Consider the following 452709-nt stretch of genomic DNA (forward strand, 5'->3'; position numbering starts at 1 on the left):
GGAAGCGGGTCAGGGGATAGGGGGCGATGGTCGGTTTCATGGCGCGCTCTCCTTGAATAATCGCACATTGGGTGGCATGAATTGCCCGTAGTCTCAAGGGTAACAATGGACGCGTCGATGCGATGAAGGTCCCTGCAGACGGTGAATAAAGGGCTGACGCTTGGACATATACTCTACGATTTTCGAACTCATCGACATGCGTAGCTTCTCGAACCTATGGTATTGGATCGGATTGGCCGTGCTTTGGTCTTCGGTCAGCCACTGGGCGATGGGGGTGCCTTACGATCTGGTGGTGCGTGCGCGCCGGGTTGGTGGACAGACTGAACGCGATCTGCTGGACATCGTTCGCATCAATGGGAATCGGTTGCTGAATATCGTTGATGTGTCCGGTCTGGCTATCCTGGCGCTGAGTTGTTTCATCTTCACCGGCCTCGCGACGCTGGGATTCTTCTACGGTGTCGAGTTCGCACAGGCGGTGTTTCTGCTGCTGTTTCCCTTGTGTTTCGTAATGCTGATAAATATCTCGGCGGCTCGGCGGTTGCGCCGGCAGGAGCCAACGCTTGAGACTGTATCCAAGATACTGACGCGATGCCGGGTCTATACTCAGATCATTGGGATGATTTCGATCTTGATCACGTCCCTCTGGGGGATGTACCAGAATTTCTCGATTGGCCTTTTGGGTTGGTAAAATCGGAAAGGACGAGGCGATGACGGCTCCGAACCATGTTACGGTTGGCGGTGCCCCTGAGGGGTTTGACGCGCAGCTTGTCCTGAACGAGATTGCCCGTTCGGGTGGTCCTGTTGTTCATGTGGCCCGCGATGACAAGCGGATGGCGGCGATGCGGGCGGCGCTTGCCTTCTTTGCCCCGGACATGCCGGTCTTCGTGTTTCCGGGTTGGGACTGCCTGCCTTATGACCGGGTATCGCCCAACGCGGATATAGCGGCCGCACGGGTGGCGACGCTTGCGGCGCTGGTGCACCAGATGCCGGCTCGGTTTGTTCTGCTGACGACGCTGAATGCGGCGACACAGCGGGTTCCTGCGCGGGACGTGCTACGCGAGGCTGCCTTCACGGCGCGTGTTGATCATCGGGTTGATGAAGAGGCTTTGCGGAATTTCCTGGTGCGCATGGGGTTCACCCAAAGCCCGACCGTCATGGAGCCAGGTGACTATGCCATCCGCGGCGGGATTATTGACATCTTCCCGCCGGGCGAATCCGGCCCCGTCCGGCTGGACCTGTTCGGGGATGTATTGGACGGGGCGCGTCGGTTCGATCCGGTGTCGCAACGCACGACCGAGAAGCTTGAGGTGGTCGAACTCGCCCCGGTGTCTGAGGTCATTCTGGACGAAGCCGCCATTACCCGGTTCCGTCAGAACTACCGCATTGAGTTCGGCGCGGCCGGTACTGACGATCCGCTTTATGAGGCGGTCAGTGCGGGCCGTAAGCACCAGGGCATTGAGCATTGGTTGCCGTTCTTCCATGAAAAACTGGAAACACTCTTTGATTATCTGCCTGAGGCCTCCGTTTCGCTGGACGATCAGGTCACGCCCGCACGGCTGGCGCGTTGGGATACGATTTCCGACCAATACGAGACGCGCAAGCTGGCACTCGAAAACCGCTCGCGCATGGATACGGTTTACAAACCGACCCCACCCGGTTTGCTGTATCTGGATGACGCCGCGTGGGAGCAGGCCGTTGGTGACCGCCGCGTTCTGCAATTTAGCCCTCTGCCGCAGGCCAGCGGGCCAGGTGTGATCGATGCGGGTGGCCGCATTGGGCGCAACTTTGCACCCGAGCGGCAGCAGGAGAGCATCAGCCTGTTCGGCGCTCTGGCCAGTCATATCACCGACAAGATGGCCAAGGGGCCGGTGCTGATCGCGTCTTATTCCGAAGGCGCGCGCGAACGTCTGACCGGGTTGATTGAGGATGAAGGTCTGGCCGAGGCGATCCCTGTGACCGACGGTACCCGCGTTGGGAAACGCGGACTGCATCTGGCCGTCTGGGCGTTGGAGCACGGGTTCGAAACCCCTGACCTGACGGTGATCGCTGAACAGGATGTACTGGGCGACCGCCTGATCCGTCAGCCCAAGAAACGCCGCAAGGCAGAGAACTTCTTGACCGAGACCCAATCGCTGTCCCCCGGTGATCTGGTGGTGCATGTGGATCACGGTATTGGCCGCTATCAGGGGATGGAAGTTGTTACGGCAGCAGGTGCGGCGCATGAATGCTTGCTGTTGGAATATGCCGAACAGTCCAAGCTGTACCTGCCGGTCGAAAACATCGAGCTGCTGTCGAAATACGGCCATGACGAGGGGCTGCTGGACCGTCTGGGTGGTGGTGCGTGGCAGGCCAAGAAGGCCAAGCTGAAAGAGCGTATTCGCGAGATGGCGGACAAGCTGATCCGCATCGCTGCCGAGCGTGCCTTGCGCAAGGCGCCGGTCATGGATCCGCCGCCGCATGCGTGGGAGGAGTTCAGCGCACGTTTCCCGTATCAGGAAACCGACGACCAGCTGCGCGCGATAGCGGAAGTCATGGAGGATCTGCATTCCGGCGCGCCGATGGATCGTCTGATCTGCGGCGATGTGGGTTTTGGTAAGACCGAGGTTGCGATGCGTGCTGCCTTTGTCGCGGCAATGTCTGGCGTGCAGGTGGCTGTGATCGCCCCGACCACTCTGCTGGCCCGACAACATGCGGCCTCGTTCAAGGATCGCTTCCGCGGTTTCCCGCTGGAGGTCCGGCAATTGTCGCGCTTTGTTTCGGCGAAAGAGGCGCAGCAGACCCGCGATGGGCTGGCGCGCGGCACGGTGGATATCGTGATCGGCACGCATGCGCTGCTGGCCAAGGGGATACGGTTCCAGAACCTAGGTCTGCTGATCATCGACGAGGAACAACATTTCGGTGTGGGTCATAAAGAGCGGCTGAAACAGCTGCGCTCGGACGTGCACGTCCTGACGCTTACCGCCACGCCGATCCCGCGTACGTTGCAATTGTCGCTGACCGGCGTACGTGATCTGTCGATCATCGGCACTCCGCCCATCGACCGTCTGGCGATCCGCACCTATGTCAGCGAGTTTGACGCGGTGACGATCCGTGAAGCGCTACTGCGCGAGCACTATCGCGGCGGGCAGAGTTTCTATGTGGTGCCGCGCATTTCGGACTTGCCCGAGATCGAGGAATTCCTGAAGGAGCAGTTGCCAGAGCTGACCTATGTGGTTGCACACGGACAGATGGCAGCGGGCGAACTCGATGACCGGATGAATGCCTTCTATGACGGCAAATATGATGTGCTGTTGGCGACCACGATTGTGGAAAGCGGGCTGGATATTCCGACTGCGAACACGATGGTCGTGCATCGAGCGGATATGTTCGGCCTTGCGCAGCTCTATCAGATCCGGGGTCGGGTGGGGCGCTCGAAAACCCGCGCCTATGCCTATCTGACAACCAAGCCGCGTCAGAAACTTACGGCGACGGCCGAGAAGCGCCTGCGGGTTCTGGGCTCGCTGGATACGCTGGGGGCCGGGTTCACGCTGGCGTCTCAGGACCTAGACATTCGCGGGGCAGGTAACCTTCTGGGCGAAGAGCAATCGGGCCAGATGCGCGATGTTGGCTATGAGCTTTATCAGTCGATGCTGGAAGAGGCGATTGCCAAGATCAAAGCGGGTGAGATGGAAGGCCTGTCGGATGCTGACGACCAATGGGCACCACAGATCAATCTGGGCGTACCGGTTCTGATCCCCGAGGATTACGTGCCCGATCTGGACGTGCGGTTGGGGCTTTATCGCCGACTGTCGTCCCTGTCGACCAAGGTCGAGCTGGAAGGGTTCGCCGCCGAGTTGATCGACCGCTTCGGTACCCTGCCGAAAGAGGTCAACACCCTGATGCTGGTCGTGCGTATCAAGGCGATGTGCAAACGCGCTGGCATTGCCAAGCTAGATGGCGGGCCGAAGGGCGCGACGATCCAGTTCCACAACGACAAGTTCGCCTCGCCTGAAGGTCTGGTCGAGTTCATCCAGAACCAGCGCGGGCTGGCCAAGGTTAAGGACAACAAGATCGTCGTGCGCCGCGACTGGAAGAAGGACAGCGACAAGATCAAAGGGGCTTTTGCCATTGCCCGTGATCTGGCCGAAAAGGTTGTGGCCCAGAAGAAAAAGGCGAAGGCTTAGTCTCCGGTCACAAAGGTGCAGAGCTGCCACTCACCTGCGTCGGATTTCACAATTGCGGCGCGGTAACCGACCATCGAAGTCAAGAAATCGCTGAGCAGATATCCCGTAGTCCCATCGGTCAGTCTTATCTTCTGATATTCTTCGTCAGGCTGAAAGTCAGGGACGATCACAATCTCATGGCTGATCAGCGCGAGGATGGCTGCGCCGCGCGATGGGGTCTGTCGCAGAGTGATGCTTTCGCCCGAAACAAAGAACGCCGTGAATGGGTCCACGGCAGCGGGCAAGGTGATCCGCCAATGATGCGGCATCCAGAATTCACCCTGATCGTCGAAATATCCCGGTTGGGAAAGCGTTTTCTGTAATTGCGACCAGTAGTATTCACGAAGCTCCGCAGCTTCGTCCTGAAACTCTTCATCCAGTATTTCCGGGGGCACGGTGAGGTTGGTATGGAACTCTTCCGGGCCACCGGTGCTGCCATGGCTGAGATAGATATCTGGGCAGGCGGCGGCGACGACGGCATCTGTATCGCGGGCGTCGATCTTTGCCCGCAGGTCTTCGCGGAAAGCGAGCAACGTGGGATCGCGCTCCGCCTCATCAACGGGTGGAAAGGTCTGGCGCTGCGCAAGCGCCGGACCAGCAATCAGCAAGCTGGCCACCAGAAGGGGTATTCTCATTCAGCGGCCCTCATTGCGGCTTGTGCGCAGAAACAAGATGCTCCGACTGCGCGGTCGGCGCGGGCAAGCGCGAGGTCCAGACGTTGTTTGATCTGCCGGATTTCCACCGCCTCTCCGCGCGCGCTCAGGCAATCGTGCAGGCCCTTCAGGCTCCAGACATTGTCGGGGTGGATCGAGGCGCGGCTGAGCGTGCCGCCCAGACCCAGATCTTCGCGATAGACGGCCTCGGCCTCGGCGACATGGCCCTGTTCAAACAGCAATGCGCCGAGTGCGTGGCGGGTCGGCTGCATCCATCCCCATGGCTCGTCATAGGGCAGTGTATCATCCAGTTCGACCGAGCGGCGCAGATGGGCATAAGCGATCTCATAATTGCCTTTGCGATACTCGATCTCACCGCGCAGCATTTCCCCTGCAATCTCCAGCAGGTCGATGACCCGGTTGTTGTGCAATCGGCGAGCCTCGGGCACGCAGGTTTTTGCGGCGAGGAACAACTGCTCTTCGGCCTCGGCCTGTGTCACCTCTCCGGTCGCGGCATGGGCGATGGCGCGGGCATAATGCGTGGTCGCGGTCAGGGTGCGGTACAGGTCGGGATCCTCAGGCAATTCCAGTGCCTTGGCTTCTTCCCAGCGGCCAAAACGGATCAGAATATGCGGCCCCATTGACATGTAGCTTTCGAAATAATCCGCCATGGGCGGGCTTTCGACGCGCAACATATCCTCGGGCGTAGTGTCCCACAGGCCCTGATTGGCGCGCAAAGCCGGTTCCATCTGACCGAGGAACAAAGCGCCGTAAATGGTGAAGTGATAATTGTGCTGGCGATAACCGGTGTAGATGTTGAAGGCACCTTCACGCTCATAATATTTCAGATCGGCGACCGAGGCCTGTTCGTTCCAATGGACAACGTTTTGATAGTGGCCGCACAGCACATCGATATGGGTGGGCATATGCACCAGATGCCCCGCATCCGGCACCAAAGTGCGCAGGATATCCCCCGCCTTCAGGGCCTTTTCCGGCGTTGGGGACATCTCCATCAGATGGACATATAGATGAAGCAATCCGGGATGAGACATGGCTGCCGGATCGTTGGCCATCGCGGTTTCTAAAGCCTCCTGCGCCTCGAACGTGGCTGCGCCTTGGGCAGGTTGACCGGTCTTTAGATCCCACATCTGCCATGGCGTGAGGTTCATCAGCGCCTCGACATAGATCGTACGCAAATCCAGATCGTCAGGCTGTTCGGCAAAGGCCGCGCGCATCGCGTCGGCGTAATCGTAGTCCCATCGGTGCATACCCTCAGTCGGATCACGCTGCGGGTATCGCGCGGGCAGGGCGCGGATGAGGGCTTGTTCAACCGGGGTACATTTGTCCAGCAGCGACATTGCCCGCTGCGTTGAATCGTAGGCAATCGCCAATGATTTGGTTTGATTTTGATCGTCGCGCAAATCCCACGGCAGATTGTAGTTCGGTCCTGCCGCATAGGCGACGCCCCAATGCGCCATGGCGCAGTCAGGGTCATGTTCGGCGGCCTTCTGAAAACAGGCGACCGCTTCGTCGTGGTTATAACCATAGGTCCAGACCAGCCCGCGATCGAACCAGAGCTGCGCCTCGGGCGACGATGTCGTGACCGCACAGGAATATGTGCCCAGATCATAGTAATCGTTCATGAAAACCCCCTCCCAAGTCTGGGAGGCAGGTTAGCGCGTTTCAGGAGCGCTGCACAGATCAGGCGAGAAGTCTGTTTTCAATCCGGCCCATATGCAGCATCAGGCCGAAGCCCACGATGCACATGATCAGTACAGCAGTTGTCAGCGGCGTGATCGAACCATCGAACAACAAACCGACCGGAGCCGCGATGGCCGCCGCCAGCACGGTGGCGATCGAGCCGATCACTGAGGCCGCCATACCTGCGATATGGCCCATCGGCTCCATCGCGATGGCGTTCAGGTTGCCCATGGTCACACCCGCCATGAAAAAGACCGATGTTTGCCAGGCCACGAACAGGCCGAACGAGGCGTCGGGCGACAACGGTGTCATGTTCAGGAAAATGACGCAGCTGGTGATCAGGATTTGCCCTCCCAAGGCCCAGGTCACCATCCGGCGCATGCCAACACGGACGACCAGCGCCGCGTTCAACAGGCTGGCCGAGCCTGAGATCAACGCCACGAAGCCGAACCAGAACGGAAAGCTTTCGGCCCGGTCATGCACGACGTCAAAGATCGGTTGCACCATTGTCAGCATGGTGAACAGCAGGCCCATGCAAAGCGTTTGCACCATGATCGACAGGCGGACGGTGGGATGCGCGATCATCTCTTGTACCGCCGCAATCATCAGCGGCAAGCGGAAGGGGCGGCGGTTTTCGGGTGCTAAGGATTCGGGCAGTCGACCGGTCATCCAGATCACAATGACCAATGCGAACAGGATGAATGACACGAAGATACCGCGCCAGCCGACCAAAGCGATAACGCCTGCGCCAAGCAGCGGAGCGATCGCAGGAACCAGAGTGAAAATCATCATCGCGATTGAGATGATGCGGGCCATCTCGCGCCCGGCAAAGAGGTCACGAATGATTGCCATTGCCACAACGCGCGGACCAGCTGCGCCCAACCCCTGAGCCACCCGCGCCGCCAGTACCAGTTCGAGCGACGAACTGGCCCAGGCCACGGCGGAGGCGAGGATGTAAAGTACCACACCTCCGTAGATCACAGGCTTTCGTCCGACTGCATCCGAGATTGGCCCCGTAAAAAACGTGCCGATCCCCATGCCCAGAACAAAGGACGTCAGGATCAGCTGGGCCTTGTTGAGATCACCGGGGCTGAGCTCTGCCCCGATTTCAGGCAGGGCGGGCAGCATTGAATCGATCGAAAAGGCAATCGTGGCGAACATCATCGCGACCAGCGCAATGAATTCGCCCCGCGACATACGATTGGTCATGGGAAGCTCCTTCCCAGCAGCGCTATCACGGTGCAACGGGTTGGACTAGATCAGGAATGCACAGAGGTATGTGCTATTCTGCAGGGGAAGCCTCAAGTTGAGACATGATGTCCGCGATCACTTTCCCCCATAATTCAGGGGGTTGCGCACCAGGAACCGCATGTTGATTGGCCACGATGAATGTCGGAACCGAATTCACGCCCATCTGCCGCGAATGCGTATCCCGGTTGCGGATATCTTCCCGGTCGGCGTTTGACTTCAGCAGTTTCAGTACAACGGCGGCATCCATGCCGACGGTGTCGGCGATATCTGCCAGAACCTCATGATCGCCAATATCGCGCGCCTCGACGAAATAGGCGTTGAACAGCGCGTCAACCACGGCGTTCTGTTTGCCCTCGATCCCGGCCCAGTGGATCAGCCGGTGGGCATCCAGCGTGTTGGGGGTGCGTTTCATGCCCTCGAAATCGATTTTCAGACCAGCGTTATCGGCATGTTCTACCACGGGTGCATAGGCGCGGACGGCACCGTCCTTGCCGCCGAATTTACGTTCAAGGTATTCGCGCCGGTCCATACCCGCGTCAGGCATGTCGGGATTCAGCTGAAACGGATGCCATTCGATCACAAAGGGGTGGTTCGGCACCTCTGCCAGCGCTTTGTCCAGATGGGTCTTGCCGATATAGCACCAGGGGCAAATCGGGTCGGACATGATGTCGAGCTTAACGGTCTGTGTCATTCGGACGTCGCCTTGAAATAGGCCGGCAGGGCGCGGCGCAGGAGTTTGCTGTTGCCTCCGGTAGGCAGGGCGGACAGATGGACAAAGGCGCGCGGCTGTTTGTAGCGCGCCAGCTTGTCAGACACATAGGCGCGCAACACCTCCGCGTCCAGTTCTTCGGGGCCGGTGTAGAAGGCAACGATGATCGAGCTGTCCTGTTTCACCTCAACCGCCGACGCGCCGACCTGAGTGATGCCGGGGTGGGTAGACAGTGCCGCCTCGACCTCGACCGGAGATACCCGGTACCCACCCGCATTCATCATATCGTCGTCGCGGCCGAGATAGATGATCTGACCGTCTGCTGCCATCGCCCCCTGATCGCCGGTCAGGAACCAGTTCCCGGCCATGCGCGCCTCGGCCTCTTCCGGTGCGTTCAGGTAGGTCAACATCAGACCGGGGTCGTTGCGATGAATTGCAATTGTACCCTCTTGCCCCTGAGGGACCGGTCCGTCAGGCCCAACGATGGCGATCCGGCGACCGGGCTGTGGTTGGCCCAGAGCCTCTCCGCGTGCCGGGTGGGTCGGGCTGGATGAGATAAAGGTCGAGCATTCGGACATGCCGTAGGCTTCGTACAGTTCGGTGCCGGTGCTCTGCATCCAGCGTTCGTGCAGGTGACGCGACAGTTTCTCGCCCGCCGAGAGGCCATGGCGCAGGTTGGGCAAGCTCATACGTTCGGGGGCCTGCAACATCTTGCGATAGACGCCCGGCGCGGCGGCGAAGATCGTGGCTCGATGCTGATTCAGCAACGCGGGCAGATCCGCGATATCGGTGCCGGGTTCAGGGATCAGCGCGGTTGCGCCGATGGTCCACGGATCCATCAACCCGGTGCCCAGCGTATAGGTCCAGTTGAACGCGCCTGCATGGCACAGTCGGTCGGATGGCGTTAGCCCGTACCAGCCATCAACCATCATCTGCCGCGCCCAGATCGCCCGGTGGGCATGCGCAACCGCGCGCGGCTTGCCCGACGTGCCCGAAGTATAGACCACATAGGCCATGCGGTCGGGATCCCCCATCTCAAAGCGCGCAGGGGGCAGGCTGCGCATCTCGGTCAGGTCGAACAGGGTGATCTGACGCGGATGCGGGGCGCAGGCCACGTCCGGGTCGCGCAGGATGGCGGCCGGGTTGAGGTCACTCAGGATACCAGCGGTCTCAGCCTCTGTCAGTTGCGAGGATGTCGGGACCGGAACAAGGCCCACTGCGATGGCGCCCAGATAGGCAATCGGGAAATCAACGGTATTGCCTAACCGCATGACCACGATGTCTCCGGGCGTGAGACCCGCGTCCAGCAACCCGGCCCCGGTGCCAAGGATCGCTGCCTTTAAGTCGGCATAGGTCCAGTCACGGGCCAAGTGACCGCCAAGAACGGACAGGGCCGTTTTGCCGGCGCATTCATCTGCATGGCGCAGAACATGCGCCGCCAGATTGAAGGGGTTGGGACAGGGTGCAAAGGGTCCCTGATCAAAGATCGACAACATGGCCTACGGCTACCGTCGGGTGCCGTGCGTTGCAAGCGGCGCGGCCTGGCCCTATAGAAAGAGCTATGAGCACGAATGATCACAAATCCATCGTCCGCATTGCGCGCGACAACGGCAACAGCAAGGAATTGGAGCCTGTCGATCTGGGTGCGCGGGTGCGTGAGCTGCGCAAGGCGCGCAAATGGACGTTGGAGCAGGCCGCCACTCAGGCCGGGCTGGCACGTTCAACGCTTAGCAAGATCGAGAACGGTCAGATGTCTCCGACCTATGACGCGCTGAAAAAGCTGGCTACCGGTCTGGAGATCTCGGTGCCGCAGCTATTCACGCCACCGCAGCGCGATCAGGTGATTGGTCGCATGGCGGTGACCAAGATGGGTGAGGGGGCCGCGCATGCAACCGCGACCTACGAGCATGAGCTATTGGCCGAAACGCTGACCAAAAAACAGATGCTGCCGTATCGCGCCCGCGTTCGTGCGCGATCGATGGAAGAATTTGATGGCTGGGTGCGCCATGATGGTGAGGAATTTCTGTACGTGCTGACCGGTGTTGTCCGGTTGTTCACCGAGTTTTATGAACCCGTCGAGATGCGTCGGGGCGACAGTGCCTATTACGATGGCAGCATGGGGCACAATGTCATTTCGGTCAGTGATGAAGACGCAACGATCCTGTGGGTGACTTCACTTAGCTAAAGACTGGGCAGCCTCGCGGTTTAGAGCCTCAGTAAACAGGAAATCCTCAAGCTCTTCGCGTGCTTCGTTGACTGTCAGGTGATGACGCTCGGCCAGATAGGCCTCGAACTGTTTGCGATCTTCGCCAACGCGGGCCATATCCCTGTCTCGCAGGTTTGGAAACCTGCGTTTCGCGCGCGCATAAGACGCGCCCCAGTCTTGCGTCAGATCAGCCCAGTTCAGCATCTGCGAGCCTTCCTTTGTTAGTGTTTCAGGATTGCTCTCCCCCAAACCAGCGTACGGAGTGAGGCGCGATGCTGCGGACATGACAAAATGTCGCAGGGTGCAATCGGGTCATTCTGGTGCAAAAAACCCGCTGCGGCGTAACCGCAACGGGCCTACGGACCTGCTGTTTAGTGAGTGGCGGCCGGTCCGTAATTCCTCTGGCTTGAACAGCCAGCTCAGTAAAACATGCCCGATAAATACAGCAATTATCTGCATTATAACGAACGTCGGTATATGTGCAGGGTATATCCCCAAGAACCTATCCGTAAAGCCATCTTGTGATGATAGCTGCCAGAATCTCAAAACTTATGGATGATGTATATTTGTAGGCGTCAACGATGTGGAGCTGCACAAGGACTGGTATCGTATCCGCTTGTGCTGAAATCCGCCGAAAACTACGAAGATCAGGTCGAGGGCGGCGATGATCTCGGAAAATCACTGGTGCGAACCGGTGCGGTGCAGAGTCTCGGATGTCTATAGTATCGGACGATCGAATATATGGCATCTGGCTTAGGCACCACCGGGTTGAAATGCGCACCCGGGACTCGGGTCAAATCAGGCAGGTCTCGTTGGCGGTATGGTCGCTAGCGGCGAAGACAAATTTCATCTTGAGCGTGTCATTCCTCATACCACCAGACCTGAGGCATATATTCGGGTCCATCGCCATAGATCGGCCAAGTGCTTGGGTGCTTCAGTTCCTTGGCGTGGGCGATGCGCCCAACGTCAAAGTTCCAAATCGGGATCACATAGCGCCCGGCAGTCAGAACGCGATCCAGCGCGCGGGTGGCGGCAACGAAATCCTCGTGGCTTTCCGAGGTCAGCATCGCGTCGATCAAACCATCAACCGCAGGCGATGTGACGCCCATCAGGTTCCGCGTACCGGGTGTGTCCGCATTCTCGCTGCCCCAATACAGGCGCTGCTCGTTGCCCGGCGAAAGCGACAGCGCGCGGCGGAAGATGGTCATGTCAAAATCCAGCTCGGAGGTGCGCCCTGTATATTGCGCGCTGTCGACCTGTTCGATTGTCACCTGAATACCCAGACGTTCCAGCGCGCGGGTATAGATCTCCATCGCCGTCATATTGTCGCTGTCGCCTTGTTGCAGCAGGACCGTGATGGTGAAGGGCTCGCCTTTGTCATTGCGCAGGACACCGTCCTGAATGGTCCAGCCTGCTTCAGCCAGCAGGTTTGCGGCCGCGCGGATGTTGGCACGGTTCCGGGCCGATCCATCGCCCGCTGGCGGGGTGTACCCGTCAAGCGTTCCGGGCGGCAGATCAGCGGCGTAGGGTTCCAGCAGCTCGGCAACACGGCCGGTTGCCGGACCTGGCTGCATGGCCAGATCAGAACCTGAGAAATACGACGTAATCCGGGGCTGTGCGCCACCGGTGATGGTGTCGTTGATAAATTCGAAATTGAAGGCCAGCGTCAGCGCTTCGCGCACGCGCCAGTCGTCGAACGGGGCTTTGCGCGTGTTCATTACATAGCCCGTCATGCCTGAGGGCTTGCTATGTGGGATTTCCGTCTTGATGACATCGCCACGTTGCACTGAGGGAAAGTTGAACTGGGTGTCCCACTTATCGGCGTTGAACTCACGCACGGCGGTCAGTTCTCCGGCCTTGAACGCCTCGAACAGAACCGTAGCATCACCGTAGAATTCCAGCAGCATTTCATCAAGGTTCATGGTGCCTTTGCGGAACGGGATATCGGCACCCCAATAGTCAGGGTTCCGCCGCAGGGTGACATAGCGACCGGCCTCATAATCATCGATGACGTAAGGCCCGGTTCCGATGGGGATATCCTGCAGCGGAGCGTCGGCGAAATCCTTCCCCTCCCATTGGGCTTTTCGCAGGATCGGGCGTAGACCGGCGATCAGGGCCAGCTCTCGATCCGGTTCGTTGAAGGTGATGCGCACGCTGCGCGGCCCGGTCTGTTCGATGCTGTCGATTTTGCCCCAAAGCCCGCGATAGCGCAGGTGGCCTTCGGTGCCCAAAGTCTCGTATGACCAGATCACGTCATCGACGGTCACGGGGGTTCCGTCTGAAAATGCGGCGTTCTCGCGAAGTGTGAATTCGACCCAGGAGCGGTCGTCGGCCGTCTCAACTGATTCGGCTAACAACCCGTAAAGAGTGAAAGGTTCGTCCCAGGATCGGCCCATCAGGCTTTCATGGGTCCAAAATCGCAACTGCCAGGGTGACGTGCCTTTTTGCACAAACGGATTAAGGCTGTTATAGGCGCCGGTGTTTCCGAACACGACTTTACCGCCCTTCGGCGCGTCCGGATTTGCATAGGGCAGCGACACAAAATCCGGTGGTAAGGCCGGGTCCCCATACATAGCTATGCCATGGACCGATTCTGCAGAAACCAAAGAGGCAGTAAAAATGCAGGTGATTCCCGCGATAACGTGTCTGAACGGGCGGAGATAATCGGGGCTCATTTTGGAAACAATCCTGCTCTGGCCTTATTTTGTTTGGGATTCACCGTAGCCATGATTTTTCTTATTATCAAACTTTTAGCTTGGATGGATGCAAAGAATTGCTTATAAAGGATGCACTGCTCGATAGGTTTCTTGCCTGTATGAAACCTGCCTCAATAACTTAACGCCCGCTTCGTGCGGGCGTTTTTTTATGCAGATCTGAGCCGGGAAACAAACCCGTCATCATTCCCCGTTTTATTTGCAGGTGCAGCATGGCACAGTGCGCGCGAAATGAAATCCAGCAGGGAGAATGTCATGGGTCTGTCGGGCAAAACAGCCGTCATCACGGGGTCGAATTCAGGGATCGGGCTGGGCATCGCGCGCGAGTTGGCCAAGGCCGGGGCGGATGTGGTGCTGAACTCGTTCACCGACCGAGACGAGGATCATGCGCTGGCCGCCGAGATCGGGCAGGAGACGGGCACCAATGCGCGCTACATCAAGGCGGATATGTCCAAGGGTGACGAGTGCCGCGCCCTGATCGAGCAGGCGGGCGCTTGTGACATCCTGGTGAACAATGCGGGCATTCAGCACGTCGATCCGATCGATCAGTTTCCGGCTGACAAGTGGGACGCGGTCATTGCGATCAACATGAACTCGGCCTTCCACACCACGGCTGCTGCCCTGCCGATGATGCGTGCGGCGGGCTGGGGACGGATCGTGAATATCGCCTCGGCCCATGGTCTGACGGCCTCGCCCTTCAAAGCGGCGTATATCGCGGCCAAACATGGCGTGGTTGGGATGACCAAAACCGTGGCGTTGGAAACCGCGCAAGAGCCGATCACCTGCAATGCGATCTGCCCGGGCTATGTGTTGACACCTTTGATAGATTCCCAGATCCCTAACACGATGCGAGAATACAACATGACCCGGGAAGAGGTCATAAAGAACGTATTGCTGGAGCGGCAGCCTTCAAAAGAGTTCGCGACAATCGAACAACTGGGCGGTACGACGATCTTCCTGTGCTCGGATGCGGCTGCGCAGATTACGGGTACGACGATTTCGGTCGATGGAGGTTGGACCGCCTTGTGAGTTTTCTTGGGGGCACAGCCCCCATGCCCCCGAAGTAATATTAGTCAGAAGAAGAGGGTGGGGTCGTGAAGAGGATCAATCTGGCATTGCAGGGTGGTGGGGCGCATGGGGCGTTCACCTGGGGCGTGCTGGACCGTTTGCTGGACGAAGAGGACATCGAGGTTGCAGCGATCACAGGAACCTCGGCGGGGGCGCTGAACGGGGCAGCGTTTAAGTCGGGGATGGTACGAGACGGGCGTGAGGGCGCGCGGGCTTCTCTGGATGGGTTGTGGAAGCGCATGGGGGCCGTCGGGGATATGCGGATTGCCCATTGGATGCGCGGCATTGAGCCCGCTCATGTTGCTCAGGCGCTGGAATACTCGGTTCCGTTTTCGATGGCCGAGACCTGGTCGCGGCTGGTGTCGCCCTATGCCTATGGTCCGTTCTACCGCAATCCGCTTACCCCGGTGGTGGATCGCTTCAACTTTGACGAAATCTGCGCAGATGAGGGGCCAGAGCTTTTTGTCTGCGCGACCTGTGTGCGCAGCGGCAAGATCCGCGTGTTTGCCGGGGAAGAGATTTCGACAGATGCCATTCTGGCCTCGGCCTGCCTGCCCAACCTGTTTCAGGCGGTTGAAATTTTTGACCCCAAATCCGGGCGAACCGAGGCCTATTGGGATGGGGGCTATACGGGCAATCCGGCTCTCTATCCATTGTTCAACAATGGTTTGCCGGATGATGTGGTGATCGTGAACATCAACCCACTGGAACGTGACGAGGTTCCCAAAACGCCGCAGCAAATCCAGAACCGGATCAACGAGATCAGTTTCAACTCATCGCTCTTTCGCGAATTACGAGCTATCAATTTCGTGCAGCGCTTGCTGGCCGAGGGCAAACTGAAAGCGGGAGAGATGAGCCGGGTGCTGGTGCATATGATTGCGGATGACGCCTTGATGAACGACCTCTCGGCGGCGACCAAAATTGTACCCAACCCGGTTGTGTTGAACCGGTTGAAAAAGGCCGGACGCAACGCGGCAGAGCAGTTTCTGACTGCTTATAAAGACGATCTGGGAGAGCGCAGCACAGTCGATCTGCCTGCGATGTTTGGCTGATTATTCAGGTGGTTGGGTCGGGTCTTTGTCGTTCGGATAAACAAGACCGGCTGAAATCACCAGTTTGGCTGCGTCCTCGATGGACATGTCCAGCAGGATCACGTCCTCGGCGGGGAAAAACAGCAGGAAACCGGATGTAGGGTTCGGAGTTGTGGGGACAAACACGCTCAGCAACTCGCCCCCGGTTTCAGCGCGCTCACTCACTTCGCCCCGGGCGGTGGTCGAGACAAAGCCGATGGCCCAGATGCCTCGGCGGGGATACTGGATCAGGCAAGCCTTTTCGAAAGACCGCTCGGTCTGCGCGAACACCGTTTCCGAGATTTGCTTGATCCCGGAATAGACCGAACGAACAACGGGCATACGGTCGACGAGGCTCTCGGCGAAATGGATCAACGAGCGGCCCAGGATGCCTTTGGCAATCCAGCCGACGATGACCGTGAAGAGCAGGAAGATGACGACGCCCACGCCGCGCAAGTTGATGCCGACATATTCCGAAGGCTGGAACCGCTGCGGGATCAGCGGCAGTACCGCGCTGTCGATCCAGCCCACGACAGACCAGATCAACCAAACAGTCAGCCACACGGGCGCGATGACGACAATGCCCGTCAGAAAAGACGCGCGCAGCCGGGACAACAGACCCGGTCGGCGGTGAGGTTCTTCGTCAAACGGAGTGTTCATTGCGGTCCTGAGTGGTTTGCGGATTTAGGTAAGCAGTCTGGGCCTTTGGTACAATAGGCCCCTTTACGGTGCCGATTTTGCCAATTCTCGCGCGATGGCGGCAGCCAGGCGGGCATTGTTGCGGACCAGAGCGATATTGGCAGTAAGGGAACGGCCCTCGGTCTGTTCGTAGATACGCTGCAGCAGATAAGGGGTAACGCCCTTGCCGGTGATGCGGTGCGTCTCGGCGTCGGATTGGGCCGATGCGATGATAGGCGCCAATTCATCGGACGGGATCTGATCGGCATCGGGGATCGGGTTGGCCACCAATTGTCCGCCGGGTAGACCCAGCGCGCGACGGGTGGCGTGGGCTTTGGCAATCTTGGCAGCATCGTCCATGCGCAGCGGGGCCGCGAGCGGAGACTTTGCGGACCAGAACGCCGGAAACTCGTCCTGCCCATGCGCGATGACGGGCACGCCCAGCGTTTCCAGAACCTCAAGCGTTTTGGCTAGGTCGAGGATGGCTTTGGCCCCGGCCGCTACAACGGTGACCGGGGTGTGGGCAAGCTCGTGCAAATCGGCAGAAATATCGAATGAAGTTTCGGCCCCCTGATGCACCCCTCCGATGCCCCCGGTCGCAAAAACCTCGATACCGGCGTAATGTGCGGCGATCATCGTGGCCGCAACCGTGGTTGCGCCTGTGCCGCCGGTAGCGAGGCACGCCGCCATGTCAGCACGCGACAGTTTGGCGACGCCCTGAGCCTGACCCAATGCACTCAACTGGTCGGCTTCGAGACCGACATTCAGAACACCGTCGATAACGGCGATTGTGGCCGGAACTGCACCGGCATCACGGATATCCTGTTCGACCTGGGCCGCAACCTCGATGTTCTGAGGGTAGGGCATGCCGTGGGTAATAATGGTGCTTTCCAGTGCCACGATGGGTTGGCCTGCATCTTTGGCAGCACGGACCTCGGCGGAATAGTGAAGGGTGATCACAGTGGGGTTTCTCCGGAAACATAGGTTGCGGCGGCATGCAGGGCGCGGCTGAGGGCCGCGTCATTCACTGCGCCATTTGCCTCGGCGGCGATATGGGCGGCCATGAAGGTATCTCCGGCACCAGTCACACGAGTGACCAGAACCGAAGGGGGTGTTTGGGTCAGAACGCCGTCAGTATCCCCGACAGTGGCTGAGTTTCCGCCATCGGTTACCAGTACCCGCAGGGCACCACGATCCAGCAGACCCTTGGCGGCGCTTTCGGAATCGGTGAATTCGCGCTGACATAGCAGGCCGGCCTCTTCGAGGTTCACATACAGTGTCGCGCGGGCGTGTTTGAGGAAGGGCAGCAGCCGCTCGGCCTTACCGGGTGAGGCGGGCGCGACGCGCAGATCGGCTTTGGCGAAGGCGGGGCTTTGGGCAATCTCTTCCAGAAGGGTGAGTGTCAGGTTGCCATCCAGTGCAATGGGGCCTTCGAAAGGTGTATTTTCGTAACCCAAAGGCCCGTGCATGAGAGGGCGCAGGATTTTGGCTCCGGCGGCTTCCAGCGAATGCGCATCGGCAATGGCGGCGATCAGCCCGTTTGCGCCCTCGACAGCCATATATCTGTCGGTTGGCAGGTCTTGCGAGCGATAGATGTGATCGGTGACCATCCCGAGGCGCGCGCAGGACTGAACCAGTTCGTCGCCCTCGGGGTCGCGGCCTATTGCGGTCAGCAGCGTGGGAGTCATCCCAAACCGCACCAGCGTCATGGCGATGTTCATGGCGACGCCACCGGGCAGGCGGGTGATGCGACCCGGCACGTCCGAGCCCTGACGCATGGCGCTGGCCGACCGTCCGATCACGTCCCAAAGGACTGAACCGATGCACAGGATTTCGCTGTTCTTATTCATGCCACGTGTCATGCCGCAGCCCCGGCGTGGGTGCAAGGGTTAACGCTCACATCCCTCAGCGCATTGCGGCAATCAGAGAGTTCAGCGCGTCCAGCGGGTTATCTTGTGACCAGATTTCCTCGCCGATGCCGAAGAAATCAGTGCAGGGGGTAAGGTCCTGCACCAGTTCCGGGGTCAGCCCACCTTCGGCCACGACCGGAACCTCGATCATCTCGGACCACCATTGGAACAGGTCTTTCTCGGCCTGCGTACCATCGCCCAGCGTGACAGAGCCGACCGGGCCAAAGGCCACATAATCCGCACCATTCTCACCAGCGGTCATGCCATCATGGCTGGAGGTGCCGCAGAAGCTGCCTACGATCGCGTCTGCGCCCAATTCCTTGCGGGCAGCCCGGATGGAGCGCGCGCCGTCATCCAGATGCACGCCATCCAGCCCCAACCGCTGCGCAAGCAGAACGTGGTTGGAAATCACGATGGCCACGTCCCGCGCATGCGCCACCTCGCGGCAGGCATCGGCCGCGCGCGAGATGGTGTCTTCGTCGCTGCCTGCCAAAGCCAGACGAATACAGGCAATGTCAGCCCCATCCAGCACACGGCCCAATTGTTCGGGGAATGTGCTCAGCGCGATAGTCGGAGGCGTGATCAGGTAAATCTGCGGCTGCTCTGGAGTGTCCATTGCGCGTCCTTCGGCTTTGAATTCTTTCGCGCGGTTTAGCGGATTGCGCGGGGGAAGCAAACTTTTATGCCCGCTGAGCATCTATTTGAGAGCAGAACAGGCAGGGGCGGCTTGCCCTTGATCCATGTGGCCAGTAGAGCAGGCGGAGTTTTTCGGAGTGAGCCATGCCCAGCGATACATCCCAGCCTTCCTTCGTTCTGGTGCGCCCGCAGATGGGTGAAAACATCGGTGCCGCCGCGCGGGCGATGTGGAACTTTGGGCTGGACCGGATGCGGATCGTGGCGCCGCGGGACGGGTGGCCCAATCCCAAGGCTGTGGCGATGTCCAGCGGGGCTGGACGGCTGCTGGACGAGGCGCAGCTGTTCGATGATCTGGCGGGCGCGCTGGCGGACACCACCTTTGTCTTTGCCACAACAGCGCGGCAGCGCGGGTTGACCAAGCCCGTCTATAGCCCGGAGCGTGCAATGCAGCTCGCAGCTGAGAAAGTGGCGGCGGGCGAAAAGGTGGCTGTGCTGTTTGGCCCGGAACGTGCAGGGCTTGAAAACGAAGATATTGCCAAGGCCAACGCGATCATCTCGGTCCCTGTGAATCCGGAATATGCCTCGTTGAACCTTGGGCAATGCGTGCTGCTGACCGCCTATGAATGGATGCGCCAGACCGGGGATGTCGTGCATGAGGCAACTGATCTGGGCAAGGGCGACTGGGCCACGGGTATCGAGGTCGAAAAACTGGTCGAGCATTACGAGGACCGGTTGGAAGAGGCCGGGTTCTTCTATCCACCCGAAAAGGCGGAGGGCATGAAGGTCAATCTGCGCAATCTGTGGTCGCGGATGCGGATGACACGTGCGGATGTGCAGATGCTGCACGGGATCATGCGGCAGATGGTCCGCTGGAAGGACAAAGGCTGAGGCTGGACCTCGGCTGCCGGTGGCCCTAGCTTGCGATGAAATTCAGGACATGAGGACAGCATGAGCGGTAAGCGCAGCATCTTCGAGGAAGTCTCGGACACCGAAAAGCAACAGGCAGTTCAACCCGGTATGATCGATCGGGGCCGCGGTGGCGCGCGCAATGCAATCCGCGCCTGGCTGATGATCCTGTTTGCTCTGGTGGTGGTGATGATTGCGGTGGGCGGGCTGACGCGCCTGACCGATAGCGGTCTCTCGATCACCGAATGGCGGCCTATCACCGGGGCCATCCCGCCGATGAATGAGGCCGACTGGCAATCCGAGTTTGATAAGTACAAAGAAATCGACCAGTGGCGCATTCAGAACCAGTGGATGGAACTGGATGATTTCAAAACCATCTATTGGTGGGAATGGGGCCATCGCCAACTGGGCCGCGTGATTGGACTCGTCTGGGCCATCGGGTTCTTCGGCTTTCTTGTGGCGCGCAAAATCCCGACGGGATGGACCGGCAAGCTGCTGATCCCCGGCGCTCTGGGCGGCGTTCAGGGGGCTGTTGGCTGGTGGATGGTTGCCTCGGGCGTCACGCAAGGTGAAGGCATGACCGCCGTTGCCAGCTATCGTCTGGCGACGCATCTGGGGTTGGCCTTCGTGATCCTCGGTTTCCTTGCCTGGTACATCTTTGAACTTGGCCGGGAAGAGCGTGACCTGATGCAGGCCCGACGCGCGAAAGAGACCAAACTTTTCTCTCTGTCGACCGGTCTGCTGCACTTCACCTTTTTGCAAATCCTCATCGGTGCCTTGGTGGCAGGGATCGACGCCGGGCGGTCCTACACCGACTGGCCTCTGATTGGTGGGCAACTGCTGCCGCCTGATGCGGCGATGCTTGAGCCGATGTGGCGCAACTTCTTCGAAAGCCCCGGTCTGGTGCAGTTCATTCATCGTTGCGTGGGCTATCTGCTGCTCATCTTCGCCTTTGTCGTCTGGCGGCGTGGGCAGACCAGCGCCCATCCACAAACCCGGTTCGCATTCAACGCGGCCTTTGCGGCGCTCTCGCTACAGGTGGTTGTGGGCATCGTGACTGTCGTTTACGCAGCCCCGTGGCAGATCGCCATTTTCCACCAGTTCATGGCCGTGGTTGTCTGGACCTTGATCCTGCGCGCGCGGTTCCTGACAGCTTACCCCATCGCAACCTCTCTGCGCGGAGAATGATTTCATGACAGCATTCAATGATCTGATGGCCTTTCAGCGCGAAATCTCGGCCCTGGGCCAGATTGCCGGACGGCTGGGTTGGGATCAGGAAACGGTGATGCCGCGCGGAGCGGCTGTGCAGCGGGCCGAGGAGATGGCAGCGATTGAGGCTGTTCTGCATGCCCGCCGTTCCGACCCGCGTGTTGCGGACTGGCTGGAGCAGGCTGCGCCTCAGGACGAGGTTGGCAAGGCGCAGCTGCGTGAAATCCGGCGCGCCTATGACCGGGCGGTAAAGGTGCCCGCTGATCTGGCCACGGCGATTGCCCGGGTAACCTCGGCGGCGCAGGGTAAATGGGCGCAGGCGCGTGCGGACGAAGACGTTTCGGCTTTCCTTCCGGTATTGGAAGAGGTTGTTTCCCTGAAACGCCAGGAAGGCGAAGCGTTGGCACAAGGCAGCGATATCTATGACGCGATGGTCGAGGATTATGAACCCTATACGACCGGAGCCCAGATTGCCGCGATCTTTGACGAAATGCGCCCGCGTCTGGTTGCCCTACGCGCCGCTGTCCTGGATCGTCCCGAGCCTGCTGCACTGACGGGCCGTTTTGATGAACTCACTCAGATGCGTCTATCACAAAAGCTGGCCGTGGCCTTTGGGTATGATCTGAACAATGGACGCGTAGACAAGGCCGTGCACCCGTTCAGCTCGGGCAGCGGTCTGGATGTGCGCATCACCACCCGGACCAGTGAAACCGACCCGTTCAACTGCTTCTATTCCACGATTCATGAAGTCGGGCACGCAGCTTATGAACAGGGGATCGACCGCAACTATCTGCTGACCCCACTGGGCCGGGGTGTCTCGATGGGCGTGCATGAGAGCCAAAGCCGTATCTATGAGAACCAGTTGGGCCGGTCTCGTGCCTTCACCGGTTGGCTGTTCAAGCAGATGACCGACGCGTTTGGTGACTTTGGCGTCGCGGACGCGGATGCGTTCTATGCCACGGTGAATCGGGTCCATAACGGGTATATCCGGACCGAAGCCGATGAGGTTCAATACAACCTTCACATCATGCTGCGCTTTGATCTGGAACGCGCCCTGATGGCCGGCGACTTGCAGGTGAGCGACCTTGAGGCTGCTTGGAATGATCGTTTCAAAGCGGATTTCGGGTATGCGGTGGATAAGCCCTCGAACGGGTGTTTGCAGGATGTGCATTGGTCGGTTGGCTTGTTTGGCTATTTCCCGACCTATTCGCTGGGCAACGTCTATGCGGGATGCCTGTATCATGCGCTGCGCACGGCAATTCCCAAACTTGAGGGGCAGTTGGCGGCTGGCGATACATCCGAGGCCACCGGCTGGCTTCGAGAGCAGGTTCAGCAACACGGAGGGCTGTACGCGCCCCGCGAAATCATCCAGCGCGCCAGTGGCGTGGAACCGGGACCAGAGCCGCTGTTGGCCTATCTGGAGCAGAAGTTTGGGGCGTTGTATGGGCTTTGAAGCCCGCTCGGCATGATCGGGTTCGACCTTAGATGGGCCCAGACGGTACCATTTCGATACGCAGGGCGACGGCGGCAAAGAACAGGCCGCTACCAGTCAAGACGAACACATGCCATATGGTGTTGTGATAGGGCAGCCAGTCCAAAAGGTAGAATACCACGCCTGCGGTGTAGATCAGACCCCCGGCAATCATAAGCGTCAAGGTGCCCGGCGAAAGCTCGGCCAGCATGGATTGCCCGGCCCAGACTGCGGCCCACCCCATCAGCAGATAAAGCGCCAGTCCGAACCAGCGGAAGCGGCTGGGGTCGATCATCTTCAGGACCGACCCGAGCGTGGCCGAAGACCATAGGCCCAGCAGCAACCCCGGTGGTTGTGAGGCCGAAAGCAATAGAAACGGTGTATAGGTGCCCGCAATCTTCACGTAGATGCCGGAATGATCGAGACGGCGCAGAAACTCTGCCCATTCGTCATGTTCGATCATGTTGTAAAGCGCCGAGAAGGTCAGCATCAGAACCAGCGTGATACCATAGATCGAAGCCCCCAGGACCGCCGCCGGGTCGGATCGATAGAAAACCGTCATGATGATCAGCATTGGCACCGCGATCAGCGCCGAGGACACGCCCAGGACATGAATGACACCATCGCTTATGCGTTCAGCGCGGCTGTAGGCAGGGCGGATATGGGCGAAAGACCACATAATAAAAGGCTAGGGCTGCGGTGGGTCTCGGGCAAGTCCGCCAACGGGGCCGTTGGCATGAACGTGACCCAGAATAACAAAAACGCCCGCAAAACGGGCGCTTTGTTACACTTCTGTAGTGCTTTGTTATTCTTCGCTTTCTTCATCACCCTGATCGGCTATCCAGGCGACGCTAACAACTTCTTCACCTTTGCCGGTGTTGAAGACCCGAACTCCGCCCGCGCTGCGGGAGCGGAACGAGATGCCCTCGACCGGCACCCGGATCGACTGGCCTTTGGACGTTGCCAGCATGATCTGGTCATCGATCTCAACGGGGAACGAGGCCACCAGTTCGCCGCCACGCATGGCCTTGTCCATCGCCGCGACACCCATGCCGCCGCGTCCGCGGACGGGGTAATCATGGCTTGAGCTCAGCTTGCCCGCGCCACCGGTCGTGATGGTCAGGATCAGGTTTTCGGCCGCCGACATCTCGGCATAGCGTTCCTGTGTGATTGAGCCGGGCGCGGCTTCGTCCTCGTCTGTCTCTCCATCATCAGCAATCCCCGCGACGGCGCGGCGCATTTTGAGATAAGCAGCGCGCTCATCCGGATCAGCTTCGAAGTGGCGGATTACGGACATCGAGACGACACGGTCGCCATTGGTCAGCTTGATGCCGCGCACGCCAGTCGACTCGCGCGAATTGAAGACGCGGACATCGGTAGTGCGGAAGCGGATCGCGCGGCCTGAGTTGGTCACCAGCATCACGTCTTCATCTTCTGAACAGATGCGGGCGTTTACCAGTTCCACGCCCTCGGGCAGCTTCATTGCGATCTTGCCATTGCGGCGAACGTTGGTGAAGTCCGACAAGCGGTTGCGGCGCACGTCGCCCGCGCTGGTGGCGAAGACGATCTGCAGGTTTTCCCATTCTTCATCCGGCACATCGACCGGCATGATCGCCGCGATGGAAACGCCCGTTGGGATCGGCAGGATGTTGACGATCGCCTTGCCTTTACCGGTGCGTCCCGATTGCGGCAGGCGCCAAGTCTTGAGCTTGTAGACCATGCCATCGGTGGTGAAGAACAGCAGTTGAGTATGCGTGTTGGCCACGAAGAGGTTGGTGACAACATCCTCTTCCTTGGTCTGCATCCCCGACAAGCCCTTGCCGCCGCGTTTTTGGGAGCGGAAATCGGCCAGCGGCGTACGTTTGATATAGCCGCCCGAGGTGACGGTCACGACCATATCCTCACGCTCGATCAGGTCCTCGTCTTCCATGTCGCCGGACCAGTCAACGATCTCGGTACGGCGGTCGACGGCGAATTTCTCGCGGACGTCGCGCAGTTCATCGGCGATGATGCCCATGATGCGCTCGCGTGAGGACAGAATATCCAGGTATTCCTTGATCTTGGCGGCCAGTTCTTCCAGCTCGTCCGTGACCTCTTTGACACCCAGTTGGGTCAGGCGCTGAAGACGCAGGTCGAGGATGGCACGGGCCTGAACCTCGGTCAGGTTATAGGTGCCATCGTCGTTCATCTTGGACAAAGGATCGTCGATCAGGCGCAGATAGCCCTCGATCTCGGATGCAGGCCAGCGGCGGGTCATCAGTTTCTCGCGCGCCTCTGCGGCGTCTGCCGACGAGCGGATCGTGGCGACCACTTCGTCCACGTTCGACACGGCCACGGCCAGACCACACAGGATATGGCTGCGTTCACGCGCTTTGCGCAGGTCGTAGGCTGTGCGTCGGGCAACGACATCCTCGCGGAAGTCGATGAACGAGGTCAGGAACCGGCGCAGGGTCAACTGCTCGGGGCGGCCACCGTTCAGCGCCAGCATGTTGCAGCCAAAGGATGTCTGCATCGGTGAGAAGCGATAGAGCTGGTTCAGAACAACTTCAGGCGTTGCATCGCGTTTCAGTTCGACCACCACGCGCACGCCATTGCGGTCGGATTCGTCCTGTACATGCGCCACGCCTTCGATGCGTTTCTCGCGCACCGCCTCGGCGATCTTCTCGATCATCGAAGCCTTGTTTACCTGATACGGGATCTCATCCACGACAATGGCGTAGCGATCCTTGCGCAGTTCTTCGACCCGCGTCTTAGCACGGATGATGACGCTGCCACGGCCCTCTAGATAGGCTTTGCGTGCGCCAGAACGACCCAGCATCACACCGCCGGTGGGGAAGTCGGGGCCGGGGACGTATTCGATCAGTTGCTCGGACGTCAAATCTGGGTCGTCGATCAGCGCCAGAGTTGCGTCGACCACTTCACCCAGATTGTGCGGCGGGATGTTCGTGGCCATACCCACAGCGATACCACCGGCGCCATTGACCAGCATGTTCGGGAAACGCGCGGGCAGGACGGTCGGTTCCTTGTCCTTGCCGTCGTAGTTGTCCTGAAAATCAACCGTCTCTTTTTCGATATCTGCCAGCAGCGCGGCGGCAGGCTTGTCCATCCGCACTTCGGTGTAACGCATCGCCGCCGGGTTATCGCCGTCCATTGAGCCAAAGTTGCCCTGACCGTCCAACAGCGGCAGCGACATCGAGAAATCCTGCGCCATCCGCACCAGCGCGTCATAGATCGCGCTGTCACCATGCGGGTGATATTTACCCATCACATCGCCCACCGGACGGGCCGATTTGCGATACGCTTTGTCATGCGTATTCCCGGTCTCGTGCATGGCATAGAGAATCCGCCGGTGAACCGGTTTCAAGCCATCGCGCAGATCGGGGATCGCGCGGGACACGATGACCGACATGGCATAGTCCAGATAGGACGTGCGCATCTCGGATTCGATGGAGACCGTCGGGCCGTCATAGACTGGGCGCTCGGGCGGGGTTTCATCCATGTTTTCTGGGGTTTCTGGCGTATCGCTCACGTAGGCTGCCCGTGTCTTGTTCTTGATCTATATCTTGTGGATGCACCTTATCAGACCCGGCATATAAGGTGCAAGCAAGCTGATGATTTAGCAAAAAATACCGCAGTAACACGAGGGTAACATATTGTTATATAAGTATTAGGAGGGTTCCGTGTTACCCTGAGAAGACCTTTTAACAAATTTGGAGGTCTGAATGGCGCAAAGCGAAACCGAATTGATGCTCAAGGGGTACGGGCTGACGACGGCGGAGTTCTTTTATCACATGCCCGATTATATTCATGTTCTGAATACCTTTATCTGGCAGGATTACGACCTTGCTCCGGATCATCCGAAACTCTTTAAATTCGTAGAATTCTGGCAAAAAGAGATCGAAGGACCGTTGCATTCGGTCCGGTTCACCCATCGTAAGATGATCGCCCCGGGGGAGTGGCGCAATATGGTGGGTGAATTCCGGGTGAATTAACCCTCAGGCTGAACAGCTTGCCCCGCCTAACACGCAGAATTTGGCGCAGTGGGGGTGGTTCAGATGAACGTTGGATTCCGCCTCGGCCAGGGTTGCACCCATTTCGAATTCAGGCGCATAGGGCAGCAGCGTGCAGGCCAAAACAGCGGGACGTTCGGCACCTTTGCGCTTTATCACCATTCGAGAGCTGGCGCACATCACCGCATCAGGCGATTTGTTCAGAATGCCCCAGCAGGCCGTGGTGATCTCGGGCACTTCCACAGTTTCATCCATCTCGGGGAACAGGACGGTCTGAGCAGGGTTCTGGGCGTCGATGTCAAACCCATGCTTTGCAAAAAACGCGGCATAGCCTGCGCGGCTTTCGGCGTCGGTATCGCCCCAGAGCGTGCGACCAGCGATAGCCATCTTGAACCCATTGTCGCGCAACCACTCCATTCCCGCGACCGTTTTGTCAAAGCTGCCTCCGCCACGTTCCTCATCATGAAGTTCAGGCCGATAATGATCGACCGAAATCCGCAGGGTAAGCTTATCGCCGTAGGTTTGCTGCAAATCCAACAACCCCTCGCGCGTTTTGCGACGCATCATCGGTAACATCGCATTGGTCAGGATCAGCACCTCGTATCCACGCTCCAGCGCCGTTTGGGTCATGTCGATCATCTCGGGGTTCATAAAGGGTTCGCCGCCAGTAAATCCGATCTCGCGGATCGGCCATTTACGCTCTTCGATCTGATCCAGATAGTCACGCACTTCGTCAGCGGTGATGTAAACCAAGGCGTCATTCGTTGGGCTACTGGCTATGTAGCAGTTCACACATTCGATATTGCACAGGGTTCCAGTGTTGAACCACAACGTCTCGGGGTTGGTCAGGGTGACCGAGGCACGTGTCTGGCCGTCTGCTGTCACCTTTTTGTTTTGAAACTTGCCGATATTGGCAACCTGCGGGACGTTGTCTTTCATTCCGGTATCCGGTTCAGTGCGCTTGCCTTCCTGACCTAACCAATCAGGTGGGTTTCGTTAAGTGGAGCAACCTGTCATTGACGGAGTTTTGATGGCAGCGATTTATTGCTTTATGGTTGCGCTAACATTGGACATGGCCCAAGCGGCAAGGTAAGGAAAACGCATGGTTTCTCGTGTCATACCTGTCGACCCCTTCGATCTGGTCATTTTCGGCGCAACTGGCGATCTGGCGCAGCGCAAGATCGTTCCGGCGCTGTTTCGACGCTATTGCGCTGGTCAATGGCCTCAGGACACTCAGATTATTGGTGCTGCGCGGGGCGGGCTGGACGCCGGGGCGTTTCGGGCGATGGTCTCTGATTCGCTCCATCGGCACGCGCCGGATCAGGTTAGGGATGCCGAGGCGCTGCAGGGGTTTCTGCAGCGCGTTGATTATGTTTCGCTGGATGCCTTGTCGGATGAGGGTTGGGCGAGGCTTGCCGGAAAGTTGCAGCCGCAACGCGTACGGGCCTTCTATTTCTCGGTTGGGCCACGCCTGTTTGGGCCACTGGCCGAGCAGATCAAAGCGCATGACCTTTTGACCGAGCAGGCGCGGATCGTGGTTGAAAAACCGTTCGGACATGATCTGGAAAGCGCCCGAGCGTTGAACGCAACGCTCGCGGCGCATTTTGATGAGAGCCAGATCTATCGGATCGATCATTATCTGGGCAAAGAGACGGTGCAGAACCTGATGGCCGTCCGTTTCGGCAATATGCTGTTCGAGCCGCTCTGGAACAGCCAATACGTCGACCACATTCAGATCACAGTTGCTGAAACTGTCGGCATTGACGGGCGTGAGGATTATTATGAGCGTGCGGGTGCGATGCGCGACATGATGCAGAACCACCTGATGCAGCTTCTATGCCTCATCGCGATGGAGCCACCGGCGAAATTCGACCCCGACGCGGTGCGTGATGAAAAGCTGAAGGTGATCCGGGCGCTGGATCCGGTTGAGCCGCACCACATCGTGCGCGGTCAATTCGTCGACGGTGCAGCGGGCCAAGGTTATCGTGACGTTGTAGGAAACCCGCGCTCCACAACTGAAAGCTATGTGGCTTTGCGCGCCCATATCAGCAATTGGCGGTGGGCGGGAACTCCGTTCTATCTGCGTACGGGCAAAGAATTGGTGGCCCGGTCTTCGGTCATCAATGTGATGTTCAAGGACGCGCCGCATTCGATCTTCGGGGAAGAGGCGGGGCGCCATGCAAATGCGCTGTCGATCCGGCTGCAGCCCAATGAAGGCATTACGCTGAAGGTGACGATCAAGGAACCCGGGCAGGGCGGTATGCGTCTGGTCGACGTGCCGCTGGACATGAGTTTTGCCGAGGCGCTGGGACCCGAAAGCCAGAATCCACCTGATGCCTATGAACGGCTGGTGATGGATGTTATTCGCGGCAACCAGACCCTGTTCATGCGCGGTGATGAGGTCGAGGCCGCCTGGGCCTGGACCGACCCGATCATCGCTGGCTGGGAAGCACGGGGCGATGTGCCCAAACCTTATGAAAGTGGCAGCACCGGCCCCGGCGACGCCGAATTGCTGATGAAACGAGATGGTCGCCGCTGGCAGGGGATAAACCCATGAATATCAAAGAATATGCCGACCGTGACATGCTGGCGATAGATGTCGCCAATGATCTCGCCGGAGACTTGGAATCCGCCTTGCTGCACCATGACATGGTCTCGCTTGCGGTTCCCGGCGGGACGACACCAGGGCCGGTGTTCGACGTCCTCTGCGCCGCCGATCTGGAATGGGATCGGGTGCGGGTTCTGCCCACTGATGAGCGCTGTGTTGCGGGGGATAGCGAACGCTCAAACGAGCGTCTGATCCGAGAGCGTTTGCTGACCAGCCGCGCCTCGGTTGCGCAATATGTGCCACTCTATGTTGAAGGCCACGAACCTGAGGAAGTTTTACCCGAGATTGAGAGCTTGATTAACCCAGTGCTGCCGCTGTCAGTGCTGGTGCTTGGGATGGGTGAGGATATGCACACCGCCTCGCTTTTTCCGGGGATGGACGGGTTGGCGGCCGCGCTGGACAGCCATGCGCCAACGCTTGCGGTGGCACGCACCGATGTGCAGCCAGAACCGCGCATTACCCTGACTGCGCCGGTTCTGGAGGGGGCGCTTTCGAAACATCTGATCATTTTCGGCACCGCCAAACGTGATGCGCTTGAGCGGGCTATGACGTTGCCGCCCGAAGACGCTCCGATCGCGGCAGTGCTGAGTGGTATGACGGTTCATTGGGCGGAGTAGACGCGATGCAGTTGGATAGCCTCAAGACCTATGTCGCGGTGACCCAGGGCCGACGTATCGAGGATCTGTTCGCTGACGATCCAACGCGCGCACAGGGGTTCTCGGCCTCGACCGGTGATCTGCTGTTTGATTACTCGAAAACACAGATTGATGAGAGTATCCGGTCGGGTTTGATTGATTTGTGCGATCAGGCGGGGCTGGCCGAACGCCGCGAGGCCATGTTCACAGGCCAGAAGATCAACGAGACCGAAGACCGTGCGGTGCTGCATACGGCGCTGCGCAACCTTGATGGCGACCCGGTTGAGGTTGATGGGCAGGATGTGATGCCAGATGTGCTCAGCACCCTGCAGCGGATGCGTATCTTCGCCGAGGAAGTGCGCGGCGGCGCGATCCAAGGGGCGGGGGGCAGCTTTACCGATGTAGTGAGTATCGGCATCGGCGGCTCGGATCTGGGACCGGTCATGGCGACCCATGCGCTGTCGCCATATCACGATGGGCCACGGCTGCATTATGTGTCGAACGTGGATGGCGCGCATATTGCCGATACTTTACGTCCGCTTGATCCGAAGCGCACGCTGGTCATCGTGGCTACGAAAACGTTCACCACGATCGAGACCATGACCAATGCACGTACCGCACGGGCGTGGATGGTGGACGGGGGTGGGGACCTGTCTCAGCAATTCGCGGCTGTCTCGAGCGCTGTGGACAGAACGGCCGCATTCGGCATCCCCGAAGAGCACGTGTTCGGGTTCGCCGGCTGGGTCGGCGGGCGCTATTCCGTTTGGGGGCCGGTGGGACTGCCAGTGATGATCGCCGTTGGATCAAACGCGTTTGATGCGTTTCTGCGGGGCGGGCAGGCGATGGATCTGCATTTTCGCTCGGCAGAATGGGTCGAGAATATGCCGGTGATGTTGGCCCTGGTCGGTATCTGGCATCGTCAGGTGCTGGGGCATGCCAGCCGCGCGGTGCTGCCCTATGATCAACGCCTGCTGCGCCTTCCTGCCTATTTCCAGCAGCTTGAGATGGAATCGAATGGTAAATCCGTCGCCATGGATGGCAGCGATCTGACAATACCATCCGGCCCAGTGGTCTGGGGTGAGCCCGGCACCAACGGGCAGCACGCGTTCTATCAGCTGATCCATCAGGGCACCGATGTGATCCCCTGCGAGTTCATGGTGGCTGCCGAGGGGCATGAACCCGAATTGGCGCATCATCACCGGTTGTTGCTGGCCAATTGTCTGGCCCAGTCCGAGGCTTTGATGCGGGGGCGCTCGTTAGAGAAAGCCCGGTCACGTATGGCGGAAAAAGGTCTGACCGGAGACGAGTTGGAGCGTCAGGCAAGGCACCGCGTATTCTCGGGCAATCGCCCTTCGACCACGTTGATTTACCCACAATTGACACCTTTTGTGCTGGGCCAGATCATCGCGCTCTACGAACATCGTGTGTTTGTCGAAGGGGTATTGCTGGGCATAAACTCTTTCGATCAATGGGGCGTTGAGCTGGGCAAGGAACTGGCGACTTCTCTGGGTCCTATTGTCGATGGAGAGAGTGGCACCGAGGGCAAGGACGGTTCGACCGCCGCTCTGGTCGAATACGCTTTACGCCATCGCAGTTGACGCCGCGCCCGGTCGCACTCTCTTATTGTCAGACAATTGAATTCTTGGCAGGGTTGCTGCCAAGAGACTAAGGCGCGGCCAAGCGCTGACGATGGGAGGAATGTCCATGCTGGGACAGATGATGACGCAGCCTTTGCTGATTTCGTCGCTGATTGATCACGCCGAACGCTATCACGGCCAGACCGAGATTATCTCGGTCGAAACCGACGGAACCGTAACCGAGACCAACTGGGCGGGCATTGCGCAGAATGCGCGACGGATGGCCTCGGCGCTTGTGAAGCTGGGGCTGCAGCCGCAGGATCGCGTGGGTACACTGGCTTGGAACAACCGCCGCCACCTAGAGATCTACTATGCCGTATCCGGTGCCGGCTTCGTCTGCCACACGATCAATCCGCGCCTGTTTCCGGAACAGCTGACTTATATCATTAACCATGCGCAGGACCGGGTCCTGTTTTTTGATGCAACCTTCCTGCCGTTGGTATCTGCTCTGCAAGAACATCTGACCGAGGTGCAGCATTTCGTTCTGATGGGCGCGCGCGATGAGGCCGCGCTGTCTCAGGTGCCGGGGCTGGTTTTCTATGATGAGCTGATAGAAACCGGGGATGCGGATTTTGCGTGGCCCAGCTTTGACGAAAATACTGCCTCCAGCCTGTGCTACACGTCGGGTACGACAGGTAATCCCAAGGGGGTTCTCTATTCGCACCGGTCCACATTGCTGCATAGCTTTGCGTCAAATACGCGCGATGTGATCGGCTATTCTGCCATGGATGTGGTGATGCCGGTGGTGCCGATGTTCCACGTCAATGCCTGGGGGTCCCCTTACGCCAGCGCGATGTCTGGCTCGCGCATGGTGATGCCAGGGCCTGATCTGCATGGCGAAGCGCTGGTCAACCTGATCGACACCTTCGGAGTGACACTGGCGATGGGCGTGCCGACCATCTGGCAGGGCCTGCTGGCCCACGCCGCGAAATGTGGAACGAAGCTGGAAAGTCTCAATCGCACTGTGATCGGTGGTGCCGCATGTCCACCCTCGATGATCGAAACCTTCCGCGAGACCTATGGCGTAGACACCGTTCACGCCTGGGGGATGAGTGAAATGAGCCCTCTGGGCACCACAAACTATCCCATGGCCAAACATCTGGAGATGCCCATCGAAGCGCAGCACAAGTTGCGTGAGAATCAGGGCCGCCCACCCTTTGGGGTAGAACTGAAGATCGTCGACGATGACGGCAATGATCTTCCTCATGACGGTGAAACTCAGGGTGATCTGATGGTGCGCGGTCACTGGGTGCTGGATAGTTACTTCCACATGCAGGATGAAGCCCTGCTGCAGGATGGCTGGTTCGCGACGGGCGATGTGGCGACGCTGGATCCGGACGGATACATGACGATCCGCGACCGGTCGAAGGACATCATCAAATCAGGCGGCGAATGGATTAGCTCTGTCGAGTTGGAGAATATCGCCGTCGCGCACCCTCAGCTGGCAACTGCTGCCGTCGTAGGCGTGCCGCATCCGAAATGGGATGAACGTCCGCTGTTGGTGGCCGTGAAGGCCGAAGGCGAAGAGCCGACCGAGCAGGATTTATTAGCATTCTTTGACGGTAAAATCGCCAAATGGCAGGTGCCGGACAAGGTTGTGTTTGTCGACGCTTTGCCCCTGAACGCGACCGGAAAGGTCCTGAAACGCACATTGCGTGCGGATTTCAGCGATGCGCTGATAGGGTAAGTGCCAGTTTGGGAAGAATGGCTCCGGCGGTAGGGATCGAACCTACGACCAATTGATTAACAGTCAACTGCTCTACCGCTGAGCTACGCCGGAACGGTTCGCGCCGTATAGCAACCTGTATCTGCGCCGTCCAGAGGGCGTTGGAGTTTTTTCGACGAAAAAACTTGCCAGTGGCAAACGATGCAAATCTAGCTGATTTTGGGAAGATTTGGCTCCGGCGGTAGGGATCGAACCTACGACCAATTGATTAACAGTCAACTGCTCTACCGCTGAGCTACGCCGGAACTGAGGGGCGTATAACAACAGCAATTTTCGCCGTCCAGAGAGGAAGTGCATAGCTGACGAAAAATTTTTTGCGAGCTCATACGAGACGCCTGAAACGCGCACCGGCAGACAGGTCACCCTGGGGCGCAACGCGGGATTTGCCGGTCAGATCGACCAGATGGGCGAACACATTGCGCTCAGCCGCGGGAAGCAGTGCTTTTGGGGTTTCGACGTAGATCTGCTCAGCCAGCCCCTGAGCCGTCGCGGGGCCTTGCGACAACGCATCAAGAATCTGAGTTTCTCTTTGCAATCTGTGTTCAATCAGCCAATCCAGACGTTCGGCGGGGTTTGTGATCGGCGCTCCATGACCTGAGTGGAAAACCGACCAGTTGCGCGCGCGCAGGCGACGGCAAGCAGCCATGAAATCCGTCAGGTCTCCATCCGGAGGGGAAACCAAGGAACTGGCCCAACCCATGACATGATCCGCTGTGAAACAGATATCGCCCCAGGCAAACGCGATGTGATTGCCCAGATGACCTGGCGTATGGATGACTTCCAGCTCCCAGCTGTCGGTCGCGATCACCTCACCATCTTCAAGTTCGACATCAGGGCGGAAATCGGTATCGATTCCCTCTCCACCACCTGCAAGACCATTTTGCGCCAGCTGCGTCATGACGGCGCTGCGTCCTGCCTGAGGCCCTCCGAGGGCGAGAATCGGAGCGCCTGTGTGTGCCGATAACGGGGCGGCTAGCGGAGAGTGGTCCAGATGGGTGTGGGTGACAAAGATATGGCTGATCCGCTGCCCCGGTTTCAGGGCAGCCAGGATTGCGTCGAGATGGGCATCGCTCAGCGGACCGGGGTCGATCACCGCGATGTCTTTATCCCCCAGAAGATAAGTGTTTGTCCCGCGATAGGTCATCGGAGATGGGTTGGGCGCGAGCAATCGGCTCAGGCCCGGCGAAAGCTCATGAATCTGTCCGGGAGTTGGGTTGAAATCGTCGGGAGCCTGCATCGTGACCTCTTCCTCTTACCCGGGCGGCCCGCTAGGTTTAGCGCATGTCGACGCAATGGCTCAAACCCTATATGCCGCGCAGCCTATATGCGCGTGCAGCGCTGATCCTGGTGCTGCCGGTCATTGTTGTCTTGTTGGTTGTTTCCATTGCCTTTCTGCAGAAACACCTCGAGGAAGTCACGGCACAGATGACCCGCGCCGCCGCGCGTGAGGTCATGCTGGTGCTGGATCTCATGCAGGGGACGGAGACCCAGCAACAAGCGTTGGCTGCGGCGCGCACGGAGCTGTCGGTTCTGGATATGAGGGCCCGGTTTCTGCCTTTAAACGAGGAACCGCAGAGTGAATCGCGCCGATGGTACGATTTCATCGCGCCGCAGGTGGACACCGAGATGCGCGCCCTGATCCCCGAACTCCAGGAAATCGCATTGCCCGACGGCAATGAGGTTCGTCTGTATCTGGCGACCGATCTTGGAACGCTTGAATTGAGTTTTGATCGTCGGCGTCTGTCGCCCACCGCCCCGCATCAGTTGATCGTGACGATGGTGTTCTTTGCAGGTTTGATGACCTCAATCTCTTTCCTCTATATGCGCAATCAGCTGCGCCCGATCACCCGGCTTGCCGATGCGGCTCAGGCGTTTGGACGTGGCCGTGTCGTGCCTTATACGCCCGGCGGCGCGATCGAGGTGCGGGCAGCAGGAAGCGCGTTTGTCGATATGCGCGCCCGGATTGAGCGGCAGATCGAACAGCGCACGCTTATGCTGTCTGGGGTCAGCCATGATCTGCGAACTCCGCTTACCCGGCTCAAACTGGGGCTGTCGCTGTTGCCAGAGGATGAAGCGGCACCACTGCAGAAGGACGTCGATGAAATGCAGTCGCTGCTGGATGCGTTCCTTGAGTTCTCGCGAGGAGCTGCAGAAAGCGCACCCGAAGCAGTCGACCCCGAAACCTGGTTGAGTCAGATCGTCGATGATGCGCAGCGGGCCGGGCAGCAGGTCGAGCTGGTATCTGTCGAAGGGCAGGGCTGTGCAATGTTACGCCCAACAGCCATGCGTCGGGCTGTTGAAAATCTGATCGGAAACGCGATCCGTTATGGAAACAAAGCCGAAGTCAGCCTGCACATGACACCAAAGTCGCTGCGGATCAGGGTCGAGGATGACGGCCCCGGCATTCCGGCCGAACAACGTACAGAAGCGGTGAAACCCTTTACCCGACTCGATCCTGCACGAAATCAGAATCAGGGCAGCGGCGTTGGCCTTGGCCTTGCCATCGTGGCCGATATCGCACGCGTTCATGGTGGTACTCTGCGGTTGGGCAGCAGCAAAAAATTGGGTGGGCTTTGTGCGGATATCGTGATTGGGCGGTGATTTGGTAGGCCCGGCAGGACTTGAACCCGCAACCAAAGCGTTATGAGCGCTCTGCTCTAACCAATTGAGCTACAGGCCCGCCATGTCGCCTTGGGTATCACGATCAGCCCCCGCGTCAAGCCTGACCGTTGCAACATGTTGCACAATAGAATAACCCGCGCGCAAAGCACTCATGAGGGATTGGCCATGACAGCGGGCAAGAACGGAATCACCTACGCCGATGCGGGTGTCGATATCGATGCAGGGAACGCTCTGGTCGACCGAATCAAGCCTGCAGCCAAGCGGACCAATCGCTCGGGCGTAATGAGCGGGCTGGGTGGATTTGGTGCTCTGTTCGACCTCAAGGCGGCAGGGTACGAAGATCCGATCTTGGTCGGCGCAACCGATGGTGTTGGCACCAAACTGCGGATTGCAATCGACACCGGCGTTGTTGATGGCGTTGGCATCGATCTGGTGGCCATGTGCGTCAACGATCTGATCTGTCAGGGGGCCGAGCCGCTGTTCTTCCTTGATTATTTTGCCACCGGAAAACTCGATACAGACACTGCCGCGCGCATCATCGAAGGTATCGCCGAAGGTTGCGTTCAGTCCGGGTGTGCTCTCATTGGTGGCGAAACAGCCGAAATGCCGGGCATGTATCCGGATGGCGATTTCGATCTGGCCGGGTTCTCGGTCGGTGCGATGGAACGGGGCACAGCGCTGCCGGAAGGCGTGCAGCAGGGGGATGTTCTGCTGGGCTTGGCCTCGAACGGGGTGCATTCCAACGGCTATTCTCTGGTGCGCAAGCTGGTCGAGATTTCGGGACTGGGCTGGGATGCCGCTTCACCCTTCGGCGACGGGACGCTGGGCGAGGCGCTGCTGACTCCAACGCGGCTTTACGTTCAGCCTGCGCTGCAGGCGCTCCGGGCAGGGGGCGTACATGCGTTGGCTCATATCACAGGCGGTGGCCTGACCGAAAACCTGCCGCGCGTGCTGCCCGAAGACCTTGGGGCCGAGGTCGATCTGGACGCATGGGAATTGCCCGCGGTCTTCAACTGGATGGCGGAAACTGGCGGGATTGCCGAGGCAGAAATGCTCAAGACCTTCAACTGCGGCATCGGCATGATCGTGGTCTGCGCAGCGGACCAGGCCGAGGGGCTGGAGGCTCTGCTGGCTGACGCAGGCGAAACCGTCTCGCGAATCGGCATCGTCACTGACGCGCCGGGTGTCGCCTATTCGGGCAAGCTGCTGTGAGCCATAAACGCGTCGCCATCCTGATTTCCGGGGGCGGCTCGAACATGCTGTCACTGGTCGACAGCATGACTGGTGATCATCCGGCGCGCCCCTGTCTGGTCTTGTCTAACGATGCCGAGGCAGGTGGCCTGAAAAAAGCGGCTGAACGGGGCATCCCGACGGCTGCGGTTGATCACCGCCCCTTTGGCAAGGACCGAACCGCGTTCGAGGCTGAATTGTTGAAACCTCTGCTTGAGGCCGAGCCTGATATCGTCTGCCTTGCCGGGTTCATGCGGGTTTTGACCGGGGATTTCGTTTCGCGGTTTCAGGGACGCATGCTGAATATTCACCCGTCGCTGCTGCCCAAATACAAGGGACTGAACACCCATGCGCGTGCGATCGAGGCTGGTGATACCGAACATGGTTGCACCGTCCACGAAGTGACGGCCGCACTGGATGATGGCCCGATTCTGGGGCAGGCCTGCGTAGGGATCGAACCCGGCGACACACCTGAAACCCTCGCCGCGCGTGTGCTGACATGGGAACATAAACTCTATCCAGCAGTGTTGCAGAGGTATTCTCTGGGCAACACCGACCCGGTTCTTTTGCCCTGACCCACACGGGTGATTTACACGCGCCGATTATTCGTCTTATGGTCGCATATCGCTCGGGATGAGGACAAAACGGGCAGCAACAAAAACCATAAAAGCAAGAACACAACGGCGCATGAAAACCCTGACAACGACGCAAGAGCTGGCCGCTTTCTGCACGGCCGCTGCGGACCATCCCTACGTCACCGTGGATACAGAGTTTCTGCGCGAACGAACCTATTATTCCAAGCTGTGCCTCGTACAGCTTGCGGTGCCTTCAGATGATGAAGACAGTGCGGTGCTGGTCGATCCTTTGGCCGATGGCATGTCGCTGGACCCGTTGTACGAACTGTTCCGCAACGAGAACGTAGTCAAAGTCTTTCATGCGGCTCGTCAGGACCTTGAGATTTTCTGGGTTGATGCCGGTGTTTTGCCGACCCCTCTGTTTGACACTCAGGTGGCGGCTATGGTTTGCGGCTTCGGCGAGCAGGTGGGGTATGAGACCCTTGTACGCAAGATCTGCAAGGAAGGCGTCGACAAGACCTCTCGGTTCACGGACTGGTCGCGTCGCCCGTTGAGCGATGCGCAAAAGTCCTATGCGCTGGCGGACGTGACCCATTTGCGGCGCATCTATGAATACCTCGCGGCCGAGTTGGAGAAGACCCGGCGAGATCATTGGGTTGCCGAAGAGTTGCGCATTCTGACCCGCTCTGAAACCTATGATATCCGCCCTGAGGAGGCTTGGCGGCGGGTCAAAACACGCACAAACTCGGCCAAATTTCTGGCAGTTGTGCGGGAACTGGCAGAGTTCCGCGAAGCCTATGCGCAGGAAAACAACGTTCCGCGCAGTCGGGTGTTCAAAGATGATGCGCTGATCGAGATGGCCTCGATCAAGCCGAAATCATCTTCGGATCTGGGTGGTTCGCGTATGCTGTTGCGCGAGGCACGCAAGGGTCCGATAGCGGACGGGATTCTGGCAGCGGTGAAGCGGGGCGTGAACTGCCCGCCGGACCAATTGCCGAAGGTGGATAACAGCCGCGACAAGTTGAAGGTCAATCCGGCTTTGGCCGATTTGTTGCGCGTGCTTCTGAAGTCCAAGACAGAAAGCGCAGGTGTGGCCGCGAAACTGATCGCTTCCAGCGCTGATCTGGATCAGATCGCTGCCGGTGAACGTGAAGTACCTGCACTATCTGGCTGGCGGTTCGAGGTGTTCGGCGAAGACGCCCTGAAACTGTGCGACGGCAAGATCGCCTTGGCGGCTAAAGGGCAGGCGGTGCGTGTGGTTTCGCTTTAGCGGCGGCGGGATTCCAGCGCGTTCTGCGCACCTTTGACCCGAACCAACCGGATGCCTTCCAGCTCCTGCGTGCTGACGGTGACAGCCTCAGAGACCATACGCGACCGCACATTGCCCTGAACTGTGGCGTATTCTGGGTAATCCACGCGGAAAGTGAATTCCATCACGCCATTTTTGCTCAACTCTTCTGACCGGACCCGCGCCAACTGAGCGTTGAACGCCCCCTGACGGATCGCTGTGCCTGCGGCATAGATAATGGCACCTGTCGGGGTGGGATCGATGCGGAGTTCATCAATGATGGCGATCGGCACACTGTTATCCTCGGCCTCGGGTCGGGCAAACAAGCCGCTGCCATCGCTTTGCTCGGGGACGAGGGCGTTTGCATCATCGACCGAGTACTCCACTGGAGCCGGGGTGCTGTTGCCAAACCAGTTCGACGGGTTCACTCGGGAATCGCGCCATCCGCTGCACGCGGACAGAAACATCGAGGCGACCAGAAGAACAGACAGAGTTTTGTGCATGGACCCAACACTTTGCGCAACTTTACCACCATCGGGTTAACGCAAATTCAGCGGCTTGAAAAGGCACGCTAGGGGCTGGACAGCGGGGAAAGCTGGACATAGTTCACATTTGTGATCGCTCAACGCAAGGACAGCCCATCATGGCCACGCCAGCCTTTGAAGAAATTGCCGAAGATTTCGAGTTCCTGGAAGACTGGGAAGATCGCTATCGCCATGTGATCGAACAGGGCAAAGCGATGGAGCCTCTGGACGAAGCGTTCAAAGTACCTGCCACCAAAGTGACCGGTTGCGCCAGTCAGGTTTGGTTGCATCCAACCATAGAGGACGGCCGGTTCCGTTTCGACGGAGACAGCGACGCGCTGATCGTACGCGGCCTCATTGCAGTGCTGCGCACGCTCTACAATGGCTTGCCGGTGGCCGAGGTGCCTAAGGTGGACGCGGGTGGAGAGTTGGCGCGGCTGGGCCTGCACGATCACCTGTCGGCGCAACGTTCGAACGGTTTGCGGGCGATGATTGAGCGTATTCGCGAGGTTGCGTTAGCGAGCGCCTGACGATCAGCCGCGCGCGGCCCATTCTGACAAAGTGACCTCCAGATCGCCATAACCGGTCAGGCGGCGCTCGAACTCAAGGCCCATGCGGTCGGCACAATCCTGTGCGCGGCGTGTCAGTTCAGGATCGTCGGTCTGCGCCTGATAAACGAGTTTGGTGTAGTTGCCGAAATACATGTCCCGCAGTTCTGGATGGCGGTCCAGCCCGAGGGGTTTCCAGACGAAAGCATCGAATTGCCGGGCCAGAAAGTCGGTCAGATAAAATGCGGTGGTTTCGTCGTCGCTATGGGCGGCAAACGCCGCATTGCCTTCAAAGAAAGAATAGCAATGGGGACCATTGATCATCTCGACGCCTAGTTTTTTGCACGCAGCCTGAAGCAGTCCGCCGGTGCCGCAATCGGCATAGACAATAAATATATGGTCGTAGTTGTCGCGATGTTTGGCAACGGCGTCTTCGACCGCCTGTGTGATCTTCTCAGGAAAGACGTGCAGAATCGCCGGCAGACAGGTCAGCGCGATGTGATCCCAGCCATTGCGTTCTTTTAGGTCCAGAATCTCGCGCGCCAGTGCGCCGCAGGCAATCAGCAGAATGGATTCGGCTGCACGCGTTGTGGCATAGCCCTGACGAGTCAGGCTCTCATCATCTGGCAGGGGGGTATCGGTCATCTGAACGCGCCTCCGGGGCTGATATTGATATAGGTACGCATCGCCAGAACGAAAAAGGCCGCCCCTGATTGGACGGCCTGTCTCACAGCATGGTCTGTGCCTCAGCCGGCCAGTTGATTGTGCCTGCGTGACATGAAGTCTTTGGCCATTTCCACGGCTACAGCAGCATCACGGCAGTAACCGTCTGCACCGATGGCCTTTCCGAATTCTTCGTTCAGCGGAGCACCGCCGACCAGTACCACGTATTCTTCACGCAGACCCTGCTCGACCATCGTGTCGATCACGACCTTCATGTAGGGCATGGTGGTCGTCAGCAGAGCCGACATGCCCAGAATGTCGGGCTTTTCGTTTTCCAGCGCTTCCAGGTAGTTCTCGACCGGGTTGTTGATGCCGAGATCCACAACTTCGAACCCTGCGCCTTCCATCATCATCGCAACAAGGTTTTTGCCGATGTCATGGATGTCGCCCTTGACGGTGCCGATGACCATCTTGCCGACACGCGGCGCGCCTGTTTCGGCCAGCAGGGGCTTCAGGATTGACATGCCGCCTTTCATGGCGTTGGCGGCCAGAAGCACTTCGGGAACGAACAGGATGCCGTCGCGGAAGTCGTGCCCCACGATGGTCATGCCACCGACGAGGGCTTTGGTCAGGATGTCGTAAGGCTGCCACCCGCGTTCCAGCAGGATATTCACACCTTCTTCGATTTCCTCTTTCAGGCCGTCATACAGGTCATCGAACATCTGTTCGACAAGTTCGTCGTCGTTGAGTTCGGACAGGATGATGTCTTCTTCGTCGGACATGGGGCATTTCCCTGAGCTTGGCGGGCGCTCGGCCCGTGGTGGCATTTTTTTTGTTTTGGCCATTTCGTCGCAGTTCTACTGTGACGATTGCGACCTCGGCGGATACGGGACCGACCTATAGGTCGAATTATCACGGTCAGCGAGGTAATTTTTTGCAAGATCATCCTGCAGCTTTCTCATCTTCTGCGTCAGGCTGATGTTTTTTGTCGAATTTTCTGGCCGGTTTGGACGCTCGCCAGGCCGATATGCTCGGAATCAAGCACTTGTCAGTGTTTGGAGTTTCGACTAAATCTGAAATAAAGAACAAAGAGAGAACATATGCCAGCCCAACCAAAGCGTTCGGGGCGCGGGGCCGCTTCCAATGCCACGGGCCGGTTTGAGCGTTTTACAACCGAAACAACAGATGATGGCTGGGACTTGCCAGAGGACCTGCCCCCCCTGCGTACCGAAGTCAGGGATGAGATCGCGCACACGTTTATCACCTATAACAAGTCCCCGGATTTGCCCTTTGATTGCTCTATCAACCCGTACCGAGGATGCGAACATGGCTGTGTTTACTGTTTTGCCCGCCCGACGCATGCCTATCTCGGCTTGTCACCCGGGTTGGATTTCGAAACACGTCTGATCGCCCGTCCAAACGCGGCGGAAATCCTCAGGCGAGAGCTGTCTACGCGCAGATACAAAGTGGCGACGATTGCGCTTGGAACCAACACCGATCCATACCAGCCGATTGAGAAAAACCGCGAGATAACAAGAGAGTGTTTGAGGGTTCTGAGTGAATTTCATCACCCTGTGGGGATCGTAACCAAAGGTGCTCTGGTTGAGCGTGATCTGGATATTCTTGCCCCCATGGCGCGCAAGAATCTGGTGCGTGTCGGTATTTCTTTGACCACGCTTGATCCATCCCTGTCGCGCAAGATGGAACCGCGCGCACCGTCACCGCTGCGCCGGTTGCGTATGATCCAGAGATTGACCGAAGCCGGCGTGCCGGTGCGCGTCATGACCTCTCCGATTGTGCCGGGGCTGACCGATCACGAGCTAGAGCATTTGCTTGAGGCCGGTCAGGAAGCTGGTGCAGATGCCGCCAGCTGGATCATGCTGCGACTGCCCCGCGAAGTCTCGGCTTTGTGGCAGGAATGGTTGGATCTGCATGAACCGGGCAGAGCGGCGAAAGTTATGGAGCGATTGCGCGAAATGCACGGGGGCAGGGACTATGACCCGCGATGGGGGCACAGGATGCGAGGAGAGGGGACCTATGCCCAGATGATCGCTCAGCGTTTCAAAGCGGCCTGCAAAAGGCTGGGGCTCGCGATCAGAACACCGCCGCTCAGCACCGATCACTTCAGGCCCCCGCCGCAGCCCGGAGATCAACTTACGTTGTTCTGAAACGTGTCAAAAGCTGATCCCAAGCCCCACGGTGAAGCCATTCACCGTATCACTACCGTAGTACCGGACCATCAGCCGGGTGGTGGTGACCCAAGGCACCCACGTGTCTGAAAGATCGACCTCGATCCCGCCGCCAACGCGCGCCAACCAATCGGTGCCGAGCACAATCGATTGATCACCGATAAGATAAGAGAGGGACAGATCGCCGACCCAGCGCACAGGCCGTCCGAACATGCGTTTGCCACTGGGGAAACGATATCGGGTCCACAGAACGGCATTGGCTGCGGTCGATTGAATCAGAAGGTCTTCATCATCACCGATGGGCCAATATTCGATATGCGTATAACGCAGGCTGGCTTCAAACTCGCGATCATTTTCAAGCGGCAAATCATAATCGACGGTCAGGGATCCACCTGCACCCCCGGCCCACAATCCTCCGCTTTCGACGAAGTCGCGGTCCAGGCCCAGCCGGTTGGCTATAACTTGCGCCCCGACAGACGCATCGGATTGTGTGCGTCCAATCGAGATGTGCGCCATTGGTGTGAGTTTCCAGCGTTCGCCCAGGTCGAACTGGTACCCGACGCCACCCGTGACGGCGAGACTGGTCCATTTCAACGGAAGGGTCGTGGTGTTGCCCGTGTCGCTGAAAGTGAAGACCGGATCATACCGGGCATAACCGATATATCCTTCAAGATAGAGCGGGATGCCTTCGCTCAAGCGGAACCCTCCACCCAATTGCGCCGATTTAAAGTCGTACTCGCGATTGTCCGTGTTGGATTGCAGTGAAATCGCACTGGCTGAGTCATCCGGGATTCCTGCCAGGCTGAGAACCGCAAGCGAGCCTGCCGCGTATTCGCGCTGTACATCATTAAAGGCGTCTTCCAGCGGTGTCTGTGCGACGGCGGGTAGGCCGATTAACAGGAAAAAAAAGATAATAATGTTACGCATAAGGCCGTATGTCTGAGGAAAATTTCCGTGCGACACTAAGCTCAGCCTTGTTGTCTGCAAAGCTATGGCAAGGCTCCTCGCGCGGATTTCGCACCGGAGACTACATTTCGGTAACACCAAAAGACAAAGCCCCGGAGAACCGGGGCCTTGCTATGGGAACGTCCGATGGACACCACAGAAGAGTTAGCGGTTTTCGATATCCACATAATCCCGCATTGTTTCACCCAGATACAGCTGGCGCGGGCGGCCGATCTTGTTCTGAGGATCGGCAATCATCTCTTTCCACTGACTGACCCAGCCAACGGTGCGCGAAAGCGCGAAGATCGGGGTGAACATCGAGGTCGGGAAGCCCATCGCCTCAAGGATGATGCCCGAATAGAAGTCGACATTCGGGAACAGCTTCTTCTCGGCGAAATAGGGATCTTCCAGCGCCTCGCGCTCAAGTTCCTTCGCGACTTGCAGCTTGGGGTTGTCTTCAACACCAAGCAGATCCAGCACCTCGTCGGCGGACTGCTTCATCACCTTCGCGCGCGGGTCGAAGTTCTTGTAGACCCGGTGGCCAAAACCCATCAGGCGGAACGGATCGTTTTTGTCTTTGGCGCGCGCAATGTATTCCGGAATGCGATCGACGGTGCCGATTTCTTCCAGCATCTCAAGGCAGGCTTGGTTGGCGCCACCATGGGCCGGGCCCCAGAGGCAGGCGATACCGGCAGCGATACAGGCAAATGGGTTCGCACCCGATGACGAAGCCAGACGCACGGTCGAGGTCGATGCGTTCTGTTCATGATCGGCGTGCAAGGTGAAGATGCGATCCATCGCGCGGCTGAGGATCGGATTGACCTCATATTCCTCGGCTGGAACGCTGAAACACATCCGCAGGAAGTTCGACGCATAGTCCAGATCGTTGCGCGGATACACAAAGGGCTGACCGGTGTGATATTTGTAGGCCCAGGCCGCGATGGTTGGCATCTTGGCGATCAGGCGGTGCGAGGCGACCTCGCGCTGATGCGGGTCCGCGATGTCGGTCGAGTCGTGATAGAACGCGGACATCGCGCCAACCACGCCAACCATGATGGCCATCGGATGGGCGTCACGGCGGAAGCCGCGGTAGAAATACTGCATCTGCTCGTGCAGCATTGTGTGGCGGGTGATCGTGGTTTCGAACTTTTCCAGATCCTTGGACGCCGGAAGCTCTCCGTACAGCAGCAGATAGCAGACTTCGAGGAAATGCGATTTCTCAGCCAGTTGATCGATCGGGTAACCGCGGTGCAGCAATTCGCCCTTTTCGCCGTCGATATAGGTGATCGTGCTGTCGCAGCTGGCGGTCGAGGTAAAGCCGGGGTCGTAAGTGAACACATCAGCCTGGCTATAAAGCTTGCGGATGTCGATGACATCTGGGCCAGCGGTGGGTGAGTGTACCGGCAGCTCATAGGTGTTGCCATGGACAGTCAGGGTGGCTGTTTTTTGGCTCTCAGTCATGTGTATCCCTTCTTCATTCATGCGCATGTCGGTTCGCTGTCCGACCAAACGGGCAACGGCTGCGCGCAGTCGCGCAGTCCGGGTCTTAACGGAGCAGCGTTACCCGAATGTGAAACCGGGATCAGGTCGCTGCATCAGAAAGCCGCGCCAGGGTTTCATCCCGCCCAAGCACAAGCATCATGTCAAATACCGAAGGTGTGACCGCCCGACCTGCCAGCACCGCACGCAGCGGACCCGCCAGTTTGCCGAACTTAACCCCTTTCGCTTCTGCGAAGGAATTCAGGGCCTCCTCCAGTTCGTTCCGAGACCAGCTAACATTTTGCAGCTGCGGCGTCAATTCTTCCAGTATACCGTCGGATACCGTCGATAGCGCCTTTGCCGCCTTCTCATCGGGGGTGATGGGGCGTGAGGTGAGTGCAAATTGAGCTTTTTCAATGAGTTCCGGGAATGTCCGGGCTCGATCCTTGAGGCAATACATCGCACGTTCCAGATCACCGGATTGTGCATGGGTGAGAGCAGGCAGGCCCGCAGCCACCAGATAGGCTTCGATTTCTTGCCGCAGTGCAGCATCATCCGAGATGGCGATGTGCTGACCGCAAAGGTTTTCCAGCTTTTTCAGATCGAACCGTGCAGGGCTTTTGCCAATCCCATCCAGATCGAACCACTCCTGCGCCTGCGCGTCGGTGAAGAATTCATCATCGCCATGGCTCCAGCCCAGGCGGGCCAGATAGTTACGCATACCAGCGGCAGGGTAGCCCATCGCCTGATATTCCTGCGCGCCAAGTGCGCCATGGCGTTTCGACAGCTTCTTCCCGTCCGGACCGTGAATCAGCGGAATATGCGCCCAGACCGGAACGTCCCAATCCATCGCCTCATAGATCATCATCTGCCGGGCCGCGTTGTTGAGGTGATCATCCCCCCGGATCACATGGGTCACGCCCATATCATGATCGTCCACTACAACGGCCAGCATATAGACCGGTGTGCCATCCGAACGCAGCAGGATCATGTCGTCGAGCTGATCGTTGCGAATGGTCACGTCGCCCTGCACCTGATCGCGGATCACGGTGCTTCCGTCTTGCGGCGCTTTGATGCGGATCGCAAAGGGCGCATCCGGATGGGTCGATTCATCTGCATTGCGCCATGGGCTCCGGAACAGGGTCGATTTACCCTCGGCGCGTGCCTGTTCTCGAAACGCTGCGATTTCGTCCTGCGTCGAGAAACACTTGTAGGCTTTGTCCTCGGCCAGAAGCTGATGCGCCACCTCGGCATGACGATTGGCCCCTTCGAACTGGCTGATGACCTCGCCATCGTGGTCCAGACCCAGCCACTCCATGCCTTTCAGAATCGCGGCTGTCGCCTCAGGGGTCGAGCGTTCGCGGTCGGTATCTTCAATCCGCAGCAGGAACTTGCCACCACGACCCCGCGCATAGAGCCAGTTGAACAAAGCGGTGCGCGCGCCACCGATGTGAAGAAATCCGGTGGGAGAGGGGGCAAAACGGGTGACGACCTGATCGGACATTGTGTGGATTAACCTTTTGGTAACCGTAGCGAGCATAGTTTGGCGACTATCTACCCAGCCCGAAGGACGGGGGCAACCATGCGTGTTCTGGCACGGGCCGAGGCCGCGTTACTGACCCAACGTGGGTATCTGTTTCCATGGGCTCCGGTTTGCCTGGCGGGTGGGATTGGTTGGTATTTCTGCCTTAAGTTCGAACCGGACGCTGCGCTTTATGTTGCCGTGACGGTTCTGGCATTGGTCAGCGCGGTCGCCGCCCGGTGGATGCGGGCGGCCTGGGCGCCGCTGGCGACCGGTGTTGCCCTTGTGGCGGCAGGGTTTCTGCTTGCGGGTGCGCGGGCACACACCGTTGCAGAGCCGGTCTTGCAATGGCGCTATTATGGCCCGGTCGAGGGGAGGGTCGTGGCGCTGGACCGCTCTGCGTCGGACGCGCCGCGGGTTACTCTTGATCAGGTGCGGATCGGGGACGTTCCTGCGGATCAGAGGCCCCGGCGCGTCCGGCTTTCGTTACATGGCGATTCTACGCATTTGTCGCCGGGGCAGAGGGTAATGACCACTGCACATCTCTCGCCACCGCAAGGTCCGGTCGAACCCGGTGGTTTCGATTTCCGCCGCCATGCGTGGTTTCAGCGACTGGGCGCAGTCGGCTACACTCGGGTACCTGTTCTGACGATCGCGCCTGCTGACCAGGGCGTTGAAGGCGTCCTGGTCACCGCATGGCGTATGGCAATTTCGGATCACGTGCGCTCGGTGCTGCCCGGCGAGGTCGGTGGTTTCGCCGCTGCCGTTACCACAGGTGACCGAAGTGGGATGGATCAGGCCGCGCTGGACAGGCTGCGCGCTTCGAACCTGGCGCATCTACTGGCGATCTCTGGGCTGCATATGGGGTTGTTGACAGGGTTTGTCTTTGTGGCCTGCCGCATGGGGCTGTCGTGCATTCCCTCTGTTGCTTTGCGCTTGCCTGTCCGCAAACTCGCCTCGATTTGCGCGCTGTGTTCCGCGACGATCTATTTGTTCCTGTCCGGCGGAAACGTCGCGACCGAGCGCGCCTTTGTGATGGTCTGCGTCATGTTGGGTGCTGTGCTTCTGGATCGCCGCGCGATCTCGCTGCGCGGAGTGGCAGTTGCTGCATTGATCGTCATGGTTCTGCGGCCCGAGACGCTGCTGAGCCCGGGATTTCAGATGTCTTTTGCGGCCACTACAGCGCTTGTGGCCGTGTTCGGTGCCTTGCGCGACCATGGTCATCTGCCCGGGCCCAAATGGCTGGGGCCGATCTGGGCGGTGTTGATATCATCGGGCGTTGCCGGGTTGGCGACAGCCCCGATCGGAGCGGCGCATTTTAATACGCTGTCGCATTACGGTCTGGTGGCAAATCTTCTTTCGGTTCCGATGATGGGCAGTCTGGTCGTCCCGGCGGCGGTTATCGCGGCGTTGCTGGCGCCGTTTGGGTTGGACGGCATAGCGCTGCATGTCATGGGGTTGGGATTGCAGTGGATACTGGCCGTGGCAGATTGGGTCTCAAATCTGGATGGCGCACAGAGTCACATATCCAACCCACCGGATTTTGCGTTGCCGGTTCTTTCAGGTGCGCTGCTGTGGCTCTTCCTGTGGCAGGGGCGCGTGCGTTGGCTGGGTGTTATTCCGGCGTGTTTTGCTTTGGCGATGTGGGGGCAGGGATACCGGCCTGACGCTCTTATAGCCGAAACAGGAGGCCTTGTCGGGGTGATGACCGAACAAGGCCGTGCTTTGAGCAAAGAGAAGGGTGGCGGCTTTGTCGCTTCGGTCTGGTTGGAGAATGACGGAGATTCCGCTGATCAGCCAAAAGCGGCAGGGCGTTGGCCAAATGCCTCGCGCGGCGTTCAGCGTTATTTGATTGGAGATAAAGAACTTGTGCACCTCACCAGAAAGCGTGCAGCGCTTGCATTTGATGAATGCGAGAGCGGGCAAATCGTGGTGGCTCCGGTTTCACTGGAGCTGAGAGGGGATTGCATTTTCTATGACCCAAACAAGCTGCACGAAACGGGGAGTCTGGCGCTTTCGAACGGACGACTGCTTAGCAGTGCCGAGGTGACGGGCGACCGGCTCTGGTCGCCCAGTACCCATCAGTAACTGCGGATCAGGCCAACCAGTCGGCCCTGAACCTTGACTTTGTCTTCGGGCAGGACGCGCGTCTCATATGCGGGGTTTGCAGCTTCAAGCGCAATGGCCTGACCCCGGCGGAAGAAACGTTTCAACGTGGCCTCCTGATCTTCGACCAGCGCCACCACGATGTCACCATTGTCGGCGGCTGAGGTTTCGCGGATCACCACTACGTCGCCATCATTGATGCCCGCGTCGATCATCGAATCTCCCCGCACTTCAAGCGCGTAGTGTTCACCGTGACCTGAAACCATCGTGCCCGGCACCGCGACCCTGTGCGAAACATGGCTGATGGCTTCAATCGGCACACCGGCGGCAATCCGGCCCATGACCGGGAGTTCCATTGCGTCGATCGTAACGGGTTCGAAATTGGCCGGGCGCGGACCTTCCGGGCGATCCCCTTCGATCACGCGCGGTTTGAACGCAGCGGTCGGCTCTCCACCAAGGCTTTCGGGAAGCTTGACAATCTCGATCGCGCGGGCCCGGTGGGCGAGGCGGCGGATAAAGCCACGCTCCTCCAACGCAGTTATCAGACGGTGGATACCGGATTTCGACCGCAAATCCAGCGCAGCTTTCATCTCATCAAAACTGGGCGGAACACCGTCCGCCTGCACGCGTTTATGGATGAATTCCAGCAAATCCAATTGCTTCTTGGTCAGCATCGCTCGCACCTCATCGTTCATGCGTTTTCTTTTGTTCTACGCATGTTCACGTTTTGTGTCAACGGATTTGCTAAATTGGCAGGTAAAGCACCTCTTCCCCGGCGGCGCGGGCGGGATCATGCGGCTGGCGCACCAGTAATGCGTTGGCCTGCGCCAAAACACTTAGAAGTGAGCTGTCCTGATCCTCGCACGCACGAATGTCGCCGTCGTCCAAGACCGCCCGCATGTAATGTTCTCGCGGACCATTTTCGGCAAGCGGCGCTGCAAGGCGAGCGCGTTTGAACGGGTTCAGAACCTGTTCGATTCCCAGCATCCGACGTACCATCGGGATCAGAAAGAGGTAGCCGCAGACCATTGCGCTGACCGGATTTCCAGGCAGGCCAACCATCGCGGCATCACCCAGACGACCAGCCATCAGCGGTTTACCAGGGCGCATACGAATCTTGTAGAATGAGCGCTCCATCCCCAGTGCTTCAGAGACATCGGCGACCAGATCATATTCACCAACGGACGCCCCGCCGATTGTCACCACTAGATCGGCGCCTTGCGCCAGACCAAAGGCAGTTTCCAGCGAGGCAACCGTGTCTTGTGCGATGGGCAGCACGCGTACATGTGTGCCAACGTCTTCCAGCAACGCCTTGAGGCCAAAGGTATTCGAAGCAATGATCTGATCGGGGCCGGGGGTCTCACCCGGCATGACCAGTTCGTCGCCAGTTGAGATCAGCGCCACCACCGGTTTCCGTGTCACCGGGACCGAGGCAATATTCATCGCTGCCATCAGCGCCATATCTTCTGGGCGGAGCCGTCGTGGCGCAGTAATCTGCGCACCAACGGCAAAATCCACGCCAGCCGGGCGTATGTTGGATTTTGGGCCCGGCGCATCCGTGATGGTGATCAGATCGCCGTGCCGATCTACGTCTTCCTGTATGACGACAAAATCGGCACCTTCGGGCACAGGAGCACCAGTGAAAATGCGGATCGCCTGACCGGGTCTCACTGTGCCGTCGAAACGCTTGCCGGCCGCCGCTTCGCCGACCACTTTGAACATGGCGTGCAGTTCGACTTCAGCGGCTTTGACCGCGTAGCCATCCATCGAAGAAGCCGCAAATGGCGGCTGATCACGGGTGGCAGAGATGTTCTGTGCAAGAATACGTCCCGAAGCTTCGATCAAGGGAACACTCTCAGCAGATAGCGGAGAGACAAGGTCGAACAGAAGGGCGCGTGCGTCTTCGACTGAAATCATGTCGCTTCGTAACGCCCTGATTTCCCGCCATCTTTAAGCAGAAGGCGAATCCCGCCGATCTCCATAGTCTTATCGACGGCCTTGGTCATGTCATATACGGTCAATGCCGCAGTCGACACGGCTGTCAGCGCCTCCATCTCTACCCCGGTTTGACCCGAAGTCTTGACAGTTGCCTCGATCTGCACGCCGGGCAGATCCGAATCCAGTGTCAGTTCTACCGCGACCTTGGTGACCGGCAGAGGATGGCAGAGCGGAATCAGGTCCGGTGTTCTCTTCGCACCCATGATCCCGGCAAGCCGGGCCACGCCCAGAACATCGCCCTTCTCGGAGCGACCTTCTGAAATAAGATCAAAGGTTTCCTGCGCCATCTTGATGTAACCCGCCGCGACCGCGACCCGGTCGGTCACCGCCTTATCCGAGACATCCACCATATGCGCCTGACCTTGGGCATCGAAATGGGTCAACGGCATCACATCACTCCGGGGATCAGCGGGTTGGCCAACAGGTTTCGGGTGGCCGAAGCCACATCATCCTGCCGCATCAGGCTTTCGCCAATCAAGAAGCAGCGCGCGCCATAACGGGCGATGTCGGCCAGATCAGTGGGCGTACTCAGACCGCTTTCGCACACGATGGTCCGATCGGCCGGAACCAGTTTTGACAGATGGCGTGTCGTATCAAGAGTGGTCTCGAAGGTCTTGAGATTGCGGTTGTTTATCCCGATCAAAGGACTTTTTAACTGGGTCGCACGCTCCAGCTCTTCAGCGTCATGGACTTCGATCAGAACATCCATCCCCCAGTCGAAGGCGGTTTGTTCGAGTTCTGCCGCCTGTGCATCCTCGACGGACGCCATGATGATCAGGATGCAATCCGCACCCAACGCACGCGCCTCGACCACTTGATAGGGGTCATACATAAAATCCTTGCGCAACGCCGGCAGCGAACAGGCCGCGCGCGCCTCCGTCAGAAATTCTTTTGCGCCCTGAAAACTGGGAGTATCGGTCAGCACCGACAGGCATGCTGCGCCGCCGTCTTCATAGGCCTGGGCCAACGCAGGCGGATTGAAATCCCCGCGGATCAGACCTTTCGAGGGGCTGGCTTTCTTGACCTCGGCAATCAGCCCGTAGCCGTTGCGCGTGGCATTATGCAGAGCGTTGGCGAAGCCACGCACTTCGGGTGCATTACGAGCCTCAGACTCCAGTGTTTCCAGCGACTTATGCGCCTTGTCTGAAGCGACTTCTTCCAGCTTGTAGGCTTTGATCCTGTCCAGAACGGTCTCGGTCATGCGGCTTCCTGTGTAATGCGTGCCAGCGCGTTGATCTTTTCGCGAGCTTTGCCGCTGTCTATGCTTTCCCGCGCCATGGCGACGCCTTCGCGCAAATCGTCGGCTGCGTCGGCGACGACGAGAGCGGCGGCGGAGTTCAGCAACACCGCGTCGCGGTAGGCCGAGGGCTGCCCGTCCAGCAGAGCGTGGAACGCGACGGCGTTTTCTTCCGGTGTGCCGCCGATGATGTCCTCGAACGGGTGAACCGGCAGGCCTGCGTCTTCGGGATGAAGCTCGACCTCTTTCACAATACCGTCCTCTACAGAGGCGACCCAGCTGATGCCCGTAATCGTCAGCTCATCGGTGCCGTCCGATCCGTGCACTAGCCAGGCATGTTCTGCGCCCAGAAGGCCCAGAGTTTCAGCCATCGGGCGTATCAGGTCACGGCTGAAAGCACCGGTCAGTTGGCGTTTCACGCCAGCCGGATTGGTGAGCGGGCCCAGAATATTGAAAATTGTCCGCGTCCCGAGTTCTTGTCGTGAGGGCATAACATGGGCAATCGCAGGGTGATGCATTGGGGCCATCATGAAGCCGATGCCGACCTCTTGTATCGCTTTTTCAACCACTTCTGACCCGACCATCACGTTGATTCCAAGCTGGCCGAGTGCATCTGCCGCGCCGGATTTCGAGCTCAGGTTCCGGTTGCCGTGTTTTGCAACCGTGACCCCGGCTCCTGCCGTTACAAAGGCCGTCGCGGTTGAGATGTTTAGGGTGCCTTTGCCATCGCCACCCGTGCCGACGATATCAATCGCACCTGCCGGTGCCTTCACAGCGTTGCATTTCGCGCGCATAACGGCGGCGGCGGCTGCATATTCGTCAACGGTCTCACCCCGCGTACGCATCGCCATCAACAACCCGCCGATCTGGCTTGGTGTCGCGGCACCTTCAAACAGGATGCTAAAAGCTTGTTCTGCCTCGGCGCGGGTCAGAGGCCGATCAGCCGCAGCGCCAATCAGCGGTTTCAGAGCGTCGCTCATGCGGGGACTTTCATTTCATTCAGGAAATTCTTGAGCAGGGCATGTCCGTGCTCGGAGGCGATGGATTCCGGGTGGAACTGAACCCCATGGATTGGCAGCTCTTTGTGCTGCAGGCCCATGATGGTGCCGTCTTCGAGTTCCGCCGTGATCTCAAGGCAGTCAGGCAAGCTTTCGCGTTCGACAACCAGCGAGTGGTAGCGAGTTGCCTCAAAGGGCGAGGGTAGCCCGGCGAAGACACCTTTGCCGGTGTGGTTCATCGTGCCCATCTTGCCATGCACGATCTCATGGCAGCGCACGACCTTGCCACCAAACGCCTGACCGATGGTTTGATGCCCCAGACAGACACCCATCAGCGGTGTTTGCGTCTCGGCCGCCGCCTCGGTCAATGCCAGACAGATACCGGCCTGATCCGGGTCGCAGGGGCCGGGGCTCAGCAAAATACCAGCCGGGTTCATCGCCATCGCTTCCTGCACGTCCAGCGCATCATTCCGGCGCACGACCATCTCGGCTCCAAGCTCACCGAGGTAGTGAACAAGGTTGTAGGTAAACGAGTCATAGTTGTCGATCAGCAGCAGCATTTGAGCACTTATCTTCTTATGGGCATTTCAGGCTGGCGATGCAGCCCGTTGCCACGGTATGATGTCGGGACATACATGCTCAGGCTTGTGCGGCAGCGTCAAGAGGACATACCCAACTTGGCGCAGCACAAGTGAGCACCGCGGAAGATGGTGTATGGGCGGAAGAGGCACGAAACAACGCGAGAGGCGAGATTTCGATGGGCGGATTTTACGGTGGACTGATCGCCGGGGCGGTCTCTGTACTGGCTTTGGGTGTTATCTTGTCGCTGACGACGCCTTTGTCGCGCAAACCCGAAGTGACGGCTGAGGCACCAGAGGTGGCTGAAGCGCCGGAACTTGCGCAGGCTGTCGAGATCGAAGAGGCCAGTGTTGATGCGGATCTGGTTGAGCTGCCGCCTTCGGGACCAGAAAGCCCCGATGCCGCGTCGGATTCGCTCGACGCGCTCTCCGGCATCGAGTTGGAACCGGGCCAGCGACCCGAACCCGTTGATGTGCCCGCCGAGTCTGAAACCCCTGAGCCGGTCTCAACGACCACGGTGACTGTACAGACGGACGCTCCTGCCGCGCCGCAGGCTCCTGCGTCAGCCCCTGCTTCACCTCAACCTGAGGCGGAACCCGAGGTCATCGCAGAAGCGCCTCCGCCGCCTGCGCCTGAGAGCGAGCCAGAGCCTGAAGTGGTCGCAGAAGCGCCGGAACCTGAGAGTGTCGAGACAATCCCTCCAGCGGAGAGTATCGATGAGGCGCCAGACAAAGAGTTGCCTCAGATAGCTGCTATTCAGCCGGATGCAATTGAGACACCCGAGCCTGAGACTGCGCCGCAGGACAATCCGATAGCGGTTGAGGGTGAGGAAGATACCCAGCCAGTATCTAAGCCTCGTGTCCGCACGTTGCCGCAAATCGGAGGGGATGGGTCGACTGGTTCCAGCACTTTGGTTGGCAAACGCGTTGTGCCGCTGACGGATCGCGACGATCCACCCGCCGAGCCGACGGATGAGACGGTTGCGGAAGCAAAAAAACCGATCGAAGAACATGCGGCAAACTTTGAGAACCCTGAGTCAAAGCCGCTGATGTCGATCATACTGATCGATGATGAAGGTGCCTTTGGTGCCGAAGCGTTGCAGGACTTCCCGTATCCGCTGAGCTTTGCCATCAGCCCAACTGATCCGGATGCCGCCGAGAAAATGGCCCGTCATCGCGAGGCCGGGTTCGAGGTGCTTGCGCTTGTTGATATGCACGAAGCGTCAACTGCGCAGGACGCCGAGGTATCCCTGTCCGTATGGCTGGACCAGTTACCCCATACGGTTGGCATCCTTGAAGGTATCGAGACGGGCATCCAGGGCAACCGCAAGCTGGCCGATCAGGTCGCGGCAATTGCAGGCGACAGTGGGCGCGGGGTGGTCATGCAGGACAGTGGTCTGAACACGGTGCAGAAATTGGCCGCGCGCAATGGCATCCCCTCAAGCGTTGTGTTCAGGGATTTCGACGGGGCCAAGCAGGACCCCAAGGTCATGCGCCGCTTTCTGGATCAGGCGGCCTTTCGCGCCGGGCAGGAGGGTGCTGTGGTGATGCTGGGACGCCTGCGCCCCGAGACGATCTCGGCTCTGTTGCTTTGGGGACTCGAAGACCGCGGCAGCCGCGTGGCGATGGCCCCGATCTCGGCCGTGATGATGCAAGAGGTTCAGCAGGACGACTCCGGGTCCTGAACATAAAACGGCGGCAATGATGTGCTGCCGTTCTTAGCTGTTCCCATTTCCAGTAAATCGCGCTGCATCGGCCGCCGCACGGCGGATCGCGTTCGATTTGTGGACGGTCTCCATATATTCCGCCTCGGGGTCGCTGTCATAGACAACGCCGCCGCCCGCCTGGATATAAAGCTTGTGGTCTTTGACGATGGCCGTGCGTAGGGCGATACACATATCCATATCGCCGCCAGCACTGAAATACCCAACGCCGCCACCATAGATACCACGCTTTTCGGGTTCCAACTCGTCGATGATCTCCATCGCACGCACTTTGGGCGCACCCGAAACCGTACCGGCAGGCATCCCGGCAAAGAACGCATCCAGCGCGTCTTTGTCCTCGGCCAGTTCCCCGACCACGTTCGACACGATGTGCATCACGTGGCTGTAGCGTTCGATGATGAACTCTTCGGTGGGGCGTACTGTACCGATCTTCGCGACGCGACCGGTATCGTTACGGCCCAGATCCAGCAGCATCAGATGCTCTGCCAATTCCTTCTTGTCGGCCAGCAGATCGACCTCGTTGGCCTTGTCTTCTTCGGGCGTTGCGCCGCGTGGACGGGTGCCTGCGATAGGGCGTATTGTGACTTCGTTACCGAAGACCCGCACGAGGATTTCCGGGCTGGCACCCACCACCTGAAAGCCGCCAAAGTTGAAATAGAACATGAAGGGCGACGGGTTTGTGCGTCGCAACGAACGGTAGAGCGCGAAAGGGGGTTGCGGGAAATCCTGCGTCCAACGCTGCGCCGGGACGACCTGAAAGATATCGCCTGCGCGGATGTATTCCTTGGCCTTTTCTACGGCCTCCATATAACCCGACTTGGTGAAGTTCGACACAGGCGGTCCAACTTCAATCGCCTCGCCCAGATCGCGCGTCTCAGCAGGCATCGCGCGTTCCAGATCACGCACGGCGTCCATCACGCGTTCTGCTGCTTGCGCATAAGCGGCTTTGGCGGTTTGGCCTTCGCTGACCCATGCGGGCGATACAACGGTGACTTCGCCTTTGACGCCATCTAATACGGCGATGACCGACGGGCGCAGCATGATCGCGTCCGGTAGGTCCAAGGGATCGGGATTCACATCCGGCAGGTACTCCACCAGCCGCACCATGTCATACCCCAGATAACCGAACAGCCCGGCAGCCGCCTGCGGCAGATCATCCGGCAGCGCGATGCGGCTTTCGGCCAGCAAGTCGCGCAGATTGTCCATCGGGTTGCCATTCTGCGGTTCAAACGCTTCGGCGTCGAACCGGGCAGACCGGTTCAGGGCTGAAGCTTCGCTATGACAGCGCCAGACCAGATCGGGCTTCATACCGATGATCGAATAGCGCCCGCGCACCTCACCCCCGGTCACCGACTCGAGCATGAAGGCATCCTTCTGCGCCCCCGTCAGCTTGAGCATCAGCGAAACCGGCGTATCCAGATCGGCGGCAAGGCGGGTATAGACGACCTGATTTTCGCCCGCGTCATAGGCGCGCGCGAAACTGTCGAAATCCGGTGTCAGGGCCATCTGATGTCTCTTCTAGTAGCTTGAACGCACTGCGTTCAGCGCTTGCTGATCCAGCACGGGGCGCGCACGCGTTTGAGCGTCACGCACGTAGATATCAAAAATGTTCTGTGCCAGCGCCTGATTCATCTGTGCGGCCAGCGCGTCCTGCATCCGGCGTTGTTCATCGGTCTCCGCCGGGGGCAGCTCTTCGTCCAGCCGCACGATCAGTGCAGTGCCATTGCCGGGAATGACGCGCAGCTCAGCAGGGTCCATTTCGAAGACCTGAGTCATGAAATCGACAGGCACGTCCTCAAGAAACGCGGTGCGGGTCAAAGCGTTTTCGACGCGGAAGGGCAGACCAGTCGCGGTGAAATCGCCATCCGTTGCAAGTTGCGTCAGGATCGAATTGGCCTGGTTTTGCAGTGCTTTTGCAGTCTCATCCTGCACCCAGGCACCGGCAACCCGAGCGCGCGCGCTTTCCAATGGTTCGGGACGTTCGGGCAGAACCTCATCCAAACGCATGGCGAAGAGCGATCCATCTTCGAGGAATGCGACCTCGGGGAAATCGTCTTCCTGAATGGCGACCGCGGCTTCGCGGAATCCGTCATAGGCGGCGACACCTTCATCGCTTTGTTGCGTCCAGTCGATCTGACCCAGCTCAAGCTCGGTCTCGTCAACCAGCTCTTCCAGCGTTGCACCGCCTGCCAGCAGGTCATTTATGTCTTCGGCCTGCGCTTCGATTTGACGACGTGCACGCTCGGCAGCCAATTCTTCGCGTAGCTCGGCTTCAGCTTCTTCGAATGTCACGTTGTTCGCAGCCAGCGAGCCGTTTATGCGGAACAGGGCAGGGCCGAAGGTGGACGGCAAAGGACCAACGACATCGTCGATCTCGGCAGCGAAGACTGCATCGGCGGCTTCGCCCAGATTTTCGCGGGTCACATCTCCCAAGTCCACATCGCTGAGATCAAGCTGACGATCGCGAACCAACTGCTCGAAATCGGCACCGCCAACTTCCAGCTGCGCCAACGCCTCGGTCGCCGCCTCTTCGCTGGGATAGGTCAGGCGTTCGACCAGACGGCGTTCGGGCTGCTGGTATTGATCTGCACGCTGATCATACAAACGGCGCAGCGAGTCCTCATCGACCTCAACCGTGTCCAATAACATCTCGGGCGACAGAATGGCGTAGGTCAGGCGTTTGGTGCGGGGCAGGGTAAAGCGATCGCCGTTTTCGTCGTAATAGGCCTGTACCTGCTCATCCGTTGGCTCAGCAACCGGAGTTTCAAGCGCATCGGCAGACAAAGTCGCGACGGTAAAGCTGCGGCGGGCGAGGACATAGTTCGACAACGTCTCGGTCATTGTCAGAGGCATCTCGACCCCGCTCGTGACCGCGCCCTGAACGATGGTACGCGCAGATTCCTTGCGCAGGTCAGACTCGAATTCAGCATCGGACATGCCGACCTGATCCAGTTGAAAGTCATAGGCTTCGCGGTCGAATGTGCCATCGACGCCCTGAAAGGCGGGGATCTGCACGATCTCGCGCTGCAGGTTTTCATCGCCAATCGAGATTCCGAGCTGACCTACCTCATTGTCCAGGGCAGCGAGTGCGATCAGTCGGGACAAGGCAAGTTGATCCAGACCCAGATCAATGGCCTGCGAGATTTGCATCGGCTGGCGGGTCTGGGCCTCGACCGCGCGAATTTCGCGCTGCAATTCGCGGAAATATTCGTCGACGGAAACACTTTCATCCCCGACCTGAGCCACGGTACGTACCGTGCCCGTCAGGCTGGTCGCACCGAATCCTGCAAGGCCCAGCATTAAAAGACCCATAAGGATCCATACAAAGGTCTTGGATAGGTTTTTCATGCCTGCGGCCATGGTGCCCTCTTGGTTGTATTGGCGAGTGTCTGCCCTGTTGGTTGCGGCCCTGAATACGATGCACGGCGCGGGGGGGCAAGCTCAGATGGACAAGCCCTGCAGCCGGTCGAATAATTGCGCGATACCGGCGCGGTCGAGATTGGCAAACGCGACCCTGACCTGCCGCTTTCCGGCCGGGTCATGGTCGGGCATGAACATCGTGCCGGGCAGCAGTAGAACCCCGGCCTCGGCCACCAACCGTTTCGCCAATTCGTCCGAGGGAATATCGAACGGGTGTTCGAGATAAGCGAAATACGCACCCAGACCCAGCAGACGCCATCCCTTTTCGGCAAGGCGTGGCATGCCTTCCGTGATCGCTGCGCGGCGGTCGAGGATTTCTTCCCGCTCGCCCGCGACCCATTGTGACAGGTTCTGCATGCCCCAGAGCGCGGCGAACTGCCCGATTTGACCGGGGCAGATCGCGACAGTGTCGAGAAACTTCTCAATCTCGGCCAACAGGGCAGGACTGGTCGCAATTGCACCGACGCGGTGACCCGTCAGCCGATAGGCCTTCGAGAATGAATAGAGGTGGACTTGCGTGAGGTCCCAGTTGGGCTGCTGAAACAGCTCATGCGGAGGGCCGCTGCGGCTGTCGAAATCGCGATAGGTCTCATCGACCAGCAAACGCAGACCGAATTCCTCTGCGAGGTCATAGAACGCGCGCACCAACCCAGCAGGGTATTCCACACCACCGGGATTATTCGGGGTAACCAGTGCAATCGCGCGCGTTTTATCGGTGATCAGAGCGCGCGCCCTGACTGGGTCGGGTAGAAGATCATCGCCAGTGGATAGGTCGATGGCCGTGACCCCGGCCATATCAAGCCACATTTTATGGTTGAAATACCATGGGGTTGGCAGGATGACTTCATCCCCTTGATCGGTGATTGCGGAAATGACGGCCGAGAAGGCTTGGTTACAGCCGGAAGTGATCGCCACCTGGGCGGCAGTGACACGTGCTTCGTAGTGGGCGCTGATCTGCGTGGCAAGCTCGGCCCGAAGATCATCGTTGCCCAAAACGGGGCCGTAGAGATGAGCGCTGTCTTGCGATACGGCGAATTCTGCCATCGCTTGTCGCAGTGCCAGTGGTGGCGGATCAACCGGCGCCGCCTGGCTGACATTGATCAGAGGCCGATCTTCGGAAAACGTAACGCCGTCAAGCCAGCGGCGCGCCTCCATCACCGGTGGGGGGAAGGTGGCGCTGGTGCGTGTCTGAGCCATGGCAGGACCGTCCTTTTGCGAGGCTCCGCCCCGCGATCCGAGGTTTTTTGAACAGCAATAAAGGGTCAGTCGGTGCCGCGATAGGGCTCAACATATTGCAGGGCCATGTCCCACGGAAAGAAGATCCACGTGTCCTGGCTGACCTCGGTAATGAAGGTATCAACCATGGGGCGACCTTTGGGTTTGGCATATACAGTGGCGAAATGGGCTTTGGGGTACATCTCACGCACGAGTTCCAGCGTCTTACCGCTATCGACCAGATCATCAATGATCAGAATGCCCTCGCCATCCCTCATCAAATCGGCGTCAGGAGCCTTCAGTACCTCGGCCTCGCCCTGTTCCTGATGGTGATAGGATCTCACGCTGACGGTATCGACGGTGCGAATGTCGAGCTCGCGGCTGACAATCATCGCAGGAGCCATGCCACCGCGAGTGATGGCCACGACGGCGCGCCATGCGCCGTCGTCGGGGCCTTGCCCGTCAAGCCTCCACGCCAAGGCGCGCGAGTCGCGGTGAATCTGGTCCCAGCTGATGTGAAAGCCTTTTTCGTGGGGCAGGCGATCCTTGGCGCTCATGTTTTAACCCTTCTCAACGTCTGGTGCGTCAACGGCTTTCATGCCGACAATGTGATAGCCCGAATCCACGTGCAGGTTTTCACCGGTCACACCACTGCTGAGATCAGACAGCAGGTAGAGCGCTGAGTTGCCTACGTCGTCGATCGTGACGTTGCGGCGCAGGGGCGAGTTATACTCGTTCCACTTCATGATGTACCGGAAATCACCGATGCCGCTGGCTGCCAGCGTCTTGATCGGACCGGCCGAGATCGCGTTCACGCGAATGCCATCCTTACCGAGGTCTTCGGCAAGATATTTCACCGACGCCTCAAGCGCGGCCTTTGCGACGCCCATGACATTATAATGCGGCATCACCTGCTCGGCACCGTAATAGGTAAGCGTGATGGCAGAGCCACCCTCGGTCATCAGCTTTTCTGCGCGCTGCATGACTGCGGTAAACGAGTAAACCGACACATCCATGGTCAGCTTGAAGTTCGCACGGCTGGTATCGACATAGCGACCGCGCAGCTCGTTCTTGTCGGAGAAGCCGATGGCGTGCACGACGAAATCCAGCTTACCCCATTTCTGTTCGAGTGCTGCGAACAGACCATCGATTGATTCTTCGTCGCTAACATCGCAGGGCAAAACGACCTCGCTGCCCAGTTGCGCCGCCAAAGGGTCGACGCGTTTCTTCAGGGCATCACCCTGATAGGAAAAGGCCAGTTCGGCCCCGGCGGCGGACAAGGCGCGGGCGATTCCCCATGCGATTGATTTGTCATTGGCCAGTCCCATGATGAGGCCGCGTTTTCCGGCCATCAACTGATTTGACATCTTCGGTTCTCCGCATGTCGTCGCGTTATGTCCGGTTGGTTTATGCCATTGATTGGTCTGCATCAAGGCCATGCGCTCTTGCCCGCAGCGGGTTCTCGCCTTAGGGTCAAGTTCAACTGTTTCCAGGGGATGGAAATGAACGAGCGCAGTGGCATCTTTGCCGGGGCCGATCCGTTTGAAATTGCGGGACGGTGGCTGGCTGAGGCAGAGAAGACAGAATCAAACGATCCGAACGCGATTGCGCTGGCGACCGTGGATTCAGAAGGTCTACCCAATGTCCGGATGGTATTGCTGAAGGAAATCGAAAAAGACGCGTTTGTCTTTTATACCAATTATCACAGCGCCAAAGCCCAGGAACTCGATGACGCCGGCAAGGCAGCCTTCGTGATGCACTGGAAATCTTTGCGGCGTCAAATTCGTGTTCGTGGTACAATCACCCGTGAGGACGGTCCGCAGGCGGATGAATACTATGCATCGCGCTCGCTCAAGAGTAGACTAGGGGCTTGGGCGTCGCATCAGTCGCAACCGCTTGAAAGCCGTGCAACTCTGATGGCCGAAGTGGCTAAAGTGACGGCGAAGCTGGGAACGAATCCGCCGCGCCCTAAATTCTGGGGTGGGTATCGATTGGTGCCTGTTGAAATAGAGTTTTGGGCCGACGGAGCCTTTCGGCTGCATGATCGGTTTCAGTGGAGACGTGACGGTGACGCATCTAACTGGCAAGTGCAGAGGTTAAATCCGTGACGTTCGCGTATCGTGAAATGCAACAGTCGGTAAACAAAGGCTTTTTTCAGCTTGAATTTGCGGGCCAATACCATAAACAACAAACCCTTAACGACTTAGTAATCTTCGTGATGGGAAAACAGTGCCAGAAGATCTGAACAGCATGTACCGCGTTCGTGGACACGTAAAATGGTTCGACCCCGCCAAGGGGTACGGATTTGTTGTGTCCGACGAAGGTGGGCCGGATATTCTGTTGCACGTCAACGTCTTGCGGAATTTCGGTCAAAGCTCGGTCGCGGACGGCGCCGGGATCGAGATCATGACACACAAGACCGACCGCGGTGTTCAGGCGGTCGAGGTCGTCAGTGTGGATCCACCGGTTCGTGCCGAGACCATGATGCTTGCCGATTTTGCCGAGCTTGATCCGAACGTGATCGGAAGCGCGCCGCTCGAGGCTGCGCGGGTCAAATGGTTCGACAAGGGTAAGGGTTTCGGGTTTGCGAACGTGTTCGGCAGCAGCGAAGACGTGTTTCTTCATATTGAGGTTCTGCGTCGCTCGGGCCTTGCTGATCTGCAACCGGGCGAGGCGCTGGCCATGCGGGTCATCGATGGCAAGCGCGGGCGCATGGCCGCTCAGGTGCTAGCCTGGGAAGCGGCACTGAACAGTTAAGCAGTACATGAAGAAATTCGCGACAGCTCTAATTGCTCTCACGGTTCTGTTCTCTGGGACCGCCTGGGCCGAGTGTCGTGCTGACCGGGTTGAGCTGCGAAATGATGCGGCGCAGGTTCGGTTCGACATCGAACTGGCAGTGACCCCAGAGGAACGGTCGCGCGGATTGATGTTCCGTGAGAGCATGCCCAGCCGGTCGGGGATGTTGTTTATCTTCGATCCGCCGCAACGCGTGGCATTCTGGATGAAGAACACACTGATTCCGCTCGACATGATTTTTGTGGATCGCGCTGGCGCGGTGACGCGCGTGCATGAAGGGGCCGTTCCTGGCGATCTGACCCCGATCGAGGGCGGCGATTCGGTCTATGCTGTGCTTGAAATCAATGCAGGGCTCGCTGCACGCTATGGCATTCGGCCCGGAACTCAGATGCGACACGAAGTTTTTTCGCAAGGTCCCGCAATTTGGCCCTGTTAGGGCTTTTCAAATCAGATTGCCGCGTTTAGGAAGGCGCACGGTCCGGGGCGTGGCGCAGTCTGGTAGCGCACCTGTTTTGGGTACAGGGGGTCGTAGGTTCGAATCCTGCCGCCCCGACCACTTCTCTCTGTTTACACTGGCGTTCCGCCGAAAGTGTTGTAGAGCCGCGAAAAATCGCGATCCAAATCCTTGCTTTCTACCGGAATCCTTAGCGTTTTACCGCTTTTCTGCGGAACAAGGAAAAACAACTCGGCATCCACGCGATAGCCTTGTTGGTTTTTTGTCGAGCTCAGTCGCGTCACGATCTGAGGCAAATTCTGTGGATAACCGTCATAGCTGAGAATCAGATAGGCGGTGGCCTGAGGGGACAGCGTCTCGTGGCACTCATAGCTGTTCGAACTGGTTTTCCGATAGCTGTCACCGGGGCCTGAACAATCTGTCTTGAAGGTGTTGAACAGGCTTTCTGGATAACTTGGGAACTGAGCACTGCGCGATGCAAGCAGCGCCTCTTGTGATGTACAAGACACGGTCAGGGCCAGAAGGGGCAACAGAAGCAGCAGGCGCATGGTGGAATAAAATCCCGTACGGAAAAAACACAACACGCTGACTATGCCATGTGTTCAACACAGTAGACGATGATTCTCTGATAGTGTTCTTGATGGCCGCGCGCTTGATCAATTTCGCGTAACTGTGGCGTTCAAAACGGGAAATCAATTTGGGACTAATGGCTCGTGCGTGATTGATCCGGGCGACCGGCCTGTGGAGGAATCATCGACCGGCGATTTCCCGCCTGTTTGTCAGATTGGGTCAAGCCAAAAGATTTCAAAAATGACCCAAAAAGCCCGTTGACCAACTATGGGTATATACGTCAGATTGTATAAACCGATGAACGAGCCACTAAATCTGGTAGGTAATGACCAGAAGCGGGCGTCGGGCAAGGGACGGACAGCAAACCAATATAACGTGCGACCGCGTAAGCGGTTCTGCGCTGTAACGGGCAGCGCTAGGTCCTTTGTGCCTTTGTTGAATCGGTTGTGCGGGCGGCACCCCGCAACACAAGATTTGGTGTCGGGGTTGAAAATTTTGGACAACGTGAAGCTGGGGCAGCGGACATGAAGATTGAAAGAAAATTCACCAAACCGGGGCAGGATGCATATGCCGAGCTGGATTTTGTGTCCGCAACGTCCGAGATCCGCAATCCGGATGGCACCATCGTGTTCCGCTTGGACGAGATCGAGGTTCCCGCGAAGTGGAGCCAGGTAGCCAGCGACGTCATCGCGCAGAAGTATTTCCGAAAGGCGGGTGTTCCGTCCAAGCTGAAAAAGGTCAAGGAGAAGGACGTCCCTGAGTTCCTGTGGCGCTCTGTTCCCGCTGATGACGCTGAATTCGATGGTGAAACTTCGTCAAAGCAGGTGTTCGACCGTTTGGCTGGTGCTTGGGCCTATTGGGGCTGGAAGGGCGGCTATTTCTCGACCGAGGACGACGCGCGCGCTTACTTTGATGAGATGCGGTATATGCTGGCAACCCAGCGCGCCGCGCCTAACTCGCCGCAGTGGTTTAACACCGGTCTGCACTGGGCATATGGAATCGACGGTCCGGCGCAGGGTCACCATTATGTTGACTACAAAACCGGCAAGCTGACCAAATCGAAATCGGCTTACGAGCACCCGCAGCCGCATGCGTGCTTCATCCAGTCCGTAGATGATGATCTGGTCAACGAAGGCGGTATCATGGATCTGTGGGTGCGCGAGGCGCGCCTGTTCAAATACGGCTCAGGTACCGGGACCAACTTCAGCCATCTGCGGGCTGAGGGCGAGGCGCTGTCGGGTGGCGGCAAGTCCTCGGGCCTGATGGGCTTTCTCAAGATCGGTGACCGCGCCGCCGGCGCGATCAAATCGGGCGGGACAACCCGTCGGGCAGCAAAGATGGTAATCGTCGATGCGGATCACCCGGATATCGAGCAATTCATCGAGTGGAAAGTGATCGAAGAGCAGAAGGTTGCCTCGATCGTTGCGGGATCAAAGATGCACGAGAAGATGCTGAATGGCATTTTCGAGGCCATCCGCAGCTGGGACGGTGCGCAGGACGATGCGTATGAGCCCAACAAGAATGATAGTTTGAAGAAAGCGGTGCGTGAGGCGAAAAAAGTTGCGATCCCCGAAACTTACATCAAGCGCGTGCTGGACTATGCGCGGCAGGGTCACGACAGCATCGAGTTCCCGACTTACGACACGGACTGGGATTCGGAGGCCTATAGCTCGGTCTCGGGTCAGAACTCGAACAACTCGATCCGCGTGACCAATGCGTTCCTGACCGCTGTCGAGAAAGATGCCGATTGGGAACTGATCAACCGCACCGACGGCAAGGTCGCTCGCACCGTCAAGGCGCGGGACCTTTGGGAGAAAGTTGGCCACGCCGCTTGGGCCTGTGCCGATCCGGGCATTCAATTCCACGATACCGTCAACGAATGGCACACATGCCCCGAAGATGGTGAGATTCGCGGCTCGAACCCGTGCTCGGAATATATGTTCCTCGATGACACGGCCTGTAACCTGGCGTCGATGAACCTGCTGACCTTCCTCAAGGATGGTGAGTTCCAGGCGGCGGACTATATGCACGCTTCGCGCCTGTGGACCCTGACGCTGGAAATCTCGGTGACCATGGCGCAGTTCCCGTCGAAGGAAATCGCGCAACTGTCCTATGACTTCCGTACTTTGGGTCTGGGTTACGCCAATATTGGCGGTCTGCTGATGAACATGGGCTACAGCTATGACTCGGACGAGGGCCGGGCGATCTGTGGCGCGCTGACCGCGATCATGACCGGTGTGGCTTATGCGACCTCGGCGGAGATTGCAGGCGAGCTTGGCCCGTTCAAAGGATATGAGCGCAACGCCGATCACATGCTACGCGTCATCCGTAACCACCGCCGTGCGTCGCAAGGTGTGACCGACGGTTATGAGAAGCTGGCCGTGAAGCCGGTGCCTCTGGACCACGGCAATTGCCCGGACAAACGTCTGGTCGATCTGGCCATGTCGGCTTGGGATGAGGCGCTGAACCTCGGTGAGAAGAACGGCTACCGCAACGCGCAGGCCACAGTTATCGCACCGACCGGCACTATTGGTCTGGTGATGGACTGCGACACAACCGGGATCGAGCCCGATTTTGCGCTGGTTAAATTCAAAAAGCTGGCCGGTGGCGGTTACTTCAAGATTATCAACCGCTCGGTGCCTTCGGCGCTGGAGAAGCTGGGCTATTCCTCGGCTCAGATCGAAGAGATCGTGGGCTATGCGGTTGGGCACGGCACCATCGGCAACGCACCGGGGATCAACCACACCTCGCTGACCGGTCATGGCTTTGGGCCGAATGAACTGGCCAAAGTGGACGCCGCACTGGAAAGCGCCTTCGACATCCGGTTCGTCTTCAACCAGTGGACACTGGGCGAGGATTTCTGCACCGGCGTTCTGGGCATCCCGGCGACCAAGCTGAACGACCCGACATTCGACCTGCTGCGCCATCTGGGCTTTACCAAGGCGGATATCGACGCGGCCAATGACCACGTCTGCGGAACCATGACGCTGGAAGGCGCGCCGCACCTGAAAGAGGAACACTACGCGATCTTTGACTGCGCCAACCCGTGCGGCAAGAAAGGCAAGCGTTTCCTGGGGGTTGATAGCCACATCACTATGATGGCGGCGGCGCAGAGCTTCATCTCGGGTGCGATCTCGAAGACGATCAACATGCCGAACGACGCGACCATCGAGGATTGCCAGAAGGCCTACGAACTCAGCTGGTCGCTGGGTGTGAAGGCCAATGCGCTGTACCGCGACGGCTCAAAACTGTCGCAGCCCCTGGCCGCGGCGCTGGTCGAGGATGACGACGAGGCAGCGGAAGTGCTGGAAAGCGGCTCGACGCAGGAAAAAGCTGTCGTTCTGGCCGAGAAAGTGATCGAGAAGGTTGTGGTCAAGGAAATGATCCGCAGCCACCGCGAGAAACTGCCGCATCGCCGCAAGGGTTACACTCAGAAGGCAATCGTGGGTGGCCACAAGGTCTATCTGCGCACTGGTGAGTTCGAAGACGGCAAGCTGGGCGAGATCTTCATCGACATGCACAAGGAAGGCGCTGGCTTCCGGGCGATGATGAACAACTTTGCCATCGCCGTGTCGGTTGGTCTGCAATATGGCGTGCCGCTAGAAGAGTTCGTGGACGCCTTCACCTTCACCAAATTCGAACCGGCAGGGATGGTGCAGGGCAACGACTCGATCAAGAACGCGACATCGATCCTAGACTATATCTTCCGTGAACTGGCTGTGTCCTATCTGGACCGCACCGATCTGGCCCATGTGAAGCCCGAAGGCGCGACGTTCGACGATCTGGGCCGTGGCGAGGAAGACGGATTGTCGAATGTGTCTGAGATCAGCGACAGCGCGGCGACCAAGTCGTTGGAAGTGCTGAAACAAATCAGTTCGACTGGCTATTTGCGCAAGCGTCTGCCGCAAGATCTGATGGTCTTTAACGGTGGTCAGGCTGACGTAACCGGCATGGCAGAAACCTCAGCCGCTTTCGAAGCACCTGCTGAAACGGCAGTCGCAACCGGAATGGACGCCCGCACCAAAGCCAAGATGCAAGGGTACGAGGGCGATCCCTGCGGTGAATGTGGAAACTACACGCTGGTGCGCAACGGCACCTGCATGAAATGCAACACCTGCGGCGCGACAAGCGGGTGTAGCTGAGTTTAGCGCCCCGGCAACCCGGGGTGCAGGGGTCGGATAGCTGCCACAGGTACCGACCCCGACGAATACGGAGCAAGGCGCTGAGACTTACCATCGATGCCTTGGTCCACTCGGCCGACATGCCCGTGTTGGCCGGGAACAGGGTGGGGCGGAATATTTGCTCCCTCCCACTCTCTCACGGGGCGGGTGCGCTCGCCCCATGCGCAGTCCAGGCCGCAGGCAAAAAAACACCGGGCGGTCAACGAAATGAGCCTGGAAGGCGAAACTGACAGGGGGCTTCGGCCCCCTTTCTTTTTTGGGCCGCCGAGTCGGTCTTTTCAGCAGACCCTTGCCGGATCGCACGCCTTTCATCGGGTAAAGCTTGCCTAATCTTCAGTTGGCCGTTTTGCCCGGCAGGGCTTTGCAGATGCGACTCAGTCAAACACGCAGAGATTGGCCTGAATGGCTTGGGATCGCGGAATGCGGGTGACCTGTGTGATCAAGAGGCGTTTTGTGGTGCCTGTCCGGACGAGAAATACACCTAAAACACACTCAGGAGGCACAAATGGAACCGAAGAAACTGGCGATACTTTCCACTCTGGCTTTTGGACTGCCGATGATGGCTCTGGCACAGGGAACGGCTGACACAAATGGCGACGGGGTTCTGACCATCGAAGAAGTGCAGGCGGTTGTACCTGGCGTCGATGCCGATGGCTTTGCGCTGATGGATGCCAATGGGGACGGAGCGTTGGATCCCGAAGAGATCGCGGTCGCGCAGGAAGCAGGGTTGCTACCGCCATCCAACGGGTGAACGTAGCGATAAAGAAGGCAGCTCGATATGCATCGAGCTGCCTGTTTTCAACATCTTACGTAGGCAAGTGAATGTTGAACCTGCTGCGCAGTTCAGCATCCAGAACCGGATCGAACCGAGCCATGGAAGGGGTCGCCAAGATCTCTTCCTTCCGAGCGATGGCCTTTTCGATCAGATCGGGCTTTCCGAGTTCCGCCCACTCCTTGGGCGAGGTCCGGTCGCCGAAAGTCGGATAGACGTAATCTGCCTGCATCCGGCTGAGCGTCGCATCCGTACCCAGATAGTGCCCGGGGCCACCCATGCAGACCTCGGCGATTTGATCCAGCGCGAGCGTTTCATCACTGACCTCAATGCCGCGCACGCAGCGCTGCGCCTGACCGATCAGATCATCGCTGAGGATGAGGCTTTCATGGCAAAAGCCTAGCAGAGAGGCGTGCATGCCAGCCGCTTCGTACACCATGTTCAGACCCGACAGGCCTGCCATGACGTTGGAACACATCTGCTCCCACCCGGCTTGCATATCGGGCAGTTTCGAGTCCGATGCGCCCGCAGCGGCACCGCCGGGCAGATTATAGAAGCGATGCATTTGCGCACATCCAGCGGTCAGCAAGGCTTGCTCGCCTGATCCGATAGACATCGCGCCCGTCCGCAGGTCGAGGCCAAAGGGCCAGGTGCCAAAAATCGCCGGAGCACCGGGACTTACGGCGTTTACATAAACCAGTCCAGCCAGACATTCAGCGGTAGCTTGCATGATCGCTCCGGCGATGGTTGAGGGCGCGGTAGCACCGGCCATGCCAGCGGAAAGCAGCAGAACGGGCATCCCGGCCTTGATGCATTCCTCCATCACTTCGCAGCTTTCGGTCGCAAATTTCATTGGCGGAACAACAAAGCAGTTCGAGTTCGACACGAAAGGTCGCTCGCGATAGGCGTCCTCGCCACCGGCAATCATGTGGATCAACTCCATTGCCGGTGCGACATGGCTGGGTTCTGTGAAAGAAGTGCCGATGTGTTTGAAGGTACCCGAACATGCGGCGTAGATCGTGTTCAGGTCCATCTCAAGGTTGTCGGGGATGTCGCGGCACACCATCGGTCTTTGAACAAAGTGAATGTTTTCAAGTTGTTCGCAGATGCGTGCGGCGTCGTGCAGGTCCTGAACGGTCGAATCACGGTATTCCAGCCCTTGGACATCAACCATGCTGACCGCAGCACCGGCCGTGCCATAGTGAACCTTGGTACCAGACAGTTCCAGATCGGTTTTTCCATCCCGACTGTAGAGTGTAACCGAGCGATTGGCCTTGGCAATCGTATCTTCCACCAGCGCACGCGGAAAACGAATGCGGCCATCGTCGCCCAATGTGCACCCGGCGGCGGTCAGATAATCGATACCGCTTTGCGGCGCATCTGCCAGACCGATGGTTTCGAGCGCCGTCAGGGCAGCCTCGTGGATGCGCTCGATCTGGGCCTGGGTCAGGACATTGAGGACACCGCCTTCCATTCCGGGACGGATGGGGCGGAGATGCTCTGGCAGTGCCGTGGCGCGGGCAGCACGGCGCGCAGCGCGCCCACCACTGCGGGAGGAAGTACGGGTTTGATCGTTCATAGAGTTGAGTCCGGTTCTGAGATTGCAAGCGTATATTCAGGTGCGATCAGCGTGTCGCTGGCCTGCCGCGTGCCGCACGTCCCCGATCCGCACCAATGGTGCGGCTGATCAGGCGTATTTTTCCGACATCACTTTGCATGCGTGTCCTCAGTCTGGTGTCCTGAGTGTTCCAATACCGGGCGACATAATCTGTCCCGTTTGCGACTTGGGTATGGATATTTTTTATCAGAAATTAGTCATGGAACCACAACTAAGCGTGAGAAAATGTTTTTCCCGTTACGCTAGAAATCTGTTACTCTGTACATAGTTAATTAACGAAAGCGCGAGAGTTTAAGTTATAATCATTGCTGCAAGGTGTTGAAACGCAGCCCCGCCAATCCGCCCAGACCGGCACCATAGGTTCGGAGGTCTGAATGAAATCGATAAAGGCCACACTTGTCGCAGTACTGTTCGCGGTGGCTGGACCCGTTTTGGCTGAGGATTGGACCGGTGCCTATGCCGGGTTCAGTTTTGGTTATGCGGACGTAGATGGATCTGGTGGTGCAGGGGGCAACGGTGGCAGCTTTGGACCGCTTATCGGTTACGACTACGATTTTGGCAATTTCGTTCTGGGTGGTGAACTGGAATATAACCGCCTGAACCTTGATCTGGGTCAGTCTCAGGGAAGCCTCGATAGTATGTCTCGCCTGAAGCTGCGCGGCGGGTACGATTTTGGCCCGGCCCTCGGCTATGTGGTGGTGGGCACCGCACGCGCCAGTACCTCGGGTGATAGCGACACGGCTGCCGTTTACGGGATCGGTGTTGCCTATCCGCTAGGCGATCGGTTCGTCATCAGTGGCGAGGCTTTGCGACAGGATTTCGATGATATTCCAACCTCGGGCCGAGGTCTGGATGCAAATGTGTTCAATTTGCGGACCACGTTCCGGTTCTGATCCGGGCATCAGGCGGTAGCTGTCTGAACTCCTCCGGCCAACTGCGCAGCGAAATCGCAGAGCAGTTTCAGCGAGGCGGCAAACTTCTCATCCGCTATCGTCATGGCGACACGGACGTGTCCGGCGGCGGCGGTCCCAAAACTCTCACCGGGCATAACGGCGATGGAATGGGTGTCCAATAGTGCGTTGGCAAAGGCTTCTCCGCTGAGGCCGGTGGCGCGGATATCGAGCATCAGGTACATCGCTCCTTGTGCCGGGATCAAACCAACGGCTTGTTGCGCGCCCAGCACTTCAAGCGCCAATGCGCGGCGACGTCTAAATGGCTCGGATATCCGATCTTCCAGTTCGTGACCGGCGCTCAGGGCAAAGCTGGCGGCGTCCTGAATGAAACCGGGCACTCCGTATGTCGTATGGGTGGCAAGGTTGATCAGGTGCTCGATCACCTCCTCCGGCGCGACGATCCAGCCACAGCGTGAGCCTGTCATGGCATGCGATTTCGACATTGATCCGATCACCAATGTACGCTCGGCCATGCCGGGCAGGGCGCGCGGCGAGACATGGGTGCCGTCCCAGACCTGAGTGTCATAGACTTCATCCGAGATCAGCCACAAATCGCGGCGCTCGCAAAGCTTCGAAATGGCCGAGAGCGTTTCGGTGGAATACACCACTCCCGTTGGGTTGTTCGGCGTGTTGATCAGCAGCGATACCGCGCCGTCAGCGGCCGCGTCGATATCCTGCGCGCGCGGTTGAAACGCATCTTCTGCACGGGTTGCGATGGGTCTGGCAATAGCACCGGCCCCGCGAATTGTGCCGGGATAGGTGGCATAATAAGGATCGAGATACAGGCCAACATCACCAGGATCGCAGAGCGCCGTATGCGCAGCGAATAGCGCGGCCTGTCCACCCGGCGTAATCATTACGTTGTCACGTGTTGTTCTGACCCCGGTGCGCAGCTGAACGCGGGCAGCGACTGTATCGCGCAGCAGGTCTGTGCCGGGCACCATGGCATAGCCGGTGTGACCGTCACGGGCAGAGGCATCCATCGCAGCCAGAATTGAAGGATCGGTTCGGATATCATGTTCGCCAATGGTCAGTTCGGTGACCGCGCGACCTTCGCCGATCATCCGGCGCGCGCGGTAGAAAACGTCCCATCCATCCGATCCACCGCCTGTCAGATGCGTGATGCGATGCGATAATTTCATGACGCGCCCTCCGGTCCTTACGCCGAATGGGGCAGAGCGCCGCAGCTTTGTCAATCAGCTTCGTGGCGGCAAGCCAGATTGCACTTTCTTGGTCAGCGATGCGCGGACAATGTCGTACGAGGTGACCAGACGGTGCCGCATCTCGTCGACTTCGGTTTCCCAAGGCAGCCGGACCCAACTGCGGTGAAAATAGGGGGCTTTGGTGCCGATCCCGGCATCAATCAGCATCTGCGCGGTCTCTATGTCGGGCGTCTTGATCGAAACTCCGTCGCCGACCGAACCGACGCAGGCGAACATCTTGCCGCCAACTTTCCATGCGTCGTGGCCGCCACCCCAAGGGTCGGAAAGTTCGGCACCGGGCAGGTCTGCGCATACGGAATTGACGTAATCACGGGTCATGGTGGGCAGACTGCCGCTGAGGGCGCTAAAACTTAAGGCTTGGCTCAAAACCGATCCCGTGCTAGGCAAAGCGCATGAACCGGAAAACTTGCATCATTATCTGCTGCATTACCTGCTGATTTCTCAAGCGGGCCGGTTTCTTTCGTTTTCATCTCTGAGACAAGTTGCTAAGCCCGCGCCAACGCGTGACGTATATGCTGTTTCAGGAGCACGACCAGATGACGACGATCAAACTGCACAACACAAGGACACGGACGAAAGAGGATTTCGCGCCGATCGATCCCGACAATGTGCGGATGTATGTCTGTGGTCCGACGGTCTATGACCGGGCGCATTTGGGGAATGCACGGCCTGTGGTTGTGTTCGACGTGCTCTATCGTTTGTTGCGGCATGTGTACGGTGCTGATCACGTGACCTATGTGCGCAATTTCACCGACGTGGACGACAAGATCAACGCCACCGCTCTGGCGCGTAAGAAGGCCGGAGCCGAGGGTTCGCTTGAGCAGTTGGTGCAGGAGCGTTCGGACGAGACCATTGGCTGGTATCTTCATGATATGGGCGCGCTTGGGGCGATGGAGCCGAACGCGATGCCTCGTGCCACAGAATATATCGCGCAGATGATTGCGATGATCGAAGACCTGATCGCCAAGGGGCATGCCTATGTCGCCGAGGGGCATGTTCTTTTTGCGGTGGATAGCTGGAAGGAGCACTACGGCGCTCTTTCTGGACGGTCGGTCGATGACATGATCGCGGGCGCTCGGGTTGAGGTTGCGCCTTACAAGAAAAACCCGATGGATTTTGTTCTGTGGAAGCCGTCGACCGATGAGTTGCCCGGCTGGGACAGCCCATGGGGCCGGGGGCGTCCGGGCTGGCACATTGAGTGCTCGGCGATGAGCTATGAGCTGTTGGGCGAAAGCTTTGACATTCATGGCGGCGGTAACGATCTGATGTTCCCGCATCACGAGAACGAGATTGCTCAGAGCAAATGCGCCCATCCGCATGGCGAATTCGCGCGTGTCTGGATGCATAATGAGATGCTGCAGGTCGAGGGCAAGAAGATGTCCAAATCGCTGGGCAATTTCTTCACCGTTCATGACTTGCTGGAGCAGGGTGTGCCGGGTGAGGTGATCCGGTTTGTGTTCCTGCAGACCCATTATCGCAAGCCGATGGACTGGACCGAGAAGAAGGCACGCGAAGCCGAGGCAACGTTGCGCAAGTGGCGGGCGCTGACAGCAGGCATCGAGCCCGCTGCCACCGCGGCACCTGCGGTCATTGATGCGCTTGCAGATGACATGAACACGGCAGGTGCCATCGCTGAACTTCATCGTTTGGCTGCTGACAGCAACGCTGCTTTATTGCTGGCGAGTGCACAGGTAATCGGGCTGTTGACGGATGAAATGGCAGCTTGGGCGCATACCGCCGTGGCTGATCTGTCATCCCACGCAGAAAAACTGGCCGATGCGCGCGCTCTTGCGATGCAGAACAAGGATTTCTCTGAGGTCGATCGCCTGAAGGCGGCCTATGTCGCCGCAGGGCTGGAGGTTCGGATGAGCAAGGACGGTGTGGAATTGGTGCCAGGTGCTGGCTTTGATGCCGCGAAGTTGGAGGCGGTCGAATGACCAAACAGCGCCTTTATCTCTATGACACCACCTTGCGCGACGGGCAGCAGACGCAAGGCGTACAGTTCTCGACCGCAGAGAAGGTACAGATCGCGCAGGCTCTGGATTCGTTGGGGCTTGATTACATCGAAGGAGGCTGGCCCGGGGCGAACCCGACTGACAGCGCCTTTTTTGATGCCGCGCCCAAGACTTCGGCCTGTATGACCGCGTTTGGGATGACCAAACGCGCGGGCCGATCGGCGGAGAATGATGACGTTCTGGCTGCTGTGATGAACGCGGGAACACCAGCCGTTTGTCTCGTGGGGAAATCGCACGATTACCACGTGACCCATGCGCTTGGTATCACGCTGGAGGAGAACACCGAGAACGTTCGTGCCTCGGTCGCGCATATCGTGGCGCAGGGGCGGGAGGCTCTGTTTGATGCCGAGCATTTCTTTGATGGCTACAAGGACAAACCGGAATATGCGGTTGAAGTCTGTCGCGCTGCGCTCGATGCGGGGGCACGGTGGGTGGTTCTGTGTGACACCAATGGCGGGGCCTTGCCGGCAGAAGTCGGGCGGATCGTGTCTGAGGTGATTGCGGCCGGTCTACCCGGGGATCGGCTGGGTATTCATACTCATAACGATACCGAAAATGCCGTGGCGTGCTCGCTGGCTGCCGTTGACGCGGGCGCGCGGCAGATACAGGGGACGCTGAATGGTTTGGGAGAGCGCTGCGGTAACGCCAACCTGACCGCTTTGATCCCGACGTTGATGCTGAAAGAGCCCTATGCCTCGCACTATGAGATCGGAGTGAAGCCCGAGGCTCTGGCCGGATTGACGCGGATCAGCAGGATGCTGGATGATATCCTGAACCGCGTGCCCAGCAAGCAGAGTGCCTATGTCGGCGCGTCGGCTTTTGCGCATAAGGCCGGGCTGCATGCCAGCGCGATCCTCAAGGACCCGACGACCTATGAGCATATTGATCCCGCAAGTGTCGGCAATGCGCGCATTATTCCGATGTCGAACCAGGCTGGGCAATCGAACCTGCGCAAACGGCTGACCGATGCAGGATTGGCCGTTGAAGCGAGCGATCCGGCGCTGGGGCGTATTCTGGAGCGGATCAAACTGCGCGAGGCCGAGGGCTATTCCTACGACACCGCGCAGGCCAGTTTCGAACTGTTGGCGCGGGATGAGTTGGGGCAACTGCCCGAATTCTTTGAGGTCAAACGATATAAGGTGACCGTTGAGCGCCGGAAGAACAAATACAACAAGATGGTCAGCCTGTCCGAGGCGGTCGTTGTTGTGAAAGTGGATGGCGAGAAGAAGCTGTCGGTGAGTGAATCACTCGATGAAAGCGGCAGCGATCGCGGCCCGGTGAACGCGCTGGCGAAAGCTCTGGCCAAGGATTTGGGGCAGTATTCGCAGATACTGTCGGATATGCGGTTGGTCGACTTCAAGGTGCGCATCACTCAAGGCGGGACCGAGGCGGTCACGCGCGTGATCATCGACAGCGAAGACGGGCAGGGGCGGCGTTGGTCCACAGTTGGCGTCAGTGCGAACATTATCGATGCCTCGTTCGAGGCGCTGTTGGACGCGATCCAGTGGAAGCTGGTGAGCGATTGCAGCCCGCAGTCAGCGGCAGCCGAATAGCGTGGAATTCGACGACGACATCAAGGCCTGCGCGGCGCTGGTGCACCGCGCTGATCCGGACCGGTTCATGGCGGCGATGGCGGCGCCGGTCGCAGCGCGGGCGGTTCTGTTTCCGATCTATGCGCTGAATGTCGAGGTGGCTCGCGCGCCCTGGGTGACGCAGGAAAGCATGATCGCCGAAATGCGCCTGCAATGGTGGCGCGATGCGTTGCAGGAAATTGCTGAAGGCCCCATCGTGCGTCGGCATGAGGTTGTTACGCCGTTGTCGCGTGTACTCTCTCCGCATCTCGCGGCGCAGCTGGATGAGTATGTGGCTGTAAGGCGTTGGGATGTTTATCGTGATCCGTTTGAGGATGAAGATCATTTTGATGCCTACATAAACCATAGCGCCGGGACTCTGATGGTTGTATCCGCGCAGGCTTTGGGCTCGGCAGACGAAACTGTGCTGCGCGACTTTGGCTATGCGACGGGGATTGCAAATTGGCTGCGCGCCATTCCCGAACTTGAAGCGCGCGGTCGCATTCCCTTGCTCGATGGTACACATGACGGCGTTCGGGCGCTAGCGCAAAAGGCGCTGGACCGATTGGCACGGGCGCGTTCTGTGCGCAATGAGGTCTCGGCCCAGGCGCGGCCTGCGCTCTATGCAGGCTGGCAGACGGAATGGGTACTGCAGAAGGCTCTGACCCAGCCCGGGAGCGTGGCTTCGGGCGCGTTGGCGCAGGGTGAAATCCGCCGCCGGTTTTCCCTGATGAAGACAGCAGCAACCGGACGCTGGTAGGATCAGGCAGTTTGGGGGTCTGATGGTCTCAGGACCAGCCACAACAGCGCGCCGCCCGCAAGGGTCAGCAGCGGGATCATGGCGAGGTTGACCGCCGTCCAGCCTTCGACCGCTGAACCGCCCGAGCAGTTCATTAACCCGCCAGACGCAAGCGAGGCGAAAGTCACGCCGCCAAAGACCAGCAGGTCGTTCAGGCCCTGCATCCGTCCGCGTTCGTGTACTTCGTGCGAGTCGGCCAGCATGCTGGTGGCGCCGATGAAGCCAAAGTTCCAGCCGACGCCCAGCAGGATCAGAGCGGCGAAGAAGTTACCAAGATCAACACCTTGCAGGGCGACAATGCCTGCGCCGCCGAGGATGGCCAGACCGAGGGCCACGATCTTTTCGACCCCAAACCGCGCGATCAGATGGCCGGTGAAAAAGCTGGGAATATACATCGCCAGCACGTGGCTGGTCACGATATCGGCTGCATCGCCCTCGGTATATCCGCATCCGACAACGGCCAGAGGTGTGGACGTCATCACAAGGTTCATCAGCGCGTAAGAGACCATGGCGCAAATGATGGCCACAGCGATGCGCGGAGTTCTGAGCAGCTCTAATCGTGTGCGGCCTTTGGGTTCATCCTCGGTAGGTTTCGGCGGCGTGGGGATGTCGAGGAAGAAGAACAGGGCAGAGCCAACCACATTGATCGCGATCACGGCCAGATAGGTGCCCAAAAACGGGATCACATAGGCCTGCGAGGTCAGCTTAACGATCTGCGGGCCGATGATAGCAGCTGCGAGCCCTCCGGCCATGACGTAAGAAATCGCCTTGGGCCGGAATGCGTCGGACGCGGTATCGGCGGCGGCAAAGCGATAGAAGCCATGCGCGCTCATGTAGATGCCGGTCAGAAAGCTACCGATCAGGAAGATCGGGAACGAGCCGAGGTAAAGGCCATAGGCGCCGATAACCCCGCCTGTAGCACCCGCGGTCGATCCCACAAGAAACCCGGCGCGGCGCCCCCAGCGCTGCATGATGGCCGAGATCGGTGTGGCGGCCAGCATCGAACCCAGTACGATCAGTGAAATCGGCAGCGTTGCAAGGCAGGCGTTGCTGGCCAGCGATTGACCGGCAAGCCCTCCGACGATGAACATCATCGGCATCTGCGCACCCAATATCGCCTGCGCCGCCACCAAAACGGCGACGTTGCGTTTGGCCTGACTGTCGTTGGGGGTGGCAGCGATCATTGTCATGAGCGAATGGTTATCTACGATTGAGACTCGGCACAAGCGGGTTGCATATGCGGCACATCAGCCTAACGTGCGGACAAGGATCATTTATCGGAGAGCGCATGTCCGTCGGACGCATCATCGAAACACCGGACTGCGTAAATGAAGGGGCCGAATGGCTGGCCGGGGCTTGCCCGAGGATGGCTTATGCGATGGCGCAAACAGGCCCTCTGCCATTGCGGCGTAAGCCGGACGGGTTTGCGCAGCTTCTCAGTGCGATTGTCAGTCAGCAGGTCAGCGTAGCCTCGGCAAATGCAATCTGGAAGCGATTGCAGGTCGCCAAATTGACCGGCCCGCGCAAGATCATGCGGGCAACGGATGACGACCTGAGAGCGGTGGGTCTCAGCCGTCAGAAAATCCGCTATGCCCGCGCGTTGGCCGAGGCGCGGATCAATTACAAAGCGCTTCGCGATGCACCGGATGACGAAGTGGTCGCAATTCTGACCGAGGTACCGGGGATCGGTGTCTGGACCGCTGAGATTTACGCCATGTTCTCGCTGGGCCGTGCCGATGTGATTGCACCGGGTGACTTGGCCCTGCAAGAGGCCGCGCGCATCCTCTACGACTTACCAGAAAGACCAAAAGACAAAGAGTTGCGCCAGATGGCCGAAGCGTGGTCGCCGTGGCGATCAGTTGCGGCACGGGTGCTGTGGGCCTATTACCGGGTCGCAAAAGACAGAGAAGGGATCAGATGACACGGGTTTTGAATGCGCTCCGGAAAGAGCCGGTTTCGGGGGATACACGCTCGGTCGTGGTGTTTGTGCATGGCTATGGCGCGAACGGTGCTGATCTGCTGGGGCTGGCTGATCCTCTGGGTGAGCATTTGCCGGATACGCTGTTCGTGGCGCCCGATGCGCAGGAACAAATCCCAGGCATGCCGAACGGCTTTCAATGGTTTCCGATCCCGTGGATTGATGGCTCGTCCGAAGAAGAGGCGCGGCGTGGCATGGAAATGGCGGTTGAGGATTTCAACGCATTCTTGGACGCGCTGATGGTGGATGAAGATGTCCTGCCAGAGCAGGTCGTTCTGTTTGGCTTCAGCCAAGGCACCATGATGAGCCTGCATGTCGCCCCGCGCCGCGAAGACCCGGTGGCCGGGATCGTCGCCTTCTCGGGCCGTTTGCTGGAACCAGACTTGCTGCCGGACGAAACCGTGAGCCGCATGCCAATTCTGCTGGTCCATGGTGACGCCGATGATGTGGTGCCGCCGCAATCACTGCCCGAGGCCGCCGAGGCGCTGCAAACAGCCGGGTTCAAAGAGATTTATGCTCATGTGATGAAGGGCACTGGCCACGGCATCGCGCCGGATGGCCTGAGCGTCGCGCTGGCCTTCATGCGCGACAAGCTGAGTCTGTAAGATGATCGTCATCCGCCCCATGATGAGAGAGGATGTGGCAGACGCCTGCAGCATCCTCAATCAGATCATCGAGATCTGCGGAACGACAGCGTTTGAGTTTCCATTCTCTGAAACACTATTTGTCCAAAGCTATCTCAAAGGGTCTGACAAGCTTTGCTGCCATGTCGCGCTGGATAACAAAGGTCAGGTGGCTGGCTTCCAATGGCTCGGGATCCACGAAAGCCTGCCGGATGATTGCGCCGACATAGCGACGTTCACCCGTCGAGAGCCAGCGTTGAAAGGGGCAGGGTGTGCATTGTTTGCGGAAACTGAGAAATTGGCCCGTGCTCTGGGTTTCAACAGCATCAACGCGACCATACGGGCCGATAACACTCTGGGTCTGAATTACTATGAAAAGATGGGTTTTCGCGATTTCTCGGTAAAATATGGCGTGCTACTTCGTGACGGGACTCCGGTGGATCGGATATCCAAACGTCTCGATCTAGGTTAATCCCACAGATGTGCCTCGGTAAACTCAACTGAATTACCTGAAGGATCGCGCACATAAAGCGAGTGCGCGCCACTGGGCCAGTCAAACTCGGCGTCCACCGGTACGTTCCAGTCAAGCAGGTGCCTTCGCATCACTTCGATCTCGGGTCGGGTCAGAACCAGACATACATGGCCGGGTCCGCGCGCGCCGTGAGGTGGGACAGGCAGATCGGGGTTCAGTGGTGGCTTTTCGGTCTTGTCCGCATTGAAAATCAGCAGGACCGAGCCGCCGATTCGATAGAAGACGTGCCTGTCAGACACCCGCTGAATCTTCGAAAGTCCAAGCAGCTCACCATAGAACCGCTCGGCCGCGTCCAGATCATCCACGTAAAGAGCTGCTTCTAGTATCGCTGACGGGGCGGGTATGTCGGGCGTTACTTTCATGAAGCCAGTCTAGCATTTAGGGGCAGTCCCTGTCATCGGCGCGGACGTCTGTCCCGTTTGCGCGATGGTGCGGCGCTTATCTCTGGCATCGGCAGGCTCTCCCACTGGCCGGGCTCAAGGCCGTCCAAGGACCAGTCTCCGATCCGGGCGCGGATCAGGCGCAAGGTCGGATGGCCTACAGCTGCCGTCATGCGGCGAACCTGACGATTGCGACCTTCACGGATCGTCAGTTCGATCCAACTATCCGGTACTGTCTGACGGACACGGATCGGCGGGGTGCGCGGCCAGAGGTCTGAAGGCTCATCAATTAAACGCGCTTTGGCGGGACGCGTCAGACCATCCTTAAGCTCAACGCCATCACGCAGCGCCTTAAGTGCGGCTGCGTCGGGTAGGCCTTCGACCTGTACCCAATAGGTTTTGGCCATCTTGTGCTTGGGATCGGATATCTGTGCCTGCAGCCGCCCGTTATCGGTCAGCAGCATCAAGCCCTCACTATCTCGGTCCAGCCGCCCGGCTGGATACACGCCGGGCAGATCGATGAAGTCCGACAGTGTGGCGCGGGGCGAGTCGGCGTTGGCGCGGTCGGTGAACTGCGGCAACACATCGAAAGGTTTGTTGAAGCGGATGAACCAGGACATGCCACCGCCATAGCGTCCGGGCCACATCTGCGCAACCTGTGGATAAGTGTCACTTATCTGTTACGGATTCGTCCTAACCAGTACCCGAGATGTTGTGTGAACTCGGCACTTGTCAGAGATTTAACACGATATATAGTTAACTTAAGGCCGGGGCGGGTGTTCCCCGCTCTGATGTCACAAACGGGCAGTACAGAGCGAGGAGCGATTCTGATATGGACGGAGACTTCAGGACCGAATTTGTCAGGGAACCCGGTGCGCTGAGGCATCATCCGGCATTGGTTCTGAACGCCGATTATCGCCCGCTTTCCTATTATCCGCTGTCTCTCTGGCCCTGGCAGGAGGCCATCAAAGCGGCGTGGCTGGACCGCGTGGACATAGTTGCCGAATACGACGAAGTGGTTCGAAGCCCAAGTACCGAGATCCGAATACCCTCGGTCGTTGTTTTGAAAGATTATGTAAAACCCAGAAAGCGCGTGGCCTTCACGCGCTTTAATTTATTTCTGCGGGATGAATTCAAGTGCCAATACTGTGGCAGCCGCGGAGAGCTTACTTTCGATCACGTCGTTCCGCGTGCGGCGGGTGGTGTTACCAGCTGGCAGAACGTGGTTGCTGCCTGCAGCCCGTGTAACCTGCGCAAAGGGTCGAAATCGCTGCGGCAAGCCAGGATGTCTCTGAACAAACCGCCGCGTCAACCTGATGCTGAGGCCCTTCGTAATATTGGCCGTAAATTCCCGCCAAACCACCTTCACGACAGTTGGATCGATTTCCTCTATTGGGATGCGGAGCTGGATCAGCAATAATCGCCTAGCGCGCTCGCCAGGCAGCAATCCAGATCAATGCAAGCGCGCTTGAGAGAAGCCCGTTCCAACCAGCCATGGAAATTCCGAGCATCTCCCACGGGATGTCGTCGCAGCGTACCAGTGGGGCAGACATGATCTGATCCAGCAATTCCTCGGCGCTCAGCCCACCGATTGGGCCAGAGGTGCACGTCGAAGGGCCCTCCCACCAACCTTGTTCAACGCCTGCATGGAACAAACCGATCCCGGCGGTTGTTGCGGCGGCGAGCGCACCTAGCAAGGGCAAAGGGCGGATGCCCGGAAACGCAAAGGCCAGCACACCCAGTATCACAACCATCCCATGCGGATAACGCTGCCATATACACATTTTGCAGGGAGCCAGTCCGCCGATGTATTGAAACGCCCAAGCACCCAGTAATAAGGCAGCCGACCCTGTGGCGGCCAGCAAAATCAGTGATTTCCGTGTCATAGGTAACGTACCAGGAAGAAACCTCCGACCAGCAACACGATGAATATCGTAAATACCAGCCCAAGTCGTTTTTCGATGAAGTCTCGGATCGGTTCGCCGAAGCCCCAGAGCAAACCAGCCACGACGAAGAATCGCAGTGCCCGCGCGAGTATCGATGTTGCGATGAAGGTTCCCAACGGCATCCCGGTCCAACCCGACATGATCGTGATCACTTTGTAAGGGAACGGCGTAACTCCGGCGGTGAGCACGGCCCAGAAGCCAAAATCGTTGAAGCGGGTGTTGAACTCTTCCATGGCATGGGCCTTGCCCATGGCTTCCAGCACAGGTTGGCCGAGGCTTTCATAGAAGAAGGCACCGATTGCATAACCCAGAATTCCCCCGAGAACGGAAGCCACCAGCGCGACCGAGGCAATCAACCATGCCCGAGACGGGCGTGCCAGGATCATGGGAATCATCAAAACATCCGGCGGGATGGGAAAAAACGAGCTTTCTACAAAAGCGACAACCGCCAGCGCCCAAAGCGCGTGAGGATGCTCGGCCAGACGAATGGTCCAGTCATAAAGTGATCGCAACATAAGGTACAAGTATCCCGGCAATTGTTGGGCCAAGCCAAAGCATGCACCTGCAGAGGGGTCAACCTCTGTCATTTAAACAAACGTGCCAATGGTTGTTTTTTGCCTCTGGACCTTCCGTCAGTTGAAGGCTAATCCAAGTGACGTGGCCCAAGTGGCGGAATGGTAGACGCAGGGGATTCAAAATCCCCCGCCTTCACGGGCGTGAGAGTTCGAGTCTCTCCTTGGGCACCACATCAATCATTTCAGAGCAATATACGCTTAAAAAATAGGGTTCTGGGCTGCTCTTCAGAAAACCTGTCAGGCGAAACACCTGGTTTTCTGATGCGAAACTGAGCCGCACATATCGACGTTCAACCAGAAGATCTGAACCTGGCAAGCAATCTTTCTGCCGATATCGTTGGCGGGTCGGTGACAAATCCCTAATACCCGGTCATTTCAAGATAACCGCGCCCGCTGTGGCTGCCTGAAATGGTTATCGGGCCTTCCCAATACTCGAAGCTTGTACCCATCCAGGATCGGGGGGTCAGGGCGGCTACTTCAACATCAAGCTCACGATCCGGCACCTGAACGCGCCATCTGGTCGGAATGTCGCGCTGCGCGACCGGACTGGTCCCGAGGGCCGTGAATTTGACCGACCCATCTGGCAGCGCCTGCGTCTGGCCATCCGCGTTGATCCATGTCGCGGCGGTGAAATCGCCGCGCGCACCGCGCAGGCGGAAGGCCATCAGTTTGTCTCCGCCGTTGAAGCTGAGCGAGAACCAATCCCAGCCGCTCTGATCTTCGGCCAGCGGTTGCGAGGACCACTCGCGGTCCAGCCAGCCCTGACCGGTCACAGAGATATCACGGTCCGGCAGATGTAGGGTGCCCTCGACGCTGTAGAAAGGTTGCGAGTAATAGAAGCTGGCTTGCCCGTCGGCGGATTTAATAGAGTATCCGTCTTCTCCGTGGAACACCAGCGGACCCTGCGCTTGAAGACTTAGATCATAGCCGAAATCATTGCCGTTGGCGGTCAGGTCCATCGAACCCTCGATGTCTCCGCGCATGTGCCATTCGTCGATCCAGGCTTCGAACGGATTTGCGATGACACCTGCCTGACCAACGCCCCCGCGCGACAGGCGTTCGGTGAAATAGTGCGCATCAGGCGTCGTGACCGCGGCGTGGCCCATCCAGATTTGAGGGCTTTGCCATCCGTCGGCTTCCGACGGTTTCAGCGCCGAGCGAAACAAGGTCCATTGGATGCCATAGTCGCGCCCGTCCTCTCCGGTTAGATTTGCGGTCAGATACCACCACTCGATCCGGTAGGTTGAGTGCGGGCCATGATCGCGGGGGAACTGGAAACTGTATCCAGCGGCTGGGCGATCGAATCCATCGGCGCTGCCACCTAGCCCGGCATAGCCTTGCGCCCAGGCCGTAACCGGGAGCAGGAGGAAGAGAACGAGGGCTTTAACGTTCATTTGCGAAAACTCTCAGCAGGGCGGCAGGGGGCAGGCGGAGCAGCCGCCAAGCGGGCAATGCCGCCGCGAGGGTCGCGGCGATCAAGGTTAGCAGAAACAGTCCAATCCAGTCGCCGGGAAAGAGGTGCATCGGGAGCTTCCAGCCAAAGGCCTGGACGTTGATCACTGTCAACAGAACCCAGGCAAGCACCAACCCAAGCGGTAGCGCCAGACAGGCGGTCAGGGCGGCCAGTAGTACGCTGCGCAGAAGCTCCAGCCGTGCCAGCTGCGCCCGTGTGAGCCCTAAAGACCAAACCGGTGCGACCTGCGGCAAGCGTTGTGTCCACAGCGTCAGCAGGCTCGTCAGGATCGCAAAGCCCGCGACCCCGAGCGTCAAGATGTTCAGGGCCGAGGTCACGACGAAGGTTTTTTCGAATATCGCCAGTGATTGGGCTTTCATTGCTGCCTGGTGGACAACTGCGCGAGCTGGCAGATCGAACCGCTGCCGCAGGGTTTGGGCCAGATCGGTTGCGCGGTCTGGCGCGATACGGATACCAAAGCGTCGGTCGTCCGTGCCGGGGGCGATCTGATCGAGAATGGGCATCGCAACGATCGCCTGTCCGGTGGGGTTACCATAGTCGGAATACACGCCAGCGATGCTCAGTTCATGTTCCGGCGAGAGCGACAGCGTATCGCCGGGCCATAGATCGGCGCGGCGGGCGAGTTGTTCATTGATCAACACATCACCGCGTAGCAGGACATTATCCCATACATCGGTTGCTTGGGCGATCAGCGGCCAATTCTGGCGATAGGTATCATCATCGACGATGCCATACAGAAACAATGGACCTGTCTCATGCGGCAGTTCGGTGCTGCGAATGGGTAAGATTGCCGCGACTTGCTGGTCCAGCCATTCCGCTATCTGCGCGGCCTGAGCTTCGTCTTGTGCAGTCACGTAGAGCTCGGACGTCAGGCGCTGGTCGAGCCAGCCGATAAAGGTGAGCCGAAAACTCGAGACCATCGTGCCCACGCCGATGTTCGCGGCGAGCGCCAGAAGCAATGCCATCAGCGCGAGTGAGAGGCCCGGCAACTGCGCGCGCATGTCGGCCCAAACCCATTGCGCTAGCGGGCCTTTTGCCCGACGTGCAAAGTAAGAGAGGATTGCGGACAGCAGTGCGGGCAGGGTCAGGGCGGCACCCGTCAACACTCCGGCCAGCAGTGCGAAACCTGATAGCAAACCACCGGCTGCGAAAAAGATGATGATCCCAGCGGCGATCAATCCAAGCCCCAAGGCTCCGCTGAGGCGCGCGGATCCCTGACTGCGCCAAGCTTGCAAACCGGGGCCTGCTAGAATTGGCATGCGTGACAGCCGCCACAGGGCGTGGCCGCTGGCGACAAGGGTGCCGCCGATTGCCATGGCAAGCCCCGCCGCGATCCATTGCGGGCGCAGGGATATCTGTCCGTCGACCGATGCGCCGTAGAGCCCGCGCAATGTGACAGCAACGTCGGGCAGCAGTGCGCCTGCCAGGAAGAAGCCCAGAATGAGGCCCAGGATGCCTCCGATCAGGGCGATGAACAGCAATTCGCCCAGCACGATGATCACCAGTTGTTTCAGTGGCAGCCCCAGCGCGCGCAGGGTACGGATCATGCCGCGTCTTTGGGCAAAGGCCAGTCCGACTGTTCCGTGGACAATGAACAGGCCGACCGCGAATGAAAGCAGACCAAAGGCCGTCAGGTTCAGGTGGAAACTGTCGGTCAGTTGCGCGGTGTCCATTTGCGCCGACGCGCTGATGCGTTGCAATTCAGGTGCGACCTCAGACAAGGGCGGTACCGCGCGGGGCTGCTGGGGCAGGATCACCAGTCGCGAGATTTGCCCCGGACGCCCCAGCAGACGTTCGGCCACGCCGATATCGGTAAGGATGAGATCCGGGGGCAGGGCGGTGGTCTCAATCACAGGCGGAAAAGTCTCCGTCACCTCGAACAGGGGGACAAGGTCGGGAGCCATAATCAAACGCCCCGGCGCGGTCAGAACATCGGAGGGATCAGGGGGGGTGGTGCTTTCATTGACTTCTGTAACAGCGGGCAAGGCAGGATAGGCCACCATATCGACACCCATCAGTCGTAGGCGGCGCTCTCCCACGCGCAGTGGGCCTTCGAGAACCGCGGCAACCTGCCAACCGGTGCGCCTGAGTTCGGCATATTGCTGAAGAGTGATGGTGCCACCGGGATTCTGAAGCTCATCGAACTGCCCGATGACGAGTTGAGCATTGGCGCGTGCATAGCTGGCACGCGCTTCGGCGTTGATGGCCTGAACGGCGGACCAGAGACAGGTGGCCAGAGCAATCCCCGTCAGCAACGTCACCAGCTGCAGTGGATGCGCGCGCCAGTGAGATAACAGAGACTGAACGGCAGGACCAATCATGTAATGCGACCACCCGCCAGATGCGCGCGTCGGTCGAGCCGCGCGGCAATCTCGTTCGAATGCGTGACAAGCAGCAACGCTGCACCCGTATCGGCCACCAGAGACAGCATCAGATCCAGCACGACGGCACTGGCCGTTTCGTCCAGATTGCCGGTGGGCTCATCCGCAAGCAGCAGTTTGGGCCGCGTTGCCATGGCGCGTCCGATAGCAACGCGCTGCTGCTGGCCGCCCGAGAGGCTTTCGGGGTATCGATCCTTCAGCTCGGACAACCCGAGCCGTTCGCTCAGATGCTCGATCCACTTGGTGTCGGCACGCTCCGCAAGGCGTGCATGAATCGAGAGGTTTTGCGCGACTGTCAGCGACGGGATCAGGTTGAACTGCTGAAACACCAGCGACAGACTGTTGCGACGCAATGCAGCGCGGTCAGTGTCATTCAGCGGCGACAGCGGTTGACCGTCCAGAGTGATCTCTCCGCCGTCAAACCCATCCAGCGCCGCGACCAGATGCAGAAGGGTGCTCTTGCCACTACCGCTTTCGCCGGTCAGTGCCAGTGTTTGACCTTGTTCCAGACTCAGCGAGACATCGTTCAGAACGGGTCGTCCTCCGGCATAAGATTTCCGGACGTGATCAATCGACAGCAGCATGCGTGGCCTCATCTGGTTTGGTCACAATGTGCAACGCAACCCGGCAGTGTCCAGAGCGGAATTCGGTTCTATTCGCCGCAGGCCTCAGGGTTGTTCACCGACACAGAAAGCCCCATGCTGCAAACAACGTCAGCGCAGAGGTCCGAGGCCGTTTCATGACTTTGTCACAGCAAATCCTTTGGGGCAGCCTCTATCTGGGCATTTGCTTTCTGATCGAGATTATCCTTCTGACCGTCTGTGTCATCGTCATCCGCAGGCTAGTGGACTGGTGGGAGACGCGAAATACGATCATAGCGACTGCGGGGCCGATTACGGTGGCGCTTTTGTTTATCGTTTTGACTCATACCGTGCAGGTCTGGATCTGGGCGATTGTCTGGGTGCTGGGGGATGTGTTGCCGGACTGGAACTCGGCGCTTTATTTTTCGTTGGTGACGTTCACGACGCTGGGTTACGGCGACATCGTGCTGGGTGAAGGGTTGCGGATATTCGGGGCGTTCGCTTCGGTTACGGGGCTGCTGGCATTTGGCCTGTCCACCGCTTTCCTTGTTGCCCTGATGACTCGCGTGTTCGAAGAACGGTTCCTGAGCTAGAGGATCGGCGCAAAGAGCCGCGCGAGCGGTGCGCCGAAGCGTATATGCGCCGGTTGTTGCAGCAGATTTTGGGTCAGCTCGTAGCTCGATTCGAAATCGGTCTCGAGCATCTGTGCCACCGCATTCGCTGCGCGCGGGTCAAAGAACAGGGCCATCGCCTCGAAATTCAGCCGGAAAGAACGGTTGTCCAGATTGGTGGTGCCAACCGCGGCCAAGGTATCATCGACGACAAAAGCCTTCTGATGCATGAACCCGTCGGTATAGCGGAACACCCGTGCACCGCAGTCGCGGATTTCGTCGAAATAGGCAAAGGCGGCCAGCCAAGGCAGGCGGTGATCGATTACGTCGGGCACCAGAATACGCACATCAACACCGCGCAGCGCGGCATGTTGCAGGGCGGTCATGATGTCGATGTCCGGCACGAAATAAGGTGAGGCGATCCAAAGGCGCTCTTTTGCTTCGGTGATGGCGGCAAAGAACATCATCGAACCGGTTTCCGTCTCGTCGCCCGGGCCGGTTGCCACAAGCAGAGCGTTCATATCCTGATCAGATTCGCTGCCAGCCCAGTCGAGCTCGTCGATCAAGTCTTCATCCCGGGCCCAATGCCAGTCTTCAGTGAAGATCAATTGCAGCTGCCGGACGACATGGCCTGTCATTCGGATATGCGTATCACGCCAACGCCCGAACCGAGGGCTTTGTCCAAGATACTCCACCCCGATGTTATGGCCCCCGATGAATCCGGTTTCACCATCGATGATCACCGTCTTGCGATGGTTGCGATAGTTCAGCTGGAACCGGAAATTCGGGCCGCGTTGCTCGCGGGGATCCGCAACATCAACCCCACCTTCACGCAGGGTTTCGAGATAGCTGGTAGGCAAACCATAGCTGCCGACCGCATCGGTCATGAAACGCACATGCACGCCACGTTTGACGGCAGCGATCAGACGCTCTTGAACCTGCCGACCAAGGTCATCGTCACGCACGATGTAGAACTGGATCAGTACATAGTTTTTGGCCTTGTCTATCTCGCCCAGGATGGCGTCAAAAGTGGCTTGCCCATCGATCAACAGCTCGGCACCATTGCCGCGCGAAACGGGTAGGTGGGCAAGGGCCTCGAACGGTCGCGGATTGATCCGCAGGGTTTCTGGGTCGGGTTTCGAGAAATCGGCGAAGGTCTTGATTCCTTCGACCACGCGCTCGCTCTCCTGACGGGCGATGCGATAGCCACGAAATCGGTGGTGGCCCAGAAACAGATAGAGCGGAACACCAAAGACTGGCGCTGACAGCAGGAATACCACCCAGCCGACTGCACCTTGTGGGGTACGCGCGGTCTGGGCTGCCCGCACCGAAAAAACCACTGCCGCGCAATAAAGTGCAAATACAGAGATCGAAACGAGCAAGGTCCACATCGGCGTCTAACAGTCCGGGATTGTTCAGTTTGTCCCAGTGTAGACGCGCGACCAGTCCTTGGCCATATCAACTATGACCCAGCCCATATCCGGCCCCTTATCCAGCCCGTCGACCAGCCGCCCGATCGGGCTTTCACGATCATAGGCCCATTCCCGATCAGGGTCGGTATGATGGATCAAAACGCCCAGGCGCGGCCCGTCGCCGGCGGTTGTCCATTCCAGCATGGCGAAATCCCCGTCCGAGTTGCCCCCGGCCAGAACGGGACGTTTGCCGATGGTCCGTTCGATGTTGATTGGCTTGCCTTCCTTGTCGTCGATAAAGGCAATTCCAGGGGCCTTGATGATCATCGGAGCATCCCCCGACGTGTCATAGACAGTCTCTCCGTAGGTGCCCAGGACCTGATCCGGGGGGATACCATAGGCCTCTTCTGCAAAGACGCGCATGAAATGCAGCCCACCGCCCGAGACGATATAGGTTGTGAACCCTTCATCGCGCAGATAGCGCAGCAGTTCGACCATCGGTTGATAGGTCATTTGGTTGTAAGGTAGATCGGTGTCGCGATGACGCGCGGTGTTCAGCCACGTGGCGACGGTGGCCTGAAACTCTTCGACGCTTTCGCCGGAATGGGTGGCGTTGATCACCTCAATCAAAGCGTCATGTCCGCCTTCAAAAACGGTCTCGAGATCACCTTCGGCAGCTGCTTTCAGGATAGGGGTCGAGAGAATGCCGGGATCTTGTTTAGCCAGTTCAGCCAGCCGATCCATCGCGAAGATGAACTGAAAATATACCGGCTGTTCTGCCCAAAGCGTGCCGTCATTGTCGAAGACGGCAATCCGATCTGCCGGGGTCACATAGTCCGGCCCTTCCGAATCAGTAACCGCATTAACAAATTCGACGATTGCCTCTTTCGCACCCGTCGAATTCCAACTGGGTAAAGGGTCCGCAAGCAGAGGCAGTGGCGTGAAGGCCAATAAGGCGCCTAGAACAACGTGTCGCATGAGAATCTCATCGGTTTACAATGCTAAAAGGCCGCCCTTTACAGGGCGACCAATGATGCAGAACTGCCGAACCTAGTTGTTGGTCGGCGTTGTCAGCTTCTCCATGACCTGATCCAGGTTGAAGCTGGCAGCTTTCTGGCGGGGAGGGAACTCCTCAAACGTGCCTAGGAAAGCGCCAACATATTGTTGGGCCGGCACGAGGAAATAGGCCCGGTCCAGCAGCCAGTCATAGTAGGTGTTAGAGGTCCGATAGGCCCGTTCATACGGGTCGCGTCGCAGATTGACGATCAGAGGGATGCGCAGCTCGGTCCATGGTTCGATCCAGGCGCGCAGGGTTGCCCATGCTTTCTGCTCAAGGAAGATCAGTTTCCAATCTTCGAAGCGCAGCGCCGTGAGGTCGCCATCATCCGAGAAATAGAAGATCTCTTTGCGCGGGCTCTCAGTGCTTTCACCGGTCAGCAGAGGCAGCATGTTATAGCCATCCAGATGCACCTTGTACTCGCGCCCCATGCCGGAGGAGCTGTAACCGGCCTTCAGCTTTTCCTTGATGTCGGGATCACCGGCAACCGCAAGGTAGGTGGGCAGCCAGTCCATGTGATGGACGATTTCATTGGTCACAGACCCGGCTTCAATCTGACCCGGCCAGCGCACCATGGATGGAACGCGCCATCCACCTTCCCAGTTGGTGTTCTTCTCACCCCAGAACGGCGTCGCTGCCGCATCGGGCCAGGTGTTCATGTGCGGTCCGTTATCTGTGGAATAATGGACGATCGTGTTGTCGGCGATGCCAAGCTCGTCCAGCAGATCCAGCAATTGCCCGACATGCATGTCGTGTTCGATCATGCCCGCAGTGTATTCATCCGCAACGCGGCCCGAGATTTCATTGGCCTGTGCGCGCATCTCGTCTTTGACATGGGTGCGGAAATGCATTCGCGTGCCGTTCCACCAGACATAGAAGGGCTGGCCTTGCTCATGTGCCCGCTGGATGAAATCGATCGCCGCGGCTACGGTTTCGTCATCCACGGTTTCCATGCGCTTGCGGGTCAAGGGGCCCGTGTCTTCGATGGTGCCATCGGACTTGGATTTGATGACGCCGCGCGGACCATACGCCTCGCGGAAGGTACGACCATCGGACAGTACCCGGTCCCCCGGATAGTCCTCGTTTTCTGGCTCTTCTTCAGCGTTCAGGTGGTAGAGGTTGCCAAAAAATTCATCAAATCCATGGTTTGTCGGAAGATGTTCATCCTTGTCGCCAAGGTGGTTTTTGCCAAACTGACCAGTGACATATCCGTGGTCTTTCAACAAACCCGCGATTGTCGGGTCTTCGACCTGCATACCAAGATCAGCACCGGGAAGACCAACCTTGGATAGACCGGTCCGGAACACGGACTGTCCCATGATATAGGACGACCGACCGGCGGTGCAGGATTGTTCACCATAGTAATCGGTGAAGATCATGCCTTCATTGGCCACGCGGTCGATGTTGGGCGTCTGATACCCCATCAGACCCATGGTATAGGCCGAGATGTTCGACTGACCGATATCATCGCCCCATATCACCAGAATATTGGGCTTCTGATCCTGCGCCCAGGCGGGCAGGGCGAGCGCGACGGAAAAGGTCGCAACTGCGAACTTGCGCATCGTGTTGCGCCAGCTATCTGCAATCATTTGTGGAGGTGACATAGGGTGCTCCTGACTAAGCGAGCTTTAATGGCCCGACCAATTGAGTTTTAGAGGCAGCGACTAGTCTGAACTTTGAAGCCGTGCGCAAGCTGTTGATTACCGACAGAAAAAATATGTAATGGTCCGGGAATCGAACGGAACTAGCTTACGCGATGAAACGTGTCGAAAACCTATCATATGATCATTTTGAAAGATGCTAATGTTTGATAATGATGACGATATGAGAACTCTGACCCAAACCGACTGGTTTGGCACGCGTGATGCAAAGTTCCAGAACGACCTTTTGACCTGTGCAGTTGCCAGAACCTTCGACCCTGGCGAAACCCTCTATCACCATGGCGACCCGGCAAATGGTATCCACGCGGTACTTGATGGATCTGTACAGATCACGGCACCAGCCGATGATGGGCAGGAATTCGCGCTTCATCGGGATGGCATAGGCTTCTGGATTGGGGACCTTGCACTTTTTGCCGAGGCGCAACGACTGGTCAGCGTCGTGAGCACTCAGAAGACTCGTACGCTGTTCTTTCCCAGCTCTCGTATAGAGCGGCTGGTTCAAGAAAATCCTGAATATGTCCGCGATTTCTATGCGTTGACGCGGGAAAACATGAAAACAGCCCTGCGTATCATGGCGAACTTGGCGGTCACAGGTTCGGAAAAACGTCTGGTTCTGCGTCTGCTGCATCTGGACGAGGGCACGTCGAAATCCAATGGCTGGATCATTGTGTCTCAGGACGAGCTTGCGGCGATGGTTGCAGTGTCACAACCGACATTGCGTCGCAGCCTTCACCGCTTGGCGGATTTGGGCTTGGTTGAGTTGGGATATGGTCGACTACGTTTGATTGACAGGCGCAAATTGATCGCGAACTGTCAAAGTTGACTCCTAGGGATTGAGCGGTGGCAACGCTCCGCGCTCGGGTCGTGCGGTACGGTCTAAGTCTTTCAGGCATTGCATTGCCGAAGCCCAATCTTCAGAGGGTTTCTGGTTCCCGCCGGAATACCGCGCGGCTCCAATCGTAGTCAGGCTGCGTTCGAGCGGTAATGCGTGATCGGGTCGATCGCTGCGCTTTTTCCAAAGCTCCAAAGCCCCATAAGCAGCGGCTAAATCCTGCGCCTGCAACGCAGATTTCAAGGCGTCAGTGGCGTATTTTCCCGAGGCAAGATATCTAAACTGCCGCGCATCGTTCCAGACCCGATAGCGTGGGCGAATAAATCGTACCGCAAGCCATGAAGCCGAAACAATAAACGCGATCCAAAGTGCTGCTCTAACAAGGGTTTCCGTGTCGGGAGGCTGCCACTTTGGCGGCGCCAGAATCAGCTCGGTTGCAGGGATCGAGGTCGTTTCGACTTTGTTGGTCTGCAAATTGAACCAGTTGATTGACACAGCGGGTAATTGCGTCTCGCCACCCTCCTGCGCGATATATACTGTCTCTTCGACGCGTGTTCCGGACAGCACTCCACGATCTTCTGCTTCTGTAAAGCGAGGCTCCTTGGGATATGCGCTCAGCAAGGAGGCGGGATCAGGCGGCGTCAATTTGGGGATCAACAGTGGTGTGGTGCCTGTGATCCGCGCGATCAGTTCGCGTGTGATGGCATCACCGGCCTGCATATCGGTCGGGCCGTCCACCTGCTGTTCAAGCAAGAACCCGGTTGCGATGATCAACGGATCAAGTCCTCGGGCACCTTCAGGCACCTCGGCGTTGAGCTGCACAGGCGGGAGTGCCAACGAAACCTGAACAGGGTCGTTGGTCTGAGGATCGGCATAAGTCACGACAATCTCTTGCGAGTTAAACGAAACCGGTCCTGCCGCCAAAGGATATAAGCGATAGCTGCGCTGAACGCCGGACCAGGTCGCTCCATTCACCGTCTCGCTGATCGGTCCCGAAGCGCGCTCAGGCAGTCGAACCAAAAGGTTTTGTTGTTCCAATGAAGGAAACACCGGAGGTTGCGGCATGTAGGTCGGCACCAAAACCCTGATCCGGACGATCGTCGGTTGACCTACAATGACAGGCTCGTCAGGGACTTCGATTGTGACCTGAGGCGCAGTCGCTTCGCTGCCCTGAGCGAACACGGGACGAGCGAAAAGAAGAATGAAGAAGATAACGTATCTCATTCCTTTTGCTCCTGATTTTCCAGAAGAAACCGGTTGCGCAAGAAATCCTGCATATCGGTATCAATCGTACTGATCCACTGATCTGCTGAAAGCGTCTGTGGCCCGTCCTTGGGCGCCTGAATCGTAGTTTCGCTACCGCGCGCCGCGTCATTGTCGAACACTGTGTCATCCGCACCGATGCCAGCTTCCTCGCCTGTATCGGACTGTTCGCGGGTCGTTTCGACAAAATCCAGGATAGCTTTGGACAGCTCGAGATTGTGCTGCGCTTCGGGCCAACCCGGACGCCGATCCAGAGCGGTCTCGAAGGCCAGAATGGCTGGGCGATATTCTCGGTTTCGTATTCGGGCCATGCCTTCGGCAAACGCCGCTTCCGGAGTGTCCAGCCCGGCAAAAATGGTGGACGCTTGCGGATACTGCCCGTCCCTTAGATAGGCATAACCTTTGTGATAGGGGTCCTCAAACAATTCCGCGGCATCGCCAAAGCGCTTTTGGTTCATCGCAATCTGTCCTTGCTGGTCGGGAGTGAGGAACCAATCTCGCCACCCATCGGCGCGCGCTCCGGAGGGTGGCAGAACGAATATCGCCAGCAAAGCCCAACGGATCACCCAGCCTTTTCTGAACCATAGCAACGACAACAAGGCGGCGGGCCACGCCAGGATCCAGCCGTTATCCTGCCAGTCCAGGCGGTCATCTTCATCCAGCGCGGCTGTGTAGGCTGATTGAATCTGGCGTTGCAGTCGATCAATGTCTCGATTGTCGTCGGAGAACGGAACGACCGATGCGCCCTGGATGTTATCCAGCTGCGAAATACGTCCGCTATCTGGCAACATTGTTAGAAAGAAAATATCGGTAGTTGAGGTATTTATCTCGGACACTTGAGACGGATCGAGGTCGTCCAATACGAACAGTACAGCCCCCGGGGTCTCGCTGTCGTCCAGTATGGATTGAGCCAACACGAGGGCGTCAGTTGCGGCGTCACCTTCGACTGGCATGACCGCTGGCGTTAGACCCTCAAGCAGAGGGCGAAGGATGTTGGCATCATCGGTCAAGGGGGCCACACGGTGCGGCGTTCCTGCATATGCTATCAGGGCGGTGCGCGCGCCAGAACGTTCGTTGATCAGATCGGCGATTTTGAACTTTGCGCGGTCCAACCGCGAGGGCGCAAGGTCGGCACTCTCCATACTGTCCGTGACTTTGAGGGCGATTACCAATGGGGCGGTATCCGCGATCAGCGGATTGGATGCACGCGACCAGGTAGGACCTGAGGCCGCGAGGGCGACAAGTGTCGCGATGATCATCGCGACATCAATTGGCTGAACGTGGCGGATCTCGTCCTTACCCACCTGCAAAGCAGCGGCCAGATGTGGGGCGATCCCCGCAGGCGGCCTGGCCTCAGTCGCGGGTTTAGGCCTGATCAACCACCACAAAGCGGCGATCGGGATGAGAAGCAGAAGGTAATAGCCTCTTATAAAATGGAAATCAGACAGCTCCATTATTGAATGACCCCCTTAAGTCGCTGGGAGAAATGGAACCCGGTTGCGCTGATAAGAATGACAATCAATGCAAATGCCAACGGAATATGGGTGAGGCTTCGTGTGGGACGATAGCTTTGAGTTTCCACTATTCTGGGGTTGAGCTGATCAATGCGTTCGTAGGTCTTTGCGAGAGCTGAGGTATCATCGGCAAAGAAGTATTCACCTCCGGTGCGATCGGCGATGTCCTTCAGCGCTTGTAGATCCACGCGGTCTTCTCCCGAGGCGTTGGGATCTCCGACGCCAATCGTATAGACGACCACATTTTTTTCAGCGGCGATTGTCGAAGCATTTATCGGTGTCATTCGGCTTGACGTATCGGCTCCGTCGCTGAGGACGATCATGAGACGTTGGTCGACCTCACTGGAATCAAACGTTCTGATCCCGAGCCCGATCGCATCGCCCAAGGCGGTATTCGGACCTGCCATTCCAACTTGAGTTTGATCCAGGAACCCATTCAAACTATTCAGGTCTTCCGTGAAAGGTGCTTGAATGAAGGCGCGTGTGCCAAAGATAATCAGGGCCATTCTATCGCCATCTCGTTCGGAAATAAATTTTCTCAAGACGTCTTTGACAGCCTCCAGCCTTTGCATCGGGGCGCCAGATTCGGTTTCGAAATCGCGCTGATCCATTGAGCCCGAAATGTCTAATGCAAGAACGACGTCACGCGCTGACTTTTCTATCACTATGGGATCGCCCAATCGTTCCGGACGGGCCAGCGACAGCACCAATAGAATCCAGATCAACACTACACTCGCCATTTGAAGCTGGGACCGACCTGGGATCAATGAACCTGATTTCGGCTCAACACCCGCCGCCTTCGCAACACGGCGAAAGAATGGAATGCGTATGGAAGCAGCTTTTTCGCGCTGGGGTGGAGCAAGAAAGTAAACCAGCAACGGCAACGGAAATAACAGAAAAACCCACGGAGCAGCGAACGAAAACATCACGTTCTCCGATACGATTTGTGGGATTTGACCCAGTGCCGTGCAAGCTGCGTGATGGCAGGGTTTGGTGGGGTGTCTTGATATGGAGCTTTTGCAAGCAGCTGCCCCGTTTCGTCGTTAAACGATTTACTATCAATTGTTTGAGATAGAAACTTCAGCCAATCTTCACCATAAATTCCCGCGACTTGTTCGCGCGGATACGCGGCCAGTGCAGTGCGGCGAAGGATCTCGGCAACCTTTGCGGCAGAGAGATCGGACGACGCAAGCTCTGCCAGCGCGTACCGCCTGTAGGCATTCATGCGCCTGTGCCTAAGGATCATGACTGTGCCGAAAGCAGCAATACTCAGCAGTACGGCGACGATTGCAACCCACCCCCATGTCTGGGGCATCATCGAAATAACCGTAGGCTCCGGCGCTGGTGCGAGCATGTCCAACAGATCAACCAAAGATTTTCCCGTTGTATCGACACTCATTTCAGACCCCCACGATGTCCAAACAAGCGCAGCAACTGATCCAACGCGGGTTCCGCCGTTGTCAAAGAAATGACCGGAAAACCATATCGTCGGGACCAGATGTGCAGTTGCGCCAACCGATCCTCCATGGATTTTCGGATTTTTGCTGATAATTCAGGATCGGAACTGTCGATTTCGATCTGCTCGTCACCGTCGGAAACCGTCATTTTCAAGTTCGGTGCGAGGACCTGAGCCGTTGGATCCGCAATATTGAACACGATCAGATCGTTTGAGAGCGCCATGCGGCGCAACAAAGGTTCAGACCCCGCATCCAGCCCATCACAGTCCGAAAACAGGCAGATCAATCCACTGGTCTGGGTGATGCGCGCAGCTTCTGAAAGAATATCGTTCAGAGACACGGTTGGCTGTAGATTAAAGCCTGCTTGCAAGCGTGAATTGGCAGCTCCGATGGAGGATAAAAACCGGGTAAGGGCTGCTGCGCGGCGCTGTGGTCTGTGTTCGGCAACGTCTGTGTCGCCAAATACGAGGCCTCCGACACGATCGCCTTGGCCAAGAATCCGATGCGCCGCAATCGCAGCAGCTTCGGCAGCGATGACGGATTTCATGTAGACTTTTGTTCCGAAGAACATCGAAATGCGCTGATCGACCAGCAGAAGAGCAGGGCGATCACGCTCTTCGGTATAGACCCTGACATGGGGCTTTCCCGTGCGCGCAGTGACCTTCCAATCGATGGTTCGGATGTCGTCACCCGGCAGGTAGCCGCGCAGTTCTTCAAAATTCAGGCCGCGGCCGCGTAAGCGCGAGGCGTGACGACCATTCAGGATCGATCGCGCGGGTTGGCGAGGTAGCAGGCTGAGTGCCCGCGATTTGAGCCCCAGCTGCAAAAGATGGTCAGCATCGACATGGATGCGTGGGTCGTTCGGATATGGCGCAGTCTGGGTCATGCTCCGATTTCCGTGGTGACTAGGGCAATGCAACCAAGCGCAACAGTTCTGCGATCACATCATCCGCGGATTTTCCCGATCCTTGGGCTTCGAAACTAAGGGTCACGCGATGGCGAAATACATCATGCGCAATGGCGCGGATGTCCGCAGGATCGACATAATCGCGACCGTTCATCCAGGCATGCGCGCGCCCGCATTTGTCTAGCGCCAGCGATGCACGCGGACTCGCTCCAATCTCAATCCAACTCGCAAGTTCCGGGCTTAAAGCTTCGGGCGTGCGCGTCGCCTGTACGAGGTCGGCCATATAGCGATCCATCGCGTCTGAGACGTGGATTTGCCCAATCTCGGAACGGGCGGCAAAAACAACATCCTGCGGAATGGCTGCGGGGGTTTCAGCGGACCCACCTTTGGCAGCAGCGATTTCTTCACTCCGGACAAGGCGGATCACTTCCACTTCGTCCTCAACCGGGGGATATGTGATCTGCACATGCATCAGAAACCGGTCCATCTGAGCCTCAGGTAAAGGGTAGGTGCCTTCCTGCTCGATGGGGTTCTGCGTCGCAATCACAATGAACAGGGGTTCCATCTTGTGGGTGGTGCCGGAAACGGTGACCTGCCGCTCCTCCATCGCTTCCAGCAGGGCGGCCTGCACTTTGGCGGGTGCTCGGTTGATCTCATCCGCAAGAACGATGTTGGCGAAGATGGGTCCGGGTTCGAATTTGAACTCACCCCCTGTATCGGTTTGCTGGAAAATCTCGGTTCCGGTCACATCCGAGGGCAACAGGTCCGGCGTGAATTGAATGCGGCTAAAACTTGCATCCATGTTCTTCGCCATTGCCTTGACCGCGCGCGTCTTGGCCAGGCCAGGCAGGCCTTCGATCAAAAGGTTGCCATTTGCCAGAAGACCGATCAGCAGGCGATCAATGACCTCGGTCTGACCGATGATCGATTGGCCCATAAGGGATCTGAGATCCATGATCTGGTTGAGTGCGCTCATAAAGAATATCCCGTAACCGCCCGATATGCAGGCTTTGCAACCAGATGTCTGCGAAAGCCGAGACTCGGGATTTTCAAGTGATGTTAAATTGTTATCAGGACGACGGCGTTCGGGCCACTAGGAATTCCGGTTTATGAGTTTTTGAATATCAATCGTAATCTGCTCGCGGATAGGTCCCGGGCTACAAGGATCACGCAGCGTGGTTGACCAATGCTTTGGCCTTTTCTGCCTGAGTTTTCGGTTCCAATACAGGCCATCCAAGATCGTTTGCTGATCTTCGCCCAAGTTTGATGGAATGTCACACCCGTTCAGGGTGGCCCAAACCCCGCTCCACAAACGTGCCACGGACCATGGGTTATACCCGCCACCGCCGAGGACCAGAAATCGGGACGTCAGGGCCTGAAGGCCGGCGACGGCACGCCAATGTGAATTGTTTGACAAAGCCAGCCGGGACAAGGGGTCTTCGACCACCGCATCAGCGCCGCATTGCAAGACAATGGCCTGCGGGTGGAATGCCTGAGTTACCGGAAGGATCATCTCGTCCAGTATGGCCTGAAACTCATCGTCGTTCAGTCCGCGATCAACGGGCAGGTTCCAGGCGGCACCGCCCGCGTCATCTTCCAGCTGTCCCGTGAAGGGCCATCTGCGGGCCTCATGCACTGAGATCATCCGCACCTTGGTCGAGCCGTGAAAGGCAGCCTCGACTCCATCGCAGTGATGCGCATCTATGTCTACATAGACGATTCGCTCCAGCCCCAGATCAAGTAGCCTGAGGATTGCGAGAACGGGATCGTTCAAATAGCAAAATCCGTTGGCCCGGTCGGCCATCCCATGATGGGTACCCCCGGCCGGGTTGAAGACGATCCCTCCGTCGCGGATCAGTTCTGCGCCCAACATGGACCCACCGGCGGCGGTTGCCGGGCGTCGATACATCTCGGCAAAGACCGGGTTGGACAATGTTCCCAGCCCATATTTGCGTTTAACATCGTCAGTGACCGACTGGGTCTTTTCCGCCCGTTGCAGCGCCGAAATATAGTCTGGCGCATGAAACCTGTGCAGCGCCTTTGGTTTGGCGCATGGGCTTACCCTGTAGTTTTTTGCATCGAGCCACCCCAGGGACTGGCACAGATCGATCACAGTGGATACGCGCGGGATCGCCAGAGGATGCTTCGCGCCATAAGTCGAGTTCCGATAGATCTCGGACCCTATGAACATAGGGTGGCGCATTGGTTATTTGGTGGCTCGTGCATCGCCGTCTTCACCTAGCCTGCCGTCCAGCGACATCAAGATCGCGACGGGACGTAAGGCAGGGATGTGGCTGAAGATGATCAGGATGCAGACCGTCAGCGGCACGCTCAGAAACGCGCCAATCAGGCCCCAGACCGTTGTCCAGAAGGTCAGCGCCAGGATCACAAGGAAGGTCGACATGTTCAGCGAACGGCCCAGCATGGCAGGGTCCAGAAAGTTGCCAATCACGAACTGGATGGTCCCGCAGCCCAGTACGATCACGAGGAAGGGCCCGATAGTCTCGAACTGAACCAACGCGATCATGGCCGGGAAGATCACAGCGATGATCGAACCGATTGACGGAATGAAATTCAGGGCGAAGGTTAGGACGGCCCAGGTCTCGGCGTATTCCAGCCCCAGAAGCTTGAAGATGGAATAGCTGATGGTGGCTGTGATCAGGCTGATCAGGGTTTTCACTCCAACATAGCGCTGCAGGCTGAACGAGATCGCATCCAGCACCGCAGCCAGATCCGCCCCAAGCTGCGGGCTACCTGCTGCAAGCCGGATTTTCTTGCGAAAGGCCAGACGCTCGGCCATCAGAAAGGCCACATAGAGGCTGATCAGAAAGAACTGGTTGAGCAGGGATGTTGCGCTGCCCAACAACACGCGCGCCACGTAGGACATGTCGATACTGACCAGATTGTCCCGGATAAAGCTGGTCACATCATTGCCCACGAGCCCGGTGATCCTGTTCACGGCGCCGTCAAATTGACTTTCATAGGTATTGATTGAGCGGGCGAATTGTGTGGCCTGACTGCCGAGGATGTACATGATCATGAACAAACCCGCTAAAACCACCGTCACACCAGCGATATTTGCCAGCCAGATCGGCGCGCGGGTCAGGGCGATGACCCGATCGCTCAGCGCAATGATCAGGACGTTCACCAGCAGAGCCATGGTCAGCGGCACCAGAAAGTTGGCCCCCGCATAAAGGCCCAGCACGACCAGAGTGGCGACAATCGCAATGTCGCGCAGTACGCCCAGTTGAAGACGGGGCCGAGCCTGGTTGTCATCGGGGTTCATTGGATAACCTTGCTGTGCGTTGAGGCCGATCCTGCACGGGCTTGCCGGTTTATGCAATCCGCGCAGGTGCTTACGTGCGAAAATTCACAAAACCACACAGATTGGCAGTTCAGAGTGGTCGGAAGGCAGGTTAGGGTCAGAAAATGTCACGTATTGCGATTCCATCCTCCGGCCAGTTTGTGCGAGGCCTCTGGCTTGCGGTGCGGCGGTTCAATGACAAGAACGGCTTTGTCATGAGCAGCCATGTCGCCATGTCATTGATGATGGCGCTGTTTCCGTTCGTTCTGTTTACTGTGGCGTTGGCCGGGGCGTTATCGCAGGGCTATGTGACGGATGAACTGATCGAACTGATCTTTGGCGCGTGGCCCAAGGATGTCGCCGACCCGATCATTGCAGAACTGCGCGCGGTGTTGGCCGGGGCCGGCTCGGGCGTAATCACTCTGGGCGGTCTGTTGGCGATCTATTTTGCCTCGAACGGCGTCGCAGCTGTGCGCAAGGCGATGACGCAGGCCTATCACGATAAGGACAGCTGGCCGTTCTGGAAAACGCGGCTGTTGTGTTTTGCTTTGGTCATCATCGGCGGCGCAGCAATCCTCGCCATCGCGGCGGTCGAGGTGGTTTTACCGGTCTACACGCGTCTGGTGTCCGAGACGACGGCGGTGGATGTCGATAACTGGCTTTCGGTCGACCGCTTGCGCTGGACCTTCACTGTCGCCGTGCCGGTGGGGACGGTCCTTTTGGCGCATTTGGTTTTGCCGACACGACGCCACAGTCTGGCACAGATTCTGCCGGGGGTGGTGCTGACGCTGGCGCTTTGGGCTGCGGGCGGTTGGGGATTTTCTGTCTATATCGCTCAGTTCGCATCTTACAGCGCGACTTATGCCGGGCTGGCGGGTGCGATGGCCGCGCTGATTTTTCTTTATCTCTGCTCGGCCATGCTCATCCTTGGCGCGGAGTATAATGGTGCGCTGATCGATCTGAAACAGGCAGAAGACGGATGAGAGTTGTCCCGACGGTGGTCGCGCTGTTGGCGACGGCTCAGATCGGTTGGGCGCAGGATTATGTCGGGTCCGAAGCTTGCACGGATTGCCATCAGGAGGAGGCCACGGCGTGGCGAGGCTCGCACCACGCCCTTGCGTGGACCGATGTGTCGGATGGCAAGGTTCTGGCAGATTTTGCGGGCACCGGTTTTGAACATGACGGGATGACGGTCACGTTTGGCGATCAGGACGGAACACTCAGCGCGCAGGTGACCGAAAAGGATGGCATCATCACGGATTATCCCGTCCATTCGGTCGTCGGCATCGAACCTTTGCAGCAATACCTGTTCGAAACAGAACCGGGCAGGCTGCAGAGTTTTGATGTTGTCTGGGATACGGAAAAGGGCCGTTGGTTCCATCTCTACCCCGATCAGAACTTGCCGCCGGATGATGGTTTGCACTGGACGGGGCCATATAAGAACTGGAACGCGCGCTGTGCTGAATGTCACGCGACCGGGTATGTGAAGAACTATGATGCTGTCACCAGAACCTACGCCTCGAAACAGGCAGAGATTGGTGTCGGGTGTGAGGCGTGCCATGGGCCGGGGTCTGCGCATCTGGAATGGGTCTCAGGCAAAGAACTGAACGATGGGCTGACCGAGTTTGGGTTCTCGATGAGCTGGAGCAGTGGGCAGACCGAGGCTGAGATTCAACAATGCGCGGGTTGCCATTCCCGGCGCGAGGCCCTGGAAGACGGCAATCCCTTGCCTGGAACCGCATATCACGACGCTTACAATCTCGCCGTTTTGCGCCCGAGCCAATATCATCCGGACGGGCAGATACTGGATGAGGTCTATGTTTATGGCTCATTCCTGCAATCCCGCATGTATGCGCGCGGCGTGGGCTGCATGAATTGCCATGACGCCCACCGGGCCGACCTGAAAGCCGAGGGCAATGGTGTCTGCACGCAGTGTCATTCGCCCGCGGGCAATCCAGAATTTCCAACGCTGCGACAGGCCGAGTACGACACTCCGGACCACCACCATCATGCCGAGGGGTCGGAGGGGGCCCAGTGCAAAAGCTGCCACATGATCGAGCGCGTCTATATGGGCGTCGATGGCCGCCGTGACCACAGTTTTCGTATCCCGAGACCTGATTTGGGGCTTGGCGTCGATGCCTGTACCGATTGTCACGCGGATCAGGATCAACCCTGGGCCGCGCGAGAGATCGAAGGCTGGTTTCCCGAGGCCACACACAGGACATCGCATTACGGAACATCGTTTGCGGATGCCGCCGATGGCCAACTGGATAATCCTGATGCATTGACGACGATTGCTCTGGATACGCAGCAGGCAGGCATCGTGCGAGCCTCGGCTCTTTACTTGCTGCAACCCTTTGCTTCGCCTGATTTAGCCGAGGCATTGATGCCGACCCTGACCGACCCTGACCCTTTGGTGCGCGCCAACTCGGTAGCTCTGCAACGACAAGCTCCATTGGCTGAGCGTATCTCGCGGCTGGAACCCCTTTTGTCGGACCCCTTGCGCAACGTGCGCATCGCCACTGCGAAAGAGTTCCTGCCGATCCCGCCTCAAGCCCTAACTCCTCAGCAGAACGCCAATGCACAGCAGGGTATGGCAGACTGGCAGCGCAGCATGTCCAATCGTTTGGACTTTCCCGAAACCCATCTGGTTCTGGGCGGCCTCGCACTGACATTACGCAACGCACCGGCGGCAGAGCGGGCTTTCCGCGAAGTTGTTTTATTGGATCCCCAGCGCGCCGAAGCTTGGCCGATGCTGGTCCAGCTCGCGCATATCAACCGCGGCCGACAGGCTGCTTTGGATGTTCTGGATGAGGGCCTTGAAGTGCTTCCCGACGATCCAAACCTGCGCCAATTAGCGAGCGAACTGGCGCAATGATCGGCATCGAACAGACCGATTTCCGCCACGATGCGGGCTCATTGTCTCACTAAACTCACCCTTGAAACTAAAGGTGAGCTATGTCGGATCGTTCAGCAACACGTCCGCCGCAATTGACTGGTACGCGGAACACAACTCTGGATCAGAGGATCGAGGAACTGCGCGCGCGCAAGCCCGTGGATATCAACCATGGTGAGGCGTTGTTGCTGCAAGGCATCGCTGCGGCTTCTCTGCGCGAACAGCGTCTGGCACAGGGCAGGATCGATCTCGACTGACGTTCAGCCCCGGAAACCTGTAGCAACCACAAATTTCTCGGAGCTGTCCGATCGGGATGCAGGCGGTTTGACGTTGGCGACCTTGGTGAATTTCTGCTTCAGTAGCTTCTGCAGATCCCCCTCGGCCCCACCGGCCAGGACTTTGGCAACAAAAGTGCCACCTTCTTCCAGCACGTCAAATGCGAAATAGGCAGCGGTTTCACACAGCGCCATGATCCGCAAATGGTCGGTCTGCTTATGACCCGACGAGGCTGCGGCCATGTCCGACATCACCACATCCGCTTTGCCGCCCAGCCAGTCTTTCACTTTCCGATCGGCGTCATCTTCCATGAAATCCAGCACATGGGCGGTTGCGCCTGCGACTGGTTCGACTTCTTGCAGATCGACCCCAAGAACGGTGCCAATACGCTTTCCGCTTTTCTCACCCAGTGCGTTGACCCGCTTGACCGCGATCTGCAGCCAGCCGCCGGGGGCGCAGCCCAGATCGACCACGCGAGCGCCCGGCACCAGAAACCGGAATTTGTCGTCCAGTTCCAATATCTTGAAGGCCGCGCGTCCGCGATACCCTTCGACCTGCGCGCGTTTTACATATGGATCGTTCAACTGCCGTTCGAGCCAGCGGGTCGAACTCAGCTTGCGCCCGCGCGCGGTTTTGACCTTAACCTTCAGGTCACGTTGCCCGCGACCCGAGATGTTCTTTCCACTCGGTGTCTTCGCCATGTGATTGATCTCCTGAAAGCTGACCGTCCATACCGCCTTGCTGGATGAGTGGCAAGGCGACGCTAATCCCTCACTAGCAGGTCTGGCCATGGTGAAGAAATGCCAAACGCCAACCAACCCGCACCATTCATTATCTGCGCAGTACAAGATGGCCGATCCCGTGTTGATGGCTCGAAGCTGCGTATCAGATCCCGGGCCTCCGAAGCCTGAGAGTTTGGTACGGCAATATGGATGCCGCCAATCGCCCAAGACCAGTGCGGAGCCACGCTAACCAAGTTGAAACCCGGGCTGAAAACGTCAAAACCCGCAGCTTCGAGTGAGCAGATTGCAGTTGCAGCGGTGCTGGTACGGTAGGCGATGGCAACTACTGTAAAGGCGTCTGTGAGCAATCAGAACGGCCCGTCTTCCAATACACCGTCCGCGCTCATCTGTGCGTAAAGAAGGCCTTCGCGCAAGCCGCGGTCTGCCACCGAAAGGCGATCGGTGGGCCAGCATCTGAGCAGTGCCTGCAAGATGGCCGAGCCGGACATGATCAGAGCCTGCCGATCATCGCCAATCCGGGGATCCCTGCGCCGTCCCTGAGGTCCGAGTTCCAGATAGCCGCGGATCACTTTGTCGATCTGATCGCTGGTCATGCGCAGCCCATCGACCTTGGTTCGGTCATAACGCTTCAGACCCAGGTGAGAGGCCGCGACGGTCGTGACCGTGCCGCTGGTGCCGACGATCTGGAAGCCTTCGCGGGCTTGCTCGTCCTTGTAAGGCGCAAAGTCGGCCAGATTCTCTTCGAAGAACCAACTCATCAGAGCGAAGCGCGCTGCATCGTCTTCGACGTCATTGAACTGATCCCGCAAGGTGGCAACACCCAGCGGGACGCTGATCCAGTCGACGACCTTGGCAGCAGGGAATGGGCTGTCGGCGGTGTGGAAGCCATTGTGCAACCGCATGATCGCCGCCGGACGGTCGCGTCGCGGAACGGATGAGATGTCGATCCACACCAGCTCGGTCGAGCCGCCGCCGATATCCACCACCAGCAACTGTTCGGTCTTGGTCGAAACAAGTGGAGCGCAGGAAATCACGGCCAGACGCGCTTCTTCCTCGGGCTGGATGATTTCGAGAGTCAGGCCGGTTTCACGCCGCACTTGCCGGATGAAATCGCGCGAGTTCTTGGCTCGGCGGCAAGCCTCGGTTGCGATCAGGCGCATGCGCTTGACCTTGTTGCGTTTCAGCTTTTGCTGGCAGATCCGAAGGGCCTGAACGGTACGCGACATAGACGCCCGCGACAGTCGTCCGGTACGTTCCAGACCGGCGCCCAACTGCACCGATTTGGAGAAGCTGTCTACCACATGGAACCCGCTGCCCTTGGGCTGGGCTATCAACATGCGGCAGCTATTTGTTCCCAGATCCAGTGCCGCGTAGAGTGCATCCGGATCGGGTCTTGCCGGCGCGGGGCTTTCGACCGCCTTCGGGAACGCGCCCGCACCTTTGGGACGCTTGGGCGCCATTCGTCACGCCCTCCGATTTTCGAGTTAGTTTGACCCTAGGCGGCGTATCGCCGACGCGCAAGTGATTTCAGTTTTGAAATTACCTGGACTGTCACACTGCGTTCATACTGAAATGCGAATTCCGTGCTGATCCCTTGATCGGGATTCCTTACAAGCTCTCAGCCAGATACGGAGACTGCCATGAAAGATGAGCGCATCCTGACATTCGATGAATTTGACGAAGTTGTGAATCCACGTCCGGAAGAATGCGAATTTGACCGCGTGGTCGAACGTGCGTTGTCGCGTCGCGGCTTTCTGGGCGGCGTTCTGGCAGTGGGTAGCTTCACGGCTGTTGGCGGCTCGCTTATTCCATCGGGTGCGCGCGCTGCGACGGACCGGTTCTCGTTCGAAGCGATCCCTGTTTCCACCGCAGACGACGTGATTGTACCTGCGGGCTACAAGGCCGAAGTCATGGTGCGCTGGGGTGATCCACTGTGGTCCGACGCGCCCGAATTCGATCACGCCACGCGTGGCACTGCCGCCAGTCAGGAACGCGCCTTTGGTGACAACACCGATGGGCAGGACGTTTTCTTCCATGACGGTCATGTTCTGCTGGTTGTGAACAACGAATACACCAACCGCGATATCCTTTGGGGCAACAATCCGGATGCCAAGGCGGCCTCGGATGACGATGTTGCGAAGGGCATGATGGCGCACGGTGTCACCGTGGTTGAGATTGCAAATGCCGACGGCACCTGGAGTATCGTTAAGGACAGCCCATATAACCGTCGCATCACACCGCAGACCGATATGGCCATTACCGGTCCGGCGGCAGGTCACGATCTGATGAAAACTGCTGCTGATCCGTCGGGCACCACTTCCAAAGGTACCTGGAACAACTGCGGCAACGGCATGACACCGTGGGGCACCTATCTGGCCTGTGAAGAGAACTTCAACGGCTACTTCTCGGCAGAAGACGAAAATCATGAGGTCAGCGCCGAACTGAAGCGCTATGGCGTTTCGACGAAAGACTGGGGCTATGGCTGGGCCAAGATCGACGACCGGTTCGACGTCTCGAAAAACCCCAACGAACCGAACCGCGCCGGTTACGTGGTTGAAATCGATCCGACCGATCCAAACTCGACCCCGCGCAAACTGACCGCCTTGGGTCGTTTCAAGCATGAGAATGCTGAAACCATCGTCAACAATGATGGCCGCGTTGTTGTCTATATGGGCGATGATGAACGGGGTGAGTTCCTGTATCGTTTCGTTTCGGATGGCGTTTATGCCGCTGGGGTTGATACCAACGCTCTGCTGGAAAACGGAACTCTGTCAGTTGCCAGGTTCAATGACGATGGTACGGGTGAGTGGCTGGAGCTGACACCTGAGACAACCGGTCTTGCTTCACTTGCCGAAGTCAGCATCCACACGCGTCAGGCGGCATCGACCGTTGGGGCCACTACCATGGATCGGCCCGAGTGGGTTGCGGCCAACCCGAACGCACCCGAGGTCTACTGCTGTTTGACCAACAACAAGAACCGTGGCGTGAAGCCGAATGCTGGCGGTGACGACACCTCGGCTAATGGCCCGAACCCGCGTGACGCCAATCATTATGGCCAGATCGTGCGTTGGCGCCCGGACGGCGGTGACCACACAGCGCCGGGCTTTGGCTGGGACCTGTACGTGCTGGCAGGAAACCCAACCGTGCATCAGGACGCTTATGCGGGTTCGGATAACGTCAATGCCGATAACATGTTCAACTCGCCCGATGGCCTGAAATTCGACAGCAATGGCCTGCTGTGGATCCAGACCGATGGCAACTATGGCAACGAAGGGGACTTCGTAGGGCAGGGTAACAACCAGATGTTGGCCGGTGATCCGGTCACCGGGGAAATCCGTCGCTTCCTAGTTGGCCCGAACGAATGTGAGGTCACCGGCCTAAGCTGGTCGCCGGATCGCCGTACCATGTTTGTGGGCATTCAGCACCCGGGCGAGGATGGCAACAGCCATTGGCCCGAAGGTGGTGACGCGGTGCCGCGTTCGGCCATTATTGCGATTACCCGCGAAGATGGCGGTTTGGTCGGTTAAACCGATTTCCACCCTTGAAACGCCCCGGATGGCTTATGCCGTCCGGGGTTTTTTCTTTTTATGAAGGGCATTCACAGAGATATTGAGAAATTTGCTATGCGTGTTTGCCCAGGAATTGGCTAAAAGCCCGGAAGACTGGCGTAACGAAAAGGTCGTTTGAAAAGCGTCGGGTGTCGAAAATCGACCGACCCGAGCTCACATTGAAGTTTAGAACCGCTCCATCGGGTTAGAAGGAATCACAGCAATGCCTGACGTCACCATCGTATACTGGCGCGACATTCCCGCTCAGGTCATCGTCGGCAAAGGCCGCCGTGGTGCCAAGCGGCAACTGGAAGAACGGTTCGAGCAAGCCATCGACCGGGCAGCCATGAAGGTGAACGCAAAGGACAGTGATGCCTACCTGGCAGAATGGCGCAAGGCCGAGCCTTTTGCGGTTGAGGGCGACCCGTCCGAGATTGCCGAGGCCGAAGCTGTGCGCCTTGAAGCTGAATACGATCAGGACCGCATCAAAGCGCTGATCGCGAACGACGGTTGGGCATGAGCCCCAAATCTTTATGGGAGGCCGCGATGGCTTTGCTGAACTTCAAGAAACGTGATGCGGCCGCGAAGGCCCCGGTGAACCCGACTGTCGAAGCCTTCCTGCAAGGCTATTCGATCGAGGTGATGCCGCGTACCGCAGAAAAGGTCGAGGATTTCCGCGCGTTGTTGCCGGAAGGTACCCGTGTCTACATTGCCCATATCGAGGGCACACCGATCGAAGACATGGTGAAAACCGCCAAACGTATCGCCGACGAAGGCTATCCCGTGATGCCGCACTTCCCGGCGCGGATCATCAAAGACGCTGCGACGCTGGAGAACTGGATTTCCATGTATCAGGGCGAAGCCGGGGTTGAGCAGGCGCTGCTGCTGGCGGGTGGGGTTGCAAACCCGCACGGTGATTTCGACAGCTCGATGCAATTGCTGGAAACCGGTCTTTTTGACAAGGCGGGCTTCAAGCATCTGCATGTCGCTGGTCATCCGGAAGGCAACAAAGACATCGACCCCGACGGTTCGACAAAGAACGTCGACGATGCGCTGCGCTGGAAACAGAAGTTCTCGGAAACCACCGACGCCGAAATGGCGCTGGCGACACAGTTTGCCTTTGATGCCAAACCGATCATCGCTTGGGCGGATAGTCTGAAAGAAGCGGGCATCGACCTGCCGATTCACATCGGCATCGCTGGCCCCGCCAAGCTTCAGACCCTGATCAAGTTCGCCATCGCCTGCGGCGTCGGCCCGTCGCTCAAGGTTCTGCAGAAGCGTGCCATGGATGTCTCGAAGCTGCTGCTGCCTTATGAGCCGACAGACGTGCTGACCGAACTGGCGAACCACAAAGCTGCGAACCCCGACTTCAACATCACCAAAGTGCACTTCTTCCCGCTGGGTGGTATCAAGACCAACGCCAACTGGGCGATTGAAAACGGCGGCGCTTCGGCAAAGCCTGTAAACTCCTAAGGACCGGACATGACCCGTACAGTCGTTGAATCAAAAACAAAAACTGCCGTTCTGGGCTTTGACGAACCGTTCTGCGTGATCGGTGAACGGATCAACCCGACTGGCCGCAAGAAACTGGCGGCCGAGCTGGAAGCAGGCGACTTCTCGACAGTCGAGAAAGACGCCATCGCTCAGGTTGCTGCAGGCGCTACCGTTCTGGATATCAATGCGGGTGTTGTTTACAACTCGAACCCCAACCCAAACGAGACCGAGCCGCCCCTGATGACCAAAATCGTCGAGCTGGTGCAGGGGCTGGTTGAAGTGCCTCTGTGCATCGACTCATCGGTTCCCGGTGCGCTTGAGGCAGGTCTGGAAGCTGCCGAGGGTCGCCCGCTGTTGAACTCGGTCACGGGTGAGGAAGAGCGTCTGGAACTGGTTCTGCCGCTGGTCAAGAAATACAATGTGCCGGTTGTGGCGATCTCGAACGACGACACCGGTATTTCGGAAGACCCCGATGTGCGGTTCGACGTGGCCAAGAAGATCGTTGAGCGTGCCGCCGATTTCGGCATCCCTGCGCACGACATCGTGGTTGACCCGCTGGTCATGCCAATTGGCGCGATGGCAACCGCTGGCAATCAGGTATTTGCTCTGGTCCGCCGTCTGCGCGAAGAGTTGGGCGTAAACACCACTTGCGGCGCATCGAACATCTCGTTCGGTCTGCCAAACCGGCACGGCATCAACAACGCGTTCCTGCCGATGGCGATGGGTGCAGGCATGACCTCGGCGATCATGAACCCGGTCGCTCTGCCGGTTGGTCCCAAGAAACTGGCCGAGAAAAAGGCCGAGGTCGAAGCCAAGGGCATCGTTCTACCTGCGGATATGGATGATGAAACGTTCTGCCAGCTGTTCGGCCTTGGCTCGACCAAGCCGCGCGCGGGCAAAGAAATGGAAGCCATCCGCGCCGCGAACCTGCTGACCAACAATGACCCGCATGGCGGTGAGTGGATCAGGTTCAACAAAGCGCCTGACGAAGCAGGTGCCGCCGCTGGTGGTGGCCGCCGCGGAGGTGGTCGTCGTCGTCGCGCGTGATCCTGAATAACTAAAATCGAAAGGCCGGGCCCAGCGCCCGGCCTTTTTCGTTTTGACACGGATTAAGATTTTACTCTGTCGAAGCCACGAAAACACTAGTCGTTAGGTGAGGGTCACATAAGTGCAACGCCAGTTCTCTTGGAGTTCATTGATCCTTGATCGAATTTCGATTCAATCATTTAAATTCAAAGAGATTGGTTGGAACTCGTTGACAATCAACGACCCCGGGCAGTTATTGGTGGCACTAGGGTTTCAAATGGTGTTGCCGATATGGTTTCATGAGATTTCACGTGACCAAGATAGTCTGATGGATAGCCCCTCAAAACGCGCATCTGGTGTTGTACCAAGCGGAGCAAGTTTGCATGAAGAGATCAAGGAACATCAAACTGATTAATTTGTTCCTGATAAACGAATTACGCGGAGTAATAATTTATTTAGAGTAATTATAATTAACGGTTTGCTAATTGGACTTGTTTTGATTGCGGCAGAACTTCTGTTTGGAACTTGGTTCTCTGAGAAGCATGCTATGATGAAGTTCACCCAGGTTAGAAACTTCAAAAATGTACAAGATAATCCAGTTCACGTCGGTAAATCCACGATCACGTGTACCCGTGACTCATTTGGATTTCGTGGATTGGAGGGGGACGTATCAGAAATTGATATTTTGACGGTTGTCGGTTCCACGACCGATCAGAGATGGATTGACGATTCAGAGACCTATCAAGCCACTCTGCGCGAGTTGTTTGCTGATGATGGCAAGGATGTTTCGATCGCCAATGCAGGTATTGATGGTCAGTCAACCTTCGGGCATATGGCCAACTTCACTTCCTGGTTTAATAAAATACCAGGTCTCAGTGCACGCTACGTGCTATTTTATGTTGGAATAAACGATCTTCTCAAGTCTGAGCCTGAATCTTCGTATGATGTGGTTGCGCTGGAAGATAGCACCTATAACGATCTGAAGGCATTTATCAAAGACAAGTCGATATTCTATCAATTGTATAGAATATCGAGAACTGCTCTTTCTGAAGAACATGCACTTAACGAACTAAACAGGACGAATATCGCTGATCACGAACCTCTTGTAACAGAGCCGCTGATTTCTGCCCCTTTGTCTGATATTTTCAGTACTTCACTGGATAGCTACGCCGAGCGCATCTCTGAATTAGACCGAATGACCCGTGAATTCGGTGCAGAGCCGATTTTTGTCACGCAGAGAAGTGCCCGATGGGACCGTCGCGATGGAAAAATTTTCGGCATCGCCAAATACGAGCCAGATTTCTTCGAATTGGTTCGTCAGCAACTACCGGAAGAATTTCAAACATTGAACGGTGTCGATTTCTATAGGATTGAACGTGCTTTGGCGGAAGCACAAATGGAAGAGTGTGAGAAACTGGGTGCCATTTGCCTCGATCTTTTGACAGAAATTGAGTTTAACCTAGCGATGGATTTCTATGATCCAATCCACACTACCGCGCTCGGTTCACGGGCAATAGGTGAGTACCTTTATTCTAAGCTTCAAAATCTTGATTTGGATTGATTGTAGGTCATTTGTTGGTTTGAACAGAAGCTGGTGGGCGTAGGTTCAGAACTAGTGATTTGAGAAGGATTCTTGTTGCGTGGTTTGCAAACCAAGCGGCGAACATCTTTGTTTGTTTCCGTTTGGATTCGACTTGTTAGTGTTGAGAATACTTATCAACAGATCGCTTCTATGCGTGTAAATATGCAAACCAATTGACCGATATATGCTGATGTTGGGCGGCGAAATATCCGGATAAGATCTAAGTCCAATGTCTTGCCGCTCGTCGTCGAGTTGATTGCGATAGGACCACGGTGCACCAGCCCGCGCTTCAATTAGATACTGTCATCTTCCACCTGGATGATAAGTTCGGAACTTACATATGATTTCTCTTGTGTGGAAAGGTGGTTGATGCTTCGCGAAATATTTTTTGCCCTACGCATATGATACTTGAACTAAAGTTGTGATCGTTTGCGAAAATCTGCTGCCAACTGACACAGACGACGTTTGCCAAAAATGCAGCATTCATTTCGACTTACAAAAACTTTCTATTACAACACGGTATGCGCTACGCGGCCCATTTTCCGTCCATCACTGGGCCACACGCGCCTGTAGCAGGTTTATCACAGCAGGGATCTTCACGCCTTCGGACGTTTGGTATGCTTTGAATTCTTCGGCAACGGCATCGACGATAGCGTCGACATCCGTTTGCATGCCCTCGAAATGAGCGACAACCCGCGCCGCCGGGCCAACGCGGGTGCACAACAAGGCTGCGTCCGCCACGGTCTTTGGGCCAGAGAGCATCAAGGGGATCGCCTCGACCCTTATATCCGTCAATCCGGCAGAGGACATAAGACCTGCGACTCTGTCGCGGTCGTGAAAGGCCAACGGCCCCGGCGCGTTTCGGTCTACCTTAGGAGGTTGGCCCAATCGTTTGACAGCAGCGACATGCGGTATTTTGAACCACGGGTTTTCAGACAGACCGCCCCAGGCCGCGAATGTCATTTGTCCGCCGGGCTTCAGCGCGCGTGCCATATTTGCAAAGGCCGCAACCGGGTCTGAGAAGAACATGACTCCAAAGCGCGAGATCATGGCGTCGCAGTTGTTTGTCCCCAGATCAGCGACCTGTGCATCGGCATATTGAAACGCCAGATTGGAAAGTTGGGCACGGGCCGCGCGGTTGCGCGCCCGTTCCAGAAACTGTTCCGAAATATCGACACCCAGCACATGGCCGTCGGAACCAACCTGCTGTGCGGCCCGCAGTGCGCTAGCTCCGGTGCCGCAGCCGATGTCGATGACGCGCATTCCATCGGACAATGCGGCGCGGTCAAGGACCAGATCCAGAACGGGAGTGAAGAGGTGATCCAGTTGATCTTCGAAAGTCAGCCAGCGCGTGCCCATTTCGGACTTGCCCCAGAACTCTTCCTGATCTCCGTTGATCGTCAGCATGTTGCCCTCCGCCGTTTGGGGCGACTATGACCTCCTGCGACGTCGACGACCAGACTTTTCCTCATCCCCGCCGCCGGTGTTGAAGGATGGCGCAGGCAGGGTGACGACTTGCGCCAGTTCGGGGAACGGATCGGTTTTATGAGGGATCGCGTTGGCGGCGACGAAATGGTCCTGGAACTTGGGCTCGATGGCGGTTTCGACCTTGGTAATTTCTCGCACGACGCGCTCGATTTCGGCGCGTGATCCGATGTTACACAGCGCAATCCGCGCACCGGTTCCGGCGGCGTTGCCCGCGCTTGAGACCTTATCCAGCGGCGCGTCAGGGATCATGCCTAGCACCATCGCGTGTTTGGTCGAGATATGGGCACCAAATGCACCCGCCAGAACGACACGATCGACCCGGTCGACCTCCATTTCATCCATGAGCAGACGCGCACCGGCGTAGAGTGCGGATTTGGCCAGCTGGATTGCGCGGATGTCGCCTTGGGTAACGGTGATGCGCGGTCCGCCTTCGGCGCTCGCATCGTGGATCAAATAGGCATGGGTGCGCCCTTCCGGGACGCAGCGCGCGGTGCCGGTCTGCTCAGCGGATCCGATCAGGCCGCTCTCGTCGAGCAGGCCAGCGATACGCATTTCGGCCACGGCTTCGATAATGCCCGATCCGCAGATGCCAGTGATGCCGGTGGTGGCGATGTCCTGATCGAACCCGTCCTCGTCCGACCATTTCTCGGACCCGATCACGCAGAAGCGAGGTTCTTTGGTGACAGGATCGATCTCAATCCGTTCAATCGCACCGGGCGCGGCGCGCTGGCCCGAGCTGATCTGCGCACCCTCGAATGCAGGGCCGGTGGGCGAAGAACAGGCCAGAACGCGGTGGGTGTTGCCCAGCAAGATTTCCGCATTGGTACCGACGTCGACAATCAGAACGAGGTCGTCGGATTTGCCGGGTTCTTCGGACAGGGCGACGGCGGCACAGTCCGCGCCGACGTGGCCTGCGATACAGGGCAGGATATAGACCTGCGCGCGCGGGTTCATGGCGGTCAGGTCCATCTCGCGCGCGGGCAGGGACATGCTTTCGGACGTGGCCAGCGCAAACGGGGCTTGCCCCAACTCGACCGGGTCCAGACCCAGCAGCAGGTGGTGCATCACCGGGTTACACACAAACACGGTCTCGACGATCAGCGCGGCGTCGATTCCGGCTTCTTCGGCGATCGAAGTGGTCAGGTCATTGATCGCCTCACGCACGGCCTTCGTCATCTCCTGATCGCCGCCGGGGTTCATCATGGCGTATGAAACGCGGCTCATCAGGTCTTCGCCGAAGCGGATTTGAGGGTTCATCAGGCCCGACGACGCTTTGACCTCACCGGTTTCCAGATCCGTCAGATGCGCCGCAATGGTTGTTGAGCCAAGGTCGATGGCCAGACCATACAGGCCTTGCTCGTGCAGACCGGGCCAGATTTCGACAATACGGGCCACGTCATCCTTGTGGCCTTTGTGGACGGCCACGGTGACCTCCCACTTACCCTTGCGCAGCACGGGCTGCAGCTTGGACATCAGGGACAGATCAGCGGTGACGGCTTCAATGTTCCATTGCTGGCGTAGGGCGCGTTCCAGCCGCTCCAGATCGCCGGTAGGGGAATGCATGTCAGGCTCTTCCACCACGACGAAATAGAGCCGCGTGGCCGGGTCCATGATGATCGCACGCGCAGCTGCGGCCTTGCGGACGACCTGACGGTGGACCTGGCTTTCGGGTGGGACGTCGATCACCACATCACCCTGTACCGACGCCTGGCAGCCCAGTCGGCGACCCGGCTTCAGACCGCGTTTGTCGTCATAACGCTGCTCGACCGCATTCCACTCGCTCAGGGCGTCCTCGGAAACGGTGACACCGTGTTTGGGGAACTCGCCATAGCTGGGGGTGATCTGGCATTTGGAACAGATGCCGCGCCCGCCGCAGACCGAATCCAGATCAACGCCCAACTGACGTGCTGCGGTCAGAATCGGCGTGCCGATGGGAAAGTGCCCGCGTTTGCCGGAAGGGGTGAAGACGACAAGAGGATCGGTGGTCATGAAAGGCCTGCCTTTGTATTCGCGCGTATGCCGCGGAAGATATGGGTTTGAGCGAAAAGGGAAAGGGCATTCAGCGGCACGTTTTGCATCGCTTGCGTCGTTTTCGGGCGCGGCAAAGCCCCGCATGGAAAAACAACTTGGGTTCAGGGCTTTCCCTCGGGTGAAATCCATGTAATAGGGTCACCGCCAAACGGGCTTTTGCATGGGGTTTTCAGATGCAGATTCGTGAGGCACTCACCTTCGACGACGTTCTCCTGGTTCCGGGCGCATCTTCAGTGCTTCCGGCTACGGCAGATACCACCACGCGCGTGACGCGTGAGATTACCATGAACATTCCGCTGCTCAGCTCGGCGATGGACACGGTGACCGAGGCGCGCATGGCCATTGCAATGGCGCAGGCCGGGGGTATCGGTGTTGTCCACAAGAACCTTTCGGTCGAAGAACAGGCGCGCGAGATTCGCCGGGTTAAACGGTTCGAATCCGGCATCGTTTACAACCCGGTGACGCTGCGGGCGGATCAGACACTGGCGGATGCGCAGGCTTTGGTCGAGCGGTATAACTTCACCGGTTTCCCTGTCGTTGACGGCGACGGGCGGGTCGTCGGCATCGTGACGAACCGGGACATGCGCTTTGCAACCTCGGACGATACGCCGATCAAGGCGATGATGACCTCGGACAACCTCGCGATGCTGCAAGAACCCGCCGATCTGGAAGAAGCCAAAAGCCTGATGCGGGCCCGCCGGATCGAAAAGCTGTTGGTTGTCGACGGTAGTGGCAAACTGACCGGCCTGCTGACCCTGAAAGACACTGAACAGGCCGTGCTGAACCCCACTGCTTGCAAAGACCACCTGGGTCGTCTGCGGGTGGCCGCGGCGACCTCTGTGGGTGATGCCGGCTTTGAACGGTCCGAGCAACTGGTGGATTCCGGCGTCGATATTATCGTTGTGGATACTGCACATGGCCATTCTCAAGGGGTTCTGGATGCGGTGAAACGCGCCAAGATGCTGTCGAATGAGGTGCAGATTATTGCAGGCAATGTTGCCACCGCCGAAGCGACCAAGGCGCTGATTGATGCTGGCGCGGATGCGATCAAGGTGGGCATCGGACCGGGCTCCATCTGTACGACAAGGATGGTTGCGGGTGTCGGGGTGCCTCAGCTGACGGCAATCATGGATTGTGCTGCCGCGGCAGGTGACGTTCCTGTAATTGCGGATGGCGGTATCAAATTCTCGGGCGATTTTGCCAAAGCAATCGCGGCGGGAGCCTCTTGCGCCATGGTCGGCTCGATGATTGCGGGCACCGATGAAAGCCCGGGTGAGGTGATCCTGTATCAGGGTCGCTCGTTCAAATCCTATCGCGGCATGGGAAGTTTGGGCGCAATGGCGCGTGGCTCGGCGGACCGATACTTCCAGAAGGACGCGGCCAACGACAAGCTGGTGCCTGAGGGGATAGAGGGGCAGGTGCCCTATAAGGGATCGGCCAGCGCAGTTGTCCATCAACTGGTCGGCGGCTTGCGTGCGGCGATGGGCTATACCGGATGTGCGACGGTGGACGAGATGCGAAAGAACTGCAACTTCGTCAAAATCACAGGCGCGGGTCTGAAGGAAAGCCATGTGCACGATGTTCAGATCACGCGGGAAAGCCCGAACTATCGCGTGATGTGATCGGGCCTGATCAGGATCGGAGCCAACGATGACCCCGGCAGCGCGCGTGCAGGCCGCGATTGAGATACTGGATCAGATACTGTCTGGTGCGCCTGTCGAAAAGGCGCTGACGGGCTGGGCCAGGCAGAGCCGTTTTGCGGGCTCAAAGGATCGCGCGGCGGTCCGTGATCACGTGTTTGGCGCGCTTCGTTGCAAACGGTCTTTCGCGGCGTGTGGCGGCGCAGAGACAGGGCGCGGGTTGATGATCGGCGCGTTCCGCTCGTCGGGTGGTGATCCCGCTCAACTATTCACGGGTGAACGGTTTGCGCCTGCACCGATCTCCGACGGTGATCAAGCGCGGGTGTTCCAGTCAGAGGCCGAGCGCTTGGATATCCCCGAATGGCTCTGGCCTGAATTTCAGCAGGCATTGGGCGATGAGGCCGAGGCCGCCGCCATCGCGCTGCAATCTCGCGCACCCGTGCATCTGCGCGTCAACAGAGCAAAGGTAGAGCGTGAAGATGTGATCCGTCTACTCTCAGAGGGCGGCATTCAGACAAGCGCACATCCCGCTTGTGATACCGCGCTTGAGGTCGCCGAGGGGGAGCGCAAGATCGCGCAGAGCGATGTTTATAAGAGGGGGCTCGTTGAGTTGCAGGATGCTGCAAGTCAGGCGGTCGTCGCGGCGCTCGACCTTCAGCCCGGTATGCGGGTTCTGGATTATTGTGCAGGCGGGGGCGGTAAAACGCTGGCGCTGGCGGCTTCGAAGGGCGTGCAGGTCTTTGCCCACGATGCCAATCCCGGTCGTATGCGCGATCTGCCTGCCCGAGCGTCAAGAGCGGGTGCAGAGGTGACTATTTTGCAATCGGACCAGCTGGCTCAACAAGCGCCGTTCGATATCGTTTTGACGGACGTGCCGTGTTCGGGCAGCGGTTCCTGGCGGCGGGCGCCCGCCGGGAAGTGGGCGCTGACGCCCGAGCGTTTGAGAGATCTTTCCAGCATTCAGGCAGACATTCTGCGAGATGTGTCACCCCTGGTTGCCGCACGCGGCGTGCTGGCCTACGCCACCTGTTCTATGCTGACTGTTGAGAATGATGCAGTGGTCGACAGGTTTCTTAAGGACTACCCTGAGTGGCAATCGGGTCTGCGCAGATCGTGGCTAGTTTCCCACGGAACGGATGGATTCTACACCGCGCACTTGACGCGATCTTGATTATATAAAATCAACCATAGGCAGTTCACGCCGTGATTTTGTTAAGCGGCAGTTAACCATTGCGGGCCGATATTGGTCAAAAATTGACTTAACATGAGCTGTTTATGTCCAGTATTTCTGCTGTTTTTTCCAGTGGCTCAGAGCGATGGAGTGGTGCGCGTGCGCGATATGCCTCACTCGGGGTGATCGCCATCGTTTTGTGCGTGCTCTCGCTGTTCGGGCAGTTGCCGCGGCCTTGGAACGTCATGGCCGCAACGATCGGGGTTTCCTTTCTGTCGGTCGGAACTCTTGAGATCGCGCGCGCTTGGTTTTCACGCCGATCGGAACTGCAGGCGCTTACATATCTTTCAACATACCTGAATCATCAGGGCGCGACCTGCTTGGTGGCAGATGCAACCGGACGCGTCCTGATCGCTAATGAATGTGCTGCGGCGCGTTATAAGGCAGCCGCAGGCAATCGTTTGGAAGACTGCCTACGATCTGCTGTGGCCAACCCAGCAGCTGTTTTGCTCAGCCTTCAAACTCTCGCCAAGGCAAAGGGGTTCGCGCGGAGAGAAATCGTTACACGTGGGCAATCGGTATCGATTGAGGTGTCGATGTTGAACGAAGATCGGTTTTGCTGGCGCATCTCACTGGGTGCTGGCAGCTTCTGGAATGATCTTGAGGTTCCGATCATGACCGTAGGACGCGACAATGTCGTGCTGGACCTGAACAAAAGCGCAGTTGATTTGCTAGGCAAATCTCCCGCTACGGCTGATCAGGTGATTTCCAACGACGGTCGCGATGGCATCCAACAGATGGAGACGGAGAGTGGAAAAAGACGCGTGATTGTCTCAACTCTGCGGAAGAGAGAGTCATCCCGTGAACTTCTGATGATACCGCTTGAGAATGCAGAGCCTGCACCCGATCTGGCCTCGTTCGCTGATCTGCCTGTTCCAATCATGCGGCTGTCTCCCGAAGGGGAGATCCTTGAGGCCAACCCTCTTGCACGACAATTGATCGGCGAGATCAGGCCGGGATGTGCAAATCTTGAGGCAATGATGCAGGGGCTGGGATATCCAATCCGGGATTGGCTGACCCGCGCGATGGAGCAGGATGCTGGGCCGCGCTCCGAATTCCTGCGTCTGACACGGCGAGACAGAGAGGTTTTCGTGCAAGTCACTCTCTCGCGAATACAGCGTGAAGGGCAGGCTGGTCTGATTGCTGTTCTGAATGATGCGACCGAGCTCAAGACGCTTGAAGCGCAGTTTGTGCAAGGACAGAAGATGCAGGCGGTGGGGCAGCTTGCTGGCGGCGTTGCGCATGACTTTAACAACCTTCTGACTGCGATTTCAGGTCATTGCGACCTGTTGCTGTTACGTCATGATCAGAACGATCCGAACTATGGTGACCTGGTGCAGATCAATCAGAATGCCAACCGTGCGGCGGCCTTGGTCAGTCAGTTACTGGCGTTTTCGCGCAAACAAACCTTGCGCCCCGAGACGCTGGATTTGCGTGATACCATCTCGGATCTGATCCACTTGCTGAACCGGCTAGTGGGCGAGAAAGTGAGGCTGGCACTCAGCCACGACCCTGTTCTGAAACCCGTATGTGCAGACAAGCGTCAGCTTGAGCAGGTACTGATGAATCTCGTGGTGAATGCCCGGGATGCGATGCCGGAAGGTGGAGAGATTCGGATCGAGACTGAAGTCTTATCTCTGGACCGGCCCTTTACGCGTGACCGGGCAACCGTCCAGCCCGGAGAATATGTCACAGTCAAGGTGATCGACAGTGGTGTGGGAATACCCGCGGACAAGCTGCAAAAAGTGTTCGAACCTTTCTACACGACCAAACGCACAGGCGAAGGTACAGGGCTTGGCCTGTCTACCGTTTATGGAATTGTGAAGCAAACCGGAGGGTTCATTTTCGTCGACAGCGTGCGGGGAAAAGGCACCGAATTTACTGTCCTATTGCCGGTGGCGGCTGCGATTGAAGCCACTGAGCCTGAGGTGCCCATCGTTCAGGAAGAACAAGTCGCACGGCAGGGCGAAGGTGTGGTTCTGCTGGTCGAAGACGAAGCGCCGGTTCGGGCCTTTGCAACGCGGGCTTTGCGGCTGAAAGGCTATACGGTGCTCGAAGCGGAATCAGCCGAGGACGCGCTGCATCTTCTCGAAGACCCCGATTTGTCTGTGGATGTTTTTGTCACCGATGTGGTCATGCCGGGCATGGACGGTCCGACCTGGGTACGCGAAGCCCGACAGTCGCGCCCGGATGTCAAAGTTGTCTTTATGTCTGGCTACACCGAAGGGGCCTTTGGCGAATCCGGGCCTGAAATCGAGAACTCGACCTTCCTACCCAAACCTTTCTCACTCACGCAGTTGACCGAGGCTGTGTTCCAACAGCTGAGTTAACGCGCAGATTGATGCAGGGTGAATTCAGCCGCGTTTAACGATCGAAAGCGCTGTTCAGTTTGCGCTGACATATCTAACGGTCGGTCTGGTGAGACATTCTCGGATGTCAGATGGATTTCGCAGTCCAGACGATCCTGGAGAAACGCCAGTATCTGGTCCTGATTCTCGTATTTGAATAGATGAGTGACCCCGGCACCGTTACTGCGCGGTCTGAAAAAATCGGATTGGCATCCGACATCCGCAAATGCCGGGCGTGGCGTGTTCATATAGGCGTTGAGGAATTCGTCGAAACTCAGACTTTGCGTTGAATAAGGGTGTCCCGCGCGCTCGGACCGGGTGCGGTACCGATACCAACTGCCCAGCCAATCGATGGGCTCGCGGACCACAGCCATCACCTCCATCTCGGTGTCGAACATCTTGCGGAACATTGTTTGAAAGAACCGGTCAAAGCGGCGCATGTTCGCGTGTTTCAGATCCGTCGGACCAGAGACGACGATATCGGCCCGGTCGCGTAATGCGGTCTGATAGGCGGTGCTGCCGGTTTTGGGAACGGATAAAAGCGCCAGACGCTCTTTGTAAAACACAAGCATTTATCTTTTCTCTTCAACGCTTTTCGTGTCGCAGATTGTCGTAAACGACTCTTTAACACAATTGCTCAACAGTGGGTTTCATAAGTTTTAGTTGAAATGTTCTCTTTTTGGTCCCATAAGGAACAAGAGGCGAACAAAGCAGCGATTGCCGCCCGTCAAAGGGTGTGACAAAAGGGATAGTGACAGGACAATGGCGGATCTTCTGACAATGAGCGACAAGAAAAACGCAGACAAGCAAAAGGCGCTCGACAGCGCGCTGGCGCAGATCGAACGGCAGTTCGGCAAGGGCTCGATCATGAAGCTTGGCGAGGATGCCAAGCAGGATATCGATGCAAGCTCGACCGGCTCGCTGGGGTTGGATATTGCGCTGGGAATCGGTGGTTTGCCGATGGGGCGAATTGTTGAGATTTACGGACCCGAAAGCTCGGGTAAGACAACGCTGACATTGCATTGCATTGCAGAACAGCAGAAACGCGGTGGTGTTTGTGCCTTCGTCGATGCGGAACACGCGCTGGACCCGCAATATGCACGCAAGCTGGGCGTTGATTTGGATGAGTTGCTGATCTCGCAACCCGATACCGGCGAACAGGCGTTGGAGATCACCGATACGCTGGTGCGGTCGGGCGCGGTAAACATGGTCGTGGTCGACTCGGTGGCGGCGCTGACGCCGAAATCTGAGCTTGAAGGCGATATGGGTGACAGCAATGTGGGTGTTCAAGCTCGTCTGATGAGCCAGGCGATGCGGAAACTCACCGGCTCGATCAGCCGCTCGAACTGCATGGTGATCTTCATCAACCAGATTCGGATGAAGATCGGTGTAATGTTCGGCAGCCCGGAGACCACCACCGGCGGTAATGCTCTGAAATTCTACAGCTCGGTCCGTCTGGATATCCGCCGCATCGGTGCGATCAAGGATCGTGACGAAGTGGTCGGCAACCAGACCCGCGTGAAAGTCGTCAAGAACAAGGTCGCGCCTCCGTTCAAGCAGGTTGAATTCGACATCATGTATGGCGAAGGCATCAGCAAGATGGGCGAACTGCTGGATCTGGGCGTCAAGGCCGGTGTGGTCGAGAAATCGGGTTCGTGGTTCAGCTATGGGGATGAGCGGATCGGGCAGGGGCGTGAGAACGCCAAGCAGTATCTGCGCGACAACACCCGTGCTGCGCTGGAGATTGAGGACAAGATTCGTGCAGCCCACGGTCTAGATTTCGAGATGCCGCCCGAAGCGGAAGAGGACGATATTCTCGAAGCATAAGGAACGCTGACGGGAACTGCAGAAATCCTACGGCACCCCGATGGTGCTGAGAATACCTGGAACAGGGCGGTCCATCGGGGCCGCCTTGTTTCGTTCCGGGGTAGCCAATGCTGTGGACACTCCCGAGGTGGGGGGCTAAACCTTCGCAGACCCTAGTGAATGCGCGTCGAGAGAGCCCAAATGCCCACGCTGAACGATATCCGATCAACCTTTCTGAATTACTTCGCCAAGCAAGGCCATGAAGTTGTGGCGTCCAGCCCGCTTGTCCCGCGCAATGACCCGACGCTGATGTTCGTGAACTCGGGCATGGTGCAGTTCAAGAACCTGTTTACTGGCCTCGAGACTCGGGACTATAGCCGCGCAACCACGGCACAGAAATGCGTGCGCGCCGGCGGTAAGCACAACGATCTGGACAATGTGGGCTATACCGCGCGTCACCATACGTTCTTTGAAATGCTGGGGAATTTCTCGTTCGGGGATTACTTCAAGCACGATGCCATCCCGTTTGCCTGGGAGTTGATCACCAAGGAATTCGGCATCGATAAGAACCGTCTGCTGACAACAGTCTATCACACCGATGATGAGGCGTTTGAAATCTGGAAGAAAGTCGGCGTGCCCGAGGACCGGATCATCCGCATCGCCACCAGTGACAATTTCTGGCAGATGGGCCCGACCGGCCCCTGCGGCCCGTGCACCGAAATTTTCTATGATCACGGCGATCACATCTGGGGTGGCCCTCCGGGCTCGGCCGAGGAAGATGGCGACCGGTTCATCGAAATCTGGAACATCGTTTTCATGCAGAACGAGCAGTTCGAGGACGGCTCGATGGTGGAACTCGACATGCAGTCCATCGACACCGGCATGGGGCTAGAGCGGATCGGTGCGTTGCTGCAAGGCAGCCACGACAACTATGACACAGATCTGTTCAAAACGCTGATTGAGGCGTCAGCAGATGCCACCGGCGTTGATCCTTATGGGGATCAGAACGTGCATCATCGGGTGATCGCGGATCACCTGCGCTCGACCTCGTTCCTGATTGCGGATGGGGTGATGCCCAGCAATGACGGGCGGGGTTACGTGTTGCGTCGGATCATGCGACGGGCCATGCGTCATGCACATCTGCTGGGCGCAAAGGATCCTGTCATGCACAGGCTGGTGCCGACGCTGGTGCAGCTGATGGGTGCGCAGTATTCCGAACTCGGTCAGGCTCAAGCTTTGATCGAAGAAACGCTTCTGCTTGAAGAGACGCGGTTCAAGCAAACCCTCGACCGTGGCCTCAAGCTGTTGGATGACGAGGTTGCAGGCCTGTCTGCAGGCGCAGCTTTGCCCGGTGACGCAGCCTTTAAACTCTATGACACATATGGTTTCCCGCTCGATCTAACACAGGATGCGCTGCGCGAGAAAGGCCTGACCGTTGATACCGATGGCTTTGATGCAGCGATGGCCGAGCAAAAGGCTAAAGCGCGCGCCGCTTGGGCCGGATCCGGCGAAGCAGCTGATCAGGCTGTGTGGTTTGACGTATTGGATACGGCAGGGGCCACCGATTTTCTGGGGTACGACACCGAGAAGGCCGAGGGGCAGATTGCCGCTCTGGTCGTAGATGGCGCGTTGGTCGACAAGATCGAGCAGGGCGGCACTGGATGGGCCATCGTTAACCAGACGCCTTTCTATGGTGAGGCTGGCGGCCAGGTCGGAGATTCAGGTGAGATCAGACGTCTGGAAGAGCGTGAGGATATCTCTCGCGTCGAAGACACAAAGAAATTCGCCGACGGCAAAGTCTATGCGCATAAAGTTACCGTGGAACGCGGTGCGCTGTCCAAAGGCGATGCGGTCGAACTTGAGGTCGATCACGCCCGTCGCACGGCCATTCGTGCCAACCATTCGGCCACGCACCTGCTGCATGAAGCCTTGCGAGAAACGCTTGGTGATCACGTTGCGCAGCGCGGGTCGCTGAACGCGGCCGAACGTCTGCGGTTCGACTTCAGTCACTCCAAGGCTCTGACCTTAGAAGAAATTCACAAGGTCGAGCGTGAGGTGAATGATTTCATCCGCCAGAATTCGGCGGTTGAAACTCGTATCATGACGCCCGATGACGCGCGCGCCTTGGGTGCGCAAGCGTTGTTTGGCGAGAAATACGGCGATGAAGTACGCGTTGTTTCTATGGGTAAGGCACCCACGGGCAAAGGGCAGGATGGTGAAACCTGGTCGATTGAGCTTTGCGGGGGCACTCATGTACGTCAGACCGGTGATATCGGCACGTTCGTGGTGCTGGGTGACAGTGCCAGCAGCGCGGGTGTCCGACGGATCGAGGCTCTGACCGGTGACGAAGCGTTCAAATATCTGTCGGCGCAGGATCATCGTTTGGGGACAATTGCGTTGGAGCTGAAGGCTCAACCGGATGATGTCGTCGCGCGTGTGAAATCCCTGCTGGATGAACGTAAAGCGCTGCAGAACGAGGTGGCTCAATTGCGCCGCGATTTGGCAATGGCCGGCGGTGCGGGGCAGGGTGGTGGCGCCGATGCCCGAGAGGTGAATGGCGTTGCATTTTTTGCCCAGTCGCTGACCGGTGTATCAGGCAAGGATTTGCCCGCGCTGATTGATGAACACAAAAGCCGTCTGGGATCGGGTGCAGTTCTGCTGATCGCTGACACGGGCGGCAAAGCGGCCGTGGCTGCGGGCGTGACCTCTGACCTGACGGACAAAGTGTCGGCAGTGGATCTGGTCAAGGCAGCGGTAACAGAACTGGGTGGCAAAGGCGGTGGTGGTCGGCCTGACATGGCGCAGGGCGGGGGCAAAGATGCCTCGAACGCAGACGCAGCCATCAAAGCTGCCGAACAGGTATTGGGAGGATAAGATGCCAGCACTTTGGATTGCACATGTCACGGTCACTGACACCGACGCATATGGCAAATACGCCGAACTCGCCGGTCCGGCCATTGCGGCGCATGGCGGGGAGTTCATTGCCCGTGCCGCCCGCTATGTTCAGCTGGAAGGAAAAGAGCGGCCTCGTAATGTGGTTGCCCGGTTCCCTTCTCTTGAGGCCGCTGTAGACTGCTATCATTCAGCCGAATACCAAAAAGCGCTCGATCATGCGCGCGGTGCCAGCGAACGAGAGTTGGTCGTGGTTGAAATCACCGATTGAGAATCACTTACCTCCAAAACCGCATGACTTTTATGTGATTGCGAAGCTCTAAGGCACGACAGCCTGATTGTGCTGTCGTGCAGTGATGATTTTTCGGATAAAAGTAATATAATACAATTGCTTGTGCAGGTGCGTTTGGGGCATTCTGCCGACTGAATGTGGCGTTCGCGCCATGATCTGGTGCGGAAATGGTCACAAAAAACGACGAATTTCCGCCGCTTTTCCTCGACAAATTCTTCAATGATTGCGTGCCGCCTGCAGTTTACGGATATTTTCCCGTGAGCAGATAGGGTTCTGAGCCACGCTGATCGCTTGGATTGAACGGAACTTGAGGGACAGGCATGAAACTGGTTGGCACTATTGTAAAAGCCTTTGGCAAGCGCACCATCAGGTTTGGAGGCCATTGCGGCTTGGCTGCTCTGGTTGGAAGCGCTCTGCTGTATGGTTCGAATGCATGGGCCCGGGACGCTGCCTTTATCACAAGCGTTGCGACAACACCGCCTCCGTCGGGCGCGCAGCAATTGTGCAGACAATATGCCTGGGCATGTTCGTATAAGGCTGGGGCCGCGATGCCCAGCGAACAGGAAATGAAACTGGTCAAGCAGATCAATCGCCGTGTGAATGCCTCGACACGCGAAGTGACGGACCAATCCCAATACAAGACCCGCGAGCTTTGGGCGCTTCCGACCTCACTGGGCGGCGATTGCGAAGATTTTGCGCTGCTTAAGAAACGGGACCTGATCAAAGCCGGAATCGATCCACGAAAGCTGTTGATTGCGACTGTTTTGGATACGCGCAGAAATTCTCATGCAGTTCTGGTGTTTCGCTCGAGCCAGGGTGATCTGGTTTTGGATAATCTGACAAACCGGATCAAGCCATGGTCGGAAACGCGGTATCTGTTCTTGCGTATGCAAGATCCAAAGCAGCCACGTCGCTGGGTTGGAGTCTACGGACGGAGCTAGGAGCAGTTTGCCCCTAGCTCGATCACCGAATACATAGCCTCTAAGCGTAGTCCAGTTTTAAGACGTTGCTTCACTAAGCAGTAGGATTATGCGTCGTTGTTTTTAGGCGGGTCCGACTTAGGTGGGTCCGACTTAGGTGGGTCCGACTTAGGTGGGTCCGACTTAGGCGGGTCCGACTTAGGCGGCTCTGACTCAGGATCAGGATCCGTTTCGACGTCCGGGTCACCATTATCGTCGGGTCCGTCATCGTCGCCGAAGGTCTCATCGTCGCGACCATCGCCGGTTCTCTTTTCAGCAAAGCCAACAGATGCGGTTGGAAGGTCGGTCAATATGGCAGCAAAGGCCGGGCAATCCAGCAAGGTTTGCTCCAGTATAGATTCAAAGTCGGCCCGTCGCTGTATGTATCTGACCATCCGAGAGCTCACGACATCGCAAGCGCAAAGGGTGGTCGAAGATACAGATTGCTTAGCCGTTTTGACGGTGCACATGTCTGAGGCCTGGGCTGCTCCGGCCGACATGAAAGGAAGTGTTGCGGAAACAAAAACAAAAGATAGCAGTTTGGATCTGATGCGCATGGCGCCTCTCCTTGGAACTCGTAAATTACATCAACTACATCGCGGTATACTGAAGCGATGACATACTTTGAACATAAAGTGATCGTTTTTTTGACGTTTTGACAAGGGGAAGGGAGGGTGTTCTCGCTCCTTGACAGAAATGCGGTTCTGAAAATTGATTAAAAATCAAATAGAAAGCCCGCCAATGAGGCGGGCCTTCGTTTTTCGTAGACGTCTCGATATGACGCAAAATTGCCACGATTGGATCATTGTTTCCAATCTGTGAACAAGATTACTGCGCTGTCACGCGGATTTGGACATCCTCTTGCGTTCATGCGGATCGAGGTACCGTTTGCGCAGACGAATGGCGTTCGGTGTCACCTCGACCAATTCGTCATCGTCAATATAGGCGATGGCCTCTTCCAACGAAAACTGAACATGCGGAGTGAGGCGAACCGCATCGTCCGAGCCACTGGCGCGCACATTGGTCAGCTTTTTGCCCTTCAGCGGGTTTACCTCAAGATCGTTGTCGCGCGAATGCTCACCGATCACCATGCCCTGATAGACATCAGTCTGCGGTCCGACAAACATGCGGCCCCGCTCTTCAAGGTTCCAAAGGGCGTAGGCGACCGCCTGACCGTTCTCCATTGAGATCAAAACACCCGCGCGACGGCCTGGGATCGGGCCTTTGTGCGCCGCCCAACCGTGAAACACGCGGTTCAGAACACCCGTACCGCGGGTATCGGTCAGGAACTCTCCGTGATAACCGATCAGGCCGCGCGACGGGACGTGGGCGATAATGCGGGTCTTGCCTGCGCCTGCGGGGCGCATCTCGGCCAGTTCACCTTTGCGCGCACCTGTGATCTTTTCAATGACCGAACCGGAATATTCGTCATCCACGTCGATCGTGACTTCCTCGATGGGCTCCAATCGCTGGCCATCTTCTTCGCGGAACAGAACTTGCGGGCGTGATATGCTGAGTTCGAACCCCTCGCGGCGCATGTTTTCGATCAGAACACCCATTTGGAGTTCGCCGCGGCCGGCAACCTCGAAGGCTTCGCCGCCGGGGGTGTCTGTGATGCGAATGGCAACATTCGATTCAGCTTCTTTCATCAGACGATCGCGGATTACACGGGACTGAACCTTCTTGCCGTCACGACCGGCCAGCGGAGAATCGTTGATGCCGAATGTCACCGTGATGGTCGGCGGGTCGATGGGCTGAGCGGGTAGGGCCTCTTCAACCTGTGGGGAGACGAGCGAATCTGCCACGGTGGCTTTGCTCATACCTGCGATGGTGACGATGTCACCGGCTTCGGCGACGTCGATCGGCTGCTGTGCCAGACCACGGAACGCCAGGATTTTCGAAGCACGGAAATTTTCGATCAGGGTTCCGTCACGGCTGAGCGCTTTGAGGCTGTCGCCCGCTTTCAATGTACCGCTCTCGACGCGACCGGTGAGGATGCGGCCGATGAACGGGTCGCTGCCCAGTGTAGTGGCCAGCATCCGGAACGGTTCGCTTTTTTGCTCGATCTGTTTCGGGGCAGGGACGTGGTCGACGATCAGATCGAACAGTGCAGTCAGATCCTTGCGTGGACCGTCCAGTTCCATATCTGCCCAGCCCGAGCGACCTGAGGCGTACATCGCAGGAAAATCCAGCTGATCATCGTCGGCACCGAGGTTGGCGAAGAGGTCAAAGCACTCATCCAATGCGCGGTCGGGCTCGGCATCTGGTTTGTCGACCTTGTTCAGCACTACAATCGGGCGCAGGCCCAGAGCCAGCGCCTTGGAGGTTACAAACTTGGTCTGTGGCATCGGGCCTTCGGCGGCATCAACCAGCAGGACAACGCCATCGACCATGCTGAGGATACGCTCGACCTCTCCGCCGAAATCGGCGTGACCGGGCGTGTCAACGATGTTGATGCGCGTATTTTTCCACTCAACTGACGTCGCCTTGGCCAGAATAGTGATGCCGCGTTCGCGTTCCAGGTCATTGCTGTCCATGGCGCGCTCGGCCACGGCCTGATTTTCCCGGAACGCGCCGGATTGTTTGAGTAGCTCATCCACCAGAGTCGTCTTGCCGTGGTCCACGTGAGCGATGATTGCGATGTTGCGCAGGTCCATGAGAGGTCAGCCTTTGAACGGGAAGTTGCCCGGCGCATAACGTGGTGCGGAGAAATATGCCAGCCCTAACCGGCGGTCAGCGGCTGGCTGCGGTAGAAAACGGGTGGATGATCAGGATACCGCCGAGCAATAAGGTCTGCCCAATGATTACCGGCCAATCCAACCGTTGATCAAAGACGAGAAACCCGATCAGCGTGGTCAGGCTGATCCCGAGTCTGGCTCAGATCGCGCAGGAAACGCCAGCCGGCATGACCTTCAGCGCGAGAGTAAGTCGATCCACGGTGGCGTTTACCAAAGGTAAGGGATACCCGACTACCCGGAATGATACCTGTCGTGTTAACTACAACGCAGTTTTTAGTGAATTTTTAACGAGTTTGGTAATATGACGACTTTTGCAAAATCTGTCATTATCGTTTCGGTATTGATTGTGGCGCTGGGGTGGCTTGCAGACGGGGGGTCCGTCGACATTGATGCAGCCCAGAATGTTGAGCGGTTAACGGGTATTCCAGTTTAAGCGCCCATCGAACGATAGTAGAGAAAAGGAGCCCTCGGGCTCCTTTTTTTCGTTTCAAAGCATGGGCCAGGAAATCTGGTCACTGCTTTTCAATTGCTTTGAGCTTCGAGCGATGTTGCGACAGTCTTTTCACAACAAACTGCCGCGCTTTGCGCTCGGCCAATCGAACGCGGATTTCGGTCAGAAACGCCTCTTCCAGTGATTGTGAGGCGGCCCCGAGAACCTCGCCGACCTCAACAAAGAAGCGCTCATCACCTGTTTCATCCATGACCTTCATCGTGTCCTCGGCCAACTTGGCGGCCAGAGTATTGATGGTGTCAGACATCAGCGCGTGTTCTCGGTCAAGCGACGTTTCACGTAGTCGGTCACGTCGGTCATCAACGTATCCATGTGACGGTCCTGGAAGAAGTGATCTGCACCTTCGACCTCATGATGGGTGATGGTGATCCCCTTCTGCTCGTGCAGCTTGCCCACCAGCGAAGTGGTGTCAGCAGGCGGTGCTACACGGTCAGCCGAGCCATTGATGATCAGGCCCGAAGACGGGCAGGGTGCCAGGAACGAGAAGTCGTACATATTTGCAGGCGGCGATACGCTGATGAAGCCGGTGATTTCGGGGCGGCGCATCAGCAGCTGCATCCCGATCCAGGCCCCGAATGAGAAACCGGCGACCCAGCAGTGCTTCGAGTTGTTGTTCATCGACTGCAGGTAATCCAGCGCCGAGGCTGCATCGCTCAATTCACCAACGCCCTGATCGTATTCGCCCTGGCTGCGGCCAACGCCGCGGAAGTTAAAGCGAAGCACGGTGAAGCCCATGTTGTAGAAGGCATAATGCAGGTTATAGACAACCTTATTGTTCATCGTCCCGCCGAACTGAGGATGCGGGTGCAACACGATGGCGATCGGTGCGTCTTTTTCCTTTTGCGGGTGGTAGCGGCCTTCCAGGCGTCCTTCGGGTCCGGGAAAAATCACCTCGGGCATATGTGCTTTTGTCCTGTTTTTTACCGTAGCGGCCCCGAGACTATCTTGACGGTAATTCTCGGGTACTTTAGAACGGTTCTAATTACATCATTGTCGCGTCATAACGCTGCCAGTGGGAGATACGCATTGGCTGCACCGACGTCAATGTTTTCGCGCGGTTCTTGCCGAGAGGGAATGAAATGAAGCTGTCGACCAAAGGCCGCTACGCGATGGTTGCGCTGGCCGATATCGCTTTGCAGTCGTCCGATAAGCTTGTGACGCTTGGCGAGATTTCCGAACGTCAGGATATCTCGCTTCCCTATCTTGAGCAGTTGTTCGTCAAGCTGCGGCGGGCCGAACTGGTCAGTTCCGTACGCGGTCCGGGTGGTGGATACCGTCTGGCGCGCCCGGCATCTGATATTCGGGTGGTCGAAGTTTTGGCAGCCGTGGATGAGACCGTGGATGCGATGCACAAAGGCGCAGGGGCATCGGGCGGGTCTTCGGGCAGCCGTGCGCAGTCGCTGACCAACCGGTTGTGGGAAAGCCTCAGCGCGAATGTCTATGTTTTTCTGCACCAGACACGCCTGTCGGACGTGATCCGGAATGACCTTGCGCCCTGTCCAGCAGTGCCGAGCCTGTTCGCGGTCGTGGACGACTGATCCGATGCGAGCTATGCCCACGCGCCCCACGCTGACACCAGAAAAGATGTATCCATGAAACGTGTTTATCTGGATCACAATGCCACAACGCCCCTGCGCCCAGAGGCACGCGCAGCCATGGCGGCGGCGATGGATGTGATGGGGAATCCGTCGTCTGTGCACGCAGAAGGGCGTGCAGCAAAGGCAGTAGTGGAACGTGCGCGGGCACAGGTCGCAGAGGCGGTGGGCTGCCGTCCACAAGAAGTCATCTTTACCTCTGGCGCTACTGAGGCCGCACGGGTTCTGGAAAATCGCCCCGAGGATTGCGATGTGTTCGTCGAGACCACCGCGCATGATGCGCTCTGGTCGCATATCGATCTGTCCAACTGTGAGCAACGACCCTTTGGCCCCGGCCATACATTGGCAATGGGCCTTGCGAACTCTGAGACCGGGATTATTTCGCAACCCCCAGAAAGGGTAGAAAATCAGTGGCCTTATGGCGCACGGCGCGCGGATTGGTTGTTGCTGGACGTGACACAGGCCATTGGGCGCATTCCCTTTTCTTTCGCCTGGAGCGGGGCGGATATGGCTGTCCTCTCAGCGCACAAGATCGGGGGGCCAAAGGGTGTTGGCGCTCTGATTCTGAGGCAAGGGTTGGATATCGCGCCTTTGGCCAGCGGTGGCGGCCAGGAGATGGGACGTAGGTCCGGCACGGAAAATGTGATTGGTATAGCAGGTTTAGGCGCGGCTATTGAGGCATCAATGCGGGATCTGACTGATGGTGTTTGGTCAAAAGTCGGAGAACTTAGAAATATTCTAGAAAACGCTCTTGAGGCTAGCTCTAAAGCTACTATTTTTGTCGGGAAAGATCAGGAGCGACTCCCGAATACCATGTGTTTTGCGACGCCCGGCTGGAAGGGCGAAACACAGGTCATGCAGATGGATTTGTCAGGCTTCGCTATCAGTGCGGGTTCGGCCTGTTCAAGTGGCAAGGTCAAGACAAGTCGGGTCCTGACTGCAATGGGTTTTGATGAGACGGTTGCATCGAGCGCGATCCGCGTTTCGCTGGGGCCTGAGACGACGAAAGAAGAAGTGCTGCGTTTCGCGGAAGCGTGGCTCGAAAAAGAGAAAAAGCATCGCGCGCGTGCCGCGTGATCAGACGGAGGGTGTCACATGGCCGCTTTGGACCAGACCCAGGTAAAAGAGGGTGTCGATCAGGAAACCGTGGATGCGGTTCGCGAGGTCAGCACTTATAAATACGGCTGGGAAACCGATATCGAGATGGAATACGCGCCAAAAGGCGTGAATCCCGATATCGTCCGTTTGATCTCGGAAAAGAATGAAGAGCCGGAATGGATGACCGAATGGCGTCTGGCCGCGTTCGAACGTTGGACCCAGATGGAAGAGCCCAAATGGGCGATGGTCAGCTATCCCGAAATCGATTTTCAGAACCAGTATTATTATGCCCGTCCAAAATCGATGGAAGAAAAACCCAAATCGCTGGATGAGGTCGATCCTAAGCTTTTAGCGACATACGAAAAGCTGGGTATCCCGCTGAAAGAACAGATGATTCTGGCGGGCGTTGAAGGTGCTGAAGATGCTCCGGCAGAAGGTCGCAAGGTTGCAGTTGATGCTGTGTTCGACTCGGTTTCGGTCGGAACCACCTTTCAGGCTGAGCTGAAAAAGGCTGGCGTGATCTTCTGTTCGATCTCAGAGGCGATCAAAGAACATCCTGAACTGGTCAAAAAGTATCTGGGATCAGTCGTACCAGTTTCAGACAATTTCTACGCGACGCTGAACTCGGCCGTGTTCTCGGACGGTTCGTTCGTCTATGTGCCACCGGGCGTGCGCTGTCCGATGGAGTTGAGCACCTATTTCCGTATTAACGCCGAGAACACGGGTCAGTTTGAGCGCACGTTGATTATCGCCGACAAGGGCTCTTACGTGTCCTATCTGGAAGGCTGTACGGCGCCGCAACGCGACACGGCACAGCTGCACGCGGCGGTGGTTGAGATCATCATCGAAGAAGATGCCGAGGTGAAATACTCGACCGTTCAGAACTGGTTCCCAGGAGATGAGAACGGCAAGGGCGGGATTTATAACTTCGTGACCAAGCGCGCTGATTGCCGCGGGGATCGTTCCAAGGTGATGTGGACGCAGGTCGAAACCGGTTCTGCCGTAACCTGGAAATACCCGTCATGCATCTTGCGTGGTGACGACAGCCAGGGTGAGTTCTACTCGATCGCGATTGCCAACAACTATCAGCAGGCTGATACCGGCACGAAGATGGTGCATTTGGGCAAGAACACCAAATCGCGCATCGTGTCGAAGGGAATTAGCGCTGGTAAGGCGCAGAACACCTATCGCGGTCTGGTCTCGATGCACCCCAAGGCCAAGGACAGCCGCAACTACACCCAGTGTGACTCGCTGCTGATCGGAGATAAGTGTGGCGCGCACACGGTTCCGTATATCGAGGTCAGGAACAACTCCAGCCGCGTTGAGCACGAGGCGACAACCTCCAAGGTGGACGACGATCAGCTGTTCTACTGCCGTCAGCGCGGTATGGACGAGGAAGAAGCCGTGGCTTTGGTTGTGAACGGGTTCTGTAAGGACGTGCTGCAAGCGCTGCCGATGGAGTTCGCGATGGAAGCGCAGCAACTGGTGGCGATCAGCCTTGAAGGCTCGGTCGGCTAACTAAAATGCAGGTCACGTCGTTCATAACTGGTGATGCTGAACGTATCGCGGGTGGCTACGGTGGGGCGTCAATGGGACGCTTCGCTATCACTTCTCCGTTTCGCGCGGAGATTGTGAATTGCCCCTCTCGACTCTGCTTGGTAAGCAAATGCACAGTTATTGAATTTGTGATTGCCAAGAACGCCAATGAGCGAAAAACAAGCAACAAGTTTTCAGGATCGTGTAGAGCGTATCAATACGCGGGCGCAGGAAGCAAAGAAACATGCTCCGAAGCGGAAAGGCGACACGATCTGGACACGCCTTACCTATCCGGCAGCGTTCATCGGAGCGTTTGCTCTGGGCGTCGGCGCGTTCTTCTTCTCGCGATTTCTGCAACTGAAGCTGGCAGGGTTGCCCGGCGAGGCCAAGGGAAGCGGACAGGATTTTATCGGCTTGGCCCTTGCGGGTGGCGTCGTGTTCCTGATCTCGTTCTTGCTAAAGAACAATCAGAAGGAATTCGCCACAATGAGCGCGTTTGCGATGATTGTGACAACCTTCACGTTTCACAACGCGGTTTGGGCGTACCCCGACGCATTCGAAGTGGTTTACGGCCCGGAATGGGTCGAATTCGTACAGCAACAGACCGAGCCGCACAGTCTCCAGGTGTTCCACATCGCAATCGAGTTCGACTGAGTGGTTTCTCGCGCCCTGTTATTGCGCGCGACTTTCAATCGAACCCTAACATCAACACGAAACACTCGATCGACGTATGCGCAACGGATTGCGCCTTTCTTTTCGTGCCCGCAACGTATGCGGCTGAGGCCACGTCGATCTCCAAGAACAAACCCATCGATCCGATGGACACGCTATTTACGAGGTAAATCATGCTTGAAATCAAGAACCTGCACGTGAAACTTGAAGAAGAGGATAAAACGATCCTCAAAGGCGTTGATCTGACGGTTGAGGCCGGCAAGGTGCACGCGATCATGGGGCCGAACGGTTCGGGCAAGTCGACACTCAGCTACGTCTTGTCGGGTCGTGATGGCTATGAGGTGACCGATGGTACGGCCACTCTCGAAGGCGAAGACCTGCTTGAGATGGAACCGGAAGAGCGCGCAGCTGCGGGGATCTTCTTGGCGTTCCAATACCCGGTCGAAATTCCGGGTGTAGGTAATATGACGTTCCTGCGCACCGCGGTAAACGCTCAACGCAAAGCGCGCGGGCAGGAGGAACTGTCGGCAACCGATTTCCTGAAAGAGGTGCGGGCTAAGGCGAAGGCTCTGAAGATCGACGCGGATATGTTGAAGCGCCCAGTGAATGTGGGCTTCTCGGGCGGCGAGAAAAAGCGCAACGAAATTCTGCAGATGGCAATGCTCGAACCCAAGATGTGCATCCTGGATGAGACGGACTCGGGTCTGGATGTGGATGCCATGAAGCTGGTGTCCGAGGGCGTAAACGCGCTGCGTGACGAAGGGCGCGGGTTCCTTGTGATTACACACTATCAGCGGCTGCTGGATCACATCAAACCCGACGTGGTGCACATCATGGCCGATGGCCGCATCGTGAAATCCGGCGGTCCCGAACTGGCGCTGGAAGTTGAGAACAACGGCTATGCCGACATTCTGGCCGAGGTGAACTGATGGCTTTGCCCCAAGCAAAACAGACGGCAACCGAGGAACGGCTGGCTGCGATGGCCATGCCGGACGCCGGGTGTACCCGCAAAGCGCGCGAAGCCGCATTGGCGCGTGTTCGCGAAATGGGTCTGCCTGGGCGCCGGGATGAGTATTGGAAATACACCCGACCGGACACTCTGACCTCTGCCGAGGCTGTCCCGGCGGCACTGTTCCACACCGACGAACCCATGATGTTCCATGAGTTCGACCGCCTGAAGATCGTTTTTGTCGATGGCGTGTTCAGCCCCGAAGAATCGGACGACCTGTCGCTGGAAGGCGTCTCAATCGACCGGTTGGAGGATATCTGCTGCAAAGACATCCATTGGGCAAAAGAGCTGTATGGCGTTCTTGAAGCCCGTGGTCAGAACCCGGTTCAGCGACCTCTGGCGGCCTTGAATACGGCCTTCGCCTCAGATGGTGTGGCTATTCATGTCACGGGCAAGCCGTCCAAACCGATCAGCCTGATCTATCGTCATGAGTCCGAGACTTCGGATGCCATTCTGCACCATATCGTGCGGGTTGAGAGTGCCGCCGAGGTGACGATCCTGGAAAATGGCCCGGCAGCCTCGCGTTTCAACAAGTGTATGGAGATCGACATCGCGGATCGCGGAACCTTGCACCATGTGCGTGCGCAGGGCCGTGATCATCAGCGCCGCGCGGCCACCCATATGTTTACGCGAATGGGGCATGAGTCTGTCTATAAGTCGTTCACATTGACTGTGAATGGCGTGCTCACCCGTAATGAGCAGGTTGTCGAACTGACCGGAGATGACGCGGTGGCGCATGTCGCTGGCGCTTGTGTAGGTGACGGGGATTTCCATCACGATGACACGGTGTTCATCACCCATGATGCGGTGAACTGCGAAAGCCGTCAGGTGTTCAAGAAAGTGCTGCGCAACGGCGCAACGGGCGTATTTCAGGGTAAAATTCTGGTCAAGGAGGGCGCGCAGAAGACGGATGGCTATCAGATCAGTCAATCCTTACTGCTGGACGATGACAGCCAGTTCCTGGCCAAGCCCGAGCTTGAGATCTATGCCGATGACGTGGCCTGTTCGCACGGCTCGACCTCCGGTGCCATTGACGAAACGGCGCTGTTCTATTTGCGGTCGCGCGGCGTACCGGTCAATGATGCAACCGATATGCTGACACTGGCCTTCCTTGCAGAAGCCGTGGAAGAGATCGAGGACGAAGCGCTGGCCGATGTGATCGTCGAACGCCTTGAAAGCTGGTTGGCGCGCCGAAACTGATGCCGGTCACAACCGATATCGTGGCCACGTATCGCGGACCGGGGCGCGTAGTGCGTCGCCTGTTGGATATGGGGCCACGGGAAGATCGAGCGCTGGCGTTTGTCATGGCCTTTTGTGTGATTGGCTTTATCGCTCAATTACCCAGCCTTGCGCGGAAGGCGCATCTGGAAGGGTCCGAGTTGAATATGCTGATGGGCGGAGCCTTGCTGGGCTCTGTCTTCATTCTGCCGTTGATCTTCTACGGTCTGGCCTGGCTGTCTTATTTGGTAGCACGGGCTGTCGGAGGCAAGGGTACAAGCTATGGCGCGCGTCTTGCACTGTTCTGGGCGCTGCTAGCCTCGGTACCGCTGGTGCTGCTCAATGGCCTAGTGGCCGGGTTTATTGGCCCGGGGGCAGCGCAGTCTTTGATTGGTCTGTTGTGGGTTGCAGTTTTCGTCTGGTTCTGGTTCTCGGGGCTGAGGCAAACGCAAAGGGCACCTGAATGAGCTCTACCACGTTGATGAATATGGTCGTTCTGACCCTGTCGAACCCTGCCGAGGCCGCACGTCGTCTGATGGCGATGCGGCTTGGTCGTGACGTGTTGTGGTTGGCGTTCTTTTTGGCGGTTATTCTGAACGGGATTGTACAATCTGCCTCTGGTGTCATTTTGCCCCTGATCTCACCTGATGTGCAGCAACTGGCAGTTCCGATGGTGCAGACCCTGCTGGTATCCGCCGGGGCCATCCTGATCAGCGTTGTGACGTTTCAGCTTGTAGGGCGGATGCTGGGTGGAACCGGCGCGATAACCGAGGTCGCAACACTGGTGATATGGCTGCAGATTCTGCAGATCGCTGGCCAGGCGATTGTCCTTTTTTCGGCGTCGCTCGCACCATTTCTGTTTCTTCCTGCCAGCCTCATAATGCTGGGTCTGAGTCTGTACATCACTCTGCATTTTCTGAATGAAGCGCACCGGTTTGGCTCGCTTGGCAAATCGTTCCTGGTGATGCTCATCTCGGGTGTTCTGGCGATCCCCTTCGTTCTTTGGTTGTCCCCCGGCGGGCCTGTATAGGGAATTCCTTTCTATGTACGACGTAGAGAAAATCCGCGCTGACTTTCCGATCCTGTCACGAGAGGTGAATGGTAAGCCGTTGACCTATCTGGATAACGGTGCCTCTGCGCAGAAACCTCAGGTGGTGATCGACGCGGTTGCGCAAGCCTATGCGCATGAATATTCGAATGTGCATCGTGGACTTCACTACCTGTCGAATCTCGCGACCGAGAAATACGAAGCCGTGCGCGGCACAGTCGCGCGCTTTCTGGGTGTTTCTGACGAGAATGAGATCGTGCTGAACTCCGGCACGACCGAAGGGATTAATCTGGTAGCCTATGGCTGGGCAATGCCGCGCCTTGAGGCGGGGGATGAGATCGTCCTGAGCGTCATGGAGCACCATGCAAATATCGTACCCTGGCATTTCCTGCGCGAACGTCAGGGCGTCGTCCTGAAATGGGTTGATGTCGATGCTGCGGGCCATCTGGATCCGCAAGCCGTCATCGATGCGATCGGCCCCAAGACCAAGCTGGTTGCGGTCACCCATTGCTCGAACGTGCTGGGCACGGTGGTGGATGTTAAAACCATCACGCAGGCCGCGCACGCCAAGGGCGTGCCGGTTCTTATCGACGGTAGCCAGGGGGCGGTGCACACGCCGGTTAATGTCGAAGATATCGGCTGCGATTTCTATGCGATCACTGGCCACAAGCTCTATGGCCCTTCGGGGTCGGGCGCGATTTTCATCAAGTCCGAACGTATGGCCGAAATGCGTCCGTTCATCGGTGGCGGGGACATGATCAAAGAGGTCTCGAAGGATCAGGTGATCTATAACGATCCGCCTATGAAGTTTGAGGCCGGAACCCCCGGGATCGTTCAAACCATCGGGTTGGGTGTGGCGCTGGATTACATGATGGATCTGGGTATGGAGAGTATTGCCGCCCATGAGGCAGGTCTGCGCGACTATGCCATGCAGCGCCTGACCGGATTAAACTGGTTGCAGGTGCAGGGTAAGACCGCCGACAAGGCCGCAATCTTCAGCTTCACGCTGGATGGGGCAGGGCACGCGCATGATATTTCGACCATTCTGGACAAGAAAGGCGTTGCTGTGCGTGCAGGCCATCATTGCGCTGGGCCTCTGATGGATCATTTGGGCGTCACCGCCACCTGCCGCGCCAGCTTTGGTCTCTATAACACTACGGATGAGGTTGATACGCTGATTGATGCGCTGGAACTGGCGCATGATCTGTTTGCCTGATCCGGTTGCATTTGCAGTTGCACCCGGATCGGAACGAGGGTAGCTAACGGCCAAGGCACCTGTAGCTCAGCTGGATAGAGCGCTGCCCTCCGAAGGCAGAGGCCAGAGGTTCGAATCCTCTCAGGTGCGCCATTTCACATGTTCTTGATCGCCTGAACCACGTCACCAGACAAAACAATACCCCCACCAGAACCATCTGAGGGGGCTAACTCATCAGAGCAAAGGTACGCGATACTAGCCGCGCCAGGTGCGGATGTCGCCACAATCCATGTGTACGAAGTTCGAGCGGTAGTACTGCCCAACGCCACCTGCGCGGCAGGACATTGCCGCTTTGGCCATCTGAGAGACGGAGCGGGACGACAAGCGCAGATCGGCGGCTTGGCCCTTCATGTGAAGCGAGTTTTTGGCCACTCCGCGCGATCGGGAGCGTAGCATTGCATTGGTCTTGGGAGAGCGATAGCCCGAAAGCAGCATATAGGGCTCGCTGACATCCAGCATATTGTGCGCGGCGGCCATGATATCGATGGTGCGCAGGTCCATGGGTTTGACCTGATCGTTACGCCAATCACGCATGAAGTAGTTCACTTCTTTGACGGCATCCTTGATGTATTTGCCATCGACCCAATATACCATATCCAGACGCTCACCCGTGCGGCCTGAATACATGCGAATGCGGCGAATATCGCCCCCTCCGCGGAGGAATCCTGCTGCCTTGGAATAGGTCGGAGCTGCTACGACTGCCGTTGCGGCGAATGCGCCCAATAAGGCACGCCGGGTCACGCCCGATGCACTGCTCTTGGTCATTTGTGTTTCGTCCCGTACTGTTCCTGCCTGCACACGATGTTACGCGCGCTGTATTAATTTTTTCCCATCCCAGATGCGGGAGTTATGGCACAGACGGATTCAACAGCCAAGAAATCTTTGGCCGCAGCTGAATCAAGGGGGAATTTTCGGCAGTTTTTTGCGCAACTGATGCAAGTATGCTTTGATCTACAGCAGTTGGCTGCGCCGCCGATGCAAACACGCACCAGAGGCGAAAAGATGCACTTTGGTGATGCATTTGTGAATAGACAACAATCGCACAGCTTAACATTATCATTGGACGCGTCCAAGCAGTGCGCGTCAAGCTATTGAATAACCAAGGTCATCTCATGTCGTTTGTTTCCCGTTCCCGCGTTTTGCTTTTCACCCTACTGGCATCTACGGCATCCTTTGCTCAGGCGAGCACGGATGGAACAGCCTTTCAGATGGCCGTTGCCGAGAACACGGCATCAGCACCCGTTTTGGCCGAATTTTACCGTGATAACGGTTTTGATCCGGTATGGGTCGGCGACACTTCCGAACATGAAGCGCGGCGTGCGGCTTTGATCAAGGCACTGTCAACAACCGATCTGCACGGGTTACCTGCCGCGCGTTATGACGTGCAATCGTTGATGGACCAAATGCGGCAGGCGCGGACCACTCGCGATCTCGGTCGGGTCGAGGCGGAAATGAGCCGTGTCTTCGTAAAATACGCACGTGATCTGCAATCCGGGACTGTGACGCCGTCGCAGATCGACAATGGGCTCGTCCGCAAGATTGAACGACGCTCGGCCAGTGAACACCTTCGACGGCTCACCACGTCGGAGGGCGGGAGCTATCTTCAGGATCTGATGCCGCAATCCCCACAGTATCTGGCGCTGATGAAGCAGAAGAGGGTGTTGGAAGATTTAATCTCACAAGGCGGATGGGGCGCGACCGTACCAATCACCAAGCTGGAGCGCGGGGATACCGGCCCAAGCGTCCTCAAACTGCGGAACCGGCTGGTGTCGATGGGTTACCTCAAGCCGACCGCCAGCCCGACCTATGATGGCGCGCTGATCGAGGCCGTCAGGGCGTTTCAGACCGCGCATGGTTTGGAACCGGATGGCGTTGCAGGCAAAGGTACGATCACCGAAGTCAATCGCCCTGCGTCGGATCGGCTCAAGGCTGTGCTCGTTGCGCTTGAACGGGAACGTTGGCTTCCGGAAGAGCGTGGCGCGCGCCACGTATTGGTAAATCAGGCGGACTTTTCAGCCAAGATTGTTGATGACGGTCGGGTCACTTTCGAAACCCGCGCCGTGATCGGGAAGAACACGAGTGATCGCCGCAGCCCCGAATTCTCGGACGAGATGGAGCATATGGTGATCAATCCCAGCTGGTATGTACCACGCTCGATCATCACCAAGGAATACCTGCCAAAGCTGCAATCCAATCCGAATGCGGTCGGCCATATCCAGATCACTGACCGTAGTGGTCGGCAGGTAAATCGCGGCGCCGTGGATTTCACCCAATTCACCGCTCGGAACTTCCCGTTTTCGATGCGGCAACCCCCGAGCCAAAGCAATGCATTGGGCTTGGTGAAGTTCATGTTCCCCAACAAGTACAACATCTATCTGCATGATACGCCTCAGAAATCTCTGTTTGCACGAGAGGTGCGCGCCTTCTCGCATGGCTGTATCCGGCTGGCGCAACCGTTCGAGTTCGCATACGCGCTGTTGGCCAAGCAGGAGGAAGATCCGAAGGCGTTTTTCCACCGCGTGCTGAACACAGGGAAAGAAACCACCGTGAAGCTGGATAAAAAAGTTCCGGTACATCTGATCTACCGCACCGCCTATATCGGCCCGAAGGGCGACGTTCAGTACCGCCGCGACGTCTATGACCGTGACGCCAAGATTTGGAAGGCGTTGCAAAAGGCAGGGGTGGTCCTGCCGGACGTTCAGGGGTAATCACGAGGGCAAGTCCTGCCATAAGGAAGCCCGACATGCAGTTCACCGTTGAGCAAATCGCCGAAGCCATCGGGGCCGCGGCCGCTGGTCAGACAGGCCTGACCATCCTACGCGCCGCCGAACCGGGGGATGCCGGGCCAACCGATCTGGCGATGGCGATGTCTCCGAAATATGCCGAGGCACTGGCGAAGGGATCTGCGCGGGCGGCTGTGCTTTGGGATGGTGCCGACTGGCAGTCCTTGGGCCTTGAGGCGGCGATATTCGTACAGCGGCCGCGGATGGCGATGGCGGGAATTACGTCAATGCTGGATCGCGGGCAGGGGATCGAGCCTGGAATCCATCCATCTGCCGTGATTGATCCAACTGCCGAGATTGGTGCGGACGTATCCATCGGGCCGCTGGCCGTCATCGGCGCGCGCGCTCAGATCGGGGCCGGCTCGGTCATCGGTGCGCATTGCGTGGTCGGCATGGATGCGCTGCTGGGTAAGAACGCCTTACTGCGCGAAATGGTAAGCATCGGGGCACGGGCACAGATCGGGGATCGCTTTATCGCTCAGCCGGGTGCGCGTATCGGGGGCGATGGTTTCAGTTATGTCACTCCCGAGGTGTCGGGTGCTGAAAACGCCCGAAAAACGCTGGGTGATCAAGGGGATGCCAAGGCGCAGAGCTGGTTGCGAATTCATTCCTTGGGTGCGGTCGAGATTGGCGATGATGTCGAAGTAGGATCAAACTGCACAGTCGATAACGGGACCATTCGCAATACGGTGATCGGGAGCGGATCCAAGCTGGATAACCTCGTGCATGTGGGCCACAACACGCGCGTCGGGCAAGATTGCCTGTTGTGCGGCCAAACCGGGGTTTCGGGATCGGTCGAGATCGGGAACAACGTCGTCCTTGGCGGTCAGACCGGCGTGGTCGATAATATTTTCATCGGTGATGGCGTGATTTCTGGTGGCGGTACAAAGATTCTGTCGAACGTGCCCGCGGGGCGTGTAATCATGGGCTATCCCGGCATTAAAATGGATAGCCATACCAATATTTATAAGGCACAACGCCGTCTGCCGCGTATGGCCCGTGACGTCGAGGCGTTGAAAAAGGCTGTTTTCAAACAGCCGCCGAGCGATTAAATCATCCCCAACGCGAAAATCAGGGGACCGATATGAGCATCAGCGACCGCGTCATTGCAATCATTGCCGAGCAGGCCGTTCTTGAGCCTTCGGACGTGACGCCCGATAGCACGCTCGAAGATCTGGGTATCGACAGCCTGGGTTTGGTCGAGAGCATCTTTGCCATCGAAGAAGAGTTCGACATCTCGGTGCCCTTCAACGCCAACGAGCCTTCGGCCAGTGATTTCGATATCACCAACGTGGCTGCGATTATTGCGGGTATTGAAAAGCTCGTGGCGGAAAAGGTCTGACGCCGGGCTATGAAACGCGTTGTCATTACGGGTGCGGGCACCATCAACTCGCTGGGTCATTCGGTGCCCGATACTTTCGAAGCAATGCGCGAAGGTCGTTGCGGCATTTCCGAGCTGGAGTTCAGGGATGTCGAACGTCTGTCGATCAAGATCGGCGGTCAGGTACGCGGCTTTGAGGCAGAGGGTCGGTTCAACCGCCAGCAGATGAGCCTTTATGACCGTTTCACCCAGTTCACTCTGATTGCGGCGAAAGAAGCGATCGATCAGTCCGGGATCGTGTTTTCGGGCGAAACTGCTGCGCTGTCCGGTGTCGTTCTTGGGACTGCCGGTGGGGGTGTGTCGACCTGGGATGACAATTACCGCTCGGTCTATGAAGATGGCAAGAACCGGGTCCATCCGTTCGTTGTGCCTAAGTTGATGAACAACGCAGCAGCCAGCCATGTCTCGATGGAGCATAACCTCAAAGGGCCCAGCTTTACGGTATCGACGGCCTGTGCCTCTTCCAACCACGCGATGGCGCAGGCGTTTCAACTGGTTCGCAGCGGTGCCGCGCCTGCCATGGTCACAGGCGGATCGGAATCGATGCTGTGCTTTGGAGGGGTCAAGGCGTGGGAAGGGCTACGCGTGATGTCCAAAGACGCTTGCCGCCCGTTCAGTGCCAACCGGAACGGCATGGTTCAGGGCGAAGGTGCAGGCATCTTTGTGTTCGAAGAATACGAACACGCGCGGGCCCGGGGGGCAGATATCCTGTGCGAGGTTGTAGGGTTTGCGATGTCGTCAGACGCCGCTGACATCGTGATGCCAAGCAAGCAAGGGGCTTCCCGCGCCATGGCAGGTGCGCTGAAGGACGCGCGCCTGAATGCCAGCGATGTATGTTATATCAACGCGCACGGGACGGGCACGGCGGCCAATGACAAGACGGAATGCGCTGCGGTTGCCGGTGTGTTTGGCCCGCATGCGGATGAACTGATGATCTCGTCCACCAAGTCGATGCATGGCCATCTGATCGGTGGGACCGGCGCGGTCGAATTGTTGGCATGTATCATGGCGCTGCGCGATGGCGTGATCGCTCCGACCATTGGTTATGAAGAGCCCGACCCGGAATGCGCGCTAGACGTAGTGCCTAATGAAGCACGTGAAGCAAAGGTCAATGTCGCCCTCAGCAACGCATTTGCATTTGGCGGTCTGAACGCCGTTCTTGCGCTGAAACGGATATAAGAAAGCCGCCGTGTAAGAACGGCGGCTTTGTAAAGTAACCCTTGAGGCTTATCTCACCGAAACATTCAGTCCGTCGAAGGCTGAGGTGAAGCCTGATAGCGACATATCCATGTTCAACACCTGATCCGGAAGGCGGGCAGGAACCAGCGACAGTACCGCCTTGGAGCCTGCTTTCATCGCGTCGATATCGCCCTGGGTAAATCCGAGCTGCGCAATACAGCCGACCGAAACGCAGTGATGATAATTGTACAGCTTACGCGGCGCGCCATCGATCGACACCGCCAGCTGCGCCTGCAGCAGGGTCTCTAGCGGAACAACCACATTCGCCCATGCAACGGCTGCGCCGCCTTCCGGCAGTTTGCCGAGCGACACTTCGGCAATGGGATCGCCTTGTTGATTGTTGAGAATCTGAACCATCGCGCAGGGATCTTCGTCTTCCTGCGTTTTGATGCAGGAGATGTTCCAATCGCCAACCTGCTCACGCACATATTGCTCGCCGATCCGAGGACCTGATTGACCCAGGTCCAGATCGCTCCCTACTTCGGCTTCGGCCTCAGGGGCATCTGTGGTTTCCTGCGCATAGGCCGCACTGCTCAGCAATGCAGCAGCAACCAGATTTAGAGGGAGAAGTTTCCTGATCATGAATGCCTCATCTTTATGATCCCGCTTTTTGATCCGTCTATCACTCTGTGCTTGTGGTGTCAGGCTCAAACCGAATACCTGCGCTGGAATTGAACGGATTTTTGCCGAAACGGGATAAAGAGACCACGTTAGAGCCAAAGAAAAAGGGAGCCGGTGGAGCGGCTCCCTTCATGAAATTTTTCTCCCCGTCGGACTGGCCGACTTAGTTATGCGCAGACGTTACGAAAGGGGAACCCAAGGGTCAACTGCTAAGCCAAAGAATTTAACCCTTCGAGACCTGAATTTTGCCATATTTCGCAAAAAAGCCGCGCCCGAAGGCACGGCCAGTCGACAGGGAGGAATTTGCCCCACCGCGACAATGCCGCGATGAGGTGAGATTTACTCTCGCAGCCAAAGGTTAACTTTGTATGCTTGGCGCAGATCGGTAGAACTGGGACAGATATTGAATGGACAACAAGATCTTTATCGGCGGCGCGGGCGAAGGATACAGCCACGCGCAAGGGCTTTCGTTGAAATACGCCAACCGACACGGCTTGATCGCAGGGGCGACGGGTACCGGGAAAACGGTCACGCTGCAAATTTTGGCCGAAGGGTTCTCGCAGGCGGGGGTCCCCGTTTTTCTAGCCGATGTCAAAGGTGATCTGTCGGGGCTGGCGTTGCCGGGGAGCGTTGATCACAAGCTGCATCAGGCGTTCATGGATCGGGCAAACCGTATCGGGTTTGATGCATTCTCATACAACGCATGCCCAGTGACTTTCTGGGATCTGTTCGGAGAACAAGGGCATCCGGTACGCACCACCGTGACCGAGATGGGGCCGCTGTTGTTGTCGCGGTTGCTGGAGCTCAGCGAGGCGCAGGAGGGAATTCTCAACATCGCCTTCCGCGTGGCAGACGAAGAAGGAATGCCCTTGTTGGATCTGAAGGATCTGCAGGCACTGCTGGTCTGGATCGGTGAAAACAGGGCGCAACTGTCTTTGCGTTATGGCAATGTCTCGACCGCATCAATCGGAGCTATTCAGCGCCGTCTGCTGGTGTTGGAAAACCAGGGTGGAGCCAATCTGTTTGGTGAGCCCGCGCTCGAACTCTCGGACCTGATGCGGACCGATGAGAACGGGCAGGGGATGGTCAATATTCTTGCCTCGGACAAATTGATGGGTGCGCCGCGTCTTTATGCAACCTTTCTGCTGTGGCTTCTAAGCGAGCTGTTTGAGGAATTGCCCGAAGTCGGAGATCCGGAAAAACCCAAACTAGTCTTCTTCTTTGATGAAGCGCATCTGCTGTTCGAAGACGCGCCCAAAGTTCTGGTGGACAAGGTCGAACAGGTCGCGCGCCTGATCCGTTCGAAAGGGGTTGGGGTGTACTTCATCACGCAAAACCCAGCAGACATTCCCGAAGATATCCTTGGGCAATTGGGCAACCGGGTGCAGCACGCTCTGCGTGCATTTACTGCACGGGATCGTAAGAATCTGCGTCTGGCAGCTGAGACCTATCGCGAGAATCCGGCCTTTGACACCGAAACCGCCATCCGTGAGGTGGGTGTGGGTGAAGCGGTGACCTCGATGCTGCAGAAGAAGGGCGTACCGGGCGTTGTCGAACGGACGCTGATCCGGCCTCCGGGCTCTCAACTCGGGCCGATCACGAAGGCTCAACGCAGGACGGTGATGGATGCCTCAGCAATGCAGGCGAAATATGGCGAGAGGGTTGATCGGAAATCGGCGTTCGAGATCCTTCAAGCCCGAGCCAATGCAGCCGCACAAGCAGCGGCTGAGGCCGAATCTGAGGAGGTTTTGGAGCAACAAAACCCAATGCAGCGCGAATACGCATCGGCTCGCAGATATTCGGGCAGCCGCGTCGGACGGTCCTCGTCACGCGCTGCGCGCAAGAAAGAATCATTTGCAACAGCGATGAGCGAGGCGGTGATAAAGGAACTAAAAGGAACGACTGGGCGCCGCATTGTGCGCGGCATACTGGGTGGCCTATTCCGAAATCGATAGAGAATGAGTGAGGCGCCCCGCAATACATCAGGGGCGCCAGATCTGTTAGCGATTCAGACGACGCAGCCCTTCCTGACGGCAATATCCATCAGCCTCTGGCACCGACATTTTGGTGGCCGGAAAGTCAATCGCACGGTCCCATGTCACACGATCCTGCCGGTACAACTGGCAGGTTACGACACCTTTGGGCGTCTGAACCTTCACCGGAGTGGTTTCAAGTTGCTCGGGCGACGGGATGCATGCGCTCAGCACCGCCAGAAGCGGGGTGGCTATAGCAAAGAATCTGAGTGGTCGTTTCATAGCAAATAAGGTGCTCTTATCCTGGTTAACTTCGTGATCGTTAAAAGGCCTGCCCAAACACAAGTCGTATGAAGACAGAGTGGCGATGTGGTGGATCGCGGGTGTGGCTGTTTAGACCGTTTTGATCACCCATACAATAAACCGCGCCGTCAAACGGCGCGGTAGGGGAAATTCTCACGAAATTTTGCTTATTTCTCGGGGATCAAACCCCTTGGACTGAATCTGAGAACAATCAGCAAGATCAAGCCCATCGTGAACAGGCGCATATGCGCTGCACTATCGATCAGATGCGTCTTGAGAGCGCTGCCATCAGGCATTCCTGAGGTGATCAGGTTCATCAGCCACAAGCCGATGGGTTCAACTTGCACCCAAAGGAACCAGATCAGGAACGCACCCAGAACGGCTCCGAAGTTGTTGCCTGACCCGCCGACAATGACCATGACCCAGACAAGGAAGGTAAAGCGCAGCGGGTTGTAGGTGCCCGGCGTCAACTGCCCGTCCAGAGTGGTCATCATGGCACCTGCGATACCGCAAATGGCCGAGCCGAGGACGAAGATCTGCAGATGGCGACGAGTGACGTCCTTGCCCATCGCTTCGGCCGCAACTTCGTTGTCACGAATGGCACGCATCATCCGGCCCCACGGGCTCTTCAGTGCCATCTGCGCCATCCACAGCAGCACCAGCAAGACGATCAGGAACAGCAGCGAATAACCCAGTTTGACCGAAAGCGTCGAGGCGATCACCGGGTCAACTCCCAACCAATCCGCGCGTGCGATGAACGAGGGATCTTGCTGCAGCTCAACCTCATAGCCAACCACAGGCGAGGGGCGGGGGATGCCGTAGACATTCTTTACGCCGCGCGCCAGCCAGTCTTCGTTTTTCATGATGGCGATGATGATCTCGGCAATGCCCAGTGTCGCAATCGCCAAATAGTCCGAGCGTAGACCCAACGCGGTTTTGCCAATCAGCCAGGCGGCACCCGCAGCCAGCAATCCCCCGGCAGGCCATGCCAACAGGACCGGCAGGTTCAGGCCACCGATATTGCCTGCAACGGCGGGATCGATCGCCTCAATCGCCGCGATGCTGGGGTCAAAGATTGCACGGTAGACAAAGAAACCAACAACGAGAATACCGATGATGGCCAGCGTTTGCACACGCCCTTTTGGCATCTTCTGCGCAACCATCACTGCCGCAACAACTGTCGCTGCACCCAGCAAGAGGGCAAGCACGACGCCATAGCCGCCCGCCGACCAAGCTCCGGGCGTTGGTGGGGTCGAGACCAGCACAACCGCCAGCCCGCCCAGCGCGACAAAGCCCATGACACCAACGTTGAAAAGGCCCGCAAAGCCCCATTGCAGGTTCACGCCAATCGACATGATGGCCGAGATCAGGCCCATGTTCAGGATCAGAATTGCCGCGTTCCAGCTTTGTGTGAAGCCGGTCAGCAGGATCAGAGCGCCGACGACAACAAAAAGCAGCGTGTTTTTGACGGGCTCGCTCATATCACTTTCCCCTTAAACAGGCCCGTGGGCTTAAACAGCAGCACGATCAGCAGGATCGCAAAACTGACGGCGAACTTGTAATCGGTGGACAGGAACTGGACCAATCCTGACGGCTCGAGATTTTCCGGGGCCAGATAGGTCAGCACTTTCTTCCACGCATAGGTGATGGTCACCTCGGAGAATGCGATAATGAACCCGCCCGCGATGGCTCCAATTGGATTGCCAAGGCCTCCCACGATGGCCGAGGCAAAGATTGGCAGCAGAAGCTGGAAATAGACAAAGGGCTTGAAGCTCTTGTCCAGCCCGTAGAGCACACCCGCAGTAGTGGCCAGCGCGGCCACGATGATCCAGGTGATCATCACAACGCGTTCGGGGTTGATGCCGGACAGCAGCGCCAGATCCTCGTTATCCGAATAGGCACGCATCGACTTGCCGGTGCGGGTCTTGTTGAGGAACCAGAACAGCAGCACCACAGCAACAACGGCAACAATCACAGTGATTCCCTGAGAGGTCTTGATCGCCAGCCCTTCCCGCAGCCCGGTCATTGCCTTGAAATCCCGTGCCGAGACGATGAAGCGCGCGCCGTCCGAGAACCTCTGATCATCCGGTCCGATGATGAACCGCACAAGGCCGTTCATGATGAACATCACGCCCATCGACACGATCACCAGAATGACAGGTTTGGCCTTTTGTTCCCGGTAGAAGCGATAGACCAGCCGGTCAGTGACCAGCACCAGAACGATACAGCCCAGAATGGCAAAGGGCAGGGCCAGCAGAGCGGTCGGCAACGGCCCGAAACTGACCCCGGCCGCCTGCAGGCCCCATGTGACCAGCACAGCGATCATCGCGCCAAAGGCCATCGTGTCGCCATGGGCAAAGTTCGAGAACCGCAGGATGCCGTAGATCAGCGTCACCCCCAAGGCACCCAGCGCCAACTGGCTGCCATAGGCGATTGCGGGAACAAGGACGAAGTTGGAGAGCGCCACAAGGGCGTTGAGGAAGTCCATTAAAACTCCTGCTCGCAATCGCCTTCAAATACGCGACGCGCATTGAAGGTCTCTGAGTAATTGACATATTTCTGCGGAACGACGACGAGCGTAGCCGTCAGCGTTGATGGTGGTGTTCGTACGAAGTATACGATCGAGTTGCTATTCTCTGTCTTTTGAGACGCGATCATCAATGAGTTTTTAGATGTGACAACATACTCTGTTCTATTCGAAAGGCGTAAGTTGGAAGTCGTTTCTCCGGCCGCGGACGTGCCATCAATTCTGAACTCCCCGAAATTACTTCGAACTTGATTGGGCGGACTGCCGACGAACTCGATATCGAATGTTGAACCCAAGCACTCTTCTTCGTGTTCACAGACTTCACTTAGAAAGCATGCTTCGGCACCAGCGGCGCCGGTTAGTGAGGCAATGATCAATGCTGCAGGTATCTTCACGCTACCCCCCCAAGAAACTCTTACGCACTTCGGGATCGGCCAGCAGTTCTTTGCCTGTGCCGGTATAGGCATTCCGCCCCTGAACCAGCACATATCCCTTGTCCGCGATCTCCAGCGCCTGACGGGCGTTCTGTTCGACCATCAGGATCGGCAACCCGGTACGTGAGACCTCAATGATCCGGTCGAACAGTTCATCCATTACGATGGGCGAAACGCCGGCGGTGGGTTCGTCTAGCATCAACACTTTGGGCTGGGTCATCAGCGCGCGGCCCACGGCGACCTGCTGGCGTTGACCGCCCGACAGCTCTCCTGCAGCCTGATTGCGTTTGTCGCGGAGGATAGGGAACAGGTCATAGACCTGCTCCATCGTTTGGCTGATGTCGTCGCGGCGGATGAAGGCGCCCATTTCCAGGTTCTCTTCCACCGTCATCGAAGTGAAGATGTTCGAGGTCTGGGGCACAAATCCCATGCCACGTACCACGCGATCCTGCGGTGTGAGCGAGGTGATGTCTTCACCGTCGAGCCGAACCGCGCCCGAGCGCACATCCAACATACCGAAAACGGCCTTCATCGCGGTGGATTTACCCGCACCGTTGGGGCCAACGATCACAGCAATCTCACCTTTATCGACGGCGATGGTGCAATCGTGCAAAATGTCCGGCCCTTTGCCATAGCCGCCGGTCATGGTGTCGCCGATCAGGAAAGGGCCGCCCTCAACCCGATGCGTCTCACCGCTTTTGCGATGGGCGGGGGTCATAGTGCCGACGCCATGCGCATTGGTGATCGAGGCGTCCTTGTTGCCTTTATCGTCCTGGTAGGGGTTGTCGCTCATGCACCCGCCTCCAGTTTATCTTTGTTTTTCAGGCCGGTACCCAGATAGGCCTCGATCACATGCTCGTTGGCCTTGATCTCGTCCAGAGTACCCTCGGCGAGCACCTTACCCTCGGCCATGCAAATGACCGGGTCGCAGATCTTGCCGATGAAATCCATATCGTGCTCGATGACGACGAAGGTATAGCCGCGCTCCTTGTTCAGGCGCAGGATCGTGTCGGCGATGGTCATCAGCAGGGTGCGATTCACACCCGCACCGACCTCATCCAGGAACACGATCTTGGCGTCGACCATCATGGTGCGACCTAGTTCCAGCAGCTTCTTCTGACCGCCCGAAACCTGACCGGCCTTATGATCAGCCAGATGTTCGATGGTCAGGAATTCCAGCACCTCATCGGCCTTGGCCTTCAACGCGCGTTCTTCATCGGCGATGCGTTTGCGTCCGAACCATGTGTTCCAGAGCGATTCACCTGATTGCGCACCAGGCACCATCATCAGATTCTCGCGGCAGGTCATCGACGAAAACTCATGCGCGATCTGGAAGGTGCGCAGCAGGCCTTTGTGAAACAGCTCATGCGGGGGCAGGCCGGTGATATCCTCACCATCCATGAAGACCTTGCCACTGGTTGGTGGAAGAACACCCGCGATCACATTGAACAGAGTGGTTTTTCCGGCCCCGTTCGGCCCAATCAGACCGGTGATCGAGCCCTGTTGGATTTCCAGCGATGCCCCGTCCACCGCATGAAACCCGCCGAAATGCTTGTGCACGTCTTCGACGACGATCATCTTTTCCCCTAGCCGCCGTTTTCGGCGTCGTTGCCCCATCCCCGTGTGAAAGGTGCGGCCTTTTGTCATTGAAACAGCCCGGACACAAGGCCCGGGCTGCTTGTTTTTATGACTGTTAACGCAGTATCAACGGAAGTTGACGGTCTTGTTCTCGCCGTCGGTGACTTCGATCTCACGATACGAGCCAGCGCTTTCGCCGGGGCCGATCAGTTCAACGCCCGATGCGCCGACATAGTCGATCTCCTGACCGGCAGCCAACAGTTCCAGACCCTTGGCCAGTTCACCCGGATAGATCTTCTCACCCGGAGCATTGGCAACGTCCATGATCTTGGCGCCGTAGTCAGCAGCGTTGGTCGAACCTGCGGCCTGCATGGCCAGCATGAACAGTGCTGCTGCATCATAGCTTTCCGGCGAGTACGGGGACGAGCCGTCAAAACCAGCGGCTTCGGCCATGGCAAAGTACTTCTCGGCACCTTCACCACCCGAACCGGCGATCTGACCGAACGAACCATTCAGGTCGGGACCAACGTTTGCAGGCAGCGAGTCACCTATCATGCCGCCGGGCAGACCGAAGGTGTCAAACGCACCGCTGTCCAGCGCCGATTGGATGATGCCCAGACCGCCTTGGTCCAGATAGCCTGCAACGACCAAAATGTCGCCACCGGCCGAGGCCAGCGCGCCAACTTCGGCCGAATAGTCGGCTTTGCCGTCTTCGTGCGCGGCAACGATGGTGACTTCGCCACCCGAAGCCTCGAACGAGGACTGGATCGCATCTGCCAGACCCTTGCCGTAGTCGTTGTTGGTGTAGGTCAGCGCGATCGAGCTGATGCCACGATCATTCAGGATGTCAGCCATCACCTGACCTTCACGCGCATCCGACGGGGCGGTGCGGAAGAACAGGCCGTTATCTTCCATGGTCGATAGACCCGGCGAGGTCGCCGATGGCGAGATCATCACCATGCCGTTGGGGATCGCGACGTTCTGCAGAATTGCTCCGGTCACGCCCGAGCAGTCACCGCCGATGATACCGGCAACGCCGTCCGCGATCATACGTTCGCCGTTCGAGGTGGCCAGACCGTTGTCGATGCAGCCCGTGTCGGCGCGGGTCCCGGTGACGGTCGCACCGTCCAGCAGTTTCCCGGATTCGGTGACCTCGGCCATCGCCATTTCGGCACCCGAACCCATGGCAGGTGCGAGCGATTCGATTGGGCCGGTGAAGCCGAACAGCACGCCCAGTTTGACGTCTTCGGCCATTGCGGTACCCGCCAGCAGAGCGGTGGCTGCAGTTGCAGTCAGCAGCTTTTTCATATGGTTACTCCCTATTGTGAACGTATTCGTTCTGCGCACGACCCTAGGCAAGCCATGCGAAAAAGAAAAGTCCTAACGCAAACGTGTTTTTGTGGGGCATAAACCTATTTGTTCTCATGATGATAAAACCGCGTGTCCGAGGAAGAGATCATGAAGTTCAAAGCGTTTGCGATTCTAATCCTGCTGTCTAGCGCGGGGATTGTCCGCGCCGATATCCTTGAAACGTCAGAAGGCGCGGTTCTTGTCCAACCTATGATCGAAGAGCTCGATACCCCCTGGGCGGTCGGAATATTGCCAGATGGTTCTTTTCTGGTGACTGAGCGTGACGGGCAGTTGCTGTATGTGTCTGATGGCAAATCCCAGAAAGTGCAGGGTGCCCCGAAAGTTGCTGCGAACGGGCAGGGCGGTTTGCTGGATGTGACAATTGCACGAGACTTCGGCCAGACGCGTGAGATTTTTTTGACCTTTTCCAAGCCGCAAAGCGGTGGGGCGGCAGGCACCGCGCTCGCGGTGGCGCGTTTATCGGAAAACGACAAGCGTCTGACCAACACTCGGATCATCTTTGAGGCCCTTCCCGGCGGCTCCGGTGGACGTCATTTTGGCTCACGCGTTGTCGAGGCCAATGATGGAACGCTCTTTGTCACGATTGGAGACCGGGGGGATCGGCCGCAGGCACAGAACCGGAAAAATCACATCGGGTCCGTGATCCGGATTAATCGTGATGGATCGGTGCCTTCGGACAATCCGTTTGTAGGGCAGGGCGATATTCGCCCTGAAATCTGGACCTATGGCCACCGCAATCCGCAAGGGGCCGGTTTGGATGCTCAGGGGCGTCTTTGGACTGCCGAGCACGGTGCGCAGGGTGGTGACGAGGTAAATCTGATTCAGCCGGGGCGAAACTATGGTTGGCCCGTTATTTCGTATGGCAAGCACTACTCAGGCAAGAAAATCGGAGAAGGCACCGCAAAAGAAGGCATGGAGCAACCGCAGCACTATTGGGACCCGTCCATCGCGCCCTCTGGGCTGATGGTATATTCTGGTAAGCTTTGGCCGAGCTGGGCTGGAAACCTTTTCGTGGGGTCACTCAAGTTCGATTACATTTCCCGGCTGGCTGGGACACCGTTGCGCGAGGTCGAACAGATAAAAGGCCCTGAAACGGAACGCGTACGCGATATCGTCGAAGCGCCCGATGGGTCGATCTGGTATATTTCTGTAGGTGAGGGAGCAGTTTACAGGATGACACCCGACAAGTAACACAGAAGCATCACAACCTATTGGATTGCTTTATGCTACGAGTTCAGTTTATTATCGTTGCGCTTTTTTCCGCAATGCCCGCTCTGGCCGAAGAGTTTTCATCCTACGAAGAGTATCAGAGCTTTTTGGACAAGAAGATGAAGAACCGGGAATTCTCTACTGTAATCAGAGATTTCGGCGGTGCGGATGAATATACTGAGCAAGAGCTGGCCCGCATCCAGACCCAGCTTCGAGATGTGGTTCCTTATTATTTGACAAACGCGGCAGTCATTAAGCGTGTTGAATTGGAAAATGGCTTCTCGCAGGAGTTGCGAGCCTATTGGAATGACATGAAAAGCTATGTTTACTTCTACGCGCTGTTACACGAACGCGATGACGATTTGATAGTTATTCAGTTCTATCTCAACACCAATCCCGAGGAACTTTTGACAAGGTTTTAATATTAAACCGACAGCCGTCCGCTCTGCGCACCGCGCTCGCGGTAAGGCGTGGTGTTATAGTGCGCCCGGTAGCATTTTGAGAAATGGCTGGGCGAGGCAAAACCACAGGCCAGCGCCACGTTGATGACGCTCATATCGGTCTGCATCAGCAGATTGCGCGCCTTGTGCAGGCGTAGCTCCATGTAATACCGCTTGGGCGAACGGCTGAGGTAGCGGCGGAACAGACGCTCCAGCTGGCGGGTGGACATGCCCACATCCTTGGCCAGGATCGAGGGTGAGATCGGCTCTTCGATGTTCTTTTCCATCATCAGAATTACCTGACTGAGCTTCGGATGCCGCACCCCGATACGCGTCGGCGTCGACAAACGCTGGGTGTCTTGATCGGTGCGGATCGAGGAATAGATCATCTGATCGGCAACTGCATTCGCAAGATCCTCGCCATAGTCATCGGCGATAATTTTGAGCATCAGGTCAATTGATGAGGTGCCGCCCGCCGTCGTCATCCGGTTCCCATCGACCTGAAACACTGATTTGGTCAGTTCAACAGTGTCGAATTCTTCCGAGAAACTGTCCGAGTTCTCCCAGTGGATCGTGGCCCGTTTGCCTTCCAGCAATCCGGCTTTAGCCAGCGTATAGGCGGCCGTACAAAGCCCTCCGATCTTCAACCCCTTGCGCGCCTCACGGCGCATCCAGTTCAGAATCCGTTTGGTGGTCGCCGCCTGAACATCAACTCCGCCGCAGATCAGGATCACGTCGTCGCGTTGCAATTCTTCAAGATCGGCATCCAGTTTGAAGGTGGTTCCCGCCGAACACTGTACAAGTTCACCGCCTTCACCGGTCAGTTTCCAGGTGTAAAGCTCCCGGTTCGCCATCCGGTTGGCAATCCGCAGGCTGTCGAGCGCAGACGCAAAGGAAAGCAGCGAGAACTTATCCAGCAGAACGAAAACAAAATTGAGCGGCTTGCCCGCTTCTCGATCCACGGTGACAACTTGGCGTTGCTCTTGCATGGCGATGTGTCCTTGATTCGGTGCACGCCGGGTTCGAAACGTCGGCGGATATGGCTGTCACCATGCTCAAAGCTTGTTTGCGGCGTCAAGAGGCGCAAATGTGATATGGTCTCTGACGAATGCATTTTGTATAGAGACCACCTGAATTACCTCAGCGGAGATCCAAGCTATGACGGAATGGCAAAAAACGAACTGGCGCAGCAAGCCCAGGGTTCAGATGCCAGACTATACCGACGCAACCGCGCTGGCCAAAGTCGAGGCGCAGCTTTCGCAGTATCCCCCGCTGGTCTTTGCAGGCGAAGCGCGGCGTCTCAAGCAACATCTGGGTGCCGCTGGTCGCGGCGAGGCCTTCCTGTTGCAGGGCGGCGATTGTGCTGAAAGCTTTGAACAATTCAGTGCTGATGCGATCCGTGACACGTTCAAGGTGATGCTGCAGATGGCCATGGTTCTGACCTATGGCGCCAAGGTGCCTGTGGTTAAAGTGGGCCGGATGGCGGGTCAGTTCGCCAAGCCCCGCAGCGCCCCGACCGAAGTGGTGGATGGGGTGGAACTGCCTAGTTACCGCGGTGACATCATCAATGAACTGGCCTTCACACCCGAGGCACGCATCCCGAATCCCGGCAAGATGCTTCAGGCCTACACGCAGGCAGCCGCGACGCTGAACCTTTTGCGCGCCTTCTCGACCGGTGGTTTCGCCGATATGAGCATGGTGCATTCGTGGACTCTGGGTTTCACGGATGAACAGGACGTTCAGAAATACTCGGAAATTGCCGACCGCATCCAAGACACCATCGATTTCATGGGCGCTGCCGGGATTACCGCAGATAGCACGCATGAGTTCTCGACAGTTGAGTTCTACACCAGCCACGAAGGCTTGCTGCTGGAATACGAAGAGGCGCTGACCCGTCTGGATTCGACTTCAGGCAACTGGCTGGCAGGCTCCGGTCACATGATCTGGATTGGTGATCGGACACGTCAGCCCGATGGCGCGCATGTCGAATTCTGCCGCGGTGTTCTGAATCCGATCGGCCTGAAATGTGGTCCGACAACGACAGCGGAAGACCTGAAGGTCCTGATGTCCAAGCTGAACCCCGAGAACGAAGAGGGTCGCCTGACCCTGATTGCGCGTTTTGGTGCGGGTAAGGCTGGTGAGCATCTGCCACGTTTGGTCAAGGCCGTGAAGGAAGAAGGTGCCAAGGTAACCTGGGTCTGCGATCCGATGCATGGCAACACCATCAAGTCCGCGACGGGCTACAAGACGCGTCCGTTCGACTCGGTCCTGCGCGAGGTGCGCGACTTCTTCGGAGTGCATCAGGCCGAGGGCACCGTGCCCGGCGGTGTGCATTTTGAGATGACCGGTCTTGATGTCACCGAATGCACCGGTGGCGTACGCGCCGTGACGGAAGAGGACTTGTCGGATCGCTACCATACGGCCTGCGACCCGCGCCTGAACGCGACGCAGTCGCTGGAGCTGGCATTCCTGGTGGCGGAAGAATTGACCAATCTGCGCCGCGATCGCGTCAAACGTGCCGCGAGTTGAGAGACCGCGACAGTTTAGAAATCAGAACGGCGGGCCACTGACCCGCCGTTTTTCTTAGTCATCGCGGGAAGATACCAGCCGAAGATATGGTTCGGACCGCACAAACTCGCTTTGCTGTTCGGCAAAACCCATAGCCTCATGCGGAGCGGGTTTGGGCGGTTGCCGTAGCTCTGACAGTTCGCGCACCCGATGATCAGTTATCGAGAAACGACGCGGTGTGGTGCCAATCACGCCGTCACTGAGCATGACACCCAGCACGCGGCTGACATCCCCAAGATCGCTTTTAAGCGGCAACAGGATCATACGAGCTTGCAGGCATGCACGGCCCAGTTTGCCTTTTGAGGTCAATCCAAGTTCGACCACAGCCGGTGCCGTGAACACCCGGTCGAGATAGGTTTTGACATCATCACGCGCGCTGGGTTCGAAAAAGGCAGTCAGAGGCATGCCGCGCACCTCCATCCCAGCCAGCTTGTTCAGGTGGCTTCCGGCGAGACGAAACCGTGCCAGACCCGGTGCAATACGTTCGAGTATGAACGTGTATTCCAGAACATTCTCTAACCCGCGAGGATCGATCTGTGACCGCATCGGCACGCCGTCGCCGCCAAGAAGGGCGGTCCAATAAGCTTCGGCCTGACGAATTGGGGACAGGCTGCGCCCGCTGTCAAATCGGTCCATCGCGACGATCTTTCCAAATCCTGAGCCAGAGCCAGTCCCGAAAAAGGTTTTCATTTCATCACCCTATCGTCAATCAGTCGCCATTTTCCTAAAATGCCATCTTTCGGGCATAGCTGGGGTTCATCAGCGCTTCCGACTGTCAGATTGACACGGGTTAATACAATTTTGGATCAATTCTTTAACGAATGGTTAACCGATCGCGTCTCTGCCACAAATGAGCAAGGTCTTGCCCCTAGCCCGTTGTTGGCATTAGGTGCGGCGAGCGGTTTTGACGGAAAGGGCAGGCATGATCAAATCCATGACCGGTTTCGCCTCGGGCAAAGGAGCGTTTGGCCCCCATAGCTGGAGCTGGGAGCTGCGCAGCGTAAACGGCAAGGGACTGGATATGCGCCTGCGCGTGCCGGACTGGTTGACCGGGCTTGAGGCTGCGCTGCGGGGGGAGCTGTCGAAACAGGTCAGCCGGGGCAACGTGACGTTATCGTTACGGCTGAACCGGGAAGAGAGCGCCTCTGACATCAAGCTGAACGTTTCAGCCATGGAGGCCGCTCTGGCGGCGCTATCGCAGACCGAGGCGATGGCCGCTGCGCGTGGTATCGAACTGGCGGGATCCAAGGCCAGTGATCTGCTGACGCTGAAGGGCATGCTTGAAGCGGGCAGCGAAGATGATGATCCCGCTCCGTTGGTTGAGAAGCTCAAGACCGAATTCAGCGGCTTGCTGGCTGCTTTCCTAGACATGCGTAAGGCCGAGGGGCAAGCGCTGGCCGGCATTCTCGGCGGTCAGTTAGATCAGATTTCTAGGCTGACAGAGACGGCTGCCGATCTGGCCGAGCAGCGGCGAGAGGAGATGGCACAGGCGCTAAAGGACAATCTGGCGCGTGTTGTCGATAATGCGCAAGGTGTCGACGCTGAACGAGTCGCGCAGGAACTGGCGCTGATCGCCGTCAAGGCGGACATCACTGAAGAGATCGACCGTCTGGCCGCTCATGTCGCCGCCGCGCGTGCGCTGCTGGATCAGGACGGTCCGGTCGGGCGCAAGCTGGATTTCCTGATGCAGGAATTCAATCGCGAGGCCAATACGCTCTGTTCAAAATCGCAAAATGCCGAGCTGACATCCGTCGGGCTTGAGTTGAAGGCGGTGATCGATCAGATGCGCGAACAAGTTCAGAACGTGGAATAGGAACGAGGGCACACACATGGCAGATCGCCGGGGTCTATTAATCATTCTGTCCTCGCCCTCGGGCGCAGGCAAGTCCACTTTGGCCCGACGTTTGATGCAATGGGACAGCGATCTGGAGTTTTCGATCTCGGCCACCACGCGTGCACCACGACCGGGCGAAGAACATGGGCGCGAATACTACTTCCTGTCAGAAGACGCGTTCAAACAGCAGGTTGCCGATGGGCAAATGCTGGAACATGCCCACGTGTTCGGGAACTTTTATGGCTCACCCGCCGATCCGGTGCGCGAGTCGATCAACAAGGGCCGTGACGTGTTGTTCGATGTCGATTGGCAGGGGGAAGTGCAGATCAGGAATTCGGATTTGGGCAAACATGCGTTGTCGATCTTCATCCTGCCACCGTCGATTCCCGAACTGAGGCGCCGCCTGGAAGGCCGGGGGCAGGACAGCGAAGACGTGATTGCCAAGCGCATGCTGAAAAGCTGGGATGAGATCAGCCACTGGGGTTACTACGATTATGTCCTGATCAACGACGATCTGGACGCGACCGAGGAGAAGCTGAAAACCATCGTCAGTGCCGAGCGGATGCGCCGCATTCAGCAGCCGCGCCTGCAGAACCACATCCGTACCTTGCAGACCGAGTTCGAGGAACAGTCATGACGATCTATGCTTTGGGAGAGCATCAGCCTCAGATTCACGAGGATACCTGGGTCGCGCCTGATGCCAACCTGATCGGTAAGGTGGTGCTGGAACAGGGGGCCTCGATCTGGTTTGGCTGCACAATCCGCGCAGATCACGAAGAGATTCGCGTTGGTGCGGGCAGTAACGTGCAGGAAGATTGCGTGATGCATATCGATGCCGGATACCCGCTGACCATCGGCGCGAATTGCACCATCGGGCATAAGGTCATGCTGCATGGATGCACGATCGGGGACAACTCTCTGATCGGCATGGGGGCTATCGTTCTGAACGGGGCAAAAATCGGTAAGAATTGCCTGATCGGGGCAGGGGCCCTGATCACTGAAGGCAAAGAGATCCCTGATAATTCGCTGGTCATGGGAACGCCGGGCAAGGTTGTGCGTCAGCTTGATGATGAGGCCGCGCAACACCTGACGCTGAGCGCGCTGCACTATCAGGACAACATGCGCAAGTTCCGCGAAACGCTGAAACCGGTCTGATATCGCATGTCGGATCCCTTTCATGCCGAGCTTGTATCTGCCATCCCGATGCCGACCCTGCTGGTTGACCAATCTGAGCGGATCGTTGCGGCGAACACCGAAGCGCGTACTCTGTTGGGTGCGGCGATTGAGGGACGGCACTTCGCCACGATCCTTCGGCAACCTCAGGTGATCGAAGCGATTGAGCAATGTATTGGGTCAAAGCAGCCTAGCAACGCGCGGCATCTGTCCAATGATGGTGCACAAGATACGACCTTTGAGGTGCAGTGCCGGTATATGAACGACTCTCGGGTTGTGCTTGTAGTGTTTCAGGATGTCACCCATCTGGAGCAGGCCGGTCAGATGCGACGCGATTTTGTGGCCAATGTCAGTCATGAGCTGCGGACGCCGCTGACTGCTCTGATGGGGTTCATCGAAACACTGCGCGGGCCTGCGCGCGATGATACGGCGGCCCGAGAGCGGTTTTTGCAGATCATGGCGGACGAGGCCAATCGGATGAATCGGTTGGTGGGGGATCTGCTGTCACTCAACAGGGTGGAAAGCGAAGAGCGGGTCAGGCCAAAGGAACCTCTGGAACTGACCGGCCTGATCCAATCCACATTGAACACCCTTCGACCTCTTGCAGATGATGCCAATGTAAAGCTGTCACTGGACGCCCCGGATGATCCGGTGACGATGGTCGGTGACAGCGATCAGTTACGACAGGTTATCACCAACCTGGTGGAAAACGGGATCAAATACGGCGGCAGCGGGGGGCTGGTTCAGGTCGTAGTGACATTGTCGGAGCGCGATACTGCCATGCGCGGGCCAGCCGTGAGAATCGGAATCATTGATCAGGGTCCCGGCATCAACCCAATACATCTTCCCCGCTTGACCGAGCGTTTCTATCGCGCAGACAGCCATCGCTCGCGCGAGTTGGGTGGAACAGGGCTGGGGCTTGCGATCGTCAAACACATTGTCAACCGACATCGGGGCAGGTTGCGGGTGGAAAGTGAGCTGGGGCAGGGTGCCGTGTTCACCGTCATACTGCCCCGTTGAGGTCAGATGGCTGATAGGCGATCCGCCGCTGACGTATCGTCAAGTTAAGAAATTCTCAAAATATCCTAACTTGTCATAAAACCGTTACATACCTGTCACAAAAGGCTTACGCGCGGCTTTTAGGGCTTTGCGCAGATCATCATGGGGATGATCAGTACCCATCCTTCTCAAGGAGACTGAAATGTCCTTTGTAAAACTGTCGGCTTCTGCGCTGGCAATCGCTGCCGTCTCGGCAACTGCTGCTGCTGCACGTGACAACGTTCAGGTTGCCGGTTCGTCGACCGTACTGCCTTATGCTTCGATCGTTGCCGAACTGTTTGGTGAAAATACAGACTTCCCGACCCCGGTTGTTGAATCGGGTGGTTCGTCGGCTGGTCTCAAGCGGTTCTGCGAAGGCGTTGGCGAAAACACAATCGACGTTGCAAACGCATCGCGCGCCATCCGCGAAAAAGAAATCAAAACTTGCGCCGAAAACGGTGTGACCGACATCATGGAAGTACGCATTGGCTATGACGGCATCGTGTTCGCAAGCCAGCAGTCGGGTCCGGCCTTTACTGCATTTCAGCCGGCAGACATCTACAACGCCATCGGTTCGAAAGTCATGAAAGACGGCGCGCTGGTCGACAACAGCTTCAACAGCTGGGCCGAGTTCAATGGCGACCTGCCGGATGTTGAGATCGCGATGTTCATCCCGGGCACCAAGCACGGCACCCGTGAAGTGTTCGAAGACAAGGTTCTGCTTGCAGGTTGTGAAGCAACCGGCGCCATGGAAGCCATGATCGCAGGCGGCATGAGCGAAGATGACGCCGAAGATGCATGCCTCGACGTTCGTACTGACGGTAAGTCGGTCGACATCGACGGTGACTACACCGAGACCTTGGCCCGCATCGACACTAACACCAACGGCATCGGCGTTTTCGGTCTGGCGTTCTACGAGAACAACACCGACAAGCTGAAAGTGGCCACCATGGGTGGTATCGCGCCGTCGACCGAGACCATCGCGTCGGGTGAATACCCTGTTTCCCGCCCGCTGTTCTTCTACGTCAAGAAAGCGCATATCGGCGTGATCCCTGGCCTGAAAGAATACGCTCAGTTTTTCACTCATGATGAGATTGCAGGTGCGTCGGGTCCGCTGGCCAACTACGGTCTGGTTGCCGATCCTGAGCTGGCAAAAACGCAGGATGCGATTGCCAACGAAGTAACTTTGGGTTCGGGCAGCTAATTCCAAACCCCGTGTTAATTGAGCGGGGGCGGCATTTATAGTCGCCCCCGTTTCTTTCCCTAATCCCGATCAAGACCTGTGGGGGCAATATGCCAATTCTTTGGCTCATTCTGATCGTACTTGCGATCGCGGCAGTCGGATATGTGTTGGGGCGAATGCGCGCCTTGCAAAGTGCCAGAGGGGACAGCCGTAACCTGCATTCTCTTCCCTCGTTTTATGGGGCGAATGTTGCGCTGAAAGTTATCGTTCCCGCCTTTGGTCTGTTGATCGTCTGGCTGCTGGTTCAGCCGCTCTACGTGAATTCTCAGGTCTCGGAGATGGTTCCCGAAACGGCGATCAAGGAAGGATCGTCGCGTAGCCTTGTTATGGCCGAAGTGCGCCGGACGGCTAATGGTCTGGACAGTGCGGTCGCTCAGGGGCATCTCACCGAAGAGACCGCACAGGATGCGCAGGCGGATGTTTCGGAGATGACCCAGCGGCTGAAAGACGCGGGCCAGGTTGTGACCTCGGATATTACACAGCCCGTGTTGCATGCCGCCCAGGCATACCGGTCGATGAACTCGACCGGCTATACGATTATGTCCATTGCCGTGATACTGATCGCCTTGGCAGGTGCCGCGTTCAGCTGGTTCCAGACACATTCGGAATACCGCGCCCGCAATGTGGTTGAGCAGGGAATTCGTGTGATGCTGCTGGCGGCGGCGTCGATTGCGATCCTGACAACGGTCGGCATCGTACTGTCGCTCGTGTTCAACACGTGGGAATTCTTCAAGCTTTATCCAGCATCAGAGTTCTTCTTCGGAACAACATGGGCCCCCAGTTTCTCGGGCCGTGGTGGCGCGTCTGATCTAGGTATCATCCCGTTGCTATGGGGCACATTCTACATCTCGTTGGTTGCATTGCTGGTGGCTGTGCCGATCGGTCTTTTCGCTGCGATTTATCTCAGCGAGTACGCTTCTTCCCGCGTGCGCTCGATCGCCAAACCGATGCTGGAGGTGCTGGCCGGTATCCCGACCATTGTTTACGGTCTTTTTGCCTTGCTAACCGTTGGCCCACTGTTGCTGAGCGTGTTCGGGGATGACGGTTTGGGCTGGATGAAAGCCGGTACGGCCGTGATGACCGCTGGTCTTGTGATGGGCATCATGCTGATCCCGTTCGTTTCGTCGCTTTCCGATGACATCATCAACGCGGTGCCTCAGGCCATGCGTGATGGCTCTTACGGGCTGGGGGCCACACAATCCGAGACCATCCGGCAGGTCGTTTTGCCCGCAGCCTTGCCCGGGATCGTGGGAGCGATCCTGCTGGCAGCATCGCGCGCCATCGGTGAGACCATGATCGTGGTTCTGGGGGCAGGGGCCGCCGCGCGTCTGGACCTGAACCCGTTCGAGGCCATGACCACCGTCACCGCCAAGATCGTCAGCCAGCTGACGGGCGACGCCGATTTCGCCTCGCCCGAGGCCCTCGTCGCCTTCGCGCTTGGCATGACGCTGTTCATCCTCACGCTGGGGCTGAACGTTTTCGCCCTTTATATCGTGCGCAAGTATCGGGAGCAGTACGAATGACCGACGCCAGCATGCAAAACACCTCGACCTCGCTGACTGCATCCGATGCCCGGACCAAAAAACGCGCGGCTGCCGAAAAGCGTTTTCGCGCCTATGGGATCGTCGCCATCGCGACCGGACTGTTCTTTCTGATTGTGCTGTTTGCCTCGATCCTGTCGCAGGGCATCCCGGCCTTCCAGCGCACAGTTATCAGTTTAGAATTCACGCTGAGCGAAGCGCAGCGCGATGAAGCCGAAGGCACGATGTTCAAGACAAAGGCCTACTCCAATCTGTTCATTGCGGAACTGAATGAACAACTGGCCGAAAGTGGTATCACCGTGGATTTCGATCAGGATGCCATCGAGCGTCTGTTGGGCAAAATCGGCGGTACGATCCGAACCTTCTATGCCGATAATCCTAGCAAGCTGGGTGAGCCGATCATGTTCGATCTGGCGGCTTCAAGCCGTGTGGATGGGTATTTTAAGGGCCGGGTGTCACGCGACACCCTTCAGGACAGCCGCTTCCTGCAACTCAGCGATCTGGATCTGGTGGACGCGCTGAGAGAAGCTGGCACCATCAAGCAGGCCTTCAACTGGCCGTTCATCACCGGAGCCGACTCGGGCGTGGATAACCCCGGTGGCGCAGGCATCGGTGCCTCGGTCGTCGGCTCATTCTTCATGATGCTGGTGGTGCTGTGCCTGTCGCTGCCCATTGGGGTCGCCGCCTCGATCTATCTGGAAGAATTCGCACCACAGAACAAGTTCACCGATCTGATCGAGGTGAATATTTCGAACCTGGCCGCCGTTCCGTCCATCGTGTTCGGCATCCTGGGGCTGGCCGTGTTCATTCAGTTCATGCACCTGCCGCAATCGGCCCCGCTGGTGGGTGGTCTGGTGCTGACGCTGATGACACTGCCAACGATCATCATCTCGACCCGCGCCTCACTGAAAGCCGTGCCGCCGTCAATCCGTGACGCAGCGCTGGGAGTTGGGGCCTCGAAAATGCAGGCCGTGTTCCACCATGTGTTGCCGCTGGCGGCGCCAGGTATCCTGACTGGTACAATTATCGGTCTGGCGCAGGCGCTGGGAGAAACCGCGCCGCTGCTGCTGATCGGCATGGTGGGCTTCGTTGCCCGCGGTTACCCCGATGGTTTCCTCGCAGGTTTTACTGAGCCGAACTCGGCCATGCCCGCACAGATCTATACCTGGGCCGCGCGTGCCGATGTGGGGTTCTATGAGAAAGCCTGGGGCGGCATCATCATCCTTTTGATGTTCCTGCTGACCATGAATATCATCGCAATCATCCTGCGCCGCCGCTTTGAACGCCGCTGGTAATTGGGGGCTAAAATGAACGACATGACACGAGTGGAGAGAACCGTGGACTCCAAAAACATCAAGATCAACGCCAAGCAGGTTCAGGTCTATTACGGCGAGACCCACGCCATCAAGGACGTGAGCGTTGATATCGAAGATAAGACCGTGACGGCCTTCATTGGTCCCTCGGGCTGCGGTAAATCCACCTTTCTGCGCTGTCTGAACCGGATGAACGACACGATTGATATCTGTCGCGTTGAAGGTGATATCCTGCTGGATGGTGAGGATATCTATGACAAGCGCGTCGACCCGGTGCAGCTGCGTGCCAAAGTCGGCATGGTGTTTCAGAAGCCGAACCCGTTCCCCAAATCGATCTATGACAACGTGGCTTACGGTCCACGCATCCACGGCCTCGCAAAGAACAAGGCGGAACTGGATGAGATCGTTGAGAAATCCCTACGCCGTGGCGCGATCTGGGATGAGGTCAAGGATCGTCTGGATGCCCCCGGCACCGGCCTCTCGGGTGGTCAACAACAACGCCTTTGCATTGCGCGTGCGGTCGCAACCGAACCTGAGGTTCTGTTGATGGACGAGCCTTGCTCGGCGCTTGACCCAATCGCAACGGCTCAGGTTGAAGAGCTGATCGATGAACTGCGCTCGCGCTATTCGGTGGTGATCGTGACTCATTCGATGCAGCAGGCGGCAAGGGTCAGCCAGAAGACAGCATTCTTCCATCTGGGCAATCTGGTTGAATTTGGCGAGACGGGGCAAATCTTCACCAACCCCGAAGACCCTCGCACAGAAAGCTACATCACCGGCCGGATCGGCTGAGCACAGGATTATTGCAATGAGCGAACAACATATTGCATCCGCGTTCGACCGCGACCTCGAAACCATTCAGGCGCATATCATGAAGATGGGCGGTTTGGTCGAGGCCGCGATCATGGGTGCGGCCCGGTCGCTGGAAACCCGCGACGAAGAACTGGCGAAAGAAGTACGTCAGGGCGACAAGGCCATCGACGCGCTGGAAGAGCTTATCGACGAAGAAACCGCACGACTGATCGCGCTGCGCGCGCCAACGGCGGGTGATCTGCGTCTGGTGCTGTCAGTTTTGAAGGTGTCGACCAACCTTGAGCGGATCGGCGACTATTCCAAGAATATCGCCAAGCGCACGACCGTGCTGGTCAACGCTGGTGAAATCAACGGCAGCGCCGCCGCCCTACGTCGGATGGCGCGCGAGGTTGAGCTGATGCTGCGCGATGCATTGGATGCCTATATTCAACGTGACGCCGAACTCGCGACGGATGTGATTGAACGCGATCTGGAGGTTGACCAGATGTATAACGGGCTGTTCCGCGAATTCCTGACTTTCATGGCAGAAGATCCGCGCAACATCTCGTCCTGCATGCATCTGCACTTCATCGCGAAGAACATCGAACGCATGGGTGATCACGTTACGGCAATCGCGGAACAGGTGGTCTATTTGGTCACTGGTGAACGGCCGACCGAAGCACGGCCTAAGGCCGATAACACCTCGCAAACGATCTAGGAGGCTGACCTTATGTCCGCTGATCAACCGACGGTGCTGGTGGTTGAAGATGAATTGGCCCAGCGTGAGGTTCTTTCCTATAACCTCGAAGCCGAGGGGTTCCGGGTCACAAAAGCCGCGAATGGTGACGAGGGTTTGTTGCTCGTCGAAGAAGACCGCCCGGACATTATCGTTCTCGACTGGATGATGCCCAATCTCAGCGGTATTGAGGTCTGTCGCCGCCTGAAGACACGGCCCGATACCCGATCGATCCCGATCATCATGCTGTCGGCGCGTTCGGAAGAGGTCGATAAGGTGCGCGGTCTGGAAACCGGGGCGGATGACTACGTGATCAAGCCTTACTCGGTGGTAGAGCTGATGGCGCGGGTCCGCACCCAGCTACGTCGGGTGCGTCCAGCGACCGTGGGTATTCGGCTGGAATTCGATGATATCATTCTGGATTCGGAGACCCATAAGGTCAGCCGGGACAACAAGCCTTTGAAACTCGGCCCAACCGAGTTCCGCCTGCTCAGCACCTTTATGGAAAAGCCGGGGCGGGTCTGGAGCCGCGAACAGTTGCTCGACCGGGTCTGGGGCCGCGATATATATGTCGATACGCGCACTGTGGACGTTCATATCGGACGTTTGCGCAAGGCATTGACTCAGCACGGTGGTGAAGACCCGGTGCGGACCGTCCGTGGCGCAGGGTACGCGTTAGGCTAACGCGGCAACGTCTCTTCGGTCTGGGCCTGAGAGGCAAGCCAGTGTCGGAACTGTCGCAACGAATCGTCCTGCGATTTGTCGTGGGGCCAGACCAGATAATAGGCACCCAGCGTCTCAAACGCATCGGGGAAGGCGGCGACCAGATTTCCTGTCGCAAGGTCTTGCTCGATTAGGTAGTTGGGCAGCAACGCAACACCCAGACCGTGCAGGGCCGCCTGATTGATCGTGTTGAATTGATCATGCACCGTGCCGGGCAGGGGGTGCGGAGCCTCGACCCCCATTTGTCGGAACCACTCTTGCCAAGCCCGTGGGCGCGTCTGGATGTGCAGTAACGGCAGTTTGAGCAACTCGTCCGGTGTCGACGGTGTTCCCTGCGGTAGCAACTCAGGCGCGCAGACCGGCAGAACGCGTTCCATTTTTAGCAGCAAACGGTCGGTTCCTGGCCAGTCAGGCTCACCAAAATGCAACGCAGCGTCAAAGGGTTCCGACGCGAAATTGAATGGTCTCAACCGAGTTGTCATATTGATGGTTATGTCCGGATGCAAACGCGCGAAATCCGGTAGGCGCGGTACCAGCCAACGCATCCCAAAGGTCGGCAGGATTGCCAGATTCAACGTCCCTCCAACAGGCGACACATGTAGTTTCAGAGCGGCCTGCGCAATCTGTGACAAAGCTGGCCGAATCTCTTGCACATAATCCTGCCCGGCCTTGGTCAGCGACAATCTCTTTCGGTCACGGCTGACGAGTTCTGCGCCCAGATGCGCCTCAAGCGTTTGCAGCGACCGACTGACAGCGCTCTGCGTCAATGCCATTTCGTCGGCAACCGCCGAGGCGGAGCCTAGTCGATCCAGCGCTTCCAATGCACGCAGGGCGGAGATCGGGGGCAGGATAGGGCGGCGCATACTCATCTATGCGTTTTAGTCATGTAAATGTGCAAATGTCTCGCTGTTTTTTGAGGAAACCTCAGATTATGATGCGCGAGACATTGTATCGGAGACTCATCATGAACGCGCCAGAGACCAAACCCGTTCTAAGGGCCAAAGACGCGCCCGATTTGGGAAATTTTGCTTGGGACGATCCTTTCCGCCTGGCAGATCAGTTGGAAGAAGATGAACGATTGGTTGCTGACAGCGCCCGTGCATATGCGCAGGAAAAGCTGCAGCCGCGCGTCACGCAGGCGTTTCAGAACGAGGAGACCGATCCTGAAATCTTTAGGGAAATGGGTGAAATGGGCCTGTTGGGCACGACAATCCCCGAGGAATATGGCGGCATCGGTGCGGGATATGTGAGCTATGGATTGGTCGCGCGCGAGGTTGAGCGGGTGGATTCCGGCTATCGCTCGATGATGTCGGTGCAAAGCTCGCTGGTGATGTATCCGATCTATGCCTATGGCAGCGAAGAGCAGCGCCGGAAATACCTGCCAAAGCTGGCCAGCGGCGAATGGATTGGTTGTTTCGGCTTGACCGAGCCGGATGCCGGCTCTGACCCAGCTGCCATGAAAACCCGGGCTGAAAAGATTGACGGTGGCTATCGTCTGACCGGTAGCAAGATGTGGATTTCGAATGCTCCGATTGCAGATGTGTTTGTCGTGTGGGCCAAGTCGGATGCGCATGATGGCAAGATCCGGGGCTTCGTTCTGGACAAGAACACCAAGGGGTTGAGCGCGCCGAAGATCGAAAACAAGCTGAGCCTGCGCGCTTCGATCACCGGCGAAATCGTGATGGAAGGCGTTGAGGTCGGCGAAGATGCGTTACTGCCGCATGTGCAGGGCCTGAAAGGACCGTTCGGATGTCTGAACCGCGCACGTTACGGGATCAGTTGGGGCGCTATGGGGGCGGCCGAGAGCTGCTGGCATGCTGCGCGTCAATACGGTCTGGATCGCAAGCAATTCAATCGGCCATTGGCGCAGACCCAACTGTTCCAACGCAAACTGGCTGAGATGCAAACTGAAATCGCTCTGGGCCTTCAGGCAAGCCTGCGTGTTGGGCGTTTGATGGATCAGGCCGAAGCCGCACCCGAGATGATCTCGATCATCAAGCGCAACAACTGCGGCAAGGCGCTGGATATCGCGCGGATGTCACGGGACATGCATGGCGGCAATGGTATCTCGCTTGAGTTCCAGGTGGTGCGCCACATGATCAATCTTGAGACAGTAAATACCTATGAGGGGACGCATGACGTGCATGCGCTGATTCTTGGTCGGGCGCAGACCGGGTTGCAGGCATTCTACTGATATGGCGAATGCCGTATAATCGTGATTATGTAAAATAAGCCATCGCCAGAAAATCCACTCTGGCGATGGTTTTTCAACGTGTTAGGCTGATCTGCGAAACTCAGAGCACAGACAGACATGCACCTGAACGAAAAGACAGTTGTTGTGACCGGCGCCGCTGGTGGCATTGGCAAAGGACTTGCTGAACGATTTGCCAATGAAGGCGCTCGCGTTGTTTGCGCAGATATCGACGCTGCCGGTGCGCAGCACATTGCGGACAAGATCGGTGGTCATGCCATTCATTGCGATGTTTCCCTGGAATCTGACATTTGCAACTTGATCGAAACCGTTGAGGATAGCATCGCACCAATAGATCTGTTTTGTGCGAATGCCGGTATTCTAACGCTTGGCGGGCTTGATGTTCCGGACACCGAATGGGAACGGATTTGGCAAATTAACGTCATGTCTCATGTCTGGACCGCTCGGCATTTATTGCCGCGTATGGTGGCGCGTGGCGGCGGATACCTGATGACGACCGCCTCGGCCGCAGGGCTGCTCAATCAACCTGGTGCGGCACCATACGGCGTCACAAAACATGCCGCCATTGGGTTTGCTGAATGGGTCGCGTTGACCTATGCGCATCAAGGAATTCGAGTGTCGGTTCTATGCCCTCAGGCGGTACGTTCGGACATGACCCGTGGACATGAGGATTCGGTTGCGGCAATCGACGGGATGCTTGAGCCCGAAGCGGTCGCGCAGGCCTGTGTCGAAGCGCTGGCTGACGAGCGGTTTTTAATCCTGCCGCATCCTCAGGTATTGGACTATATGCGTTTAAAAACAGCAGATTATGACCGCTGGATTGGCGGAATGTCTAAGCTAAATCAAAAATATACCAGCGAAACTTAACGCGAGCGACGTCGCCGAAGCAAACCTTCCTGCGCGACCGAGGCAACCAATGTGCCGTCTTGCGAATAAATCGATCCTCGGTTGAAACTACGCCCCTGCCCCGTCCATGGCGATTCCATCGCGTAAAGGTGCCAGTTCTGGAACTGTACCGGCGCGTGAAACCAGAGCGCATGATCCAAGCTGGCACCATCGATCTCACCAGTGAACCAACTGAGGCCATGCGGGCGCATGCCCGAACTCAGCAGACTCATATCAGATGCATAGGCCAGCAACAGGTGCTGCGTAATCCGGTCGGCCTGTGCTGCCGCACCCATACGGAACCACACATGGTTCCGGTCATCTGCTTTGTCCGGCGTAAAAAGGTCCAGCGGCGCGACCTCTCGTACTTCGATTGGACGTTCGCGCAGAAGTTCTGTTTTGAGCGCTTCAGGCACGCGAGTCAGATACTTCTGACGCATTTCATCGCGTGATGGGTGATGCTCTGGTGGCTCCACATCCGGCACGGGATGCTGATGATCCCATCCATCATCCTGTTTGTGGAACGATGCCGAAAGGTTCAGGATTTGTTTGCCATGTTGGATTGCAACCACACGACGGGTGGTGAAAGAACCTCCATCTCGGGCGCGATCTACTTGATAGATAACGGGAATCGATGGATCGCCGGGCCGAATAAAGTAAGCGTGCAGGGAATGACACAATCGGTCATCGACGGTCCTGTAAGCTGCTGCAAGGGCCTGCGCGATCACTTGCCCACCAAAGATGCGCGTTGGGGTCTCTCCACCAGAGCCAGTACCCCGGAACAGATCAACTTCAAGCGCTTCGATGTTGAGCAGGTCAAGCAGAACGCGTTCGGCTTCGGTCATAAGTGGGTCTCCGGCTTAGCGATGTCCCCGGCTATCATCCACACCGAGGTCATTCAACGAGCGCACCATGTACAAGTGCCTTCAATTCCGCACGCGAGGGGTAAGAGCTGGAAGGTGACAGCTGAGTGAAGAACACAGCCGAAAAATCATTGACTTGATCCACCCAGAAATAAGTGGACGCCATGCCACCCCAGCCGAAATCACCGACCGAGCCCGGACACCGCAGGCGCGCCGGGTCCAAAACCACTGCACCTCCAATGCCAAACCCGGTTCCTTCCATGGGTTGCTCGGCAAAGCTTTGGGGACCCATCGATGCAATATCGCCGGGTAAGTGGTTGCGTAGCATGAATTCTATCGTTTTTGGCCCCAGAATGCGCTCCCCGTTTCCTGAGCCTTTGTTGCGCAACATTTCAGCGAAGCGACTGTAATCATCGATCGTACCGATCAGCCCGCCTCCACCAGAGAAAGTCGTTGTGGCTTCAAACGGAGAGTCTCCGGCGCAATCAACCAGGCGCAGCGTATCACCCCCGGTCTTGGCCGCATTCAATGCCATCGCGTCGCCTTCAAGCGGCGTATAGAGCGAGGCGAACCGATCCCCTGCCCCGTTCGGCACTGAAAACCCCGTCTCGTGCATGCCGAGTGGCTCAAAAATGTGCTCGGCCAGAAAGCGGTCGAAGGGCTGACCCGAGGCGACCTCGATGACGCGACCGATGACGTCGATGCCCACTGAGTATTCCCAGCGGTGGCCCGGTTGAAAAGCCAGAGGCAAAGTGGCCAGGACCTCGACCCGATCTGCGAGCGGGCCCTGTGCCGGTGAAAATATCAGGCCAAGCTCATCCATCGCCTCGGGCAGTAACCCGGGATTAAACGGATAACTGAGACCACTGGTATGCGTCAGCAACTGATGCAGGGTTGGCGTTGGTGCGGCCTCGGTCTGATCCAAGCGCGTGGCGCCGGGAATCAGGGCTTGCATCGACTGAAACTCGGGCAGGAACTCGGAAACCGGTGCGTCGAGATGAAACTGCCCGCGCTCAACCAACCTCATAAGCGCAACCGAAGTCACGGGTTTGGTCATAGAATAAATACGCACGAGGCTATCGCGCTGGAACGGCAGGTCTTTTTCAAGGCAACGGTGACCACAACTGTGAAAGAACGCCTCCTGCCCGTTGTGCAGAATCAGTAGGCTGCTGCCGGCATATTTTTTCTCGTCCACATATCGCTGCATCCAGGCTTGAATGCGGGTTAGCGCGGTTTGGTCAAATTTCATGATCTACACCTCCAGCGCGGATAGGCCATGTTGAGCAAATACCGGAACATACGCCCCGAAGGCGCGCGCCCTTGCAGGGTCTGACGCGTTGCCATCTAGCGACCGTTTGTAGACACCCTGAAGTATGGCCGCCATGCGGAAGAAGTTGAAAGCGAGATAGAAGCCGAAATTCTCGATCCCCGGCAGGCCACGCCGCGTGCAATAATCTGCGATAAAAGACTGATCCGATGGGAGGCCCAGTGCATCGCGATCCACCCCTGCCAATCCACGCCCTTCCTTACCCGGTGGCAACTGCCACTGCATGATTACCGCGGCAAGATCCGCGTAGGGATGGCCAATGGTCGACAGTTCCCAATCCAGCACGCCAATGCAGTTCGTTCCAGTGTGCTCGAACAACATATTATCAATCCTATAGTCGCCATGAACCAATGTTCTCTGGCCGTCATCAGCAGGGATTTGTTGTTCAAGTTTGCCGATCAAGCTATTCATATAGTTTATATCTTCGGTTTCCGAAGCTCGGTACTGCTTGGTCCATCGCCCGATCTGTCGTTCGAAGTAATTCCCCGGAGGGCCGAAATCCGACAGGCCTGCCGCATCGATATCTACCATGTGCAACTCGGCCAGAACGCGGTTCATCTCGGCCAATATGCCAGCACGAGTGGCATTGTTTTCACCCTTCATAACAGGATCAACGAATGAACGTCCGTCCAGATGCTCCATCACATAGAACGCTGAGCCGATGATGCTGTCGTCTTCGCACAGAAGGTACATCTGCGGCACCGGGACCCTGGAGCTGATCAGAGCGCTTTGAACCCGAAACTCACGATCCACTGCATGAGCAGACTTGAGCAATACGCCCGGTGGCTTGCGCCGCAGAACGTAGTTCTTACTAGGCGTTTGCAGCAGATAGGTCGGATTGGATTGCCCGACCGTGAATTTCGTTGCTTGAAGCGGGCCCTGATAATCATCTAAATGCGCTTCAAGATATGCATTTACTGCATTTATATCTAAAGTATTTTCCTGATCAGTCATCCGATATCCAGATGTTGAAAACAGCTATAGAGCGTCGGCAAAGATGTTCCCGCCACTCTGCACATTTATCCCGCCCGAGACTGGCAGCACCGCCCCGGTGACATAGCTGCCTCCGCGTCCACAGAGGAAGAGTACGCAGCCTCCAATATCCTCGGCACGACCTACGCGGCCAAGCGGGACGGATTTGCCAACACGCTCACGTTTGTCCTCATCTTCGGTGGCAAAGGCTGTCATACGCGACACGAACGGTCCCGGCGCAAGCGCATTCACTGTCACGCGGTATGGTGCCAACTCCTTGGCCATAATCTTGGACAGATGGATTACTGCCGCTTTCGACGCGGAATAGCTGTAGGCGCCGTCACCCATCGGCGTTTCACCCATCACAGACCCAACATTGACCACACGCGCCGGGTCGTCATCCGAGGCGGATTTCATCAACAGCGGCAACAGCTTTTGGGTCAGATCAAAAATACCTGCTACATTGACTGACATCACCTTATCCCATGCTGCATATGGGAACTGCCCCATAGGCGCACCCCAAGTGACCCCGGCATTATTCATCAGGATTTCTAGTGTTTCTGTCCGTTTCCTCACTTCAGCGATCAGAGCATCTATTCCCTCTTCACTGCCGATATCCCCTGCAAACCCCTCAGCCGATCCGGGCGTATCCATCGCGTTCAGTTCTGCGGCTACGGCCTCACATGCGTCGCCTTTACGTGAAGCGATCAATACATGGGCCCCTGCGCGCGCCAGAGCCTCGGCCGCCATCCGACCGATGCCTGTTGCGCCCCCGGTGACCAGAGCGGTTTTGCCGTTCAGCGAAAACAATGTCTCAGGCGTCATGTGCTCTCCTCTACCCAGATACCGTTACGGAAGCTGACAGGTCATCTTCTTGACAACCCGTGCCTGTAATCCAACGATTTCAGCTCCACCGAAGCAAGGGGCAAGAGAAGGCATGCAAACATTACTCAGCGTCACACCGGGTGGTCCCGAGGCTTTGGAGCTAACCACACTGCCCGACCCGACACCTGGCAAGGGCGAACTGTTGATCCGTGTCCGGGCTTCTGGTGTGAACTTCCCCGATACTCTGATCATTCGCGATCTGTATCAGATGAAGCCGCCGCGTCCCTTTGCTCCGGGCGGAGAGATTGCGGGCGAAGTCCTCGCGCTTGGTTACGGAGTGTCTGGATTCGAGCCCGGGGATCGTGTTCTGGCTCTGACGGGGCATGGAGGGTTCTCAACACATCTTACCCTCAAAGCTGCGACTGCAGTGAAAATCCCCGATGCGATGCCTTTTGATGACGCTGCCTGTTTCATTTTTACCTACGGCACATCTTATCACGCTCTGAAAGACCGGGCACAGCTGCAAGCCGGAGAAACCGTTCTGGTATTGGGCGCGGCTGGTGGCGTGGGGTCTGCAGCAATAGAGCTGGCCAAGGCTATGGGCGCGCGCGTCATTGCGGCGGTTTCTTCCGAAGACAAGGCAGAGTTCTGCAAACAGATTGGCGCGGGTGAGACACTCGTTTACTCGCGCGAATTGGATCGAGACGCCCAGAAAGCGCTTTCCGCCAAGATCAAATCGCTTGTCGGGGGTGATGGGGTCGACGTCGTCTATGATGCCGTGGGCGGAGACTATGCCGAACCCGCCCTGCGCAGCATGGCATGGGGCGGCCGCTATTTGGTGGTCGGTTTTCCGGCAGGAATCCCGAGCCTTCCGTTGAATCTGACCTTGCTCAAAGGTTGCCAGATTGTTGGGGTCTTTTGGGGCGCATCGGTGTTTCGCGACCCCAAAGGCCATGCCCAAAATCTTGAAGAGCTTTTCACACTCTACAACGACGGAAAAATCTCACCACGTATCAGCTTGCGATTGCCTCTGATACGCGCGGCAGAGGCAATTGAGCTGCTGGAACAGCGTTCGGTTCTCGGAAAGGTCGTTGTGACAATGCAGGATGTGTGATCCTTATTACATCTCCAAATATTCCCATCAGCCACGATGCGTCGATGCGACCTTACCTTCTCTGAACGAGGCCGCTGGACGCCCAGATTATTCGAGTTTATGAAAAAGAGAGATGGGGACAGTTTGAAGATGCATAATATCCTGGTTCTGAATGGTCCGAACCTGAATTTGCTGGGCACAAGACAGCCCGAGGTTTATGGCCATACGACATTGAAGATGATCGAAGACCTGTGCGTGTCTCACGGCCAGACGATTGGCCTGTCGGTTACTCATCTTCAGTCCAATCACGAAGGCGCCCTGATCGATGCGATCCATTCGGCACGCGGGGTGCAGGATGGCATCGTTCTGAATGCCGGCGGCTATACCCATACCTCGGTGGCCCTGATGGATGCGATCTCCTCGGCGCAAGTGCCGACGGTCGAGGTGCATCTGTCCAACATCCACGCTCGTGAGGTGTATCGTCATACCTCTTACATCGCCCGAGTCGCGATCGGTCAAATCTGCGGATTTGGTGCACAAAGCTATGTCATGGCGCTTGACGCCCTTGCAGCCCATCTCAGCGAGAGGAGCGTGGTATGAACCTCAGGGAATACCTCAGCTTTCTGAGTTATACGAAAACTCTGGAAGAGCTTTGGGATGCGCATTGCCGCCAGATGGCCGGGTTTGGTTTCGATCGGCTGCTCTATGGTTATACGCAATATCGCACCGCGACATCGCTAGGTGATCCTGAAGATTTTGTTATCCTCAGCAACCATTGCACCAACTATCTGGATGGCTTTTTGCGTTCCGGGCTTTATTTTCACGCCCCGATGCTGAAGTGGGCGCTGGATAATGAAGGCGCGGCAAGCTGGAGCATGATAAATGACATGATGTCCAGCGGTGTAATGTCAGCCGAGGAACGCAGAGTATATGACTTCAACAAATCTTTTGGTGTGACGTCTGGCTATACAGTCAGCTTCAATTCGGTCTCGATGCGTTCAAAAGGCGCTATTTCGTTGGCAGCGCGTGACCACGACCAGAAAGAGATGGACGAGGTCTGGCGAAAGCATGGTGATGATATTCTGCTGATGAACAATGTTGCTCATCTGAAAATACTCACCTTGCCGTACAACGCTCCGAACCGCGCCTTGACGAAACGCCAGCGTGAAGCCCTGCAATGGGTGGGTGACGGGAAGACCACGCAAGATATTGCCCTGCTGATGGGGCTGACGGCGGCGACCGTAGAAAAACACCTCCGGCTCGCGCGCGAAGCGCTCTCGGTTGAGACGACGGCCCAGGCCGTATTGAAGGCCGCGCTTCAGAATCAGATGTTCGTGATGGAAGTCTGACCCGGTTCTGACGCCGTATTGCGTCAGATTGACCTAGGGTAAGGAATACATGACTTTCCGAATCTATCTTTAAAATTGCAAATTGATACTGTTCCGTGAGTGGTGGCTTTAGCCAGGGAACATTCTGATCAGATCTTTGCCATAACAAAGCTCTCTGATTGATCTGACCAAGAGGCGCCTATTCGTCCGCGTCACTTAGTTGGAAATTGTTGAGGGGCCCTGTCCATCCCCATCATGCGGGGCCCCTCAATCTCACCAGAAAATCGTGCCATCAGCTTGTACCTACAAGAAACTGATAGCTACTTGTTTCATATGAAAAAACCCGACTGCTTGGGCAGCCGGGTTCTTGAACTTCAATGCCAGAAAAGAGCTTGCGTTAGCCCTGAGCGGCCTTTGCAACTTCTGCGGCAAAGTCTTCTTTTTCGACTACGATACCTTCGCCGACTTCCATGCGAACAAAGCCGGTGATTGTTGCGCCCGCTTCCTTGGCCGCTGCTTCGACGGTCAGGTCAGGGTTCACAACGAAGGATTGGTTCAGCAAGGTCGATTCGGCGACGAATTTCTTCATGCGGCCTTCGATCATCTTTTCGATCACCTGCTCCGGTTTGCCGGATTCGCGGGCGATGTCCATCTGAACCTGCTTTTCTTTCTCGACAACCGCCGGATCCATGTCCGCTTCGGACAGGGCCGCCGGGTTCACAGCCGCGATATGCATCGCAACCTGCTTGCCGATGGCTTCGTCACCACCCGACAGAGCAACCAGAACGCCGATTTTGCCCATGCCGGTTGTCGCGGCGTTGTGGACGTAGGACACAACAGTGTCGCCAGACAGTTTGGCCATGCGGCGCACCGACATGTTCTCACCGATGGTGGCGATCTTGTCGGTCAGGGTGTCTGCAACCGACTTGCCGCCCAGATCAGCAGCCAGCAGAGCGTCGATGTCGTCAACGCCTTCGGCAGCGTAGGTGATCTTGCCGACCATTTCCTGGAAGTCAGCGTTTTTCGCAACGAAGTCGGTTTCCGAGTTCACTTCGACAGCAACACCGTTGCCACCGTTGACGTGAACAGCAACCAGACCTTCTGCTGCGGTACGGCCCGATTTCTTGGCCGCTTTGGCCAGGCCTTTGGTGCGCAGCCAGTCAACGGCTTCGTCCATGTTACCGCCGGTTTCGGTCAGCGCTTTTTTTGCGTCCATCATGCCTGCGCCGGTCGAGTCGCGCAGTTCTTTAACCATTGCTGCTGTGATTGCCATCTTTAGGCTCTCCTCAATTCAAACGGAATTGGGGCAGGTCTACCCTGCCCCATATGTCAATAACGTGACGGGCAGCTTACGCTTCGGCTTTGGCTTCCGGCGCGGCTTCTTCTGCGGGTGCTTCTTCAGCAACCACTTCCTCAACCGGAGCTTCTTCGAACGCGCCCAGGTCAACGCCTGCTGCACCCATCTGAGCGGTCATACCGTCCAGAGCGGCACGTGCGGCCAGATCGCAATACAGCGCGATGGCGCGGGCTGCGTCGTCGTTGCCGGGGATGATGTAGTCAACACCGTCGGGCGAGCAGTTGGTGTCGACAACAGCCACAACCGGGATACCCAGCTTGTTGGCTTCGGCGATAGCCAATGCTTCTTTCTTGACGTCGATGACGAACAGCAGATCAGGAACGCCGCCCATCTCGCGGATACCGCCCAGCGACGCCTGCAGCTTGGCCTGGTCACGCTCCATGCCCAGACGCTCTTTCTTGGTCAGGCCTTCGGCGCCCGATTCCATGGCTTCGTCGATCTGGTTCAGACGGTTGATCGACTGGGAAACGGTTTTCCAGTTGGTCAACGTGCCGCCCAGCCAGCGGTGGTTCATGTAGTACTGAGCCGACTTTTCAGCGGCTTCAGCGATCGGGCCAGCGGCCTGACGCTTGGTGCCAACGAACAGAACGCGGCCACCTTTGGCGACGGTGTCACGAACAGCCTGCAGAGCCTGATCCAGCATCGGAACGGTCTGGGTCAGGTCCATGATGTGGATTCCATTGCGCGAGCCGTAGATGAACGGGCCCATGCGGGGATTCCAACGCTGTGTCTGGTGACCAAAGTGAACGCCAGCTTCCAGCAGCTGACGCATGGAGAACTCGGGAAGAGCCATGCTATTCTTTCCTTTTCCGGTTTACGCCTCGGCGGGGGTGAAAGAAGCGGATGCTCCAACCGGCGGGCCAGATAAGGATGTCTCCCCTATAAAGCCCAAACCCCGCCTGCGGGTTTGAATGGCGCGCGTATACGGCAGGTTTTGTGGCAACGCAAGGGCCTTTTGCCCTTATTTTTCAAGCAAAGCGAGCGCATGGGCGTGGCGCACAGCCTCTTCGCAGTGCGTGGCCAGTTCCTTGCGATTACCGAAGTCGCTTACTTTTGCTGGCGCGTGATAGATCAGCTCAACCGATCCTTGCCTGCGTGCGCCGAGTGTTTTCAACAAGTGAGGCCCGAAATCCATATCGCCCCACCAGCCATAGAACCGGCCCGGCTGCCCTATGGGTGCGTGATAGACAACAGACACCGGTTGTACATACATGAAATCACGCAATTCATCAGCAAAGAATGCAGCGAAAAGCGTTGATTTGAAAGGCAAAACGCGAAGACCGTCAGTCGAGGTGCCTTCCGGAAAGAACAAGAGTTTATGACCCGCTGAAAGTCGTTCTTGAAACACAAGTGTTTGTTCGCGCGCTTTCTTTCGGTCGCGTTCGATAAATACCGTTCCGGTCGCGCGGGCCAGCCAACCGATACCTGGCCATTTCGCGACCTCGGCCTTTGAAACAAAATAGACACGCTTGCGCGCGTTGAGTGCAAAGATATCAAGCCATGAAGTATGGTTCGCGACGACAGCACCGCGTTCTTGCATAAAGGTGCCGGAGGATCGAAAACCGATGCCCAAGATGCGAAATGCATTTCGGCAGACGATCTGAGTGATGAACGGCGTGATCGGCCGACGGAGCCCGAACACGGGACGCTCGATCATGCGCACGATTAGCAGAATGATCAGCCCACCAAAAACAAGCACCGCCAATGGCAAACCGCGCAGGATTGCCAAGAAACAGCCCGCAATTCCCAGCTCTAAAGGATCGGGATCATCGTCACTTTGCCATGAGGTGTCGCTCACCGGTTCAGGCTCCGCTGTAAATTCGGCGCTGCCGTTCGTTCATACGGGCGGTATCAAGGATCAGGCACACATCAGTCGTGTTAAAGGCATGATCGATAAAGGCCCCTTCGCCCACAAAACCTCCCAGGCGCAGGTAAGCCTTGATCAGTGCGGGCACCTGCACCATTGCTGCGCGGCGGTCCAGTGCGTCCTCCGCAACCAGATCCATCGATTGATATACGTCCGGCTGCGCGCGCACCCTGAGATCAAGTGGGGCCAGATGATTGTGATGTAGCATCGACAGCGGCTGCGCCAGAGCATTGATATCGATGCCGTGAAAGCTGGCAACTCCGAATAGAACCTCGATCTCTCGTTCAGCTACGTATGCGGCCAATCCGTTCCAAAGATGGTACATCGCGGTGCCGCCGCGATAGTCCGGATGCAAGCAGGATCGGCCGAGTTCCAGCAGCTTTCGTCCGCTTTCCTTGAGCACGGTTAGATCATATTCATCTTCGGAATAGAACTGCCCAAGTTCTGCGGCGCGTCCACCCGGTAAAAGCCTGTAAACACCGACGGTTTCTCCGGTCTGATTGTCGATAGCCAGCATGTGGTCAAAATACGGATCGAACTGATCTCGTTCCAATCTGGCCTCGTGATCGACCATTTCGCCGCCGCCGCCAAGTTCCTGAACGAATACATCATAGCGCAGACGCTGAGCGGCGCGCAGTTCATCATCGGTTTCGGCCAGCTTAATTGTGAACGAAGGGCCTGTGTCTGGCATCGAGAATTCCGTCTAAGAGTTTTGCGCTGATAGCGCAGGTTTCCGGGCGATGGCAATATTTCCGCGACGGTTCGCACTTATGGTCGACGGCGTTAACCTTTCCTAAACCAGTTTCACGGATCAAAGACCGGCATCAGGGCTATGCGTGTCCCGTCGATTACCACTTTCCCCTGCTCGCGAAAGTTCACGGTGATCTTGCCTCCGATATTGGACTGCACCTGTCCAACGCCCCAATCGGGGAAATCGGGGTGGCGGACATACATGCCCGGTGCAAGAATAGCATTCAGGTCTGTCATATCGGGGCTCCGGCTTCTTGCGGCAGATACAGCAGGAGGTACGCATGGGTGCAACTGACGTCAACCTGGCCGAGTTGATCGGATCGCGGATCTGCCATGACCTGATCAGCCCGATCGGAGCTATCACCAACGGGTTGGAACTGTTGGAGATGGTCGGTGCCGTTCAAGGCCCCGAGATGGAGCTGATCTCGGGCAGTGTCGGCAGTGCGGGCGCACGAATCCGGTTCTTTCGGGTGGCCTTTGGCTCTGCCAGCGATCAACTTCTGGGGCGGACCGAAGTGAGCGAGCTGTTGCGTGACGTGGAACGCGCGGGTCGGGTCCGCATCAACTGGAACCTGACAGATGCGGTGCCCCGCAATCAGGTCAAACTGGCCTTTTTGGCCCTGATGTGTTGCGAAAGCGCGATGCCCTTTGGTGGTGAGGTTGATATCACGACACAAGACGGCGCATGGGCTGTGACAGGTGTTGCCGACAAGCTGAATATCGACGGCAGCCTGTGGAAGGGCGTCGTGAACGGTTGCTTTGGCGATAAAGTCAGCCCGGCACAGGTTCAATTCGCGCTTCTGCCGCAGACCGCGTCCGCGATGGGGCGCAGGGTCGCGGCGGAAACCACCGCAACCCGCGTCACGCTGAAGTTCTAGCTACGGACGGTTCCGTTGCCACGCACCAAATACTTGAAACTGGTAAGTTGAGCGGCGCCAACTGGGCCGCGCGCATGCATCTTGCCTGTGGCAATGCCGATCTCGGCGCCCATACCAAACTCTCCACCATCCGCGAACTGGGTCGAGGCGTTGTGCATCAGGATCGCGCTGTCTAGCCGTTCGAAGAATCGATCGGCGGCGACGGCATCCTCAGTCATGATGCAATCGGTGTGGTTTGAGCCGTATCTCCGAATATGCGCGATGGCCGCATCAATATCAGCGACGGGTCGCGCGGCAATGATGCTGTCGAGATATTCTTTGCCCCAGTCTGCATCTGTAGCGGGCACAGTATTATCAGTCGCCAACACACCTTCTGCGTGCACCACGACACCAGCAGTCTGAAGCGCCGCAACAAGATCGCGACCAAGCGTTTCGGCCACGTCTTGATGAATCAGCAAGCACTCTGCAGCGCCGCAAATGCCGGTGCGACGGGTTTTGGCGTTCAGCACAACATCCAGCGTTTTCTGCGGATCTGCGGCTTTGTCGACATAGATATGAACGATGCCTTCAAGATGCGCAAAGACCGGCACGCGGGCCTCGCGTTGGACAAGGCCCACAAGACCTTTGCCGCCTCGGGGCACAATGACGTCGACGTAATCGGTCATGGTCAAAAGCTCTTGCACAGCGGCGCGGTCGCGGGTGGGCACAAGCTGTATGGCATCTTCGGGCAGATTCACGGCTTTCAGCCCCTCGACCAGACAGGCGTGGATCGCAGTTGATGAATGAAAACTTTCCGACCCGCCACGCAAGATCACCGCATTGCCGGATTTCAGGCACAGAGCGCCCGCATCGGCCGTCACATTCGGGCGGCTTTCATAGATCACGCCAATCACGCCCAGAGGCGTACGCACGCGCTGAATGTTCAGGCCCGAGGCCATGTCCCATTCAGCCATCACCTCACCCACCGGATCGGCCTGATCAGCCACTGTGCGCAGACCGTCAACCATGCCCTGAACGCGCGCCTCATCCAGCATCAACCGGTCCATCATTGCGGGGCTAAGGCCCTTCTCGCGACCGAACTCAAGATCTTTCTTATTGGCTTCGATGATGTCAGCACGATTATTCCAAACAGCTTCAGCCGCCGCAATCAGTGCTGCGTGCTTACGTTCGGCGTTTGCAAAGGCAAGCTCTTGCGAGGCGGCTTTGGCGCGCGCACCAAGGTCGGTCATCATTGCGGGAATGTTGTCGAAATCCTTCATCTCAAGCGCCTTTCGGTTTCAGTATATCAGGTCGCGCTGTCACAGCGCCAGATCGTCCCGGTGGATCAACGCCGCTCGGCCGGGATAGCCCAGTGTCGCTTCGATCTCGGACGATTTCCGCCCTTTGATCGCATCCGCCTCTTGCGCGGTATAGCGGCTGAGCCCTTGTGCCAACCTTCGTGCCTGCGCATCCAGAATGGCCACGGGATCGCCGCGACCAAAATCTCCGTTCACCGCAACGATGCCAGCGGGTAGCAGGCTCTTGCCATTGGAAAGCGCCTTTGCCGCACCGTCATCTATCACGATTTCACCGCGCGGTTTCATAGCCGAGATCCAGCGTTTCCGTGCCGCATGCGGGTCAAGCGTTGCCGTGAACCAAGTGCAGTTTGCGCCATTTTCAAGCGTTTTCAGCGGGTTCAGGGGTGATCCCTCAGTGATCGCCATGTCACATCCAGCTGCCGTCGCCATCTTGGCCGCCAGGAGCTTGGTCTTCATGCCACCTTTGGATAGCCCCGACCCGGCGTCGCCCGCCATTGCTTCGATCTCGGGCGTGATCTGTTCGATCACATCATAACGGGTGGCTGATGCGTCCTCGTTAGGATTGCCCGAATAGAACCCATCGACATCCGAGAGCAAGATCAACTGATCCGCCCCGATAGTCACGGCGATCTGTGCCGCAAGCCGGTCATTGTCGCCATATCGGATCTCATCCGTTGCGACTGTGTCGTTTTCGTTGACAATAGGAACTACCCCCAGACCCAGAAGAGTTTCCAGAGTAGCGCGCGAGTTCAGGTACCGTCGCCGATCTGCGCTGTCTTCCAACGTAACCAGCACTTGGGCGGTCTTGATCTCATGCGGTGCCAACGCTTCTTCATACGCACGGGCGAGCCGGATTTGCCCAACGGCCGCAGCGGCCTGCGATTGTTCCAACGGTAGATTCTGCATCGGCAGGCCAAGTACGCCTCGACCCAACGCGATTGACCCGGACGAGACCAGAACGACGTCCGTCCCCTGCCCCTTCAGCCAGGCCACGTCCTGTGCCAGAGATTTCAGCCAATCCGACCTGAGCAATCCTGTGTCCCGGTCGACCAACAAGGCCGATCCGATCTTGACCACCAGCCGGCGGGCATTGGTCAGGGTTGCCAAGGCGCGGCCTCCTCAGCAGGCTTCTGACGCAGGCGGTTTTCGTCGATTTGTGCCCGCAGGGCCCGCAACACTTCGGTCACGCCCAGATGCGCCACACCAGACATGGTCATAACGGGGCCGCCGACGGCCTCTTCCAGTTCGGTCTTGATCAGGTCGCGTTCCTCATCATCCAGCGCGTCGATCTTGTTCAAGACGGTGATACGCGGCTTATCCGCCAGCTCTCCGCCGTAAGCCTCGAGTTCGGTGATGATGGTATGATAGTCCTCGACCACAGTGTCCGAGGTGCCGTCGACCAGGTGCAGCAACACCGCACAGCGTTCCACGTGCCCAAGGAAACGGTCTCCGATCCCACGCCCTTCATGCGCGCCTTCGATCAGGCCGGGAATGTCTGCCACGACGAATTCAACGTTATCAACGCCGACAACGCCCAGATTGGGGTGTAGCGTAGTGAACGGATAGTCAGCGATCTTGGGTCGCGCATTCGATGTGGCGGCCAGAAAGGTCGACTTGCCAGCGTTGGGCATGCCCAACAGGCCCACATCCGCAATCAGTTTCAATCGCAGCCAGATTGTGCGGTCGATCCCTGCCTGCCCCGGATTGGCGCGGCGCGGGGCCTGATTGGTGGCCGATTTGAAGTGCAAGTTGCCGAAGCCGCCATTGCCGCCTTTGGCCAGCAGGAACCGTTGGCCGACCTCGGTCAGGTCGCAGATCACGGTTTCTTCGTCTTCGTCCAGAATCTCGGTCCCGACAGGTACGCGTAGGATGATGTCGTCACCATCCTTGCCGGTGCGCTGCTGACCGCGGCCAGGCTGGCCGTTCTTGGCGAAGAAATGCTGCTGGTAGCGGAAGTCGATCAGGGTGTTCAGCCCGTCCACAACCTCGGCCCAGACCGAGCCGCCCTTACCGCCGTCCCCACCATCGGGACCGCCGTATTCGATGTATTTTTCGCGCCGAAAGCTGACGCAGCCGCCACCTCCGGCCCCGGACCGGATGTAGACCTTTGCAAGATCGAGAAATTTCATGTGTGTCCCCTACTGCAAAGGCCCCATCGGCCACAAGTCAGAGTTTCTTTGTATAGGTCCAGGTGGGCACATTCGCATCGCGCGCCACCGAATAACTTTCCGCATCGCCAAGATACTGGAACCCGCAATGAGTCAGCACCCGAGCCGAGGCCGGGTTATCCTGAAACACGCTGGCGAACATGTTGGCGTTCTCCAGCGGGTTGGCGTTCACCAATGCTTCGACGGCCAGCGATGCCACACCCGTATTCCAATAGACTGGGGCGACCCAATAACCGACCTCGGACTGGTTGCGGTCCAGCCGGATCAGGGAAATCACGCCGATCAGTTCTGGTCCGCCATCTTTGGTGGCATCCATCGCCCAAACATCCTCGTCCCGGTCCTCGGCCATCGCGCGCGTGACATACGCTTCGATTGAACCCGGCGGGAGTGGATGCGGTATGCTGGATGTCATGCGCGCCACGCGCTCATCGCCTGCATAATGTTCGATGAGACCCATATCCGACCGACGCAAGGGGCGCAGATCGAACCGCTCGGTTTCAATGACCGGCTGGTTTATTATTGTCTCAAGTTTCATGAGTGCGTTCCTCCTCCGAACAACACAAAAAGTACGGACGCAACAGTGACACTCGCTAACGTCCACATCAGATATTTTTCCGCAGGCCGACCTTCAACCGCATGGGCGATCCGATCCCCTGCAAAAGTCCAGATCGGGTGTAAAATCACCTGGCAAAGCAACAAACAGACAGCAATCGTAAACGTTGCATTAAAGCTGGATGTTCCCGCTGCGACAAACCCCGTGAAACCGGCGATAATCATCGCCCAGGCTTTGGGATTAAGCGGATGCACGACCAACCCGGCCAAAAACCCCGGGACCTGCTCATCCGCCTGCCCTCTGGAAAGCCGCAGATTAGCGATTTTCCATGCCAGCCAGCAAATATAGGCAGCAGAGGCGTATTTGAGCGCTTCGAACACCAGCGGCGCCTGATCGGCCACCTGCATCAGTCCAAACCCGACGGGCCAGATGATCAACTGTTTGCCCAGAATGACCCCGCCTACAAAGGGCAGCGCCGCCCGAAAGCCATAACGCGCACCTGTTCCCAGCAGGACCATGTTGGCTGGCCCCGGCGTGCCAACCTGCGAGGCGGCAAAAATCAGGAAACTGGTGGTTGCGACGGCCATCGGGTTCTTGTTCACAACTGCGTTAAAACGAAAAAGGGACCGGCACTTTGTGCCGGTCCCCCATGAATTTTTCTTAAACCTTCTGGGTTTCGGCTTACTCTGCGGCCTCCGCCACTGGCAGGACCGAAATAAAGGTGCGGTTTTTAAGTCCCTTATGGAACTTCACGGCGCCATCGGTGGTTGCAAAGATGGTATGGTCTTTGCCCATGCCTACGCCTTCGCCCGGCCAGAACTTGGTGCCGCGCTGACGCACGATGATGTTGCCTGCGATGGCGGCCTGGCCACCATACAGTTTCACGCCAAGGCGGCGACCAGCTGAGTCGCGACCGTTACGGGAGGAACCGCCAGCTTTCTTATGTGCCATTCTCTCTCTCCTTAGCCCTGAGCCAGCTCTTTGGCTTGCTCAACCCATTCGGGTTTTACTTTGATGGTGTCGATAGCAGCAATCTGCTCATCCGACAAGGCGGCCAGAGCGGCAAAGCTCTCGATACCGGCCTCAACCAGCTTTTTGGCAGCGGCAGGGCCGACACCGTTCAGCTTGGTCAGATCGTCAGCGGCAGCAGCGGCGGGTGCCTCTGCCTTGGCTTCAGCTTTCTTGGCAGGCTTTGCAGCAGGTGCCGCTTCGCCAGCCGGAGCGGAACCGGTTGCAGCTTTGATGCCCGACTTGTCAGCGCCCGACAACAGGATGTCGGTGATCTTGACCAGAGTCAGTTTCTGACGGTGGCCAACGGTACGCTTCGAGCTGTGCTTACGACGGCGCTTGACGAATTTGATGACCTTGTCACCTTTGATCTGTTCGATCACTTCGGCCTGTACGCCTGCGCCTTCAACGAAAGGTGCACCAACAACCGGAGCGTCGCCGCCCAGCATCAGAACATCGTTGAATTGAACTTTTTCACCTGCGTCGGCAGCCAGTTTTTCAACGCGGAGCACATCGCCCGCCTGAACCTTGTACTGCTTGCCGCCAGTCTTGAGGACCGCAAACATGCGTCTTTCCTTTTCTAACCCGCGTTCTGTGGTCCCCGGTTGGGTGTTACTGGCCTCGGCCACCTCGAACAGCGCGCCCTTTTCGGGCTGTGTGACGACCCGCGGGACCAGCCCGATAGGTCAATAATAACGAGACCCGGCGCGGAGATTCCGGCCGGGATGCGCGCTTATCTAAACATTCAGGGGCAAAGTCAACCCAATTCGGCAGTCACAGATCAGAGGCTTGCATTGCCTGTGCAACAATCTGTCCCAACTGGAATGAGATGCCGTCGATCATCTGATCGAACCCTTCAAACAGTGCCTTGTTCAAGGCCCGTCCGGTTTCGGTACGTGAAAAGGCGATATTTTCCCGCATCTCGGATTCGGACAGCGGCTGATAAGCCATTAACAGGAAGGAGTACATCCATTCCGTCGTCTCTTCCTTTGTTTCGTCCTGCTGCGCGAGCAACTGCTCAAGCCACGCCCCTTCGTCCGCAAGCGGCCCCTGCCCGCTCGCCAGTCCCCGGTAGAAGCTGAGATCGGCACTCAGTGTTCCCCGGACATTCTGTTCAATCAGGTCATTGACCTGAACATACTCATCAACCAGGCGGAACAAGGCATCGTCATGATCAGCCTGTTCATAAGCTGCGCGGGCCATCTCCTCAATCGCATCGTCGGACAAGGCTCGGCGGGCCGAATTCTCGAGCGATACTATGGTCTGGCCCAGATCACTTTCGAAGAAGATTGCGGCCTGTTCCAGTTGAGCGTCGGTCATATTCCGTTCTACAGCGTTCGACATTTGCTGATGCATCCAGACCGGATCATAGAGCTCTTCGATCTGAGCCTCGAAATAGGATCCGCCCGCGCTGCCGAGTATCGTTTCATTTATCGACTGGCCTTGGGTCTGCCCCTCTTCGCTCAGGATTTCAAGGAACTCTGACAGCTGCATAGCCTGCGTCAGACGCTCAACCTGCTCCCCAGCGGCGAGCGGGACGGCTGATAGGAACAGCGCCAGTACAGCGGCCAGTAAGCGCATCAGATGTCTTGCGCAGGGCGCAGCTCGGCCATACGCGTGGCCAGAACCTCAAAGCGCATGGCCATGATCTCGTACTGAATGGCATTCAGCAGCTCATACACCTCCTGCATCAGCGGCTGCTCCAGCGCTTCGACATAGGCATCTACATCCGCATCCGAGAAGTCCTGATACGTATAGGCCGCGCCTGCCAGTGCAGATATCTGCAAGGACCGACGCGTTTCGCCCTCGTTCTGTCGCATCATCTCACGCAATTCGTCGCCATTGAGTTGCAGTTCAATGATGCCGGACGCGCTGGCCGCCAGCAAAAACCGCACCTGAATTTCCTGCAGAGCCCGCAAAGATGTACCGCTTGCATCCACAGCCCGGTTCATCCGCTTCAAGCTTTCGACGCGGTTCGAGCCGCTTTTGATCAACTCGGACACAATCTCCTGCCCTTGCTGCTGTTTCGCCGCGTCATCGTCGTCCATATGCGCGGCGTTCTCAGCAACAACCAGTCTTTGCCCCAGATCCGACGCGTAGAATTCAACCGCATGTTTCAGGGCATCGTCGTTGAGGGTCTGTTCGAGTATCGAAACGGCTGTATCGTGCATCTCTTCGGTATCGAACACCTCTTCGGTCAGCCTGCTCCAATCCGAGCCGAAGCCGTCAGCATCAATCCCCAGCATTTGCGGGGCCGAGGCCGAAGCCAGTGCAATGCTCTCAAGCGCCACATCGAAACCGGTTGTGGTCAGAAACGCCTCGATCCGGTCGCGGTTCGCTGCTTGGGCGGTTGAAGTGAAGGCGAGCAGCGGCAGGACAAGCCAAAGGGTGAAACGGCGTAGATGATAGGTCATGACTATCAGCCTAGGTGTTTTCTGCGTACTGGCAATGGAAAATCCCGTCTTAGTGAATTTCGGGAATTTTCTGCTTGCACCCCTGCGCGTTCCTCACTAAATCCCCCCCTCACAGACCCCCGCGGAGAGGTGCCGGAGTGGTCGAACGGGGCGGTCTCGAAAACCGTTGTGGGTGCAAGCCCACCCAGGGTTCGAATCCCTGTCTCTCCGCCATAATTATTCAAGCCCCAACATCAAAAAAAAGTGGCCGCAGCGATCGCTGGCGGCGTGAACCCGCCGTTGACTGTGGGGTTAATCAGCGTGCCATGGCTCAAACCCGGAATATGCTGCAATTTCACGGGTTTTCCCCTTTGAGCCCGGTTAGTTTTATCCCATCTCGGCGACACATCTTTTGAAGGAGACACTTATGTCACGCCTACTACTTATCGTTGTCATCGCCGCCATTGGCGCTGGCGCCTATTATTTTGCAACCAAACCCGAGCCCACGCCGGCTGAAAAGCTGCAAGCCGCCGCTGAGGATGCGACCGAAGCGGTAGGTGATGCCGCCTCCGCTGCGCAAGAAGCTGCAACCGAAGCATTGAATGAAGCAACTGAGCAGGCGTCCGAGGCGGCTTCATCGCTCGCGGATCAGGCCAGCGAAGCGGCCTCATCAGTTACCGAACAGGCCAGCGACGCCGCAAACGCGGTGGCCGAACAGGCGGATACGGCCGCCGCTGCGGCAGGCGATCAGGTGGCAGCCCTTGCTGCGCAGGGCCAGGAGCTTTTGAACACTTGGGTACAGGACGGGATGCTGACCGCGCAAAATTTTGACTACGACGCGATGGTTGCTTCTGTTCAGGACAGCGCATTGGCGCAGAATGTCAAAACACAGGTGATCCAGATCCTCGATGACATCAAAGCTTCACCGGAAACCGTGGTAGCCAAGATTCAGGACCTGCGCACGCTGATGTCCCAACCCTAAGAAACGCACTGGGTTGGCCGCATCAGGCCAACCCGCACTGCCAATCAATGGATTCCGCGGCGTCACTGACTTTGCGGATTGACCCTGACGTCTGACTTTGTTTGCCTCTAAGCAGATATTCCGCGGAATTAGATCGCTTTGTCAGAGGCTTCCGCTGCACAGGTAACGTAACGAAGGAAACCCATATGACCGCCCTGCCCGATACGATGTTCGCCATTGTTCAAACTCATGAAGGGTATTCGGGGAGCGCCACAGGGCCCACATTGGCTGAGGCGTCTGATTGGCTGGCCGAAGCAGAGCTTCCCGTCCCCACGCCAGGTCCCGGGCAGGTTCTGATCAAACTTCGCACTGCCTCGGTCAATCCCTCCGATATCCACTTCATCAAGGGTGAATACGGTCAACCACGCGTCAAAGGAGCCGCCGCTGGATTCGAAGGCTGTGGTGATGTCGTCGCAACAGGTAGTGGGGCCGAAGCGCTGCAGGGGCAGCGTGTGGCCTTTGTCGCGGCGGGTTCAGGCGCTTGGGCCGAATATGTGGTGACGCAAGCGATGATGTGTATCCCCCTGCGGCCGGACATTTCGGATGAGGACGGTGCTGCTCAGATCGTGAACCCTCTGACTGCGATGGCGATGGTGGATATTGCCCGCGACGCCGGAGAGGCTTTTGTAGTCTCCGCCGCGACCAGTCAGCTAGGCAAACTTATGTGCAGCTTGGGGCGCGATCTTGGTTTGAAGCCAATCGCGCTGGTGCGCCGGGCGGAAACGGCGGACACAATGAAAGAGCTTGGAGCTGCCGAAGTTCTGGTGACCGGTGAAGCCGATGTTGCAGATCAGTTCGCAAAGATCAGCGCAGCCCTGAAACCCCGTGTCTTTCTGGATGCTGTTGCCGATCAGCTCTCCGAGCAGGTTTTCTGCGCCATGCCAAATGGCGCGCGCTGGGTGTGCTACGGCAAACTCAGTCCCGAATTGCCGACGCTGACACAGATGGGTCAGCTGATATTCATGAGCAAACAGATTGAAGGGTTCTGGCTGACCCGCTGGATGATGGACACGCCCCCTGCTGATCAGATGCGCGTTGTCGGTGAAGTTCAAGCGCGGTTTGCGGATGGCCGGTGGCGCACGGACGTGTCGGCCCGGCTTTCTTTGCGGGAGGTTTTGCCAAATCTCGCGAACGCGCTGAAAAAGAGTGACGGCAAGGTGATTATCACGCCATAGTAGATCAAAGCGCCGGGCAAATCCGGCTGAGGGAGGGTGAGATTGGATAACGCACAGCTGCTGATCAGCGGGCTGGCGAATGGCTGTGTCTACGGCCTGATCGCTCTTGGCTTTGTGTTGATTTACAAGGCCACCGAGGCGGTGAATTTCGCGCAGGGCGATTTCATGATGCTGGGTGCTTTCGTTACCATCGGCCTGACCAACACAGAGTATATGGGCCTGCCCTTTTGGTTGGCGCTGCCGATCTCATTGGGGATCATGGGGGCGTTGGGGTATCTGGTCGACCGACTGATCATCCGCCGCCTGTTTGGCGAAAGCCAGACAGCTGTGGTGATCCTGACCATCGCGTTAGGCTTTGTAATCCGGTTTGTCGCCGGGCTGATCTGGGGGCATGAGCCGCAGACTCTTCAGAACCCTCTCGCGGGTAAGGAATTCCGTTTTGGTGGTCTGGTCCTGGGGATGGAGGATGTGGCCGTGATCGTTGTCACCGTCCTGCTGACATGGGGCCTATACGTGTTTTTCAGCAAAACCAAGTTGGGGCTTGCGATGCAAGGCGCGTCTCAGAACCAATTGGCGGCGTATTATATGGGCATCCCGGTCAAGCAGGTGCAGGGGTTTATCTGGGCTCTGGCCGGAGTTGTTGCGGGGATTGCCGGGATTTTGTTCGCGGCAAAGGGCTCGGTTGATCCCACAACCGGATTGCTGGGGATCAAGGCTTTCGCGGCTGCGGTGATCGGCGGGTTCGGCAGCCTGCCCGGCGCCCTGGCCGGAGGACTTATCGTAGGTGTCATTGAGCCTTTCGCCAGCCGCTATATCGCTGCTGGGTATAGTCAGATTGCCCCCTACGCCTTGTTGCTGGCGGTGCTGATCTTCCGACCACACGGGCTGTTTAGCCAAGTGCGGGTCAAGAAGGTCTGATCGCCATGCGGGTTGTTTTCAAAACCAACTATATGCAGGACATTCGTCCGTGGAAGGACGGTTATCAGCTAAGCCTTTACCTGATCCTGTTGGCCATCGTTGCCGCCGCACCTTGGTGGCTGGACGATTTCTATCTTGGGGAACTGACCAATGTTTTGATCTGGGCCATTGCGGGGCTCGGCCTGATGATCCTGACCGGTCATACCGGGCAGGCCAGCCTTGGCCATGCCGCCTTTCTGGCCGTCGGGTGCTATGCAAATGTAATCCTGATCGAAGCAGGCGTGCCCTTTTTGCTGGCTTTCCCGCTGGCAGGCCTGATGACCGGCATCGTCGGCGCAACAGTCGCCATCCCTGCCCTACGCCTCCACGGCATCTATCTGGCGATTTTCACGCTGGCCCTGTCCGTGCTGATGGACGACATCATAGTTCTGGCTGAACCCATCACCGGAGGCGTTGCCGGCAAGTACCTGGGTGGCGTCGAAATCTTCGGGCATTTGGTCGATCGCTGGGCCACGCCGGGACAATTCTTCTGGCTGGTGCTGGCTGTCGCTGTCATCGTCACGCTTGGCTATATCAACCTGCTGCGCTCGCCCTTGGGTCGCAGCTTTATCGCTGTACGGGATTCTGAGGTCTCGGCGCAGGCCATGGGCGTTGATATCGCACGCACCAAAACGATTTCATTTGCGCTGTCCTGTGCGGTCACCGGTCTGGCGGGTGCGCTAATGGGGCTGTTTGCTGGGGCGTTCAACAATGAGACGTTCAGTGTTGTGATCTCGATCCAGTTGCTGATGATGATCGTGATCGGCGGACTGGGCTCGATCCATGGCGCGTTTCTGGGGGCAATCGTGATCGGGTTTCTTCCGCAGTTCCTGTCGATTTCAAAGGAATATGCGGCCGTCCTGTTTGGCGGCAACACGGTCGCCATTCCGGGGTTGGAGTTTGGCATCTTCGGCATGATCCTGATTGCTTTCATCCTGTTCGAGCCGATGGGCCTCTATGGCCGATGGCTGAAAATCCGGACGTGGTTCGAGTTGTTTCCCTTCTACCGCAAGGACATGTTCAAACGGCAGAAATCCTACCTCAAGACGGAGCGTCTGAGATGAGCATGCTGGAGTTCGAAAACGTAACTCTCAAGTTCGGCGGGCTGACTGCGGTGGATGATCTGTCATTCGACGTGCAAGAGGGAGAAGTGTTCGCCATCGTTGGCCCGAATGGCGCAGGCAAATCCACTGTCTTCAACTTGATCTCGCGCTTTTACGACCCCTATGCCGGGGCGATCCGGTTTGATGGGCATGACCTGCTGCGTGTCAAACCCTCGGCCGTCGCGGCCTATGGCGTTGCGCGAACGTTCCAGAATATCGAGCTGTTCGAACATGCGACCGTTTTGCAGAACCTGCTGGTCGGGCGCCACCGCCATCGCAAGACCAACCTGATCTCGGAAATCCTGTTCACGCCCTCCGCGCGCAGGCAAGAGATCGCAAACCGCGAAAAGGTTGAAGAAATCATCGACTTCCTCGACCTCCAGGCCTTTCGCGACAAAATGATCTCGGGCCTGCCCTACGGCGTGCGCAAGGTGGTCGAGGTCGCCCGTGCGTTGGCCACTGATCCGAAGCTACTGCTGCTGGACGAACCCGCCTCAGGTCTGTCGGTTGAAGAGACCACCGATATGCGTTGGTGGATCGATGACATCCGGCGGCAGATGGGGATCACCGTTCTGATGGTGGAACATGACATGGGACTGGTCTCGGGCGTTTCCGACCGGGTGCTGGCGATGGCAGACGGAGCGAAACTTGCGCTAGGAACCCCGGCAGAAGTTCAATCGCATCCGGCCGTGGTCGAGGCCTATCTGGGAAAGGCCTCATGAGCCAACCGATCCTCAGCATCCGCAATATCGAAAGCTTCTATGGTCCGATCATGGCTATTCGCGGTGTATCGCTGGATGTGCACCCAGGTCAGATCGTCTCGATCCTGGGCGCAAATGGCGCGGGCAAGACGACTCTGATGAAAACCGTATCAGGCGTGATGGATCCTGAAAAAGGCACGATCACATTTGTTGGTCAGCAGATACAGGGATTGGAACCACATAAGGTGGTGCAGAAAGGCATCGTTCATGTACCGGAAGGGCGCGAGGTTTTCCCGCTGCTGACGGTTGATGAAAACCTGAGCCTTGGGGCCTATACTCTTTCGGATAAAGGCCAGATCGATCATGATCGCGATCTGGTGTTTTCGTATTTTCCCGTCTTGAAAGAGCGCCGCACACAAGAGGCCGGAACGCTATCTGGCGGGCAGCAGCAGATGCTGGCAATCGGGCGAGGCCTTATGGCCAACCCGCGCATCATGCTGCTGGACGAGCCTTCGCTGGGCCTGTCCCCGCTGCTGGTGCAAGAGATTTTTGGCATCCTCAAGCGTCTCAATGACGAGCAGAACATGACGATGATGCTAGTTGAACAGAATGCCAATGCGGCGCTGGAGCTTGCCCACCATGGCTATGTGATGGAGATCGGGCGGATCGTCATGGATGGCGCGGCTGAAACCTTACTGCAGTCCGAGGACATCCAGAATTTCTATCTGGGCGTTCAGGAGGAAGGTGCGCGGGAAAACCGCCGCTGGAAACGCAAGAAGACCTGGAGGTGAGCCAGATGGACGCAAGCCCCCTTCCCCCCCAGACCACGATCAACGGCGTGCGGTTCAACGCAACACCCGGACAGCGGCCCCTGCGCGTCGATGGCTGCACCACGATTTGCGAACTGTTCCAGAAACGATGCGCCGACTTGGGATCGCGCACCGCGCATCGTGAGAAGGATTTCGGTATCTGGAAGTCCTATTCCTGGGCCGAATACTGGCAGCACGCCAAATGGATCGGGCTGGCCTTGCGCAAGCTGGGCCTGCAGCGTGGCGAGGTCGTTTCAATCCTGTCCGAAGACCGCAAGGAATGGGCGTGGTTCGACATGGGCATCCAATGCGTCGGGGGGATTGCTTCGGGTGTCTACACCACGGATTCGGCCAACCAGCTGAAATACCTGATTAATGACAGCGACAGCCGGTTTCTGATCGTTGAAGACGAAGAACAGTTGGACAAGTTCCTCGAAGTCGAAGAGGGCCTGCCCGATCTGCTCAAGGTCATTATCCTTGAGGACGAAGGCCTGCATGACCTCAATCATCCCCGCTGCATGATGATCGGAGATATGTATGCTCTGGGTCAGCAGACCGAGGCCGACGAACCCGACGCGTTTGAGGCCGAAATCGCGCGGGCCACGCCGCAGGATACTGCTCTGCTGATCTACACCTCGGGTACGACCGGCAACCCCAAAGGCGCCATGCTGAGCCATGAGAACATCATGGCCGCGATTGAGGGCGGAGCGCATTCCCTGCCCTCACTCGCGACGGACGAACAGCTTTGTTTCCTGCCGCTCTGCCATGTTCTGGAGCGCGATGTTTCGATCTATTACCCACTGGCGACAAAAAGCACGGTGAATTTCGCAGAAAGTCTCGAAACGGTGTTCGCGAACCTGCAAGAGGTCTCTCCGGCCACCTTCACCGCCGTCCCGCGTGTGTGGGAGAAGATTTATTCTCACGTCATGTTCATGGCGAAAGAAGCAACACCGACCGGGCGTTTCGCCTTTGGGCAGGCACTGAAGGCGGGCATGGCGCGGGCAGACTATATCCTTGCCGGCAATCCCGTCCCCCTGATGATTGGGCTGCGGTTCTGGCTGTGGGACCGATTGGTCTTACGCAACCTGCGTCGCATGCTGGGAATGGACCGGATGCGGCGCGGAGGTTCGGGCGCTGCTCCGATCTCACCTGATTTGCTCAGGTGGTACTGGGCCATTGGCGTGCCCATCGTCGAGGGCTTCGGGATGACCGAAACCGCAGGCATCGCGGCTCTGAACACGCTTGAAGCCAACAAGATCGGCACCATTGGAAAACCGGTTCCCGGCAACGATCTCCGGATCTCGGAAGAGGGAGAAATTCAGGTCAAAGGTCTGAATGTCTTTCAGGGCTACTGGCGCAACAATGCCAAGACAGCTGAAAGTTTCACCTGCGACGGCTGGCTGCGCACCGGTGACATGGGGCATATCGACGAGGAAGGTTTCGTCACCATAACCGGTCGCCTGAAAGACATCATCATCACCGCAGGCGGCAAAAACATCACGCCTGCAGAGATTGAGAGTGGCCTGAAATTCAGCCAATATATCTCAGACGCCGTGATCATCGGGGATCGGCGCAAATATCTGACTGCGCTGGTGATGATCGATCAGGAAAACGTCGAGAAATTCGCGCAGGAGCGGAAGATTCCATTCTCGAACTTCGCCTCCCTCTGTGCTGCGTCTGAAGTGACGGCGCTGATCGGCGAGGAAATCGCAGCGGTTAATAAAGACTTTGCACGGGTTGAACAGATCAAGGATTTCCGGCTGATTGACGTGCTGCTCACCGCTGAGGATGAGGAACTGACCGCCACGATGAAACTCAAGCGTGGTCTGGTGGAAAAGAAACACGCACATCTCATTGAAGATATGTACAATTAGTTAAGGGGCGACCCAACTGGGAGGAGAAGAATGAAACGTTTGTTTAAGGGCATTGCCGCAGCCACGGCATTGACTGCATCTGCCACGATGGGCTGGGCACAAACCCAAGGCGTGACGGATGATGAGATCGTCATCGGATCGGTGAATGACCTCAGTGGTATTTTCGCCGCCGTGGGCGTGCCGGCGACCAAGGGCGCAAATGTGGTCTTTGACCGGGTCAACGCCGAGGGCGGTGTTCACGGGCGTAAGATTCGCTTTGTGGTCGAAGACAATGGCTATCAGATGCCGCGCGCGATGCAGGGCTATAACAAGCTGCTGAACCGCGACAAGGTTTTCGCGATGTTGCAGTCACTGGGCACGCCGATGAATGTCGCCGGGTTCAAGCTGCTGGACCCGAAAGGTATCCCTAACGTCGCCCCCCTGACCGCGGCGCGGCAAATGCTGCAAGAGCCTGTGAAGAACAAGTTTACCTCGTTCTCGACCTATTACGATCAGGCGCGGATCGGTGTGAAATATCTGAACGGTGAGTTTGGATCACAAACTGTTTGCACCATGTATCTGCCCACCGATTTCGGCGAGGAAATTCTGGAAGGCAGCAAAGCCGGGGCCGAAGAGGCTGGCATTACTTTTGGTGCAGAGACCACCCACAAGCCAGACGAGACGGATTTCGTCGGGTCCCTGAGCAAGCTTAAAGAGGAAGGCTGCGATATCGTCACGATGGCGCTCGGTGTGCGTCAGGCGATCACCGTTGTTGGAACGGCCAAGAAGATGGGTCTGACCGATATGAAGTTTCTCGGCACCTCGGCCAGCTTTCTGACCGTTGTGGCACAGGTGCCCGGCGGTGTGACGGATGGTTTTTACGCTGCGGCGTCATGGCTGGATCTTTGGGCGCGCGCGGAGGAGCCCGCCCCGGCAGCTTTTATTGCTGAATACAAAGCGGCTACGGGCGAAGACCCGGTCGGTTTCTCGATGCTGGGCTATTCAGCGGCCGAGATGATGGTCAAGGCGCTGGAAGCCGCAGGACCTGACCTCACTCATGACAGCTTTATCGCAGCAATGGAGTCCCTAGACTACATGGACGAGTTGGTCGGCAACCAGATCACGTATGGCCCGGACGATCATCAGGGCGCAGATACCGTCTTTGTCAGCGTCGTCGAAAATGGCGCGTGGAAACTGGTTTACGAAGAATAAACCCACCAAAGAAAAAGGGCTCGCAATTGCGAGCCCTTTCCAATTCTGTGTCCGTAGCGATTAACGCTTCGAGAACTGGAACGAACGACGCGCTTTGCGCTTACCGTATTTCTTACGTTCCACAACGCGGCTGTCGCGGGTCAGGAAGCCAGCGGCTTTCAGTGCGCCACGCAGCGACGGATCGTACAGCTGCAGAGCTTTCGAGATGCCGTGCTTGACTGCACCGGCCTGACCGGTCAGGCCACCGCCTTTGACAGTTGCAACAACGTCGAATTCGCCTTCCACACCGGCAACCTGGAACGGCTGGCGCAGGATCAGCTGCAGAACGGGACGAGCGAAGTACTTGTCCTGGTCTTTACCGTTCACGGTGACCTTGCCGGAACCCGGCTTGATCCAAACGCGAGCAACAGCGTCTTTACGCTTGCCGGTGGCGTAGGAACGGCCCAGCTCGTCGCGCACGGGTTCACGTACAACAACTTCTTCGGCCACGGTTTCAACGCCTGCGACGGCGCTCAGCTCTTCGAGAGTATTGATCTGATCAGCCATCGGTCATTAGCTCCGGGTGTTTTTCTTGTTCATGGACTTGACGTCCAGAACTTCGGGCGCTTGCGCCTCATGAGGGTGCTCGGCACCGGCGTAAACGCGCAGGTTGGTCATTTGCTGACGCGCCAGACGGTTACCCGGCAGCATGCGCTTGACCGCTTGGGTCACGACGCGCTCGGGGTGTGCACCTTCGAGGATCTGCTGTTTGGTGCGCGACTTGATGCCGCCCGGGTGGCCAGTGTGCCAATAGAAGTTCTCTTCGCGCTTCTTGCCGGTCATCTGGATTTTGTCAGCGTTGATCACGATGACATTGTCGCCCATGTCCATATTCGGGGTGAACGACGCTTTGTGCTTGCCACGCAGACGCATGGCGACGATCGAGGCAAGACGGCCCAGAACAACGCCCTCGGCGTCGATCAGGATCCATTTCTTGTCGATGTCTGCAGGTGTTGCAGAAAAGGTTTTCATGGCAGGATAGTCCTGTTTGATGTGAAAGACCGCCCCCTTACGGAGCGGTCCGAATTCGATGGAGGGGGTTTAGACCTACTCGCAATGCAGGTCAACACACGCAATACAGATTATTCCAAACAATAACAATAACTTATAAAATAGGTATTATTTTACCCCAAAAATATCACTACTATGTCGAACCCTGTGAAGCTCAGGTGTAGCCCGCTGATCGAGTTTTAGATTGGAGATTGTCATGCAGGAATTGAAACAGGTCATCGCTGATTATGGAGCGGCGTGGCAGGAAACCGATCCGGAACGCCGGCGCGACCTGCTCGAACGTTGTTTTGCAGAGACCGGCCGCTATGTCGATCCGACGGCGGATGTTTCGGGGCGAGATCAACTGAGCGCACATATTGGCGCGGTCTTGGACGACACTAATGGACGGGTTGATATCACCAGCGAACCAACCACACATCATGATGTGGTTCATTTCACTTGGCACATGGTCGCGCCAGACGGTGCGGTCATGGTCGCCGGTCATGATTTCATTCGCCTGGACGCACAAGGCAAGATCGCCCATCTGGCCGGTTTCTTTGGAGACCCGGTGCCCTTGTCCTAAACGCTGATCTGTTCGGGCGGAGTATCCAGCAATGCCCGCAAACGCAGCATTGCATCTTCGAACTGAGACAACGAAACATGCCCGTTCACGGCAATGCGCACTGCATTCGGCGCACGCCCGTCGCGCAGGGCGAACTCGTCGGCTGATCGCAGTTGGATCCCTTCCCGCTCGGCAGCCCGGCTGAAGGCGGCCGACCGCCAACCCGAGGGCAGGTTCAGCCAAAGGAACGGAATATGCGGGTCCCAGTTCAAATCGAAACCTCCAAGGGCATTCACAGCGACGCGGACATATTCACCCGTCTTGGAGCGAACCTCAGAGGCGAGTTGCCGCGCAGAAGGATGGCTTAACAATAACCGGGTCAATTCTGCCAATGGCTGAGCGAGCCCAAAATACCCATATTCCGCCGACCTGCGCAGATCGACGCTACGCTCTTTTGGAGCGATGGCAAAACCGACACGCAACGCGGGTGTCAGAGTTTTTGAGATCGAAGAGACATGCCAGCCTCGTTCTGGCGCCAGCGCGCGATAGCTGGGCGCGCGAGCGTCGCCCATGCGATAGCAGTCGTCCTCAATGATCTGCAGATCGTGCTTGCGCGCGACCTCAACCACTTCTTTGCGGCGTTCCAGCGGTGAATGCCCGCCAGTCGGGTTCTGCACTTCGGGTGAGACGCAAATCGCCTGTGCCTGTGTTTGCCTTAGAATGTGATCCAAGGCATCGGGGCTAATGCCCCATTTATCCATTTTCACACCAACAACATCTGCGCGCATCAGCTCTCCGGCCCGGCGGAAGCCTGCATAGGACAGGTCTTCGACTAGAACCACGGGTTTGGCTCCGCTGAGGACGGTCTGGAACACAACGCAAAGCCCGCTCTGACCGCCATGCGTCAGAACGATATCATCCGCCGTCACCGCACCCAATGGCAGGTCTGAGAGCCAATCCACCACCACTTGCCGCACAGGCTGATAGGCGTCACGCGTTGGATAGTTCATGAACATGCGCGGATCACCCTGTGCGACCTTGCTCAGGCACTCTCGGATCAACGCAACCTGCCCCACATCAGGCAGGCGTGGACTGAACAGGCTGACATTGGCGTCGTGCTTGTCATCCCGCAAATGCAACTGCCGCGACCAGACATCATCGAGGATCGGTGATCGCGGAGGGGCGACAAATGTACCACGTCCGACTTCGGCTTGTAACAATCCCTCGTCCGTCAGAATGGTATAAGCCCGCGCAACCGTGCCCGGTGTGATCTGCAATCGATACGCAAGTTCGCGCACCGGGGGCAGCTTCACGCCAACCTCCAGTGTTTTGTTTTCAATTGCTTTTCGAATCGTATCGGCGACCAAAGTGTATTTTGGACCCTTCGCTTTGGGTAGCGATTCCGGCCAAATTGTATCCATTACAATTCTTCCTTTGATTTCGACACAATCTTGAATGTATCAACTCAATATATCGAACATCTCAACTTTGTGTCAATACAATTTGAAAGGATACCCACTATGACACGCGCAATGCACAACCCCGCCCTCATACTGCTGAACGACAGCCCCCGGCTGCCGCTGATCGCGGTTCTGGCCGTGCGGTTTGCGGCGTCGGTCACTCAGTGGGAGCAACGCCGCCGCAGTCGCATCAATCTGGGTAAGCTGGATGACAGGCTGTTGCGGGACGTCGGTCTGACCCGCCCTCAGGCTGACGTCGAAACCAGTCGCTATTTCTGGATGAGGTAAGTTATCCCCAGTCCCTTTTTTCATGGGACCTCTTCCTGGCCGGGGCTTGCCCCCGGCCTTTTTTATCCGAACGCGGCCGCTGCGGAGCCTTCGGGCGGTATGGAATAAGTCATGCTGGCCCGCGCAACCGGCTTATCCGATCCCTCGGAATACATAAGCACGTCACCTACAGCCAGTGTCCGCCCGAGTTTCAGCAGGCGACACTCAGCGATCATGTCCCTGCCACCTTCGGGCTTCCGAAGAAAGTCCATCGAGCTGCTGGTGGTGACCGCCAGTGATTGCCGTCCTTTGCGCGCCAGAACCATCGCATAGACACACACGTCAGCCAGGCCGAACATAGACGGCCCTGAGACCGTACCGCCCGGGCGCAGATGCCTGTCTTTGACCCGCAGCCGCATTGTGATGGTCGTCTCGGTCAGGTCCTCAACGACGAAATCTCCGTGAACCTGCGGAAATACCTGTGTCAGATACTCAGCCAGTTCTTTTTTGTTTAGCGCTAATGACATGCTTCCCCTCTTCGCCCTGCCCCCCTAGAGTTGGCCCAACAGCCAGCAGGAGGGCAAGATGGCAATTCTGAAACGTAACGACACAGGCGCAATTGCGCGGCTTGAGATGAACGCACCTGAGCGCCTGAATGCACTGAGCGACGAGATGTTGGCCGCCCTTCAGGCCGAACTGGACGCCCTACGCGAGGACAAATCGATTCGTGTTGTCATTCTTTCAGGTGCGGGTAAGGCGTTTTGCGCGGGGCATGATCTGAAGCAGATGACCCAGGGACGGCAAGCTCCGGATGGTGGGCTTGGCTATTTTCAGGACCTTTTCGATCGCTGCGCCAAGATGATGATGTCGATTCAGTCCCTGCCCCAACCTGTCATCGCGCAGACCCATGGCATCGCGACAGCCGCTGGCTGTCAGTTGGTCGCCACATGCGATCTGGCTTTGGCCGCTGAAGGGACGCGATTTGGCGTCAACGGCGTCAATATCGGCCTGTTCTGCTCTACGCCAATGGTGGCGCTCAGCCGGAACATCCCGCGGAAACAGGCGTTTGAAATGTTGACGACCGGAGTTTTTATCAGCGCTGACCGCGCCGCTGAATTGGGTCTGATCAACCGCGTTGTGCCCGCCGATCAGCTGGAACAGGAAACCAATGCCTTGGCCGAGAAATTGGCGGCCAAGCTGGGCGCAGCTGTAAAGATCGGAAAAGAGGCGTTCTATCAACAGCTTCCGATGTCCACGGAACAGGCCTATGACTATACCGCCGAGGTAATGGCACAGAATATGATGCATCGTGACACCGAAGAAGGCATAACCGCATTTATCGAGAAACGACCGCCCAATTGGCAGCAATAACGCGATTATTTTATGCATTTTTACCTACTGTTCGCATTTTTGCACTTTTCAAAAGGGCGACACTGTGGCAATGGTGGGTCAAGGCTGAGGCCTCTTTTGACTTTTGGGTCGCCGTGGGCGGAAGGTCCCTCCAAGCTGGTTTCTCTCACCGGCGTTGACATTCCCGCAGCGGCGACCCCAAGACTCTCCTAAGAAAATACACCCAACACAGCGCATTGCGCAGGACGTTGCAGTGCCCTATGTGGCAGCCCATGACAGAGAAATTGCATATTGTGGGCGGCGGCATGGCCGGGTCCGAGGCCGCTTGGCAGGCCGCAGAGATGGGTGTGGATGTCGTGATCCACGAAATGCGGCCTCAAGTGGGCACGTTTGCGCATCAAACCGGCAATCTGGCCGAGATGGTGTGTTCGAATTCGTTCCGCTCAGACGATGATGAGCAGAACGCCGTGGGCTTGTTGCATTGGGAGATGCGCGCGGCCAATGGTCTGATCATGACCACTGCAGACGCCCACCGCTTACCCGCGGGCGGAGCGCTGGCGGTAGACCGCGATCCATTTGCTGAGACGGTAACAGCCAAGCTCAAAGCTCATCCGCGCGTGTCTGTTACCGGCGAAGAGGTTACGTCGCTACCTGCCGAAGGCCACTGGATCTTTGCAACCGGTCCGCTGACCTCTGCCGCTTTGGGAGATGCCATTCGCGCGGAAACCGGGGCCGAGGCACTTGCCTTCTTCGACGCCATCGCGCCTATCGTCTATGCCGACAGCATCGATATGAGCCAGGCCTGGATGCAGTCCCGTTATGACAAGGGCGAGACTGAGGAAGAGCGGACCGCCTACTTGAACTGCCCAATGGACCGCGACCAATATGAAGCGTTCATCGATGCTCTGCTGGCCGCCGACAAGACAGAGTTCCACGAAGGCGAAACCGCCGGATATTTCGACGGCTGCCTGCCGATTGAAGTTATGGCTGAACGTGGCCACGAAACTCTGCGGCATGGTCCGATGAAGCCCGTGGGCCTGACCAACCCGCATCAGCCGGATGTAAAACCACATGCCGTAGTTCAGCTGCGCCGAGACAACGCTCTGGGCACTCTGTTCAACATCGTGGGTTTTCAGACCAAGATGAAATACGGCGCGCAAACAGATGTATTTCGCATGATTCCGGGGCTTGAGAATGCCAGCTTTGCGCGGCTTGGAGGCATTCATCGCAATACCTTCATCAACTCTCCAACCTTGCTGGATGCGCAAATGCGGCTGAAATCTCGGCCCAATGTCCGATTTGCCGGTCAGATCACCGGGGTCGAAGGTTATGTGGAAAGCGCCGCGATGGGCCTGCTGGCCGGTCGCCTCGCCGCCGCTGAAATTCTGGGTCGGACTCTGCCCGATGTTCCGCAGGACAGTGCCATGGGCGCTCTGATCCACCACATCACTGGCGGTGCAGACGCCAAAACATTCCAGCCGATGAACGTGAATTTCGGCCTGTTCCGCCCCGTGGACGGCCTGAAGGGCGGCCGCCGGGGCCGTAAGGATCGCTATAAGGCCTATACCGACCGCGCCAAGTCGGCTTGGTCGGACTGGTTGGCGCATTGCTGACTGGACGATATGCCTCGCCTGCGCCTAACATAAGGTATGAGCGATAAGTTTCTGAAAAATACGTATGGATTGAACTCGGCCCAGGAAACCCGCGACCACTACCAGAAATGGGCGGCCTCATACGATGATGAGGTGGGAGAGCATGGCTACGTTACCCCGGATCGCGTTTCGGCTGCGCTGAAGTCGTATATGCCAGATGATCAGGTCCCTATCTTGGACTATGGCTGCGGAACTGGGCTGTCAGGCGCGGCGCTTTACAAAGCGGGCTTTCGAGTTATCGACGGGATGGACCCGACGCCGAAGATGCTGGAACAAGCCGCAGCCAAAGGCGTATACCGCAATCTCATAGGTTTTGAACTCACTGATCCCGAACCGATCGAGGCAGGCTCCTACACCGCGATTACCGCCATCGGCGTGATCGGTTCGGGCGCGGCGCCGCCAGAGACCTTCGATTTGCTGATGAACGCTTTGCCACGCAACGGATATCTGGCGTTTTCGTTTAACGACTATACTCTGGCTGATCGCACGTATACCTCTCGGCTGAATGACTGGCTGGACATGGGCCACGCGCGGCTGCTGTTTCGCGAATACGGTCCGCATCTGCCCGGCATGGACATGAAATCCGACGTCTACGTTGTTGAAAAAGCTTGACCTTCACCACCCGTTTTGCCCCATCGCCGACAGGACCTCTGCATCTTGGTCACGCCTATTCTGCGCTTTTGGCGCAGGATATGGCCAAAGCCGAAAACGGACAGTTCCTGCTGCGGATTGAGGATATAGATCAGTCCCGATCTCGCCTGCACTGGGAAGAGCAAATCTATGAAGACCTGTCTTGGCTTGGGTTGCGCTGGCCGCAACCTGTTATGCGGCAATCGAACAGGTTGCCGCGATATCAGCAAGCGCTTGAAGAGCTGATCAAGCAGGATTTGGTCTATCCTTGTTCCTGCAACCGCGCTGATATTGAATCTGCCGCCGGGGCACCTCAAGAAGGTGTACCGCAATTTGGTCCGGATGGACGCATTTATCCCGGCACCTGCCGGCAGCGCCTACTTTCCGATTCTGGCGCAAACGATGTTTTAAGGCTCAACATGCGCAAAGCGCTTGAAGTGGCTGATCTAACATCATTTTGTGAAACCGGTCCCAAGTTCTTTGGAACGCATCATCTTCAGCCCGAGCACCTGATCCATTCGGTCGGTGACATAATTCTGGTGCGTCGGAATATGGGAAGTTCCTACCATCTGTCCGTAGTCATCGACGATGCCGATCAGTGCATCACCCATGTCGTACGCGGCGAGGATCTGTTCGACGCGACCCAAATCCATGTCCTGCTGCAGAGCCTGCTTGACCTGCCTACGCCGGTCTATCACCACCATAGCCTGATCCGAGACGAGAACGGCAAGCGCCTTGCCAAACGGGACGACGCGCGCGCCATCACGATCTATCGAGAGCAAGGTGCCTCCCCCGTCGATATCCGAACGATGGTCGGCCTTTGACCCGGCGGCGCCTTTTTCTGGATACCAGTGCCGCGAGCGGTGTTCATTCCATCGGCGACATCAGCTCAACTTCGGTTCCGGCGCGCACAGCAGTGTAAAAGCAGCTACGCCGATTGGTGTGGCATGCAGGTCCTGTCTGCCGCACGAGCACCAACAGGCAGTCACGGTCACAATCGACGCGGAAATCCACCAGTTCCTGTACATGGCCTGAGCTTTCGCCTTTGATCCAGAACGCCTGCCGCGACCGAGACCAATAGGTCACGCGACCGGTCTTCAATGTGCGTTCAATTGCTTCGGCGCTCATCCATGCCATCATCAACACTTCACCGGTACCCTCGTCTTGTGCAATCGCAGGCACCAGTCCTGCTTCGTTATACTTGAGCGTCGACGGATCGAACGAAACAGTTTGTGTCATGGCAAAAACCTTTTGCATCCCGGAACATGGTCACTATGTATGGGGAACAGCCAACGAGGGAAAGCCATGAGCGGCGAAACCGATCTGATCAAGCTATATTCAGGACGCATTCTTGCGCTTGCCGCTGATATCCCCCATCTCGAGCGGCTTGAAAATCCGGACGCAACCGTAAAGAAACGCGCGCCGCTTTGTGGCTCGACGGTGACCGTGGACGTTAAGGTCGAAGACGGGCGGATTTCTGATTTTGCACAGGATGTCAAAGCCTGCGCTTTGGGTCAGGCTTCGGCTTCAGTGGTTGGAAGCGCGGTGATTGGCGCAACCCGAGCTCAGGTGGAAACCGCACGCGAGCAACTGTCTGCGATGCTTAAGAAAGACGGCCCTGCCCCCGATGCACCGTTTGACGGGCTTGAGGTGCTGATGCCGTCGCGCGACTACAAAAACCGTCACGCCTCAATTCTTCTGGCGTTGGAAGCCACTGCCGAGGCGATGGAACAAGCTGAACAGGCCAACTGCGCCTGAGCGTGGTCTTTTTCGACAAACCCGTCTAATCTCCGCCGAAATCCGGGGGAGTAAGGCGTGGAAAAACTGCTCGAACATTTCGTAACCCTCTGGGTTGTCATTGATCCGATTGGCACGATCCCCGTCTTCATAGCCGTCACCACAAGCGTCGGGGTCGCTGCCCGGCGCAAAACCGCTCTGCTGGCCGCGCTTGTCAGTGCGGGTATACTTCTGTTCTTCCTCGTCTGTGGACAGCTGGTGATTGAGGCACTGGATATCGGTCTCAATTCCTTTCAGGTCGCTGGCGGGATTATTCTGTTCCTGTTCGCGCTGACCATGATCTTTGGCGAAAGCAAACAGGATATCGAACAGCGCGAGGCTCAGGAAGATCTGCAAGACAGGATGCATAAGACCAATCCTGCGATCTTTCCGCTGGCGGTTCCGTCCCTCGCCTCACCTGGCGCGATGCTGGCGATCGTCGTGCTGACCGACAACAATCGTTACAGCATTGCCGATCAGGGCATAACCGCTCTGGTGATGTTGGTGGTGATTGCCATTGCCTTTGTGCTGATGTTGCTGGCCGAGCCCATCATACGTTGGATCGGACATTCGGGTGCCGCGATCATCAGTCGGATCATGGGGATGATCCTGGCCTCGGTCGCGGTGAACTCTGTGCTGTCGGCGATGCTCGAAATCATCAAAACCGGGCAATTATGAAAAAGCCGCCGCTCCTTCCGGGCGGAAAGGGCGGCGGTAGGTTGTGCGTGTCTCACGTAGGGTCCGGATTTCCGCGCGGGGCCGAGGCTGGCCCCTTCAAGGGGTTTGGGACAGGCAGGTCACCCTTGACTGAGATGGGGAAACAAGCGCGGTGCTATCGGCATGAGATCGCAGGCAGAAAAGCTTAAAACCCCGTCGGCAGGTGAAGGGCAACCACCAGCATGACCACCAGAGAGACTGCGCCTACAGCATCCTGCAAAATCGTTGCTTGCGAACGGCTGAAAGCAGTCTTGATCTGGGCCAGCATGGTCTCACCTCCGGTCGGGTTTAATCTTTTGTTGACCTTTTGTTCTCATATTTTGGCGAGTCGGTAAAGAACTTTTTGAGAACATTTGCGAACTTTTGGGGATTTATGGTTTAACCCACTGAAATCAAACGGATTGCCTGATCCTGTTTCATCAGCCACAGAAGAATACGCGCGGCCTTTCCCCGATCTGAGGTCAAGTCCGGGTCAGTAGTCAGCAATGCGCGCGCGTCGGATTGGGCAACGGCCATCAACCCGGCCTGCCGCTCAAGATCTGCAATGCGGAACTTTGGCAACCCCGATTGTGCGGTGCCAATCAGATCCCCGGCCCCGCGCATCTGCAAGTCAGTCTCGGCGATCCGAAACCCGTCTTCAGTCTCACGCAGGACCTCCAGCCGCTTGCGCCCACCTTCGCTGAGCGGTGGCTGATACATCAACAAACAGGTCGAGGCATCCTCGCCCCGCCCTACGCGACCGCGCAGCTGGTGCAATTGCGCCAGGCCGAAAATCTCGGCCCGTTCGATTACCATGATGGTCGCGTTGGGCACGTTCACACCCACCTCGATCACGGTTGTGGCCACCAAAACCTTGGTCTGCCCAGATTGGAACGCCGCCATGGCAGCGTCTTTCTCAGCTGGTGGCATTTGCCCGTGTACAAGCCCCACGACGCCATCGCCCAACAGCGCGCGCAATCGTTTGAACCGCTCCTCAGCCGCTGTCAGATCGGAGACTTCAGATTCGTCCACCAGAGGGCAAACCCAATAGCATTGCTTGCCCGCTTCAATCGCGCCCCGGAGATGGGCCACGACCTCATTCATGCGTTGCGTGCTGACGATGGCGGTCTTGATCGGTTTCCGGCCCGGAGGTTTTTCGTCCAGAACCGAAACATCCATATCCCCGTATTGTGCCAAAGCCAGGCTGCGCGGGATCGGAGTCGCCGTCATCACCAGGACATCTGCGCGCTGGCCTTTCTCGGACAGTTCCATCCGCTGACGGACGCCAAAGCGGTGCTGTTCGTCGACAACCGCCAACCGCAAAGCGTTGAATTCTACATCGCTTTGGAAAACGGCATGGGTGCCGACGAGGATTTGGATATCACCCTGTTTCAATGCGGCCAGCTTGGCGCGCCGTTCTGCACCTTTGTCGCGCCCGGTCAGAATTTCGAGCACAACGCCAGCTTCCTCGGCCAACGGGCGCAGCCCTTCCAAATGCTGACGGGCCAGAATCTCGGTTGGGGCCATCATTACGCCCTGCCCGCCCGCCTCGACGGCGACCAGCAAGGCCATGAACGCCACTAGTGTCTTGCCTGCCCCCACATCACCCTGAAGCAACCGATTCATACGGCTGTCCGAGGCCATGTCTGCCGAGATCTCCTCAATCGCGCGCGTTTGCGCCCCGGTCGGACGGTACGGCAGGCTTGCCAATACCCTGGACTGCAGCGCACCTGTTCCGACACTGACGACCCCACGGGTCTTGCGTTCCTTTTGACGCGCGATCGCTAAAGTGAGCTGGTGCGCCAGAAACTCATCATAAGCCAACCGTTCACGCGCCGGAGCAAATGAGGCCACATCATCCGCACCTTTCGGGTGATGCGCCGCTTGCATCGCTGCTTGCCAATTCGGCCAGCTTTGCTGAGCGACCTGGGCTGGATCAGCCCACTCAGTCAAAGCAGGCGCGCGTGCCAACGCGCTTTGTGCAGCTTTGTAGGCCGTCTTCTGAGTGACGCCTTGTGTAAGATGGTAAACAGGCTCGAACTCAGGCAACTCGCCTGCACTTTCAAGGGCCACGACATGGTCGGGATGCACCATCTGCGCCATGCCATCGAACAGCTCAAGTTTGCCCGACACCACTCGGCGCGCGCCCTGCGGCAGTATTTTCTTCAGGTAGTCCCCGCGCGCATGAAAAAAGACCAGCTGGAAATCGGCCTGAGCATCTTCGACATGAATACGATAGGCACCACCCTTGTTGTGAGGAGGTCTGTGCGGGCCAACGGTCACCTCCACGGTCAGGGTCGTCGGTAAATCCGCGCCTTGGATCGTGTCTCGCCGCCTGCGGTCGATCACTGCATAGGGCAACGCAAACAACACATCACGCGGCGACTCGATCCCGAGCTGCCCCATCAGCTGCGCCGTCTTGGGACCAACACCGTCGAGCGTTTCAAGCCCTGCGAACAGCGGAAAGAGTTGTTCGGGTCTGCCGCTCATGCATCCCCGATCAGCTGCAGCCAGCCGTCTTCGTCGAGTGTTTCTATACCCAGATCAGCTGCCTTCTTCGCCTTCGATCCGGCCCCGGGACCAGCCACAAGAATATCAGTCTTCTGACTGACCGAGCCGGAAACTTTTGCACCTAATGCTTCAGCCCGTGCCTTGGCCTCGGCACGGGTCATCTTTTCCAGCGTTCCGGTAAATACAACGGTTTTGCCCGCGACCGGGCTGTCCGACGACGGCGCCTCGGGTGGAACAATCGTCAGGTGCGCGCTTAGATCGTCAAAAGCCTTGCGCTCTTCGGCGTTAGCGAAAGCGTCGGATAGTGACAGGCCCAGAGTAGCCCCAATTCCATCGATTCCGATCAGATCAGACCACGCATTTGCAGCTGAGGCAGGTACGTCCAACCGCGCCACGGCCGCATCGCGCGCTTCCTTCAGTCGTGCGCGCCGACCCTCGCCACTGGCGGCGATCCGTTCAGCCTCTTCCGCTTCGTCCGCCGCCCGCTGTGCCAAGGCCGCAGGGCGTGCAGTGTCAATCGCTGCGGCCATAACGTCCCAATCGCGGTAAAACAGTGCTAAATCGCGCGCGCCGACCTCACCGACATGGCGAATACCAAGGGCAAACAAAAGTCGTGCAAAGGGAATTGTCCGCTTTTCATCGATGGCCGCAAACAGGTTACTGGCCGAGGTGTCGCCCCAGCCATCCCGATTCTTCAGGCGCGCCAGATTGCCCGCGTCACGATCCTGCAGCGTGAAAATGTCAGCAGGAGTATTGATCGGCAGGATCGAGTCGCCATGGAACATCTCGATCTGTTTCGCGCCCAAACCTTCGATATCGAAGGCCTTGCGCGACACAAAGTGTTTAAGCTTCTCAACCGCTTGTGCCGGACAAATTAAACCACCGGTGCAGCGCCGAACCGCATCGCCCTCTTCGCGGATCGCATCGCTGCTGCATTCGGGACATTTCGATGGGAAATCATAGGGTTCGGAATCGTCGGGCCGCTTGGATAGGTCCACATCCGAGATCTTGGGGATCACGTCGCCCGCGCGATAGACCTGCACCCAATCCCCGACACGAATGTCCTTGCCATCACGGATTACCCCGCCTTTGGCGTCTCGCCCGGCGATATAGTCCTCGTTGTGCAAGGTCGCGTTCGAAACAACGACGCCACCAACCGTGACCGGATGCAACCGAGCAACCGGGCTGAGCGCTCCGGTTCGGCCGACTTGAATGTCGATCGCCTCCAGCCGTGTCCAAGCAAGTTCTGCCGGGAATTTATGTGCGATGGCCCAACGAGGCGTCGTCGAGCGAAACCCCAGACGAGCCTGCAGGCCAAGGTCATCGACCTTATAGACCACGCCATCGATATCGTAGCCCAAGGTTGCGCGCTGCGCTTCGATCTCACGGTAGTGTTCGAGCATCTGATTTGTTGTGGCACACAGGCGGGTCAGATCATTGACCTGAAATCCAAACTCACGAAGCCGCCCGATCGCAGCCATCTGCGTTTCCGCTAATGGTTTGGACAACGTCCCCCAGGCATAAGCAAAGAACCGCAGCGGTCGAGACCGGGTGATTTCTGAATCAAGCTGCCGTAGGGACCCCGCCGCCGCATTGCGCGGGTTTGCGAAAGCTTTTCCACCGGTTTCGGATTGCCGAACGTTCAGCGCGTCGAAGTCCTGATGAGACATATAGACTTCGCCCCGAACCTCCAGAATCTCCGGGGCGCCCTCAATCCGGTGTGGGATATCCTCGACCGTACGGGCGTTTGCGGTGACGTTTTCACCGACTTCGCCATCCCCGCGCGTCGCAGCCTGCACCAGCTCGCCGCCTTCGTACCGCAAAGACAGGGACAAGCCATCGATCTTGGGCTCTGCTGTATAAGCCAGCGGTGCATATGTGCTCAGGCCCAGATATTTGCGAATCGAGCGGTCGAAATCGGCGACGTCGTCGTCATCAAAGGCGTTGCCCAACGACATCATACGCATCGAATGGGTCACCTTGGCAAACCCGTCTGCAGGGCGTGCACCGACCTGATCCGAGGGGCTGTCGACGCGCTTTAGATTCGGAAACCGGTCCTCGATTTCGGCATTTCGGCACTTGAGCGCATCGTAATCTGCATCCGAAATCTCAGGGGCATCTTTGGCATGATACAGATCATTGGCGCGCAGCAAAGCCACGGCGAGCCGGGCAAGTTCTTCCCGCGCTTCGTCTTCGCTCAAATCAGCTACCGCGATGGTCTTGCTCATGTCCCCGCCCTGTCACGTTGTCTTGGACCCCAGTGATAGGGCGAGGCCATGGTCAGGTCCAGTGTTGTGCTGAGCCGCGAGTGGGATTGCCGCCCTGGACCGGCGGCGGCAAACTTCTTGTGCGTTCAGGCCCCAACCGCGATGCGGGTTTCGTCGACGCTGCCCGACTGTGGATCGCGCAGGACATAGCCACGGCCCCAGACCGTCTCGATATAGTTCTCTCCACCCGTGGCATTGCTGAGCTTCTTGCGCAGTTTGCAAATAAACACGTCGATGATTTTCAGCTCGGGCTCATCCATGCCGCCATAGAGGTGGTTGAGAAACATCTCTTTGGTCAGCGTCGTACCCTTGCGCAGGCTCAAAAGCTCGAGCATCTGGTATTCTTTGCCGGTCAGATGCACGGTTTTGCCGCCAACCTCGACCGTTTTGGCATCCAGGTTTACTGCCACCTGACCGGTATGGATCACCGATTGCGAATGACCTTTGGAGCGACGGATGATCGCGTGAATACGCGCCACAAGCTCTTCGCGATGGAACGGCTTGGTTAGATAATCGTCCGCGCCAAAACCGAAGCCCTTGATCTTGCTTTCAGTATCGTCAGCACCCGAGAGGATCAGGATTGGCGTTTCAACCCGGGCAATACGCAACTGCCGCAGCACTTCGTGTCCGTTCATGTCCGGCAGATTCAGGTCCAGGAGGATCAGGTCATAATCATACAATTTGGCCAGATCGATCCCCTCTTCACCCAAGTCTGTCGCATACACATTCAGATTCGCATGCGTCAGCATCAACTCGATGCTTTTGGACGTGGTGGGATCATCCTCGACAAGAAGTATTCGCATTCAACTGCTCCAATTCGGTTAAAATCTTCGGTTCGAAATGAGACTGGTCAAAAATGGTTAACCTGCCGTTACCGTTGATTCATTTATTCATGTTCTCCTTTAGGTTGTCGATATTTTTTTAGCGCCGTGACCTTGAGTGCATCAGCTCCATGTTCGGCTACGGCAGAAACCCAGGCATTGAACTCTTCATCACTAAGCCCGTATCGCTTTTTGGCATCAGACAAAGAAATCAGACCGTACAACACGCCACGCACGACAACGATCTTACGTGATGCAACCCAGCGTCGTGTGTCCGCAGGTGGCAGATCTGCCCGCGTCAGAACGGTTCCATCTGGTAAGGTGACTGACCTTGGCCCTTCCACTTTGTGCAAATACATCTGTTACACCTTCTTTTGCTGCGACAAAGCTGCACCCAGCCTACTTAAAACAGCGTGAAACCGCCCCTTGAGAGTGTGTAGAATTTTCCTATATTCTGCCGGTCTTCTTTAATCCTGACTGGAATCGATATGGCCCTCGATACCGAGACCCCGCTGAACTCGCTTGGCTTCGCCAAACCGCCCTCGGAAACGCGGGTGGTGGTCGCCATGTCCGGAGGTGTGGACAGTTCGGTCGTCGCCGCGCATCTGGCAGAACAAGGCTATGACGTGGTCGGGGTGACCTTGCAGCTTTACGACCACGGCGCAGCGCTTGCCAAGAAAGGCGCCTGTTGTGCTGGGATCGACATCCACGACGCACGGCGCGTGGCCGAGGAGCGCGGGTTTCCGCACTATGTTCTGGATTATGAAAACATCTTCAAGGACGCGGTAATTGATGAGTTCGCCGACAGCTATCTGGCCGGTGCAACGCCTGTGCCCTGCATCCGCTGTAACGAACGGGTGAAGTTCAAAGACCTGCTCGAAACGGCGAAGGACCTTGAGGCCGATTGCATGGCCACGGGTCATTACATCCAGCGCAAGATGGGCCCCAATGGCCCGGAACTGCACAGCGCCGAGGATGCAAACCGCGATCAGTCCTACTTCCTGTTCTCGACCACGCCCGAGCAACTGGATTATCTGCGCTTTCCTTTGGGCCATCTTCCCTCCAAGGACGCCACCCGCGAGATGGCGGCGCAGTATGGGTTGGCCGTAGCAGACAAGCCGGACAGTCAGGACATCTGTTTCGTGCCCAACGGCAACTATGCCAGCGTGATCGAAAAGCTGCGCCCCGGTGCGGCAGAGCCCGGCGAGATCGTTCATGCCGATGGCCGCGTACTGGCGCAGCATGATGGTGTGATCCACTACACGATCGGTCAGCGCCGCGGTCTTGGCATTGGCGGCCTCAGCGAACCGCTCTACGTGGTTAAACTGGACGTGGACAAGAAGCAGGTCGTCGTCGGCCCAAAAGAGATGCTGGCCACCCGCGTCGTACCCGTGCGCGAGATCAACTGGTTGGGCGATGAACCCTTCACCTCGCGCGACGAATGGCATCTGTCGGTAAAGGTCCGCTCGACCCGGCCGCCGCGTGAGGCGATCATTCGCCCCCTTTCCGACACAACGGCAGAGGTCGAATTGCTGACGCCGGAAGAAGGGATATCGCCCGGTCAAGCCTGCGTGTTCTATGCAAGCGAAGGCAGCCGGATTTTTGGCGGCGGCTGGATCTGGCGTGGCTATTAAGCCGAAATCGGACCGACCTCGGCCTCGATCTGTATCTGAAGCGCATCGTTGAAGCGATTGAATGCGCCGGTAAGAGCGATGCGCCAAGTCAGCTCAACGATCTGCGCATTGCTGAACCATTCACGCAGGTCCGAAACCTCAGAATCGCGCATCCTGCCTGATCGTGTCGTCACCGCTTCGGCAAACCGGACCACCGCTTTGTCACAGTCGTCCAGTTCGGGATGATCATCGACATCGGGCAAACGCGCCGCGCCTTCCGGGCTTAACCCCGTCACAGTCAGCAGCGGTGTATGATGCGACACGCAATAGTCGCAGGCGTTCAGCTTGGAAACAGTTACCATCGCCAATTCGAGCGCACGTCTCGGCAGATTTTCCTGAGCACGCAATGTGGTCAGCAGACCCGTCACATGCTCAAGCACCGGCGGGCAATAGGCCGCGACGCGTGCCCAGTTATCGAATGGTCCATAGCCCTGCAGCGCCGCAAGAGACGCGCAGGCCGCGTCGGTCATTTCATCATCGCTCAGCGGTGGGATTCGGGTCATGGGCTATCTCCTTCGCAGCCAGCATATCCAAGCCTTCAGGTGCTGCAACAGATGCCGACCGATCACAATACGTTGGTTACGTCAGATCAGAGCACATCAGTTGGTGAGTTGAACAGGATGTAGAGCCCGACACAGACCATTATGTAAGGTGCGACCCGATCCATCCGGGCCACCTGCGGGCCAAGGCTTTTGGCCCGTGGCGCACCCCATGTTGCAACGGCGACCAAGGTACAGGCAGCGATGGCGGCTCCCACCAAGGCGGCAAAACGGAACGATGGCGTCGAATCTGCTAACAGCGGGGTCATGACCGCAAAGCTGTCGACCGACAGGCTCAGGAATAAGGTGATAACCGAGCTGACGGCACCTTTGGAACTTACGTCCTCCGCTTCCGTCCCCCGAAACTGCTGCCAGATTCCGCGCAGGCCGAAGATCAACGGAACGATACCAAGGTATCCGATCCACTCGGGAATACCGCTCTGATCCAATCCGACCGCAACGGTCATCGCGAGAGACAAGACAATGGCCTGTGCAATGGCAAAACCGACGATGGCGCGGCGTTGTTCCATGATCAGGATCAGGCCCAGCAATACCGCCAGATTGTCGAGGTTCGTCGACACCATCGCCACCCCAGCCGATATGGCGAAAAGGACATGCTCGAACATGGTGTTACGACATCCGTTCCAGGACTGCGCGCGCCGCACGTAAGCCGGGGGCCTCGCCGCCTCGCCCCAGACGCTGCATCGTCTCAGTCATCGCCTGTTGCTGGTTTCCGGGGGTCGCCGCGACGTCTCTTAATGCATCAGCAATCTTACCGGGCTGGCAGTCGTCCAGCAGACATTCAGGGACCGTTCGTGTTTCTGACACCAGATTGACCAGAGTGACCGTGTCCAGTTTCACCATACGCTTTGCGATCAGCGTGGTTAGCCAGTTCAGGTTATAGGCAATCACCATCGGCGTCGCCTGCGCCGCGAGCTCCAGAGAAACGGTGCCAGACGCCGCAAGCGCAAGATCGGCTGCGGCAAAGGCTGCCCGTTTCTGCGCCTGAGCCTGATCCGAAGGCAATTCTCGTGGATCGATAACAACCGGCTGACCCGGCCAATCCTTCACCTGCTCAGAAACCGCATCCACCATATGCGCAACGGCGGGAACAACAACGCGCATGTCAGGCCGATCTTGCAGAAATTGCCCGAGGGCGGCGCCAAATATCGGAGCCAACCTTTCAACCTCACCCCGGCGAGAACCAGGCAGCGCAAGGATAATCGGCGCATCACCCAGATCGTGATCGGTGCGGAACTGCGCTATGTCCTGATCTGTGGCGACGGGTTCGTTCACAACCGGATGGCCAACGAAATCGCACTCCATTCCGGCGCGTTCCATATATGGCGGTTCGAACGGCAACAGGGCGAGGACGTGATCAATCACTTTCGCCATTTTATCGGCACGCCCCGGCCGCCAAGCCCAAACGCTGGGCGCAACATAGTGCACGGTGCGGATGTTGCTTTCGGCCTTTACCAGCTTCGCGACACGCAGGGAAAAATCCGGGCTGTCGATGGTGATCAATACATCCGGTTGCGTCTCAAGCACTTCCTGAGAGGTTTCAGCAATACGACGTTTGAGGTGAAAAAACTTGGGCAAAACCTCAACCAGCCCCATGACGCTGAGTTCTGACATGGGAAATCGGCTGCTCAGCCCCTGCGCCTGCATCAAGGGACCACCCACGCCGTCAAACGTGACATCAGGAACCAGCACACGCAGACCTTCCATCAACGCGGCCCCTAAACGGTCGCCCGAAGGTTCCCCCGCGACCAGAAAGACGCGCATCAGACCGCGCGCTCACGGACCTGCAGGAACAGGCCAAGACGATTGCATTCCTCGATGACACGGTCGCGCTGCAGCACGATGACACCGCCCTTTTCGATCACAATACCAGCCAGACCAGCAGCCACAGCGCCAGATACCGTATCAGGCCCGATGGCGGGCATATCCGCACGCCGGTCCTGATCGGGCTTGGGGCCCTTGAACAGAACACCACCGCCCGCATCGGGTCGTTGTGTCAGAGATTGCAACATCCATGCGGTGCCAAAGATACTCTCGACCGCCAGCGCCTGTCCTTTCTGTACCACACAAGCCTGACCGATATCGGCAGCACCCATCGCGCGCAGGATACCCGCAGCGCGATCCGCATCTGCCAGATCGGCCTCGGACGGGTGCGCTTCGGTCAGGCAACCCAGCGGAGGCAGCAGATCAGGCGCAATCTCATGCGCGGCCCGAACGTTCAGTCCGGCGTCTTCAAAGATGCCGATGACCGCTCGCAGCGCGCCATCGTCTCCGGACATGATGGCCTGCTGCAGGATCGGAACCAGCGGCATCGTTGCAGCGTCGATCCGCGCCGGGTCAACAACAGGGCGGCGTACTGCTCCGGCCATGCAGATCTCGGTTACGCCCCGCGTTTTGAGGTCAGCGATGAAACTGCCGAGATGTTCTAGAGGAAAGATCACATCTGCTGTCAGAGTGTCCGGTTCGAACTCCTCCATGGCGCAAATCAGCGGGCGATCGGACAGGCACGAAAGCACCATATCCGGTAGCGCACCTGTTCCCGCGATCAGAGCCAGCATCGGATTACTTCCTCGGCGTCAGGAACGAGCGATCGGATTCACCGGTGACGAAATCGACGATCCGGCGCACATATTCGCTTTCGTGATCGTCGCCCAATCGCTTGGCACGATCCATGAAGGTGCCCTCACCCTCGGACAATTCGCGAAACGCGGCACGCAGGGCCGAGATATCTGCACGCGCCACGCCACGCCGTTTCAACCCCACAAGGTTCAGACCATCCAGTTCGCCGCGCGGAGCTTGCACAAGGCCGTAGGGAATCACATCATTTGCCACCATCGTCAGCGCGCCGATGATCGCACCGCGACCGACACGCACAAATTGATGCAGACCGGAAATGCCGCCGACGATCACGTCATCCTCAATAATGCAGTGACCGGCCGCGCCGGCATGGTTGACCATGATCACCCGGTTGCCAATCTGCACGTCATGGGCGACATGGACACCGGCCATCAGCAGGCAATCGTCGCCGATACGGGTCACACCACCGCCACCGTCTGTACCGGTGTTAACCGTCACATGTTCACGGATGCGGTTGCGTTTGCCGATTTCCAATCGGGTATTCTCGCCGCCGAATTTCAGATCCTGCGGTATTTCTCCAATGACCGAGAAATTGAAGATCACAGTGTCTTCGCCGACGCTGGTGTCGCCGGTCACCACCACATGAGATTTCAACTCAACCCGATCACCCAAACGGACCTGCGATCCGATGTAACAGAAGGGACCGATGATGCAGCCCTGCCCGATCTGAGCCCCGTCTTCGATAATGGCGCTGGGATGGATACCGCTCATGTCGTCTTTTCCATATCCCAATCGACATAGGCCGAGAATTCGGCCTCGGCGGCAACTTCGCCTTCAACGGTTGCGCGACCGCTGAATTTGAAGATTTTACCGCCTTTCTTGCCACGCACCGTTTCGACATGCATCTCAAGTACGTCGCCGGGCACAACCTTGCGGCGGAACTTACACTTATCGATGTTCATGAAATAGATCAGCAGTTCACTGTCGATCACGTCCATGCCGACGCCCAACATGACACCGGCGGTCTGCGCCATCGCCTCGACAATCGTGACGCCGGGCATGATTGGAGTGCCCGGAAAATGCCCCTGAAAATGGGGTTCATTCATGGTGACGTTCTTGATACCAACTGCGGATTGATAGCCCTGGATGTCCACGACCTTATCGACCAGCAAAAACGGATAGCGATGCGGCAATATCCGCTGAATCAGCTGAATGTCGGCGCTCTTGGTTTCCGTGGTCATGGTTTGGATGTCCTGTTTTGGATGTCTCGTTCAAGCGTGGTTAGCAATACCGATACGTAAGGGCAAGTCAGCCTATTCGCCGTTGGTGCCGCCAAGCGCGCTTCCATCGCCAATCGCGGCATTGATGCGTTCAATCGCGGCGTCCGTGATGTCTGAGGCGTCCGTGCTAAGCACGACCGTCGCCCTTTCAATTACAACCGAAGCCTGGGATTCGCGCAGCAACTCGATCAGAACAGGCTGCGCCAGCTCGAAAAACCGGCCGCGCGCCTCTTCACCGCGCCGTGCCAGAAGGTCCAGCTTGGCGCGCTGACCCTCGCGATGGGACTGGACCTTTTCGTCAAACGCTTCTGCCAGGGGTCGAAACTCTTCAGCCGACAAAGACTTACGCTTTTCGGTCAGGTCTTTTTCTTCCTCGCTCAACTCAGAAACGATCCGCTCGTTCTCCTGAGCCAACAAGGCGCTCTCGGTCTCGATTTCACGAAATACCCGCTGACCAAAAGCGGATTCGGCGAAAAACCTTTCGCTGGAAATTGTCAGTACGCCGGTTTGAGGCACACCAAGCTGCTGTGCCCTTACGGGCAATACAGACAAAAAGACCAAAATACACAGGGCCCAAAAAGGGCCCTGCAATAACATTATGTTCCTGTTACGCATTCGGGATCAGAACTGAGCCTGAATGGTCAGGTCGAAGTTCCGCTCGTTATCGAACTCTTCCTTCTTGAGAGCCTTCGAGAAGTTGAAGCGCAGTGGACCAAAGGGCGTGGTCCACAGAACCGAAACGCCGATGACATGACGGATCGAACCGTTGGCACCCACAATATCAGATCCTGCAGTGTTCACGTTGTCAATGTTGTAGAGATTGCCAACGTCATAGAACACACCGCCCCGCAATCCCAATTCCTCGGGCAGGCCCAGCGGGAAGTCGGATTCGAAACGGGCTACCCAATAGTAGTTGCCCCCGATCGCGTCATCCTGGCCATTCGAGAGATCACGCGGGCCGAGACCAGCGGGCTCAAAGCCGCGGAACGTATTCGGACCCAGCACGAAACGGTCGATTGTTCTGCTGAAGTCGTCACCAGTCCAATTCAACGCCCCAAGTTCCAGACTGGCGCGAAGCACAACTTCTTCATTCCATACCCGCTTTTGCGCGATGGCGCGCGCGGTCGTCTGAATGAATTCGTTGTCACCACCAAGTCCGGCCGCATCCACACCAACCTCGAAAAGAACACCAGCTGTTGGATTCAGCCCGCCCAAACGGCTGTCATAGACATAAGACAGGCCAATCGAACTCGTGGTGCGTTTGCCTTGGGCAATTTCCGAGGCAATCACAGCACCGTTGGTTTCGTTGCTTTGCTGTGTCATCTCGCTGCGGTCCCACCCATAGCGCAGGCGCAGCGCCGAAAGCTCACCGATGGCATAGCTGATCTGAGGGTTGAAGAAGACCGTTTTGGTATCAAAGCTGGCAAAGCTCGAGTTCGTGGTAGAAAGCCCCAAACCCAAATCAAAGCGCAGCTTTCGGCCCAACAGATAAGGCTCGGTAAAGTTGATCGAGTATTCTTCCGAATCCTGCGCAGTCGACAGGGTCACACCCAAATTCTGACCACGTCCCAGAAAGTTGGATTCATTCAGACCAATTGCGATCCCGAAGCCATCTGTGGCCGAAAAACTACCACCAAGGCTCAGCGACCCGGTTGGTTGTTCTTCAACATCGACGTCAACAATAACCTGGCTGGGTGTCGATCCTTCACGTGTCTCCACATCCGCGACCGAGAAGAAGCCGAGTGCACGAATACGCTCAGCGCTCTGACGAATTTCACGGGGATTGAACGGGTCACCTTCGACCGTATCAAACTGGCGTCGAATTACGCGGTCCAGAGTGGTCGTATTGCCTTCGATATCGATCCGCTCCACGAAGATGCGCGGCCCGCGGGTCAGTACGAATTGCACGTCCAAGGTCAGATCTCGCGCGTTTCGCGTGATACGAGGCTCAACACGCAGGAAGTCGACGCCGTTCTTGATCCCCAGCCGCTCCATCCGAGCGATCGAGTTTTCCACCAGCGACGGCGAGTAGATAACGCCGGGTTTGATCTTCAACGCGTCTTGATAGACCGCAGGGTCCACACCCGGAATTTCGCTGACTGTGGAAATCTGGCCAAACGCGAAACGCTGGCCCTCCGTAATATTCATGACCAGGAAAAAGGCGTCACGTTCACGCGTAAATTCAACATTCGCGCTGTTGACCCGAAAATCGACATAGCCCCGCGACAGATAGAAATCGCGGATCACTTGCTTGTCGAACTCGATACGGTCCGCGATGAAAGTGTCTCCACGCAGGAACGTACGAAGGAAGTTCGCCTGCTTGGTTTCGAGCACACGGCGTAGACGACGGTCCGAATAGGCCCGGTTGCCCACGAAGCTTACGCGCTCCACCTCGATGGTCGTGCCTTCGGCAACCTCAAAAACCAGATCGACCCGATTGTCGCTCCGGCGAATGATGCGCGGGATAACAGTGGCCGACACCCGGCCTTGCGAGGAATAGATCTGAGCGATCAGCTCGGCATCCGCTTCGGCCACCTGCGGTGTGAAAACGCGCCGCGTCTCGGATGAAATCGCGTCCAGTAGAACATCGTCTTTAACACGGCGGTTACCTTCGATGCTGATCTGGTTGATTGTCGGGTATTCTTCGACCTCGATAACCAGGGTATTGCCACGCGGTGTCAGCTCGACTGTCTCAAAAACACCACTGTCAAGCAAACGCTGGAAGGCGTCATTCAGCTCTCCAGCGCTTACCGTCTGTCCCGGCTCGATTCCCGTCCGGGCGATGATGGTCGAGGTTTCGATACGGCGATTGCCTTCAACATCGAAGCTGTTGATCGTGTAAGACTGCGCCTGTGCCGGCTGCGGCAATACCAGTAAACCCGGTATAGCAAAGAAGAAAAAGAACGTTAGTGCCTGCCACAAAATATTGTTTTGCCGCCCGCGAGAGCCGCAGTATGTGCCCGTGCCTCTGCTGTCAGTCATTTTTGTCACTACCCAGAATTTTCAGACTTTAGCTGCTGAGTAGCCCGATTGTGGCATCATGTCAAAAGCGCAAAACGTAAAAAACGGCCCGCAGGCCGTTCCAAGATGTCACAGTGATGCAGAAAGAATCACAGTCCGACGAGATACCCGCCAACCGCCAGCGCCAATGCGGTGACTCCAAAGCTGAGCAGCACATCCCAGTTCAACAGAAACAGATAGCTGAAACTCTGATACGATTTCTGCAGTGTCTTGGTCATAGCCCTTGAGCCCATTCTTTAAAATGCACCCAAGAGCATAGGGCCGAAATGAGGCAATTTTGCGTCCGAACCGTGCCGTGCCTGCCTTAATCAGCAGAACAGGTCATTGCTGACCGAAAAGATCATCAACGACAGGATCAACGTTACTCCGATACCCATCAGAACACGCAGTGCCTTGTCGCTGGGCGGTTTACCAGACACCGCTTCATAGGCGTAGAACAACAGATGTCCACCATCCAGCGCCGGGATCGGGAAAAGATTCAAAAGGCCTACCGCAGTGGACAACACAGCGATGAAAAAGATGAAGCTTTGCGTACCCTGGCTGGCCATCGCCCCCGATACTTCAGCAATCCCAATTGGCCCGGAAATGTTGCAGGTGCTGATGGCCCCCGTAATCATATGCCATATGCCGGAAAGCGAGCCTTCGATGATACGCCCTGTCTGAGCGACACCACCTTTTAACGAGTCCCAAACTCCGGCCGGAACCTTCTCGGGTTCAATCATCATGCCGCCGACGATGCCAATACGCCAATGGGTGACAAATCCGCCTTCCGGTTTTGGTTCGTCCGTCCGGCGCGGGGCCAGAGCGAACTCCAGATCTGCGCCGTCGCGCCAGACCGTCAGCAACAAAGCCCGACCATCCGAGCCTTCGACATGCTCCTTCAGTTGGTCGAAGGCAAAGATCGGATCACCATCAACAGCCGTGATGACATCGCCTGACTGCAGCTGGATATCCATGGCTGCGCTGCGTGGCGCAACTTGTTGAATCAAAGGTGGGAACAGCCATGGACCTTGAACGTCAATCGTCTCACCATCACGGATGACCGTATAGTCCAACTCCGGCAGTACCGGCAAGGCGTCGATAAAGTCCGACCAGTTGTTCTCGTCGTCGAAATCCGGGGTTTGCAGCCCTGCGATGGCGATGATTTCATCGCCCTCCTGCAAACCTTGCGCCGTCCCGGGAAGCGGTTGCAGTGCACCAACCGTAAGTGGTTCACGCGACACACCGTTCGACCAGAAAACCAGGCCAAACACCAAAATCGACATCGCGAAATTAAAGATCGGCCCGGCCGCCACGGTCGCTGCGCGCGCCCAGAGCGGGGCACCATGCATCGTGCGACGCAGTTCTTCCGGGCTTTGATGGGCGATGTCGGCCATCGTTTCTTCATCTTTGCCCGAAGCGGCATTCGCATCGCCCAGGAACTTTACGTAGCCCCCGAACGGAAGCAGCGCGATTTGCCAGCGGGTGCCGCGCTTATCGATGCGGCTCCAAAGCACCGGACCAAACCCGATCGAAAACACTTCGGCATGAATGCCTGACCAGCGGCCAACAATATAGTGCCCGTATTCATGCACGGCTACGATCGCTGAAAGCGCCACAACAAAGGCCAGGATCGTATAGAGAAGATTGCCGAATTGCGGGATCAGAGAGAGTATGTCCAAAGGTGTTTATCCTGTTCGTTGCAATACGGTTTCATCGACCCATTGCCGTGTCAGATGGTCCGTTTGCTGCACATTATCAAGTGTCAAAGGGGCATCAATAAGGCCGTCCGAGGCCTCATATCGATCAAGCACTGAAGCCACTGCATCTGCCATATCCAAGAACCCGATCCGGCGCGCAATGAAATGATCCAGAGCACGTTCCTTGGCCGCGTTGAAGATTGCGCCGGACAGGCCACCGCGTGCCATTACCTCTCGCGCAAGCCGCAGGGCGGGATAACGCGTCTCGTCCGGCGCCACAAAGCGCAATTGTCCAAGTTTGGCGAGGTCCAACCGTTCTACCGGTAATTCGCGCCGTTCAGGCCAATGAAGCGCATATCCGATTGCATGTCGCATATCCGGTGCTCCGAGATGTGCCATCAACGCACCGTCCTGAAACCCAACCAGTGCGTGGACGATTGATTCAGGATGAACTAGCACTTCAATTCGGGAAGGGTCGATTCCAAAATATTCTTTGGTCTCTATGACTTCTAGCGCTTTATTGAACATCGAAGCGCTGTCGATCGTGATCCTTTGACCCATATCCCAATTAGGGTGACTCGAGGCTTGTTCGACCGTGGCATGAGCCAGATCAGCCAATGGCCAATCTCGGAATGCCCCGCCACTGGCCGTTATGATAACCCGCTCGACGCAGTTGATGTCCTCGCCCACAAGGGCCTGAAACACCGCCGAATGTTCGCTGTCGACGGGCAACAGCTTTGCGCCGTGTGCTCGCGCAGTGTCCAGAACCAGTGAACCCGCGCAGACCAGCGTCTCTTTGTTGGCCAGCGCGAGTGTCGCGCCCTGTTTCAGCGCTTCGATCCCCGGAGCCAGCCCTGCTGCGCCAACGATGGCCGACATGACCCAATCCGCCGGGCGCGTGCCTGCCTCAATCAAAGCCGCCTGCCCCGCAGCAGCCTGAACGCCGCTTCCAGCCAGAGCGTCACGCAGATCATCCAACCGATCTTCGAATGCGGTCACCGCGATATCGGCGCGCAGGCGTATGGCATCCTGCGCCAACTGGGCGATGTTACCAGCACCGGTCAGCGCCACCACCTTGTAGGCGTCGGGATGTCGTGCGATCAGATCAATGGTGTTCTGCCCTATCGATCCGGTCGCCCCGAATATCGATACTCTGCGCATCACATGCCTCCGGGTGCGTATATCAGCCCTGCAATCAACACAAAGACCGCTGCGCCCATCATTCCATCAAAACGATCCAGGAACCCTCCGTGCCCCGGGATCAGGTTCGAGCTGTCTTTGACCCCGAGCTTACGCTTCACGGCGCTTTCGACGATGTCGCCGGCCTGGCTGGCCATAGAAGCAAGCACCGATACCAGAACGAAAGCTGCCCCAAAGCCCACATAAGCGGCGAAGATAACCCCGACCAACGCGGCAGCCAGCCAGCCTCCGACCGTACCCGACCACGTCTTCTTGGGGCTTACCTTTGGCCAGAACTTAGGTCCACCCAGCGTTTTGCCTACAAAATATCCCGCGACGTCGGTGGCGACCACGATCAGGATCAGCCAAACCATCCAGCCGAACCCCATATTTTCTCGGATCGAGATGAAGCCCAACCCTGAGGCCGCAATCCAGAACGCAAACATAACATAAAGTCCGCGCGCGCGGCTGACCTGCCCCGCCCCAACCAGAGCTGGAGCCAGCAGGAAAGGAAGTTTGTAAAGCGGGGGCAAATGATAACTCAGGATAACGGCAACGCCTGTCAAGATCGCAAGCTGAATGGCGACGCCTTTGCGGTCGGGGTCCACCATACGCACCAGTTCCCAGGTCATCAGACCACAGGCTGCAGCAATGAATACCTCGAACCACAATCCGCCCAGCCAGACTTCGATCGCGCCGACGATGACGAGAACCGCAGCCGACAGGACCCGGGTGGTCAGATCAGACCATCGGCCATCAGTCATGCTGGAACCGCTCCAAACCTCCGCTCGCGCGCGCCATAACTGCGGCACAGGCGCTCGAGCTCGGCGGCGGTGAAATCGGGCCACAGCGTATCGATGAATTCATATTCGGAATAGGCGGATTGCCAGAGCAGAAAGTTTGAAATCCGCGCCTCGCCACTGGTCCTGATCACAAGATCCGGATCCGGAAGTACGCGCGTATCCAGATATTTAGGCAGGGTTTCCTCATCCACGTCTTCGGGCCGCAGGCGCCCCTCAGCCACATCACGAGCCAGACGTTTGGTTGCGCGAGCCACCTCATCACGCCCGCCGTAGTTAAGGGCTACGGTCAGATGAACCAGCTCGTTATCCTGCGTCTCTCGCTCTAGCGTGTCCATCAACTCAATCAGCTTCGCGTCCAGACGCACACGATCGCCGATGAACCGCACTCGGATACCATTATCCTTCAACGTCTTGGTTTCTTTGACGATATACCGCCGAAACAAGCTCATCAGACCAGCAACTTCGACCTGCGTGCGTTTCCAGTTTTCCGTCGAAAAGGCGAATATCGTGAGGTATTTGATCCCCAGCCCAGGACAGGCCTCAACCACCTCACGCACACGGCGCGCGCCCGCGTGATGGCCAAACAACCTGGGCCGCCCGCGCGCCTGCGCCCAGCGGCCATTTCCGTCCATGATGATGGCCACATGGCGCGGCCCTGTATCGAGGGCGGTATGGGGATCTTTCGGCATGTCTCGCGCTCAGACCTGCATGATCTCGGCTTGCTTTGTCTCAAGCGCATCATCAACGGCTTTGATCATCATGTCGGTCAGGTCCTGCACCTCGGCTTCCCAGAGCTTCTGGTCATCCTCAGACAGGCCATCGGCTTTGCCCTTCTTGATCTGATCCATGCCATCGCGCCGAACATTACGGATCGAAACCCGCGCGCTTTCTGCATATTGTCCTGCAACCTTGCCCAGCTCTCGGCGGCGTTCTTCGTTCAATTCTGGGATCGGCAGCATGATGATCGTGCCGTTCAGTTGAGGGTTGATCCCCAACCCACTCTCACGGATTGCCTTTTCAACCTTTCCCACAAGCGACTTGTCCCAGACATTGACCGTCACCATTCGCGGCTCGGGCACGTTCACTGTCCCCACCTGATTGATCGGCGTCATCGAGCCATAGGCGTCAACCATCACCGGTTCGAGCATTGAGGCCGAGGCCCGCCCTGTCCGAAGCGATGCGAATTCGGTTTTGAGGTTTGTCATAGCGCCGTCCATGCGGCGTTTCAGATCATCGGTGTCCAGGTCAAAATCATCAGACATGCTGCTCACTCCCCGTCTTCAGGTGCTGTTCGGATGGGTCTTAAGCCATCACAAATGGGATGTATAGCAATCATGGGCAGGAATTGTGGCAATGACCAGAACTGTTTCTGGTATCTTCTGCACAATCACAACGACAAAGCCGGTCGGATAGCGTACCCGACCAGCTTCAGACCTCATGCTGATCAGCTGTTAACGTCGACCACGACGCGCCCTTTGACCTGTCCGTTCAAAATATCTGCCCCCAATGCGGGCAGATCTGACAATGTTGCCGGATGCACCATGGCTTCAAGCTTATCCATCGGCAAATCGGTTGCGATGCGCTGCCAGGCCCGCACGCGGTTTTCATATGGCTGCATGACGCTGTCGATCCCAAGCAAGTTGACCCCACGCAGAAGGAACGGAATCACGGTCGCGGGCAAAGCAGCCCCTCCGGCAAGGCCAACAGCCGCAACCGAGGCACCATACTTCATCTGCCCCAGAACCCGAGCCAACATTGCACCACCAACGGCATCCACACAGCCAGACCAAGTTTCACTCTCCAATGGGCGCTTGGTGGTTTCGTTCAACTCATCCCGAGGCACAATTGTCGTCGCCCCCAGCGAGGTCAGATACTCTGCTGTCTCGGGGCGCCCTGTGACAGCGGCAACTTCATAGCCAAGATGCGCTAATATCGCAGTCGCGACCGAGCCTACGCCGCCGGCGGCCCCCGTCACCAGCACCGGGCCATGCCCCGACTCCAAGCCATGATCTTCAAGCGCCATAACGGCCAACATCGCGGTGAACCCGGCGGTCCCAACCGCCATCGCCTGACGTGCTGACAGACCTTCTGGCAGAGGTACAAGCCAATCTGCGCGCGCGTTGGCTTTTTGGGAATAGCCACCCCAATGCGCCTCGCCTACGCGCCATCCGGTCAGCACAACCTTGTCACCGGGTTTGTACCGCTCGTCTGAAGACGCCTCGACCGTCCCCGCATAGTCGATCCCTGGAATATGAGGGTAGCTGCGCACCAGTCCGCCCCCTTTGGGCGACATACACAGACCATCCTTGTAATTCACGGTCGAATAGTCGACAGCAACCGTCACCTCGCCCGCAGGCAAGTCATCCACGTTGATCTGCTTGACCGACGCGCTCGCCAGACCGCTCTCTTCATCCTTGTCCATGACCAATGCGTTAAACATCTGATATCCTTTCTGTTTCAAACGACCAGATCCGCTTCTTCATCTGGCCCAAAATACCCCGGGGGAGTCGCGCAGCGACGGGGGCAGAGCCCCCTTCCCCGATCAAATCCAGAACCCGTCCTTCACGACCGCGCTTCGCTGCCCGTCGGGCGTCTCTACCTCCAGCGCGGTGCCCGGATCCCAATGGCTCAACCGCAGCATTCCAATCGAGACATTGACCTGAAAATCCGGCGACCACGCGGCCGAGGTCACTTGCCCAACAGGCTTGCCGCCACCGTAGACAGGCCAGGGCCGATCGCATGGCGGGACAGTATCCCCGGAAATCTCAATCGGTCTGATCTGCTGCACAGGACCCTCTTTGGCGACACGCAGCAAAGCATCGCGCCCGACGCAACCGATAGCTGTGTGAGTGTTACAGAACTTGCCAAGACCGCATTCATGCGGAGTGTTGTCGTCGGTCATGTCGTTGCCGTAAGACAGCAAACCGCCCTCAATCCGTTCGATCAGGTTCGGGCAACCGGCGCGCACGTTCAGGTCTTCACCTGCGGCGAACAGAGCATTCCAAAGTGGCATGCCGACATCTCCGCCCTCGACGTAAATCTCGAACCCGCCTTGTTTTGAATAGCCCGACCGCGCAACGGCCAGATCGCGTCCTTCAAACTGGAACATATCGAATTTGAAGAACCGAATGTCGCGCACGCGGTCGCCGAACACCCGTGCCATCAGATCATCGGCTTTCGGTCCTTGTACCGCCAGCGGAGAGACATCCGGCTCATCTACCAGAACATCCAGACGATAGCCGTTGGCTAATCCTTTCACCCAAAGCAGCAAATCGCTGTCGGCGATCGAGATCCACCACCGGTCGTCCGATAGTTTTACTGCAACCGGATCATTCAGCATACCGCCCGTTTCATCCACGATCGGCACATAGAAACACTGACCGGGCAGCATTCCGCGCAGATCGCGCGGTGTCAGCATCTGCATCAGACGGGCTGCATCAGGCCCCCGCAGCTCGACCTGGCGTTCGCATGAGACGTCCCAGACCTGCACATGGGATTTGAGATGCCGGTAGTCTGCCTCGACGCTTTCGAAAACCGTGGGCAGTAACATACGATTATAGACGGTGTATCCCTTGACCCCCGCCGCCTCGACACCCTCAGAGAAGGGCGTGCGACGCAGTCGGCGAGAAAGTGAGATTTGAGCCATTCATGCCTCCTCAGGCAACACCAGCATTGATGCCAATCACTTTGGGCTGAAACGCCCGCGTGACTTACTTGGGTCCATGCCAGTCAATCGGACAAATTTCGGCGGATTTGCCACCGAAATCCCAGACACGACCATAGTCGCGCACCTTGGATTTGGTGCCCTTCGCCACGATGATATCTGGCCCCATCCAGTATTTCGAGTTCGAGACCATCACCGGATGCTCCGGGTCCTTGCCTGCCAGCATCTCAATCTCGCCTTGAATCTTGCGCCCGATCACAATGCGCCGCTTGGTGCCGTCACGCTCGATCACAACCGGAGCACGCTCTGCCCCGATGATCTCGCTGACCAGCATAGTGAACAGACCCGTTGTGCCACCTGCCTGACCGCTGAAGATCTGCAGAAGACCGTTATAGGCTTTGCCGCTGGCGCGTTCGTCGACATAGGCCGCGACCTTCCACTGACCTTCGCCCATACGGCCCGGGATATCGACCAGCAGGCCCACATTCAGGCCTGACAGGTCTTCGCCCTCATAATGACCTTCATCGATGATGATGCCCATCCAGGCATGGCAGTGCCCTTCTGTCGGAGGGTGCGCCCCAAGCGATACAACGCAGGGGCAGAACACATCGCAGGAACAGTTCAGGATCAGCTCACCTTTGATGGCCCAGTCCGTCGGGCTCATCCCGCGGCGCTTGGGATTTGGCATCCGGCTGTCGATCCGTTGACTGATCGGCAGTTTGTCCGATTCCGGTTTTCTGTTTTTTGCCATCGGCTTATCCTCCGTATGCAATGTGATACGCCAGCAGTCCAAAACCGCCCGCAATCAGCGCGAACCCCAAGGGGCGCGTTACCGCGTGCCCGATCTGAGGAAGTTTCTCCAACACCATGAACAGGGTCGCGAGACCCATCCACAACAGGCTCATAATCCCACCAACAAAGCCGAGCGCCATGAACCCCCAACAGCATCCGACGCAGAACGAGCCCAGCCCCAAGCCCATTCGCAGACCGCCGGTGAAACCCGTCTTCCAGTGCCCAAGAAAATAGGTCATCGGGGCGTGGCAAACCCCATGGCAGACCTCTTTCACGCGGGTGAACTGGAATGCGCCAACCGCGATCAGCAGCCCAGCTGCCAAATAGGGTGATTTGGCGATACCCAGCATGTCAACCGCGCCACCAAACAGCAGAGCCAGCTGCAGACCGGTGATCAGGGCCGCGAAACCGACCCAAACAATGAAGTAACCGCTCAGAACGCCCAGCCACCCTGCCCGCGTTCCGTTTGCACTGCGGATCAGGTCGTCATAGCTGCGCAGGGTGGGCACAAGCGTTGGTAGCATCATCGCCGCCATCATGATGGCCCACATCCAGAACAGCGGGCCAAACTCGGCCATGGGCATATACATGTCCATCCGCGGATCCATCGCGGCCATGGATTGTCCCATCGGGCCCGGTCTGCCGATCCAGTCCAGATCCATATCGCGGCTCATGCTGAACATCATCCACCACGCCCAAAGGATCGTGATGTAGAAGCCCAACCAAAGCGCGCTGCGGAAAACTGAGCGACTCACTTGCCCCTCCCGACTCAACTCTCTTGCTTTTCAAATGTCAGACTTTTAAATGTCAGACAAATGAAAATTCTCGAATCCGCATAAACACCATGAAAATCGACCCGCGAAACCCTGCTGATCTGTCGGCCCAAATTGCCCAGGCAATCCGGGACGCGATCGTTTCTGGCCGGTTGATTGTGGATGAGCGGTTGCCCTCCGAATCCGAGCTCGCTGATCAGTTTCAGGTCTCGCGCCCGACTGTTCGTGAGGCATTGAAGCGGCTTGCCGCACAGTCTCTGATCCGCACGCAACGCGGGGCATCGGGTGGTGCATTCGTGAACAGGCTGAACTTTGAGGATGCTTATTCTCAGCAGATTACGACCTCAACCTTGCTACTGTCGATGAACGCAGTCAGCTTTGATACCGCTTGCGAGGCCCGCTATGCGCTAGAACGCGCCTGTGCCTCGCTTTCGGCGCAGCGTCGCACAGCCGATCAACTGGCCACGATGCGGGCTGAAATCTTTCGGCAATCGCAACCGGGTTTGACGGATGAGGCATTTTGCGCCTCTGACGTGGCCTTTCACCGCGCGCTGGTCGATGGCGCGGGCAATCCGGTTTTGTCCTACCAACTTGCTGGGGCTGTCGAAGCAATGCAGCCCCTGATGAACATGATTACCTTTACAGCTCGGTCGCGCGAAGAGATCATCGCGCTGCACACCGACATCGCCGATGGGCTGGAGGCAGGCGATGCGGCGACCGTGGATGCCGCGCTGATCAAACTGGAAAGCTATACGAGACAACTGGCGCAAGATGTCGCCGAACAGCGGCGCAAACCCGCATAAGAACGAAACCAACGAGGACCCCGAGCAGGCAGCATGACATCCGGCGACAAGACCGGAACTCTCACTATGAATTGAATATCAATGACTTACGGGAGGAAGTTATGAACCAAAGACCGGACCCAACCTTTTACCCATCGGCCAAACTGGCAATGGAGGGCCCAACCGAGACGTTGGCCTTCACGTTGATGCTCAGCCCCGATTTTTCGCAACCTGACGGGCTGGCCGTGGTGAATGTCGATCCGACATCGGATGACTATGGCAAGATCGTTCATCAGGTGATCATGCCGGAAAAAGGGGATGAATTTCATCACTTTGGCTGGAACGCCTGTTCATCAGCACTGTCACCGCTCAGCGGCCATGCATTTCTGGAACGCCGCTATCTGATCATTCCCGGCATCCGGTCTAGCCGCATCTACATCATCGATGTAAAAAACCCACTGGAAGCCAAGATCCACAAGATCATCGAGCCCGAGGAAGTCTTTGCCAAAACAGGCTATTCCCGGCCTCACACGATCCATTGCGGACCCGAAGGTATCTATGTCAGCACGCTTGGCGGCGGTGGAGAAGACGGAACCGATGGCCCTCCGGGTATTTTCATCATGGATTGTGAGAGTTTCGAGATCATCGGACGGTACGAGATCGAACGCGGCGTGCAGGACAAACATTATGATTTCTGGTGGAACCTGCCGCGCGACTACATGGTCAGCTCGGAATGGGGCCTGCCGCCGCAATTCGAGAACGGGTTGGTGGCTGAGGATCTATTGTCGAACAAATACGGCCACAGTATCCACTTCTGGAATCTGAGAAACCGCACCAACATCCAGACCATTGATCTGGGCGAAAACCATCAGATGGCGCTGGAAATCCGGCCTGCGCATGACCCGGTCAAGCAACACGGGTTCTGTGGCGTTGTTGTGGACACAACGAACTTGCAGGGGGCAATTTTCACTTGGTGGCGCAACGATGATGGTACGTTTGAAGCCAAGAAAACCATCACCATCGACCCGCAACCCGCTGATCCGGATGACTTGCCGGAACTGCTGAAAGGTTTTGCGGCCGTGCCGCCTCTGGTCACGGATATCGACCTCAGCCTCGACGACAAATACCTCTACGTCGCCTGTTGGGGCACCGGAGAAATGCATCAATATGATGTGTCAGACCCGACGAACCCTACGCTTGCGGGTAAGGTTGAAATCGGCGGGATCGTGAAGAAAACGAAACATCCCAACGGTCAGACCTTCGGCTACGGCCCGCAGATGGTGGAGATCAGTCGTGATGGCAAGCGCGTCTACTGGACGAATTCGCTCTACTCCACCTGGGACGATCAGTTCTATCCCGAAGAAGGAGGGGCGGCGATGGTCAAGGCGGATGTTGGTGAAAACGGTGGCCTAACGCTTGATCCCAAGTTCTGGGTCGAGTTCCCAAAAGGCTATCGCAGCCACCAGATTCGTCTTGAGGGTGGGGACTGCTCGACTGACAGCTTCTGCTACCCTTCAGTCTGACTTGGAGGTTCTGATGACATCAACGGCTGGCCTTTGGCTGGCCGTTGTTCTCAGTGGTGCCTATCACGGATTGAACCCCGGGATGGGTTGGCCTCTGGCCGTATCGTCCGCCCTGATGGAGCAACGGCAATCCGCCCTCTGGCGCGCCCTTGCTGCGCTTGCCGGAGGACATTTTCTGGCCATGCTGGGCGTCCTTTTGCCCTTCGCATTGATGGCCGTACTGGTTGATTACCAACGCGAAATCCGGATCGGCGCCGCCCTGATCGTGATCGCGATGGGGGCTTATATCGCCATCATCCGGCGCCATCCTCGCATGCTGTCCCGCATCCCGCCCGGCAGGCTGGCGCTCTGGTCCTTTCTGGTGGCGCTGGCCCACGGGGCTGCGCTGATGTTGGTGCCAATATATCTGGGCCTTTGCGGGCTGGATGAGCTGGATGCGGGCCATCGGGCAGTGTCTGAAATCATGACTACGAACGGGATACTGGTGCTTGCCGTTGCCGCGCTGCATACCGCTGCGATGGTACTTGGCGGGGGCATTCTGGCCTTTGCCGTCTATCGCTGGCTTGGCCTGCAATTCCTGTCGCGCAGTTGGTTCAATCTGGAACTGGTCTGGGCGCTGAGCCTGATTCTGGTCGGTGGTCTGGGACTGTGGTCGGCGATCTGATCAAATCCCATTTCTGTAAGGCCTTGTATCTTGGACAAAAACCGGTTTTGTCTGCCACCAAGACAGTCAGGAGGCATCGAGATGCAAAACAGCGCACGCCCAACCGAAATCCTTCGTCAAGGTCGATTGGAGCAATGGCAGGCGGCCACAACTCATGCCTTCACTCGCGATCTCGCAGCGGGCACCCTGCCCGCTGACAAGATGCGCTGGTATCTGCAACAGGATTATCAGTTCGTCGATGGTTTAGTACGTCTTCTGGCCAGCGCGATTGCGCATGCACCTAGCCTTGCAGACAGTGTGCCCGCGGCGCAATTCCTTGCGGTGATCACCGGGCCAGAAAACACCTATTTCTTGCGCGCGATGGAGGCTCTGGATACGGCGCCCATCGATCAGCCTGCGCCTGCGACATTGGCCTTCCAACAACTGATGGCCGAAGCCGCCGCATCGGGCCGGTATGAGAACATGCTGGCGGTTCTGGTGGTCGCCGAATGGGTCTACCTCAGTTGGGCCACCCCGGTGAACCCACCAGCCCCGGACCTGCCGTTCTGGTTTGGCGAATGGATTACGCTACATGCAGGCGAAGGGTTCGAAGGTGTGGTCGCCTATTTGCGCGACCAATTGGACAAAATCTGGCTCACGCTGGATGCCGATGCGCAGGCTGAGGTGACGCGCCTGTTCCACCGCGCCGTCGAACTTGAACTGGAGTTCTTTGATGCCGCGTACGCGGCCTGACAGAGGGGAATAAGATGGTCTCGGCGTTGAACATTCTTGCCGCAGTTCTGACGATCGGATTCGGCGCATTTGGCTTTCTGGCCCCTGCGTTCACCGCGAATGCGCTGGATCTGGCCCCTACCAACAGTACGATGGGCCTTAGCGAGATGCGTGCCTCGGTTGGAGGCTTGTTTGTGGTTACAGGCATCGCGGTTCTGTGGCTGAACCATCCGATGGCTTATGTGATGCTGGGCGTGGTTTATGCAGGTGCTGCGCTTGGACGGTTCGTCTCGGTGGCACTGGACAACCCTCCGCTGATCAAAGCGCTGACATTCGGGGGAATCGAACTGGTTCTGGCCCTTTGGTTGATCCTCGCAAACATGAACAAGACGGCGTAAGTTATTGGCTTTATTGTGCGCTGCAATCTTCAATCTGAGTTTGCATCGGGCCTGATCCTCACCTATATAAGGTATGTCCTTCGGGACTATGGACATAAACGCGCTCGTAATAAGCGGATCGGACCCGGGGGCGGTACCCGGCGGCTCCACCAATAATCCTTCGTTTGGGGATCATGGGGCCGAAACAGGATCGACGAACGTCTAAAGGGGTTAGCTTTGTCTCGGCTGTCTGCCACCGTTATCGGCGAAACTAGTACAATTGCAAACGACAATCGTGCTCCGGTTGCAGTTGCTGCGTAAGCAGTAGCAAGACCGAAACTTAAGCCCTTGCGCCTAGCCGCGTAAGGCGGGGTTCGCAGGTACCTGGCAACAGAAACCTGCATTTTTTCCTCTTATGTCTGTTTCTTGCTCAGAACTCACCCGAGATTCAGAGTTTATTCACTTCTCTGTTTCATCCTTTCGTCGGATGACAGGAGGTCGAGATGTCGAAATCAGACAAGTTGCGCGCGTGGTATTCTGAGGTCTGGGAAAAGGGAAACATTGACGCCATCGACCAATTCTTTGCCCCGGATACACTGGCCGAGGGGCTGATCCCCGAGATGCAGGTTGGCGCGGATGATTTCAGGGATCTCGTAATGGCCTTTCGACATGTTCTTGGCGACATCTCGGTAGAGTTGCCAAAGATCATCGAAAACGGCGATTGGGTATCTGGTATTCTTCACGTTCGCACGTTCCGAGCTGATAATGGCGCTCCGCTTGAAGTGACCGGGCAAGTGATGGCGCGGTTCAAGGGTGATAAGATGGTCGAAGCCTACAATCAGTTTGACTTCATTTCGCTCTTTGAGCAGTTGGGGCAATTTCCTCAGGACACATTGCCCGTTTGCATGACAGGCCAAAGACTAGACTGGGCCTGAAGCACGCAACCGCACGCTTGACCGCAGCTGAGTTTCCGCGCTAGCAGAAAACGCGGGGTTGGCTTGCGAACACCCCATCAGATGGCAGATCAAGTTCGCATGTATCCGAACCACGAAGGAGACATGCGATGGCTGCCACCGGGTCACAGACACTGGCTCCGTCCATGTTGGAACTGGTCCGAGTGTTCGGCCGTATCGGCCTTTTGTCCTTTGGCGGCCCTGCAGCGCAGATTTCCCTGATGCATCAAGAGCTTGTCGAGCGGCGCGCGTGGCTCGACGAACAGACCTACCTGCGCGCTCTATCGTTGTGCATGCTGCTGCCGGGCCCCGAAGCGATGCAACTCGCCACCTATGCAGGTTGGCGGCTACGCGGCGTTGCCGGAGGTTTGGTCGCCGGCACCCTTTTCGTCCTGCCCGGCGCCTTTGTAATCGCGGTTCTGGTCGCGCTTTATGCCGCGTATGGCACGCTCCCGCTGGTGCAAGCCGGATTTCTGGGCGTGAAAGCAACGGTCATTATCATCGTCCTGAATGCGCTGCGAAATCTCTCGCGCAAAGCGCTGACAGATCGTGAACACCAAGTGATCGCCGTGCTCGGGTTTCTGGGTATATTCGTCTTCAACCTGCCCTTCCCCTTGATTATCCTGTGCGCAGCGCTCTGGGGATATGTCACATCGAAGGACACCGCGCCAGTTCCGACCGGGCCGCTCCCCGCAGCTTCCCATCCAATCCGAACCTGCATGATCTGGCTGCCCTTGTGGCTAGGTCCGCTGGTGCTTTTGGAACTGAGTGATCAGAATTTGCTCAGCGATCTTGGCTGGTTCTTCGCCAAGCTTGCCGTGGTCACGTTCGGCGGCGCCTATGCGGTTCTGGCGTATATGACTCAAACTGTAGTTGAGACATATCAATGGATCAGCACGGACCAAATGATCGATGCGCTGGGACTGGCTGAAACCACACCCGGGCCCTTGATACTGGTGACACAGTTCGTCGCCATGCTCAGCGGCCAAATTGCCGGGGGTACGGCCTTGGCGCTGGCGGCAGGCGCCGTCGCTCTCTGGGCGACTTTTGTACCGTGTTTCCTATGGATATTCCTTGCGGCTCCGCATCTGGAGAGAATCGCCGCTCGCCCACGCCTGGCAGCGGCGATGCACGGGATCACGGCTGCGGTTGTCGGAGTGATTCTCAACCTGTCCGTGTGGTTTGGTCTGAACGTGTTATTCGGCAATATCGTCGGATGGGCTTGGGGGCCGGTTTCTCTTCCCTTGCCTGACCCGAACACGCTGAATATCGATGCTTTGACCCTTACCTTGGCCGCTGGCATGTTGATTTTCCGTTTGAAATCCGGTTTAGCCACCACATTGTTCTTAATGGTTCTGGCCGGAATCGGATTGCACTTTTTGTAATCAATGCAGCCCAGCACGGCCTTTCGTTTCCGTCCAAATCCCTTATGCTGAGACCAACCACTTTCGAAGGATCAATCATGTCGCAAGACATCGACTACGGGAATTTGATGCACACGGCCATGCGCGGCCTGATCAAGACCGTCCTGACGGGCGTGTCTGAACATGGCCTGCCCGGTGCTCATCATTTCTTTATCACGTTCGACACGCGGCAAGAGGGTGTCGAACTGGCTGACTGGCTGCGTGAACGGTATCCGGACGAGATGACAATTGTCATGCAGCACTGGTTCGAGAATCTTGAGGTCGGAGAAAACGGGTTTTCGATCACTCTGAATTTTGGTGACGCGCCGGAACCGCTGTATATTCCATATCTTGCCATCAAGACCTTCGTGGACCCTTCGGTCGAGTTCGGCCTGCGTTTTGAAAGCCCCGAAGATGAGGACGAGGCGGATTACCAGCCTTCCGAAGCTCCGATGAAGGTGGATGTGGAAGAGCCCGAGCCACATCATGATGCCGATGTGGTCTCGTTGGACAGCTTCCGCAAATAAGCTGCTTCAAACCCCGCCTAGTGCGGGGTTCATTCTTTTTTCAGGAAAGTCTCAACCGAGCGTGATTTCACGCCGTTCCGAAACCTGGAAAATGACAGATCCAAACCACCTTCGGCGAGGGTGCGGTCGAACTGTTGCAATTCGTAATCGCCCGTCTCTCCGATAAACAACGAGAATACGGTTAGCGTATCACCCTCGATCCGGCCCCAGACAAAGGGCTCTCCCTTCATCGGGTCCAGCGGCACTTCGTGACCGAACACATTTCGCTTCATAGCAGCGGAATACACATCAGGACGTTCAGTTGTCTGGAAATCGACCGAGTATTTCCCCTCTTTGACCCGCCCATCTTCCTTATAAGTTGTCGTCGTCCAGCTGATATTGAAACCGCCCCGTATTTCCTGAATCGAAACGCTCATATCCCGGGGCATGGACCTACCATCAGAATCAACCACATCGGCTGAACCGACGTAATCCCCGACAAATGGTTTGATGGTGTTAGCCAAAGCATGCGGCGCCAGCAGCGCCAGGAAAGTCGTCACGACGAGGGCGAATATGATCCCGTATAGGGCCGATCCAAAAACTGTCACGCGCATAGCTGCCTCCGTCGCGAGTCTTCTTTCCATTCTAACTCTAGCCCGCCCGTGTACAATGGCACTGTTTTCGCTAACAGAAATTATTTGAGCGGGTGCCTCATCTATACCTTTGAACAGTCGATGTTTAAGGTGCGCGCAACTGGCCGATTGCGTCACGACACCGCTCGGGCTAAACGGCATACAACCGCATACCAGACGGAGTGACAGATGTCTCAGACCCGCACCGAATCCGACAGCTTTGGCCCGCTTGAGGTTCCTGCTGACAAGTATTGGGGCGCTCAAACGCAGCGTTCGATCATGAACTTTCCCATTGGTTGGGAAAAGCAACCCGTCGCCATCGTGCGTGCGCTGGGCGTGATCAAGAAAGCCTGCGCGATGGAAAACAAGGCCATCGGCAAGCTGGACGCCAATATCGCCGATGCAATCATTCAGGCCGCTGGTGAGGTGATCGAGGGCAAGTTCGACGACAACTTCCCGCTGGTCGTTTGGCAAACCGGATCCGGTACCCAGTCGAACATGAACTCGAATGAGGTCATTGCGAACCGCGCTATCGAAATTATGGGCGGCGTGATCGGCTCGAAAGACCCGGTGCATCCGAACGATCACTGCAACATGGGCCAGTCGTCGAACGACACCTTCCCCACCGCCATGCATATCGCCACTGCTGTCAGCGTGCGCGACGTGTTGCTGCCCGGCCTGACCAAATTTGCGGAGGCGCTTGAGAAAAAGGCCGCTGAGTTCGCTGGTATCATCAAGATTGGCCGCACACACACCCAAGATGCAACGCCGCTGACGCTGGAGCAGGAATTCGGAGCATATGCCCATCAGATCCGTCAGGGTATCGCTCGGGTCGAGGCCGCGATGCCTGGCATCTATGAGCTTGCTCAGGGCGGCACCGCCGTTGGCACCGGTCTGAACACCCATGGTGGCTGGGACGAAGCCGTCGCTGCCAATATGGCTGAAATCACCGGCCTGCCCTTCGTGACCGCTCCGAACAAATTCGAGGCTTTGGCGGCGCATGACGCCATGGTTTTCCTGTCGGGTGCTTTGGCGACCATCGCTGGTTCTTGCTACAAGATCGCCAATGACATCCGCCTATTGGGTTCTGGCCCGCGTTCGGGACTGGGTGAGCTAATCCTGCCCGAGAACGAGCCGGGTTCGTCAATCATGCCGGGCAAGGTCAACCCGACTCAAGCCGAGGCGCTGACGCAGGTGGCTGCCCACGTCATGGGTAATGATGCTGCAATCAAATTCGCGGGCTCACAGGGTCACTTCCAGTTGAATGTCTACAACCCGATGATGTCCTATAATCTGTTGCAATCGATCCAGTTGCTGGGTGATGCCACTGACAGCTTTACCGAGCGGATGTTGCTGGGCATTCAGGCCAACGAGCCGCGCATTGACAAGCTGATGAAGGAATCGCTGATGCTGGTCACTGCACTGGCTCCGACGATCGGTTACGACAACGCAACTACGGTCGCCAAGACCGCGCACAAGAACGGCACCACCCTCAAGGAAGAGGCGATTGCGCTGGGCTTTGTGGACGAAGCGACGTTTGACGCAGTCGTGCGTCCTGAACAGATGATCGGCCCGAAAGACTGATGGGTAAGCCGGTCAATCTGAACCGGTATCGAAAAGAAAAGGCGCGGGCCGACAAGAAGGCCCGTGCAGACCAAAACTCTGTGGCTTTCGGTCGAACCAAGGCCGAGAAAGAGGTGGTGAAGCTGCAGCAGGACAAGCTGAAGCGGGACCTCGACAATCACGAGCTGGATGAATGAGCGGCCGCCCGGTCAAACGCTCGCTGACCCTCAAAGGTCATCGCACATCAGTATCCCTTGAGGATGAATTCTGGCGGGCATTCCGTGACATAGCCGAAGAAAAAGATCAGGCAATCAACGCTCTGGCCGCCGAGATTGATGTAGAGCGTGATCCGGAAACCGGTCTCGCTTCGGCTATTCGGGTTTTTGTTCTTAATTGGTATCGAACCCGCGATTGACGCTTGTCACACACTTTCCAGAGCGTATAGCTTATGAAGGAACAAAAAGGGTACATTGTCATGAGCAAAACTGTTACCGGACCCGATGGCCAACCGCGCTGCGCCTGGTGTCAGGCCGCGCCCGAGTTCTTTAACTATCACGATGAAGAATGGGGCCATCCGGTTGCGGATGACCAGCGATTGTTCGAGAAACTGTGCCTCGAGAGTTTTCAGTCAGGCCTAAGCTGGCGGACGATCCTGAATAAGCGAGAGAACTTTCGCAAAGCCTTTAGTAACTTTGATTTCAACAAGATGGCTACGTTTTCTGAAGCAGATGTTGAACGTCTTCTGCAAGACAGTGGCATCATACGGCACCGTGGCAAGATCGAAGCGGTGATCAACAACGCCCGTCGCGCGCAAGAGTTGATCAAGGCCGAGGGCTCTCTCGCCGCTTATGTCTGGCGGTATGAGGCCGAAACGCCTCCGCCGCCGCAAACGGCATCAACCTCACCGGAATCCATCGCAATGTCGAAGGATCTGAAGAAACGGGGGTGGAAGTTCGTCGGCCCCACCACGGTCTTTGCCTTCATGCAGGCCATGGGTCTGGTCAATGACCACGCCGAAGGGTGCATCGGACGTAAAAAAGCGGCGCAGTTGCGCCGCTCTTTCACCAAACCTGTCTGAAGATCAGATCGAGGCGCGATAAATCTTTTCGATATTGCTGCCCAACGCGGCATTGAACTCTGCATCCGACTGCTGCTTGGACAGGCCTTCGGTTAGCGCGCGGGAGAATGAGGCGATCATCTTGCCGTTCTGATCCAGCAAATCACACGCTTGTTCGGTCGAATATCCGCCCGACAACGCGACCACGCGCAGAACACGCGGGTGATCTGCCAGCGCATCATAGAGGTTTACCTGACTCGGGATAGTCAGTTTCAGCATGACCTCCTGTCCCTCGGCCAGTTGATCGAGGTTTTTTAGGATCTCGGCTTTCAGAATATCCTCAGCCTCAGCTTTGGTTTCCGAGTGGATGTTCACCTCGGGCTCGACAATCGGCACCATGCCCGCATCTGTCACAACACGCGCCACTTCGAACTGTTGCGCGACAACCGCGGCGATACCTTCGGCGTTGGCCTCATGAATGACCGAACGCTCTTTGGTGCCGAATACGCCTTCTGCCTTGGCAAGCGTTTCGGCTAGACCCGGGATCGGTTTCATCATTTGAACGCCATTGGCCTGATCTTCAAGACCCTTGTCGATCTTCAGGAACGGCACGATCTGCTTGGCCGACCAAAGGTAATCCGCGACCTTCTTCCCATCAATTTCTTCACCAAGAGTCCGTTCGAACAGGATCGCACCGATCACCTTCTGACTGGTGAAGTCATCGGCCAGAATGATGCGCGCACGCATTTTCTGGATTTCACCGAACATTTCTTCGTCTGAGCTGTAGTCCGACGCCTCAACGCCATAAAGCGCCAGCGCCTTAGGTGTCGAACCCCCGCTTTGGTCCAGTGCTGCAATAAATCCTGCGCCTTCGGACATCTGTGCGCGCTGTTCTGCCTTGGACATAACTCATTCCCGTTCAATATGATTCCGTATTTGTCCTCCGCATACAGCAAGCCGTCGGACGATGGTAGTTTGTTAGCGCTCAACCAGCCGTAACCAAATACCGTCTTTCGAGCGGACCGTCAGATGCGCGACCGGTATGGGCGTTTTGCCCTCGATTGTTTCGAAGCGAAAACGCCGTAGCAGAATCGACAGGATCAGTGGGCCTTCAATCATGGCAAAGCCCGCACCTGTGCAGACCCGTGGCCCGGCGGAAAACGGGATATAAGCCTCTCGCAGGCATGTTCGACCATTTTCAGTGGCCCAACGAGCAGGATCGAAATCGTCGGGGTTGTCCCACAGGCGCTCCTGCCGGTGCAGGTGCCATGGGCTGATCACGATCTGCGCGCCCTTCGCAATATCCCGGTCGCGGAAGCGTTCCGGGCCTGTCGTCTCACGCACCATCATGGGTACAGGCGGGTAGAGTCGCAGCGCTTCACGAAACGCGTCTCGGCTGAGCCTCAGCTTCGACATCACGGCAAAATCGTCGATATTGACCGCCTGCGCCTCGTTTGCGACCTTCTCTTGCCAATCAGGATAAAGCGCCATGAGATAGAGCGTCCAAGCCAAGGCCGAAGCACTGGTTTCGTGCCCTGCAAGAAAGAAGATTGCCACCTGATCGATCATTTCTTCGGTGCCAAAACAAGCGCCTGTCTCCGGGTCGGGCGTCGTCATGATCTTCGTCGCGAGGTCATCCGGAGCGTTACCCGCAGAGATCGCGTTCGCACGTTCCGCTGTCAGACGACCAATCAGTGTCCGGATTTCCCGCGCCGTCTCCCGGGTTCGGCGCACATGAAACCGAGGCATCCAACGTGGCAGCGGAATAAACGCGGCCAGATTCAGCAGCGGTTGCGCACGTTGATAGGTGCGGAACTTGTCAAAAACCTGCGTTGCGACCTCATGCTCAATCGGGACCGAGAACAGGGTGCGAAAGATCACATCGGCAGCAACGTGGCTGGTGATCTCTTCGCATTCCACCACCTGACCGGCCTGCGCGGTCAATCTATCGACACAAGCCTGCGCCGCATCGACCATGGCCGGAAAACTGTCTTTCAGCCGCCCGCCCTCGAACGCCGGGTCGATGATCCGCCGCTGACGCTTCCATGTTTCTCCATTGGTCAGGAAAACCGATTGCCCCAACAACGGACGCAGCCCTTCGCTGATACGCTCGGATTTGGGGAAATCGTCTGGCCGGTCTTTCAACACGGTTCGGATCAGATCGGGCTGGTTGATCATGTAAGACCGAAAGAACGGCGTTTTGAATTCGGCCATCCAAGCGCGGTAGAGCCTTTGTGGCTGAGCTGACAACAGATCCTTTCGGAACAGGCGCATGTACTGCCAGAGAGATACCTTGTCGGGGCGCGCCTGTGGCTTCGGTGGTCTCATGCGCGCACCGAAGTGTATTTCGAGGTTGGTTTCTCGATACGTGATTGTGAGGGTGTGCGGTCCCTAAACCGGTTCGCCAAGGTCCTGGGGCCTGCGGTAATACGGAAATAGTCATAATCTCCGGGCCGATCGAATGCGCCGAGATATTGAAAATGCAGACGGAAGAATCGCCATCGTAACTGCTTCCAGCGTTCAGCGGACAGGGTCTGGGTGAAGGCGGCTGACAACACCAGAGGCCCGCGCTTCTGAGATGTCGCGACACCACTGACGGCAACCGGATCGCATAACGCGAATGCGCAGCCATCCCCCGGAGCTGAGACATCGACCCATGTCAGATCAGGGTGCTCTGATAGATAACGCAGGTCCGAACGTAACCCGCTGGCATCTGGCAGAAAGGACACCATCGGTACAACCTGCCCCAATGTCAGGAAAGATAATGCAGGACCGTCGCTTGGAATCTTCTGGCCCCGCAACAGCTCTGCCAGTACCGAGATACCCAGATGGGCTCCTGAACTGTGGCCTACAACCAGAACCTCATCCACATCGGCCTCAAGGGCGTCTGAGATCAGGTTGGAAAATTGCCTCAGCCGTTGTTTCATTTCTGGCGCATACGAGCCCCGCAGGCGCGCTGAATGCGCGTAGTCATGCATCAGGTAATAGGCAAACAACCGATTATCGAGCTTCCGAAACCAGAGCAGTAGCGCATAGGCGACCCCAATCGCAGGCAACAGTCCCCACCCCCCGATCAGTGGATGCAGCGCAGCGGACAGACCCCAGGTAAACCCCAGAGCGGCGATCAGTTGCAACAACAGCATACCGACGGGATAAAGCGCTGCGATCACCGGGCCTTTGCGCAACTGCATCAAGCGCCAAAGTGTTCCCGTCGAGATATAAATCCAAGCAGTGCGAGCAAGCTGCAGATAGGTCGCAGGGATTGAGCGCGCCATGCTCTGGCGCACGATATCGGACCATACCAGCACATCGACCACCGCCGCGACCGTGGCCCCTTCCTGTTCCGAATGTATCTGCCAACCATAAAGGTCATTCCCGGTTCGCCCGCGGATCGAGATTTCATATCCCGAAATCGCAGCCTGGGCCTGGCCTTCGGTGCGGTAAAGCTCACGATAGCGGCGCGGATGAATCGGGTCGTAGCCGGGAATATAGAACACCCGGCGTTTGCGCACTTCTGGATGGGGTTGTTGACTGCTCATTGACCCGGCCCTCTGCCGCGCAGATTAGCGCAGAGCGGCAAGCGGTGTAAGACCCGCCGTCGCGACATCCACGTTTAGCGCCAGAGGGTTAACCGAACGTGGCCAGAACCGGGAAAGTTTCCAGCAGCCACCAGCTGAATTCGGTGAACAGACCTGTAATCAGCATAATACCCACGAACAGCAGTAGCCCGCCCATCACCTTCTCAATAGTCGCCATATGCGGTTTGATCCGGTTCATCACAGCCATCGAGCGGTTCAGGAACATTGCCGCCAGCAGGAAAGGAATTCCCAAGCCCGCCGCATAAACACCCAGCAATAGGGTGCCCCGCGCAACCGAGGCTTCGGATGCAGCCAGCGATAGAATTGCACCCAGCTGAGGCCCAATGCAGGGCGTCCAGCCGAACGCAAAGGCAAGGCCAAGAATATAGGCACCGAAGACCGAACCACCGGAATCCCCGGTCTCAACCCGCGCTTCACGATCCAATAGTGGGATACGGAAGACGTTCAGAAAGTGCAGTCCGAAAACGATGACCACCGCACCTGAGAGCTTGGCGAAAAGCACCTGATTTTGCAGAACAAACGCCCCGAAGGCAGAAGCAGTAAAACCAAGCAGCAGGAAAACCGTCGAAAGACCCAAAACAAAGAACAGTGCCGACAGGGTCGCCTTGCGGCGTGCGCGCGCCTCGTCCTTCATCTCGTTGATCGAAACGCCGCTCATATATGCCAGATATGGTGGCACAATCGGCAACACACAGGGCGATAAAAAGCTGATCAAACCGCCGAGCATGGCGATGAACATGGCGGGCAGAAGCCCCGCGTCGATGATATCTATTCCGAACATGGAATAGCACATATGGTATCAGATCGATTTCGTCACGGGGCCATTCAGTCACATCCTCGTGGTTGCACGCTGGACAGCATCGCGCGTTGGAAATATCTCAATCCCATGACTGATGAGACCGAAACACTCGACGCGTTGGGGCTGTTGTGCCCGTTGCCCGTACTGAAAGCGCGAAAACGGCTGAAATCCCTACCCGCCGGAGGGTTGCTGCGCGTGCTTGCCGATGATCCGGCGGCCATCATCGACGTGCCGCATTTCTGCAGTGAGGCCGGGCATACGCTGGTTTCGCAGGGCACGACGAATGGATACCAGGTTTATCTGATCCAAAAATCCGGTTGATCAAAAAGAAAAAGGCGGACCTGATGGCCCGCCCTTTCGATCACTGCCCCAGTGACCACCAACCGCGCCTTTTCGGCTTGGCCGGGGTTGGCTCGGGCTCTTCCGCAACGGTTTCAAGAACAGGTTCCGGTGTTTCTTCCGCAGGAGCTTCCTCGGTCGCGACTTCCGGTTCAGGCTCAGCAACCTCGGCTGTTTCTGCCTCGGGGGCTGCTTCGGGTTCCGACACGTCGTCTGCGACGGCTTCTGGTTCCGGCTCCACTGCGGCGCTCTCAGTTGCCGCATCCTGCTCCTCAGCTGCCACTTCAGCAACCTCTGCCTGGGTCGGCTCAGGCTCCGAAGTGCTCTCTTCTGCGGCAGGCTGAACCTCCTCAGAAGCGTCCGCTTCGACCTCTTTCTTGCGACGACGCGGAGCACGGCGCTTCTTAGGCTTCTCAGCCTTCTCCGCCGCTTCGACAGCAGGCTCTTCTTCGACTGCTTTTTCCTCAGCGGCTGCATCGTCATTCGCAACATCCGACGCGACAGCATCATCCGCGTTGTCGTCCGAAGTCTCGGCGCCACCCTCTGCGGCCTCAGCATTGCCAGAGCTTTTCTTCCGACGCCGCCGACGCCGCTTGCGCTTGGGTTTTGCTTCTTCTTCGGACTGTACGTCGGTCTCTTCGACGGCTTCTTCCTCTTCCGAGGCATCCACCATGTCCATCAGCGAGGCATCAACCGAAACTACAGGTGCCGTCGCCTCAGGCACCACACGGCTGGCGGTCTTGAATTTCTCCATCGAGAAATCAGGGCTGACCAGATGCACGTCGCCCTCGATCCGAACCGACAGGCCATAGCGTGCCTCGATCTGCGCGATATGTTCGCGCTTCTGGTTCATCAGGAAGTTCGCAATGCTGACCGGGCAGCGCACCAGAACCTCACGCGAACGGCGGCGGGTGCCTTCCTCTTCGATCTGGCGCAGGATCGACAACGCCATGTTGTCGTCCGAACGGATCAGGCCGGTGCCATGACAGGCCGGGCACGGCTGTGTGGTGGCCTCGATCATGCCGGGGCGCAGACGCTGGCGGCTCATCTCAAGCAGGCCAAAGCCTGAAATCCGGCCCACCTGAATGCGTGCACGATCAGTCTTCAGTTTGTCTTTCAGTCGCTTCTCGACGGCCGCGTTGTTCTTGCGTTCGTCCATATCGATGAAATCGATGACGATAAGACCGGCCAAATCGCGCAGACGCAGCTGACGCGCAACCTCTTCAGCAGCTTCAAGATTGGTCTTGAGCGCGGTTTCCTCGATCGAACCTTCCTTGGTCGCCCGACCCGAGTTCACGTCAATCGCCACCAGCGCTTCGGTTACGCCGATCACGATATAGCCGCCAGATTTCAGCTGGACCGTCGGGTTGAACATCCCCGCCAGATAGCTTTCCACCTGGTAGCGTGCAAAGAGCGGCAGCGCGTCCTCATACCGTTTCACGTTCTTGGCGTGGGACGGCATGATCATCTTCATGAAGTCCTTGGCAATGCGGTAACCGCCCTCGCCTTCAACCAGAACCTCATCAATATCACGGTTGTACAGGTCGCGGATCGACCGTTTGATCAGATCGCCTTCCTCATAAATCTTCGCAGGCGCGATGGATTGCAGCGTCAGCTCGCGGATTTGCTCCCACATGCGCTGCAGGTATTCATAGTCGCGCTTGATTTCGGATTTCGTCCGCTTGGCCCCAGCCGTACGCACGATAAGACCCGCGCCGGTCGGTACGTCAATTTCAGCGGCAATATCCTTGAGTTTCTTCCGATCTGCCGCGTTGGTGATCTTGCGGCTAATCCCGCCGCCACGTGCCGTGTTTGGCATCAGCACACAATAGCGGCCAGCCAGCGACAAATAGGTGGTCAGCGCAGCACCTTTATTGCCACGCTCTTCCTTGACGACCTGCACCAGCAGAACCTGGCGCACTTTGATCACTTCCTGGATCTTGTAACGACGCGGGCGCGGCTTGCGCGGAGGACGAATGTCTTCGCTATCATCTTCATCCGCTACGGATTCGATTGAGTCGTCTTTCGACGCTGCATCGGTGCTTTTGCCTTCTGCCTCGTCATCTGCATCCGGATCGTCGTCAGAAACCTTTGCCTCTTCAACATCAGAATCGGCCTCGACCTCTTCCGAGGCGACATCCCCGGCTACTTCCTCTGCTTCGGCAGGAGCTTCTTCTTCCGCGTCAGCGGTCTCATCAACGGCCTCAGCAGACTGTTCTGCCTCTTCTGATGTGGCATCCTCTACCGGCGCTTCCTCAGCCGCAGGCTCGACACTATCGCTGGGCTCTTCTACCGGAGTTTCGGCAACAATCTCCATCGGCGATGTCCCCTCAGGCACATCGGCTTCTTCACTGTCATCCAGATCAATAGTTTCCATGCCAGTCGGCTCAGAGGAAACCTCCAGCGTCTCGACCGGATCGTCCGATTTCACATCGGCAGCTTTGGACCGCGAGCGCGACCGGCGCTTTTTCGGTTTTGCTTCTTCGGCCTCGTCGCGCGCCTTCATGGCCTCAGCATAGGCGCGCTCTTCCTCCATCAGCGCCTCGCGGTCAGCGACGGGGATCTGATAATAGTCCGGGTGAATTTCCGAGAAGGCCAGGAAACCATGACGATTTCCGCCATAATCCACAAAGGCCGCCTGCAGAGACGGCTCGACCCGAGTTACTTTTGCAAGATAGATGTTGCCAGCAAGCTGGCGTTTGTTTTCGGATTCAAAGTCAAATTCCTCAACCTTGTTTCCGTCGACCACCACAACGCGGGTTTCCTCCGCATGGGTGGCATCGATAAGCATTTTCTTAGCCATGTGTCCTTGGTGCACCGCGCCAAACGCGTTGTCCTGACCCGTCCAGGCGGACAGGCGCTTTTGGGGAGGTGTCTTGTACGGGCGATATCGGACGGCGCGCGGCAGGGTCTGGCGCATTGGCCCCCTGCCCGTATACTCAATCGTTGCGCGCGCGTCATCGCGGTTCTTCTCCGACAGGCGCGTCTCGACGCGGCCCGCCCATTTATTCCTTTCGCCCGCATTTACGGGCTCAGGCGTTCATCTGCCCCAACCAGGGCACAATCGGTCTGCCGTGCCGCGCGGGATCGATCCTCACCATCAGCTCAGCAGCGAAACTCAAAATAACGGGGCTTGCAGGCACAAATGCCCGGCCCGTCTGCTCACAATAAAAGCAGTCCTGTGGAAAAGACAATGGGCAAACTGCACGACACTGCCCTCAAGCGCCACTGGATCCCTTCATCTGGCCATAAATATCTCGGGGGTGAATTGAACCGAAGGCTCAAGAGGGGGCTGGCCCCCTCACGACCCTTACAAATAGTCCGAACGCTGCAGCCCGTATTTGGCCATCTTCTCGTTCAACGTCCGGCGCGGCAGGCAAAGCTCATCCATCACCGACGCGATTGAGCCCTTGTGACGCCGCATGGTATTATCGATCAGCATCCGTTCGAAGGCTTCGACATATTCCTTCAGCGGCTTGCCCTCAGTCGTCATTACCGGCTGCATTTCCTCATGATCGGACATCAGCAGCGAAGCAATCGTCCCCGAGCCGCGTCGTGACTGCAGCACAGCGCGTTCCGCGATGTTGATCAACTGACGCACGTTCCCCGGCCACGGTGCCTGCAACAGCTGTGCCGCCTCCTGAGCGCTGACCTGAGGTGAATCACAGCCGTATTCCTCGGCGAACTGCTCGCTCAAACGCGTGAACAACGTCAGAATGTCTTCACCGCGCTGACGCAAGGGCGGCATCGTGATGCGCAACGCCGCAAGGCGATAGAACAGGTCCGGTCGCAGAACATCCTCGGAGGTTTTGCCCGCTTCCTGCAGGTTCGAAATCGCCACGATCCGCGTTTCTGCAGGCGTCCCCTGCTCATTCATAACACTTAGCAAACGCGCCTGCAGCGTGTCACTCAGCGCTTCGACATCTTCGAGGACCAGCGTACCGCCACGCGCCTCTTCGATGGCAGGCAATTGGGTGTCCTCGGGCAACATCGGACCGAACAGGCGTTTCGACAACGCTTCCTCTTCCAGCGCAGCACAAGAGACCAACACAAATTTCTTTCCAGCGCGGCTGCCAACCGCGTGCAGCGCGTGGGCCACCAACGTTTTGCCGGTCCCGGTTTCCCCATCAATCAGGACATGGCCGTCCGCCTGCCCCAAATCCAGAATATCCTCGCGCAGCCGTTCCATGACTGGGCTAGCCCCGATCAGCTTGTTCATGATCTGCGTACCACCCGACAGCTCGCGCCGCAGGGCACGGTTGTCCAAAGTCAGACGCCGCGCATTACTGGCGCGTTTGGCCAGTTCAGACATCCGGTCAGGGTTGAAGGGCTTTTCGAGGAAATCGAACGCCCCGACGCGCATCGCCTCAACAGCCATAGGAACGTCGCCATGACCTGTGATCATGATCACCGGCAGCGTGCTGTCCGCCCCCATCAGCTTTTTCAGCAATTGAATGCCATCCATCCCAGGCATCTTGATGTCCGAGATCACGATTCCCGGATATTCGGGCCCGAGCACCTTGAGCGCATCCTCAGCGCTGGCGAAAGTTTCGGTGTCATATCCCGACAGAGCCAGCCATTGGCTGATCGACTGGCGCATGTCCTGTTCATCATCCACGATGGCGATTTTCATGGCCTGTGCCATAGTCATTTCCTTTATTCCGCGGCCTCAAGGCCGTCGCTTCCCAGAATGGGCAATTGCATCTCAAACACCGCGCCGCCCTGTTGGCCGTTGCGCGCGGTCAGCCGTCCGCCATGGTCGTTCACGATCCCGGACGAGATGGCAAGCCCCAGACCCACGCCGTCTCCTGGGCGCTTGGTCGTGTAGAACGGTTCAAACAGGTTCTCGATATCCTCGATCCCGTGACCATTGTCGCGCACGGTCAGTATGGCCGTGTCGCCCGCGGCGAGGATGATCTCGACATCCGGTTCCTGCACAGATTTGGTGGCGTCCAGCGCATTGCGCAAGAGATTGACCATAACCTGTTCGATCCGCATCCGATCTCCCATCACTATAACAGGTTCTTCGGGCAAAATCTGCGTGATCTTAACATGCCGCTGGCGCAGCTGCGGTTCCATCATCGATAGGCTTGATGCCAGCGCTTCGCCAAGGTTTACAGGCGAAAACGCATCCGCGCCCTTACGCGCATAGGATTTGAGCTGGCGCGTGATTGCCCCCATCCGTTCGATCAGCCCGTCGATGCGGCCAAAGCTGGCCAGCGCCTCTTCGGGCCGGTTCCGACGCAGCAACAGACGCGCGCCCGCAAGATAGGTTTTCATCGCAGCCAGCGGCTGGTTCAACTCGTGACTGACCGCCGCAGACATCTCACCGAGCGCCGCCAATTTCGAGCTTTGCGCAAGAGTTTGCTCGGCAACTTCCAGCGTCTTTTCAACGCGTTCCCGCTCAGCAATTTCCCGCTGCAGCCTTACGTTCAATGCGCGAAGCTCCGCCGACTCGCGTTGGAACAAAGTCATGCGTGACGTGGCCCTACGGCTGAGCGCATAGAAAGCCAGCGCCAGAAGAATCGCAAACGCCATGATTTCCAGCGCCAGAACGCTATTCACCTTCTCCCGTATCGAGGAATAGGTGGTAAACGACATCATCTGCCATCCTCGGAAGGGAATACGGGTCTCCATCCGCATCACCGCCTCGCCCTGCAGATACGCGTCGGGCGGCAACGCATTCCAGTCCGTTGTAGCTCGGATCGCGCGCTGTATCGCACTTTGCGGAGGTTGCCGCAGGATAGCGGTGCTTTCGTCCAGACCACGCCATTGAGGTTCCGTCGAAAGAATAATTGTTCCGGTACTGTCCGTAACCATCACCGCATCCGAAATCCCGGCCCAGGCGCGTTCGAATTTTTGAAGGTCTACCTCAACCACGATCACGCCAAGGATTTCGGAATTGGCCTCGATCCGGCGCGAATAGGTAAAACTGTAACCGCCTGCTTCGCGCGGAATCACCGAAAATATGGTGGCGTTGGAGCGCATCGCGTCAATGAAATAAGGAGAACTGCGATGTCCCTCGCCCAGCCGATTCCGCTCGGTCGCCGCCCGTGTCAGCCCGTCCCGATCCAGCAGAAAGATTGAGGCCGCCCCGATCTCTTCAACAAAAGAGATCAGGCGTTGGCTGGACAACGTATAATCACTGGATTGAAGCGCCGAGATCAGCGTCGGGTCCCGCGCAAGCAATTGCGGCACAATCGAGTTGCGCCGCAGTTCACTCAGCAGGTTGCCGGAATACAGCGTCAGGCGCAGTTCGGCGCGGTTGCGTGTGGATTCCGTAAAGCGGTCGGTCAGAAGGCTGTTGGTGATCCATACCGTGGCGACGGTCGCAATCAGCAACAGGAAGACGGCAAGGCGCAGTCGCCAGCCCATAGGCGACCCGCGCAGCCGATTCAAAAATCCAGCGCTGTGTGGTTGATCTTCCGCACTCATCCTTTGACGCTACGCGTCCCGACCGATCACCTCAAGTCACGCTGGTGCCAGCACCCCTGCCAATGCGCGGAAGAGCGCCGTCCCATCGGTGCCTCCGTGGCCTGAATCCGCCGCCCTTTCAGGATGCGGCATCATCCCCAACACGCGACGGTTGTTTGACAAAATGCCTGCGATATCGTCACGCGAACCGTTGGGATTGTCGGCATATGTAAAGGCGATGCGGTCCTGATCTTTCAGCGCCGCCAGAGTCTCATCATCAGCGAAATAATTGCCGTCATGATGCGCAATCGGAATGTCGATCACATCCCCGGCATTGTAGCCTTCGGTGAAAGCGCTGTTGCTGGTTGCGACTTTCAGACCGATTGTCTTGCAGATGTATTTGAGACCCGCGTTCCGCAGCAGCGCGCCCGGCAGAATGCCGGTTTCGGTCAGGACCTGAAAACCGTTGCAAATACCTACTGCATAGCCACCCCGTTCGGTATGAGCGGCCAATGCCTTGCAGATCGGCGATTGCGCGGCAATCGCGCCACAGCGCAGGTAATCGCCATACGAGAAGCCCCCCGGCACGCCGACAATATCGACGCCCTCAGGCAGTGTGGCGTCTTTGTGCCAGACCATATCAACCGAGAACCCGGCCTGTTCGAAAGCAACGGCAAGATCGCGGTCACAGTTGGACCCGGGGAAAACGATGACGGCTGCGCGCATGGCGGACCCTCCTAAGAGACAAAGTCAGTGATAACGGCAACACCCGGAGGCGTTGGATGGTCAAAGGCGGCAAGCTCAGCGCTTGCTTGATTCAGTGTGATTTGACGCGTGACCAGCGGGCTCAGGTCGACCCCTCCGCCTGCGATCAACGACAGAAGCGACGGATAGCGCCAACTGGGCATGCCGCGTGTTCCGTAGACGGACAATTGACCGGAATAGAGAACATCCATCGGCAGAGCCATTGTGGTGTGATCGCCAGCAGGCATACCGATCTGCACCATCCGGCCCAGTTTGCGCACCGAACGCATGGCGGATACGGTTGTGACCTCGATGCCCAGAGCCTCGATAGCAACGTGTGCGCCACCACCCGTCAGGTCTTTGACCGCTTGTGGCGCGTCGCAGGTGGCCGCGTTGACCACTGCGTCTGCGCCAAGGTTTTTTGCATAGGCCAGCTTGTCGTCTGCAATGTCGACCACAATCACGCGAGCGCCTAACGCTTTGCCCAGCAGCAGCAGCGAGATACCGACCCCTCCGCCACCGAAGACGGCCAGCCATTCCCCGCCCTGTATCTGCGCCCGACCGACCAAGGCCTGCCACGCGGTCGTCACCCGGCATCCCAGCGCCGCCGCAATCTCAGGAGCCAATGTGTCAGGCAGAGCGGTCAGATTCGCATCTGCATGGGCAACCGAAATGAATTCGGCGAAGGCACCATCACAGGTGAACCCCGGGACAACTTGATCGGAGCAGATCGTCTGATGGCCCTGCGCACAATCGGAACAATGCCCGCAGGCCAGAATGAAAGGTGCAATCACCCGATCCCCGACGCGCCACCGGCTGACCCGGCTGCCGACCGCGACAACTTCGCCGCAGTACTCATGGCCTGGGATCATCGGCAGGACAACATCCGGGTCCGAACCGGACCATGCGTGCCAGTCAGAGCGGCATACGCCACAAGCCAGAACCCGCACGACAACGCCATCCTCCGCCGGTTCCGGGTCAGGAACCGTCGTCACCTCAAGCGGCTGTCGATAAGAGATCAGACGCGCGGCCCGCATGCCCTTAGACCAGTTCGATCTCGTAGCGTTCGATGACCGTGTTGGCCAACAGCTTTTCGCACATCTCGGTCACGTCAGCCTCGGTCGCACCTTCGGCGAGTTCCAGATCGATGACCTTGCCCTGACGCACACCTTCGACCTGATCAAAACCCATTGCACCCAATGCGTGACGCACAGCCTCGCCCTGCGGGTCCAGAACCCCGTTCTTGAGCATCACATGCACACGTGCCTTCATGTTCGAAAACTCCAGTCGTGGACCGCTCTCCGGTCCGTTTCGTTGCGTGCGGGATATCCCGCTTGGGTCTGTCGGACAACCCTGCCTCAAGGGGCAGGATCAGTTGATCAGGGTCGGCTTGGTTACATTGCTTTTCGGCAGAACGCCAAGGCGGCGTGCGACCTCGGAATAGGCGTCGGTCAAGCTGCCCAGATCGCGCCGGAACACGTCCTTGTCCAGCTTCTGGCCGGTTTCAATGTCCCACAAACGGCAGCTATCGGGGCTGATCTCATCCGCGACGATGAGGCGCTGATAGTCGCCTTCAAAAACCCGGCCGATCTCGATCTTGAAATCAACCAGACGGATACCGACGGCCAGCATCACGCCGCTCATGAAATCATTCACGCGCAGCGCGAGGCTGAGGATATCGTCCATGTCCTGCTGGCTGGCCCAACCGAAGGCCGCAATGTGTTCTTCGGTGACCAGCGGATCACCCAAAGCATCATCCTTATAGCAATATTCAACGATCGGGCGCGGCAGCTGCGTACCTTCTGCAATGCCCAGACGTTTGGACATAGAGCCAGCGGCATAATTGCGCACGATCACTTCCAGCGGAACGATCTCGCAATTCCGGACCAGTTGCTCGCGCATGTTGAGGCGGCGGATGAAGTGGTTCGGAATGCCGATCTGTGTCAGGCCGGTCATGAAGAATTCGCTCAGGCGGTTGTTCAGAACCCCCTTACCGTCGATGACATCTTTCTTTTCGGCGTTGAATGCGGTGGCGTCGTCCTTGAAGTACTGCACGATGGTGCCCGGCTCGGGGCCCTCATACAGAATCTTTGCCTTACCTTCGTAAATCTTCTTGCGACGCGCCATGAGCGACCTTTCCAGGCTGAAGAAAGGGAATGAGTCCCTTCACGTTGGCGCCCTCATAGTGCAAGCCCCGCGTTCTCGCAAGTTCGCTACCCCGAGGGCCTTTGACGCAGCGCAAATACCTTGCGCCCCGGGTGTCGTATTGTCATATCATCAGAAAGAAATCGTAATCCAAGGGGTCCCCAACCAATGACCACATTCGACGAACGTGAAGCCGCGTTTGAAAGCAAATTCGCCCATGACGAAAAGATGCAGTTCATCGCACGTATGCGCCGCAATCGATTTATGGCGGTTTGGGCGTCGACGCTGAAGGGCGAAACCGTTGAACAGGCACGGAAATACGGCGAGGTATTGGTCCATGCCGATCTGCAGAATGTCAGCGAAGACGATGTTGTCGAGGCGGTCAAGGGCTATCTTGGCGATCTCGCAGACGAGGCCAAGATCCGTTCGAAAATGGCAGAACTTCTTGTCGAAGCCAAAGAACAGGTGATGGCAGAAGCCGAACACTGATGGCCTGAAAATGCAATACTCATGATCTTCATGAGTTTTATGAGTTTGATTTGACGCCCCGGTCGTGAGACACGGGGTGTCTCACATTTTTTGGGCTCAAGCCCCTATTTTTTGGAATTCCCAAATGACAAACGCGCTCAGCAAGCTTCTGGAAACGGTCGATGTCATCCTTGCGGATGGTGCGACTGGCACCAACCTGTTCAACATGGGCCTGCAATCCGGCGACGCGCCCGAGCTGTGGAATGTCGATGCGCCCGACAAGATCCGCGCGCTGTATCAGGATTCGATCGATGCAGGCAGTGATCTATTCCTGACCAACACATTCGGCGGCACTGCGGCGCGGCTGAAATTGCATGACGCTCAGGGTCGCGTGGCTGAGTTGAACCGTATCGGTGCGGAACTTGGCCGTGAGGTCGCAGACAAGGCAGGCCGCCCCGTGATCGTGGCGGGTTCGGTCGGCCCGACCGGAGAGATCATGGAACCCGTTGGCAGCCTGACCCATGCGGAAGCGGTCGAGATGTTCCACGAACAGGCCGAGGCACTGAAAGCCGGTGGTGCCGATGTGCTGTGGCTTGAGACCATTAGCGCGCCGGAAGAGTTCCGCGCCGCAGCCGAGGCCTTCGCACTGGCCGATATGCCCTGGTGCGGCACCATGAGCTTTGACACTGCCGGTCGCACGATGATGGGCGTGACCTCATCCGATCTGGCGACAATGGTTGAAACTCTGCCTAATCCGCCTTTGGCCTTCGGTGCCAATTGCGGAACGGGTGCTTCGGATATTCTGCGCACCATCCTGGGATTTGCAGCGCAGGGTACCGAGCGTCCCCTGATTTCCAAGGGAAATGCGGGTATCCCGAAATATGTGGACGGGCACATCCACTATGACGGTACACCCGAGCTGATGGGGCAATACGCTGCGATGGCCCGTGATTCAGGCGCGACCATTATCGGCGGCTGCTGCGGTACGATGCCTGCGCATCTGCGCGAGATGCGCAAAGCACTGGACACGCGACCGCGTGGCAATCGCCCAACTCTGGATGAGATCACGCTGGCGCTCGGCCCGTTCACCTCTGCCTCGGACGGCACCGGGGACGACGCCGCGCCAGAACGGCGTACTCGTCGTCGTCGCCGGGCATAATGTGACGATCAGCGTCCCTCGAACTTCGCGGGGCGCTTTTCAAGGAAAGCAACGACTCCTTCAGCAAAGTCGCGCGTGCGTCCGCATTCACCTTGCAGATGCGCCTCAGCCGCCAGTTGCTGCGGCAGAGTGTTGTCGTAGGTGCCTCGAATTGCCTGTTTGATCGCACGGAAACCTGCGGTCGGGCCATTGGCCAGATAAGCAGCCCGTTTACGCCAATGCGCATCAAACTGATCATCCGCCACGGCTTCCCAGATCAGCCCCCACTCATCTGCTTGTCGTGCGCTGATCTTGTCAGCAAACAGCGCCGCGCCCATCGCCTTGGCAAACCCCATCTGGCGCGGCATGAACCACGTGCCACCTGCATCGGGCAACAGACCGATCCGGGCAAATGCCTGCAGGAAATAAGCGCTCTCAGTCGCAATCACCACATCCGCGCACAGTGCCAGGTTGGCTCCTGCCCCCGCCGCCGGCCCGTTGACGGCGGCGATGGTTGGGACCGGACAGTCATAGACTGCTTCAAGCATCGGCTCATACTCATCCCGCAAAGCGCGTTCCAGATCGATCGAACCTGTGCTTGAGGCGTCTCCCAGATCCTGACCGGAACAGAAGGCAGGTCCCGCACCAGTCAGAACGATAGCGCGCGCCTGCCGTGCGGCCTCTTTCATGGCATAAGTAACTTCAGCCCGCATCTGAGTGGTCAGTGCGTTCATTTTGTCCGGCCGGTTCAGTGTCAGAACCGCCAGATCATCTGCAATCTCCAATTGGACTGCTTTGTATTCCATCGAAAAACCTCACCAGCGCAGCGTTTTGCAAAACCTTACGCAAATGTAAGGGAAGGAAAAGAAGAACCGCGCGTCAGTCTTTCAGAATTTGGCGCAGACGCTCTTGTTCTTCTTCGCTGAGTTTATCACCGGGGCCGGAAGCCTGTGCATGCGCCCGTTTGCGCAAGAAGCTCCACCCCATGCCTGCCGCGATAAGCAACATGACGGGACCGGCCAGCCACAACATCAGGTTCGACCCTGTTATAGTGGGCTTTAGCAGTACGTACTCACCATAGCGGTCGACAATAAAATCTACCGCCTCCTGATCCGTATCTCCGGCCACCAACCGCTCGCGCAGAAGAATACGCAGGTCGCGCGCGAGATCGGCATTGCTTTCGTCGATGCTTTCATTCCGACACACCAGACAGCGCAGCCCGGTGCTGAGCTCCCGCGCGCGCTCTTCAAGCACGGGATCGTCCAGAATTTCATCCGGTTGCACGGCCATAAGCGGGCCAGCCATCAACATCAGGATCAGAACGAAGCGTTTCATTCGGCGGGTACTCCGCTTGCTGGCGTCTTGCGTGCGCCTGCTGCCACACGGAAGCGGCGGTCCGACAGACTGAGCAAACCGCCCAGAGACATCAGAATGCATCCAGCCCAGATCCAGTTGGCCAAAGGTTTGATATAGGTGCGCATGACCCAACCTCCGTCCGCCTGCTGATCACCGATCACTACGTAGAGATCGCGCAGGAAGCGATAGTCAATCGCCGCCTCTGTCGTGGGCATACGCGCCACGGGATAGTCGCGTTTTTCGGGGTGCAGCATTGTGATCGGACGGCCATTCAACTCAACCGCAACGTCGGCGGTGGTCGAGAAATAGTTCGGCCCCTCAACACGTCGTACATCCTGCAGCGTCAATGTGAACTGACCAACCTCGAACGGCTCACCAGGTTGCGCGACGCGGATATCTTCCACCTCCCATGCGGTCAGACCTGCGATGGCAAACATGGTGACACCGAGACCCGTATGAGCGACGGCCTTGCCCCAATCGGCACCCGGCAAGCGGAACAAGCGGGCAAAGCTGCCCTTGCGCCCTGTGCGGCTCCACAGATCAACAATGGCTCCGAAGGTAATCCACGCCCCGAGGAACAGCCCCACTGGCCCCAACGCGCTACGTCCCGTCTGGAGGACCCAGACCAGTATCGCCAGAGCAACGGCCAACACGAAAGCATAACGCAGTGACCACGCCGCCTTGCCCAATCGACCGCGCTTCCACGGTATCATCGCACCCAATGGAAGGACTATCCCAAGCACTACCATAAAGGGCGTGAATGCAGCGTTGAAGAACGGCGCGCCGACCGAAAGCTTTCGATCAAACGCCATCTCAGCCACCATCGGCCAGAGTGTGCCAAAGAACACCACGAAACAGCTGACTGCCAGCAGGATGTTGTTCAAAACCAGCGCACTTTCGCGGCTGACCATGCCAAAGACACCCTTCGCCTCCATCGCTTGCGCGCGTGCAGCAAACAAGGTCAGAGCACCTCCTGTGAAGACCACGAGGATGAACAGGATGAACACGCCGCGCTCGGGGTCGTTGGCGAATGCGTGGACCGAAGTCAGCAGACCTGAGCGTACGATGAAGGTACCGATCAACGAGAAGCCGAAGGCGATGATCGCCAGCAAGATGGTCCAGCTTTTCAGCGCCTCGCGCTTTTCGACCACAATGGCCGAATGCAGCAGTGCGGCAGCAAGAAGCCAGGGCATGAAGCTGGCATTTTCAACCGGATCCCAGAACCAGAACCCGCCCCAACCAAGCTCGTAATAGGCCCACCAGGATCCAAGCGCGATGCCGATAGTCAGGAAGATCCAAGCAGCCAGAGTCCAGGGACGCACCCAACGCCCCCATGCCGCGTCGACCCGGCCTTCGATCAGCGCAGCAACAGCAAAGCTAAACGCCATACTGAGACCAACGTAGCCCAGATACAGGAACGGCGGGTGGAAGGCCAAACCCGGATCTTGCAAGAGTGGGTTGAGATCACGCCCGTCAAACGGCGGAACAGGCAATCGGTCAAAGGGGTTCGAAGTGAACAGAATGAAGGCATAAAACGCCACGCCGATCGCCGCTTGAACAGCCAGCACCCGTGCTTTCAACGTTGGTGGCAGCCCCCCGCCAAAGACCGCAGCCATGGCGCCAAACAGCGCGACAATCAGCACCCACAGCAGCATCGATCCTTCGTGGTTACCCCAGGTTCCACTGACCTTGTAGAGCATTGGTTTCGCCGAATGGCTGTTCTCGACCACGATCCGCAACGAGAAGTCAGACGTCGTAAAAGCCCAGACCAGAGCGCCAAACGAAAACGCAGTCAGAATGAACTGTGTGATGGCTGCCGGCTCAGCAAATACCATCCATCCGGTCCAGCGTTTTGCGGCGCCTACAAGCGGTACCAAGGTCTGAACGATGGCAACCAGAAAGGCGAGGATCAGTGCGAAATGTCCGAGCTCTGTAATCATGGCGGACTTATAGTACGAAGGCCCGCAAAGCGCCATTCACATTCGCCCGCAACCGCCGAACACAATGTCGCGCCTTAGCTTCTGCGCAAGCGCCTCCATTCATTAAGCGCGGGATTGGAGTCAGCCTCAACTTCTTCCGTCTCAATCGTTGTATCTGCGGTGTCGGAGCTATCGCTTTTCAAGGCACCAAGCGTTTCGAGGTTGGCGACAACATCGGGCAGAAGACGCATCGAGCTGCTGATTTCCCGTTGGAAATCCTGTGCTTTCACCTGATGGCGTGCCCCGAAATAGAAGGTGACGATAACGCCCAACAACCACCAGAGAGGCTCGGGTACAAGTGCGATGCCCTGCATTCGCTGGGCAAACCAAACCGGATCGATCATTGCGGAGACAAATAGTCCCAAAGTGCCCAATGCCATTGCCGGGCGCGGCAGGCGATTCAAACCGTCGATGAACCGATCAAAACAACCTTTCCCCTGAGCCTGAAACTCGGCTCCGAACTGGGTCATCGCCGAAGCTTGCAACATCGTCGCGCGCGCGGCCCCGCTTTCGCTGTTTTCGCGAAAAACTTCTGCCGTTTCCCTAACCACATTTCGACCACTGCCGAACAACAGGCCCAAAAGCCCCGAAATCAATCCCATTCCGAAACCCTCCGCTGAAACTCTGCATCATTCAGGTGATAGATGGGCGACAAAAACTCCTCAGCCCGTCTGATCCATCCGCCTTTCCCACCGGCCCTGGTTCTGGCGTATTTGCGCAATGCCGGTTTTCGATCTGCTAGCCGGAAGTAGTAGTTTCGACGTTCGATCCCATAGGCATCCCTCAGCACGGTTGGTTTTGGCTCTGCCGCATTCTCGCAGGCCTGCGCAGTCTGGGGTCCGACCAGCCCATCTATGGCAAGATCATATCCCATCCGGCGCAACAGATTCTGCAGAATCGTCACCGCCTGCACCCCCGCATTTACATGCATGTCGAATACCGTGGGCCATAACACCTCGGGTAACCGATCAATCTTGGGCCTCGAAAAATAGTGTTTCAGATAGATCTCAACGGCCTGCACTCGGGTCAACGCTCGCACATCGGCGCGGTTCACTGCCCTATCACCGGTCAAGTCCAGGCCCAAGCGTCGTATCGTGTGAATTGTGACACCGTACTTCGTCGCGCCGCCGGGATCATCCGGATCATCAACAAAGCCACCTTCGCGCGTAACGATACCTTCAGCGATCTGCCGAACCGTCTGCATTGAACCACCCCTTTGCTCAGATGGCTCAAACGGTCAAGCAAAGGCATTAACACCTCGACAAATCAAAGGGCGTTGCCCGCTTTCTGCGCGCAACACCCTGTTTCTTCTGTTCTAAAAAACCTCTGTCGGAGGAAGGCCGCCATGGCCTGTTCAGCTGTCGCCGCTCTCTTTGTAAACACCCTGCTCTTTCAGCGCGTCTACGACCTCTTTCGGCATGTAGGTTTCATCATGTTTCGCAAGAATTTCAGTCGCTTCGAAGACGCCATCGACGTAACTTCCAGTGCCCACCATCCCTTGGTTTTCAGAGAACAAGTCAGGCAGCACACCGGTGAAAGCCACGGGCACGCTCTCGCCCCCATCGGTCACAACGAAACGCACCGTCTCACCCTGCCCGCGAATGATCGAGCCTTCCTCGACCAGACCGCCGATGCGAAACACTTCGTTCGGTTGTGGAGGCTCGGCGATCACCTGACTAGGAGAGCGGAAGAAGTTAATGCCATCTTTCATGGCAACGCCAATCAACGCCGTCGATAGGGCCAAGGCCACCGCGGCTAGCACAATGATCTGAATTCGACGACGTTTCTTGAGCGTTTTCATACCGTCCTCACGGGAACAGAGGGGCCATCATCAGCCCCAGGGTTTCATCCTCACCTAACATCAGGTTAGCGTTCTGCAAGGCTTGCCCGCTGCTACCTTTTGTCAGGTTATCCAGTGCCGCAATCACGATGGCGCGGCGTTCGATCCGATCACCGACCACCCCGATGTGACAGAAGTTCGAACCGCGAACATGATGGGTCGAAGGTGTTTCTCCGAAGGGCAACATCTCAATGAAGGGTTCGCCTTCATAGGCCGATTGAAGCGTCTCATAAACGCTCTGCGGATCGCCCTTCACATATGTGGTGGCCAGAATGCCCCGGTTGGCCGGGATCAGATGCGGTGTGAACTGCACATGTACGGTACGACCCGCCAGTTCCGAGAACTCCTGATCGAACTCACCCAGATGCCGGTGCGTCCCACCTACCGCATAGGCGTTCGCGCCTTCGCTTAGCTCTGCGTGCAGCAGGTTCTCTTTCAAAGCGCGACCCGCACCCGAGACAGCGCATTTCAGGTCCAGAATGATGTCATCCAGATCAATCACGCCCGCCGAGATCAGCGGCCGCAGCACATATTGCCCGGTCGCGGCGTTGCATCCGGTCCCGGCGACCAGCCGCGCGGCGCGAATGTCATCCCGGTAAAACTCGGTGAGGCCATAGACGGCTTCTTCCTGATGCCCCAGCGCGGCGTGCGGGTTGCCGTACCATTTCTGGTATTCATCACCATCCCGCAGCCGGAAATCCGCCGAAAGGTCGACGATTTTCAGAGTATTGGGCAAGTCCCGAATGACTTCCTGACTGGTTTTATGCGGCAAGGCACAGAAACACAGATCGATCTGCGAAAAGTCGATCTCGGAGATTTTGCAGAGCACCGGCAAATCCATATGACGCAGATGTGGAAACACCTGTGCCATGGTCTGCCCTGCCTTGCGCTCGGCGGCCAGAGCTTTGATTTCCATATTCGGATGTCCGGCGATCAGCCGCACGAGTTCTGCGCCGGTATAGCCGGAAGCACCCAGGATTGCGATTTTGTGGGTCATGTCAGACCTCTTTCATTCATGTGTCACATGGATGACCGCCGCTGTGACGGTCAACGAAATACGAGATGGAAAAGACGCCGTCCTTGACCTTGGTCAGGCGGCCGCAAAGGTGATTTGTCGTCGGAGGAACTGGGTCGCACGATCCGTCACCACCCCCGGCTTGCCCGTTGTGAGGAAGCCAGACTTACCTTCACCCAGCATATTTGGATGACGTTTCAGATAATCTGCCAAGCTCTCAGCAACCAAGTCGCCCTGACTGTAAACCTTCACGTCCGGACCAAGCGCCTGCTGGAACGTCTCTGCCATCAGAGGATAATGCGTACAGCCCAGAATCGCTGCTTGCGGTTCCGGCATCTTGCGCTTCAGGGCATCAACGTGGCTGCGCACCAAAGCCTCGGCCAGGATCATGTCACCGTCTTCAATGGCGTCGACGACACCGCCGCAGGCTTGTGCCTCTACGTCCACGCCAATCGCCCGGAACGCCAGTTCGCGCTGAAATGCACGGCTGGACACGGTCGCGGGTGTCGCAAACAGCGCGACATGCTGCACCTGCACCTCGCGTGGTGGAGAGTTATCGCCCCATTGCCGTTCCGTCAGCGCCTCGATCAGAGGCACAAAGACACCCAGCACGCGCTTTCCCTCGGGGACGCCCGCCTCTTGCATCCGGCGCAGAGCGGCAGCACTGGCGGTGTTGCAGGCCAGAATCACCAGATTGCAGCCGCTATCCCACAGGTTCTGCACAGCGTCTCGCGTCAGGTTATAGATATCCTCGGCATCGCGCACACCGTAGGGCGCGTGCGCGCTGTCCGCATAATACAGAAAATCTACGTCGGGCAGACGTTTCTGCGCGGCGTTCAGGACGGTCAGACCGCCCAACCCGGAATCAAAGATACCTACTGCCATTTGCCCCTTCAGGCGCGATGCCGTTCCTCGAATTCATAGCCATAGTCATAAGACTTCAGCGGCTCTGGAGACAGCTCATACGTGGCTTTGCGCAGGAAATCCATCATCTTGCGCGTATCCTTGCCCAGTGGGTCTAGAATGTCGCGCCCGATAGGCTCACCAACAACGACACGAACCGGGGTGTCGACGCGCTTCTTAAACTCTTTGATCAGCAAACCCATCCGCAACGTGTTGTGCAAATGACTGGCGATCTGGAACAGGCGCGAGGTGTGGCCGTCAAAAAACAGAGGCACCACAGTCGCGTTGGATTTCGCAACCATCCGCGCGGTAAATCCGCGCCAGCCAGGATCCATCGGATGGGCAAATGGCTTGACCGCAGTGCTGACTGTACCACCCGGGAAAATCCCAATGGCGCCACCTTCGCTCAGATAGTTCAAAGCGGTCTTTCTGGTCTCAAGGTTCAGCTTCATCGCCTCTTTCGTCTCATCGAACGAGATCGGAAGGATGATGCGATTGATATCCTCGGCTTTACGGAAAACCCGATTTGCCAGAATGCGAAAATCTCCGCGCGTCTGGGACAGGATATGTCCCATCATCAGCCCATCCAAAATGCCATAGGGATGGTTGGCAATTAGAATCAGCGGCCCATCCTGAGGAATGTTCGACAGCGCGCCGCCCACCACATCCAATGTCAGACCATAGCGATCCACCATTACGGACCAGAAATCACGCCCCTGTGCGACCTCTTGCTCGTACCCATCGGCACGCCGGATCAGGCGCATGCGGCCGGTTGTGTTCTCCATCAGCTTGATCATCATCCGCCCGCCCCGCGTTTCTGCGGAGTGGGCGTAGGATATGTCACGGGCGACGTGATGGCGCGAGGGCATTGGCTACTCCGGATTGCTGCCGCCTAGATAAGGCCGGATCGCCATTTTGCATAGCTTACGTGACAGGCTTGTGAAGCTTCACTCTGCCGCAGCCTGCAGTTCTGGCCCACCATCGCGGATGACAGCCAGCAACTCCTCGCGCCGTTTTGCGGCCTTGGCTTCGTTTGCCACTAGCACTGGGCCAAAGCCACGAATGTCCAGCGGCAGAGCAGCAAGCGCAGCGATCGCATCACTAGTCTCAGGCGTCAATTTGGGCAGAACCTCTTTCATGTCTTTTTCATACTGGCGGATCAAAGCACGCTCCATTTTGCGCTCTGCCGTGTACCCAAAGATATCCAGAGGCGTGCCACGCAGGCCTTTCAGCTTTGCGAGTATCTTCAACGGCCCCAGAAACCACTCACCGAACGCCTTCTTGGCCGGACGCCCGTTCTCACCCTTCGTTCCCAAAGTCGGAGGCGCAAGGTGGAAAGTCATCTTGAAGTCACCATCAAACTCGGCCTCCGCCTTCTGGCGACTGTCGAGCAGCAACCGTGCGACCTCGTATTCATCCTTGTACGACAAGAGTTTATGGTAACCCTTGGCTATCGCCTCACGGACTTTTTGATCCTCGACACTTTCAACCAGTTTGCGATAGCGCTTCGCCAATCGCTTGCTCTGATAATCGGTCAGATGCGCGGCGCGGAAGTCGATCACCTGATCGAGTATCTTTGGCATCTCCGCCACATTCGGACGCAAAATACCGGCTGCCTCTTCGGGATGGGTCACCGCCCAGCGACCGACCTCAAACGCCCGTTTGTTGCGTTCAACCGCTGCGCCATTCAGCTCAATCGCCTCGACGATCGCCTGATGGCTGATCGGCAGCAAACCACGCTGCCAAGCCGCGCCGAAGATCATCATGTTGGAATAAATCGAATCCCCCATCACGGCCCGCGCCAGATCTGTGGCATCAAACAGGGCCACTCCGTCCTTCAGTCGCGCCTGAAGGGCAAGCTGCAGCTGATCGCTGGGGATCGTGAATTCGGTATCGCGGGTAAAGTCGCCGGTAATGATCTCATGACTGTTCACCACCGCCCCGGTTCGACCGGTCTGCGTGAGACCCAGCGTTTTAGCCCCTGCAGAAACCACCAGATCACCGCCAATTAGCGCATGCGCTTCACCGGTGGCGACACGAATGGCGCTGATGTCCTCGGGTCGGTTGGCCAGGCGGCAGTGGATATGAACGGCACCGCCCTTCTGCGCGAGGCCCGCCATCTCCATCATACCGGCGCCTTTACCGTCAATCTGCGCCGCCTGCGCAAGAACCGCGCCAATCGTGACGACGCCGGTTCCGCCAACACCTGTGATCACCACATTATGGGTGCCATCGATCTGCGGCAGTACGGGGTCCGGCAGGTCCGGCAGGTCTAGCTCTGTTGTCGCTTCCTTCCGGATTTTCGCACCTTCAACGGTCACGAACGACGGGCAGAATCCTTTCAGGCATGAGAAATCCTTGTTGCAGCTTGACTGATCAATCGCCCGCTTGCGGCCAAGTTCAGTCTCTTTGGGAACAATGGATACGCAGTTCGACTGAACACCGCAGTCTCCGCAACCTTCACATATGTCAGTGTTGATAAACACCCGCTTATCGGGATCCGGGAACGTGCCGCGTTTACGCCGCCTGCGCTTTTCGGCAGCGCAGGTCTGGACATAAACAATAACCGATACCCCCTCGATTTCACGGAACTTTTCCTGAACCTGCATCAACTTGGCACGCTCGAAGGTCTCAACGCCCGAGGGTAAGGCGGCAAAATTCACATCTTCCTTTTCGTCATAGACAACGGCCACATTGCTGACGCCCATCGCCTTGACTTCGGCCACGATACGTTCAGCGCTCAGTCCGCCTTCGTTCTCTTGCCCACCGGTCATTGCAACCGCGTCGTTATAGAGGATCTTGAAGGTGATGTTCGTACCAGCTGCCAGCGCCGCCCGGATCGCCTGCACGCCCGAGTGGTTATAGGTCCCGTCTCCAAGGTTCTGGAACACGTGTTCGGTTGTCGAAAACGGAGCTTCGCCGATCCAATTCGCCCCTTCTCCGCCCATCTGGGTAAACCCGGTGGTTTCGCGATCCATCCACTGCACCATGTAGTGACAGCCGATCCCTGCGTAAGCCCGGCTACCCTCTGGCAGTTTGGTCGAACTGTTATGCGGACATCCTGAACAGAAATATGGCAAACGCGCAGCAATCTCCTGAGCGTTATCAGCCCGTCTTGCCTCGGATAGTGCTTCCAAGCCGGCGCGCACGCCATCCGTGTCGCGCCCTTCTTCGATCAGGATCTCGCCAAGCTTCTCGGCAATCATGATCGGGTCAAGCGCCCCACGTGTCGGGAAAAGCTCTTCACGATGCAGCGTGCCGGCCCCGCCTTTGTACCAGCCGTAAACACGGCGTCCGCGCCGGTCATCGAAGATCGCCTCTTTGACCTGAACCTCGATCAGCTTGCGTTTCTCCTCGACGATCACGATCAGGTCCAGCCCTTCAGCCCAATCGTGGAAGCCCTTCATATCCAAGGGGAATGTCTGGCCGATCTTATAGGTGGTAATGCCCAGACGCTCGGCTTCTTCCGCGTTGATGTTCAGCAGCGACATGGCATGAGCCAGGTCCAGCCAGTTCTTGCCTGCCGCCACAAACCCGATCTTGGCGCCGGGCTTACCCCAGACGCGCTTGTCCAGCTTGTTGGCGTGCGAGAACACCTCAGCCGCAAAGCGTTTGTGATCGATCACACGCGTTTCCTGAAGATGCGGCGTGTCGCCTAGCCGAATGTTCAAACCACCTTCGGGCATATCGAACTGAGGAGTAACCAGTTGCATCCGATCCGGGCGGCCATCGACGACCGAGGTCACCTCAATCGTGTCCTTCATGGTCTTCAGCCCGACCCAAACCCCAGCGAACCGGCTGAGCGCGAAGCCGTAGATGCCGTAATCCAGTATCTCTTGCACACCTGCGGGACTGACCACGGGCATATACATATCCACCAGCGACCATTCCGATTGATGCAACACGGTCGAACTTTCGCCCGTGTGGTCATCGCCCATCGCCATCAAAACACCGCCATGCTTGGCCGTACCCGCCATATTGGCATGGCGCATCACGTCACCGGATCGGTCGACGCCGGGGCCCTTCCCGTACCAGAGGCCAAAAACACCATCGAATTTCCCGTCGCCACGCAATCCCGCCTGCTGGCTACCCCACAACGCAGTTGCTGCCAGATCCTCGTTCAAACCGAACTGAAATGTGACATCGCTTTCGGCCAGCTGCTTTTCAGCGCGGGACATCTGCAGATCAACCGCGCCAAGGGGAGATCCCCGATAGCCGGTGACCAGACCCGCCGTGTTCAATCCCGCCTGCGTATCACGCGCCTTTTGCATCAGCATAAGCCGCACAAGCGCCTGTGTACCGTTCAGTAGGACCGGGCTTTTGGACAGATCAAAGCGGTCGTTGAGCGAAATCTTTGGCTGACTCATCAGACGTCTCCCCTCGTCGGATTAGTGTGCTTCATTCATGTGTATTTTAGGTCACAATTGCTGACCTGTATAGTAATTTTACCCTATTCCATAACGATTTCCGGGTTTGATTGTGGAATTTGTTACGTGTTTCATATAGGGCTTCCCAAAGATAACGAAAGTTGCGGCGATGGATTGGGATAAGCTCAGAATATTTCATGCGGTTGCGGATGCAGGCAGCCTCACGCATGCAGGAGACAAGCTTAATTTGTCTCAATCTGCAGTGAGCCGTCAGATTCGGGCGCTCGAAGAATCGCTGGATGCGACCCTTTTTCACCGCCACGCACGCGGACTGATTCTAACGGAACAGGGTGAGCTGCTTTTTGATGCAACCTCGACCATGTCCAAGCGCCTTGATGCGGCTGCGGCGCGCATTCGCGACAGCGAGGATGAGGTTTTCGGCGTCCTGCGTGTGACCACCACCTTTGGCTTCGGGACTCTTTGGCTGGCCCCGCGCCTGCCGAAGCTCTACGAGCAATATCCTGATCTGAACATTGACCTGATGCTGGAAGAACGCGTGCTGGACCTGCCCATGCGCGAGGCGGATGTCGCCATCCGCATGAAAGAGCCCAGCCAGGCCGATCTGGTCAGAAAGCGGCTGATGACCGTTCAGATGCTGCTTTATGCAACTCCGACCTATCTTGAGACCCACGGTGGCGCGCCCGGAACGCTTGAGGAGATCTCAAAGCATCGGCTGATCTGCCAAACACCCTCGGCCCCCCAAGTCGGAGCAAGTGCGGCGATGGTACGTCATCTGATGACTTACAACCCTGCCTCGCTGATGACGGTAAACAACTACTTCGGAGTTCTTCAGGGGGTGATACACGATCTCGGGATCGGCGTACTTCCCGATTATGTGACCGATGACTTTCCTGATCTGGTACCGGTCCTGTCCGATATCGAAAGCGCGGACGTGCCCGTTTACCTCGCCTACCCCGAAGAATTGCGTCATTCCAAACGGATAGCGGCATTTCGTGACTTCGTTCAGGATGAGATCATCGCCCATCGCAAGCAGCTTCGGCAGTTGGGCAAACTTTAGCTATGCACCAAAAGCATAGCGGGCATGACGTCTAAAGACCCCAATAATCCTTGATCGTTCATAAAGTGATCCCTAAATGAGCAATCGAAGGCGGTGATGCTGTAACGCTCATCATCTTCATACCTCCCTGTTGGACTACGGCCGAGCTTAGTGCTCGGCCTTTTTTTTGGTCATACCCGGCATCAAGTCTGCGAAACTTCTGGGAAAAATGCACGCATAAGCATATGATCCCGAAAACGATAGAAATTTCGTGTTCGAGGGCAAATCTATGTTCCATCCATTCCGCCTGGTGCTGGCGATTGTATCCGCATTGTTTCTTGCGGTTCCGCTTTATGCACAAGATACCGGCGCCACGGCAACGGTCACCATCCCTGAAGATCTTACCCCCGAACAGGTAGACGACCTGGTCGCACGCATGTCCGACGATCAGGTGCGCGCGATTCTATTGGAACGCCTTGATGCGGTTGCTGAAAAACAGGCCGCAGAGAAAGCGAGTGTCGACGACCCGCTGACGGAAATTAGCGAAATCTGGGCTGAAATGGTTTCATCCTGGACACATGTTCTGACCACGCTACCCAATATCGTGACCGCACAGATTACCGCGTTCAGCAATTTCTCGGATACGTTCGGGACAACTGGGGTCTTTGTGCTTATGGGGCTGGTCCTATCGGTGCTGATTGCAGGGTTCATAGCCGAGAAACTGTTCATCTTCCTGACCCGGCGCTGGCACGAGGCGACCGAGGTCGCCGATGAAGCCGACCTATGGGGCGCTGTGCGATACCTGTTCCGCCGCTTCTGCCGCGAGATCGCCGGGCTGATCGTGTTCTACGTGGTCATTCGTGCCATCGGGCGTGGTCTGTTGACCACTGAACAGATCACCTATGCCGCGCCGTTTGTGTTCTATCTGATCTGGGTGCCACGCCTTGGGGCTGCCGCGTCGCGCTTTGTGCTGGCCCCTGAGAAACCGCAATTCCGGCTGGTCAATATTGACGATCATTGGGCCAAATACCTGCATCGCAACCTAATCGGCCTGCTGATCCTGATCGGCTTCACTCTGTTCGTCATCCGGTTCAACGCGCTTAATGGCGTCACCGGTGACGATACCCGCATCGGCTTCTGGCTGAACGCTGCGATCCATATCTATATCGGCGTCATCGCCTGGACTGCACGCGAGGGGTTGTCCCAAATGATGTTGGGCACCGACCCGGACCACACCAGGTTCGACGAGGAGGTCGCGCGTTATTACCCCTATTTCGCCATTGGCGTCTCGGTGGTGATCTGGCTGCTGGTTGAGTTTCTGATTGCCCAACGCGATCCTGCGGTGATGCGCGTGCTGGTCAACGGGGCGCATTTCAACACCATGTTCTGGCTGCTGATCGCACCGGCGCTTGATACCCTGATACGCGGATTGGTCCGTCACCTGCAGCCGCCAATGTCCGGTGAAGGGCCGCTGGCCGAGCGTGCGTATCGGTCGGCCAAGCGCAGCTATATCCGCATCGGTCGCGTGGTTGCAGGGCTATTTGTGGTCTTCATGATTGCAAACGCATGGCAATTGGACCTGCGCCATGTCGCCTCGGCCGGGGTCAGCGCTGAGGTGGGCGGAACTATCATCGAGTTCCTGCTGATCATCGCCATAGGCTACATCATGAACGAGGTCGTCTCGTTGTGGATCAATCGCCGTCTGGCCAAGGAACAGACCGCAGCCGAAGCCCTAGACGAAGAAGCCGGCGGTGAAGGCGGCGGTGCGGGCGGGTCACGCTTGGCCACAGTTCTGCCGCTGCTGCGGATCACTGCGCAGGTTACGATTGCTGTTATCTTCGGGCTTTTGGCCCTTGGTGCGCTGGGTATCAACATTACTCCGCTTCTGGCCGGCGCAGGTGTTCTGGGTCTGGCCATCGGCTTTGGTGCGCAGAAACTGGTTGCCGATATCGTCGGCGGCATCTTCTTCCTGATCGACGATGCCTTCCGGGTCGGCGAATATGTCGATGTGGGTGGTACTATGGGTACGGTTGAGAAAATCTCAATCCGTTCGATGCAACTGCGTCACCATCGCGGCCCGGTTCATACGATCCCTTATGGCGAGATTCAGAAGCTGACCAATTTCAGCCGTGACTGGGTGATCATGAAGCTGAAATTCACCGTGCCCTTCGACACTGATCCCAACAAGGTAAAGAAAATCTTCAAGAAGATCGGTGCCGAGATGATGCAAGACGAGGTTCACAAGGATGGCTTTCTGCAGCCGTTCAAATCTCAGGGTGTGTTCGACTTCGATGATGTTGGCATGATCATCCGCGGCAAGTTCATGGCCAAGCCGGGCAAGCAGTTCACGCTTCGTAAGGAAATCTTCAACCGCGTGAAGGCTGAATTCAACGCCAACGGCATCGACTTTGCCCGCCGCGAGGTGCGCGTCGCCATTCCCGGACTGGAAGAGGCCGAGAACCTGAGCGAAGAACAAAAGGCAGCGGTAGGTGCTGCGGCGGCCGATACGGTCAACAAAGGACAAAACCCGGCCTGATGTCTTTGCTTCATCCAATCTCAGGCATTGGCTGAAGCAAATGACTTGGACACTCACCGCGGAACCGGTCTTATGGTCGGTTCCGTTTTTCATTCTCTGATGCCCCTGCGCGAGTTTGGCCCTTTCCTCAAGCGGCCCATTGCCCTAAAAGGCGCGCAATCTCGGCCCACTTGGACACAGGACAGAAGATGCAAGAGCCCGCAATCACACCCGATCTGATCGCCGCACACGGGCTCAAGCCCGAGGAATATGACATGATCCTCGAGATCATCGGGCGCGAGCCGACCTTCACCGAGCTTGGCATTTTCTCGGCCATGTGGAACGAGCACTGCTCCTACAAATCGTCCAAGAAGTGGCTGCGCACCCTGCCGACCTCTGGCCCTCAGGTGATCTGCGGCCCGGGTGAGAATGCGGGCGTGGTCGATATCGGCGATGGCCAAGCCGTGGTGTTCAAGATGGAAAGCCACAACCACCCCTCCTACATCGAACCGTATCAAGGCGCGGCGACTGGCGTGGGTGGTATCCTGCGTGATGTCTTCACCATGGGCGCGCGCCCGATTGCATCGATGAATGCGCTGTCCTTTGGCGAACCTGCCCACCACAAGACCCGTCAATTGGTGAATGGCGTGGTTGAAGGTATCGGCGGTTATGGCAACTGCTTTGGCGTACCTTGTGTCGGTGGCGAGGTTCGCTTCCACCCCGCATACAATGGCAACTGCCTGGTGAACGCGTTTGCCGCTGGTTTGGCCGACAGCGATAAGATCTTCTACTCGGCCGCATCCGGCGTCGGCATGCCCGTGGTGTATCTGGGCGCTAAAACCGGCCGTGACGGCGTGGGCGGTGCGACCATGGCCTCGGCCGAGTTTGACGATACCATCGAGGAAAAACGCCCCACGGTTCAGGTCGGCGACCCCTTCACCGAAAAACGTCTGATGGAAGCCACGCTTGAACTGATGCAGACCGGCGCCGTGATCTCGATCCAAGACATGGGGGCTGCGGGCCTAACCTGTTCGGCCGTTGAGATGGGTGACAAAGGTGGCCTTGGCGTGCGTCTCGATCTGGAAAACGTACCCCAGCGCGAAGAGAACATGACGGCATATGAGATGATGCTGTCGGAATCTCAGGAACGCATGCTGATGGTGCTGAAGCCCGAGCTCGAGGCCGAGGCCCGCGCTGTATTCGAGAAATGGGACCTTGATTTTGCAATCGTCGGCGAAACGATCGCCGAGGACCGCTTCCTGATCATGCACAATGGTGAGGTCAAAGCCGATCTGGTCCTGTCCAAACTGTCCTCGACCGCACCGGAATATGACCGTCCATGGGAGCCCACTCCCGCAGCCGACGAACTGGTCGAGGTGCCTCAGATTGACCCGATTGATGGTCTGCGCGCCCTGCTCGCCTCGCCCAACTACGCGGGTAAGCAATGGGTCTATGAGCAATATGACACCATGGTCATGGCCGACAGCACCCGCACTCCGGGTCTGGGCGCGGGAATGGTCCGCGTGCATGGCACAGACAAGGTGCTGGCCTTCACCAGCGACGTGACTCCGCGCTATGTCCGCGCCAACCCGGTTGAGGGCGGCAAGCAGGCGGTGGCTGAGGCCTATCGCAACCTGACCGCTGTTGGTGCCAAACCGCTGGCTACCACAGACAACCTGAACTTCGGCAATCCCGAAAAGCCCGAGATCATGGGGCAGTTCGTCGGCGCGATTCAAGGTATCGGTGCTGCAGTTGGCGCGCTGGACATGCCCATCGTGTCTGGCAATGTCTCGCTTTATAACGAGACAGACGGTCAGGCGATCCTGCCTACACCGACCATTGGCGCAGTTGGCTTGCTGGCACATTCAGACGACATCATCGGCAACGAAGTCCGCGAGGGTCATGTGGCGCTGGTGATCGGCGAAACCAAAGGTCATCTGGGTCAATCCGCACTGCTGGCCGAAGTGTTCAATCGCGAAGACGGTGACGCACCGCAGGTTGATCTGGACGCGGAAAAGCGTAACGGAGACTTCATCCGAGCCAATCGTCAGATGATCAAGGCCTGCACCGACTTGGGCGATGGCGGCCTTGCCTTGGCGGCCTTTGAACTGGCCGAAGCTGCAGGTGTTGGCGTCTGCCTCGACGATGCCGCGACCGAATTCCTGTTTGGCGAAGACCAGGCGCGCTATCTGGTGGCTTGCAACTTCGATCAGGCCGAGGCCCTGATGATTGCGGCCGGTCAGGCCGGTGTTCCACTGGTTTCGGTCGGTCGTTTCACCGGTGACTGCGTGAAGATCGGCAATTCCGAAGCTTCGCTGGCCGAGCTGATCGATACCTTCCGCAGCAGCTTTGCCGAGGCCGTCGCCTGATCGGCGCACCCTTCGACAGGTTCATATCAGCAAATCCTGTACGTAGCCCTACGTGCAGGATTTGCTGTTTTACCGCACCGCTCCCATCTTGCACGCTCCGGTGCATCGCTCTACATCTTGGGAAAGACCTTCAGGAGTGAACCTACATGCCGATGAGCGCCCACGAGATTGAAACTCTGCTACGCGAAAGCTTTCCCAATGCGGAAATCCAGGTTGGTGGCAGCGATGGCGTACACATGTCCGCCATGGTCGTGGACGAAAGCTTTCGAGGCAAGAACCGCGTCCAGCAGCAGCGCGCGGTCTATGCGGCCTTGAAAGGCAAGATGGACGGCCCAGATGGAGAGCTGCACGCATTGGCGCTGACCACTAAAGTACCGGAATGAAAACCACGTTTTGGGATCTTCTGTCGGCCATAGTTCGTCGGAGAGTACCGAAAACCGAAGGTAAGCCCCCGTTAGGCATGGAAGCAACGAATGTTGACCTTGTGAACAAGGTACAGGCCGAGAACGAACGATTAGAACGTATGAATGGGCGCGACTAGACGCCATTGACAAGGAAACGCGAAATGACCGACGTGAAAACCCAAATCGACGAAACCGTCAAAGCCAACGACGTGGTGCTGTACATGAAAGGTACCAAAGAAATGCCCCAGTGCGGGTTTTCTTCGCGTGTGGCGGGCGTGCTGAACTATATGGGCGTCGAATATGCCGATGTGAACGTTCTGGCAGATGAAGCGGTACGCCAGGGCATCAAGGACTATTCTGACTGGCCGACCGTGCCTCAGCTCTACGTCAAAGGCGAATTTGTCGGCGGTTGCGACATCATCACCGAGATGACGCTATCGGGCGAGCTGGACACTTTGTTCGATGAAAACGGCGTCGGCTACAACAAAGACGCCGCCGACAAGATCCGCGAAGCAAACGCCTGATTTATCGGCTGCTACAGTTCCTAAACAAGACCAGTTCGGGGGCTGTGCTGCCTTCGGCCTGATGGCTGATCGTGGCTTCCCACCCTTTGGATCGCAACGTGTAAGTTCCGTCCGCACCGACAGATTCATAGCGTATGCCTGACCCGCTTTCGGTTTGCTGCATCGCTATCAACTGGCCATCGATGACCATCGCGGCGGCACCAGTTCCATCCGCAGCGTTGAAGTAGGCCACTGGTACCTGCGTGGCGTTCTCACATGAGAACGTCACCGTGAGTATGTCGATCTCTGCCAACGCCGCTGGAGCCCAAAGCGATAGCGCACAGGCGCAAAGCGATACGCACTTCAGGCGTATCATACTGTTTTCTCTTCAATAACAGCCGCCAAAGCTTCTGCCCGCGCGGCCATTTCCGCCAGAGTATCCGTCACCGAAGGCGGTACCACCGCAACTTCGATCCGCTCTGGCTGAGGCTGAGGCATATTGCGCAGGCGGTTGAGCTCTGCCTCAACCTCGGCCAGTTTTGCTTCGGCCAGTTTCACGCGATCGTCCTGAGCTGCGGCCTTGTCGGCCAACATTAGGCCAGCCATCAGCAACATACGCGATTCAGGCATGCGCCCGATCTGATCCGACAGCACCTGCGCCTCATCGTCCAACAACTTGGCTGCGGCCTGCAGAAACGCTTCTTCCCCGTCCTGGCAAGAAACGTCAAAGCCGCGGCCACCGATATGAATGGTTACTTCGGGCATTATTCCACCTCTCCTTCAGCCAGTTTGGCGTGGGACAACAACGGCTCGAGCCGTGCGAGCACCGCATGCGCCTCAGCAGCGTCAGACGCCCGGGCAGCGCGGGTTGCTTCAAGCTCTGCCGCCGTCGCGCGGTTCAGCATTTCCGCATCAGCCACACCTTCTTCGGCGGCGGCCCGGAGTTCATCGACAACTGTACGCAATTGCTCGTTCGCGCCACGCAGTCGTTGAAGGTCATCATCCAACCGGGACATTGCCGCACCATGACTGGCGCGTTCCGCTCGCAGCATCTCAAGCTCAGCGTTGAGTTCGGTCAGGCGTTCGCTGTCAACAAGCTCAGCACGCAACTGGCTGAGTTCCGCTTCCATCTCTTCAGCACGATCCGCAATCGGCGTCAGTTGCTCGACTTCCGCGCGCAGAGACTCGGCCTCTTCAGCCGCCCCTTGATAGCCACTCAGCGTTTCAATTTCTGCCTTCAGAGCTGCAACCTCGTCGCTGTTCTCAAGCGCAGCCTTTGCATCTGCCAACTCGGCCCGTGCGGCCTCAACCGTGGCCAGCTTGGATGTGGCTTCGGCCAATTGTACGCGCAGCGTTTCCGTTTCGTCGCTCTGGGCCGGTTGAGCGCGCATGGCGTCGATTTCCTGCGCATGGCGTTCCTTGAGCGTTTTGATCCGCTCCTCCAATTGCGCATTCGCCAAACGCTCTTCTTCTAGTGCGGCGCGTATCGCGGCGTCATCACCCCCTGCCGGAGTAATATTTTGCAACGACTCGACACCGCTGCCGATCCGCTCCATCGCAGTTATGATACGGCGTTGTAGTTCTTCGATCTGGCTCATGCCCCTGTCACCTCTTTACCAAGGTTCTCTCTGTCGCGCGCCTGCCCGAATCAAGGGTGGCGGCTCTAACCCCTAGTCTAACGGAATGTGACAGAAAATACCCACTGTTTGGTTTCAAGCACTTGCGCAGCACACTTGAAGCGCCACACAAAGGTAACATCGGGTTCTGCTTGCACTTTGACAGGCGGATGATATTCAGCGCCCCATCTGTCCGTAACCCAAAGGAATAACGCCCGTGGACCTGACTGCGCTGCGCACTGCAAACCCCGAACACTGGGACAAAGCTGCGGCCATCCGCACCCTGACCCTTGACGCCGTCGCCGCCGCCAATTCCGGCCATTCCGGCATGCCGATGGGCATGGCCGATGTCGCAACAGTGCTGTTTGAAAAGCACCTGAAATTCGACGCATCCGCCCCGAACTGGCCTGACCGCGACCGCTTTATCCTGTCGGCAGGTCACGGCTCAATGCTGGTTTATTCGCTACTGTATCTCACCGGCCATGCCGATGTGACGCTGGACGAGATCAAGAACTTCCGCCAGCTGGGTGCAAAAACCGCCGGCCATCCCGAAAACTTCCTGATCGACGGGATCGAGACCACAACGGGCCCGCTGGGTCAGGGTATTTCGAATGCTGTTGGTTTCGCGATGGCAGAAGAGATTCAGCGCGCGCATTATGGCAAGAAAGTCGTCGATCACTATACCTATGTCATCGCTGGCGATGGCTGCCTGATGGAGGGCGTCAGCCAAGAGGCCATCACTCTGGCCGGTCGTCACGAACTCAGCAAACTGATCGTGTTCTGGGACAACAACAACATCACCATCGACGGCACCGTCGATATGGCCGACCGCACCGATCAGGTGCGCCGCTTTGCGGCCTCGGGCTGGCATGTCATCGAGATCGACGGCCATGACCCAAAGGCCATCGACGCCGCTATCGTTCAGGCCAAGAAGTCGAACAAACCGACCATGATTGCGTGCGAAAGCCATATCGCTCTGGGTCACGCAGCGCAGGACACTTCGAAAGGCCACGGTGCGCTGACGGATCAGGATCAGTTGCAAGCCGCGAAAGACGGCTACGGCTGGCCGCACGACGCGTTTGAGGTTCCGGCAAATGTCAAATCTGCATGGGAAGCCATCGGCGCACGCGGTGCTGCTGAGCGAGCAGCCTGGGAAGAGCGTTTTGCTCAGATCTCCGAGCGCAAGCAAGCCGAGTTCAACCGCGCCTACTTGTTCGAAGCCCCCAAGAAGCTGGCGGGCGCAATTCGCGCGTTCAAGAAACAGATGTCGGAAGACCAGCCTAAACTGGCGACCCGTGCCTCGTCGGAAAAGGTTCTGAACGTCGTTAACCCGATCATGACCGAAACCATTGGCGGCTCGGCTGACCTGACTGGCTCGAACAACACCAAGTCTGCGGATATGGGTGTGTTCCTGCCGGAAAACCGCAAGGGTCGCTACATCCACTATGGTATTCGTGAACACGGCATGGCCGCGGCGATGAACGGCATGGCACTACATGGCGGCATTCGTCCCTATGGCGGCACGTTCATGGCCTTCACCGACTATGCCCGTCCCTCGATGCGCCTAGCAGCGTTGATGAAAGTCCCGTCGGTCTTCGTGATGACCCATGACTCGATCGGTCTTGGCGAAGATGGCCCGACTCACCAGCCGGTCGAGCATCTTGCCATCTCGCGCGCGACGCCAAACACCTATGTGTTCCGCCCCGCTGATACGGTGGAAACGGCTGAGGCCTGGGAACTGGCGCTGACCTTCAAGGACAGCCCTTCGGTCCTGTCGCTGACCCGTCAAGGCGTGCCGACCGTGCGGACACAGCACAAAGGCAAGAACCTGACCGCACAAGGCGCCTATGTTCTGGCCGAGGCCGAAAGCAAACGTCAGGCCATACTGATCGCCACTGGCTCGGAGGTATCGCTGGCGATGGAAGCCAAAGCGACGCTCGAAGCCGAAGGCATCGGTACCCGCGTTGTATCCATGCCCTGCATGGAATTGTTCGCTGAGCAGGATGAAGCCTATCGCAAGCGCGTTCTGCCTGCGGGCGCAGTGCGCGTGGGCATCGAGGCCGCCGTCCGTGCCGGAGGCTGGGACCGCTGGCTGCTAGGCGAGCGCGGACGTGAGGCCAAGGCCGGTTTCATCGGCATGTCCAGCTTCGGCGCATCAGCCCCTGCCGGTGAGTTGTACAAGCATTTCGGCATCACTGCCGAGGCCACAGTTGCAAAGGTTAAAGAACTGCTGGGCTAGTTCCGCAGAACGTAACTACAAGGCCCCGGTCAACACCGGGGCCTTTTTTTGTTAGACGAAGATGATCACCGACTGCATGCCATCAACGACCAGATCGCCCTCGGTGTTCCACATCCGCATGACCTGAGAGCTGTAGCCGTCATGTCCGGCTGTCAGCTTATGTTCCATCAGCCACCAGCCATCACGGGTTTGAATGTCTTCGGACAACACATTGAATATCCAGTTCATTGACGAGTTGTTACCCGGTTTTTTCAACGTCGGAAATATTGCGGGTGGCAGCAGATCAGCGATGGCGATCAAGCCCTCGATCCGGCCCCGCATCTCGGCATCATTATGGCGCGCCCAGACTTTTACATATCCATGTTCAGCCCCAGCAAATGGCCGCGCACCTTCGATCAATCGAACATCAAAATTTTCCAGAAACGCGATGGGAAGCCTTGGCAGATTCGGTGGAAAATAGTGATCGGTCGCCTCTGGTAGCGTCTCTGCTTTCGCCGGAAGCGCAAACGCCACATGGCTGTCCTGCGCCTGCCCGAAAGTGAATGTCCCCAACGCGGCTGTTTTACCCTCAATCCTCGCCCGTGCACTGATCGTCGTGACATTCCGCCCTTTGCGAAGCACCTCGGTTTCGATCAGCGGAGGTGATCCTATGGGCGCGGTGAAATTGATCAGGGCCGAGCGCAAAGGTGGCAGATCGTCGACCGCATGTCTCGCTGCAGCCAGCAACAAGGCAGAAGAGAACCCGCCATATGTCGTGCGACCCTGCATCCAATTTGGCGGAACAGGAAACTGCAAATCCCCGTCAATGCGTTCTGAACTGCCAAGAACCTGGGAGAGGCTGAGTTTTGTCATGGATTTCACATTTGATGAGTTACGGCTGGACCATACTCTGCCCTTGCGGGCACGCCAGACGAAACCTCACGTCACATGATCTTGGTTTCAATGTCTTTTCGCCGAGCCCGAAAACGCGCTGATCGCCGGGGACAGAAACTTGGTTGCCAGGGGTATCAGAGCCAGCCCATAGGCCAGACCGAACACACCATCCATTGTCGCCTTGGCGATCCACTTTACCGCGCCGGCCCATTGCTCAGACACAATATGACTCGCTGCATAGGCCCAGTCGTAAATGAGATGACCCAGCCAGCCAAAGCCCAAAACCTCCATGCCGTGGATCATGATCGACCCGCCGACCCACAGCATCGCAGCGGTTCCGACGATTGACAAAACCTTCATGACAACGGGCATCGCCTTGACCAGACCCCTGCCCGTTCCGCGCCCAATCGGCGTCGGTGCGTTTTGCGCCAGATACAAACCGACATCATCCATCTTCACGATCAGTGCGACCGAGCCGTAGACCGCGACGGTCACGCCTATACCCACAACGGCCAGCGTCGCGGCTTGCATCCAGACGTTCGGAGCCTCAATGGCCGCCAAAGCGATGGTCATGATTTCAGCAGACAGGATGAAGTCGGTCTTGATCGCACCCTTCACCTTTTGCTCTTCCAGATGACCGGGATCGGGGTTTTTCATGTCCTCTTCGATCACCTTGCTCCCATGCGGGAACAGGACATGAAAAATCTTCTCAGCCCCCTCAAAGCACAGATAAGACCCCCCTATCATGAGCAGCGGCGTTATCAGCCATGGGGCAAAGTTTGCCAGCAGCAGCGCAACGGGCAGCAACAGAATGATCTTGTTGAAGATCGAACCCCGCGCGATCCGCCAGATGATCGGAAGTTCCCGCGCCGGAGCAAAACCCTGAACGTATTTGGGCGTCACTGCGGCGTCGTCGATGATTACACCAGCGGTCTTGGCCCCCGCCTTGCCGGCAGCAGCAACCACATCGTCAACCGAGGTTGCCGCGACCTTTGCAATGCCTGCCACGTCATCCAACAGGGCCAAAAGACCACTCATCGCGCTTCCTTTCCAATCGTCCGCTCGGATTGGACCCTACCTGATCCAACGGCTAGCGCAAGCGTTAGCGCAACCGGGTCAGGTTTGCGCTAACACCTTAAAAATATGCCAATTTTGCCCTTTTGGGATTCCACATTCGCGGCTATATGCGCAGCAACACAAGCGCATTTTGGAGACGTCGAATGACCATCAAGGTCGGTATCAATGGTTTTGGCCGCATTGGCCGCTGTACCCTGTCGCACATCGCCGCATCGGCGCGCAACGACATCGAAGTGATCAAAGTCAACGCCACCGGCCCGCTGGAAACCTCGGCGCATCTGCTGAAATACGACAGCGTCCACGGACGTTTCCCGCGTGAGGTCTCGATCGAAGGCAACACCATGGATCTGGGCCGCGGCCCGATGGAGATGTTTTCCACCTACGACATGAATGAGCTGGATTGGGAAGGCTGTGATGTCGTCTTGGAATGCACCGGCAAATTCAACGACGGCGTAAAGGCCAAGACCCACCTCGATCGTGGCGCGGGCAAAGTTCTGCTGTCGGCCCCTGGCAAGAATGTCGACAAAACTATCGTGTTCGGTGTGAACCACAACACGCTGACCGCGAATGACAACATGGTCTCGAACGGCTCCTGCACCACGAACTGCCTTGCTCCGCTTGCCAAGGTTCTGGACGAAGGCGTTGGCATCGAGCATGGCATCATGACCACCATCCACGCCTATACCGGCGACCAGCCGACACTCGACCGTCGCCACAGTGACCTCTATCGTGCTCGCGCGGCAGCCATGTCGATGATCCCGACCTCGACCGGTGCTGCGGCAGCACTGGGTGAGGTTCTGCCCAATCTGAAAGGCCGTCTGGATGGCTCAGCCATCCGCGTGCCCACCCCGAATGTTTCGGCCGTTGACCTGTCGTTCCGCGCGTCGCGCGACGTCACCGTTGAAGAGGTGAACGCCATCGTCGAAGAAGCCGCCAAAGGCCCGATGCAGCGCGTTCTGGGCTATGAGCCCGCGCCGCTGGTCTCGACCGATTTCAACCACACCGAAGAAAGCTCGATCTTCGCACCGGATCAGACCCGCGTGGTCGACAACCGAATGGTGCGTGTGTTGGCGTGGTATGACAACGAATGGGGCTTCTCGGTTCGTATGGCAGATGTCGCTGTTGCGATGGGCCGCCTTAACTGACCCTTCGCACATCGCTTGTACCCTTATGCCCGCTCAGGTTATCTGGGCGGGCATTTTCGTTCGGGGCACCCCATGACCAATCAAATCGCCATCTGGCTCGGAGTTCTCATTCTTGGCGGCCTGATGTTGGATGTGGCTTTGTTCGGAACCGAGCACATGCTCTTTCTCGGCAAGAAACTTTATGATTTCCTCGACTGGCTCGCCTTTTGGCGCTGACAGAGGTTTTGCTTGACTTTCGGCGCAATCTGTCATTGTTAGCGCTAACCATTCTTGGACGACATTCGGACGGAGCGCATCATGACACTCAAGCTGGCAATCAACGGATTTGGACGTATCGGACGCGGAGTTCTGCGCGCGGTGATGGAATCGGACCGTACCGATGTCGAAATCGTCGCAATCAACGATCTGGCTAAACCGGAAATGAACGCGCATCTGTTTGAATTCGACAGCGTTCATGGCCGCTATCCCAACCCGGTCACGCTCAGCGACGCTGGTCTGGACGTGGGCGCCGGCCCCATCCGGCTGACCAGCGAGCGCGACCCCGAAGCACTGGACTGGTCGGATGTGGATGTCGTTTTGGAATGCACAGGCGTCTTCCGCACCCGCGAGGCGGCTGAGCGGCACCTTAAAAACGGATCGAAGAAAGTTCTGATCTCGGCCCCTGCCCGTGGCGATGGCGGGGTGAAGACCGTAGTGTTCGGCGTCAACGATCACGAGCTGACTGCCGACGACATTGTTGTCTCCAACGCTTCTTGCACCACCAACTGCCTGTCACCTGTCGCAGCGGCTTTGGATGCGGGACTGGGCATCAAGCATGGCAACATGACCACCGTCCATGCCTATACGGCCAGCCAGCCGGTGCATGATACTGCAGGCAAGGATCCCTACCTGTCTCGAGCAGCAGCTCTGTCGATGATCCCAACCACGACCGGTGCAGCATCGGCCGTCGGGTTGGTCCTGCCTCAATTGGCCGGAAAGCTGACCGGGCAAGCAATCCGTGTGCCGACGCCAAATGTTTCGGTCGTCGATCTCGTGGCCGAAGTTTCTCGCCCAACCACCGAAGATGAGGTCAATGCCCTGTTCGTCGAAGCCGCGGCGAAGATTCCTAATGTATTGGCCGCCGAGACACGCCCACTGATCTCAATCGACTTCAATCACGACTCTCACAGCTCAACTGTATCCCTGGCGGAAACAAAAGTAACCGACGGAACCTTGGTTCGCGTACTTGCCTGGTATGACAATGAATGGGGTTTCTCGAACCGGATGCTGGACACCGCCACAGCGATGGGCGCTTTATCCTAAGCGCTCTCGCAGAGCAGCATTTACACGGGGCGTGACGAATTTCGACACGTCTCCGTCCAGCCGGGCGATTTCCTTCACCAGTTTCGAGGCAATCGCCTGATGCCGCGCTTCGGCCATCAAAAAGACCGTCTCAATCGAGTTGTCCAGCGCACGGTTCATTCCAACCATCTGGAATTCATACTCAAAATCCGCAACCGCCCGCAGACCACGCACAATGATCTGTGCCCCTACATCGCGGGCACAGTCAATCAGCAGGTTTTCGAAAGGATGCGCCACGATCTCGGTGCCGGTCTGTTCGGTGAGATGCGCGCATTCAGCCTCAATCATCGCCACGCGTTCTTCCAGTGAAAACAACGGCCCTTTGTCGCGATTGATTGCAACCCCGATTACAAGCTTGTCCACCAGAGCTGCGGCCCGACGGATGATATCGATATGACCCAAGGTGATCGGATCAAAGGTTCCAGGATATAATCCAACCCGCATCAGGCCCTCCTGCGCAATAATATTTCTGCGCTAGCAAACACATCTTTGCCGCAGGTGCAAGGGTCAGCTGTGCACCACGCGACCTCAGTGCCCCATAATCATGCCTTCAAGCGCGTCTTTTTCCATCGCAAGCTCAGCCAGTTGTGCCTTCACCGCATCGCCCAGCGTGACGATCCCGATCAGTTTGCCCTCTTCCACGACGGGCATGTGGCGAAACCGGCCTTCGGTCATGCGAGACAGAATGGCCTCAACCGTGTCCTGTCGCGTGGCCGTCACAAGGTCCTTGGTCATATAGGCGCTTACAGGCTTGCCGAGGCATCCGCTGCCGCTGGCTGCAAGTTCGCGCACAATATCACGTTCAGATAAAATGCCCGCCGCCGTCTGACCGCCGTCTTCGGAAATGACCACAGTACCAATCCGCTTGCTTGCCAGAATTTCGGCCGCCTGAGAGACCGTTGCTGATGGTTCGACCGTCACCACCTCGTCAGTGGCCTTGGATTTAAGAATGGCCTGAACAAGCATTAGCAAAACCTCCGGTATAACGTACTGTTTTCCAAAGCGTTGCCGGAATGTCTGAATGTGTCAAGGCGAAGCTTCCCGCTCAAGCCGCGCCACTTCGTCTCGCAGGCCACGAGTCAGGGCCTCGGCGAAGCGGTTCAACCGCTCATTGCGTTGGTCGCCCTGATGACGAACCAGATAGAACCCTCGGGTCAAACTTACCTGATCCGTCAGGATTTTCTGCAATCCCTTGTGAAACGGTAATGTGAAGTCATGTGCGACGCCGACACCCGAACCCAACGAGACCTGCCGCAGCTGCACCGACACTGAATTTGATGCAAGTGCGACACGCTCAATCCCAATATCGTTGAGATAGTCCAACTCACGATCAAAGATCATATCCGGGATATAGCCGATCATGCGATGATCACAGAGATCATTCACCGATCGGATTGGCGGATTGCGGTCGAGATAGGATTGAGCGGCAACGAGATGTAACTTGTAGTCCGTGATCTTCTGGACAAGCAATTTCCCGGCGGTCGGCGCACTAACTGTGATCGCCATATCGGCCTCGCGCCGGGACAGATTGATGATACGTGGAAGGGCCAGTATCTGGATATCCAGATCTGGATTGGCATCGCCGATCTTTGCGCAGACCTGCGGCAAAAGATAGTTGGCGCTGCCATCTGGCGCTCCGATGCGGATCTGACCACTTAACGATTTGGCCGAGCCGGACATGGCCCCCGCCGCTGCGCGCATCGCCTCTTCGGCCTGCTGCCCGTGATCCATCAACCGTTGGCCGGCAGTCGTCAGCACATATCCCTGCTGGGATTTCGTAAACAAAACCGCGTCCAATGCGGCTTCAAGCCGCGCAACCCGACGCCCCACCGTGGCCGGATCAATTTTGAGCACCCTGCCCGCCGCTGACAGGCTTTCCTCGCGTGCTACAGCCAGAAATACGCGCAGATCATCCCAGTTCGGTGTCATCTCGTACCCTTTGCATTTTTGCAAAACTGATTTGAAACATTGCCTCTGTTCAATGGATTTTCGCAAGCCTATTCTGCGCGCAACTTTGTTTGGAGGAGTTTGCGATGAACGACCTGACCCATTTCATCAATGGTGAAAATGTCGCCGGCACATCGGGCCGTTTCGACGATGTGTTTAACCCCGCCACGGGCGAGGTGCAGTATAAATGTCCGATGGCCAGTGCGGCTGAAACCACTGCAGCCATAGAACACGCTGCTGCTGCCCAGGTCGCTTGGGGGGCCACCAACCCGCAGAAGCGCGCGCGTGTGATGATGGCGATGGTTGGCCTGATGAACCGCGATATGGACAAGCTGGCAGAAGCGCTCAGCCGCGAACACGGCAAGACCCTGCCCGACGCCAAGGGCGATCTGCAGCGCGGTCTTGAGGTGATCGAATACTGCATCGGTGCGCCTCAGATGTTGAAAGGTGAATTCACCGACAGCGCGGGCCCAGGCATCGATATGTACTCGATGCGCCAGCCGCTGGGTGTTGTTGCATCGATCATGCCGTTCAACTTCCCTGCAATGATGCCGTTGTGGCATGTTGGTCCGGCGCTGGCCTGTGGCAATGCAGTTGTGCTGAAGCCGTCCGAGCGTGACCCCTCAGTCCCCTTGATGCTGGCAGAACTGTTCATCGAGGCCGGTCTGCCCAAAGGCGTGTTCCAGGTCGTGAATGGCGACAAAGAGGCCGTCGACACCCTGCTCGACAGCGAGATCATTCAGGGTGTTTCGTTCGTGGGCTCGACCCCGATCGCGCAGTATATCTATTCCCGTGCCACCGCCAACGGCAAGCGTGCGCAGTGCTTTGGTGGTGCCAAGAACCACATGATCGTCATGCCGGACGCCGATCTGGATCAAGCAGCTGACGCTCTGGTCGGAGCTGGATTTGGCGCTGCGGGCGAACGCTGCATGGCAATCTCGGTTGCCGTTCCGGTGGGTGAAGAAACCGCCGACGCGCTGATCGAGAAGTTGATCCCCCGCGTCGAAAAGCTGAAGGTTGGTCCCTATACGGCTGGCGATGATGTGGACATGGGTCCGGTTGTGACCGGAGCCGCGAAAGAACGCATTCTTGGCCTGATCAACTCCGGCGTCGAACAGGGCGCGAAGCTGGTTGTCGATAACCGCGACTTCAGTCTGCAGGGCTATGAAGACGGCTTCTTTGTCGGCCCGCACCTGTTCGACCACGTGACGCCTGACATGGATATCTACAAGCAGGAAATCTTTGGTCCGGTTCTGTCGACTGTCCGTGCCGGTTCTTATGAAGAGGCGCTGAAGCTGGCGATGGACCATGAATACGGCAACGGCACCGCGATCTTCACCCGTGACGGTGATACAGCGCGCGACTTTGCCAGCCGAGTGAACATTGGCATGGTCGGCATCAACGTCCCGATCCCGGTGCCGCTGGCCTATCACACCTTTGGCGGCTGGAAGAAATCCATGTTCGGCGACCTGAACCAGCATGGCCCGGACAGCTTCAAGTTCTATACCCGCACGAAAACCGTCACCTCGCGCTGGCCCTCGGGCATCAAGGAAGGCGGCGAGTTCAATTTCAAAGCGATGGACTGATCGCTTTTGTCGCTGCAACGCAAACCCGGCCATATTTGGCCGGGTTTTTCATTTCTTGGTCCAATTTCGCACCAAACCGCACCTCACAAGAAATTCAGCAGTGCCCCTCTGGAAAAACGAGGCAATCACCAATATTTTACCGCCAATTCGAATGCTCGAGCAGTTGATATTTCCGGAGGCAGCCTTGTCCCAAAATCGCATGAACCGCCGCTCAGCTCTGTTGGGGGTTGCATCACTGATTGCAACGCCCGCTTTGGTGCGCGCGCAAAGTCTGGACGCTTTCCCGCAGGATGAGGATGCGATCAGCACGCAGTTACCAGTGCGCCGCAACGTCTCGTCCTTTTCGCAGCAGGACTGGCAGGATCACTTCGATGAGCTGGGCGTAGGCTGTTTGCTAGCCGACATTACCAGCCGCGCGGTGCACTATTGGGGACCGGACGGAACGTACAGGCTCTACCCAAGCTCGGTGCCGATGAGCGAGGAACTGACCAAGCGCGGCTATACCGAGGTGGTGCGCAAGCGCGAAAACCCAAGCTGGACCCCGACCGCATCGATGCGTGAACGTGATCCATCGCTGCCCGTCCGTATGGAAGGTGGCGACCCGGGTAACCCGCTGGGTACCCGCGCGATGTACCTGTCCTGGCCCGCCTATCTGGTGCATGGCACCCATGATACGCGTAAAATCGGCCGGCAGAGCTCATCGGGTTGCATCGGCCTTTATAACCAGCATGTAGAAGAACTGTATCCGCTGGTGCAGGTCGGCACTCAGGTGCGCCTGCTGTAATCAGCTAACGCTTTCAACAAGAAGCCCCGGCCATTTGGACCGGGGCTTTGTGTTTAAAGAGGGTCTTGAAGGTTCACTCAGGCAGGATCACTTCGTCCACGACGTGAATAACGCCATTGCTCGCCTCGATATCAGCCTGGATAACTTCAGCCCCGTTCACCTTGACACCGTTCTTTGCGTTCACGCTCAGACGATCACCCTGGACCGTGAGCACCTTCGCGCGCTTGCCCGCGATGTCGCCGGACATCACTTTGGCGGGCACCACGTGATAGGTCAGGATCGACACCAATTGATCTTTGTTTTCGGGCAGAAGCAGCGTTTCCACCGTGCCTTCAGGCAATGCGGCAAAAGCCTCATCCGTGGGTGCAAAAACCGTAAACGGGCCATCGCCTTTCAGCGTGTCGACCAGACCTGCGGCCTGAACAGCAGCGACCAGAGTGTTGAATGACCCGGCAGAAACGGCGGTATCGACGATATCAGCAGCTTGCGCTTTGACCGGAAGTGTCAATGCGAGTGCGGCGGCGGCGCCCATGAATGTGCGGCGGAACATGGCTGTTAACTCCTCTCCAGCTTGTTATGGAGAGGGTTACGCGACACTACGGCGTCCGGATCACATCCGGGTCAATTTTCTTTGATCTGAACCCATATGCTTTGCGCCCGGCCATCCTTCAGGAACGGCAACGCCTCAACGGCTTCGGGGTGGTCCTGTTGCAGGTAGTACCCCGGCCAAAGCATTGAATATGCACCGGATTGCAGCAAGGCGTGCAGCATGTACTGCTCTCCCCACCCCGGGCAATCATAGAAAAACCGCTTGGGATATTCGTAGGGCAGAAAAACATCGTGAACATGGATCACAACGCCCGGTTTCAGCGTGGGAATGATCCGGCAGAATAGGTGCGCCACGTCATTGCTCATCCGAACAACGTGGCTGGAGTCGATGAACAAAACGTCCCCAGCTTCGAGTTGTTCGAACATCGCCGGGTCGACCTCTTCCAGCCGTTTCTGCTCAAAATGATCAACCACATGGGCGATATCGGCACGGGGATAGGGATCGATCGCGGTGATCTCGGTCTGCAATCCACCGTCGACAATCGCCTGTCGCGTGACGCGGGTCGAGTTGCCGCAACCTACCTCTATCACGCGCTTCGGCTGGAACCTGCGGATCATCAGATACAGCGCATCCGCATCCGGGCTGTCGTAATAGCCGTTCCCCAACCGATATCCGGTTTGATTACGTTCGGGGTCCTTCAACGCCTCAAGCGCCGCCTTGTGCTGCGCGTACTCCGCAACCAGCTGCGAGATGTCGAACTCCGCCATCCCCGGTGACAACGCATAGGCCGGGCGGGTCAGTCCCCCTGCCCGCTCAAACGCCTCAAGTCGCGCGCGTTCATCATTCTCGACAGATTTGTCGACCAGCTTTACCCCCAACTCATCAAGGGCTGCGTTGATCTGGGGAAATTTCCTGGGTTTCACGCGAAGCTCCACATTCGGTTCTGCCTGTTCCTTACCCGCGCCACCGGGGCATCCGCAAGAACCCTGCACGTCAAACCCTTGGCAAAACGGAAATTTCCGTATTCACTGATCTGAATTGACGAACGAGGGCCGCCATGCAGCAGGAATTTACGATCGGTATCGAAGAGGAATATCTGCTGGTCGACTGCGACAGTCTGCAGCTGGCCGAAGCCCCCGAAGCGTTGATGGAGGCCTGTCAGGCAGATTTCGAGGGTCAGGTCAGCCCCGAATTCCTGCAATGCCAGATCGAGGTCGGAACCCGCCCGCACGCGACAGTCAAAACAGCCCGAGAAGACCTGAAGCGCCTGCGATCCTGCGTTTCAAAACGTGCGGCAGAGTACAACCTGGCCCCCATCGCCGTTTCGTGCCACCCGTTCGCGAATTGGAAAGATCAGCATCACACGCGCAAAGAACGCTATGATGCCTTGCAGCACGCGCTTGGCGGCGTGGCGCGTCGTATGCTGATCTGTGGAATGCATGTGCATGTGGGGGTGCAGGATCAGGCGCTACGTGCTGATCTGATGCCGCAACTGTCTTACTTTCTACCCCACCTGTTGGCGTTGTCGACCTCATCACCCTATTGGAATGGCGAGGATACGGGCCTGTCCTCGTACCGGCTGACCGTATTCGACAATCTGCCCCGCACGGGTCTACCTCCTATTTTTGGCAGTTGGGGTGAATATGAACGGACAACAGGTGTTCTCGTCGAGCTGGGCGTGATCGAGGACACAACGAAAATCTGGTGGGATTTGCGCCCGTCACATCGTTTTCCGACGTTGGAAACCCGTATCATGGACGTGCAGCCCCGGTTGGAGCATACGCTATCTCTGGCCGCACTAGTACAGGCGCTGACCCGGATGTTATGCCGCCTGAAAGCCCGCAACCTACGGTGGCGACAGTACGATAAGTTCCTAATCGGCGAAAACCGCTGGCGCGCGCAACGCTATGGCGTGGGCGAAGGGTTGATCGATTTCGGCGACCGCGCGATCACGCCCATGGCTGATCTGATGGGTGAGTTGATGGGCATGCTGGCCGAAGATGCCGAGGCTTTGGGAACCATGACAGAACTCGCCCGCCTGCGTCAGATCGCCGAAAACGGCACTTCGGCCACGCGCCAGCGTCGTGCCTATGCCGAAGCCGTTGCGCGCGGAGAAGATCCGGGTATGGCCGTCGTGAAACACCTGATCGAGGAATTTCACGCGGACCTTTAGGCCTTAGGTCAGAGCCAAAATCTCTTTGATCCGATCCGCCACCGGCGCATAGAGATCGCGATCGGTCCAGTAGCCGTTGTGGGAAAACGGGTTCCACGAGGTAAAGATCTTGCCCGCGTTGATCGGCTTGTCCTTAAGGGCTCCACTATCAGACAATTGCTTGTAACGCGGCGCGCTTTTGCCCAGCGGAAAGCCCAGAACGTCATGCTTGTCGTAGTAGTTGTACCACCACGTCGGGAATTGCAGCGCCGCAGGCAGCGCGCTGTTGGGGGCCATGATGGGGAAAATATCGCTCTCGGGATAGGCAAACAGGAAAATCGGAATGTTGCACCCGAAGGTCACGAACCCGGCCACGGTTTTCATGTTCTCGACATCGGTCTGATGCACCGGCAAACCACCACCCGGCCGCATATGGCCTTGCATGTCGTAGATGTAGTTCGACATGATGTGCCCACCCAATGAATGGGCAAGGATCAGAACCGGACCATCAGGACCAACCTGATGTTTGACGACCCCCATCACATTCTCGATCTTTTGGTGGATGGCTTCATAGATTTTGTCCCCATCGTCCGGCGTCGGACGATAAGACGCTGCATCCGAGAGGTTGCACACCACAAACTCACGTAGCTTGTCATAACCCAGACTGCGATTGATCTTTTTCAGATAGTCTTTCTGCCGCCCCTGCAGGATCTGCGCCCAGACGACCTCATGCCAGATAACGTGGCTCATATCCGCGCCCACCCGGTTCGAGACGCGTCGTTTGAGGCCTTTTGAAAAGGTCGGGGTCGTGGATGCGGGCTGTCCCTGCGGTTTGTGCTGGCTGCCCATTCCGTGAATCACAATCACGGCCAGTTTGTGTGAGGCCATCAGAATACTCCAAGAAATTGATCCGTAGAATGCCCGCAGTATAGCGCAGCCCCCCATTTCCCCCAAACATGGCCGCAGCGTTTGCCGACGTTGAAAAATTTCTGTAAGGATTGAAGAATAAAACGCTCGTTCAATTCTGCAGAATACAGGGACCACAGCTATGGATTTCGCACTGACCGAAGAACAGACAGCCATCTTCGACATGGCCTATGCCTTTGGCCAAGACCATATCGCCCCATACGCGCGCCAGTGGGAAGCTGACGGCACCATCCCGAAAGAGCTTTGGCCCAAGATCGGAGAGCTTGGGTTCGGTGCCCTATACGTTTCTGAAGAAAGCGGCGGATCAGGGCTGAGCCGCCTGGATGCGACCTTGGTGTTCGAGGCGTTGTCGATGGCTTGCCCCTCGGTCGCGGCGTTCCTGTCGATCCACAATATGTGTGCCAAGATGCTGGACAGCTTTGCCAGCGATGAACTGAAATCCAGGATCATGCCGGGCATTCTCAGCCTTGAAACGGTTCTCAGCTATTGCCTGACAGAACCCGGTTCGGGGTCGGACGCAGCCGCCCTGAAAACCCGCGCTGAACGAACCAATGAAGGCTATACCCTGAACGGCTCCAAAGCCTTCATCTCGGGTGGCGGTTATTCGGACGCTTATGTCTGCATGGTCCGCACTGGCGAAGATGGCCCCAAGGGAATTTCGACAGTCTACGTCGAAGACGGAACCTCTGGCCTCAGTTTTGGGGCATTAGAACAGAAGATGGGCTGGAAGAGCCAACCCACGGCGCAGGTTCAGTTTGATGACTGCAAAATCCCCTCCGGCAATTTGGTTGGCGCAGAAGGCGACGGTTTCAAATACGCCATGATGGGACTTGACGGCGGGCGATTGAACATCGCGTCGTGTTCGTTGGGGGCCGCTCAGAACGGGCTGGATATGACCCTGCAATACATGTCCGAACGCAAGGCCTTCGGTCAGTCCATTGATCAGTTCCAGGCCCTGCAATTCCGCCTTGCGGATATGGAGATCGAATTGCAGGCCGCCCGCACCTTTCTGCGGCAGGCTGCGTGGAAACTGGATCAGGGCGCGCCCGACGCCACCAAGTTCTGCGCCATGGCGAAGAAATTCGTGACCGAGACGGGATCGAAGGTAGTGGACCAGTGCCTGCAGCTGCATGGCGGCTACGGCTATCTTGCGGATTATGGCATCGAAAAGCTTGTGCGTGATCTGCGCGTGCATCAGATACTTGAGGGTACGAACGAGATCATGCGCGTCATCGTCGCGCGCCAGATGCTTGCCAACCGCTGAGGACCTTATGGCTGACATTGACATCCGCACCGTGGGGCGCGCCGGGCGCATTACTCTGACACGTCCAAAAGCCTTGAATGCGATGAGCTATGAGATGTGCATGGCCATCGACACCGCCCTGCGTAACTGGCGTGAGGATGATGCAGTCGACCTGATCATCTTTGATGCCGAAGGCGATAAAGCATTCTGCGCCGGCGGCGACATTGCCGACCTTTATGCCACCGGAACCAAGGGAGATTACGACTACGGCCGCACATTCTGGCGCGACGAATACCGACTGAACGCGATGATTTTTGAGTATCCCAAACCGGTGATCAGCTTCCTGCAGGGTTTCACCATGGGGGGCGGTGTGGGCATCGGTTGCCATGGTAGTCATCGCATCGTTGGCGAAAGCTCAAAGATATCAATGCCGGAATGCTCGATCGGCCTTATCCCGGATGTGGGCGGCTCGCTGATGCTGGCTCTGGCCCCTGGGCGTCTGGGTGAATATCTGGGCACAACCGGCCATCGCATGGGCCCCGCAGATGCCATATATGCGGGCTTTGCCGATCACTTCATTCCGCAAGACCGTTGGCCGGACCTTATCGAACTCCTGGAGGCTTCAGGCCGCGCGAACGTCATCGAAGAGCACGTTGATACACCACCCGAGGGAACACTGGCCGATATACAACCGCAGATCGATGCCTTCTTCGACGGTGAAAGCCTGACCGATATTCTGAATGGTCTACGCAGCGACGGCAAAGAATTTTCGACGAAAATTCTCGACGGCCTCAAACGGAATTCTCCGATTTCGATGGCCTGTACTGTCGAAATGCTGCATCGGCTGCGCGGAGCAAACCTAACGATGCGTAGGGCTTTGGATATGGAGTATCGCTTTACTTATCGCGCGATGGAGCACGGTGATTTTCTGGAAGGCATCCGCGCGCAGATCATTGACAAGGATCGCAACCCGCGCTGGCAATTTGCCGATATGAACGTACCTGCAGTAGCGGTCGCAAACATGCTGCAGCCTTTGGGCGAAAGCGCGCTGAGTTTTTCGGAGGAATAAGAGATGAAAATTGCATTCATTGGACTGGGCAACATGGGCGCTCCGATGGCGGCGAATCTGGCGGCTGCCGGGCATGATGTGGTCGGCTTCGATCAGGCCGATGTGACCGTTGAGGGCGTGACCATGGCCTCATCTGGGGCCGAAGCCGCTGCAACCGCAGAAGCTGTCATCACAATGCTGCCCAACGGGCAGATCCTGCGGGCGGTTACGGACGAGGTCATCCCGGCGATGACCCAAGGTGCGGTACTCATCGATTGCTCAACCGTAGATGTCGACAGCGCGCGCGCCGTGGCACAGCAGGCTTCCGATGCAGGTCTTCGGGCCGTTGATGCGCCTGTATCCGGCGGGATCGGTGGGGCGGCTGCAGGAACCTTGACCTTCATGGCCGGCGGTTCTGACGACGCCTTTGCCAAGGCTGCCCCCCTGTTCGACATCATGGGTCAGAAAGCGGTCCACTGTGGTGAGGCCGGTGCCGGTCAAGCCGCCAAGATCTGCAACAACATGATCCTTGGCGTTACCATGATAGCCACCTGCGAGGCCTTTGCGCTGGCCGATAAGCTCGGGCTGGACCGGCAGAAGATGTTTGACGTGGTCAGCACCTCATCTGGCTATAGCTGGACGATGAATGCCTATTGCCCCGCACCCGGTGTCGGGCCGCAAAGCCCGGCAGACAATGACTATCAACCCGGCTTCGCGGCTGAGCTGATGCTCAAGGACTTGCGGCTAAGCCAACAGGCGGCGGACAGCGCCGATGCTGACACGCCAATGGGACAGGTCGCCACCGCTCTGTATGAGCAGTTTGTCGAACAGGAAAACGGTCTGGGCCGCGACTTCAGCGCGATGCTACCTCGGTTCGAAACGCGCGGCCGAAAGTAAGATCTCGGCGGTGTTTTGCCCAACGGATTGAAAGCCATTGGGCACGCCACCATCTGGATGATACAGGCACAGCCAAAAGGCCGAAGGACCGTATCATGACGAAATTTCTGGTAACGACTGCGACACTTACAGCGCTGGCCTTGGCCCCTGGCGTGGCTATCGCCAAAAACAAAGGCGGGCATTGCCCGCCGGGCCTGGCCAAGAAATCCGTGCCATGCGTTCCTCCGGGGCAGGCCAAAAAAATCTATCGCAATGGAGAGTTCATCGCGCGGGATTACCGTTGGATTGACAATCCCTATCGGTATGGTCTGAACCGCAACGATTACTACCTGCGCGCAGGGGATTATGTATATCGTGTTGATCCCGAAACACGCAAAGTTCTGAACCTGATTGGCGCCGTGGTCGACATCCTGAACTGAACCCCGGCACCAAGGGGGTTCGATGTAACTCTGTCCCGAAGTTTTTCGAAACAGCCATAAATTACACAACTATAGGGATAATTCCCAAATTTTGACGCAATTTTACGTCAGCAAGTTCCTCATTGTTGTGAGGATTATGCATGAGTAACGACGGCGCGATTTTTCAGTTTCGAGGCCCGTGGAATGTCCCGATAGAATTTCATCAAAGCCTGATCCTTTTGGTCTTGATCATCGTAGGATTCAGCTTTGATCCTGAAACTTTGCCTTACGCATTGGGGTTTGTGGCCATTCTTCTGGGCTCCATCCTGCTGCATGAGTTAGGGCACGCCTGGGGGTGTCTGGTGCAGGATGTGCCGGTCAAACGCATCGTGTTGTATGGAGGTGGCGGGTATTGTGAGCACCGCCGCTCAACCACTTCTTACGAAGACGAATTGATCGTAGCCATGGGCCCAATCGTGAATCTTACGCTATGGGCTTCGTGCTCGTTACTGGAACCATTCGTCACTTCACCAAATCTTTCGTGGATCCTGACGGTAACGGCAGACCTGAATCTCTGGCTGGCATTCTTCAACCTGCTGCCCCTTATGCCATTGGATGGCGGGCGTTTGTTTCACGCCGTGCTGCACCGCTTCTTACCGCCCCGTGCAGCAACGCGCATTGCCGGGTTTGTCGGGTTGATCGGAGTGTTTTTGTGGGTACCGCTGATGGTCTTTGCCTATGTCAGCTTCGGTTTCGTCTTTTTGTTTTTCCCGCCGATTCTTCGCCATTGGCATATGGCGCGATACGCACAATATTAATCCCTGATTGGCCACAGACTATTCGGCGGCCACACGCTCGGCGTTCAGCATCGGATTGAGGTATCGGCCAGTATGGCTACGTTCGCATTCCGCGACGTCTTCCGGCGTACCTTCTGCCACGATCTGCCCCCCTCCGTCGCCGCCTTCGGGACCGATATCGATGATCCAGTCTGCGGTTTTTACAACGTCCAGATTGTGTTCAATCACAACAACCGTGTTGCCCTGATCTACCAGCTCATGGAGCACTTCCAATAACTTACGTACGTCTTCAAAATGCAGACCGGTCGTGGGCTCATCAAGAATATAGAGCGTTCGTCCCGTCGAACGCTTTGACAGTTCTTTCGACAGCTTCACCCGTTGAGCTTCACCACCCGACAAGGTCGTAGCCTGTTGTCCAACCTTGATATAGCCCAGCCCGACTCGCGCCAACGCATCCATCTTGTCCCGGATCGACGGCACGGCCTTGAAGAATTCCTGAGCATCTTCCACAGTCATATCAAGCACATCCGCGATGGACTTGCCCTTGAACTTGATTTCGAGGGTCTCGCGATTGTAGCGCGCGCCTTTGCAAGTTTCGCAGGTGACATAGACGTCGGGCAGAAAGTGCATCTCGATCTTGATAACGCCGTCGCCCTGGCAGGCCTCACAACGCCCACCTTTGACGTTGAAGCTGAAGCGACCGGGTTTATACCCGCGAGCCTTCGCTTCGGGTAAACCGGCGAACCAGTCACGGATCGGGGTGAAGGCCCCGGTGTAAGTTGCTGGATTCGAACGCGGAGTCCGCCCAATCGGGCGCTGATCAATATCGATCACTTTGTCCAGATGTTCCAGCCCCTTGATCGTTTCGCAGGGTGCAGGTGTTTGCCGCGCTCCGTTCAATCGCATCGATGCGGTCTTGAACAGGGTCTCGATGGTCAGCGTCGACTTGCCGCCACCGGACACACCGGTCACACAAACAAACTTGCCCAATGGAAACTCGGCGGTCACGTTCTTGAGGTTGTTTCCGGTCGCTTTGACCACCGTCACCTTTTGTTTCTTGCCCTTCCGCCGCTCGGATGGCACCGCAATCTCGCGCGTGCCCGACAAATACTGGCCCGTAATCGAGGCTGCATCTCCGGCAATGTGATCCGGCGTACCGTGACTGACCACCTGCCCGCCATGCACCCCGGCCCCGGGGCCGATATCGAAGACGTAGTCGGCCTCGCGAATAGCCTCCTCATCATGCTCCACGACGATGACGGTATTGCCCTGGTCGCGTAGATTCTTGAGCGTACCCAGCAGCCGGTCATTGTCACGCTGGTGCAGGCCGATTGATGGCTCGTCCAGCACGTACAAAACCCCGGTCAAGCCCGAGCCGATCTGACTGGCCAAGCGGATGCGTTGGCTCTCACCACCAGACAGGGTGCCACTCGAACGTGATAGCGTAAGATATTCCAAACCTACGTTATTTAGAAATCCGAGGCGTTCGCGAATTTCCTTCAGAATCGCACGAGCAATCTCGTTTTTCTGCGTGCTCAGATGGTTGGGCGCATCCTCAACCCATGCAAGCGCTTCACGGATCGACATCTCAACCACCTGCCCCACATGCAGGCCAGCGATCTTCACAGCCAGAGCCTCAGCCCGCAGACGATACCCCTCGCATGTGCCGCAAGGACGGTTGTTCTGGTACCGCTCGAACTCCTCCCGAATCCACGCGCTGTCTGTTTCCCTATAACGGCGTTCCATATTGGGAATGACGCCCTCAAAGGTGCGGGTGACCTGATAAACGCGGCCACCTTCATCATAACGGAACTGGATTTCTTCATCGCCCGACCCGCGCAGAAATACCTGCTGCACGTTCTTGGGCAGGTCTTTCCACGGCGTGTTCTTGTCGAACTCGTAATGCCGCGCGATGGCTTCGATGGTTTGCAGGAAATATGGTGACTTTCCCTTGCGCCATGGTGCCAAGGCACCGTCATACAGCTTTAGCGTCTGATCCGGCACCACAAGGCGTTCGTCAAAGAACAGCTCGACGCCAAGCCCATCACAATCCGGGCACGCGCCAAACGGAGCATTGAATGAAAACAAGCGTGGCTCGATCTCAGGGATTGTGAAACCACTGACAGGACAGGCAAAATTCTCGCTGAACGTGATACGCTCCGGGTCACCCTCTTTCGGGGCCGTTTCGAGAATCGCAATCCCGTCGGCCAGATCCAAGGCAGTGCGCAAGCTATCGGCCAAGCGCGTTTCCATGCCTTCGCGCACCACCAGACGATCGACCACGACATCGATGTCATGACGAAACTTCTTGTCCAACGTTGGTGGTTCATCCAGTTCGTAGAACTCACCATCCACTTTGACGCGCTGGAACCCCTGCTTGCGCAGCTCAAGGAATTCCTTTTTGTACTCACCCTTCCGGTCCCGCACGATGGGCGCCAGCAGATAACCGCGCGTGCCCTCCTCCATCGTCATGATCCGGTCAACCATGTCCTGCACCTGCTGCGCCTCAATCGGTAGCCCTGTAGCCGGGCTGTAAGGCGTTCCGGCGCGGGCGAAGAGCAGTCGCAGATAATCGTAGATTTCGGTTACGGTGCCCACTGTCGAACGGGGGTTTTTCGAGGTTGTCTTTTGCTCAATCGAAATCGCGGGGCTCAGACCGCTGATGTGATCCACATCGGGCTTTTCCATCATGTCGAGGAACTGGCGCGCGTAGGCCGACAGGCTTTCGACATAGCGGCGCTGGCCCTCGGCATAAATCGTGTCAAACGCCAGCGAAGACTTGCCTGAGCCCGACAGGCCGGTGATCACCACCAGCTGATCCCGCGGAATGTCGACATCGATGCTCTTGAGGTTATGTTCGCGCGCGCCGCGCACCTCGATATTCTTCAGCTCAGCCATTTCGGCCCCCAACAACCAGTGCCTCTCAGAAATAGGTGAGCGACGGTGAGTCTCCAACCAAAAAGTTAGAACAAAATATGAACAAGCGGATTTTCAGTCAATCCTGTTTTAACCTTCGGATTTGCGCGCCAAGGCCCAGGCACAAATCGGAAAGGCCGGGTCATTATCCAGGCTATCTGTCTCGGGCTCATAGACCGGAGGCCAGTCTGGTTCGAGGTTCCGAAGAGCTGCTTGACGGTTCCCCCATTGTTCGGCCCGGATATCTGCGGGATCAAATCCACACTCGGTCAGCAGATTGCGCAGCCCGCGTTCGGACCAGCGCGAACAATCGTGCGGGGCTGCGTGGAATGGTATGAAGAACGGAACTGCCAGCCAGAAATAACCACCAGGCCGCAACATCTCTTGAACGTTCAGCGTAGCCTCAAAGGGGCGGTCCAGATGCTCCCAGACTTGATTGGCGAGAACCAGATCAAACGTCCGGACCTCTCCCTGCTCGTCCAGCAAAGGCCCTCGGCAGATATCATGGTCATTGCGCCAGACCTGCTCATAGCTGCGAAACCCGAACTGATTACCCCACGACCCGGATATCTCAACCGCATCCAGCTTTGACGGCGTCAACTTACGTATCCACTCACGGCTGCGCCGCGCCATGATCACTCTGTTCAGACTAGTCACTGCAGCCCTCGGTTGATTTGGCGGCAATACAGCACGACGCTGCGTGATTGTCAGCGTTCATTTTCAAATTTCGGGGAAAAGTGGCGCGGTTGACGGGGCTCGAACCCGCGACCCCCGGCGTGACAGGCCGGTACTCTAACCAACTGAGCTACAACCGCGCATCTATTTTCGTGGCCTTTGACCTGGACCAAGGAGTGCAGCGATGGCGCGGTTGACGGGGCTCGAACCCGCGACCCCCGGCGTGACAGGCCGGTACTCTAACCAACTGAGCTACAACCGCCCGCTGCACGTTCATTGCTGAACGTTGGGGTGTATTATGGCCCCGGTCGGGCAGCGTCAAGCGGCGTTTTGAAGTTTTTTGCCCGATACTGATTTTTTCCAGAACGACCATCTCGAACGGGGCGAATAACCTTGCGCAAGACCTGATCTGACTATAAGAGCCTGCGTCACGGGTGATTAGCTCAGTGGTAGAGCGCTTCGTTCACATCGAAGATGTCAGGAGTTCAAATCTCTTATCACCCACCATCTTTCCTTGTCCCGTTCTGAAAAGCTGGCATCGCTCCCTTCTAACCGCCGACATATACACCCTTTCGTGGACGATAGAATATCTTCTGATCATGCAACCGCCCCAGTAGGTCGTGCATACGCCGCACAAAATCCTCACGCGCTGCACGGTCTTCGCTTGTCTCGTCCGCAGGTTCCAGCGACTTTGAGGTGATCGTCTGGCGCATGGCCTCTTCAATGAGATCAATATCGCTGACAGATAGCTCAAACAGGTCGTTATATTGGGGCATGAGGCATCCTCCTGACGTGGGCAGATCATCAGCGTGCAACAGGCGAACATTGTTTTCCACCCTTTTCGACAAAGCCCAATGCCGGCACGGCAGAGTTTTCCCCCTGTTTCCCGAAGCTTGTCAGAAATCCCGCTATCTGCCTAAGGTTGCCAGATATGCAGTCGGGAAAATGGCATGGCGAAACTCAAGCGTGAAATCGGTCTTGTCGGCCTGACCTTCATCTCGGTCGGTGGCATCATCGGCTCTGGCTGGCTGTTCGGGCCCCTTCTGGCGGTTCAACACGCAGGGCCCGCTGCGATCCTTTCCTGGATCATTGGCGCTGTCGCAATGTTCATATTGGCAATCACCTTTGCCGAGATCTCGGCCATGCTGCCCATACCGGGTGGGATCGCGCGGGTGCCCCAGTTTTCGCATGGCAATATCGTATCCATGGCGATGGGGTGGACTGCCTGGATCGGCTATAACACCACCGCCCCGATCGAGGTTGAGGCAATGCTGAAATACCTCGCGCCATATGCCCCCTGGCTGCATGCGGCCGATACCGGAGACCTGACCGGAGCAGGTATCCTCGTGGCGCTGCTTTTCATGTTGCTGTTTGTGGCGGTGAACGCATTGGGTGTTCGATTTTTTGCCCAAGTGAACGCCGTGCTGACCTGGGCCAAGATCGCGATACCGATCTTTCTTTCTATCCTTCTGGTCCTCACCCGGTTTGATGCGCAGAACCTGACCACGCCGGACGGGTTTGCCCCCTACGGCCTCAAGGGGATCATGGCGGCCGTATCGACCGGAGGCGTGATCTTCTCCTTCATCGGTTTCCGGCACGTGGTCGACATGGCTGGCGAAGTACGCAATCCAAAATTCGCGATACCGGCTGCTCTGGTGCTTTCAATCATACTCTGCGCGCTGATCTATATCGGCTTGCAGATCGCATTTATCGGCGCTTTGGATCCGTCGATGATCAGCAATGGTTGGGCAAGCCTCGACTTTGGGGGGCAAGGTCCGCTTGACGCCATCATCATGTCCGTGGGCATCGTGTGGTTTCTGAGCTTATTGAATGTCGGCTCAGTAGTTGGTCCTTTTGGCAACGGACTTGTCGCGACTGGTTCGAACGCCCGGATCGCGCTTGCGTTGTCAAAGAACGGCTTCTTGCCAAAACGCCTTCAGATCCTGTCCAAATTCGGGGTGCCCCTATGGGCACTGGCGCTGAACTTCCTGATCGGCATGGTGTTTCTGCTCACTGTCCCATTCACGACCGTTATCGCCCTGAACGGAGCCGCAATCGTTCTTTCCTTTGCGGTCGGTCCGATCGCCGTTGTCTGCCTCAGAGAACTGTTGCCCGATCGCCCTCGCTCCATCCGGGTGCCTGCGGTCAAGCTTGTTGGTGCCACGGCCTTCGCGATCTCGACTCTCGTTGTCTACTGGAGCGGCTGGGACACTGTCTGGAGGCTGGGCATAGCTCTGGTCATCGGGATGGTGCTGTTGCTCGCCCGCTTTCACAACAAGCTGGATGAAATGGATGCCACCGAGGCACTCTGGCTGGTGCCTTATTTTGGCGGACTGGGATTGATTTCATACCTTGGGCAATTCGGCGATGGCGCTCTGAAGCAAATCCCGTTTGGCTGGGATATCCTGCTATGTGCGGTGTTTTCCGTGGTGGTCTTTGCCCTCGCAGTTCGATCTTCGCTGTCTGATGAGAAATTCCAGGCCTACATCGCGGAAGAAGAACTGCTGGGTCCGGCTGAACCGGTGATCGGGCTGTAAAAAAGGCGGGTTAAGACCCGCCTTTTAAGTTTGTTCAATGGGCTGTTGCAGAGGGGCCGGCACCCTCGGCCACCTTGGCCGCAGCTGCAGCGGCCTCCTCGGCAGCTTCGTCCCATTCAATCGGCTCGGGTTCGCGAACCAATGAATGCTCCAGAACTTCCGAGACGTGCTCGACCGGAATGATCTCCAGCCCCTCTTTCACGTTGTCGGGGATATCCGCCAAGTCCTTCTCATTCTCTTCGGGAATGAGCACGGTCTTGATCCCGCCACGCAGGGCCGCGAGCAGTTTCTCTTTCAACCCACCAATCGGCATCGCATTGCCGCGCAGCGAAACTTCGCCTGTCATGGCGATGTCCTTGCGCACCGGAATACCGGTCAGCACCGAAACGATCGACGTGACCATCGCCAGACCAGCGCTTGGACCATCCTTGGGCGTCGCCCCGTCAGGAACGTGGACGTGGATGTCCAGCTTGTCGAACTGAGGCGGCTTCACCCCGATCTTGGGAGAAATCGACCGAACGTAGGACGAGGCCGCATCGATGGATTCCTTCATCACATCGCCCAGCTTACCCGTGGTTTTCATCCGCCCCTTACCGGGCAGTTTCAGCGCCTCGATATGCAGCAGATCACCACCGACCGATGTCCAGGCCAGACCGGTGACGACACCAACCTGATCGTCCTGTTCAGCAAGACCATAGCGGAACTTGGGCACACCAAGGAAATCATCCAGATTATCAGGCGTCACCTTCACGGTTTCCGCCTCTTTCTTGATGATCTTGGTCAACGATTTCCGTGCAACTTTGGCGATCTCACGTTCAAGGTTCCGCACGCCCGCCTCACGGGTGTAGGTACGGATCATCTTTTGCAACGCCTCATCAGTCAGCTCAAATTCCTTGGCCTTGAGGCCATGGTTCTTGACCTGCTTGCCGATCAGGTGCTGCTTGGCGATCTCGCTCTTTTCCTCTTCGGTGTAACCGGCCAGCGGGATGATCTCCATCCGGTCCAGCAGAGGCCCGGGCATGTTATAGCTGTTCGACGTGGTCAGGAACATCACGTTGGACAGGTCATATTCGACCTCAAGATAGTGGTCCATGAACGTGCTGTTCTGTTCCGGATCCAACACCTCAAGCATTGCCGAAGCCGGATCGCCACGGAAGTCCTGCCCCATCTTGTCGATCTCGTCGAGCAGGATGAGAGGGTTCGTGGTCTTCGCCTTTTTCAGCGCCTGAATGATCTTACCAGGCATCGAACCGATATAGGTCCGGCGGTGACCGCGGATCTCGGATTCATCGCGCACACCACCCAGCGAGATGCGAATGAACTCGCGCCCCGTCGCTTTCGCAACGGACTTACCCAGCGAGGTTTTACCCACGCCCGGAGGTCCAACAAGGCACAGGATTGGGCCTTTCAGCTTTTTCGAGCGTTGCTGAACCGCCAGATACTCGACGATCCGCTCTTTGACCTTCTCAAGCCCATAATGATCGGCGTCCAGAATGTCCTGCGCGCGGCCCAGATCCTTTTTGACGCGGGACTTGGTGCCCCATGGCAGCGACAGAATCCAGTCCAGATAGTTGCGCACAACGGTGGCCTCGGCCGACATGGGCGACATGTTCTTGAGCTTCTTCAGCTCACCATCCGCCTTCTCGCGCGCCTCTTTCGACAGCTTGGTCTCGGCGATTTTGGCTTCCAGCTCGGCAACCTCGTTGCTGCCGTCCTCACCATCACCCAGTTCCTTCTGAATGGCCTTCATCTGCTCATTCAGATAATACTCGCGCTGCGTCTTCTCCATCTGGGTTTTGACGCGGGTCTTGATCTTTTTCTCGACCTGCAGAACGGACATTTCGCCCTGCATCAGGCCATAGACCTTCTCAAGCCGCTCGCTGACCGAGAGCGTCTCCAGCAGTTCCTGCTTTTGCTCAACTTCAATGCCGAGGTGACCCGATACGAGGTCGGCCAGTTTCGCAGGCTCGGTGGTTTCACCCACTGCGGCCAGTGCTTCTTCGGGAATATTCTTGCGCACTTTTGCATAGCGCTCGAACTCATCGGCGACGGTACGCAGCAGCGCCTCGGTCGTTGTGACATCACCGGGAATCTCGGTCAGATACTCGGCACGGGCTTCGAAGAAGTCTTCGTTCTCAAGGAATTCGGTGATCTGCACCCGCGCCTGCCCCTCGACCAGCACCTTAACGGTGCCATCAGGCAGCTTCAGCAGTTGCAGCACATTGGCCAGCACACCCGAACGGTAGATTCCGTCCATATCCGGATCATCATCGCTGGGGTCCATTTGGCTGGACAACAGAATTTGCTTGTCATCCTGCATCACCTCTTCCAGCGCGCGGACCGATTTGTCTCGGCCCACGAACAGCGGCACGATCATATGTGGGAACACCACGATGTCGCGCAGCGGCAGAACGGGGTATGAGGAATTCAGAGGCTCTTGCATGCTCTATCCTTATCATTGGCAAGACGGCACCAGTCCCTAATTCAGGCAACCTTTGGCCGTCTCCTGTCTTGGACGATTAAGGTGGGGCACCTGTTCCCCCATTTCAACCTCATCGCCACCTGTCGTGAAGTAGCATGACCCGATGATTTGGCGACTGCAAGGCGTCGTGCGCACATATCCACCGTTTTTGCGATCCCAGCCCATCATCGTGGACGTAATGAGCTCAATTCAGCGTCAAAATATCCTTTGTTTGGCACGTGACAGGAAGAAACCGTGACCGACCTCATTCCTGCACTCCAATCCCTTCTTGGACGAGTGACAGACAAATCCGCCAAACTGTCCGGTAGCCCCGTAATCTGCACGGTCAAACCCATCGCGAGACTGGTTGACTGGTTGGCACAGCATTCTCACCGCACCTTGGTTGGTCATAAAGAAATCATGCCCCCAATCCGAGTTGCAATCGGCAGGTTTGGGCAGCGCCGGTGCGCCTGACCGTTCAATGATAGTGCAGGACAGGTCCGACGTTCCGGGCTCCTGCCCCACTACACATTGGATGTTCTCAGATGGTGTTTCAAACGTCCAAACATCGGCGTGTGCGGCAGAGAGCAGACAAAAAGATGCAAAAATAGCAATAAAACGAGGCATTGAGTCCTCCTGAACAAAACAAGAAAATTTTCTGAAATAGAATGTCGTCATAATAACAGAAAATGCTCTGTTTGTCACTGTGATCAAAGTGGCTCGATATCACCTTGCTCGCGCTGTGCGTGGAATTGAGCCTGCCAGTCGGCAAACGTGCCGGATGCAATCGCGTCGCGCATGCCCTGCATGATTTCCTGAAAATAATGCAGGTTATGCCAGGTCAGCAGCATGCCCGAGATCATCTCATTCGAGCGAAACACGTGGTGCAGGTAGGCCCGAGAGTAGTTCGAGCACGCCGGACAGCTGCACTGCTCGTCCAGCGGACGCGGGTCGTCGGCATGACGGGCATTCTTTATGTTGACCACACCATAGCGTGTGAACACCTGCCCCGTGCGGCCAGAGCGGGACGGCAGGACGCAATCCATCATATCCACGCCACGCGCGACAGCACCGACGATGTCATCCGGTTTGCCCACTCCCATCAGATAGCGCGGCCTGTCTTGCGGCAGAAACTCGGGCGCATAATCGAGGCAGTCAAACATCGCCTCCTGCCCCTCACCCACGGCAAGACCGCCGATGGCGTAACCTTCGAACCCGATCGCCTTGAGCGCCTCGGCACTTTCTTCACGCAGATCCTGCTCCAGCCCGCCCTGCATAATCCCGAACAGAGCGTGACCGGGGCGGTCCCCGAACGCCTCGCGCGACCGCTCGGCCCACCGCATCGACAGGCGCATGGATTCGGCGATCCGGTCGCGATCTGCCGGCAGCGCCGGGCATTCATCGAAACACATGACAATGTCCGAACCCAACAGGCGTTGGATTTCCATCGACCGTTCGGGGGTCAATTCATGCTTGGAGCCATCCACGTGAGACTTAAAGGTGACGCCCTTTTCAGTCAGCTTGCGCAGACCCGCCAGCGACATCACCTGAAACCCGCCCGAATCCGTAAGGATGGGACGGTCCCAGTTCATGAACTTGTGCAAACCGCCCAATCGATCGATCCGCTCGGCCGTGGGGCGCAACATCAGATGGTAAGTGTTGCCCAGCAGAATATCAGCACCCGTCGCGCGCACGCTTTCGGGCATCATCGCTTTGACCGTCGCGGCCGTACCGACAGGCATAAACGCGGGCGTTCGCACCCCGCCGCGTGGCGTGTTGATCACACCGGTACGAGCCTTACCGTCGGTGGCTTTCAGATCGAAAGAAAATCGCTGAGTCATGTCATCGCCTTGGGTCGCTGAACCGGGCAGGCTTTGCCCGATCTACAGGTGCAATGCAACCCGTCAGGGCAGCGAGGCCACGCGCTCGGTAAACAGGCGCACGACCCCTGCTCCATCCACATCGCGGCAGACCCTTACAGGTGGTCGTGAGGAATTCGGTCGCGTCGCGCCAATTTCAGGCCCATCAAGCGCCACGTGCAAACCCGTTTCAACAACCTCGAACATCGGTTCATGCGTGCAGGCGATAACAGCCGTCGAGTCATGCAGACCGCAGCCTTCAAGGCCCCCGACCTCTTTGTAAAACCTCAGATAGAACCGCGAGATATCACGCAGAAAGCCGCCCATATCCGGGGAACGTTCGGCCAGAGCTTCAAAATCGGCGGTTTCGTAGAGCGTCTTCAGAGTAACGTCCAAGCCCACAAGCACCGTAGGCGGTGGCGCCGCAAACACTTCATCGGCGGCTTTGGCGTCATGATATATATTCGCCTCGGCATGTTCGGTGATATTGCCCGGACAGAAAACAGCACCGCCCATAATGACCAATTTACCAAGGTTGCCCGCGAATTCAGGATCCAGGCGCATCGCATCCGCAATATTGGTCAACGGACCAACCGCGCAAACCACCAGCTCTTCTCGATGCGCGCGTGCCATTTCGACAAGAAATTCAGCCGCAGGCAACGGATGGTTCTGACCGATATCTTCAATTTCCGTCAGATCACCAAAGCCTTCGGGACCGTGCACATGCTCTGATGGCGAATGCGCGGTTTCACCAAGCGCATAAGGCGCCCCTTCTGCCACCGGAATGCTCAGCCTCAGTTTGTCCACAAGAAACCGCGCATTGCGACTGGACTGATTCACATGCGTATTGCCGAACACGGTTGTCAGGCCGATCAGGTCAATTTCGGAAGCCGCGGCGGCATAAGCGATCGCCATTGCGTCGTCGATACCGGGGTCTGTGTCGATAATCAGTTTCATCCCTGCCGGATATCGCAAACACACGCGGGATGCAAAGCGGCCACAGCATGGAAATTCCGCCCGGTATTAACGCTTTCAAAGACTTGCATTCCTGCCCTCACAATCCATACCAGAGTTGAAATCGGGCGACTCAATCCCCAAATGTATACTATAGTACACAAATAATGAGGACAGTATGACAGAAGACCAGATTATCGGACTGCTTACATCGAACATTATCTACCTGCTGGCGGCGGCGCTAATTGCTATTGTCATCTTCAAAGGCATCAAGATCGTGCCACAATCAGAGAAATACGTGGTCGAACGGTTCGGTCGCCTACATTCTGTGCTTGGGCCCGGGATCAATTTTATCGTTCCATTTCTTGATGTTGCCCGCCACAAGATATCCATCCTTGAGCGTCAGTTGCCGAATGCAACGCAGGACGCGATCACTAAGGACAACGTTCTGGTGCAGATCGATACCTCGGTATTTTACCGTATTCTGGAACCTGAAAAGACGGTCTATCGCATCCGCGATGTAGACGGCGCAATTGCCACAACCGTGGCTGGTATCGTGCGTGCGGAAATCGGTAAGATGGATCTGGATGAGGTGCAGTCGAACCGCGCACAACTGATTGAACGCATTCAGGAAAGCGTCGAAACCGCTGTCGATGACTGGGGTATCGAAGTGACCCGTGCCGAGATTCTGGATGTGAACCTCGATCAGGCCACCCGCGACGCGATGCTGCAACAGTTGAACGCCGAGCGTGCCCGCCGTGCGCAGGTCACCGAGGCTGAAGGTCAAAAGCGCGCCGTTGAGCTGCAGGCCGATGCCGAGCTTTACGCAGCGGAACAGACGGCAAAGGCTCGCCGTATCTCGGCTGAGGCCGAAGCTTATGCGACGCAGGTCGTGGCCAAAGCCATTCAGGACAACGGGTTGGAAGCAGCGCAGTATCAGGTCGCCCTTAAGCAGGTGGAAGCGCTCAATGCCCTGGGCAATGGCACCGGTTCTCAGACCATCGTTGTGCCCGCAAACGCCCTTGAAGCCTTTGGCAATGCCTTTAACATGCTGAAAGGAGGCAAATGATGGCCGATCCCTTTTGGCTGACATGGTGGATCTGGCTGGCCGGAGCGCTTGCTCTGGCCATCCTCGAAGTCGCCCTGCCTGGCTTCATCTTCCTGGGCTTTGCCATCGGCGCAGCCATTACCGGAGTGATTTTGATGATCCCGGGCCTTGCGCCCTCCCTGCCGGTTCTTCTGCTGATCTTCGCGGCTCTGTCGCTGATCGCATGGTTGGTGCTGCGCCGCATGTTTGCCCTGCCTCACGGTCAGGTCAAAACCTTCAAGCACGATATCAATGACTGAACCGTCGTGGCGCCTGAACAGGCGCTGCGGCACCTCTGGACGCTGCCCGACACTTTCCCTATATAATTTCTCAGGTAACAAACCCGAGGCTTAAATGACCCATCCCAGCGAACAGTTCGAAGGCACCCCGCTGATTGCGCCTTCGACCATCGACCACCCTCTTTATGAACCCGTGGTCGAAGCCTGCCGGACAGTGTTTGACCCCGAGATTCCGGTCAATATCTATGACCTCGGATTGATCTACACGATCGATATCACCAGCGAGAACGCCGTTAAGGTCATTATGACCCTGACCGCCCCCGGATGCCCGGTCGCAGGCGAAATGCCCGGCTGGATCGTGGAGGCCATCGAGCCCGTTGCAGGCGTCAAGGAAGTAGACGTTGAACTGACATGGGAGCCGCCCTGGGGCATGGAGATGATGTCGGACGAAGCCCGACTTGAGCTTGGGTTCATGTAACCCGCGCATCTATCCACAGATTTTTTCCGTTTGTCATAAAACGGTTATGAGCCTGTTACCAATCCGTGTGGTTTTCGACATGAAAGCCCGGCACTTTTGCCGCGTTGGCACAGACGATCCCTACTGTGTCAGTGCTCCGGGTAAAAGACTGATTGCCGCCCCCATATGACCTGTCCCGGATCACGGACCGCCCTTGCCCGAGGGCGGTCTTTTTTTCAGGCTATTCAATACCGCAGGTCGATCTAATCTCTGCCGCCCGTGCGTCCAGCTGCTTTATGTAATCCCCCGACAACATCTTGAGATGCTTGTTCTCGGTCCCCGTGACCAGCCCCAACAAGGCACCGGCGGGCAAGATCGAAACGACACTTTCGACTTGTTGATCCTCGGCGTGCTTCTTCTCGGCCGCAATTGCGCGCAAATCACCCGGAGCGGTGGCACAATTCACCGGGTGCCGTTTGCTGTCATCTGCAGCCATCGCCGGACAAGCCAAAGCCAGCCCAATCACGGTCGCAAATGCCCTTTTACCAACCAAGCGTTGAACTGCCATCGGTCCTTACCTTTCTGAAAACTTGCCCGCATAGAGCAGGCTAAAGCCTTGCGACCCCTCATGACAACCCGCTGCGGTCAGAGGAATTGAACACTCGGTCTCTTGAGCCCGGCGCTCGTCGGCCTTAGATTAGATGTAACGCGCGAAAACGGAGTCCACCATGTTTGGCATTCCCGGCAAACAAGCCGTGACCATGACAGAAAAAGCAGCTGCCCAAATTGTTCAGCTGATGCAATCCGGCGGTCATGCCGGTCTGCGCATCGGTGTGAAGAAAGGCGGCTGTGCCGGTATGGAATATACCATGGATTATGTCGATGAAGCCGACCCCAATGACGAAGTGGTCGAGCAAGACGGCGCACGCGTGATGATTGCCCCCATGGCCCAGATGTTCCTGTTCGGAACCGAGATCGATTATGAGGTCACGCTGCTTGAATCCGGCTTCAAATTTCGCAATCCGAATGTGGTCGATGCCTGTGGCTGTGGAGAATCGATCAAATTCGACGAAACATTGGCAGCGCAGCGTTAAGACGCAGCCTGAAGGTGCACGTAGGTCTCATTGAAACGGCGTGTCAGATGCTCACCCGCCCGGATCACCTGCCCTGAGCCCGGCGGGGCGACGTTGGTATCGTAAGACGGATTAAAGAACAGCGGGACCGAGATCCGCTCCTTCGCACCGCCTATCACCCTATGAAGGGTCGCTTTAACCTCGCCACCGGTCCAGAATTCCAGCATCTCACCGAAATTGATGATGAATGCGCCCGGAGCGGCCTCAACGGCCTGCCACCTACCATCCGGCATGCGCACCTCAAGACCCGGCGCACCGTCGGTAGCCAGTAGTGTCAGGCAGCCATAGTCGGTGTGTGCGGCAATCCCGAAATCCTTTTTCCCTGCCCAATCGGGCCGTTGCGGATAGAAGTTCCCACGCAGCAGAGCCATGGGTGTATCGAATGAGGCATCGAAACTCTGCGCGTCACGGCCAAGTGCCACAGCAATCGCACGTAAAACGCGCATCGCAACTGCACTGGCTTCGGTGTAGTAGGCTTGGATTACCGTTCGAAACTCTGCCACATCGGGCCAGAGATTGGGTGCGTAAACGCTCAGCCCGCGATCGGCATAGGGATCGCCGGACGACAATTCATATCCGCAGTCGAATACTTCCTTGTAGTCCGGGTTTGCGTCCGGATCGACCTGCTCGGACTGAGAGGCACCCCAGCCACGATTAGAGCCGGTCACGGCCATATCGACGGCTTGTTTAATCTCATCGGGTTGATGAAAGAACGAGCGATAGGCCGCAATAACCTGACGGACGCGATCATCCTCAAGCCCCGTGTTGGACACGGTCAGAAAGCCGACGCGCCCAACGGCGTCTTTCAGCTTTGCCAGCTCTGGCGGATCGCATAGATCCAGCTTGGCAAGGTCAAGGTTTTCGATCATGTCACCCTCAGCATTTTCACGCGCAATCTGTCGTTACTGCGCCCGGACTGCAACCGGAATTGTAAGCACTGCGCGAGGGTGATATCCGAAACACATAACGGATAATGCGGAGGGATCGCGATGCGGCGCAAACTGGCGGCAGGCAACTGGAAAATGAACGGCACAAGCACCGCGTTGGGCGAGCTTGAGAAGCTGGCGACTGCGCACCCCTCTTCGCCGATCGACATCCTGATCTGCCCACCCGCGACGTTGCTGCACCGCGCTTCGGGTACGGTCAGCGGGACTGAGATCGCGGTGGGCGGTCAGGATTGCCATGCCGCCGCCTCGGGTGCGTATACAGGTGATCTGAGCGCCGACATGTTGCTTGATGCAGGCGCCTCGGCGGTGATCCTTGGGCATTCAGAGCGGCGTGAGGACCACGGGGAACAGAACGAAGATGTCCGCGCCAAGGCGCGCGCGGCGATGGATGCCGGTTTGAAAGCGATCATATGCGTTGGCGAAAGCCTCGAACAACGCGAAGCTGCGAACACGTTGGACATTATTGGCGGGCAGATGTCAGGCTCAATCCCGGATCAGTCGACGGGTGAGAATCTGATCGTGGCTTATGAGCCGATCTGGGCCATCGGTACCGGCAAAGTTCCGACACTGGAAGAGATCGGTGAGGTTCATGACTTCATCCGCGCCCGCCTGGAACGCCGCTTTGGCGAGGGCGTTGGCCGCTCAGTACGCCTGCTTTACGGCGGGTCGGTCAAACCTAGCAACGCTGCCGAGATATTTGGTGTTTCCAATGTCGACGGAGCATTGGTTGGCGGTGCCAGCCTGAAGGCCGACGATTTCTCGGGCATTATTCGCGCGCTCGAAGCCGCGTGAGCACGATCAGTCTATTCGGCTATATCTTCGGCCCATAGCTCGGGCTTTTCTTCGATAAAGCGTTTCATGAGCGCAATACAGTCGGGGTCATTTGCGATGATGACCTCGACCCCGCGTGAGCGCAGGAAATCTTCATTGCCGCCGAAATTCTGATTCTCGCCAACAACGACGCGTGGGATTCCGAACTGAATGATCGTGCCCGAACACATCATGCACGGCGACAACGAGGTGTAGAGCACGGTATCACGGTAGGTCCTCTGCCGCCCCGCCTTACGCAGCGCATCCATTTCGCCATGGGCGATCGGATCGCCACCTTGGACGCGCTGATTGCGTCCCTGCGAGACGACCTCGCCGCCCCGTGCCAGCACCGAACCGATGGGACAACCACCCTCGTCAAACCCCGCTTTCGCTTCGTCATAGGCAAGGCGAAGCAGGCGTGCATCGGTATCGGTCAACATGGGCAGTATCCTATTGAATCGCCACACCAAGCTGCCCGACCCCGTTTCAGGCGTCAACGCTTAGGCCAGCTTCATCACCACTAGGCCGGTGACAATCAGGACGGCCGCAAGGATACGCATCGGGGTCAGAGCCTCACCGAGAAACAGAATGCCAACGGTGAACGCGCCGACAGCGCCAATCCCGGTCCAGATGGTATAGGCGGTGCCCAAGGGCAGGTCCCGCATCGCCAGCGCAAGCAGGCCAAAGGACCCGACCATCGAGACACTCATGATCGCCGTTGGCCACAGCCGTGTAAAACCGGCGGTTTGCTTCATTGCGACAGCCCAGACAATCTCAAGCAGGCCAGCGAACAACAGTAGTATCCAGGGCATAAGAACACCTCACTTCGAATTCGGGTCGTCCCGAATGGTCATCCATGGTGGTGAGGTCGTCCTCAAACACTTAGATATGCGTTCGGGCACTGGCTTCAAGGCATAAAAAAACCGGGCAGCAGAACCGCCCGGTTTAGACTGGTTGCCCAATCCTAGTTGGTTATAATCTCCGGCCCCATGAAGGTGTTGGGCAGGAAGGTAGATATCCACGGGATATACGTCACCATGATCAGGAAGACGAAGAGCACGGCCAGGAACGGCAGCGCCGCTTTCACCACGCTCATCATCGGCATTCCCGCCACGCCCGAGGTCACGAACAGGTTCAGACCGACCGGAGGCGTGATCATCCCAATTTCCATGTTCACCACCATGATAATACCCAGATGGATCGGATCGATACCCAACTCGATTGCAATCGGAAACACCAGCGGCGCGACGATGACCAGCAGGCCCGAGGGCTCCATGAACTGACCACCGATCAGCAGGATCACGTTGACCACGATCAGGAAGGTTACCGGCCCCAGACCCGCCGACAGCATGGCGCTGGCAATGTGCTGCGGCACCTGCTCGTCCGTCAGAACGTGCTTGAGGATCAGCGCGTTGGCGATCACGAATAGCAGCGTGACAGTCAGTTTGCCCGCCTCGAAAAGCGTATGCTTGGTATCGGGATGGAAGAAGGCCGTCACCAGTGCGTAAGGTTTCTTGAGCAGCGGTACATTGGGTTGACCCTCTTCGGTGCTGAGCGGCCCCATGTCCTTGTAGACAAAGCTTGCGATCAGGAAGGCATAGACAGCAGCAACCGCGGCAGCCTCCGTCGGCGTAAAGATACCGCCGTAGATACCGCCCAGAATGATCACGATCAGGAATAGCCCCCAACCGGCTTCGCGCGCCGAGACAAAAATCTCACCCCAGCCCTTCCAGTCTCCCTTTGGAAGGTTCTTGACCTTCGCCATCACATAAATCGTGATCATCAGCATCAGACCGGCCATCAGGCCCGGTATCACGCCCGCCAAGAACATCCGACCGACCGAGACCTCAACGGCGGCCGCATAAACAACCATCACGATAGAGGGCGGGATCAGGATGCCCAGCGTACCCGCGTTACAGATCACACCGGCTGCGAATTCCTTGGAATAGCCCACCTGCCGCATACCGGCGATGACGATCGAACCGATGGCCACAACCGTCGCAGGGGACGATCCTGACAGTGCGGCGAACAGCATACAGGCGAAGACGCCTGCAATCGCCAGACCGCCCGGCAGATGCCCGACACAAGCAATCGAAAACCGGATGATCCGGCGCGCCACGCCACCGGTCGTCATGAAGGACGACGCGAGGATGAAGAACGGAATCGCCAGAAGGGTAAAGTGCCCCTCAAACGCTTCGAACAGAGTGCCCGCGACCGAGGCCAGAGAGCTGTCGGAATAGATCAACAGGAACAGGGTCGAACTGAGGCCCAGAGCCACTGCAATCGGAACACCGATCAGCAGAAGGCCAACGACCATCGAGAAAAGAAGAACGACGTCCATCAGTTATGCTCCCCTTGCTGAGCGCGGACTTCTTCGATCTCGTCCTCTACTTCGTGGCTGGCAACAAGGCGGTCGGTCTCGCCGCGCCAGATTTGAACTGCAACCTGAGAAAAGCGGATGACCAGCAGCAGCATGGAAACCGGCAACACCAGATAAGGGATCACCTTAGGGATCTTCTCGTACCCCTCGCCATAGTTGATCAGATCTTCCAGAAACCGCAGCGGGGCAACCATGGGAATGTCATCCACTTCGTAAAAACTCTGGCTGCGCGCTCCGGTGTCGAACCCGGTCGGGAACCAACGGCCCGAGGTCGGCGGAAGGTCTGCAAAGACCGCCCAATAGTCGTACGACCCCTTCAGCAGCAGCAACGAGAACACCAGACAACAGGCCACCGCGATCAACGCAAGTATGCGACGCGGCGCCGGCGCCAGCATGTTCAGGATCGCGTCCACACCCAGATGCGCGTGTTTCTTCACGGCATAAGATGCGCCTAAAAGCACCAGCCAGCCGAAGGTGAATACCGTCAGCTCAAGCGCCCATAGAATGTTGGAATTGAACACAAACCGCGCAATTACGTTGGCGAAGGTGACGACCGTCATCACGCCCAACAAAAGCGCGATCATCGTCTCTTCGATATGGTCGACCAGCCCGCCTTGGCCGGGTTTCGCACCAGACATCTCTCTGTCCCCGCATTTTTTGTGATGAGAGTAAAAGGTTGGCGGGCCTCACAACGGCCCGCCCGGCCTGCGCGTCGATAACTCCCCAGTCCCCCGACGCGCGGCCTCAACCGGGATCAGAACCCGGCGTTGATCGCCTGGGCTGCGTCGATCTTGTCCTGACCGACGTCGTCCGCGAATTTGTCCCAAACGGGTTTCATCGCATCGACCCATGCCTGACGCTGATCGGGATTCAGGTCGCGGATGATACCGCCTGCATCGGTGATCGAGGCTTTGGCCGCTTCGTTCACGGCGAAGGCTTCCTTGTTCCGGGTCTCGGTCACCTCAGACAAAATGGTTAGGAACTGATCGCGGACCTCTGGCTCCAGGCTGTCGAGCCAGTCAACCGAGGTCACCACCAGGTAATCGATAATGCCATGGTTGGTTTCGGTGATGCCGTCTTGCACCTCGAAGAACTTCTTGCCGTAGATGTTCGACCAAGTGTTCTCCTGCCCGTCCACAACGCCCTGCTGCAGCGCGCCATAGACTTCCGAGAATGCCATCTTCTGCGGGCTACCGCCGATAGCCTCCATCTGCGCGACCAGCACATCCGAGCTCTGAACGCGGAACTTCAGGCCATCCGCGTCCGAAGGATCGACCAGAGGTTTGTTAGCAGACATCTGCTTCATGCCATTATGCCAAAACGCCAGACCCTGCAGGCCACGGCGCTGCATGCTGTCCTTCATCGCCTGACCGGCATCCGAGGCCTGGAACGCGTCGACAGCGTCGATGTTCTTGAACATGAACGGCAAGTCGAACAGTCGGAACTGTTTGGTGAATTTTTCGAACTTCGACAGTGAAGGCGCGGCCAATTGCACATCGCCCTGCAGCATCGCCTCCAGCACTTTGTCATCGTTGTAGAGGGTCGAGTTGGGGAACACCTCCATGCACATGACCCCATTCATCTCATCATTCACGCGCTGTTCCAGCAGTGATGCGGCGATGCCCTTGGGGTGTTTGTCAGAGTTGGTCACATGAGCAAACTTGACCACGATCTCACCATCGTCGCAGGCGGCCATGCCTGCAGTGGCAGTCACAGTAAGCGCAAGTGCAGTAGCGGCTGTTGCCAGGAATTTCATCAGTTTTGTCCTCCCAGACTTCCTTGAGATTTCCGTCAGGCGCCTGACCAGCGCCATATGCGACGCAGTGAAGCGAATCGCCGCAACGCTCTCAAGAATTTGTTTTTGCGAATATGGATTCGATGTTTCTGCATTCATATCATGTGCTTAACTAGCTGCTTTGCTAATATCTCGACGAGGCGACCCCAACACTGTGCGGAATCTCGCACAGCGAAATTCAGCGCTGTGCGGATTTCCGCACAATCGCGAATCATTCCAGCCGAATCGCGTTGTCTCACCTGACGCGCAACCGCAGCCCGCACCAGCGGGCTGCCCGGCCCAACGGCTTTGACAGCATGATAATGCTGTCAAAACAGGCGGGAGCTCTTGTTACCTGCGATAATCCTCGGGGCGAATCTGGTAACGCGCAAGTTTGTCGTAGAAGGTTTTGCGCGGCAGCTTCAACGCCTTCGCCGCATCAGCAGCCTTGCCATTGTGGCGACCCAGCGCTGCGATCAGCAGCGACCGCTCAACCCGGGCAAGCTGCTCGCTCAAGCCTAGATCACCGGCCTCGGCAACTTCTTCGGGCATCCCCAGCACAAACCGCATTGCAGCCGACATCAACGACCGGGCGTTCCCCGGCCAATCCTGGGCCATGAGCGAGGCAAGATGTTCGGGCGTCACCTCAGGCTCTGCAATGCCAGCTTGCTCGGCTGCCTGTGCAACGTAATGGCGGAAAATAACCGGGATATCCTCGGGACGCTCAGACAAAGACGGTATGCGCACACGCATTACGTCGAGACGATAGAACAGATCTGCATTGAACCGTCCCAGTGTAACGAGTTCAGACAAGTCCATCGTCGTTCCCGCGATGATACGTGCCTCTGATTCCTGCTCGATCAACTCCAGAGTCGCGTATTGCGTGGCATCGGACATGGCCGAAACCTCATCCAGAAACAGCGACCCTCCCGAGGCGTCGTCGCATCCCTTCCTCAGTTCCTCGACGGTCAGCCCCGACGCAGATCGTTTGACGAACGGACCCTGCCCGCCCGGAGACATCAGATGCACAACCTCAGCCACCTTGGAAATACCGCTGCCCACCGGACCAGTGACAAGCACCTCGGCCCGCGTCGGCGCCACTGCGCGCACACGTTCACGCAAGGCTTCGGCTTGCTCGGACAGTCCAAACAGTATCCGCGCAGCGGGATCACCGCGTTCCAGCTCGCTCTTTTGTTCGCGCAACTGAAGGACCTCGGCCCGCGCACTAAAAGCGCGCCCCAGAACAGACAGCAGATCGGCAGCAGCACAGGGTTTTTCCAGAAAATCAAACGCACCCTGCCCCATCGCTTGTACAGCCATTGGAATGTCCCCTTCGCCCGTCAACAGAACAACCGGCAATTCCGGGTCAACCTCACGCGCATAATTCAACAGATGAAACCCATCCCGCCCCGGCATCCGGATGTCCGAAACGATCACCCCTTCAAAATCGCGCCGGATATGATCCTTGGCGGCCACGAAGGAACCGGCAGCAACAGGTTCGTACTCGGCCAGTTCCAGCGTCTGGGCCAACGCCTCACGCACAGCCGAGTCATCATCCACCAAAAGAACCTTACGGATCATGCGATCTTGTCCTCATCATAGGGTTCTAGTTCGACAGTGAACTCGGCCCCGTCTTCGGTGTTCGCGCCTCGGATGTCCCCTCCGAAACTCTGCACCAAGCCGTATGAGATGGACAGCCCCAGCCCCATCCCTTCCGAGCTGCCTACCGTCTTCGTGGTATAGAACGGCTCAAACACCCGGTCCGGATCCTTGATGCCAGGGCCGGTATCCCGCACCGATACACGAATACGCTCCTCTTCGGTCAGACGGATCGAAATCCGACGCGAGGCCTGATCTGCCATGGCATCCGCCGCGTTGTTGATCAGGTTGACGAAAACCTGACCCAACCGCACTTCGCCACCCCAAGCATAAACCTCGACCTCGGGCGGCGACCAATCCAGCGTCACATCCTCATCGCGCAACCGGGCCTCGGTCAGTTCGACGGCGGTGTTTAGAACCTGAACCAGATCGACTTTCCCCATCGGCTCGCTTTCGTTGCGGGCAAATGCGCGCAAGTTCTTGATGATCCGCGCCATGCGCGCCGCCATGTCGGAAATACGACCCAGATTTTCGCCCGCTCTTTCACCCTTGCCCCGTTCCAGAAAGGCCGAACCGTTATCCGCGAACTGACGGATCGCCATCAGCGGCTGGTTCAGCTCATGACTGATCCCGGCTGACATCTTGCCAAGCGCGCTCAGTTTACCGGCCTGCACCAGATCTGCCTGCGCCTGTTTCAGCGCCGCCTCAGCCTCTTGCCGCTCCGCAACCTCGCGCCGCAACGCCGAGTTCGCCGCCGTCAGGGCCCGGGTACGCTGCGCAACACGGCTCTCCAATACCGTGTTGGCCAGAGCCAACGTACGACGACGTTCCGAGGCCAGAAACAACAGCGCGCCAAAGGCAAAACAGATCGCGGCGACGGCTGCCGCCTGCAATCCTGCCAGACGCCGCGCCGGGGCGACATCGACTAAAACCTCGGCTGTCATATCGATCACGGGTAACGCAAGTGTCAGATGCAGGGCGCGGCGCGGGAAGTAGCGCCCCCATCCCAACCGCCAGAGTTCATGGCCGCCCACCAGTGTTGAGGCGAAATCAACCCATTGACCATCCGGCGGCGTCAGGCCCGGCTGCCCATCCGCACGCTGCCAGAACAGCAGATCCGACCTATTCGAGATGAATACAACCCCATTGGCGTCGACGAAAAACACAGCCTCGGTGCTACCACGCCAGGTCTGCTCAACATCCTGCACATCGGCCACGACCATCAACGCACCCACAACCCGGCCCGCAGGACCAAAGGCCGGAGCAACGTAAGAATAGATCCGATCCCCACTGCCCGGCATGACCCCATGCGCGCTGCCGAGCGCACCCTGCATGGCGCGTTCAAACGCCGGATGTTCAGCCATATCTGTTTGCGCAACAGGCTGTGCCGAAGCCAGAACCCGGCCATCCGGTGCCAGATAGATCACGTTAACCGCCGCTGTCTTATCCGCCACATCCAACAGGACCGATTGCGCGGTTCGAACCTGCGTCGGAGTCCCAAGCGCCCGCAATGCCGGATGATCCGCCATCAACGCAGCAACCTCCTGATACACCTGCATCTGAGTGCTCAATCGGTCTGCTGCCAGCTCAAGATCAGCCTCGGCCTGCTGACTCAGTTGAGTCAGCGCCTGACGGTAACCATAAGTCCAGACTGTTGCCGACAACAAAGCAACCGCACACAGAAACCCGGCAATGATCCAAACCCGTTGCATGTCATAGGGTCTTGCATTCGCAGCGACCGGTGGCAAGTGTGCAGCGCATGAAGACACTGTCCCAATCCCCCACCGACCCTGGTTTTGTACAAAACCCTTACCCATTCTATGACACCGCACGCGCGTTCGGCGATCTGTTCTATTGGGAAGAATATGGGATGGTTGCTGCTGTTTCTCATAAATCCGTACAGACTCTGCTGAAAGATCGTCGCTTCGGACGCGAAATCCCGTCAGAACTAGCCGAGCCAGGCCCGGATCACCTCGCGCCCTGGCTCGCAATCGAAGCGCATTCGATGCTGGAGCTCGAACCACCTCGTCACACACGGCTGCGCGCGCTTGTGTTAAGGGCTTTCACGACGCGTGCCATAGCAGATCTTGCACCCGCCCTCGAAACGCTCTGCCATGCGCTAGTTGATCAGTTTCCGGACGAGCCTTTCGACCTTCTGCAAGCCTATTGCACTCAGGTGCCGGTGATCACCATTTGCCGTCTATTGGGGGTGCCCGAGAACATGGCACCGCAGCTTCTGGACTGGTCACACGCTATGGTCGCGATGTATCAGGCCAGCCGCACACGCCAAACCGAAGACGCCGCCGCACGCGCCTCGACCGAGTTTACACGTTTCCTCGAAGGCTACATCGAAACACGCCGCAAGGATCCGCGCGATGACCTGATCACGCGCCTGATCGCTGCCGAAGAAGATGGCGCAAAGCTTTCGCGTGAGGAGCTGATCACAACCTGTATCCTGTTGCTCAATGCCGGTCACGAGGCGACTGTTCACGCCCTAGGAAATGGCGTTAAAACAATCCTGGAAACCGGCACTCAGGAGCAGATTGCTTCCCCAGACGTCATAGACAACATGGTCGAAGAGATACTGCGCTTCGATCCGCCCCTGCATAAGTTCACCCGCTATGCTTACGAAGATGTCGAAGTCTTCGGGCACAAATTTGCACGCGGAGAGCAGGTCGCCCTGCTTCTGGGGGCCGCCAACCGGGATCCATCGGTCTGGAACGCCCCCAACAGCTTCGATCCAACCCGCGGGATCAGCGCCAATACCAGCTTCGGCGGAGGCTTGCATTTCTGCGTCGGAGCCCCGCTCGCCCGCCTTGAAATGAGGATCGCCTTGCCGATTTTGTTCAGCAGATGCCCCAATTCGACACTACTGAACAAACCGGAATACTCGAACAGCTACCATTTCCATGGCCTGACCGAGCTGAAAGTTAGCATCTGAAGCCATCAGGTCGCGCGTGCCGCGCGATACCTCCGGCGGAGGTGTTTTGCGCCAGATGAAGAACGGATCCCTGCTTCATCTGGCTATAAATATCTCGGGGGAGTCGCCACACGGCGACGGGGGCAGCGCCCCCCCTTTGTCGATCAGTATCAAGCAGAGCTCGTCACGTTCAGCGGCAACATCGTGGTGGACTTAATTTCTTCCATCGACAACAGAGCGGTCACGTTGTGCACCCGCACCTCTGATATCAGGGCTTGGTAGAAGGCATCATAAGCACGCGCATTTTTGACGCGAACTTTCAGGATGTAATCGATATCCCCCGCCAACCGGTGAGCCTCTTGTACCTCCGGGCGGTCACGCAGAGCTTGCAGAAACTTCTTTTGCCAATCGGCTTCATGCTCGGACGTGCGGATCAACACAAAGAAAGTTGCCTCAAAACCAAGTGCTTCGGCGTCGAGCAGCACAGTCTGCTGACCGATCACTCCGGCCCCTTTCAGCTTGCGAATGCGATTCCAGACCGGGGTCTTGGAACTGCCGACCCGTGCCGCGATTTCGTCAAGTGATTGGCTGGCGTCTCGTTGTAGTTCAGCCAGAATTTTCCGATCCGTGTCGTCTATGCGCACCGACATTCCATTATTTCCCTAGATTCAGAACAGAAGCCCCACGATCCCCATCAAAAAGAACGAACGTTCTTATTTACCAAGAGATATGGCGCTTAAGTGGGAATATTTCCTATATTGCCACTCAAGTCAAACAACCTGAACAGCAATGCGCTGACGCCTGTAAACAACGAGGACCTTGCCTGATGCCCCGCGCTTTTACTCCCAAAGTGGTTACAGCCAACGATCTGTTGGAAGGCGATGTGATTTATCTGACCGAAGATGATCGCTGGTCCCGCGAACTCTCCGAGGCCGAATTGATCACGGATGAAGCTCACGCCCAGCTGCGTTTGCTGGATGCAGAGCGTCAGGTCAACAAGATTGTTGGTGCCTATCTGGCGGATGCCGTGGCCGGAGACAACGGCCCCGAACCCACACATTTCCGGGAAGATTTCCGTCGGACTGGTCCGTCCAACTATGCCCACGGCAAACAGGAAACTTCCCCGCAGCCCCGAGCCTGATCACAGGCTCTCTCTCCCCTCTTCAAGGCCCCGGGTTCGGGGCTGCAACTAAGGACAGCTAATCATGTATCGCTACTCCGAGTTCGACACAGCATTTTTGGCAGAACGTAATGCGCAATTCCGCGCACAGGTCGAGCGCCGCATTGACGGCTCATTGACCGAAGACGAATTCAAGCCACTGCGCTTGATGAATGGCCTGTATCTGCAACTGCACGCTTACATGCTGCGCGTTGCAATTCCTTATGGCACACTGAGCAGCGCACAGATGCGCCAACTAGCCCTGCTGGCTGAGAAGTGGGACAAGGGCTACGGCCATTTCACCACCCGCCAAAACATCCAATACAACTGGCCGAAATTGAACGACGTGCCAGACATGCTGGACGCGCTGGCCGAGGTTGGCATGCACGCCATTCAAACCTCGGGCAACACCATCCGCAACGTGACCGCCGACCATTTCGCCGGTGCCGCCGCGGATGAGGTCGCCGACCCGCGCCCTTATGCCGAACTGCTGCGCCAGTGGTCCACCGACCACCCGGAATTCCAGTTCATGCCACGCAAGTTCAAGATCGCCATCACCGGTTCGGAAAATGACCGCGCAGTGATCAAGGCACATGACATCGGCCTGCAACTGGTTGAGCGTGACGGCGTTCTGGGCGCTCGTGTCATCGTGGGTGGTGGCCTGGGTCGCACGCCGATGATCGGCAAAGAACTGTCCGAGTTCGTCGCCTTTGACGACCTGCTGGCCTATCTCGAAGCCACCGTGTCGGTCTGGAACCAGATCGGCCGCCGCGACAACAAGTACAAGGCACGCATCAAGATCACCGTGCATGAGCATGGCATTGACGCCATCCGCGCCAAGGTCAACGAGCGCTTCCTGCAGGTGCGTCCTCAGTTCAAAGGCGCCGACATGGCTCTGCTGGAAGAGATCAAGGGCCACTTTGCTGCCCCTGCCTTCCGCGAAGGTTCGGTTGCGTCGTTTGAAAGCGCCTATAACAACGATCCGGTCTTCCGCTCGTGGGTCGACACCAATATCGCGCCGCACAAGAACGCAGACCACGCGATTGTCACGATCTCGATCAAGAAACACGGCCAGACGCCGGGTGATGCAACCGCCGAGCAGATGCGTGTGATGGCCGATCTGGCTGAAGAGTTCGCCTATGATGAACTGCGCATCAGCCACGAGCAGAACGTGATCCTGCCGCATGTCCACAAGTCGGACTTGCCCGCAATCCATGCGAAGCTGAAAGAATATGAACTGGCCACAGCCAATATTGGCCTGATCAGCGACATCATCGCCTGCCCCGGTATGGATTATTGTGCACTGGCGACAGCACGCTCGATCCCGGTTGCACAGGAAATCGCAACTCGGTTCGATGACCTGAAGCTTGAGCATGATATCGGTCACCTGAAGATCAAGATTTCGGGCTGCATCAACGCCTGTGGGCACCACCACGTGGGCCATATCGGTATCCTTGGCCTGGATCGCGCAGGCGTCGAGAACTACCAGATCACGCTGGGTGGCGACGGTACCGAAACGGCTGCCATCGGCGACCGCACCGGTCCGGGCTTTGCCTATGATGAGATCGTTCCGGCAGTCGAGCGGATCGTGAACACCTATCTGGAACAGCGCGAAAGCGCCGAAGAGGAATTCCTGCAAACCTACCGTCGCGTCGGCATGGCTCCGTTCAAGGCTGCCCTTTACCCCGAGGCTCAGGCGAATGCCGCTTGACCTGATCCAGACGGAACTGGGCAAAGACCGCAGCGTACTGACAGAAAAAGTCGAAGCGCTGAACGCCCGGTTCCGGCACCACTCTGCTCACGACGTGATGCACGGTGCCATCGAAGAGATCGACAAGCTCGCCCTCGTGTCCAGTTTCGGGGCGGAGTCGGTGGTGTTGCTGCACATGGCGGCGGTGGTCGACAAGATGACCCCGGTGCTGTTCATCGACACTCAGATGCTGTTCACCGAAACGCTGGAATACCAGCAAGAGGTAAGCGCGCGCCTGGGGTTGCGCAATGTCAGGATCATCCACGCGGATGAGGAAGACGTACAACGTGACGATCCTTACGGTGCTCTGCACCTGCGTGACACCGATGCGTGCTGCAATCTGCGCAAGACCTTCCCGCTGCAACAGGCGCTGACGGGGTATTGCGGCTGGATCAGCGGGCGCAAGCGGTTTCAGGCAGGCACCCGAGCTGCGCTTGAGTTCTTTGAGGTCGAGGACGGAACGGGTCGGATCAAGGTCAATCCGCTGGCCCATTGGGCACCCGAAGACGTGCGCACCTATATGGACGAAAACAACCTGCCCCGGCATCCGCTGGTGGCCAAAGGTTACCCCTCGATCGGCTGTGCGCCCTGCACCTCGCCGGTCAAAGAAGGCGAAGACCCGCGCGCCGGACGTTGGCGCAACCAGAACAAAGAAGAATGCGGCATCCATTTTGTCGATGGCAAGATAGTCCGCACCGGAGAGAAAACATGAATGTAATCGTAACGGACGAGGGCTTCGCCCCCGATGACTGGACTGACGGCTATGTCACGCTGGACGATGCAGCAAATGACGTGGTCGCGCTGGATGTTGCCTCGGACACTGACCCGGATGAACTGGTCGAACGTCTGGGCAGCGCCAAAATGGTGCGCGTAGATTTTCCGTCTTCGGCGGATGGAAGAGGTTTCACGATCGCTCGCGTTCTGCGCCTGAAAGGCTATACCGGCCGCCTGCGCGCCAAAGGGCACGTACTGGCCGATCAATACGCCATGGCACGGCGCAGCGGCTTTGATGAGGTCGAGATCGATCACAATCTAGCCAACCGCCAGCCCGAAGATCAATGGCTTGCGCGCGCCAATTGGCAGGACAACAACTATCAGGCTCGACTGCGCGGCTGAAACAACCATCGCCTGCTTTTGAAGGACGGGGGCAATCTGCCCCCTTTTCCTGACTTGGATCAAAGATTAAACGGAGATGTCGGTTTACCCAGCCGACAGTGACAACGATGACAGAGATGAAGCCCGTGACCGAAGCAACCGCCGTCAAGGCCCCCGTTCTGCCCGACGCTCAGACCGTGACCGAGGTCAAGCATTGGACTGACCGCCTGTTTTCCTTCAAGGTGTCGCGCCCCGCGTCCCTGAGGTTCCGCTCGGGCGAGTTCGTGATGATCGGCCTGCTGGGCGACAACGGCAAACCGCTGCTGCGCGCCTATTCCATCGCTTCGCCTTCGTGGGACGAAGAGCTTGAGTTCTATTCTATCAAGGTGCAGGACGGTCCGCTGACCTCGAAACTGCAGCATATCCAGCCGGGTGATCAGATCATTCTGCGTCCCAAACCTGTTGGCACCCTGGTTCATGATGCCCTGCTGCCGGGCAAGCGCATCTGGTTCTTCGCCACCGGCACCGGTTTTGCCCCCTTCGCCTCGCTGCTGCGTGAACCGCAGACCTATGAGGATTACGATGAGGTCATCATTACCCATACCTGCCGCGACGTGGCCGAGCTGGATTATGGGCGCGAGTTGATCGAGAGCATCAAACAGGACGAACTGTTGGCAGAATTGATCGGTGAAGGTTTTGCCGACAAGATCCGTTACTACCCAACAACCACGCGGGAAGAGAGCGCCAAGATGGGCCGCATCACCACCCTGCTCCAGGACGGTACTGTTTTCGCGGATCTGGGCATCGAAGACGGCATCAAGCCGGAAACAGACCGCGCCATGGTCTGCGGTAGCCTCGCGTTCAACCACGACATCAAGGCCATTCTGGAAGAGTTCGGCCTGCGTGAAGGCGCAAATTCCGAACCCAAAGAGTTCGTGATCGAAAAAGCATTTGTAGGGTGATCGGCTTTGCCGGTCGGGTCGCAAAGCGCTCTGACCGGCAAAAACTCCCGGAATTCATGGAAATTTCATGCGGCCTGCGATTTATGCCGCTTGAAACACCTCTCAGCCCGGTCTAAATTCCGGGCTCGAAATTCTGCAATTATCAAAGGAATGAACCCATAGCCCGCAGACCTCACAACGCGCCGCCACAGCGAGATACCGGCCCGCGCGTCAATGACAAGATCCGTGCTCCCGAAATTCGCCTGATTGGCGCCGAAGGTGAAAATGTCGGGGTGGTTCATCCCGCAAAAGCCATGCAGATGGCCGCCGATGTTGGCCTCGATCTGGTTGAGATTTCGCCTAACGCCAACCCGCCGGTCTGCAAAATCATGGATTTTGGCAAGTTCAAGTATGAACAGCAGAAGCGTGAAAGCGAAGCCCGCAAGAAGCAAAAGATCATCGAGGTGAAAGAGGTCAAGTTCCGGCCCAACACCGATACGCATGACTATGACGTCAAGATGCGCAACGTGTTCAAGTTTCTTGAGAACGGTGACAAGGTCAAAGTCACCCTGCGTTTCCGTGGCCGCGAAATGGCGCACCAGAACTTGGGACGTGAGCTGCTTGAGCGTGTGGCAGAAGACGTCAAGGACCTGGGCAAGATCGAGAACATGCCCAAGATGGAAGGCCGTCAGATGATCATGATGATCGGCCCGCTTCCGCAGAAGTAAAAGCTCTCAACAGCGTTTTCCAAGGCTCCGCCAGACTGGTCGGGGCCTTTTTTATGCCCGGCCACCCACAAGGCGCATTTCGCAGAATGCCGAACGCTTCGGAGCAGATTTGATCATCCGCTCCTTCCGCGCTTTTGTGTTCCTGAGGCAAAGCCTGTTACAGCTTTGTCAGATCACGCTCGAAATCGCACAGCCCAGCTTGGCGGTTAATTCGTCGATCTGCGCATCCTCGATGATGAACGGAGGCGCGAGAAGGATGTGATCGCCGTGCCGTCCGTCTCGAGTCCCGGACATCGGATAACAGATCAAACCTTCGGCAAAGGCCGCCTTTTTGATTTTACCCGCCACACCCAGCGACGGATCAAACGGCGTTTTGCTGTCGCGATCTGCGACCAGTTCCAGCCCCCGGAACAAGCCCCGTCCCCGGATATCGCCGATATGAGGGTGCTGACCAAAGGCAGCGATCAGGGCAGACTGCAGTTTTTCGCCCATCAGTGCCGCGCGCAGTGGCAGCTCTTTTTGGGTCAGCTCTGTCACCACAGCCAATGCGGCCGCAGTCGCAACCGGATGGCCGATATAGGTATGGCCGTGCTGGAAGAAGCCCGACCCATCCCGAATCGCATCATAGATCCGAGCTGTGCACAACATCGCACCGATCGGCTGATACCCGGCCCCCAAACCTTTGGCGACGCATAGAATATCCGGAGCAACGGCGTCGTGATCGCAGGCAAACAAATGACCGGTACGCCCCATGCCACACATCACCTCATCAAGGATCAACAGCACACCATACTGGTCGCAAATCTCACGGATCCGCTTGAAATATCCTTCAACTGCCGGAACGGCCCCCAGCGTCGCACCAACCACCGGCTCGGCCATAAAGGCCATGACCGTCTCAGGCCCAAGGCGCAGGATCTCGGTCTCCAACTCATTGGCAACGCGCTGGCCGTAGTCAAAGCTGCTCTCTCCCTCGGGCTTCTCGGCATATTCATAACATGGTGCTATGTGCGTCATCTCAATCAACATGGGTGCGAATTGAGCGCGTCGCCACGCGTTACCGCCCGCGGACAGGGCACCCAGAGTGTTGCCGTGATAGCTCTGCCGTCGCGCAATCACGTGGCGGCGCTCGGGTTCACCCGTCTCCAGATAATACTGCCGCGCCAGCTTGATCGCAGCCTCAGTCGCCTCAGACCCGCCCGAGACGAAATAGACTCGATCCAAATCCCCCGGGGCATGCTCGACCAGCAAATCCGCCAGCGCCTCGGCTGGCTCTGAGGTCATGAAACCAGTGTGTGCAAAGGCAATCTGACCGACTTGATCCTGAACCGCCTTGACCACTGAAGCATTCGAGTGCCCCAGACAGGACACCGCCGCGTCCCCGCAATCCAGATAGCGCTTGCCGTCAGAATCGATCAGATAGCACCCGTCGCCCCCTACAGCGAGCGGCAGGTCAGACTTCGTATGACGTGGAAAAACGTGACTCATTTTGCAGTCCCTTTAAGAAGTGCGATTAGCGCTGTAACCGAGGCGGCATTGTCTTCCCAAGCCGTACCATCGGAACGGGTCAGGCTGTTCTCAAACCCCACTCGAACGTCACCTCCACGCTGCGCTGCACGCTGAAGGCACAGATGTTCTTGCGCCCCAAAAGCGCAGACCATCCACCGGTCCGGGCACTCAGGGAAAGCATCTAGGTCGTCTGGTGTTGATTCCTGAGTGGTCGAATAACGGCCAAGTACCAACAAACGATCCACCTGATCGCCACCGACGACGCCACTGGCTTGCCAGTGCGTCAACAGCTCGGCATCTTTGGCGTCATAAAGGATGTGCTGCACCCGCGTTCCCTGTTCCTCGCAAAGTGCATAGACCTTCGGCGCCAACTCGGGCGTTCGCGCAATCTCACGCACAGAAATCGAAGCCCATTCCGGATGAACCCGGTGCAGACAATCTAACTGCGCCTGTACGTCAAAAACCCCGGCAGATTCGGTTGTGATCTGAACATCCATCTGCGGCGCGGCCCTGCGCAACTCGGCAATTGCCTCGCGATAGAGACCGGCATCCAGCGAATGATCCCCCACCTTGTCACGGACATGAAGGTGAATTCCATCCGCTCCAGCGGTATGGCAAGCCCTGGCGGTTTCTACGATTTCATCAATGCTAACAGGGATTTCGCGATGGTCTTTGTGTCCACGTCGCGTTCCGTTCGGTGCAACCAATACATAAGGAAGCTCCGTGCGGTCGGAAAAACTATCTGGCATCTTCAAATCCCATCAATTTCGCACCCGATCTATCGCCTGATCAAACGTTTTCAATTTCATTTCTGCATAACATATGTTTTTCTCGAGCCATGCAATCGAGCCCTACCCATCTGACTCAACGCCTGCGCCGTGACATCGATGCCCTGCCTCAACAAATGCAGGCTGCCGCGAAATACATAATTGATCATCCCGGAGATTTCGGGCTCGACCCGATCCGCGTCACAGCAAACAAAATCGGTGTCAGCTCAAATGTTCTGGTCCGACTGGCCCAGCGTCTGGGGTTCGACAGTTACGATGCTTTTCGCAAACCCTTCCGCCAAACACTGGTCACCGATCGAGAGGACCGGCTGGGTCAAGATTGGCTACAACGTATGCAGGCCGCGGATGCATTCAGTGCTGCGCAGGCCGGATACGCGCAGAATGAACTAAACGTGGTTTCGCGCTCACTGCGCTTGATGGAGCCTGCGAAGGTCGAGCGCGCGATTGATCTTATGCTTGGCGCCAATCGCTGCTTTATCACTGCAACCCGGGCCAGCTATGCATTGGCCTATTATTTTCATTATGCCGGACGAATGGCGCACCCGGGCTTCCAGTTGATCCCCCGCCATATCGGCACGGCTATCGACGATTTGCTGGATGCTGACCAGACAGATTGCCTGTTCGCGCTGACGGTCTACCCCTACTCATCCGACACGATTCAATCCATTCGCTTTGCTCGTGACCGAGGCACTAGAATCATCCTGCTTTCAGACAGCGAGGTCATTGCGCCTGGCGTCACCCCCCATGTCGTCCTGCCCATCAGCATCCGTACGCAGCATCACCTTTCAAGCTTCTCCGGCGCAATGGCGGTGCTTGAATGCCTGCTGGGTCATCTCTTCGCTGCTGGCGGTCATGCTGCGCGCGACAGGGTAGATCGCTATCAGAAGGCCCGCGAAGATACCGGCGCTTATTGGCAACCTTCCAAACCACCCAGGATTAAGAGCAAATAAAAAGCCCCGGACGTACCGGGGCCTTGTAGCGTTTCAATGAAAGCGCGCTTTACATACAGGCTTCAACCGCCCGTCTAGTCATGACGCCGACAAGATGCGCGCGGTATTCCTTGCTGCCATGCAGGTCGCCAATCATGTTCATCGGATTGATGCGCAGGTCCATCAGAGCGTCCGGGCGGAACTCCTTGCTCAGCGCCGCCTCAGCTTCGGACCAGCGGAACACGCCATCCTCGCTGGCTCCGGTCACGGCCACCCGCGCACCATCGACAAAGCGCGCCACATAAACACCGACCAGTGCAAAGCGCGACGCGGGCTGCAGGAACTTTTGATAGCTCGCCGCTTGCGGCACCGGGAAACGGATCGAAGTGATGATCTCACCTTCGTCCAGCGCGGTGGAGAACATGCCCTCAAAGAAATCATCCGCTGCGATCTGCCGTGCGTTGGTCACAATCGTGGCCCCCGATCCCAGCACACCCGCCGGATAGCAGGCCGCCGGATCATTGTTGGCCACTGACCCGCCAATGGTTCCGCGATTGCGCACCGCCGGATCGCCGATCTGCCCGGCCAGTGCCGCCAACGCCGGATAGCTGCTGGCCGCCTCTCGCGCCACCGTGGCATGGGTCGTCGCCCCGCCAATAGCGACCGAGCCATCATCCTCGACACAGACACCCTGCATCTCGGCAACCCCGCTCACGCTGACCAACACTGAAGGTGACGCCAACCGCTGCTTCAGCGTCGGGATCAGCGTCTGACCACCTCCCAACGCCTGCGCATCCTCGGCCCCCAACGCAGCAACGGCGTCGGCAATGGTCGAGGGTTTCTCAAACTCGAAACTGTACATTTCGCTTTTCCTTTCCGAAAGGCGCGGATCCGCCCTTCATCTGGCTATAAATATCCCGGGGGTCCGGGGGCTGGCCCCCGGTCCTCCCTCTCAACTCAGCTGTTCATCGCAGCCCATACGCGCGACGGGCTCATCGGCATGTCAATGTGATCAACCGCCTTGCCAGCCGAATTCAGCGCATCCAGCACCGCATTGACCACTGCGGGCGGCGAGCCAATGGCCCCGGCCTCTCCACAGCCCTTCACACCCAGCGGGTTGTGCGTACAGGGCGTCTGGCTGGAATGATCGACGCCATAGAAAGGCACATCATCCGCGCGCGGCATCGCGTAATCCATGTAGGATGCGCTCAGCAGCTGGCCGTTTTCGTCATAGGCGCAGTTTTCCAACAATGCCTGACCGATGCCCTGACCAATGCCGCCATGCACCTGGCCGTCCACGATCATCGGATTGACGATGTTGCCAAAGTCATCAGCTGCGGTGAACGCCTCGATACTCACCTTGCCGGTCTCGGGATCTACCTCGACCTCACAGGCATAGGCCCCAGAGGGGAAGGTGAAGTTGGCCGGATCATAGAACGCGGTTTCCTCCAGCCCCGGCTCAACTTCCAGCGGGAAGTTATGAGGCACATAGGCCGTCAGAGTTACATCGCCCCAAGCCACCGACTTGTCGGTACCTGCCACGCTGAACTGACCGTCCTTCAACTCGATATCGGCCTCGGATGCCTCCAGCAGATGGGCTGCGATCTTCTTGGCCTTGTCGATCACCTTCTCGGTCGCTTTGACCATGGCCGAACCACAGACCGCCAGAGACCGGGACCCATAGGTACCCATCCCAAACGGGATCTTCGAGGTATCGCCATGCACGATCTCGACCATCGACTCATCGATGCCGATCATGTCGGCCACAACCTGCGGGAAGGCAGTCTCATGCCCTTGCCCGTGGCTGTGCGCGCCAACCATGACGCTGATCGAGCCTGTCGCGTTCACTCGCACGGTTGCTGCATCATAGAGACCCGCTCGGGCCCCCAGCATGCCAACGATGTTCGACGGAGCAATCCCACAGGCCTCGATGTAGCAGTTAATGCCCAAGCCCCGCAGCTTGCCATCGGCCTCACTCTGCGCACGACGCGCAGCAAAGCCCGCCAGATCAGCAGCGGCCTCTAGCTTGTCCATCGTCCCGTTGTAGTCCCCGGTGTCATAGGTCAGCGCCACCGGCGTGTCATAGGGGAACTGGGTGATGAAGTTCTGACGGCGCAGCGCAATCGGATCAACGCCCAACTCGCGCGCGGCCTTGTCGATCACGCGCTCCAGCTGATAGGTCGCCTCGGGGCGGCCCGCGCCGCGATAAGCATCCACCGGTACCGTGTTGGTGAACATCGCCTTCACGTTCACCTGAATGACCGGCGTCTTGTAGTTGCCCGCCATCAGCGTCCCGTGCAACCAGGTCGGAACCGAGCTGGAGAAGGTCGACAGGTAGGCACCCAGATTGGCATAGGTGTTAGTGCGCAGACCGATAAAGTTATTATCCGAATCCAACGCCAGTTCGATGGTGCTGACATGATCCCGGCCATGCGCGTCCGACATAAACGCCTCGGACCGGCTGGACGTCCACTTCACCGGGCGACCACAGGCCTTGGCGGCAAAGGTGCAGAACGCCTCTTCCGCATAGTGGAAGATCTTGGTGCCAAAGCCACCGCCAACATCCGGGGCCACCACACGCACCTTGTGCTCGGGCAGGCCCAGAACAAAGGCGCACATCAGCAGGCGGATCACATGCGGATTCTGCGAGGTGGTGTAGAGCGTGTATTCATCCGTACCACGCTTGTACTCGCCCACAGCCACACGCGGTTCCATCGGGTTGGCGACCAGACGGTTGTTGACCAGATCCAGCGTCGTCACATGGGCGGCATTGGCAAAGACCTCATTGACCTTGTCATTGTCCGCTTCACCCAGATGCCAATCATAGCAAATGTTGTTCTTCAGATCGTCATGGATGAGCGTCGCGCCGTCCTGCGCGGCAGCCTTCATATCCATGACGGCAGGCAGCTCTTCGATATCCATGTCAATCGCTTCGGCCGCGTCGCGGGCCTGTTCGAGGCTGTCAGCCACAACCGCCGCGATCGGGTCGCCTACATGGCGGACCTTGCCCTGTGCCAGAATCGGATGCGGAGGTTCCTGCATCGGCGCGCCGTGCCGGTCGGTCACTTCCCAACCGCAGGGCATGCCGCCCACGCCTTCAAAATCCTTGCCGGTGAATACCTTGACCACGCCAGGCATGGCCTCAGCTGCCGAGGTATCAACGCTGTTCAAACGGCCATGCGCGATGTCGGATCTCAGAAAATATACATAAGCCTGACCGTGTACGTTGATGTCGTCGGTGTAATTGCCTGCTCCGGTCAGAAAGCGTACGTCCTCGCGCCGCTTGGAACTGGCTCCGATGCCACTGTCTTTGGGCATTGCTTGTTCTCCTCCCTGGGAAAAGAATTTTCGTCGAAAATTCTTGCCCGCCTTATTCGGCGGCGATGCTTGAAACGTCCTGGCCCGATGCGGCCATGATCGCTTTGACGATGTTATGGTAGCCAGTGCACCGACACAGGTTGCCTTCCAGATACTTCCGGATTTCACCTTCCGTCGGGCGCGGGTTCTCTTCCAGCAGCGCAGCTGCACTCATCACCATGCCCGGCGTACAGAAGCCGCACTGAAGCCCATGGTGATCCTGAAACGCTTGCTGGATCACATTCAGTGAACCATCCGCATTCGCCTGCCCCTCGATCGTGCCAACATCTGCACCGTCTGCCTCGAGCGCCAGCATATTGCAGGACTTCACTGCTTCGCCGTTCACATGCACAACGCAGGCTCCGCACTGCGCCGTGTCACATCCAACATGCGTCCCCGTCAAAGACAGATGATCCCGCAGGAAGCTGGACAGCAATGTCCGCCCCTCCACGTCACCGCTAACGGCCTTCCCGTTCACGGTCATTGAGACCTGTGTCATGAAATCCTCCCTATTTGGAATTTTCCTTTGCGCCCAAGTTAAACACGGGAATTTTTGTTTGAGAACAAAAATATTTGCCCGTTTTTTAGGCCGTTCAGCCACATAACCCTGTAATGATGAAGCAAGCCCGAAAAACGGCAAAGATGCCGTTACGTCACTTTACTTTCGCTGCACGCGGTTGCGGCCTGCTTGGGATCTCTTTCAGCAACCCACCAACGCCCATCGCTGCGATATCTGTTCCTGTTGTTTCGATCCCGCATGCCACGCGCGACAGAACCCAATCGGCTCCGTTCAGCGCAGGCGAGCGGGCGCAGCCGGGCAAGCCGATGACGGGACGGCCCTGCAATCCGCCGAGGAACAACAGGTTTCCGGGGTCAACGGGCATGCCGAATCTGTCCACATCGCCACCGGCAAGACGCACTGCTGTGGGCGCGACGTCATCCACGTCGGACGTGGCCGAGCCCGTGAGGATCATTGCAACGTCGCCTTGCAGCGACCTGAGCCCTTCCGCAAGTTCTTCCGTCTTGTGCTGAACGATCCGAATATCTGTCAGATTCATCCCCAGCGCCTCGACCCGACCGCGAATCGCGGCGATCCCTTTTTCGTTGGACGGGCCGCCGGGGATATCTGTCACGATCAGGCCCGCTGTCTGGAATCGCGGCATGGTCAGTCGCACGCTCCCCTGCGCCAGATCCGCAGCGCGCTGCACATCCAACCGAGGCACGGCGTAAGAGATCACCTTGACCGTCGCAACCATCCCCCCTGCGCCCATCTGCTGGTATTGCGGCACCGTCGCCACGGTGATCATCGGATGAACCTGATTGAATTTCTGTATGGCTTCAACGTCCAGTTCCACCACGCCCGGCCCATCCGCCAAAAGGTTAACCCTGCCTGTAAACGCCTTTGTGACACGCAGATTGGCGCTCGCAGGATCCGGAGCAAGAGCTGCGGCCAACATCGTTGCTGCTTCATCTTCGTGGCAATCACCGGGTTCCAAGCGGGCAACAATAACCTCATTCAAACCGGCACGCGCCAGCAGGTCGATGTGTTCAGCCGTCAGTACGATTCCCTTGCGCAGTTTTTGATCTTCTGCCTTGACCGAGTGCGCCAGTATCGCACCGCTGGCTTCAGATAAGGAAACCGGTCCGAACTTCACGCCTTGCCTCGCAAGACAGCGGTCATCTGGGCGAGAATGGCGACCGCTATTTCCGAAGGGCTGGCCGCGCCAACGTCGAGTCCAACTGGGCCGTGTATGCGCCCAATCTGAGCGTCGGAGAACCCGGCTTGCTTCATCCGATCTACACGTTTGGCATGTGTGCGCGTCGATCCAAGCGCGCCGATGTAAAACACACCGGCCTCCAGCGCCGCCTGTAATGCCGGGTCATCAAGCTTAGGGTCGTGTGTCAGCAACACGAGGGCCGTACGCGAATCGAGCCCCAGTTTGATCACGGCCTCATCGGGCCAATCTGTCAGGATGGTTTCTCCGGGAAAGCGAGCATCCGATGCAAAAGCCTCTCGCGGGTCGACGATCGCAGGGTCATACCCCGCGATCCGCGCCATCGGCACCAGCGCCTGAGCGATGTGAACTGCCCCCACCACAATCAACCGCAGCGGCGGGTTGTGGACGGCAACAAATGTCTGCCCGTCCTCTTCAAACCCAGACCGGTCCATCCGCAACCGTTCAGCATATGCGTTACGGCGCAAGGCACGGTGGCCGGTTTCGACATTCACTTCGTAAGCCAAAGGTTCGCGCCGCGCGCGCGCTGCAACCAGTTCGGCCAACATCGGTTCTGGCAGGACTTGTCCGACAGGTTCGACTAAAACCCGAATAGTGCCGCCACAAGCCAATCCGACCGCAAAGGCATCCTCGTCGCTGACGCCAAACTCCAGCAACCGTGCCTCACCTTCCTCAATGGCTTCCAGTGCCTCAACGATCACCGCCCCTTCGACGCACCCGCCAGAGACCGAACCCTCGATCTGCCCATCACCTGCGATGACCAACTGCGCACCGACGCGGCGTGGCGCGCTGCCCCAGGTTTCGACCACCGTGGCAAGGGCTGCCTTCTTGCCCGCGCGATGCCACTTCAGAGCAGTTTCCGAGCTGTTGTCGAATCGTTCCATTGAGACCTCCGGCCTTGTTCCGGTTCAACATAGTTAGCTTTGCAGCAATGAAAAGCGGTCAGCAGGTAGAGTTTCCGGCGCTAAAGAGCCGATTTCACGATCACATTCACAAAGTATTGATCGATACAGCACCACCCTCTAACTTGCTTGTATCACCGGACCGGAAACGGTGCATTCCCCTTCATATTCCAAAGCGGAGACAATGAGTTGAAACGCATTCTTACACTCGCGGCGGCAATCGGTCTGGCGACGGCCAGTACCGGTTGGGCAGACACATTTCTGAGATATGGCGAAGTCGAAGGCTGGAAGGTCTTTATCGATCAGGAAAAGAAGTCCTGCCTGATCGAAGCCGTTGATGATTCCGAAAACGTGGTTCAGATGGGCCTGACCGAAGATCGCGGTGTGGGCTACGTCGGCGTTTTCACGAAGGCCAAAACCAACATCAAAGCCGGTGAGAAAGAAGCCGTGGCCATTCTGATCGGTGACAACATCTATGTCGGCGAAGCCACTGGCATGAAAGGCAATATCACTAAGGGCTATTCCGGCGGTTACGTCCTGTCGGACGATCCGCAGTTCGCCGATGATCTGGCCAAGAAGAAGGTCATGGTGGTGTTTCCCGAGAAAGAGTTTGCCTTCACCGTCGACCTCACCGGCACCTACAAGGCCATGGAAATGGCGCGGAAGTGCAACGAAGAACAGCTCTCATAATCAACCTTCGGAAAGCGCGGCCATCAGCCGTGCTTTCTGCCCCTGATCGTCGGGCTCAGAGATCACATTGGCGAGATCTTCCAACGAGGCGATTGAATGCCCGGCGCGGAAACTGTCGACATGGGGCAGCATGGTTCTGACCCCCTGCGCCTTGGGGGCAAACCCATCCCAGCGCAGCAACGGGTTCAGCCAGATCAATCGCTTTGAGGACAGGTGGAGACGCTCGATTTCTTTCTCCAGCTGTTCGGGCGCGCCACGTTCCAGACCATCAGTGATCAGCAGGACAACCGCGCCCTGCCCCATCACCCGGCGGGACCAGTCGCGATTAAACTGATGCAGACACTCCCCAATCCTTGTGCCACCTTCCCAGTCCTGCGCCTCGGCCCCGGCAGAGGCCAGTGCCGTATCGACGTCGCGCTGATGCAGGTGCCGGGTGATATTGGTGAGGCGCGTACCGAAGGTAAAGGCATCCACCTTTGCCCAGCCCGCCCCCTTGGCATTCGAAACCGTGTGCAGGAAATGCAGGATGATGCGGCTGTATTGGCTCATTGACCCAGAGATATCGCACAACGCCACAAGGTTCGGCCAACGTGGTTTGGGCTTGCGCAACGCGATCTCATGCAACTCTCCACCCTGACGCATGGCCAGGCGCAGCGTGCGCGCGCGGTCGAGCCGATGCCCCAGATGGCTGGCCTGCGCCCGGCGCGATGCGATGGGTTTGACCGGTAAGGTCAACCGCGCCAGCAAGCGCTTGGCTTGTGCCATTTCTTCGGTACTCATCTGTTCGAAATCAAGGTTACGCAGCCGTTCCTCGGACGAGGCTGTCTGGGTCGCATCAATCTCGATTTCTGTCTCGCCCTCCTGCTCGGGCAATTCGGGCTGATCCCGTTCGACCCCCTCAAGCAAGGCCTCGGCGGCGCGTTTTTCGCCAGCATCCGCCTTGCGTTCCTCCTGCACGCCACGAATGGCGGGCAGCATCATGGCCATCATATGCTCCATATAACGCGGGTCACGCCAATAGAGGCGGAAGACCTGCGCGAAGACCGTGCGATGTTCGGGCCGGTTCACGAAACAGGCGTGTAGGGTCCAATAGAAATCCTGTTTCTTGGTGAACCCAGCAGCCTCGACGGCACGGATCGCATCCACCACGCGGCCCGTACCAATCGGAAGACCCGCCTTGCGCAGGGCGCGGGCAAAATGGGTGATGTTCTGCGCCAGCTTGGGGTGGTCGGGGATGTCGAGTGGAAGCTGTTCGGCCATCAGTGTACATAGGGGCACTGCCCCCATGCCCCCACAGTATATTTAAACGGGCGCGACATCAGACGGGTTCGAGTGTAGCTTTGGCTTCATCCAAAATACGTTTGGCCTCAGAGCCTTGCAGTTTCTGGATGTCGTCCTGGTATTTCAGGATCGCGCCCAGCGTGTCTCCGATCACTTCGGGGCTGAGGTTGATCACGTCGAGCGCAAGCAAGCATTTGGCCCAGTCGATGGTTTCCGCCACGCCCGGCTTCTTGAACAGGTCCTCGGTGCGCAAACGCTGGACGAAAGCAACAACCTCCCGGCTCAGCGCCTCGGCCGCTTCGGGGGCGCGGGCGTGCAGGATTTCGATCTCGCGGTCGAAATCAGGGTAGTCGACCCAGTGATAGAGGCATCGGCGTTTCAGGGCGTCATGAACCTCGCGTGTGCGGTTCGAGGTCAGGATGACGATGGGCGGTTCCGGCGCTTTGACAGTGCCCAGCTCCGGGATGGTCACCTGAAAATCGCTGAGAGCTTCGAGTAGGAAAGCCTCGAATGGCTCATCGGTGCGGTCTAATTCATCGATCAACAGGACCGGCGCGCCGTTCTCATCCGGGCGCATCGCCTGCAGCAAGGGGCGTTCGATCAGGTAGTCGTCCGAAAAGAGTTCGGTCTGCAACGCCGCACGGTCCGCCCCACCCGAGGCCTCGGCAGTACGGATCGCCACCATCTGCGCCGGAAAGTTCCACTCGTAAACGGCCGAGGATGCATCGAGACCCTCATAGCATTGCAACCGGATCAGACGGCGGTTCAGGCCAGCGGCAAGCGCTTTGGCAATCTCGGTCTTGCCAACGCCTGCCTCGCCCTCAAGAAACAGGGGGCGTCCGAGTTTCAGCGACAGGAAGACGACCGTCGCCAGAGCGCGCCCACAAACATAGCCCTGGGCGCTGAGTGTTTCCTGCACGGCATCGATGGAATTTGGTTGCGGCATGTGATCCCCTCAATCGCTGCGCCCAACAGGTCATGGTAGCGTGCGCGCGTCAAGACCAAGGCTTTTCCGGGATTTACGACGATCTGATCGGTTGACAAGGCTTTTCCCTCTGAACCGGCTGTGCTAGCCGGGGGCCATGACCGATACGCTCACGATCCGCCGCCCCGACGACTGGCATCTGCACCTGCGCGATGGCGCGATGTTGCAGGCCGTCCTGCCCGAAACCGCGCGTCATTTTGCCCGTGCAATCATCATGCCGAACCTTGTGCCGCCTGTCGTGCGCGGCGACGACGCTGCTGCCTATCGCGACCGTATCATGGCCGCCTTGCCCGATGGCATGACGTTCGAGCCGCTGATGACGCTGTATCTGACCGAGGACACGGCTGCCGACGATGTAGCAGCCGCCCATGCCAGCGGGCTGATCAAGGCGGTCAAGCTGTATCCGGCAGGCGCGACGACCAACTCTGCCTCGGGTGTGCGCGATTTCGACAAGGTGCGCCCGGTGCTGGAGAAGATGGCCGAAATCGGTTTGCCTCTTTGCGTACATGGCGAGGTCACCGATTCCGAGATCGACATCTTCGACCGTGAGGCCGTATTTATCGACCGAATTCTTGATCCGATCCGTAAGGCAACGCCGGGACTGCGTGTCGTGATGGAGCATATCACCACCGCGAACGGCGTGGATTATGTCAAAGCTAATGACACTGATCTGGGCGCAACGATCACCGCGCATCACCTGATCATCAACCGCAACCATATCCTGGTGGGCGGCATCAAACCCCATTACTACTGCCTGCCAGTTGCCAAACGTGAGGAACACCGGCTGGCTCTGCTGGCTGCGGCCACCTCAGGCGATGCGCGGTATTTCCTTGGCACAGACAGTGCCCCCCATACGGATGACAACAAGGAAATGGCCTGTGGCTGTGCCGGGTGCTTTACGGCCACCAACACCATGTCACTGGTGTCAGAGATGTTCGATCGCGAAGGCGCGCTGGACAAGCTGGAAGGCTTTGTTTCCCTGAATGGCCCTGCGTTCTATGGACTGCCGGTGAACGAAGAGATCATCACTCTGACAAAAGGCGAACCGGTCGCGTACCCATCCAAGATCGAAACGGGCGACGGGCCTGTGACTGTATTCGATCCGGGCTTTCCGCTGCATTGGCGCGTTGCCTAATCGGATAGCCTGTCTGCCAAATCCGCTGCGCGCCCGCCGGTGCGCAGCATGGACCAGATCGCGTCTGCTTCGTCTCCACCAATCAGTTTAGCAGCCTTGCCCCGCACACGATCCTCCCGATCCGAAAGCGACATCGGGGCCAGCAGATCATGGCTTGCCTCCAGCCGCGCACCATCGCGGCGCAGCAGCGACAGGTGAGCTTGCGTTTCGGATAGACTCTCATCCGCCTCAACGGTGATCCGATCTCTCAGGGATTGCAGACGCGGGTCGGCGCATATTTTGTCAGAATAGCTGCCCGGTAATGCGGTGTCATAGCCAAGCGATTGCATCGCCAAAACAGTGCGATACGAGAACTTCGCCCCAAGCCCCGTCGAAGGTTCCAACTGATTGCAGACGCTCATCCAGCGGGGGTGAGTTTTGACCTTGATTTCCGCAACCTCAGGTTCGGCGATATCAAGATCAAGCGCCGCCTCAAGGGCCGCGTGCAGACCATGGCAGCAGGCGTGGAACTTATGGCTGACGGCCTCAAACAGCCATTCATCACCCAATCCCTGCAGCGCACTGTCGGCATCGTCTGTACCCAGATGCGTGGCACCGAAACCGTATGCCCCTCCGAGAGCATCAGCATTGGGTAGAAATCCGTTTCGAATCAACAGCGCCGCTTCCAGCCCGTTCGATGCGGCGATACCTGCGTTGTAAGGCTTGCCCATGGTTCCAAATTGCGCTTTCAGACCGGACGCACGTGTCGCGGTCAAGCCAATCAGCGCAGACATCTGTGCCGCATCGAACCCCATGATACGCCCGGCTGCGACGGCAGCCCCGAACGCACCGGCAGTTGCGGTCTGGTGATATCCGGCCTGATAATGCGCCCGCCCCAGCCACAACCCGATCCGGATCGAAGTTTCCATACCGATCAAGGCAGCCTCAAGGAAGTCGACCAGGGGGCGATCCTCCCACGCCGCAATAGCCAAAGCCGCGGGGACAACGGCCACCGAGGGGTGGCCGATATGGGCGAAATGGGTGTCGTCATAGTCCAGCGCGTGGGCAATGGTGCCGTTCACCAGCGCAGCCGCACGTAAAGGTGCGGCGCCTCCGCCAAATAATCGGGCCTGTTCCATGCCGCCCTCAGACAGGACCATCTGCCGTACAATCCGCGACACCGGCTCCTCTGCCCCCGCGCGCCCGACAGCAAGCCAATCCAAAACGGACAAAGAGGTCACGATGCGCGCTTGCTTCGTGGTTGAGACGGGGCCTGCAGAAAATTCAGCAAGCGTGGAAGTCAGTGTGCTCATGCAGCGCAGTCTAGCGTGCACTGCCCCGTCGTAAAGCCTCAGCCGTAGAGGTCCGCCGCGCGCTGTTCGAAGGCACGCACAATCCGATGCATCGCCTCGTTGAATACGACACCAATAATGCCTTGCAGCACCGCGTTCTTGAATTCGAAATCAACGTGGAACGAGACATTGCATCCCTCATCCGTATCTTCGAATTCCCAATCCGAGCGCATGTATTTGAAGGGTCCATCCAGATATTCGGTATCAATCCGTTTATGCGCATCGAACAGCGTGACCCGGCTGCCAAAACGTTCGCGAAACACTTTAAACGAGATGACCAGATCAGCCTCCATCACCTTGCCGTCCCCTGCAGCATAGGTGCGGCGGATACGGGCTGCGGCGCACCAGGGAAGAAACTCCGGGTATTTCGCCACATCCGCGACCAGATCATACATCTGCTGGGCGGTGTAAGGCAGCGGTCGGGTTTCAGAGTGTGTTGGCATGATATCCGGGATTCACTGGTGACAATGGCGCGTGATTTCGTATGTTGCGCGCCAAAGATCAAGGGGGCAGCGATGAGTGACCGCGCATATGTGATAGATGAGATGATCTCGGCCAAGGCCATTGCCGCGCGGATCGAGGCATTGTGCCGCGAAATCACAGAGGAATTCGGCGGCACCGACAAGCTGATTGTCGTGGGACTGCTTCGCGGCAGCTTCGTTTTCATCGCGGACCTTGTGCGCGAGCTTGATCTGCCAATCGAGGTCGATTTTCTTGAGGCATCTTCTTACGGAGACTCGATGGAGAGCAGCCGGGAGGTCCGTATTCTCAAAGATTTGCGTGGCGCTATTGAAGGGCGCGATGTGCTGGTGGTCGAGGATATCGTCGATACCGGCCACACGCTGAACCACGTCACCAAGCTGCTGCAAAGCCGCAAGCCCGCGCGGCTGAAATCTATCGCATTGCTGGACAAACCCAGCCGGCGCGAAGTTGACTTCCGTTCAGACTGGATCGGGTTCGAAATTCCGGATGAATTTGTTGTGGGCTACGGTATCGATTACGCCCAACGCAACCGCAACCTGCCCTTTATCGGCAAGGTTCGGTTCGTCGAATAGCACCAGAAATGAACCTGCGCCATTTCCTTCGCATGACCTTATGGGCGCGCAATCCGCCATCTGAGCGCCGCGTGAAACTGGTTTTGGGCGTCATCTTGTTATGCTTGCTGATTGTAGGCATAGAATTTATGGGCTGGTGGCCGGACTGGGCGGGCAGCGAGCCGAGAAAACTCAGGCCGTAAGGGTACGCTCAATCGCAGCCAGAAAAATGCCGGTGCCTATCGGGATCAGCGCGTCGGGAAAATCATAGTCGGGATTGTGCAATTGCGGATGATCCCCTCCTGCACCCAACCAGAACATCGCTGATTTCGCACCTTTGCCGAACTGACCAAAATCTTCGGAAAACCGTTGGGGTTCTTTAACCAGCCTGTGCCACACGCCCTGCGCATCACAAGCATCCGACAGGATCTGAGCGGCCTCTTCGTCGTTCGTGCAAGCCTCGAAGATGTCGTCGTAAGTGATCTCAACCGTCAGCCTTTCAGCCTGTGCGGTGGATTCGACCAATGTCTCGGCCTCTTCGATCAAACGCTCCATTCGGGCATCCGAAACCGTGCGCAACGTCACCCACAGCTCGGCATATCCCGGTGCAACGCCAAAAGCGGGCTCTCCCAATTGTGCATGGGTAACGGTGGTCAGCGCATAGTCAGCATCCAGCGCACCACCCAGCCCAAGCCGCGCCAGCGCAGGCATTAACTCCGAGATCGCCAGCGCCGGAGACACCCCATCCTGCGGCGCCGCGGCATGAGAGGTTTTTCCAGTCAGTGCAATCCGCATCCCGCGCGATGCACAGTTGGTCGGACCGCTGCAGATCTCAACCGCTCCGTGATCAAGCCCCGGAAGATTGTGTAGTGAGAACACGTAATCTGGGGCGATGTCTTTAAATTTCGGATCGCTGCGAAAGGCTTTGGCACCCTTCCCGGTTTCCTCGGCGGGCTGAAAGATCAGCACTACCCGGCCTCGCGACGAGCGCTTTTCACCCAGCATGAAAGCGACGCCAAGGACCATCGCCATATGGCCGTCATGACCGCATAGATGCCCCTTACCAAGGTATTGCGATGCATATGGCACCTCCGAGATTTCCTGAATTGGAAGGCCATCCAGCTCGCAACGGATACCAACGGTCGGTCCGGGTTTGCCACTATCATAAACCGCTGCGACCCCGTAACCACCGATTTCAGTTAAGACAGTGTCGGGATCGCACGCCTGCAATAAGTTCGCGATGCTCGTAGCTGTCCCGCGCTCGTCACCTGAAATCTCTGGCACCTGATGTAACTCATGGCGCTTTTCAATAAGCCAGCTCTGAAGCTCAGGGTTCACACCTGCCCCAGTTTTTTCTGGCGCGCATCGCGCAGGCGGGCAAAATCATCCCCTGCATGATAAGAGGACCGTGTCAGAGGCGTGGCCGATACCATCAGGAATCCCTTGCCATAGGCCGCCTTTTCATACGATGCGAACTCTTCCGGTGTGACGAAACGATCAATACCGTGATGCTTCGGGGTTGGCTGGAGATACTGACCAATTGTCAGGAAATCGATATCGGCTGCGCGCATGTCATCCATGACCTGACGCACCTGCTGCTCGTCTTCACCCAATCCGACCATGATGCCCGACTTGGTGAAGATCGACGGATCCATTTCCTTCACACGCTGCAACAGACGCAGAGAGTGGAAATAACGCGCGCCCGGGCGCACCTGCGGATAAAGCCCCGGAACCGTTTCGAGATTGTGGTTGAACACATCCGGCTTGGCTTCAACCACGATTTCCAGAACGGAAGGATCACATTTGAGGAAATCCGGCGTCAGGATTTCAATCGTGGTCTTGGGCGAACGGTGGCGTACCGCGCGAATGGTCTGCGCGAAATGCTCAGCTCCGCCATCTTCCAGATCATCGCGATCGACCGAGGTGATCACCACATGGTTCAACCCCAGTTTCTGCACCGCATGGGCGACACGTCCGGGTTCGAACGCATCCAGCTCATCCGGTCGGCCGGTGGCAATGTTGCAGAAGGTACAACCGCGGGTACAGATCTCGCCCATGATCATCATGGTGGCGTGACCCTGGCTCCAGCACTCACCAACATTCGGGCAACCAGCTTCTTCGCAGACGGTCACCAGATTGTTGTCACGCATGATCTTATGGGTTTCGGCATACCCTTCGCCGCCCGGAGCCTTGACGCGAATCCATTTCGGTTTGCGCGGGGCCGCATTGTCAGGCCGATGCGCCTTTTCCGGGTGTCTTTGCTCGGGAATTTTCAGATCACGCACAACGGGCTTTCCTGACTTTGGGTCAATTCACTTCGCGCTTAACATAAACCGACTACAGGGGTTAGGCCAGTGACGCATAGCCGCTATGCGCCTCAACTACGCAACCGCAGAAACATAGACACAACTTACAGATTTTCATGTTTATTTTCAATGGTCGTGACTGGGGCTTAGATATTTTGCAACTGCAGTATATCTATTGTTGAAGCTGATTTAGAATCGTTTTAACCCTCGCATCAAACATATGTGAATCACAGGAGTTTGATGATGAAAACCGGTGCAAAACTGCCTGAAGTGACCTTCCACACGCGCGTTCGCGACGACTCGATCGAAGGCCCGAACCCGTTCCGTTGGGAAGATAAAACCACCGCTGATTATTTCGCAGGTAAGCGCGTCATCCTGTTTTCGCTGCCGGGTGCGTTCACGCCGACCTGCTCGACCTATCAGCTGCCAGGTTTTGAAAACGGCTTCTCGGATTTCACTGATAAAGGGATCGATGCAATCTATTGCATGTCCGTGAATGACAGCTTTGTCATGAACAAATGGGCAGCGGATCAGGGCCTGCAGAATGTTGATGTGATCCCGGATGGTTCGGGTGAGTTCACCCGGAAAATGGGCATGCTGGTCGACAAAGACAATCTGGGTTTCGGCATGCGCTCGTGGCGCTATGCGGCCATCGTCAACGATGGCGTGGTCGAAGCATGGTTCGAAGAGCCCGGCCTGATGGATAACTGCCCCGAGGATCCTTATGGCGTGTCATCGCCCGAAAACCTGATGAAGCATCTGGATGAAGTGCGCGAGCCCGCGCTGGCCTGATCAGATGTGATTGCATGACAAGGCCCGCCGTTCGGCGGGCCTTTTTTGATCAGGTGCGGGTTTGCGCGACGACGTCTTCTCCGACCTGCCGGATCACCTCGGACAGGCGATCGAACCACCCCTCGCCTCCGGTCGAAGAACGCCGCACTAGGCCAATCGTTCGCGCCGGTTGAGGGGTCGCAAAGCGCAGCAAACGCAAGCCCGGCACCGCGTCGGCCTCTGCCCTGGCTGCCAGTTCCGGCATCAGGGTCAAGCCAAAGCCCTCAGCCACCAGTCGCGACAGAGTGGCCAAGGACGAGGCCCCCATATTGATCTGCCCGCTGGCCCGATCCTGACCACAAACCTCAAGCGCTTGATCGGTCAGACAATGCCCGTCCTCAAGCAACATCAACTGCGCCGCTTGTAGATCCAGAGGGCGCAGTGCCTCGGGGCTGATGGTCAGTCGATTGAGACGCGATTGGCTGCCCGCCAGCAGGAAACGATCTTCGAACAAGGGTTCTTCGTGCAAAGCGGTCCCGCCTGTGGGCAGCGCCAGCACCGCCGCATCGATTTCACCCCCCCGTAGCATCGCAAGTAAGCGTTCGGTCCGGGCCTCACGTATTCGGACACGCAACGAAACATCGCCAGAGCGCAACCCTGCCAATACCCCCGGCAATAGATAGGGCGCGACGGTTGGAATGATGCCAATCGACAAGGACCGGTGCCCACCGGAATGGTCCCGCGCGAACCGGTCCAACCGATCAGCGGCTATGAGCACCTGATCGGCATGATCCAGAACATCTCTGCCCAAAGGCGTTAGCAGAATGTCACGGGCCTGCCGTTCAAACAGAGGGCCACCCATCGCTTCCTCTAGCGCTTTGATCTGAACTGACAGCGCGGGCTGAGAGACATGACAAACCTGTGCTGCACGGCCAAAGTTTCGCTGCTCGGCAACGGCGCGGAAATACTGTAACTGGCGAAATGTGAAATTCATAATCTTGGATTATCACTTTCCGACAGAACCACAATATCTATATATCAACCGATCATACGGTCGCGTTCAGTCTGCTCTTCATAATGCCGCTTGAGCCGTTGCAGGGCGATACGCAGCACGATCTTGCCCGACCGCGCCGACCAGCCCATGCGCTTTTCTGCAAGCTCTAACCCCTCAAGATAACAACAGCAGCGCAGTGCAACATCGCTGAGCCCCGGCCCCAGGTCAGACAAAGCACGCGCCACACGATCGCGCGCACCGGACGACCCCTGTCCGATAGGCCCATCCGCCGTGAAATCTCCTCGGCCACCACCGGTCAGGAAACGATCCCAGTTCTGCGTGACCTGAGGTCCGATTTGCGCAAGTTCGAAATCCTCGCGCAAGCGTTCACCTGCACCGACAAGTGTTTCATCAAGAAACGGCTTTCCGTCCCGGTCCCGTCGACGCGCAAGGGCAATCAACGGGCTTTCGGTCGTGCTATAGCGGGCTCGTGCCGACGCCTTGGGCTGAAGTTTCGCTCCCGCTCCAACGGTCTGAAACGGAGCTTGCGCTTCGGCCATGCCGAACTCACTCTGCGCGCGGGCACGATTTTCGGAATCGGCCAGCAGATGGCTCATCGCCGAGCGGCCCGACGTCGTAATCCGGTATCGTGAAATTCGCCCCGGATTGTCGCACGAGATCCAATCTTTCAACGCCAGGGCTTGCGCGATCTTGCAGTCAACGACGGCGGTTCGGGTCGTTCCACAATCCCCACTATCGCGCACTACAACCGCCTTATCCATATCCTCTGCCACGGCCAGCACCGCACCAGATTCACATAGTCGGCGCAGCACCCGCAGCGCTTCGCGTTCGAACGCATCGTCTTTTGGTTCATCAGATGGATAATCGGGGGCAGGATAGCGGGCCGAGTTCTCTGTCATAGGGGCGAAATGGGTCTGCGCCAATGATCGCAACGCAGCATCGACCAGCGGGTCGTCACGGCGCATCTCAACACGGCGAATTTGTCTTAAGATGGTCGACGCATGGCATCCCGCCGCCCGGGCGATATCCCGAATGGACCGGCCCGACTCGGTATGATCAAGATATCGTTGCGCCCCTTCGGGGACCCAGGTCGGTACGTTGAAAGCCACGCTGTTTTCCATAGTTCAATGCCCTCGTCGACAAAACAAACTGACAGTTTTCGCCGTCGGATTCTTAGTTAACCAAATCTAACTAGAGTCGCTTTCGTTACTCGTTCGTTAATCACAGACGGCACGGAGCAGAATTGATTCAAAAAGATAAACAGTCATGAAACCATCGTTCGGAGGGAGCTTAAACAAGGCAACACCCGCTTAAGTTGTGCGACATCTTTAGCATCAGAACAAAAACGAAGGAACGCTGCCGTGCAGGACCTGATGACCATGATCGCCACACTCCGCCGCCCACGCTTGCTAAGCCGAGCCGCGAAAATTGGAGCAAAGGACTATAATCGAGACCGGCACTTGCAACGAGTTTTGGGCTATGGGTCGATACCCAGTACAGGATCAGCGTTGATCCGACTCATGGAACTGGAGCGGGAGCTTGATCTGCAAAGGCGGGAAGATGACGCAGCCTATTCTCTGGTGCGTCATCTGGATATTTTGATCGCTCTGATCGGCGAGGCACAGCTGTTTCAAGCCAGCCGTACCACGCGGTATCAGTGATCAGGTGAAGGCATCCGGCATGGACGCCTTTTTCTCAGCGACATAGGCATCAAGCGCGGCCTTCACATCGGGATCGAGCTGCGGCTGCTGGTAATTGGCCAACAGATGCTCGACCCGTGCCGAGGCAAGCGTTCGTGTATCGCGGGCGCCCTCTTCTTCCCAGGTCTCGAACGGCTTGTAATCCAGCAGATCGGTCTTCCAGAACGCCTCTTTGAAGTTCGCTTGTGTATGCGCGCAGCCCAGATAGTGGCCACCGGGTCCGACCTCTTGGATCGCATCCATAGCCTGCGCATTTTCGTCATAGGCCACACCTTTGGCCAGACCGTGCAAGACACCCAGTTGGTCGGCATCCATGACGAATTTCTCAAAATCCGCCACCAGACCACCTTCAAGCCAACCGCAAGAGTGCAGCATGAAGTTCACGCCCGACATCAGACCCATGTTCAGCGAATTCGCGGTCTCATACGCGGCCTGCGCGTCCGGCAATTTCGAGCCGCAGAAAGAACCGGCCGAGCGATAGGGCAGTCCCAGTCGCCGCGCCAATTGGCCTGCACCATAGGTCACGTGCGAGGCTTCGGGAGTCCCGAAGGTCGGCGCGCCCGAGTTCATGTCGATCGACGATACAAACGCACCGAAGATCACCGGAGCACCCGGGCGGATGATCTGGCTATAAGCCACACCAGCCATGACCTCGGCCAGCACCTGCGTCAGGGTCCCGGCCACCGAAACCGGCGCCATCGCACCGCCCACGATAAAGGGCGAGATGATGCAGGCCTGATTGTTCTTCGCATAAACCTCCAGCGAGCCCATCATCACATCGTCGAACGTCATCGGCGAGTTGATGTTGGTCAGCGAGGTCATCACCGTGTTGTTCTGCACGAATTCCTTACCGAAAAGAATCTCGCACATCTCAACCGAATCCTGTGCCCGGCTGGGATCGGTGACCGAGCCCATGAACGGCTTGTCCGACAGGGTCATATGCGCCATCAACATGTCCAGATGGCGCTTGTTCACCGGGATATCGGTCGGCTCGCACACCGTGCCGCCCGAATGGTGCAGCCATTTGGACATATAGGCGAGTTTCACGAATTTGTTGAAATCGTCCATGGTCGCATAGCGGCGACCGCTTTGCGCATCGCGCACGAACGGAGGGCCATAGACCGGGGCCAGAACCATATTGCGACCGCCGATGACCACCGATTTCTCGGGGTTGCGGGCGTGCTGGGTGAACTCGCTGGGGGCGGTCTTGATCAATTCGCGCGCCAGACCGCGCGGCAGTCGCACACGCTCTCCCTCGACATCGGCACCGGCATCTTTCCAACGTTCCAGCGCAGCCGGATTGTCGACAAAGTTGACCCCAACTTCGGCCAATATGGTCTCTGCGTTGGCTTCGATGATCTGCAACGCTTCTTCGTTGAGAACCTCGAAATTGGGAATGTTGCGTTCGATGTATTTCGCGGTTTCGATCTTGACCGCCGTGCGCTCGGCCCGACGGGCGGCACCACCGCCACCCCGTGCCCTGCGCCGGGTGTTTGCCTCTGCCATTGAGAAAATCCCGTGATTGGTTGGTTTGGTAAATTAGTTACATGAACGGCAATCACCGCCGCAGGTAGTTTACGGCGCAATAGGGGTAAAAGCGACATGAACCGCCGCTGATCGCGGCCCTGCTGAGTTTGGCCCCTACGTCACTTTTTTCTGCATCACGACCGAGTTTCCCGAGGTTTGGACCTCATGCCAGCCCAGATGCGTATACATCGCACGCGTCGCACGCATCAGCCGATGGGTCCGCAAACGGAGAATCGAAATCCCCGCCTCAGCCGCCCTGAGTTCCGCGACCGCAAGCAGCTGTCGCGCGACGCCCTTGCCCTGCGCCTCTGGCGAAACGGCAAGGTTAAAAATCATCATCGCATCCGCCTGCTGATCAAAGACAATGACGCCCAAAAGACGCCCAGCTTCTTCAGCAACAACAACCTGATGCGCCGCAATTTCTTCGGCGACCCCGCTCGTTACATCGGGCAGATCGGTGATGTCACGCATTGCCGGTGCATAGGCGTCTGCGATACAGGCCCGTATCGCTTTGGCGTCGCCGTCTTCGGCAGTCCTGAGCTTTAGGGTCGTCATATGTCAGCCTCCTTGCTCAATTGACGTCATTGCGCTTGCACAAGCAAGGCTTGCGACCTAATAGCCAGTCATGACCCAAGACACCCACGACCGCCTTCTGATCATCGACTTCGGCAGCCAGGTAACCCAGCTGATCGCCCGTCGCCTGCGCGAGCTGAACGTCTATTGCGAAATCCACCCTTATCAAAGCGTGACGATGGACTTTGTCCGGGAAATGGCCCCCAAGGCCGTGATCTTCTCGGGCGGGCCGGACAGTGTCACGCGCGAAGGATCGCCCCGCGCCCCGCAAGAGATCTTTGATTACGGCGTTCCGATCCTGGGCATCTGCTATGGCCAGCAGGTGATGATGCACCAGTTGGGCGGCAAGGTCGAAAGCGGACATGGCACCGCCGAATTTGGCCGCGCCTTCGTGACCCCGCAAAGCAAGCTCGATATCCTTGATGGTTGGTTCGCGGACGGCGATGAGCAGGTCTGGATGAGCCATGGCGACCATGTCAGCGAAATCGCCCCGGGCTTTGAGGTGTTTGGCACCTCACCGAACGCCCCCTTTGCGATCACCGCCGATCCCGCGCGTCATTTCTATGCCGTGCAGTTTCACCCCGAAGTGCATCACACACCCAAGGGCGCCAAACTATATGAGAACTTTGTCAAACTGGCAGGGTTCACCGGCGACTGGACCATGGGCGCCTATCGCGAAGAGATGATCCGCAAAATTCGCGAGCAGGTCGGGGACAAGAAAGTTATTTGTGGCCTTTCGGGCGGCGTCGACAGCTCGGTCGCGGCGATCCTGATCCACGAGGCGATTGGCGATCAGCTGACCTGCGTGTTTGTCGACCATGGCCTGCTGCGCAAGAACGAGGCCGCCGAGGTCGTTGGCATGTTCCGCGACAACTATAATATCCAGTTGATCCATGCAGATGAAAGCGACCTGTTCCTGGGCGAGTTGGACGGGCAAAGCGACCCGGAAACCAAGCGCAAGATCATCGGCAAACTGTTCATAGACGTGTTCCAGAAACATGCCGATACCATCGACGGTGCCGAGTTTCTGGCGCAGGGCACACTGTACCCCGACGTCATCGAATCTGTCTCGTTCTCGGGCGGTCCTTCGGTAACCATCAAGTCCCACCACAATGTCGGCGGCCTGCCTGAAAAGATGGGCCTCAAACTGGTTGAACCACTGCGCGAACTGTTCAAGGACGAAGTGCGCGCCCTGGGCCGTGAACTGGGCCTGCCGCAAAGCTTTATCGGTCGCCACCCCTTCCCCGGACCCGGCCTGGCCATCCGCTGCCCAGGCGAAATCACGCGCGAAAAGCTTGAGATTCTGCGCGAGGCGGATGCGATCTATATCGACCAGATTCGCAAGCACGGCCTGTATGACGAGATCTGGCAGGCCTTCGTGGCCATCCTGCCCGTGCGCACCGTCGGCGTGATGGGCGACGGGCGCACATATGACTATGCCTGCGCCCTGCGCGCGGTGACCTCGGTCGATGGCATGACGGCGGATTACTACTCGTTCAGCCACGAATTTCTGGGTGAGACCGCCACGCGCATCATCAACGAGGTCAAGGGCATCAACCGATGCACTTACGACATCACCTCAAAACCACCCGGAACCATCGAGTGGGAATGAGCGAAAAGCCGGGTCACAGCCCGGCTTTTTATTTTGCAATCCCGGACAAATCGCCCTTTAGTCAGCGTGTTATACCCCGAAACGGCATTTAAGCGATGGATGAGAGCAAAACGCAGATCGGCAAAGCCGCGCTCTGGATGACCGGGGCGATTGCCTCGTTTTCCTCCATGGCTGTGGCGGGCCGAGAACTAAGCCTGGTGCACGACACGTTCGAGATCATGTTCTACCGCAGTCTCGTCGGTATCTGCGTAGTTGCGCTGGTACTGAGCGTGACACGCAAGTGGCATCAGGTCACAACCAAACGTCTGGGGCTACATGGCGCACGAAACCTGCTGCATTTTATTGGACAGAACCTTTGGTTCTACGCCGTCGCTGTCATCCCCTTGGCGCAGGTCTTCGCCCTTGAATTCACAAACCCGATTTGGGTCATCCTGCTGTCCCCGTTGTTTTTAGGAGAACGCCTGACTGCCACGCGTGTGACAGCAGCGTTCATAGGGTTTGCAGGCATCCTCATCGTGGCACGACCGGGCGTGACCTCGATCAGCCCGGGCGTTATTGCAGCCGCCCTGTCTGCAATCTTCTTTGCCCTAACCAACATCTCGACCAAATCCCTGACGCGCATTGCCAGCATCGGCTGCATCATGTTCTGGCTGACAGTCATGCAGGCGGCGCTTGGCCTCATCGCCTCGGGGTTTGACGGTGACATTGCGCTGCCCTCGTTCAACACCGCCCCTTATCTGCTGCTGATCGGGTTGGCGGGATTGCTGGCGCATTACTGCATCACCAATGCATTGGCGATCGCTCCGGCGACGGTCGTCGTGCCATTCGATTTTGCCCGCCTCCCGACCATCGCGATTATAGGTATGATCCTCTATCAGGAGCCGCTGGATCACTGGACACTGCTGGGTGCTGTGGTGATATTCTCAGGCATCTTCCTGAATGTTTGGTCCGAGAATCGTGCCAATTTGGCAACACACGCTCACCGTGCCGACGCGGACTAACGCTCCGTCACCGGTTGACCTTATTTTAAGTATTAAGACAGTAACACCCGGTAACGAAGCCGGGTGTGCATGTGAGGGTGCATCTAACAGGCAAATGGACAGAGTTAGGGAGGAATAAATGAAAAAAGCGCTGTTCAAGGCGTGTGCGCTGTGTGTCGGGGCCACAGCTGTGCAAGCGGGCGGTCTTGACCGAAGCGGTCAGGGTGTCAACATTTTGTTCGAGGAAGGGTCCGTCGCCCAATTCCGACTTGGTTATACCAACCCAAGCGTAAGTGGCTCGATGGAGGACCGGATTACCGGCAGCCCGACATTCGGCGAAACCATCGATTCTGGTAATGTCGCAAACGACTTCTTTACACCGCATCTTGCCTATAAGACATCTCTGACTGAAAGACTCGACTTCGCTCTGGTCTACGACCAACCTTTTGGCGCCGATATCGACTACTCAGCAGATTATCCGCTGTCTCAGAACGTGCTGTCCGGCTTTCCTGGAGGAAGCACAGACGTGCTGCGAGCGAAGGCAGACACAGATGCTGTCACCGCGCTACTGCGGTACAAGTTGGACAGCGGATTCAGCGTAATCGGTGGCGTTCGGGCGCAGCGCTTGAAAGCAAGCGTTTCGGTACCGATCGCGGGCGCAGGCACCACGCCGCCGCAAGGCGGATACCGCGTCGAAACCGACGATGAAATCGACTTTGGATATGTTGTCGGCGTCGCTTGGGAACGACCTGACATAGCAGCCCGTGTAGCCTTGACCTATAACTCGAAGATCACACACGATCTGTCGCAAACCGAAGCGAACGATTTCATCAACGGATTCATTCCACCCGGAATTCCGACGATAGGTCGTACAAGCGCCGACTCGACAACCGAAGTCGTAACGCCGCAATCCGTCAACCTCGACTTTCAGACGGGCGTCGCCCCGAAAACGCTGCTGTTCGGGTCGGTCCGCTGGGTTGACTGGCCGCAGACAGTTTATGCTCCGCCGGTTTACGAAGGTCTGACCGGGATCAATCTGGTCGATTATGAAGAAGCCACGTGGACCTACTCGCTTGGCCTTGGCTACCAGTTCTCAGAACAGTTTTCAGGCGCAGTGACGTTGGGCTACGAAAGCTCGCAAGGTAACTCGGTTTCGAATTTGGGCCCGACAGACGGGTTCTGGAGCATCGGCCTAGGCGGCACCTACTCCTTCGAGAAAGCTCAACTTTCGGGCGGTGTACGCTATACGGATATCGGTGATGCGACCGCAAATGGAACCGGCCCGGACAACCGCGCGACCTTTACTGGCAACAGCGCCTGGAGCGTCGGCTTCCAGATCACATATTCTCTGGACTGATACAGCCAGAAAACCAACTGCAAAGCCCCGCCATTCGGCGGGGCTTTTTCGCATGTTTCGGGTCGATCACTTGTCAGAGAGATGCCAGAACAGGCCATGGCTATTCAGAAATCACTCTCTCCTCGCGCATGGGCCGAACTGATCCTACTCGGAGTAATCTGGGGCGGATCCTTTCTGTCGATCCGCATCGCGTTGGATACGATCCCATTCGTAACGTCCGTATTTCATCGTGTCTTCTGGGCTTCTCTTGCGCTTTGGATCGTCATCTGGTTGCAAAAGCAGACCATTCCCCGCGATCCACGCATCTGGGGCGCATTTCTGGTGATGGGAATTCTGAACAATGTGTTGCCCTTCTCTCTTATGGCCTGGGGCCAGCTTCATGTCGAAGTCGGGCTGACCTCAATTCTGAACGCCACGACAGCCGTCTTTGGTGTTCTGCTTGCCGCCCTTTTCTTTCGTGATGAACGCCTGACCAAGACACGCTTGCTGGGGGTCGTGCTGGGTTTTCTGGGCGTTTCAATTACAATCGGCCTCAATCAGTTTCATACCTTCAATCTGGGCAATCTTGGGCAACTGGCCATTTTGTTCGGCACATTTTCCTACGCCCTGGCCGCAGTCTGGGCCCGCAAGCAACTGGGCGATCTCTCTCCGCAGATCGCTGCCGCAGGAATGCTGACGACCTCAACCCTCATCATGCTGCCGGTCACGCTAATGGTAGACGGTGCCCCTACCCTTGCGCTCCCCGCGGTGACATGGATCGCCATCGCATATTACGCATTGGTGGCTACGGCGGGTGCCTATCTGCTTTACTATCGCGTGCTCCAACAAGGGGGCAGCGGCAATGTATTGCTGGTAACCTTGATCATCCCGCCGGTCTCAATCTTGCTTGGCGCTCTGGTCAGGGACGAGGCCCTGCCCACGCGCGCCTTCGTTGGTTTCGCTATCTTGGCACTAGGGCTGCTAATCCTCAGCCAATCCCGCAGACGCGATTGACGCCGCCAACCGCCCGATTTAGCTAATGCAAAACAAGGGACGGCGGATGATGATCTATAGCTCGGCAAAAGACTGGCGCGAAGCTGAACGGAAAAAAGTGCTGTTCTTCGGCATGTCCGGGCTGGGCAAATCCTATGTCTCGAACACTCTGCGTGAAGCCGGGGACTGGTTCCACTATTCCATCGATTATCGCATCGGCACCCGCTACATGGGCGAATACATCACCGACAATGCCAAAGCCGAAGCAATGAAGGTTCCATTTCTGCGTGAACTGCTGTTGTCAGACTCGATCTATATCGGATCGAATATCAGCTTTGAAAACCTGACGCCGGTATCGACCTATCTGGGCAAACCCGGCAACTCGGAACTGGGTGGCCTTGAAATCTCTGAATATCAGCAGCGACAGGAGCAATTCCGGCTGGCCGAGATCCACGCCCTGCTGGACACCAAGTACTTCATCGAACGCGCCAAACGCCTTTATCATTATCCGCACTTCATCTGCGATACCGGAGGCTCGATCTGCGAATGGGTCGAACCCGACGATCCCAATGATCAGATCCTCAGCGAACTTTCCAGCCAGACCCTGATGATCTGGATCAAGGGCGACGACGCGCATACCGAAGAGCTGATCCGCCGCTTTGACAAAGCGCCTAAGCCTATGTCCTATCAGGCCGAGTTTCTGGCTCGCGTCTGGGCCAAGTATTTGGCCCTCAACGATTGTTCCGGGGATGAGGTCGATCCAGACGCCTTCATCCGCTGGACCTATGCCCAAGCTTTGGCGCATCGGCAGCCGCGATATGCGGCCATGGCGCGCAACTGGGGTGTCACAATCGAAGCCGACGACATCGCCAAGGTGCGCGACAGCGGTGATTTCGATGAGTTGATCGAGCGCACTCTTGAGACCCGCGCCAACCCCACCTAAGTTCCAGACTTCTTTCGCAGTTTCAGCAGCGTGACCATATGCCTATCAAAATACCCTCAGACCTGCCCGCCTTTGACGTCCTGACCAATGAGGGCGTCATGGTCATGGCCGAGGATCAGGCAGCACGTCAGGACATTCGTCCCTTGCGGATAGGTCTGTTGAACCTGATGCCCAAGAAGATTCAGACGGAAAATCAGTTTGCGCGTTTGATCGGTGCGACCCCCTTGCAGATCGAACTGTCTTTGATCCGCATGACCGAGCATAAGACCAAGAACACCGCGGCCGCGCATATGGCCGAGTTCTATCACCCCTTTCAGGAGGTGAAGGATCAGAAGTTCGACGGCCTGATCATCACCGGCGCTCCGATCGAGCATCTGGAATTTCCCGATGTCACCTATTGGGAAGAGATGTGCGAAGTCTTCGATTGGTCTCAGACCAACGTGCATTCGACCTTTGGCGTCTGCTGGGGCGGAATGGCGATGATCAACCATTTCCACGGCGTCAAGAAACACATGCTGGATGCCAAGGCCTTTGGCTGCTTCCGTCACAGGAACCTGGCATCCGCATCACCATATCTGCGTGGATTTTCCGACGATTGCGTCATTCCTGTCAGCCGCTGGACCGAGATGCGACAGGATGAGATCGATGCAGCGAAGGGTCTGACCACCCTACTGGGAAGCGACGACGTAGGCCCTTGTCTGGTCGAAGACCCCGAACATCGCGCGCTCTATATCTTCAATCACTTTGAGTATGACAGCGACACGCTCAAGCAGGAATATGATCGTGACGTGGCCAACGGAACGCCGATCAACGTACCGATCAACTATTATCCCGATGACGATCCAAGCCAGGATCCGCAGAACCGATGGCGCAGTCACGCGCATCTGCTGTATGGCAACTGGATCAACTCCATCTACCAGACAACCCCGTTCGATCTGACCAAAATTGGCCAGTAAACTTCTCATATCCCTTTGTGTCGTGGCCGCAGGTCTTGTCGCAGCGACTGCTTGGCGCAGCGCCCAACGGGAAGCGCGGGCCGAGGCCTCGTTTCCGCCAGAAGGGCAAATCGTCGAAGTTGACGGGGTTGCGGTGCATGCCGTGATCATGGGCGAAGGTCCGGATGTCGTGTTGATACACGGCTCCAGCGGCAATACACGCGATATGACCTTTGCACTGGCCCCGATTCTGGCAGAGAATTATCGCGTCATCGTCTTTGACAGACCTGGCCTTGGGTATTCCGATAGCTTTAATCCCAGCGGCGAAACAATTGTAGAACAAGCAGAAATACTGCAACGCGCCGCAGCACAGCTTGGCGCAGAAAAGCCTATTGTTGCCGGGCAAAGCTATGGCGGATCGGTTTCTCTGGCATGGGCTGTGACTCGGCCAGAAAACATCTCCGCACTCGTCCTGATCGCCCCAGCCGCCATCCCGTGGGAGACACCGCTTGACGCTTTCAATACCATTGGCGCAACTTCGGTCGGGAATGCGCTGGCTCTGCCCTTGATTTCCGCCTATGTGCCGGATTGGTATGTCACCAAGGCTTTGGATAAGGTTTTTGCACCCCAGAAGGCTCCTGAGGGCTATGCCGAGCATTTCGGTCCAGGCTTGACGATGCGCCGCGCGTCAATGCACGCAAACGCGAAACAGCGTGCAAACCTGTTGGATGAAGTGACCGAGCTTCAACCGCGTTATGGCGAAATATCGGTTCCGACGGAAATCGTCCACGGCACCGCGGATGATACCGTTGGTCTAAGCTGGCATTCCGAACGTCTGATCGAACAAATCCCAGGCGCCGAACTTATCGAGTTGGATGGAATCGGCCACATGCCACAAGTCGTTGCCGCCACCGAAGTCGCAGCCGCTATAGACCGCGCTGCCGAACGCGCGGGTTTGCGTTAGGGCGATCCGTAATCCATAGTAAGATATGGATTTTATGGCGAGGCTGCACATGACCCGAACAGATCAAGGCGCTATCGAAAGTTACTTCCGAAATGAAGCGCCGAAAGAGGTTCGAACCGCCATCGAAGACGCCGGGAAAGGCGACATCCTGAACCCATACTACCCATATTCCGACAAGATGAAGGGGAAGGATTACAATGAACAAATGGATGCGCTTCAGATCGAACTGGTAAAGATGCAATCCTGGGTCAAAGCGACGGATCAGCGGGTTGCCATCCTGTTTGAAGGCCGTGATGCTGCAGGAAAAGGTGGCACAATCAAACGGTTCCGGAAAAACCTTAATCCACGCGGAGCGCGCAACGTGGCGCTCAGCAAGCCTTCGGATGCGGAGCGCAGTCAGTGGTATTTTCAACGTTATATCTCTCACCTACCCTCAGCGGGTGAAATCGTGTTCTTCGATCGAAGCTGGTACAACCGGGGTGTCGTTGAAAACGTTTTCGGCTTTTGCACCACAGACGAACGTGAGAGGTTTTTTCGCCAGGTTATTCCATTGGAGAACGGGTTCCGAAATGACGGCATTCACATGTTCAAGTTCTGGCTGAATGTCGGGCGCGCTGAGCAGTTGAACCGGTTCCTCGCCCGCGAGACTGACCCGCTGAAACAATGGAAGCTCAGTCCGATTGACGTGGCTGGGTTAAGCAAATGGAATGAATACAGCCAGTCGATTTCAGAGACGCTCACGCGCAGTCATTCCGACGACTGTCCTTGGACGATCATCCGATCAGATGACAAGAAACGTGCGCGACTGGCGGCTATTCGCACTGTGCTAAGCGCTCTGGAGTATGATGGGAAAAACTCAGAGGTGGTTGGCATTCCAGACGACAAGATTAGTGGCGGCCCGGACATCTGGGATGCTTGAGCGCGCTGGTTCCGAGCACAGCCCATACATATATAAGAAAAAATGCGCCTGAGGCCGGGATGACAAAACGCGGATATCACCACGGAAATCTGAAACAAGCACTGATCGAAGCGGCCTTGTCGCTGATCGAGCAGAAAGGCCCAACCGGATTCACCCTATCAGAAGCTGCCAAGACTGCCGGCGTCACACCAGCCGCCGTTTACCGGCACTATGAAGGGCGCGAGGACCTGATCGCCGAGGCCGCCCGACAAGGGTTCGAGATGTTCGCGGACCTGATGCAGTTCGCCTATGATAAAGGGCAACCCTCGGCACTGGCCGCATTTGAGGCAACGGGCCGCGCTTATCTGGCCTTTGCCCGCAAGCACCCGGGGCATTACATTGCGATGTTTGAAAGCGGAATTTCGGTCAATCGGACGCCAGAGCTTGCCCTTGCAGCCAACCGGGCGAAAAACGTGCTCGAAAAGGCAGCAAGCGATCTTTCGCAGCATATCCCACCCGAAAAGCGCCCGCCTGCGTCGATGTTCAGCGCGCATATCTGGGCGATGAGTCATGGAGTGGTTGAACTTTTCGCGCGCAATACAGGCGCAAGCTCTCCGTTTCCGCCCGAAGATCTTCTGGAGACCGGAATCGGCATCTATCTGCGCGGTCTGGGGCTGGTGGATCAGGACGACTAAAGCGTCAGAACACCCGGCTGGGCTTGGGCGTGTTCAAACGTGAAGTGACGTTGATCAGGTCCATATGCCCCATACCCTTGATATCGACCGGCCCGATATCAGTGATCTGGAATTCATCGATCAGCGCATATTTCATCTCTTCCGGTGCTACGATCCGCATCGGATTGGCAAAGACCTGCAGACGAGACGCAATATTCACCGCCGGGCCGAAAACATCATAGACGTATTTCTGAATCCCTACGACCGAGCCCACAGCAGGCCCCATCCCCAACCCGATCCGAGCCTGCCATTTATGCGGGTGGCTTTCGTTGCGACGCTCAAGATACCGTAGGAACCGAACCGCGCAATGAGCGACTGCAGTCGCATGGTCTGGCGTCTCGTCCGGCATTCCGGAAACGGCCAGATAAGCATCGCCGATGGTTTTGATCCGCTCACAGCCAAACTGTTCGACGATGCGATCGAAGGCTGTGAAAATATCATTCAACTCGCTCAGCGTGACAGTGGGATCGGTCTTGGCCGCAAAATCAGTGAAACCCACGAAATCGAGCATCACCACCGATACTTGGTCGAACAATTGAGGGGTAACAACGCCAAAGGTCTTGAATTCTTCATAGACCGCTTTCGGCATAAGGTTCAGCAGTAACCGTTCAACGCGCTCTTTCTCGCGCTCCAGCTCACGCGTGTTCCGCTCGACCATGGTCGAGTAGCTGTCGATCATGCTTTCCAGTTCGCGGATTCGCGTGATGTTCTGGCACTCAACCACCAGAACCTGTTCATCCAACCCATTGGCGAGAGAGACTGTCGTGGCAAAGATCAGCGTCCGGCGTTTGGGCTTAATCTGCAGTTCCACTGAATAGCGCAGGCCGGATTGCTTTACGTCCTCAAGCTCTTTCCGGTCCAGGCTGGGCAAAATATCCAATAAGGTCTGCCCTTCCTCGGGTGTTCCGAACCATTCGGCAAACGGCCCGTTATGGAACACAAAGGTCAAATCCGAAGCGCGCAGCACCGCGACGCCGACACCAATCGCGCGCAGCAAATGTTCGTTGATGGCAAGAATGCTCATGCAGCGTTCCGAGCAACGATAATTGACCGTTTGCTCTCAATCGCGTCCAGTGCGACGTTTATGTCTGGCTCTGACATACCGTGCATCGCCAACGCTTCGCTAAACAGCGCAGCCATTTCGTCGAAATCCGCATGCGTGATCTTCAGATGCCGATGAACCGCTTCTATCCGGTCATCGCTAAACGAAGCCGGGCCTCCGACCAACGATGAGACGAATTTTGTCTGATGATCAATCAGACGCGGCATGTCGATGTCGTCGAAATAGTCCCCGATTTCATCGGATTCCAACGCCATTTCATAGAATGACATTACAATGCGGCTGATGGTTTTGAAGCCACCATACTTTTCATAGATCGTCTGACTCACAACACAAAACCGAATGATTATTGGCAATAACACTAGAAGGTTATATCAAACTGACAGTTTTGTTAACTTTTTTGAACCAAGGCTGACGATAGCGTGTTGAAAATATCGCCAACATATATTCTGCGGCAAATTCTGATCGTCGATTAGACGAAAGAAAAACACGCAGGCGTCACGGCACCCCAGCACGATCGTAGTCCTGAGCAACCTCAAGAGCGACCTTCTTGAAGTAGTTTGCCTGTTCATAAGGAATTACAAGTTTTTGGTTGTCACCGTGGATGAAGGTGTTTGGTATCTCGCGCGGGTTCCTCTGATAAACGACTGCCCAGATGAGGCAGGTCACAGCATAATTGCCCAATTCATTGAGATGAATATCATCCAGGAAGATATCCCCAATGCTGTTAAGCCCCGGTGCGTTTCCAACCTCGATGTCATCATATATACGCATCATCAATCTGTGCCCTGGGATCATGTAGATCGGAGGCATGCCATCCGGCCGAACCGCGTTGGCATGATCTTGCATTTGCTCCCAACGAGCTCCCTCGATATCAAGGCGTTCTCGAAACGGTATATGCCCCTCTCCATCGGATCGTACATCTCCGGGATTCTGCCACCACACCCAGGTGCTATACAGCATGACTTCGGCACCCTTGCCACGATTACCGTTCTGCCAAGCGTGTTTGACCCATTTCTCGACGTAATCGAGTGTATCTTCTTTAAAAGCTTGAGGGTTGGGGTACAAAGGCACGGTTTCCGTCGTAACTAGAAGCTCAAACCTACCAATATCTTGACGCGCGTCAGGCGCTCCATGCCCTACCGGATTTTGCCAACGCCATTTCAGTCCAGCGCCGGGAGTGGTTGATTTTGCAATGTTGTCGTGAGGCTGAGCGCCACGCAGTGAGCTTGTCGCCAGGATCAACTGCCCAGGCCAAGGCTGCCCCATATATGCGTCTGTTAAGCTATGCCCGCTATGTATTTGTTTTACATTTACCGGATTGGCCTGACGCGGAGGATAATCTGAGGACCATGCAGGTTGTGAAACACCCATACACAAAAACAAACCCACTAAACTCAAAGCAGTTCTATACATTACGCTCCAACCTCACTTTTACTGATATCAGTCTTCAACATCCGCTCGAAAACAAAACACCAGTTCGGCGATGATTTCGAGTCTATCTCGTTCGTCTATCAGATATTCGCTCTTTCTTTTTACCAAAATATGGCAGGTGTTCGTCTAAATTCGCAACATGGACGCGCCAAAATAATCTCGCGATCACAAATGCACATTGCATTGTTTGACCTCGATAAATTATCGGCTGCGGCTGTGGAATATGGCGGAGAGACAGGGATTCGAACCCTGGAGACGGTTTCCCGCCTACACACTTTCCAGGCGTGCGCCTTCGACCACTCGGCCACCTCTCCGTGCCGGCGATATTTGGACCATCGAAACCAGATTTGCAAGGCCCGATTGTAGTCGAATTACAGCTCTTCTCCGTCCGGCGAATCCAGATCAGTTTCAGTCAGATCAGCAGGGCCCATGCGGTGATCTGCGGGCTTTTCCTGCGTCATTGCTTCCGCCACTGACGATCGTGCGTTGTCGTCACGCAAGACTTCGGCATTGCGCAACCATACATCTCGTTGGGCGAATGGAATCTCGATTCCTTCTTCGACAAAGCGGCGGTTGATTTCGTGGTTCATGTCGGATTTGACCGATAGAACCCAGTTCACGTCGCGCAGAATCGCGCGGATCTCAAAATCCAGAGAATCCGCTCCGAATCCCTGGAAAACAACACTGGGCGCGGGGTTCGCCAGAACCATCGGGTGAGAATTCGCAATCTCACCCAGAATAGTTTCGACTTTGCGGGTATCTGTCCCATAGGCCACGCCCACAGGCACGATCACCCGACCAATCGTATTCCCGCGCGTGTAGTTGGTGACCACGCCGCTGATCAGATCCGAGTTCGGAACAATCACATCCGTCCGGTCAAAAGTTTCAATCCGTGTTGAACGGACCGAGATATCGCGGACATACCCCATCATACCGTTCACATCGATCCAATCCCCCTTCGAGATCGGGCGTTCAACCAGCAGGATGATGCCCGACACAAAGTTCGAAACAATGGTTTGAAGCCCGAATCCAATACCAACCGACAAGGCCCCTGCGACAATCGCAAGCGAGGAAAGATCAAAGCCCGCTACAATGATCGCAATCAGTGCGGCCAGGAAGATGCCGACATAACCGGTGCCGGAAACGATTGCGTTCTGGCCGCCGGGGTCAATCTTGGTCTTGGGCAGCAGTGAGTTTCTCAGACCGCCTTGCAGCAATCGGGTCAGCGTATAGCCAATGGCAAACACCGCGACAAAGACCAAAAAATTGCTGGGCGATATCGTGACGCCGCCGATATTGAACCCCAGCAATAGTCGCGACCAGGCTTCCAATAGATCGGTCTCGCGCGCGCCCCAGTAGATGGCCAGAATGGGAAGCGCCAGTATCGCCAATGCAAACCCGACCAGAACCGAGAACAAGGAATCTCGCGCAGCCTCACCCTGCCCCGTCAGCCAGCCATAAACCATGCTGAAGAACCGCTGAACAATGACCAGCGCCGCGATCAAGACCAGAGTCTTCGCCGCCGGAAAGACGATCCCTTCGGCTGCGTTGATGTAGCCGAAAATCGCCAGAACCGGTGTGGCAACTCCCAACAGGAACAGAGCTCGTCGTAGAAACTCAATCAGTTGACTGAAGCCCGCCGCGCGACGAGGCGCGTCTTGCTCGGATCCATCATTTCTCACATCGGTCTGACGAATCTGGCGCACCCGCAACAACAGCAGAGCCGTCGCCAATACGACCGGGAATCCAACTACAGCCCGTGTCGCATCCGAGATGTTCTCGATCTGCTCGAACAACTGCACCAGTTCGTGCAGTATGAGCATGACAGCCAAAAGATCGATATAAACTCGAATTTCCCTGATTTTGCCTTGAGATAGACGCTGAAAATCCTGCGCGGCGCCCATCAGATAGATCTGTCTGCCGATCCAGTCGAAATAGAAGATGATCGCGGCCCAGTACGGTATGTTGTCGAACAACAGCATGCCACGCAGTCCCAGCACACCGGTCAACATTACCGCTTCGACCAGTGCCCAGACGCCAAGCCACGGCAAAAAAATGCGAAAGAGTGAGACAACGAATGTCCAGACACCGCTGCCTTGCCCCCCAAGCGAGCGCAGATACGCACCGCCTTTCTCGGACCAGTACCGCCCATAGAGAAGCAAAACCGCCGAGACAACGAGCAGCGCAAAAATGCCCAGACTGCGTTCGCGTATCTGCTCACGCACCACGTCCGTCTTTAAATTCTTGGTGGTCTCGTTGACCAATCTGCGGGTGGCTTCTTTTACATCATTCCATGCAGGGCCCCAATAAACTGGGTTGACCGGAGATGGCCCTCTCTCAAGCATCTCTTTGGCCTGCCGGTCGCGGATGATACGGTCAATTTCACTGATCAGGCCGTTCGCCCGGCTGAACGCTTCTTCCGAGATGATGCGTGGGACTCGAAGACTATTGAGCTGCGTTTCAAGATGCTCGCGCAGCTTTGCGATGTCTTCAGGTTCCGTTTCACCATCGGCTGGAGGATCACCCAAAGCCTTGAGCTGGCTTTCCAGCGTCTGAATTCGATCGGTGTTGGCACCACGAGCCTTGTTGAAGTCTTCGCGATAACCGTTTATTTCCGAACGCAGATTTTCGAGCGCAGCATTCGACGCCCGATTGGCGCTGATCACCGATTCTGCGCGGTTCGCCGTGCTGATCCATCCCTGATAGTATTCGCTCTGCCGGTCGGTCAGCTGGGCCGAGGCCATGCCGCCCAGCCCAAACAGACATAAGGCGGCGAGGATCAGAAACAGGCGGACCTGTCGCAACATCACACGTCCTCGAATACGCCGGGGATGCTGCGCGGCGCTTCGGTCATCCAGTCAGGAACCGGCAGTTCCTTTTCGCGCAGGAATTCAGGGTTGAACAGTTTCGATTGATAGCGCGTGCCGTAGTCGCACAAGATGGTGACAATGGTGTGACCCGGCCCCAACTCTTTCGCCAACCGAACCGCGCCCGCCATATTGATCGCGGTCGAACCGCCCATGACCAGCCCCTCTTCGCGCAGCAGATCGAAAATATAAGGCAGCGCTTCGTTATCGGTGATCTGGTAGGAATGATCAGGGGTGAACCCCTCAAGGTTCTTTGTCACCCGCACCTGCCCGATGCCCTCTGCGATCGAGCCGCCCTCCATCGCGATCTCACCGGTTGTGTAATAGGAATAGAGCCCTGCCCCCATCGGATCAGCCAGACCAATCTTGACACCCTTGGGCTGCAGCGCATCGGCGACGCCCGCAAGGGTCCCGCCCGAGCCAACGGCACAGATGAAACCATCAACCTTTCCACCTGTCTGTTCCCAGATTTCGGGACCAGTGGTTTCGACATGCGCCTGCCGGTTTGCCACATTGTCGAACTGGTTGGCCCAGATCGCGCCATTGGGCTCAGTCTGGGCAAGCTCTTCGGCCAAGCGGCGTGAATAGTGCACAAAGTTGTTGGGGTTGCGATAGGGTGCGGCAGGTACCTGCACCAACTGCGCGCCGGCCAGACGCAGCATGTCCTTTTTCTCTTCCGACTGGGTCTCGGGGATTACGATCACCGTCTTAAAGCCCATCGACGCCCCAACCAGCGCAAGGCCAATACCGGTGTTACCAGCGGTGCCTTCGACAATTGTGCCGCCCGGTTTCAAATCACCGCGCGCGATGGCGTCGCGGATGATATATAGCGCCGCGCGATCCTTGACCGACTGGCCAGGGTTCATGAATTCGGCCTTGCCCAAAATCTCGCAGCCAGTTTCGTCGCTGATGCGGCGCAGCCGGATCAAAGGTGTTTTACCGACCGCGTCGGCAAGGTCTCGTGCAATGCGCATGGCACCCTCTTGTCATTTGGTATTGCAGAAGATTTACAGGCGCCCCGCCGCAACCACAAGTCGCGATAGTTAAGCCCGCAGCCGATCACGGTGTCGCGCCAGCCAATGTGCCAATGTCAAAAGCTTCAGGTCTTTGAAAACATGGGCATCTACCTTGTCCATGAATGTACCAAAGGGCAGTATTTTACTGCGAATATCCTCACCCTCGGTGGCCACACCTACACCTTCGACCGTGCCAGTCAGATCGGCCAGCCCAACATACAGATAGACATATTCGGTCGAAGACCCGGTGGATGAATATGCACCCCCGACATATTCCAACCTATTCAGCGATACATGTGCCTCTTCTCGCACTTCGCGATACGCCGTCTGTTCCGGGGTTTCTCCGGGATCGACCATACCCGCGACCGGCTCCCACAACCATGGATCGGAATCGTCGCTCATGAAAACCGGCGCACGGAATTGCTCGACCAATAGCACTGTATCGCGCACCGGATCATAGGGCAGTACAATCGCCGCTGCCCCCTGCATCAACGCGCTGCGCCGCAAAACGGGGCTCATTGAACCGTCGTATTTACGATGCTGCAGGTCCATTTCGCCCATACCGAAATAACCGATATAGGGACGCTCATGATGCTTTACGATCACATCTTGTTCGGCATCGCCCTGATCTTCGTTGCCCCGTTGGCGGTTGAGCAATCGGGCCCAAGCGCGCATCAATATCGAAGGATAGCTCTGCGCGACCACCGCGGTCTCGATTGTTCCATAGAGGGCCATGACCTCTTCCGCGGCCAACAGACTGACCTCGGCCCAACGATCAACCCAGTCCTGCAAAGACCACGCTTGGTCCCGCGTCCAAAGATCCGGCTGAGGATAAAACACACGAGCCGGAAGGATCGATCCATCTTCACACTCAACCTGCTGAGGGCTCAGATCGTAATCAAATCCGCCCTCATAGAAAGCCAGCCTTTCCAAATCCTCGACACTCAGATTCTGAACCAAAAGTCCGTCGGCGGTGCTACCTTTCTCCTTCAAGATCATCGGGAAAATCTGATCTTTGACGCCATAAACCGCGTGATCTTGCAGCGCGGCGGGCGTTGCGACCAATTCTGAAATCGGGCGCCCAAGCACGAGCTCAAGCAAAGGGAGATGCCGCAAGGTGCCGTAAAAAAACAGATTTGACATCAATCAGTGCCCCAACCGGATCACGCGTGTTTATTTCCAGCGGCGGAAGGCGATTTCGGTCAGTATGCCACTGATCACCGCACCGATCGCAAAGGTCCAGAGAATCTCAGGTGCCAGCAGTTGCTGGCCAAACTCTACGCCGAGCTTGAAAATCGCGAGCAGCGCCTCAAACGGCCCCCCGTATCGATGGCGCATCGCCTGACTGAACATCTCGTAAGTGCCCTGCACGAACAGACCCCAGAACACCAGGGAAGCCACTCCGGTCAGACCATTATTGATCCCGGCAGTCCAACCGCGCCCGGCGCGCTTGCCCATAACGACCCAACCGCAAACAACCCCGAGGGCCATGTTGACATAGGTAAAATACCCATAGTCCTTGCCCTCTTCCCCGTTGCTGATCACCATACCCGACACGAGAAACGCCACCACCAGCAGGCAAATAGCTGCAACAAGACGTGAGGCTGTAGGCATTCGGTTTTTCCGTCTTTAACTCGGTTTGGCTACTGTGATCTGTGTCACATCACAATTGCCGGTGTCAAAGGCTGCGCCACACGCGGTCAAATAATAATTCCACATGCGGCGAAAACGCTCATCAAAGCCCATGTCCGCGATCTCATCCCATTTGGCATTGAACGTCTCGTACCAGCGCCGAAGCGTCAGATCATAACTTTTGCCGAACTCCTTGGAGCGCACAACACTCAGCCCCGATTGTGCGATCTGTTCTTTCAGGATCGTCGGCGCAGGCAGCATACCCCCGGGAAAGATGTATTTCTGAATGAAATCAACGCCGTTCTTATAAACGTCCCAGCGATGATCCGCGACCGTGATGATCTGAAGGGTCGCTTGCGCTCCTGGCTTCAAACGATCACGCACAGTGTCAAAATAGACAGGCCAATACTTCTGACCTACGGCCTCGAACATCTCGATCGATGCGATCCCGTCATATTGTCCCTGTTCATCGCGATAGTCCTGCAGCTTGAATTTCACAAGATCAGAAAGCCCTGCCTTATCAATGCGTTCTTGTGCAAACTTCAATTGCTCCTGACTTATGGTCAGGCCGGTCACGCGCAGGCCGCGTTCCTTGGCAGCATACTCGGCAAACCCACCCCAGCCACATCCGATTTCAAGGATATGGTCACCAGGTTTGGCCTCCATCTCATCCACCAGGCTGGCGTATTTCGCAGTTTGCGCCTTTTCCAGGCTCTCCTGCCCGGTTTCGAAGATTGCGCTGGAATAGGTCATCGTGTCGTCCAGCCACAAACCGTAGAACTCGTTCCCCAGATCATAGTGGTATGAGATGTTCTTTTTTGCCTGCGACTTGTGATTGCGATGCAACCAGAACCTCAGGCGTTCATAAGCGCGAACCAGAAACTTTCCGGTGAAATCATCATAGACTGTTTCCGTTCCGAGATGCACAAGGTCCATGAAGCTGCGCAGATCGGGCGTACTCCAGTCGCCTTCCAGATAAGCATCGGAAAAACCCAATTCGCCCTCTCGTACAAGGCGCGCAAAAACATCCGGGTCATGTATGTCGATATGGGCAACAGGGCCGGGCTTGGGCGCGTCCGAGCGGAAAACGCGGCCATCCGGCAGGGCGATATCAAGCCGCCCGGACTCCATCCGCTTCAGCATCTTGAAGACCTGCGCAAAATACCTCGGCAGGTTGTCCTGCCCATCTGTGGACGTCAGAAACATCCGCTCTCCCCTCTGCGGTTGCGGGTTCAGGCTAGGACGGGATTCGGTTTCTGGCAAGTTTTCAGTTCCTTACTGGTTTTTGCGACGTTCATAGAGGCTCAGCGCACGGGCACGCCCATCGGTCAAAGACACGACCGGTTTCGGATTGCTTTCTTGTGCCGACAAACCCCAGGATCGGGGAATAGCTTCGAAATAGCTCAGTGCAGTTGTCGAGGGCTCAGCCCGCCCTTCCGCGATCCATCTATCCAGGTATTTGGCATTTGGATCAAAGCGTTCTCGTTGCGTGTCCGGGTTGAATATCCGAAAATAGGGTGCAGCATCCGGGCCCGAACCTGCCACCCATTGCCACCCCATCGCATTCGCAGCGGGATCCCAGTCAATCAGGCAATCGGCAAACCAGTCCATCCCAATTTTCCAATGCGTTGTCAGATGCTTGGTCAGATAACTTGCAACGATCATCCGCGCACGATTGTGCATTCGGCCAGTCACATACATCTCACGCAGCCCGGCATCCACAAGCGGAACGCCGGTCCGCGCCTGCTTCCAGGCCTGAACCTCGGGCCTGTCCGGATCGGTGTTCCAGAGGAACGCGTCCCATTCCGGCTTCCAGTTGCGATACAACAGATGCGGCCAGTGGTACATCAGGTGATAGGCGAACTCACGCCAGACCAGTTGCCGTAAGTAAGCCTCGGCCCCTGAGGCACCCATCTGAGCAGCCGCCTGCACCCGGTGCCAAACCGTGCGTGGACCGATTTCTCCGAGCGAGAGGTATTCGGAGAGATCAGAAGTGCCAGCCACATCCAACCGATCCCTTTGATCAGAATAGAAGCTGAGGCGGTCCAGAAATGCAGCTAGCTGATCCAAGGCCGCGTCTTCACCTGCCCTTACATACCGACCGACGATGCGCGCTCCGCGCTGCATCCTTCGATCCAACTGCCACTCGGACAGCAGATCTGACGACGGCCAGTTCTGTGGTGCCGGTACCCGGACGGGCCTCTGTTCGGGTGGCGGTACATCCCGGTCCCGCACCGCGCGCCACATCGGAGTGAAGACTCGAAAAGGCTGACCTGCCTTGGTTTCAACAGTCCAAGGCTCGAACAACAGATGTCCGGGAAACGAGCGTACTTCGACCCCCTGCTCTGAAAGCGTGGATTTGATCTGCTTGTCTCGTGCGATTGCCCCGGGATCATAGGCCCGCGTCCAGTAAACTGCGCGGGCACCGGTTTCGTTCACCAGCTCTTGAAGAACGTCCAGAGCGCTACCCCGGCGCAGGATCAGACGGCTACCGACGTCTTTGAGAGTGCGCGAGAAAACCTCTAGACCCTTCTCCAAACGCCATTTTGGTGCCGCGCCGAGGGCGTGAACCTGATCATCCAGAATATAAACGGGAATGATCGGGGCACCCGACTGGACCGCAGCGTGAAGTGCGGGATGATCACAAAGCCGAAGATCGCGGCGAAACCATAGAATGACTGCAGGCTGCTCTGTTGCCATATCCGACCCGTGTTTTCTTCAGCATACGAAACGGGACAGATAGTGGATCATAAAACGCGATCAAGCGCCTCCAAAAGCTGGCCAATTTCCTGTTCTGTGGTGTAATGCGTGAAACTGAGCCGCAAGACGCCCTGTTCAGGATCGACGCCCATCGCCTGCAAGGGACGGACAGCGTAGAAATCACCGCCTCCGGCCATGACGCCATACTTGGCGAGTTCGGCGGCAACAGGCTCAGCCGCTGTGTTCAGCGCCAAAGCAACCGTGGGCGCGCGGCGTGTCGCGTCCGAGGGTCCGATCAGACGTAGGGTGTTTCGGTCCTTCACTGCATCAAGCAGCGGTTGAAGCAGCGTCACCTCATGCGCACGCATCAGGTCGTGCACAAATGCGCCGCGCGCAGCGGCACCGGTATCAGGCCCGGCATGATGAGCGCAAAGCTGATCCAGATAGTCGGCCATCCCGGCGCTGGCCGCAATCTGGGCATGATCAGGGCCAGCCGGAGTAAACCGTTTATAAAGCGATGCCGCGTTAAAATAGTGCGCCTGATTGGGCAACATCTCACCCAGGCTGCGGCGGATGACCATAAGGCCCTGATGTGGTCCATATGTCTTATAGGCCGAGAACAGATAGATGTCGGGGCCCAGATCACCGACATTCGGCAATCCATGCGGCGCATAAGATACGCCATCGACGCAGACAAACGCGCCTGCGGCGTGTGCAATCGCGGTGATTTCGGTCACCGGGTTGATCTCACCCACCACGTTCGAGCAATGCGGAAAGCAAACCAACCGGACCTTGTCGTCCAGAAGGTTCTCAAGACCCCGTGGGTTCAGCGAGCCGGTGTCAGGGTCGATCTGCCATTCACGGATTTCGATGCCGTCATCCGCCAGCCGACGCCACGGGCCGGAATTTGCCTCGTGATCCTGATTGGTGACAACAATGGCGTCGCCCGGCCGCATCCATTGCCGGAAGGCCTGCGCCAGCACGTAAGTATTCTGTGTGGTCGATGGGCCAAAGCTCAGCTCATCCGCTTCGACCCCCATCAGCGCAGCCAAACGGGTGCGGGCCTCATCCATCTCGGCCCCTGCAAGCTGGCTGACTTCGTAAGGCGCATAGGGCTGAACTTTGCGTTGTGTATAAAACCGAAACAGGCGGTCGATCACCGGCTTGCAGGTATAAGAACCGCCAGCGTTCTCGAAAAACGCCTGCCCCTGCAGGCTGGGCTCGGCAAAGGCGGGAAACTGCGCCCGCACAAAATCGATATCAAGGGATGTCATCCCGCGTCTCTCCTTAGTCAGCGTCCACGTCTTGGCGGACGATCCGCGCATGATCCCGGACCGTTCCGAAAACATGGCAGGTCTTCCAGCCAAGCCGCGCCCCTATCGCTGCGCTGAGGGATCGTCGGCAGCCCTTCGGGTGAAACGCGTTCACCCGATTGACCGCGCCAACTAGCCAGAGGATTTTCATTCAGTCAAGCCGATGATCTGATGCCACAGCCTGTCATCAGATCATGCAACACTCGGACCACCCTGAATTCCATGAGGCACGACAATGAACTATATTCCAAAGGATTTTCTGGTCTGGGGCGAACTGCCCGTCCGCGATTTGGACAAAGCCATCGCGTTTTATTCCGACGTGACCGGAGCCGACCTACAGCTTGATCCGAACTGTCCCACACCAATGGCGGTTTTCAAACCCGTAGACCCTGATAAGGGTGTCGCCCTGCATCTGTATCCCGGCAAACCTGCAGAAAACGGTCAGGGACCAACCCTGCACCTGGCCGCCAGTGGTCGCCTGGAAGACGTCATGAAACGGGTTGAACGCGGCGGCGGACAAGTGGTCTCGGACCCCGTACAAATCCCCGCCGGACGCTTTTTCTATGCCACGGATCCCGACGGGAATTCTGTAGGCTTCTTTGAGGGCCAGACCTGACAAAAATGGCCGGGCGTAATCGCCCGGCCTGGTCCTTTAGCCTTGCACCTTGGTATAAGTGCCCTCGCCAGCCAAGATACCCCGGAATCCACCGGGCTCATCCAGACCGAAAACAATAAGGGGCAGGTTGTTGTCGCGTGCCAAAGCGATGGCTGAGGCATCCATGACGCGTAGGCGCTTGGCCAGAACATCGTCATAGCTGACGGTGTCATAGCGGACTGCATCTGCATTGGTCTTGGGATCTTTGTCGTAAACCCCATCCACGCCATTCTTACCCATGAAAATGGCCTCACACGCCATTTCATTGGCGCGTAGCGTGGCGGCGGTATCCGTGGTGAAATAAGGATTGCCGGTGCCCGCAGCAAAGATGCAGACCCTTTTCTTTTCGAGGTGACGCACAGCCCGGCGGCGAATGTAGGGCTCGCAGACCTCATCCATCCGAATGGCCGAGATAACGCGGGTAAAGACCCCTACCGCCTCCAACGCAGATTGCATGGCCAGCGCATTCATGACCGTGGCCAGCATGCCCATGTAATCTGCGGTCGTCCGCTCCATCCCTTGCGCTGATCCGCTGAGGCCGCGAAAGATATTACCTCCGCCGATCACCATGCAGATTTCGACACCCAGATCATGGACCGATTTGACCTCTTGCGCGATGCGCTGGACGGTAGGCGGATGCAGACCGAATCCCTGATCCCCCATCAATGCCTCGCCCGATATCTTCAACATGACGCGATTGTACTTTGTTTTCGGGGTCTCGACGGATGAGGGAAGGGTCATGTTGCGCTCCGGGCTGGCACGGGGTTATTTTCCGGCGCAAAATGAAGCAAAACTTCCGCAGGTTCAATGCGGATAGTCAGGAATGGGGCAAGTAACAATGGCCGACACGACCGCTGACCGGCTATGGAGCCAGCTGCCCTCGATTCCGGATGACAAACCTGTGCTGATTGCAGGCCCGACAGCCTCGGGCAAGTCCGCGCTGGCGTTGATGATTGCCGAGCGTTTCGGTGGCGTAATCGTGAACGCAGATGCCAGTCAGGTTTATGAATGCTGGCGCGTCATCTCTGCCCGGCCATCGTCCGAGGAGGAGGCGCGCGCGCCGCACCTGCTCTATGGCCATGTCGCTTGGGATCAGACCTATTCAACAGGGCATTGGGTCCGCGAGGTCACGCCGCTGTTGAAGAGCAAGACGCGCGCGATCATCGTCGGCGGAACGGGCCTGTATTTCTCGGCGCTGACTGAGGGTATGGCCGACATCCCTGCAACTCCGCCTGAAATCCGGGAACAAGCCGATGCATTGTCGTTGGAAGAGTTGATCGAAGGTGTGGACCCCGAAACGCTTGCGAGACTGGACCGTCGCAACCGCGCCCGCGTTCAGCGCGCGTGGGAGGTTCAGCACGCCACTGGCCGACCTTTGTCGGAATGGCAGGCCGATACCCCGCCGCCGGTCCTGAACCTCCAGGATACTGTCCCGATCGTTTTCGACGCCGAAAAGGATTGGCTGTTGGACCGGATCAATCGCCGATTTGACCAGATGTTGGAACAGGGCGCGATAGAAGAAGTCGCTGCGATGCGCGATCTCTATGACCCCGCCCTGCCCGCCTTCAAGGCAATCGGCGTACCTGAACTGTTCGCATATCTTGACGACCGGATGTCGCTGACTGACGCACGCGAACGGGCCAGGATTGCGACACGTCAGTTCGCCAAACGGCAGCGCACCTGGTTTCGGGCTCGGATGAAGGCCTGGCATCGGTTGAATGCCGCAATTTAGATCATTTGGTCAAAAACATTGAAATAACAGAAGCTTGACCATCAACCGAATTTGCGAGCAATCACAGATTCGACGATGTCGGCGCGACTGCACAGGCAAGTTTCAGATTGACGCCCTATCCATTGCACTTTCCTTTCGGATGTCGCTTTTGTACAAATGATGACGATTTCCGACATTGACGGCAGCAAAAAACTGGTGCCGAATGCCCGCATGGGGATGTTCAGAAATCCAGAAATAGAGTGCGCGGCCCAGATAACCGGCAAGAACCGGCGACACCAGGGTCAAGATCAATAAATCCGCACTATAAAATCCAAAAAAATTCAGTGTCACAGGGAGACATCTATGGAAAATCAGACAATCAACGGAAAGCCGATGCATTGGGCGGCAGAGATGCACGCGCAGGAATATCGTAATGGCGACCTGAATCGCCGCGAATTTCTGGCTCGTGTCACTGCGCTGGGCGTGGCCGTTCCGACCGCTTACGGGATGATCGGCCTTCAATCACCGGCTGCCGCGCAAGAGGCGCAGCGCGGTGGCACAATCCGCTATCAGATGGAAGTACGCGCGCTCAAGGATCCGCGGACTTATGACTGGACGCAGATTGCGACCTTCACCGCAGGCTGGCTGGAGTATCTTGTCGAATACAACAATGACGGCTCGTTCAAGCCAATGCTGCTGGAAAGCTGGGAAGCCAATGACGACGCGACCGAGTACACTCTGAACGTCCGCAAAGGCGTCAAGTGGAACAACGGCGACGACTTCACTGCCGAAGACGTGGCGCGCAACATCGAAGGCTGGTGCGACGCATCGCTTGAGGGCAACTCGATGGCGTCCCGCATGGCGTCGCTGATCGACGATAGCACTCAGAAAGCTGCAGACGGTGCGATCACCGTTGTCGACTCGCACACTGTGAAGCTGAAGTGTAGCGCACCGGATATCACCATCATCCCAGGTATGGCCGACTATCCGGGTGCCATCGTCCACAGCAGCTTTGACGCAAACGACATGCTCTCCAACCCTGTCGGCACCGGTTTCATGATCCCTGAAAGCCACGAAGTTGGCGTCAAAGGCGTTCTTGTCCGCAACGAAGACTTCGACTGGTGGGGCTATGAGGCCGGCAAAGGTGGCTATATCGATCGGATCGAATTCATCGACTACGGCACCGATCCGGCCGCGTTCCTGGCCGCCTATGAGGCCGAAGAGATCGACATGAACTGGGAGTCGGTTGGTGAATTCGTCGACATCTTTGACGGCATTGGCCTTGTTCGTTCGGAAATCCCGTCGGGTTTCACGATCGTAATCCGTCCGAACCAGCTGGCGGAAGATGCGGACGGCAACAAGATCTATGGCGACAAGCGTGTACGTCAGGCTCTGGCCATGGCGGTCGACAACGAAGTGTGCCTTGAGCTGGGTATGTCAGGTTACGGTATCCCGGCAGACAACTGCCATGTTGGCCCGATGCACCCCGAATACGATTCAGCGATAACCCGTATTCCTTACGATCCCGCAGGGGCCAAGGCGCTGATGGACGAAGCCGGCATGGGTGATTTCGAGCACGAAGTTCAGTCCATCGATGATGACTGGCGCCGGAATACCACCGCTGCTGTAGTCGCCCAGTTGAACGACGCGGGCATCAAGGCCAAGCACACGGTTCTGCCGGGCTCGACCTTCTGGAACGACTGGACGAAATACGCCTTCTCATCGACCAACTGGAACCACCGCCCGCTGGGCACTCAGGTTCTGGCGTTGGCCTATAAGTCGGGTGTGGCGTGGAACGAGTCCGGTTTCGCCAATGAAGAGTTCGATAAGCTGTTGGCCGAGGCGAACTCGATCGCGGATGTCGACATGCGCCGCGAGGTGATGGCCAAGTTGCAGGCGATCATGATTGACGAAGGTGTGACCATCCAGCCGTACTGGCGGACCGCGATGCGCCACCATCGTGACAACATGGTCGGCGTCGAAAAACACATCGCGGACCTACCGCAGTTGTATAAGTTCGGCCTGACATCCTAACCCAAGAAACAGGGGCCGCGCCGATTGGCGCGGCCTTTTCGTCCTGAACACGGCGACAAAAAATCAGCGATGCCTGAAGTAATCTGCAGTTCACGCAGGCCGACCAACAGGGGCTAATATGGGACTTTTCATTCTAAGGCGCGTAGGCATCATGCTTTTGACAGCATTATGTCTGACATTCCTGGTCTTCTTTCTGACCAATCTCTATCCGAACCTCGAAAAACTTGCCAAAACGCAAGGCAATTTCCGGATGTCGGATGAGCAAGTCGAGAGCTATCTCGAAAAAAACGGTTACCTCCAATCCACGCCGATCAAATATGGCGAGTGGTTGGGTGTCCTGCCTTCGTTTCGCTACACGAATGAGGACGGCACGGTTCAGGGCAGATGCATTCTGCCGGGCAAAACTGCCGAAGAGTCCCCCAATTTCTGCGGTATTCTGCAGGGGTACTGGGGATATTCGACCGTCTTCAAGGACGAGGTCTCAACCGTGGTTGGCAACAGGCTCGCTCTGACCGGTCGACTGATGCTCTGGGTGATGCTGCTGATGGTCCCTTCGGCGCTGATCCTCGGCATCTTGGCAGGCATGAAAGAAGGCTCGGCAACTGACCGGACACTTTCGACCTTTGCCATTACCACGACAGCGACACCAGAATATGTGTCAGGCGTTATCTTTATTGCGATCTTCACATCCTCTGCTGTCGGTCTGAAATGGTTCAAAGGTACCGCAACTCAAGCGATGGAGAACCCGACGTTTGAGAACTTCTTCCTACCGGTTCTAACCATCGCGCTTTACGGGATGGGCTATATCGCCCGGATGACCCGCGCATCGATGACCGAGGTGATGACGGCGCAGTATATCCGAACCGCACGTCTGAAAGGTGTGTCCTTCCCGAACATCGTCATGAAGCACGCGCTGCGCAACGCGCTGATCGCACCCTTCACCGTTATCATGCTGCAGTTCCCGTGGCTGCTGAACGGCGTTGTGATCGTCGAGACCTTGTTCAACTACAAAGGCTTTGGCTGGGCGCTGGTTCAGGCGGCGGGCAACAACGACATCCAGCTCTTGCTGGCGATTTCGGTCGTGTCGGTCTTTGTGGTGCTGGTGACGCAGCTGATCTCGGATATCGGCTATGTCTACCTCAACCCGCGCATCCGCATTTCATAAGGAGGGTTAGATCATGGAACCACTTACCTGGACCGGCTCTATCGCCTTCCTGAATCCGCTGCTGGCCTTGGCACTTGGGCTTATGGTGCTGTCCATCGTCGTCTGGATGCTGGCCAGCATTGTGCTACCCGAGGACCAGATGACGGTGAACCCGGACGGCACGTTGACCTCAAGCTCAAGCGTTCGGAACCTGATACAGGCTGCACTACGCTACAGCTTTCTGGCCAGCGTGGGACTTGCAGTCGCCTACATCGTGCTGGGCATTCTGATGGGCACAGGCGCCGGCATCATCGGTGCCATATCCCAACAGTTCCTGCCGGTATGGCTGTCACTGATTATCCTCTATGCGATGTCAATCGCGTTCAAACGCAAGCTGGGCCTTTATGGCAAGCTGTTCGACAGCCCTATCGGCATGATCGGTTTCGGCCTTGTGATGTTCTGGGTCTTCACAGGGATTTTTGGGGCGCTCGATCTTATCGTCACTCATGATCCGCTGGCGCAGATTTCAGGCATGAAGAACAAGGTGCCGGGTACGCCTCTGCCCAATCTGGAGGACGGCCAATACGCCTGGTACCTGCTGGGCGGGGACAACCTGGCCCGAGACGTCTTTAGCCGTATGGTCAAAGGTGCCTGGATCGTTGTTCAGATCGCGCCACTGGCGACGATGTTTGCCTTCATGGTCGGTATCACTCTGGGTCTGCCCGCAGGCTACTACGGTGGTCGGTTGGACACGCTGCTGTCATTCCTGGCCAACCTGATTCTCGCCTTCCCGGTGATCCTGCTGTTCTACCTGTTGGTCACACCCGAGATCGTGGCAACCGGTGTGCCGAACTATATGGCAGCGGTACTGTTCGTATTCCCGATAATCTTCCTCGGCGTTTTGCTGAACTCACGCTACTACACGCGCCCAAACTTCCGGACGCCGTTGCTGATTGGGGTTCTGGGTGTCGCGCTCTGGCTTTATCTCTCGTTGATCTCGACGGGGGGCTACATCATCAGCACCGACAGCTACCGCATCTGGGGTTTACCGACCTATCTGGATTTGTTCGATATTCCGGGCGGCATTCTGGTGGTGTTTGTGTCGGTGGTCTTTGTGAACTCGCCCACGGTGTTCCGCATCGTGCGCGGGCTGGCACTGGACATCAAAACCCGTGACTACGTGGCTGCTGCCCAAACCCGCGGCGAAGGTCCTTGGTACATCATGTTGTGGGAAATCCTGCCCAATGCGCGGGGTCCGCTGATCGTCGATTTCTGTCTACGCATCGGCTACACCACCATCCTTCTGGGAACCTTGGGTTTCTTCGGGCTGGGCCTTCCCCCGGAAAGCCCGGATTGGGGTTCGACGATCAACGAAGGGCGCAAGCTCTTGTCGATCTACCTGCACCCGGCCCTTCCACCCGCGTTGGCCTTGTTGTCGCTGGTTCTTGGATTGAACCTGCTGGCGGATGGTCTGCGCGAAGAAAGTCTGAAGGACTGATTGTGATCGAGACCGGGGGCTCTGCCCCCGGACCCCCGGGATATTTTTAGCCAGATGAAGGGGATGCCCCGGACTCTCGCGAGGAGTAACAAGATGAACAAACTGGCAGACTATGACGGGCCAATTCTGGAGATCGACAAGCTTTCGATTTCGTTTTTCACCCGTCTTCGCGAAATCCCCGCTGTGATGGATTTCTCGGTCAGCGTACAGCCCGGCGAGGCTGTGGGGCTGGTTGGTGAATCCGGTTGCGGCAAATCCACTGTGGCGCTTGGGGTCATGCAGGACCTCGGCAAGAACGGGCGGATTGTTGGTGGTTCGATTAAGTTCAAGGGTCGCGACCTGAGTGAGATGACCACCGAAGAGTTGCGCGACATTCGCGGTAATGAGATCGCGATGATTTATCAGGAGCCGATGGCCTCGCTGAATCCGGCGATGAAGATCGGCAAGCAGTTAATGGAAGTTCCGATGATCCACGAGGGCGTCGGCGCCGAAGAGGCTTATGCGCGCGCCCTTGAAGTTGTGACCGATGTCCGCCTGCCCGATCCCGAGCGGATGTTAAGTTCGTTCCCACATCAGCTTTCCGGCGGTCAGCAGCAGCGGATCGTGATTGCGATGGCGCTGATGTCGAAACCGGCACTGCTGATCCTGGATGAGCCGACGACCGCGCTGGACGTGACCGTTGAGGCCGCGGTGGTCGAACTGGTTAAGGATCTGGGCAAGAAATACGGCACGTCGATGTTGTTTATCTCGCACAACCTCGGGCTCGTGCTGGAAACCTGTGACCGGCTCTGTGTGATGTATTCGGGTGAGGCGGTCGAACGCGGCTCGATCAAGGATGTGTTTGACGAGATGCAGCATCCGTATACGCAGGCGCTGTTCCGCTCGATCCCATTGCCTGGGGCCGACAAGAACTCGCGTCCGTTGGTGGCCATTCCGGGGAACTTCCCCCTGCCCCATGAACGGCCTCCGGGCTGCAACTTTGGACCGCGCTGCGATTACTTTGAGGAAGGGCGTTGTGACGCCAAGGACATTTTGATGGAAGCCGTGCCCGGTAATGACCGGCATCACACGCGCTGTCTAAAGTTCCAGGAGATCGACTGGAACGCTCCGATCGCTGTGGGAGAGCAGAAAGAAAAAGGAGAAATCGGCCGGACTGTTCTGAAGATGGACAACCTCAAAAAATACTATGAGGTTGCCGCGAATGCGCTGTTCGGTGGCGGCGAAACCAAGGTGGTCAAGGCCAACGAAACGCTGAGTTTCGAGGCGCATGAATCCGAGACACTTGCCATTGTGGGTGAATCCGGCTGTGGCAAATCCACGTTTGCGAAAGTGTTGATGGGGCTTGAGACAGCCACTGACGGGCAGATCCTGCTGGACAATCGCAACATCGAAGCCGTGCCCATTGAAGAGCGCGACGCCAAAACCGTTGGCGAGGTTCAGATGGTGTTCCAGAACCCGTTCGACACGTTGAATCCATCGATGACAGTGGGTCGCCAGATCATCCGGGCGCTTGAGATCTTTGGTGTTGGCAATTCTGAGGCCGAGCGGAAGAAGCGGATGCTGGAATTGCTGGATCTTGTGAAGCTTCCGCGCGCTTTCGCCGACCGGATGCCGCGCCAGCTGTCTGGTGGTCAGAAGCAACGTGTAGGTATCGCGCGCGCCTTTGCCGGTGACGCTCGGATTGTTGTGGCGGACGAGCCTGTCTCGGCGCTGGATGTGTCGGTGCAGGCGGCGGTGACCGACCTGTTGATGGAAATCCAGCGGGAACACAAAACCACGCTGCTGTTCATCAGCCACGACCTGTCAATCGTACGCTATCTGAGCGACAGGGTGATGGTGATGTATCTGGGTCATGTGGTCGAGCTGGGTACGACCGATCAGGTCTTCGCCCCGCCCTATCATCCCTATACCGAGGCTTTGCTGAGTGCTGTTCCCATCGCGGATACGTCGGTTGAGAAACAGCATATCGTGCTTGAAGGCGACATCCCCTCGGCCATGAATCCGCCGCCGGGCTGTCCGTTCCAGACACGGTGTCGCTGGAAATCCGAGGTGCCGGACGGGCGCTGCGAATCCCATGTGCCGCCGGTTCAGACGCTGGCGGACGGCCATCAGGTCAAATGCCATCTGGCTGAAGACATACTGGCGCGCATGGAGCCCGTCATCAAAGTTGCGGCGGAATAAGCCGTCACAACATCAGAAGAGAGGGCCGGTTCAATACCGGCCTTTTTTCGTAGGGTTATCCGCCCCAGATCACTTTCACGTAGTTCTGGGTTTCTTTATATGGCGGGATACCGCCATGCTTCTCGACAGCTTTCGGCCCAGCATTGTAGGCCGCGAGCGCCAATGGCCAGGATTTGAACTTACGGTACTGCCACGACAGATACCGAGCGCCGCCCTCCAGATTTTGAATCGGATCATGCGGGTTTACGCCAAGCAGCCGCGCCGTCTGCGGCATTAGCTGGGCAAGGCCCAATGCCCCCTTATGTGACTTGGCAGCCGGATTCCAACCGCTTTCCTGCTGTACAAGACGCAGGAACAAATCCTCGGGGATATTGTGTTGACGGGCAGCTTTCCGGGCATGTTCCAGAAATTGCCCCCGATAGTTGCCGGTATAGCGTTTGGAGAACTTTCCGCGCTCGGTCTTGGGTTTGAGCCGTTCCGACCCGCGATATTGCGTGGCTGCGCGATTATCCAGAACTTTGGACTGTTTCAGGAAAATGTCTTTGCGGTTCTTCGAGGATAGTGTCTGTGCCTGTGCAACCGAGGCCACCAGACAAATACTCAAGATCGAAAGACCACCAACCAGAAAACGCATTAATGCTAATCCTGCACGCTCAACAACCAGACGGATTATAGTAAAATCAGCTGGAAATGAAAGCTTGGTAAAGATCATGCTAATATTTTCCCGCTTAACGTTGCACTGTGTTTCAACCAAGACCCGGCCCGTATAGGGTCACCAACAGAACAATGCGCCAGATTCGGGCGCAATCCATGACGAAAAGAACGAGGGAATATATGGCAGGTTCAGTCAACAAAGTCATTCTGATCGGCAATCTCGGTGCCGACCCTGAGGTGCGGTCGTTCCAGAATGGTGGAAAAGTGTGCAACCTGCGCGTCGCGACGTCCGAAACCTGGAAAGACCGCAATACCGGAGAACGTCGGGACCGGACCCAGTGGCACTCGGTTGCTATCTTCTCGGAACCTCTGGTCCGGGTTGCCGAGCAATATCTGCGTAAGGGCAGTAAAGTCTATATCGAAGGACAGCTGGAAACCCGGAAGTGGCAGGATCAATCGGGCCAAGACAGATACACGACCGAGGTGGTCCTGCGGCCCTATCGCAGCGAGCTGACAATGCTGGACGGTCGCGGTGAAGGCGGCGGCGGTGGCGGCGGAGGTTATGGCGGCGGCCAAGCTGGCGGTGGCTATGGCGACCCATATGGAAGTCAATCCAGCGCCCCTACCCCCGCATCGGGCGGGATCGATGACGACGAAATCCCGTTCTAAACCAAGACGGAGATAAAAAATGGCATGGTCCTTCTCGCTCGGCCGATTACTCGGTTCGGAACTGAGGGTCCATGTCACCTTCTTCCTTCTGTTGGCATGGGTCGGATTCGCCGCTTATTCCAGCGGAGGTTTACACGCTGCCATCCACAATCTTCTGTTCGTTCTGGCCCTGTTTGCCTGTGTGGTTGCTCATGAGTTCGGCCACGCCTTGATGGCCCGACGTTATGGCATTCGAACCCCCGACATCACGCTTTTGCCGATCGGCGGACTGGCCCGGTTGGAAAGAATGCCGGAAAAACCGTTGCAAGAGGTATGGGTCGCGCTCGCCGGGCCCGCCGTGAACGTGGCGATCTGGCTTGTTCTGGTATTACTCGGCGCTGGAACGCAGCTTGAAACCTTCGCTCAGATTGAATCAACGCATGCAGATCTACTGACCCGATTGGCCTATGTGAACCTGCTGCTAGCCGCATTCAACCTGATCCCGGCCTTTCCAATGGACGGAGGACGCGTGTTTCGCGCCTTGCTGTGCCTGAAGATGGATCGGGTCAAGGCAACCCGTTTCGCAGCAGTCGGCGGGCAGATTGTTGCGATTGGATTGGGGTTCCTCGGGCTGACATCGGGCAATCCGATCTTGGTTCTGATTGCAATCTTTGTCTTCGTCGCCGCCAATGCCGAGAGTCAGGATGTCGCCATGCGCTCAGTCGCGCGGCGGGTTCAGGCGCGCGACGCGATGATCACCGAATTCCACGCGCTTTCGCCCGAGGATACGCTGGCAACCGCAGCGCAGGCCGTCATCCATACAACACAGCATGAGTTTCCTGTGCTGGATCATGAAGGCGAGTTGTTGGGGTTTGTTACTCGAGACCGCCTGTTTACCGCGCTTGCAGGCGATCACCCACGCTCGGAACTGGCCCTTTCGATTGTTGAGCCCAACATACCCAAGGTTTCCCTGACAAGTGGGCTGAACAAGGTTCTGGACGCGTTACACGAGGGTGCGCCAGCCATTGCGGTATGCACAACAACTGGCAAGATGGTCGGCTATATCACCCGCGAGAATATCGGCGAGCTGATGATCATACAAGGGCGCTAAGCCGCGTAGTCAGCACATCTCGAGCGCGTCTTCGAGCACTGAGATCACCGCGTCCTTCGGAACGTCCGATGTGATAAACGCCTTCCCGATGCCACGCGCCAGAATGAAATGCAGCTGCTCATCGACCACCTTTTTATCCTGAGCCATCAGATCGACCAGAGCCTCAGCGCTCGGCAACTTTACGGGAATATCTGCCAGGTCGGTCTTCATGCCCATGGCGCGCAGATGCGCCCGCACGCGGCTCGGGTCTTCCTGCGAACACAGCCCCAACCGCGAGGACAGCTCAAACGCCAGCGCGCAGCCAATGGCGACACCCTCACCATGCAAAAGACGGTCGGAATAGCCAGTCGCCGCCTCCAGCGCATGGCAGAAGGTATGGCCCAGATTCAACAACGCGCGATCACCTTGTTCAGTTTCATCGCGGGCAACGATATCCGCCTTCATCTGAACCGATCTGGTTACTGTTTGAACGCGAGCTGCCATATCGCCAGAGAGCAGGCTTGGACCATTTCGCTCGAGCCAATCGAAGAAATCCGCATCCCCCAGCAGGCCATATTTCACCACTTCGCCATAACCGGCCAGAAAATCGCGCGCCGTCAGTGTTCCCAACACGGCAGTATCCGCCAGCACCAGCGAGGGTTGGTGAAACGCTCCGATCAGGTTCTTACCCTGAGGTGCATTGATCCCAGTCTTGCCTCCGATCGAGCTGTCGACTTGCGCCAGTAGAGAAGTTGGGATTTGTACGAACCGTACACCGCGCCGCATCACCGCTGCGGCAAAGCCTGCCAGATCACCAATTACACCGCCTCCGAGCGCGACGACGACATCGTTGCGTTCGATTTTCTCAGCCAGCAGCCATTCTACCGCACGTTCGAAATGCGGCCAGCTTTTGGTGGCCTCTCCGGCGGGAAGCGACAGTGCCGTCATCTCGATACCGGAGGTGGCCAACCCATCTTGCAGAGCAGTCAGATGTAAACCAGCGACCCTCTCATCCGTTAGAACCGCAACACGAGGGCGCGGCAGCAACGGTGCGATACGCGCGCCGGCCTGCGCCAATAGGTCCGGGCCGATCTCGACATCATAAGAACGCTCGGCCAAATCTACATGTACGGTCTGATGCATTAATTCCGTTCCAAAACATCCGGGCGCGTCTCAAGCGCGGCTACAACCCGGTCCACCATATCTTCGATCGCGGTCTCGCCATCCGAATCTGCGACCAGATCGGCCTGTTCATAAACGGGCACGCGTGCCTGATACAAATCACGCAATGTCGCATAGGGATCCGCGGTGCGCAGCAAGGGTCGCGTGTCCTTATGCTTAACGCGATTCCACAGCACATTCAGATCAGCCCGCAACCAGACCGAAACACCCCGGTCCGAGATCATCTGCCGATTGCCCTCAGCTAGAAACGCCCCGCCCCCCGTTGACAGGATGCCCTTCTGCTTTTCATCCAGCAGCCGCCCGATCACCTGAGTTTCCTTGCCGCGAAAGAAGCGTTCGCCATCGCGGGCGAATATCTCGGGGATGGTCATATTGGCCGCCGATTCGATCTCGGCATCGCTATCGAGAAACGGCACACCCAGACGCGCCGCCAATGCACGCCCCACAGCCGTCTTTCCTGCGCCCATCATGCCAACCAAAACAACGGTTTTGTGCAATCGAAACCGATCAGAGGTGCCGGGGCGCGACGGGTTATGCTTAATTTCGCTCATTTCATCGTGAATGACGTGATCTTGGAAAAAATGCCAGTTATAACTTGGGCAAAACCAAAATTTGAGGCAGCGTTCACCCATGGGCCGTTTGATCAAGTTCCTGATATACCTCATCTGCCTGGGATTCATTGGGCTGATCGGGTATGCATATGTCGGGCCATTCTTTGGTGTAGACTTCTCTGCGCCCCAAAGCGAAATCCGCGAACCGGTCACTCTGAATGCCGACTAGAGCCACCTTGCTGGCGCTTATTCTTGCCGGAACCGCCCAGGCACAAACGTCAGAGCCCTTGTCGGTTATCGACTGGCTGACCGATCCGCCCCAGAATCTGCCTGGCACCGTTCTGTTGGAGCCGCCAGTGACCCAGACCGGGTTGCAACCCGAAGTGCAGGTGACCCCGCTTGAAGCGCTGTCACCGCCGTTGGGTTTGGTGCCATCTTCCGTAACCGGCCTGCCAGTGGATTTATGGCAAGGTAGCGAACCTGAACGCCTAGCAGAACTGATTGCCCGTGTACCGGTCAAGGCCAACCCCGCGATGCAGCGCCTGCTGTTCACCCTGCTTTTGACCGAGGCGCGCCCGCCTTCGGGCACGCAGTCGCAGGATACCTTATTGAAGGCACGACTGGACCGCCTGATGCAACTGGGCGCATCGGACCCGGTTCAATCCTTGGTGCAACTTGCAGGGCCGACCGACACGCAGGACCGCTTCAAGCGCTGGTTCGATGCGACTTTGCTGACCGGGGACGAGGATCGCAGCTGCACCGCGCTCATCGCGCAGCCGCATCTGTCACGAGATTACGCCGCACAGATCTTCTGCAAAGCCCGGCGTGGAGATTGGGCGTCGGCCGCGTTGACGCTTGAAGCCGCGCATGCGCTTCAGGTTCTGCCCGATGACGAGCTTGCCTTGCTCGACCGTTTCCTCAGCCCCGAGCTGTTTGAAGACGCCGAATATCTACCTCAGCCTGAAAACCCTGACCCGCTGACATTTCGCCTGTTCGAAGCCATCGGTGAACGCCTGCCCACCGCCTCACTGCCCCGCGCATTCGCCAATGCAGACCTGCGGGACGTGGCCGGATGGAAAGCGCAGGTTGAGGCGGCCGAACGTCTGACCCGCATCGGTGCGCTCACGCCGAACCAGTTACTGGGTCTTTACACAGAGCGCTCTCCTGCTGCGTCAGGCGCGGTCTGGGATCGTGTCGCCGCAATCCAACGCTTTGAGACCGCGCTGAATACCGGAAACCCCAAAGCGATTGCCAAGACCCTGACCGCTGCATGGTCACAGATGCAGACCGTAGGCCTTGAGGTTGCCTTTGCCGAGCTTTTTGCCCCGCAGCTCGCCCCGCTGACGCTGCCAAATCCCTCCGCCGAGGATCTGCGCTGGCGGATTCTGTTACTGTCTGAACTTTATGAAGACGCCGCGCAGGCTGCGCCAGACGGTTCCGATGCGAATGCGTTCCTGGCTGCTCTGGCGGTTGGCGATCCCGGACGCGCCGAAGCGCCCACTCCGTTGGCGGATGCAATTTCGGAAGGGTTCGCATGGTCTGCGCCGATCCCCTCGGATATCAATGCGCTGCTGAACAACGATCAGCTGGGGGAGGCCATTCTGGAAACGATGCAGCTGTTCGCCCATGGTGCGCGTGGCAATCTGGTCGATCTGACCGCCGCGATCGCCGCGTTCCGCCGCGTGGGCCTCGAAGACACTGCTCGCCGGGCAGCGCTGCAGTTGATGATCCTCAACGGGACCTGAGTATGGCCGCGCCTGCCTCACAGGAGTTGTGGATCTCCACTTTTCTCGAAGCACAAGCAGCCGAACTTGGCGCTGCCACCAACACGCTTCTGGCCTATGGGCGCGACCTCAAGGATTTCTCGGGCTGGCTTGAACGTCGCAAAACCAATTTCGCAGACGCGGACCGGGACAGGATCGAGACCTATCTGATCGACTGCGATGCACAGGGGCTTTCCCGTTCCACGCGCGCAAGACGACTGTCGGCGATCAAGCAGATCTACCGCTTTGCATTCGAAGAGGGCTGGCGCGAAACCAACCCGGCGATCCAGATCAAAGGCCCGGGCCGCGCCAAACGCCTGCCCAAAACGCTGGACGTGATCGAAGTTGACCGGCTGCTCGCTGCCGCACGCCGTACCGGAAGGACGCAGGCAGACAAGGTGCGCAACACCTGCCTGATGGAACTGCTCTATGCCACCGGCATGCGCGTAACCGAACTGGTCTCACTGCCGGTTTCTTCCGCCCGTGGCGATCCGCGCATGCTGTTGGTGCTTGGTAAGGGCGGGAAAGAGCGGATGGTGCCACTGTCCCCAGACGCGCGCGATGCGCTAGCTGTCTGGCTGGTGGTACGGGACGAGGCCGAAGAACAAACAGTAGCCAAAGGCGGCCAAACCTCGCGCTTCCTGTTTCCCTCGCGCGGGAAATCCGGTCATCTGACCCGGCATATGTTCTTTCTGCTGATCAAGGATCTGGCGGTTGAGGGTGGCGTTTCGCCCGAAAAAGTCACACCGCATACGCTGCGCCACGCCTTTGCGACCCATCTGTTGGCTAACGGGGCTGACCTGCGCTCGATCCAGACGCTGCTGGGGCACGCGGATGTGGCCACGACCGAGATTTACACTCACGTGCTAGATGAACGCCTGTCAGAACTGGTGCTTGAACACCACCCTCTGGCAAAAGACGACACCCCCGATCAGGGCTAACCCCTTGATCCAAGGGGGCCGCACCCCCATAACCGATGCAGAAACAAACATATTCAAGGACCGATGGAACCCACCTCTTCTCTGCTTGATGGCGCATTCTGGATCACCTCAGGCTCTATTCTCCTCCTGCTCGTACTCTCGGGCTTCTTCTCTGGCTCGGAAACGGCGCTTACGGCATCTTCGCGCGGGAAACTGAGGACGCAGGCAGATAAAGGATCGAAGGGCGCGCAGAAGGCGCTTGATATCACCGACGACAATGAGCGCCTGATCGGTTCCGTCCTGCTGGGCAACAACCTCGTGAACATTCTGGCAGCCTCGCTGGCGACCGCGCTTTTCACCCGGCTGTTCGGTGAAAGCGGTGTCGCGCTGGCCACGCTGGTGATGACCCTTCTGGTTCTGATCTTTGCCGAGGTGCTGCCCAAGACCTATGCGATCACCAATGCCGAAAAGGCTGCAGCGCTGGTCGCGCCCGTCATCAGCATCGTAGTCACAGTGTTCTCACCCGTGGTGGCTGCCGTGCGCCTGTTTGTACGTGGCGTGCTGCGCCTGTTCGGTGTGCAGATTGATCCCGACAGCAACATCCTGGCCGTGCGCGAGGAGATCGCGGGGGCGCTGCAACTGGGCCACTCCGAAGGTGTGGTCGAAAAAGAAGACCGTGACCGCATTCTGGGCGCGCTGGATCTGGGCGACCGTACGGTTGAAGAGATCATGCTGCATCGCTCGAATATCGAGATGATCGACGCCGATGACGAACCCGAGGCAATCCTGCAGCAATGTTTGGAAAGCCCGCATACCCGCCTGCCCGTCTATCGGGATGAGCAGGAAAACATTGTGGGTGTCGTCCATGCCAAAGACCTGTTCCGAGCTATGTATGCGCAAGTGGGCGGCGCGGATGGAGATACCGAGCGGCTCAAGAACTTTGACATCGCGAAGGTGGCCAACGATCCTTATTTCGTACCCGAAACCACCACTCTGGACGACCAGATGCGCGAGTTTCTTAGGATGCACAGTCACTTTGCGCTGGTGGTGGATGAATACGGCTCGCTGCGCGGACTGATCACGCTCGAAGATATTCTGGAAGAAATCGTGGGCGAGATTGCCGATGAGTTCGACATCGACGAAGAGGTGCCCGTCACCCGGACCGATGATGGCCAATATCTGGTCGAGGGCGCGATGACCATCCGGGACGCCAACCGCGCACTCGACTGGTCCCTACCGGACGAAGAGGCCAACACGCTGGCCGGTCTGGTAATCCACGAGGCGCAGATGATCCCTATCGTTGGACAGGTGTTTTCGTTCCACGGCTTCCGGTTCGAGGTCACAGCACGCGAAGGGAACCGGATTACCGGGCTGAAAGTCCGTCCTCTCTGATCTATGGTTTCATAATTCTGACTTGAGGAGATGTGCCGGATGCCCAGCTTGAAACGGAAACTCTGGCACAGTGGTGACCGACTCAGTTGTGTGGTCTGTACCATCCCCTCGGCAGTTGTAACGCAGGCAATCGCGGCCTGTGGCGTCGACTCGATTGTCGTCGATCTGGAACATGGCGCGGTCGATTATGCCTCGGCCCACGCCATGATCGCCGCGACCGCAGGCACAGATTGTGCGCCTTTGGTACGGGTGGCCGAGAATGACCCTGCACAGGTGAAACGCGCGCTGGATCTTGGAGCGGAAGGGATCATGTTCCCCCTGATCCGCACGGCAGACGAGGCGCGTCAAGCCGTGGCCAGCCTGCGGTACCCACCCGACGGGACGCGCGGGTTCGGCCCATTCATTTCTCAATCGCGCTGGGGCAAGGATTTCGGGACTTACGCGCCAGACATTCAGCCCGAACTAATCTGTTGCCTTCTCGTTGAAACCGCCGAAGCCGTAGAGAATATCGAAGAAATCTGCGCCGTTCCCGGAATTGATCTGCTAATACCCGCTCAGTTTGATCTAAGCACCGATCTGGGCCTCATGGGGCAATTCGATCATCCTGATTTTCTGGCTGCGGTCGCGCGTATCGAAGCTGCGGCCAGGAAAGCGAATCTGCCCCTCGGCAATGTCGCCCTGACCGAGGACCGCGCCCTTAGCTTGTTTGACAATGGTTATCGGCTGGTCGGCGGCTTTGACGCCCTGTGGCTGCGGGAAAAGGCGCTGCAAATCCGGGGCTGGTGCAATACGTAAGCGATGTCGCAAACAGGACAGTATTGCCTCTGAACCGGATACAGGCTTCCGAAAAATCTGAGGGAGTTCCAACGTGAAAACTACTACACGCGTTGCGGTTATCGGCGGTGGGGTCGTCGGCTGTTCCGTTCTGTATCACCTGACCAAATTGGGCTGGTCTGATGTCATGCTGCTGGAACGCTCGGAACTGACAAGCGGTTCAACCTGGCACGCAGCGGGCGGGTTTCACACCTTGAATGGCGACACCAATATGGCCGCACTTCAGGGTTACACGATCCGGCTTTACAAGGAGCTGGAAGAGATCACTGGTATGTCCTGCGGCCTGCACCATGTTGGCGGCGTTACGTTGGCCGACAATCAGGACCGCTTCGACATGCTGCTGGCCGAGCGTGCCAAGCATCGTTTCATGGGGCTGGAGACTGAAATCGTCGGTCCGGACGAAATCAAGAAGATCGCCCCTATCACCAACACTGACGGTATCCTCGGTGCGCTTTACGATCCTCTGGACGGGCATCTGGATCCGTCAGGCACAACCCACGCCTATGCCAAGGCCGCGCGAATGGGAGGCGCCACGATTGAGACCCACTGCATGGTGCGCGAGACCAACCAGCGCCCGGATGACACCTGGGATGTGGTCACCGACAAAGGCACCATTCATGCCGAACACGTGGTTAATGCTGGTGGCTTGTGGGCGCGCGAAGTTGGGGCGATGGCGGGCATCTACTTCCCGCTCCACCCTATGGAACACCAGTATCTGGTCACCGACGCCATCCCCGAGATTGAGGCGATCATCGACGCGGGCGGCGAGCATCCGCATGTGATGGACCCGGCGGGCGAAAGCTATTTGCGGCAGGAAGGGCGCGGTCTGTGCATCGGCTTCTATGAACAGCCCTGCAAGCCCTGGGCTGTGGATGGCACACCATGGGAGTTCGGGCATGAGCTGCTGCCCGATGATTATGACAAGATCACCGACAGTATCGAATTCGCCTATCGCCGCTTTCCGGTTCTGGCCGAGGCTGGTGTCAAATCGGTCATCCACGGGCCTTTTACCTTTGCGCCAGATGGCAACCCACTGGTGGGGCCGATCCCCGGCGTGCGCAACTACTGGTCAGCTTGCGGCGTCATGGCTGGCTTCAGCCAGGGTGGCGGTGTCGGCCTGACGCTGGCGCAATGGATGATCGAAGGCGAACCGGAACGGGACGTCTTCGCGATGGACGTAGCTCGCTTTGGTGATTGGATCAGCCCCGGCTACACACGCCCCAAGGTGGTCGAGAACTATCAGAAACGATTCAGTGTGGCCTATCCCAACGAGGAGCTGCCAGCCGCGCGCCCAAACCGCACCACGCCGATGTATGACATCTTCTCAGATCTCGGCGCGGTCTGGGGACAGCAATACGGGCTTGAGGTTCCGAACTATTTCGCACAAGGCGATGAGCCGGGATATGAAACGCCCTCATTCCGCCGCTCGGACGCGTTTGACGCCACAGGGCGCGAGGTACGGGCGGTGCGCGAAGGGGTTGGCATCAACGAGGTGCACAATTTCGGCAAGTACCGCATCACCGGGTCCGGTGCGCGGGGCTGGCTCGACCAGCTCATGGCGGGTCGGATTCCGAAACCCGGCCGCCTGTCTCTGACGCCGATGCTATCGCCCAAGGGCAAGCTGATCGGCGATTTCACCGTCTCATGCCTGAGCGAGACCGAGTTCCAGCTGACTGCCTCATATGGCAGCCAAGCCTTTCACCTACGTTGGTTCCAGCAGAACGCTCAGGATGGTGTGCAGGTCGAGAATATCAGCGATCGCCTGAACGGTTTCCAAATCGCCGGGCCAAAAGCGACCGAGGTTCTGGCCGGTTGCACGCGCGACGATATCAGCGCTCTTCGTTTCCTTGACGTGCGTCGCATGACGGTCGGCATGACTGACTGTATCGTTCAGCGCGTCAGCTACACCGGCGATCTTGGCTATGAGATCTATTGCGATCCTATGGCGCAGCGGCAGCTTTGGTGGACCTTGTGGCAGGCAGGGCAACCGCTTGGCATGGTCCCCTTCGGGATGCGCGCAATGATGAGCCTGCGATTGGACAAGTTCTTTGGCTCGTGGATGCGGGAGTTCTCACCCGATTATACAGCTGCCGAGACCGGGCTGGATCGGTTCATTTCTTTCTCGAAATCCGCCCGGTTCATCGGGCGCGCGGCAGCAGAAGCCGAACGCCCGGCCCGTAAGTTGGTGGCTTTCGAGGTCGACGCTGATGACGCAGATGTCAACGCCTATGAACCGATCTGGCTGGAGGGCGAGGTTGTCGGTTTCTGCACCTCAGGCGGCTATTCCCACTACGCTCGGAAATCTATCGCGATGGGTTTCCTGCCTATCGAACGTGCGATGGCAGGTCAGGAAGTCGAGATTGAAATCCTCGGGCAGATGCGCGGTGCACGCGTGACCACCTCCCCCCTGTTCGACCCGGATGGAGCGCGAATGCGGGGGTGACTCGGCGCACAACCGGGGGCATGGTCGCTAGATGAGCGCGATTCCCATTATCCTTCTGGCCGCCGGGCAATCCAGTCGCATGGGCGGTGCGGATAAGCTGTTGCAACGGATTGACGGGGTTCCGCTCCTGCGTCGGTCTGCCCTTGCAGCACTGGCCGCTGGCCCAGTAATCGCCGCCCTGCCGCCCAGGCCGCATCCACGCTATGCGGCGCTGGATGGGCTCGATATCACCCGCGCCGAAATTGCCAACGCCACAGAAGGCATGAATGCCAGTCTGCGTGGCGCGATGGCTCTGGTCCCGGCAACCGCGCCTGCGGTGATGGTACTTTTGGCGGATTTGCCTGACCTGACATCAAGTGATCTCCGCTCCGTACTGCTGTCGAGGTCACAGTATCCGGATAATCTGGTTTGGCGTGGTGCGACCAACGATGGCGCACCCGGCCATCCGGTGATTTTCGATCAAGCGTTGTTCCACGCTCTCAAGGAATTGACCGGCGACACCGGCGCCCAGGAAATCGTTAAACAGTGCAAGGGCAAAGTTCACTTGCACTGCCTGCCGGACAATCACGCTCTGCTGGATCTGGATACGCAAACGGATTGGGAGAAGTGGCGATCAAACCGAACGCTGAAATGAACACGGCCCGGTCGCGAACGACCGGGCCGGTTGCCCAAAAACAGGACTACCACTTTCACCAATCTCTCTAGCGCGGTCAGATCACCAAACAGGTTGTCTGACTATACGCTGCCGAACCTAAACAAGACCCCCTCGTTAACATGCCGCTCAGCGCTATGGAGACTGAGATGCGCCTTCAACACCCCCTAGTGTCTCAGGCCCCCCTCACTTGGGCAATTACATCGTCGCCTATCAGGTGCTTTCAAACAACGTAAAATTGGAAGAATTGGTAAATTTCCACAAAATCGACTTGGCGCTTGCGCAACAATGCAACAGTCTGGAATCTCGCTTGAGTTGTACATTAAGCCGCTCACCACATTACCTAATGTGAATATGGCCTTTGGGGCCTATTGTTTCCAATTTGTTTTAAGGCATCTTTACCAATCGCCAGAAACACGTCCCTCGGGGAGAAACAACTTTAAGGTGATCTTCGGTGATTTGACCAGAGGTGCGGTTTATTTGTTAACGAAACTGATTCAATTCGGCGCTTTTTCCTGACTGTCGACGATGTCGGCAACAATCGACCGATTCGCCCTACGTAAGCTTGGCTGATTCCCGCTCATGCGCCGTTGGTGAACAACCGCATAGGAAGGACAGAAAACGGCAAAATTAAGGTTTCTTAATTTTTCACTCAGGAACTGCAAAGATTGACTGGGCATCTCCTGTCTCAAGCGCGGGCTCAACCGCCATACAAAGACAGGAGTCAAAATGAGCATCCGTAAATCCTCACTGCTTTTCCCACGCACGACTAGCTGGATGGGCGCAAGCGCACTGGGCGCGGCCATGCTGGCCACCACCGCCCTGCCCGCGATGGCAGACGAGGCGCTGGCAGATCTGGTTGAAACCGTATCACCCTCAGTCGTTACGATCATCGCCAAGCAAGACACAGCACCAGTCCCGACGCAGGGACAGGAGTTCGATTTCGAAGGGCACCCCTTTGGTGAGTTCTTCAAACGCTTCGGCGGACCGGAAGGTTTCCAGATGCCGCAGCGTGGTCCGAGCCAAGGTCTTGGCTCTGGTTTCGTCTTGGACGAGGCTGGATACATTGTCACCAACCACCATGTGGTCGACAACTCGACGGAAATAACTGTCCGCTTGAGTGACAACCGCACCTTCGAGGCAGAGATCGTAGGCACCGACCCGCTGACTGATATCGCTGTTTTGAAGATTGATGTAGGCGAAGATCTGCAAGCCGTACAAATGGGCGACAGCGATGCCATCCGAGTGGGTGAAGACGTGGTCGCCATCGGCAACCCCTTCGGGCTCAACTCAACTGTCACAACGGGTATCGTGTCGGCTAAGGGCCGCAATATCTCGGAAGGACCTTATGCCGAGTTCATTCAGACGGATGCGGCCATCAACAAGGGCAACTCGGGCGGTCCGCTGTTCAACATGGAAGGTGAAGTGATCGGCGTGAACTCTGCCATCTACTCACCTAGCGGCGGCTCGGTCGGCCTCGGATTTGCTGTGACCTCAAACATCGTGGATCACATCACTGCGGACCTGCGCGATGACGGTCAGGTCAGCCGCGGATGGCTGGGTGTGTCGATCCAGAATGTCAGCCCCGAACTGGCGGCAGCGATGGGCGTCGAGACGGCGACCGGCGCGCTCGTTTCCGATGTGGTGACCGACAGCCCGGCGGATGGCGCGCTGCAACAAGGTGACGTGATTCTCAGCTTCAACGGAGAACCCGTTGATTCCAGTAGTGATCTACCGATCCTGGTTGGCACCACCAAGGTGGGTACTGACAGTGTTCTGACAGTTCTTCGCAATGGAAAAGAAGAACAGATTGAACTGACCATTGGCCAGCATCAGTCTGCCTCAGCCGAGACCGACAGCGTAGTCGAGGACAAGTTCGAAGGCACTTCGCTGGGTGTGACGGTTGCTCCGCTGACCGAAACGGCACGTGCGGAAATGGGCGTGGGCGAGAATGTGGACGGCGTGGTTGTCACCGACCTCAAGCCCGAAAGCCCTGCAGCAAAGGCTGGTTTGCAGCGCGGCGATGTGATCGTGCGGCTGGGTAATCTGGACACCGCGACCCCGGACGCGCTGAAAGACGCGCTGGAAAGCGAAAAGACCGATCCGGCTCTGGTGCTGATCAATCGCGGCGGCAACCAAATCTTCGTCGCGGTCAAGATCGCCTGAGCCACAACACCTAAGCGCGCCACATGATGGGGAAATCTGGTGCGCTTATTCCGGAGGGTGCGGATTGTCCACGTACCACTGGGACAGCCGGGTGCGGCATCGCACCCGGCATGTTTTTTTCAAAGAGTATCTGTGTTTATATCCTATTGGGAAAGGAGCCCCGACCATGAGCAGACGCCTGTTGATTGTTGAGGATGATCAGGAGACCCGTGATTTCATCGCCAAAGGCTTTGGCGAGGAAGGCTATGTGGTCGAAGTCGCGTCGGATGGCCGCGAGGGCCTTTATCATGCGACTGATGGCGGTTTCGATGCCGTTGTTCTGGATCGAATGCTGCCGGGGCTGGATGGTTTGTCGTTGATCAAGTCCATGCGGGCTGCGGGGTTGAAGACGCCCGTGTTGATGCTGACCGCGATGAGCGCGGTTGATGAACGGGTCAAAGGCCTCCGTGCCGGGGCGGATGACTATCTGGTCAAACCTTTCTCGTTTCAGGAATTGCACGCCCGGATCGAGGCCTTGCTGCGCCGTCCGCAGGAAGCAGAAGAAACTCCAACTCTGGCTTGCCGCGATCTCGAAATGGACCTGCTTACGCGTAAAGTCACACGCAACGGGCGCGAGATCACCCTCACCCCGCGTGAATTCCAGATATTGGAGTACTTCCTGCGCCGCAAAAACCGCGTCGTCTCTCGCACTATGCTGCTGGAAGGCGTCTGGGACTATCACTTTGACCCCAACACAAATGTAGTCGACGTCCATATCTCGAAACTGCGCCGCCAGCTTGATGAAGAAGGTGCCGACCCGATGATCGAGACAGTAAGGGGCGCTGGGTACATGGTCTCGGATGCCTGACCTGCGCCTGTCGCTGAGGAATGCGCGCACCCGGCTGGTCATGGCCAGCATGGTGCTGAGCACATTGCTGACCGCAGCGGTACTGGTAACCGTTTACGTGACCGCCAATCGCACAATCTCGGATGAGACACGCTCGGTCGTACAGGCAGAACTCACGGGTCTGGCGGATGAATATGAACGCCTCGGCATGATCGGGTTGATCACTGCAATCGAACGTCGCCTGCCCACCGCGGCCCAGCGGGACGCCCTATATTTGCTTACAGGTCGGCAAGGCACCAAGCTGGCAGGCAACCTGGCCCATTGGCCCGAAGGGATCACGCCGGGCAGCGGCTGGGTCGAGTTGCAATTGCGCCGCGAAGACAGCGACCAGACGGTTCCAATATCGGCTGCGTCCGTTCGGCTTCCCGGTGGCGAACGGTTGCTGGTTGGACGCGATGCATTGGCGCGCCAGCAGTTCGACCGCGCTCTGTTTCGGTCCGTCGCATTGGCGCTCGGGACTGCGCTTGCGTTGAGCCTGCTGACAGGTTGGCTGCTAACACGTCTGGTGTTCTCACGTCTCAAAGATATCGCTGACACGGCCGATAACATCGTTTCGGGCGATCTGGCTTTGCGTATGCCATTGCGCGGTACGGGTGACGAGTTCGATCAGGTCTCGGGCACGCTCAACAACATGCTGGATAAGATCGAAGAGTTGATCAGTAATCTTAGGACCACTTCGAATTCCATTGCGCATGATCTGCGTTCACCGCTTTCGCGCCTGCGCCAGCGGGTCGAGTCACTGGCTGAGCCTGACAAAAGCGACCAGGAGCGTGATATCGATCTGGCCCGCGCAACAGGTGAGATTGATCATCTGCTGCGCGTTCTCAGCCAACTTACCGAAATCTCGCGCGCCGAGGCCGGCCTGGGCCGCGAGCAATTCGAACCGGTGAATTTGCAGCAATTGGTCAGCGACGTGGTCGAACTCTATGAACCCGTCGCCGCAGATCAGAATATTCGGTTGGAGGTCAAAGGCAGAACCGAGCCGATACAAGGTCACCGCCCTTTACTGTCACAGGCCCTCTCAAACCTCCTGGAAAACGCCATGCGCTACGCTCCGGCGGGTACTGCGATCACCATCGAAATCCGCGAAGATGGCGCCTTCACATTGCTGAGCGTTCGTGACCGTGGCCCCGGTGTGCCCGAGCGTGATTTGCCAAGATTGCAGATGCCCTTCGTCACTCTGGACCCTGCCCGCACCGAGCGCAATGCGGGCCTCGGGTTGGCTCTGGTGGCTGCAATCTCGCACATGCATGGCGGCAAGTTCATTGCAAAGAACCGAAAGCCCGGTCTGGAAACTATTATAAAGCTGGCGTGAACGTCGCGAAGCGCATTAACAATGGCAGTTAATACACTGCTGTATCAAATAAATAGCGTTAAAGAACTGCAGGTAAAGCAGCGTAACCCCGGAAGCGGATACGACCGCCTTGTTTGCGATCAGGTAAAAGCTTGTACTCGGGGTATCTGTGCAGAAAACGACCCAGTGCGATCCGCCCTTCCAGCCGAGCGAGCGTCAGGCCAACACAGACATGCGGACCACCTGCGAAGGCCAGATGCCGGTTGGGTTTGCGGGCAATGTCGAACCGGCTCGGATCATCGAACACCGCAGGATCCCGGTTGGCGGCGCCGATGCAGAGGTGCAGATTGGTGCCTTTGGGTATATGCAGGCCCTCAAGTTCTATATCAGCCGTGGTTTCACGATTGCCGAACTGGTTCGGTGAGCGGAAGCGTAAAACCTCCTCAACCGTCGAGTTGATCAGCGCGTCATCGTGCAACAGACGCGCGCAATGCTCCGGATGATCATGCAGCAGCGCCAAACCGTTGCCGATCAAGTTGGTCGTTGTTTCGTGACCCGCATTCAGGATGAAGATGCAGTTCTGCAGCAGTTCAATCTCGCTGAGTTGTGCATCCGCCCCCTCACCCCGGATCAAGCGGGTCAATACGTCCGTTTCCGGGTCACCCGGATTGGCACGACGGCGCGCAACGAGGTCTTCAAGATAAGCTTTGAACTCGGTCACCGCCCGATGCCCGGTCTCCAACTGTACCTCGGTCAAAGACGGTTCCAGCGCGCCCAGAATAGCCAGAGACCAGTCGCGCAGCGGCCCGCGTTCTGACATGGGCACGTCCAGCAGGTTCCCGATGATCTGAATTGGAATCGTCGATGCAAAATCCTCGATCAGGTCCACCTGATCCCGGCCTGCCATCGCATCCAACAGCGTATCGACGGTTTGGATCAACCCCGGCTCCATTCGTGCAATGGCGCGGGGTGTCAGGGCCGAGGTCATGATCTTACGCACCCGCGTGTGCAACGGCGGGTCAGAGAATACCAGAGAAGTGGTATGGTGTTCGAAGAGTGGTGAGCCCGCCCCGAATTTCGGTCCAAAGGCAGCCTTCTTGTCCGATGAATAAAGCGTGGTGTCGCGATAGACGCGATCCAGATCAGCGTGGCGCGACAAAAGAACAGATCCATCGGGCTGCGGCAGCACCGGCGCGTGTTCCAGTAATGCATCATAGATCGGGAACGGATCATCGATAAAGCCCACAGGTGGGTTCATCAGGTCCAGATTTTGCGCCAATTCTTCGTAACTTACACGACTCATTGCATCCTCCCTGCCCCGTCACTTGCCTAACGCAAGGAACAGACTCAGACAACTCTGCCCGGGTGACATTCGACAAGGCTCGGGCTATGACAGAGGCATGTCTGAACCGGTCTCTTCGATCAGAAACCTTGGCCCCGCCTTCGAGCAAGCCTGCGCGCGCGCGGGCATTCATTCCGCTCAAGAGTTGCGGGACTTAGGCGCGGATGAGGCTTATGCGCGCCTTCTGCAATCCGGCTCGCGCCCGCATTTCATTGGCTACTATGTGCTTGTGATGGGCCTACAGGGCCGACCGTGGAACGACTGCAAAGGCGAAGAAAAGAAGGCACTGCGCAAGAGGTTTGATGCGATCAAGGCCGGGGTGAGCCGGGCGCCGGAAAGCCAGATGGTCTCGGATCTGGACGCCGTGGGCGTTCGTGTGACCGCTGCGGACCTCAAACCCGTTTGAGAAAGAAAAAGGCCGCCCCAAAAAGGAGCGGCCCAATCTGTTCACCGATGTGGAGGCTTAGCCAACCAGCTCGATGCCCGAGAAGAAGTAGGCGATCTCAACCGCTGCTGTCTCAGGTGCGTCCGAACCATGGACCGAGTTTTCGCCAACTGATTCAGCGAACTCAGCGCGGATGGTGCCAGCTGCTGCGTCTGCAGGGTTGGTTGCGCCCATGACTTCACGGTTCTTGGCAATGGCGCCTTCGCCTTCCAGAACCTGAACAACAACAGGGGCCGACGACATGAATTCGCACAGTTCGTCATAGAACGGACGCTCGGCATGTACTTCGTAGAACTTGCCAGCTTGCTCTTTGGTCATGTGGATGCGCTTTTGCGCGACGATGCGCAGGCCCGCTTCTTCGAATTTGGCGTTGATCTTGCCAGTCAGGTTGCGGCGGGTTGCATCGGGTTTGATGATCGAGAATGTGCGTTCCAGTGCCATATCGGCCTCTCCTTACAATGTGGCGCGGGTCCGCGCCGAAATCCATCGCGCGCCGCCTAACATGGTATTTGCTTCAAGAAAAGTAGAATGATGCCTTTGCGGTCAGATCGTATCGGGAAGCGGCTCCAGACGATCCACGCGACGCACATAGAGTACCGCAAGAAGGCCGATGAAACTGCTGCCGCACATCATGCTCAGCACCAGATAAGGTCCGTTTTCCGGGCTGACAAACGCGCCGGTCATCGACGTCAGGATCGCCCCAAGCGCCACGATCATCGCACCTGAAAGCCCCGCCGCACTGCCGGCCAGCTTGGGGCGCACGGACATGACACCGGCGGTCGCATTGGCGTTTGTCAATCCGTTGCCGAACCCCACACAGATGGCCGACCCGAAGAACACCCAGACTGACCCCAGGCCAGCTATGAACAGAAGTAACCCGCAAAACGGTCCGGTCGAGGCCACGATCCGCCCGATCAGGATCATTGTGGTCAGTCGTGTGCGTGCCGCGATCCGTCCCGTCACAAAATTACCGACCATGAATCCGCCCGTGATGATGCCGATCCCAAGACCCAGCATGGCCGGACTCAAATCGAACCATGCCGCAGCCACCAAAGGCGCTCCGGTGATGAAGCTGAAAAAACCCCCTATCGAGAACGATACGCAAAGGGCATAGCCCCAGAATCGGCGCGCTCGAAAGAGGTGTGGATATTCGCGCAATTGGGCCGAGAAGGTTGAGGCGCGGATGAGATTTGTCTCGCCCATATCAAGCCACAGAAGGGCCAGCAGCCCTGCCCCCAACAGCGAATACAGAACAAACCCCGCGCGCCATCCAAACAGCATGTCCAACGCGCCGCCCAACATCGGACCCAACATCGGCGCAAGCGCCATCGCCATGGCGATATAACCCAGTTTGCTCGCGGCCTCATTCGGAGGATATCGGTCCCGGATCGAGGCGCTGGACAACACCGATCCTGCCACGACTACCGCCTGCAGCAGGCGAAAGCCCAGGAACAGCCAGATCGACTCGGCCATGACGCAGCCGATCGAGGCAATGACGAAGATCGTCATGCAGATCAACAGCACGGGCCTGCGTCCAAAGCGATCTGACAGCGGTCCCATGATCAACTGTAGCACGGCAGATACGGCCAGATACCCCGCAACCGACAGGTTCACGAGGCCGTAGTCCACCGCGAAATCCTCGCTCATATGCGCCAGTGAGGGCAGAAACATATTCAGGGACAGCACAGACAACGCCGTGGCAAAGATCAGCGTGATCAAACTGGGGGGCGTCTGGGCCGCGCGCATGTCGAAAACCGTTTCAAAAAAGCAAACGAAACAGCGCTAACACATTGCCTGGCGTTTGAACATGCCAAGCCGCTGGCGGCGGCATCGTGGCTCTGCTAAGAGCGGCCTCATGTTACGGATCGAAGATATCACCTATGCCGTTGAGGGCCGCCCTTTGTTCGATGGGGCCAGCGCGACTATCCCTGATGGTCACAAGGTTGGCCTTGTGGGCCGCAACGGGACCGGCAAGACCACTCTTTTTCGCCTCATCCGGGGCGAGCTTGCATTGGAGTCGGGCAATATCTCGGTCCCGAAGCGGGCGCGGATTGGAGGAGTGGCGCAAGAGGTACCTTCTTCCGATGTTTCGTTGATCAATACTGTCCTCGCCGCCGATACCGAACGCAGCGCGTTGATGGCCGAGGCCGAAAGCGCCGAAGACCCCGCGCGCATTGCCGATATCCAGACCCGTCTGGCCGATATCGACGCCTGGTCGGCTGAGGCACGGGCAGCGTCGATCCTTAAAGGTCTGGGGTTTGATGACGAAGATCAACTGAAACCCTGTTCCGATTTCTCGGGCGGCTGGCGGATGCGCGTGGCACTGGCGGCGGTGCTGTTCTCTCAGCCCGATCTGCTGCTACTGGACGAACCAACCAACTATCTGGATCTCGAAGGCGCACTGTGGCTTGAAAGCTATCTGGCGAAATATCCTCACACGGTGATCATCATCAGCCACGACCGCGGTCTGTTAAACCGCGCCGTTGGGTCGATCCTGCATCTGGAAGATCGCAAGCTCACCTATTACGCAGTCCCTTACGACAAGTTCGCCGAACGCCGGGCGGAACGTCTGGCGCAAGCGGAGTCGGAGAACGCCAAGGCCAAGGCCCGCATCGCCCATCTGCAGAGTTTCGTGGATCGCTTCCGTTATAAAGCGTCGAAGGCCGTACAGGCCCAGTCCCGCCTGAAGATGATCGAGCGCATCCAACTGGTTTCAACCCCGCAAGAGGCCGCCTTGCGCGCGTTCTCGTTTCCCGAGCCCGAGGAGCTATCGCCGCCGATCATCCAGATTGAAGGCGGTGTGACCGGCTATGGCGAGATTGAGGTACTGCGCCGCCTGAACCTGCGGATTGATCAGGACGACCGGATCGCATTGCTGGGCAAGAACGGTCAGGGCAAGTCGACCCTGTCCAAGCTGCTTTCCGACCGCCTGCCCCTGATGGCAGGCAAGATGAGCCGCTCTAACAAGCTGCGCATCGGTTATTTCGCGCAGCATCAGGTGGATGAGCTTTATGTGGACGAGACCCCTCTGGACCACTTACGACGCCTGCGTCCCGACGAGGCTCCGGGCAAATGGCGGTCGCGTCTGGCCGGGTTTGGTCTGAACGCGGATCAGGCCGAGACTGTGGTCGGTCGACTGTCAGGCGGTCAGAAAGCCCGCCTGTCACTGCTGATCGCCACCATTGACGCACCGCATATGCTGATCCTCGACGAGCCAACCAACCACTTGGACATCGAAAGCCGCGAAGCGCTGGTCGAAGCACTGACTGCATATTCCGGCGCGGTTGTGCTGGTCAGTCATGACATGCACCTGCTGTCGCTCGTGGCAGACCGGCTGTGGCTAGTCTCGGACGGGACGGTGAAGCCGTTTGACGGCGATCTGGAGACCTATCGTGCCCTGCTGCTGGCCCGTGACAAGCCGGTGAAAGAGAAACCGCAATCCGCCAAGCCCAAGCGCCCCTCGCGCGATACCATGCTGGCGCTGCGCGCTGATCTGCGCAAATGCGAGGATCGGATCGAGAAACTGACGGACATGCACGACAAACTCTCGGCCAAACTGGCGGACCCGGCATTATATGAGGATGACAAGATCAACGATCTGGAAACCTGGAACCGAAAATTCGCCGAGGTCGCTGAAGCGATGCAAAAGGCCGAAACCCTCTGGGTCGCTGCCGCCGAACGCTTGGAACAGGCAGAGAATGCAGCATGATTGAAATGGCCTTCTTCATCACGGCGTTCACCACCATGTTCGTGGTGATCGACCCGTTCGGCACTACACCGATCTTCGTCGCGCTGACGCAAGACATGGATGCCGCGACGCGCCGCAAGATCGCCATCCGCAGTTGCCTGACTGCGGTGTGCATCCTGATCGCCTTCGCCGCGTTTGGCGAGGCTGTATTGGGCTTTGTCGGCATCTCGATGGAAGCCTTCCGCGTGGCCGGTGGTGCGCTGCTGTTTCTGACCGCGCTCGACATGCTGTTCGACCGCCGCACCAAACGCCGAGAGGATCGGGCCGAGGAGGAAGAGCATCCTGACCCGTCCGTTTTCCCTCTGGCCATTCCCCTGATCGCTGGACCCGGGTCAATTGCCACCATCATCCTGCTGGCTGGCCAGAACCCGGGCATTCAGGGTATTGCCGCCGCCTGTGCCGTGATGCTGGCAGTCATGATCGTGGTTTTCGTGTTCTTTCTGGCCGGAGGCGTGATCGCTCGCATTCTGGGCAAGACGGGGCTGAACGTGCTGACCCGGCTACTGGGCATGCTGCTGGCCGCGCTGTCGGTGCAGTTCATTCTGGATGGTCTCAAGGCCTTTGGTTTCGCTTCCTGAGCCCCCATATATGTGGCTAACCAACTGAGTACGGGTGACGGAATGGATGGCGAGAATATCGGGCGTTTGACCTATCTGGTGTTGCTGGCTGCTGCACTACTGATGTGGTTCATCACCCAAAACCGTCAATCACTGGGCAAGACGATGCAACAGGTCGCCGCCTGGGTGTTCATCTTTGTCGGCGTCATTGCCGTGATCGGGCTTTGGGATGACATCCGCTCGACCGTTGGCCCTTCGACTCAGCTGACTGTGACCGACCACCGAATTGAGGTGCCCCGGTCATATGACGGGCATTATTACCTGCCGATGCTGGTGAACGGCAAAGCGGTGACCTTTCTGGTCGATACCGGTGCCAGCAACATTGTCCTGAGCGACAAGGATGCCGCGCGCGCCGGGATCGATACTACGCAGCTGACCTATCTTGGGCGCGCTGCGACTGCGAATGGTATGGTACGCACGGCTCCGGTGCGTTTGGACAGCATCGCGCTCGGGCCGATCACGGACCGCAATGTGCAGGCCTCAATCACTGAGGGCGAACTGAACCAGTCGTTGCTGGGTATGGCGTATCTGCAGCGCTTCTCGAACGTCCAATTCGCTGATGGACGTCTGATATTGTCGCGCTGACGACATTCATCAATTGAGAACAAAATGAGAACATGCTAATCTGGTGGCATGTCTACCCAGCTTCTTGGCCGCAAACCCGCACGCACCCCGCCCGGGGTGGTTCTGCATCCACAGATCAACCTGCAACTGGCCCGTGTGCACGAGGCCTGCGGCCCCGCGCGCCGCAGCTTTGCCATGTGGCTGGCAGGGCGGACGCAAGGGCCGGTGATGTGGATTTGCCCCGAATGGGAGATCGGGCAATTGCACCCCGAAGGTATGCTGCCCTTTGCCGATCCCTCGCGCTTTCTGCTGGTTCGTCCGTCGAAGGCCGAAGACCTGCTCTGGTGCATGGAGGAGGCCCTGCGCAGCGGCGCAGCCCCGCTTGTCATCGGCGATCTGCCCGGCCCGCCGGGGCTGACCCCGGTCCGGCGCCTGCATCTGGCCGCAGAACAGGGCGGCGCGGCGGGGCAAGCTCCGCTGGGAGTGTTGTTGACCCCCGATGATGGAGGTGCGCAAGGGATCGAGACGCGCTGGCATATGGCCCCTACCTATTGCGATGCAGGCCAAGGCTGGACCCTGACCCGCCGCCGCGCCCGTTCGCAACCGCCTGCCAGTTGGATCGTCACGCAGACCACCGATCAGACCACGATACATCTGCAACGGACCGAGACCAAAGACACGACTGAGTGACAGCCGACCAGTCACGCAACTTGTGACTGGTCAAAACCGCAGTCGCGCCCTAGCGTTCCGGGATGACCCACGCGATCCATGATAGCCGCTATTCCTGGCTGCGCCTGCTGATCACTCTGGCCATTGCCACAGTGGTCAATGTGGGCATGTGGGCCGTCATCGTGGTAATGCCCGCCATCGAGGCACAATTTAGTGCCGGACGGGCCGAGGCGTCGTTGCCTTATGTCCTGACCATGATCGGCTTTGCGCTCGGCAATATGTGGCTGGGCCAGTTGGTGGATCGGCTAGGCGTGACCAAAGCCCTGATTGGCGCGGCAGCTCTGAGTGCCATCAGCTATCTACTCGCCACGCTGGCCCCGAACATGATGCTGCTGTCGCTGGCGCATCTGTTGTTGGGGCTGGGTACAGCGGTTGGGTTTGGGCCACTGATCGCCGATATCTCTCACTGGTTCATGCGGCGGCGCGGGATCGCCGTGGCTCTGGTCGCCAGCGGAAACTATTTGTCGGGTGCTATCTGGCCCACGCTGCTTTCGGGCATTCTGGAGCGCGAGGGCTGGCAAGAGGTCTATCTGGCCCTCGCCCTGATCACTCTGGCCACCGTGATCCCTCTGTCCCTTTTGCTGCGCCGCCCCCTGCCCGTCGATGCACACAGCACCGCCGCTGCCGCGGCCCAGTTCCGAGCGCAGAGCGTGGGCCTGTCGCCGCGCGCGCTGCAATACATCCTCGGGCTTGCCGGGATCGGCTGTTGCGTGGCGATGTCGATGCCACAGGTTCACATCGTCTCGTATTGCGTGGGGCTGGGCTATGGTCCGGCGGTCGGGGCCGAGATGCTGTCACTGATGCTGCTAGGCGGCGTGGTGAGCCGGGTAATCTCGGGCCTTGTGGCCGACAAGCTGGGTGGGTTGACCACCTTGCTGATCGGCTCGGTCCTGCAATGCATAGCGCTGTTTCTGTTTCTTCCCTATGACGGGATGGTCTCGCTTTATGTCATCAGCATGCTCTTTGGTCTTGCGCAGGGGGGCATCGTTCCCAGCTATGCGCTGGTGGTGCGTGAGTACATGCCCCCGCAAGAAGCGGGCGCTCGAGTCGGGTTTGTCATGATGATGACCATCATGGGCATGGCACTTGGCGGCTGGATGTCGGGATGGATTTACGACGTAACCGGAAATTATCAATTGGCCTTTATCAACGGCATCCTCTGGAACGGCCTGAACATCGCCATCCTGCTAACATTGATGAAGCGGTCACGCCCCCGAGGACGAGAGGTCATGGCATGACATATCTGACTCGACGCACCCTGATCGCGGGCCTGTTTGCCCTGCCCCTTGCAAGCACCGCGCAAACGGCTTTGATTCCTTATGTTCTTGCACCCAAGGGGACCTCGGTCGGTTTCACCTTCGATCTTTCGGGCGTGGCGCAATCAGGGACAATGCCGATCCGGTCCGCCGATATTCAGATCGACACCAAACGCCTTCAGAACAGCCGGGTCGATGTGGTGCTGGACGTGGCGGACGCGCGCACCAAATTGCCCTTTGCCCGCGGTCCGATGCTGGGCCAAAGCGTGCTGGACGCAAAAAGCCACCCAACGATCCGCTTCACCTCGACCAAGATACAACTCGGCCCCACTGGTCGCATTTCTGAGGGCGCAACTGTCACCGGTGACCTCACCGTACGCGGGGTAACACGACCCGTAACGCTGATGGCCAACCTCTACCGGATGCCAGGAAGTGCCGTTGACGATCTGGATGTCTTGTCCATACGGCTGGTCGGTGCGCTGAACCGGCATGAATTCGGTGCCTCAGGCTATCCGGATCTGGTGCAGGAGACTGTCGGATTGAATATCCATGCTGAGATTCTGCGGGAGAGCTGAGTTAGAAAAGCAGAAAAACGACCTGCTAAAGTCGAATAGTTGCGCGAAAAATCTGAGCGTGACGCCAAGTTGATCCCATCATGCGCACGATCATTTCCTTTGCCGCCCTGTTTCTTTCAGTCATTCTGCTGCAGCTTTCGACCGGCGGCGTTGGCCCGCTGGACGCGATCTCGGGCCTGACGCTGAACTTCTCTACGGAACAGATCGGCCTTTTGGGTTCGGCGCATTTCCTGGGCTTCTTCATCGGTTGCTGGTGGGCCCCGCGCCTGATGGGCAGCGTCGGCCACTCCCGTGCATTTGCCGTCTGCACGGCCTTGGGTGCGATGGGTCTTCTGGGGCATACCCTGACGGAAGACCCGCGCATCTGGGCCATCCTGAGGATCGCCTCGGGCACCTGCGTCGCAGGATGCTACACGGTGATTGAAGCCTGGCTGAACGCCAAGGTCACAAACGACTCGCGCGGTCGCGTCATGGGCAGCTACCGCATCGCGGACCTTGGTGCGTCGCTCTGCGCGCAGTTGATCATCGCGGTTCTGCCACCCGCGTCATATGTCTCGTACAATCTGCTGGCGATCTTGTGCTGCGCCTCGCTTTTGCCTCTGGCGCTAACACGTGCCAGCCAACCCCAAACGCCTGAGGCACCACGACTGCGCCCTCGGATGGCATGGCAGAACTCACCGCTGGCCGTCGCCGGAGTGATCGTCTCGGCGCTCAGCTCGGCCTCGTTCCGGATGGTTGGTCCGGTCTACGGGCAGGAGGTTGGGTTGGGCGTGGATCAGATCGCATTCTTCCTCGCCTCATTCGTTCTGGGTGGGGCGCTGGCGCAATATCCGCTGGGATGGCTCGCCGACAAATACGATCGTCGATGGGTATTGATCTGGCTATCGGCTGCGGCTGTACTGAGTTGCGGCATCACCATGGCTGCAAGCGGGGCTGGAACGCTGGGCGTAATGCTGGCCGCCGGGTTCTTTGGCCTGACTACCTTTCCGATCTTCTCGGTCTCTTCAGCCCACGCCAATGATTTCGCCACCACCGAACAACGCGTTGAGCTGTCTGCGGCGCTGATGTTCTGGTATGCGCTCGGTGCCATCGCCTCGCCCTATGTTTCTTCGACGCTGATTCAACAGTTCGGGCCAGGCGCATTGTTTGCTTTTGTGGCCGTGGGTCATCTGGGGCTCATCATGTTCGGGCTGGCCCGGATGCGGTCGCGCCCAACACCGGACGAGCGAACGAACTACGTTTATGCCCCACGCACATCCTTCACCATCGGACGCCTTCTGAAACGGTCGCGGGAGGAATAGAAACCCTATTCAGATGGTTCGGATGGTGGAGACGACTGGATCATTTCATCCAAAATAGCCCCGGCTTCATACCCAAGCAAATCGACTTCCATCCGCCTTGGATCACCGAACGCCCAGGCCCCCACATGTCGCTGCATGCGCTCATACCCGACATAATCGGCCATAGCTTTGTTTCCGTGCGCGTTCTCAGCAAACATAACCTGTCCGGCGGCAACTTTCTGGGGCATCACCCGTTCCAGATACAGCTCAACAACATTAACCCCGGTCACGTTCGAGCCGCCGTGATGTACGACATAAATCTTGTCCCAATCATCCTGACTGAGTGCCGCGCGGGCATCTGAGACGGCCTTGTGCAATGCGGTCAACTCAACACGCGCAGCCTCCCGCATATTGGCCGCCCAAATCGGTCGCATGTCATTTATCGCCTTTGATACATCCTGAGGGGTCAGCGTTCCGCGGTCGACCGATCCACGGACGAATGTACGGGCTGTTTCCAGCAATTGCCGTTGTTTCGCGATCGCGTCCTTTGAAAGATCAAGCTGATCAATTGACGCCAGCAACGTATCTATTGCTTGCGCGATCCCCTCAAAATCTTCCTTCCAACGCGCATCTCCAGCCTCATCCTCAGGCCATGGGGTGACTGCACCTATGATCCCCAACAGAACGTGTGAAGTGGATTTGAAGATCAGATAGTCTGAATCGTTGCGCGGATAAGAAATCTCGCCATCCTCGGTCATGACGGTTACGTCGCGGGCAATGACCATGACTGGCCGGGTTTGAGCCGTCAGTACAGCCTGACCCCGTTTGAAAATCGAAAGCATCGCCTTGTCGAAGGTATCGATGGCGGTCAGGGCATCGCTTTGTTCTGCCGATAGGCTGGTCGGCGATAGAAGTGTGGTCATGAAAATGACGGCTACGCGAATACACCGCGTCAAATACGAGTGATGCATAAATTCCCCCGTAAAATCACTTGCAGGACCATCATACACAGATCAGGGATTTCGCGAAGGTGGCGTTTGTATGGGTTTCTGAAGCTTCAACGCTGAAACCGGGCTTTTGCTAATCCCTCACATACTGTAGACGGGCGCGCAGTTAGTTACGTGGAAACGCAAAATGGCTCGGATTCTCATCACCTCGGCGATCCCCTATATCAACGGGATCAAGCACCTCGGCAACCTGATCGGCTCGCAATTGCCTGCCGATCTTTATGCACGTTATCAGCGTGGCCGGGGGAATGAGGTCATGTTCCTGTGCGCCACGGATGAACACGGCACCCCGGCCGAGCTGGCAGCGGCCAAAGCAGGTAAGCCGGTAGCCGAGTATTGCGCCGAGATGTATGGCGTTCAGGCCGACATCGCCAATCGCTTTGGCCTGAGCTTCGATCACTTTGGCCGCTCGTCCAGCGAGCAGAACAAAGTGTTGACCCAGCATTTCGCAGGCAAGCTGGATGAGGCCGGACTGATCCGCGAGGTCAGTGAAAAGCAGGTCTATTCCAACGCAGATAAACGCTTTTTGCCTGACCGTTATATTGAGGGCACCTGCCCCAATTGCGGCTATGGCCGCGCGCGAGGCGATCAGTGCGAGAATTGCACCAAGCAGCTGGACCCGACAGATCTGATCGAGCCGCGTTCGGCCATCTCGGGCTCGACTGATTTGGAGGTGCGCGAGACAAAGCACCTGTACCTGCGTCAATCCGCGATGAAAGACCAGCTGGACGCATGGATCGATTCCAAAACCGACTGGCCGATCCTGACGACCTCGATTGCCAAGAAGTGGCTGCATGACGGAGACGGCCTGCAAGACCGCGGCATCACCCGCGATCTGGATTGGGGCGTGCCGGTCAAGAAAGGTGATCAGGACTGGCCCGGAATGGAGGGCAAAGTCTTCTATGTCTGGTTCGACGCACCCATCGAATATATCGCTTGCGCCAAGGAATGGGCAGACGCGAGCGGCAAGCCGGACGCCGAGTGGGAGCGTTGGTGGCGCACCGACAAGGGTGCCGATGATGTGCGTTACGTGCAATTCATGGGCAAGGACAACGTCCCATTCCACACGCTCAGCTTCCCGGCAACCATTCTGGGTTCGGGCGAGCCGTGGAAGATGGTCGACCACCTGAAATCGTTCAACTATCTGAACTATGATGGGGGTCAGTTCTCGACCAGCCAGGGGCGCGGTGTGTTCATGGACCAGGCGCTGGCCATCTTGCCCGCTGATTACTGGCGCTGGTGGCTGCTCAGCCACGCGCCCGAGAGCAGCGACAGTGAGTTCACATGGGAGAACTTCCAGCAATCGGTGAACAAAGACCTTGCCGACGTGCTGGGCAACTTTGTCAGCCGGATCACCAAGTTCTGCCGCTCGAAATTCGGCGAAGCCGTACCCGAAGGCGGTGCGTTTGGCGAGCGTGAGAAGGCTTTGGTCGCTGAATTGACCAAACGCGTGCGGGCATACGAAGGCTTTATGGAGGCGATGGAAGTTCGCAAATCCGCTCAGGAATTGCGGGCCATCTGGGTTGCGGGCAATGAATATCTGCAATCTGCAGCACCGTGGTCGACCTTCAAGGAAGATCCGGAACAGGCCGCCGCGCAGGTGCGGCTGGGTCTGAACCTGATCCGGCTTTACGCCGTGCTCAGCGCGCCCTTCATTCCCGACACATCTGCACGGATGCTGAGCGCGATGAACACGCTCGACACCAGCTGGCCTGATGATGTGGAGGCCGCACTGTCCGCCCTGCCCGCTGGTCACGAGTTCACCGTACCTGATGTGCTATTTGCCAAGATTGCGGACGAACAACGCGAAGAATGGCAGGAAAAGTTCGCCGGAGTGCGAGACTAATCTAACCTAACTCACCTTTCTTAGACCGGGGGCTTGTATTGGCCTCCGGTCTTTTCGTTTTGAGGTTCTACGTCTTGCGGGCCATGTCGCACGGCTGAGCTTCCGCACCTAACCCTGCCGTCCGGCAGAAAAATTTCCGCAGCTTGATGCGACGCTCGCTTCGTCAACACGCTTGAGAAATTATGTCAAAGCGGCCATCCTGACCAATATGTGTTCGACTCGTCGCAGCAACCGTTCTGCTGCGGCGCGCTTTCTGTAATCTTGACGAGGCATTCATCATGTCCCCTGAATTTGCACCTACGCCCCTTCACCGCCGCGGATCGGCCAGAGCTTTGAGCGCAACCCTCGCTCTGTTGTTCGGTTTCGGGCTCGCGCAGAGTGCGACTGCGCAGGACCAAAGTGATGCACCTGCCCCCAAGGTCTCGATCGCGGCAGCCTATACGCAAGAGATCACGGATGAGGCGACCTTCATCGGGCGCGCAGAAGCCATTAACAAAGTCGATATCGTCGCGCGTGTCAGTGGGTTTCTGGAAAGCCAGGAAGTTGAGGACGGCGCGCTGGTGAATGAAGGCGAACTTCTCTTCAAGATCGAACCTGACCTTTACGAAGCCACGGTGCAATCGCGAAAGGCGGATCTCGACCGGGCTGAGGCCAATCTTGAACTGGCCAAAGTCGACCTGGCCCGTAAAGAAGAGCTTTATAAGCGCGAAGCAACACCCGAATCCGAACGCGATATTGCGCGAGCCAACGAATTGGTGGCCGAGGCTGAAGTCAAAGCTGCGAATGCCGCCATTCAACAGGCCGAGCTGGACCTGAGCTATACCGAAATCCATGCGCCCTTCACCGGTCGTCTTGGACGCGTTACGACAAGTGTCGGGGACGTGGTTGGCCCCAACAATCCGCCATTGGTCAACCTCGTCAGCGAAGCGCCGATCTATGTGAATTTCTCGCTGAACGAAAAACAGTTTACGACCGTTCTTCAACAAGTTGGCGAAAGCGCGGCATCTCTGGCAGAAAGCAACAAAAGCCCGAATGTCCACGTCACCCTGCCCAATGGCACCGAACTGGATGAAACTGGCGAGATCATCTTTGTCGACAACCGCATCGACCCTCTGACCGGGGCGATCACGGTGCGCGCTCAGTTCGATAATACCGACCGCCTGATCATCGACGGAGCGTTCCTGAACGTCCAGATCGAAGCACTCGAGCCCACGCTGCAGGTATTGATCCCGCAGGCCGCGCTACAACGCGACCAGCGCGGAGAGTTCGTTCTGGTGGTCAACGACAAACAGATGGTCGAGCAGCGCTATATCACCACCGGTGACACGGTGGACTCGGCCATTATCGTGTCGGACGGTCTGCGCGAAGGCGAAAGTGTGATCGTCGAGGGCCTGCAACGGGTACGCCCGGGCGTGGCCGTCGATGCGGTTGTCGCCTCTGAACAGCCGGGAGAATAATCGATGTTCTCTGCTCTGTTCATCAGCCGGCCCAAGCTGGCGCTTGTCATTTCGCTGGTTCTGACCATTCTGGGAGGGATCGGCTATCTGGTTCTGCCGGTGGCACAGTTCCCGGACATCACGCCTCCGGTCGTGAGCGTAACCGCCAACTATACCGGCGCAAACGCCGAAACCGTGGAAAACACTGTGGCCGCCCCGATCGAGGCGCAGGTCAACGGTGTGGACGACATGATCTACATGACGTCGACCTCGTCGGATAACGGATCATACTCGCTGAACGTTACGTTTGAAGTGGGAACCGATCCTGACATCGCATCGGTAAACGTGCAGAACCGCGTGGCGCAGGCGATGGCATCCTTGCCATCCGAGGTGACCTCATCGGGCGTGGTGACGCAAAAAGCGTCGACAAACATGCTGCTGCTGATCACGCTGACCTCGCCCAACGGCACGTATGACAGCGTATTTCTGTCGAACTATGCCTCGATCAACCTGAAAGACGCGCTGGCGCGGGTTCAGGGTGTTGGTAAGGCGGACGTTCTGACCAATCTTGAATACGCCATGCGCATCTGGATGGACCCGGACAAGATGGCGGCGCTGTCGATCACTCCGGGTGACGTGATCAGCGCTATCCGCGAACAGAATATCGAGGTATCTGCTGGTTCAATCGGTTCGCCACCTGTACCCGAAGGTCAGACCTTTCAATACACGATCAAGACCAAGGGTCGCCTGACCTCGGCGGATGAATTTGGTGACATCGTGATCCGGACAGGAGATGCGGGCGCGATTGTGCGTGTGAAAGATATCGCACGCACCGAGCTCGGCGCACAGTTCTATTCGGCTTCGGGCTACTTCCAAAGCGTTCCCGCAACGGTAATCGGCATCTATCAAGCGCCCGGGGCCAACGCGCTGGCGGTGTCTGAACGTGTCGAGGCTGAGCTTGAACGCCTCTCGCGCTCTTTCCCAACCGATGTGGAATATTCAGTCCCGTTCAATACAACCGACTTTGTCGAGCAATCGCTGAATGACGTGGTTTCGACGCTCATCCTGACTTTCATTCTGGTGATCACGGTTGTGTTCATCTTCCTTGGCAGTTGGCGCGCAACGATCATTCCGGCGGTGGCGATCCCCGTATCGTTGATCGGGACATTCGCGTTCCTGCTGGCCTTTGGCATGTCGCTGAACACGATCTCACTGTTCGCGCTGGTGCTGGCAATCGGGATCGTGGTGGATGACGCCATCGTTGTGGTGGAAAACGTCGAGCGTATCATCGCGGAAGAGGGCCTACCCCCGGCGGAGGCCACGCGCAAAGCCATGGGCCAGATTACCGGTCCGGTGATTGCAACCACGCTGGTTCTGCTTGCGGTGTTTGTACCGGTGACCTTCATGCCCGGCATCTCAGGGCGGCTTTATTCGCAATTCGCGGTCACGATCTCGACCGCCGTTGTAATCTCATCGATCAACGCCCTGACGTTGTCCCCGGCACTGTGTGGACTGGTCCTGAAGGCGCGCTCGGGTCCCCCCAAGGGGCTGCTGGCCGTGTTCGAAGGGTTCATTGGTACAATGCGTAACGGCTATACCGCGATCGTGCGCAAGCTACTGATCTTGCCGGTGATCTCATTAGGCATCATCGCGGCCTTCGCGGCTGGTACAGGGTCCATCATGGGCGCCACCTCGAAAGGCTTCATTCCGCTTGAGGATAACGGTTATCTGTTCGTCGATGTCCAGCTGCCCGACGCGGCAACGTTGGAACGGACCGAAACCGTCTCGGCGCGTTTGGACGCGCAGATTCAGGAGATCCCAGGTGTTTCAAGCACCGTTCTGGTGAACGGGTTCTCATTGCTGAACGGCACCACGACGAACGGGGCGGCCATTTTCGTCAACCTCACCAACTGGGAGGAACGACAGGAACCCGATCTCAGTGCCGACGCTATTCTGGGCAAGGTGCTGGCGATTGCAAACCAAGAATCAGCAGCCTCAATCGTGGCTTTCAACCCACCCCCAATTCAGGGCCTCGGTATGTCCGCCGGTGTTGAAATGGAGGTACAGCAAACCGGGGGCGGCTCGCCTCAGGATCTTGCATCGGCAGTTGGGTCTTACGTTTATGCAGCCAACCAACGACCCGAGATTGCGCAGGCTTACACCACCTTCCGCGCGAACGTACCGCAGCTGTTCGTTGATTTGGATCGGGAGAAGGCCAAAACCCTGCAGGTCTCGGTGGCTGAGATATTCCAGACCATGCAAGCGCAGCTTGGCTCGTATTACGTGAACGACTTCAACCTGTTTGGTAGAGTCTATCGCGTGATGATCCAGGCCGAAGGCTCGTACCGGAACAAGGTCGAAGATATTTCAAACCTCTACGTGCGTTCCACCAAGGGTGAGATGGTACCACTCGGCACGCTTATCGATGTCGAGAATGTGCTGGGACCGGTTCTGCTGAAACGGCACAACCTGTTCCGCTCGGCCACAGTGACAGCAGTTCCGGCACCCGGTCTTTCGACGGGTGACGCAATCAATGTCATGACCGAGGAATCGGCGAACGCCCTGCCCTCCGGCTATGCCTTTGAATGGACCGGCACGGCGCAACAACAGTTGGCCTCTGGCAACCTCGTCGTTGTGATCCTCGGGTTGGCGATCTTGTTCGGATACCTGTTCCTTGTAGGCCAATACGAAAGTTGGACCATGCCTGTATCGATCCTGATGTCGGTAACGGTGGCCCTGTTCGGCGCGGTCGCGGCAGTCGCGATCGTGGGCAGTGACATCAACCTTTACACGCAGATCGGGATGATCATGCTGGTTGGTCTAGCTTCAAAGAACGGGATTCTGATCGTCGAATTCGCGATGGAGCAAAGAGCCAAGGGCTTGTCGATCAAAGAAGCGGCTACAGAAGCGGCCCATCAGCGTTTCCGCGCTGTTATGATGACAGCTCTGTCCTTCCTGCTGGGCGTTGTGCCGCTGCTGGCCGCGAACGGTGCTGGCGCGGCAAGCCAGAAGGCCATCGGGGTTGCGGTGTTTGGAGGGATGCTGGCAGCAACGCTGTTCGGGGTAATCCTTGTTCCCGTCCTATATGCTGTAATGCAGGGCCTGCGGGAATGGATCAAAGGCAGCAAGAATGATCCCGGACCCGAAGAAGAAGCCGCATGATCGGATAAACAAAAGACGCCCCGCAAATCTACGGGGCGTTTTTCATTTCAGCGATCAGCCATCCAGCTCTCGATCCGTGTGACCTGTTGAGGTGTCAACCGTAAACCCAGCTTATTACGCCGCCAGATCACATCCGTTGCGGTGCGCGCATATTCCTTGTCGATCAACCAATTCAACTCAGCCTCGGTCAGCGTCGCCCCGAAATCCTCACCCAGATCAGACTGATCCTGTGCCGCGCCCAAAACCGCGCGCGCCTCGGTGCCGTAGGCCCGTACCAACCGTCGGGCCCAGACGTCTGTCAGAAAGGGATAATCTGCCATCAGGCTTTGGATCAAGGCATCGACACCATCGACCGGGAAATCCCCCCCCGGCAATGCCACACCCGCTGTCCAGGGGCCCGACACGCCTGAGAGATGTTCGGCCACTTTCTCAAGCGCGCTTTCCGCCAGACGACGGTATGTTGTGATCTTCCCGCCGAAGACATTCAGCACCGGCGCCCCGCCCTCGGCATCGACTTTCAACGTATAATCCCGTGTCGCAGCCGTCGCGCTGCTGGCCCCGTCATCGTATAAAGGCCGAACGCCCGAATAGGTCCAAACGACATCTGCGCGAGTCACCGGTTTCTTGAAGTATTTCGAGGCAAAGTCGCAAAGATACTCCTGCTCTGCCTCGGTACAGACCGGAGGTTCAGAAGGATCGGAATGATCCTGGTCCGTGGTCCCGATCAGGGTGAAATCCTGCTCATAAGGGATGGCAAAGATGATCCGTCCGTCCTCGCCCTGAAAGAAATAGCATTTGTCGTGGTCATAGAGCTTCGGTGTCACGATATGACTGCCACGCACCAACCGAACCCCCTCGCGTGAGTTCATGCGGATCTTGGTCTGGATGATATCGCCCACCCAAGGTCCACCGGCGTTGATCAGCATCCGCGCATGGACGGTTCTGGTCTTGTCACTGTCGCGGTCGCGCAGGGTAATCTGCCAGAGATCGTCAACACGTTCTGCCGAGACGACCTCGGTCCGCACCATGATCTGCGCGCCGCGCGCCTCGGCGTCGCGGGCGTTCACGACCACCAGACGAGAATCCTCGACCCAGCAATCGGAATATTCATAGGCCGTTTCAAACTTGTCCTGCAGTGGCCCGCCTTCGGGTTCGTTCCGCAGCTGCAGAGATCGCGTTCCGGGCAGGATTTTCCGCCCCCCAAGATTGTCATACAGAAACAGACCCAACCGGATCAGCCAGGCCGGGCGTCGGCCCCGCATCCACGGCATCACCGTACTCAGCAGTTTTGAGGTCGGTGTTTCCGTATCGAACCGCATATCGGCGTGATAGGGCAGCACAAAGCGCATCGGCCACGAGATATGCGGCATGGCGCGCAACAAAGTTTCGCGTTCGATCAACGCCTCGCGGACCAGACGGAATTCAAAGAACTCCAGATACCTGAGCCCCCCATGGAACAGCTTGGTCGAGGCCGAAGAGGTGGCCGAGGCCAGGTCGTTCATCTCGGCCAGAGCCACCGACAGCCCCCGCCCCGCTGCATCGCGCGCGATGCCGCAACCGTTGATGCCACCACCGATAATGAACAGGTCGGTTACCTGAGTGTTGTCCGATGACATTTCTATGCGATTCCCCAATCCAGCAGCTTTGAGCGCATTAACCCGATACATATTCGCTTCGTCAAGTTTTGCTTTCGCTTTTTATCGCTTTCAATCCAATTATGGCAATTACTGCATTCAGAACTTGCCACACTCAGGAAAAAGAGCAAAAACGAAGGCAAGAGCAATACCGGAGATCATCCATGTCCTTGTCCTTTCGCCAATCGGACATTCTTGAAATAGCCAAGGAAGAAGGCCGCGTTACCGTCGAAGGGCTCGCCGATCGTTTTCAGGTCACTGTTCAAACAATTCGGCGCGATCTGTCCGATCTGTCCGAGGCCGGATTGGTCGATCGGGTACATGGCGGAGCTGTGCTGCGTTCGGGCGTTTCGAATATCGGTTATGAAGACCGTCGCGCCCTGAACCAAGAGGTTAAGGCCCGCATCGCAGAACGTTGCGCCGCCGATATCCCGGATGGCAGTTCGGTCTTTCTCAATATCGGAACCTCGACCGAGGCCGTCGCTCGGCAATTGCGGCAGCACAAGAACCTGATGGTTGTTACCAACAATATGAATGTCGCCACCATTCTGGCCGAGAACCCGGATTGCGAGATCGTTGTTGCGGGCGGCGTACTGCGCCGATCGGACAGTGGCCTTGTGGGGAATCTCGCCGTGTCGACCATTCGTCAGTTCAAATTTGATCACGCGATTATCGGTTGCTCAGCGCTCGATACCGATGGCGATCTGATGGATTTTGACCTGCAAGAGGTGCTGGTCAGCCAGACCATCATCGCCCAAGCGCGACAAATCAGTCTGGTGGCGGATCACTCCAAGTTCAGCCGAACGGCCCCGGCCCGCATCGCCTCGTTGGCGAATGTAGATACCATCTATACCGACGCCCCCCTGCCCGGAGATCTGTCGATAAAATGCGCCGAATGGCAAACGCAGATCATACAATGCGATAGCAATCCGTAGACGATCACTTTGTCCAGAACACCCATAAACTGATTGACGAAGCGAAGCGCACAACTGAGGATGCAGTAACCTTCCCGACAGGAGGCGCGAGCATGGGACTTTTGGGGCAGCCGCTGGGCTTCTACGACTACCTTACGTTTTTAGCATTGATCCTGCTGCTGGCCGCGGTGATGGCTCTGTTCCTGTTCATCATGGGCCTGCCCGGCCGTATCGCGATCAAGCGAAACCATCCGCATGCCGAAGCGGTCAAGATGATGGGATGGATGGGGTTCCTGGCCATCGTTCCATGGGTCCACGCATTCATCTGGGCCTTCCATGACGGCGTGACCGTGGATGTACGTCGCGGACCGGACGAGGAGCGCAAAGCCATCCGGGATGAGATCAAGCGACTGGGCGGCACAGTGAAACCGGAATATCAGGACCGGCTTGACGAAGACGATACGCAGAAAAGCTAAGACCAAAGGAAACTATAAAATATGTTCGTCGCCCTTGGCATTACGCTTTTCTATCTCATTTTCGTCTGGTTCATTTTCTTCAAGGCGAAGTGGCTGAAGTTCAACATCATGTGGGGCATCGTGTCCTTCTGGGTTGGCGCGCATCTGCTTTTGATCTTCCTGGTCGCGCTGCGGTTCTTTCAGCCCTTTTCGATCGACAGCCACGTCGTGCGCTCAACCATCCAGATTGTCCCGCGCCTGACTCAGCCAACCATCCTGACCGAAGTTCTGGTCGAACCGAATACGTGGGTCACGAAGGGCGAGCCACTTTATCGCTTTGATGACACCGTGTTTTCGCTGGCCGTCGACAAGGCGAATGCGCAACTGGTGGCCGCGCAGCAAAACGCTCTGATCCTTGAACAGGACGTTATAGCCGCAACCGAAGCCGTTGAACGCGCCAATGCGCAGCTGGCCTATGCCCTGACCGAGCAGGCCCGGTACGAAAACCTTGTCCCTGCGGGAGGTGCGCGGCAAGACGAACTGGATCGCTGGAATGAGCAAGTGGCTGAAGATCAGGCCAAGGTCAAAGAGGCCGAGGCAAATCTGGAAAAGGCCAACCTGGCAGAGGCCTCGCAGATCGATGGTGTGAATACAGGGATTATCGAGGCGCAGTCACAATTGGCCGAGGCCGAGTATTTCCTTGAAAATACAACTATCTACGCGCCTGAAAACGGCATGATCGTCTCACAGCAGGCGCGCCCGGGTATGGTGGTCGGTGAGATACGGCTTGGCGCGATTGCCAGTTTCGTGACCGAAGACAGCCCCTATATCCTCGCCACTTTCCGACAGCAGAACCTGAAATTCGTCGAAGTCGGACAGCCGGTCGAGGTCGCCCTGGACCTCTATCCCGGCGAAATCCTGACCGGCAAGGTCGAGGCTGTTTGGTGGGCTACGCGTCAGGGCCAATATCTGCCCTCGGGTCGCCTGCCCGGCTTTGAACTGCCAAAACTGCCTGGCCGCATCGCGGTACAGATTTCGGTCGACGTGCCCGAAGGCCATACTTTCCCAGCGGGTGGTCACGCCGCCGTGGCGATTTACACCGGCATGGGCAAAAGTTTCGAGTTCCTGAGGCGCATCAATATCCGCCTCTATTCCTTCGCCAACTTTATCCGACCTCTGGATATCTGAGGATGCGCGCCATGACACTCCGCCGGTTGTTAGGCACTGCCCTATGTGCTGCCACTCTCGCCGCTTGCACGCCGGTAGGCCCGGATTTCGTGCGCCCGAACTCGCCGGTCGTGAAACAGTGGATCGAGGTCAACAGCCCCAGCGCAGGTCAAAGCGGCCTGACCTCACGCAGCGCGCCTGTGGTGCGGTGGTGGGAGACGTTCAATGACCCCACGCTGAACAAACTGATCGCCGAGGCCTATGCCCAGAACCTGACCTTGCAGGTCGCAGGTGCCCGTGTGCTTCAGGCCCGCGCACAGCTTGGCATCGCGTTCGGAGAGCTCTACCCCCAATCGCAAGCGATCGGAGGATCACTGCAGCGACGCCAGATCAGCGACAACCTCGGTCCGGTTTCGGATATTCGGCGGATCATCCCTTTGGATACCGAATTCTCAACCTCGCAAGTCGGGTTTGATGCGCAGTGGGAGTTGGATGTATGGGGCGCACAACGACGCGGCGTGCAAGCGGCACGGTCCAATCTCGCCCTGCAGGTGGCCAACTATGACGATGCGCTTGTAACGCTGACCGGCGACGTGGCCGCACTGTATATCAACGTCCGCTCCTTGCAGGAGGCTTTGGGCATTGCGCGCGAAAATATCCAGATCCAACAAGAATCCGCTGATCTGACCCAATTGCGCTTCAACAATGGCGTGACCACCGAGCTGGACGTACAGGAATCGACGGCGCTGCTGAACAACACCAAAGCGCTGGTGCCTCAGTTGGAGAGCGATCTGCAGCAAGCCAAGAACGCGCTGGCCGTATTGCTTGGCAAAACCCCGTCGCAAATGGCCGGCCTTCTGAGCGGCTCCGGTCGCATCCCGTCAGCGCGCTCAAACGTGGCCGTGGGCGTTCCGGCAGAGCTGCTGCGGCGGCGTCCGGATGTGCGCGCGGCGGAACTGGCCGCCGCGACGCAATCGGCTCAGGTTGGCATCGCGCTGGCCGACTTGTATCCGCAGTTCATACTGTCCGGCTCGATTGGACTACAGGCCTCGGGCGGGCGCGATTTGTTCAGCACCAACAGCACCACAGGTCTGGCCAATGCAGGCGTGGTCTGGAACGTATTGAACTATGGTCGCATCAAGAACAATGTCCGGGTACAGGACGCCGCCTATCAGGCGCTGATTGCGAATTATCAGAACACCGTCCTAACCGCATATTCCGAGGTCGAAAGCGCCATGGTCGCCTATGCGCAGGCACGCAAGCAAGTGGCGTTCTATGAACGCAGCGTCGAAGCGTCACGCCGGGCTGCCGATATTGCGGTCGATCAATACCGCGACGGTATCGCCAGCTATTCGCGCATCCTGAACACGCAAACCGCGCTTCTGCGCTCGCAAGCAAACCTGATTGAAGCCCGGCAAGAGGTCTCGTCAAATCTGGTCGCGATCTACAAAGGTCTAGGCGGAGGCTGGCAGATCCGGCAAAATCAGGAATTCCTACCCGAAACGGTACTGGCCGAAATGGCCTATCGCACCGATTGGGGTGATTTGTTGGAGAAAACACCGACCGGGGCCAGCCTGAACTGACCGCTATTTCGTCAGCCCGCGCAATCCGCCAGAGATCAGGATATTCACCTCGTAGAGGATGCGAGGCGCGGCCAACCCGCCGGGGCTGGCCAGATAGTTCGGGCTCCATTCCGGGTCGAACTTCTGCTTGAAGCTGCGCAGGCCTTCGAAGTGATAAAACTGCTCGCCGTGCTCATAGACAAACCCGCCGATGCGGTTCCACAGCGAGGCCAGTTGCCGGTTCTCGATCCCCGAAAACGGCGCCGCCCCCAGCGAGAACCAATGGAACCCCTGCTCTGCCCCCCAGGACATCATCTCGGCAAAGAGCGCATCCATGACAAAGCTCGGACTTTCGGGCTCATAGCGCATCAGGTCCAGCGACAGTTCAGACTTATGTCCTCCCTGAAACAGGTTCGCAAAGGCCATGATCTTACCGGTTTCGTCCCGCAAAACCGCGTGATCGAAATACGAGAGGTACTTTTCGTCAAAACCCCCTAACGCGAACCCCTTCTCTTCACCAGCCTTCCGGGCCAGCCAATCGTCCGAGATTTTGCGTAGCTCCGGCAGCACCGGGGCCAGTTCTTCTTTTGGAATGATCTCGAACACATAGCCTTCGCGTTCCGCCCGGTTCTTGGCCTGACGGAACCGTTTGCGGGATTTCCCGTCCAATGAGAAATCGGTCAGTGGCACGCGGGCCACTTCGCCGATCTTGAGGATTGACAGACCAAGGTCCAGAAACGTTGGCAGGTATTTGGTCGAGACACTGTAGAAGGCACATAGCTTACCTTCGCGATCTGCCATTTCGCGCAGCTGCCATATCAGCTGCTGTCCCGCCTTTTCATCGCCTACCGGTTCGCCCTTGGTGATCAACGCATTGCCGGTATCGGCATAGGCCAGAAAGGCGGCCTGATCTTCGGAGATCAGGAATTGCTTATCTCCGGTCAGCGAAATCTGAGACTCAGTGTCCTCGCTTTCCATCACCAACCGCTCGACCACCTCGGGGATTTCAGTACGGCTCGGGGCCGGTATTTCACGCCCGAATAGCGAGTTTATCGCGACCACTCCAAGGATCACCGCAACCACGAGGCTGGAGCGCAAGAAGCGCGAAGCATCACCGTTCCACGCGAACTCCCACCAGAGCGCGTTCTGGTATTCGACATGGGAATAGGCAAACAACCCAACCCAGAAGATCACCAACAACAGTGCCAGCACGCTGACCAGCCACGGGATGTTCAACCGAAAAATCGACGCGCCGCTGACCCGGTAGAAGGCGCCCCGGAACATCGCCAGCAGACCGATAGTGCCAAGCAAAGAAAGCGCCTCATGCGTGTCGAGCCCTTTGGTCAGCGAGGCGACAAATCCGGCCATCATCAACAGCATCGCGACGACCCATGCGCGATAGAGCTTTCGGAACAACCCGCGTGACACCAGCAACAGTAGGACACCCACGGCACTGCCCGCCAAATGCGAAGCCTCAACAAATGAGAGCGGCAGCACTTCGCGCAAAACGCCAAGGTTCTGCGAACTCGCGGGCAAGGCCCCCGAAACCAACAGGATGATCCCGGCGACCGCCGCTACTCCGGCAGCCACCATCGGCACAATCGGGCGAATGGCGCGATAGACCCATGTCGCCGCGCCTCCGATCCTGTGTCTTTGCGTCAACACCGAGGCCCCAGCGATGGACAGGCTTGCAATTCCGAACGGGCAGAATGTGTAGACGACCCGATACAGCAGCAGTGCGGCAATCACGTCCGAGCGCCCGGAAGCTCCCAACCCAGCGATCAGCGTCGCCTCAAACACGCCGATCCCACCCGGAGCGTGGCTGAGGATGCCGACTGCGATGGCGGCGATATAGATCGTGAAGAAATAGGGATAACCAACGCCCAGATCATCCGGCATCAGCACATACAGCGCCATGGAGGCACCAAACAAATCCCCCACCGCCGCAACCGTCAGCAGGCCAGCCAGTTTTCCGCCCGGCAGGTTGAAGCCAAAGCCGCCATATCCAATGCGCCGGCCACCCCGGGACAGCCAGGCGAACAACGCCGCAAGACCGGCTAGAAGACACAGGCCGATGACGGTTTCGGTGGTCTCTCCAATCGGCAGCACTTTCGAGATGCCGTCAGGATGAAAGGTCAGAAGAATTCCAAGAAGCAGGATCAGTCCCATCCAGAACGCCACCCATGAGGTTGCGATCACCCCGGCCACGCGCCCCAGATCCAGCCCAAGCGACGCATAAATGCGATACCGGATGGCAGTACCGGTGATGTAGGAAAAGCCCAGGCAGTTCGAAACCGCATAGCCGCTGGCCCCGGCCATCCCCGCGATGGGAAGCGGTACTTTGCCGCCAGCGATACTCTGCACCGCCAGGACATCGTAGAAAGACAGCGACAGAAAGCTAAATGCGGTCCAGCAGAGCGCGAAGAACATCACCTTCCACGACGTCGCCGCGATGTCGGTCTTAACGTCCGCCCATTTCACATGAGCTGAAAGATCGTGCAGAACAAACAACGCAATCAGCGTGATCATCACAGGCACAGCGACCCGGACCAGTGGCTTTTCGAGCAATCCGGTCACACGTTCGGCCAGCTTCTGGACCCGCGACTCGTCGATTGTCGCCTCTGAAGTCATTCTGCGTATCCCTGCCCTGCTGCCAGTTTCGGCCTCAGTTCAGAGCTTTACACAAATATCCAAGCCATCAAAGCATGTTGCGCTTGAATTCACGTCCGTCCTTTGCGTGTCGAAAGCAACAGGTTGGTCTCGGATCTTGTGATCCCCTCCATCCGTCGGATTTCGAACAGAACTTCATCAAACTCTACAAGCGTGTCAGTCCCGATCTCAACAATGAGATCCCAACTGCCATTCGTAGAATGGACAGCGCCCACCTCGCGCATTGCCGCAATCCGGGATCTGATCCGTTCGGTCCCACGACCCTCGATCTCGAGCATCATCAACCCGCGCACAGGGCTTTCTGAAACGCCCTGACGGGTCACAACCGTGAAGCCCACTATTTCGCCCGATTGCTTGAGGCGTTGCAGGCGGCTGCGAACGGTTGTCCGGGTCACGCCCAGCACCTCTGCCAGCTCCGACAATGAGGCCCGCGCATCCCGATGCAAGGCATTCAGCAAGCGGTTATCCAGTTCGTCCATCAACAATGCCCAAATCGAATTCCATCAATTCATTTTGACCATTTTGATCCCTTTTCTCAACCCATATCGCGTTTCTATACAGACATATGGACAAGAAAACTCTCATTCTGGCCGGGGCCCCAATGGATTCCGGCAAACGCCGCCAAGGCTGCCGCATGGGCCCCGACGCCTATCGCGTGGCCGGACTTGAACAGGCTTTGGCCGATCTGGGGCACACTGTTTCGGATATCGGCGACACGCAGCCGGATCATGTGGAAATGGCGGAACATCCGCACCTGTTTGCGCTGCCCGAATGTGTGGGCTGGACGCAGGCGCTGCATCGAACGGCGCAGAACGCAGCGCAACAAGGGCTGCCAATATTCATGGGTGGCGATCACGCGCTGTCGATGGGCACGGTTTCAGGCATGGCGGCGCACGCGCAGAGCATTGATCGCCCCCTGTTTGTGCTGTGGCTCGACGCACATAGCGACTTTCACACACCCGGCAGCACCGGCAGCGGCAATCTGCATGGCACCCCCGTGGCCTATGTCACCGGGCAACCGGGGTTTGAGGCTTTCGCGCCCCTCGCCGCCCCCATCCCTACAAATCGTGTTGGCATGATTGGCCTGCGCTCGGTCGATCCCGCTGAACGCGCAGCCCTTGAAAAAGATCACGCCATGCTGGCCGATATGCGCAGCATCGACGAACACGGTATCAAGGCACCGCTTCTGGCTTTCCTCGACAGAGTGCAGGCTGCGAACGGCATCCTGCATGTATCGCTGGACGTGGACTTTCTGGATCCCTCGATTGCACCCGCGGTCGGCACCACCGTCCCCGGCGGCGCGACCGAGCGCGAGGCGCATCTGGTGATGGAGCTGCTGCACGAAAGCGGCCTCGTCTGCTCGCTGGATCTGGTCGAACTGAACCCGTTTCTCGACGAGCGAGGCCGAACTGCGAAACTGATGGTTGATCTGGCTGCCTCGCTGATGGGGCGTCGTATCTTTGATCGCCCGACACGGAGTTTTTGATGATTTCCCTGCAATCGCCTTCCGCTGTTGTAATGGTGCGCCCTCATGCATTCGCTTCGAATCCTGAAACGCGAGACGACAATGCATTTCAAACGCTTGCAGACCAATCCGAAGCAGCAACATCAGCTGCCGCCCGAGATGAACATGACGAAGCGGTCGCCCAACTACGTGCCGCAGGTGTAAACGTCCATGTCTTTGACGATGACGGTGCGCTCAATACACCCGACAGTGTCTTTCCCAACAATTGGTTCTCGACACATCCAGGTGGTCATGTTGCTATCTATCCAATGTTCGTACCATCGCGCAGACGCGAGCGAAGGACCGATGTGATAGAAATGCTGAAGCAGGAGTACCGCGTTCAGGACGTTATTGATTATTCCGGTCTTGAACAGGATGACCTTGCTCTGGAAGGAACAGGAGCGATGGTCCTGGATCACGTTGGCCGCATCGCCTACACCGTCAAATCAAATCGCGCCGATCCTGTTTTGCTTGAAAGGTTCTGCACTCATTTCAACTATGAACCTATCGCTTTCGATGCGAAGGATGCCCAGGGGCGTGATGTTTACCACACCAACGTTCTTATGGGAATCGGTACGAACTATGCTCTGATCTGCCTAGACATGATCTGCGATCCGGAGCGCCGCGCGACCGTTCGGTCACGGTTAGAGGAATCCGGTCGAACGGTAATTGATCTGTCGCATGAGCAGATCGCGAACTTTGCCGGAAACGCGATTGAACTCAGCGGTCGGGATGGCCTGCTTTTGGCGTTGTCCAGTCGCGCCCAAAAGGCGCTCACATCCGCTCAAACTGCTATAATCGAAAAGAGTGCCGCTCTGTTGCCGCTCTCAGTTCCGACAATTGAAACAGCTGGTGGATCAGTGCGCTGCATGATCTCAGGCATCCATCTTTCTCGCCGATAGGAGTCTTTGATGCAACCCTCAGACAAGGCCCTTGTGCCATTCGTATCCGTCGACAACATGATGCGCCTGATCCACCACGTTGGGTTGGAACGGATGGTCACTCAGATCGCCGCGCAGATCGAGGCCGATTTCAAACGCTGGGAGAGCTTCGATAAAACGCCACGCATCCCGGCGCACTCGCCTCATGGCGTAATCGAACTAATGCCTACCTCGGACGGAGAGGCTTATGGGTTCAAATATGTCAACGGCCACCCCAAGAACACTTCTGAGGGTTTGCAGACCGTAACCGCCTTTGGCCTCCTGGCTGATGTCTATACCGGCTACCCGACGCTATTGACCGAAATGACCATGCTGACCGCCCTGCGTACGGCGGCCACCTCGGCCCTCGTGGGTAGCTATCTTGCCCCGAAATCCGCTAATGTCATGGCAATGATCGGAAACGGGGCGCAGTCCGAGTTTCAGTGTCTCGCGTTCAAGGCCATATGCGGGATCGACACAGTTCGTTTGTACGACACCGATCCGAACGCCACCGCGAAATGTGCCGCCAATCTGCAGGAAAAAGATCTGACAGTGATTTCCTGTAAAACGCCCGAAGACGCAATCGAAGGCGCCCAGATCATCACGACCTGCACCGCCGACAAGAAATACGCGACGATCCTGACTGACAACATGGTTGGCCCGGGCGTCCATATCAATGCAATCGGTGGCGACTGCCCCGGCAAAACCGAGCTGCATCGGGATATCCTTTTGCGTTCGGATATCTTTGTCGAATACCCCGAACAGACACGCATCGAAGGCGAAATCCAGGCTCTGGAAGCGGATCATCCGGTGACCGAAATGTGGGAAGTCATGACAGGTAAGGCAAAGGGGCGTACCGACGACCGCCAGATCACCCTGTTCGACAGCGTCGGCTTTGCGATCGAGGATTTCTCAGCCCTGCGCTATATCAAACGCGCGATCGAAGGAACTGACTTCTTCGAGCCGCTGGACATGCTGGCTGATCCCGACGACCCGCGAGATCTGTTTGGGATGCTGATGCGGGCGAAATAGCGCTTTGTCGGTGCAGCCACGGGCGAGCATGATCAATGGTGATGGGGGCTCTGCCCCCGCCGCCCTTTGGGCGCCTCCCCCGAGATATTTATAGCCAGATGAAGCAAGGATCCGCTCTCTGACCATCAAGCCAGAGAACTTCACTTAGCGCAGTCATCATCCCTGCCTGTACCACCCGACCATTTTTCGATGTGTTGGTTAAGGATCCGTTCTTCATCTGGCTATAAATATCTCGGAGCGCGAGGCAGAGCCTCGCAAAATCCTCTATCCCGCAAGAGATGGCAGGTAGAGAACGATACCCGGGAAAGCCACAAGCAATGCAATTGTCAGCGCATCTGCAATGAAGAACGGTGTCACGCCTTTGAAGACATCCTGAACGCTCAGGTCGGGGCGCACTCCGGCAACAACAAAGCAGTTCAGTCCGATGGGGGGCGTGATCAGACAAAACTCAGCCATTTTCACCACGAGGATGCCAAACCAAATCGCGCACATCGGGCCGGACATGCCGAAAGCGCTGTCGGCAGCACTGATGCTCTCGCCCCCGTTCAGAGCCATCACCGCCGGGTAGACAACGGGCAGCGTCAGCAGCAGCATTCCGATCGCATCCATGAACATACCCAATACCGCATAGGCCAGCAGGATGCAGATCAGGATCAGCATCGGTGACATCTCAAGCGAGGTGATCCAGTCCGAGAACGCACCCGGTAAGTCGGCAAAGCCCAGAAAACGGACATAGATCAAAACGCCCCAGATGATCGCAAAGATCATTGCCGTCAGCTTAGCCGTTTCCAACAACGCCGATTTGAACTCGGGCCAGCGCATGCCGTGGAACAGCGCAAAGCAGAAGACGATGAATGCGCCGATTGCCCCGCCCTCAGTTGGGGTGCCCCAGGCTTTCTCGCCAAACGGGTTGTAGACGAAGCATATGATGATCAGGATCACCGCGACGATGGGCAAGGCACCGGGCAAAGCGTTGAAACGCTCTTTCCAGCTAAAGCCGGTGACGGGTGGTCCGACCGATTTGAAAACAACTGCGATGCCGACGATCAGCAGGCCGTAGATAATGGCCGAAAACGCCCCCGGTATGAATCCGGCAAGCAGCAATTTGCCTACATCCTGTTCAACGATGATGGCGTAGATAACCAGGATCGCCGAGGGTGGGATCAGCGAGGCGAGCGTACCGCCTGCTGCAACAACGCCCGCCGCAAAGCGTTTGTTATAGCCGACCGACAGCATCTCGGGGATTGCGATGCGGGCAAACACCGCCGAGGTGGCGACCGATGCGCCTGAAACCGCCGCGAAGCCTGCCGTTGCGAAGATGGTTGAAACGGCCAGCCCGCCGGGCACCCAAGCGATCCAGCGCTTGGCGGCCTCGAACAATGCGCGTGTCAAACCGGCATAATAAGCCAGATAACCGATCAGGATGAAGGTTGGGATCAGGCTGAGCGTATGCGAGGCCACCTTTGAATGGGGCACCTGACCAGCAGTTTTGACGGCAACGGTAACTGCCTTGCCGAACCGATCAGGGTCGTAGCCGAATTTGGCCCAGAAAATCCAAATCAGGCCAATCAATCCTGCCAGTCCGGCAGCAAAGGCCACGCGCATTCCTGTGATTACGAGAACCAGCAGCAGCCCAGTGACCCACAGGCCGATATCGATCGTGTCCATGAGTCAGTTCTGCCTTTCGTACTGTTCGGCTTCGGCGGCCGCCTGAGCCGCTGCATCCTGTATGAGCGGAACAGCAACAGGGTGTTCAGCGCCAGTGATCAGCGCCCAGCCATAACCCCAGATCTGCAAAACCAACCGCAGGCATAGCACCGAGAACGCGACCGGAGCGAGCAATTTGGCCGGCCAGAGGGGAATACCGATATCGATCGAGCTGTCGCGGCTCCAAAGCGGAGCACCGAAGTCAAACGACCGGTCGAAATGGGACCAACTGCCCCAGACAAGCGCAAGCATCAAGAGCAGGATCAACAGGACCGAAGTCAGCTCGAACAACCAAAGAGCACGCCCCTTCAGCCGGGAAATCACGATGTCCATGCGGATATGCCCACCATCGCGCTGAACATAAGAGATGCCCAGAAAGGCAATCAGGGGCATGGCCTGCTCGATCCAATCGACATACCCCGGCAAGGGCGCATTCAAGGCATTACGGCCGCTGACCGAGATCACCGCCAGCACCATAAGGCTGAACACTGCCAATCCACTTATCAGTGCCAGAAAACGCTCTAACCTCAATAGTTTCTGGTCCAGACAGCTGATCAGACTGCCATCCTGCAGCACCGTGGCATGTCCTGCCATCTTTGCATTCCTTCGCTGTCGGGAATGGCCGGGCGCCAAGCGACGCCCGACCTGGGCGATCAGTTACCGCCGCGTTGCTGCTGCAAGGTGGCCTGCACAAGATCATATAGATCCTGTGCGGGAAGACCTTGCTCCGTCATGTCCGCGATCCACTTCTCGCGGATAGGGTCTGCGGCCTTGGCGCGGAATTCTTCGATCACGGCGTCCTCGATCATCACTTTCTGAACGCCCTTCTCTTCCAATACGCTATCCCACTGCTCCAGCAGCCCACCATAATTGGCCAGGTAATGCGCAATGGCTTCGTCGATGGAATTGTCCAGCGCTTCCCGATGCTCGGGGGGCAATGCGTCATAGGCGTCGATATTGACCACGACCGGACAGTTCACCGTGCCCGGGTTCAGGTTAGCAGTCCACCAGTCAGCCTCATTGATTGTACCGAAGGATAGATGCGCGTGCTGAGCGAAGGCCACGGTATCGACCACACCGGATTCCATTGCATTATAAGCTTCGGTCGCAGGGACAGAGGTAGGCACGCCGCCGACGGCCTCAAAGGCTTGACCCAAACCGCCTGTGGCACGCACGCGCATGCCATCGAAATCGGCCAGTTTATCACGCGCATCGCCGGTACCGACAAGGTTATACTGCGGCATGGGCGAGGTCATGATGATCCGCGCGTTCCACTGCGCCATCTCGTCTTTGACGGCGGGGTGGTCATAGACCGCGTGGCTGACTGCCACTTCTTCGTCCAGATTGTTCACACCCAGAAACGGCAGTTCCAAAACGGTGATCGCACGGTTCTTGTCGCGGTGATAGCCGGCACAGAACTGCGCCATCTCAAACGCGCCAATCTCGATCCCATCCAGATTCTCACGCGGCTTCGACAGGCCACCATAGCTGACATTGATAGTGAACTCACCGCCCGTTTTCTCGCTGACCAGTTCAGCCAGTTTCTCGACATGTTCAGTGAAAGCGCGACGCTTTCCCCAAACCGAGGCATTCCATTCAGTCGCTGCGGCTTCGGCAACAAACGCAAAGCTCAGCGCGGCGACAGCCGCACCGCTCAACATCTTGTTCATCGTATTTCCTCCCATTGGTGCACCCCCTGACGAGGCGCTTGAAAATGAAGCTAGCGCTAAGTCCCTGATGTGCCAACCCCTGCTGTCGGGCGCACATCGGCACTGATCTTCCCTGGGGGAAAGACAAAGTAGCGCAAACCATGCAGAAGCAGCATAAGAAAAAGTTACACGCTACTATTTGTTTTGCATAACTTTTTACACATCTTGTGAAATTTATTTACAAACTGGGAGGGATTTCAAAAATTTGTTTACAAACAAATCCAAGGATTACGGTAATTTATTTATTTCTTTTCTGCTCTCCGTATTATTCGAGTCGGGGAGGAACCGGATCGACATTGCCTGATCGGCGGCAGTATCAATCCAATGTAATCCAGTTCTAGAGGGAGGAGCCTCAACCATGACTACCGCTGCTCAGGCAGATGCCAAGACTTATCCGCCATCCGCAGAAACCGTCGCTCGTGCGCATGTGGACGCCGACAAATACGCAGACATGTATGCGGCTTCAATCAACTCCCCAGAGGCTTTCTGGGAGGAACAAGGCAAGCGTGTTGACTGGATCAAACCCTTCTCTCAGGTCAAAGACGTCAACTATGATTTTGGCTCGGTCAAGATCAACTGGTATGCTGACGGGACGCTGAACGTCTCGGCGAACTGTCTGGACCGCCATCTGGCCACACGTGGAGATCAGACCGCAATCATCTGGGAGCCGGATGATCCGCAGGACCCGGCCCAGCACATCACCTATGCCGAATTGCATCGCCGCACCTGCCGCATGGCCAACATTCTGGAATCGCTGGGTGTGCGCAAGGGTGACCGCGTTGTCATCTATCTTCCGATGATCCCCGAGGCCGCTTATGCCATGCTGGCGTGCGCGCGCATCGGCGCCATTCACTCGATCGTATTCGCAGGCTTCTCGCCTGACGCTTTGGCCGCACGGGTCAACGGTTGTGACGCAAAGGTCATCATCACCGCGGACGAGGCGCCGCGCGGTGGCCGCAAGACGCCTCTGAAGTCGAACGCTGACGCCGCCCTGCTGCACTGCAAAGACACAGTGAAGTGTCTGGTGGTCAAGCGCACCGGTGGTCAGACCACCTGGATCGACGGCCGCGACTATGACTACAACGAAATGGCACTGGAGGCTGATGACTACTGCGCCCCTGCCGAGATGAATGCCGAAGATCCGCTGTTCATCCTGTATACCTCGGGCTCGACTGGCCAGCCGAAAGGTGTTGTGCATTCGACCGGCGGTTATCTGGTCTATGCCTCACTGACGCATGAAGTCACTTTCGATTACCACGAAGGCGATGTCTACTGGTGTACAGCCGACGTCGGCTGGGTCACCGGCCACAGCTATATCGTCTATGGTCCTCTGGCCAATGGCGCGACCACGCTGATGTTCGAAGGCGTACCGACTTTTCCGGACGCGGGGCGTTTCTGGGAAGTTTGCGCCAAGCACAAAGTGAACCAGTTCTACACCGCTCCTACCGCAATCCGCGCTCTGATGGGGCAAGGCAACGAGTTTGTCGAAAAGCACGATCTGAGCGACTTGCGTCTGCTGGGCACCGTGGGTGAACCGATCAATCCCGAAGCTTGGAACTGGTACAATGACGTCGTCGGCAAGGGTAAGTGCCCCATCGTTGACACGTGGTGGCAGACCGAAACCGGCGGTCACATGATGACCCCCCTGCCCGGCGCACATGCGCTGAAGCCCGGCTCGGCCCAGAAACCGTTCTTCGGCGTTCAGCCAGTGGTTCTGGACCCGCAATCGGGTGTCGAGATCAACGGCAACGGCGTCGAAGGTGTTCTGTGCATCAAGGACAGCTGGCCCGGCCAGATGCGCACCGTGTGGGGTGACCATGAGCGGTTCGAGAAGACCTATTTCTCGGACTACAAAGGGTACTACTTCACCGGTGATGGCTGCCGTCGTGACGAAGATGGTGACTACTGGATTACCGGTCGTGTTGACGACGTGATCAACGTCTCGGGTCACCGCATGGGCACCGCCGAGGTGGAAAGCGCCCTGGTTGCACATGCCGCTGTGGCTGAGGCCGCTGTTGTGGGCTATCCACATGAAATCAAAGGACAAGGTATCTACTGCTATGTCACTTTGATGAATGATCGTGAGCCTTCGGATGATCTGCTGAAAGAGCTGCGCACCTGGGTGCGGACCGAGATCGGTCCAATTGCCTCGCCGGACGTGATCCAGTGGGCCCCTGGCCTACCCAAAACACGCTCGGGCAAGATCATGCGCCGTATCCTGCGCAAGATCGCCGAAAACGACTTCGGCTCGCTGGGTGACACCTCGACACTTGCGGATCCATCGGTCGTTGACGATCTGATCCAGAACCGCGCGAACAAGTGAGGGTATGATGGACGCTGCCACGACCACAACTCCCGCTGTACTGATCCTTCTCGGCCCTCCGGGCGCCGGGAAGGGCACGCAGGCTCGTATGCTCGAAGACAAGTTCGGGCTGGTTCAACTCAGCACTGGCGACCTGCTGCGTGAAGCGGTTGCCGCCGGTACTGAGGCTGGTCTTGCCGCCAAAGCCGTGATGGAGGCCGGCGATCTGGTGAGTGACGGGATCGTCATCGCCATCCTGCGCGACCGCATGGCTGAGCCGGACTGCACCAAGGGTGTCATTCTGGACGGATTCCCCCGTACCACGGTTCAGGCCGAAGCTTTGGACGGTTTGCTGGCTTCTGGCGATCAGAAGATCAACGCCGCCATCAGCCTCGAGGTTGCAGATGCCGAGATGGTGACACGGATTTCAGGCCGTTACACCTGCGCTGGATGTGGAGAAGGTTATCACGACACGTACAAACAGCCTGTCGAAGACGGCAAGTGCGACAAGTGCGGCCATACTGAGTTCAAGCGCCGCGCGGATGACAATGCCGAGACGGTAGCATCGCGTCTGGCGGCCTATCACGCGCAGACCGCGCCTTTGATTGACTACTACCAGAATCAGGGCGTGCTGAAAGGCATCGACGCCATGGGGCAGATCGACGACATCGCCCGTGACCTTCAGGGTCTTGTTGGCGACGTCATGAGTTAAGGGGAGGAGATAAGCCCGCAGGGCTTTGATCCTTACAACAGAATACTTCAATGGACCCGCCTTGGCGGACCGGAGAGGTTTTGCCTGACGTCACGGAGCGTTTGGCACATTCGAGAAGCGGCCCAACGCACTGGAGGAGTTGGGCAACGGGCCGCCAACGAGGAAGCGAAGGAGGAACCCGCGATGGCGGATAATTCGACTAACTCCGCGCAGGCTGCAGAGTCCGATAAGGGCTATTGGCAGGCCAACCTGCGCCTCATCTACATCAGCCTTGCGATCTGGGCGCTGGTGTCTTTCGGATTCGGCATTCTGCTGCGTCCGCTACTGTCCGGCATCGCCGTCGGTGGTACAGATCTGGGCTTTTGGTTCGCTCAGCAAGGATCGATCCTGGTCTTTCTGGTGCTGATCTTCAACTACGCCTGGCGCATGAACAAGCTGGACGCTGAATACGGCGTGGACGAGGAGTAACGGCCATGGACCAGTTTACCATCAACCTGCTGTTTGTTGGCGCATCCTTCGCGCTCTACATCGGCATCGCGATCTGGGCCCGTGCGGGTTCCACATCGGAATTCTACGCCGCCGGTCGCGGCATTCACCCGGTCACCAACGGTATGGCGACAGCGGCTGACTGGATGTCTGCGGCCTCGTTCATCTCGATGGCGGGCCTGATTGCCTTTACGGGCTATGACAACTCGACCTTCCTGATGGGTTGGACCGGTGGCTACGTGCTGCTGGCTCTGCTGCTTGCGCCTTACCTGCGTAAGTTCGGCAAATACACCGTCTCGGAATTCATCGGCGACCGTTTCTACAGCCAGACCGCACGTATCGTTGCGGTGATCTGCCTGATCGTGGCTTCGGTAACCTATGTGATCGGTCAGATGACCGGTGTGGGCGTGGCCTTTGGCCGTTTCCTCGAGGTTTCGAACACGTCCGGTCTGCTGATCGGTGCGGGCGTCGTGTTTGCCTACGCGGTGTTTGGCGGAATGAAAGGCGTGACCTACACTCAGGTCGCTCAGTACTGCGTGCTGATCACCGCCTATACCATCCCGGCGATCTTCATCTCGCTGCAGCTGACCGGTACTCCTATTCCGGCGCTGGGTCTGTTTGGTGACACCGCCAGCGGTGAACCCCTGCTGACCAAGCTGGACGCGATCGTGACCGAGCTGGGCTTCAACGAGTACACGACTCACCACTCGAACACGCTGAACATGGTGCTGTTCACCCTGTCGCTGATGATCGGTACGGCTGGTCTGCCGCACGTCATCATGCGTTTCTTCACCGTTCCCAAAGTGTCTGACGCACGTTGGTCGGCGGGCTGGGCGCTGGTCTTCATCGCTCTGCTGTATCTGACCGCTCCTGCGGTTGGTGCAATGGCGCGTCTGAACATCAGTGACATGATGTGGCCCAATGGTGGCATCGAAGGTGGCGCTGTTTCGGTCGAAGAAATCGACACCGATCCGCGTTATGACTGGATGGCCACGTGGCAGAAAACCGGTCTGCTGGATTGGGAAGACAAGAACGGCGACGGCAAGATTCAGTACTACAACGACAAGTCTGAAGCTATGCAAGCGATTGCGGAAGAAAAAGGCTGGGTCGGTAACGAGCTGACCAAGTTCAACCGCGACATCCTGGTTCTGGCCAACCCCGAGATTGCCAACCTGCCGGGTTGGGTGATCGGTCTGGTCGCTGCCGGTGGTCTTGCGGCTGCTCTGTCGACCGCTGCGGGCCTGTTGCTGGCGATCTCGTCGGCCGTGTCCCACGACCTTGTCAAAGGTGCGATCAACCCGTCCATCTCTGAAAAGGGAGAACTACTGGCGGCGCGTATCGCAATGGCGGTAGCCATCGTTGTTGCAACCTATCTGGGTCTGAACCCACCGGGCTTTGCGGCACAAACCGTGGCCTTGGCCTTCGGTCTGGCGGCAGCCTCGATCTTCCCGGCGCTGATGATGGGGATCTTCTCGACCCGCATCAACAACACCGGCGCGGTTGCAGGTATGCTGGCAGGTCTGGTCGTGACCCTGGTCTACATCTTCCTGCACAAGGGCTGGCTGTTCATTCCGGGCACCAACTCGTTCACCGATGCTGATCCGCTGCTGGGTCCGATCAAGTCGACCTCGTTCGGTGCAATCGGCGCGATGATCAACTTTGCGGTTGCCTACACTGTTGCAGGCATGACCAAAGAGACTCCGCCGGAGATCGTTGAATTGGTCGAAAGCGTACGCATTCCCCGTGGTGCGGGCGCGGCTCAGGATCACTGAGTGTGATGCGGTCGGCGGCTCTTGTCTTCGACCGCATCTTTCGACTTACTGTTCCCGCCCGGCACACCACCGGGCGGGATTTTTCATTCAGAACTCCGGAGAGCGTAAATGCCCCTGTCCCATGACGAAATCACCCGGTTTCTGAAGTCCGTACACCCCTATGACGCCCTGCCGCCCGAGGTTCTGGACAATCTGGTAGACCAGATCGAGGTTTGGGAGCTAGATCAAGACAGCTCGATCTACGAACTCGGCCATGCAATGCCCGGGGTGTTCGTTATCTACGAAGGACAGGTCGAAATTACTGATGAGAACGGTGCCGTTGTTTCTCATCTCGGGCTCAGGAATTCCTTCGGCGAACGCGGGCTGCTGAAGGACGGCAAGGCCGCGACCAAAGCTCGTGCGCATACGCCGTCGGTCCTGATCCTGTTGCCCCCTGATCTGGTGCGCAAGCTGATTGACGGGCACGACGTCATCTCGAAGTTCTTCAACAGGACCCGAGGCGAGCGAACCGGACCGGACAGTCTGGCCACCAGTGCAATCGACGTTCTGATGGCACACAATCCTGCCACCTGCCCGCCCGACACCTCGGTTCAGAACGCCGCGCAAATCATGCGTGACCGCCATATCTCATCGCTCTGCGTGACCGAGGGTGACAAATTGCTGGGTATCGCCACACTGCGAGATATTTCGGGCAAATTCGTCGCCGAAGCGATGCCAGCTGACACAACCGTTTCGGCCATCATGACCGCCAACCCAATCACACTGGCCCCCACAGATATCGGCTCAGATGTGCTGCATGTGATGATGGAGCGCGGCATTGGCCACATTCCGATATCCGAGGCCGGGCGGCTGGTTGGTATCGTCACTCAAACGGATCTCACCCACTATCAGGCGGTCAACTCCGCCGAGCTGGTGGGCCGAATTGCCCGAGCCAACACCGCGCACGAGATGGCTTCGGTCACCGCCGAGATACCGCAACTGCTGGTCCAACTCGTCGCGGGCGGCAACCGGCACGAGATCGTGACGCGGTTGATAACTGACATTGCCGACACCGCAACGCGGCGCTTGTTGGCCTTGGCCGAAACCGAGCTTGGAGCGCCGCCAGTGCCTTACCTGTGGCTCGCCTGTGGTTCGCAAGGACGGCAAGAACAGACCGGTGTCTCGGATCAGGACAACTGCCTGATGCTGGATGATAGCGTGACGGATGACGACATGGCCTACTTCGCTGCGCTGGCCAAATTCATCTCAGACGGGCTGGATACCTGCGGCTATTTCTATTGCCCCGGTGATATGATGGCGACCAACCCGCGCTGGTGTCAGCCCGTGCGCGTCTGGCGCGACTATTTCAAAGGCTGGATTGCAAAACCCAACCCCGAGGCGCAAATGCTTGCCTCGGTTATGTTCGATCTGCGACCCATCGGCGGGTCCTTTGATCTGTTTACCGACCTGCAGGCCGATACGCTGGCCGCGGCGAATGCGAACTCGATCTTTGTCGCGCATATGATCTCGAACTCGCTGAAGCACACGCCTCCTCTGGGCCTGCTGCGCGGCTTTGCCACCATCCGCTCGGGCGAACATCGCAATACGTTGGACCTCAAGCATAACGGCGTGGTGCCGATTGTGGATCTGGCGCGCATCTACAGCCTGCAGGGACAGTTGACCGAAGCAAACACACGCGCGCGTCTCAGTGCGGCTGAGGCCAGCGGAGTTCTCAGCGCCTCGGGTGCGCGCGATCTTCTGGACGCCTATGACCTGATCGCCGAGACCCGGCTGGAACATCAGGCGCGTCTGGTAAAGGCCGGTGATGCGCCCGACAACTACCTTCCCCCGGCTGATTTGTCCGACTTTGAGCGAAGTCATCTCCGCGATGCCTTTGTCGTGGTAAAAACGATGCAATCAGCTGTTGGTCATGGCAAAGGAATGCTGGGCTAAGACAGCAGAAATGAACGGAGAGACATTATGTTTCTGGAACTGATCGGCACGATTTTTGCAGGCTTCGCGTTTGCGGGTGTCGTGATGGTGGTGAACAAGCTGACCGGAGGCCGCTTGCCCAAATGGGCCGCACCGGTCGCGGCGGGTGTCGGGATGATCGCGATGACGATCACCAGCGAATATTCCTGGTACGACCGCACCCGCGACCAACTGCCCGAGAGCCTGACAGTGGTGCAAGAGGTTGAAAGCCGCGCCTTCTATCGCCCCTGGACCTATGCCGTACCCTTTGTCGATCGCTTCGCAGCAATTGATGCCGCCTCCGTGCGCACCAATACGAGCGTTCCGGATGAGCGTCTGGTGGATCTTTATTTCTTTGGCCGCTGGGCACCGGTTTCAAAGATGCCCGTTGCCGTCAACTGCGCAGAAAACAGCCGTGCCAATCTGGCCGATGGTGCCGAGTTCGCCGATGACGGACGCCTCCTGAACGCCAGTTGGATCAAGATCGATGCCAATGATCCCGTGATCGAGGCAACCTGCGGGGTCTGACCATGCTAAATCACCTGAGCCTGCGCCTGAGGATTTTTCTATTTTTCCTCCTGATTGCCGCAGGTGGATTGATCATAAGCGCACTGGCGTTGTGGATCAGCTATGAGCGGGTCGACGATCCTGATCTCATTGGTGCCTACGTCTTCGCCGAGATTCTGATCGCCTTTGGGCTGCTCGCGCTGATCGTCGGTGTCTGGCTTTTGTTCGATGACAATGTTGCAAAACCAATCGAACGGCTTTCGGCCCAGCTGCGGGCGCGGGCCCATGCCGGGGTCAGCACGGATCTGGACCTGCAGGCCGCACGCTATCTGGGTGATCTTGCCCCCGCCGCCGCCGGGCTGGCCGAGCAACTGGCCGCCAATGCCATGAGCACGGCTGAGGCTGTGGCCGCGGAAACCGCCCATCTGGCTTCGGAGAAACAACGCCTCACGGCGCTGCTGACAGAAATCCCGGTTGCCATGCTTCTGGCCGGGCCCAAGCACCAGATCGTTCTGTATGATGCCCAGGCCGCTGAGGTTTTGGCTCAGATTGCGCATCCCCGGCTGAATGCCTCGCTTTTCGACTATCTCGAAGCAACGGGTCTGACAGATTCCTATGCCAAGCTGATCAAAACCGGAAAAGACGTTCATTGCACCCTAACCAGCGTTGATGGGCGGCAAACCTATTCTGCCCGGATGAAACCCTTGGGCGATGCCCCGGGTTACATGCTCGTTTTTGATGACAGCGCCGCACAGATCGCTCCCGACGAGGCGCGCCCGCTGGTCTATGATTTTGAACTGCTCGATACATCCGGTGATGACGCGTTCGAAGAAAGGCATCTTCTGGACCTGTGTTTCGTGGTTTTCGATACCGAAACCACCGGCCTTCTGCCGCATAAGGACGAGATCGTACAGATCGGCGCGGTGCGCGTCGTGAAAGGCAAGATCGTCGACGGTGAGCGGCTGGATACTCTGGTCGATCCCGGCATCCCGATACCGCCCGCCTCGACCAAGGTACACAAAGTCAGTGACAGGATGGTACAGGGCGCACCCGATATTGCCGAGGCTGGTCGCAGCTTTCACCAATTCGCTCGGGACGCTGTGATTGTTGCCCATAACGCACCATTCGACATGGCCTTTTTACGCCGTCACGCTGACCGCATGGGGGTCGAATGGACACATCCCATACTCGACACCGTCCTGTTGTCGGCAGTGCTGTTCGGGGCGAGCGAAACACATACGTTGGATGCGGTCTGTGAGCGGCTGGGCATAACCATCCCCGAAGCCCTGCGTCACACGGCTTTGGGCGATGCTGTCGCGACCGCTGAGGTGCTCGTTCGGATGCTGCCAATGCTGACGGCGCGCGGCATGGTGACCTTTGGCGACGTCATTGCAGAAACCCGCAAACATGGTCGGTTGCTTGAGGACCTGAACTGATCGGAAAATCCCGAATTCACGTCAGCTTTTCGTGGACAATCCCAGCGCCACATGGCACCTGAGACAGGCCCATTGAACGAGCGCGCGATGACGGAAAAGACATTCATTCCCGGCCCCGAGCAGAGCCTTGCCTTTCGCGAGGCTTTGGGCTGTTTCGGCACCGGCGTCACTGTCGTCACCACCAATACCGCAGAAGGCCCTGCTGCGATCACCGTGAACTCCTTTGCGTCCGTCTCACTGGACCCGCCGCTGGTTTTATGGTGCCTAGATCGGCATTCAAACCGGTACGACGCCTTCAGCACCTGCGAGCACTATGCGATCCATGTGATGGCGCAGGACCAGCACGACCGGGCATTGCAATTCGCACGCAACGGATTCGATTTTTCCCATGCCGATTGGCAGGAAGATGAGGCCGGACGGCCCCGTCTTGCGGAATGTCTGGCTCGATTCGACTGCCGCTTGTCCGCACGTCATGAAGCAGGAGATCACCTGATCCTGGTTGGCCATGTCGAGCAGGTGATGCATCGCCCCGGTCAGGGGCTGATCTTCAAGCGCGGTCAGTTTGGTGGATTCGCAGACTTGATCTAATCGTCCAGCGATCCATGAACTGCCAGGGCTTCAAGCTGCGTCTCTTGCGGCGTGATCACGCGAAACGCCTCGTGCACCCCTGCCCCCGTCAATTCTCGGGCAACGGTCAATAAGGTATTCGGGGCATGATCTTCGCACATCTCAGCCATATGTGAGATTTCGGTCCGCGCCACATCCATCGCCGCCTCAACCGAGGGCGCTCCGTAGAACTGAACAAAATGCTCAGCCAGGTTTTGCGCCACCTGGTCTATTTCGGCCGGTTCGATCTGCGTAACGGCGACAAAGGTAACGCGGCCAAAGGTTTCAAGACCGAGCCAGCCATTCGCGAACGCTTGCCGCGCCTTGCCTTCCAGATCGCCCTCACCCCAGTTTGAGAACTCAAACCCGCCCGAGACGCACCATTCACCTGTACGCGCAGGAGAATGGAACACGTTCATGTCGCTCTCATCGAAATGAATCGCACGGGCCAATTTCATTTTGCAGTCTCCAACAATTCCGTCAGCGGGCGCAAATGCGTGTCATCGCCCTTGCGGATGAGCATCCCAAAGCGTTCATCAGTTCCCAGAAACACACCCTGATCCCCAATCGGCTCACCAACGCCGCGCAACAATCCCAACCATTCGCCATGCAAAGGGGCATTGCCCTCGTCCTGCCAACGGTTGAGCCATGTGAGCATATGGCGCGACCAGCTTTCAACCAGTTGATCCGCCGCGACATCGGCGCACCCTTCGTCATATAGCGCTGTGACATCCGGGGTCTCGCCCGGCGCATCGCTGGTTTGCAGCAGCGCCAGTTCCCAGCCGATCACCAACCAATCGGGCACCTCATCCGGAACCCGGCTTGAGGATTCGACATGAAACTGACCGCATCTCGCGCCGTTCACACAGATCAGCCCGTCCCAGCCCAGATGCACCGCAACCTCGGGCGGGGCGAGTGCGCCGAGCGCGTTCTGGAACCCGACAGCGCACAGCGGCAGCATTGCCATCGCGTCCTGCAATGGGACTTCGGGCGCAAAGACGACGGCAACCCGCAGGCGATCCGCCTGAATGTTATAGACCACCGTCCCCCCGTCACAGCCCAGCGCCGCCATGGCCTGCGCCTGTTCGAACGGATCCACACCGGCCTTGGCAGGATGCCCGCTGAGCAGAGGTGGAAAGACCGGCTGGGTCATGCGTTCCCCTTGGCGATCATATCTCGGGCGATCTTGCGGAATGACTCAGCCTGTGGGCTATCGGGTTTGCTGACAACGATGGGCGCACCCCCATCCGCAGCGACGCGAATATCCAGATGCAGCGGGATTTCCCCCAGCAGCGGCACGCCCAGCGCCTCGGCCTCGGAAGCCACGCCGCCATGACCGAAGACATGCTCTTCGTGCCCGCAATTGGAACAAATATGCGTCGACATATTCTCGATCATCCCAACAATCGGCGTTTTGAGCTGGTTGAACATGTCGATCCCCTTGCGGGCGTCAATCAAGGCAACGTCTTGCGGGGTTGAGACGACAATCGCCCCATCCACCTGAAACTTCTGGCTGAGTGTCAGTTGCACGTCGCCGGTACCGGGCGGCAGATCAACAATCAGAACATCCAACGCGCCCCACTGCACCTGACTCATCATCTGTTGCAGAGCACCCATCAGCATCGGACCCCGCCAGACGACCGCCTGCCCTTCGTTGGTCATGAGCCCCATCGACATCATGGTCACGCCGTGATTGCGCAGCGGCAGGATCGTCTTGCCATCGGGGCTGGCCGGGCGCCCCGAAACACCCAGCATCCGAGGCTGAGACGGGCCGTAGACATCCGCATCCAGCAGACCCACACGCCGCCCTTCAGCCGCCAAAGCACAGGCGAGGTTCGCTGAGACGGTCGACTTGCCGACGCCCCCCTTACCCGAGGCCACCGCAATAATGCGATCCACGCCCGGCACGGCCTGTGGGCCGGTCTGTGATGGCTTGGGCTTCGGCTTCAAATCCGGCGGAGCCTTGTCGGAATGCGCGGTCAGCATGGCCGAGACCTTGGATACCCCCTCAACCATCTGTGCCGCTTGTTCGGCCGTGGCGCGGACAGGCTCCATCTTCTCGGCTTGTTTCGGGTCAATCTCCAGCACGAACCGCACGGTATCGCCTTCGACATTCAGCGCCCGCACGATGCCTGCGCTGACAATGTCCTGCCCTGAAACCGGGTCGGTGATCTTTTTCAGGTTCGCCAGAACCGCGTCACGGATGCTCATGCCATCTTTCCTTTGATCTGCCCTGTGCGAAAGGCATTGCGTATCGACAGGTTATAGTCGCCGCTCATTGCATGTGTCTCCGTCTCTTTCTGTTTATTTGACGCATCGGGTTTGTCGCCGTTAGGTTTGGCCATGCGCTTTGTCCTGTTGTGCCTCAGCCTGACGCTCACCGCCACCCCCTCTTGGTCGCAAGAGGCGCTTGGCCTTGCCGCCCCGGACGAGGTGTCAGACTCGGGTCTTCTGCAACATATTCTCCCACGCTTCTCTCTCAAGACCGGGATACGCGTTGTTGCGGATGAAAGTGGCGTCATGTCACTGGCCTCGTCCCCGCCTGGCTATCCGGTCTTTGCGCGTGACGGGGTAATCTATCACCTGCGCATCGATGACAGCGCTAAACAGGTAAGGTTCCGCGACTGGCTGCAATCCGACATCGGTAAACGCACGGTCGAAGGTTTTGCCCCCACTGATGGCACGCCCTTCAACGCAAGTTTCGAAACTGCCACGGTCACCGAAGAGGTCGAAATCGACGGCAACGCGCTGCTGGGCGAAGATCTGTCGATGACCCATTGCGGGCGGTGTCATGTGATCGGCCCGCAGAACCGCATGAACGGTCTGGGCTCCACCCCTTCCTTTGCGGTGCTGCGCGCGATGCCGGACTGGTCCGAGCGGTTTCAGGCTTTCTTTGCTCTGAACCCACACCCCGCCTTCACGCAGATTGAAGGTGTCACCGAGCCCTTCCCGCCCGAACGCCCTTCGCCCATCCACCCGGTCGAGATGAGCCTTGACGATCTTGAGGCAATTCTTGCTTTCGTCGCCGCCCTCCGCGCCGCCGATCTGGGCGCTCCGCTGCAATTTCAGTGATCCTTGCGCTTTGAGAAATAGTCATCCGTGGTGACAACCCGTGGTCTGGCGGCCGACTGGAACGGATTGTCGGTGCTGTGAAACTGCGCATTCACCCGGCAATCGTCGCACATCTGAATCATCCGTGCCTGATCCGATGTCGCGAACATCGGATGCGTCCCTGACAGCTTCTCCATGATCCGCTCAACCGTCGATTTGACACCAAAGGCAGCGCCGCATTCGACGCATTCGAATGGTTCTTCCTCATTCAGCACCTGCTGCGACAGAGCTTTGTCGCTCAGATCAAGCTGAGGCACCAGCGTGATCGCCTGTTCGGGGCAGATCGTGCGGCAGATCCCGCATTGCAGACAGGCGTCTTGCTGGAAGTTCAGCTGCGGCTTGTCCGGGTTATCGATCAGCGCACCCGAGGGACACAGAGAAACGCAGCTCAGGCACAATGTGCAGGTATCGGTGTTCACCGCAAGCGCGCCATAGGGCGCGCCTTCGGGCAAGGCCAAGGGAGCCTCAGCGTCCGGGTTCAGAGCCTGCGCCGCCAGGCGCGCAATTTGACGGCGATTGCCCAGCGGCAGAACCGGTTCCGTTAAAGGCTGCGGTACCTCTTGTCTGTAAAGCAGATCAGCCAGCGCATCCGGGTCGGCCTCATCGATCAGGCTCAGCACGCCCTGCCCCGCGATGGTCTGCGCCAGCACAAGTTCCCGATCCAGCGCATCGCGTTCGGTTTTGGGGCCCATCAGAATATCGACACGGGCGAAACCATGCGCCAGACCGGCCAGCGTTTCAGCGTGACCAAAACCTGAGACTACGTTCAGCTCCAACGGAATGACATCCGCGGGCAGCCCCCGTCCGAACCGAGCGGCCATGCGGATCATCTCCGCCCCATGCGCATCATGTACCAGCAAGCGTGGCGCAGTGCCGCCCGCGCGCCGGAATGTTCGCGCCAGAATGTGCATCCGCGATAACACGGCTGAAACCGGTGGGTCTTCATAGGTTATGGCAGTCGACGGGCACAGGGCCGAACATTCACCGCACCCGGCGCAAATCATCGGATTAATCGCCACATGATCACCTGCCGGAGTGATTGCTCCGGTCGGGCAGATATCCAAACAGTTCGAACACCCCGTTTGCTCGGCTCGCGAATGGGCACAAAGGGTCTCATCCAGTCTGACATAGAGCGGTTTCTCAAATGTCCCGACCAGTTGCACCGCATCGAAAGCAAGACGAGCCACTGCCGCTGCATCACGGGGATCGGCGCGCAAATAGCCCTCGCGCTTGTCGGGGGCCGTAACCAAAGGCGTTTCACCGGTTAGATCGACGACAATATCGCAGCGCGACTTCGCCCCGTCACGGGGGGCGCTCCAGCTGAAACCTCCCCGCCCGCCAGGCTCCAGTTGCTGCACCTGATCCAGGTGCCAGGTGAACCCACCCAACGCGCCCGTCAGGTTGCGCACCCGTGCCTTGGCGACATCAAACGAGCGGCTAAGGGGTTCGGCATCATCCGTCACAAGAACCGTCATCGCCAATACGCCAGCCAGTTGTTCGGCCAATGGATAGGCAACCTCACCGGGGCCAATAACGCAGCAGGTGCCTTCGCTGATGACATCAACGCTGGATGTGACCGGTTGCGGTACCATCGCCTCAGCGGCCAGTGCAGCCATTTTGGGTGCCGCGTCTGCGCCCTGCTCGGACCATCCGGCCCGGTCGCGCAGATCAACAAAACCAGGCTCTTCGACACCCAGTTCCTCGGCAAGTTCGCTGAAAACCGTACTTTCCTGCCCGCAGGCAATCACCACTTGTTCGCCGCTTTTGAGATATTCGGCCGCCACTGCAAGCTCGCGCGTACAGAGCGCAGTATGCACCCTGCTGCAATTCACCTCACAGGCCGAAGAAATGCCATCTGCATTCAGCGTTTGCGTCCCTTCGCAATCGCACAACACTAGCTTGCTGGCCATATCCCCTCCCGGCTCTGCTTGCTGACCGTCTGCACCTTAGACCTAATCCGCGCCGTGACAATGCGAAGGCCCTGCGAAATTCCAAAAATATGCACTATTTTTCACCATTCATCAGCGCCGCAGTCTACATTTGCGGATAAAGTAATAGTGAATACGACAGATTGAGACCTAACTGGACTTGGCAGGGCGTCACTTTATGTACCATAGTACATGCAGGCGAAGGCAGGGGAGAGCCTTCAGGGGAGGAGCCAGTGGCCAAGGCCGCAAGCCAGATTGAAATGCCGGTTGGCGTCGTTGTGCGCAAAACACCCGGGGTCACACGTTGGGCCCGATGGAACTGGCGCGCGGTCGCCTTACTACCTGGCGCCAGACCAGCCGATTGGCAGGAACTACGCCGTGAAGGTGAAGCCGTCGAATATCATGCTGCAACACTGACATTGACACTGTGGGCCGACGAGACCGAGGCTTACATGGTCAACCTGTCTGATGGGCAGCCGTCGCTGTATCTCGTGTTACGAGATGAGTTGAAGGGCGAAACCCCATTGAATGCCGTGTTGATCACCGCTTCCCCCTACGAAGGTCAGGACTACGCCGATACCGGTGAAGAGATCGTCGAAAAGATTCCCATGACCGAAGGCCTGATCGCATGGCTACGGGATTTCACCCTGCAGCATCACCATGATGAGGTGTTTGTAAAACGCCGCCGCGACAAGAAACGCGTTGATCTTGTCGAAGACGGGAAAGGTGACGCACGCATTCGCCAGGATTCGGATGTCTACCGCGCACCGCGCAGGGTGCTGCAATGACCGAGACCCGCGATTTCTGGTCCCGCCGCAAGGCCGCCGTTCAAGCCGAAGCCAAAGCCGACGCTCTGGTGGCAGAAGAACAGATCATCGCAGCACAACAAGCTGAACTGGAAGAAAAGAGCGACGCCGAGATTTTGGCCGAGTTTGATCTTCCCGATCCCGACACGTTGCAAGCAGGTGATGATGTCTCGGGCTTCATGGCCAAGGCCGTCCCAGATCGTCTGCGCCGCCGCGCCTTGCGTCGCCTATGGCGGCTAAACCCGGTGTTGGCCAATGTCGACGGGTTGGTCGACTATGGAGAAGATTATACAGACGCCGCCTGCGTAATCGAGAACCTCCAGACGGCCTATCAGGTTGGCAAGGGCATGCTGGCGCACATCGAAGCGCTCGCTGCCGAGGCAGAGGCAGAGGTTTCCGAAGCAGAACCAGAGGCTGACGCGCCCGAGATGATCGAGTTAGGTGAAGAACTGATCAACACCGTCGAACCTGAACCGGAAGCCCCGCAGATGGCGGAATTGGAAGAGCCGGAGGAGATCGAACTCGCCCCTGCTCCACGCCGCATGAAATTTGAATTCGAAGGATAACTCTATGACCGCAGACAACGCGCAAACCCTGGATATCTCGGCTGAGGATCGTCTGCGCGCGGATTTCTACAATTTTCTCGGTTTGCTACTGGCCGGTCCCCCTGATCAGTTGCTGCTGGATCAGATGGCCGGGCTGGGCGGTGATGACTCGGATCTGGGTCAGGCCATTCAGGCGATGGCACGGGTGGCCAAGGTCACCAAACCTGCCGCGGCAGAGCGCGAATTCAACGCGTTGTTCATTGGCTTAGGTCGGGGAGAACTGTTGCCCTATGCCTCTTTCTATTTGACCGGGTTCCTGAACGAAAAACCGCTGGCCCAGTTGCGCAATGACATGGCAGCGCGTGGGATCACGCGGGCACAGAATGTCTATGAACCCGAAGACAACATCGCCTCGCTGATGGAGATGATGGCGGGCATGATCGTCGGTCGGTTTGGCGCGCCTGCTTCGCTCGACGATCAAAAGGCGTTCTGGAACAAACATATCGGCCCCTGGGCCGCGCATTTCTATTCGGATTTGGAAGGTGCCGAGAACTCGGTCCTCTATGCCTCGGTCGGTACGGCCGGTCGAGTGTTCATGGAGATTGAGCGTGAAGCCTTCCGAATGACGGCAGCGTGAACCGCTGTCATTCGCCAGCGTCCTTCGGGGCGCTAAACTGCAAATGGGAAAGGAGAAGCCCATGAGCAAGACCAAGGAAGAAGGCGCAACCCGCCGCGACTTCCTCAAACTAGCCGGAACCGCAGCACCCGCTGCTGTCGCCGCCGCCAGCCTGACCGGACAAGCCGAAGCAGCCGAGCTGCCGACGGACGAAACCCGGATTCAGGACACCGCGCACACGCGCGCTTACCTCGACAGCGCCCGGTTCTAACCCGGACGAGGTCACACCCGACAGACGGTTGCGATTGGCCCTGACGTCGGTTTTGCGAAGTACCAAGCCAGCCGTGGCTTACACGGCGCGCAAGGGAGGAAAGAAATGCTTAGGAAAAAGACCAACGGGGTTGCGAGACGCCCCCAGCGGACAAGTATCCTGTCCCAGGTCGGCGAGAAAACCGTCGATCGCCGCGCATTTTTGCGTGGCTCGGGCCTGACGATCGGCGGCCTTGCCGCGATCAGCGCCACGGGTGGAACCGTGACGCCAGCCAGCGCCCAGACGGCGGCAAACACCGCCGTTGAGAATATCAAATCCGTATGCACTCACTGCTCGGTCGGCTGCACAGTCGTTGCCGAAGTTCAGAACGGTGTCTGGGTCGGGCAGGAACCCGGCTGGGACAGCCCGTTCAATTTGGGAGCACACTGCGCCAAGGGGGCCTCGGTCCGCGAGCACGCCCATGGCGAGCGCCGCCTGAAGTATCCGATGAAAAAGGAAGGCGGCGAGTGGAAGCGCATCAGCTGGGAACAGGCGATCGACGAGATCGGCGACGGCATGATGAGCATCCGCGAAGAGTCCGGTCCAGACAGCGTCTATTGGCTAGGATCGGCCAAGCATAACAACGAACAGGCCTATCTGTTCCGCAAGTTCGCCGCCTACTGGGGCACGAACAACGTGGACCATCAGGCCCGTATCTGCCACTCGACCACTGTTGCGGGCGTTGCGAACACATGGGGCTACGGCGCCATGACCAATTCGTACAACGACATGCACAACAGCCGGGCGATCTTCATCATCGGTGGCAACCCGGCCGAGGCGCACCCCGTCTCACTGCTGCATATCCTGCGCGCGAAAGAGCAGAACAATGCGCCTTTAATCGTCTGCGACCCGCGCTTTACGCGCACCGCGGCCCATGCGGACGAATATGTCCGCTTCCGCCCCGGCACCGATGTCGCGCTGATCTGGGGTATCCTGTGGCACATCTTCGACAACGGTTGGGAGGACAAAGAGTTCATCCGCACCCGTGTCTGGGGCATGGACCAGATCCGCGAAGAGGTTGCCAAGTGGAACCCGGATGAGGTTGAGCGCGTCACCGGCACGCCCGGCTCACAGCTGCGCCGTGTTGCCCGGACCATGGTGAACAACCGCCCCGGCACCGTTGTGTGGTGCATGGGTGGCACGCAGCACACCAACGGCAACAACAACACCCGCGCCTACTGCGTGCTTCAGCTTGCGCTGGGCAACATGGGCACCTCGGGTGGTGGCACCAACATCTTCCGCGGCCATGACAACGTGCAGGGCGCGACCGACCTTGGTGTTCTGTCTCACACGTTGCCCGGCTACTACGGTCTGTCGAAAGGTGCATGGGGTCACTGGGCCCGTGTCTGGGGTGAAGAGCCCGAGTGGCTGGCTGGTCAGTTCGCCACGATCAAGGACAAGGAAGGCAAGGACAAACCGCTGCAGAATGAGCGCGGCATCCCGGTCTCCCGCTGGATCGACGGTGTTCTGGAAGACCCGGCCAACATGGATCAGGACAACAATGTCCGCGCCATGGTTCTGTGGGGCCACGCGCCCAACTCGCAGACCCGGATGACGGAAATGAAGACGGCGATGGAGAAGCTGGACATGCTGGTCGTGATCGACCCGTATCCCACCGTCTCGGCCGTTCTGCATGACCGCACTGATGGCGTCTATCTGTTGCCCGCTTGTACCCAGTTCGAAACCCGTGGCTCGGTTACGGCGTCGAACCGGTCGCTTCAGTGGCGCGACAAGATCGTCGAACCCCTGTTCGAGAGCCTGCCGGACGAGGTCATCATGGCCAAGTTCGCCAACAAGTTCGGCTGGGCGGATCGGTTCTTCCGCAATATCGAGATGGACGACCCGGAAACCCCGAATGTTGAAAGCATCACGCGTGAGTTCAACTCGGGCCTCTGGACCATCGGCTATACCGGTCAATCGCCGGAACGTCTGAAAAGCCATATGGCCAACCAGCACACGTTCGACAGAACCACGCTGCAAGCCATCGGTGGACCCAACGACGGCGAGTATTACGGTCTGCCCTGGCCTTGCTGGGGAACGGCTGAGATGGGTCATACGGGGACACCGAACCTCTATGACATGTCCAAACCGGTGGCCGAAGGTGGCCTGACCTTCCGCGCGCGCTTTGGCGTGGAACGGGATGGTGACAACCTGCTGGCCGAAGGGGTCTATAGCGTTGGATCGGAAATTCAGGATGGATACCCTGAATTCACTATGCAGATGCTGATGGACCTTGGCTGGGATGGCGATCTGACGGCTGAGGAGCGCGCGGCGATTGATGCCGTCGCAGGACCAGAGACCAACTGGAAAACCGACCTGTCCGGCGGTATTCAGCGGGTCGCGATCAAGCATGGCTGTGCGCCCTTCGGGAACGCAAAGGCACGCGCGGTTGTCTGGACCTTCCCGGATCCGATCCCACTGCATCGCGAGCCGCTCTATACCAACCGGCGCGACCTAGTGGAGGACTATCCGACCTACGAGGACCGGCATGCCTATCGCCTGCCAACCCTTTATGCTTCGATCCAGAAGAACGACTTTTCAAAGGATTACCCGATAATCCTCACGTCTGGCCGTCTGGTTGAATACGAAGGTGGCGGCGAGGAAACCCGGTCGAACCCGTGGCTGGCCGAGCTGCAGCAGGACATGTTCGTCGAGATCAACCCGCGCGATGCCAACAACCTTGGTATCCGTGACGGGCAGCAGGTCTGGGTCGAAGGTCCTGAAGGCGGCAAGGTTAAGGTGATGGCGATGCTGACCAACAGGGTCGGTGCCGGTGTGGCCTTTATGCCCTTCCACTTCGGCGGCCATTTTCAAGGTGCGGACCTTCGGGAGAAATACCCTGCTGGTGCCGATCCCTATGTACTGGGCGAAAGCTCCAACACCGCACAGACCTATGGCTACGATTCAGTGACCCAGATGCAAGAGTCCAAGTGTACTCTCTGCAAAATCTGGGCAGCGTAAGGAGGACGATTAATGGCTAGAGCAAAGTTTCTCTGCGACGCTGAACGCTGCATCGAGTGCAACGCCTGTGTCACCGCGTGCAAGAACGAGCACGAGGTACCATGGGGCATCAACCGCCGCAGGGTGGTAACGATCAATGACGGCAACCCGGGCGAACGCTCGATCTCGGTGGCCTGTATGCATTGTTCGGATGCGCCTTGCATGGCGGTGTGCCCGGTCGATTGCTTCTATCAAAACGAAGAAGGCGTCGTCCTGCACTCCAAGGACCTGTGCATTGGTTGCGGCTATTGCTTCTACGCGTGCCCCTTCGGCGCGCCGCAATACCCGCAGGCGGGCAACTTCGGATCGCGCGGCAAGATGGACAAATGTACCTTCTGCGCCGGCGGCCCCGAGGAAACGCACTCGACCGCAGAGTTCGCCAAATACGGTCGCAACCGGATCGCCGAGGGTAAATTGCCTATCTGCGCCGAGATGTGTTCCACCAAAGCCCTGCTCGCCGGTGACGGCGACGTGGTCTCGGCCATCTACCGTGAGCGCGTTGTTGCACGCGGGTTTGGCTCGGGCGCGTGGGGTTGGGGCACTGCCTACGACCAGAAAGACGGCTGATCCCGTCTGCTAAAGCAAAACGGATGACCCGCATCTGCGGGTCATCCTGCATTGGATTTTTATTGAGGTTCCGATGTTGCGCTTACTCATCGCATTCCTGCTGTCGCTGACACTGACCCAAGTTGCGGTCGCCCAAACCAATGAGGATCCTGCCTCTGCAGAGACGGCCGACCGGTCCACGACTGGCGGCGCAACCACGCTTGAGGATATTCTGGCCCGTCAACGCGGCGATAAGGTCGACAAC

435 protein-coding genes, 11 tRNA genes, 1 other RNA gene and 1 pseudogene (2 of these 448 cut by a window edge) are annotated in these 452709 nt (G+C 57.6%); 221 read left to right on the top strand and 227 right to left on the bottom strand.

Annotated features, from left to right (window positions below; translation table 11 throughout):
* Window positions 1–40: the 5' end (the start) of a porphobilinogen synthase gene (gene hemB, locus ACR0NF_RS03340; RefSeq protein ID WP_480666842.1), read on the bottom strand. 959 nt of this gene lie to the left of the window's left edge; the window shows 40 of its 999 coding nt (coding positions 1–40); it begins with the start codon at window positions 38–40; the stop codon falls past the left edge of the window.
* Window positions 41–160: 120 nt separating this feature from the next.
* Here hemB and ACR0NF_RS03345 point away from each other — a divergent pair, with 120 nt between their 5' ends.
* Entirely contained in the window at window positions 161–688 is a 528-nt protein-coding gene (locus tag ACR0NF_RS03345) for a component of SufBCD complex (RefSeq protein WP_480469657.1), read from the top strand.
* Window positions 689–707: 19 nt separating this feature from the next.
* Window positions 708–4163, top strand: coding sequence for a transcription-repair coupling factor (gene mfd / locus ACR0NF_RS03350; protein WP_480777769.1), 3456 nt, complete (start codon window positions 708–710; stop codon window positions 4161–4163).
* Here mfd and ACR0NF_RS03355 read toward each other — a convergent pair.
* The 5 genes from ACR0NF_RS03355 to ACR0NF_RS03375 all read right to left on the bottom strand — a co-directional run bounded on the left by ACR0NF_RS03355 (window position 4160) and on the right by ACR0NF_RS03375 (window position 10012).
* Complete coding sequence (locus ACR0NF_RS03355) at window positions 4160–4837, bottom strand: SH3 domain-containing protein (RefSeq protein WP_480777770.1); 678 nt, start codon at window positions 4835–4837, stop codon at window positions 4160–4162. The genes mfd and ACR0NF_RS03355 overlap by 4 nt on opposite strands.
* Window positions 4834–6498, bottom strand: a complete 1665-nt coding sequence (locus ACR0NF_RS03360) for a tetratricopeptide repeat protein (protein WP_480777771.1) — start codon at window positions 6496–6498, stop codon at window positions 4834–4836. Before ACR0NF_RS03360 ends, ACR0NF_RS03355 begins: the two co-directional genes overlap by 4 nt.
* A 58-nt stretch (window positions 6499–6556) precedes the next feature.
* Window positions 6557–7765, bottom strand: a complete 1209-nt coding sequence (locus tag ACR0NF_RS03365; RefSeq protein WP_480777772.1) for an MFS transporter — start codon at window positions 7763–7765, stop codon at window positions 6557–6559.
* 73 nt (window positions 7766–7838) lie between these two features.
* Window positions 7839–8498, bottom strand: a complete 660-nt coding sequence (locus ACR0NF_RS03370) for a DsbA family oxidoreductase (RefSeq protein ID WP_480469662.1) — start codon at window positions 8496–8498, stop codon at window positions 7839–7841.
* Window positions 8495–10012 carry a class I adenylate-forming enzyme family protein gene (locus ACR0NF_RS03375; protein WP_480777773.1) on the bottom strand — a complete coding sequence of 506 codons (1518 nt, stop codon included), beginning with the start codon at window positions 10010–10012 and terminating at the stop codon, window positions 8495–8497. Before ACR0NF_RS03375 ends, ACR0NF_RS03370 begins: the two co-directional genes overlap by 4 nt.
* Before the next feature lie 65 nt (window positions 10013–10077).
* On the opposite strand from ACR0NF_RS03375, the gene ACR0NF_RS03380 reads away from it, so the two are divergent.
* The gene (locus ACR0NF_RS03380) at window positions 10078–10701 is read left to right on the top strand and encodes a helix-turn-helix domain-containing protein (protein ID WP_480469664.1); all 624 of its coding nucleotides are present in this window, start codon (window positions 10078–10080) and stop codon (window positions 10699–10701) included.
* On the opposite strand, the gene ACR0NF_RS03385 is transcribed toward ACR0NF_RS03380, so the two are convergent.
* Together ACR0NF_RS03385 and ACR0NF_RS03390 are read right to left on the bottom strand one after the other, a co-directional pair.
* Window positions 10690–11007, bottom strand: coding sequence for a hypothetical protein (locus ACR0NF_RS03385; protein ID WP_480469665.1), 318 nt, complete (start codon window positions 11005–11007; stop codon window positions 10690–10692). The genes ACR0NF_RS03380 and ACR0NF_RS03385 overlap by 12 nt on opposite strands.
* 575 nt (window positions 11008–11582) lie before the next feature.
* Window positions 11583–13397, bottom strand: a complete 1815-nt coding sequence (locus ACR0NF_RS03390) for an extracellular solute-binding protein (RefSeq protein WP_480777774.1) — start codon at window positions 13395–13397, stop codon at window positions 11583–11585.
* Window positions 13398–13691: 294 nt separating this feature from the next.
* Between ACR0NF_RS03390 and ACR0NF_RS03395 the strand changes: the two genes are divergently transcribed.
* Both ACR0NF_RS03395 and ACR0NF_RS03400 read left to right on the top strand, forming a co-directional pair.
* Entirely contained in the window at window positions 13692–14465 is a 774-nt protein-coding gene (locus ACR0NF_RS03395; RefSeq protein ID WP_480471893.1) for a 3-hydroxybutyrate dehydrogenase, read from the top strand.
* 65 nt (window positions 14466–14530) lie between these two features.
* On the top strand, window positions 14531–15556 hold the full coding sequence (locus ACR0NF_RS03400) for a patatin-like phospholipase family protein (RefSeq protein WP_480469667.1): 1026 nt from the start codon (window positions 14531–14533) through the stop codon (window positions 15554–15556).
* Here ACR0NF_RS03400 and ACR0NF_RS03405 read toward each other — a convergent pair whose 3' ends face one another.
* The 4 genes from ACR0NF_RS03405 to ACR0NF_RS03420 all read right to left on the bottom strand — a co-directional run bounded on the left by ACR0NF_RS03405 (window position 15557) and on the right by ACR0NF_RS03420 (window position 18778).
* Window positions 15557–16234: a DUF502 domain-containing protein gene (locus tag ACR0NF_RS03405; protein WP_480469668.1), complete on the bottom strand. Its 678-nt coding sequence runs from the start codon at window positions 16232–16234 to the stop codon at window positions 15557–15559.
* Window positions 16235–16297: 63 nt separating this feature from the next.
* On the bottom strand, window positions 16298–17212 hold the full coding sequence (locus ACR0NF_RS03410; protein ID WP_480469669.1) for a pseudouridine-5'-phosphate glycosidase: 915 nt from the start codon (window positions 17210–17212) through the stop codon (window positions 16298–16300).
* Window positions 17209–18102: a PfkB family carbohydrate kinase gene (locus ACR0NF_RS03415; protein ID WP_480469670.1), complete on the bottom strand. Its 894-nt coding sequence runs from the start codon at window positions 18100–18102 to the stop codon at window positions 17209–17211. Before ACR0NF_RS03415 ends, ACR0NF_RS03410 begins: the two co-directional genes overlap by 4 nt.
* 55 nt (window positions 18103–18157) lie before the next feature.
* Window positions 18158–18778, bottom strand: a complete 621-nt coding sequence (locus tag ACR0NF_RS03420; protein ID WP_480469671.1) for a thiamine phosphate synthase — start codon at window positions 18776–18778, stop codon at window positions 18158–18160.
* Between the two features lie 164 nt (window positions 18779–18942).
* Here ACR0NF_RS03420 and ACR0NF_RS03425 point away from each other — a divergent pair, with 164 nt between their 5' ends.
* Genes ACR0NF_RS03425 through ACR0NF_RS03435 form a run of 3 tightly spaced genes read left to right on the top strand, consistent with a single transcriptional unit; the run spans window position 18943 to window position 22366 of the window.
* Window positions 18943–19686 carry an RNA methyltransferase gene (locus ACR0NF_RS03425; protein WP_480657495.1) on the top strand — a complete coding sequence of 248 codons (744 nt, stop codon included), beginning with the start codon at window positions 18943–18945 and terminating at the stop codon, window positions 19684–19686.
* A gap of 60 nt (window positions 19687–19746) precedes the next feature.
* Window positions 19747–20892, top strand: coding sequence for a heme A synthase (ctaA, locus tag ACR0NF_RS03430; RefSeq protein ID WP_480666851.1), 1146 nt, complete (start codon window positions 19747–19749; stop codon window positions 20890–20892).
* Between the two features lie 4 nt (window positions 20893–20896).
* Window positions 20897–22366, top strand: coding sequence for a carboxypeptidase M32 (locus ACR0NF_RS03435; RefSeq protein WP_480777775.1), 1470 nt, complete (start codon window positions 20897–20899; stop codon window positions 22364–22366).
* Between the two features lie 28 nt (window positions 22367–22394).
* Here ACR0NF_RS03435 and trhA read toward each other — a convergent pair whose 3' ends face one another.
* Window positions 22395–23063, bottom strand: a complete 669-nt coding sequence (gene trhA, locus ACR0NF_RS03440; protein ID WP_480469675.1) for a PAQR family membrane homeostasis protein TrhA — start codon at window positions 23061–23063, stop codon at window positions 22395–22397.
* Window positions 23064–23189: 126 nt separating this feature from the next.
* Entirely contained in the window at window positions 23190–25913 is a 2724-nt protein-coding gene (gene gyrA, locus ACR0NF_RS03445; RefSeq protein ID WP_480777776.1) for a DNA gyrase subunit A, read from the bottom strand.
* A 193-nt stretch (window positions 25914–26106) separates the two neighbouring features.
* Here gyrA and ACR0NF_RS03450 point away from each other — a divergent pair, with 193 nt between their 5' ends.
* Complete coding sequence (locus ACR0NF_RS03450) at window positions 26107–26376, top strand: usg protein (RefSeq protein WP_480469677.1); 270 nt, start codon at window positions 26107–26109, stop codon at window positions 26374–26376.
* 3 nt (window positions 26377–26379) lie between these two features.
* Here the strand turns inward: ACR0NF_RS03450 and ACR0NF_RS03455 are convergent, their stop codons facing one another.
* Complete coding sequence (locus ACR0NF_RS03455; RefSeq protein WP_480777777.1) at window positions 26380–27333, bottom strand: radical SAM protein; 954 nt, start codon at window positions 27331–27333, stop codon at window positions 26380–26382.
* Window positions 27334–27496: 163 nt separating this feature from the next.
* Here ACR0NF_RS03455 and zwf point away from each other — a divergent pair, with 163 nt between their 5' ends.
* From zwf to ACR0NF_RS03475, 4 genes are all read left to right on the top strand, one after another.
* The gene (gene zwf, locus ACR0NF_RS03460) at window positions 27497–28951 is read left to right on the top strand and encodes a glucose-6-phosphate dehydrogenase (RefSeq protein ID WP_480777778.1); all 1455 of its coding nucleotides are present in this window, start codon (window positions 27497–27499) and stop codon (window positions 28949–28951) included.
* The gene (gene pgl / locus ACR0NF_RS03465) at window positions 28948–29619 is read left to right on the top strand and encodes a 6-phosphogluconolactonase (protein WP_480469680.1); all 672 of its coding nucleotides are present in this window, start codon (window positions 28948–28950) and stop codon (window positions 29617–29619) included. Before zwf ends, pgl begins: the two co-directional genes overlap by 4 nt.
* A 5-nt stretch (window positions 29620–29624) precedes the next feature.
* A complete protein-coding gene (pgi, locus tag ACR0NF_RS03470) occupies window positions 29625–31235 on the top strand; it encodes a glucose-6-phosphate isomerase (protein WP_480469681.1) in 1611 nt (536 codons plus the stop codon).
* 106 nt (window positions 31236–31341) lie between these two features.
* Entirely contained in the window at window positions 31342–32961 is a 1620-nt protein-coding gene (locus ACR0NF_RS03475) for a long-chain-fatty-acid--CoA ligase (RefSeq protein ID WP_480657503.1), read from the top strand.
* Window positions 32962–32979: 18 nt separating this feature from the next.
* Here ACR0NF_RS03475 and ACR0NF_RS03480 read toward each other — a convergent pair.
* From ACR0NF_RS03480 to ACR0NF_RS03490, 3 genes are all read right to left on the bottom strand, one after another.
* Window positions 32980–33054: transfer RNA gene (locus ACR0NF_RS03480), tRNA-Asn, on the bottom strand.
* Window positions 33055–33170: 116 nt separating this feature from the next.
* Window positions 33171–33245, bottom strand: a tRNA-Asn gene (locus ACR0NF_RS03485).
* Between the two features lie 77 nt (window positions 33246–33322).
* Window positions 33323–34237: an MBL fold metallo-hydrolase gene (locus ACR0NF_RS03490; protein ID WP_480777779.1), complete on the bottom strand. Its 915-nt coding sequence runs from the start codon at window positions 34235–34237 to the stop codon at window positions 33323–33325.
* 44 nt (window positions 34238–34281) lie between these two features.
* Between ACR0NF_RS03490 and ACR0NF_RS03495 the strand changes: the two genes are divergently transcribed.
* Window positions 34282–35601: an ATP-binding protein gene (locus ACR0NF_RS03495; RefSeq protein WP_480469684.1), complete on the top strand. Its 1320-nt coding sequence runs from the start codon at window positions 34282–34284 to the stop codon at window positions 35599–35601.
* Between the two features lie 2 nt (window positions 35602–35603).
* On the opposite strand, the gene ACR0NF_RS03500 is transcribed toward ACR0NF_RS03495, so the two are convergent.
* Window positions 35604–35680: transfer RNA gene (locus ACR0NF_RS03500), tRNA-Ile, on the bottom strand.
* Window positions 35681–35787: 107 nt separating this feature from the next.
* Here ACR0NF_RS03500 and purM point away from each other — a divergent pair.
* The 3 genes from purM (at window position 35788) to rnd (ending at window position 38697) form a co-directional block, all read left to right on the top strand.
* Entirely contained in the window at window positions 35788–36834 is a 1047-nt protein-coding gene (gene purM / locus ACR0NF_RS03505; RefSeq protein ID WP_480469685.1) for a phosphoribosylformylglycinamidine cyclo-ligase, read from the top strand.
* On the top strand, window positions 36831–37427 hold the full coding sequence (purN, locus tag ACR0NF_RS03510) for a phosphoribosylglycinamide formyltransferase (protein WP_480469686.1): 597 nt from the start codon (window positions 36831–36833) through the stop codon (window positions 37425–37427). The genes purM and purN overlap by 4 nt, the downstream gene beginning before the upstream one ends.
* 112 nt (window positions 37428–37539) lie before the next feature.
* The gene (gene rnd / locus ACR0NF_RS03515; RefSeq protein WP_480777780.1) at window positions 37540–38697 is read left to right on the top strand and encodes a ribonuclease D; all 1158 of its coding nucleotides are present in this window, start codon (window positions 37540–37542) and stop codon (window positions 38695–38697) included.
* On the opposite strand, the gene ACR0NF_RS03520 is transcribed toward rnd, so the two are convergent.
* Window positions 38694–39218 (bottom strand): hypothetical protein, encoded by a 525-nt coding sequence (locus tag ACR0NF_RS03520; protein ID WP_480469688.1) that lies wholly within the window; start codon window positions 39216–39218, stop codon window positions 38694–38696. The genes rnd and ACR0NF_RS03520 overlap by 4 nt on opposite strands.
* Window positions 39219–39358: 140 nt before the next feature.
* Here ACR0NF_RS03520 and ACR0NF_RS03525 point away from each other — a divergent pair, with 140 nt between their 5' ends.
* On the top strand, window positions 39359–39769 hold the full coding sequence (locus ACR0NF_RS03525; protein ID WP_480469689.1) for a SufE family protein: 411 nt from the start codon (window positions 39359–39361) through the stop codon (window positions 39767–39769).
* A gap of 3 nt (window positions 39770–39772) precedes the next feature.
* Here ACR0NF_RS03525 and ACR0NF_RS03530 read toward each other — a convergent pair whose 3' ends face one another.
* Window positions 39773–40432, bottom strand: a complete 660-nt coding sequence (locus ACR0NF_RS03530) for a DUF1638 domain-containing protein (RefSeq protein ID WP_480469690.1) — start codon at window positions 40430–40432, stop codon at window positions 39773–39775.
* A gap of 101 nt (window positions 40433–40533) precedes the next feature.
* Window positions 40534–41232: a corrinoid protein gene (locus tag ACR0NF_RS03535; protein WP_480469691.1), complete on the bottom strand. Its 699-nt coding sequence runs from the start codon at window positions 41230–41232 to the stop codon at window positions 40534–40536.
* A gap of 318 nt (window positions 41233–41550) precedes the next feature.
* Between ACR0NF_RS03535 and ACR0NF_RS03540 the strand changes: the two genes are divergently transcribed.
* On the top strand, window positions 41551–42618 hold the full coding sequence (locus tag ACR0NF_RS03540) for a PA0069 family radical SAM protein (protein WP_480469692.1): 1068 nt from the start codon (window positions 41551–41553) through the stop codon (window positions 42616–42618).
* Between the two features lie 6 nt (window positions 42619–42624).
* Here the strand turns inward: ACR0NF_RS03540 and ACR0NF_RS03545 are convergent, their stop codons facing one another.
* The 3 genes from ACR0NF_RS03545 to gltX form a co-directional block, all read right to left on the bottom strand.
* Window positions 42625–43566 (bottom strand): autotransporter outer membrane beta-barrel domain-containing protein, encoded by a 942-nt coding sequence (locus ACR0NF_RS03545; RefSeq protein ID WP_480469693.1) that lies wholly within the window; start codon window positions 43564–43566, stop codon window positions 42625–42627.
* A 183-nt stretch (window positions 43567–43749) separates the two neighbouring features.
* Window positions 43750–45045 carry a citrate synthase gene (gene gltA, locus ACR0NF_RS03550; RefSeq protein WP_480469694.1) on the bottom strand — a complete coding sequence of 432 codons (1296 nt, stop codon included), beginning with the start codon at window positions 45043–45045 and terminating at the stop codon, window positions 43750–43752.
* A 121-nt stretch (window positions 45046–45166) separates the two neighbouring features.
* Window positions 45167–46567: a glutamate--tRNA ligase gene (gene gltX, locus ACR0NF_RS03555; protein ID WP_480777781.1), complete on the bottom strand. Its 1401-nt coding sequence runs from the start codon at window positions 46565–46567 to the stop codon at window positions 45167–45169.
* 78 nt (window positions 46568–46645) lie between these two features.
* On the opposite strand from gltX, the gene ACR0NF_RS03560 reads away from it, so the two are divergent.
* Complete coding sequence (locus ACR0NF_RS03560; protein WP_480777782.1) at window positions 46646–48673, top strand: ComEC/Rec2 family competence protein; 2028 nt, start codon at window positions 46646–46648, stop codon at window positions 48671–48673.
* Here ACR0NF_RS03560 and lexA read toward each other — a convergent pair.
* From lexA to ACR0NF_RS03590, 6 genes are all read right to left on the bottom strand, one after another.
* On the bottom strand, window positions 48667–49365 hold the full coding sequence (gene lexA, locus ACR0NF_RS03565) for a transcriptional repressor LexA (protein ID WP_480777963.1): 699 nt from the start codon (window positions 49363–49365) through the stop codon (window positions 48667–48669). The genes ACR0NF_RS03560 and lexA overlap by 7 nt on opposite strands.
* A gap of 70 nt (window positions 49366–49435) precedes the next feature.
* Window positions 49436–50608, bottom strand: coding sequence for a molybdopterin molybdotransferase MoeA (locus ACR0NF_RS03570; protein WP_480777783.1), 1173 nt, complete (start codon window positions 50606–50608; stop codon window positions 49436–49438).
* Window positions 50605–51078, bottom strand: coding sequence for a cyclic pyranopterin monophosphate synthase MoaC (gene moaC, locus ACR0NF_RS03575; protein WP_480777784.1), 474 nt, complete (start codon window positions 51076–51078; stop codon window positions 50605–50607). Before moaC ends, ACR0NF_RS03570 begins: the two co-directional genes overlap by 4 nt.
* Window positions 51078–51890 (bottom strand): indole-3-glycerol phosphate synthase TrpC, encoded by an 813-nt coding sequence (gene trpC / locus ACR0NF_RS03580; RefSeq protein WP_480777785.1) that lies wholly within the window; start codon window positions 51888–51890, stop codon window positions 51078–51080. The genes moaC and trpC overlap by 1 nt, the downstream gene beginning before the upstream one ends.
* The gene (gene trpD / locus ACR0NF_RS03585; RefSeq protein ID WP_480777786.1) at window positions 51887–52906 is read right to left on the bottom strand and encodes an anthranilate phosphoribosyltransferase; all 1020 of its coding nucleotides are present in this window, start codon (window positions 52904–52906) and stop codon (window positions 51887–51889) included. Before trpD ends, trpC begins: the two co-directional genes overlap by 4 nt.
* Window positions 52903–53484, bottom strand: a complete 582-nt coding sequence (locus ACR0NF_RS03590) for an anthranilate synthase component II (protein ID WP_480469701.1) — start codon at window positions 53482–53484, stop codon at window positions 52903–52905. Before ACR0NF_RS03590 ends, trpD begins: the two co-directional genes overlap by 4 nt.
* A 131-nt stretch (window positions 53485–53615) precedes the next feature.
* On the opposite strand from ACR0NF_RS03590, the gene ACR0NF_RS03595 reads away from it, so the two are divergent.
* Window positions 53616–55187, top strand: a complete 1572-nt coding sequence (locus ACR0NF_RS03595; protein ID WP_480469702.1) for a divergent polysaccharide deacetylase family protein — start codon at window positions 53616–53618, stop codon at window positions 55185–55187.
* Between the two features lie 33 nt (window positions 55188–55220).
* Here the strand turns inward: ACR0NF_RS03595 and trpE are convergent, their stop codons facing one another.
* The 5 genes from trpE to fabI all read right to left on the bottom strand — a co-directional run bounded on the left by trpE (window position 55221) and on the right by fabI (window position 61228).
* Complete coding sequence (trpE, locus tag ACR0NF_RS03600) at window positions 55221–56732, bottom strand: anthranilate synthase component I (protein WP_480469703.1); 1512 nt, start codon at window positions 56730–56732, stop codon at window positions 55221–55223.
* A gap of 12 nt (window positions 56733–56744) precedes the next feature.
* Window positions 56745–58586 (bottom strand): peptidyl-prolyl cis-trans isomerase, encoded by a 1842-nt coding sequence (locus ACR0NF_RS03605; RefSeq protein WP_480469704.1) that lies wholly within the window; start codon window positions 58584–58586, stop codon window positions 56745–56747.
* 81 nt (window positions 58587–58667) lie between these two features.
* Entirely contained in the window at window positions 58668–59843 is a 1176-nt protein-coding gene (locus tag ACR0NF_RS03610; protein ID WP_480777787.1) for an aminotransferase, read from the bottom strand.
* A gap of 65 nt (window positions 59844–59908) precedes the next feature.
* Window positions 59909–60418, bottom strand: coding sequence for a xanthine phosphoribosyltransferase (gene gpt, locus ACR0NF_RS03615; RefSeq protein WP_480777788.1), 510 nt, complete (start codon window positions 60416–60418; stop codon window positions 59909–59911).
* 3 nt (window positions 60419–60421) lie between these two features.
* Window positions 60422–61228 carry an enoyl-ACP reductase FabI gene (gene fabI, locus ACR0NF_RS03620; RefSeq protein ID WP_480666861.1) on the bottom strand — a complete coding sequence of 269 codons (807 nt, stop codon included), beginning with the start codon at window positions 61226–61228 and terminating at the stop codon, window positions 60422–60424.
* A 135-nt stretch (window positions 61229–61363) separates the two neighbouring features.
* Here fabI and pdxH point away from each other — a divergent pair, with 135 nt between their 5' ends.
* The 4 genes from pdxH to ACR0NF_RS03640 all read left to right on the top strand — a co-directional run bounded on the left by pdxH (window position 61364) and on the right by ACR0NF_RS03640 (window position 63213).
* Entirely contained in the window at window positions 61364–61969 is a 606-nt protein-coding gene (gene pdxH / locus ACR0NF_RS03625; protein ID WP_480469708.1) for a pyridoxamine 5'-phosphate oxidase, read from the top strand.
* A gap of 121 nt (window positions 61970–62090) precedes the next feature.
* On the top strand, window positions 62091–62618 hold the full coding sequence (locus ACR0NF_RS03630; protein ID WP_480469709.1) for a cold-shock protein: 528 nt from the start codon (window positions 62091–62093) through the stop codon (window positions 62616–62618).
* Between the two features lie 7 nt (window positions 62619–62625).
* Entirely contained in the window at window positions 62626–63093 is a 468-nt protein-coding gene (locus ACR0NF_RS03635; protein ID WP_480666862.1) for a DUF192 domain-containing protein, read from the top strand.
* Window positions 63094–63136: 43 nt separating this feature from the next.
* Window positions 63137–63213: transfer RNA gene (locus ACR0NF_RS03640), tRNA-Pro, on the top strand.
* 11 nt (window positions 63214–63224) lie between these two features.
* On the opposite strand, the gene ACR0NF_RS03645 is transcribed toward ACR0NF_RS03640, so the two are convergent.
* Complete coding sequence (locus ACR0NF_RS03645; protein ID WP_480469711.1) at window positions 63225–63659, bottom strand: hypothetical protein; 435 nt, start codon at window positions 63657–63659, stop codon at window positions 63225–63227.
* Between the two features lie 546 nt (window positions 63660–64205).
* Here ACR0NF_RS03645 and ACR0NF_RS03650 point away from each other — a divergent pair.
* The gene (locus ACR0NF_RS03650) at window positions 64206–67823 is read left to right on the top strand and encodes a vitamin B12-dependent ribonucleotide reductase (RefSeq protein ID WP_480469712.1); all 3618 of its coding nucleotides are present in this window, start codon (window positions 64206–64208) and stop codon (window positions 67821–67823) included.
* Window positions 67824–68367: 544 nt separating this feature from the next.
* Window positions 68368–68613: an EF-hand domain-containing protein gene (locus ACR0NF_RS03655; protein WP_480469713.1), complete on the top strand. Its 246-nt coding sequence runs from the start codon at window positions 68368–68370 to the stop codon at window positions 68611–68613.
* Window positions 68614–68668: 55 nt separating this feature from the next.
* Here ACR0NF_RS03655 and ACR0NF_RS03660 read toward each other — a convergent pair whose 3' ends face one another.
* Entirely contained in the window at window positions 68669–70213 is a 1545-nt protein-coding gene (locus ACR0NF_RS03660) for a trimethylamine methyltransferase family protein (protein ID WP_480666865.1), read from the bottom strand.
* 413 nt (window positions 70214–70626) lie between these two features.
* Between ACR0NF_RS03660 and ACR0NF_RS03665 the strand changes: the two genes are divergently transcribed.
* Entirely contained in the window at window positions 70627–71145 is a 519-nt protein-coding gene (locus ACR0NF_RS03665) for an outer membrane protein (RefSeq protein ID WP_480469715.1), read from the top strand.
* Between the two features lie 8 nt (window positions 71146–71153).
* Here the strand turns inward: ACR0NF_RS03665 and ACR0NF_RS03670 are convergent, their stop codons facing one another.
* Together ACR0NF_RS03670 and ACR0NF_RS03675 are read right to left on the bottom strand one after the other, a co-directional pair.
* On the bottom strand, window positions 71154–72347 hold the full coding sequence (locus ACR0NF_RS03670) for a pyridoxal phosphate-dependent aminotransferase (protein WP_480469716.1): 1194 nt from the start codon (window positions 72345–72347) through the stop codon (window positions 71154–71156).
* 54 nt (window positions 72348–72401) lie between these two features.
* Window positions 72402–72746 (bottom strand): MmcQ/YjbR family DNA-binding protein, encoded by a 345-nt coding sequence (locus tag ACR0NF_RS03675; protein ID WP_480469717.1) that lies wholly within the window; start codon window positions 72744–72746, stop codon window positions 72402–72404.
* Window positions 72747–72964: 218 nt separating this feature from the next.
* Here ACR0NF_RS03675 and cysS point away from each other — a divergent pair, with 218 nt between their 5' ends.
* Genes cysS through ACR0NF_RS03690 form a run of 3 tightly spaced genes read left to right on the top strand, consistent with a single transcriptional unit; the run spans window position 72965 to window position 76774 of the window.
* Window positions 72965–74365, top strand: a complete 1401-nt coding sequence (gene cysS, locus ACR0NF_RS03680; protein ID WP_480469718.1) for a cysteine--tRNA ligase — start codon at window positions 72965–72967, stop codon at window positions 74363–74365.
* Entirely contained in the window at window positions 74362–75996 is a 1635-nt protein-coding gene (gene cimA / locus ACR0NF_RS03685; protein WP_480469719.1) for a citramalate synthase, read from the top strand. Before cysS ends, cimA begins: the two co-directional genes overlap by 4 nt.
* A gap of 1 nt (window position 75997) precedes the next feature.
* Entirely contained in the window at window positions 75998–76774 is a 777-nt protein-coding gene (locus tag ACR0NF_RS03690; protein ID WP_480469720.1) for a squalene/phytoene synthase family protein, read from the top strand.
* Window positions 76775–76776: 2 nt separating this feature from the next.
* Here ACR0NF_RS03690 and ACR0NF_RS03695 read toward each other — a convergent pair whose 3' ends face one another.
* Window positions 76777–78003: an MFS transporter gene (locus ACR0NF_RS03695; RefSeq protein WP_480469721.1), complete on the bottom strand. Its 1227-nt coding sequence runs from the start codon at window positions 78001–78003 to the stop codon at window positions 76777–76779.
* A gap of 98 nt (window positions 78004–78101) precedes the next feature.
* Between ACR0NF_RS03695 and ACR0NF_RS03700 the strand changes: the two genes are divergently transcribed.
* From ACR0NF_RS03700 to ACR0NF_RS03710, 3 genes are read left to right on the top strand one after another with little or no spacing between them, the layout of a single operon-like run.
* The gene (locus tag ACR0NF_RS03700; RefSeq protein WP_480469722.1) at window positions 78102–78734 is read left to right on the top strand and encodes a DNA-3-methyladenine glycosylase family protein; all 633 of its coding nucleotides are present in this window, start codon (window positions 78102–78104) and stop codon (window positions 78732–78734) included.
* Window positions 78731–79396 carry an alpha/beta hydrolase gene (locus ACR0NF_RS03705; protein WP_480469723.1) on the top strand — a complete coding sequence of 222 codons (666 nt, stop codon included), beginning with the start codon at window positions 78731–78733 and terminating at the stop codon, window positions 79394–79396. Before ACR0NF_RS03700 ends, ACR0NF_RS03705 begins: the two co-directional genes overlap by 4 nt.
* Window position 79397: 1 nt before the next feature.
* Entirely contained in the window at window positions 79398–79886 is a 489-nt protein-coding gene (locus tag ACR0NF_RS03710) for an N-acetyltransferase family protein (protein WP_480777789.1), read from the top strand.
* Here ACR0NF_RS03710 and ACR0NF_RS03715 read toward each other — a convergent pair.
* Both ACR0NF_RS03715 and ACR0NF_RS03720 read right to left on the bottom strand, forming a co-directional pair.
* Complete coding sequence (locus ACR0NF_RS03715; protein ID WP_480469725.1) at window positions 79883–80308, bottom strand: VOC family protein; 426 nt, start codon at window positions 80306–80308, stop codon at window positions 79883–79885. The two genes, ACR0NF_RS03710 and ACR0NF_RS03715, sit on opposite strands and share 4 nt — an antisense overlap.
* A 32-nt stretch (window positions 80309–80340) precedes the next feature.
* Window positions 80341–80946 carry an rRNA large subunit pseudouridine synthase E gene (locus ACR0NF_RS03720; protein ID WP_480471895.1) on the bottom strand — a complete coding sequence of 202 codons (606 nt, stop codon included), beginning with the start codon at window positions 80944–80946 and terminating at the stop codon, window positions 80341–80343.
* A gap of 212 nt (window positions 80947–81158) precedes the next feature.
* Here ACR0NF_RS03720 and ACR0NF_RS03725 point away from each other — a divergent pair, with 212 nt between their 5' ends.
* The gene (locus tag ACR0NF_RS03725) at window positions 81159–81746 is read left to right on the top strand and encodes an HNH endonuclease (protein ID WP_480469726.1); all 588 of its coding nucleotides are present in this window, start codon (window positions 81159–81161) and stop codon (window positions 81744–81746) included.
* Window positions 81747–81750: 4 nt separating this feature from the next.
* On the opposite strand, the gene ACR0NF_RS03730 is transcribed toward ACR0NF_RS03725, so the two are convergent.
* Together ACR0NF_RS03730 and ACR0NF_RS03735 are read right to left on the bottom strand one after the other, a co-directional pair.
* Entirely contained in the window at window positions 81751–82212 is a 462-nt protein-coding gene (locus tag ACR0NF_RS03730; protein ID WP_480657535.1) for a disulfide bond formation protein B, read from the bottom strand.
* On the bottom strand, window positions 82209–82787 hold the full coding sequence (locus ACR0NF_RS03735; RefSeq protein WP_480657536.1) for a YqaA family protein: 579 nt from the start codon (window positions 82785–82787) through the stop codon (window positions 82209–82211). The genes ACR0NF_RS03730 and ACR0NF_RS03735 overlap by 4 nt, the downstream gene beginning before the upstream one ends.
* Window positions 82788–82932: 145 nt before the next feature.
* Here ACR0NF_RS03735 and ACR0NF_RS03740 point away from each other — a divergent pair.
* A tRNA-Leu gene (locus tag ACR0NF_RS03740) sits at window positions 82933–83018 on the top strand.
* 188 nt (window positions 83019–83206) lie between these two features.
* Here ACR0NF_RS03740 and ACR0NF_RS03745 read toward each other — a convergent pair.
* From ACR0NF_RS03745 to ACR0NF_RS03755, 3 genes are read right to left on the bottom strand one after another with little or no spacing between them, the layout of a single operon-like run.
* Window positions 83207–84241, bottom strand: a complete 1035-nt coding sequence (locus ACR0NF_RS03745) for a lipocalin-like domain-containing protein (protein ID WP_480657600.1) — start codon at window positions 84239–84241, stop codon at window positions 83207–83209.
* Window positions 84231–86642, bottom strand: coding sequence for an FtsX-like permease family protein (locus ACR0NF_RS03750; protein ID WP_480777790.1), 2412 nt, complete (start codon window positions 86640–86642; stop codon window positions 84231–84233). The genes ACR0NF_RS03745 and ACR0NF_RS03750 overlap by 11 nt, the downstream gene beginning before the upstream one ends.
* Window positions 86639–87286, bottom strand: a complete 648-nt coding sequence (locus ACR0NF_RS03755) for an ABC transporter ATP-binding protein (protein WP_480777791.1) — start codon at window positions 87284–87286, stop codon at window positions 86639–86641. Before ACR0NF_RS03755 ends, ACR0NF_RS03750 begins: the two co-directional genes overlap by 4 nt.
* A 155-nt stretch (window positions 87287–87441) precedes the next feature.
* On the opposite strand from ACR0NF_RS03755, the gene ACR0NF_RS03760 reads away from it, so the two are divergent.
* The gene (locus ACR0NF_RS03760; RefSeq protein ID WP_480469732.1) at window positions 87442–87876 is read left to right on the top strand and encodes an ion channel; all 435 of its coding nucleotides are present in this window, start codon (window positions 87442–87444) and stop codon (window positions 87874–87876) included.
* On the opposite strand, the gene cls is transcribed toward ACR0NF_RS03760, so the two are convergent.
* The 3 genes from cls to ACR0NF_RS03775 form a co-directional block, all read right to left on the bottom strand.
* Complete coding sequence (gene cls, locus ACR0NF_RS03765; RefSeq protein ID WP_480777792.1) at window positions 87873–89285, bottom strand: cardiolipin synthase; 1413 nt, start codon at window positions 89283–89285, stop codon at window positions 87873–87875. The genes ACR0NF_RS03760 and cls overlap by 4 nt on opposite strands.
* Window positions 89286–89309: 24 nt before the next feature.
* Window positions 89310–90284, bottom strand: a complete 975-nt coding sequence (locus ACR0NF_RS03770) for an HAD family hydrolase (RefSeq protein ID WP_480777793.1) — start codon at window positions 90282–90284, stop codon at window positions 89310–89312.
* Window positions 90285–90356: 72 nt separating this feature from the next.
* A complete protein-coding gene (locus tag ACR0NF_RS03775; protein ID WP_480777964.1) occupies window positions 90357–91925 on the bottom strand; it encodes an arylsulfatase in 1569 nt (522 codons plus the stop codon).
* Between the two features lie 262 nt (window positions 91926–92187).
* Between ACR0NF_RS03775 and ACR0NF_RS03780 the strand changes: the two genes are divergently transcribed.
* Entirely contained in the window at window positions 92188–92847 is a 660-nt protein-coding gene (locus tag ACR0NF_RS03780) for a Crp/Fnr family transcriptional regulator (RefSeq protein ID WP_480777794.1), read from the top strand.
* Between the two features lie 3 nt (window positions 92848–92850).
* Here the strand turns inward: ACR0NF_RS03780 and ACR0NF_RS03785 are convergent, their stop codons facing one another.
* From ACR0NF_RS03785 to ACR0NF_RS03820, 8 genes are all read right to left on the bottom strand, one after another.
* The gene (locus tag ACR0NF_RS03785) at window positions 92851–94080 is read right to left on the bottom strand and encodes a hypothetical protein (RefSeq protein WP_480777795.1); all 1230 of its coding nucleotides are present in this window, start codon (window positions 94078–94080) and stop codon (window positions 92851–92853) included.
* Complete coding sequence (locus ACR0NF_RS03790; RefSeq protein WP_480777796.1) at window positions 94077–95573, bottom strand: VWA domain-containing protein; 1497 nt, start codon at window positions 95571–95573, stop codon at window positions 94077–94079. Before ACR0NF_RS03790 ends, ACR0NF_RS03785 begins: the two co-directional genes overlap by 4 nt.
* Complete coding sequence (locus ACR0NF_RS03795; protein ID WP_480777797.1) at window positions 95573–96559, bottom strand: VWA domain-containing protein; 987 nt, start codon at window positions 96557–96559, stop codon at window positions 95573–95575. Before ACR0NF_RS03795 ends, ACR0NF_RS03790 begins: the two co-directional genes overlap by 1 nt.
* Window positions 96559–97032, bottom strand: coding sequence for a DUF4381 domain-containing protein (locus ACR0NF_RS03800; protein ID WP_480777798.1), 474 nt, complete (start codon window positions 97030–97032; stop codon window positions 96559–96561). Before ACR0NF_RS03800 ends, ACR0NF_RS03795 begins: the two co-directional genes overlap by 1 nt.
* The gene (locus tag ACR0NF_RS03805) at window positions 97029–97976 is read right to left on the bottom strand and encodes a DUF58 domain-containing protein (RefSeq protein ID WP_480657613.1); all 948 of its coding nucleotides are present in this window, start codon (window positions 97974–97976) and stop codon (window positions 97029–97031) included. The genes ACR0NF_RS03800 and ACR0NF_RS03805 overlap by 4 nt, the downstream gene beginning before the upstream one ends.
* Window positions 97977–97995: 19 nt before the next feature.
* Window positions 97996–98973 (bottom strand): AAA family ATPase, encoded by a 978-nt coding sequence (locus ACR0NF_RS03810; protein WP_480666885.1) that lies wholly within the window; start codon window positions 98971–98973, stop codon window positions 97996–97998.
* A 117-nt stretch (window positions 98974–99090) separates the two neighbouring features.
* On the bottom strand, window positions 99091–100188 hold the full coding sequence (locus tag ACR0NF_RS03815; protein ID WP_480777799.1) for an acetoin utilization protein AcuC: 1098 nt from the start codon (window positions 100186–100188) through the stop codon (window positions 99091–99093).
* Window positions 100189–100203: 15 nt separating this feature from the next.
* On the bottom strand, window positions 100204–101283 hold the full coding sequence (locus ACR0NF_RS03820; protein WP_480657617.1) for an AI-2E family transporter: 1080 nt from the start codon (window positions 101281–101283) through the stop codon (window positions 100204–100206).
* A 143-nt stretch (window positions 101284–101426) separates the two neighbouring features.
* Between ACR0NF_RS03820 and ACR0NF_RS03825 the strand changes: the two genes are divergently transcribed.
* From ACR0NF_RS03825 to ACR0NF_RS03835, 3 genes are all read left to right on the top strand, one after another.
* Window positions 101427–102284 carry a YihY/virulence factor BrkB family protein gene (locus tag ACR0NF_RS03825; RefSeq protein ID WP_480777800.1) on the top strand — a complete coding sequence of 286 codons (858 nt, stop codon included), beginning with the start codon at window positions 101427–101429 and terminating at the stop codon, window positions 102282–102284.
* Complete coding sequence (locus ACR0NF_RS03830) at window positions 102281–104179, top strand: cytochrome c3 family protein (protein ID WP_480777801.1); 1899 nt, start codon at window positions 102281–102283, stop codon at window positions 104177–104179. The genes ACR0NF_RS03825 and ACR0NF_RS03830 overlap by 4 nt, the downstream gene beginning before the upstream one ends.
* 80 nt (window positions 104180–104259) lie before the next feature.
* Window positions 104260–104454 (top strand): hypothetical protein, encoded by a 195-nt coding sequence (locus ACR0NF_RS03835; RefSeq protein WP_480777802.1) that lies wholly within the window; start codon window positions 104260–104262, stop codon window positions 104452–104454.
* 3 nt (window positions 104455–104457) lie between these two features.
* Here the strand turns inward: ACR0NF_RS03835 and ACR0NF_RS03840 are convergent, their stop codons facing one another.
* Window positions 104458–105174 carry an RlmE family RNA methyltransferase gene (locus tag ACR0NF_RS03840; RefSeq protein WP_480777803.1) on the bottom strand — a complete coding sequence of 239 codons (717 nt, stop codon included), beginning with the start codon at window positions 105172–105174 and terminating at the stop codon, window positions 104458–104460.
* A gap of 389 nt (window positions 105175–105563) precedes the next feature.
* A complete protein-coding gene (locus tag ACR0NF_RS03845; RefSeq protein ID WP_480469748.1) occupies window positions 105564–106676 on the bottom strand; it encodes a Ppx/GppA phosphatase family protein in 1113 nt (370 codons plus the stop codon).
* A 180-nt stretch (window positions 106677–106856) separates the two neighbouring features.
* Here ACR0NF_RS03845 and ACR0NF_RS03850 point away from each other — a divergent pair, with 180 nt between their 5' ends.
* The 6 genes from ACR0NF_RS03850 (at window position 106857) to ACR0NF_RS03875 (ending at window position 112845) form a co-directional block, all read left to right on the top strand.
* Window positions 106857–108743 carry a PhoX family protein gene (locus ACR0NF_RS03850; RefSeq protein WP_480469749.1) on the top strand — a complete coding sequence of 629 codons (1887 nt, stop codon included), beginning with the start codon at window positions 106857–106859 and terminating at the stop codon, window positions 108741–108743.
* Between the two features lie 244 nt (window positions 108744–108987).
* Window positions 108988–109284 carry a virulence factor gene (locus ACR0NF_RS03855; protein ID WP_480469750.1) on the top strand — a complete coding sequence of 99 codons (297 nt, stop codon included), beginning with the start codon at window positions 108988–108990 and terminating at the stop codon, window positions 109282–109284.
* A 26-nt stretch (window positions 109285–109310) separates the two neighbouring features.
* Entirely contained in the window at window positions 109311–110237 is a 927-nt protein-coding gene (locus ACR0NF_RS03860) for a methylenetetrahydrofolate reductase (RefSeq protein WP_480469751.1), read from the top strand.
* Between the two features lie 9 nt (window positions 110238–110246).
* On the top strand, window positions 110247–111305 hold the full coding sequence (locus ACR0NF_RS03865) for a methyltetrahydrofolate cobalamin methyltransferase (RefSeq protein WP_480469752.1): 1059 nt from the start codon (window positions 110247–110249) through the stop codon (window positions 111303–111305).
* A 121-nt stretch (window positions 111306–111426) separates the two neighbouring features.
* Window positions 111427–111699, top strand: coding sequence for a hypothetical protein (locus ACR0NF_RS03870; RefSeq protein ID WP_480469753.1), 273 nt, complete (start codon window positions 111427–111429; stop codon window positions 111697–111699).
* Window positions 111700–111831: 132 nt separating this feature from the next.
* On the top strand, window positions 111832–112845 hold the full coding sequence (locus ACR0NF_RS03875) for a hypothetical protein (protein WP_480484999.1): 1014 nt from the start codon (window positions 111832–111834) through the stop codon (window positions 112843–112845).
* Between the two features lie 570 nt (window positions 112846–113415).
* On the opposite strand, the gene ACR0NF_RS03880 is transcribed toward ACR0NF_RS03875, so the two are convergent.
* Entirely contained in the window at window positions 113416–114273 is an 858-nt protein-coding gene (locus ACR0NF_RS03880; protein ID WP_480469755.1) for a class I SAM-dependent methyltransferase, read from the bottom strand.
* A 24-nt stretch (window positions 114274–114297) separates the two neighbouring features.
* Window positions 114298–116343 (bottom strand): ASKHA domain-containing protein, encoded by a 2046-nt coding sequence (locus tag ACR0NF_RS03885; RefSeq protein WP_480777804.1) that lies wholly within the window; start codon window positions 116341–116343, stop codon window positions 114298–114300.
* 215 nt (window positions 116344–116558) lie between these two features.
* On the opposite strand from ACR0NF_RS03885, the gene guaB reads away from it, so the two are divergent.
* From guaB to ACR0NF_RS03900, 3 genes are all read left to right on the top strand, one after another.
* Window positions 116559–118007 carry an IMP dehydrogenase gene (gene guaB / locus ACR0NF_RS03890; RefSeq protein ID WP_480469757.1) on the top strand — a complete coding sequence of 483 codons (1449 nt, stop codon included), beginning with the start codon at window positions 116559–116561 and terminating at the stop codon, window positions 118005–118007.
* Window positions 118008–118035: 28 nt separating this feature from the next.
* Window positions 118036–119196, top strand: a complete 1161-nt coding sequence (locus tag ACR0NF_RS03895) for an RsmB/NOP family class I SAM-dependent RNA methyltransferase (RefSeq protein ID WP_480469758.1) — start codon at window positions 118036–118038, stop codon at window positions 119194–119196.
* A gap of 104 nt (window positions 119197–119300) precedes the next feature.
* The gene (locus ACR0NF_RS03900) at window positions 119301–121586 is read left to right on the top strand and encodes an ATP-binding protein (protein ID WP_480777805.1); all 2286 of its coding nucleotides are present in this window, start codon (window positions 119301–119303) and stop codon (window positions 121584–121586) included.
* Here the strand turns inward: ACR0NF_RS03900 and ACR0NF_RS03905 are convergent.
* The gene (locus ACR0NF_RS03905; RefSeq protein WP_480469760.1) at window positions 121583–122176 is read right to left on the bottom strand and encodes a gamma-glutamyl kinase; all 594 of its coding nucleotides are present in this window, start codon (window positions 122174–122176) and stop codon (window positions 121583–121585) included. The two genes, ACR0NF_RS03900 and ACR0NF_RS03905, sit on opposite strands and share 4 nt — an antisense overlap.
* 190 nt (window positions 122177–122366) lie before the next feature.
* On the opposite strand from ACR0NF_RS03905, the gene recA reads away from it, so the two are divergent.
* The 4 genes from recA to ACR0NF_RS03925 all read left to right on the top strand — a co-directional run bounded on the left by recA (window position 122367) and on the right by ACR0NF_RS03925 (window position 127535).
* Window positions 122367–123431: a recombinase RecA gene (recA, locus tag ACR0NF_RS03910; RefSeq protein WP_480469761.1), complete on the top strand. Its 1065-nt coding sequence runs from the start codon at window positions 122367–122369 to the stop codon at window positions 123429–123431.
* Window positions 123432–123611: 180 nt separating this feature from the next.
* Complete coding sequence (gene alaS, locus ACR0NF_RS03915) at window positions 123612–126284, top strand: alanine--tRNA ligase (RefSeq protein ID WP_480666896.1); 2673 nt, start codon at window positions 123612–123614, stop codon at window positions 126282–126284.
* A gap of 1 nt (window position 126285) precedes the next feature.
* Window positions 126286–126573: a DUF1330 domain-containing protein gene (locus ACR0NF_RS03920; protein WP_480469763.1), complete on the top strand. Its 288-nt coding sequence runs from the start codon at window positions 126286–126288 to the stop codon at window positions 126571–126573.
* Between the two features lie 341 nt (window positions 126574–126914).
* Window positions 126915–127535, top strand: a complete 621-nt coding sequence (locus ACR0NF_RS03925; RefSeq protein WP_480469764.1) for a transglutaminase-like cysteine peptidase — start codon at window positions 126915–126917, stop codon at window positions 127533–127535.
* 73 nt (window positions 127536–127608) lie between these two features.
* On the opposite strand, the gene ACR0NF_RS03930 is transcribed toward ACR0NF_RS03925, so the two are convergent.
* Entirely contained in the window at window positions 127609–127812 is a 204-nt protein-coding gene (locus tag ACR0NF_RS03930; protein ID WP_480777965.1) for a pentapeptide repeat-containing protein, read from the bottom strand.
* A gap of 122 nt (window positions 127813–127934) precedes the next feature.
* Between ACR0NF_RS03930 and ACR0NF_RS03935 the strand changes: the two genes are divergently transcribed.
* Window positions 127935–128171 carry a hypothetical protein gene (locus ACR0NF_RS03935; RefSeq protein ID WP_480692686.1) on the top strand — a complete coding sequence of 79 codons (237 nt, stop codon included), beginning with the start codon at window positions 127935–127937 and terminating at the stop codon, window positions 128169–128171.
* A gap of 221 nt (window positions 128172–128392) precedes the next feature.
* Here ACR0NF_RS03935 and typA read toward each other — a convergent pair whose 3' ends face one another.
* From typA to ACR0NF_RS03950, 3 genes are all read right to left on the bottom strand, one after another.
* Window positions 128393–130210: a translational GTPase TypA gene (typA, locus tag ACR0NF_RS03940; RefSeq protein ID WP_480469765.1), complete on the bottom strand. Its 1818-nt coding sequence runs from the start codon at window positions 130208–130210 to the stop codon at window positions 128393–128395.
* A 593-nt stretch (window positions 130211–130803) separates the two neighbouring features.
* Window positions 130804–131049: a hypothetical protein gene (locus ACR0NF_RS03945; protein ID WP_480469766.1), complete on the bottom strand. Its 246-nt coding sequence runs from the start codon at window positions 131047–131049 to the stop codon at window positions 130804–130806.
* Entirely contained in the window at window positions 131049–131702 is a 654-nt protein-coding gene (locus tag ACR0NF_RS03950) for an alpha/beta hydrolase (protein ID WP_480469767.1), read from the bottom strand. Before ACR0NF_RS03950 ends, ACR0NF_RS03945 begins: the two co-directional genes overlap by 1 nt.
* Window positions 131703–131881: 179 nt before the next feature.
* Between ACR0NF_RS03950 and iscR the strand changes: the two genes are divergently transcribed.
* The 10 genes from iscR to ACR0NF_RS04000 all read left to right on the top strand — a co-directional run bounded on the left by iscR (window position 131882) and on the right by ACR0NF_RS04000 (window position 140326).
* Window positions 131882–132340 carry a Fe-S cluster assembly transcriptional regulator IscR gene (gene iscR, locus ACR0NF_RS03955; RefSeq protein WP_480469768.1) on the top strand — a complete coding sequence of 153 codons (459 nt, stop codon included), beginning with the start codon at window positions 131882–131884 and terminating at the stop codon, window positions 132338–132340.
* 54 nt (window positions 132341–132394) lie between these two features.
* A complete protein-coding gene (locus ACR0NF_RS03960) occupies window positions 132395–133474 on the top strand; it encodes a cysteine desulfurase family protein (protein WP_480469769.1) in 1080 nt (359 codons plus the stop codon).
* A gap of 18 nt (window positions 133475–133492) precedes the next feature.
* Entirely contained in the window at window positions 133493–135013 is a 1521-nt protein-coding gene (gene sufB / locus ACR0NF_RS03965) for a Fe-S cluster assembly protein SufB (RefSeq protein WP_480469770.1), read from the top strand.
* A 186-nt stretch (window positions 135014–135199) separates the two neighbouring features.
* Window positions 135200–135685 carry a hypothetical protein gene (locus ACR0NF_RS03970; RefSeq protein ID WP_480469771.1) on the top strand — a complete coding sequence of 162 codons (486 nt, stop codon included), beginning with the start codon at window positions 135200–135202 and terminating at the stop codon, window positions 135683–135685.
* A gap of 191 nt (window positions 135686–135876) precedes the next feature.
* A complete protein-coding gene (gene sufC, locus ACR0NF_RS03975; protein ID WP_480469772.1) occupies window positions 135877–136632 on the top strand; it encodes a Fe-S cluster assembly ATPase SufC in 756 nt (251 codons plus the stop codon).
* Window positions 136632–137912 (top strand): SufB/SufD family protein, encoded by a 1281-nt coding sequence (locus ACR0NF_RS03980; protein ID WP_480777806.1) that lies wholly within the window; start codon window positions 136632–136634, stop codon window positions 137910–137912. Before sufC ends, ACR0NF_RS03980 begins: the two co-directional genes overlap by 1 nt.
* Window positions 137912–138397, top strand: coding sequence for a YIP1 family protein (locus ACR0NF_RS03985; protein ID WP_480469774.1), 486 nt, complete (start codon window positions 137912–137914; stop codon window positions 138395–138397). The genes ACR0NF_RS03980 and ACR0NF_RS03985 overlap by 1 nt, the downstream gene beginning before the upstream one ends.
* The gene (locus ACR0NF_RS03990; protein ID WP_480469775.1) at window positions 138394–138960 is read left to right on the top strand and encodes a Yip1 family protein; all 567 of its coding nucleotides are present in this window, start codon (window positions 138394–138396) and stop codon (window positions 138958–138960) included. Before ACR0NF_RS03985 ends, ACR0NF_RS03990 begins: the two co-directional genes overlap by 4 nt.
* Before the next feature lie 13 nt (window positions 138961–138973).
* Window positions 138974–140194 (top strand): cysteine desulfurase, encoded by a 1221-nt coding sequence (locus ACR0NF_RS03995; RefSeq protein ID WP_480469776.1) that lies wholly within the window; start codon window positions 138974–138976, stop codon window positions 140192–140194.
* Between the two features lie 55 nt (window positions 140195–140249).
* A tRNA-Arg gene (locus tag ACR0NF_RS04000) sits at window positions 140250–140326 on the top strand.
* A 102-nt stretch (window positions 140327–140428) separates the two neighbouring features.
* Here ACR0NF_RS04000 and mepK read toward each other — a convergent pair.
* Window positions 140429–140998, bottom strand: coding sequence for a peptidoglycan L,D-endopeptidase MepK (mepK, locus tag ACR0NF_RS04005; protein WP_480469777.1), 570 nt, complete (start codon window positions 140996–140998; stop codon window positions 140429–140431).
* A gap of 347 nt (window positions 140999–141345) precedes the next feature.
* Here mepK and ACR0NF_RS04010 point away from each other — a divergent pair, with 347 nt between their 5' ends.
* The 4 genes from ACR0NF_RS04010 to ACR0NF_RS04025 are packed head-to-tail and all read left to right on the top strand — an operon-like array spanning window position 141346 to window position 145576.
* Window positions 141346–142941, top strand: a complete 1596-nt coding sequence (locus ACR0NF_RS04010) for a L,D-transpeptidase family protein (RefSeq protein ID WP_480666904.1) — start codon at window positions 141346–141348, stop codon at window positions 142939–142941.
* A gap of 35 nt (window positions 142942–142976) precedes the next feature.
* Window positions 142977–144068, top strand: coding sequence for a UDP-3-O-(3-hydroxymyristoyl)glucosamine N-acyltransferase (lpxD, locus tag ACR0NF_RS04015; protein ID WP_480777807.1), 1092 nt, complete (start codon window positions 142977–142979; stop codon window positions 144066–144068).
* 32 nt (window positions 144069–144100) lie between these two features.
* A complete protein-coding gene (locus tag ACR0NF_RS04020) occupies window positions 144101–144358 on the top strand; it encodes an acyl carrier protein (RefSeq protein WP_480657653.1) in 258 nt (85 codons plus the stop codon).
* 9 nt (window positions 144359–144367) lie between these two features.
* Window positions 144368–145576: a beta-ketoacyl-[acyl-carrier-protein] synthase family protein gene (locus ACR0NF_RS04025; protein WP_480469782.1), complete on the top strand. Its 1209-nt coding sequence runs from the start codon at window positions 144368–144370 to the stop codon at window positions 145574–145576.
* 48 nt (window positions 145577–145624) lie between these two features.
* Here ACR0NF_RS04025 and ACR0NF_RS04030 read toward each other — a convergent pair whose 3' ends face one another.
* Entirely contained in the window at window positions 145625–146218 is a 594-nt protein-coding gene (locus tag ACR0NF_RS04030) for an invasion associated locus B family protein (protein ID WP_480666906.1), read from the bottom strand.
* Between the two features lie 446 nt (window positions 146219–146664).
* Here ACR0NF_RS04030 and ACR0NF_RS04035 point away from each other — a divergent pair, with 446 nt between their 5' ends.
* Entirely contained in the window at window positions 146665–148212 is a 1548-nt protein-coding gene (locus tag ACR0NF_RS04035) for a helicase HerA-like domain-containing protein (RefSeq protein ID WP_480777808.1), read from the top strand.
* 45 nt (window positions 148213–148257) lie between these two features.
* Here the strand turns inward: ACR0NF_RS04035 and ACR0NF_RS04040 are convergent, their stop codons facing one another.
* The 7 genes from ACR0NF_RS04040 to ACR0NF_RS04070 form a co-directional block, all read right to left on the bottom strand.
* Entirely contained in the window at window positions 148258–148512 is a 255-nt protein-coding gene (locus tag ACR0NF_RS04040) for a hypothetical protein (RefSeq protein ID WP_480469785.1), read from the bottom strand.
* A gap of 188 nt (window positions 148513–148700) precedes the next feature.
* Window positions 148701–150014, bottom strand: coding sequence for a branched-chain amino acid ABC transporter permease (locus tag ACR0NF_RS04045; RefSeq protein WP_480469786.1), 1314 nt, complete (start codon window positions 150012–150014; stop codon window positions 148701–148703).
* Window positions 150011–151021, bottom strand: a complete 1011-nt coding sequence (locus ACR0NF_RS04050) for a branched-chain amino acid ABC transporter permease (protein WP_480469787.1) — start codon at window positions 151019–151021, stop codon at window positions 150011–150013. Before ACR0NF_RS04050 ends, ACR0NF_RS04045 begins: the two co-directional genes overlap by 4 nt.
* A complete protein-coding gene (locus ACR0NF_RS04055) occupies window positions 151021–151455 on the bottom strand; it encodes a hypothetical protein (RefSeq protein ID WP_480469788.1) in 435 nt (144 codons plus the stop codon). Before ACR0NF_RS04055 ends, ACR0NF_RS04050 begins: the two co-directional genes overlap by 1 nt.
* 1 nt (window position 151456) lies before the next feature.
* Window positions 151457–152287 (bottom strand): ABC transporter ATP-binding protein, encoded by an 831-nt coding sequence (locus ACR0NF_RS04060; RefSeq protein WP_480469789.1) that lies wholly within the window; start codon window positions 152285–152287, stop codon window positions 151457–151459.
* Entirely contained in the window at window positions 152284–153072 is a 789-nt protein-coding gene (locus ACR0NF_RS04065) for an ABC transporter ATP-binding protein (protein WP_480469790.1), read from the bottom strand. Before ACR0NF_RS04065 ends, ACR0NF_RS04060 begins: the two co-directional genes overlap by 4 nt.
* A 126-nt stretch (window positions 153073–153198) precedes the next feature.
* On the bottom strand, window positions 153199–154380 hold the full coding sequence (locus tag ACR0NF_RS04070) for an ABC transporter substrate-binding protein (RefSeq protein WP_480469791.1): 1182 nt from the start codon (window positions 154378–154380) through the stop codon (window positions 153199–153201).
* A gap of 150 nt (window positions 154381–154530) precedes the next feature.
* Between ACR0NF_RS04070 and ACR0NF_RS04075 the strand changes: the two genes are divergently transcribed.
* Together ACR0NF_RS04075 and ACR0NF_RS04080 are read left to right on the top strand one after the other, a co-directional pair.
* Entirely contained in the window at window positions 154531–155634 is a 1104-nt protein-coding gene (locus ACR0NF_RS04075) for a PQQ-dependent sugar dehydrogenase (RefSeq protein ID WP_480777809.1), read from the top strand.
* 32 nt (window positions 155635–155666) lie between these two features.
* On the top strand, window positions 155667–156074 hold the full coding sequence (locus ACR0NF_RS04080; RefSeq protein ID WP_480777810.1) for a hypothetical protein: 408 nt from the start codon (window positions 155667–155669) through the stop codon (window positions 156072–156074).
* A gap of 2 nt (window positions 156075–156076) precedes the next feature.
* On the opposite strand, the gene ACR0NF_RS04085 is transcribed toward ACR0NF_RS04080, so the two are convergent.
* Window positions 156077–157081 carry a GlxA family transcriptional regulator gene (locus ACR0NF_RS04085; protein ID WP_480777811.1) on the bottom strand — a complete coding sequence of 335 codons (1005 nt, stop codon included), beginning with the start codon at window positions 157079–157081 and terminating at the stop codon, window positions 156077–156079.
* Window positions 157082–157250: 169 nt separating this feature from the next.
* Between ACR0NF_RS04085 and ACR0NF_RS04090 the strand changes: the two genes are divergently transcribed.
* Window positions 157251–158621 carry a class II 3-deoxy-7-phosphoheptulonate synthase gene (locus ACR0NF_RS04090; RefSeq protein WP_480469795.1) on the top strand — a complete coding sequence of 457 codons (1371 nt, stop codon included), beginning with the start codon at window positions 157251–157253 and terminating at the stop codon, window positions 158619–158621.
* Window positions 158622–158675: 54 nt separating this feature from the next.
* Here ACR0NF_RS04090 and ACR0NF_RS04095 read toward each other — a convergent pair whose 3' ends face one another.
* Window positions 158676–159350: a PAS domain-containing protein gene (locus ACR0NF_RS04095; protein WP_480469796.1), complete on the bottom strand. Its 675-nt coding sequence runs from the start codon at window positions 159348–159350 to the stop codon at window positions 158676–158678.
* 232 nt (window positions 159351–159582) lie between these two features.
* Here ACR0NF_RS04095 and ACR0NF_RS04100 point away from each other — a divergent pair, with 232 nt between their 5' ends.
* The 10 genes from ACR0NF_RS04100 (at window position 159583) to phoB (ending at window position 169014) form a co-directional block, all read left to right on the top strand.
* Complete coding sequence (locus ACR0NF_RS04100; RefSeq protein ID WP_480657666.1) at window positions 159583–160473, top strand: YicC/YloC family endoribonuclease; 891 nt, start codon at window positions 159583–159585, stop codon at window positions 160471–160473.
* A gap of 16 nt (window positions 160474–160489) precedes the next feature.
* A complete protein-coding gene (gene gmk / locus ACR0NF_RS04105; RefSeq protein WP_480469798.1) occupies window positions 160490–161131 on the top strand; it encodes a guanylate kinase in 642 nt (213 codons plus the stop codon).
* Entirely contained in the window at window positions 161128–161649 is a 522-nt protein-coding gene (locus tag ACR0NF_RS04110) for a gamma carbonic anhydrase family protein (protein ID WP_480666914.1), read from the top strand. Before gmk ends, ACR0NF_RS04110 begins: the two co-directional genes overlap by 4 nt.
* Before the next feature lie 6 nt (window positions 161650–161655).
* Window positions 161656–162687, top strand: coding sequence for a sensor histidine kinase (locus tag ACR0NF_RS04115; protein WP_480666915.1), 1032 nt, complete (start codon window positions 161656–161658; stop codon window positions 162685–162687).
* 181 nt (window positions 162688–162868) lie between these two features.
* Window positions 162869–163909 carry a substrate-binding domain-containing protein gene (locus ACR0NF_RS04120; protein WP_480666916.1) on the top strand — a complete coding sequence of 347 codons (1041 nt, stop codon included), beginning with the start codon at window positions 162869–162871 and terminating at the stop codon, window positions 163907–163909.
* Between the two features lie 89 nt (window positions 163910–163998).
* Window positions 163999–165471: a phosphate ABC transporter permease subunit PstC gene (gene pstC, locus ACR0NF_RS04125; protein WP_480777812.1), complete on the top strand. Its 1473-nt coding sequence runs from the start codon at window positions 163999–164001 to the stop codon at window positions 165469–165471.
* Window positions 165468–166784 (top strand): phosphate ABC transporter permease PstA, encoded by a 1317-nt coding sequence (pstA, locus tag ACR0NF_RS04130; RefSeq protein ID WP_480777813.1) that lies wholly within the window; start codon window positions 165468–165470, stop codon window positions 166782–166784. Before pstC ends, pstA begins: the two co-directional genes overlap by 4 nt.
* Before the next feature lie 12 nt (window positions 166785–166796).
* Window positions 166797–167594 carry a phosphate ABC transporter ATP-binding protein PstB gene (gene pstB / locus ACR0NF_RS04135; protein ID WP_480469804.1) on the top strand — a complete coding sequence of 266 codons (798 nt, stop codon included), beginning with the start codon at window positions 166797–166799 and terminating at the stop codon, window positions 167592–167594.
* 16 nt (window positions 167595–167610) lie between these two features.
* Entirely contained in the window at window positions 167611–168312 is a 702-nt protein-coding gene (gene phoU, locus ACR0NF_RS04140; RefSeq protein WP_480469805.1) for a phosphate signaling complex protein PhoU, read from the top strand.
* Between the two features lie 12 nt (window positions 168313–168324).
* Window positions 168325–169014: a phosphate regulon transcriptional regulator PhoB gene (gene phoB, locus ACR0NF_RS04145; RefSeq protein WP_480469806.1), complete on the top strand. Its 690-nt coding sequence runs from the start codon at window positions 168325–168327 to the stop codon at window positions 169012–169014.
* Here the strand turns inward: phoB and ACR0NF_RS04150 are convergent.
* Window positions 169011–169922: a LysR substrate-binding domain-containing protein gene (locus tag ACR0NF_RS04150; protein ID WP_480666918.1), complete on the bottom strand. Its 912-nt coding sequence runs from the start codon at window positions 169920–169922 to the stop codon at window positions 169011–169013. The two genes, phoB and ACR0NF_RS04150, sit on opposite strands and share 4 nt — an antisense overlap.
* A gap of 95 nt (window positions 169923–170017) precedes the next feature.
* On the opposite strand from ACR0NF_RS04150, the gene ACR0NF_RS04155 reads away from it, so the two are divergent.
* Both ACR0NF_RS04155 and ACR0NF_RS04160 read left to right on the top strand, forming a co-directional pair.
* Window positions 170018–171247, top strand: a complete 1230-nt coding sequence (locus tag ACR0NF_RS04155; protein ID WP_480469808.1) for an acyl-CoA dehydrogenase — start codon at window positions 170018–170020, stop codon at window positions 171245–171247.
* 117 nt (window positions 171248–171364) lie between these two features.
* Window positions 171365–172132, top strand: coding sequence for an SDR family oxidoreductase (locus ACR0NF_RS04160; RefSeq protein ID WP_480777814.1), 768 nt, complete (start codon window positions 171365–171367; stop codon window positions 172130–172132).
* Here the strand turns inward: ACR0NF_RS04160 and ACR0NF_RS04165 are convergent.
* From ACR0NF_RS04165 to ACR0NF_RS04180, 4 genes are read right to left on the bottom strand one after another with little or no spacing between them, the layout of a single operon-like run.
* Window positions 172129–172995, bottom strand: coding sequence for an acyl-CoA thioesterase (locus ACR0NF_RS04165; protein WP_480777815.1), 867 nt, complete (start codon window positions 172993–172995; stop codon window positions 172129–172131). The two genes, ACR0NF_RS04160 and ACR0NF_RS04165, sit on opposite strands and share 4 nt — an antisense overlap.
* Before the next feature lie 49 nt (window positions 172996–173044).
* The gene (locus ACR0NF_RS04170) at window positions 173045–174262 is read right to left on the bottom strand and encodes a serine hydrolase domain-containing protein (RefSeq protein WP_480777816.1); all 1218 of its coding nucleotides are present in this window, start codon (window positions 174260–174262) and stop codon (window positions 173045–173047) included.
* A gap of 3 nt (window positions 174263–174265) precedes the next feature.
* A complete protein-coding gene (locus ACR0NF_RS04175) occupies window positions 174266–175294 on the bottom strand; it encodes a phosphotransferase (RefSeq protein ID WP_480777817.1) in 1029 nt (342 codons plus the stop codon).
* Between the two features lie 24 nt (window positions 175295–175318).
* Window positions 175319–176137 carry an SDR family NAD(P)-dependent oxidoreductase gene (locus ACR0NF_RS04180; RefSeq protein ID WP_480469813.1) on the bottom strand — a complete coding sequence of 273 codons (819 nt, stop codon included), beginning with the start codon at window positions 176135–176137 and terminating at the stop codon, window positions 175319–175321.
* 112 nt (window positions 176138–176249) lie between these two features.
* On the opposite strand from ACR0NF_RS04180, the gene ACR0NF_RS04185 reads away from it, so the two are divergent.
* The 3 genes from ACR0NF_RS04185 (at window position 176250) to ACR0NF_RS04195 (ending at window position 178579) form a co-directional block, all read left to right on the top strand.
* A complete protein-coding gene (locus tag ACR0NF_RS04185; RefSeq protein ID WP_480777818.1) occupies window positions 176250–177251 on the top strand; it encodes an NADPH:quinone oxidoreductase family protein in 1002 nt (333 codons plus the stop codon).
* A 129-nt stretch (window positions 177252–177380) separates the two neighbouring features.
* Entirely contained in the window at window positions 177381–177830 is a 450-nt protein-coding gene (aroQ, locus tag ACR0NF_RS04190) for a type II 3-dehydroquinate dehydratase (protein ID WP_480777819.1), read from the top strand.
* Window positions 177827–178579, top strand: a complete 753-nt coding sequence (locus ACR0NF_RS04195) for an autoinducer binding domain-containing protein (RefSeq protein WP_480469816.1) — start codon at window positions 177827–177829, stop codon at window positions 178577–178579. The genes aroQ and ACR0NF_RS04195 overlap by 4 nt, the downstream gene beginning before the upstream one ends.
* 376 nt (window positions 178580–178955) lie before the next feature.
* On the opposite strand, the gene tsf is transcribed toward ACR0NF_RS04195, so the two are convergent.
* The 5 genes from tsf to ACR0NF_RS04220 all read right to left on the bottom strand — a co-directional run bounded on the left by tsf (window position 178956) and on the right by ACR0NF_RS04220 (window position 182769).
* Window positions 178956–179831 (bottom strand): translation elongation factor Ts, encoded by an 876-nt coding sequence (tsf, locus tag ACR0NF_RS04200; protein ID WP_480469817.1) that lies wholly within the window; start codon window positions 179829–179831, stop codon window positions 178956–178958.
* A 76-nt stretch (window positions 179832–179907) separates the two neighbouring features.
* Window positions 179908–180708: a 30S ribosomal protein S2 gene (rpsB, locus tag ACR0NF_RS04205; RefSeq protein ID WP_480469818.1), complete on the bottom strand. Its 801-nt coding sequence runs from the start codon at window positions 180706–180708 to the stop codon at window positions 179908–179910.
* A gap of 168 nt (window positions 180709–180876) precedes the next feature.
* A complete protein-coding gene (olsA, locus tag ACR0NF_RS04210; protein WP_480777820.1) occupies window positions 180877–181713 on the bottom strand; it encodes a lyso-ornithine lipid O-acyltransferase in 837 nt (278 codons plus the stop codon).
* A gap of 4 nt (window positions 181714–181717) precedes the next feature.
* Window positions 181718–182473: an L-ornithine N(alpha)-acyltransferase gene (olsB, locus tag ACR0NF_RS04215; RefSeq protein WP_480469820.1), complete on the bottom strand. Its 756-nt coding sequence runs from the start codon at window positions 182471–182473 to the stop codon at window positions 181718–181720.
* Between the two features lie 113 nt (window positions 182474–182586).
* Window positions 182587–182769, bottom strand: coding sequence for a DUF3553 domain-containing protein (locus ACR0NF_RS04220; protein ID WP_010440107.1), 183 nt, complete (start codon window positions 182767–182769; stop codon window positions 182587–182589).
* 44 nt (window positions 182770–182813) lie between these two features.
* On the opposite strand from ACR0NF_RS04220, the gene ACR0NF_RS04225 reads away from it, so the two are divergent.
* Window positions 182814–183410 (top strand): histidine phosphotransferase family protein, encoded by a 597-nt coding sequence (locus ACR0NF_RS04225; protein WP_480777821.1) that lies wholly within the window; start codon window positions 182814–182816, stop codon window positions 183408–183410.
* Here ACR0NF_RS04225 and ACR0NF_RS04230 read toward each other — a convergent pair.
* The 9 genes from ACR0NF_RS04230 to ACR0NF_RS04270 form a co-directional block, all read right to left on the bottom strand.
* Window positions 183407–184669 (bottom strand): glutamate-5-semialdehyde dehydrogenase, encoded by a 1263-nt coding sequence (locus ACR0NF_RS04230; RefSeq protein ID WP_480469822.1) that lies wholly within the window; start codon window positions 184667–184669, stop codon window positions 183407–183409. The genes ACR0NF_RS04225 and ACR0NF_RS04230 overlap by 4 nt on opposite strands.
* A 39-nt stretch (window positions 184670–184708) precedes the next feature.
* Window positions 184709–185815, bottom strand: coding sequence for a glutamate 5-kinase (gene proB, locus ACR0NF_RS04235; RefSeq protein WP_480777822.1), 1107 nt, complete (start codon window positions 185813–185815; stop codon window positions 184709–184711).
* Complete coding sequence (obgE, locus tag ACR0NF_RS04240; RefSeq protein ID WP_480469824.1) at window positions 185803–186837, bottom strand: GTPase ObgE; 1035 nt, start codon at window positions 186835–186837, stop codon at window positions 185803–185805. The genes proB and obgE overlap by 13 nt, the downstream gene beginning before the upstream one ends.
* A gap of 37 nt (window positions 186838–186874) precedes the next feature.
* On the bottom strand, window positions 186875–187411 hold the full coding sequence (locus ACR0NF_RS04245) for a GNAT family N-acetyltransferase (protein WP_480666926.1): 537 nt from the start codon (window positions 187409–187411) through the stop codon (window positions 186875–186877).
* A complete protein-coding gene (locus ACR0NF_RS04250; protein WP_480469826.1) occupies window positions 187408–188016 on the bottom strand; it encodes a LysE family translocator in 609 nt (202 codons plus the stop codon). The genes ACR0NF_RS04245 and ACR0NF_RS04250 overlap by 4 nt, the downstream gene beginning before the upstream one ends.
* A 94-nt stretch (window positions 188017–188110) precedes the next feature.
* Window positions 188111–188380: a 50S ribosomal protein L27 gene (gene rpmA, locus ACR0NF_RS04255; RefSeq protein ID WP_039535512.1), complete on the bottom strand. Its 270-nt coding sequence runs from the start codon at window positions 188378–188380 to the stop codon at window positions 188111–188113.
* An 11-nt stretch (window positions 188381–188391) separates the two neighbouring features.
* Window positions 188392–189003 (bottom strand): 50S ribosomal protein L21, encoded by a 612-nt coding sequence (locus ACR0NF_RS04260; protein WP_480657697.1) that lies wholly within the window; start codon window positions 189001–189003, stop codon window positions 188392–188394.
* 208 nt (window positions 189004–189211) lie between these two features.
* Window positions 189212–190018, bottom strand: coding sequence for a DUF2059 domain-containing protein (locus ACR0NF_RS04265; protein WP_480777823.1), 807 nt, complete (start codon window positions 190016–190018; stop codon window positions 189212–189214).
* Window positions 190018–190851 carry a DUF2059 domain-containing protein gene (locus ACR0NF_RS04270; RefSeq protein WP_480777824.1) on the bottom strand — a complete coding sequence of 278 codons (834 nt, stop codon included), beginning with the start codon at window positions 190849–190851 and terminating at the stop codon, window positions 190018–190020. Before ACR0NF_RS04270 ends, ACR0NF_RS04265 begins: the two co-directional genes overlap by 1 nt.
* 123 nt (window positions 190852–190974) lie before the next feature.
* Between ACR0NF_RS04270 and ACR0NF_RS04275 the strand changes: the two genes are divergently transcribed.
* From ACR0NF_RS04275 to ACR0NF_RS04315, 9 genes are all read left to right on the top strand, one after another.
* Window positions 190975–191064, top strand: a tRNA-Ser gene (locus tag ACR0NF_RS04275).
* Window positions 191065–191257: 193 nt separating this feature from the next.
* Complete coding sequence (locus tag ACR0NF_RS04280) at window positions 191258–191812, top strand: hypothetical protein (RefSeq protein WP_480777825.1); 555 nt, start codon at window positions 191258–191260, stop codon at window positions 191810–191812.
* 185 nt (window positions 191813–191997) lie between these two features.
* Window positions 191998–193026, top strand: a complete 1029-nt coding sequence (locus ACR0NF_RS04285; RefSeq protein ID WP_480777826.1) for an alcohol dehydrogenase catalytic domain-containing protein — start codon at window positions 191998–192000, stop codon at window positions 193024–193026.
* Between the two features lie 42 nt (window positions 193027–193068).
* Complete coding sequence (locus ACR0NF_RS04290) at window positions 193069–193944, top strand: branched-chain amino acid ABC transporter permease (protein WP_480777827.1); 876 nt, start codon at window positions 193069–193071, stop codon at window positions 193942–193944.
* A 5-nt stretch (window positions 193945–193949) separates the two neighbouring features.
* Window positions 193950–195047, top strand: coding sequence for a branched-chain amino acid ABC transporter permease (locus tag ACR0NF_RS04295; RefSeq protein ID WP_480777828.1), 1098 nt, complete (start codon window positions 193950–193952; stop codon window positions 195045–195047).
* Window positions 195044–195808: an ABC transporter ATP-binding protein gene (locus ACR0NF_RS04300; RefSeq protein WP_480469834.1), complete on the top strand. Its 765-nt coding sequence runs from the start codon at window positions 195044–195046 to the stop codon at window positions 195806–195808. The genes ACR0NF_RS04295 and ACR0NF_RS04300 overlap by 4 nt, the downstream gene beginning before the upstream one ends.
* Entirely contained in the window at window positions 195805–196578 is a 774-nt protein-coding gene (locus ACR0NF_RS04305) for an ABC transporter ATP-binding protein (RefSeq protein WP_480666933.1), read from the top strand. Before ACR0NF_RS04300 ends, ACR0NF_RS04305 begins: the two co-directional genes overlap by 4 nt.
* Before the next feature lie 5 nt (window positions 196579–196583).
* Complete coding sequence (locus ACR0NF_RS04310) at window positions 196584–198470, top strand: AMP-dependent synthetase/ligase (protein ID WP_480777829.1); 1887 nt, start codon at window positions 196584–196586, stop codon at window positions 198468–198470.
* A 30-nt stretch (window positions 198471–198500) separates the two neighbouring features.
* Entirely contained in the window at window positions 198501–199661 is a 1161-nt protein-coding gene (locus ACR0NF_RS04315) for an ABC transporter substrate-binding protein (protein ID WP_480469837.1), read from the top strand.
* A 60-nt stretch (window positions 199662–199721) separates the two neighbouring features.
* Here the strand turns inward: ACR0NF_RS04315 and rpsI are convergent, their stop codons facing one another.
* Both rpsI and rplM read right to left on the bottom strand, forming a co-directional pair.
* Complete coding sequence (gene rpsI, locus ACR0NF_RS04320; RefSeq protein WP_209223510.1) at window positions 199722–200207, bottom strand: 30S ribosomal protein S9; 486 nt, start codon at window positions 200205–200207, stop codon at window positions 199722–199724.
* A gap of 6 nt (window positions 200208–200213) precedes the next feature.
* Window positions 200214–200672, bottom strand: coding sequence for a 50S ribosomal protein L13 (gene rplM / locus ACR0NF_RS04325; protein WP_039536983.1), 459 nt, complete (start codon window positions 200670–200672; stop codon window positions 200214–200216).
* 235 nt (window positions 200673–200907) lie between these two features.
* On the opposite strand from rplM, the gene ACR0NF_RS04330 reads away from it, so the two are divergent.
* Entirely contained in the window at window positions 200908–201273 is a 366-nt protein-coding gene (locus tag ACR0NF_RS04330) for a nuclear transport factor 2 family protein (RefSeq protein ID WP_480469838.1), read from the top strand.
* Here the strand turns inward: ACR0NF_RS04330 and ACR0NF_RS04335 are convergent.
* On the bottom strand, window positions 201270–202673 hold the full coding sequence (locus ACR0NF_RS04335; protein WP_480666940.1) for an aminotransferase-like domain-containing protein: 1404 nt from the start codon (window positions 202671–202673) through the stop codon (window positions 201270–201272). The two genes, ACR0NF_RS04330 and ACR0NF_RS04335, sit on opposite strands and share 4 nt — an antisense overlap.
* A gap of 99 nt (window positions 202674–202772) precedes the next feature.
* Between ACR0NF_RS04335 and ACR0NF_RS04340 the strand changes: the two genes are divergently transcribed.
* Window positions 202773–203000, top strand: coding sequence for a DUF1127 domain-containing protein (locus ACR0NF_RS04340; protein WP_480657715.1), 228 nt, complete (start codon window positions 202773–202775; stop codon window positions 202998–203000).
* A gap of 62 nt (window positions 203001–203062) precedes the next feature.
* Here the strand turns inward: ACR0NF_RS04340 and ACR0NF_RS04345 are convergent, their stop codons facing one another.
* Window positions 203063–203506, bottom strand: coding sequence for a PaaI family thioesterase (locus ACR0NF_RS04345; protein WP_480469841.1), 444 nt, complete (start codon window positions 203504–203506; stop codon window positions 203063–203065).
* 49 nt (window positions 203507–203555) lie between these two features.
* Between ACR0NF_RS04345 and ACR0NF_RS04350 the strand changes: the two are divergent.
* The 4 genes and pseudogenes from ACR0NF_RS04350 to gluQRS form a co-directional block, all read left to right on the top strand.
* Window positions 203556–204350, top strand: a pseudogene (locus ACR0NF_RS04350) (enoyl-CoA hydratase); the annotation flags it as partial.
* Window positions 204351–204589: 239 nt separating this feature from the next.
* On the top strand, window positions 204590–205942 hold the full coding sequence (trmFO, locus tag ACR0NF_RS04355; RefSeq protein WP_480777830.1) for a methylenetetrahydrofolate--tRNA-(uracil(54)-C(5))-methyltransferase (FADH(2)-oxidizing) TrmFO: 1353 nt from the start codon (window positions 204590–204592) through the stop codon (window positions 205940–205942).
* A gap of 36 nt (window positions 205943–205978) precedes the next feature.
* Entirely contained in the window at window positions 205979–206593 is a 615-nt protein-coding gene (locus tag ACR0NF_RS04360) for a class I SAM-dependent DNA methyltransferase (RefSeq protein WP_480469843.1), read from the top strand.
* Window positions 206590–207435 carry a tRNA glutamyl-Q(34) synthetase GluQRS gene (gluQRS, locus tag ACR0NF_RS04365; RefSeq protein ID WP_480469844.1) on the top strand — a complete coding sequence of 282 codons (846 nt, stop codon included), beginning with the start codon at window positions 206590–206592 and terminating at the stop codon, window positions 207433–207435. Before ACR0NF_RS04360 ends, gluQRS begins: the two co-directional genes overlap by 4 nt.
* 43 nt (window positions 207436–207478) lie before the next feature.
* Here the strand turns inward: gluQRS and hisI are convergent, their stop codons facing one another.
* Window positions 207479–207868: a phosphoribosyl-AMP cyclohydrolase gene (gene hisI, locus ACR0NF_RS04370; RefSeq protein ID WP_480469845.1), complete on the bottom strand. Its 390-nt coding sequence runs from the start codon at window positions 207866–207868 to the stop codon at window positions 207479–207481.
* Between the two features lie 48 nt (window positions 207869–207916).
* Here hisI and ACR0NF_RS04375 point away from each other — a divergent pair, with 48 nt between their 5' ends.
* The gene (locus ACR0NF_RS04375) at window positions 207917–208369 is read left to right on the top strand and encodes an iron-sulfur cluster assembly scaffold protein (RefSeq protein ID WP_480469846.1); all 453 of its coding nucleotides are present in this window, start codon (window positions 207917–207919) and stop codon (window positions 208367–208369) included.
* A gap of 57 nt (window positions 208370–208426) precedes the next feature.
* The gene (locus tag ACR0NF_RS04380; protein ID WP_480469847.1) at window positions 208427–209065 is read left to right on the top strand and encodes a MarC family protein; all 639 of its coding nucleotides are present in this window, start codon (window positions 208427–208429) and stop codon (window positions 209063–209065) included.
* Between the two features lie 184 nt (window positions 209066–209249).
* Here the strand turns inward: ACR0NF_RS04380 and ACR0NF_RS04385 are convergent, their stop codons facing one another.
* The 5 genes from ACR0NF_RS04385 to sciP form a co-directional block, all read right to left on the bottom strand.
* Window positions 209250–209372: a hypothetical protein gene (locus tag ACR0NF_RS04385; RefSeq protein WP_480469848.1), complete on the bottom strand. Its 123-nt coding sequence runs from the start codon at window positions 209370–209372 to the stop codon at window positions 209250–209252.
* Between the two features lie 110 nt (window positions 209373–209482).
* Entirely contained in the window at window positions 209483–211573 is a 2091-nt protein-coding gene (gene recG, locus ACR0NF_RS04390; protein WP_480777831.1) for an ATP-dependent DNA helicase RecG, read from the bottom strand.
* Entirely contained in the window at window positions 211570–213822 is a 2253-nt protein-coding gene (ligA, locus tag ACR0NF_RS04395; RefSeq protein ID WP_480777832.1) for an NAD-dependent DNA ligase LigA, read from the bottom strand. The genes recG and ligA overlap by 4 nt, the downstream gene beginning before the upstream one ends.
* A gap of 125 nt (window positions 213823–213947) precedes the next feature.
* The gene (gene ctrA / locus ACR0NF_RS04400; protein WP_480469851.1) at window positions 213948–214664 is read right to left on the bottom strand and encodes a response regulator transcription factor CtrA; all 717 of its coding nucleotides are present in this window, start codon (window positions 214662–214664) and stop codon (window positions 213948–213950) included.
* An 83-nt stretch (window positions 214665–214747) separates the two neighbouring features.
* Complete coding sequence (sciP, locus tag ACR0NF_RS04405) at window positions 214748–215041, bottom strand: CtrA inhibitor SciP (RefSeq protein ID WP_480469852.1); 294 nt, start codon at window positions 215039–215041, stop codon at window positions 214748–214750.
* 129 nt (window positions 215042–215170) lie between these two features.
* Here sciP and mnmA point away from each other — a divergent pair, with 129 nt between their 5' ends.
* The gene (gene mnmA / locus ACR0NF_RS04410) at window positions 215171–216316 is read left to right on the top strand and encodes a tRNA 2-thiouridine(34) synthase MnmA (RefSeq protein ID WP_480777833.1); all 1146 of its coding nucleotides are present in this window, start codon (window positions 215171–215173) and stop codon (window positions 216314–216316) included.
* Here mnmA and ACR0NF_RS04415 read toward each other — a convergent pair.
* The 18 genes from ACR0NF_RS04415 to ACR0NF_RS04500 all read right to left on the bottom strand — a co-directional run bounded on the left by ACR0NF_RS04415 (window position 216313) and on the right by ACR0NF_RS04500 (window position 232665).
* Window positions 216313–216858, bottom strand: a complete 546-nt coding sequence (locus ACR0NF_RS04415) for a carboxymuconolactone decarboxylase family protein (RefSeq protein WP_480777834.1) — start codon at window positions 216856–216858, stop codon at window positions 216313–216315. The genes mnmA and ACR0NF_RS04415 overlap by 4 nt on opposite strands.
* Window positions 216859–216944: 86 nt before the next feature.
* On the bottom strand, window positions 216945–217520 hold the full coding sequence (locus tag ACR0NF_RS04420; protein ID WP_480469855.1) for a hypothetical protein: 576 nt from the start codon (window positions 217518–217520) through the stop codon (window positions 216945–216947).
* 4 nt (window positions 217521–217524) lie between these two features.
* A complete protein-coding gene (gene lpxB, locus ACR0NF_RS04425) occupies window positions 217525–218679 on the bottom strand; it encodes a lipid-A-disaccharide synthase (protein ID WP_480666952.1) in 1155 nt (384 codons plus the stop codon).
* Window positions 218679–219473 carry an LpxI family protein gene (locus ACR0NF_RS04430; protein WP_480469857.1) on the bottom strand — a complete coding sequence of 265 codons (795 nt, stop codon included), beginning with the start codon at window positions 219471–219473 and terminating at the stop codon, window positions 218679–218681. The genes lpxB and ACR0NF_RS04430 overlap by 1 nt, the downstream gene beginning before the upstream one ends.
* Before the next feature lie 4 nt (window positions 219474–219477).
* Window positions 219478–220263 (bottom strand): acyl-ACP--UDP-N-acetylglucosamine O-acyltransferase, encoded by a 786-nt coding sequence (gene lpxA / locus ACR0NF_RS04435; protein WP_480469858.1) that lies wholly within the window; start codon window positions 220261–220263, stop codon window positions 219478–219480.
* A complete protein-coding gene (gene fabZ, locus ACR0NF_RS04440; RefSeq protein WP_480469859.1) occupies window positions 220260–220733 on the bottom strand; it encodes a 3-hydroxyacyl-ACP dehydratase FabZ in 474 nt (157 codons plus the stop codon). Before fabZ ends, lpxA begins: the two co-directional genes overlap by 4 nt.
* 72 nt (window positions 220734–220805) lie before the next feature.
* Window positions 220806–221288, bottom strand: a complete 483-nt coding sequence (locus ACR0NF_RS04445) for an OmpH family outer membrane protein (RefSeq protein ID WP_480561463.1) — start codon at window positions 221286–221288, stop codon at window positions 220806–220808.
* A 105-nt stretch (window positions 221289–221393) separates the two neighbouring features.
* Window positions 221394–223754: an outer membrane protein assembly factor BamA gene (bamA, locus tag ACR0NF_RS04450; protein ID WP_480469861.1), complete on the bottom strand. Its 2361-nt coding sequence runs from the start codon at window positions 223752–223754 to the stop codon at window positions 221394–221396.
* A 128-nt stretch (window positions 223755–223882) separates the two neighbouring features.
* A complete protein-coding gene (locus ACR0NF_RS04455; protein ID WP_480469862.1) occupies window positions 223883–224011 on the bottom strand; it encodes a hypothetical protein in 129 nt (42 codons plus the stop codon).
* A 90-nt stretch (window positions 224012–224101) separates the two neighbouring features.
* Window positions 224102–225454, bottom strand: coding sequence for an RIP metalloprotease RseP (rseP, locus tag ACR0NF_RS04460; RefSeq protein WP_480469863.1), 1353 nt, complete (start codon window positions 225452–225454; stop codon window positions 224102–224104).
* A 6-nt stretch (window positions 225455–225460) separates the two neighbouring features.
* Window positions 225461–226633 (bottom strand): 1-deoxy-D-xylulose-5-phosphate reductoisomerase, encoded by a 1173-nt coding sequence (gene dxr, locus ACR0NF_RS04465; RefSeq protein ID WP_480469864.1) that lies wholly within the window; start codon window positions 226631–226633, stop codon window positions 225461–225463.
* Entirely contained in the window at window positions 226633–227415 is a 783-nt protein-coding gene (locus tag ACR0NF_RS04470; protein WP_480469865.1) for a phosphatidate cytidylyltransferase, read from the bottom strand. The genes dxr and ACR0NF_RS04470 overlap by 1 nt, the downstream gene beginning before the upstream one ends.
* Window positions 227412–228143 (bottom strand): isoprenyl transferase, encoded by a 732-nt coding sequence (locus tag ACR0NF_RS04475; protein ID WP_480469866.1) that lies wholly within the window; start codon window positions 228141–228143, stop codon window positions 227412–227414. Before ACR0NF_RS04475 ends, ACR0NF_RS04470 begins: the two co-directional genes overlap by 4 nt.
* A 9-nt stretch (window positions 228144–228152) precedes the next feature.
* The gene (frr, locus tag ACR0NF_RS04480; protein WP_480469867.1) at window positions 228153–228716 is read right to left on the bottom strand and encodes a ribosome recycling factor; all 564 of its coding nucleotides are present in this window, start codon (window positions 228714–228716) and stop codon (window positions 228153–228155) included.
* Between the two features lie 182 nt (window positions 228717–228898).
* Window positions 228899–229894, bottom strand: a complete 996-nt coding sequence (gene acuI, locus ACR0NF_RS04485; protein WP_480666957.1) for an acryloyl-CoA reductase — start codon at window positions 229892–229894, stop codon at window positions 228899–228901.
* Between the two features lie 102 nt (window positions 229895–229996).
* Complete coding sequence (locus tag ACR0NF_RS04490; protein ID WP_480666958.1) at window positions 229997–231100, bottom strand: dimethylsulfoniopropionate demethylase; 1104 nt, start codon at window positions 231098–231100, stop codon at window positions 229997–229999.
* Between the two features lie 64 nt (window positions 231101–231164).
* Complete coding sequence (locus ACR0NF_RS04495) at window positions 231165–231869, bottom strand: DUF1326 domain-containing protein (RefSeq protein ID WP_480777835.1); 705 nt, start codon at window positions 231867–231869, stop codon at window positions 231165–231167.
* 4 nt (window positions 231870–231873) lie between these two features.
* Window positions 231874–232665, bottom strand: coding sequence for a DUF2182 domain-containing protein (locus tag ACR0NF_RS04500; RefSeq protein ID WP_480469871.1), 792 nt, complete (start codon window positions 232663–232665; stop codon window positions 231874–231876).
* Window positions 232666–232754: 89 nt separating this feature from the next.
* Here ACR0NF_RS04500 and ACR0NF_RS04505 point away from each other — a divergent pair, with 89 nt between their 5' ends.
* From ACR0NF_RS04505 to ACR0NF_RS04545, 9 genes are all read left to right on the top strand, one after another.
* On the top strand, window positions 232755–233486 hold the full coding sequence (locus ACR0NF_RS04505) for a FadR/GntR family transcriptional regulator (RefSeq protein ID WP_480469872.1): 732 nt from the start codon (window positions 232755–232757) through the stop codon (window positions 233484–233486).
* A gap of 101 nt (window positions 233487–233587) precedes the next feature.
* Window positions 233588–234988, top strand: a complete 1401-nt coding sequence (locus ACR0NF_RS04510; RefSeq protein WP_480469873.1) for a selenium-binding protein SBP56-related protein — start codon at window positions 233588–233590, stop codon at window positions 234986–234988.
* A gap of 13 nt (window positions 234989–235001) precedes the next feature.
* Window positions 235002–235652 carry a hypothetical protein gene (locus ACR0NF_RS04515; RefSeq protein WP_480666960.1) on the top strand — a complete coding sequence of 217 codons (651 nt, stop codon included), beginning with the start codon at window positions 235002–235004 and terminating at the stop codon, window positions 235650–235652.
* Window positions 235653–235733: 81 nt separating this feature from the next.
* Window positions 235734–236384: a TenA family protein gene (locus ACR0NF_RS04520; protein WP_480777836.1), complete on the top strand. Its 651-nt coding sequence runs from the start codon at window positions 235734–235736 to the stop codon at window positions 236382–236384.
* 14 nt (window positions 236385–236398) lie between these two features.
* On the top strand, window positions 236399–236761 hold the full coding sequence (locus tag ACR0NF_RS04525; protein WP_480469876.1) for a DUF4345 family protein: 363 nt from the start codon (window positions 236399–236401) through the stop codon (window positions 236759–236761).
* 36 nt (window positions 236762–236797) lie between these two features.
* Window positions 236798–237145: a transfer-messenger RNA gene (gene ssrA / locus ACR0NF_RS04530) on the top strand.
* Between the two features lie 98 nt (window positions 237146–237243).
* On the top strand, window positions 237244–237675 hold the full coding sequence (locus ACR0NF_RS04535; RefSeq protein ID WP_480777837.1) for an ester cyclase: 432 nt from the start codon (window positions 237244–237246) through the stop codon (window positions 237673–237675).
* A 128-nt stretch (window positions 237676–237803) separates the two neighbouring features.
* Window positions 237804–239078 (top strand): chromate efflux transporter, encoded by a 1275-nt coding sequence (chrA, locus tag ACR0NF_RS04540; RefSeq protein ID WP_480777838.1) that lies wholly within the window; start codon window positions 237804–237806, stop codon window positions 239076–239078.
* Between the two features lie 77 nt (window positions 239079–239155).
* A complete protein-coding gene (locus ACR0NF_RS04545) occupies window positions 239156–239623 on the top strand; it encodes an SspB family protein (RefSeq protein ID WP_480469879.1) in 468 nt (155 codons plus the stop codon).
* Between the two features lie 29 nt (window positions 239624–239652).
* Here the strand turns inward: ACR0NF_RS04545 and ACR0NF_RS04550 are convergent, their stop codons facing one another.
* Window positions 239653–240216, bottom strand: a complete 564-nt coding sequence (locus ACR0NF_RS04550) for a hypothetical protein (protein ID WP_480469880.1) — start codon at window positions 240214–240216, stop codon at window positions 239653–239655.
* Between the two features lie 207 nt (window positions 240217–240423).
* Between ACR0NF_RS04550 and fumC the strand changes: the two genes are divergently transcribed.
* The 4 genes from fumC to ACR0NF_RS04570 are packed head-to-tail and all read left to right on the top strand — an operon-like array spanning window position 240424 to window position 242875.
* Entirely contained in the window at window positions 240424–241818 is a 1395-nt protein-coding gene (gene fumC, locus ACR0NF_RS04555) for a class II fumarate hydratase (protein ID WP_480666968.1), read from the top strand.
* Entirely contained in the window at window positions 241818–241994 is a 177-nt protein-coding gene (locus ACR0NF_RS04560) for a DUF4169 family protein (RefSeq protein WP_480469882.1), read from the top strand. The genes fumC and ACR0NF_RS04560 overlap by 1 nt, the downstream gene beginning before the upstream one ends.
* Window positions 241991–242212 (top strand): ribbon-helix-helix domain-containing protein, encoded by a 222-nt coding sequence (locus ACR0NF_RS04565; RefSeq protein WP_480469883.1) that lies wholly within the window; start codon window positions 241991–241993, stop codon window positions 242210–242212. The genes ACR0NF_RS04560 and ACR0NF_RS04565 overlap by 4 nt, the downstream gene beginning before the upstream one ends.
* A gap of 60 nt (window positions 242213–242272) precedes the next feature.
* Window positions 242273–242875 (top strand): DNA-3-methyladenine glycosylase I, encoded by a 603-nt coding sequence (locus ACR0NF_RS04570; RefSeq protein WP_480777839.1) that lies wholly within the window; start codon window positions 242273–242275, stop codon window positions 242873–242875.
* 3 nt (window positions 242876–242878) lie between these two features.
* Here the strand turns inward: ACR0NF_RS04570 and ACR0NF_RS04575 are convergent, their stop codons facing one another.
* The 4 genes from ACR0NF_RS04575 to ACR0NF_RS04590 form a co-directional block, all read right to left on the bottom strand.
* Window positions 242879–243760 (bottom strand): fructose bisphosphate aldolase, encoded by an 882-nt coding sequence (locus ACR0NF_RS04575; RefSeq protein WP_480469885.1) that lies wholly within the window; start codon window positions 243758–243760, stop codon window positions 242879–242881.
* Between the two features lie 72 nt (window positions 243761–243832).
* Window positions 243833–245182: a cytochrome P450 gene (locus tag ACR0NF_RS04580; protein WP_480469886.1), complete on the bottom strand. Its 1350-nt coding sequence runs from the start codon at window positions 245180–245182 to the stop codon at window positions 243833–243835.
* Window positions 245179–246393 (bottom strand): hypothetical protein, encoded by a 1215-nt coding sequence (locus ACR0NF_RS04585; RefSeq protein ID WP_480777840.1) that lies wholly within the window; start codon window positions 246391–246393, stop codon window positions 245179–245181. Before ACR0NF_RS04585 ends, ACR0NF_RS04580 begins: the two co-directional genes overlap by 4 nt.
* Before the next feature lie 88 nt (window positions 246394–246481).
* Window positions 246482–247234, bottom strand: coding sequence for a cytochrome c biogenesis CcdA family protein (locus ACR0NF_RS04590; RefSeq protein WP_480469888.1), 753 nt, complete (start codon window positions 247232–247234; stop codon window positions 246482–246484).
* Window positions 247235–247339: 105 nt separating this feature from the next.
* On the opposite strand from ACR0NF_RS04590, the gene ACR0NF_RS04595 reads away from it, so the two are divergent.
* Window positions 247340–247573: a sulfurtransferase TusA family protein gene (locus tag ACR0NF_RS04595; protein WP_480469889.1), complete on the top strand. Its 234-nt coding sequence runs from the start codon at window positions 247340–247342 to the stop codon at window positions 247571–247573.
* Window positions 247574–247613: 40 nt separating this feature from the next.
* Here ACR0NF_RS04595 and ACR0NF_RS04600 read toward each other — a convergent pair whose 3' ends face one another.
* The 7 genes from ACR0NF_RS04600 to purC form a co-directional block, all read right to left on the bottom strand.
* A complete protein-coding gene (locus tag ACR0NF_RS04600) occupies window positions 247614–250394 on the bottom strand; it encodes an Rne/Rng family ribonuclease (RefSeq protein WP_480471898.1) in 2781 nt (926 codons plus the stop codon).
* A gap of 507 nt (window positions 250395–250901) precedes the next feature.
* A complete protein-coding gene (locus ACR0NF_RS04605; RefSeq protein WP_480469890.1) occupies window positions 250902–252236 on the bottom strand; it encodes a sigma-54-dependent transcriptional regulator in 1335 nt (444 codons plus the stop codon).
* Between the two features lie 11 nt (window positions 252237–252247).
* A complete protein-coding gene (locus ACR0NF_RS04610; protein ID WP_480666971.1) occupies window positions 252248–254026 on the bottom strand; it encodes a sensor histidine kinase in 1779 nt (592 codons plus the stop codon).
* A gap of 36 nt (window positions 254027–254062) precedes the next feature.
* The gene (gene purQ, locus ACR0NF_RS04615) at window positions 254063–254731 is read right to left on the bottom strand and encodes a phosphoribosylformylglycinamidine synthase subunit PurQ (protein ID WP_480469892.1); all 669 of its coding nucleotides are present in this window, start codon (window positions 254729–254731) and stop codon (window positions 254063–254065) included.
* An 11-nt stretch (window positions 254732–254742) separates the two neighbouring features.
* Complete coding sequence (locus ACR0NF_RS04620) at window positions 254743–255786, bottom strand: zinc-dependent alcohol dehydrogenase family protein (protein ID WP_480777841.1); 1044 nt, start codon at window positions 255784–255786, stop codon at window positions 254743–254745.
* A gap of 4 nt (window positions 255787–255790) precedes the next feature.
* Window positions 255791–256021 carry a phosphoribosylformylglycinamidine synthase subunit PurS gene (gene purS / locus ACR0NF_RS04625; protein ID WP_170374301.1) on the bottom strand — a complete coding sequence of 77 codons (231 nt, stop codon included), beginning with the start codon at window positions 256019–256021 and terminating at the stop codon, window positions 255791–255793.
* Between the two features lie 99 nt (window positions 256022–256120).
* On the bottom strand, window positions 256121–256876 hold the full coding sequence (gene purC / locus ACR0NF_RS04630; protein WP_480469894.1) for a phosphoribosylaminoimidazolesuccinocarboxamide synthase: 756 nt from the start codon (window positions 256874–256876) through the stop codon (window positions 256121–256123).
* Between the two features lie 186 nt (window positions 256877–257062).
* Between purC and ACR0NF_RS04635 the strand changes: the two genes are divergently transcribed.
* Both ACR0NF_RS04635 and bmt read left to right on the top strand, forming a co-directional pair.
* A complete protein-coding gene (locus ACR0NF_RS04635; RefSeq protein WP_480469895.1) occupies window positions 257063–257383 on the top strand; it encodes a DUF1476 domain-containing protein in 321 nt (106 codons plus the stop codon).
* 124 nt (window positions 257384–257507) lie between these two features.
* On the top strand, window positions 257508–258521 hold the full coding sequence (gene bmt, locus ACR0NF_RS04640; RefSeq protein WP_480469896.1) for a betaine--homocysteine S-methyltransferase: 1014 nt from the start codon (window positions 257508–257510) through the stop codon (window positions 258519–258521).
* 8 nt (window positions 258522–258529) lie between these two features.
* Here bmt and ACR0NF_RS04645 read toward each other — a convergent pair whose 3' ends face one another.
* The 10 genes from ACR0NF_RS04645 to ACR0NF_RS04690 all read right to left on the bottom strand — a co-directional run bounded on the left by ACR0NF_RS04645 (window position 258530) and on the right by ACR0NF_RS04690 (window position 269960).
* Window positions 258530–259306, bottom strand: a complete 777-nt coding sequence (locus ACR0NF_RS04645) for an enoyl-CoA hydratase-related protein (RefSeq protein ID WP_480469897.1) — start codon at window positions 259304–259306, stop codon at window positions 258530–258532.
* A 73-nt stretch (window positions 259307–259379) separates the two neighbouring features.
* Window positions 259380–259835, bottom strand: coding sequence for a cytochrome c-type biogenesis protein (locus ACR0NF_RS04650; protein WP_480777842.1), 456 nt, complete (start codon window positions 259833–259835; stop codon window positions 259380–259382).
* Window positions 259832–261796, bottom strand: a complete 1965-nt coding sequence (locus tag ACR0NF_RS04655; protein ID WP_480777843.1) for a heme lyase CcmF/NrfE family subunit — start codon at window positions 261794–261796, stop codon at window positions 259832–259834. Before ACR0NF_RS04655 ends, ACR0NF_RS04650 begins: the two co-directional genes overlap by 4 nt.
* 74 nt (window positions 261797–261870) lie before the next feature.
* A complete protein-coding gene (locus tag ACR0NF_RS04660) occupies window positions 261871–262437 on the bottom strand; it encodes a holin family protein (RefSeq protein ID WP_480777844.1) in 567 nt (188 codons plus the stop codon).
* A complete protein-coding gene (locus ACR0NF_RS04665) occupies window positions 262428–263039 on the bottom strand; it encodes a holin-associated N-acetylmuramidase (RefSeq protein ID WP_480777845.1) in 612 nt (203 codons plus the stop codon). The genes ACR0NF_RS04660 and ACR0NF_RS04665 overlap by 10 nt, the downstream gene beginning before the upstream one ends.
* Before the next feature lie 150 nt (window positions 263040–263189).
* On the bottom strand, window positions 263190–263636 hold the full coding sequence (gene ccmE / locus ACR0NF_RS04670) for a cytochrome c maturation protein CcmE (protein ID WP_480469902.1): 447 nt from the start codon (window positions 263634–263636) through the stop codon (window positions 263190–263192).
* Between the two features lie 7 nt (window positions 263637–263643).
* On the bottom strand, window positions 263644–264672 hold the full coding sequence (argC, locus tag ACR0NF_RS04675) for an N-acetyl-gamma-glutamyl-phosphate reductase (RefSeq protein ID WP_480469903.1): 1029 nt from the start codon (window positions 264670–264672) through the stop codon (window positions 263644–263646).
* Between the two features lie 93 nt (window positions 264673–264765).
* Window positions 264766–265575, bottom strand: coding sequence for a glutamate racemase (locus ACR0NF_RS04680; RefSeq protein ID WP_480469904.1), 810 nt, complete (start codon window positions 265573–265575; stop codon window positions 264766–264768).
* An 8-nt stretch (window positions 265576–265583) separates the two neighbouring features.
* Window positions 265584–266462: a lysophospholipid acyltransferase family protein gene (locus ACR0NF_RS04685; protein ID WP_480657790.1), complete on the bottom strand. Its 879-nt coding sequence runs from the start codon at window positions 266460–266462 to the stop codon at window positions 265584–265586.
* A gap of 78 nt (window positions 266463–266540) precedes the next feature.
* Window positions 266541–269960, bottom strand: coding sequence for an indolepyruvate ferredoxin oxidoreductase family protein (locus ACR0NF_RS04690; protein WP_480657792.1), 3420 nt, complete (start codon window positions 269958–269960; stop codon window positions 266541–266543).
* Between the two features lie 169 nt (window positions 269961–270129).
* Here ACR0NF_RS04690 and ACR0NF_RS04695 point away from each other — a divergent pair, with 169 nt between their 5' ends.
* From ACR0NF_RS04695 to grxD, 5 genes are all read left to right on the top strand, one after another.
* Window positions 270130–271038, top strand: coding sequence for a LysR family transcriptional regulator (locus ACR0NF_RS04695; RefSeq protein WP_480469907.1), 909 nt, complete (start codon window positions 270130–270132; stop codon window positions 271036–271038).
* Between the two features lie 268 nt (window positions 271039–271306).
* The gene (locus ACR0NF_RS04700; RefSeq protein ID WP_480469908.1) at window positions 271307–273553 is read left to right on the top strand and encodes a mechanosensitive ion channel family protein; all 2247 of its coding nucleotides are present in this window, start codon (window positions 271307–271309) and stop codon (window positions 273551–273553) included.
* A 188-nt stretch (window positions 273554–273741) separates the two neighbouring features.
* Window positions 273742–275901 (top strand): phosphoribosylformylglycinamidine synthase subunit PurL, encoded by a 2160-nt coding sequence (gene purL / locus ACR0NF_RS04705; RefSeq protein ID WP_480777846.1) that lies wholly within the window; start codon window positions 273742–273744, stop codon window positions 275899–275901.
* A gap of 146 nt (window positions 275902–276047) precedes the next feature.
* Window positions 276048–276284, top strand: coding sequence for a BolA/IbaG family iron-sulfur metabolism protein (locus ACR0NF_RS04710; protein ID WP_039530494.1), 237 nt, complete (start codon window positions 276048–276050; stop codon window positions 276282–276284).
* 182 nt (window positions 276285–276466) lie between these two features.
* Complete coding sequence (grxD, locus tag ACR0NF_RS04715; RefSeq protein ID WP_170536938.1) at window positions 276467–276829, top strand: Grx4 family monothiol glutaredoxin; 363 nt, start codon at window positions 276467–276469, stop codon at window positions 276827–276829.
* Window position 276830: 1 nt separating this feature from the next.
* Here the strand turns inward: grxD and ACR0NF_RS04720 are convergent, their stop codons facing one another.
* The 3 genes from ACR0NF_RS04720 to ACR0NF_RS04730 are packed head-to-tail and all read right to left on the bottom strand — an operon-like array spanning window position 276831 to window position 278406.
* Window positions 276831–277184, bottom strand: coding sequence for an MliC family protein (locus ACR0NF_RS04720; protein WP_480657798.1), 354 nt, complete (start codon window positions 277182–277184; stop codon window positions 276831–276833).
* Window positions 277181–277573 (bottom strand): cell division protein ZapA, encoded by a 393-nt coding sequence (locus tag ACR0NF_RS04725; protein WP_480469912.1) that lies wholly within the window; start codon window positions 277571–277573, stop codon window positions 277181–277183. The genes ACR0NF_RS04720 and ACR0NF_RS04725 overlap by 4 nt, the downstream gene beginning before the upstream one ends.
* Window positions 277573–278406: a hypothetical protein gene (locus ACR0NF_RS04730; RefSeq protein WP_480777847.1), complete on the bottom strand. Its 834-nt coding sequence runs from the start codon at window positions 278404–278406 to the stop codon at window positions 277573–277575. Before ACR0NF_RS04730 ends, ACR0NF_RS04725 begins: the two co-directional genes overlap by 1 nt.
* A 235-nt stretch (window positions 278407–278641) precedes the next feature.
* Between ACR0NF_RS04730 and tkt the strand changes: the two genes are divergently transcribed.
* Entirely contained in the window at window positions 278642–280663 is a 2022-nt protein-coding gene (gene tkt, locus ACR0NF_RS04735) for a transketolase (protein WP_480666976.1), read from the top strand.
* A gap of 51 nt (window positions 280664–280714) precedes the next feature.
* On the opposite strand, the gene ACR0NF_RS04740 is transcribed toward tkt, so the two are convergent.
* Both ACR0NF_RS04740 and ACR0NF_RS04745 read right to left on the bottom strand, forming a co-directional pair.
* Window positions 280715–281515 (bottom strand): thioesterase family protein, encoded by an 801-nt coding sequence (locus ACR0NF_RS04740; protein ID WP_480657804.1) that lies wholly within the window; start codon window positions 281513–281515, stop codon window positions 280715–280717.
* An 87-nt stretch (window positions 281516–281602) separates the two neighbouring features.
* On the bottom strand, window positions 281603–282574 hold the full coding sequence (locus ACR0NF_RS04745) for a DUF808 domain-containing protein (RefSeq protein WP_480469916.1): 972 nt from the start codon (window positions 282572–282574) through the stop codon (window positions 281603–281605).
* A 182-nt stretch (window positions 282575–282756) separates the two neighbouring features.
* Between ACR0NF_RS04745 and gap (ACR0NF_RS04750) the strand changes: the two genes are divergently transcribed.
* From gap (ACR0NF_RS04750) to gap (ACR0NF_RS04760), 3 genes are all read left to right on the top strand, one after another.
* The gene (gap, locus tag ACR0NF_RS04750; protein WP_480469917.1) at window positions 282757–283758 is read left to right on the top strand and encodes a type I glyceraldehyde-3-phosphate dehydrogenase; all 1002 of its coding nucleotides are present in this window, start codon (window positions 282757–282759) and stop codon (window positions 283756–283758) included.
* A 72-nt stretch (window positions 283759–283830) separates the two neighbouring features.
* On the top strand, window positions 283831–283974 hold the full coding sequence (locus ACR0NF_RS04755; RefSeq protein ID WP_480469918.1) for a hypothetical protein: 144 nt from the start codon (window positions 283831–283833) through the stop codon (window positions 283972–283974).
* 81 nt (window positions 283975–284055) lie between these two features.
* A complete protein-coding gene (gap, locus tag ACR0NF_RS04760; protein WP_480777848.1) occupies window positions 284056–285060 on the top strand; it encodes a type I glyceraldehyde-3-phosphate dehydrogenase in 1005 nt (334 codons plus the stop codon).
* On the opposite strand, the gene coaD is transcribed toward gap (ACR0NF_RS04760), so the two are convergent.
* The 3 genes from coaD to ACR0NF_RS04775 all read right to left on the bottom strand — a co-directional run bounded on the left by coaD (window position 285052) and on the right by ACR0NF_RS04775 (window position 287028).
* Window positions 285052–285543 (bottom strand): pantetheine-phosphate adenylyltransferase, encoded by a 492-nt coding sequence (gene coaD / locus ACR0NF_RS04765; RefSeq protein ID WP_480469920.1) that lies wholly within the window; start codon window positions 285541–285543, stop codon window positions 285052–285054. The two genes, gap (ACR0NF_RS04760) and coaD, sit on opposite strands and share 9 nt — an antisense overlap.
* Before the next feature lie 84 nt (window positions 285544–285627).
* Window positions 285628–286065 carry a CBS domain-containing protein gene (locus tag ACR0NF_RS04770; protein WP_480469921.1) on the bottom strand — a complete coding sequence of 146 codons (438 nt, stop codon included), beginning with the start codon at window positions 286063–286065 and terminating at the stop codon, window positions 285628–285630.
* A 60-nt stretch (window positions 286066–286125) separates the two neighbouring features.
* Window positions 286126–287028, bottom strand: coding sequence for a LysR family transcriptional regulator (locus ACR0NF_RS04775; protein ID WP_480777849.1), 903 nt, complete (start codon window positions 287026–287028; stop codon window positions 286126–286128).
* 104 nt (window positions 287029–287132) lie between these two features.
* Here ACR0NF_RS04775 and ACR0NF_RS04780 point away from each other — a divergent pair, with 104 nt between their 5' ends.
* Together ACR0NF_RS04780 and ACR0NF_RS04785 are read left to right on the top strand one after the other, a co-directional pair.
* Window positions 287133–288632: a CoA-acylating methylmalonate-semialdehyde dehydrogenase gene (locus tag ACR0NF_RS04780; RefSeq protein ID WP_480657808.1), complete on the top strand. Its 1500-nt coding sequence runs from the start codon at window positions 287133–287135 to the stop codon at window positions 288630–288632.
* 199 nt (window positions 288633–288831) lie between these two features.
* Window positions 288832–289416: a L,D-transpeptidase gene (locus ACR0NF_RS04785; protein WP_480469924.1), complete on the top strand. Its 585-nt coding sequence runs from the start codon at window positions 288832–288834 to the stop codon at window positions 289414–289416.
* A gap of 73 nt (window positions 289417–289489) precedes the next feature.
* Here ACR0NF_RS04785 and ACR0NF_RS04790 read toward each other — a convergent pair whose 3' ends face one another.
* Both ACR0NF_RS04790 and ACR0NF_RS04795 read right to left on the bottom strand, forming a co-directional pair.
* Window positions 289490–289966 (bottom strand): fasciclin domain-containing protein, encoded by a 477-nt coding sequence (locus ACR0NF_RS04790; protein WP_480777850.1) that lies wholly within the window; start codon window positions 289964–289966, stop codon window positions 289490–289492.
* 71 nt (window positions 289967–290037) lie between these two features.
* Window positions 290038–290889, bottom strand: a complete 852-nt coding sequence (locus ACR0NF_RS04795; protein ID WP_480777851.1) for a class I SAM-dependent methyltransferase — start codon at window positions 290887–290889, stop codon at window positions 290038–290040.
* A gap of 134 nt (window positions 290890–291023) precedes the next feature.
* On the opposite strand from ACR0NF_RS04795, the gene ACR0NF_RS04800 reads away from it, so the two are divergent.
* A complete protein-coding gene (locus ACR0NF_RS04800) occupies window positions 291024–292139 on the top strand; it encodes a carboxylate-amine ligase (RefSeq protein WP_480657811.1) in 1116 nt (371 codons plus the stop codon).
* Between the two features lie 3 nt (window positions 292140–292142).
* On the opposite strand, the gene ACR0NF_RS04805 is transcribed toward ACR0NF_RS04800, so the two are convergent.
* Entirely contained in the window at window positions 292143–293006 is an 864-nt protein-coding gene (locus ACR0NF_RS04805) for a hypothetical protein (RefSeq protein WP_480469928.1), read from the bottom strand.
* Window positions 293007–293166: 160 nt separating this feature from the next.
* Here ACR0NF_RS04805 and ACR0NF_RS04810 point away from each other — a divergent pair, with 160 nt between their 5' ends.
* The 5 genes from ACR0NF_RS04810 (at window position 293167) to ACR0NF_RS04830 (ending at window position 297449) form a co-directional block, all read left to right on the top strand.
* The gene (locus ACR0NF_RS04810) at window positions 293167–294309 is read left to right on the top strand and encodes an acyl-CoA dehydrogenase family protein (RefSeq protein WP_480777852.1); all 1143 of its coding nucleotides are present in this window, start codon (window positions 293167–293169) and stop codon (window positions 294307–294309) included.
* 7 nt (window positions 294310–294316) lie between these two features.
* Complete coding sequence (locus tag ACR0NF_RS04815; RefSeq protein WP_480469930.1) at window positions 294317–295357, top strand: enoyl-CoA hydratase/isomerase family protein; 1041 nt, start codon at window positions 294317–294319, stop codon at window positions 295355–295357.
* Window positions 295358–295360: 3 nt separating this feature from the next.
* Entirely contained in the window at window positions 295361–296233 is an 873-nt protein-coding gene (mmsB, locus tag ACR0NF_RS04820; protein WP_480777853.1) for a 3-hydroxyisobutyrate dehydrogenase, read from the top strand.
* Between the two features lie 95 nt (window positions 296234–296328).
* Entirely contained in the window at window positions 296329–296652 is a 324-nt protein-coding gene (locus ACR0NF_RS04825) for a hypothetical protein (RefSeq protein WP_480777854.1), read from the top strand.
* A gap of 140 nt (window positions 296653–296792) precedes the next feature.
* Entirely contained in the window at window positions 296793–297449 is a 657-nt protein-coding gene (locus ACR0NF_RS04830; protein WP_480777855.1) for a site-2 protease family protein, read from the top strand.
* An 18-nt stretch (window positions 297450–297467) separates the two neighbouring features.
* Here the strand turns inward: ACR0NF_RS04830 and uvrA are convergent, their stop codons facing one another.
* The 4 genes from uvrA to ACR0NF_RS04850 all read right to left on the bottom strand — a co-directional run bounded on the left by uvrA (window position 297468) and on the right by ACR0NF_RS04850 (window position 301281).
* Window positions 297468–300326, bottom strand: coding sequence for an excinuclease ABC subunit UvrA (gene uvrA / locus ACR0NF_RS04835; RefSeq protein WP_480777856.1), 2859 nt, complete (start codon window positions 300324–300326; stop codon window positions 297468–297470).
* A gap of 108 nt (window positions 300327–300434) precedes the next feature.
* Window positions 300435–301001, bottom strand: a complete 567-nt coding sequence (locus tag ACR0NF_RS04840; RefSeq protein WP_480777857.1) for a methyltransferase domain-containing protein — start codon at window positions 300999–301001, stop codon at window positions 300435–300437.
* A gap of 81 nt (window positions 301002–301082) precedes the next feature.
* Window positions 301083–301159: transfer RNA gene (locus ACR0NF_RS04845), tRNA-Asp, on the bottom strand.
* A 45-nt stretch (window positions 301160–301204) separates the two neighbouring features.
* Window positions 301205–301281: transfer RNA gene (locus tag ACR0NF_RS04850), tRNA-Asp, on the bottom strand.
* Window positions 301282–301451: 170 nt separating this feature from the next.
* Between ACR0NF_RS04850 and ACR0NF_RS04855 the strand changes: the two genes are divergently transcribed.
* Window positions 301452–301526, top strand: a tRNA-Val gene (locus tag ACR0NF_RS04855).
* A gap of 41 nt (window positions 301527–301567) precedes the next feature.
* Here ACR0NF_RS04855 and ACR0NF_RS04860 read toward each other — a convergent pair.
* Window positions 301568–301795 (bottom strand): hypothetical protein, encoded by a 228-nt coding sequence (locus ACR0NF_RS04860; protein ID WP_480469936.1) that lies wholly within the window; start codon window positions 301793–301795, stop codon window positions 301568–301570.
* 174 nt (window positions 301796–301969) lie between these two features.
* Between ACR0NF_RS04860 and ACR0NF_RS04865 the strand changes: the two genes are divergently transcribed.
* Window positions 301970–303556 carry an APC family permease gene (locus tag ACR0NF_RS04865; RefSeq protein ID WP_480777858.1) on the top strand — a complete coding sequence of 529 codons (1587 nt, stop codon included), beginning with the start codon at window positions 301970–301972 and terminating at the stop codon, window positions 303554–303556.
* Window positions 303557–303590: 34 nt separating this feature from the next.
* On the opposite strand, the gene lon is transcribed toward ACR0NF_RS04865, so the two are convergent.
* The 4 genes from lon to ACR0NF_RS04885 form a co-directional block, all read right to left on the bottom strand.
* Complete coding sequence (gene lon / locus ACR0NF_RS04870) at window positions 303591–305999, bottom strand: endopeptidase La (protein WP_480657822.1); 2409 nt, start codon at window positions 305997–305999, stop codon at window positions 303591–303593.
* Window positions 306000–306233: 234 nt separating this feature from the next.
* On the bottom strand, window positions 306234–306695 hold the full coding sequence (locus ACR0NF_RS04875) for a DUF6636 domain-containing protein (RefSeq protein WP_480469939.1): 462 nt from the start codon (window positions 306693–306695) through the stop codon (window positions 306234–306236).
* Window positions 306696–306727: 32 nt separating this feature from the next.
* Window positions 306728–307858 (bottom strand): tRNA guanosine(34) transglycosylase Tgt, encoded by a 1131-nt coding sequence (gene tgt / locus ACR0NF_RS04880; RefSeq protein ID WP_480666985.1) that lies wholly within the window; start codon window positions 307856–307858, stop codon window positions 306728–306730.
* A 63-nt stretch (window positions 307859–307921) separates the two neighbouring features.
* A complete protein-coding gene (locus tag ACR0NF_RS04885) occupies window positions 307922–308833 on the bottom strand; it encodes a nucleoside hydrolase (RefSeq protein ID WP_480469941.1) in 912 nt (303 codons plus the stop codon).
* 175 nt (window positions 308834–309008) lie between these two features.
* On the opposite strand from ACR0NF_RS04885, the gene ACR0NF_RS04890 reads away from it, so the two are divergent.
* The 3 genes from ACR0NF_RS04890 (at window position 309009) to ACR0NF_RS04900 (ending at window position 310634) form a co-directional block, all read left to right on the top strand.
* Window positions 309009–309899: an SPFH domain-containing protein gene (locus ACR0NF_RS04890; RefSeq protein WP_480469942.1), complete on the top strand. Its 891-nt coding sequence runs from the start codon at window positions 309009–309011 to the stop codon at window positions 309897–309899.
* The gene (locus ACR0NF_RS04895; RefSeq protein WP_480469943.1) at window positions 309899–310177 is read left to right on the top strand and encodes an NfeD family protein; all 279 of its coding nucleotides are present in this window, start codon (window positions 309899–309901) and stop codon (window positions 310175–310177) included. Before ACR0NF_RS04890 ends, ACR0NF_RS04895 begins: the two co-directional genes overlap by 1 nt.
* Window positions 310178–310271: 94 nt before the next feature.
* On the top strand, window positions 310272–310634 hold the full coding sequence (locus ACR0NF_RS04900) for an SUF system Fe-S cluster assembly protein (protein WP_480469944.1): 363 nt from the start codon (window positions 310272–310274) through the stop codon (window positions 310632–310634).
* A gap of 220 nt (window positions 310635–310854) precedes the next feature.
* Here the strand turns inward: ACR0NF_RS04900 and ACR0NF_RS04905 are convergent, their stop codons facing one another.
* The gene (locus ACR0NF_RS04905) at window positions 310855–311181 is read right to left on the bottom strand and encodes a hypothetical protein (RefSeq protein ID WP_480469945.1); all 327 of its coding nucleotides are present in this window, start codon (window positions 311179–311181) and stop codon (window positions 310855–310857) included.
* Window positions 311182–311341: 160 nt separating this feature from the next.
* On the opposite strand from ACR0NF_RS04905, the gene ACR0NF_RS04910 reads away from it, so the two are divergent.
* The gene (locus tag ACR0NF_RS04910; protein ID WP_480777859.1) at window positions 311342–311707 is read left to right on the top strand and encodes a HesB/IscA family protein; all 366 of its coding nucleotides are present in this window, start codon (window positions 311342–311344) and stop codon (window positions 311705–311707) included.
* On the opposite strand, the gene ACR0NF_RS04915 is transcribed toward ACR0NF_RS04910, so the two are convergent.
* Complete coding sequence (locus ACR0NF_RS04915) at window positions 311704–312615, bottom strand: isopenicillin N synthase family dioxygenase (RefSeq protein WP_480777860.1); 912 nt, start codon at window positions 312613–312615, stop codon at window positions 311704–311706. The two genes, ACR0NF_RS04910 and ACR0NF_RS04915, sit on opposite strands and share 4 nt — an antisense overlap.
* 120 nt (window positions 312616–312735) lie before the next feature.
* On the opposite strand from ACR0NF_RS04915, the gene tpiA reads away from it, so the two are divergent.
* Window positions 312736–313485 carry a triose-phosphate isomerase gene (gene tpiA / locus ACR0NF_RS04920; protein ID WP_480469948.1) on the top strand — a complete coding sequence of 250 codons (750 nt, stop codon included), beginning with the start codon at window positions 312736–312738 and terminating at the stop codon, window positions 313483–313485.
* Between the two features lie 11 nt (window positions 313486–313496).
* Here the strand turns inward: tpiA and ACR0NF_RS04925 are convergent, their stop codons facing one another.
* From ACR0NF_RS04925 to ACR0NF_RS04955, 7 genes are all read right to left on the bottom strand, one after another.
* On the bottom strand, window positions 313497–313943 hold the full coding sequence (locus ACR0NF_RS04925) for a nucleoside deaminase (protein WP_480469949.1): 447 nt from the start codon (window positions 313941–313943) through the stop codon (window positions 313497–313499).
* A gap of 60 nt (window positions 313944–314003) precedes the next feature.
* Complete coding sequence (locus ACR0NF_RS04930) at window positions 314004–314315, bottom strand: DMT family transporter (protein ID WP_480469950.1); 312 nt, start codon at window positions 314313–314315, stop codon at window positions 314004–314006.
* A 152-nt stretch (window positions 314316–314467) separates the two neighbouring features.
* On the bottom strand, window positions 314468–315844 hold the full coding sequence (locus ACR0NF_RS04935) for a TRAP transporter large permease (protein ID WP_480469951.1): 1377 nt from the start codon (window positions 315842–315844) through the stop codon (window positions 314468–314470).
* A complete protein-coding gene (locus ACR0NF_RS04940; protein ID WP_480469952.1) occupies window positions 315844–316521 on the bottom strand; it encodes a TRAP transporter small permease in 678 nt (225 codons plus the stop codon). The genes ACR0NF_RS04935 and ACR0NF_RS04940 overlap by 1 nt, the downstream gene beginning before the upstream one ends.
* A 116-nt stretch (window positions 316522–316637) precedes the next feature.
* Window positions 316638–317639, bottom strand: coding sequence for a DctP family TRAP transporter solute-binding subunit (locus ACR0NF_RS04945; protein WP_480469953.1), 1002 nt, complete (start codon window positions 317637–317639; stop codon window positions 316638–316640).
* Between the two features lie 369 nt (window positions 317640–318008).
* Complete coding sequence (locus ACR0NF_RS04950; protein ID WP_480469954.1) at window positions 318009–319238, bottom strand: sigma-54-dependent transcriptional regulator; 1230 nt, start codon at window positions 319236–319238, stop codon at window positions 318009–318011.
* Window positions 319235–320968: a sensor histidine kinase gene (locus ACR0NF_RS04955; protein ID WP_480777861.1), complete on the bottom strand. Its 1734-nt coding sequence runs from the start codon at window positions 320966–320968 to the stop codon at window positions 319235–319237. The genes ACR0NF_RS04950 and ACR0NF_RS04955 overlap by 4 nt, the downstream gene beginning before the upstream one ends.
* 47 nt (window positions 320969–321015) lie before the next feature.
* On the opposite strand from ACR0NF_RS04955, the gene ACR0NF_RS04960 reads away from it, so the two are divergent.
* Window positions 321016–322197, top strand: coding sequence for a cytochrome P450 (locus tag ACR0NF_RS04960; protein ID WP_480777862.1), 1182 nt, complete (start codon window positions 321016–321018; stop codon window positions 322195–322197).
* 149 nt (window positions 322198–322346) lie between these two features.
* On the opposite strand, the gene ACR0NF_RS04965 is transcribed toward ACR0NF_RS04960, so the two are convergent.
* On the bottom strand, window positions 322347–322826 hold the full coding sequence (locus ACR0NF_RS04965; protein WP_480657845.1) for an Lrp/AsnC family transcriptional regulator: 480 nt from the start codon (window positions 322824–322826) through the stop codon (window positions 322347–322349).
* Between the two features lie 176 nt (window positions 322827–323002).
* Between ACR0NF_RS04965 and ACR0NF_RS04970 the strand changes: the two genes are divergently transcribed.
* From ACR0NF_RS04970 to infC, 6 genes are all read left to right on the top strand, one after another.
* A complete protein-coding gene (locus ACR0NF_RS04970) occupies window positions 323003–323317 on the top strand; it encodes a DUF2849 domain-containing protein (protein ID WP_480469958.1) in 315 nt (104 codons plus the stop codon).
* Between the two features lie 64 nt (window positions 323318–323381).
* Window positions 323382–325046 carry a nitrite/sulfite reductase gene (locus ACR0NF_RS04975; protein ID WP_480777863.1) on the top strand — a complete coding sequence of 555 codons (1665 nt, stop codon included), beginning with the start codon at window positions 323382–323384 and terminating at the stop codon, window positions 325044–325046.
* Window positions 325036–325797 (top strand): phosphoadenylyl-sulfate reductase, encoded by a 762-nt coding sequence (locus tag ACR0NF_RS04980; RefSeq protein WP_480777864.1) that lies wholly within the window; start codon window positions 325036–325038, stop codon window positions 325795–325797. Before ACR0NF_RS04975 ends, ACR0NF_RS04980 begins: the two co-directional genes overlap by 11 nt.
* The gene (locus tag ACR0NF_RS04985) at window positions 325794–326201 is read left to right on the top strand and encodes a DUF934 domain-containing protein (RefSeq protein ID WP_480469961.1); all 408 of its coding nucleotides are present in this window, start codon (window positions 325794–325796) and stop codon (window positions 326199–326201) included. Before ACR0NF_RS04980 ends, ACR0NF_RS04985 begins: the two co-directional genes overlap by 4 nt.
* Before the next feature lie 107 nt (window positions 326202–326308).
* A complete protein-coding gene (locus ACR0NF_RS04990) occupies window positions 326309–327142 on the top strand; it encodes a ferredoxin--NADP reductase (protein ID WP_480469962.1) in 834 nt (277 codons plus the stop codon).
* 245 nt (window positions 327143–327387) lie between these two features.
* Window positions 327388–327849, top strand: coding sequence for a translation initiation factor IF-3 (gene infC / locus ACR0NF_RS04995; protein ID WP_238528775.1), 462 nt, complete (start codon window positions 327388–327390; stop codon window positions 327847–327849).
* Between the two features lie 168 nt (window positions 327850–328017).
* On the opposite strand, the gene ACR0NF_RS05000 is transcribed toward infC, so the two are convergent.
* Both ACR0NF_RS05000 and ACR0NF_RS05005 read right to left on the bottom strand, forming a co-directional pair.
* Window positions 328018–329334 (bottom strand): aspartate aminotransferase family protein, encoded by a 1317-nt coding sequence (locus ACR0NF_RS05000; protein WP_480777865.1) that lies wholly within the window; start codon window positions 329332–329334, stop codon window positions 328018–328020.
* On the bottom strand, window positions 329331–330104 hold the full coding sequence (locus ACR0NF_RS05005; RefSeq protein WP_480657851.1) for a beta-keto acid cleavage family enzyme: 774 nt from the start codon (window positions 330102–330104) through the stop codon (window positions 329331–329333). Before ACR0NF_RS05005 ends, ACR0NF_RS05000 begins: the two co-directional genes overlap by 4 nt.
* 89 nt (window positions 330105–330193) lie before the next feature.
* Between ACR0NF_RS05005 and ACR0NF_RS05010 the strand changes: the two genes are divergently transcribed.
* Window positions 330194–331093 carry a MurR/RpiR family transcriptional regulator gene (locus ACR0NF_RS05010; RefSeq protein WP_480657852.1) on the top strand — a complete coding sequence of 300 codons (900 nt, stop codon included), beginning with the start codon at window positions 330194–330196 and terminating at the stop codon, window positions 331091–331093.
* Between the two features lie 49 nt (window positions 331094–331142).
* Here the strand turns inward: ACR0NF_RS05010 and ACR0NF_RS05015 are convergent, their stop codons facing one another.
* From ACR0NF_RS05015 to ACR0NF_RS05035, 5 genes are all read right to left on the bottom strand, one after another.
* On the bottom strand, window positions 331143–331934 hold the full coding sequence (locus ACR0NF_RS05015; RefSeq protein ID WP_480777866.1) for an FAD binding domain-containing protein: 792 nt from the start codon (window positions 331932–331934) through the stop codon (window positions 331143–331145).
* 95 nt (window positions 331935–332029) lie between these two features.
* The gene (locus tag ACR0NF_RS05020; RefSeq protein ID WP_480469967.1) at window positions 332030–334390 is read right to left on the bottom strand and encodes a xanthine dehydrogenase family protein molybdopterin-binding subunit; all 2361 of its coding nucleotides are present in this window, start codon (window positions 334388–334390) and stop codon (window positions 332030–332032) included.
* Between the two features lie 52 nt (window positions 334391–334442).
* The gene (locus ACR0NF_RS05025) at window positions 334443–334928 is read right to left on the bottom strand and encodes a (2Fe-2S)-binding protein (protein ID WP_480469968.1); all 486 of its coding nucleotides are present in this window, start codon (window positions 334926–334928) and stop codon (window positions 334443–334445) included.
* A 154-nt stretch (window positions 334929–335082) separates the two neighbouring features.
* Window positions 335083–336084: a molybdopterin-binding protein gene (locus ACR0NF_RS05030; protein ID WP_480469969.1), complete on the bottom strand. Its 1002-nt coding sequence runs from the start codon at window positions 336082–336084 to the stop codon at window positions 335083–335085.
* The gene (locus ACR0NF_RS05035; RefSeq protein ID WP_480469970.1) at window positions 336081–337049 is read right to left on the bottom strand and encodes an XdhC family protein; all 969 of its coding nucleotides are present in this window, start codon (window positions 337047–337049) and stop codon (window positions 336081–336083) included. The genes ACR0NF_RS05030 and ACR0NF_RS05035 overlap by 4 nt, the downstream gene beginning before the upstream one ends.
* Window positions 337050–337256: 207 nt before the next feature.
* Here ACR0NF_RS05035 and ACR0NF_RS05040 point away from each other — a divergent pair, with 207 nt between their 5' ends.
* Window positions 337257–337757 carry a hypothetical protein gene (locus tag ACR0NF_RS05040; RefSeq protein WP_480469971.1) on the top strand — a complete coding sequence of 167 codons (501 nt, stop codon included), beginning with the start codon at window positions 337257–337259 and terminating at the stop codon, window positions 337755–337757.
* Here the strand turns inward: ACR0NF_RS05040 and ACR0NF_RS05045 are convergent, their stop codons facing one another.
* Window positions 337758–339017: a vWA domain-containing protein gene (locus ACR0NF_RS05045; RefSeq protein ID WP_480777867.1), complete on the bottom strand. Its 1260-nt coding sequence runs from the start codon at window positions 339015–339017 to the stop codon at window positions 337758–337760.
* A 58-nt stretch (window positions 339018–339075) separates the two neighbouring features.
* Complete coding sequence (locus ACR0NF_RS05050) at window positions 339076–339984, bottom strand: AAA family ATPase (protein WP_480469973.1); 909 nt, start codon at window positions 339982–339984, stop codon at window positions 339076–339078.
* 136 nt (window positions 339985–340120) lie between these two features.
* Here ACR0NF_RS05050 and pyrC point away from each other — a divergent pair, with 136 nt between their 5' ends.
* On the top strand, window positions 340121–341158 hold the full coding sequence (gene pyrC, locus ACR0NF_RS05055; protein ID WP_480777868.1) for a dihydroorotase: 1038 nt from the start codon (window positions 340121–340123) through the stop codon (window positions 341156–341158).
* Here the strand turns inward: pyrC and ACR0NF_RS05060 are convergent.
* Both ACR0NF_RS05060 and ACR0NF_RS05065 read right to left on the bottom strand, forming a co-directional pair.
* Window positions 341155–342450, bottom strand: a complete 1296-nt coding sequence (locus tag ACR0NF_RS05060) for an MmgE/PrpD family protein (RefSeq protein WP_480777869.1) — start codon at window positions 342448–342450, stop codon at window positions 341155–341157. The genes pyrC and ACR0NF_RS05060 overlap by 4 nt on opposite strands.
* A 38-nt stretch (window positions 342451–342488) precedes the next feature.
* A complete protein-coding gene (locus ACR0NF_RS05065) occupies window positions 342489–342932 on the bottom strand; it encodes a type II toxin-antitoxin system RatA family toxin (protein ID WP_480777870.1) in 444 nt (147 codons plus the stop codon).
* 72 nt (window positions 342933–343004) lie between these two features.
* On the opposite strand from ACR0NF_RS05065, the gene hpt reads away from it, so the two are divergent.
* Window positions 343005–343544, top strand: a complete 540-nt coding sequence (gene hpt, locus ACR0NF_RS05070) for a hypoxanthine phosphoribosyltransferase (RefSeq protein ID WP_480469977.1) — start codon at window positions 343005–343007, stop codon at window positions 343542–343544.
* Window positions 343545–343715: 171 nt separating this feature from the next.
* Here the strand turns inward: hpt and ACR0NF_RS05075 are convergent, their stop codons facing one another.
* Window positions 343716–344861 carry an amidohydrolase gene (locus ACR0NF_RS05075; RefSeq protein WP_480657867.1) on the bottom strand — a complete coding sequence of 382 codons (1146 nt, stop codon included), beginning with the start codon at window positions 344859–344861 and terminating at the stop codon, window positions 343716–343718.
* The gene (lipA, locus tag ACR0NF_RS05080; protein WP_480657868.1) at window positions 344858–345808 is read right to left on the bottom strand and encodes a lipoyl synthase; all 951 of its coding nucleotides are present in this window, start codon (window positions 345806–345808) and stop codon (window positions 344858–344860) included. The genes ACR0NF_RS05075 and lipA overlap by 4 nt, the downstream gene beginning before the upstream one ends.
* 264 nt (window positions 345809–346072) lie before the next feature.
* Here lipA and ACR0NF_RS05085 point away from each other — a divergent pair, with 264 nt between their 5' ends.
* Window positions 346073–346621, top strand: a complete 549-nt coding sequence (locus ACR0NF_RS05085; RefSeq protein ID WP_480667005.1) for a redoxin family protein — start codon at window positions 346073–346075, stop codon at window positions 346619–346621.
* Window positions 346622–346670: 49 nt separating this feature from the next.
* On the opposite strand, the gene ACR0NF_RS05090 is transcribed toward ACR0NF_RS05085, so the two are convergent.
* Both ACR0NF_RS05090 and ACR0NF_RS05095 read right to left on the bottom strand, forming a co-directional pair.
* Window positions 346671–347594 (bottom strand): hydrogen peroxide-inducible genes activator, encoded by a 924-nt coding sequence (locus ACR0NF_RS05090; RefSeq protein WP_480667006.1) that lies wholly within the window; start codon window positions 347592–347594, stop codon window positions 346671–346673.
* 44 nt (window positions 347595–347638) lie between these two features.
* Window positions 347639–348736 (bottom strand): DUF6456 domain-containing protein, encoded by a 1098-nt coding sequence (locus ACR0NF_RS05095; protein WP_480777871.1) that lies wholly within the window; start codon window positions 348734–348736, stop codon window positions 347639–347641.
* A gap of 252 nt (window positions 348737–348988) precedes the next feature.
* Here ACR0NF_RS05095 and ACR0NF_RS05100 point away from each other — a divergent pair, with 252 nt between their 5' ends.
* Window positions 348989–349276: a DUF6477 family protein gene (locus ACR0NF_RS05100; protein WP_480777966.1), complete on the top strand. Its 288-nt coding sequence runs from the start codon at window positions 348989–348991 to the stop codon at window positions 349274–349276.
* Here the strand turns inward: ACR0NF_RS05100 and ACR0NF_RS05105 are convergent, their stop codons facing one another.
* Window positions 349277–350821 carry a trimethylamine methyltransferase family protein gene (locus ACR0NF_RS05105; RefSeq protein ID WP_480777872.1) on the bottom strand — a complete coding sequence of 515 codons (1545 nt, stop codon included), beginning with the start codon at window positions 350819–350821 and terminating at the stop codon, window positions 349277–349279.
* Between the two features lie 135 nt (window positions 350822–350956).
* Window positions 350957–351397 carry a GNAT family N-acetyltransferase gene (locus ACR0NF_RS05110; RefSeq protein WP_480469985.1) on the bottom strand — a complete coding sequence of 147 codons (441 nt, stop codon included), beginning with the start codon at window positions 351395–351397 and terminating at the stop codon, window positions 350957–350959.
* A 70-nt stretch (window positions 351398–351467) separates the two neighbouring features.
* Here ACR0NF_RS05110 and guaA point away from each other — a divergent pair, with 70 nt between their 5' ends.
* The 9 genes from guaA to ACR0NF_RS05155 all read left to right on the top strand — a co-directional run bounded on the left by guaA (window position 351468) and on the right by ACR0NF_RS05155 (window position 360771).
* A complete protein-coding gene (guaA, locus tag ACR0NF_RS05115; RefSeq protein WP_480469986.1) occupies window positions 351468–353027 on the top strand; it encodes a glutamine-hydrolyzing GMP synthase in 1560 nt (519 codons plus the stop codon).
* 95 nt (window positions 353028–353122) lie between these two features.
* Entirely contained in the window at window positions 353123–354028 is a 906-nt protein-coding gene (locus ACR0NF_RS05120) for a DMT family transporter (RefSeq protein ID WP_480469987.1), read from the top strand.
* A gap of 118 nt (window positions 354029–354146) precedes the next feature.
* The gene (locus tag ACR0NF_RS05125) at window positions 354147–355364 is read left to right on the top strand and encodes an OmpP1/FadL family transporter (RefSeq protein ID WP_480469988.1); all 1218 of its coding nucleotides are present in this window, start codon (window positions 354147–354149) and stop codon (window positions 355362–355364) included.
* 96 nt (window positions 355365–355460) lie between these two features.
* Window positions 355461–356357 (top strand): DMT family transporter, encoded by an 897-nt coding sequence (locus tag ACR0NF_RS05130; RefSeq protein WP_480667010.1) that lies wholly within the window; start codon window positions 355461–355463, stop codon window positions 356355–356357.
* Window positions 356358–356406: 49 nt separating this feature from the next.
* Window positions 356407–357279 carry an ATPase gene (locus tag ACR0NF_RS05135; RefSeq protein ID WP_480777967.1) on the top strand — a complete coding sequence of 291 codons (873 nt, stop codon included), beginning with the start codon at window positions 356407–356409 and terminating at the stop codon, window positions 357277–357279.
* A 38-nt stretch (window positions 357280–357317) separates the two neighbouring features.
* The gene (gene metA, locus ACR0NF_RS05140) at window positions 357318–358235 is read left to right on the top strand and encodes a homoserine O-acetyltransferase MetA (protein WP_480469990.1); all 918 of its coding nucleotides are present in this window, start codon (window positions 357318–357320) and stop codon (window positions 358233–358235) included.
* Window positions 358236–358257: 22 nt separating this feature from the next.
* Window positions 358258–359178 (top strand): alpha/beta fold hydrolase, encoded by a 921-nt coding sequence (locus ACR0NF_RS05145; RefSeq protein WP_480469991.1) that lies wholly within the window; start codon window positions 358258–358260, stop codon window positions 359176–359178.
* Between the two features lie 49 nt (window positions 359179–359227).
* Window positions 359228–360097, top strand: coding sequence for a polyphosphate kinase 2 (gene ppk2 / locus ACR0NF_RS05150; RefSeq protein WP_480777873.1), 870 nt, complete (start codon window positions 359228–359230; stop codon window positions 360095–360097).
* 59 nt (window positions 360098–360156) lie between these two features.
* Window positions 360157–360771, top strand: coding sequence for a TetR/AcrR family transcriptional regulator (locus ACR0NF_RS05155; RefSeq protein WP_480777874.1), 615 nt, complete (start codon window positions 360157–360159; stop codon window positions 360769–360771).
* A gap of 4 nt (window positions 360772–360775) precedes the next feature.
* On the opposite strand, the gene ACR0NF_RS05160 is transcribed toward ACR0NF_RS05155, so the two are convergent.
* The 12 genes from ACR0NF_RS05160 to ACR0NF_RS05215 form a co-directional block, all read right to left on the bottom strand.
* Window positions 360776–361834: an adenylate/guanylate cyclase domain-containing protein gene (locus ACR0NF_RS05160; RefSeq protein WP_480469994.1), complete on the bottom strand. Its 1059-nt coding sequence runs from the start codon at window positions 361832–361834 to the stop codon at window positions 360776–360778.
* Window positions 361831–362199, bottom strand: a complete 369-nt coding sequence (locus ACR0NF_RS05165) for a group I truncated hemoglobin (protein ID WP_480469995.1) — start codon at window positions 362197–362199, stop codon at window positions 361831–361833. The genes ACR0NF_RS05160 and ACR0NF_RS05165 overlap by 4 nt, the downstream gene beginning before the upstream one ends.
* 169 nt (window positions 362200–362368) lie before the next feature.
* Window positions 362369–363286: a hypothetical protein gene (locus ACR0NF_RS05170; RefSeq protein ID WP_480469996.1), complete on the bottom strand. Its 918-nt coding sequence runs from the start codon at window positions 363284–363286 to the stop codon at window positions 362369–362371.
* Between the two features lie 242 nt (window positions 363287–363528).
* Window positions 363529–363618, bottom strand: a tRNA-Ser gene (locus tag ACR0NF_RS05175).
* 57 nt (window positions 363619–363675) lie between these two features.
* On the bottom strand, window positions 363676–366111 hold the full coding sequence (locus tag ACR0NF_RS05180) for a DUF3772 domain-containing protein (RefSeq protein ID WP_480777875.1): 2436 nt from the start codon (window positions 366109–366111) through the stop codon (window positions 363676–363678).
* Entirely contained in the window at window positions 366111–367145 is a 1035-nt protein-coding gene (locus ACR0NF_RS05185; protein ID WP_480469998.1) for a cysteine synthase A, read from the bottom strand. The genes ACR0NF_RS05180 and ACR0NF_RS05185 overlap by 1 nt, the downstream gene beginning before the upstream one ends.
* A gap of 69 nt (window positions 367146–367214) precedes the next feature.
* Window positions 367215–368330, bottom strand: a complete 1116-nt coding sequence (locus tag ACR0NF_RS05190; protein ID WP_480777876.1) for an NUDIX domain-containing protein — start codon at window positions 368328–368330, stop codon at window positions 367215–367217.
* Between the two features lie 30 nt (window positions 368331–368360).
* Window positions 368361–368801: a TrgA family protein gene (locus ACR0NF_RS05195; RefSeq protein ID WP_480777877.1), complete on the bottom strand. Its 441-nt coding sequence runs from the start codon at window positions 368799–368801 to the stop codon at window positions 368361–368363.
* 15 nt (window positions 368802–368816) lie between these two features.
* Window positions 368817–370025: a class I SAM-dependent methyltransferase gene (locus ACR0NF_RS05200; RefSeq protein WP_480470001.1), complete on the bottom strand. Its 1209-nt coding sequence runs from the start codon at window positions 370023–370025 to the stop codon at window positions 368817–368819.
* A 69-nt stretch (window positions 370026–370094) separates the two neighbouring features.
* Window positions 370095–371519: a cryptochrome/photolyase family protein gene (locus ACR0NF_RS05205; RefSeq protein WP_480777878.1), complete on the bottom strand. Its 1425-nt coding sequence runs from the start codon at window positions 371517–371519 to the stop codon at window positions 370095–370097.
* A gap of 47 nt (window positions 371520–371566) precedes the next feature.
* A complete protein-coding gene (locus tag ACR0NF_RS05210; protein WP_480777879.1) occupies window positions 371567–372793 on the bottom strand; it encodes an aminotransferase class V-fold PLP-dependent enzyme in 1227 nt (408 codons plus the stop codon).
* A 13-nt stretch (window positions 372794–372806) separates the two neighbouring features.
* Window positions 372807–372983 (bottom strand): hypothetical protein, encoded by a 177-nt coding sequence (locus ACR0NF_RS05215; RefSeq protein WP_480657902.1) that lies wholly within the window; start codon window positions 372981–372983, stop codon window positions 372807–372809.
* 84 nt (window positions 372984–373067) lie between these two features.
* Between ACR0NF_RS05215 and ACR0NF_RS05220 the strand changes: the two genes are divergently transcribed.
* Window positions 373068–373448, top strand: coding sequence for a VOC family protein (locus ACR0NF_RS05220; protein WP_480657903.1), 381 nt, complete (start codon window positions 373068–373070; stop codon window positions 373446–373448).
* Between the two features lie 36 nt (window positions 373449–373484).
* On the opposite strand, the gene pyrH is transcribed toward ACR0NF_RS05220, so the two are convergent.
* The gene (pyrH, locus tag ACR0NF_RS05225; protein WP_480470004.1) at window positions 373485–374228 is read right to left on the bottom strand and encodes a UMP kinase; all 744 of its coding nucleotides are present in this window, start codon (window positions 374226–374228) and stop codon (window positions 373485–373487) included.
* A 97-nt stretch (window positions 374229–374325) separates the two neighbouring features.
* Between pyrH and miaA the strand changes: the two genes are divergently transcribed.
* Complete coding sequence (miaA, locus tag ACR0NF_RS05230; RefSeq protein ID WP_480777968.1) at window positions 374326–375219, top strand: tRNA (adenosine(37)-N6)-dimethylallyltransferase MiaA; 894 nt, start codon at window positions 374326–374328, stop codon at window positions 375217–375219.
* Between the two features lie 102 nt (window positions 375220–375321).
* Here the strand turns inward: miaA and ACR0NF_RS05235 are convergent, their stop codons facing one another.
* Window positions 375322–375549, bottom strand: a complete 228-nt coding sequence (locus tag ACR0NF_RS05235) for a hypothetical protein (protein WP_480667022.1) — start codon at window positions 375547–375549, stop codon at window positions 375322–375324.
* 12 nt (window positions 375550–375561) lie between these two features.
* Here ACR0NF_RS05235 and ACR0NF_RS05240 point away from each other — a divergent pair, with 12 nt between their 5' ends.
* The 4 genes from ACR0NF_RS05240 to ACR0NF_RS05255 all read left to right on the top strand — a co-directional run bounded on the left by ACR0NF_RS05240 (window position 375562) and on the right by ACR0NF_RS05255 (window position 382055).
* Window positions 375562–377232 (top strand): ABC transporter substrate-binding protein, encoded by a 1671-nt coding sequence (locus ACR0NF_RS05240; RefSeq protein WP_480470007.1) that lies wholly within the window; start codon window positions 375562–375564, stop codon window positions 377230–377232.
* Between the two features lie 118 nt (window positions 377233–377350).
* Window positions 377351–378397: an ABC transporter permease gene (locus tag ACR0NF_RS05245; protein WP_480470008.1), complete on the top strand. Its 1047-nt coding sequence runs from the start codon at window positions 377351–377353 to the stop codon at window positions 378395–378397.
* Between the two features lie 13 nt (window positions 378398–378410).
* A complete protein-coding gene (locus tag ACR0NF_RS05250) occupies window positions 378411–379874 on the top strand; it encodes an ABC transporter permease (protein ID WP_480470009.1) in 1464 nt (487 codons plus the stop codon).
* A gap of 93 nt (window positions 379875–379967) precedes the next feature.
* The gene (locus ACR0NF_RS05255; RefSeq protein ID WP_480470010.1) at window positions 379968–382055 is read left to right on the top strand and encodes a dipeptide ABC transporter ATP-binding protein; all 2088 of its coding nucleotides are present in this window, start codon (window positions 379968–379970) and stop codon (window positions 382053–382055) included.
* A gap of 55 nt (window positions 382056–382110) precedes the next feature.
* Here ACR0NF_RS05255 and ACR0NF_RS05260 read toward each other — a convergent pair whose 3' ends face one another.
* Complete coding sequence (locus ACR0NF_RS05260) at window positions 382111–382689, bottom strand: lytic transglycosylase domain-containing protein (protein WP_480470011.1); 579 nt, start codon at window positions 382687–382689, stop codon at window positions 382111–382113.
* A gap of 200 nt (window positions 382690–382889) precedes the next feature.
* Between ACR0NF_RS05260 and ssb the strand changes: the two genes are divergently transcribed.
* On the top strand, window positions 382890–383378 hold the full coding sequence (ssb, locus tag ACR0NF_RS05265; RefSeq protein ID WP_480470012.1) for a single-stranded DNA-binding protein: 489 nt from the start codon (window positions 382890–382892) through the stop codon (window positions 383376–383378).
* A gap of 19 nt (window positions 383379–383397) precedes the next feature.
* Entirely contained in the window at window positions 383398–384468 is a 1071-nt protein-coding gene (locus ACR0NF_RS05270) for a site-2 protease family protein (protein WP_480470013.1), read from the top strand.
* A 9-nt stretch (window positions 384469–384477) separates the two neighbouring features.
* Here ACR0NF_RS05270 and aroB read toward each other — a convergent pair whose 3' ends face one another.
* Complete coding sequence (aroB, locus tag ACR0NF_RS05275; RefSeq protein WP_480777880.1) at window positions 384478–385590, bottom strand: 3-dehydroquinate synthase; 1113 nt, start codon at window positions 385588–385590, stop codon at window positions 384478–384480.
* Entirely contained in the window at window positions 385590–386180 is a 591-nt protein-coding gene (locus ACR0NF_RS05280; RefSeq protein WP_480667025.1) for a shikimate kinase, read from the bottom strand. Before ACR0NF_RS05280 ends, aroB begins: the two co-directional genes overlap by 1 nt.
* A 79-nt stretch (window positions 386181–386259) precedes the next feature.
* Between ACR0NF_RS05280 and ACR0NF_RS05285 the strand changes: the two genes are divergently transcribed.
* From ACR0NF_RS05285 to ACR0NF_RS05330, 10 genes are all read left to right on the top strand, one after another.
* Window positions 386260–386409, top strand: a complete 150-nt coding sequence (locus ACR0NF_RS05285) for a hypothetical protein (protein ID WP_480470016.1) — start codon at window positions 386260–386262, stop codon at window positions 386407–386409.
* Entirely contained in the window at window positions 386399–387925 is a 1527-nt protein-coding gene (locus tag ACR0NF_RS05290; RefSeq protein ID WP_480470017.1) for a hypothetical protein, read from the top strand. The genes ACR0NF_RS05285 and ACR0NF_RS05290 overlap by 11 nt, the downstream gene beginning before the upstream one ends.
* Window positions 387926–387927: 2 nt before the next feature.
* Window positions 387928–388884, top strand: coding sequence for a site-specific tyrosine recombinase XerD (locus ACR0NF_RS05295; RefSeq protein ID WP_480470018.1), 957 nt, complete (start codon window positions 387928–387930; stop codon window positions 388882–388884).
* A 63-nt stretch (window positions 388885–388947) separates the two neighbouring features.
* Window positions 388948–390255: an HlyC/CorC family transporter gene (locus tag ACR0NF_RS05300; RefSeq protein ID WP_480470019.1), complete on the top strand. Its 1308-nt coding sequence runs from the start codon at window positions 388948–388950 to the stop codon at window positions 390253–390255.
* Between the two features lie 39 nt (window positions 390256–390294).
* Complete coding sequence (locus tag ACR0NF_RS05305) at window positions 390295–391050, top strand: HpcH/HpaI aldolase family protein (protein ID WP_480667027.1); 756 nt, start codon at window positions 390295–390297, stop codon at window positions 391048–391050.
* A gap of 73 nt (window positions 391051–391123) precedes the next feature.
* Window positions 391124–393532, top strand: coding sequence for a GcvT family protein (locus ACR0NF_RS05310; protein ID WP_480470021.1), 2409 nt, complete (start codon window positions 391124–391126; stop codon window positions 393530–393532).
* Between the two features lie 31 nt (window positions 393533–393563).
* Window positions 393564–394166: a nucleotidyltransferase family protein gene (locus tag ACR0NF_RS05315; protein ID WP_480777881.1), complete on the top strand. Its 603-nt coding sequence runs from the start codon at window positions 393564–393566 to the stop codon at window positions 394164–394166.
* Window positions 394167–394913: 747 nt separating this feature from the next.
* Entirely contained in the window at window positions 394914–396350 is a 1437-nt protein-coding gene (locus ACR0NF_RS05320; protein ID WP_480777882.1) for a DegQ family serine endoprotease, read from the top strand.
* A 166-nt stretch (window positions 396351–396516) separates the two neighbouring features.
* The gene (locus ACR0NF_RS05325; RefSeq protein WP_480470024.1) at window positions 396517–397197 is read left to right on the top strand and encodes a response regulator transcription factor; all 681 of its coding nucleotides are present in this window, start codon (window positions 396517–396519) and stop codon (window positions 397195–397197) included.
* Window positions 397190–398551, top strand: coding sequence for a sensor histidine kinase (locus ACR0NF_RS05330; protein WP_480777883.1), 1362 nt, complete (start codon window positions 397190–397192; stop codon window positions 398549–398551). Before ACR0NF_RS05325 ends, ACR0NF_RS05330 begins: the two co-directional genes overlap by 8 nt.
* A 58-nt stretch (window positions 398552–398609) precedes the next feature.
* Here the strand turns inward: ACR0NF_RS05330 and ACR0NF_RS05335 are convergent, their stop codons facing one another.
* Entirely contained in the window at window positions 398610–399833 is a 1224-nt protein-coding gene (locus ACR0NF_RS05335) for a cytochrome P450 (protein ID WP_480777884.1), read from the bottom strand.
* Between the two features lie 97 nt (window positions 399834–399930).
* Here ACR0NF_RS05335 and ACR0NF_RS05340 point away from each other — a divergent pair, with 97 nt between their 5' ends.
* Window positions 399931–400278 carry a TfoX/Sxy family protein gene (locus ACR0NF_RS05340; RefSeq protein ID WP_480470027.1) on the top strand — a complete coding sequence of 116 codons (348 nt, stop codon included), beginning with the start codon at window positions 399931–399933 and terminating at the stop codon, window positions 400276–400278.
* A 57-nt stretch (window positions 400279–400335) separates the two neighbouring features.
* On the opposite strand, the gene ndk is transcribed toward ACR0NF_RS05340, so the two are convergent.
* Window positions 400336–400758, bottom strand: coding sequence for a nucleoside-diphosphate kinase (ndk, locus tag ACR0NF_RS05345; RefSeq protein WP_155143779.1), 423 nt, complete (start codon window positions 400756–400758; stop codon window positions 400336–400338).
* Between the two features lie 102 nt (window positions 400759–400860).
* The gene (locus ACR0NF_RS05350) at window positions 400861–402063 is read right to left on the bottom strand and encodes a multidrug effflux MFS transporter (RefSeq protein WP_480777885.1); all 1203 of its coding nucleotides are present in this window, start codon (window positions 402061–402063) and stop codon (window positions 400861–400863) included.
* A 109-nt stretch (window positions 402064–402172) separates the two neighbouring features.
* Between ACR0NF_RS05350 and ACR0NF_RS05355 the strand changes: the two genes are divergently transcribed.
* The 7 genes from ACR0NF_RS05355 (at window position 402173) to ACR0NF_RS05385 (ending at window position 409107) form a co-directional block, all read left to right on the top strand.
* Window positions 402173–404026, top strand: coding sequence for an ABC-F family ATP-binding cassette domain-containing protein (locus ACR0NF_RS05355; protein WP_480777886.1), 1854 nt, complete (start codon window positions 402173–402175; stop codon window positions 404024–404026).
* The gene (locus tag ACR0NF_RS05360; RefSeq protein WP_480470030.1) at window positions 404023–404643 is read left to right on the top strand and encodes a MarC family protein; all 621 of its coding nucleotides are present in this window, start codon (window positions 404023–404025) and stop codon (window positions 404641–404643) included. Before ACR0NF_RS05355 ends, ACR0NF_RS05360 begins: the two co-directional genes overlap by 4 nt.
* A 42-nt stretch (window positions 404644–404685) precedes the next feature.
* Window positions 404686–405267 (top strand): retropepsin-like aspartic protease family protein, encoded by a 582-nt coding sequence (locus ACR0NF_RS05365; RefSeq protein ID WP_480777969.1) that lies wholly within the window; start codon window positions 404686–404688, stop codon window positions 405265–405267.
* A gap of 48 nt (window positions 405268–405315) precedes the next feature.
* Entirely contained in the window at window positions 405316–405936 is a 621-nt protein-coding gene (locus ACR0NF_RS05370; protein ID WP_480777887.1) for an ImuA family protein, read from the top strand.
* Window positions 405937–405998: 62 nt separating this feature from the next.
* Window positions 405999–407213, top strand: coding sequence for an MFS transporter (locus ACR0NF_RS05375; RefSeq protein WP_480470032.1), 1215 nt, complete (start codon window positions 405999–406001; stop codon window positions 407211–407213).
* Window positions 407210–407806, top strand: a complete 597-nt coding sequence (locus ACR0NF_RS05380) for a YceI family protein (protein ID WP_480470033.1) — start codon at window positions 407210–407212, stop codon at window positions 407804–407806. The genes ACR0NF_RS05375 and ACR0NF_RS05380 overlap by 4 nt, the downstream gene beginning before the upstream one ends.
* Before the next feature lie 80 nt (window positions 407807–407886).
* Window positions 407887–409107, top strand: a complete 1221-nt coding sequence (locus tag ACR0NF_RS05385; RefSeq protein ID WP_480470034.1) for an MFS transporter — start codon at window positions 407887–407889, stop codon at window positions 409105–409107.
* Between the two features lie 5 nt (window positions 409108–409112).
* On the opposite strand, the gene ACR0NF_RS05390 is transcribed toward ACR0NF_RS05385, so the two are convergent.
* Window positions 409113–410009, bottom strand: coding sequence for a hypothetical protein (locus ACR0NF_RS05390; RefSeq protein WP_480470035.1), 897 nt, complete (start codon window positions 410007–410009; stop codon window positions 409113–409115).
* 211 nt (window positions 410010–410220) lie between these two features.
* Between ACR0NF_RS05390 and metG the strand changes: the two genes are divergently transcribed.
* From metG to ACR0NF_RS05405, 3 genes are all read left to right on the top strand, one after another.
* Window positions 410221–411939 carry a methionine--tRNA ligase gene (metG, locus tag ACR0NF_RS05395; protein WP_480470036.1) on the top strand — a complete coding sequence of 573 codons (1719 nt, stop codon included), beginning with the start codon at window positions 410221–410223 and terminating at the stop codon, window positions 411937–411939.
* Window positions 411940–412217: 278 nt separating this feature from the next.
* A complete protein-coding gene (locus ACR0NF_RS05400) occupies window positions 412218–413396 on the top strand; it encodes an efflux RND transporter periplasmic adaptor subunit (protein WP_480667033.1) in 1179 nt (392 codons plus the stop codon).
* A 3-nt stretch (window positions 413397–413399) separates the two neighbouring features.
* The gene (locus tag ACR0NF_RS05405; RefSeq protein ID WP_480667035.1) at window positions 413400–416537 is read left to right on the top strand and encodes an efflux RND transporter permease subunit; all 3138 of its coding nucleotides are present in this window, start codon (window positions 413400–413402) and stop codon (window positions 416535–416537) included.
* 47 nt (window positions 416538–416584) lie between these two features.
* On the opposite strand, the gene glpD is transcribed toward ACR0NF_RS05405, so the two are convergent.
* A complete protein-coding gene (glpD, locus tag ACR0NF_RS05410; RefSeq protein ID WP_480777888.1) occupies window positions 416585–418153 on the bottom strand; it encodes a glycerol-3-phosphate dehydrogenase in 1569 nt (522 codons plus the stop codon).
* A gap of 182 nt (window positions 418154–418335) precedes the next feature.
* Here glpD and ACR0NF_RS05415 point away from each other — a divergent pair, with 182 nt between their 5' ends.
* The 4 genes from ACR0NF_RS05415 (at window position 418336) to ACR0NF_RS05430 (ending at window position 422290) form a co-directional block, all read left to right on the top strand.
* A complete protein-coding gene (locus ACR0NF_RS05415) occupies window positions 418336–419106 on the top strand; it encodes a DeoR/GlpR family DNA-binding transcription regulator (protein WP_480657933.1) in 771 nt (256 codons plus the stop codon).
* A gap of 92 nt (window positions 419107–419198) precedes the next feature.
* On the top strand, window positions 419199–419561 hold the full coding sequence (locus ACR0NF_RS05420) for a DUF3302 domain-containing protein (RefSeq protein ID WP_480470041.1): 363 nt from the start codon (window positions 419199–419201) through the stop codon (window positions 419559–419561).
* A gap of 21 nt (window positions 419562–419582) precedes the next feature.
* Window positions 419583–420728, top strand: coding sequence for an HlyD family secretion protein (locus ACR0NF_RS05425; RefSeq protein WP_480470042.1), 1146 nt, complete (start codon window positions 419583–419585; stop codon window positions 420726–420728).
* Between the two features lie 11 nt (window positions 420729–420739).
* Window positions 420740–422290 (top strand): efflux transporter outer membrane subunit, encoded by a 1551-nt coding sequence (locus ACR0NF_RS05430; RefSeq protein ID WP_480777889.1) that lies wholly within the window; start codon window positions 420740–420742, stop codon window positions 422288–422290.
* 3 nt (window positions 422291–422293) lie between these two features.
* Here the strand turns inward: ACR0NF_RS05430 and mprF are convergent, their stop codons facing one another.
* Together mprF and ACR0NF_RS05440 are read right to left on the bottom strand one after the other, a co-directional pair.
* Window positions 422294–424900 carry a bifunctional lysylphosphatidylglycerol flippase/synthetase MprF gene (mprF, locus tag ACR0NF_RS05435; RefSeq protein ID WP_480470044.1) on the bottom strand — a complete coding sequence of 869 codons (2607 nt, stop codon included), beginning with the start codon at window positions 424898–424900 and terminating at the stop codon, window positions 422294–422296.
* A gap of 89 nt (window positions 424901–424989) precedes the next feature.
* Window positions 424990–425418, bottom strand: a complete 429-nt coding sequence (locus ACR0NF_RS05440; RefSeq protein ID WP_480470045.1) for an Lrp/AsnC family transcriptional regulator — start codon at window positions 425416–425418, stop codon at window positions 424990–424992.
* A gap of 86 nt (window positions 425419–425504) precedes the next feature.
* On the opposite strand from ACR0NF_RS05440, the gene rocF reads away from it, so the two are divergent.
* Genes rocF through ACR0NF_RS05455 form a run of 3 tightly spaced genes read left to right on the top strand, consistent with a single transcriptional unit; the run spans window position 425505 to window position 428395 of the window.
* On the top strand, window positions 425505–426425 hold the full coding sequence (gene rocF / locus ACR0NF_RS05445) for an arginase (RefSeq protein WP_480470046.1): 921 nt from the start codon (window positions 425505–425507) through the stop codon (window positions 426423–426425).
* Entirely contained in the window at window positions 426425–427345 is a 921-nt protein-coding gene (gene ctlX, locus ACR0NF_RS05450) for a citrulline utilization hydrolase CtlX (RefSeq protein ID WP_480777890.1), read from the top strand. Before rocF ends, ctlX begins: the two co-directional genes overlap by 1 nt.
* Window positions 427346–427351: 6 nt before the next feature.
* Window positions 427352–428395 (top strand): ornithine cyclodeaminase, encoded by a 1044-nt coding sequence (locus ACR0NF_RS05455; protein WP_480470048.1) that lies wholly within the window; start codon window positions 427352–427354, stop codon window positions 428393–428395.
* Window positions 428396–428659: 264 nt separating this feature from the next.
* Here the strand turns inward: ACR0NF_RS05455 and ACR0NF_RS05460 are convergent, their stop codons facing one another.
* Genes ACR0NF_RS05460 through ACR0NF_RS05470 form a run of 3 tightly spaced genes read right to left on the bottom strand, consistent with a single transcriptional unit; the run spans window position 428660 to window position 431772 of the window.
* The gene (locus tag ACR0NF_RS05460) at window positions 428660–430063 is read right to left on the bottom strand and encodes a TRAP transporter large permease (RefSeq protein ID WP_480657939.1); all 1404 of its coding nucleotides are present in this window, start codon (window positions 430061–430063) and stop codon (window positions 428660–428662) included.
* Between the two features lie 3 nt (window positions 430064–430066).
* Complete coding sequence (locus tag ACR0NF_RS05465) at window positions 430067–430696, bottom strand: TRAP transporter small permease subunit (protein WP_480470050.1); 630 nt, start codon at window positions 430694–430696, stop codon at window positions 430067–430069.
* A gap of 59 nt (window positions 430697–430755) precedes the next feature.
* Window positions 430756–431772, bottom strand: coding sequence for a C4-dicarboxylate TRAP transporter substrate-binding protein (locus tag ACR0NF_RS05470; protein WP_480470051.1), 1017 nt, complete (start codon window positions 431770–431772; stop codon window positions 430756–430758).
* Window positions 431773–432169: 397 nt separating this feature from the next.
* Between ACR0NF_RS05470 and acs the strand changes: the two genes are divergently transcribed.
* From acs to ACR0NF_RS05510, 8 genes are all read left to right on the top strand, one after another.
* Window positions 432170–434134: an acetate--CoA ligase gene (gene acs, locus ACR0NF_RS05475; protein WP_480777891.1), complete on the top strand. Its 1965-nt coding sequence runs from the start codon at window positions 432170–432172 to the stop codon at window positions 434132–434134.
* 7 nt (window positions 434135–434141) lie between these two features.
* Window positions 434142–434825: an adenylate kinase gene (locus ACR0NF_RS05480; RefSeq protein ID WP_480470053.1), complete on the top strand. Its 684-nt coding sequence runs from the start codon at window positions 434142–434144 to the stop codon at window positions 434823–434825.
* Between the two features lie 183 nt (window positions 434826–435008).
* Window positions 435009–435293 (top strand): DUF4212 domain-containing protein, encoded by a 285-nt coding sequence (locus ACR0NF_RS05485; protein ID WP_480470054.1) that lies wholly within the window; start codon window positions 435009–435011, stop codon window positions 435291–435293.
* Window positions 435294–435298: 5 nt separating this feature from the next.
* Complete coding sequence (locus tag ACR0NF_RS05490; protein WP_480470055.1) at window positions 435299–437083, top strand: sodium:solute symporter family protein; 1785 nt, start codon at window positions 435299–435301, stop codon at window positions 437081–437083.
* 108 nt (window positions 437084–437191) lie between these two features.
* The gene (locus ACR0NF_RS05495; protein ID WP_480470056.1) at window positions 437192–439015 is read left to right on the top strand and encodes a DUF294 nucleotidyltransferase-like domain-containing protein; all 1824 of its coding nucleotides are present in this window, start codon (window positions 437192–437194) and stop codon (window positions 439013–439015) included.
* A 27-nt stretch (window positions 439016–439042) separates the two neighbouring features.
* Window positions 439043–439561 (top strand): hypothetical protein, encoded by a 519-nt coding sequence (locus tag ACR0NF_RS05500; protein ID WP_480470057.1) that lies wholly within the window; start codon window positions 439043–439045, stop codon window positions 439559–439561.
* 2 nt (window positions 439562–439563) lie between these two features.
* A complete protein-coding gene (locus ACR0NF_RS05505) occupies window positions 439564–440976 on the top strand; it encodes a 3'-5' exonuclease (protein ID WP_480470058.1) in 1413 nt (470 codons plus the stop codon).
* Between the two features lie 87 nt (window positions 440977–441063).
* Entirely contained in the window at window positions 441064–441564 is a 501-nt protein-coding gene (locus ACR0NF_RS05510; protein WP_480470059.1) for a flavin reductase family protein, read from the top strand.
* Here the strand turns inward: ACR0NF_RS05510 and ACR0NF_RS05515 are convergent.
* The 4 genes from ACR0NF_RS05515 to ACR0NF_RS05530 are packed head-to-tail and all read right to left on the bottom strand — an operon-like array spanning window position 441561 to window position 443927.
* Complete coding sequence (locus tag ACR0NF_RS05515; RefSeq protein ID WP_480470060.1) at window positions 441561–442040, bottom strand: DUF6505 family protein; 480 nt, start codon at window positions 442038–442040, stop codon at window positions 441561–441563. The two genes, ACR0NF_RS05510 and ACR0NF_RS05515, sit on opposite strands and share 4 nt — an antisense overlap.
* Window positions 442037–442735 (bottom strand): biotin/lipoate--protein ligase family protein, encoded by a 699-nt coding sequence (locus ACR0NF_RS05520; RefSeq protein ID WP_480777892.1) that lies wholly within the window; start codon window positions 442733–442735, stop codon window positions 442037–442039. The genes ACR0NF_RS05515 and ACR0NF_RS05520 overlap by 4 nt, the downstream gene beginning before the upstream one ends.
* Complete coding sequence (locus tag ACR0NF_RS05525) at window positions 442732–443793, bottom strand: Mrp/NBP35 family ATP-binding protein (RefSeq protein ID WP_480470062.1); 1062 nt, start codon at window positions 443791–443793, stop codon at window positions 442732–442734. Before ACR0NF_RS05525 ends, ACR0NF_RS05520 begins: the two co-directional genes overlap by 4 nt.
* Window positions 443790–443927: a hypothetical protein gene (locus ACR0NF_RS05530; protein ID WP_480470063.1), complete on the bottom strand. Its 138-nt coding sequence runs from the start codon at window positions 443925–443927 to the stop codon at window positions 443790–443792. The genes ACR0NF_RS05525 and ACR0NF_RS05530 overlap by 4 nt, the downstream gene beginning before the upstream one ends.
* On the opposite strand from ACR0NF_RS05530, the gene ACR0NF_RS05535 reads away from it, so the two are divergent.
* Window positions 443926–444654 carry a hypothetical protein gene (locus ACR0NF_RS05535; protein WP_480777893.1) on the top strand — a complete coding sequence of 243 codons (729 nt, stop codon included), beginning with the start codon at window positions 443926–443928 and terminating at the stop codon, window positions 444652–444654. The genes ACR0NF_RS05530 and ACR0NF_RS05535 overlap by 2 nt on opposite strands.
* Here the strand turns inward: ACR0NF_RS05535 and ACR0NF_RS05540 are convergent.
* Window positions 444648–446603, bottom strand: coding sequence for a 4Fe-4S binding protein (locus tag ACR0NF_RS05540; protein WP_480667044.1), 1956 nt, complete (start codon window positions 446601–446603; stop codon window positions 444648–444650). The genes ACR0NF_RS05535 and ACR0NF_RS05540 overlap by 7 nt on opposite strands.
* Window positions 446604–446854: 251 nt before the next feature.
* On the opposite strand from ACR0NF_RS05540, the gene ACR0NF_RS05545 reads away from it, so the two are divergent.
* The 7 genes from ACR0NF_RS05545 to ACR0NF_RS05575 all read left to right on the top strand — a co-directional run.
* Complete coding sequence (locus ACR0NF_RS05545) at window positions 446855–447409, top strand: DUF3305 domain-containing protein (protein ID WP_480470066.1); 555 nt, start codon at window positions 446855–446857, stop codon at window positions 447407–447409.
* Window positions 447406–447993 (top strand): DUF3306 domain-containing protein, encoded by a 588-nt coding sequence (locus ACR0NF_RS05550; RefSeq protein ID WP_480667045.1) that lies wholly within the window; start codon window positions 447406–447408, stop codon window positions 447991–447993. Before ACR0NF_RS05545 ends, ACR0NF_RS05550 begins: the two co-directional genes overlap by 4 nt.
* A 4-nt stretch (window positions 447994–447997) precedes the next feature.
* Entirely contained in the window at window positions 447998–448609 is a 612-nt protein-coding gene (locus ACR0NF_RS05555) for a TorD/DmsD family molecular chaperone (protein ID WP_480470068.1), read from the top strand.
* A 61-nt stretch (window positions 448610–448670) separates the two neighbouring features.
* On the top strand, window positions 448671–448859 hold the full coding sequence (locus ACR0NF_RS05560; protein WP_480667046.1) for a ubiquinol-cytochrome c reductase iron-sulfur subunit N-terminal domain-containing protein: 189 nt from the start codon (window positions 448671–448673) through the stop codon (window positions 448857–448859).
* Window positions 448860–448964: 105 nt separating this feature from the next.
* Window positions 448965–451859, top strand: coding sequence for a formate dehydrogenase subunit alpha (locus ACR0NF_RS05565; protein WP_480777894.1), 2895 nt, complete (start codon window positions 448965–448967; stop codon window positions 451857–451859).
* A 12-nt stretch (window positions 451860–451871) separates the two neighbouring features.
* A complete protein-coding gene (gene fdh3B, locus ACR0NF_RS05570; RefSeq protein ID WP_037307340.1) occupies window positions 451872–452465 on the top strand; it encodes a formate dehydrogenase FDH3 subunit beta in 594 nt (197 codons plus the stop codon).
* Between the two features lie 73 nt (window positions 452466–452538).
* On the top strand, window positions 452539–452709 hold the 5' end (the start) of the coding sequence (locus ACR0NF_RS05575; RefSeq protein ID WP_480777895.1) for a formate dehydrogenase subunit gamma. 1038 nt of this gene lie beyond the right edge of the window; 171 of the gene's 1209 nt are visible here — the first part of the coding sequence; its start codon is at window positions 452539–452541; its stop codon lies beyond the right edge, outside the window.

This window comes from Ruegeria sp. CF4, assembly GCF_056537345.1.

What these genes read in the sequence shown, in the direction of transcription:
- ACR0NF_RS05195 (WP_480777877.1), bottom strand. Translation starts at nt 368,801, where the DNA reads ATGCCTACAGCCTCACGTCTTGTTGCAGCTATTTGCCTGCTGGTGGTG.
- ACR0NF_RS04990 (WP_480469962.1), top strand. Translation starts at nt 326,309, where the DNA reads ATGACAGAGATGAAGCCCGTGACCGAAGCAACCGCCGTCAAGGCCCCC.
- ACR0NF_RS04335 (WP_480666940.1), bottom strand. Translation starts at nt 202,673, where the DNA reads ATGGATACAATTTGGCCGGAATCGCTACCCAAAGCGAAGGGTCCAAAA.
- ACR0NF_RS04860 (WP_480469936.1), bottom strand. Translation starts at nt 301,795, where the DNA reads ATGCCCCAATATAACGACCTGTTTGAGCTATCTGTCAGCGATATTGAT.
- metA (WP_480469990.1), top strand. Translation starts at nt 357,318, where the DNA reads ATGCCTATCAAAATACCCTCAGACCTGCCCGCCTTTGACGTCCTGACC.
- ACR0NF_RS05180 (WP_480777875.1), bottom strand. Translation starts at nt 366,111, where the DNA reads ATGTTGCGACAGGTCCGCCTGTTTCTGATCCTCGCCGCCTTATGTCTG.
- ACR0NF_RS05125 (WP_480469988.1), top strand. Translation starts at nt 354,147, where the DNA reads ATGAAAAAAGCGCTGTTCAAGGCGTGTGCGCTGTGTGTCGGGGCCACA.
- sciP (WP_480469852.1), bottom strand. Translation starts at nt 215,041, where the DNA reads ATGTATTTGCACAAAGTGGAAGGGCCAAGGTCAGTCACCTTACCAGAT.
- ACR0NF_RS03985 (WP_480469774.1), top strand. Translation starts at nt 137,912, where the DNA reads ATGCCGGTCACAACCGATATCGTGGCCACGTATCGCGGACCGGGGCGC.
- coaD (WP_480469920.1), bottom strand. Translation starts at nt 285,543, where the DNA reads ATGCGGGTTGGATTATATCCTGGAACCTTTGATCCGATCACCTTGGGT.
- ACR0NF_RS03495 (WP_480469684.1), top strand. Translation starts at nt 34,282, where the DNA reads ATGTCGACGCAATGGCTCAAACCCTATATGCCGCGCAGCCTATATGCG.
- ACR0NF_RS05255 (WP_480470010.1), top strand. Translation starts at nt 379,968, where the DNA reads ATGAACAAACTGGCAGACTATGACGGGCCAATTCTGGAGATCGACAAG.
- ACR0NF_RS05565 (WP_480777894.1), top strand. Translation starts at nt 448,965, where the DNA reads ATGCTTAGGAAAAAGACCAACGGGGTTGCGAGACGCCCCCAGCGGACA.
- ACR0NF_RS05485 (WP_480470054.1), top strand. Translation starts at nt 435,009, where the DNA reads ATGGCGGATAATTCGACTAACTCCGCGCAGGCTGCAGAGTCCGATAAG.
- rpmA (WP_039535512.1), bottom strand. Translation starts at nt 188,380, where the DNA reads ATGGCACATAAGAAAGCTGGCGGTTCCTCCCGTAACGGTCGCGACTCA.
- ACR0NF_RS05535 (WP_480777893.1), top strand. Translation starts at nt 443,926, where the DNA reads ATGCGCTTTGTCCTGTTGTGCCTCAGCCTGACGCTCACCGCCACCCCC.
- ACR0NF_RS05350 (WP_480777885.1), bottom strand. Translation starts at nt 402,063, where the DNA reads ATGCGCGCGGCCCAGACGCCCCCCAGTTTGATCACGCTGATCTTTGCC.
- recA (WP_480469761.1), top strand. Translation starts at nt 122,367, where the DNA reads ATGGCGGATCTTCTGACAATGAGCGACAAGAAAAACGCAGACAAGCAA.
- ACR0NF_RS03710 (WP_480777789.1), top strand. Translation starts at nt 79,398, where the DNA reads ATGATCGTCATCCGCCCCATGATGAGAGAGGATGTGGCAGACGCCTGC.
- ACR0NF_RS05045 (WP_480777867.1), bottom strand. Translation starts at nt 339,017, where the DNA reads ATGGCCGAACAGCTTCCACTCGACATCCCCGACCACCCCAAGCTGGCG.
- ACR0NF_RS05090 (WP_480667006.1), bottom strand. Translation starts at nt 347,594, where the DNA reads ATGAATTTCACATTTCGCCAGTTACAGTATTTCCGCGCCGTTGCCGAG.
- ACR0NF_RS04070 (WP_480469791.1), bottom strand. Translation starts at nt 154,380, where the DNA reads ATGAAAAAGCTGCTGACTGCAACTGCAGCCACCGCTCTGCTGGCGGGT.
- ACR0NF_RS05520 (WP_480777892.1), bottom strand. Translation starts at nt 442,735, where the DNA reads ATGACCCAGCCGGTCTTTCCACCTCTGCTCAGCGGGCATCCTGCCAAG.
- ACR0NF_RS03935 (WP_480692686.1), top strand. Translation starts at nt 127,935, where the DNA reads ATGTATCTGACCATCCGAGAGCTCACGACATCGCAAGCGCAAAGGGTG.
- olsB (WP_480469820.1), bottom strand. Translation starts at nt 182,473, where the DNA reads ATGCCAGACACAGGCCCTTCGTTCACAATTAAGCTGGCCGAAACCGAT.
- aroQ (WP_480777819.1), top strand. Translation starts at nt 177,381, where the DNA reads ATGCATAATATCCTGGTTCTGAATGGTCCGAACCTGAATTTGCTGGGC.
- ACR0NF_RS05200 (WP_480470001.1), bottom strand. Translation starts at nt 370,025, where the DNA reads ATGTTTCTGACGTCCACAGATGGGCAGGACAACCTGCCGAGGTATTTT.
- ACR0NF_RS05295 (WP_480470018.1), top strand. Translation starts at nt 387,928, where the DNA reads ATGGCCGCGCCTGCCTCACAGGAGTTGTGGATCTCCACTTTTCTCGAA.
- ACR0NF_RS05490 (WP_480470055.1), top strand. Translation starts at nt 435,299, where the DNA reads ATGGACCAGTTTACCATCAACCTGCTGTTTGTTGGCGCATCCTTCGCG.
- ACR0NF_RS03560 (WP_480777782.1), top strand. Translation starts at nt 46,646, where the DNA reads ATGCGTGTTCTGGCACGGGCCGAGGCCGCGTTACTGACCCAACGTGGG.
- ACR0NF_RS04660 (WP_480777844.1), bottom strand. Translation starts at nt 262,437, where the DNA reads ATGGGATTGATTTCGGGGCTTTTGGGCCTGTTGTTCGGCAGTGGTCGA.
- pstA (WP_480777813.1), top strand. Translation starts at nt 165,468, where the DNA reads ATGACCGACGCCAGCATGCAAAACACCTCGACCTCGCTGACTGCATCC.
- ACR0NF_RS03420 (WP_480469671.1), bottom strand. Translation starts at nt 18,778, where the DNA reads ATGGACACTCCAGAGCAGCCGCAGATTTACCTGATCACGCCTCCGACT.
- glpD (WP_480777888.1), bottom strand. Translation starts at nt 418,153, where the DNA reads ATGTCATCGGACAACACTCAGGTAACCGACCTGTTCATTATCGGTGGT.
- ACR0NF_RS04470 (WP_480469865.1), bottom strand. Translation starts at nt 227,415, where the DNA reads ATGACTGATGGCCGATGGTCTGATCTGACCACCCGGGTCCTGTCGGCT.
- ndk (WP_155143779.1), bottom strand. Translation starts at nt 400,758, where the DNA reads ATGGCACTGGAACGCACATTCTCGATCATCAAACCCGATGCAACCCGC.
- ACR0NF_RS03520 (WP_480469688.1), bottom strand. Translation starts at nt 39,218, where the DNA reads ATGCACAAAACTCTGTCTGTTCTTCTGGTCGCCTCGATGTTTCTGTCC.
- ACR0NF_RS03860 (WP_480469751.1), top strand. Translation starts at nt 109,311, where the DNA reads ATGGCTTTGCTGAACTTCAAGAAACGTGATGCGGCCGCGAAGGCCCCG.
- ACR0NF_RS04270 (WP_480777824.1), bottom strand. Translation starts at nt 190,851, where the DNA reads ATGACCTATCATCTACGCCGTTTCACCCTTTGGCTTGTCCTGCCGCTG.
- ACR0NF_RS03750 (WP_480777790.1), bottom strand. Translation starts at nt 86,642, where the DNA reads ATGATTGGTCCTGCCGTTCAGTCTCTGTTATCTCACTGGCGCGCGCAT.
- ACR0NF_RS04965 (WP_480657845.1), bottom strand. Translation starts at nt 322,826, where the DNA reads ATGTCGGTGCGCATAGACGACACGGATCGGAAAATTCTGGCTGAACTA.
- ACR0NF_RS03795 (WP_480777797.1), bottom strand. Translation starts at nt 96,559, where the DNA reads ATGTTTTCGTTCGCTGCTCCGTGGGTTTTTCTGTTATTTCCGTTGCCG.
- ACR0NF_RS03875 (WP_480484999.1), top strand. Translation starts at nt 111,832, where the DNA reads ATGATGAAGTTCACCCAGGTTAGAAACTTCAAAAATGTACAAGATAAT.
- ACR0NF_RS03790 (WP_480777796.1), bottom strand. Translation starts at nt 95,573, where the DNA reads ATGGAGCTGTCTGATTTCCATTTTATAAGAGGCTATTACCTTCTGCTT.
- ACR0NF_RS03745 (WP_480657600.1), bottom strand. Translation starts at nt 84,241, where the DNA reads ATGAACGTTAAAGCCCTCGTTCTCTTCCTCCTGCTCCCGGTTACGGCC.
- purS (WP_170374301.1), bottom strand. Translation starts at nt 256,021, where the DNA reads ATGAAGGCACGTGTGCATGTGATGCTCAAGAACGGGGTTCTGGACCCG.
- ACR0NF_RS03885 (WP_480777804.1), bottom strand. Translation starts at nt 116,343, where the DNA reads ATGACCACCGATCCTCTTGTCGTCTTCACCCCTTCCGGCAAACGCGGG.
- cls (WP_480777792.1), bottom strand. Translation starts at nt 89,285, where the DNA reads ATGTGGACCTTGCTCGTTTCGATCTCTGTATTTGCACTTTATTGCGCG.
- ACR0NF_RS04585 (WP_480777840.1), bottom strand. Translation starts at nt 246,393, where the DNA reads ATGAGCAGTCAACAACCCCATCCAGAAGTGCGCAAACGCCGGGTGTTC.
- ACR0NF_RS04925 (WP_480469949.1), bottom strand. Translation starts at nt 313,943, where the DNA reads ATGTTGACCGATACCGATGCACGCCTGCTTCGCCTTGCCTATGACGAA.
- ACR0NF_RS05065 (WP_480777870.1), bottom strand. Translation starts at nt 342,932, where the DNA reads ATGCCAACACACTCTGAAACCCGACCGCTGCCTTACACCGCCCAGCAG.
- ACR0NF_RS04525 (WP_480469876.1), top strand. Translation starts at nt 236,399, where the DNA reads ATGGTCTCGGCGTTGAACATTCTTGCCGCAGTTCTGACGATCGGATTC.
- ACR0NF_RS05510 (WP_480470059.1), top strand. Translation starts at nt 441,064, where the DNA reads ATGACGGAAAAGACATTCATTCCCGGCCCCGAGCAGAGCCTTGCCTTT.
- ACR0NF_RS05335 (WP_480777884.1), bottom strand. Translation starts at nt 399,833, where the DNA reads ATGAGTCGTGTAAGTTACGAAGAATTGGCGCAAAATCTGGACCTGATG.
- ACR0NF_RS03815 (WP_480777799.1), bottom strand. Translation starts at nt 100,188, where the DNA reads ATGTTCATAGGGTCCGAGATCTATCGGAACTCGACTTATGGCGCGAAG.
- ACR0NF_RS03530 (WP_480469690.1), bottom strand. Translation starts at nt 40,432, where the DNA reads ATGACCGATACCCCCCTGCCAGATGATGAGAGCCTGACTCGTCAGGGC.
- cimA (WP_480469719.1), top strand. Translation starts at nt 74,362, where the DNA reads ATGACCAAACAGCGCCTTTATCTCTATGACACCACCTTGCGCGACGGG.
- ACR0NF_RS05160 (WP_480469994.1), bottom strand. Translation starts at nt 361,834, where the DNA reads ATGAGCATTCTTGCCATCAACGAACATTTGCTGCGCGCGATTGGTGTC.
- ACR0NF_RS04830 (WP_480777855.1), top strand. Translation starts at nt 296,793, where the DNA reads ATGAGTAACGACGGCGCGATTTTTCAGTTTCGAGGCCCGTGGAATGTC.
- rnd (WP_480777780.1), top strand. Translation starts at nt 37,540, where the DNA reads ATGAAAACCCTGACAACGACGCAAGAGCTGGCCGCTTTCTGCACGGCC.
- ACR0NF_RS03355 (WP_480777770.1), bottom strand. Translation starts at nt 4,837, where the DNA reads ATGAGAATACCCCTTCTGGTGGCCAGCTTGCTGATTGCTGGTCCGGCG.
- ACR0NF_RS03605 (WP_480469704.1), bottom strand. Translation starts at nt 58,586, where the DNA reads ATGGCCGCAGGCATGAAAAACCTATCCAAGACCTTTGTATGGATCCTT.
- ACR0NF_RS04690 (WP_480657792.1), bottom strand. Translation starts at nt 269,960, where the DNA reads ATGAGTCAGCCAAAGATTTCGCTCAACGACCGCTTTGATCTGTCCAAA.
- ACR0NF_RS04155 (WP_480469808.1), top strand. Translation starts at nt 170,018, where the DNA reads ATGAACGCGCCAGAGACCAAACCCGTTCTAAGGGCCAAAGACGCGCCC.
- ACR0NF_RS04950 (WP_480469954.1), bottom strand. Translation starts at nt 319,238, where the DNA reads ATGATCCGTAAGGTTCTTTTGGTGGATGATGACTCGGCTGTGCGTGAG.
- mmsB (WP_480777853.1), top strand. Translation starts at nt 295,361, where the DNA reads ATGAAAATTGCATTCATTGGACTGGGCAACATGGGCGCTCCGATGGCG.
- tpiA (WP_480469948.1), top strand. Translation starts at nt 312,736, where the DNA reads ATGCGGCGCAAACTGGCGGCAGGCAACTGGAAAATGAACGGCACAAGC.
- ACR0NF_RS04185 (WP_480777818.1), top strand. Translation starts at nt 176,250, where the DNA reads ATGCAAACATTACTCAGCGTCACACCGGGTGGTCCCGAGGCTTTGGAG.
- ACR0NF_RS05005 (WP_480657851.1), bottom strand. Translation starts at nt 330,104, where the DNA reads ATGCCAGATAGTTTTTCCGACCGCACGGAGCTTCCTTATGTATTGGTT.
- ACR0NF_RS03865 (WP_480469752.1), top strand. Translation starts at nt 110,247, where the DNA reads ATGACCCGTACAGTCGTTGAATCAAAAACAAAAACTGCCGTTCTGGGC.
- ACR0NF_RS04955 (WP_480777861.1), bottom strand. Translation starts at nt 320,968, where the DNA reads ATGCAACGGGTTTGGATCATTGCCGGGTTTCTGTGTGCGGTTGCTTTG.
- ACR0NF_RS04590 (WP_480469888.1), bottom strand. Translation starts at nt 247,234, where the DNA reads ATGTTCGGAATAGATATCATCGACGCGGGGCTTCTGCCCGCCATGTTC.
- ACR0NF_RS05560 (WP_480667046.1), top strand. Translation starts at nt 448,671, where the DNA reads ATGAGCAAGACCAAGGAAGAAGGCGCAACCCGCCGCGACTTCCTCAAA.
- ACR0NF_RS05020 (WP_480469967.1), bottom strand. Translation starts at nt 334,390, where the DNA reads ATGCCCAAAGACAGTGGCATCGGAGCCAGTTCCAAGCGGCGCGAGGAC.
- ACR0NF_RS04295 (WP_480777828.1), top strand. Translation starts at nt 193,950, where the DNA reads ATGCGGGTTGTTTTCAAAACCAACTATATGCAGGACATTCGTCCGTGG.
- gmk (WP_480469798.1), top strand. Translation starts at nt 160,490, where the DNA reads ATGGCAGATCGCCGGGGTCTATTAATCATTCTGTCCTCGCCCTCGGGC.
- ACR0NF_RS05370 (WP_480777887.1), top strand. Translation starts at nt 405,316, where the DNA reads ATGTCTACCCAGCTTCTTGGCCGCAAACCCGCACGCACCCCGCCCGGG.
- ACR0NF_RS04160 (WP_480777814.1), top strand. Translation starts at nt 171,365, where the DNA reads ATGCACCTGAACGAAAAGACAGTTGTTGTGACCGGCGCCGCTGGTGGC.
- ACR0NF_RS03920 (WP_480469763.1), top strand. Translation starts at nt 126,286, where the DNA reads ATGCCAGCACTTTGGATTGCACATGTCACGGTCACTGACACCGACGCA.
- ACR0NF_RS05380 (WP_480470033.1), top strand. Translation starts at nt 407,210, where the DNA reads ATGACATATCTGACTCGACGCACCCTGATCGCGGGCCTGTTTGCCCTG.
- ACR0NF_RS03385 (WP_480469665.1), bottom strand. Translation starts at nt 11,007, where the DNA reads ATGTCCGCAGCATCGCGCCTCACTCCGTACGCTGGTTTGGGGGAGAGC.
- ACR0NF_RS04565 (WP_480469883.1), top strand. Translation starts at nt 241,991, where the DNA reads ATGAGCGGCCGCCCGGTCAAACGCTCGCTGACCCTCAAAGGTCATCGC.
- ACR0NF_RS03455 (WP_480777777.1), bottom strand. Translation starts at nt 27,333, where the DNA reads ATGAAAGACAACGTCCCGCAGGTTGCCAATATCGGCAAGTTTCAAAAC.
- ACR0NF_RS05530 (WP_480470063.1), bottom strand. Translation starts at nt 443,927, where the DNA reads ATGGCCAAACCTAACGGCGACAAACCCGATGCGTCAAATAAACAGAAA.
- guaA (WP_480469986.1), top strand. Translation starts at nt 351,468, where the DNA reads ATGACCCAAGACACCCACGACCGCCTTCTGATCATCGACTTCGGCAGC.
- ACR0NF_RS03950 (WP_480469767.1), bottom strand. Translation starts at nt 131,702, where the DNA reads ATGCCCGAGGTGATTTTTCCCGGACCCGAAGGACGCCTGGAAGGCCGC.
- ACR0NF_RS04230 (WP_480469822.1), bottom strand. Translation starts at nt 184,669, where the DNA reads ATGAAGGATTTCGACAACATTCCCGCAATGATGACCGACCTTGGTGCG.
- ACR0NF_RS03905 (WP_480469760.1), bottom strand. Translation starts at nt 122,176, where the DNA reads ATGCTTGTGTTTTACAAAGAGCGTCTGGCGCTTTTATCCGTTCCCAAA.
- ACR0NF_RS03850 (WP_480469749.1), top strand. Translation starts at nt 106,857, where the DNA reads ATGAAAGATGAGCGCATCCTGACATTCGATGAATTTGACGAAGTTGTG.
- ACR0NF_RS04420 (WP_480469855.1), bottom strand. Translation starts at nt 217,520, where the DNA reads ATGTTCGAGCATGTCCTTTTCGCCATATCGGCTGGGGTGGCGATGGTG.
- gap (WP_480777848.1), top strand. Translation starts at nt 284,056, where the DNA reads ATGACACTCAAGCTGGCAATCAACGGATTTGGACGTATCGGACGCGGA.
- aroB (WP_480777880.1), bottom strand. Translation starts at nt 385,590, where the DNA reads ATGCATCAGACCGTACATGTAGATTTGGCCGAGCGTTCTTATGATGTC.
- ACR0NF_RS04375 (WP_480469846.1), top strand. Translation starts at nt 207,917, where the DNA reads ATGAGCGGCGAAACCGATCTGATCAAGCTATATTCAGGACGCATTCTT.
- ACR0NF_RS04385 (WP_480469848.1), bottom strand. Translation starts at nt 209,372, where the DNA reads ATGCTGGCCCAGATCAAGACTGCTTTCAGCCGTTCGCAAGCAACGATT.
- ACR0NF_RS04815 (WP_480469930.1), top strand. Translation starts at nt 294,317, where the DNA reads ATGGCTGACATTGACATCCGCACCGTGGGGCGCGCCGGGCGCATTACT.
- pstB (WP_480469804.1), top strand. Translation starts at nt 166,797, where the DNA reads ATGAACGACATGACACGAGTGGAGAGAACCGTGGACTCCAAAAACATC.
- ACR0NF_RS04285 (WP_480777826.1), top strand. Translation starts at nt 191,998, where the DNA reads ATGACCGCCCTGCCCGATACGATGTTCGCCATTGTTCAAACTCATGAA.
- ACR0NF_RS03415 (WP_480469670.1), bottom strand. Translation starts at nt 18,102, where the DNA reads ATGAATAAGAACAGCGAAATCCTGTGCATCGGTTCAGTCCTTTGGGAC.
- ACR0NF_RS05260 (WP_480470011.1), bottom strand. Translation starts at nt 382,689, where the DNA reads ATGCGTTTTCTGGTTGGTGGTCTTTCGATCTTGAGTATTTGTCTGGTG.
- ACR0NF_RS03925 (WP_480469764.1), top strand. Translation starts at nt 126,915, where the DNA reads ATGAAACTGGTTGGCACTATTGTAAAAGCCTTTGGCAAGCGCACCATC.
- fumC (WP_480666968.1), top strand. Translation starts at nt 240,424, where the DNA reads ATGTCTCAGACCCGCACCGAATCCGACAGCTTTGGCCCGCTTGAGGTT.
- pgi (WP_480469681.1), top strand. Translation starts at nt 29,625, where the DNA reads ATGCAGTTGGATAGCCTCAAGACCTATGTCGCGGTGACCCAGGGCCGA.
- ACR0NF_RS03405 (WP_480469668.1), bottom strand. Translation starts at nt 16,234, where the DNA reads ATGAACACTCCGTTTGACGAAGAACCTCACCGCCGACCGGGTCTGTTG.
- ACR0NF_RS04505 (WP_480469872.1), top strand. Translation starts at nt 232,755, where the DNA reads ATGAAAATCGACCCGCGAAACCCTGCTGATCTGTCGGCCCAAATTGCC.
- ACR0NF_RS04940 (WP_480469952.1), bottom strand. Translation starts at nt 316,521, where the DNA reads ATGTCTGGTGCGAAACCCGGCCAAGGCGGGCTGGTCGACCATATCGAA.
- chrA (WP_480777838.1), top strand. Translation starts at nt 237,804, where the DNA reads ATGGCTGCCACCGGGTCACAGACACTGGCTCCGTCCATGTTGGAACTG.
- ACR0NF_RS05280 (WP_480667025.1), bottom strand. Translation starts at nt 386,180, where the DNA reads ATGAGCGAAATTAAGCATAACCCGTCGCGCCCCGGCACCTCTGATCGG.
- ACR0NF_RS04245 (WP_480666926.1), bottom strand. Translation starts at nt 187,411, where the DNA reads ATGAAACTTGAGACAATAATAAACCAGCCGGTCATTGAAACCGAGCGG.
- ACR0NF_RS04280 (WP_480777825.1), top strand. Translation starts at nt 191,258, where the DNA reads ATGTCACGCCTACTACTTATCGTTGTCATCGCCGCCATTGGCGCTGGC.
- ACR0NF_RS04475 (WP_480469866.1), bottom strand. Translation starts at nt 228,143, where the DNA reads ATGCCGAAAGATCCCCATACCGCCCTCGATACAGGGCCGCGCCATGTG.
- ACR0NF_RS03370 (WP_480469662.1), bottom strand. Translation starts at nt 8,498, where the DNA reads ATGACACAGACCGTTAAGCTCGACATCATGTCCGACCCGATTTGCCCC.
- ACR0NF_RS03760 (WP_480469732.1), top strand. Translation starts at nt 87,442, where the DNA reads ATGACTTTGTCACAGCAAATCCTTTGGGGCAGCCTCTATCTGGGCATT.
- miaA (WP_480777968.1), top strand. Translation starts at nt 374,326, where the DNA reads ATGGCCGACACGACCGCTGACCGGCTATGGAGCCAGCTGCCCTCGATT.
- ACR0NF_RS04025 (WP_480469782.1), top strand. Translation starts at nt 144,368, where the DNA reads ATGAAACGCGTTGTCATTACGGGTGCGGGCACCATCAACTCGCTGGGT.
- ACR0NF_RS03665 (WP_480469715.1), top strand. Translation starts at nt 70,627, where the DNA reads ATGAAATCGATAAAGGCCACACTTGTCGCAGTACTGTTCGCGGTGGCT.
- ACR0NF_RS04490 (WP_480666958.1), bottom strand. Translation starts at nt 231,100, where the DNA reads ATGGCTCAAATCTCACTTTCTCGCCGACTGCGTCGCACGCCCTTCTCT.
- ACR0NF_RS03900 (WP_480777805.1), top strand. Translation starts at nt 119,301, where the DNA reads ATGTCCAGTATTTCTGCTGTTTTTTCCAGTGGCTCAGAGCGATGGAGT.
- ACR0NF_RS05330 (WP_480777883.1), top strand. Translation starts at nt 397,190, where the DNA reads ATGCCTGACCTGCGCCTGTCGCTGAGGAATGCGCGCACCCGGCTGGTC.
- purC (WP_480469894.1), bottom strand. Translation starts at nt 256,876, where the DNA reads ATGGCGCGTCGCAAGAAGATTTACGAAGGTAAGGCAAAGATTCTGTAT.
- ACR0NF_RS04415 (WP_480777834.1), bottom strand. Translation starts at nt 216,858, where the DNA reads ATGACCCGAATCCCACCGCTGAGCGATGATGAAATGACCGACGCGGCC.
- ACR0NF_RS04805 (WP_480469928.1), bottom strand. Translation starts at nt 293,006, where the DNA reads ATGGCCTCACACAAACTGGCCGTGATTGTGATTCACGGAATGGGCAGC.
- ACR0NF_RS04720 (WP_480657798.1), bottom strand. Translation starts at nt 277,184, where the DNA reads ATGATACGCCTGAAGTGCGTATCGCTTTGCGCCTGTGCGCTATCGCTT.
- ctaA (WP_480666851.1), top strand. Translation starts at nt 19,747, where the DNA reads ATGAGCGGTAAGCGCAGCATCTTCGAGGAAGTCTCGGACACCGAAAAG.
- dxr (WP_480469864.1), bottom strand. Translation starts at nt 226,633, where the DNA reads ATGCGCAGAGTATCGATATTCGGGGCGACCGGATCGATAGGGCAGAAC.
- ACR0NF_RS03810 (WP_480666885.1), bottom strand. Translation starts at nt 98,973, where the DNA reads ATGAGCGCACTCAACCAGATCATGGATCTCAGATCCCTTATGGGCCAA.
- ACR0NF_RS04665 (WP_480777845.1), bottom strand. Translation starts at nt 263,039, where the DNA reads ATGCAGACGGTTCGGCAGATCGCTGAAGGTATCGTTACGCGCGAAGGT.
- ACR0NF_RS04310 (WP_480777829.1), top strand. Translation starts at nt 196,584, where the DNA reads ATGGACGCAAGCCCCCTTCCCCCCCAGACCACGATCAACGGCGTGCGG.
- ACR0NF_RS04115 (WP_480666915.1), top strand. Translation starts at nt 161,656, where the DNA reads ATGTCGGATCCCTTTCATGCCGAGCTTGTATCTGCCATCCCGATGCCG.
- trpE (WP_480469703.1), bottom strand. Translation starts at nt 56,732, where the DNA reads ATGGCCCTGACACCGGATTTCGACAGTTTCGCGCGCGCCTATGACGCG.
- ACR0NF_RS04330 (WP_480469838.1), top strand. Translation starts at nt 200,908, where the DNA reads ATGCAGGAATTGAAACAGGTCATCGCTGATTATGGAGCGGCGTGGCAG.
- ACR0NF_RS03570 (WP_480777783.1), bottom strand. Translation starts at nt 50,608, where the DNA reads ATGATTTCAGTCGAAGACGCACGCGCCCTTCTGTTCGACCTTGTCTCT.
- ACR0NF_RS05050 (WP_480469973.1), bottom strand. Translation starts at nt 339,984, where the DNA reads ATGCCGCAACCAAATTCCATCGATGCCGTGCAGGAAACACTCAGCGCC.
- ctrA (WP_480469851.1), bottom strand. Translation starts at nt 214,664, where the DNA reads ATGCGAATACTTCTTGTCGAGGATGATCCCACCACGTCCAAAAGCATC.
- ACR0NF_RS05205 (WP_480777878.1), bottom strand. Translation starts at nt 371,519, where the DNA reads ATGGCAACAGAGCAGCCTGCAGTCATTCTATGGTTTCGCCGCGATCTT.
- bamA (WP_480469861.1), bottom strand. Translation starts at nt 223,754, where the DNA reads ATGACTGACAGCAGAGGCACGGGCACATACTGCGGCTCTCGCGGGCGG.
- obgE (WP_480469824.1), bottom strand. Translation starts at nt 186,837, where the DNA reads ATGAAATTTCTCGATCTTGCAAAGGTCTACATCCGGTCCGGGGCCGGA.
- ACR0NF_RS03540 (WP_480469692.1), top strand. Translation starts at nt 41,551, where the DNA reads ATGCCAGCCCAACCAAAGCGTTCGGGGCGCGGGGCCGCTTCCAATGCC.
- ACR0NF_RS05190 (WP_480777876.1), bottom strand. Translation starts at nt 368,330, where the DNA reads ATGTCAAATCTGTTTTTTTACGGCACCTTGCGGCATCTCCCTTTGCTT.
- ACR0NF_RS04550 (WP_480469880.1), bottom strand. Translation starts at nt 240,216, where the DNA reads ATGCGCGTGACAGTTTTTGGATCGGCCCTATACGGGATCATATTCGCC.
- ACR0NF_RS04225 (WP_480777821.1), top strand. Translation starts at nt 182,814, where the DNA reads ATGGGTGCAACTGACGTCAACCTGGCCGAGTTGATCGGATCGCGGATC.
- ACR0NF_RS04165 (WP_480777815.1), bottom strand. Translation starts at nt 172,995, where the DNA reads ATGACCGAAGCCGAACGCGTTCTGCTTGACCTGCTCAACATCGAAGCG.
- ACR0NF_RS04430 (WP_480469857.1), bottom strand. Translation starts at nt 219,473, where the DNA reads ATGCTGGCTCTGATCGCGGGAACAGGTGCGCTACCGGATATGGTGCTT.
- gltX (WP_480777781.1), bottom strand. Translation starts at nt 46,567, where the DNA reads ATGTCCGATCAGGTCGTCACCCGTTTTGCCCCCTCTCCCACCGGATTT.
- ACR0NF_RS05120 (WP_480469987.1), top strand. Translation starts at nt 353,123, where the DNA reads ATGGATGAGAGCAAAACGCAGATCGGCAAAGCCGCGCTCTGGATGACC.
- ACR0NF_RS05420 (WP_480470041.1), top strand. Translation starts at nt 419,199, where the DNA reads ATGGGACTTTTGGGGCAGCCGCTGGGCTTCTACGACTACCTTACGTTT.
- ACR0NF_RS04710 (WP_039530494.1), top strand. Translation starts at nt 276,048, where the DNA reads ATGCCGATGAGCGCCCACGAGATTGAAACTCTGCTACGCGAAAGCTTT.
- ACR0NF_RS04605 (WP_480469890.1), bottom strand. Translation starts at nt 252,236, where the DNA reads ATGGCACAGGCCATGAAAATCGCCATCGTGGATGATGAACAGGACATG.
- ACR0NF_RS05210 (WP_480777879.1), bottom strand. Translation starts at nt 372,793, where the DNA reads ATGACATCCCTTGATATCGATTTTGTGCGGGCGCAGTTTCCCGCCTTT.
- ACR0NF_RS05355 (WP_480777886.1), top strand. Translation starts at nt 402,173, where the DNA reads ATGTTACGGATCGAAGATATCACCTATGCCGTTGAGGGCCGCCCTTTG.
- ACR0NF_RS05250 (WP_480470009.1), top strand. Translation starts at nt 378,411, where the DNA reads ATGGAACCACTTACCTGGACCGGCTCTATCGCCTTCCTGAATCCGCTG.
- rpsI (WP_209223510.1), bottom strand. Translation starts at nt 200,207, where the DNA reads ATGGCTGATCAGATCAATACTCTCGAAGAGCTGAGCGCCGTCGCAGGC.
- ACR0NF_RS04360 (WP_480469843.1), top strand. Translation starts at nt 205,979, where the DNA reads ATGAGCGATAAGTTTCTGAAAAATACGTATGGATTGAACTCGGCCCAG.
- ACR0NF_RS04080 (WP_480777810.1), top strand. Translation starts at nt 155,667, where the DNA reads ATGCTACGAGTTCAGTTTATTATCGTTGCGCTTTTTTCCGCAATGCCC.
- ACR0NF_RS05525 (WP_480470062.1), bottom strand. Translation starts at nt 443,793, where the DNA reads ATGAGCATCCGTGACGCGGTTCTGGCGAACCTGAAAAAGATCACCGAC.
- typA (WP_480469765.1), bottom strand. Translation starts at nt 130,210, where the DNA reads ATGGACCTGCGCAACATCGCAATCATCGCTCACGTGGACCACGGCAAG.
- ACR0NF_RS03650 (WP_480469712.1), top strand. Translation starts at nt 64,206, where the DNA reads ATGAAGATTGAAAGAAAATTCACCAAACCGGGGCAGGATGCATATGCC.
- ACR0NF_RS05470 (WP_480470051.1), bottom strand. Translation starts at nt 431,772, where the DNA reads ATGAACAAGATGTTGAGCGGTGCGGCTGTCGCCGCGCTGAGCTTTGCG.
- ACR0NF_RS05495 (WP_480470056.1), top strand. Translation starts at nt 437,192, where the DNA reads ATGCCCCTGTCCCATGACGAAATCACCCGGTTTCTGAAGTCCGTACAC.
- ACR0NF_RS04695 (WP_480469907.1), top strand. Translation starts at nt 270,130, where the DNA reads ATGGATTGGGATAAGCTCAGAATATTTCATGCGGTTGCGGATGCAGGC.
- ACR0NF_RS04315 (WP_480469837.1), top strand. Translation starts at nt 198,501, where the DNA reads ATGAAACGTTTGTTTAAGGGCATTGCCGCAGCCACGGCATTGACTGCA.
- ACR0NF_RS04220 (WP_010440107.1), bottom strand. Translation starts at nt 182,769, where the DNA reads ATGACAGACCTGAATGCTATTCTTGCACCGGGCATGTATGTCCGCCAC.
- ACR0NF_RS04265 (WP_480777823.1), bottom strand. Translation starts at nt 190,018, where the DNA reads ATGCGCTTACTGGCCGCTGTACTGGCGCTGTTCCTATCAGCCGTCCCG.
- alaS (WP_480666896.1), top strand. Translation starts at nt 123,612, where the DNA reads ATGCCCACGCTGAACGATATCCGATCAACCTTTCTGAATTACTTCGCC.
- ACR0NF_RS05555 (WP_480470068.1), top strand. Translation starts at nt 447,998, where the DNA reads ATGACCGCAGACAACGCGCAAACCCTGGATATCTCGGCTGAGGATCGT.
- ACR0NF_RS03785 (WP_480777795.1), bottom strand. Translation starts at nt 94,080, where the DNA reads ATGAGATACGTTATCTTCTTCATTCTTCTTTTCGCTCGTCCCGTGTTC.
- ACR0NF_RS04175 (WP_480777817.1), bottom strand. Translation starts at nt 175,294, where the DNA reads ATGACTGATCAGGAAAATACTTTAGATATAAATGCAGTAAATGCATAT.
- ACR0NF_RS05010 (WP_480657852.1), top strand. Translation starts at nt 330,194, where the DNA reads ATGCAATCGAGCCCTACCCATCTGACTCAACGCCTGCGCCGTGACATC.
- ACR0NF_RS04970 (WP_480469958.1), top strand. Translation starts at nt 323,003, where the DNA reads ATGCCCCGCGCTTTTACTCCCAAAGTGGTTACAGCCAACGATCTGTTG.
- lpxD (WP_480777807.1), top strand. Translation starts at nt 142,977, where the DNA reads ATGCAGTTCACCGTTGAGCAAATCGCCGAAGCCATCGGGGCCGCGGCC.
- ACR0NF_RS03375 (WP_480777773.1), bottom strand. Translation starts at nt 10,012, where the DNA reads ATGTTGTCGATCTTTGATCAGGGACCCTTTGCACCCTGTCCCAACCCC.
- pgl (WP_480469680.1), top strand. Translation starts at nt 28,948, where the DNA reads ATGAATATCAAAGAATATGCCGACCGTGACATGCTGGCGATAGATGTC.
- ACR0NF_RS04730 (WP_480777847.1), bottom strand. Translation starts at nt 278,406, where the DNA reads ATGAGCCAGATCGAAGAACTACAACGCCGTATCATAACTGCGATGGAG.
- ACR0NF_RS05110 (WP_480469985.1), bottom strand. Translation starts at nt 351,397, where the DNA reads ATGACGACCCTAAAGCTCAGGACTGCCGAAGACGGCGACGCCAAAGCG.
- ACR0NF_RS05400 (WP_480667033.1), top strand. Translation starts at nt 412,218, where the DNA reads ATGTCCCCTGAATTTGCACCTACGCCCCTTCACCGCCGCGGATCGGCC.
- ACR0NF_RS03525 (WP_480469689.1), top strand. Translation starts at nt 39,359, where the DNA reads ATGGCCACGCCAGCCTTTGAAGAAATTGCCGAAGATTTCGAGTTCCTG.
- purL (WP_480777846.1), top strand. Translation starts at nt 273,742, where the DNA reads ATGCAAGAGCCCGCAATCACACCCGATCTGATCGCCGCACACGGGCTC.
- ACR0NF_RS03725 (WP_480469726.1), top strand. Translation starts at nt 81,159, where the DNA reads ATGGACGGAGACTTCAGGACCGAATTTGTCAGGGAACCCGGTGCGCTG.
- ACR0NF_RS03845 (WP_480469748.1), bottom strand. Translation starts at nt 106,676, where the DNA reads ATGGCGCCCAAGCGTCCCAAAGGTGCGGGCGCGTTCCCGAAGGCGGTC.
- ACR0NF_RS04570 (WP_480777839.1), top strand. Translation starts at nt 242,273, where the DNA reads ATGAGCAAAACTGTTACCGGACCCGATGGCCAACCGCGCTGCGCCTGG.
- gap (WP_480469917.1), top strand. Translation starts at nt 282,757, where the DNA reads ATGACCATCAAGGTCGGTATCAATGGTTTTGGCCGCATTGGCCGCTGT.
- ACR0NF_RS03675 (WP_480469717.1), bottom strand. Translation starts at nt 72,746, where the DNA reads ATGACCCGTGATTACGTCAATTCCGTATGCGCAGACCTGCCCGGTGCC.
- argC (WP_480469903.1), bottom strand. Translation starts at nt 264,672, where the DNA reads ATGACCCACAAAATCGCAATCCTGGGTGCTTCCGGCTATACCGGCGCA.
- guaB (WP_480469757.1), top strand. Translation starts at nt 116,559, where the DNA reads ATGCAGATTCGTGAGGCACTCACCTTCGACGACGTTCTCCTGGTTCCG.
- acuI (WP_480666957.1), bottom strand. Translation starts at nt 229,894, where the DNA reads ATGTTTAACGCATTGGTCATGGACAAGGATGAAGAGAGCGGTCTGGCG.
- ACR0NF_RS04020 (WP_480657653.1), top strand. Translation starts at nt 144,101, where the DNA reads ATGAGCATCAGCGACCGCGTCATTGCAATCATTGCCGAGCAGGCCGTT.
- ACR0NF_RS03840 (WP_480777803.1), bottom strand. Translation starts at nt 105,174, where the DNA reads ATGGCGAAGACACCGAGTGGAAAGAACATCTCGGGTCGCGGGCAACGT.
- ACR0NF_RS03730 (WP_480657535.1), bottom strand. Translation starts at nt 82,212, where the DNA reads ATGACACGGAAATCACTGATTTTGCTGGCCGCCACAGGGTCGGCTGCC.
- ACR0NF_RS04645 (WP_480469897.1), bottom strand. Translation starts at nt 259,306, where the DNA reads ATGGAATACAAAGCAGTCCAATTGGAGATTGCAGATGATCTGGCGGTT.
- ACR0NF_RS04935 (WP_480469951.1), bottom strand. Translation starts at nt 315,844, where the DNA reads ATGGACGTCGTTCTTCTTTTCTCGATGGTCGTTGGCCTTCTGCTGATC.
- ACR0NF_RS05415 (WP_480657933.1), top strand. Translation starts at nt 418,336, where the DNA reads ATGTCCTTGTCCTTTCGCCAATCGGACATTCTTGAAATAGCCAAGGAA.
- ACR0NF_RS04195 (WP_480469816.1), top strand. Translation starts at nt 177,827, where the DNA reads ATGAACCTCAGGGAATACCTCAGCTTTCTGAGTTATACGAAAACTCTG.
- rpsB (WP_480469818.1), bottom strand. Translation starts at nt 180,708, where the DNA reads ATGGCTCTTCCCGAGTTCTCCATGCGTCAGCTGCTGGAAGCTGGCGTT.
- ACR0NF_RS04900 (WP_480469944.1), top strand. Translation starts at nt 310,272, where the DNA reads ATGACCCATCCCAGCGAACAGTTCGAAGGCACCCCGCTGATTGCGCCT.
- ACR0NF_RS04575 (WP_480469885.1), bottom strand. Translation starts at nt 243,760, where the DNA reads ATGTCCAAGGCAGAACAGCGCGCACAGATGTCCGAAGGCGCAGGATTT.
- moaC (WP_480777784.1), bottom strand. Translation starts at nt 51,078, where the DNA reads ATGCCGTTGACCCATTTCGATGCCCAAGGTCAGGCGCATATGGTGGAT.
- ACR0NF_RS04300 (WP_480469834.1), top strand. Translation starts at nt 195,044, where the DNA reads ATGAGCATGCTGGAGTTCGAAAACGTAACTCTCAAGTTCGGCGGGCTG.
- ACR0NF_RS04150 (WP_480666918.1), bottom strand. Translation starts at nt 169,922, where the DNA reads ATGAGTATGCGCCGCCCTATCCTGCCCCCGATCTCCGCCCTGCGTGCA.
- ACR0NF_RS03425 (WP_480657495.1), top strand. Translation starts at nt 18,943, where the DNA reads ATGCCCAGCGATACATCCCAGCCTTCCTTCGTTCTGGTGCGCCCGCAG.
- trpD (WP_480777786.1), bottom strand. Translation starts at nt 52,906, where the DNA reads ATGAGCGACGCTCTGAAACCGCTGATTGGCGCTGCGGCTGATCGGCCT.
- ACR0NF_RS03655 (WP_480469713.1), top strand. Translation starts at nt 68,368, where the DNA reads ATGGAACCGAAGAAACTGGCGATACTTTCCACTCTGGCTTTTGGACTG.
- ACR0NF_RS04655 (WP_480777843.1), bottom strand. Translation starts at nt 261,796, where the DNA reads ATGATTACAGAGCTCGGACATTTCGCACTGATCCTCGCCTTTCTGGTT.
- ACR0NF_RS03715 (WP_480469725.1), bottom strand. Translation starts at nt 80,308, where the DNA reads ATGAAAGTAACGCCCGACATACCCGCCCCGTCAGCGATACTAGAAGCA.
- ACR0NF_RS04975 (WP_480777863.1), top strand. Translation starts at nt 323,382, where the DNA reads ATGTATCGCTACTCCGAGTTCGACACAGCATTTTTGGCAGAACGTAAT.
- ACR0NF_RS04635 (WP_480469895.1), top strand. Translation starts at nt 257,063, where the DNA reads ATGACCACATTCGACGAACGTGAAGCCGCGTTTGAAAGCAAATTCGCC.
- ACR0NF_RS04075 (WP_480777809.1), top strand. Translation starts at nt 154,531, where the DNA reads ATGAAGTTCAAAGCGTTTGCGATTCTAATCCTGCTGTCTAGCGCGGGG.
- ACR0NF_RS04520 (WP_480777836.1), top strand. Translation starts at nt 235,734, where the DNA reads ATGCAAAACAGCGCACGCCCAACCGAAATCCTTCGTCAAGGTCGATTG.
- ACR0NF_RS03960 (WP_480469769.1), top strand. Translation starts at nt 132,395, where the DNA reads ATGAAACGTGTTTATCTGGATCACAATGCCACAACGCCCCTGCGCCCA.
- ACR0NF_RS05315 (WP_480777881.1), top strand. Translation starts at nt 393,564, where the DNA reads ATGAGCGCGATTCCCATTATCCTTCTGGCCGCCGGGCAATCCAGTCGC.
- ACR0NF_RS04980 (WP_480777864.1), top strand. Translation starts at nt 325,036, where the DNA reads ATGCCGCTTGACCTGATCCAGACGGAACTGGGCAAAGACCGCAGCGTA.
- ACR0NF_RS05095 (WP_480777871.1), bottom strand. Translation starts at nt 348,736, where the DNA reads ATGGAAAACAGCGTGGCTTTCAACGTACCGACCTGGGTCCCCGAAGGG.
- ACR0NF_RS04095 (WP_480469796.1), bottom strand. Translation starts at nt 159,350, where the DNA reads ATGAAAACCTTTTTCGGGACTGGCTCTGGCTCAGGATTTGGAAAGATC.
- ACR0NF_RS03635 (WP_480666862.1), top strand. Translation starts at nt 62,626, where the DNA reads ATGAAGAAATTCGCGACAGCTCTAATTGCTCTCACGGTTCTGTTCTCT.
- ACR0NF_RS05025 (WP_480469968.1), bottom strand. Translation starts at nt 334,928, where the DNA reads ATGACACAGGTCTCAATGACCGTGAACGGGAAGGCCGTTAGCGGTGAC.
- ACR0NF_RS03490 (WP_480777779.1), bottom strand. Translation starts at nt 34,237, where the DNA reads ATGCAGGCTCCCGACGATTTCAACCCAACTCCCGGACAGATTCATGAG.
- ACR0NF_RS04985 (WP_480469961.1), top strand. Translation starts at nt 325,794, where the DNA reads ATGAATGTAATCGTAACGGACGAGGGCTTCGCCCCCGATGACTGGACT.
- ACR0NF_RS05440 (WP_480470045.1), bottom strand. Translation starts at nt 425,418, where the DNA reads ATGGACGAACTGGATAACCGCTTGCTGAATGCCTTGCATCGGGATGCG.
- ACR0NF_RS03800 (WP_480777798.1), bottom strand. Translation starts at nt 97,032, where the DNA reads ATGAGTGTCGATACAACGGGAAAATCTTTGGTTGATCTGTTGGACATG.
- ACR0NF_RS04065 (WP_480469790.1), bottom strand. Translation starts at nt 153,072, where the DNA reads ATGATCGTCGTCGAAGACGTGCACAAGCATTTCGGCGGGTTTCATGCG.
- ACR0NF_RS04050 (WP_480469787.1), bottom strand. Translation starts at nt 151,021, where the DNA reads ATGGACTTCCTCAACGCCCTTGTGGCGCTCTCCAACTTCGTCCTTGTT.
- ACR0NF_RS05130 (WP_480667010.1), top strand. Translation starts at nt 355,461, where the DNA reads ATGGCTATTCAGAAATCACTCTCTCCTCGCGCATGGGCCGAACTGATC.
- metG (WP_480470036.1), top strand. Translation starts at nt 410,221, where the DNA reads ATGGCTCGGATTCTCATCACCTCGGCGATCCCCTATATCAACGGGATC.
- ACR0NF_RS05085 (WP_480667005.1), top strand. Translation starts at nt 346,073, where the DNA reads ATGAAAACCGGTGCAAAACTGCCTGAAGTGACCTTCCACACGCGCGTT.
- fabZ (WP_480469859.1), bottom strand. Translation starts at nt 220,733, where the DNA reads ATGACCACGGAAACCAAGAGCGCCGACATTCAGCTGATTCAGCGGATA.
- ACR0NF_RS04800 (WP_480657811.1), top strand. Translation starts at nt 291,024, where the DNA reads ATGCAGCAGGAATTTACGATCGGTATCGAAGAGGAATATCTGCTGGTC.
- ACR0NF_RS03945 (WP_480469766.1), bottom strand. Translation starts at nt 131,049, where the DNA reads ATGTCTGACACCATCAATACTCTGGCCGCCAAGTTGGCCGAGGACACG.
- ACR0NF_RS04775 (WP_480777849.1), bottom strand. Translation starts at nt 287,028, where the DNA reads ATGACACCGAACTGGGATGATCTGCGCGTATTTCTGGCTGTAGCACGC.
- ACR0NF_RS04250 (WP_480469826.1), bottom strand. Translation starts at nt 188,016, where the DNA reads ATGGCCGTCGCAACCACCAGTTTCCTGATTTTTGCCGCCTCGCAGGTT.
- ACR0NF_RS04825 (WP_480777854.1), top strand. Translation starts at nt 296,329, where the DNA reads ATGACGAAATTTCTGGTAACGACTGCGACACTTACAGCGCTGGCCTTG.
- rplM (WP_039536983.1), bottom strand. Translation starts at nt 200,672, where the DNA reads ATGAAAACCTTTTCTGCAACACCTGCAGACATCGACAAGAAATGGATC.
- ACR0NF_RS03475 (WP_480657503.1), top strand. Translation starts at nt 31,342, where the DNA reads ATGCTGGGACAGATGATGACGCAGCCTTTGCTGATTTCGTCGCTGATT.
- ACR0NF_RS04700 (WP_480469908.1), top strand. Translation starts at nt 271,307, where the DNA reads ATGTTCCATCCATTCCGCCTGGTGCTGGCGATTGTATCCGCATTGTTT.
- ACR0NF_RS05500 (WP_480470057.1), top strand. Translation starts at nt 439,043, where the DNA reads ATGTTTCTGGAACTGATCGGCACGATTTTTGCAGGCTTCGCGTTTGCG.
- ligA (WP_480777832.1), bottom strand. Translation starts at nt 213,822, where the DNA reads ATGAGCAAGACCATCGCGGTAGCTGATTTGAGCGAAGACGAAGCGCGG.
- gltA (WP_480469694.1), bottom strand. Translation starts at nt 45,045, where the DNA reads ATGACTGAGAGCCAAAAAACAGCCACCCTGACTGTCCATGGCAACACC.
- hpt (WP_480469977.1), top strand. Translation starts at nt 343,005, where the DNA reads ATGAGTGACCGCGCATATGTGATAGATGAGATGATCTCGGCCAAGGCC.
- ACR0NF_RS04725 (WP_480469912.1), bottom strand. Translation starts at nt 277,573, where the DNA reads ATGCCCGAAGTAACCATTCATATCGGTGGCCGCGGCTTTGACGTTTCT.
- ACR0NF_RS04170 (WP_480777816.1), bottom strand. Translation starts at nt 174,262, where the DNA reads ATGAAATTTGACCAAACCGCGCTAACCCGCATTCAAGCCTGGATGCAG.
- phoU (WP_480469805.1), top strand. Translation starts at nt 167,611, where the DNA reads ATGAGCGAACAACATATTGCATCCGCGTTCGACCGCGACCTCGAAACC.
- ACR0NF_RS04905 (WP_480469945.1), bottom strand. Translation starts at nt 311,181, where the DNA reads ATGGCAGTTCAACGCTTGGTTGGTAAAAGGGCATTTGCGACCGTGATT.
- ACR0NF_RS04930 (WP_480469950.1), bottom strand. Translation starts at nt 314,315, where the DNA reads ATGCCCTGGATACTACTGTTGTTCGCTGGCCTGCTTGAGATTGTCTGG.
- ACR0NF_RS05405 (WP_480667035.1), top strand. Translation starts at nt 413,400, where the DNA reads ATGTTCTCTGCTCTGTTCATCAGCCGGCCCAAGCTGGCGCTTGTCATT.
- ACR0NF_RS04755 (WP_480469918.1), top strand. Translation starts at nt 283,831, where the DNA reads ATGACCAATCAAATCGCCATCTGGCTCGGAGTTCTCATTCTTGGCGGC.
- ACR0NF_RS03770 (WP_480777793.1), bottom strand. Translation starts at nt 90,284, where the DNA reads ATGCGACACGTTGTTCTAGGCGCCTTATTGGCCTTCACGCCACTGCCT.
- ACR0NF_RS04035 (WP_480777808.1), top strand. Translation starts at nt 146,665, where the DNA reads ATGGACAACAAGATCTTTATCGGCGGCGCGGGCGAAGGATACAGCCAC.
- ACR0NF_RS05540 (WP_480667044.1), bottom strand. Translation starts at nt 446,603, where the DNA reads ATGGCCAGCAAGCTAGTGTTGTGCGATTGCGAAGGGACGCAAACGCTG.
- ACR0NF_RS05105 (WP_480777872.1), bottom strand. Translation starts at nt 350,821, where the DNA reads ATGGCAGAGGCAAACACCCGGCGCAGGGCACGGGGTGGCGGTGGTGCC.
- ACR0NF_RS03830 (WP_480777801.1), top strand. Translation starts at nt 102,281, where the DNA reads ATGAGAGTTGTCCCGACGGTGGTCGCGCTGTTGGCGACGGCTCAGATC.
- ACR0NF_RS05245 (WP_480470008.1), top strand. Translation starts at nt 377,351, where the DNA reads ATGGGACTTTTCATTCTAAGGCGCGTAGGCATCATGCTTTTGACAGCA.
- ACR0NF_RS04875 (WP_480469939.1), bottom strand. Translation starts at nt 306,695, where the DNA reads ATGACGACATTCTATTTCAGAAAATTTTCTTGTTTTGTTCAGGAGGAC.
- ACR0NF_RS03670 (WP_480469716.1), bottom strand. Translation starts at nt 72,347, where the DNA reads ATGAAATTATCGCATCGCATCACGCATCTGACAGGCGGTGGATCGGAT.
- ACR0NF_RS05290 (WP_480470017.1), top strand. Translation starts at nt 386,399, where the DNA reads ATGCCGACTAGAGCCACCTTGCTGGCGCTTATTCTTGCCGGAACCGCC.
- ACR0NF_RS03980 (WP_480777806.1), top strand. Translation starts at nt 136,632, where the DNA reads ATGGCTTTGCCCCAAGCAAAACAGACGGCAACCGAGGAACGGCTGGCT.
- ACR0NF_RS03545 (WP_480469693.1), bottom strand. Translation starts at nt 43,566, where the DNA reads ATGCGTAACATTATTATCTTTTTTTTCCTGTTAATCGGCCTACCCGCC.
- ACR0NF_RS04600 (WP_480471898.1), bottom strand. Translation starts at nt 250,394, where the DNA reads ATGGCTAAGAAAATGCTTATCGATGCCACCCATGCGGAGGAAACCCGC.
- frr (WP_480469867.1), bottom strand. Translation starts at nt 228,716, where the DNA reads ATGTCTGATGATTTTGACCTGGACACCGATGATCTGAAACGCCGCATG.
- ACR0NF_RS04610 (WP_480666971.1), bottom strand. Translation starts at nt 254,026, where the DNA reads ATGAGTGCGGAAGATCAACCACACAGCGCTGGATTTTTGAATCGGCTG.
- ACR0NF_RS03590 (WP_480469701.1), bottom strand. Translation starts at nt 53,484, where the DNA reads ATGCTGCTGCTGATCGACAACTATGACTCGTTTACCTACAACCTTGTT.
- mnmA (WP_480777833.1), top strand. Translation starts at nt 215,171, where the DNA reads ATGGCCCTCGATACCGAGACCCCGCTGAACTCGCTTGGCTTCGCCAAA.
- ACR0NF_RS04040 (WP_480469785.1), bottom strand. Translation starts at nt 148,512, where the DNA reads ATGAAACGACCACTCAGATTCTTTGCTATAGCCACCCCGCTTCTGGCG.
- ACR0NF_RS03705 (WP_480469723.1), top strand. Translation starts at nt 78,731, where the DNA reads ATGACACGGGTTTTGAATGCGCTCCGGAAAGAGCCGGTTTCGGGGGAT.
- ACR0NF_RS04595 (WP_480469889.1), top strand. Translation starts at nt 247,340, where the DNA reads ATGACTGATGAGACCGAAACACTCGACGCGTTGGGGCTGTTGTGCCCG.
- ACR0NF_RS04580 (WP_480469886.1), bottom strand. Translation starts at nt 245,182, where the DNA reads ATGAGACCACCGAAGCCACAGGCGCGCCCCGACAAGGTATCTCTCTGG.
- ACR0NF_RS04790 (WP_480777850.1), bottom strand. Translation starts at nt 289,966, where the DNA reads ATGTTCCGCCGCACATTCATGGGCGCCGCCGCCGCACTCGCATTGACA.
- ACR0NF_RS04060 (WP_480469789.1), bottom strand. Translation starts at nt 152,287, where the DNA reads ATGAGCGACAACCCCTACCAGGACGATAAAGGCAACAAGGACGCCTCG.
- lexA (WP_480777963.1), bottom strand. Translation starts at nt 49,365, where the DNA reads ATGCTGACCAAGAAGCAATTGGATTTGCTGGAATTCATCCATAAACGC.
- ACR0NF_RS04085 (WP_480777811.1), bottom strand. Translation starts at nt 157,081, where the DNA reads ATGCAAGAGCAACGCCAAGTTGTCACCGTGGATCGAGAAGCGGGCAAG.
- ACR0NF_RS03990 (WP_480469775.1), top strand. Translation starts at nt 138,394, where the DNA reads ATGAGCTCTACCACGTTGATGAATATGGTCGTTCTGACCCTGTCGAAC.
- ACR0NF_RS05365 (WP_480777969.1), top strand. Translation starts at nt 404,686, where the DNA reads ATGGATGGCGAGAATATCGGGCGTTTGACCTATCTGGTGTTGCTGGCT.
- ACR0NF_RS05465 (WP_480470050.1), bottom strand. Translation starts at nt 430,696, where the DNA reads ATGGCAGGACATGCCACGGTGCTGCAGGATGGCAGTCTGATCAGCTGT.
- rocF (WP_480470046.1), top strand. Translation starts at nt 425,505, where the DNA reads ATGGACAAGAAAACTCTCATTCTGGCCGGGGCCCCAATGGATTCCGGC.
- ACR0NF_RS03995 (WP_480469776.1), top strand. Translation starts at nt 138,974, where the DNA reads ATGTACGACGTAGAGAAAATCCGCGCTGACTTTCCGATCCTGTCACGA.
- ACR0NF_RS05340 (WP_480470027.1), top strand. Translation starts at nt 399,931, where the DNA reads ATGTCTGAACCGGTCTCTTCGATCAGAAACCTTGGCCCCGCCTTCGAG.
- ACR0NF_RS04510 (WP_480469873.1), top strand. Translation starts at nt 233,588, where the DNA reads ATGAACCAAAGACCGGACCCAACCTTTTACCCATCGGCCAAACTGGCA.
- pyrH (WP_480470004.1), bottom strand. Translation starts at nt 374,228, where the DNA reads ATGACCCTTCCCTCATCCGTCGAGACCCCGAAAACAAAGTACAATCGC.
- ACR0NF_RS05385 (WP_480470034.1), top strand. Translation starts at nt 407,887, where the DNA reads ATGCGCACGATCATTTCCTTTGCCGCCCTGTTTCTTTCAGTCATTCTG.
- ACR0NF_RS05300 (WP_480470019.1), top strand. Translation starts at nt 388,948, where the DNA reads ATGGAACCCACCTCTTCTCTGCTTGATGGCGCATTCTGGATCACCTCA.
- ACR0NF_RS03775 (WP_480777964.1), bottom strand. Translation starts at nt 91,925, where the DNA reads ATGCGCAAGTTCGCAGTTGCGACCTTTTCCGTCGCGCTCGCCCTGCCC.
- ACR0NF_RS05505 (WP_480470058.1), top strand. Translation starts at nt 439,564, where the DNA reads ATGCTAAATCACCTGAGCCTGCGCCTGAGGATTTTTCTATTTTTCCTC.
- ACR0NF_RS04885 (WP_480469941.1), bottom strand. Translation starts at nt 308,833, where the DNA reads ATGAAACTGATTATCGACACAGACCCCGGTATCGACGACGCAATGGCG.
- sufC (WP_480469772.1), top strand. Translation starts at nt 135,877, where the DNA reads ATGCTTGAAATCAAGAACCTGCACGTGAAACTTGAAGAAGAGGATAAA.
- ACR0NF_RS05100 (WP_480777966.1), top strand. Translation starts at nt 348,989, where the DNA reads ATGACCATGATCGCCACACTCCGCCGCCCACGCTTGCTAAGCCGAGCC.
- ACR0NF_RS03435 (WP_480777775.1), top strand. Translation starts at nt 20,897, where the DNA reads ATGACAGCATTCAATGATCTGATGGCCTTTCAGCGCGAAATCTCGGCC.
- ACR0NF_RS04120 (WP_480666916.1), top strand. Translation starts at nt 162,869, where the DNA reads ATGTCCTTTGTAAAACTGTCGGCTTCTGCGCTGGCAATCGCTGCCGTC.
- ACR0NF_RS04865 (WP_480777858.1), top strand. Translation starts at nt 301,970, where the DNA reads ATGGCGAAACTCAAGCGTGAAATCGGTCTTGTCGGCCTGACCTTCATC.
- ACR0NF_RS04455 (WP_480469862.1), bottom strand. Translation starts at nt 224,011, where the DNA reads ATGACCAAGACACTGCAGAAATCGTATCAGAGTTTCAGCTATCTGTTT.
- pyrC (WP_480777868.1), top strand. Translation starts at nt 340,121, where the DNA reads ATGACCGATACGCTCACGATCCGCCGCCCCGACGACTGGCATCTGCAC.
- ACR0NF_RS03820 (WP_480657617.1), bottom strand. Translation starts at nt 101,283, where the DNA reads ATGAACCCCGATGACAACCAGGCTCGGCCCCGTCTTCAACTGGGCGTA.
- ppk2 (WP_480777873.1), top strand. Translation starts at nt 359,228, where the DNA reads ATGACCCGAACAGATCAAGGCGCTATCGAAAGTTACTTCCGAAATGAA.
- mfd (WP_480777769.1), top strand. Translation starts at nt 708, where the DNA reads ATGACGGCTCCGAACCATGTTACGGTTGGCGGTGCCCCTGAGGGGTTT.
- ACR0NF_RS05240 (WP_480470007.1), top strand. Translation starts at nt 375,562, where the DNA reads ATGGAAAATCAGACAATCAACGGAAAGCCGATGCATTGGGCGGCAGAG.
- trpC (WP_480777785.1), bottom strand. Translation starts at nt 51,890, where the DNA reads ATGACCGAGACCGTTCTGGACAGGATCAAAGCCTACAAGCTGGAAGAA.
- sufB (WP_480469770.1), top strand. Translation starts at nt 133,493, where the DNA reads ATGGCCGCTTTGGACCAGACCCAGGTAAAAGAGGGTGTCGATCAGGAA.
- trmFO (WP_480777830.1), top strand. Translation starts at nt 204,590, where the DNA reads ATGTGGCAGCCCATGACAGAGAAATTGCATATTGTGGGCGGCGGCATG.
- ACR0NF_RS04560 (WP_480469882.1), top strand. Translation starts at nt 241,818, where the DNA reads ATGGGTAAGCCGGTCAATCTGAACCGGTATCGAAAAGAAAAGGCGCGG.
- ACR0NF_RS03895 (WP_480469758.1), top strand. Translation starts at nt 118,036, where the DNA reads ATGACCCCGGCAGCGCGCGTGCAGGCCGCGATTGAGATACTGGATCAG.
- ACR0NF_RS03660 (WP_480666865.1), bottom strand. Translation starts at nt 70,213, where the DNA reads ATGAACGATCAAACCCGTACTTCCTCCCGCAGTGGTGGGCGCGCTGCG.
- ACR0NF_RS04810 (WP_480777852.1), top strand. Translation starts at nt 293,167, where the DNA reads ATGGATTTCGCACTGACCGAAGAACAGACAGCCATCTTCGACATGGCC.
- purQ (WP_480469892.1), bottom strand. Translation starts at nt 254,731, where the DNA reads ATGCGCGCAGCCGTCATCGTTTTCCCCGGGTCCAACTGTGACCGCGAT.
- ACR0NF_RS05320 (WP_480777882.1), top strand. Translation starts at nt 394,914, where the DNA reads ATGAGCATCCGTAAATCCTCACTGCTTTTCCCACGCACGACTAGCTGG.
- ACR0NF_RS03365 (WP_480777772.1), bottom strand. Translation starts at nt 7,765, where the DNA reads ATGACCAATCGTATGTCGCGGGGCGAATTCATTGCGCTGGTCGCGATG.
- ACR0NF_RS03825 (WP_480777800.1), top strand. Translation starts at nt 101,427, where the DNA reads ATGTCACGTATTGCGATTCCATCCTCCGGCCAGTTTGTGCGAGGCCTC.
- ACR0NF_RS04515 (WP_480666960.1), top strand. Translation starts at nt 235,002, where the DNA reads ATGACATCAACGGCTGGCCTTTGGCTGGCCGTTGTTCTCAGTGGTGCC.
- ACR0NF_RS05035 (WP_480469970.1), bottom strand. Translation starts at nt 337,049, where the DNA reads ATGGAACGATTCGACAACAGCTCGGAAACTGCTCTGAAGTGGCATCGC.
- ACR0NF_RS03390 (WP_480777774.1), bottom strand. Translation starts at nt 13,397, where the DNA reads ATGAGCCCCGATTATCTCCGCCCGTTCAGACACGTTATCGCGGGAATC.
- ACR0NF_RS03645 (WP_480469711.1), bottom strand. Translation starts at nt 63,659, where the DNA reads ATGCGCCTGCTGCTTCTGTTGCCCCTTCTGGCCCTGACCGTGTCTTGT.
- zwf (WP_480777778.1), top strand. Translation starts at nt 27,497, where the DNA reads ATGGTTTCTCGTGTCATACCTGTCGACCCCTTCGATCTGGTCATTTTC.
- fabI (WP_480666861.1), bottom strand. Translation starts at nt 61,228, where the DNA reads ATGTCAAATCAGTTGATGGCCGGAAAACGCGGCCTCATCATGGGACTG.
- purM (WP_480469685.1), top strand. Translation starts at nt 35,788, where the DNA reads ATGACAGCGGGCAAGAACGGAATCACCTACGCCGATGCGGGTGTCGAT.
- ctlX (WP_480777890.1), top strand. Translation starts at nt 426,425, where the DNA reads ATGATTTCCCTGCAATCGCCTTCCGCTGTTGTAATGGTGCGCCCTCAT.
- ACR0NF_RS03835 (WP_480777802.1), top strand. Translation starts at nt 104,260, where the DNA reads ATGTCGGATCGTTCAGCAACACGTCCGCCGCAATTGACTGGTACGCGG.
- ACR0NF_RS03450 (WP_480469677.1), top strand. Translation starts at nt 26,107, where the DNA reads ATGGCGCAAAGCGAAACCGAATTGATGCTCAAGGGGTACGGGCTGACG.
- ACR0NF_RS04260 (WP_480657697.1), bottom strand. Translation starts at nt 189,003, where the DNA reads ATGTTTGCGGTCCTCAAGACTGGCGGCAAGCAGTACAAGGTTCAGGCG.
- ccmE (WP_480469902.1), bottom strand. Translation starts at nt 263,636, where the DNA reads ATGAAAACGCTCAAGAAACGTCGTCGAATTCAGATCATTGTGCTAGCC.
- ACR0NF_RS04305 (WP_480666933.1), top strand. Translation starts at nt 195,805, where the DNA reads ATGAGCCAACCGATCCTCAGCATCCGCAATATCGAAAGCTTCTATGGT.
- recG (WP_480777831.1), bottom strand. Translation starts at nt 211,573, where the DNA reads ATGAGCGGCAGACCCGAACAACTCTTTCCGCTGTTCGCAGGGCTTGAA.
- ACR0NF_RS04745 (WP_480469916.1), bottom strand. Translation starts at nt 282,574, where the DNA reads ATGAGTGGTCTTTTGGCCCTGTTGGATGACGTGGCAGGCATTGCAAAG.
- ACR0NF_RS05285 (WP_480470016.1), top strand. Translation starts at nt 386,260, where the DNA reads ATGGGCCGTTTGATCAAGTTCCTGATATACCTCATCTGCCTGGGATTC.
- ACR0NF_RS05155 (WP_480777874.1), top strand. Translation starts at nt 360,157, where the DNA reads ATGACAAAACGCGGATATCACCACGGAAATCTGAAACAAGCACTGATC.
- pdxH (WP_480469708.1), top strand. Translation starts at nt 61,364, where the DNA reads ATGAACGAGCGCAGTGGCATCTTTGCCGGGGCCGATCCGTTTGAAATT.
- ACR0NF_RS04535 (WP_480777837.1), top strand. Translation starts at nt 237,244, where the DNA reads ATGTCGAAATCAGACAAGTTGCGCGCGTGGTATTCTGAGGTCTGGGAA.
- ACR0NF_RS05550 (WP_480667045.1), top strand. Translation starts at nt 447,406, where the DNA reads ATGACCGAGACCCGCGATTTCTGGTCCCGCCGCAAGGCCGCCGTTCAA.
- iscR (WP_480469768.1), top strand. Translation starts at nt 131,882, where the DNA reads ATGAAGCTGTCGACCAAAGGCCGCTACGCGATGGTTGCGCTGGCCGAT.
- ACR0NF_RS05270 (WP_480470013.1), top strand. Translation starts at nt 383,398, where the DNA reads ATGGCATGGTCCTTCTCGCTCGGCCGATTACTCGGTTCGGAACTGAGG.
- ACR0NF_RS05015 (WP_480777866.1), bottom strand. Translation starts at nt 331,934, where the DNA reads ATGTACAGTTTCGAGTTTGAGAAACCCTCGACCATTGCCGACGCCGTT.
- phoB (WP_480469806.1), top strand. Translation starts at nt 168,325, where the DNA reads ATGTCCGCTGATCAACCGACGGTGCTGGTGGTTGAAGATGAATTGGCC.
- ACR0NF_RS03380 (WP_480469664.1), top strand. Translation starts at nt 10,078, where the DNA reads ATGAGCACGAATGATCACAAATCCATCGTCCGCATTGCGCGCGACAAC.
- ACR0NF_RS04785 (WP_480469924.1), top strand. Translation starts at nt 288,832, where the DNA reads ATGAACCGCCGCTCAGCTCTGTTGGGGGTTGCATCACTGATTGCAACG.
- ACR0NF_RS05430 (WP_480777889.1), top strand. Translation starts at nt 420,740, where the DNA reads ATGACACTCCGCCGGTTGTTAGGCACTGCCCTATGTGCTGCCACTCTC.
- ACR0NF_RS04680 (WP_480469904.1), bottom strand. Translation starts at nt 265,575, where the DNA reads ATGGCAGTAGGTATCTTTGATTCCGGGTTGGGCGGTCTGACCGTCCTG.
- ACR0NF_RS04960 (WP_480777862.1), top strand. Translation starts at nt 321,016, where the DNA reads ATGAAGACACTGTCCCAATCCCCCACCGACCCTGGTTTTGTACAAAAC.
- ACR0NF_RS03880 (WP_480469755.1), bottom strand. Translation starts at nt 114,273, where the DNA reads ATGCTGACGATCAACGGAGATCAGGAAGAGTTCTGGGGCAAGTCCGAA.
- ACR0NF_RS05425 (WP_480470042.1), top strand. Translation starts at nt 419,583, where the DNA reads ATGTTCGTCGCCCTTGGCATTACGCTTTTCTATCTCATTTTCGTCTGG.
- ACR0NF_RS04495 (WP_480777835.1), bottom strand. Translation starts at nt 231,869, where the DNA reads ATGGCAAAAAACAGAAAACCGGAATCGGACAAACTGCCGATCAGTCAA.
- ACR0NF_RS04740 (WP_480657804.1), bottom strand. Translation starts at nt 281,515, where the DNA reads ATGACAAAACTCAGCCTCTCCCAGGTTCTTGGCAGTTCAGAACGCATT.
- ACR0NF_RS04045 (WP_480469786.1), bottom strand. Translation starts at nt 150,014, where the DNA reads ATGAGCGAGCCCGTCAAAAACACGCTGCTTTTTGTTGTCGTCGGCGCT.
- lon (WP_480657822.1), bottom strand. Translation starts at nt 305,999, where the DNA reads ATGCAAGAGCCTCTGAATTCCTCATACCCCGTTCTGCCGCTGCGCGAC.
- ACR0NF_RS05360 (WP_480470030.1), top strand. Translation starts at nt 404,023, where the DNA reads ATGATTGAAATGGCCTTCTTCATCACGGCGTTCACCACCATGTTCGTG.
- ACR0NF_RS04650 (WP_480777842.1), bottom strand. Translation starts at nt 259,835, where the DNA reads ATGAAACGCTTCGTTCTGATCCTGATGTTGATGGCTGGCCCGCTTATG.
- pstC (WP_480777812.1), top strand. Translation starts at nt 163,999, where the DNA reads ATGCCAATTCTTTGGCTCATTCTGATCGTACTTGCGATCGCGGCAGTC.
- ACR0NF_RS05460 (WP_480657939.1), bottom strand. Translation starts at nt 430,063, where the DNA reads ATGGACACGATCGATATCGGCCTGTGGGTCACTGGGCTGCTGCTGGTT.
- ACR0NF_RS03610 (WP_480777787.1), bottom strand. Translation starts at nt 59,843, where the DNA reads ATGGCTCAGACACGCACCAGCGCCACCTTCCCCCCACCGGTGATGGAG.
- hisI (WP_480469845.1), bottom strand. Translation starts at nt 207,868, where the DNA reads ATGCAAAAGGTTTTTGCCATGACACAAACTGTTTCGTTCGATCCGTCG.
- ACR0NF_RS04915 (WP_480777860.1), bottom strand. Translation starts at nt 312,615, where the DNA reads ATGATCGAAAACCTTGACCTTGCCAAGCTGGATCTATGCGATCCGCCA.
- uvrA (WP_480777856.1), bottom strand. Translation starts at nt 300,326, where the DNA reads ATGGCTGAGCTGAAGAATATCGAGGTGCGCGGCGCGCGCGAACATAAC.
- ACR0NF_RS04895 (WP_480469943.1), top strand. Translation starts at nt 309,899, where the DNA reads ATGGCCGATCCCTTTTGGCTGACATGGTGGATCTGGCTGGCCGGAGCG.
- ACR0NF_RS05220 (WP_480657903.1), top strand. Translation starts at nt 373,068, where the DNA reads ATGAACTATATTCCAAAGGATTTTCTGGTCTGGGGCGAACTGCCCGTC.
- ACR0NF_RS04110 (WP_480666914.1), top strand. Translation starts at nt 161,128, where the DNA reads ATGACGATCTATGCTTTGGGAGAGCATCAGCCTCAGATTCACGAGGAT.
- ACR0NF_RS05375 (WP_480470032.1), top strand. Translation starts at nt 405,999, where the DNA reads ATGACCCACGCGATCCATGATAGCCGCTATTCCTGGCTGCGCCTGCTG.
- ACR0NF_RS05215 (WP_480657902.1), bottom strand. Translation starts at nt 372,983, where the DNA reads ATGAAAATCCTCTGGCTAGTTGGCGCGGTCAATCGGGTGAACGCGTTT.
- tsf (WP_480469817.1), bottom strand. Translation starts at nt 179,831, where the DNA reads ATGGCAATCACAGCAGCAATGGTTAAAGAACTGCGCGACTCGACCGGC.
- ACR0NF_RS03700 (WP_480469722.1), top strand. Translation starts at nt 78,102, where the DNA reads ATGTCCGTCGGACGCATCATCGAAACACCGGACTGCGTAAATGAAGGG.
- ACR0NF_RS03755 (WP_480777791.1), bottom strand. Translation starts at nt 87,286, where the DNA reads ATGCTGCTGTCGATTGATCACGTCCGGAAATCTTATGCCGGAGGACGA.
- ACR0NF_RS03720 (WP_480471895.1), bottom strand. Translation starts at nt 80,946, where the DNA reads ATGTCCTGGTTCATCCGCTTCAACAAACCTTTCGATGTGTTGCCGCAG.
- lpxA (WP_480469858.1), bottom strand. Translation starts at nt 220,263, where the DNA reads ATGAGCGGTATCCATCCCAGCGCCATTATCGAAGACGGGGCTCAGATC.
- ACR0NF_RS03805 (WP_480657613.1), bottom strand. Translation starts at nt 97,976, where the DNA reads ATGACCCAGACTGCGCCATATCCGAACGACCCACGCATCCATGTCGAT.
- ACR0NF_RS03735 (WP_480657536.1), bottom strand. Translation starts at nt 82,787, where the DNA reads ATGTTGCGATCACTTTATGACTGGACCATTCGTCTGGCCGAGCATCCT.
- ACR0NF_RS03855 (WP_480469750.1), top strand. Translation starts at nt 108,988, where the DNA reads ATGCCTGACGTCACCATCGTATACTGGCGCGACATTCCCGCTCAGGTC.
- ACR0NF_RS05480 (WP_480470053.1), top strand. Translation starts at nt 434,142, where the DNA reads ATGGACGCTGCCACGACCACAACTCCCGCTGTACTGATCCTTCTCGGC.
- ACR0NF_RS04345 (WP_480469841.1), bottom strand. Translation starts at nt 203,506, where the DNA reads ATGTCATTAGCGCTAAACAAAAAAGAACTGGCTGAGTATCTGACACAG.
- ACR0NF_RS04910 (WP_480777859.1), top strand. Translation starts at nt 311,342, where the DNA reads ATGTTTGGCATTCCCGGCAAACAAGCCGTGACCATGACAGAAAAAGCA.
- cysS (WP_480469718.1), top strand. Translation starts at nt 72,965, where the DNA reads ATGACGACGATCAAACTGCACAACACAAGGACACGGACGAAAGAGGAT.
- ACR0NF_RS04780 (WP_480657808.1), top strand. Translation starts at nt 287,133, where the DNA reads ATGAACGACCTGACCCATTTCATCAATGGTGAAAATGTCGCCGGCACA.
- ACR0NF_RS04545 (WP_480469879.1), top strand. Translation starts at nt 239,156, where the DNA reads ATGTCGCAAGACATCGACTACGGGAATTTGATGCACACGGCCATGCGC.
- ACR0NF_RS05000 (WP_480777865.1), bottom strand. Translation starts at nt 329,334, where the DNA reads ATGAGTCACGTTTTTCCACGTCATACGAAGTCTGACCTGCCGCTCGCT.
- fdh3B (WP_037307340.1), top strand. Translation starts at nt 451,872, where the DNA reads ATGGCTAGAGCAAAGTTTCTCTGCGACGCTGAACGCTGCATCGAGTGC.
- ACR0NF_RS04620 (WP_480777841.1), bottom strand. Translation starts at nt 255,786, where the DNA reads ATGCGGGCCGCGCGTCTGATCTCTTATCGACAGCCGCTTGAGGTGACG.
- ACR0NF_RS03395 (WP_480471893.1), top strand. Translation starts at nt 13,692, where the DNA reads ATGGGTCTGTCGGGCAAAACAGCCGTCATCACGGGGTCGAATTCAGGG.
- ACR0NF_RS04010 (WP_480666904.1), top strand. Translation starts at nt 141,346, where the DNA reads ATGTCGTTTGTTTCCCGTTCCCGCGTTTTGCTTTTCACCCTACTGGCA.
- ACR0NF_RS05135 (WP_480777967.1), top strand. Translation starts at nt 356,407, where the DNA reads ATGATCTATAGCTCGGCAAAAGACTGGCGCGAAGCTGAACGGAAAAAA.
- ACR0NF_RS04030 (WP_480666906.1), bottom strand. Translation starts at nt 146,218, where the DNA reads ATGATCAGGAAACTTCTCCCTCTAAATCTGGTTGCTGCTGCATTGCTG.
- ACR0NF_RS05060 (WP_480777869.1), bottom strand. Translation starts at nt 342,450, where the DNA reads ATGAGCACACTGACTTCCACGCTTGCTGAATTTTCTGCAGGCCCCGTC.
- ssb (WP_480470012.1), top strand. Translation starts at nt 382,890, where the DNA reads ATGGCAGGTTCAGTCAACAAAGTCATTCTGATCGGCAATCTCGGTGCC.
- ACR0NF_RS04685 (WP_480657790.1), bottom strand. Translation starts at nt 266,462, where the DNA reads ATGCCCTCGCGCCATCACGTCGCCCGTGACATATCCTACGCCCACTCC.
- acs (WP_480777891.1), top strand. Translation starts at nt 432,170, where the DNA reads ATGACTACCGCTGCTCAGGCAGATGCCAAGACTTATCCGCCATCCGCA.
- grxD (WP_170536938.1), top strand. Translation starts at nt 276,467, where the DNA reads ATGACCGACGTGAAAACCCAAATCGACGAAACCGTCAAAGCCAACGAC.
- mprF (WP_480470044.1), bottom strand. Translation starts at nt 424,900, where the DNA reads ATGACTTCAGAGGCGACAATCGACGAGTCGCGGGTCCAGAAGCTGGCC.
- ACR0NF_RS05390 (WP_480470035.1), bottom strand. Translation starts at nt 410,009, where the DNA reads ATGACCACACTTCTATCGCCGACCAGCCTATCGGCAGAACAAAGCGAT.
- tgt (WP_480666985.1), bottom strand. Translation starts at nt 307,858, where the DNA reads ATGACTCAGCGATTTTCTTTCGATCTGAAAGCCACCGACGGTAAGGCT.
- ACR0NF_RS03970 (WP_480469771.1), top strand. Translation starts at nt 135,200, where the DNA reads ATGAGCGAAAAACAAGCAACAAGTTTTCAGGATCGTGTAGAGCGTATC.
- ACR0NF_RS05325 (WP_480470024.1), top strand. Translation starts at nt 396,517, where the DNA reads ATGAGCAGACGCCTGTTGATTGTTGAGGATGATCAGGAGACCCGTGAT.
- bmt (WP_480469896.1), top strand. Translation starts at nt 257,508, where the DNA reads ATGACAAACGCGCTCAGCAAGCTTCTGGAAACGGTCGATGTCATCCTT.
- ACR0NF_RS04340 (WP_480657715.1), top strand. Translation starts at nt 202,773, where the DNA reads ATGACACGCGCAATGCACAACCCCGCCCTCATACTGCTGAACGACAGC.
- ACR0NF_RS03360 (WP_480777771.1), bottom strand. Translation starts at nt 6,498, where the DNA reads ATGAACGATTACTATGATCTGGGCACATATTCCTGTGCGGTCACGACA.
- ACR0NF_RS04100 (WP_480657666.1), top strand. Translation starts at nt 159,583, where the DNA reads ATGATCAAATCCATGACCGGTTTCGCCTCGGGCAAAGGAGCGTTTGGC.
- ACR0NF_RS04090 (WP_480469795.1), top strand. Translation starts at nt 157,251, where the DNA reads ATGACGGAATGGCAAAAAACGAACTGGCGCAGCAAGCCCAGGGTTCAG.
- ACR0NF_RS03930 (WP_480777965.1), bottom strand. Translation starts at nt 127,812, where the DNA reads ATGGTCGCGACGATGAGACCTTCGGCGACGATGACGGACCCGACGATA.
- ACR0NF_RS04180 (WP_480469813.1), bottom strand. Translation starts at nt 176,137, where the DNA reads ATGACGCCTGAGACATTGTTTTCGCTGAACGGCAAAACCGCTCTGGTC.
- ACR0NF_RS05170 (WP_480469996.1), bottom strand. Translation starts at nt 363,286, where the DNA reads ATGTATAGAACTGCTTTGAGTTTAGTGGGTTTGTTTTTGTGTATGGGT.
- trhA (WP_480469675.1), bottom strand. Translation starts at nt 23,063, where the DNA reads ATGTGGTCTTTCGCCCATATCCGCCCTGCCTACAGCCGCGCTGAACGC.
- ACR0NF_RS04890 (WP_480469942.1), top strand. Translation starts at nt 309,009, where the DNA reads ATGACAGAAGACCAGATTATCGGACTGCTTACATCGAACATTATCTAC.
- ACR0NF_RS04770 (WP_480469921.1), bottom strand. Translation starts at nt 286,065, where the DNA reads ATGCTTGTTCAGGCCATTCTTAAATCCAAGGCCACTGACGAGGTGGTG.
- ACR0NF_RS03695 (WP_480469721.1), bottom strand. Translation starts at nt 78,003, where the DNA reads ATGACAATGATCGCTGCCACCCCCAACGACAGTCAGGCCAAACGCAAC.
- ACR0NF_RS05185 (WP_480469998.1), bottom strand. Translation starts at nt 367,145, where the DNA reads ATGCGCATTGCACGAGACCTTGCCGACGCGGTCGGTAAAACACCTTTG.
- mepK (WP_480469777.1), bottom strand. Translation starts at nt 140,998, where the DNA reads ATGACCAAGAGCAGTGCATCGGGCGTGACCCGGCGTGCCTTATTGGGC.
- ACR0NF_RS05305 (WP_480667027.1), top strand. Translation starts at nt 390,295, where the DNA reads ATGCCCAGCTTGAAACGGAAACTCTGGCACAGTGGTGACCGACTCAGT.
- ACR0NF_RS03780 (WP_480777794.1), top strand. Translation starts at nt 92,188, where the DNA reads ATGAGAACTCTGACCCAAACCGACTGGTTTGGCACGCGTGATGCAAAG.
- lpxB (WP_480666952.1), bottom strand. Translation starts at nt 218,679, where the DNA reads ATGCGCGTCTTTCTGGTCGCGGGGGAACCTTCGGGCGACCGTTTAGGG.
- gpt (WP_480777788.1), bottom strand. Translation starts at nt 60,418, where the DNA reads ATGAGCGCCAAGGATCGCCTGCCCCACGAAAAAGGCTTTCACATCAGC.
- ACR0NF_RS03535 (WP_480469691.1), bottom strand. Translation starts at nt 41,232, where the DNA reads ATGTCCGACGAAGAAGACATCATCCTGTCCGAACTCAACGACGACGAA.
- ACR0NF_RS05515 (WP_480470060.1), bottom strand. Translation starts at nt 442,040, where the DNA reads ATGAAATTGGCCCGTGCGATTCATTTCGATGAGAGCGACATGAACGTG.
- ACR0NF_RS04945 (WP_480469953.1), bottom strand. Translation starts at nt 317,639, where the DNA reads ATGAAATTCCTGGCAACAGCCGCTACTGCACTTGCGCTTACTGTGACT.